Raw genomic sequence first — 456,562 nt, forward strand, 5'->3', positions numbered from 1 at the left:
GTGTTGCCGAGGCGGTCGGCCCCTGATTGGGTATCACATCGCCATCGAGGGCGACGTAGCGTCTTGTTCGCCCCGAAAACCCCGCTACGCTTTTCGGCAATGAAAAACCTGATCCTCGCGCTCGCACTGCTCCTCGGTCCAACCGCCGCCAATGCCCAGGGAGTCGTTTCCTCCGCCGATCCGCGCGCATCTGCCGCGGGCCAACAGGTCCTCCGCGACGGCGGTAGCGCCGCCGATGCGGCGATGGCGATGATGCTCGCGCTGACCGTGGTCGAGCCGCAATCGAGCGGCATCGGCGGCGGCGGTTTCCTGATCCATCATGACGGCAAGACCGGACTGCTCGACACGATCGATGGGCGTGAAAAAGCGCCGATGGCCGCGACGCCGCAGCGTTTCCTCGGCCCCGACGGCAAGCCGGTGCCGTTCTTCCAGGCGGTTCCAGGCGGCCTTTCGGTCGGCGTGCCTGGCAATATCCGGCTGATGGCGATGACTCATGCGAAATGGGGCAAACTGCCATGGAAGGCGCTGTTCGCGCCTGCGATCAAGCTGGCCGAGGACGGCTATCAGGTGACCCAGCCGATGGCCAATGGCATCGGCTTCGTCAGCCAGTTCTGGGGCAAGTTTCCGGATACCGCGAAACAATATCTCGATGCCGACGGCAAACCGCTGGCGGTCGGCGCGACGGTCAAGAACCCGCGCCTCGCCAAAGTCCTGCGCAAGCTTGCCGCGGAAGGCCCCGACGCCTTTTACACTGGCGACAATGCCAGGGAGATCGTCAGGGTCACGACTGGCGCCGCGCAGAATGCCGGTGACATGACGCTTGCCGACCTCACCGCCTATCAGGCGAAGGAGCGCCCGGCAGTGTGCGGTACATATCGCACGTACCGGATTTGCGGCATGGGCCCGCCTTCTTCCGGCGCGACCACGGTGTTGCAGATTCTCGGCATGGTCGAACGTTTCGACCTGAAGAAACTGGGCAAGGATTCGCCGGTCGCCTGGCATGTGATCGGCGAGGCGATGCTGCTCGCTTATGCCGATCGCGAGAAATATCTCGGTGATCGCGATTTCGTCGATGTGCCGGTCGCCGGGTTGATCGACCCGGCCTATATACGGTCGCGCTCGCGCCTGATCTCGGCGAACAAGTCGCTTGGCAAATATGAGGCGGGCATGCCGCCCGGCGCCAGGCCACGCACCGCGGCGGTTCAAAACGAAGTGCCGAGCACCACCCACTTCGTCGCGATCGACCGGAACGGCGACATCGTCACCATGACTTCGACCGTCGAAGGATCGTTCGGCAGCCAGTTGCTCGCCAATGGCTATGTGCTCAACAATGAGCTGACCGATTTCACCATGGCGCCGGAAAAGGATGGCATGCCCGTCGCCAACCGGGTCGAGCCGGGTAAGCGCCCCTTGTCATCGATGGCACCGACGATCGTCTATGATGCGAGCGGCAAGCCCGTCTTCACGGTTGGCGCGGCCGGCGGCAAGACGATCATCATGCAGGTCGCGAAGGCGCTGATCGCGCATCTCGACTGGAACGAATCCGCGCGCGATGCGATCGGTGAGGGATTGATCTACTTCAACGGCGACACGATCGTCCTCGAACGGGGTACCGGGCGTGAAGCCTTGAAACCCGCGCTGGAGAAACTCGGCCACAAGGTCGATATCGCAAAGCTTGGGCTGAAGGCCAATGCTGCAGAGTTGACCTCGTCGGGCTGGGTTGGCGCCGCCGACCCGCGTAGCGTGGGCGTGGCGCTGGCCGAATAAGCTAATCCGCGCAGCCGAACACGGCGCGCGTATAGGGAGAGACAGATGCGGACGCTCGAACATTTCCCCAACCTCGTGACGATGTTCTTCACGCGTGCGGCGGAACAGGGCGACAAGCCATTTCTGTGGCACAAGGAAGAAGGCGGCTGGGTATCACTCAGCTGGCGCGATTCCGCGACAAAGATCGCGAGCCTCGCCCGCGCGTTGAAAGCGATCGGGCTGGAGCGCGGCGACCGCGTGATGCTGGTGTCGGAGAACCGTCCCGAATGGTGCCTGAGCGACCTGGCGATCATGGCGGCGGGCTGCGTCACCGTGCCGACCTATGTCACCAATACCGAACGCGACCACACCCATATCATCGAAAATAGCGAAGCCAAGGCGGTGATCGTGTCGACCGCCAAGCTCGCCAAGGTCCTGCTCCCGGCGGCTGTCCGTGCCTCCGCGGCAAAGATCGTCATCGGCATCGAGGACATTCGTGTCGCCCAGTCGGGTGCGCTCGAATTCCACAATTGGTCGAAGCTGATCCAGGATCACGCCGCCGATCCGAAGGATGTGGCGGCGGAAGCGGATTTCACGCGCGAGGACCTTGCCTGCATCATCTACACCAGTGGCACCGGCGGTGCGCCGCGCGGCGTGATGCAGCACCACGGCGCCATCCTGCACAACGTCAATGGCTGCTGCACCGTGATTTCCGAGGATTTCGGCTGGGAGGACGAGGTATTCCTGTCCTTCCTGCCACTGAGTCACGCCTATGAGCATACCGGCGGCCAGCATTTCCCGATCGGGCTCGGCGCGCAGATCTATTATTCCGAAGGGCTGGACAAGCTCGCTTCCAATATCGAGGAGACGCGCCCGACGATCATGGTCGTCGTGCCGCGCCTGTTCGAAGTGCTGCGCACGCGCATCTCCAAGGCGATCGAGAAGCAGGGGAAATTCTCCAATTATCTGCTGGACCGTGCGCTCGATGTCGGGACCAAGTCCTACGAAGGACGGATGAGCCTGAAGGACCGAGCGATGGATCTCGTCGTCAAGGCGACGATCAAACCCAAGATCAGCAAACGCTTTGGCGGGCGGATGAAGGCGATGGTGTCGGGCGGCGCACCGCTGACGCCGGAGGTCGGCATCTTCTTCCAGTCATTGGGGCTGACCTTCCTGCAGGGTTATGGCCAGACCGAGGCCGCACCGGTCATCTCATGCAATCGTCCCAGTGCCGGATTGAAGATGGACACGGTCGGTCCGCCGCTGCCCAATACCGAAGTACGCATCGCCGAGGATGGCGAAATCCTCGTGCGCGGCGAGCTGGTCATGCACGGTTACTGGCGCAACGAGGCCGAGACAGCGCGCGTGCTCCAGGATGGCTGGCTGCATACCGGCGATATCGGCCTGATCGACGAGAAGGGCCGGATCAAGATCACCGATCGCAAGAAGGATATCATCGTCAACGACAAGGGCGACAATGTCGCGCCTCAAAAGGTCGAAGGCATGCTCACGCTGCAGCCCGAGATCGTCCAGGCGATGATCTTCGGCGACCGCAAGCCCTATATGGTTGCGGTGCTGGTGCCCGACCCCGAATGGACCCAGGAATGGTGCGCGAGGAATGGCGATAGCTGCAATTTCGCCAAGCTGATCGAGAATAGCAGCTATCGCACCGCGCTCAGCGCGGCGGTCGAGCGCGTGAACAAGGATTTGTCGGTGATCGAGCGGGTGCGGCGCTATGTGATTGCGGACGGTGCTTTCACGATAGAGAATGAACAGCTCACGCCGTCGCTCAAGATCCGGCGGCATGTGCTGAAGGAAGTCTACGGGCCGAGGCTCGACGCGCTGTACAAGGGGTAGCTTGGGACGCGCGCGCGTCTGCGCGCCCGAAGACGCGTCTGCGCGCCCGAAGAATCGTTTCGCTAGGTCCCAGCGTCGATTGGGGCATCGAGCCCCATTCAACGCTGCCCCACCCCCTGTCCCTCCCCTGAAGGGGAGGGGTTGAAGAATCACCGCCCTATCGTCACCGGTTTCTTCGCCACTGGCGGCGCCTTCGCCACTGGCGGCGCCTTCGCCGCTGGCGTCGCAGGGGCGGTCGCCGCGACCGGCATCGTCAGCGGCTTGTTGCCAAGCGCCTTGGGCACCACCGCCATCGTCCAGTCCTTGTCGGGCCGCAGATATTTCCGCGCTGTCGCTTGGATGTCCGCCGAGGTGACTCGCGCCAGATCGACGAACAAGGAGCGCAGCGCGGTGATCCGCCGCTCGTCATAAGATGCGCCAGCCAGATAGTTGAGCCAGAACTGATTGCCCGTCGACGAGCGCAGGATCGACTGTTTCATCGGCGTCAGGATGCGTTGCAGCTCATCGTCGCTGACCGGGTTGGCGACCAGGTCTGCAGCGATCTCCCGCGACATCTTGAAGAATAAGGCGACATTGTCTGGCGCAACCTGACCGATTGCGAACAACCGCCCACCGCTGGCCATGCCGACCGGCCATTGGCTCTGCACCGAGGGCGAATAGCTCGCGCCCGCTTCGGAACGAAGCCGGTCGAACAGCCGGTCGCTCATGATCGCGGCAAGCACGTCGAGATAACGACTTTCGGTCACCGCCTCGATCCCGCCGCCGGTCGGCCAGACGATCACCGCCGCCGCCTGGTTTTCGGGGCCGCCATGGGTGCGGATCAATGGCGTTACATTGTGCGCGGGGAAGCGCACGGGCGGCGCAGCCTGAGTCGATGCGGCACGCGGCGGCAGCGCGCCGATGGTCTGCGCGACCGCCTTGATTGCCGCGTCGGCATTGATGTCGCCGAACACCTGTACCTCGATCGGGCCGGTGGCGAGCAATGGCTCCCATAATTTGCGCACATCGGCAGCGGTCGTCCCGACCACCTGAGCGCGGCTCGGCGTGCCCCAGCGCGGATCGCCGTCATGGAGCAACCCTTCGAGATCGCGCGACAGCACGCCATCGGGTGACGCATCGAACCCGTCATAACCCGCAACAACCAGCGACTTGGCGCGTGCGACGGGGTTGGGATCCCAGCCCGGCGCGGCCATTCGTGCCGCCATCAAACGCAATTGGTCGGCAAGATCGGTCGGTGAGGTCATTGCGCCATAGCTGAACGTGTCTTCGCCGATATCGAAATCGAGTCCGATCCGGCGCCCCGCAGTGAGCTGATCGACATCGCCCTGTTTGAGCGTACCGACACCGCCCGCAACGAGCGACAATTCACCGGCCCAGGCCGGGGTTTCGCGATCCGCCGGCAAGGCATTGTAACCGCCACCGAAAAGCACCCGAACATAGACCCGGGTCGCCTCCGCCGGACTGGTCCGCAACATCAGCCGAACGCCGTTCGAAAAAACGACCTTTTCGATATCGAGGTCGGCGATCTTGTTGCGGCTGACCACGGTCCCGGGCTTGCCGAGTCTGGGCAGCTTGGAGAAATCGACTCTGGCCTGTGCGTTGCGCTTGCCGGCTAGGCCGCCGACGTCCGCCTTGAGCGCGGCCGCCAATTTGGTCGCCGCATTCTCATCGGGAGTGCGGATATTGATCAACGCGCGCGTCGCATCGCCGGTGAAGATGCGCTTGGTCGACGCAAGCACCGTTGCCGGCGTGAACATCTTCTTCTTCTCGGCGGCCTTGAGCACGGCATAGATCGTCTTGGGCGCAGTCACCGTTTCACGGATATCGACCGCCTCGACCATGTCGTCGGCTTGCGACGCGCCCGCTTCCGCCGCCTGAGTCTCGACGCGTGTACGCAGCACGGTGTCGAAATCGGCCAGCTCGCGCGATACCTCTTCCGCGCTTGGCGGCGCCGCCTGGGCATCCGCGATCACCGCGCGCACGTCCTTCAGTGCCGCCTCCCAATCGTCGCCGATCGGCAGGATATTGACGAAGGTTCCGCTCGCCGAGCGGGAGACGTCGTCCGTGCTGACTTCGGCCTGGATGAAACTGCCCCCGGCACGTGCGCGCGTCTCGAGACGGCGGCTGATAACGCGTGCGGCGACCGAATCGACCAGCCGATTCTGGTTCATGATGATCGTGTCGTCCTGATATTTCCATGGACGCAGCACTGCCAGGCCGACGATCGGCGGCAGGCTCGGTTCGACCACGACCGCAGTCGACGGCCGGGCGCCATCAGGCTTGCCGAAATCGGGCTCGGCCGGCTTCGGGCCGGTCCCTTGCCAGCCGGAGAAATTCTTCGCGACCAATCGTTCGAATAGTGCGGGATCGAGATCGCCGGAGATCACGACGACCGCGCGTTCGGGACGATACCAGCGATCGTGGAAAGTCTTGACGCCCTCGGCGGTCGCCGCTTCCAGCGTCTTGATCGTACCGATCGGCGAGCGATTGGCGAGCGGCTGCCCGGCAAAGAAGGCCGCTAGCCGGGCGTCGCCGAAGCGCACCTGCGGACCCGGGGCTTCGCGCTGTTCCGCAAGCACCGCGGGCCGTTCGGCGTTGAGCGCGGCGGTGGTGATGTTGGGTTTGTCGACCATGCCGGCCAGCACCTTCAGGCTCTCGTCGAGGCCCGCTTCGGTCGCGCTGGGCAGATCGAGCTTGAACACCGTCTGGGTCGGGGTTGTCTGAGCGTTGGTGTCAGAACCAAAGGTCGCGCCGAAGCGCTGCCAGATTCGTTTCGCCTCACCATCGGGCACATATTCCGAGCCGCGAAACGAGAGATGCTCGATCAGATGCGCATAGCCGCGCTCGCTTTCGGTTTCCATCAACGAGCCGGCATCGATCCGCACCCGGATTGCGACCTGGCCCGGCGGCACGCCATTGCGGCGCACGGCGTAACGCACGCCATTGGGCAGCGTACCGAATCGCCATTCCGGATCGGGCGGGATATCACTGCCCTTGTAGAGCCAGGCCGACCGATCGACACTTTGTGTCGGTGACGGAACAACCGCCGGTTGAGCGGTGTTCTGACCGCTGGCGGGAAGGGTCAATCCAAGCAGAAGAGCAGAGATCAACGGAAGACGCATAACGCGCATAGAAACAACCATGCGGGCGACTCTAGCGGTCTTCCCGAGCAACCGCCAGATGCCGCACCGTGCATTGCCAAGGACACAAAGCGTCACAAAGCGCCATTTTTTCGACCAAGAGCCGCGCTAACTGTCCGCCTCACCAAAGCGTTGGGGGCATACGCCGCTGCGGTGCAACATGAGGAAATCCGGGCCGGTTGAGCAGCCGTCCGAACAAAGGCGAGTATGTCAGTGACCGTAAAAACGACTTCGGCCGCAGCCGGATTATGGCCTAAATCGGGCAACTCCGACGAGCAGCGCACCATCCGCGTTCCCGATCTCAACGTGATTTCCGGGGCACCGGCGCAGGGCGCCAAGCTCGAGGCGGATCCCAATCGGCCATTGATCATCCGTTTCGGCAAGCATCTGCGCGGCATCTTTGACCGGCTGATCGCCTCGTCCTCGCTCGTCTCCAACGATCCGGTTCTCGACGTGCGCGATTTCGCCTGGACGGCGATCCTGCGCGACAATTGGGAAACGATCCGCGACGAGGCGATCGAGGTCGCGCTGCGGGGCCAGGCGTCACCGAGCCTCGCCACCATCTCGCCGGACCATCGATCGATCGCGCAGATCGATATGTGGCGCTCCTTCTTCCTGTGGGGCTATGGCTTTCCGATCGAGGACAATCTCGCGCGCTGCCCGAAGACTCAAGCGATCGTCGAGCAGATTCCGGGCCTGAACAGCGCGTTCTTCTCGATCCTCGCGCCGGGCACGCACATCCCCGACCATCGCGGCGTCACCAAGGGTCTGATCACCTGCCATCTCGGGCTGATCGTGCCGCAGGATGGCGATGTCCGGATGCGCGTCGACGATCGCATCGTACGCTGGGCGGAGGGCGAGACATTGGTGTTCGACGACACCTATCAGCACGAGGTCTGGAACGATACGATCGGCACGCGCGTCGTCCTGCTCATCCAGTTCGAGCGCCCGTTGCGCCAGCCGGGCCGCTGGATCGCCGACACCTTCCTCAAGGTCGTACGCAAGTCCGCCTTTGTCCAGGAAGCCCGCGACAATATCGCGACCTGGAACGACGCAATGAAGAAGATGGACGTTTGATGCTCCGCCACCCCTCCCGCAAGGGAGGGGAATTGATCCGTTTCCAACTCCTGCCTTGATCCAGCCCCTCGCGCACGCCACATGCAGGGGATGCTGATCGAAACCGAAACGACGCCCAACCCCGCGACGCTCAAATTCCTTCCCGGTCAGACCGTGATGGAAGCCGGTACGCGCGACTTCGCCACGCCCGAAGAGGCGGAGGCGTCGCCACTCGCCGAGGCGCTGTTCGGTCTCGGCGACGTGACCGGTGTGTTCTTCGGCAGCGACTTCATTTCGGTCACCGCAGCGCCGGGTGTCGACTGGTCCTATCTCAAGCCCGACGTGCTTGGCCTGCTGCTCGATCATTTCTCCGCCGCCATGCCGCTGTTCCGCCCCGGCAGCGCCGGCGGGATCAGTGTTCCGTCCGAGGAGAGTTTCGCGGAGAACCCCGAAGACGCCGATATCGTCGCGCAGATCAAGGAATTGATCGATACTCGCGTCCGTCCGGCGGTGGCCAATGACGGCGGCGACATCATCTATCGCGGCTTCGACCAGGGTAAGGTCTTCCTGAAGATGCAGGGCGCTTGTGCCGGTTGCCCGTCCTCGACCGCCACGCTGAAGAACGGGATCGAGCAATTGCTCAAATATTATGTTCCCGAGGTTACCGAAGTCCGCGCGGTCTGACACCGCCTTCCGTCTGAAAAGAGGTCCCTCCATGACCGAGAAGCTGTCCGACGCGGCGCTCGATACGATCTTCCGTACCGCGCGCACCTATAATGGCTATACCGATCAGCCCGTCGCCGAAGCGGAACTCCACGCCATCTGGGACTTGATGAAATGGGGTCCGACCTCAGCCAATCAGCTTCCCGCGCGCATGGTCTGGTGCGTCAGCGACGAAGCCAAGGCGAAGCTTGCCGCATGCAGCTCGGCGCAGAATGCGCCCAAGATCCTCAAGGCGCCAGTCAGCGTAGTGATCGGCATGGATCAGAATTTCCACGATCATTTACCCGAACTCTTCCCGCACGTCGATGCCCGGCCCTGGTTCGCCGATCCCCAGGGACGGGCCGTTTCGGCCATGCGCAATTCGAGCTTGCAGGGTGCCTATTTCATCATCGCCGCCCGTGCTCTGGGCCTGGATACCGGGCCGATGTCGGGCTTCGACAATGCCAAGGTCGATGCCGCCTTTTTCGCGGATACGCCCGATGTGAAGTCGAACTTCATTTCGACCCTCGGCCATGGCGACCCGGCGACGATCTTCGACCGGCTGCCGCGTCCCGCGTTCGAGAAATTCAACACGATCGCGTGAGCCGTTCGGTGACTTTCACAAAAGGTGGCATTTGCGCACGTTAGTTATCGAAACCGCGACCGCGGCCTGCTCGGTCGCGCTGATCGAAAGCGGTGCCGTGATCGCGTCATGCCATGAAGTGGTCGGACGCGGCCATGCCGAGCGGCTGATTCCGATGATCGCCGAACTTCCCGATGGCGGCCGCGCCGATCGCATTCTGGTCGATTGCGGGCCAGGCAGCTTCACTGGCGTCCGCGTCGGCATTGCCGCCGCGCGCGCTCTCGCATTTGGCTGGCAGGCCGGGGTCCATGGCTTCTCTTCGCTCCCCCTGATCGCCGCTGCCGGATTCGCCGCAAGGCCAGAACGCGACACGCTTGCGGTCGTCCTCGAAGGCGGGCATGGCGAGGTCTTCATGCAGCTTTTCCACGCTCCGCTCGCGGCCGCCGGTCCTTTCGGCTCGCTCCAGCCCGAAGCGGCGCTTGCCGCACTCGGCGATCATCTCGCAATCGGTAACGGCGTGCACTGGCTAAGCGCGCTTGACCCCGCGCTCGACGTGACGGAACGCCTTCCCGATGCGGCCGACGCAACCCTGTTGCCTGCGGAATTCACGAACCTTCCGGCGCGCCCGATATATGGCCGCGCCCCAGATGCGAAACCGCAGGCAGCATGAGCAGCGTGCTGACCATGATCGATCTGCGCAGCGGCGGTACCGCCGACCTTGCCACCGTCGAGTCGCTGATGGCCGAAGCGTTCGACCCAAGATTCGGCGAAGCATGGACGCACGGCCAGTGCCTCGGCATCATGGCGTTGCCCGGCGTCTGGCTGACCATCGCATCGGTCGACGGCAAGCCAGTGGGTTTTGCGCTATCGCGGCAAATTGTCGACGAAGCGGAACTGTTATTGCTGGCGACCGCGCCAGCCAGTCGCCGCAAAGGTGTCGCGGCGGCGCTGCTTCGCTCGGTGGTTACAGAAGCGCGCGAAAAAAACGCCTTGAAACTGCACCTTGAGGTGCGCGAGGGTAATGAGGCGATCAAACTTTACCGCACTGCCGGCTTTACCAAGGTCGGCGAACGTCGTGCTTACTATCGCGGTAATGCCGGCCAGACCTTCGATGCTTTCACATTTCGTCGCGAATTGACCTGATTTTACTTGATTTCGTCGCGATTACTGCTTGCGCCCAAGCAAGCAAAAGACGATAGGCCCAATTTGGTTGCGTCGTAATGCAGCCATAATATGGGTCGGAAGGACTACAATGGACATCAACAACGATCTGCAGGAAACCCTGATCACGCTGACGGCTGATATTGTCGCGGCGCATGTGAGCAACAACAGCGTTGCGGTTTCGGACCTGCCGGTCCTCATTGCCAATGTGCATGGCGCGCTCGCCGGCCTTGGCACCCCGGTCGCGGTACCCGAAGTGAAGCAGGAGCCGGCCGTTTCGATCCGTTCGTCGATTAAGCCAGACTATATCGTCTGCCTCGAAGACGGTAAGAAGTTGAAAATGCTCAAGCGCCACCTGATGACGCACTATCAGATGACGCCGGAACAGTATCGCGCGAAGTGGAATCTTCCCGCCGACTATCCGATGGTTGCACCAAGCTATGCCGAGCAGCGCCGCACGCTCGCCAAGAAGATTGGCCTCGGCACCAAGCGCCGCAAGCCCAGGTAATCGTATCGGTCGGGCGCTCGCGCCCAGACCTTGCCAATCGCGGCGACGGAGGCTTCAGCCTTCGTCGCCGTTTTGGTTTGGGCGAGCGTCGAGATATCGCCGGCTTGTTGCGAGTCGATCGCCCTTTATCAATAAGCCCGAAGCGCCTACATTGGCTGCATGGCTCGAAAGATCGATCTCGAAGCGCTGTGCAATGAAAAAGGCCTGCGCATTACCGAACAACGCCGCGTCATCGCGCGCGTCCTGTCGGAGGCCGAGGACCATCCCGATGTGGAGAAGGTCTATGAACGCGCATCGCAGATCGACCCGGGCATCTCGATCGCCACGGTCTATCGTACGGTACGCCTGTTCGAAGAAGCGGGCATCCTCGACCGTCATGATTTCGGCGACGGCCGCGCGCGATACGAGCCCGCCCCCGAGGCGCATCATGATCACCTGATCGATGTCGAGACCGGCAAGGTCACCGAATTCGTCGATCCCGAGCTGGAGCAATTGCAAAAGGCGATCGCCGAACGGCTCGGCTTCCGCCTGGTCGATCACCGCATGGAACTCTACGGCGTCTCGCTCGACCGCAAGGTATAGGCTTTGCCGGGCATAACAGCCGCAGCACGGGCCGATGCGGCGGCGGGCAAGCCGCCGCCGATCGACGCGCTGGGTTATACCCGCATCACGTTGCGCGCGACCGGGCTGGTGCTGGCGCTGTTGCTCACCGTTCCGCTGCATTATCTCTGGCGCTTGCTGCGCATCGGCTCACCCTGGCCGAAGATTTTCCTCGGCTGGGCCGCGCGCCTTGCCGGTGCGCGGGTCGAACGCGTCGGCGTACCACTGAAGCGTGACGTCTTCTACGTTTCGAACCATCTCAGCTGGATCGACATCCTCGCCATTGCCGGCCAGAGCGGCACCGCTTTTGTCGCCAAGGACGAGATCCGCGCCGCACCGGTGGTCGGTTGGCTATCGACCCTCAACCGCACCGTGTTCGTCAAGCGTGAGAACCGGCTCGGCGTTGCCGAACAGATCAACCAGCTACGCGACGCCTTGACCGACAATTGGTCTGTCACCGTCTTCCCCGAAGGAACGACGACCGACGGCCAGTCGCTTCTCCCGTTCAAGACACCGATGCTGCGCGTTCTGGAACCGCCCCCACCCGGCGTACTCGTCCAGCCGGTGCTGCTCGACTACGGCGCCTTTGCCGAAGAGATCGGCTGGATCGGCGAGGAAAGCGGCATCGACAACGCCAGGCGAATCCTGTCGCGCCCCGGCAATTTCCGCATGAAGGTGCATTTCCTCGAGCCGTTCCATCCACGCGACTATCCCGGTCGCAAGGCGATCGCGGCGGAGAGCCGTCTCCGGATCGAGGCGGCGCTGGTCGAGACGCTCGGCAAACCACTCCGGCCGTTCGCCTACGCGGTCGAGGCGGTGAAGTTCGTGCCACCGGATACTTCGCCCAGTCCATAAACCGATCATCCCGCCTCCGCTCGTTTCCAGCGAAGTCGAGAAACAGGCGTCAAGCGCTGCACAAGGTTTTTCGCCTTTGCTCGAAACGAACGCGGAAGGTCAGAACCGCAATTGGGACAAAGGGTTCTGCGAAAGCAAAATGCAGTCTATAGGCCCGCCACCATGAAACCCGCTGCCAATTCCGCCCCGAAAACCTTCGCCGTCAAGTCCTTCGGCTGCCAGATGAACGTCTATGACGGCGACCGCATGAGCGAACTCATGGCGGCGCAAGGTCTGACCGCGACTGACGCTGACACTGCCGATCTGGTCGTGCTCAACACCTGTCACATCCGCGAGCGCGCGACCGAGAAGGTCTATTCGGACATCGGCCGGATTCGCAAGCACGCCATGGCTAAACACGGCAAGACCCCGATGATCGCCATTGCCGGCTGTGTCGCGCAGGCAGAGGGCGAAGAGATTGTCCGCCGCGCCAAGGTCGATGTCGTGGTCGGGCCCCAAGCCTATCACAACCTCCCCGAACTGGTCGCGAAGGCCGCGCGCGGCGAAAGCGCGCTCGACACCGGCATGCCGGTCGAAATGAAATTCGGCCACCTCCCCGCGCGCAGGCGCGTGCCGCCATCGGCGTTCCTGACCGTGCAGGAGGGTTGCGACAAATTCTGCACCTATTGCGTCGTCCCCTATACGCGTGGCGCCGAGGTCAGCCGCCCCTGGGCGCATATCATCGATGAGGCGAAAGCCCTGGTCGGTGCCGGCGCGCGCGAAATCACCTTGCTCGGCCAGAACGTCAATGCCTGGGAAGACGATGGCCGCGGTTTGCACGACCTGATCGTCGCGCTCGACCGGATCGAAGGACTGGCCCGCATCCGTTATACCACCAGCCACCCCAACGACATGCGCGAAGGCCTGATCCGCGCGCATGCCGAGGTGGAAAAGCTGATGCCCTTCCTGCATCTGCCGGTGCAGGCCGGCAGCGACCGCATCCTGAAGGCGATGAACCGCAGCCACACGCGTGATTCCTATCTGCGTCTGCTCGACGGGGTCCGCGCGGTACGCCCCGACATCGCATTGTCGGGCGACTTCATCGTCGGCTTTCCCGGCGAAACCGATGCCGACTTCGCCGAGACGCTGAGCCTTGTCGATTCGGTCGCTTACGCCCAGGCGTTCAGTTTCAAATACAGCCCGCGCCCCGGCACCCCGGCGGCGGACATGGCCGACCAAATCCCGGCCGAGGTGATGGACGAGCGGTTGCAACGCCTACAGGCGGCGATCAACCGCGACCAGGAGGCTTTCAACCAGGCGACCGTCGGGCGGACCTGCGACTTGCTGCTGGAACGCAAGGGCAAACTGCCCGGCCAGTTGATCGGCAAGAGCCCGTGGCTGCAATCGGTGCACCTCGTCACCGACGCGGTGATTGGCGATCTGGTCGAAGTGGAGATCGTGTCGGCCGGCGCGAATTCGGTCGCAGGGGTCGAGCGCGTATCGATCGCTGCCTAAGCTCTCTTGGTCGAACACCTCTGCGCTGTTGCAACGATCGCACACCGGCCAGCGGAAAGCAGAAAGCCGATATTCCCCCTGTCCTCCCGGCCTTCGCTCTGCCAAACTCGACGGCGGATGCAGCAGACTCGCCCTTTCGAGCTCACCGGCGGAACCGACCGCCTCGAAATCCCGTTCGCGAAACGATTATGGCAGCCTGTGATCATTATTGCCGCAGCCGCCGCACCGCGTCCTGACCAGCATTTTCCCAGACCCCCTGCCCTCCGACCCGAAGGAACCGCATGAGCCGCAAGCCTGTCCCCGCCCAGTCCGGTGATCGTAGCCGCGCAGAGGTCGTGTTCGACAAGCCGCAACTCATGGCGCAGCTCTTCGGGGAGTTCGACCAGAACCTGTTGCTGCTGGAAAGCCGGCTCGGTGTGTACATCACCGCGCGCGGCAATCGCGTCGGCCTCGAAGGTCGCGCCGAGGCGGTGGCCGAGGCGCGCGACGTGCTGCAGGGTCTCTACAACCGCATCGTGCGCGGCGAGCGGGTCGATCCCGGGCTGATCGACGCGGTGATCGCGATGTCGGCCGAACCGACGCTGGCGGGTATTATTGCGGCCGATGCCGGTGGTGCGCCGCAAGTGATGATCCGCACGCGCAAGAAGACGATCGTGCCCCGCACCATCGCGCAGCAGCATTATATGCGCGAGCTGCTCAACCACGACATCATCTTTGCCCTCGGGCCGGCGGGGACCGGCAAGACCTATATCGCGGTCGCGCAGGCGGTCGCGCAGCTGATCACCGGCAGCGTGCAGCGCCTCATCCTGTCGCGTCCGGCGGTCGAGGCCGGAGAGAAGCTCGGTTTCCTGCCCGGCGACATGAAGGAGAAGGTCGATCCCTATCTCCGTCCGCTCTACGACGCGCTCAACGACTGCCTGCCTGCCGAACAGGTCGAACGGCGCATCGCATCGGGCGAGATCGAGATCGCACCGATCGCCTTCATGCGCGGTCGGACGCTCGCCGACGCCTTCATCATCCTCGACGAGGCGCAGAACACCACACCCGCACAGATGAAGATGTTCCTCACCCGCTTCGGCGAAAATAGCCGCATGGTGGTTTGCGGGGATCCCAAGCAGACCGACCTTCCCGGCGGCATGAACGCGTCGGGTCTCAACGACGCGGTCGGGCGCCTGGAAGGTGTCGATGGTCTGTCGATCTGCCGCTTCGGTGCGGGCGACGTGGTGCGTCACCCGATCGTCGGGCGCATCGTCGAAGCCTATGAGGGCGTCGATGCTTGAAACCGCGCTCTCGCAGGAAGAGCCTTGGTCAAATTCCGTCGATTGGGAAGCGCTCGCCCAGCGCGCGGCGACTGCCGCGATCGAACGCACGCCACATGGCGAATTGTTGACCGCGGCCGCCACGATCGAGATTTCGGTGCGGTTGGCGACCGACGACGAAGTCCAGACGCTCAACGCGCAATATCGCCACAAGGACAAGCCGACCAATGTGCTGAGCTTTCCGATGGTCCAGGCCGACCTTCTCGACACAATCAGCCAGAATTCCGACGATGGCGAAGTGCTGCTCGGCGATATCGTGCTCGCTTATGGCGTGTGCGCAGCTGAGGCGGCCGATAAGGGCATTTCGACCGAGGATCATGCCACGCATCTGATCGTGCATGGCACGCTGCATTTGTTGGGCTATGATCATATCGAGGATCACGAGGCCGACGCGATGGAGAGTATCGAGATCGATGCACTCACCTCGCTCGGCCTGGCCGATCCCTATTTGATAAAAGAGGACTGAAACACCGTTATGCCCGAGGGCCAAAGTACCACCGACGCCGGGGACGCCGGTACCAATGAAGGCAGCATATGGCGCTCGCTGCGCGCCATGATCTTCGGTGAATCGGGTGACGATTCGCTGCGCCACCAGCTCGAAGAAGCGATCGACGCGCACGAAGACGATCCCGCGCCCGACGCCAAGGGTGACCTTTCACCGCTCGAGCGCACGATGGTGCGCAACCTGCTCCATTTCGGCGAGCGCGATGCGGGCGATGTCGGCGTACCGCGCGCCGATATCATCGCCGTCGAAGAGCAGACGACGTTCAACGACCTCGTCAAGATCTTCGCCGAAGCCGGTCATAGCCGCTTGCCGGTCTATCGCGAGAAGCTCGATACGATCATCGGCATGGTCCATATCAAGGACGTGTTCGCGATTCTCGCCACGGGTGCGCCGCATCCCGAGAGCCTGGAAGGATTGATCCGTCAGCCCTTGTTCGTGCCGATGTCGCGCGGCGTGCTGGATCTGCTCGCCGATATGCGCGCCAGCCGCGTGCATCTCGCCGTCGTGCTTGACGAATATTTCGGCACTGAAGGACTGGTGACGATCGAGGACCTGATCGAAGAGATCGTCGGCGATATCGAGGACGAGCATGACGACGCGCGCGAGGCGCTCATCGTACCGCTCGGCGGTGGCGCCTGGGATGTCGATGGCCGCGCCGAGCTTGAGGATATCGGCGCGACGATCGACAAGAGGCTGGCCGAGGTGGACGAAGATATCGACACCGTCGCCGGGCTTGCGGCGCTGATCGCGGGCCATGTGCCACAGGCTGGCGCATGCCTCGATCATGCCAGTGGCTGGAAACTCGAAGTGGTCGAGGCCGACACCCGCCGCGTGACACGGCTCAGATTGCATCCGCCACAGCCCGCGCCGGAGGAGAGCGACACCTGATACCAGCCGCCGCGACATGCGCTGTGATCGTCCAGCCCGATCACTGACTTCGCGATTTAATGTTTCTCCGATCACCGTTGCTCGGCTACCCCTGTGCGGGATCACGATAACCGCAAAAACTTAGGAGATGACTGTGGATAGCAAGACCAGCGGCTGCCCGATGACCGGAAGCCCCCTAAGCGATCAGGCCAAGGAGTCCCGTGCGCTCAGAACGCTGTTGGGCCGTACCAGCCGCGATTGGTGGCCGAACCAGCTCTCACTGGATATCCTCCAGCAGAACGGCTTGTCGGGCGATCCGATGGGGGACGATTTCGACTACGCCACGGAATTCAAGTCGCTCGATTATGCCGCGGTCAAGCGCGACCTGACGGCATTGATGACCGACAGCCAGTCCTGGTGGCCGGCGGATTACGGGCATTACGGCCCTTTCTTCATCCGCATGGCATGGCACAGCGCCGGGACCTACCGCACCGGCGATGGCCGCGGCGGCGCATCGTCCGGCTCGCAGCGCTTCGCGCCGCTCAACTCCTGGCCGGATAACGGCAATCTCGACAAGGCACGTCGCCTGCTTTGGCCGATCAAGCAGAAATATGGCCGCAAGCTCAGCTGGGCCGATCTGATGATCCTGACCGGCAATGTCGCGATCGAATCGATGGGTGGCCCGGTGTTCGGCTTTGGCGGCGGCCGCGCCGACGTGTTCGAGCCCGAGAAGGACATTTACTGGGGCACCGAAGAAGAGTGGGTCGGCCAGACCCGCATCGACGAGCAGGCCGGCATGGCGCTTGAGGAGCCGCTGGCGGCGATCCAGATGGGCCTGATCTACGTCAATCCCGAAGGACCGGGCGGCAATCCCGATCCGGTGCAATCGGGTCGCGACATTCGCGAAACCTTCAAGCGCATGGGCATGAACGATGAGGAAACCGCCGCGCTCACCGCCGGCGGCCATACCTTCGGCAAAGCGCATGGCGCAGGCGATGCATCGCTGGTCGGCATAGAGCCGGAAGGCGCCGACATCGCCACCCAGGGGCTTGGCTGGATCTCGACCCATGAGAGCGGCATGGGCGACCATACGATCACCAGCGGCATCGAAGGCGCATGGACGCCCACGCCAACGACATGGGACATGAGCTATTTCGCGATGCTGCTCGACCATGAATATGAGTTGGTGAAGAGCCCCGCAGGCGCGAACCAGTGGCAGCCGGTCGGCAATCCGGCAGAAACCCTGGCGCCCGGCGCGCACAGCCCGGACCGCCGTGTGCCGACGATGATGACCACCGCCGACATGGCGATGAAAGCGGACCCGGCATACCGCGCGATATGCGAACGGTTCCGCGACAATCCCGATCAGTTCGCCGATGCTTTTGCGCGCGCTTGGTTCAAGCTGTGCCATCGCGACATGGGACCGAAGGCACGTTATCTCGGCCCCGAAGTGCCGGCGGAGGATTTGATCTGGCAGGATCCGATTCCCCAGGCCGATTATGCGACGATCGACGCGAGCGACGTGGCCGGACTCAAGGCGAAGATCCTCGCTTCGGGCCTGTCGGTCGCGGAACTGGTGACGACTGCCTGGGCCTCGGCCTCGACCTATCGCGGCTCGGACCATCGTGGTGGGGCGAATGGCGGCCGTATCAGGCTGGCGCCGCAAAAGGACTGGACGGTCAATGAGCCCGAGAAGCTCGCCAGAGTGCTTAAAGTCTATGAAGGCATCAAGAGCGACTTCGATGCTGGCGCGGGTGGCAAGAAGGTCAGCATTGCCGACCTGATCGTGCTTGGCGGCACCGCTGCGGTCGAGAAGGCCGCGACGGATGCCGGTCACCGGATCGACGTGCCGTTCATGCCCGGCCGCACCGATGCTTCGGCGGAGCAGACCGATGCCGAGGGCTTCGAAGTGCTCGAACCCAAGGCTGACGGCTTCCGCAATTACCTTTCGGTCCGCTTCAGCGTGCCGACCGAGGAGTTGCTGGTCGATCGATCGCAATTGCTCGGGCTGAGCGCACCGGAAATGGCCGTGCTGGTGGGTGGCTTGCGTGTGCTTGGTGCCAATCATAGCGCTTCGAAGCACGGCGTACTCACCGACCGCCCGGGCCAGCTCACCAATGATTTCTTCGTCAACCTGCTCGACATGGGCACGGCGTGGAAGGAAATCGACGAAGCGGGCGACGAGGAATTTGCGGGCACCTGCCGCAAAACCGACCAGCAGAAATGGACGGCAACGCGCACCGATCTGGCGTTCGGCTCCAATTCACAGCTGCGCGCGCTGTCCGAAGTCTATGCCTCGGCCGATGCGGGCGAGAAGTTCGTCAAGGACTTCGCTTCGGCCTGGACCAAGGTGATGAACGCCGACCGGTTCGACCTCGCCTGAGGGTTATACCGACGTCATAAGAGGTTCCCCGAGCATTTCGCTCGGCCGGCCGCCGGCGCGCCCCCCTCGCCGGCGGCCTTTTTGTGTCTACCGGTTTCGGCCGTGCTAGGCGTCGTGGACAAAGGTTGACGTGAGACTCGTCGGTTGATTCAAGGCTGTCTTTTGGAGGCAGCGTTGGGCGAGCGGATCGGGGTATCGGATGAAGAGTGGGCGCTGATCGGGCCGTTGCTGCCCGCCGAGCATGGTCGTGGATGTCGGCCCGCGGGCGACAACCGGCGCTATTTCGAGGGGATGATGTGGATGGCGCGCTCAGGCGCGCAGTGGCGTCTGCTGCCTGACGACTATGGCAAGTGGAACAGCGTATTCCGGCGCTACCGGCGCTGGGTCGAGACCGGCGTATTCGACGCCCTGCTGGAGACGCTGGCCGAGATGGTGGAGCGCGATACCAGCGCCGACATGATCGACAGCACGGTAGTCCGGGCGCATCATTGCGCCGTCGGGCTAAAAAAGGGGATCAAGAGACCCAGGGGCTTGGCCGGTCGCGCGGTGGCTTCACCACCAAGCTCCACGCCCGCTGCGACGGGCACGGCCGACCGCTCGGCTTCGTCCTGACGCCGGGGCAGACGCACGATGTGCAGGGCTTCGGCCCGCTGTTCCGGATGCTCGGCGACCGGATCGAGGCGCTGCTCGCCGACAAGGGCTACGACGCAGACGCCATCCGCGCACAACTCGCCGCAGCCGGCGTCGAGGCGGTCATCCCCGCCAAGAGCAATCGCCGCACACGCATCTCGCACGATCGCGCGAAATACCGCTGGCGTAATCTCGTCGAGCGGTTGTTCAGCAAACTCAAGAACTGGCGGCGCGTCGCCACCCGATACGACAAAACCAAGGAATCATACCTCGGCTTCGTCACTCTCGCTTCAATCAAACTGTGGATACCCTTTGTCCACGACGCCTAGCTGGAGCACCGCGCATCAGCGCCAGATGATTTGTACCAAGGTCCGTTGATCAGGACGTATTTTCGATTGGCTTCCCGGGGGAAGCAGCAGGGTCTATTCAATCTGGTATTTACTGTATCTTCGAGCGATGCAGTCGATGGCATATCGACGCCCCAGCCTCATTACGCCTCAGGCATCGCGCTCCGCGTATCGTCGAACGCAAGGTCGACAAGCGCACGCATCGCGGCGTCTGCCGCATCACCATTGCCGGCGGTTATCGCGTCATACACCTTCGCGTGATCTGGGATAGGATTGCGCGGCAGGGCGCGGGCGCGCTGTTTGTACTGCGTCGTCCAGCTGACCGCCGCGCCGATGCTCGCACTGAGGCTCATCAGCACATCGTTGCGCGTGGCGCGCAGTATCGCATCGTGAAAATCACGGTCGGCAGCGCGACCGGCATCGGTCGCCAGCGTATGACGGCGCATCGCGGCAAGCGCATCCTTCATCGCTTTCAGGTCGCCGCGATCGCGCCGTTCGGCGGCGAAGCGCGCCGCAGCAGGCTCGACCACCGCGCGCAGTTCGAACAGGTCGCGCACGAACTGCGTGTCGGGCTCGCCGGCAAAGGCCCAAGCAAGCACGTCGGGATCGAGCAGGTGCCAGCGATGGCGCGGCAATATGCGCGTGCCCGCCTTGGGACGACTTTCGACCAGGCCTTTGGCAGCGAGCACTTGGATCGCCTCGCGGTAAGCCCCGCGCGAGACGTCCAGTATTTCGGAGAAATCGACCTCGCTCGACAGGATGTCGCCCGGCGCATAAACGCCAGAGACGATCGCAGTGCCGATCTTGTGAGCAATCGCCCCGTGCAAGCGTCGCCCGGTACCGCGTGGCGGGCGCTTTTTCGTCGTCTCAGTCGCTTTGTCGCTGCGAGGCGTATCGGCTTGGTCCATCTCGTCCTCCATGCCAGCCGTTACCGGCATTTCCTAGTGGAACGAGCGATTGCCTTTCCCACGAGCGCTCATTAAGTCGGAGTAATAAGGAGATGTCCATGCCTGTCGATCCCGCAACTCCCCCTGAAACCCGGGCGAAGCTGCCGTCGATCGACGCACATACAGGCGGAATCGCTCCTTCACCGATCGAGATGTGCTCGGCAGCACCGATCACAACGGAACCAGCGAGTACCGGGAATAGCCCTACCATTATGCATGCTCAGCGACTTTGATCTGCGCCGGCAGCGGCAACATGGGCACCGGCTAGTTAAACGAACAAGAAAAAGGGGAGATAAGGTGATGAGGAAAATGTGGCGGACGATCGCGGCAACATTGTTGCTGTCGACGGCTACGATCAGCGTCGCGCAAGCCGCGCCGGTAGCAGAGACGACGCCGGCTGCAACGCCTGACGTGACGGCAACGCTCCACGCCGATGCCTCAGGCCCGGTCTATGATCGCCGCATCTTCACTCAGTTCGCCGAGCATCTTGGCAACGGCATCTATGGCGGACTTTGGGTTGGCAAGAACTCAAAGATCCCCAACACGCGCGGTTTCCGCAACGATGTCGTCGGCGCGTTGAAGCAACTCGGCGTGCCCGTCGTGCGCTGGCCCGGGGGGTGTTTTGCCGACGAATATCACTGGCGGGAAGGGATCGGCGCCAAACGCCCGGTCAAGATCAACACCACCTGGGGCGGCGTCACCGAGCCGAATGAGGTGGGCACGCACGAATTCATGGACCTGACCGAGCAACTCGGCGCCGAACCCTATATCGCCGGCAATGTCGGTAATGGCACCGTTCGCGAGATGGCCGAATGGGTCGAATATATGACCTCACCCGCTGGCAGCCTGGCCGACGAACGCGCGAAGAATGGCCACAAGGCGCCGTGGAAAGTACCGTATTTCGGCGTCGGCAACGAGCTATGGGGTTGCGGCGGCAATATGCGCGCGGAATTCGCCGCCGATGAGACCCGTCGATACGCCACCTTCCTGAAAGTGCCGGCGGGGACCAGGATACTAAAGATCGCTTCGGGTGCCAATGTCGACGATTATAAATGGACCGAGACGATGATCCGGGACGCCGGCGATCAGGTCGATGGCCTGTCGCTGCATTATTACACCGTTCCGGGCGGTTGGCCCCCGCGGCAGTCGGCGGCGCAGTTCGACGAAGGCGGCTGGGCCGAGACCTTGTCCGAAGCGCTGCGCATGGATGATTTGATCACCAAACACACCGCGATCATGGACAAATATGACCCCAAGAAGCGCGTCTTCCTGGCGGTCGACGAATGGGGCACATGGTTCAAGGGCGACCCCGGCACCAACCCCGGCTTTCTGCGCCAGCAGAACACGCTTCGCGACGCACTGGTGGCGGCGATCCACCTCAACATCTTCGCCAAACATGCCGATCGCGTGAAGATGAGCGCGATCGCGCAGATGGTGAACGTGCTGCAGGCGATGGTCCTGACCGACGGCGCGAAGATGGTGAAGACGCCGACCTATCATGTGTTCATGATGTACAAGCCGTACATGGACGCCACCGTTCTGCCGATCGAGCTCAAATCGCCACGGTACAACAAGGACAAGTGGGCGATGCCCGCGGTCAGTGCCTCGGCGGTGCGCGACAAGACGGGCAAGGTACATGTCGGTCTGGCGAATCTCGATCCCAACCGCCCGATGACCGTCAGCGTGCAGATCGACGGGATCGCGGGCAGCGCGGTATCGGGCCAGCTGCTCACCGCGCCAGCGATGAATACGCTCAACAGTTTCGCGGTACCGGACGGTGTCGCCCCGGTCGCATTCGACGGCGCGCGGATCGTCGGCAAGACCCTTAGCCTCACGCTGCCGGCCAAGTCGGTCGTGATGCTCGACCTGCAATGAGCCCCATGAGCCGAGTCTTACGTCTTGCCGCCGTCGTCGCGCTCGCCTGCTCAGGCGGCGCGGCGAGCGCGCAACCATCCGGGCAATTGCTCAACGATCGTCTGACCGGTGACCTTGTACCCACGCACGATCCGGTGATCGCACGCGAAGGCGACACCTATTACGTGTTCGGCACGGGTCTGTCGGCGCGCACCTCGACGGATCTGGTGCACTGGACCGCTGGAAAAGCGCTGCTCGACAACCAGTTGCCTGACTGGGCGACCACGGCCGTGCCTGGCGCCAAGGGCATGTGGGCGCCCGATATCTCGTTCGTGAACGGCCGCTGGCGGCTCTATTATGCCGCCTCGACCTTCGGATCGAACCGCTCGGCGATCGGCCTGTTCACCAGCCCGACACTGAACCCTGCTGCGCCGAACTATGCCTGGCGCGACGAAGGGCTGGTGTTGATGTCGACCAAGGCAGATGATTTCAACGCGATCGACCCCAATTTCATAGTCGATCGCCAAGGCCGCCATTGGCTCGCATTGGGCAGCTTCTGGACCGGACTGAAACTGTTCGCGCTCGATCCGAAAACTGGCAAGCCAGCCGACCCCGCGGCCAGACCCTATTCGATCGCCCGGCGCGCCGCTCCGGTCGGCGCGCCGGCTCCGGTCGAGGCGCCGTTCATCCTCGATCGCGGCGGTTATTACTGGCTGTTCGCTTCATACGACTATTGCTGCAAGGGCGTGAACAGCACCTATTATACCGTTGTTGGCCGCGCCAAAAAAATCACTGGCCCGTATTTTGGCAAGGACGGCAGTTCGATGATGCAGGGTGGCGGCACGCTTTTCCTGCGCGCTGATCTCCCGGAAAAGCAACGCTTCCGCGGCCCCGGCCATCCCGGCTTCCTGCATGACAAGGATGGCGCGGACTATGTCGCTTACCACGCATACGATCGAGACAACAAAGGCGCCCCGACCCTCCGCATCGCCCGCGTTAAATGGGCGGCGGACGGCTGGCCCGTAGCGGAGTATTGACCCGATGACCGACCTTTCCCGCCGCGGCTTTGTCGGCGCGGCAGCCACCCTGGCTGCTATCCCGGCCTTTGCCCGCACCAAGCACGCCGCACCGCCGATCCAGAACCCGCTGGTCCGCCAGCGTGCCGACGCGCAAGTGTTCCGCCACACCGACGGCAATTACTACATGACCGGATCGGTGCCGGAATACGACCGACTGGTGCTGCGCCGATCACGCACGATCGCCGGGCTCGCCACCGCGGAAGAAATTGTGCTGTGGCGCCATCTTGCCAGCGGTCCATTGTCGGGCTTCATCTGGGCGCCCGAACTGCACCTTATCGACCGCCGCTGGATCATGTATTTTGCCGCGGGCCCCAGTGGTGGTGGCGAGGATGTGTTCCGCATTCGCACTTATGCAGCGGTGTGTGACGGTCTCGATCCGATGACCGGCAAATGGACATTGCTGGGTCAGCTCGAAACGGCGTGGGACACGTTCACGCTCGATTCCACAAGCTTCGTCCATCGCGGCACGCGCTATCTCGCCTGGGCGCAGCGCGAACCCGGGATCGACACCAATTCGAACCTCTATCTCGCGCCGCTCAAGACCCCGCTGACCTTGGCGGCAAAACCCACGAGGCTCACGGTGCCGACGCTCCACTGGGAAATTCAGGGTTATAAGGTCGCCGAGGCCCCTGCCCTGCTCGCCCGCCATGGTCGCTTGTTCATGACCTATTCTGCGAGTGCGACGGACGCCCGCTATTGCATGGGAATGCTGACGGCGAAGGACGATGCGGATATCATGGACCCGGCCGTGTGGTCGAAATCCCCGCTGCCCGTGTTCAAGTCGTCGCCGGGGCACAAGGTGTTCGGGCCAGGCCACAACAGTTTCACGGTCGATGAACATGGCCGCGACATGCTGGTCTATCATGCGCGCGACTACGACAAGATCGAGGGCGATCCGCTATTCGATCCCAATCGCCACACACGCGTCCAGCCGATCCAATACCGGTCCGACGGTGCGCCCGATTTCGGCGAGCCGGTGGCGAACGGTGTAGTGAGATGGTGAGCAGGATCGACCGGCGCACTTTCCTCGCCGCCGGCGCCGCGGCCCCCGCGGTCGCGGCGGGCGCGCGGCGCGCGCGCGCCACACCATCTCTCGCGCCCACCCCGCCGATGGGCTGGAACAGCTGGAACAGCTTCGCGGTCACGATCACCGAGGCGCAGGCGCGTGAGACCGCGCGGATCATGACGCGCGCGCTGCTGCCGGCCGGCTATTCGGTCTTCACGATCGACCATCAATGGTACGATCCGCGCGCCAAGGGCTATGAATACAACGCTGACATCAAGCCGGTGATGGACGGTTTCGGCCGCTTCCAGCCTGATCCAGTGCGCTTCCCATCAAGCTCCGGCGGCAAGGGCTTTGCCGCTCTCGCGGCCGATGTGCATGCGATGGGCCTGAAGTTTGGTATTCACCGCATGCGCGGCATCCCGCGCGCCGCGGTCGAAGCGAACCTCCCGGTCGCTGGCACGACCGTCCGCGCTCGCGACATCGCCGACACGACGAGCATCTGTTCGTGGAATGTCGACATGTACGGCGTGGACATGCGCAAACCTGGTGCGCAGGCATATTATGATGGCGTGTTCGCCGAATATGCCAGTTGGGGCGTCGATTTCGTCAAGGTCGACGACATGAGCCGCCCCTATGACGCGCATGCGCCCGAGATCGAAGCGATCGCCTCCGCGATCCGCCGGTGCGGCCGGCCCATGATTCTCAGCCTGTCGCCCGGCGAGACGCCGGTGATTCGCGCCGACCATGTCCGTCGCCATGCCGAGATGTGGCGCATCTCGGACGATTTCTGGGACGAATGGGCATTGCTTGAGGCGCAGTTTACGCGGCTGGAGAATTGGAGCCCGTATATCGGCGATGGGCGTTGGCCCGATGCCGACATGTTGCCGCTTGGCCGCCTCGCGATGGGCGCGCGCGATACGCGCTTCACACTCGATGAGCAGCGCACGTTGATGACCCTGTGGTCGATCGCGCGCTCGCCGCTGATCATGGGCGGCGATCTGCGTCACCTCGACGCGGCGACGCTGGCGCTGCTGACCAATCCGGAAGTCATCGCGGTCAACCAGGCGAGCAGCGCGAACCGGCCGCATCTGATGGAAGACGGCGTACGCATATGGTCCGCGCGGGCACCGGGCGGCGATCGTTACGTCGCCTTGTTTAACACTGGTGCCAAGCCGCGGCGAATCGCGTTCGACCTAAGGCAATTGGGCTTGAATATTACGGTCGCCGTACGCGACCTGTGGGCACGACAACCTATCGGCACGATGACTGGCGCCATCGTACGCGACGTACCGTCGCATGGAGCAAACCTGCTGCGCGTCCGCGTCGCCTAATCTACTCCGACCATTGACCGCCTTGGAGTAACCATTGGCGTGGCATTACTGCCACGCTAACGCCAAAAACGCAGGTGAGGTCACTTGACGACTCTTTGCCACGCTGCCAAACGTCGGCCTTAATTGTCGGACTAATGGCCGCGCGCGAACGGCCAGGTCGATGGGAGATGAAAATGACCTTGAAGCTCGTAATCCTGTGTTCCGCCTCGCTGCTGCCGCTGCTCGCCGCTGGGCAGGCAGCCGCTCAGTCCACCCCCGCAAACAGCCCGAGCGTCCAGGACGCCCCCGAAGCCGCGGATGCCACGGCGGATGACGACATCGTCGTTACCGGTGTGCGCGCCAGCATCGTCGGCGCGCTCAAAGTGCGCCGCGAATCGACGCAGATCGTTGATTCGATCGTGTCGGAAGATGTCGGCAAGCTGCCCGACAACAACGTAATCGAGGCGCTGCAGCGTGTTACCGGCGTGCAGGTGACTAATCGAACCGGCGGAGAAGCGGCCGGTATCTCGATCCGCGGCTTGCCCGACGCGCTCACCACGCTCAACGGCCGCAACATCTTCACCGCCGCCGGCCAGGCCTTCGCACTGCAGGATATCTCGGCCAACCTCGTCAAGCAGATCGACGTCTACAAGACACGCTCGGCCGACCAGATCGAGACCGGTCTCGCTGGCCAGGTCGATGTTGCCACGCGCCGCCCGTTCGATTTCGACGGCTTCGCGATTTCCGGCCTCGTGCGCGGCATCTATAACGAACAGGCCGACACCTATAATCCCAACGCCGCGTTGCTGATCAGCAATCGCTGGGAAACCGGCATCGGCGATATCGGCGTGCTGCTGAACGGCAGCTATTCGCGCACCAAGTTCCGCGACATGACGGTGACGGCCGGCGCGTTCGTGCCGTTTGCAGACTTGGCGCCAGCCAATGGTACGGGTCTGACGGGGCTCCAGCGCATCGCGCCGGCTCCCTGGGATCCCATCACTGGGAGGTTTGTGCAAGCGCCAGGGCTCGGCGAGTGGAGTCCCGGCCTTGATCAGGGGCTGTCGACCGAGGCGGGCTCCACGATGATCGTCAACGGTATCAGCACGCCCTACTATCTCTCACGCGACGCGATCTTCAGCTCCGACCTGTACGGAAAGCGCGAGCGACCGTCGGGCAACTTCGCGCTGCAATGGGCGCCGAACAGCAGCTCCATCTACACCGCAGAAGTATTTTATTCAGGCTTTCGCGGCGAGACGTTCAACAGCCTGCAATTCAGCTTCGTCGATTTCTGGGCCAACCCGCAGCAGCCGACCCTGTATGACGGCACCAACATCGTCAGGTCGCGTGTCGCCAACAGCGTCTATGGCTTCAATAGCGGGGACTATACCCGCACCAAGACCGACAATTTCGTCTATGCGCTCAACGGAAAATGGGACTTGGGCGCGCGTGGCAAGATCATTGGCGATGTCGCTTACCAGACCAGCACAGTGAACAGCTCATTCATGGCGATGCGCACCGATCGCGTGGCAAATCAGATCACCGCCGATTTCAATGCCGGCGGCGGCATTCCGTCATATCATTTCGACAACGATGCGCTGTTGGCCGATCCCAGCGTGTGGAACGTCGCGCAGCTCTACGACAATGCCAATCGCGACAAGGGCAGCGCGCTGACCGGATCGCTAGACGCCTATTACACCTGGGACGAGGGCTTCATCCGCCAAGTGAAGGCAGGCCTGCGCTACGACGACCGCAAGGCATCGACCTTCGTACGCACGCAAGACAGGGGGGGGCCGCTCGTCGGGACCAACCTCGCCGGTTTGGGCGAAGACGCGCAGTTTACCAATTCAGGCTTCTTCGACGGCCGTTCGGACTCGCCGTCCAGCTGGGTGTTGGCGAACGGTTATTGGCTGAACCAGAATGCGGACACCGTCCGTGGCTTGTACGGCTTGAAGACCTCTGACCAATTGTCGTTGGCACGCGTGTTCGACATCGACGAGATCACCATGTCCGCCTACGCGCTGGTCGATGGCGAAGTGTCGATCTTCGGCCGTCCGCTGAAGCTCGAAGGCGGCGTGCGCTACGTCAATGTCGATACCGACTATAACTTCTTCGATCGTTATAATGGCGGCGCGCGAACCAGCGTGTCGCGCGGGTCGGCGCGCTTCCTGCCGAGCTTCACCGCGCGGTATGAACTGACCAACAAGCTGCGGGCGCGGTTCAACTATGGCGAGACGCTGCGACGTCCGAACTTCGCCGACATCAACCCGAACTATTCGCTGACCGGCGATCTCACCGACGTGGGTTACGGCAGCGGGACGGCGGGCACGGCGACGCTCAATCCGACGCATTCGAAGAACTTCGATCTGGCACTGGAATGGTATTTCGATCGCAACAGCGCGATCACCGTTACGGCGTTCCGCCGCAAGGTGAACGGCCTCGTCGTGCCGCTGACGGTGCGGGAATATATCCCGAATAACGGCATCGAAGCGGGTGCCACTGATTACTTCGCGATCACCCGGCCAGTGAATGCGTCGGACGGAGTGCTCAAGGGTATCGAACTGGGCCTGACCTACTTCCCGCATTATCTGCCAGGGCCGCTCGACGGACTGGGCTTTCAGGGCAGTGTGACTGTGCTTGACTCGAAGCAGAACATCCCGGTGGCGGATGCAGCGGGCAACATCACCGGCCAGGCCTCATCCGCCTTCTTCAGCGTGTCCGACCTGTCGTATAACGCGACCCTGGCCTATGAGCGCGGCCCGGTTGGCGCCCGCCTCTCCTATGTCTGGCGCAAGGAATTCCTCGCCAATAACGAAGCGCGGCTCTTCGCCAATCCGATCGGCGTGTGGCGCAATCCGGAAAAGAGCCTCGATCTGCAGCTGACTTTCAAGGTCAGCGACCGGCTCGGCCTGACCTTCGACGCGGTCAACCTGACCAAGTCGGTGCAGCAGACCTATTACAAATTCGACGATGTCGGCGGGCCGGATCAGTTCAATCTTGGCACCACGCTCCTTTCACGCACCTTCGCGATCGGTGCGCGTTACACCTTCCAATGATGGTTCTCGGGCTCGGCTCCCGGCGCGCCTCGCAAGAGGCGCGCCGGGAGCCGAGCCCGAACTCAGGACGCTGCACGGCTCGCCGTAATCCGTCATTGGCCGGGCGGACTATATCCGCTTGTTCCGCCAATATGCCGCACTCCATTTTTAGCGCGACGGATTCGATGCCGGTCATAATGTTTGGTAGTATCTGATATATAACGATATTACGAGAATGCCTCGCTGAAGTAGCGGAGGAAAGATACGACACAACCGGTGTCCCATATCTCCCGCGGTTCCGTCGCTTCAGCCCTGTCGCCGGCGGCGATTCAACCATCACACGCGATCGGCTAGATCATCCCTCGTCGGGCTTGATATCGGCGCGCTTTTTCTTGTTGTCGGAACAAGATTGCTAGGCGCAAGAAGGTGTCGCGCATGATCGAAGCCCAGGCATATGCGTCCGATATAATGCTCCGTGTCCAGGCCCGGGGCTTCCTTTGCCCTCTGGTCCAGTGTAATCTTATCTCATGCGCAAACATGTCCTCATCGTCATCGGCCTGATCGTCCTCGCGGCGCTGGCCTTCTGGTACTTTATCAGCAGGCCGGACCAGGCACGCTTGCCGGTTGCCGCGGTCAGCGGCGAAAAGCCCCAGATCACCCCGCCGCGGACGCAGATGATTCCGACCATCGCGGTCGCCGATGCGGTCGGCTGGGCCAAGGGTGCGAAACCGACCCCCGCCGCCGGCCTGACCGTCGCGGCGTTCGCCAGCGGGCTCGATCATCCGCGCTGGCTCTATCGCCTGCCCAATGGCGATGTGCTTGTTGCCGAGACCAATTCCCCACCGCGTAAAGGTGGCGGCATCACCGGAACGGTGATGGGCTGGCTGATGGGCAAAGCCGGCGCCGGCGTGCCCTCGGCCAATCGCATCACCCTGCTGCGCGACAAAGATGGCGACGGGATTGCGGAAAGCCGGTCGGTTTTCCTGACCGGGCTCAATTCACCGTTCGGCATGGCGGTGATGGGCGACTGGCTTTATGTCGGCAACACCGACGCACTGGTGCGTTTCCCGTTCAAGCTGGGCGAAACGAAGATCACCGCCAAGCCCGAAACCGTGGTCAAGCTGCCCGGTGGCGGCAATCACTGGGCGCGCAACGTCCTTGCGGCGGAGGACGGCAAAACGCTGTATGTAACCGTCGGATCATCGAGCAACATCGCCGAGAACGGCATCGACGCAGAGAAAGATCGCGCCAACATCCTGCAAGTCTATCCCGAGGCGAAAACCTTCCGCATCTACGCCGCGGGCCTGCGCAATCCCAACGGCCTGGCGCTCGAACCGCACAGCAAACAGCTTTGGACCACGGTTAATGAACGCGACATGCTCGGATCGGACCTCGCGCCCGATTATATGAGTCAGATCGAATTCGGCGATCATTTCGGCTGGCCCTGGTATTATTGGGGTGGGTATCCCGACAAGCGGGTCGATCCGCCGAACCCGGCACTGCAACAATATTCCAAGCGTCCTGATTACGCGCTGGGACCGCATACCGCTTCGCTTGGCCTGACCTTTGCGGCCGACGCGAAACTCGGTGCCGGCTTCGCCAATGGTGCGTTCATCGGCCAGCACGGCTCATGGAACCGCACGCCAGTGTCGGGCTACAAGGTCGTCTATGTCCCATTTGGGGACAATGGCTATCCGGCGAAAGGCGCCAAGCCGGTCGATGTGCTCACCGGCTTTCTCAACACCAAGGGCGAAGCGCAGGGCCGCCCGGTTGGCGTGGTCACCGACAAGACCGGCGCGTTGCTCGTCGCGGATGATGTCGGCAATGTGATCTGGCGCGTGGCCGCAGGCCGGTAGAAACAGAAACGGGCTGCGCGCTCCCCCCGAAGCGCGCAGCCCGTTTTTATCACGCCGATACGGCGCGACGCTTCCCCGTAACTCGTTGATCCCGCTTCCCGAAGGTTACCCGGTCCATCGATCCCCGGACAGCGGTATAGCTTCCCGACCTTCTAACGATAGTTTACGGTAAAGCGTCCGTTACCCATAACGGGTATCGTGGCCATATCGGGCCTATTTCGAAAGTCAGTTCCTTGAGCGAGCGGGTCGTCACCAATCCTGCGAAGATGGCTGCAAACTGGCGGATCGCAATGACCGCGATCTCCAATCAGTTGCTGGCAGCGCACCGCATCTATTCCGCGCCCAAGGCGCTCAACCCGACCGAATTGATCATCTATCTGACCATCTCGGTTGCCAATGTGCAGAAACTCACGCGCGAGCGCAGCATCCCCGAGGCATTCGCCGCGACCGCCATCCTGCCGCGCGAATGGGTCGTGCCGATCTCGCGCAACGCGATCGCCTCTGCGAGCGGCCTGCCCCGCGAAACGGTGCGCCGGCATGTCGGGCGGATGATCGAAACCGGCCTCCTGATCGAGGACGAGCGCGGCGGAGTGACGTTGCCGCAGGGCGTGATCAAGGACCTTGGTCTGGAACCGCTGCTGGAGGCGCTGATCACCGAATTCGCACGGACGGCGGAGGCGCTGATCCGGTTGGGCGTGATCGAGGTCAAGAGCGACTAACCGGCACTTTAATCGGTTCCCCCTTCGCGGTTGACAGCAACCAAAATTGAATATAACTCTTTAGTTATTGAACTAGAGAGTTATCGAATGACGCCTGATCAACGCCTCGACGCCACCTTCACGGCTCTTGCCGATCCGACTCGCCGAGCGATTCTCGCACGGCTGGCAGAAGGCGAAGCAACGGTCACCGAGCTTGCCGCACCGTTCGCAATGAGCCAGCCGGCTATCTCCAAGCATCTCAAGATGCTTGAGCGCGCCGGCCTCGTGTCGAGCGTGATCGATGCACAGCGCCGGCCACGGCAGATCGTCGGCGAGCCGCTCGCGGAAATCGTCGGATGGCTCGAAAAATATCGGCAGATCTGGGAGCGAAACTATGAGCGCCTGGATTCACTGCTGGCCGAATTGAAGTCCCTGGAAAACCAAGCCAAGAAAGGAAAACCGCAATGAGCAATCGGCTCGAACTGGTCGCCAATGGCGACCGCGAAATCATCATGACCCGCATCTTCGACGCGTCGCCCGATCTGGTGTTCGATGCGCTGACCATCCCCGCGCTGTTGCAGCGCTGGCTTAAGGGGCCCGATGGCTGGTCGCTCGAAACCTGCGATATCGATCTGCGCGTCGGCGGTGCCTATCGCTATGTGTGGAAAAACGAAGACGGCGGCGAACTGGCCATGGGCGGCACCTATCGCGAGATCACCCGGCCGGAACGGATCAGCCAGACCGAGATGTTTGACGGCAATTGGACCGGCGGCGAAGCGATCAGCACGGCGACTCTCGAACCGTTCGGCGGTCGCACCCGGCTGACAACGACCGTGCTCTATGCCTCACCCGAATCGCGCGATGGCGCGATCCAGTCGAACATGGAAGCGGGCATCACCGCCAGTTACGCGCGGCTCGATTCGGTCCTGGCCGACGAGCAACAGGAGACCGCACGATGAACGCCCATGTCGCGCCCGCCGCGGTATCGCGTACCATCGGCCGTAGCGCACTGGCGGTTCTTGCCGGGCTCGCGATCAGCATATTACTGGCGCTCGCGATCGACCTCGCCCTCCATGCGCTGCAAGTCTTTCCGCCCTGGAACGAACCAATGACCGAACCCGGCGACAATGCGCTGGCCCTTGCCTATCGCATCGGTATCGCCACGTTCAGTTGCTATGTCGCGGCACGCCTCGCACCCGCCGCGCCGATGCGGCACGCATTGATCCTCGGCGCGATCGGCATGGCTCTCGCGACCCTTGGCTTGGTCGCCGCCACTGTGATGAACATCGGCCTGCTCTGGTATCCCGCAGCATTGGTCGTCACCGCATTGCCATGCGCCTGGATCGGTGGCGCGCTCGCACGGCGCAGTGCGAGCTGAACCAGGCGGCCAAATGGCTCACTGCTTATCGCTGCTCCACCGTTTCCGCTATTGCAGCAGCTTCGGCCCTTCCTTCGCCAGCTTTGCCCTGATCTTTTCGGCGAACAGCGACAGGAAGGGCGGCAGATCGATCGTCGCATGGACATGGGTGTCGAACAGTTCGAGCCGGCTCGCGACCTTCTGGCCCAGCGCCTGGACGGTGAAGTGCATCGTTTCACCTTCCCAGCGATGATCGACCACCGCCCCGCCGGGGAACATGCCGGCGAGCTTGCCGATGCCGCTTTCGAGCCGCTCGCGCACAACCTCGCGACCATGCTGGTGCGGAATATCGACGGTGATCGGCTGAGTCATGCGGCTTCCTTCAGGTCGCGAAGATCATGCTGTCGTCGGCAAACGCCTTGAACTCCAGCGCGTTGCCACTCGGGTCGAGAAAAAACATCGTCGCCTGCTCACCCGGCTGCCCTTCGAAGCGGATGTGCGGCGCGATGCCGAAAGCGATTCCCGCTGCCACCAAGCGAGCCGCGAGCCTTTCCCAGTCGGGCATGGTCAGCACGACACCGAAGTGCGGCACCGGCACATCGTGTCCGTCCACCGGATTGCTCACAGCCACGGCCTTCGCCGCCGGATCGAGATGCGCGACGATCTGATGCCCGAACAGGTCGAAATCGATCCAGCTATCGCTGCTACGCCCCTCGGCACAGCCCAACACCGCGCCGTAGAAATGTCGCGCGGCGGCGAGGTCATGGACCGGGAAGGCGAGATGAAAAGGGCGAAGCGTCATTGTCATATAATACACCGCCGAACCCTTTTCGTCACCCCGGATCCCGCAACGTCGCTCGCAAGAGCCTTTCCAGAGTCCGCCGTTCCGCATAGGCGATAATTATGGCCCTGGAGGCTTGGTGGATGCCGGGCCGAGTCCGGCATGGCGGGTGAGAACGGCCATTGTCGGATAAGAAAATTCACATTGCGAGGCGCTACTCCGCCCTGTTTTCGCTTGCGCTGGGCGGCCTTGCCGCGACCGGCTTCGCCCCGCTGCAATTCTGGCCCATCGCTCTGGCCTGTTTCGGGGTATGGATGTGGCTGATCCATGACGCGCCCAGCCTGAAACGGGCGCTGCTCAACGGCTGGTTGTTCGGCGTCGCTCATTTCACGGTGGGCAATAACTGGATCCAGCACGCCTTCGAATTTCAGGACGCGATGCCCCACTGGCTCGGTTATGGCGCGGTGGTCCTGATGTCGCTCTATCTGGCGCTCTATCCGATGCTCGCGGCGGGCCTTGCATGGCGTTTCGCCAGCCCGCGCTCGGTGGGTGATTCGACTACCACGCCAAGCACCGGCTTCGTTCTGGTGTTCGCCGCGAGCTGGATCGTCGCCGAATGGCTGCGCGGGACGATGTTCACCGGCTATCCGTGGAATCCGCTCGGTGTGATCTGGGTGCCGCTGCCCGGCGTCGCCCGAGTGGCCGCGATTGTCGGCACCTATGCGCTGTCGGGCCTGACCATCGCGGTCGCCGGCGCGGCTATGCTGCTTGCCTTTGGGCGGTGGCGCTTTGCGGCGCCACTTGGCGGTGTCACGCTGCTGCTCGCCCTGATCGGGATCGGCGGGCCGAATGCGCCACGCGGCGATGTGACGGCCCCGCGCGTTCGTGTCGTTCAACCCAACCTTCCGGAGGAGGATCGGCCCGGCCCCAATTATGCGGAGAATAATTTCCGCGCACTAGCGGCGCTCAGCGGCGCGCCCGGACCTGCCCCGCGCCTGCTTGTCTGGCCCGAAGGCGCGATCCGCTTCATGCTTGAAGACGGTTATCCGTCCTATACCTATTGGCGCGGCAGCGCCGACGTCACGCGGCGACGCATCGCAGCACTTCTCGGCCCCAATGATATCGTCCTCACCGGTGGCAACTCCCTGAAATTCGACGCCAGGGACGAAGTTATCGGCGGGACCAATTCGGTCTTTGCGATCGGCGCCGACGCGCGCCTGCTGGGGCGTTATGACAAGGCGCATCTCGTGCCCTACGGCGAATATCTTCCCGCGCGCCCGATCCTTTCCAGAATCGGGCTGTCGCGGCTCGTGCCCGGCGACTTCGATTTCCTCGATGGTCCCGGCCCGCATGCGCTCGACCTGCCTCATTTCGGCTCGGTCGGGATACAGATTTGCTACGAGATCATCTTTTCCGGCCAGACCGTCGATCGCGCGCATCGTCCCGCGGTGATCTTCAACCCGTCGAACGATGCATGGTACGGCCCGTGGGGCCCGCCCGAACATCTCGCCCAGGCACGACTGCGCGCGATCGAGGAAGGCCTGCCGATCATCCGCGCGACACCGACCGGCATTTCGGCGATCATCGATGCTGAAGGCCGTGTCCTGGCCAGCGTACCCGCAGAAACCGCGGGCGCAATCGAACTGGCCATCCCCCCGGCCCATGCTCCGACGATTTTCGCGCGGGTCGGCAACCTCATGGCGTTCCTTGTCGCCGCGGCAATGCTGCTGTTGGCCGTTGCCATAAGGCGATGGTCTCGCTAGTGCCCGCCATATAAGGAAAGCTTTATATGCGGTTTCGGCTTGCCGGAACCCGCTTCAGCCGAGGGTAGATTGATGCGCGCTTCGTTTCTCTTCACGTCCGAATCGGTTTCGGAAGGCCATCCCGACAAGGTCGCGGATCAGATTTCGGACTCGGTCGTCGACCTGTTCCTGTCCAAGGACCCCTATGCGCGTATCGCTTGCGAGACGCTGACCACCACCAATCTGGTCGTGCTCGCCGGTGAGATCCGCTGCAAGGGCGTATATGAGAATGGCGAATGGGCGCCCGGCGCGCTCGAGGAGATCGAGGCCACAGTCCGCGCGACGGTCAAGCGCATCGGTTACGAGCAGGATCAGTTCCACTGGAACACGTTCGAATTCATCAACCGCCTGCACGGTCAGTCCGAGCATATCGCGATGGGCGTGGACGAGAGCGGCAACAAGGATGAGGGCGCCGGCGATCAGGGCATCATGTTCGGTTACGCGACCGACGAGACACCCGACCTGCTGCCCGCCACGCTCTATTATTCCCACCGCATCCTCGAGCAGCTCGCTTATGACCGCCACAACAAGGTCGTGCCGTTCCTCGAGCCCGACGCGAAGAGCCAGGTGACGCTCGCTTACGAGAATGAAGTGCCGGTTCGCGCGACCGCGCTGGTCGTTTCGACTCAGCATGCACCCGGCTACTTCTTCCACAACAACGAAGGCGATCCGGCCAAGTACAAGGAACTGCGCGACTATGTCGTCGGCGTGTTCAACGATGTGCTGCCCGAAGGCTTTATCACCGACGAGACCGCGATCTACGTCAACCCCACCGGCCGGTTCGAAATCGGCGGGCCCGACGGTGACGCGGGCGTCACCGGCCGCAAGATCATCGTCGACACCTATGGCGGCGCGGCACCGCATGGCGGCGGCGCCTTCTCCGGCAAGGATCCGACCAAAGTCGATCGCTCCGCCGCTTATGTCGCGCGCTATCTGGCGAAGAATGTTGTCGCCGCGGGCCTCGCGCGGCGCTGCACGATCCAGCTGAGCTATGCGATCGGGATTGCCGAGCCGCTGTCGGTTTATGTCGATACTCACGGCACCGGCAAGGTTTCCGAAGCGAAGCTTGAAGAAGTGCTGCCGCAGTTGGTTCGGTTGACCCCCAAGGGCATCCGCGAGCACCTCAAGCTCAACGCACCGATCTATCAGAAGACCGCCGCATACGGCCATTTCGGCCGCACGCCCGAGGGCGAGTATTTCACTTGGGAAAAGACCGATCTCGTCGATCGTCTGAAAGCGGCGGTCGCCTGAGCAGCAGCATAGCCTCCGGCTCGAAACGAGCCGGAGGCTATGCCTTGATCTCAGGCTCGATCCGGTCGCTCTCGTGGGCGTGCGACACGTCCGGCACTTTCCCGGCGCCGCTATTGTCGAACGTGTGCGAAAAGAATTGCGACCGCCGCTTGCGCGGCGCCCGGCTGCGCATGGTTAAATACCCGACCGCGCCAAGCACGACCAAAATCAGAATAATGGCGAGTGCGATTTTCATGCGTTGCTCGTTTCCACTAACCGAAGGTGGAAGGATGTGATCCGCACCCTCTTGCCCCAAGCCAACAATGAAGTTTGCAGTAAATTTGCCGCAGTGCACAACGAATCGGCGGCAGCAGCCCAATATCACGGCAATATCCGCTTAACCATGACCCAAATAATGACATTTTTGTAATGTTTCCGGAGCGTCGCATGAACGATCCCGTCTCCATCCGCCGCCTTTACGGCCGCCGACAAGGCCATAAACTCCGCCTCGGCCAGGCGGCGCTGGTCGAGGACACGCTCGCCGCGCTCAGTGTTCCGGACGAAGGCCCGGTCAATGCGGCGTCGCTTTTCGGCGCCGACCGCCCCATGGCGTTCGAGATCGGCTTCGGCGCGGGCGAACATCTCGCTGCGCAGGCCGAGGCGAACCCGGAGATGGGCTTTATCGGCTGCGAACCCTTCCTCAATGGTGTGGTCGGGGCGCTCGGCCATATCCGCGATCGCGAACTGGACAATGTCCGGCTGCATATGGGTGACGCGCTGGAGGTGCTCGAACGCTTACCCGATGCCAGCCTCGAACGCTTGTTCCTGCTTCATCCCGATCCGTGGCGCAAGGCGCGCCACGCCAAGCGCCGCATGGTCAATCACGGTCCGCTCGACCTGATCGCCGCGAAGCTGAAACCCGGCGCCGAGTTCCGGCTCGGCACTGACGACCCGACCTATTGCCGCTGGGCAATGAAGGTGATGAACACGCGCCGCGATTTCGAGTGGCAGGCTGAGCACCCGCGCGACTTCCTCGAACGCCCGGCCGATTGGCCGGAAACCCGCTACGAACGCAAGGCGCGCCGACAGGGGCATGAGGTCTGGTACTTCCGATATATTCGTCGGTAAGCGCGCGCAGTCGCACGAATCAGCCAGCCCGATAATGACCGCTCAATCGGCCTCATGCGCGGCAGCAACGGGATTGCGCGCGGGCGCATTGCCGCTCCGCTCCCACACGCTCTTCAACGCGCGGCCGAAAATGGCGGGCAGCCCCGGCCGCACGATCAGCCAGTCGCGGATCGCCGGCCCCTTGTCGGCGCCTATGACGCGCTTGTAACCGCTGTCGCCAGCGCCCCAGTCGACCGTGGTGATGCCATCGTCCAGCGCGCGGACGAGGTTGCGGTAATAAAGCAATTTGCCCGGCGAATGCTTGCCAAAGGCGGGATCATAACTGTTGGCGATGGCGTATTTAAGCGCGCCGGCATTGACGTCGAACGAGAAGGCCGACGGCGCGCCATCGACGGTGAGCAACGCCGCCCACATCATTTCCGCCAGTGCCGGATCCGCGGCGGCGGCGCGCCAGAAGGCGCCGTGCCCGGTCTCGGTGAATTTCGCGTCGCTGCCGTCGGTGCGCGCGGCGATCCAGCTTTTTTCTTCGATCGCGGCGAGCGCGTCGAAACCGCCCTCCCCCCAATCCGCGCCGCTCAGGAAACGCCAGTCGAGCGCGCCGTGATCGCCGAGATGCTTTTCGTGGAAACGGTTCTTGCGCAAGGTCGAGTTGCGCGGCCAGATACCCTCGGCCCGCGCCGCATTCATGTCGAGCAAATAGGAGTCGGCGACGAAGCGGTCGAGCACCACCCAATTCTTGGCGCGTGCGACCCTGAGTAGCGGTTCGAGCGAAGGATCGCCATCATAAACCGGGCCGATGCGCAGCGCATTGACCTCCGCGCCGAGCCGCTCGATCAGCGCCTCGAAATGGGGCCGATCAGCCACGGCAGCGGCGGGAAAACTACGGAACGGCCAATAACAACCGGGCACCGCGGCGAGCCGCGCCGGGCCGGGGCCGAACCGCACCATAGGCAGCGCGATCACGGGATTGCCATCTTCCTCGACCACGATCGTGCGCGCCGCGCCGCCATAAGCGAGCAAGGCGGCGGCGAACCATTGGTAGCGCAGGAAACGATGCGTCTCGGGCGCGGCTTCGGCGACCATGTCGAGCAGTCCGGACAGCCCGTCGAGCGCAACGGCGCGCGTCGCGGCGGGCAAGCGGACGAAGTCGTCGAGGAGCATCGGCTTGTTCATGCCCGCGGCTATAGCGGCGAGGCGTTACCAAGCGGTGTCACGCGCGACATCCACCGCTGCGCTTGACCGCGCGCCCTTATGCACGTCAGAACCCCGTGATGTTCTCGACCCCCGCCGTCACCACCATCGCACAGACGATCCAGCTGTCACTCAGCCCGGTATTCATGCTTGCCGGTATCGGCGCATTGCTCAACGTGCTCGCCGGTAGGCTGTCGCGCGTGGTCGACCGGGCGCGCGCGATCGAGCAACTCCACCCGCGTTCGACCGGGCCGGAGCATGACCGCCATGTGTGGGAATTGCGCCTGCTCGATCGGCGCATGACGGTGATCAACCGGGCACTGGTGCTGGCAGTGTCGAGCGCGGTCATGACCTGCCTCGTCGTCGCCGGCCTGTTCGTCGCCGAGTTGGTCAAGCTTCACATCGGCACGGTGGTCGCGATCTCGTTCATCCTGGCTATGGCGTTGCTGATCGCCGCGCTGATCTCGTTCCTGATCGAAGTGCGCATGTCGCTGACCGCGATCCATATCCGACCGGAATTGCTGGAAAAGGATTAGGACTGATCCTCACTTCGTGTGGGTCCTATCGCACACCATCCAATCCCGGCCCGACATCCGCCACCGGCAGATATTTTGGCGCGATACGCGCCTTGCTCGCCTGCTCATAGGCATAACCCGCGTTCAACACCGCCTGGTCGCCATGGGCCGTTGCGATAAACGATATGCCGACCGGCAATCCTTTCACCAGCCCCATCGGCACGGTGAGGTGCGGATACCCCGAGATCGCGGGCAATTCGCTGGCGCTCGGCCCGCTGAAATTGTCGCCCGACACGCTGTCGCTCAGCCAGGGCAGGCCATAGGTCGGTGCGACGATGATCGTCGCCCTGGCGGTCTTGAGAATCGCATCGATCCCCTCCGCGCCGGCCAGCCGTAGCGATTTGGCGCGCGCACCGAGATATTCCGCGTCGGCAAGACCCCGTGTCTTTGCCGCAATCAGGAACGTCTCCTGCGCAAAGAACGGCATTTCGGCCGATGTGTTCGCCTCGTTAAAGGCGATGACCTGATCGAGCGTGCGTGTCTTCACGCTTCCCGGTGTCGAAGCGAGATAGGCGTCAAGATCGGCCTTGAGTTCGCTATGGAGCACATCGCCTTCGGCCTGACCCATGCCGTCGAGCTTGGGCTGTTCCGCGTCGACCAACACCGCGCCGACCTTTTTCAGCACCAGCAGTTCGGCCTCGTATTTCGCCTTGAGCGCCGCCGGCATATCGGGGCGCAAGACGGCAATCCGTACGCCTTGCAGGCCATCAACCGAGAGCGTTTTGGCATAGTCGCGGACATATTTGCCGGCGTCCGTAGTCGCCGGATCGGCCGGGTCGGCGGCGACCATCGCGGAAAACAGGATCGCCACGTCGCGCACGCTGCGCGCCATCGGGCCGGGCGTATCCTGGCTATGACTGATCGGCACGACATGGGTGCGACTGACCAAGCCGACCGTCGGCTTCAACCCGGCAAGGCCGTTCATCGATGCTGGGCAGGCGACCGATCCATCGGTTTCGGTGCCGAGCGCGGCCGCCGCGAAACTCGCCGCGATCGCCGCACCCGATCCGCTCGACGATCCGCAGGCGGTGCGGTCAAGCGCATAAGGGTTGCGCACCAGTCCGCCGATCGCGCTCCAGCCGCTGATCGAGCTGGACGAGCGGATATTGGCCCATTCGCTGAGGTTGGTCTTGCCCAGGATCACCGCGCCCCCTTTGCGCAACTCGGCGACTACCGGTGCGTCGCGGTGCGTAACATTGTCCTTGAGCGCGAGGCTGCCCGCCGTGGTGGCGATCGGATCGAGCGTCTCGATATTGTCCTTGATCAGGATTGGAATGCCGTCGAGCGGGCCGAGCCGCTTCCCCGCCTTGCGCCGCGCATCGCTCGCGCGAGCCTGGGCCAGCGCATCGGGATTAAGCGCGATCACCGCGCGCAAAGTCGGACCGGTACGATCCATCGCCGCGACCCGCGCGAGATAGGCTCGGGTGATCGCCTCGCTCGAAGCGCGTCCCTTGGCCATGGCAGCCTGGAGTTCGGGGATCGAGCGTTCCTCGACCAATGGCGCGGTCTGGGCGGAAAGCGGTGCAGCCAGCGCAGCGACGGCAAGCAAGGTGAGATGGAAAACGCGCATGATGCCCCCAATCGTCATGCCGAATCCGTTTCGGCATCTACTATGCCGCAAGAATTGCGGACGATGATCATATGGCGAGTGTGCGGGACGGTGGCGGCCGGGACAAGCCTGTCTCGAGCGAAGTCGAAAGGCCGGCTGACGAACTGAATTGGCGGAGCCCAAAAATGAAAAGAGGCTGCCGGGGGCCTGTTCGGCACCCCGGCAACCTCCTGACATGGTCAGCGGCCGGAAGCTCCAGCTTGGGAGACCATGCGAACCGCTAAGCTCCGATAGACGGCGACGTTGATTGGGGGAAAATACCCCCCGCCGTCATCCCAAAAAGCCTAGCGGCGCGTCCCCCGAACGAACTGAACCGACCCCATTGCTGAACCATGAGACATCGGATCACCTCCTTTCGCTTGTTGAAACGGCGCACCCTGCTTGGGTACGCCCTCTATGTGAATCATCCGAATCACATATACAAGTCTTGTAATTCATTCTGTTTTCGACGAATCTCTTTCGTCGCCGAAATCGGCCGGATGCGTTTCGCTGAGCGGATCAGGATGCGCCCGCTCTCCATCCTCAATGCCGCTTGAAATATTGCACGTCGCGTTCGTGCTTTTCCGCCGCCGCGCGCGTGTCGCACGTGCCGAGATTGCGGCGCTTGCCGGTCTTCTCGTCGTCTTCTGCGAATAGAGCCGATCCTCGCCGGACTTCAGCTTGCGGATCATCGTTTCGCCTCCTCTCGCGCCATAACGCGCGAAGCGAACAGCATTTCCCCGCCAAGCACGGACCCTTAGCGGCGGCAATCCTCGGTCACGCGGAGGATTTCAGGCCAGGCCGGCACGACCAAAGTCGGAAAACCGGCTTGCTGCACGACGAAGCGGCCACGACTGAAACCCATTGCGTCGAGCAAGCTGTCACGCGGCGCCAGCGGCGCGGCGAGCCAGGCCGGCGTGCCATTGGTCTGGGTCGTATTGAGCGTGCGCATCACCGTCGAGGTGCGGATCGTGATCGGTACCGCGCCGGTCGCGGTTCCGGCGCGTGCGAGATAGACCGCACCGGCATCACGGTCGCAGCGCAGGCTCAGCACTGCATCGGCGCCGGGCACGCCGTACAGCGCGATGGAGCCGCGTGCATCCTGACGATAGGTCCAGTCGCCGGGCGTCACCGGCCAGTCGCGCCAGTCGCTGCCGAGCGGTACGGGCGTCGGCATTGGCGCAGGGGTCTGGACCGGCACGGGGCGGGGAATCGGGCGTGGTGCGGGCGTGGGTGGGCCTACGCAGCTGCTCAGTACGACGAGCAGGGCGAGGATGGGAAGCGAACGCATGGCCTTCTATGGGCGAAGCCTGCGGTACGCTCAACCATGCTAACGACAATTTCCTTGCGCGGATGCGGCGGGATGGACGACGTAGCGGACCAGGGGAGGCCAGACATGGCATTGGATGCGAAGCGACTGAAATCGATCATCGGCGGATCGGCCGGCAATCTCGTCGAATGGTACGACTGGTACGCCTATACCGCGATGAGCATCTATTTCGCCGCGACCTTCTTTCCCAAGGGCGACCAGACGGCGCAATTTCTCAACACCGCCGCCGTATTCGCGGTCGGCTTCCTGATGCGGCCGATCGGCGCGTGGATCATGGGCCGTTATGCCGACAATCATGGGCGCAAGGCCGGGCTGGCATTGTCGGTCGGGTTGATGTGCGCCGGATCGCTGATGATCGCACTGACCCCCGGCTATGCGACGATCGGCGTTGCCGCGCCCGCGATCCTGGTGATCGCCCGGATGATCCAGGGGCTGTCGGTCGGCGGCGAATATGGCGCCAGCGCGACCTATCTGTCGGAAATGGCGACGCGGGACCGGCGCGGTTTCTGGTCGAGCTTCCAATATGTCACGCTGATCGGCGGACAGCTGACCGCGCTCGGCGTCACGTTGATCCTCCAGGCGTTGCTCAGCGAGGCAGCGATGGAGGCATGGGGCTGGCGCGTCGCCTTCTTCCTCGGCGCGGCGCTGGCGCTCGGCGTCTATATCCTGCGCCGCCGGCTCTCCGAGACGGCTTCGTTCGAGGCGCTCGCGAAGGATCGGCCGAAATCCGGCGCGCTGGCGCTGTGGCGCGCGCATCCGCGCGAGTTCCTGATCGTCGCCGCGATCACCGCCGGCGGCAGCTTGGCCTTCTATGCCTACACAACGTACATGCAGAAATTCCTGGTCAACACGACGGGCTTCGACAAGCAGACATCGACGCTGATCATGACCGCGGCGCTGATCGTGTTCATGTGCATCCAGCCGCTGTTTGGGCACCTTGCCGACCGGCATGGACGCAAGCCCTATCTACTGCTGTTCGGCGTTGGCGGTATGGCGGTGTCGGTGCCGATATTCCATGCCCTCGCAGCGGCCAGCACCCCGCTGGTCGCGTTCGGGCTGATCCTGATTCCGCTGACCCTGCTGTCGGCCTACACCTCGATCAGTGCGCTGATCAAAGCGGAACTGTTCCCGGCACATATTCGCGCACTGGGCGTCGCCCTGCCTTATGCGATCGGCAATGCCGCGTTCGGCGGGACCGCGGAATTCGTCGCGCTCTGGTTCAAATCGGAAGGGGTCGAGGCAGGCTTCTATTGGTATGTCACGATCATCATCGGCCTCGCCACGATCGGTTTCCTGATGCTGCCCGAAACAAAGCGCACCAGCCTGATCGAGGAAGACTAGGAACCTCACCGCCATGAGGTTGTTTCGGCAACGACACCAAAAGGAAATCCGATGTCCAAAGCGTCAGACGAACCGACCCAGTTGCTGATCCAGTCGAACAAGGTCGACGTGATGCCAGTGCGCAGCCGCGACGGCGACAAGATCGGTTCCGTTTACGCCTTCATGATCAACAAGCGCAGCGGCCAGGCGGTTTATGCCGTGCTGACGATCGGTGGCTTCCTGGGAATGGGCAAAGCCTATTACCCCCTGCCCTTCGGTCTGCTCTCGTTCGATGCCGTCGCCGACACGTATATCGTGACGATCGACCGCCGCGTACTCGAAGGCGGCCCAAGCTGGGCGGCGAACGCGCCGGTGTTCGACCAGGCTTATGCCGACCGGGTGGCAAGCTATTATGGCGTCGGCAAGGAAGACCTGTCGCTCGGCGTCTCGGCGTCGATCTGAGCGATATCGCTCCCGGCTGCCTTATCTTGCTCGACAAGCTTTCACGAAGCGTGAAATGAGCGGGCTGGCCGGCACTTGCTTGCGCCAGCCCTTCGCACCCGAAAACACAATCTCGTTTCGCGCGGCTGCGAGCCGGTCGGCAAGCTGCTCGATCGCATCACCACGCTCCGATTGTTCGCCAGGCAAGATGAACAGACTGTTGGCGGTCTCACCACCCTGCACGTCAAATGTAACCCGCCAAGCGTCTATCTGAAGGTCAAAGCTTTGGATATCATCCGGGCGGCCGCTGTTGGTGAGGAAGAACGCGGGCTGGCGCTCATTGCATATGCCGACGAACACGGCATTCGATCCGTCGCCAATTCCGTAAGTAAGGCGCAATAGGCCGGGTTTGGTATCGTCGAAATACCATCCTCGTTCAGGCACCTCATGCGCGCGGGATATCGCGGAGCGATCACACGCTGAAAGCGCTAAAAGACCGAGAATGACGGCAGCCCTCAAGAGCGCCGCCCGCCCCCGCCCATCCGCATCTTTTGGCTCTTGCCGTAGCGCGTCTTGCGCGTGCCCGGCTTGCCCTCGTTCGAGCGGCCCATCATCGGTGCTTTCCGCTGATCGACCGGCAGACCGAGCTCTTCCTGCTCCAACTGGCGGATCTCGTCGCGCAGGCGGCCGGCAGTTTCGAATTCCAGATCGGCTGCGGCGGCGCGCATCTGCTTTTCCAGGTCCTCAATATAGGCGCGGAGGTTATGCCCAACCATGTGCGGCCGGTCTTCGTCGATCTCGATCGTGACCTGGTCGCGCTGCGACACATCCTTGATAATGTCGCCGATATTGCGGCGGATGGTCTGCGGCGTGATGCCATGCTCTTCATTATAGGCGAGCTGCTTCTCACGCCGGCGCCCGGTCTCGTTCATCGCCCGCTCCATCGAGCCGGTGATGCGGTCGGCATAGAGGATCACGCGGCCATCGACGTTACGCGCGGCGCGACCGATCGTCTGGATCAGCGAGGTTTCGGAGCGCAGGAATCCTTCCTTATCGGCATCGAGGATCGCGACCAGCCCGCATTCGGGAATATCGAGCCCTTCACGGAGCAAGTTGATACCTACCAGCACATCATAGACCCCAAGCCTAAGATCGCGGATCAGCTCGATTCTTTCCAACGTCTCGACGTCCGAATGCATGTAGCGGACCTTGAGTCCCGCCTCGTGCATGAACTCGGTCAGATCCTCGGCCATGCGCTTGGTCAAGGTCGTCACCAGCGTGCGATAGCCGGCCTCGGCGGTCTTCTTCGCCTCGACGATCAGGTCCTGGACCTGTTCCTCGACCGGCTTGATCTCGATCGGCGGGTCGATCAGTCCGGTCGGGCGGATCACCTGTTCGGCGAAAACGCCGCCAGTCTGCTCCATTTCCCAGCCGCCCGGCGTCGCCGAGACATAGGTGGTTTGCGGCCGCATCGCTTCCCATTCGTTGAAGCGCAGCGGGCGGTTGTCGATCGCGCTGGGCAAACGAAAGCCATATTCGGCAAGCGTCAGCTTGCGGCGGTGATCGCCGCGCGACATGCCGTTGATCTGGCCGATCGTGACGTGGCTTTCATCGACGAATAACAAGGCATTATCGGGTAGATATTCAAACAAGGTGGGAGGAGGCTCGCCCGGCATCCGTCCGGTCAGGAAGCGCGAATAATTCTCGATCCCTGCGCAAGAGCCAGTCGCGGCGATCATCTCGAGATCGAAATTGGTACGTTGTTCGAGCCGCTGCGCCTCGAGCAGTTTCCCTTCGGGCACCAATTCCTTGAGCCGCTCCGCGAGCTCGAACTTGATCGCCTCCATCGCCTGTTTCAGCGTCGGCCCCGGCGTTACATAGTGCGAGTTGGCGTAGACCCGGACATAGTCGAGGCTAGCGACCTTCTTGCCGGTCAGCGGGTCGAACTCGACGATCTCCTCGATATCGTCACCGAAGAAGGACACGCGCCACGCAGTGTCCTCATAATGCGACGGGAAGATTTCGAGATTGTCTCCCTTCACGCGGAAATTGCCGCGCTGGAACGCCGCGTCGTTGCGCTTGTATTGCAGTGCGACAAGCTTGCGCACGATCTCACGCTGATCGACCGACTGCCCCTTCTTGAGGTCGAAAATCATCGCCGAATAGGTCTCGACCGAGCCGATGCCATAGAGGCACGATACCGAGGCGACGATGATCACATCGTCGCGTTCGAGCAGCGACCGGGTTGCGGCATGGCGCATCCGGTCGATCGATTCGTTGGTCGAGCTTTCCTTCTCGATGTACGTGTCCGAGCGCGCGACATAGGCCTCGGGCTGGTAATAGTCGTAATAGCTGACGAAATATTCGACCGCGTTTTCAGGGAAGAACGATTTGAACTCGCCATAAAGCTGGGCGGCGAGGATCTTGTTCGGCGCGAGGATTAGCGCGGGGCGCTGCACCGCTTCGATCACCTTGGCCATGGTGAAGGTCTTGCCCGAACCGGTAACGCCGAGCAGCACCTGGTCGCGCTCACCCGCCTGGGTCTGTTCGACCAGTTCGGCGATCGCGGTCGGCTGATCGCCGGAGGGCGTATATTCGCTGACCAGCTTGAACGCCTTGCCGCCCTCCACCTTGGGCGGGCGCGCGGGACGATGCGGGATGAAACTCTGCCCGGTTTCGGGCTCGTCGAGACTGGTGCGAATCTGAATTGCCATGGGGCGAATATGGGGTCGCAAGCGGCGCTCGGCAACGCGCTCGTTGCCGATGATATGCGAACCTTTCGCGAACGTCGGATCAACGCTTTTGCCTAAAAAAGCTATTGCGACTTACTCGCATTATCGATAGCTGCGCTTTTGTCGTCGAGCAGGAGATCAGCCATGTACCGTTTCATCGATCGTCCGCTGACTCAGCTCGACGACGACATGGCGTTCCTCGTCGCGGCAATGCGAATATGGGTCGAGGCGTCGTCAGCGGGCCGCTGCTCCTGCGCCGCGCTGCGCATGCCGTTCGCGAAACAGGGCGTGGTGGAGGCGCTGCCGGACTTCGGCATGGCAATGGCGGCGCTCAACATCGACGGACTCGCACAACTGCGCTTCGCACCGCCTGGCCATGCGCTGGTCGCTGACGATGAGGCACGGCTGCTCGCCCTGTTCTCGGCCTGCCGCGCGGCCGATGCGGCGCTGCTGCGGCGTCATGCCGCCGGACTGGTCGCGGAGGATGCCGTCCTCTGCCTGATGCTCGCAGTCGAACGGGTCGGCACCGTCTTCCCCATCCCCGCCCTTCCCCATCGCAGAGACGACACACGATCATGAACATGTACGTCCGCACGCCCCAGCTTATCCCCGATCACCCGGCCTTCGCGACCAGCGACGTGCGCTGGGTGCGGCACTGGAACGAGCATCTGTTCAGCTTCGCGATCGAGCGGCCGGCCAGTTTCCGCTTCCGTTCCGGCGAGTTCGTAATGATCGGCCTGCCGGGCGAAGCACGCCCGCTGATGCGCGCCTATTCGATTGCCAGCCCAGCCTATGCCGATGAGCTGGAATTCCTGTCGATCAAGGTGCCGGATGGCCCATTGACCGGGCGGCTGCAGACGATCCATGCCGGCGACCAGGTCTATCTCGGCCGCAAGCCGACCGGGACCTTGGTGTGCGACGCACTGCTTCCGGGCAGCCGGCTGTTCCTGTTCTCTACCGGCACGGGACTGGCGCCGTTTCTCAGCCTGGCGCGCGACCCGGACCTCTATGATCGCTTTGCGCAGGTCGTTCTGGTGCACTGTGTGCGGCGAGTCAGCGACCTCGCCTATCGTGACGAACTGACCGCGCAACTGGCGGGAGATCCGTTGGTCGGCGATCAGGCACTGCTGCAATTCCACTATATCCCGACCTGCACTCGCGAAGCCTTCCACACCGCCGGGCGGATCGATGGCTTGATCGACAATGGCATTTTGTTCGGCCCGCCGATCGGCGGTCCGCGCGCGCTCGACCCGGCGACCGATCGAGTGATGCTGTGCGGCAGCACCGGGATGATCCGCAACCTTGGTGCGATGCTCGAATCGATCGGCTTCGACGAGGGATCGAACGCCAATCCAGGCCGCTTCGTGATCGAACGCGCCTTCGTCGACTGATCTCGCCGCCATCGCCACGCGAGGGCGACAAGCTTTTCGCAACCGACTCGACACCCAAACCGCATCCGCTACGCTGCTCGCCTGCTCGGGGGAGAAAATAATGCGTCGCCTGTTCGTCACCGCCATTGCCGCCTGCGTGCTGGCTCAGCCGGCATTTGCGCAGACCACGCCCGCACCACCCGATTATGTCGCAGCGGTGAAGGCGGATTCCGACCACGACCTCGCAAAGCTGTTCGACTGGTTCCACCGCAATCCCGAGCTTTCATTTAAGGAAGTAAACACCGCCGCGCGCATGGCCGCCGAGCTCAAGGCGGTTCCCGGCATGGTCGTGACCGAGAAGGTCGGGGGTACCGGCGTGGTCGGCGTGCTCAAAAACGGCGCGGGACCGACCGTGCTGATCCGCGCCGATATGGATGGCTTGCCGGTCGAGGAGAAATCCGGTCTGCCCAACGCGTCGAAGGTGCGCCAGGTCGGCGTGGACGGGGTCGAGGTGCCGGTCACCCATGCCTGTGGTCACGACACGCATATCACCGCGATGGTCGCGACCGCGCGCCGGCTCGCGGCGCTGCGCGACCGCTGGGCCGGGACGATCGTCTTCGTCGTCCAGCCCGCCGAAGAACGGATTGGCGGCGCACGCGCGATGATCGCCGACGGGCTCTATACCCGTTTTCCCAAGCCCGATTATGCGCTTGCCTTCCATGTCGATGCCGAACTGCCGACCGGCATGGTCTCGGCTTCGGAGAGCATCCAATATTCGTCGTCGGACTCGGTCGACATCATTGTTCCCGGCATCGGTGCGCATGGCGCCAGCCCGCATATGGGCAAGGATCCGATCTATATGGCGTCGCAGTTGGTGATCGCGCTGCAGGGCCTGATCAGCCGCGAGCGCCAACCGCTGGAACCCGGCGTCATCACCGTCGGCTCGTTCCATGCCGGCCTGAAACACAACATCATCTCGGACGAGGCACGGCTGCAAGTGACGGTACGCGCCAATGACGAAGCCGAACGCAAACAATTGCTCGACGGCATCAAGCGCATCGCGCACGGCATCGGCGAGCTCAACGGCATGCCGCAGGACAAGATGCCGGTAGTGAAGCTGGTCGAGGGAACCGGCGTGACCAGCAACGACGGCGACCTCGCGCGACGCCTCAATGGCGTCATGAAGGCAGTGCTGGGCGACGCGGCATTCCGGCCCTTCACGCAAAAAGGCATGGGCGCGGAGGATTTCGCTTATCTGGTCGCAGCCGATACCGGCGTGAAGGGTTATTATTTCTCGGTCGGCGGCACGCCACAGGCCGCGCTTGACGCGGCCGCCCATGGTGGCCCGGCCGTGGCGTCGCATCACTCGCCGCTGTTCAAGATCACGCCCGAACCTGCCATCATAACCGGCGCGGTGGCGATGACCGCGGCGACTTTGGACCTGATGAAGCCGGCTGGCGCCACCAAGGGTAAATGACGAGGTAGTGCGCCACCGGCGGCGGCCAGGCACGCCGTCCTCACGGCAATTATAAAAAGGGGCGACGACAAGTTGCCTGTCATAGGAGCGATATTATGATTGGCTATGCGACACTCGGTACCAACGACCTCGATCGGGCGCTGGTTTTTTACGACGGGCTGGCCAGCGCGATGGGCGGCAAGCGGCTGTTGACGATGCCCGACACGCGCGGGTTCACGCTATACGGTGCGGGGCGCGATAAGCCGATGCTCGCCGTGACGCGACCCTATGACGGCGGCACCGCATCAGCCGGCAATGGCACGATGGTCGCGCTGATGGCGGACAGCCGCGCGCAAGTCGATGCGATCTACCACAAAGCGATCGAACTCGGCGGCAGCGACGAGGGCGCACCTGGCCTGCGCGGCGGAGTCGGCGACCAGGCCTTTTATGGCGCCTATTTCCGCGATCCCGACGGCAATAAATTCTGCGCCTACCGCACCGGAGAGGAATAGGCGGATATTGCCAGTAAGTATCTGATATAAAATATACTTATCAGGGCGGCGACGGAAGAAAGATGTGACACAACCGGTGTCCTATATCTCCCGCCGCCTCTCTTTGCAGCCGCTCCCCCAATTCTGTCACTGGCGGCGATTCAACCATCACACCGGATGGCGCACGTCATCCCTTGCCGGGATTATGCCGGCGCGCTCTTTCTTATTGTCGCAAAAACTGGGACTGACGCTGCGCTACCTGCGCCAGAGCGCTCCCGCATGACATGAGCCGCAATTTACCGTCCGGCGGTGCGCCCGATGCTCAGGGCAATTGTCCCACGACATTGCCAGGCGGCGTGTAGCGACACACGAGATAATCGTCGCGATCGTTGCTGGCGGTCGCACAGCCGAACTCGGTCGTCCGGCCCCAGATGATCTGGGTATAATGGCCGACATCCTGCCATTTGCCGGTGGTCGAGAAGTTCGGCGTCGGCCCGCGGCGGTAATAGCGCTGCTCGGCGACCCAATGGCCGACCATCTCGTCATAACGATAGGCACCGCGCGTGCCGGTCCACAGATTCTCGCCCTGCGGCGTGCGCCCACGCGGCTCCTTCGAATGTTCGAACCGGCCGCTGCGCGCCAGCTGCCGCGCGTAACCCAGCGCGTCGGCGGCAAGCGCGGCGTTCCAGGCGAGCGGCGCCACCCCGGCCCTGTGCCGCGCGTCATTATGCCCGGCGATCATCGCCTGACGCAGCAATGCATCGCCGCGTGCCGCGTTACCGGCGAAGCTGCGGTCCTCGACCACGCGCTCCGGGCCGGCGGAACAGCCGGTCAGCAGCATCAAACTCAGCGCCAGAACTCGCATCTTCCCTAGCTCCTCGCGTGCGGCCATAAGCGCGCCACCATGAACCCCGCAGAAACATCACCACTCGCTCTCTACGTGCATTGGCCATTCTGCGTGTCGAAATGCCCCTATTGCGACTTCAATAGCCATGTCCGCGAGGGTGTCGATCAGGCGGCGTGGCGCGCGGCGCTGCTCGCCGATCTGGCGCATGAGGCGGCACTGACGCCGGGGCGCAGGCTGGGGTCGATTTTTTTCGGCGGCGGCACGCCCTCGCTGATGCCACCCGAAACCGTCGCGGCGATCCTGCGCGCGGCGGAGGATACCTGGGGCTTTGCCGAGGGAATCGAGATCACGCTCGAGGCGAACCCGTCATCGGTCGAGGCGGCGCGGTTCGCCGACATCGCCAGTGTCGGGGTGAACCGCGTGTCGCTCGGGCTGCAGGCACTCGACAACGATGCGCTCAAATTCCTCGGCCGGGCGCATGATGTGGATGAAGGGCTGGCCGCACTGGCCACCGCGCAGGCGGCGTTCGAGCGAGTCAGTTTCGACCTGATCTATGCGCGGCCCGATCAGGCGCTCGCCGATTGGGAAGCGGAGCTGGCGCGGGCGCTGGCGTTCGGGACCGAGCATCTGTCGCTTTATCAACTGACGATCGAGCCCGGCACGCGCTTCGCGACCGAGGCGGCAGCGGGGCGGATCGTCATTCCCGATGGTGACGCGGCGGCGGACCTGTTCGAAGCAACCCGCGCGATGACCGCAGCGGCCGGGCTGCCCGCCTATGAGATTTCCAACCATGCCCGCGCCGGAGCGGAGAGTCGCCACAATCTCGTCTATTGGCGCTATCAGGATTATGCCGGGATCGGCCCCGGCGCGCACGGCCGGCGCGGTGGTCTTGCGACGGTGCGGCGAAAAAAGCCGGAGAACTGGATGGCGGCGGTGACGCGCAATCAGCATGGCATTGAGAGTGAGGAGGCGTTGACGCCGCGCACGCGCGCGACCGAGGCGTTGCTGATGGGACTGCGCCTGCGCGAAGGCGTGGATGTGGCACGCATCGCGGCGATCGGAGAGTGCACGATCGAGGCACTGATCGACGGGAAGGCGCTCGGCAAGCTGGCCGATCAAGGCCTGGCGGGACGCGATGGCGATCGGTTGCTGGTTAGTGAAGCGGGGATGCTGCTGCTCGACGCGATTCTGCCCGTCATTGTGAAATCCGCGGCCGACTGACGGTCACTTCCCCGGCAAAGGCCAGGGAAGCGACTATTCCTTATTTGCCGCCAAACCCGGCCGGCGCGGCGGACACCACTATCGTCGTCCCGCCCTTGATCTCCTGCACTTCCAGCGCCCGCTCCGCGATATTGTCGCGGCCAAAGCGGAACGCGCCATCGATACCCGAAAAACCGCCTGCATCGTGCAGCCGTGCCTCGGGGAAACCGTCGCCGACGCGCCAGTCGCGCGCGATCCTGACGGTCAGCAGCACCGCATCATAGCCAAGGCTCGACAAGCGGAATGGCGCGGCGCCGAAGCGTGCGCGATATTTGGCGGCATATTGGCGGTAAAGATTGTCCGGCACACTGGCGAACCAGGCGCCATTGAGCGCGGCCTTGCTCGCGATCGAGGCTTCGGAATTCCACAATTCCGTCCCGAGCACCCGTGCGCCCGCGCCACCGCCGTTCTTGCGTATCAACGGCACGGCGGCAGCGGCACCGGTGCCGCCATCGGCGATCAGCACCGCCTGATAGGGCGAGTTACGCGCCATGCGGGTGACCGCCGCACCGATTGATCCGGCGGCTCGATCATAAGTCTGCAACGTGACGACCTGCCCGCCCGCACCCTCGACCGCGCGCAGGAAGGAAGTGGAGGCGCGTTCGCCATACAGGCCGTTCGGCACCAGGCCGGCAAAACTCTCCACGCCCTGGCCGCGCGCATAATCGACCACGCGCGTGATCGACTGCCCCGGCACATAACCCATCAGATAAGCGCCGTTGCCCGCCGCGCTGGCATCGTTGGAGAAGCTGACCACGGGCACACCGGCACGACGCGCAATCGGCGCGATGGCGCGGACATCTTCGCCGAGCAACGGTCCGAGAATCAGCTTGTTGCCGTCGGCGATCGCCCGCTGCGCCGCGGCGGCGGCGCCGGTCGCGGTATCATAGGTGGTGATGCGAACTTTCTCGTTCTTCGTATCCAGGAGGGCAAGTTGAGTCGCATTGGCCAGGCTCTGCCCGACGCCGGCATTGCCGCCGGTCATCGGCACCAGTAACGCGACACGATGCCGCGCGGTATCGACCGGGATACCCGGCATGACCTGGGAATCGGCAGTCGGCCGGGTCGTTGGCGGCGCCTTCACCGTGCCGGGACCGCGCGGGACGACCGTCTGGCAACCACCGAGAATCAATGCGCCGGCGACGATTGCCGCCCTCAGGAACGAAACGCCCCGTTGCGGTACCGATACACCCTCTGCCATGACTACTCCCAATGAACGCGGAACTCACACCTGGTCTCTATATCGTCGCCACGCCGATCGGCAATCTCGGCGACCTGTCGCCCCGTGCCGCTCATGTACTGGCCAACGCCGCCGTAATCGCGGTCGAGGACAGCCGTGTGACGGCGGTGCTGCTCCGTCATATCGGGGTCAAACGGCCAATGACACCCTATCATGACCATAATGCCGAAGGGGTGCGTCCCGGTCTGATCGCGCGCATGGGCACCGAGGTGGTCGCTCTGGTCTCCGACGCGGGCACGCCGCTGATCTCCGATCCCGGTTACAAACTGGTACGCGACGCGCGTGCGGCGGGGCATAATGTTGTGACGGTGCCCGGACCATGCGCGGCGATCGCCGCTCTGACGCTCGCTGGCCTGCCGACCGACCGCTTCCTCTATCTCGGATTCCTCCCGCCCAAGGCGCAGGCACGCGCCACCGCGATCGCTGAAGTGGCGGCGGTCCGCGCGACGCTGGTGCTGTACGAATCGGGGCCGAGACTGGCAGTAACGCTCGCAGCGCTCGCGGAAGGGCTTGGCGAGCGCGAGGCAGCGGTGACGCGCGAAATTACCAAGCGATTCGAAGAGGCCGTGACCGGAACGCTTAGCGAATTGGCTGCGCGTTATGCCGATGCGCCGCCGCGTGGAGAAATCGTCATCGTCGTCGCCCCGCCGGGTGAGGCTGCGCCTGCATCGCAGGACGACGCGGAGGCGGCGCTGGTCGAGGCGCTGGAACGGTTGCCGATGGCCAGGGCGGTGAGCGAGGTGGCGAAGAAGCTCGGGGTCGACCGCAAGGCGCTTTATGCGCGGGCGCTGGAGATGAAGGGGTGAGCGAGGCCTCATTCTTAAGCTCCTCCCTTTCAAGAGAGGGGTTAGGGGTGGGTCAGCATAGATTGGGGCTCGATGCCCCAATTTATGCTTCAACCCTGCCGCGACGCTTCTTTTTAGGCGCGCAGACGCGCGCACCCACCCCCACCCCTTCCTTGAAAGGGAGGGGCTGAAATTGGTCCGCAACCGCCGCACCGCCGAAGCCGCCGGTCGACGCGGCGAACGCCTCGCCGGCTGGTGGCTCCGTCTCAAAGGCTGGCGCATCCTTGACCGCCGCGTCCGCACTCCGGCCGGCGAGGTCGATATCATCGCGCGGCGCGGCAACTTGGTCGCCTTCGTCGAAGTAAAAATGCGCGCCACCGCCGCCGAGCTCGATTTCGCGATCGACGAGCGGCGCCTCGCCCGCGTCGCCGCCGCAGCGGAAGTGCTGATGCCGCGCTATGCCGGGCCGGGCGATGATATCCGCGTCGATGTGATCTTGCTCGCGCCGGGCACGCGGCCGCGTCATATCGAGAATGCCTGGATCGGGTGACTTTCCTCCAGCTGCGCCCTACATCGCGCGAGCATCTAGATTGGAGAAATTCATGTCGCTTGCCGTCGCTGTCCAGATGGACCCGCTCGACAGCATCAATATTGCGGGCGATTCGACCTTCGCGTTGATGCTCTCAGGGCAATCCCGCGGGCACAGGCTGTTCCATTATACCGCCGAGGACCTGAACTACGCCGATGGCCGGGTCTGGGCGAAGGCGCATCCGGTGACGGTGCAGCGTGTCGCAGGCAATCATTTCGAATTCGGCGAACCCGTTTCGCTCGACCTCGGCGATGAGGCCGATGTCGTGCTGATGCGGCAGGATCCGCCATTCGACCTGGGTTATATCACCGCGACCCACCTGCTCGAGCGGATCGCGTACAAGACATTGATCGTCAACGACCCGGCGAACGTGCGCAACGCGCCGGAAAAGGTCTTCGTACTCGACTATGCGCATTTCATGCCGCCAACATTGGTCACCCGCTCGCTCGACGAAGCGCGCGCGTTCCTGGCGAAGCATGGCGAGGTCGTCGTCAAGCCGCTGCACGGCAATGGCGGCAAAGCTATCTTCAAGGTTGGGTCGGACGGCGCCAATTTGTCGGCGCTGATCGAGGTCTTCAACATGACCTGGCGCGAACCGCACATGATCCAGGCCTTCCTTCCCGACGTGGCACAAGGGGACAAACGCATTGTACTGGTCGATGGCGAGATCGCCGGCGCGATCAACCGCTTGCCGGGTGCGGGCGAAATCCGCTCCAACCTCGCGGTCGGCGGGTCGGCGGTGAAGACCGAACTGACCGAAACCGAACTGGCGATCTGCGCCGAGCTTGGGCCGGAGTTGAAGAAGCGCGGACTGTTGTTCGTCGGCATCGACGTGATCGGCGGGAAGTGGCTGACCGAGATCAACGTCACCTCGCCCACCGGCATCGTCGCGATCGACCGGTTCAACGGGACCGATACTGCCGCGCTGATCTGGGCAGCGATCGAGGCCAAGGTGGCGGCGCGCGCCTGACCTTCGGACCTTTTGTCGCCCACCGTTCGTCCTGAGCTTGTCGAAGGACAGGGTTCCGCCTGCCAATATGCTTCGACAGGCTCAGCACGAACGGTTGATATGCAGGATCCATGACCGACATCATCATCAACATGATCGCATGGGGCGGTTATATCGGCATCTTTCTGCTGATGGCGGCGGAGAATGTCTTTCCCCCGATCCCGTCCGAAGTGATCATGGGTCTTGGCGGCATGGCGGTGGCGCGCGGGCAGATGGCCATGGTGCCGCTGATCCTGTGGGGCACGGTCGGCACGGTAATCGGCAATTATTTCTGGTACGAGATCGGACGCCGCTTGGGTTACAAGCGGCTGCGGCCGTTCGTCGATCGCTGGGGCCGCTGGCTGACGCTCGAATGGCATGACATCGAGAAGCTCCACGCCTTTTTCCAGCGCCACGGGCAATGGGTGATCTTCGTATTCCGTTTCATGCCGGCGGGCCGCACGATCATCTCGTTACCAGCGGGCATGACGCGCATGCCGCACTGGCGCTTCATCGTGTGGACGGCGGCGGGCAGCGCGATCTGGAACACGATCCTGGCCGGCGCGGGTTATTATCTCGGCGCCAATTTCCATGAGCTTGACGACTATGTTGGCCCGGTCGCGGTGGCGACGATGGTCGGAATTGCGGGCTTCTATCTGTGGCGCGTGGTGACATGGAAGCCGCGCGCCTGATCGTCCTGTCAGGCGCGCGGATGCGCGTTGCGATAGACATCAAGCAGATGCGCCGCATCGACCGCAGTGTAGATCTGGGTTGAACTGAGGCTGGCATGGCCGAGCAATTCCTGCAGCGACCGAAGATCCGCACCACGCCCAAGCAGATGCGTAGCGAAGCTGTGACGGAGTGCATGCGGCGTGGTGCGATCCGACAGGCCGAGCCGGCCACGCGCGGCGCGTACCGCACGGCGGATCAGCGTGGGGTCGAGCGGGCCGCCCCGCGCGCCGCGAAACAGCGCCTCGCTGCGCGCGATCGGCCAGGGGCATGAAGCGGCATAAGCCTCGATCGCTTCACGCACCTGTGGCAGCAGCGGCACGATGCGGGTCTTGGCGCGCTTCCCCGTCACGCTGAGCGTCGCGCCGAGCGGCAGGATCGCGCCCGTAAGCCCGGCCGCCTCGCCGATCCGCAGCCCTGCGCCATAGAGAAGCAGCAGCACCGCCCAGTCACGTGCGCCGATCCAGGGTTCGGCCGCATTCTCCGCCACATCCTCGGCCAGCGATACCACCTCGTCGGGCGAGATCGGTCGCGGAATACCTTTCTTGACGCGTGGCCCCTTCAGGCGCGGCGTCGCCCCCTCCCCACCGGCAAAGGCGAGAAACCCGCGCACCGCCGACAATTCGCGCGCGGCCGAGGCATTGCCCAGTCCCTCGCCGCGCCGGAATGCGAGATAGGCGCGCAGATCGGCGGCGCTGGTCTTGCCCAGCCGGCCGGCGGAAACGGTTTCGCCCCAATGCCCGGTCAGGAACGCCACCAGCCGATGCGCGGTCGCGACATAGGCGCGCACGGTATGCGCCGAGCGCCGGCGATTCTGTGCGAGGTGATCGCTCCAGGCAAGGATCGCCGCCTGCATCGCCATTTATGCCGGAACGATCATCACCTTGACGCTGTCCGCGGCGATCCCGGCGAGTTGCAGCGCGTAAAGGCCCTTGGCGAGATTGAAGTCGACGATCTTGCGGATCCCGGTACAGGCCGGCCCGTGCCCGTGCGCGGCGGAGGTCAGCGCCTTGCCCCGCGAGACGACATCGACCCAGGCGCCGCTGCCCAGCCCGACCTTGTAGATGCCGGTCCGCGGAATCGCGAAATAGGCGATCGCCGATTTGCCGGGACGCGTCGATGGCCCGCCGCTGGCCCATTTCATCGTCGCCGGATCGACCGCGACCGCGATAAAGGGGGTGCCGACGGTCAATTCCTTAACATCCTTTGACGGCGGCTGGTTCCATTTGGCGAACGCGGGCGGCAGATCACCCTGGCGAACGCAGACGACCTCCTGTTTCTCCGCCGGCTTTGGCATGGTGTGCGGCGGAGCGGCAGCCTGGGCGAGCAGGAGAAGGGTGAACAGCGGCACGAGTGGAACTCCTGGAACATGAGCGTCGTCCCTTTCCACTAGCGCGCTTGAAAGCCATATGCACCTGTATGTCGTCCCGCGCTCGCGTCCTTGTGCTCAATTCCGCCCTTGGCCCGCTGGATTACCGCGTCCCACACGGGATGAACGTCGTGCCGGGCTCAATCGTCGTCGCCCCACTCGGCCCGCGCCAGTTGCTTGGCGTGGTGTGGGAACCGGAGCGGATGCCGTCCGATGCCGAGGTCGGCGACAATCGCCTGCGCAATCTGGTCGGCGTGGTCGATGTACCGCCGCTCGCCGATCCGTTGCGGCGGCTGGTCGAATGGACCGCCGATTATTATCTCGCGCCGCCTGCCTCGGTGGTGCGCATGGCGATGCCTTCCTCCTCCGCGCTGGAAGGTGCGCGTACCGTTACCGAATATCGCGCGACCGGGCTGGTGCCCGACCGGATGACGCCGCAGCGCGAACAGGCGCTGGAACGGATCGGTGATCGTCAGGGGCTGGTGCGCGAACTGGCGTTAGCGGCCGATGTCTCGGACGCGGTGATCCGCGGTCTGGTCAAGACCGGCGCGATCGAAGCGATCGAAGTCGATATCGACAGTCCCTATCCCTTGCCCGATCCCGATTTCGGCCAACCTGCCTTGTCAGGCGACCAGCGTGCGGCATCCGAAATACTGGTCGCCAATGTCGCCGCGCGCACTTTTCAGCCGACGTTGCTCGACGGCGTCACTGGCTCCGGCAAGACAGAGGTCTATTTCGAAGCGATCGCCGCTGCGATCCGCGACGGGCGGCAGACACTGGTCCTACTGCCCGAGATCGCACTGACCGAGCCATTCCTGCAGCGCTTCACCGCGCGCTTCGGCTGCGAGCCGGTCGCCTGGCATTCCGGCCTGCGCAGCTCGCAACGGCGACGCGCCTGGCGCGCCATCGCCAGCGGCCAGGCGCTGGTCACCGTCGGCGCGCGGTCGGCATTGTTCCTGCCCTATGCCAATCTCGGCCTGATCGTGGTCGATGAGGCACATGAGACGAGCTTCAAGCAGGAAGAGGGCGTCCATTATCACGCGCGCGACGTGGCGGTGATGCGCGGGTTGTTCGAGCAATGCCCGGTGATCCTCGCCTCCGCCACGCCGGCGATCGAGACGCGCCAGCAAGTCGCGCTCGGCCGCTATGCCGAACTCAAGCTGCCCGGCCGCTGGGGTGCGGCAGAGATGCCGGCGATCGAGGCAATCGACCTGATCGCCGAACCGCCCGAGCGTGGCCGCTGGATCGCGCCGCGCCTGGTGCGCGCGATGCAGGAGACGCTTGAGCGGCGTGAACAGGTATTGCTGTTCCTCAACCGGCGCGGCTTTGCGCCGCTGACCCTGTGCCGGACCTGCGGACATCGCTTCCAATGCCCGAATTGCACCGCCTGGATGGTCGAGCACCGCCTCGTCAGGCGCCTCGCCTGTCACCATTGCGGTCATGTCGAGCCGGTGCCCCGCGCATGCCCCGAATGCGCCAACGAGGACACGCTGGTTGCAGTCGGCCCAGGCGTCGAGCGTATCGCCGACGAAGTCGCGGCGCTGTTCCCAGATGCGAAGACCGCAGTCGTCACCTCCGACACGATCTGGTCGCCGGCCAAGGCGGCCGAGTTCGTCCACCGCATGGAGGCGCACGACATCGACATCGTCGTCGGCACGCAGTTGGTGACCAAAGGATATCACTTCCCCAATCTGACGCTGGTCGGGGTGATCGATGCCGATCTCGGCCTCAATGGCGGCGACCTGCGCGCGGCGGAACGGACCTTCCAGCAGATCATGCAGGTGTCGGGTCGCGCCGGTCGCGGCGCAAAACCGGGCCATGTCTATATCCAGACGCACAGCCCCGACGCAGCGGTGATGCGCGCGCTGATCACCGGCGATGCCGAGGCATTCTACGAAGCTGAAACCGAGTCCCGCCGCGAGGCCGGCGCACCGCCATTCGGACGCTTTGCCGGGATCGTCGTGTCGAGCGAAGACAAGGCGGCGGCGCATGAGATCGCTATATTGATCGGCCGTACCGCGCCGAAGATCGAGGGCATGGAAGTCTATGGCCCTGCCCCCGCCCCGCTCGCCATGCTGCGCGGACGGCACCGGCAACGGCTGCTGGTCCATGCCCGCCGCGCGCTCGACGTGCAGGACGTGATCCGCGACTGGCTGGGCAAGCTCGACTGGCCGTCAAAGGTGCGCGTAACGGTCGATATCGATCCCTATAGTTTCGTCTAGCGGCGCTTGCCCGATTGGCCAGCCTTCGTCAGACAGTGCTGAGGGGGAGATCGGTTGCATGTTCAATAGCATGGTCAAAGTAACGATAACGCTGGCGGCCGCAACGCTGCTGGCACACCCGGCGGCGGCCGGCTGGCTTCAGGCGCGTTCGAAGCATTTCATCATCTACAGCCAGGGCAGTGAACCGACCCTGCGTGAATTTGCCACACGGATCGAGGCGCTCGACGCATCGCTCCGCATGATCAGCAACAGCTCAGACCGGGAGGGTATCGAATCTAACCCGGTGACCATTTTCATCATGCCCAGTATCGCTGCCATACGATCGATCTACGGCGAGAAAGGCAGCCAGATTGCGGGCTTTTATGTCCCCCGTGTTGAAGGATCTGTGGCGTTCACACCGGCCAAGACCGACCAAGGCGGCGGCATGAATCGCGGGGGCAATCCCTTCTCGCCAAGTGTGGTGCTGTACCATGAATATGGGCATCATTTCCTGCTCGGCAATTTCTCGGTCGCTTATCCCGCATGGTTTAGTGAAGGCTATGCGGAAGTCGTTTCGACGACGTCCTTCAACAAGGACAATAGTGAGATCATGCTTGGCCTCCCCGCCAACCATCGCGCTTATACGCTGTTCCATGGCAAGGCATTGTCGGTCGAACAGCTGCTCGCCTCTTCCAATCAACGCATGAACGACGAACAGGTCGCGGATCTTTACGCCCGGGGCTGGCTGATCACTCATTATGTCATGTTCAACCGCGAGCGCGCCGACAAATTTTCTTCTTATATCAAAGCTTTGAACAAAGGCACACCAAGCCTTGAGGCTGCGCGCGCCGCATTCGGCGATCTCAAGGCGTTCGACAAAGATCTGCAGCGTTACATGGATGGACGCTTGCCCGGGTTCAGGTTTCCCCTGAAGACGAGCGACCTGCCGGCGATCACCATCCAGCCACTCAGCGAAGGGGCCGATGCAATGATGGCCAGCCGCATGCGCTCGACGCGTGGCGTTGACACGGCGCGTGCGGCCAAGGTCTTCGCACAGGGTATGCAAATCGGCGCGCGCTACCCGGACGATCCAGTGGTGCAAGCATGGCTTGCCGAAATGGCCTATGACGCAGACGATGACGCCGCGGCGGCTGCGGCCGCCGATCGGGCATTGGCCAAGGATCCCAAATCGATCCAGGCCCTGCTGTACAAGGCCCGCGTGCTGCTGCGTCAGGCCAAGAAGGCGAACGCCGATGCCAAGGCCTGGACGGCCGCGCGAAGCTGGATCGTCAAGGCCAATCGGGTCGATCCAGACGTCGCGGCGACACTTGCTTTATTTTACAGCAGTTTCCTGATGCAGGACACGACACCGAGCGCGTCCGCCGTTGCGGGACTGGAGCGCGCCTTCGAGCTCGTTCCCCAAGATCCGGGCTTGCGTTTCATGCTCGCTCGGCAGGAGATCAAGGACAGCAAGATCGATCTGGCGCGCAGTCTGCTCTCACCCCTTGCCTATGACCCCCATGCGTCAAGCGGCAGCCCGGTCGTCAAATTGTTGGCCGACCTCACCGCCGGGAAGCATGGTCAACAAGCTCTGCAGGCCTTCGATGCCGCCGTCGCAAAACAAGGAGAGCCGGCCAAAACCGATTGATGCGCAAGCAATCATCTCCGGTTTTCGTTCTGCCCGCAAATTCACGCAGCGTCCTGCTTGTCGACTTGAACCGTGCGGGCTTTGCTGAGACAAGCGCCGGATGCTCTCACGCGGAACCGATATTATGGCGCGATTGCTCCTCCTTGTGCTGCTGCTCATGTCGCTCCCAGCCCCGGCGCATGCCGACGACATCTCCGCCTCGGCGCGCGGGGTGGTGCGGGTCGTGACGATCGCGGTGGTCGATGAGAAGGTGGTCGATTTCGGCCATGGCAGCGGCTTTGCCGTCGCGCCAAACCGGGTCGTTACCAACGCGCATGTCGTCGAGCTCGCCGCGCGCTATCCCGACAATGTCGTGGTCGGGATCGTGCCGTCGGAGGGCGACAAATCCTATGAGGGCAAGGTCATCGCGCTCGATGCGGCGCGCGACCTCGCGCTGATCGAGTTCAAGGGCGTGAACCTGTCGACGCTCGCGCTTTATACCGGGCCGGTCGATGAAGGCGGGTCGGTGACTGCGCTGGGGTATCCCGGCAATGTCGACATCGCGACCGCGCGATCGGCCGCCGACTATATCCGCCCGCTCTCGCCGGTGCGGTCGGAAGGCGTGTTCTCCGGGCGGCGTATGCTGACCGATATCCAGGTGCTGCTGCACACGGCGAGCATCGCGCGGGGTAATTCGGGCGGACCGCTGCTTGATCCGTGCGGGCGCGTGGTCGGCGTGAATTCCGCGCTGACCAAAAGCGAAGAAGGCGATTCGAGCTTCGGCTTCGCGATCGCCGATACCGAGCTGATGGCCTTCCTGCGTGCCGCCAAACAGCCCTATGCCGCAGTCGGCGTGCCCTGCACGAGCATTGCCGATCGGTTGCGCCAGGATAGCGATGCCGACGCGCGCGCCGTCGCGGATGCGCAGAGCGCGAAGCTCGACGCGGCGGGCAAGGCGGCGGCAGCGCGCGAGCAGGCGCTGATCAAGGCGCGGGCCGAGGCGGCGCGGAGCAGCGAGAATTACATGGCGATCGCCGCGGTGCTGCTGGTGCTCGGCGCGCTCTTGATCGGCGGCGCGGGCATGCTCGAACTGCGCGGCGAGCGACGTGGCGCGATCTGGGCGGCGAGCGGCGGCGGCGTGCTGCTGGTCGCGGCGGTCATCATATTCCTGGTGCGGCCGTCGGGCGAAGTTACCCTGCCCGACGCGGTCGCGACAGCGGAACCGGTGGCGGTCAACAGCGATGCCGCGATCGGCAAGCTGGTGTGCACCGTCGTGCCCGAGCGCAGTCGCGTGACCGTGTCCTCGACTGAAGATGTGAAGCTCGACTGGGGTGACGGCGGGTGCATGAACGGGCGCACCCAATATGCCGAGAATGGCAGCAGATGGGACCGCATCCTGGTCCCCGCCGAGGAGCAGACCGTGTCGATCCTGCAGTTCGATCCGGCGACGCGGGTCTATTCGAACACGCGTTACCTGCTTTCCGCCGGGCAAATGGATGCAGCGCGGAAAGTCCGCTCGCAAGTCACGGTCAAGGCGTGTTCGCCCGATATCGGCGCGCGTGCCAATCTGTCGAGCCAGCAGGCGGCGATCCGTGCTGCACTGCCGCCCTATCCCAATGAGAAGATCGTCTATTCCTGCAAATCGGGCGAGTGAACCAGCTTCGAGCGAAGCCAGAATGGCGCGACGAAGCGACCGCGACGATGCGCGATGACGAGCAGCGCGATACCGAATGCAGTGCACACGATGATCGCGGGTAAGGAAGCTTCGGGGCCAAAGGCACGGCCGGTCAGCCATTCGGGTCCGGAGACGACCGGTTTGAGCACCCCATCGACCGCGCCGCCCGAGACGGGAAAGCCGTAAATGCCGCCTTGGGTAAAATTCCACGCCGCATGAAGGCCGATCGCCGCCCATAGTCGGCGGGTGATCATGTACAACGCTGCGAGCATGATCCCAGCCTCAAGCGCGATCGCGATCGCCGGCAACAGGCCGGAATTCTGATTGCCTAGATGCCCGGCGCCAAACAGGACGGCAGAGATGATCAACGCGATCCAACTGCCCAGCGATGATTCCACGATCCGGAAGATCAAGCCGCGCACGATGATCTCCTCGACCACGCCCGACGTGATCGACAACGCAAGCACGGGAATCAGTACAGTGACAGGATTCAGCCCGACGACGCGATAGCCACCCATCGCGGCAATGATGCCAGCCACGACGGTGAATAGCAGGACGCCGCCGAGCAGACCGCCACCAAGCTCCTTTGCCCAACCCCTGGCGCCGAATTCCGCAACGCCGTCGCGCCGCTCGACGAAGCGCACGAAGATCGCATAGACGACCATCGCCAGCCCAGCCGCGCATACGGCGATCAGCACTCCGGTCCAGGCCTGCTTGGGAATGGCGAGAAAATAGGCGAGCCGATAAATCGCAATTTGCGACCCGAGGACGAGCGTCATGCCGATCCCCAGCAGCACGAGCGGGAAATGCACGATCCGCCAGACGATGCTGTTCGGCGGCGTGTTCGGTAGTGTCGGTTCCATGGCGTCCCCCCTTTTATGTCGCCAGCCTAACCGGCCCCGGCGGCGGCGCAAGGGGTGAGGTCAGCCGCGATCGATCCGCGCGGCGAAGCAGCCGGCGGCCGCGTTGTGCGCCTGGAGATAGGCGATGTCGGGATCGGCGAAGAGTTCGCGGATGCGTTCATCGGCATCGCCGTCCAGCGCCAGGTTGGCGTCGCGCAGCATGCCCGCCGCGTCGAACGCGCGGAAGGCGAGCCGGCGGTTGGCGAACACCGCCGGCAGGCTGTCATGCAACTCGGCCGGGGCCAGCGCGCTTTCCCGCACATAGATCGCATAGCTGTTGCGGAACGGCGTCGCGGCCTTGTGATCCTCATAGTTGAGTAGCAGTAAGGTCTCGCCGGGTTCGGCATCCTCGAGCGTGACACGGCACGGATAGCCGGGTTTGTGGTCAGCGCGAACTCGCACCACGCCCTGTTCGGCCAGTTCGGCGTCGCTGCGCCCGAACAAGGCTGCGAACTCGTCGAGCGGCAAGCCGGAAATACGATAAGTCATCACTCGACTCCTTCACGATTGCGCAGCACGACCTTGCGGTCGATGCCATAGGCGTAGCCGCCCATACTGCCATCGGCGCGCTGGGCGCGGTGGCACGGGATGACCACCGCGACCTGGTTGGCGCCGCACGCAGTGCCCGCCGCTCGCACCGCCCGCGGATTGCCGGCGATCGTCGCGAGCTCGGTATAGGTGCGCGTCTCGCCGACCGGAATCTGGCGGAGCGCTTGCCACACCGCCTCCTGGAACGCGGTGCCCTGCACGTCGAGCGGCAGATCCTGGTCGCGATCGGGCGATTCGACGCTGGCGACGACACGCGCGGCGAGATCGGCGAGCGCGTTGCCGCCGGGCACGATCTCGGCATTGGGGAAGCGTTCCCGCAGCGCCTCTTCACCCTCGTCGAACGACACGCGGCACAGCCCCTTGTCGGTCGCGGCGACGAGCATCGCGCCAAGACTGGTATCGGCGATGGTCCAGCGGATCGTCACCCCTGCCCCGCCGCGTTTCCATGCGCTCGGCGTCATGCCGAGCCGCTTGGCGCCGCCTTCGTAAAAGCGACTTGGGGCGGAATAACCGGCCTCGTAGATCGCTTCAGTGACGGTCGCCTCCTCGGTCAGCGCGCGAGCGGCACGTTGCGCGCGCAGGCCACGGGCATAGGCGGCAGGTGTGACGCCGGTCGCGCGCTTGAACAGGCGGTGGAAATGATGCGGCGCATAACCGACCTGCGCAGCGAGATCGTCGAGCGCGACGACATCCTCCGCCGCCTCGATCAGCGCGACGGCGCGAGCGACAGCGACCCGGTCGCGGCCGACCTCATCAGGCTTGCAGCGCAGGCAGGCGCGGAACCCCGCCGCGCGCGCCTCGGCGGCGGTGCGATAGAATTGCACATTTTCGCGCTTGGGATGCCGCGCGGGGCAGCTCGGCTTACAATAGATGCCGGTGCTGGTCACCGCGCCGACGAAGCGGCCGTCATGATTGCGGTCGCGGGCGCTGAATGCCGCCCAGGCGATATCGGGATCGATGGCGAGTTGCTCTGTCATGCCATCGATATAGGCCATGACACGCCACCCGACATCCCGTGGCTTGCGGCCAAAGTCGATCGCGGCAAATGCTTGACTCGGCAGCAAAACCACAGTTGTTTTACGGCATGGCCAACTGGCCGCCAACGCCGGGGGGCCGCCATGTTTCGAATGACCGCAGATCGATCCATCATCACGTTCGCCATCGGTGGTCTGGCGCTGATGACGAGCGCGACGGCCCATGCGCAGATATGGATCGGCCAGATCGTCGGCGACATGATGGCCCAGGGGCAAGCCGCGCAGCAGGAATATAACTGCATGACCGGTACGGCCATGCCACCATCGGAGATCGAAGAGACGCGCGCCAGCGCGGAAACCGCGATCAAGGGTTATTGGCAGGCGGTACAGGGGGGTAAGGAAACGAACGTCGCGCCATTCTATCAAACCGACCGCAAGGCGGCCTGGGTATCGGGCGCGAAGACTGTCCCGCTGTCGGGCCTCATCCGGATCACCGACCCGTTCGCCAGCGACGGCGCGGTACTCGATGCCCAGCCGATCGCGTATCTGCGCGCCGGCGATGGCGGTACGGTGCGCGGTCAATGGGCCGCCCGGCGCGCCGACGGTACGCTGATCGGCACTTATGACGCGATGTTCAAACGCGCCTCCGGCATATGGAAACTCAGCCGGCTGACCTTGATTCCATCGACCGACTATGCCGAGCCGGTGGTGCAATTCTGCCATAAGCCGAACGATGTGCTGCCCTATCGCCTGGTCTCGACCGAGCAGACGCGCGCCTATACCGCAAAGCGGGCCGAAAAACTGAGGATCAAGGCGGACAAGGCGAAAGCGGAAGCCGATCGCGCCGCCGCCGCCGCACAAGGAAAAGACAGCAGCGCCGCACTCCTGCTGGTCAATGAGAAGAAGCAGCGCGCGAGCGATGCCGAGGCCAAGGCGGGCGCCGCCGCCGATGCCGCCCGCGCCGCCGTGGAAGCGAACGAGCTGGCCAAGACGGATGCCGCTACCGCGGAGACGACCAAAGCGGCAGCCCTGGCCGAACTGGCCAAAGCGAAAGGCTGACCCTTCATTCTTCGCTCGAACACTGTGGCGCGTTCCCATGCTTGCCGCGGTAGCGGAGGTCGAACGGCGCTTGAATCACGCGACGCGATGGTAAGCGGGGGGAGATATGGGACACCGGTTGTGCCGCATCTCCGGCGCGAGGTGAGCGAGGCATTGCGTTGATTTTGTCAGATACCGAGCGATCGACTGCCGTGACCAAATCACAATAATAATTACAATTATATCAATGCTTTATATCAGATTAAGTATTGTATACGAGGGCTGAGCGTTTCCGTCAGGTCCTAGGCTGTTGGAAAAAACGCATCGCAGCAGTGATTGCATTGCAATCATTGCTAGCATTGCTGCCGCCGCTAATCGGCACCGTAGTTCGCCGTTAGCCCGGCTGGGTTACAATGAGAATGCGCCTCAACCGGCCGGCATCGCAGCGCGATCACCGCGACGATGCCTGCGATTGGAATAAGCATAGATTGGGTGTCGAGATCCCGTCGAGCAGTCGCGAGTCTAAAGCCTCGTCCAGGGCAGGTCGCCATATTCCCAGGCCCAGGGCACGCCGGTGTCGCCCAGCAATGCCTTGACCACCCTCGGGAACAACGGTTCGGCACGGACATCATTGGACAGGATGACGACGCAGCGCTGCGCCTTCTCAACACACACCCAGGTGTTTGCGGTGCTGTCGTTATGGCCGCCCTTGAAGAAACCCGGCCCTTGATCGCCCCTGAAAGTGACCACACCCAGGGCAGCTGCGAGTGGGTGAACAAGGCCGGCGACAGGGCGATCGGGTTGCAGCACGGGAAACTGGCTCACCGTCCGGATCGGCAATTGCGGGCGGACGAGTTCGGCGCGCGACGCCGGCTTGAGGCCGTCGCCGCGCATATAGACTGCGGCGATCTTCGCCATGTCGGCGATCGTCGTGTCCATCGATCCGGCGGCGCGCGGCTTGCTGCGTTCGTCATGCGGCTCGACCTTGCCGTCGATCTGCCAACCATCGGCGAGGTTGGTGGCGAAATCGGGCCGCCACATCATGCCGGTGCGGATCGCGCCGACCTTGTCGAAGATGCGCTCCTGCATTTCCTGACCGATATCCAGGCCGAGCCCGGCTTCCAGTACGAACTGCAACAGGATGATCCCGTCGCCGGAATAGGAATAATGCGTGCCCGGATCGAAGTGGAAACGCAGCTTGCCGTCGGGTTCGTTGAAACCGAAATTGGCAAAGCCCGAGCCATGGTTGAGCAGAATGCGCGGCGTCAGCTTGCGCCAGCGTTCGTCGCCGGCGAGATCGCTCCACCGGGCATAACGGTTTTCGATCGCCGCGCCGGTATAATCGGGCAGCGGTTTGGGCAAATAATTGGCGATCGAGCGATCGAGGTCGATGCGCCCCTCATCGACCAGCTGCATGACGAAATAACCGAACACCGCCTTGGTCAGCGACGCGCCGTACATGACCGTGTCGGGGGTGAGCGGATCGCCCTTCCCATTCCGCGCACCCCAGCTGCGCGCGAACACGACCTTGCCGTGGTCGATATAGGCGATCGCGATGCCCCTGGCGCCCGTTTCCGCCATGCCGGCCCTGACCAGCGTGTCGAGCGCCGGCTGGTCGGATTTCGCAACGGCCGAGGATGTGGAGGCAATCAACGCCATGGCCATGCCCAACTTCCTCAGCATCCGTCATCTCCGTATCTTGGCAGGTCGAGACTAGGGCTTGGCGCTGTCGCGCTTGGCAGCAAGAGATCGGGTGATGACGATTTCAGCAAGGCGCACGCCCGGAATGAACAGGCCGGCCGCCTCGACCCCTGCGTTGATCAGGAACTCAGCATCGATCCGCTGGCCGACATGCTGTTCGAAGGTCGCGCCGCCGAGGCGGGTTTCCCCGGTGACGCCATCGAATTCAACCACCGCCTCCTTGCCCTGCCAGCGATAGCGAAAGGCATAGACCGGGCGATAATAGAGATCGATCAGATGGAGCGAGAGCTTTTCCTCCAGCACGCGATCCGCCTCGATCCGCACAATCGATCCGGCCAGCACATCACGCACCAGCATCGACGCCTTGGCTTCGGGCGGCACGACCACCGTGCCGGCCAAGCTCGCCGCCGCCAGTGTCTCGGCGTCCGACACATCGGCCTCATATTTGAGATGGGCAGACAGCGCGGGATCGGGTGCGCCACGGATCGCGTCGAACAGATATTCCTTCTCGGTCTCGTCACGGCAATGCTCGATTCCCGAGACGGTGAAGGCGCCGTCACTGACGGACCGCAGCGTCCCTTCCAGCATCACCTCCTGAACATTGGCCGCGACTGCCACGCGATAGTCGCGATTGCGTTCATAGACGTGCAGTGCGGTGCAGGCGATCCGCCAGAAGGGCTGTAGCCGCCGTTCGCGATAGACAACCTCGAACTCTTCATCGCGCGGCCGCGAGAGAAAGCCAGTCAGCTTCGCCATCGTCCCGAATGCATCGACCCGCCGGGTCCAGGCGCGCCCTTCGGCATGGTCCATCGAGAAGCGGTCGCGTACGACCAGCACTCGCTCTTCGGCCAGTTCGACATCCATCGCCCCCGCTCCGCGCTGTTACGGTGACGAGTTCGACACCGATCCGTCGCGCCGGTCAAGCGCCGTGCCGGAATCGGGCGGCGGCGGAGCAGGCGCCGGGAACTTATCACGCAGCCAGGCGGATATCCGCTGTGCAGCCACTGGCGAATAGACGAGTTCGTGCCCCGCGCCGCGTTCCAGCGCGAGCAACGCCGCCGGTTGCGCGCGCTCCAGCCTGAGCGCGTTGCTCGGCGGGATAAGCTTGTCGGCGGTGCCGTGATAGATCAGTACCGGTGCGGTGACCCGGCCGATCTTGGCGACATTGTCATAACGGTCGCGGACCAGCAGGTTGGTCGGGAGATAGGGATAATGCTGGCCGATGACGCGCGGCAGGCTGGCAAAGGCCGAGACGAGGACGAGGCCGCCGACCTTCTTGCGCTTGGCCAGTTCGGTCGCGACCCCTGAACCGAGCGAATTGCCGATCAACACGATGTCGTTGAGCGGCAGGCCCTTATTCTCCAGCCAATAGATACCCGCCGCGCCGTCGCGGTAAAGATCCTGTTCGTTGGGCGTTCCGGGATTGCCGCCATAGCCGCGATATTCCGGCAGCAGCACGCCATAGCCCCTGGCGGCGAAGGCGCGTGTCGCGACCTCGCCGCCGTTCAGGTCATCGCCATTGCCGTGGAAGAAGATCAGCGTCGGCATGCCCGGCCGCGCCGGATGATAGAAAGCGCGCAGGACCAGACCATCGCTGGTGGTGAGCGACATATCCTCAAAGCCGTGCTCGGGATCGTCGGCGAGCGCCAAGCCACCACCGGGCGCCGGATAATAGAGTGCGCGCTGGATGCTGTAGAGTCCGCCCAGCACGAGCACGTAAAGCGCGAGCAAGCCGCCGAGGATCCAGAGCGTGACGATCGCGATCCGCTTGCTCCTCCGATGTGCCCAGAACGATGGCAGCGTTTTTTCCTTCGATCGAATGCCGTGTTGTACGAATCCTAATGCGGAACATATGCCAATGGCGCAATCTCGCACGGCATTCCGATGGTCGCGACTTACCCGCCGTTCGCCGCGAACAATTCAAGCGTTCGCGCCTTGGCAAGGTCGGCGCTGGGCTCGTGATAATCCTTGCGGCGGTCCGAATTGAAGCCATGCCCCGCCTCATAGACATATATGGTCGCGTTCGGATGATCGGCCGCGATGACCTTCTCCACGCCTTCCATCGGGATCCCCGTATCATGGCGGCCAAAATGGAGGATCACCGGAACCCTGGGTATTTCGGCCGCGGCGCCGGGGATCAGGCTGCCATAATAACCCGAGGCGGCGGCGACATTGTTCATCCGCGTCGCGGCGAACCAGGCGATCGACCCGCCATAGCAATAGCCGACGACGAACACCGGCCCGTTCGCGGCGAGCGCATCGACACAGGTCTGCACATCGGCAAGCGACAAATCGAACGGATGCAGCTGACGCGCCAGTTCGATGCTGCGCGCAAGGCCCTCGCCGCCATATTCCGCTTCGAAGCCGGGGTGCTCGCGATCGAACAAGGCGGGCGCGAGGACTTCATAACCGTCAGCGGCATATTCCTCCGCCAGGTCGCGGATGTGATCGGTGACGCCGAAAATCTCTTGCACAAGAATCAGCCCGCCGCGCCGTTCGCCCTGCGGCTGGACATGATAGACGCCGATCGCGGCGCCATCGGACATCGTCAGTTTTTCCATCACGCCCGTCACTCATCATTCTCCCGCATCGACTCGTTGGTCTATGGTCCTAACATCACCGCTGGATCAGGCCAGTGGGTTGCATCGCGGCAAAGCCGATGCTAACCGCGCGGCGACCCATTAAGGGGGCCGTTTGCGGCCCTCTTTTCGTATGGGATAAAACCCGTTGCAAACGAGGAATTCGACTCCGTGGAGACATCCATCGGTAATCTTGGCAACAGTCTTTCTGGCGGTAGCATCCAGGCGAGCCTGAGCGGACGCTATGCGACTGCGCTGTTCGAGCTGGCCCGCGACGGCAAGACGATCGACGCCGTCGAGGCGAGCCTTGCCCGCGTGCGTGCCGCGCTCGACCAGTCGGCCGACTTCGCCGCGCTGACCAATAATCCGCTGCTGTCGCGCGCCAATGCCGGCAAGGGCGTTGCCGCCGCTGCCGAAGTGATCGACGTCGACGACACGACCAAGAAATTCCTCGGCGTGCTGGCGCAGAATCGCCGCCTGGCCGAGCTGCCCGCGATCATCCGGTCGTTCCGCGCCCTGGCCGCGAATCACCGCGGCGAGACCACCGCCGAGGTTTCCTCCGCCCATCCGCTGACCGATGACCAGGTCGACGCGCTGAAGTCCCAGCTGCGCACCCGGGTCGGTCGTGAGGTTTCGGTCGACCTGTCGGTCGATCCCTCCCTGCTTGGCGGGCTGGTCGTGAAGATCGGTTCGCAGATGATCGATTCGTCGATCAAGACTCGTCTCAATACTCTCGCGCACGCAATGAAAGGCTGACAGCGAAAGCGCTGTCAGTGGGAAAGGCTAACAATGGATATTCGCGCCGCTGAAATCTCGAAGGTCATCAAGGACCAGATCGCTTCGTTCGGCTCCGAGGCACAAGTTTCCGAAACCGGCCGCGTGTTGTCGGTCGGCGATGGCATTGCGCGCATTCACGGCCTCGACAACGTCCAGGCGGGCGAAATGGTCGAGTTCTCCAACGGTGTGCAGGGCATGGCGCTCAACCTCGAGGCCGACAATGTCGGCGTCGTGATCTTCGGCACCGATTCGGAGATCAAGGAAGGTGACGTCGTCAAGCGCACCGGCACGATCGTGGACGTTCCCGTCGGCAAGGGTCTGCTCGGCCGTGTCGTCGATGGTCTCGGCAATCCGATCGATGGCAAGGGCCCGATCGTCAGCGACCAGCGCAGCCGTGTCGAAGTGAAGGCGCCGGGCATCATCCCGCGCCAGGGCGTCAATGAGCCAGTGCAGACCGGCCTGAAGGCGATCGACGCGCTCGTCCCCGTCGGCCGTGGCCAGCGCGAGCTGATCATCGGCGATCGCCAGACCGGCAAGACCGCCGTCGCGATCGACACCTTCATCAACCAGAAGGCAGCGCATCAGGGCACCGACGAGAGCCAGAAGCTTTATTGCATCTATGTCGCAATCGGCCAGAAGCGTTCGACCGTGGCGCAGATCGTCCGCGCGCTCGAAGAAGCCGGCGCGATGGAATATTCGATCGTCGTCGCCGCGACCGCGTCGGAGCCCGCGCCGCTGCAGTTCCTCGCACCCTATACCGGCTGCGCGATGGGCGAATATTTCCGCGACAACGGCATGCACGCGCTGATCGTTTATGACGATCTGTCGAAGCAGGCCGTCGCGTATCGCCAGATGTCGTTGCTGCTGCGCCGCCCGCCGGGCCGCGAAGCCTATCCGGGCGACGTGTTCTATCTCCATTCGCGCCTGCTCGAGCGCGCCGCGAAAATGAATGCCGACAATGGCTCGGGCTCGCTGACCGCGCTGCCGATCATCGAAACCCAGGCAGGCGACGTGTCGGCGTACATCCCGACCAACGTGATCTCGATCACCGACGGCCAGATCTTCCTCGAAACCGACCTGTTCTTCGCCGGCATCCGTCCCGCGATCAACGTCGGCCTTTCGGTCAGCCGCGTCGGTTCCGCCGCGCAGACTAAGGCGATGAAGAAGGTGTCGGGCTCAATCAAGCTCGAGCTCGCCCAGTATCGCGAAATGGCCGCGTTCGCGCAGTTCGGCTCGGATCTGGACGCCTCGACTCAGAAGCTGCTCAACCGCGGCGCACGCCTGACCGAGCTGCTCAAGCAGGCCCAATATCAGCCGATGCCGTTCGAGGAGCAGACCGCTTCCATCTTCGCTGGCACCAACGGTTATCTCGATACCGTACCGGTCGATGCCGTGGTTCGTTACGAGCAGGCGATGCTCGCCGATCTGCGCGCCAACCATGCCGGCCTGCTGACCGACATCCGCGAGAAGCGCGACCTGTCGAAGGAAACGACCGAAGCGCTGAAGAGCGCACTCGCCGCTTTCGGCAAGACGTTCGCGTAAGGCATTTAGCCCTCTCCCCTCCGGGGAGAGGGTTGGGAGAGGGGCAGTACCGAGCGCATCGCTTGTGACTGCCCCTCTCCCCTGCCCTCTCCCCGGAGGGGAGACGGAGTAAGAAGGAACACGATGGCGAGTTTAAAAGCTCTCAAGCTCCGCATCGGCTCGGTGAAGTCGACGCAGAAGATCACCAAGGCGATGAAGATGGTCGCCGCCGCAAAGCTGCGCCGTGCGCAGGAAGCGGCGGTCGCCGCACGTCCCTATGCCGAGCGGCTGGAACGCGTGATGGCGAGCTTGGCGTCGAAGGTCAGTGTGAGCGAGTCTTCGCCCAAGCTGCTCGCCGGCACCGGCAAGGACCAGGTTCATCTGCTGATCGTCGCGACCTCCGAACGGGGTCTGGCGGGCGCGTTCAATTCGAACATCGTCCGCGCCGCGCGCCGCAAGGCCGAGGAGCTGATCGCGCAGGGCAAGACGGTCAAATTCTATCTCGCCGGCAAGAAGGGCCGCGTGCTGCGCCGCTTCTATCCGACGATGATCCTGCACGATCATGAGCAGGGCCAGATCAAGAATGTCGCCTTTTCGGACGCTCGCGCTGTTGCGGACGACGTGATCGCACGCTTCGAGGCGGGCGAGTTCGACATTGCGCACCTGTTCTACGCCAAGTTCCAGTCGGCGCTGGTGCAGGAAGCCGCCGGCCGCCAGATCATTCCGGTCGCGATCGATACGAATGCCGCGCCGATCGCCGATGGCGGCGCCGCGGTGACGTATGAGCCCGATGAGGAATCGATCCTCGCCGACCTGCTGCCGCGCAACGTCGCGATCCAGGTGTTCGGTGCGCTGCTCGAAAACGCCGCGTCGGAACAGGGCAGCCGCATGACCGCGATGGACAATGCCACGCGCAACGCCGGCGACATGATCAATCGCCTCACGATCCAGTATAACCGCACCCGCCAAGCCGCGATCACGACGGAACTGGTGGAAATCATTTCCGGCGCCGAAGCGCTCAAGTAATAATGAATCTTTCTCAGATTAAGAGGTTAATCGCGGAACCGTACGAAGGCATACTGACCGTATCAGATGATGTGGAATGTTTAATTTGCAATTATCTAGGAAACGAGTTTTGGGTTTATCTTATGCCCGGCGACTCGATTGAGCAGATAGTGTTATCGTTCATCTCTAATGGCTCTGCTGACTTGAGCGCAGATGAATTGAATGAGTTCAACGATGCCGCTCATGTCGGACGGATGTTTCTGAATTCAGACGGATTTCTGAACTTGAATGCGAAGTATATCGGCAGGTTTCAGGATTTAACGCCGAAAAGTTTTGTGATGTTTATGGAAGCGTGGATGGATGATTTTGACCGCATGCTACCAAAATTGAACCGATTTAGCGCTTAGACGAGCAAGGAAGACAAGATGGCAACCGCAGCCCCTACCGCCGAAAAGCCCGCCCGCAAGCCGCGCGCGCCCAAGGCCGCCGCACCGACCACTGCCGCCATGGCGTCGGTCGCGACCACGAACAATGTCGGCCGCATCAGCCAGGTGATCGGCGCCGTCGTCGATGTGACGTTCGAGCAGGACAAGCTGCCGGCGATTCTCTCGGCGCTCGAAACCGACAACAACGGCAACCGACTGGTGCTCGAAGTCGCGCAGCATCTCGGTGAGAACACGGTCCGCGCGATCGCAATGGACTCGACCGAAGGCCTGACCCGCGGGCAGGCCGTGACCGATACGGGCTCGCAGATCCGCGTGCCGGTCGGCCCGATGACGCTCGGCCGCATCCTCAACGTGATCGGCGAGCCGATCGACGAGCGTGGCCCGGTCGGCCACACCGACACGATGCCGATCCACGCACCGGCGCCTTTGTTCGTCGATCAGTCAACCGAGAGCGCGATCCTGGTCACCGGCATCAAGGTCATCGACTTGCTCGCACCGTACGCAAAGGGCGGCAAGATCGGCCTGTTCGGCGGCGCCGGCGTGGGCAAGACCGTGCTCATCCAGGAACTGATCAACAACATCGCCAAGGGCCATGGCGGCACATCGGTGTTCGCCGGCGTGGGCGAGCGTACCCGCGAGGGTAACGATCTATATCACGAATTCCTCGACGCAGGCGTCATCGCCAAGGACGCCGACGGCAACCCGACCCCTGAGGGTTCGAAGGTCGCCCTGGTGTTCGGCCAGATGAACGAGCCGCCGGGCGCCCGCGCCCGCGTCGCGCTGTCGGGCCTGACCATCGCTGAATATTTCCGCGACGTCGAAGGCCAGGACGTGCTGTTCTTCGTCGACAACATCTTCCGCTTCACTCAGGCGGGTTCGGAAGTGTCGGCTCTGCTCGGCCGTATTCCATCGGCGGTGGGTTATCAGCCGACCCTGTCGACCGACATGGGCGCGCTGCAGGAGCGCATCACCTCGACCAACAAGGGCTCGATCACTTCGGTGCAGGCGATCTACGTGCCGGCCGACGATTTGACCGATCCGGCGCCGGCAACCTCGTTCGCCCATCTCGACGCGACGACCAACCTCAACCGCGCGATCTCCGAGCTGGGCATCTACCCGGCGGTCGATCCCCTCGACTCCACCTCGCGCGTGTTGACTCCGGCGATCGTCGGTCAGGAGCATTACGACACGGCGCGCCGCGTTCAGGAGACCTTGCAGCGTTACAAGTCACTGCAGGACATCATCGCCATTCTCGGCATGGACGAGCTGAGCGAAGACGATAAGCGCACCGTCAGCCGCGCGCGGAAAATCCAGCGTTTCCTGAGCCAGCCGTTCCACGTCGCCGAGGTGTTCACCAACATCCCGGGCAAGTTCGTGCAGATCGAGGACACGGTGAAGTCGTTCAAGGCCGTGGTCGATGGCGAATATGATCATCTGCCCGAGAGCGCGTTCTACATGGTCGGCGGCATCGAAGAAGCCGTCGCCAAGGCCGAAAAGATGGCGCAGGACGCTTAACGGCGGTGAGTGTGGAGCTGACCAAGACAGGCTTTAAGAGGCTGGTTTGGCTCTCCATTCTCTTGACTCTTCCGATGGTCTCGCTGGCCATTTGGGAGGTTGTCGATCCAGCGTGGTCGGAGTTTGACGATCAGTTTGAGGCGTTGCGAGACAGGAGCTTTCAATCGCTGCTGCCTGCCCATATCTGGATGACCGGCGGCGGGTTGTTGCTGAGCGCCCAGCTTGTCGCTTCATTTGCCCTGCTCGGCTTTCGCGGATGGTCAAAACCGCTCTTCACCATATCCACGATCGGTCTCATCATATTCGACTTGGTCGCCGATGCAGGTCCGAGTTACATGAGCGGCGCGGGGTATGCGCTGTCAGCTTTGGACAATGCCGTCGCGGGTACAATCCTGTTGTTGCTGTACAGCGCGGATCATGGCGCGGAGTGGTTCAAGTCTAAGCCCGACATCGCCGAAACATTTGCTACGGAATAAATTATGCCTTTGCACTTCGAACTCGTCACGCCTGAAAAGCTCGTCCGTTCCGAGGACGTGTACATGGTCGTCGTTCCCGGCACCGAAGGCGACTTCGGCGTGCTCGAAGGGCATGCGCCGGTCATGTCGACGATCCGCGACGGCGCGCTGTCGATCTATCGCACCGAAAAGGGCGAGCCCGAGACGATCGCTATCGAGGGCGGTTTCGCCGAGGTCAACGCCAACGGCCTGACGGTATTGGCCGAACGCGCCGCCTGAGGAACCTGCCGTGCGCGGGCCTTTACCAATTACATCGCGCTGTAGTGCCAACGCATCGACTTGCTGCCATCGGTCAGCGAAATCTCCGCGTTCAACGCCTTGCCCTCGCGCCAATAGCGGATGCGTTGTGGGTAATCATGCGCCGCATTGGCGAAGACGATTTCGTTTGCCCCTTGCGACAAGAGCGGAAAGGCCACGCGCGTACCGCCGCCCGGCGACGCCCAGAAGACCAGCTTGCCGTCCGCATCGGGCAGGATTTGATTCGCTTCCCACGACTTGAGCCTGGGACCGACGCCGCTCCGGCCCGATCCGAGCATCATGCCGGCGCGCGGCGGCGTCCAGCATTCCTCGGTCCATTTCTGGGCCACCTGCTGTACCCAACACCCCGCCAGCCAAATCGGCGCGCCGTTGGTGGCCGGGCCTGCAGCGGAAGCGGCGGCGCCTATCGCCAAGGTGGTACAAGTCGCGATCATCCAGCGCATTCGCCATCTCCCCAGTTTTCCCGCGATCATACTAACAGGTCGGCCGCGGCTGGCTTGAACCGACACGACATGGAATATGGCACGATGCGCTACGCCGAACAGCCTGTGCCGGAAGACTATGGCGCATTGGTCGCGGCGATCTGGACGAAGGCGGGCGACGGCGCGCCGAACGACTGGGTCGAACAGGACGCCACGCCTGATGGCTGTGTCGAGGTGATCCACCGCCTGCACGGCCGCTCGATCTGGGGTGAAGAGCAGCCGACCCTGTTCGCGACCGGACTCAATTTGACTCCGGTGCGCTTCCGGATCAGCGGCGACGCCATGTTTGTCGGCGTCAGGCTCTGGCCGTGGCGCGAGTCGAGGATATCGTCCGGACCAGCGGCTGTTCCTATCGCACCGTCCAGCGCTGGTTCGAAAGCAGCATTGGTATCACGCCAAGGCGCAATCTGCGGCTGATCCGTTTCCACCGTGCGATGGTCGATGTCGGCGCGCCGGCGACGACTCTGGCCAATCAGGCGCCGAAAGGCGGCTTTGCCGACCAGGCCCATATGGCACGCGATTTCCGCCTGCTCGCCGGGGTCGCGCCGCGCACAGCCCGCGTACGTACGGTCGGGCCGTTTCTACCTGACGATGCGTCTTAAGTGCGCGATCTCGCGATTATGTCTTGGAGCGTCGAAGGCATAGGGCTCCGTCCACGGCGCCGCCAATCTTAAACGATCCGCTAACCATATGTTGCCATACGGATACGATGACAGCGCAACAGTTCCATCGGATTACCGACCATCGCCAGCGGCATACGCCGCCCCTGCGTTGGTGGGCCATCGCCGCGCTACTGCTGGGGCTCGCCTTTCTGTTGCGATCCGGACAATTCGGCAATCCAATCAAGGGGCTGGACGAACAATATTACCTGCTCGTCGGCGACCATATGCTGCACGGCGCGATACCCTTTGTCGATTTGTGGGACCGCAAGCCCTTTGGCCTGTTCGCGCTGTTCGCGGGCATAAGGCTGCTTGGTGGCAACGGAATAATCCAGGCAACGATCGTTGCCACTCTGTTTGCCGCCGCGACCGCCTGTGTCGTGACCGCGATCGCGCTTCGATCCGCCCCGCGGACCGCATCGATCCTTGCCGGAATCGGCTATCTCGTGGCGCTGCAAACACTATGGGGCGGCATCGGTCAGACCCCGGTCTTCTACAATTTGTTGACTGCGCTCAGCGTATGGCTGGCGCTCGATACCGCGCCGACGCTGCAGCGCCGCGGCGATATTCTCCGCGTTCTGTCGGCGATGTTGCTGTCCGGCCTCGCCATCCAGATCAAGACCAATGCCGCATTCGAAGGCGCAGCGCTGGGCCTGTGGTTGATCTGGCGGGCTGTCCGTGCGGAAGTACATCCACGGCAGGTTGTCGCGCTAGCATCGGCGATGATCCTCGTCGCATTGCTGCCCACGCTCGCCGTTGCGGCGGGCTATGTGGCGATCGGGCATTTCAACGAGTTCTGGTACGCGAATGTCGTCTCGCAATTTCACAAGCACGGTACGCTTGGGCAACTCGCCCTGGTCCGCCTGGGAACGATGGCGGGCCTGTCAGGGCCAATGGTGGCGCTGCTGCTTGTCGGATGCTGGCGGGCGACGCGCCAATGGCGCCGGTGGCGTCCGGAAATGGTTCTGCTGGCCATGTGGTCGATCGCCGGCGCCGTCGATGCGCTCGCGATCGGCGGATTCTGGGCTCATTACGCCCTGCCGCTCGCCGTGCCGGCGGCAATTCTGTCTGCCCATGCCTTCGCCGCGCCGCGTTGGGGCTATATCGCGTTCGGCATCTATGTCGCTTACCCGATGATCGACGCCATTGTCCTCGACCGGATCAGCGCCAGCGACGACACGGAATTGGCCGCGCGGACTGTCGCTGCCATCCCCGATGACGTGGCGACCCAATGCCTGCTCACCTATGAAGGGCCGGTCATCTATTATCATCTGAAGAACGCCTGCCTTGTCACGCCCTTCGCCTTTACGGGTCATTTGCGCTCGTCGGCGGAGGCTGACGCGCTGGGTGTCGATTCCGCAGCCGCGATGAAAGCGGCTCTATCTCGTCGGCCTGGCACCATCCTGACGGTCGAAGGATCGCTCTGGAAGGAGCGCAACCTGGTCAACGATCGCATCGTCGCAGCCGAAATCCGCCGCAACTATGTCGCCATAGCGCGCCTCCCGCACAGCCATCAAGAAACCGGGCAGGAGTGGATCATCGTGTGGCGCCGCAGGGATCTGGCGACCGGCGCGCACATCCTGTCCGGGAAAACTCCGGACTTTGGTTAGTCAATTGTCAAAGCTTAGCCATTACGCGTGTTCTCCAGGCATGAGGGATTTGTAAGGCATGAGCGCATTCGGGCGTCGTCCAGGGGTAGGGTCCGCATCCGGTAACCGGCCTGCGTTCGGCGTCGCACGTCCGATGCAGGGCGGCGCGGCACGTCCGGCCGAGGTGGAAAGCGGCGGCGAGCAATTCCCGCCCTTGCCGATGCCTGGCGAGACCGAAGGCCAGCCCGCGGGCAACATGCCGGGCGTCAACCAGGACGCGATGCAGCGCCTCGCCGATCGCCAGTCGGCATCGGGCGATGCCGGCAACAGCCGCGTCGAAGGGTTCGAAAGCTCGATCCACAAGATCAAGGAACAAGTGCTGCCGCGCCTGCTTGAGCGCGTCGATCCCGAAGCCGCAGCGACGCTGGACAAGGATGAGCTGGCGGAGGAATTCCGCCCGATCATCGGCGAAGTTCTCGCCGAGTTGAAGCTGACACTCAACCGCCGCGAGCAATTCGCGCTGGAAAAGGTGCTGGTCGACGAATTGCTCGGGCTCGGACCGCTCGAGGAGTTGCTCGCCGATCCGACCATCACCGACATCATGGTCAACGGCCCGGAACAAACCTATGTCGAGCGCAAGGGCCAGTTGGTCCTCGCCAACATTCAGTTCCGCGATGAAGAGCATCTGTTCCAGATCGCCCAGCGCATCTGCAACTCGGTCGGCCGCCGCGTCGACCAGACCACACCGCTGGCCGATGCCCGATTGAAGGACGGATCGCGCGTCAACGTGATCGTGCCGCCGCTCAGCTTGCGCGGCACCGCGATCTCGATTCGTAAATTCTCCGCCAAACCGATCACGCTCGACATGATGGCCGGCTTCGGATCGATGAGCCCGAAAATGGCCACCGCGCTGAAGATCGCCGGCGCCAGCCGCTTCAACGTGGTCATCTCGGGCGGTACCGGTTCCGGTAAAACCACCATGCTCAACGCCCTGTCGAAGATGATCGACCCGGGCGAGCGCGTGCTGACGATCGAGGACGCGGCCGAGCTTCGGTTGCAGCAGCCGCATTGGCTGCCGCTGGAAACGCGACCCGCCAATCTGGAGGGTCAGGGCGAAATCTCGATCCGCGATCTGGTCAAGAACGCGCTGCGTATGCGCCCCGACCGAATCATCCTGGGCGAAATTCGTGGCTCCGAGTGTTTCGACATGCTCGCGGCGATGAATACTGGCCATGACGGATCGATGTGCACGCTCCACGCCAACTCCCCGCGCGAAGCCCTCGCGCGTATGGAGAACATGGTGATGATGTCCGACATCAAGGTGCCGAAGGAAGCGATCAGTCGCCAGATCGCCGATTCGGTCGAGCTGATCATCCAGGTGAAACGTCTGCGCGACGGTTCGCGCCGCGTGACCAACATCACCGAAGTGATCGGCATGGAAGGTCCGGTCATCGTGACGCAGGAATTGTTCAAGTTCGAATATCTCGACGAAAGCGCGGACGGCAAGATCGTCGGCGAATATCGCTCGATGGGCCTCAGGCCCTACACGCTGGAAAAGGCGCGGCAGTTCGGCTTCGATCAGGCGTTTCTCGAGGCGTGTTTGTAAGCTGAAATCCTCCCCGGGAACCGGGGAGGGGGACCGCGAGCCGAAGGCGAGGGTGGAGGGGCGCGAGCGAAGCGAGCGCCCCGCACCCGGCCCAGCCCCTCCACCATTTTGCTGAAGGAGCAAAATGGTCCCCTCCCCGCTGCGCGAGGGAGGATTTAAGAAGGTCACCCAAGGCTTTTTTCTAAGCCATTTCCCCAAGGCTTCCTTCCGGCTACGGCAGCGCAACAATGCGTTTCCTAGCCGCCCTCTTCCTGCTGCTGCTCACCGCCGCGACGCCTCCCGCCGATAGCCTCGCGCGCGATGCCGAGGCGCGCTGGGTGCCGTTCGACCTGACACCGGGCAACCAGATCCGTTTCACACTTGATGTCGACGGCAAACCGGTCAGCGCGATTCTCGACACCGGGGTGAGTTTTTCGGTCCTGTCGCGCGCTTATGTCGATAAGGAGAAGCTCAAGGTTCGCAGCGGCGGTACCGCCAACGCGATCGGCGGCGTGGTGCCGCTCGGCTGGATCGATACACAATCGATCATACTCGGTGGACTGACTCGTACCGGGGGCAGCATCAGCGTCGCGGCGCTGCCGGCCAATGCCACGGGCAGCGCGAAACCGATCGAGATGCTGGTCGGACGTGATCTGACCGCCGATTATGCGCTCGATATCGATTATGATGCGCGACGCTTTCGCTTGCTGCGCTCGGGACGGATGCCGTTCAAGGGCGACAGCGCACCGCTTTCAGTATCGCGCGAGCGGCTCGTCTATATTGGCGAGACGACCCTAAACGGCCGGCGGTTGCGGCCGATGATCGTCGATACCGGTGACGGCAACAGCATCACCCTGTCGGCCGAAGCCTGGGCGACGACCGGCATCATTCCTGCCGCGCGAACCTCGACCATCTCGTTCGGGCTCGGCGGACCGATCGTCACGGAACTGATCATCGTGCCCGAATTACGCACCGGCGCGCTGGTCGCGCCCTATGTCGATGTACAGATCGAACAGAAAGGCGGCTTTTCCCAGGCGATGGGCATGGCCGGGCGGATCGGATCGGGTTTCCTGCAGAAATATCGCGTGCTGCTGGACCCGAAAGCCGGGCACATGGTGTTGGCGCCCGGTACATTGGCGCGTCAACCGACGCTGCGATCGACCAGTGGACTACTCGTCGCCGCCGAGAGTGACCGGCTGCGTGTGCTGCACGTAATGCGCGGCGGCCCGGCCGAGCGCGCCGGATGGCGCGTGGGCGACATGATCTGCGTCATCGATGGTATGCCGGTACCCGACGATTATGCGTCGAATCCGATCGCGACCTGGTCGATCGGTGCGCCCGGCCGCATCGTCTCGCTCGATCTGTGCGACGGGACCAGAAGAATGCTGGCCTTGCGGAATTTCTACTGACCATGGGCCTGTCGCTGTCATCGCGCTGGAAGGCGGCAGGCGTGCTGCTGATCGTCGCGGTGGCGTTGCGCATGTGGGATTTCGGCAATCCCGTCGTCCATGTCGATGAGCAATATTACCTGCTGGTCGGCGACCGGATGTTGCAGGGCGATATACCCTATATCGACATCTGGGACCGTAAGCCGGTCGGCCTGTTTCTGCTGTTCGCCGGCATTCGTTTGCTGCCCGGCGACGGCATCCTGGCCTATCAGATCGTCGCGACATTGTTCGCGGCGGGCACGGCATGGATGGTGGATCGCGCCGCGATGCGGCTCGGCGCGGCGCGGGCCGGTGCGTTGGCGGCGGCAATCGCCTATCTGATCTGGCTGTCGCTGCTCAACGGCCGTGGCGGTCAATCGCCAGTGTTCTACAATCTGTTCGTGACCGGCGCGGCCCTGCTCACCCTGCGCTTGCCGGCGCTGGCCGAGGAAAGGGAAGTCCGCGCGATCGTCATCAACGGGCTGATCGTGTGCCTGCTCAGCGGGATCGCGATCCAGATGAAATATACGCCAACGTTCGAGGGCGCCTATTTCGGCCTGGCCCATCTCTGGTTCCTGCATCGGGCAAAGGCGCCGCTACCGGTGACTGCCGGCACCGGCCTGATCTGGATGCTGGCGGGGCTCGCGCCGACGCTTACCGTGATCGGTTGCTATGCCTGGCAAGGACGCGCCGCGCTCGACGCTTTCTGGTTCGCCAATTTCGCGTCGATCACATTGCGCCCCGGTTATCCGATCGAACAGATCGGGATGCGGCTCCTGGGCATCGCCGCACAATTGTCGCCGCTGATCGTGGCAGCCGGCATCGCCTGGCGTTGGCGCAGGCGGATCGGCCTGGCCGGCGAGGGCGCCATGATAGCGTGGGGCTGGCTGGGCGCCGCACTGATCGGCTTCGCGGTGGTCGGCACCTATTTCGATCATTATGCCCTGCCGTTGATCGCGCCGCTGGCGCTCGTCGCGGCACCGGCGCTGGCGCGATCGTCGCGTATCCTGATCGGCGTGCTTGGCCTGGCGTTGCTGTTGTTCGTGATCAAGCTGGCAATGCAGCCGCGCGATGGCGAGGGCGCGCGCGAGGTCGCGCGGATCGTCAAGGCCAACAGCGGCAACCAATGCCCGTGGATCGCGATTGGCGACACCATCACCTATCGGCTTGCCGAGTCCTGCCTGCCGACCGCCTACACATTCCCCAATCTACTGATCTATTCGACCGAGCATGGTGCGACGGGCATCAACGAAGCGGCCGAAGTGCGGCGCATCCTGGCCAATCGCCCACCAGTGATCGTCGCCTCGTCTCGTCCGCTGCAGATCTGGAACCGCGAGAGCACGACCATGGTCAGGAACGCGCTCGCCAGCGACTATCGCCTGGTGTTCAGCACGCCCCGCAGCAATTATCGGACACTCGTCTATCTGCGCCGCGACCGGCCGTTCAGGCGTGGAACGCCAGAATGACAAGGATGGCGGCGGCGATCAGCGCGAGCATCTGAAGCGTCGGCCAATTGATCAAGCCGACCCGATCGAGATCGACCCGGCGCTTGCGGCGATGATCGCCCAGGCCCGCCAATATGGCGGCGAGCACGGCAATGGCCGCAGCGACCCAAAAGGGCGCGCCCGGCAAATCGAAAAAATCGCCGATCAGGTGTCGAGCTTTTCGATCTTCTCGTTGAGCCGGGTCAGTTCGGCCTTCAGCGCAGCGATCTCGTCATCCTTGCTCGTCGCAGCTGCGGCTGCCGCGGCAGGCTCCTCGTCGGCCGGCTTGGCCGATGCGGGCCCCGAACCGGGCTTGAATGCAGCGGTCGCGGCCTCGAACATCGCCATGTTGCGCTTGGCGATTTCGGCAAAAGGCGAATTTGCAAACGCGCCCTCGACCGCGGTCTTGAACTGTTCGTGATTGCGGCGAAAGCTGTCCATCGACGCTTCGAGATAACCCGGCACCATCGCTTGCATCGAATCGCCGTACATCGCGATCAACTGCCGCAGAAAAGGCACCGGCAGCATCGTCTGGCCGCGCGATTCCTCTTCCATGATGATCTGGGTCAGAACGTTGTGTGTGATATCTTCATCGGTCTTGGCATCGACGACCTTGAAATCACGGCCTTCGCGCGTCATCGCGGCAAGATGCTCGAGCGTGATGTAAGACGACGTCTCGGTGTTATAGAGTCGGCGGTTCGCGTATTTCTTGATGATGACGGGGCCGTCGCCCGGAGTCTGCTTCTTCATGGGAAAGGTCCCCGCCCAAGTGGTTGGCCCGGCTGTAACACCATTTCATGCCGCACCGCAACACGGTCCACGGCCGTTACCCTTGTTTCTGGACATGTTGCGCAGCGAGACCGCAGCATCGCCGGCCCGACGCGCTGCGGCACTGGCCGGATTGCGTGCATACCAGACGGCGAATCGAGGCATAGCGCGAAAGGCGGCGCCGGCACGCTTTCGTAAAGGCCGTTCGCGGTTGCGGGATTACGGCAGAAGCGAAAGAGGTGGACGGCCGATCATCGTCGTGCCGTCGCTGATCAATCCGCCTTTCATCCTCGATCTCGCGCCCGATATGTCTCTGCTCCACTGGCTCGCGGCGCAAGGTTTTCACCCCTATTTACTCGACTGGGGAACGCCGGGGCCGGAGGCCCGCGCAATGGATGTGACCGCGCATGTCGAACAACTATTGTTGCCGCTGATCGCCAAATTCGCCGAACCGCCCATATTGGCCGGGTATTGCCTGGGCGGAACGATCGCGCTCGCCGCTGCCTGCGCCGTGCCCCTGGCCGGCCTCGCGTTGATCGCGGCGCCGTGGCACTTCGATGGCTTCAGCGAGAAGGCCCGTACCGACATCCTCGATTTGTGGAAAGCAGCGCGGCCAGCGTGCGAAGCGATGGGCCTGGTGCCCATGGAGGTGTTGCAATCGGGCTTCTGGCGGCTCGATCCTGCCCGCACAATCGCGAAATACGAGGCATTCGCGGCGATGGAGCCGGGCAGCGCCGAAGCCCGGATGTTCGTCGCGATGGAAGATTGGGCCAATGCGGGCGCGCCCCTGCCCTTTGCGGCGGCCGAGCAGATGTTCGAGCAGTTCATCGGCGGCAATCTCACCGGGCGCGGCGAATGGCATGTCGCGGGCGAGGTCGTCGATCCCAAGGCCTTGGGCTGCCCGGCGATCGATTTCGTATCGCTCAGCGACCGCATCGTACCGGCGGCAAGCGCAGCCGACCTGCCCAACCGGCGCGATCTGGGCGCGGGGCATGTCGGGATGATCGTCGGACGTGGCGCGCGAACCCAGTTATGGGAACCGCTGGCGGACTGGATTAGCGCGCTTCCTGTCCCTAGATAGCGCGCATAGTCCAGAGACCAGCCGAGGAAATTCCATGACCGACATCGTCATCACCGCAGCCAAGCGCACGCCTGTGGGTAGCTTTCTCGGCGCGTTCGGTTCGGTTCCGGCGCACGAACTGGGCCGCATCGCGATCGAGGCGGCGCTGGAGCAGGCGGGTGTGGATGGCGCCGATGTTTCCGAGGTGATTCTGGGGCAGGTATTGACCGCGGCACAGGGCCAAAACCCGGCGCGACAAGCATCGATGGCGGCCGGCGTGCCCAAGGAAATCCCGGCCTGGGGCGTTAACCAGGTGTGCGGATCGGGCCTGCGCGCGGTGGCGCTGGCGGCACAGGCGATCGCCACGGGCGACGCGACGATCGTCGTTGCGGGCGGACAGGAATCAATGTCGCTGAGCGCTCACGCGCAGAATCTGCGCGGCGGGCAGAAAATGGGCAATCTCGCACTGGTCGACACAATGGTCAGCGACGGGCTGACCGATGTGTTCAACAATTATCATATGGGCATCACCGCAGAGAATCTCGCCGAGCAGTATCAGGTGACGCGCGGACAGCAGGACGAATTCTCGGTCCGCTCACAGAATCTTGCCGATGCGGCGCGCTCGTCGGGCCGCTTCAAGGATGAGATCGCGCCGGTCACGGTCAAGGGCCGCAAGGGCGACACTATCGTGTCCGACGACGAATATATCCGCAGCGGCGTGACGCTGGAGAGCGTGTCGGGCGTGAAACCCGCCTTCAAGAAGGACGGCACGGTGACCGCCGCCAATGCCAGCGGATTGAACGACGGCGCCGCCGCGCTGGTATTGATGAGCCGCGAAGAAGCCGAGAAGCGCGGTTCGACCATTCTCGCCACGATCAGGAGTTGGGCATCGGCCGGTGTCGATCCGTCGATCATGGGCATCGGCCCCGTGCCGGCGACACGCCGCGCACTGGAAAAGGCCGGCTGGACGATCGGCGACCTTGACCTGATCGAGGCGAACGAAGCCTTTGCGGCGCAGGCATTGTCGGTGGGCAAGGAACTTGGCTGGGACGCGGACAAGGTAAACGTCAATGGCGGAGCGATCGCCATCGGTCACCCGATCGGCGCAAGCGGCGCGCGTGTGCTGACTACGTTGATCTACGAGATGCAGAAGCGCGATGCCAGGAAGGGCCTGGCGACGCTGTGCATCGGAGGCGGCATGGGCATCGCCATGTGCATCGAGCGGTAATGTAAGTCGTTATCCTTGCCGATGCGATGTTGCATTTTCGCTACACTTTCGCCGAAAATGCGTTTTGCCGGTACCTGAACCGCGGATTAACATTGTGAAAATCTGACACGTCGGCAAAACAAACCCCATGCTGCGCGAGCGAACGTTCGCGCTATCTTGGGGATTTAGATAACATGTTGAAAACTCGCCTTCTGGCGGCCAGCGCGCTTGCCGCCGGCACTTTCATGGTTCCGACGGGTGCTTTCGCACAAACCGCTCCGGCTGGTGCTGAGCAGTCTGCAGCTACTGACGTGGCAGCCACGGACGACGATTCCATCATCGTGACCGGGTCCCGCATCCGCCGCCCGAACGACGATTCGCCGGTGCCGATCACGACCGTCAGCAAGGAAGAGATTTTCCAGAGCGGTCGTATCTCGGTTGGTGACGTGCTCAACGACCTTCCGCAATTGCGTAGCTCGCTCGGCTCGCAGAACTCGACCTCGGGCCTCGGCACGCGCGGCGTCAACTTCCTCGATCTCCGGGGCTTGGGGCGTTCGCGCACGCTCGTGCTGATCAACGGCCGCCGCCAGGTGTCGGCTGACATCATCAACAACGGCAACGCGGTCGACATCAACACGCTGCCGACCGACCTGATTGACCGGGTCGACATCGTGACCGGCGGCAACTCGTCGATCTATGGTTCCGATGCCATCGCAGGCGTGGTCAACTTCGTCCTCAAGGACAATTTCGAAGGCCTGCAGTTCCACGCCCAGAACGGCATCAGCCGCTATGGCGATGCAGGTAACCAATATGCATCGATCGTCGCCGGCACCAATTTCGCCGAAGGCCGCGGCAATATCGCACTCAATGTCGAATTTGCCCATCAGGAAGATTATTACGCATCGGGCCGGCCCAATTTGCGCCAGAACGACGCCTTCGTCGTGGTCGATACCGACAGCACCCCGGGTGACGATGTAAGCGATCGCGCTTTTTATCGTGACCTGCGCAGCTCGACCATCTCGCTCGGTGGCCAGGTTGGCATTCGCTACTCCGCTGCGGCCGCGCCATGCGGCAGGGACGCTACCGGATCGACTAACGCGGCCTACACCTGCGGCTTCCTGTTCCAGCCCGATGGCAGCCTCGTAAATCAGACCGGCCTGCGCGTTGGCTTGGGGCCGAACGGCAACTTTGTCGGCGGCAACGGAACGACCAGCCGCGAAGGCAGGCTCGTGGTGCTTTCGCCGGACATCAAGCGCTACGTCGCGAACGCCGTCGGTCATTTCGAAATATCGCCTGCATTCGTGCCGTTCTTTGAAGCGAAATATGTTCGCACCGATGCTCGTGGTTCGCAGAGCGGCCCGTTCTTCTCGCAGGGCCAGACCCTTCAGGACGGCATCGACGCCGGCTTTGATGATCGTTCTTATTCGAACGGCGGTGTTGCGGGTACGAACCGTGAGGGCATTCGTCTCGACAACCCCTATCTGTCGGCTGCGAATCGCAATATCCTCGCTGCACAGCTGAGCGCCGCGATCAACTCGGGCGTCAACCCCAACACCGGTACGGCATTCGCCGCAACTCCGGCGGGCTTGGCCAACCGTGCCGCAGCATTGGCGCAAGTCGCGGCCGGAACCTATCGCTTCTCGTTGCGTCGTAACTGGCTCGACCTCGGAACTCGCGACGAGCAGATTCGGCGTGAACTGTATCGCGCTGTGGTCGGTGTTCGCGGCGATCTCGGGAGCGACTGGAACTATGAAGTCTCGGCGAACTATGGCCAGCACAGCGAGCGCAACGTCATCACCGGCAACATCAACACGCAGCGTTACCTGCTGGCGGTTGATACCACCCGAAACGCTTCCGGGCAGATCGTCTGCCGTTCGCAGGTAGATGCGGTTTACGGCGGCAGCGACCTCGCCGGCAACGCGGCGGTGCTCGCGCGCGATATCGCCGCTTGCGTCCCGCTCAACCCGTTCGGCCAGGGCAATGTCAGCGATGCCGCCAAGGCTTATCTGACGACGCCGACCGTAGCGACCGGCAAGGCGAAGCAGTTCGTCGCAAGCGGCTTCGTTTCGGGCAAGTTGTTCGAACTGCCCGGCGGCCCGCTCGCGGTCTCGGTCGGTGGCGAATATCGTCGTGAGACACTGACCTATGATCTGGATCCAGTGACTCAGGCTGGCTATGCATTCTACAATGCCATCCCGTCGTTCAAGGCACCTGCCTTCGAAGTGAAGGAAGCGTTCGGCGAATTGTCGGTGCCGATCATCAAGGACGTTCCTTTCTTCAAGGAACTGACGCTTCATGGTTCGGGCCGCGTCGCCGACTATAAGGGTTCGGTTGGTACCGTTTACGCGTATAGCGGCGATGTCACCTGGCGCCCGATCAGCGACTTGCTGCTGCGCGGTTCCTACTCGAAGTCGGTGCGCTCGCCCTATCTCGGCGATCTCTACTCGGTTCCGGGGCAGAACTACACACCGGCGCCGAACGATCCGTGCTCGGCACGTAACATCAACACCGGTTCGTCCACCCGTGCAGCCAATTGCGCTGCTGCCGGCCGCCCCGCAGGTTACGACTATGCGTATACCGCGTCGCTCGAAATCCTTAGCGGGGGCAACACGAACTTGAAGGCTGAGACCTCCAAGTCGAAGACCCTGGGCGCTGTGTTCCAGCCCAGCTTCTTCCGCGGATTGACGCTGTCGGTCGACTATTACGACATCGCTGTCGATGGTGTGATCACCTCACCAACAGTGCAGGCAGCGTTGAACGCGTGCTACGATTCGCCGACGTTGAGCAATCAGTTCTGCGCTCTGTTCGAGCGTGCGGGCGCCAGCGGTGGACCCAACGGTGAAGAGCCGTTCCGGATCATCGAAGGTTCCTACAAGGATAGCCCGCAGAACTATGCAAAGCTGAAGACCCGCGGTTTCGATACGAACATTTCGTTCATTCGTGACTTCGGCTTCATGAAGGCGAGCCTGAAAGGCGTTTGGACTCATATCGTCCAGAATGACGCCTTCACCGATCCGTCGCGTCCCAACTTCAAGAACGTGATCAATGGTGAGCTGGGCGATCCGTCCGACGCGTTCAACATCAGCACTGACCTGAAGTTTGGCAAATTCACCGTCGGTCACACCTTCCGCTGGCTGGACAAGATGTATCTGAACACGTTCGAGGACTATAATTCGGTCAATGGCGGTCCTCCGCAGAACCCGGATTATGCGCCGCTCGTGCAGTATCCGGTCACCACCTACAATGATGTGCGCGTTGCCTATGACGTGAACGAGAAGTTCAAGATCGACCTGGGTGTCAACAATATCGGCGACACCAAGCCCCCATACGGCTTGACCGGCGTCGGCGCGAACAACGGTATCTACGACAATCGTGGCCGCTTCTTCTACACGGGTGTCACCGCGAAGTTCTGATCGTTAGATCGGATCAAAAAAAGAAAGGCCGGGGATCATCCCCGGCCTTTTTTTTATTCTTTTTCACTGGGCAATGACCCCTGATATGGAGGTATGATGTTTGATGCAGCGATCACCCGTGCCAATCAGCTCGTTGCTTCAGGCGCGACCGCAGATGCCGTTGCCTTACTTACCAAGGCGGCGGACGCCGGCGATGTCGATGCGCTGATGCAATTGGCGGTCTGGCGGTTGGTCGGGCAAGTCCTGCCACGCGATCTGATCGAGGCCCGTGCGCTATTGCGACGGGCGGTCGCGATCGGCCATGTCGACGCCGCGCTGATGGAAGTGGCGCTGACCGCCAATGGCAGCGGCGGGCCACCGAGTTGGGCCATGGCCCTGTCTCTTCTCCGAACTGCCGCCGTTCACGATCCGATCGCGATGGCGCAGCTCAAGTTGCTCGATATGATGGCAATCGATGCCAACGGTATACCCATGCGACTGCCGACCCCCGAAGTGCTGAGCACCGCGCCACGGATTGTTCGCTTTGCAAAGCTGCTCACTCAACAGGAGTGCGCTCATATTGCTGAAGTCGCGGCGCCCATGCTTGAAGCGGCGCGGATCATCCACCCACAGACCGGCCAATGGATTGCAAACCCGATCCGCACCTCGGATGACGCGGCGATCGGGCCGACCAACGAGAATTTGGTTGTTCGCGCACTCAATCAGCGGATCGCTGCCGCGAGCGGAACGGAGGTCGACCAGGGCGAACCGCTCACCGTGTTGCGCTATCGGCCGGGGCAGCAGTATCGACCCCATCTCGACACCATCCAGGGCGCCCAGAACCAGCGCATCAAGACGCTACTGGTCTATCTCAATGAAGGGTTCGGCGGCGGCGAGACTGTGTTTCCTGGCGTCGGCCTGACCGTGATACCACGCGGCGGTGATGCCATCCTGTTCGACAATGTCCTGGCGACCGGCGACCCCGACCCTGTGGCGCGCCATGCCGGCCTGCCCGTCCGGCAGGGCGCGAAATGGCTGGCCACGCGATGGATTCGCGCTAAGCCGATCGACCCCTGGACGATCAGCTGACGGTCCAGCGACGGTCGAACCGCCTGCCAAGCCCAGTCGGCAATTCATATTGCGACATGCCCGACAGCGCGGGCGCTGGTGTCGGCCGATGAGGCCGCGGTCTACGGCGCGCCGCCATTCTCGACGCTACATGACATCGCCCACAAGCAGCGCCGATCATCACCGGAAAAATCACCTCCCAAACGCTGCGCGCAACCAATCTCCATCTGACGAATTAACAAGCCGGACCTGTTTCGCAGAGGAAACCCTTTTGCGAGAGAGTGTCGGGTCGGCCATGCCCCCGGCATGGTCTGAACAGCGTGGGACGCTGTTCACCCGACACTGGAGGAACGAAGCGACGGAAGGGCGAGGGGGACAAACGCCGATGATGCGCGCGCCACTCCCCTTCATCCGACCTCGCTGCGCTCGGCCATTTTCTTCCACAGGGGGAGAAGGAATTAGCGCGTCACCACATCCCCCGCCACCGTCACCCGTTCCAGCACGCGCTCCGCCGGCCAGTAATCCCCCACCGCATAATGCTGCGTCGAACGATTATCCCAGACGCCGATCGCATTCGGACTCCAGCGAAAACGCACATGATATTCGGGCACCTTGATGCGGTCGAACAGCAGCTTGAGCAGCGCATCGCTCTCCTCTTCCGGAATGCCCAGGATACGCGTCGTGAAAGTGTGGTTGACGTAGAGGATCTTCTCGCCCGTTTCGGGATGCACGCGCACCACCGGGTGCGTCGCCGCCGGGAAATCGCGGGCGAGTTGCGCGCGCTTCTCTTCCGTGACACGCCCGCCGAAGCTGCGCACGATGTCATGTTCGGCGTCCAGTCCCTCGATGCGCTCCTTCACGCCCTGCGGCAGGCCCTGATAGGCGGCCGCGGTATCGGCCCAGATCGTGTCGCCCCCGACCGGCGGGATAATCCGCGCACGCAGCACCGAGGCGATCGACGGGCGTTGCCGGAAGGTCACGTCGGTGTGCCATTTGTTGAACGCCTTGAACGGCTCGAAGCTCTCCGGCGTCAGCTGAACGCCCTCGACGCCCTTGATCAGCAGCACTTCCGGGTGGCCGTCGATATGCGGAATGACCGGATGCCCCTCGAGCTCGCCGAACAGCCGGCCGAGCCGCAAATGGCTCTCGTAACCAATGTCCTGATCGCGGAAGAAGATCACCTTGTAGAGCAGCCAGGCGTCGCGAACGATCTCGGCATCGGTGTCCGACAAGGGCTGGTCGAGATCCACGCCGGACAGCTCAGCGCCAAGCGTCAGCGTGGAGCGTTCGATCCTGATCCTGCGCGCCGCAGCGCGATCGATCAGGCCCGATTCAAGCTTCACGGCTGTTGCCATTATCACTCTCCTATGGATGGAATGTCGGCCCGACGTGGCTTCGCGTCAATCGTCGCCGGGAAACAGCGGCAAATGCGGCTGGCCGGGGCCGAACAGCAAGGCGGGCGGCTGCATCACCAGGCTGCCCCGCGGTATGTCGTCGGTCACCCAGACATTGCCGCCGATCGTCGATCCGGCGCCGATCGTCACGCGGCCAAGGATCGTCGCGCCGGCATAGACCACGACATCGTCCTCGACGATCGGGTGGCGGGCGAAGCGCTCGCGCACCGTCTCCCCGCCTTCGACCGGCAAGCGCCGCGCGCCGAGCGTGACGTGCTGGTAGAGCCGCACGCGTGCGCCGATGATCGTGGTCTCGCCGATCACCACGCCGGTGCCATGATCGATGAAGAAGCTCGGCCCGATCGTCGCGCCGGGGTGAATGTCGATCCCGGTGCGGGTATTGGCGATCTCGGAAATGACCCGCGCGACGAGCGGCGCGCCAAGTTGATAGAGTTGATGCGCAAGCCGGTGATACATCACCGCCAGCGCACACGGGTAACAGATCAGGATCTCGTCGATGCTGCGCGCGGCGGGATCGCCCTGGAACGCGGCGGCGATATCGCTGTCGATCAGGCGGCGGATTTCGGGCAGCGCGGCGGCGAACAGGCGGACGATCGTCTCGCCATGTCCCGCCTCGAAAACATCTGCGCTTTCCGCTTCCCAATAGCGCAGTTCGCGATCCACCTCGGCGCGCAGGATCGCCAGCGCCTGTTCGAGCCGCAGCGCGACGAACAGATCTTCGGTCGTGCCTTCATAATGGCCGAGCCGCAGCGGGAACAGAGCCGCCTCGAGATGTTCGAGCATAAAGCCGACCGCGGTACGGCCGGGGAAACGCCCCGACCCAGCGGTAGCGTATTGCTGATGCGCCTTGCGCCAGTCGTCGCGCGCGGCACGCAGGCCCGTCACGATCGGCGCGATCGTATCGGCGCTTTCGCTTCGGTCGAGGACAAGGTCGTTTACCGGCATCGCCAATTCCATCGTGTCGTTGATTGCCCAATCTCCACTTAATCAGTAGGATTTCAACTGTGGATAGGTTTTCGCAGGCCAAGCCGAACTTTACGCGCGGTCTTTCGGACCTTTCCCCCGCCCCGCTTCCCGCCTAGCATTACGCAAAAGAGCGAGGAGCGGCGTCACGTGCATCATATCGCGATCATCGGTTCGGGACCTGCAGGATATTATACGGCGGAGGGATGCCAGAAGACTTTCGGCGCGGACGTGCGCGTCGACATCATCGACCGGCTGCCCGTTCCCTATGGCCTGATCCGCACCGGTGTCGCGCCCGATCATCAATCGATCAAGGGCGTATCGCGCCGCTACGAAGCGGTGGCGCTGTCCGACACGGTGCGCTTTGTCGGCAATGTCAGCGTCGGCAAGGATGTCAGTATCGAGGAGTTGCGCGGCCTGTACGACGCGGTCGTGCTGGCCACCGGCGCGCCGTCCGACCGGCCGCTCGGCGTGCCGGGCGACGATTTGCCCGGCGTGATCGGATCGGCGGCGTTCGTCGGCTGGTATAACGGCCATCCCGATTTCGCGGTGCTCGGCCCGCCACTCCACGGCCCCGGCGCGGTCGTGGTCGGCAACGGCAATGTCGCGCTCGACGTGGCGCGGATCCTGGCCAAGACCGGTGACGAATTCATCGGCTCGGACATTGTCGAACATGCGCTTGGCGAGCTTGGCGAAGCGCGGTTGCAGACCGTCACCCTGCTCGGCCGGCGCGGGCCGCATCAGATCGCGATGACACCCAAGGAACTGGGCGAACTCGGCCATCTTTCGCGCGCCGCGCCGCACGTCGACCCCGCCGATTTGCCGCCGATCGAGGCGGATGCCGCGCTCGATCCGGGGCAGCGCAAGTCGGTCACGCATCTGCGCGATTTCGCCGCACACCCGCAGGACAAGCCGATCGGTATTGTGTTCGATTTCTTCGCCATGCCGGTGCGGATCGAAGGCGACGGCAAGGCCGAGCGGATCATCGTCGAACGCACCGCGCTCGATGCCGAGGGGCGCGCGTCGGGCACCGGCGAGACCTATGCGATTCCCGCCAGCCTGGTGGTCAGTTGCATCGGCTATCGCACCCCGCCGATCGAGGGCGTACCCTATGACGAAAGCCTTGGCCGCTTCGCCAATCAGGACGGCCGCATCGCACCGGGCCTTTACGCGGTAGGCTGGGCACGGCGCGGGCCTACCGGCACGATCGGCACCAACCGCCCGGACGGGTTCCTCGCAGCGGAGAATATCGCCGCCGATCTGCCGGGCAGTAGCGGCAAGACCGGCCGCGCCGGCCTCGACGCGTTGCTGGCGGAGCGCGGCGTGGAGGTCGTCACCTTCCGCGACTGGCAGAAGATCGAAGCCGCCGAGGTTGCCGCCGCCCGCGACGGCGCGCCACGCGAGAAGTTCGTCCATGTCGACGCGATGATGGCCGCGCGGAATGGCGGCGGCTGAATCTTTGCGAAGCCGCTCTTTCCGATCTGGAAAGCGATGCGCCTGGTGAGCATCGGACGGCTGATCGTGGGCGCTGGAATGCTGGCGCTGGCGGCGTGCGGCGGCGGCGATGGCGCTCGGCAGTCCGCCACCCCCGAAGGCGTTGCGAAGGTCACCACCATCGACTTCGCAAACATCGCCAATTATTCCGCGCCGACGCTTCCCGCCTATTTCGACCGGACGGTGACAGCGCTTGACCACAGCCCGGCGTCTAACCCGATCAATGATCGAGTGGCGACACTTGGACGGGTGCTGTTCTACGACCTGCGGCTGAGCACCAATGATCGAGCCTCATGCGCTTCCTGCCATCAGCAGGCGCTTGGCTTTACCGACTCGATGCGGTTCAGCAACGGGATCAGCAGCGCCGCCACCGCCGACTTCCACGCGATGCGGCTGGGCAATCTGCGTTACTGGAAGCCCGGCTCCACCTTCTGGGACAGGCGCAGCGCGCTGCGACGCGAAAGAAGAGTGTTGGGAAGCTGACCGGGGGGACGGGATCGTGGCTCATAAGGGCGAGGATACGCTTAAGTCTTACGAAATAAACCGCTTCCTATCTGATGCATCTTCGGGGCTCGATCCGTGATCGCGGGTCGACCGTCGGATGGCCGAGCCATGCCCAATGTCGACGGCCCGCTCACCAATCTCCTTACCGGCACTTTTAACTTGATCGACGCACGTCGCCCCGCTACGCGCTCGCCCCTGCAATGTGTCGGGGCGTGGCGCAGTCTGGTAGCGCACTGGTCTCGGGGTCCAGGGGTCGTAGGTTCGAATCCTATCGCCCCGACCATTGCAGGATTGGCGCAGCGGGCAAAAACGCGCCGAAAAAGAGATCGCAGCATGCCAGTTGCTGCCGGATGAGCTCTCCACCCTGCGGCGCTCCGGGAAAGGTCCGGAATCCTTCCCGACCCCTTACCTTCTCATCCTTGATGATCCGTTTGCGCTAGGTCACGCCGGAAGTGATAATCCGTATTATTTCTTGTCTGCCGGTGCCGCGGCGGGTCGCTTGCCGACAGTCCGCGCGTCGGTGAAAATCGCGGTCAAGACGAGCTTTCGGTCGGCCACGGGCAAAGATTTGATCATCGCGAAAGTCGAAGAGCGAATCGAGGCCGTTGCTGCAGCCTCGGCTTGCTTGCGTTGATCGATCAGCCGCGCGGCCGCGTCGACATCCAGCGTCGGTGCCGCGACGAGGCCGCGCAGAGCCTCACGATATTTCTTCTCGACTTCGCCCTCGGCGCGCGCCTGAGGCAGCAATATCTGATTCAGATAGCGCTGAAAGATCGGGCGTCCTTCGGGCGACATGCGTTGAAGGACGACGGTGAACAGCGAAGGCGCCTGAGCCGGTGCATTCGCCGTCGAACCGGCCTGAGCAACCGCCTTGGTCGATGGGAGATCCACAGCAGCGGCGAACAGAAGCAATGACAGCATTTTTCCAGAACCTTTTTTTCTCGAGCGGCTCTGCGCCGACATCCAACGCTCGCAAAGCCGCAATATCATGACGCGGAAGCTTGTGAAGCGTCTCGGGTCGAGGCCGCTTATTCAACAGAACAATCTCGTAAGTCTATGTTTGACGAACGATTTTTTGCTGATAATAAATGAACAACAGGGTCAAAATCAGGGGTCGTCACTATGAGAACGTTTTCACGCGGTGGGCGGAGCATTGCGCGCAAACTGCTGACGGGCACCGCACTGGCCGGCGTCGCCGCGAGCGCGCTGATCGCGACGCCAGCTTTCGCCGACAATGAATGCGGCGTGACGACACTCGGTACCGTGACCTGCACCGCCGCCGGCAACCCCTTCCCGGGCGGGATTACCTATTCGACCCCGCCGGTCGATCCTGCCGACGACCCTGCCCTCGACCCGACGGCGCCGGTCTACGACCTGACCGTGAATCTCGGCGATGGCGTGGCTATCGACAGCGGCGCCAATACAGGCGTGGCGATCTTCGGCTTCAACGATGGCGCGGCGACGCTCAACTCGTTCGGCAACACCAGCATTTCCGTAACCGGAGTCGGCGCGACAGGGGTGATCGGAAACACCAATTATGGTGACCTGACGATCAATACCGATAGCATCGTGACGGACGGTCGCGCGTCGCAGGGAATCAACGCGGTCAGCAATACGGGCGACATCACGATCGATGCCACCTCAATCGTGACCAACGGCAACAGCTCGCTCGGCATCAGCGTCAATGCTTATGCTGGCGACATCGGCATCACTGCCGGTTCGGTCGCGGCCAATGGCTATTATGTCGGCGGTATCTACGCTTATGCCGGCAACGGCAACGTCACGATTGACGCAGGCACTGTCACGACGGCGGGCGGCAGCGTCGCCGGTATCGGTTCGGACGCGATCAGCGTTCGCGCGATCGGCGGTTCGATCGACATCAACGCGGACACCGTTTCGACAGAGGCTGATTATTCGACCGGCATTCGCGCCGTTTCGTTCGGTACCGATGCACCGGTTACTGTCACGGCCGGTGATATCACGACCAATGGCTATGCTTCGAACGGCGCAGTGGTCCAGGGCGACACCGCCTCGCTGACGGTTGATAACATCACGACATCGGGCGATTACAGCTACGGCGCGGTGATGTTCAGCACCGGCGCGGGCGGCGCGACGTTCGTCTCGACCGGCACAATCTCGACCAGCGGCGTCGACGCGAATGGCGTTTTCGTAAAATCCTATGGCGGCGGCGATGCGAATATTACCGTCAACGACGTCGCGACCACCGGCGATTCGTCGCCGGCGGTTTATGCTTATGGCTATAACGCCTCGGTCACGGTCAATGGCGATGTATCGACCGAAGGCACCGCTTCGCGCGGCGTCGATGTTTTTGCCTATGGTGGCGTTGCGACAGTGACCAACAATGGCAGCGTCAGCACATCGGGCGACGGCAGCATCGGCATCAACGCTACCGGCATTTATGGGGCGGTCGTGAACGGCGCAGGATCGGTAACGACCAGCGGCGCGAACTCCATCGGCGTTCTGGCGCGCGCGGTCTATGGCGATGTGGACGTGACCGTGGGTGATGTGACCACCACCGGCGACAACTCGCGCGGCGTCGTTGCGATCAGCTATTATGGCAACGCGTCGGCGACCTCGACCGGCACTGTTTCGACCGCCGGCGCGAATTCTACCGGCGTCTATGCCGGATCGTTCTTCGGCGTTGGCGACGCGAGCGCGACGGTCAACAATGTGTCGACGACGGGCGACAATTCGGCCGGCGTCGCGGTTTATGGCTATAATGCCGCGGCAACGGTCAATGGCGATGTGGCCACCGCCGGCGCCAATTCGACCGGTGTCTCGGTCTTCGCGATCGGCGGAACCGTCGACGTTGCAAACAACGGTTCGATCACGACCACCGGCGCCGGCAGCGGCGGCATCAGTGCGATCGGGTATGGCGACGTCACGATTACCGGCGCGGGATCGGTCTCATCGACCAGCACGGGCATCGACGCCTATAGCCTGATCGGCAATATCGACATCACGCAGGGCGATATCGCGACCAGCGAAGCGGGTGCCGATGGCGTTCATGCAGAAACCGCCAACGCCCTTTACACGGCCGGTGACATCACCGTGAACGTCGGCGCGGTCGACACCGCCGGCGATTTCGCCGACGGCATCGACGCTTCCGCGATGAACGGCGGCAATATCGCGATAACGCATGGCGCGATCACGACGGCCGGGGAGCAGTCCTTCGGTGTATCGGCGGTCGGCCTTGACGATGTCAGCGTCACCGGCACCTCGGTCGCCACGACCGGCTATAATGCGGCCGGCGTCTATGCCGTCAGCATCTTCGGCGACGTGAATGTCGATGAAGGCACGGTCAGCACGGTGGGCGATTATTCGCCCGGCATCGTCGGCGCGTCCTATTTCGGCAATGTCTCGATCACGGCCGACAACGTTTCCACATCGGGCTATTCTTCGGACGGCGTATTCGGCATCGCATTCTACGCTGGCAATACCGACATCACCGTTGGCAATGTCACGACGACCGGCGACAATTCGATCGGCGTTCGCGCCCAGGCCTATTATGATGCCTCGGTCGCGGTTACCGGCACGGTACGCACCAGCGGCTACGCATCGGATGGCGTCAACGTCTATGCACTGGGCGCGGGTTCGGTGAACAATACCGGCGCGATCATCACCAGCGGTGAGGATTCGAACGGCATCGACATCCAGACCATCTATGGCGACGTCACGGTGACCGGCAGCGGATCGGTGGCGACCTCGGGCGATTTCTCGACCGGCATTCTCGCGCGGACCTATTATGGCGAGATCGACATCGCCGCAGGCACCGTCACAACTTCGGGCCAGGGCAGCGGCGGCATCGATGCCTATGCGTCGGCCGGCGTCACGGTGAATGCCGGAACGGTCCGCACGACCGGTGCCAATTCCACGGCGATCAGCGCCGGCGGCTTCTACAGCGTCGGTGTGACCGTCGGCACCGTGTCGACCACGGGCGCGAACTCGAACGGCATCAACGCCGCCAGCTTTGGCGGTGATGTCATCGTCAATGCGGGATCGGTCCAGGTGTCGGGCACCGGATCGACCGCGATCAGGGCGTTCGGCTTTGGTGGTGGCGCCAATATCAACGTCACGGGAGCCGTTCGTTCGACCAGCGGCACCGCGATCAACATCATCGCCGGTGGCGCCGGGGGCGGCGGCGGTGCCGCTGTGGGTGATCCCGCGCTCGATGGTATCGCGCGCCTGACGGTCGGCTCGGCAGGGTCGGTGCAGGGCGGCAACAATGCGGTGACCGTCTCCTCACTGAACGGTACCTTGATCACCAACAATGGCTCGATCACCGGTGGGACCGGCTATGCCATCCAGGCATCGGGTGGTGCCGCGACGGTCAACAACAATGGCAATCTGACTGGCCGTTTGCTGCTGACCGGCAATGCCGACCGATTGACCAATGCCGGCACCTTCACGCTGATCGGCGACAGCGACTTCGGCGCGGGCAGCGATACGCTGACCAATAGCGGTACGGTGCGCCTCGGCACCGCGGCGGCCACGCAAGCGGTGTCGTTGCTCGGACTGGAAAGCTTCACCAACTCCGGCCTGGTCGACCTGCGTAACGGGCGTGCCGGCGATACGTTGACGATCGCCAATTATGCGGGTTCCGGTGCCGCAACGCTTGGACTGGATATCGCCTTCGGCACGACGACGGCAACGGTGGATCGCCTGAACCTGACGACCGCGACCGGCAGCACCTCCGTCGTGCTCGCGCCGCTCAACTCGCCGGCGATCCTGATCCCGGCAACCACGATCGTCCAGGCGACCACGGCATCCTCGCCGACTGCTTTCACGATCGGCGCGGGGTCGCAGACCATCGGCCTGATCCAGTTCGGTGTGGTCTACAACCCGACCGCCCTCGCCTATCAGTTGATCAGCGCACCCAGCGCCACAGTCTATCGCCAAGCGAAGCTGGGTGAAGGTCTGGCCTCCGTCTGGAACCGTTCCGGTGACGCGGTGACTGCCCATATGGCGGCCGGCCGCGACGCCGGCTGGGGCACGCCGACCTCGGATTCGACCGGGCGGGTGTGGCTGCAGATGTTCGGTGAGGTCAATACGCGTGATGAAACGGGGAGCTTCTCCTTCAACGGCCTGGCGCAGAACAATGTCGATCTCGGCTACAAGCAGGATGCTTTCGGCGGACAGATCGGCGTCGATATGCTGGGATCGGCCAGCGACGATGGCGGCTTCAGCATCGGTGTCGCGGGCGGTTATCTGAGCTCGACGATGAACTTCCGCGGCTATGGCGATCGCTTCGATATCGAAGCCGTCAACGGCACGGTCTACGGCGCCTATCAGGCTGGTGGGTTCTTCATCAACGGCCTCGCCAAATACGACCATGCGTGGATCAACACGCGCGGCAATTTTGCCGGCTTCAAACTCGACACTTCGGCCAATACCTGGGGCGGCAAGCTCGAAACCGGCTTCCGGCTGGGTTCGGACAGCTTCTTCTTCGAGCCGGCAATCAGTGCCGCCTATACCAGCAGCGACATCAAGGATTACGGCACGCTTGGCGGCAGCTTCGACTTCGACAATTTCACCGGGTTCCGCGGCAAGGCCGGTGCGCGGATCGGTGGTTCCACCGGTCTGAGCGAAACCTCCAAGCTGGTATTCTATGCCGGCGCCGCGGCGGTGCACGAGTTCAAGGGTGACGATCAGGTACGCTTCACCAGCGGTGCGCAGACGATCGCCTTCTCCAACAATCGCCTTGGCACCTATGGCCAGGGCACGCTCGGCATCAACATCGTGACAGCCGGCGGCGTCACTGGCTTCCTCGAAGCGCATGGCGAATATGGTGACGATTATAAGGGCGGCGGTGGTCGCGCCGGTATCCGCATCAAGTTCTGATAATTTGGATATGTAGGGCTCACCCCCTAGTGAATGGGCTCGCGGCTTCCACGTCGCGGGCCCATTTTTTACAGGTCCATTTTTGTATAGATAGCGGCCAATGAACTGGAACCCGTCATGAGCAAGAAGCCCATCGCCAGCGCGACCGAGAATATGCCGCCACCCTCTGGGCCGGCAGGCGGCGCGGCCAAAGCCAAGACAGCCGCGGCACCGGCGTCGAAGCAGCCCAATACGAATATCTCGGTATCGCGTGGTTTTGCCGACTGGCTGCGTGCGAACAAGTTGAGCTTCGCTTTCACCTCGTATCAGACCGGCCAGCTGTTCCTGGTCGGTGTGACGCCGGCCGGTACTGTCTCATTCAATCAGCAGAATTTCACGCGCGCGATGGGCGTCTGTTATCAGCCAGGCCGGCTTTATCTCGGCGCGCTGCATCAGGTCTGGCGCCTGGAGAATGTGCTCCGGCCCGGGGAGCTTGGCAACAAGAGCTTCGACATGGTGCTGGTGCCGCGCAATGCGCAAACCACCGGCGATGTCGATGTGCATGAAGTCGGCACCGACTCTGCCGGACGAGTTATCTTCGTCAACACAAAATATAGCTGCCTGGCGACGCTCGACCTCAACCATAGTTTCCGCCCGATCTGGAAACCCAAATTCATCTCCAAGCTCGCGCCCGAAGATCGCTGTCATCTGAACGGCATGGCGATGGACAATGGCAAACCTCGCTATGTCACCGCCGTCAGCCGCAGCGACATCCTGACCGGGTGGCGTGAGCGACGCCACGAGGGCGGTGTTCTGATCGAGGTCGAGACCGATCGCGTGGTGACCGATCAGCTGTCGATGCCGCACAGCCCACGGGTTTACGGCGACAGCGTCCTCGCGCTCGATTCGGGGCGGGGGCAGATCATCCGCATCGATCCAAAGACCGGAGATCGTACCGACATCGCCTTCTGCCCGGGTTTCCTGCGCGGCATGTCGATCCATAATGGCCATGCCCTGGTCACCGTGTCGAAGCCGCGCAACGGCACCTTTGCCGGCCTTGCGCTGGACGATGCGATGAAGGAGCGTGACGCGGAACCATGGTGCGGCGTTCTGGTCGTCAATCTCGCTACCGGCGATATCGTCGAATGGGTGAAGCTTGAGGGTTTCATCACGGAATTGTTCGATGTGGCCGCGATGCCAAGTGTGGTCTGCCCGATGTCGATCGGCCCGGACACGCTGGAAATTCGCTCGACCATCACGTTCGATCCGGTGATTACCAAGGCCTGACAACCGCGGCGACCAGCGCCGCGCACGATCGCCATCAGTTTCGGATTCGATTTGAGTGGCATTAGCGACTCGCCGGGAATCCGTGCTTTTGGAATAGACGGATTCCTCTACCTGCTATAACTTCGCGGTAACCATAATGGTCACCACGAATATGTCGAACGAGCCCTGGTTCATCTTTGCCATCGTCTGCAGTCTTGCGGGCTATGGCGTCTATCTGACCGGGATCAGGCGTCAGCTGGTGCAGCCGAACCGCGCGTCCTGGCTGGTCTGGAGCGCGGCGACGGCGGTCGAGGCGGGCACCTATGCCGCGGTCAATCCCGGTGCGCCACAGGCATGGATCTTCGGCATTTCGGCAGTCGCCTGCATCGCGATCACGCTCGGCATATGGCGGCGGTCGAGTTGGGAAGCGCCGTCGCAAAGCGAAGTTTTCTGCATGGCGGCGTGCCTCGCCTCGCTGATCCTGTGGCTCGCGTTCCAGAACGCCTTCTGGGCGCATATGCTGGTGGTGGTCGCAGTGCCGATCAGCTTCTGGCCGACCTGGCAGAGCGTGTGGCAGGACCGCAATCGCGAACGATCGCCGGCCTGGGGGCTATGGACGCTGGGCGACCTCGCCACCTTGCTCGTCGCGACGCGCGCGGAAGGGCAGATCGTCGGCGAGTACGCCTATATCTTCGTCGAACTGCTATGCCATGCAAGCATCTGGTTCATGGTCGGGCTGGCGACGATCAATCCGCTACGCTCGCTTGGTTATCGCAACGGCCGCTTTTATGTGCTCGACGCTTATCGTCCCGCCGCAAACCTGTTCGCGGTCGGCGAGACGCATCTCGGCAAGGCGGTCTATGCCGCCGAAGGTTTTGCCGAGGGCGACACGATCATCCGTTTCACCGGCCGCCGCATCCGCGCCGACAAGGTGCCGAGCCTGATGCGCGGATCGAGAGACCGTTTCGTGCAGGTCACGCCGCAGCATTATATGGGCCCGTCGGGGCGGATCGACGATTTGATCAATCATAGCTGCAGCCCCAATGCGGGCCTGCGTTTCACCGCCGATGGCGTGTTCCTGGTCGCGGTCCGAACCATCGCCCCGGGCGAGGAAATCGCCTGGGATTATTCGACCACCTTGAGGGAATCGAACTGGCACATGATCTGCCAGTGCCGCAGCGACGATTGCCGCCGCGTGATCGGCAATTTCGAGACGCTGAGCGAGGAACGTCAGGAGTGGTTCCGCGCCCGCAACCTGGTCGCGCCCTATCTGCGGCGCAAGGACGATGTCGTGCCGAAGCGCGAGCGGGCTGCCTAGAGCGGGCTGCGTTTCTACGGAAACGCAGCCCGCTCTAGATTCCTTGTGGTCGCGTGCTTGATTGCGAATAGCCGGATTCCACCTATTCGCAGCATGCTCTCGCCCCTAGCCTATCTGCGGCAGGCGGGCGCGGTGCGCGTCGCCGTCTGGTCGACCACGATGCGCGACGCGCCCTTGGGGGTTTGCCCGGACATCGTCATGCGCGCGGTAAAACCCGCCGCGCTATAGCTGCCCTGCCGCACGACGCGGAACGTGCCGCCTTCCTTTTGCGGACACACCATCACTTGCGCGATTCTGCCATCGGCGATGTGTGAGCTTTCGACCCGGCATTTGGACTTCGGATCGGGGGCGAGCAGAGCGGATATCCCGGCCCTTGCCTGATCCGGCGCGACGCATTTGTGCTCGGTCTTCGACTTGCCCTTCATCATGCGCAGCAGGAAACCGGCAGTGCCCGGAACGACCAGATCGACCGCGGTCGATTTCACGTCCCAATTGCCGGGCTGGATGGCCTGCGCCGTAGCCAGGCCGGGATAGAGAAGGATTAGCGGAGCGAGAAAACGGATCATGTCCGCGCCATGCCCGGCTCGCGGCCTTCGCACAATCCCGCACGGTGGACGATCGCATTCGATCGCCCACCGCGTAGAGAGTCAGCCGGTGCCGGTTCAGAAGTTGAACCGGATCCCGCCATTGACGGTGAAGGCACGCAGGCCCGAACCGTCGTCGATATTGCCGACCACAAAGGCCGACAGGCGTCCGCCCCGGGCATGGGCCATGACGCCCGCCGAGTAACGCATCGCATCATCCCAGGTGCGCGTGTTGAGCGAGAAGCTCGTCGCCGGCGTACCGAAGGTGAAGGTGCCGTTGTCGCCACGCGACCAGTTCTTCATCCCCGCAGCGCTGGCGAACGGCTCGACCACGACCTTGTCCGCGTCGCCCGCGCGATACGACACGCGCAGCCCGGCCTGGCCGACCTTGGTCTTGTCGCCGCCCGGCGAGTAGAAGCTGTCCGCGTCGATCGTCATATTGTCGATCCGGCTGTCGGCATAGTTGAAGCCGACGAACGGCGTTGCCGCGAAGCCACTGCTGCCGCCAACGCGGTAGGAAGCGTGGATCGACCCGGCGGTCGCCCGGCCGTCGACGTCCTTCTTGGTGTTGCCGAACAAGGTCGGCAGAACCACGTCGTATTTGCGCCATTCGCGACGGAGCTGGCCGTCGATGGTGAGCGCGCCGTTGCTGATCGCGACATAACCACCGACAAAGCCCGTATCGACCGCCAGCCTTTCGCTCGCGGACGGATGAGCAACGCCGTCGTACCAGCCGCCGGTGACACCCAGATGCGCGACCCAGTTGCCGCCGAAGTAAAGGCCCAAATCGGCGCCCATCTGGATCGCCTCATGGTTGGTGCGCAACCGGTTGACCGAGTTAAACGTGACCCCGCCGCCGCTGATCGACGATGCGATGGTCTGTTTGGTATGCCCGCCCGAACCGCGCATCCACAGGCTGAACCTCTTGTCGCCCGCCGCCGCGTCGGTCCGTGGCGTGATATAGGGGCTGATCGGCGCGTCGAGCAGCATCGAGGCGGATTCGGCGACATAGGTCAGGCCGCCCAGCGCCGTCGAGGACGGGTTGATCTGCTGGATCAGGCCGAACTGGGTATTGCTCGCCGGGTTGCGCCCGAAGCTTTCGAGGATGAACCCGGTGTTCGGGAAGATCGTGTTCGAGGTGAAGGTACCGACCGCGGCGCCCGGCGTCACCGTCACCACCGGCAGGAAGCCGCCGGCGACAAAGCTGCGTGCGCCGACGCGGTTCATCGTCACATTGGTATTGCCCGAGGCTGCGCCACCAATGTTCAGGCGATCCGCGGTCGCGGTGACGGTGCTGTAATCGGCGAAGAACTGCCCGCCGCCGACATAGGCGCCGCCGACCGTGACGACGTTGCTGGTCAAATTGTTCCGCGCGTTGATGATCCCGGTGTTGGTCATCGCCCCGTTGGTGGTGAAGGTGCCCGCCCCGGCGAAGTTGATCCGGTTCGAGTTGTTGGTGTTGCCGAGGAACAGGATCGTTCCGCCGGCACCGATATTGGCGGTGCCCGCATTGACGAAGCTGCCCGAGACGCTGGATGCGCCCGACCCGAAGTTCGCGATTCCGCCGGCCGCATTGGTTACGGTCGAGGTCGCGACAGCCGAACCGGTCACATTGAGCGCGCCGTTCATCGTGCCGGTGTTAGTCAGCGTGAAGCTGCCGCCGTTCAGCGTCGCCAGCACCGCGCCGCCGGTGCCGGTCAGCGTACCGCCGTTGACGACGCTGGCATTGCCGGTCCCGGTTGCGGTCATCCTGATACCCGCCGTGCCCGAGATCGACCCGGCATTGTTGACCGCAAGCGCAGCGTCGACACCGGCAAGATCGATGCCGATGATGCCGGCGATCGTGCCACTGCTGACCTGGTTGACGGTGAGCGCACCGACTGCGCCGGCACCGGTCGAGGTCAACCGCACGCCGATATTATCGCCTTCCACCAGACCGGCATTGTTGACGGTGATCGCACCAGAGACAGTCGACTGGTCGATGCCGATCAACGGATCGATCACGCCGGTTGCGCTGATATTGGTGACAATGTCGCCAACGGTCGAGATGCTGGCGACACCCGCCGCCGCGGCATTGATCGTGCCGTCCACATTGATGGTCGTGGTGCCCGAGGACTGACCGCTATCGGTGAAGATGCCGTAGGCGCCCACCGCGTTGGCGGTCACGGTATGGCCGGCGGTCAGCGTGACGTCGATCGTACCGGTATTGGCCGCCGCAGCCGTGTTGAGTGCGACGATCGCCGTCGTACCGGTCGAGCTCACATCGCCCGCCATTACGACGATGTTGCCGCCATTCGCTTGCGCCAGGATGCCGTTGCCGGTGGTTGCGGTGACGGGGCCAAGTGCCGCCACCGTGGTCGAGCCGGTGCCGCGATTGGTCGCGATGATGCCGGTCGTGCCGGAGGTGGCACCGGCGGTCACGTTGACCGCGCCAGTTCCGGCGGCCGAGCTTTGCTCGGCAATAATCGCCGCATTGCCGGTCGATGTCACCGCACCGGTATTGACGGTGACAGCGCCGCCGGTCGAGAGCGCGTAGACGCCAATGCCGGTGGTCACATTGACCGCGCCGACCGTGGTCACTCGGGTCGCGCCGGTGCCGAAATTCTCGGCATCGATGCCGAACCGGGCATTGACCGCGCCGTTGGTGGTTACGTCGATGTTACCAGTCGCAGCGGCCGGGAAGACCGCAGCGACAACGGCCGCATTGCCCGCCCCGATATTGCCATTGGCGACCACGGTGACATCGGCGCTGGTCGACTGGGTCCGGATGTCGATGCCGTTCTGGCCTGCCGCCAGCGCGCTGACCGCACCGGTGGTGACGCTGATGTCGCCGCCGAGCGCAGTATCGCCCACCACAATGCCGTTGCCGGCAGTGGAACTGCTCGCACCCGAGATATCGACCGTGACCGTTCCCGCACCATTGTTGAGGATGTTCGCCGCATCGCCGGTCCCGCCGACAAAGCCGCCAGCGCCAGTGACCGAGATGTTGCCCGCGCCGCCGGTTCCGCCGATCAAGGTCAGGCCGCGCGTCGCGCCGGTCACCGTATTGGCCACCGCTACGGTCACCGCGGCGTTGCCGTTTGCCAGGATGCCCTCGGCGGCAGTGCCGGTCACCGTACCGTTGGCGGTCACGTTGATTGCGCCAGTGCCGGCATTGAGCGCGAAGATACCCGTCGTACCCGAGACATTGCCGGCGGTCACATCGATCACGCCCGCGCCAGCGGCCGAAGTCTGCTGAGCGACGATCGCCCCCGCGCCGGTCGATGTGACGTCGCCCGCATTGACCGTGACGTTGCCGCCGGTGGTCAGCGCGAAGATGCCATTGCCAGTGGTCGTGTTGACCGGGCCGACCGTGGTCACGCTGGTCGAACCGGTGCCGAAATTCTCCGCATCGATGCCGAACCGGGCATTGACCGCGCCGTTGGTGGTCACGTCGATGTTGCCAGTCGCAGCGGCCGGGAAGACCGCAGCGACGATAGCGGCATTGCCCGCCCCGACGTCGCCATTGGCGACCACGGTGATATCGGCGCTGGTCGACAGGGTCCGAACGTCGATGCCGTTCTGCCCTCCCGCCAACGCGCTGACCGCACCGGTGGTCACGCTGATGTCGCCGCCGAGCGCGGTATCGAGCACGACGATGCCGTTGCCGGCGGTGGAGCTGCTCGCGCCCGAGATATCGACCGTGACCGTGCCAGCGCCGTTGTTGAGGATGTTCGCCGCATCGCCGGTCCCGCCGACAAAGCCGCCAGCGCCAGTGACCGATATGTTGCCCGTGCCGCCAGTGCCGCCGATCAAGGTCAGGCCGCGCGTCGCGCCGGTCACCGTGTCGGCGACGCTCACGCTCACCGCGGCGTTGCCGCTGACGTTGATGCCCTCCGCGCCGGTGCCGGTGACCGTGCCGTTGGCGGTCACGCTGACCGCCCCGGTGCCGGCATTGTTCGCAAAGATACCGGTCGTGCCAGAGACATTGCCCGCGGTCACATCGACAACGCCCGCACCAGCGGCCGAGTTTTGCTGGGCAACGATTGCTGCGGCGCCGGTGGATGTGACGTCACCGGCATTGACCGTGACATTGCCGCCATTGGTCTGTGCGTAGATGCCGTTGCCGGTCGTCGTGTTGATCGGGCCGACCGTGGTCACGCTGGTCGAACCGGTGCCGAAATTCTCCGCATCGATGCCGAACCGCGCATTGACCGCGCCATTGGTGGTTACGTCGATGTTGCCAGTCGCAGCGGCCGGGAAGACCGCAGCGACGATAGCGGCATTGCCCGCCCCGACGTCGCCATTGGCGACCACGGTGATATCGGCGCTGGTCGACAGGGTTCGAACGTCGATGCCGTTCTGCCCTCCCGCCAACGCGCTGACCGCACCGGTGGTGACGCTGATGTCGCCGCCGAGCGCGGTATCGAGCACGACGATGCCGTTGCCGGCGGTGGAGCTGCTCGCGCCCGAGATATCGACCGTGACCGTGCCCGCGCCATTGTTGAGGATGTTCGCCGCATCGCCGGTTCCGCCGACAAAGCCGCCAGCGCCAGTGACCGATATGTTGCCCGTGCCGCCAGTGCCGCCGATCAAGGTCAGGCCGCGCGTCGCGCCGGTCACCGTGTCGGCGACGTTTACCGTTACCGCGCCGTTGCCATTGGCGTTGATGCCCTCTGCGCCGGTGCCAGTGACCGTGCCGTTGGCGGTCACGGTGATCGCGCCGGTGCCGGAGTTGGTGGCTTCGATGCCGGTCGTGCCCGAGACATTGCCCGCGGTCACGTCGATCGCTCCCGCTCCGGCTGCCGAGGTCTGCCGTGCGATGATCGCGGTATTGGCAGTAGCCGTCACATCACCCGCATTGACGGTGATGTTGCCGCCAAGCGTGCGCGCGAAGATGCCGTTGCCGGTGGTCGCATTGACCGGACCAACCGTGGTGACGCTGGTCGAGCCGGTGCCGAAGTTTTCAGCATCGATACCGAACCGCGCATCGATCGCGCCGTTGGCGGTCACGTTGACATTGCCCGTCGCGCCACCCTGGAGGATCGCGCCGACGATGCCGGCATTGCCTGCCCCGATATCGCCATTGGCGACCACCGTGACGTCGCCGGTCAGCGACTGAGTCTGGATGTCGATCCCGTCCTGGCCACCCGCCAGCGCGGTCACTGCGCCGGTGGTCACGCTGATGTCGCCGCCGATTGCGGTGTCACGCACCACGATGCCCTCGCCGCTGGTCGAACCGCTTGCACCGGAGATGTTGACCGTGACCGTGCCAGCACCATTGTTCTGAATGTTCGCCCCGTTACCGGTGCCACCGACGAACCCGCCGGTGCCGGTGACCGATATGTCGCCCGTGCCGCCAGTGCCGCCGACCAGGTTGAGGCCGCGCGTCGCGCCAGTCACCGTATCGGCGACGTTCACCGTTACCGCGCCATTGCCATTGGCGTTGATACCTTCGGCAAGTGTGCCGGTGACCGTGCCGTTGGCGGTCACGGTGATCGCGCCGGTGCCGCTGTTGGTGGCTTCAATACCGGTCGCGCCCGAGACATTGCCCGCCGTCACATCGATCGTGCCCGCGCCAGCGGCCGAAGTCTGGCGCGCGACGATCGCGGTCTCGTCGATTGAGCTCACATCACCCGCGTTGACCGTGACGTTGCCGCCACCCGTTCGTGCGAAGATGCCATTGCCGCTGGTCGCGGTGACCGGCCCGACCGTGGTGACACTGGTCGAACCACTGCCGAAGTTCTCGGCATCGATCCCGAAGCGTCCCGTGATCGCACCATTGGCGGTCACATCGACATTGCCCGTCGCGCCACCCTGGAGGATCGCGCCGACGATGCCGGCATTGCCCGCATTGATGTCACCATTGGCGACGATCGTCACATTACCGGTCAGCGATTGCGTCTGAACATCGATACCGTCACGGCCCGCCGACAGCGCGGTGACCGCGCCGGTGGTGACATCGACATTGCCGCCCGCGACGGTGTCACGAACGACGATACCTTCGCCGCCCGCCGAACTGCTCGCGCCCGAGATATCGACCAGGACATTGCCCGAGCCGTTATTCTGGATGTTCGCCGCATTACCGGTGCCGCCGACAAAGCCGCCGGTGCCGGTGACCGATATATCGCCCGTGCCGCCAGTGCCGCCGACCAGGTTGAGGCCGCGCGTCGCGCCAGTCACCGTATCGGCGATGTTCACCGTTACCGCGCCGTTGCCGTTCGCATTGATACCTTCGGCAAGTGTGCCGGTGACCGTGCCGTTGGCGGTCACGGTGATCGCGCCGGTGCCGGCGTTGGTGGCTTCAATACCGGTCGCGCCCGAGACATTGCCCGCCGTCACATCGATCGTGCCCGCGCCAGCGGCCGAAGTCTGGCGCGCGACGATCGCGGTCTCGTCGATTGAGCTCACATCACCCGCATTGACCGTGACGTTGCCGCCACCCGTTCGTGCGAAGATGCCATTGCCGCTGGTCGCGGTGACCGGCCCGACCGTGGTGACACTGGTCGAACCACTGCCGAAGTTCTCGGCATCGATCCCGAAGCGTCCCGTGATCGCACCATTGGCGGTCACATCGACATTGCCCGTCGCGCCACCCTGGAGGATCGCGCCGACGATGCCGGCATTGCCCGCATTGATGTCACCATTGGCGACGATCGTCACATTACCGGTCAGCGATTGCGTCTGGACATCGATACCGTCACGGCCCGCCGACAGCGCGGTGACCGCGCCGGTGGTGACATCGACATTGCCGCCCGCGACGGTGTCACGAACGACGATACCTTCGCCGCCCGCCGAACTGCTCGCGCCCGAGATATCGACCAGGACATTGCCCGAGCCGTTATTCTGGATGTTCGCCGCATTACCGGTGCCGCCGACAAAGCCGCCGGTGCCGGTGACCGATATATCGCCCGTGCCGCCAGTGCCGCCGACCAGGTTGAGGCCGCGCGTCGCGCCAGTCACCGTATCGGCGACGTTCACCGTTACCGCGCCATTGCCATTGGCGTTGATACCTTCGGCAAGTGTGCCGGTGACCGTGCCGTTGGCGGTCACGGTGATCGCGCCGGTGCCGCTGTTGGTGGCTTCAATACCGGTCGTGCCCGAGACATTGCCCGCCGTCACATCGATCGCGCCCGCTCCGGCCGCCGAAGTCTGGCGCGCGATGATCGCGGTATTGCCGGTTGAGCCCACATCACCCGCGTTGACCGTGACGTTGCCCCCAGCCGTTCGTGCGAAGATGCCGTTGCCGCTGGTCGCGGTGACCGGACCAACCGTGGTCACACTGGTCGAGCCAGTGCCGAAATTCTCCGCATCGACGCCGAATCGTGCGTCGATCGCACCATTGGCGGTCACGTCGATATTGCCGGTTCCCGCAGCCGGGAAGATCGCGCCCACAATGCCGGCATTACCCGCCTGGATATTGCCATTGGCAACGATCGTGACATCGCCGGTCAGCGACAGGCTCTGCGCGTCGATGCCGTCGCGACCACCGCTCAGCGCAGTGACATCGTTGGTCGTCACCGAAATGCCGGTGCTGGTCGCCACGTCGCGGACGGTGATGCCTTCGCCGGTCGCCGCGGTGACATTGCCGGTGATGTTGATATTGACCGAACCGGCACCGCCGGTCTGCACCGCGTCGAAGCCGTTGCCGGTGCCGTTGTTGGTGATGCTGCCGCCTGTATAGGCGATCGTGCCGCCAGCCGTCGAAAGCGACAGCGCAGCAGTGCCGCCGGCCGTCGGCGTGTTGCCGGCATCGACGCTGATCGAGCCATTATTGGTCACGGTGACGCCGCCGCCAGCGGTGTTGACGAGCGAAAGGCCGTTGCCGCTGACCGCTGCGCCCGCATCGACGTTGAGGATGATCGGCGTGGCGATCGGGCCGGTATATCCGCGATCGGTGGGTGGGCTGGCGGGAAAAGTCGTGTCGGTGGTGACGGTGGTGTCGCACGTCACGGTGACGCCGCCGACGAGGCAATCCGCCCAGGCCTGTCCGGGAGCCAGCAGGCTCACGCCCGCAAGGGCGGCCATGCCGATGGTCGACCGAAGTGCAAGCCGACTTGCCTGCGACCGCAGGTTCCTGCGGAGTGCCGATTTCGTGGAAGTCCGTGCGGGAATCGCGGTCGAACGACCGGCGGAATTGAAAAAGCACACCATGAACCTGCCCCTTTTAGTGCAGCGAATTGGTGCGACCCCCCGGATTATCCCGGGTTTTTTAATTGGCGCCTCTATGTCCCGGGCCTTGGTGGGAGTCAACCGGTGCCGTTTCCAGCAGATGTGCAGGAACAATACGGATCGGAAGCGACGTTCAAGCCGGCCCTAGGCGGCGATGCCCACAGTGCCGGCTTCCATGGAGGCCGCCTTCAGCGTCAGGATCGCATTCGCGCCCCTGCCCTGACCTTCGCTTTCCAGCCGCAGCGCACCCTCCATCGCGTTCATCGAATTGGCGCACCAATGCAGGCCAAGTCCGCCCGATTTGTGCCCGCGCGTCGAATAGCCGCGCTGGAACAGGGTCGCGCCGGCCTGCGGTTCGAAGCCCTCGCCATCGTCGCGAATCGCGACTCGGGTCTGACCGTTCGCTTCGTCGATCGTCACCGTCACGGCACCGCTATTGGTGCCCTTGGCCGCGACCGCCTCCGCCGCGTTGGCGAAGAGGTTACCGATCACCTGGCTCAGGATCAGGCGGTTGGCCATGACGTGATGCGGCTGTGCGGGGAAGTTGAACATGATCGACACCTCGCCCGAATAACGCGCGATCGTCGCGTTCTGGGCGACGATGTCGGTCACGTTGCACGGTTCGAGCACCGGGCGTTCGTGCGCGGCATGCTGCTGCGCGCCGATGATCTCGAGCACCTGGCTCATCGCCTCGCGCCCGTCGTTGAGCTGCGCGCGGCGTTCATCGCGGTCGCGCGCTTCCGCCTCGACCGCGGCGGCGACGAATGCGACGAGCTTTTCGCGGCGCGGCTGCGGCAAATCGCTCCGCGCCAGTTCGGCGACGGCCCGGTCGAGCGTCGCGCGGTCGATCGGTGGCGGCTGAGCGATGCCCTTCGAGATGATCGTGCTGATCGGGTTGAGCGCGTTGCGGACGTTGTGCATCACCGCGACCGCACTTTCGTTGCGGCCTAGCGCAAAGCTCTGCACTTCGAGCCGCTCGCGCAAATCCTTCAGCTGGCGCAACATCGAATTGAAGCTGGTGCCAAGCGAGCCGATTTCGTCGCGCCGCCCCTCATCATCGAGCAGGCCGAGCGAGCCCGACTGACGCACGATCTGCATATGGCTTTCGACGCGGTGCAACGGGCGCAGCACGAGCCGGGTGAATATGCGCCGCAACACGACCAGCAGGATGACCAGCAACATGGTCGACCCGCCGATCGCCAGCATCAGCATGTGCTGGCCAAGGATCGAGATTTCCCGCGGCACGCTGAACACGGTATTGGCGACCGCATGGCCGTTCACGCCACGCACCGGCACGGCGATCTTCATCGAACTGGGCGTGGTCGAGATTGTCTCCGCATCCGACGCATCGGCAAGGTCGAGCCGGGCGGGCAGCTGCAGCAATTCGGAAATCTGGCCCGAGCTGATCTGGCGCGCCATCAGGACATAACCGCGCGGTGCGCCGGTGCCGTCGCTGCGACGGACCTGCGCGACGCCGACCGCCGCGACGCTCGACCCGAGCCGCGTGTAGAAGCTCGCCGAATTATTCCTGCCCACCGCACGAGCGAGGTCGATGTCCCGGATTGCCGCGATCAGCCGGGCACGCATGCCGGACTGATCGGCGCCCGTCTTCGGATCGAGCCAGCGTGCGATGACGATGCGGCCGTCCTCGGCGACATAGGCCATGCCGTTGACGTCGAGATTGGTCATCGCCAGCGGCGAAAAGGATTCCTGTTCGAATTTGGCCGATGGGGCGGCCATGTAATCATAGCTCGAAGTCCAGTCACCATAGTCGCGTACCGCGCTTTCGACCTTGGAAGCATATTCACCCAAAGCCGCGCGCGTGCGTTCGACATGCTGGTCGATCGATTTATTCTCGAGCTGATTGAAGCTTGGCGTGATGACGCTGGCCAGCAACAGGGTGAGCGCGACCGAGCCGGCCAGGCCGACCGCGGTCAGGATCAGGACCAGCTTTGCGCCCAGCGACGCCGGGCTGCGCAACGCACCGATCCGGCCGATCGCGGCGCGAAAGGACGCCATTAGCCGTGCGTCCCGTTGCCCAACAGCGGTTCCGCATCATCCTCGACCGCATCGGTTTCGGGTTCGGCCATGAAGCGGCGATGCGCGATTTCGGTGGCGATCTCGAGATCGACCGGGCGCGAGAAGAAATAGCCCTGGAGATGCGAACAACCCGCGACGCGCAGCGCCTGGACCTGCGCTTCGGTCTCGACCCCTTCGGCGATCACGCCGAGACCGAGCGAGCGGCCGAGATGGACGATCGACTGGACGATCGCCGCGCTTTCACGCTCGCGGCCCATGCCGTCGATGAAGCTGCGGTCGATCTTCAGGCAATCGAGCGCGAATTTGCGGATATTGTAGAGCGACGAATAGCCCGTGCCGAAATCGTCGAGCGCGATGCGGAAGCCCATCTGGCGCAATTTGTAGAGCGTCTCGGCCGCGCGATCGGCATCATCGAAGATCGCGGTTTCGGTGATCTCGATCTGCACGCGATTGGGCTCGATCCCGGCGCGCTGCACGCTTTCCATGATGCGGCCGACGAAATTGTGGCGGCGGAACTGACGCGGCGAGAAATTGACCGAGACATATTGCCCTGGCCATTCACCGAGCACGGCGAGCGATTCCGCGAGCACCCAGTCGCCCAGTTCGTGGATGAGATTACTTTCCTCCGCGATCGGGATGAACACTGCGGGTGAAATCGGGCCGTGATCATCGGTATTCCAGCGCAGCAGCGCTTCGAACCCGACCACTTCCAGGCCTTCGCGCGCGACGATCGGCTGATAGACCAGCTTGAGTTCGCCCTTCTCGATCGACCTGGACAGGCCGCCTTCGATCCGGCGGCGCAGCTTGATATTCTCGTCCATGCTTTCATCGAACACGCGGACGATGCCGCGCCCTTCGCGCTTGGCATCGTTGAGTGCGAGATCGGCGCGACGCATCAGGTCGGTCGGGTCGCGCAATTCGGTCGGCGCGGAGGCGATCACGCCGATCGACGCGCCGCCCTGAACCGAATGGCCGAGCACCTTGAAGGTGCCGCAACAGCCGCGCAGGATGCGTTCGCACTCCATTGCCGCAGCTTCGGCGCCGGGTGAATCGAAGATGATGCCGAATTCGTCGCCACCGAGACGCGCGACCATGCCGCCCGCCGGCACCGAGTCCTGAAGATGCGTGCAGATGATGCGGATCAGCTCATCGCCGGCAAGATGACCGAGCGTGTCGTTGACCAGCTTGAACCGGTCGAGATCGACCATCGCCACCGCAAAGGTCGCGTCGCTGCGCGCGCGATCGGTCAGGGCGCGGCGGAAGGCGAGACGATTGGGCGCCTCGGTCAGCGGATCGTGATTGGCGATATGGATCGCGCGGCTTTCGTTGGCGGCGAGTTCGTGGCTCTGTTCCTTGAGCGTGACAATCTGCGCGGCGAGCGCTTCACGCGCGGCGGCGAGTTCCAGATCGACTTGCCAGCGATGCGCCAGCGCGGTCGCGGTCTGCGTCACTTCGGCGACTTCGAACGGCTTGGCGATGTAGAAGATCTTGTCCGCCGGGCCGGCCGCGCGGCTGATTTCGAGCGGCGAGAAATCGGAATAGCCGGTAACGATGACCAGGTTGATGTCGGGATCGAGTGCGCGGATGCGCTTTGCGGTTTCCTTGCCGTCGATGCCGGGCGGCATGCGCACGTCGATGAACGCGACGGCGTATTTCTCGCCCCTGGCGATCGATGCCTCGACCGCGGTGACGCCTTCGATCCCCTGCATCGCATGCGTGAGGGTGAAAGCCATGGCCGGCGCGGCGTCGGCATCCCCGTCATCATTGTCGCCGAACAGTTCGACCGCCATCGCGTCGAGCGCGCCGGCATGACCAGCGGCCGGCGCAAAACTGCGCCGGTAGCTGTCGTGCATCCCTGGTTCGTCGTCGATGATCAGAATGCGCATGGAGCACCGCCATTCGTTTCCGGCGACAGTGCTGATGCCGGAATGGAAAATAAAAGGTTCAATTTGTTGGTGACCGGGCCCTTGGGGATATTTGAGTCGATCGCTGGCCGGGGACGCCAGCGGGGAACGCAGGGTAAAGGTGCGCCGCCCAACGGGCTGGCGAGCAGTATCGCGTCATAATGTGCCGGGCGTGCCATACGCCGTTCCCCTTCACCGAAATCACGGTTGATCCGGCGTAAGCAGACAGGGTTAAGGCGCCGTAAACGCTATTTCGAAGCGGCGGCGTCCAGTGCGTGATGGCCGAGCACGATTGCGCCCAGCGGCCCGGCATTATTGCCCAGTTGCGGCGCGACGATAAATGCATCCAGATCGGACAATTCGGCCAATGCGGCATAGCCGCCAAGGCTGCCCGCGAGCAGCGTCCGGATCCGCGGGAAGAGATGTGGCACACCGGTCATCACCCCGCCGCCCATGACGATGCGGCGCGGCACACCGGTCAGCACCAGGGTGTGGAGCAATTGCGCGAGCGTGTGTGCGACGCTGTCCCAGGCCGGATGATCGGCAGGCAGATCGGCTGCGGGCCGCCCCGCGCGCGCGGCGATCGCCGGACCCGAGGCAAGGCCCTCGACGCAATCGCCGTGGAACACGCAAATGCCCGGCCAGGCATCGCCCGCCATGCGCACCGGGCGGACATGGCCGAGTTCGCCCGCGATCGGCAGGCCATCGGCGACCAGGCCGATGCCGACGCCAGTGCCGACGGTGATATAGGCATAATCCGACAGCCCGCGCGCGGCGCCCCAGTGCCCCTCCCCCAAGGCTGCGCCGACGACATCGGTCTGGAACGCCATCGGCACGCCGGTGTGGCGGGCGAGGCGCAGGCCGACATCGGTGTCGGACCAGCCGGGCTTGGTCGTCGCGGTGATGAAGCCGTAATTGGCCGCCGACCGGTCAAGCGAGACCGGACCAAAGCTGGCGATGCCCAATGCTTCGAAGCCCGTCCAGCGCGCCAGCACCGCCTCGATCGCGGCGAGCGTCTCTTCCGGCGTGGTGGTCGGCACGCGCACCGTTTCGCGGATATCGTCGGGGCCGGTGGCGAGGATGCAATTGCACTTCGTCCCGCCCAGTTCGACGCCGGCGATGAGGGGCGTGGACGTCATGCGAGATCCTTCAGCGGCGTCGCGGCGTCGGCGATGCGCGCGGCGTCGGGCGCTGCGCCGGCAAGCACGAGCGCACGTCCCTGGACATAGTCGCGCGTCGCGTTGACGCAATCGAGCGCGATGACCTTGCCGCCCTTCAGATAGACCAAGGAGAAGCTGCGCGCAGCCGGGTCGCCGCGCAGTACCACCGCGTCATAACCGACCGACAGGCCGACGGTCTGCAGCTTCAAATCATATTGGTTCGACCAGAACCACGGGATCGCCTGATAAGGCCGATCATCGCCCATGATCCCCTTGGCGACGAGCGTCGCCATGTCATTGGCGTTCTGCACGGATTCGACGCGCATCACGGTGCCCGCGGCAAAGCCGTTGGCGTGCAGCGCGCAATCGCCGACCGCGAAGATATCGGCCAGGCTGGTGCGGCAGCGATCGTCGACCGCGACGCCATTTCCGCCCTCGGCGCCGGCCGCGATCAGCGGGGCGACTTCGGGGATGATGCCGATGCCGACAATGACCATGTCGGCGGGCACGACTTCTCCGTCGGCGAGTTGCACGCCGGTGACGCGGTCCTGCCCGAGGATGCAATCGACCGTCTCGTTCAGGCGCACGACCACGCCGTGGGCGCGGTGTTCCGCTTCGTAGAAGCGCGACAAGGGTTCGCCCGCGACGCGCGCGAGGACGCGGTCGAGCGCTTCGAGCACGGTGACATGCTTGCCGAGCTTGGTCAGCACCGCCGCCGCCTCCAGCCCGATATACCCGCCGCCGATCACCACGACGTGTGCCGTACTGTCGAGTTCGGTCATCAGCCGGTCGACATCGGCGCGGGTGCGCACGGCATGGACTCCGGTATAGTCGTGCCCGCTGCAGCTCAGCCGGCGCGGGGTGCCGCCGGCGGCCCAGATCAGCTTGCCATAGCCGGTCGAGTTGGAGCCGATCGTGCCCGCCCCGGTCGTCACATTGTGCGCGGCCGGGTCGATTGCCGTCACGCGCTGTCCAAGCAGCATCGTGACGTTGCGTTCCTGCCAGAAGGCGGGCGGGCGGATCAGCAGCCGTTCGAAGGCTTTCTCGCCGGCGAGATAATCCTTCGACAGCGGCGGGCGTTCATAGGGTAGTTCGGGCTCTTCGCCGATCACCGCGATGGTCCCGTCGAACTTCGCCTGGCGCAGCGCGATCGCGGCCTGTGCGCCGGCATGTCCCGCGCCGACGATGACGATGTCGTAGCGGTCGATCACCCCACCCGCTTCCATCAAACGAGCCTTTCCGCGTGCCAGCGGACATGATCCGCCATGAAAGTGGAGATGAAATAATAGCTGTGGTCGTAGCCCGGCTGCATGCGCAAGTTCAGGTCGATCCCGGCGGCGTCGCACGCCGCGCGCAGCAAGTCGGGTTTCAATTGTTCGGCCAGGAATTGATCGGCGTCGCCCTGATCGACCAGCAGATCGGGCACGCGCGCGCCGTCCGCGATCAGCGCGCAGGCGTCATAGGTGCGCCATTCACTGCGATCGTTTCCGAGGTAACCGCCCAGCGCCTTTTCACCCCAGGGGCAATCGAGCGGCGACACGATCGGCGCGAAGGCCGAGATGCTCTTGAAGCGGCCGGCGTTGCGCAAGCCGATGGTCAGCGCGCCATGCCCGCCCATCGAATGGCCGGTGATCCCCTGACGCATCATATCGACGGGGAATTCCGCCGCGATCAGCGCGGGCAGTTCATCCTCGATATAGGAGCGCATGCGGAAATGCGGCGCCCAGGGTTCCTCGGTCGCATCGACATAGAAGCCCGCGCCCTGACCGAAATCATAGGCGTCGTCATCGGCCACGCCCTCTCCGCGCGGCGAGGTGTCGGGCGCGATGAAGATGATCCCCGCATCGGCACAGGCGCGGTGATAGTCGCCCTTGTCGGTGACATTGGCATGAGTGCAGGTCAGGCCGGAAAGATACCAGAGCACGGGCAAGGTCGCGCCCGTTTCATGCTCCGGCACGAAGACCGAGAAGGTCATCGGCGTGCCGGTGGCTTCGGACTGATGGCGATAGACGCCCTGGACGCCACCGAATGCCTTGTTGGTCGATACCGTCTGAAGTTCTGACATGCTTCACTCACCCCGGCCGCGTTCGGCTTTTGCGATATCCGAACCGTGACTGCCCTGACACTTTCGGCGGGTTGAGTGCAAGGTCAACGGACGGCGGGTGGCGCGAAAGTTGGGGTGTCCGGCAGTGTCCCGGATTGGTGCGTGAAAGCGTGTGGACCATCAGCGTGAATTACAGCGTCCGGGAGCAATGTGAATCGACGCGATCAATAGGCGATTATTCGGGTTCGGCGGGGCGGTCGGTTGCGCGATAGAGGAGATATGGGACACCCATTGTGTTGTATCTTCGGGCTTGCCCGGGGATGGTGAGGGACGATCCGATCGGGGACATTTCCGGACGGCCGGGCAGGATGGGCGGGGGAGATATGGGACACCCTTAGTTGTATATCTTTGGAGCCGGGCCGGCGCGCCAGAGTGAGATATATCACTTATTTATCAATTAGATATGTAATATATCTCGCGAACCATCGCATGCGACATCGTGTTTTTTTGGAACCGAGTCGCTTGAATCGAACTAAGCTTGAGATTGACGGCCAGAGCGTTGCGTTGAGACCGGTTCTTCAGGCACCCAACTGCACGATCGCCGTCATTCCATCGATTGTTCAAAATCGACAACGACGATCTCATTTCCAGTCACGGCCGCGAAGCGGCGGGCGGTTGGGTGCGCCGCAAACAATGGACAATCATGCTTTATGCCCGTTCGTGACTCCGCGTCTGGCGCGGCGGCGACCGCGATCTCCGGCCACGCCAGCGCCGTATCCAACCCCGGTGCCCACCAATGCGGATGCCCGTGTTCGACATAGGCCACGCCGCCGGCACAGGGAAACAACGTCGCTTGCGGGTTCCAGTCGCTGGTCCGGCTGATCCACCGCCCGTCGCGCGCAGACCAGATGCCGGATTGCGGCGGCCCGTCGGATGGGTCGCCGTCGTCCTCATCTGCCGTGACGACTACCCGATCGGCATCCAGCCAACATGCCGCATGAACCTCGCACCCGGGTGCCGCCCCTTCCAGGGCGCCGTAATGTGCCTCCTCCCGATCCAGCGATGCCGGATCGCGCAACGCGTGCTCGACGTCGAAAGCGCAAAAGACGTTAAATGGATGCCATATCCAACCGGCCGATAACAGAAAGCGCCCGTCGGGGCTGAAACTCAGGCGGGAATGAAAGACATCCTGCGCTTCGCCTTTCCTGCTGGTGAGCCGCTCGCCCTCGGCCAGCGTCTCTATCTCGATAACATTGTAGGCGTCGGGGCAATGCGCGAGCACCTCGCGCCCGTCGGGCAACCGACCGAGCGCGATCGGATAGGCATATTTGCTGGCCTGATAATAACTGCGGCCGATTTCCCGGATGAGCCGACCTTGATCGAGAATGATGCCCTTCGTCTGCCGTTCGCAGAACAGGACGGAAAACCGCCCCGATGGCGAAACGAGCGCGCGGTCGAAACCATAGGCGTAGTGTGTGTCGCCCGCGACCTCGGTGCCATCGGCCAGCCATTGCCAGCCGCCGACCCCATCCACCAATGCCCCGTCCTGCCACGCAAGCGATTGCGGCGGATTAGAGAAGGGGAATCGGGTGATGTGGGATTTGAACATGCTCCATGATCTACGATGCCGATTCGCGAAGCGCACCACTTATCCGCTCACCGAGCGGCGCCGTGATTGCAGTTATCGTCGTTTGTCACCCACGAAACACACGCCGTCACCGCCTTGTGCCTTCTTCTCGGCCATCCACGCAAAGACGGCTTGCTCGGCGATCACTTAGCCAAGTACGTCATGCTGAACTCGTTTCAGCATCCATGCACGGTCATCCGCCCCTCGGGTGTCGTATTTTTTGCCCACTGACCGCGCCTGGATGCTGAAACAAGTTCAGCATGACGGCGGTACTTGGCTCAACGACATAGCGGCCGACTACGCTCAGTCAGCCCTTACGCCGCGCCGATCCGCTGCAACTTGGCCAGCAGCATCTTCTGGTCGAACGGCTTGGTGACATATTCGTCGGCGCCGGCGCCGATGCCCTGGTAAATGTCGATGCTCTCTGCCTTGGAGGTGCAGAACACCACTTTCGGGGTCACGCCGCCGTCGATCCGGCGCAGCGCGGCGACGAATTCGACGCCGGTCATCACCGGCATTTCCCAGTCGAGCAGGATCAGGTCGGGCATCGCCACCTTGCAGCGGGCGAGCGCCTCCTCGCCATTCTCGGCCTCGATCACCTGGTAACCGAGATCGGCAATGATGCGATGGGCGACCCGGCGCATGACGCGCGAATCGTCGACCAGCAGGCAGCGCCGCTGGCGTGGCGGCGCGGCGGCCACCGGCGCGGGGATGGTCACCGGTGCGGGGGCGCGTACGGGCGCCGGGGCGACAGCCATGGGTGCGGGCGCAGCCATTGGTGCGGGGGCGGCCGGCTGCGGGGGTCCGCGGGGAGGCTCCGCAGGCGCTTGATCAGGCCCTTAATGACTGCGGCTCCTTGTGGCTCAGGACCTGGCTGGTCGCGGCGACGACGGCCTGGTCCGCATCGGTCATGCGGACATGGATGAACGGCACCCAGATGTCGCCGAATTCGGCCTTTTGATACCAGACGTCGATGATGTCGTACGAGGCCCAGAAGCCGTCCGGCTCACGCAGCCGCAGCCCCTCCCCGATCCGCGGCACCGCGGCGAAGCGCAGCCCGACCTGTGTCTGATGCGTTTCGTTCTGGACTTCGATTTCGATCAAGGACGGTCCTCCGGCGTACGGGGACACCTTAGCCGGGTAATTCTTGCTGAAATGCGAATGGCGGGGTGAGCGGGATGTGGCGCGAGAGGAAAAGCGTTTTTTCCACACGCGCCGTCCGACATGATCGCCGATGCGGCGACTACGTGGCCGATATTTTACGGGCCGTTAGCATCCATCGTTTAGGCCTGAGAGGCGTCAAGGAAAATACCATGCAGTTGGGATGTCAGGGTTGCCGGTCCGAGGGTCATGCATTTGATATTGCGATGGCTTTCCAGCCCATCGTCGACGTCGAGACAGGACGCACCTTCGCGTTCGAGGCGCTGGTGCGCGGCAGTAACGGCGAGGGCGCAGGGGAAGTCCTTGCCCGCGTCACGCCGGAGAATCGCTATGCGTTCGATCAGCAATGCCGAGTGGCCGCAATCGAGGGGGCCGTTGCGGCGGGCATTCTGGAAACCGACGCCCGGCTCTCGATCAATTTCCTCCCCAATGCAGTCTATTCGCCGGTTGCCTGCATTCAACTGACGTTGAAGACGGCGCGTGCGACCGGCTTTCCTTCTGATCGGCTGATCTTCGAATTCACCGAGAATGAGCAGATCGCCGACACCGATCATGTCGAGAATATCATCAACACCTATCGACAGATGGGCTTCGCAACGGCGATCGATGACTTTGGTGCAGGGCACGCCGGGCTAGGGCTTCTGGCCAAGTTTCAAACCGACTTCATCAAGCTGGATATGGAACTGGTCCGCGGGATCGATGCGAGCCTGCCCCGCCGGATGATCGTCGCGGGGGTCATTCGCATCGCGGAATCGCTGGGTATCACGGTCATTGCCGAAGGCATCGAGACTTGCGCGGAGTTCGATGCGCTGCGTGATATCGGCGTTCGCTACATCCAGGGGTATCTGCTTGCCCGTCCGGGTTTCAAAAGCCTGCCCGGTATTACGTTGCCCAATGAGCGCTACACGGCAGTTGCTTGAGATATAAGTTACTTGGCACGGCGCTAATTGCGAAAGAGCCTTTTGGTCCAGCCTGCCGAGGTTACCCGCTGATAGTTTGGGGGTTATTGCACGTGGCACCGTAATTCCGAGTGAAGCGCTGTGACCAAGGCCTCCTCTATTTCGGCATCCCGCTAAGCCCGCTCGCCTTGCGCAGCGCGCTCCCATCCAGCCGGTACCCATCGAGGAACACCGTTTCGACATGGCGCAGATTGGTGATGTCCTGCGAGACATCGCCATCGACCAGGATGATGTCCGCGGTTTTGCCCTCCGCGATCGATCCAGTGCGGCCGTCCATGCCGGTCATGCGCGCGGGCACGATGGTTGCGGTCTGCAGCGCCTCCGCATTGGTCAGGCCCGCTTCCTGATAGAGTTCAAGTTCGCGGACCAGTTCAAGCCCATAGCCGTCGGTGCCGGCGACGATGCGCACGCCCGCCTTGTGCAGCCGGCCGACCAGGCCGACCATCTTGGCGAAGCTTTTGCGGAAATCGTCGCGGGTCAGGCCGCCGAACAAGGGATAGCCGCCGATCCGCCACCCGCGCACGACCGAGGGCGGTGCGACATCGGCGAAGGGCGCATATTCGGGCGACAGCGCGGTGCCGTCAGACGTCATCAGCGGCTCCCACACGGTCAGAGTCGGGTCGATGATGGTCTTGCGCTTTGCCAGTTCCGCATAGAAGGTCTTCATCGCGGGGGAGTCGAGATCGACATCCTTGCCGTATTTCGCCGGCCCTTCGAGCCGCGCGGCGGTGTTGGCCTTGTCGACCACATCCTGAGGCATTGCCTGCATCATGATGAAATTGATGTGCGTGACTTCATCATAGCCGGCGCGGACGGCGTCGATCGGGCGCATGCCGGCGGGGATATGGCCGTGGACGTGCAGGCCGAGCTTGTGCGCCTCGGCCGCGCCCGGCGCGATCCAGGCGGGAGTCATCGAGGTGTAGAATTTGACGCCCCACAGGCCCGCCGCCTTGATCTTGTGCACCGCGGCAATCGTTTCCGCCGCCGATGAAACGGTGAGCGCGCCCTGTGCGGCGAGCGGGTCCTTGCGGTCGATGATCACGGAAATCTTGCCGTCGGGCGCAAGCAGGTCGCCGGCGGCGCGACGCTTGTAAATGCTCAGCGCTTCGTCGATCATCGTGCCGGGGCTGCGATAATTGGTCATGCCGGTGGCGAGATTCTGCAGCAGGTTCCAGTCGTCGCCGACATGCTGATGCGCATCCCACAGGCCAGGCAGCAGCGTCTTGCCGCGCCCGTCGATGACGGTAGCGTTCAGCGGCGTCTTGATCGATCCGGCGGCGCCGACCGCGGCGACCTTGCCGCCCGCGATCAACACCGCGCGGTTGGGGAGATAACGGCCGGCGACCGAATCGAACATCAGTACATTGTCGACCAAAGTCGCCGTGCGGTTGGCGGGCGTCAGGAAGCGGTGCGCGACATCGCGGACCATGTCCGCAGTCGCCTTGTCCTGAATGTCCTTCAGCCGGGGCCCTTCAGCCTCATAGCCCGCCGGGAGCAGCGAGATTCCGCCGGCATTGCCGAAGAAACGATTGTCGCCATCGAGCCAGACCGGCGACGGGGCGAAGCCATAACCCGTGATGAAGGCAAGCTTGACGGCCTTCTTGCCTTGCGGGCCAGCGATCTCCACCGGCCGGCCAATGGCGATGCTGGCATGGCCGGTCGGCAGCAGATCGATGCCCTTGGCACCCGCGGCGACGAGCGCAGCGACATCCATTTCGCCGGCAAGCCAGGGACCGCCATAGGTGTTGTAGCGCTTGGTCCCGAACGGGGCCGAGCCGGAATCGACCACCGTCTTCCAATGCGCGAGGCCGCCGGTGTCGACGGTGAAGTCCTCAGTCGCCTCGCCTGAATCTGTATAGCCGCGGATGGCGATCGCGGAGGGGCGCTGGTCGGGGCCAACCGTCACCAGCTCATCGGTTTCGGTGACCCAGCCGCGCAGCGACATCGACATGCGATAGGCGACCCGGCCGTCCGGCATCTTCCACGACCAAATGTCGCCATGTTTTCCGGCGGTCGAGCTGATCGTGTAATGCCGCGCGTCCGCGGGCGGCTTCATCAGCTGCTCTTTCGGGGTCGATGCACTGGCGATTGATATGGGGGCGATCGACGCGGTGGCGGCAAGCAGTGACGCTAATATCGTTCGGTACATGGTGATCGCTCCCCGCGGGGTAGGAATTGGTGCGAGATTGGCGGGGCGGGTGCGGTGATGCAACTGGGGATTGTGTGGTGCGGGTGTTGGGGGGGCGATTGCACGTGGCGCCGTAATTCCGAGTCCTTTAAGGAGGGGCTCGGAAGACCGGTGGAGCACAAGCCGATGGAGAAGACGGAGTGAGCTTTCCAAGCGGTCTGTGGGTCGATGTACACATTTTCGTTGGCGGGGTTTTGGGCGCAATAATTTGGCTGCTGCAAAGACCCGCCCCAGATCCAACTTGGTTCATGGTTGGCGGTGTGGTTTCTGGATTAGCGATGGCGCATGCTACTCACCAATTTCGGATTTATCGCGCCAAATCCAGGTCGGGTTTGTAGGCTATACAGTCGCGCCAATTAACTAAGGTATTGTGTCCCAAAAATTAGATCGGGGATTAAGTAACTGTCACCGTAATAGCCTCAATTACGGCGGCTAGTGCAATTGATATAGCGGCAGCGCGTGTTTTGGAATTAAGTAAAGTGTCGCGGTAATGCCAGTTCGTTACAAGTTATTCGCAGACTCAAAGTGGTAGATCGCCACTGCAAAAAAATGCAATAAAAGCGCCTCTTCGGTAATTACGTCCAGACTGGATCAAAAAAATATTACCCCTTGGTGCATTTTAAATGACAAGAATATGATATAATTCTCGGAACACTTAATTGGGGATGGGCATAATGATAGGTAGACTGGCGCTTTGTATCGCATTCTCAACCCCATTGACAGGCTGCATCAATCCTTCGATGCCGAAGCCCTCGGACGGCAAGGCTGTAGCCAATGGAGAGAAACAGGTATTCGAAACCATCGACGCACTCTCTAGGCAGCAAGCACAAGACGTTGTTTTCCGCATGGGGTGGATCGACGATGGCAATAAGCCTTACGATGACTACGATGTGAAAGTATACTACGGAGGGCCGGTGCTCGGCTCACTTATAGAAGGTCAGCTTGGCAACCTGATCAACAGTACGGCATGTAAGCCAGCCGCCGTTGAAGAAACTGCAATCAACGCGTTCAGCTCATATGAAGTTACCGGCCAGTTGGCCCTTCAGCTTGGCTTACCCATTCCGAATTTTCCATTGGGAATGAAGGCCGGCAGGGAGCTCACCTCTTCCTATTCCCTCGAAGGTGCACATCTCAAGCTGCTAACGCGTGACGAACTTGACAATGTTCTCGCTAACCCCGCCTGCCAGAAGCGCGTCGCGCAAGCAAAAGGGCGCGTCTGGATCGTACGAGGTTTAATTACTGCCAAGCGATCGTACAGTTTCTACACGAAAAATAGTGCGAGTTTGACGCTATCTATACCTAACTCGAATAACAGCCTGAGCAACGATTCATCTGTGAAAGGCGCCGGACAGGACAGCGAGGCTCGCGTCTATTTCATGGTCCTCAAGCCGGTACGACTTGAGACACAAACTTCTCTAGTCGATACGAACCCGCTTAACATCTGCATGGGCTACTCTGGTAATAAAATTTATCTCCAGAGAGACGCGGCCGATGCCACGACTGCCGGCGTCAACGTGCGAGACGCGCTCGACTCGAAATTCAACGTCGTACGCCAGATTCAGGCAATCGATCACGACCGCATGCCCTCGATTTCTCAGGTCCGGTATTTTTCTGCAGCGGATAAGGCCGCCGCTGAATGCGCTGTCTCGGTCTTGAAGTCAAATGGCCATAAAAACTCAAGGGCAGTTATGCTCAATTTGGCCTCACCGCCAAAGCAGCTTGAGATCTGGCTTACAAAAATAAACTGACTTCTTAATTTCGGCAGCAATTCATTCAGTTTTCGTGCATTGTTAATCATTCTTTGCTCTGAAATAATACAATTTTACGATAGTTTGAACCGGAAATGGATAATGAAAGACTTAACCTCCTGGCTTGAGGCACATGACAAGCTTGCTGGATGGGCTCAGTTTTTAGGAGCGATGCTGGCTCTAGTGGTAATATATTTCACAGCATTCACACCGATTTGGCACCGTAAGCGCCAACTTCGAAAGGCGGCGGTTCGTCTACTCGCCAACGGATATGAGGTGCTGGAAAACTATCATCGAACCACTCCTAACTTCTTACCCGTGTCGCTGACGCTACGAGGGGCGGCCCTTTCGGTGGGAGGAGTAATCGAAGAGATCGGTCGTTTTCCAATCTATGAACTCGATGATCAGGGTAGCAGGTCTGTTGCGCGCCACCTTATTGCGCTCAATGGGAATTTGGCAGCGACGCGTCTAATTTTGGAGGACACCGCCGCAAATATCGAGGGTCGAGCAGCAACGGAGGGTGAAAGGGATACATTAGTCGAATTTCTTGGAGAGCGCTTGGAGTTTGTGCGAAATATGATAGCTGGTGGGGAAATGATCCGGCCCGAATGGCAGAATCTGTAGTTTATCCATAGAAGATTAAGAAATTTCTCCATTTTTTTACCCAGAAAGGCGTATTTGAAAGTTGGCTAGCACCGAACAAATAGCAGCCATTAAGCGTATTTTTACTTGTCATCTTATGCGGACTCTACTCGAAACAAGCGACAGTGCGCACCAGCTCATGATAATTCTGTAAAAGATAGTAAGATTTCTTACCGTTCCTAAATCCGTAGTCGACGACGATCCTCGCCCCGAAATCCCCATTATTTAGGGCGTCGGACAGTTGCCGATCATCCATATGCGCCGCTGAGTGAATGCTTCGAATTGCTTCAGAAACTGAAAGCGTTTGCCATTCTCGGCCGAAGTGGTCGGTCGCGCGAGCAATTTGCCACATTGGAATGTTCGTTGGTTCGAGCGGGCTATCGCTACCTAGGTGATGAGCGATAAGTAGCGGCATGAGATAGCCCAACTGAAGACGCGCCCCCTTGGTCAATGCCAGTGCAGTTTGCAGCGACTCCATAACAGCGAAAGCATCACGCGCCGACAGCCCGTACATGCGAATATAGTCCGCGATGAGCGACGCGGGATCGAGCGACACTGGATTGTGGCCATCCTCCCGCTGGACGCTATGATGATCCAGCCTCGCAGTATCCACAGCCAACAGAGATATCAGATGCTGAACGATCGGCAGCAGCGACGCCTTCCGCAAGTTGTATCGGCGATTGAAGAATCTACGAAGATAGGCAGCGCTATCAAAATTGACGCCATAAGCTGCATTGATCGAATGCGTCAATTGAGCGCCATGCAGGCCGAGGACAAATGCTACTCCGGCCACGTCGAAAAGGTGCTTGATCTCCTCAAGCAATTTAACAGCATAGGTTGGACGGCATCGATCCAACTCGTCGATCACGATAACGATCGGCGTCTTAATCTGAAGGTCAGCCAAGCTAGCTACCACATCCGCCAAGCCGGCCTTCATCTGCTCGATTGCTTTTTGACCCTCACGAAAGCTCGTTATACGTTTTGCCATGCTGGGAGTGGCGACGTTGGCTATCGTCGCTGACGCATCATCTACAATAGCTTGGCCCACGGTCTTTGCCGCATCCTGATTGACATCCTTGACCGTCTCAGTACCAATTTCCAGAACGTTGCCAATCGCTGCCACAGCCCCTTGTGTGATTAGCAATCCAAGACCGCGTTTAGCCACACCAGCGGCTACGATAGCGCTTACCTTGCCGGCGCGACGCGTGAATTCCGTAACCCGCTCGCGTACTTTGACGTGTTTTTGCGTGTAAGGCTCTAACGCGAGTTCAAGCGTCGCTGCAAGAGCAACGAGTGGTTCGTTTTCTAGGTCGTCCACCCATGCATCGACGAACGCAACCGGGTGATCGGATGCCGCCATGTGTCGCACGAAACGCCGAAGGAAGTAGGTCTTGCCCTCCCCATAGCGGGCATCGACTGCGAGCACATGGGCTCGGCCGTCTTCTCTCACTACCGGTCTGGCTGCGATACTCTCTAGATAGCCAAGCAGGTCTTCCGCCTCTAGCCGACGATCTAAGAGATCATCCTTCCAGATTTCATCCAAGCTCTCCATTTCTGTACCCTATAAACACCGCCTATAACCAAAGCAGCTAGCCGTAATCCAATAGATCACAAACTCTTGTCGACGCTCTCCCCGCCCGTCCTATCACTCCACCGTAACCGACTTCGCCAAGTTCCGCGGCTGATCCACATCGGTGCCCTTGAACACCGCCACATGGTACGCCAGCAACTGCACCGGCACCGCATACACCAAAGGCGCGATCAGCGGGTGGACCTTGGGCATCTCGATCGTCGCGATGGTGTTCTCGCCGGCCTGGGCGATGCCGTCGGCGTCGGAGATCAGCACGACCTGCGCGCCGCGCGCCTGCGCCTCCTGCATGTTGCTGACCGTCTTGTCGAACAGCGGGCCTGAGGGCGCGAGCACGATCAGCGGTACGCTGTCGTCGATCAGCGCGATCGGGCCGTGCTTCATTTCGCCCGAGGCATAACCCTCGGCGTGGATATAGCTGATTTCCTTGAGCTTCAGCGCGCCTTCCAGGGCGAGCGGGTAATCCGGGCCGCGGCCGAGATAGAGTACGTCGCGGGCCGCGGCGATCTTCGGCGCCATCGCCTCGATCTCTCCGTCATGGGCGAGCGCGTTGCTCATCGCCTGCGGTACTTCCTGCAAGTGATGGACGATGTCGCGCTCTTCCTCCGGTGTGAGCTTACCCTTGGCGCGGGCGAGGTTGACCGCGAGCGCGGCCATCACCGCGAGCTGGCAGGTGAAGGCCTTGGTCGAGGCGACGCCGATCTCCGGCCCGGCATGCGTCGGCAGCAGCAGGTCGACTTCGCGCGCCATCGAGCTGGTCGGCACGTTGATGATGCCCGCGGTGGTCAGGCCGGCCGCCTTCATGTGGCGGAGCGCTGCGAGCGTGTCGGCGGTCTCGCCGCTTTGCGAGATGACGATGCCGAGCATGTTCGGGGTGAGGACGGGGTCGCGGTAGCGGAACTCGCTGGCGACATCGACCTCTACCTGGACGCGGGCGAGCTGTTCGATCCAGTATTTGCCGATCATGCCGACATAGGATGCGGTGCCGCACGCGACGATCGCGACGCGTTCGACCGAGCCCAAGTCGAATTCCATATCGGGCAGCGCGACCTGTTCCTCCAGCGGGCGGAGGTACGAGCGCAGCGTCTGCGCGACGACCACCGGCTGTTCGTAGATCTCCTTCTGCATGAAGTGGCGGTGATTGCCCTTGTCCATCAACTGGCCGGAGGCGCCGGAATTGACGATCGGGCGCGTGACGGGTTCGTTGTCGCGGTCATAGACCTGTACGCCGGCGCGGGTGATGACCGCCCAATCGCCTTCCTCGAGATAGGCGATACGCTGCGTCATCGGCGCGAGCGCGAGCGCGTCGGAGCCGAGATAATTCTCGCCGTCGCCATAGCCGACCGTCAGCGGCGCGCCGAGCCGGGCGCCGATCAGCAGGTCGGGTTCGGATTTGAACATCACGCCCAATGCGAAGGCGCCGTGCAGTTTGGGCAGGACGTTGGCGACCGCCTCGCGCGGTTTGAAGCCGCGGGCGAGTTCGCGGTCGATCAAATGCGCGACGACTTCGGTATCGGTCTGGCTCTGGAACTGGCGGCCTTCGGCGATCAATTCGTCGCGCAGCGGTTTGAAATTCTCGATGATGCCGTTGTGGACCAGCACGACGTCGCCGACGATGTGCGGATGGGCATTGTCGACGGTCGGCGCGCCGTGCGTCGCCCAGCGCGTGTGGGCGATGCCGCTGGTGCCGGGCAAAGGGTGCGCGGCGAGCTCGGCGGCGAGGTTGACCAGCTTGCCCGGCGCGCGGCGGCGGTCGAATTCGCCGTCATGCACGGTGCAGATGCCGGCCGAGTCATAGCCGCGATATTCGAGCCGTTTGAGGCCGTCGAGCAGGCGGTCTGCGACTGGGCCCTGGCCGAGAATTCCTACGATACCGCACATCTTGCTGTCTCCCCCCTCCCTGTAAGGGAGGGGCTAGGGGGTGGGTCAGCGGCTACTGGGCTCGATGCCCCGTCGTCGCTTTAGTGGTGAGGGCGGAGGAGCTCGCTGTGCTCGCTACCCACCCCCTGCCCCCTCCCTTGCAGGGAGGGGAGTGGTTATTTTTTCTTCGCCGTCATTGCGTCTCGAAAGCGTTTCGCCCAGCCGGGTCGGGTGTCCTGTTTGACGCGAGTCAGGGCGAGCGCGTCGGGCTCGACATCGGCGGTGATCACTGAACCCGCGCCGATGATCGCGCCGGCGCCGATATTAACCGGTGCGACCAGCGCGCTGTTCGACCCGATGAATGCGCCCGCGCCGATCACCGTCTTTGCCTTGAAGAAGCCGTCATAATTGCACGTGATGGTGCCCGCGCCGATATTCGCGCCCGCGCCGATCTCCGCATCGCCGAGATAGGTCAAATGATTGGCCTTGGCGCCGGGGCCGAGCACCGCCTTTTTCATCTCGACGAAATTGCCGATCTTCGATTTCTCGCCGAGGATCGCGCCGGGGCGCAAGCGGGCGAACGGGCCGACCTCCGCCCGCGCGCCGATCGTCGCGCCCTCGATATGGGAGAAGGCGTGGATCACCGCGCCGTCGCCGATCGTCACGCCGGGGCCGAAGAAGACGTTGGGTTCGATCACCACGTCGCGGCCGAGTCTGGTGTCGTGCGCGAACCACACGGTGTCGGGCGCGATCAGGCTGACGCCGTCGGCCATTGCCTGGTCGCGACGCTTCGCCTGCCAGCGGGCCTCGGCATAAGCGAGTTCGGCGCGGCTGTTGATGCCGATCACTTCATCGGCGTCGGTTTCGATCACGATCGCGCGGTCGCCATCGGCCAGCGCGAGCATGACGATGTCAGGCAAATAATATTCGCCCGCCGCATTGTCGTTGCCGACGCGTTCAAGCAGCGGCCAGAGATCGGCGGCGCGGATCGCGGTGACCCCCGAATTGCACAGGTCGACCGCGCGTTCGGCTTGCGTCGCGTCCTTATATTCGACCATCTTGGCGATCGATCCGTCGGCACGCGCGATGATCCGGCCATAGGCCTTGGGATCGTCGGGGCGGAAGCCGAGCACGACGACGCGCGGGGCGTCGGGCGCATCGAGCCGCGTGGCGAGCCGCGCGATCGTCGCGGTGTCGAGAAAGGGCGTGTCGCCGAAACAGACGATCGCGGTGCCGTCGAACCCGGCCAGCGCGTGCTTTGCCTGCAAAGCGGCGTGTGCGGTGCCGAGTTGTTCGGCCTGCACCGCCAGCGTCACGGGGTGACCGGCCACCGCGGCCTCGAGCTGTTCGCGGCCCGCGCCCGCCACCACGACGCTGCGCGTCGCGCCGGCGCGCTCGAAGCTGTCGATCAGTTGCAGCAGCATCGGCCGCCCCGCGATCGGGTGCAGCACCTTGTGCAGGTCGGATTTCATGCGTGTACCCTTGCCCGCGGCAAGGATGATCGCGGCGATCGGCTGGGTCATGCCCCCTGCCCTGCCACGACAATATTGCCATTTCCATAGCGATGCTGTCTGGCACGCCATTCATGACGAAGATTTCATTCGATATCGTCGGTTTCGACCTCGACGGGACCTTTCTCGACACCAGCGGCGACCTGACCGCGTGCGTCAACCATGCGCTTGGCCTGGCGGGCCGGCCGTTGCTCAGCGTCGAGCAGGTCAAGCCGATGATCGGCGGCGGGGCGAAGCATATGCTGACGCAAGGGCTGGACGCGACCGGCGGGTGCGAACCGGAGGAACTGCACCGGCTCTACAAGCTGATGCTGGGTTATTATGAGGCGCATATCTCGGTCCATACGGCGCCGTTTCCGGGCGCGATCAAGGCGCTCGACCAGCTTGATGCGCTGGGCGTTAAGAGCGCGATTGTAACCAACAAGTTCGAGAGTTTCGCGCGCAAGCTGCTGAGCGAGCTTGGCCTGATCGATCGCTTCGCCACGGTGATCGGCGGGGATACGATGGGTCCGGGCCTGTCCAAACCACATCGCGCACCGATCGACGAAATGATCCGCCGCTGCGGTGGCGGCCGCGCGGCGTTTGTCGGCGATTCGATCTATGACATCATGGCGGCGAAGAATGCCGGTATTGCGAACATCGCGGTCAGTTTCGGGTTCCTGATGCAGCCGATCGGGGAACTGGAGGCCGACGCGGTGATCGACGGGTATGACGAACTGATTCCGACGCTAAGCCGACTTGGCTGAGATCGGGAAGCGCGAACAGGAGATCGATTATGAGTCCCAACAATTTGAAATGGTTCATCCTGACGATCATCGCCGCGATCGTCGGCGTGTTGTTCGGTCCGGTGCTTTTTCGAAGCATGGGAAGCATGGGCGGAATCGTGGGGATCGCGATCTTCGTCGCGATTATCGGGTACATCGTCTATCTGCTGGCCGCCAATAAGGTCGGCAAGGCGGCCGATCCGGCAATGGTGAAGGACGCCCGATCGCTTGTCCCGGCACCAGGCACGGCGCGCATCTATGTCGTACGGCGCGGATTCATGGGCGGCATGGCGGGCATGAAAGTCGACATTGCCGGCGTGGCATCGGGGCAGATCCGCATGAACCAGTTCGTGATGGCCGAGGTATCGCCCGGAACCTATATCGTCGAGACGGCGATGGCCCGTAACGGCATGAAGCCGTCCAATTCCGAGTCCAGCCTGACCCTGGACGAGGGAGAGACCGTGGTGTTGAAGGCGACGCTCGAAGTTCGCGCGACTCACGCGATCACCGTGCAGAAGCGGCTCTCGCCAGGCGAAGCGCGCTCTGAGATCGCGAGTGCGAAGATGGTGCAATGGACCAGCTGATCAACGGCGCCCACATTGATCAGGCGATCGGCCGACCCGTCTAATTATAGATGAGTGCGTTCGAATTAACGTGATAGCCGGCCAACTTCGCCTTGCCGTCATCGGTCCGGTAGTAGAATTGCTCGTCGGCGGTGCCGCGGGTGTAGGTGGCGCTATAGCCGACGGTCATGAAATGACCGGCCGGGGAATAATTATTGTTCCACCCACCCGTTTTGCCGGTCTTGAACGGCCCCAGTTTGCGATGGACGACGTCCAGCAGTTTGATGAAATCGGCCTTGCTGCTCACCCCCTTCAAGTCGGCGGCTGAGCCTTCATAGATTTGCTCGAAATGGCCGGCATCGATCATCTGGTGGAACTGATCGATCGCCTTGTTGGTCGCCGGCAGATCATCGGCCATCGAACACGCCATCAACGTCAGCGGCATCACCATCGCAAGACACTGATAACGCATATGACGTCCCTCCAGAGACAAAATGGTCGCACAGGAGTCCGACGAAGTCGAGCCATCGCAAGGACGCCGGCACGCGCGCACAAAAAAAGGCCCCACTGTCCAGGAGGGGCCTTTCGAGTCGCATCGAGGGATGGCGTTATTTTTCGCCGTTGTCCTTCACGCCGACAGTCGGCACGTCGATGGTTTCGGTCTCGGTCTTGACCTTGGGCACTTCGACCTCGGTCTTCTTGGTGCCGACGACGACTTCCTTGGAGTCCAGATCGACCTGGGGCAGCGCACCGCCCTCGACCGCGACCTTGGGCAGCTCGCCTTCCTTGGTCACGTCGGCGCTCCAGAAGCCGGTCGCGAACAGCAGCCCGACAATCGCGACAATCGCAACCAGAATGATTGCGATGGTCGTTCCGCCACTACGGCGCCTGACGACGGTTTCCGTCTCGTTTCGATAATCGCTCATGTCACATCCTCCCGTTTTGAACGGTTCTGTAACCGGAACGTCGATTTATTGTTCCGTGATAATCGATCGATAAGTTTCCGGCGACTCTCACGCCATCACATCTTCGGTCGCCGCGAGTCGCAAACGCTCTCGCTTGAAGCTTCTCGGCGTGGTCAAACCCAGCATTTGCATGCGCGCGCGCGTCGCTTCCTGCGATCGACCGATCGCGCCGGCGATCACCGGCACGGAGTCACCGCGCGCGACACGTGCGCGTAGATCGACGACATCCTCTTCGGACCAGCGTTTGTTGGGCATTGTTCGACCTTCCTACAAATGAAGAAATGAATTCGCGGATTGCCGTATGGATTAAATCGTCTTTCGACGTGCTGAACCCATCTGTCAGCTTAGATAAATCTTTCTATTCGTTCATCTTGTGCGATTCGATCGCGATATCTTGACTATATGTACAGGAGTGAATTCAGGCCGGCGTATGCCCATGACGCCATTTGATCCACAGGTGTCGCGCGAGCATCATCGGTGGCATGCGCAGCAAGTGCGAACGGATATAGAAACCAAGCCGAGTGAACGGCCGGATCGGCCAGCCCCAGCCATCGCGCGCGGTCAGGCGGCGAAGATAGAGACGGTCGGCGGCTGAGAGTGTCGCACCATCGCCAAAGAGCGCCGCGGCGAGGCGCAGGGCGCGGCCGACTTCACGTTTCAGGCCGTGATGCGCCGCGCGCTGAACCAGCCCATCGGTCCCGAATTCACCGACCAGGCAATGCACATCCCACAGGTTGCGCATGCCACCGGCCAGATCGCCATCGGCAAACAGATGCGCCGCCGCATGGACCAGCATGTCGTTGGGCGACAGCACGCGCATATCGGTTGCGAGTTCGATACTCGCCTCGAGCAATGCCTGCGCGTCCGGCGTAATACGCGCGGTCAGCGGCAGGATGGTGTGGTGCACGTCGATCATGCGATCGCGATCGCGGTGGATCAGCGGTGGCAGTTCGTGCATCCAGCGCCGATAATAGGCGTCGTCATAGGGATCGGGCTTGACCCATTCCCAGCCGCCGGCGAGCAGCGCCGCCTCCACCACATCGATCCGGTCACGGGCGACGAGAATGTCGAGATCGCCGATCGAGCGTCCCTGTCCGGCCGCCAGCCCGGCCGCGACGAACGCGGTGCCCTTGAGCAGCACCACCGCCACGCCGAGCGGCGTCAGCACACGCCGCGCCATCTCGGCTTCCCACAACGCGGCGATACGTCCTTGCTCCGCCGAGGCACGCGCGTCCCCGAGGATGCGCTGCACCGCGTTCGGGACAGCCAGCCCCTCCAGCCGATGCGCCAGCGTGCCGATCAACTGTTCGGCGCGCGCAATCGCCAGCAAATCGGTCCAGCCCGCGCCATTGAGCGCGAGCGTGGTTTCGGGCGTGCGCAGCGCACGCGCGAGCAGCCACCCGTCGTTCATGACGCCGCCTCGAGAGCGAGATCGGACCAGGCGGCTTCGACCTGCGCCAGTGCGCTGTCGGTATCGGGATAGTCGATCGCCAGGGCGGGGATCGCCTTGACCAGCGAGGTCAGCGCGGTGAAGCCGCGTTCGCCCATCGCGGTGTAATTGGTCGAAGCCTGAGTGAGGCGCACGAACACTTCGCTGTGCGGCACCGCGCGTGACGCGGCTGCATAACCGAAACTGGGAAACAGCAGCAGCGCCGGCCTGGCGGGTGTCTCCATCGCCGCAATCGCATCCGCGCCCGGCACGAGATGGCGGATATCGCCCTTGGGCGTGCCCGCGAGAAGCGGGCCGAAGCGTCCCTCCGGCACCGCCTGTTCGATCACCCCGATCGCCTGATTCTTCAGGCTGACCAGCCGGGGAAAGGCGTGGACCAGCCCGGTCGCCGGATCGAGCAGGGCGAACTCGTCACCCATCAAGCGCCAGCCTCTCGCGCCGAGCAAAGCCGCCAGCGTCGATTTGCCCGAACCCGACACGCCGGTCATCAGCAACGCGCGCCCGTCGCGTTCGACCACCGAGGCATGGAGCAGCAGATAGCGCCGCTGCCCCAGCGCCATTTGCAGGTTCATGCCCATTTCGGCGGCGAGCAGCCCTTGCGCGAGCGGCAGGGGTGCTGCTTCAGGCAACACGAAATCGCCGCCGATCATTACCGACGGGCGCACGACACGCCGCCACGGCCGTGCTGCGAACAACCGGACATTATAGTCCGGCACGCCATCCTGTGGTGCTGGATAGTGTGAATAGAGCTCGGCCAATTGTTCGATCGGCGCGCGCCAGTCGGAACCGATGCGAAAACCGATCGGCCCGATGCGTACGGAGAAGACGTGCCTCATGCCGCTTCGACCAGCCCGGCGGCCACAAGTTCGTCGAGCCGCGCCGACAAGGCGCCTGCATCGCCATCGGGCATGTCGAAATCGGCGAAGAGACGCTCGGTCAGCGCGGGCAATGTCATGCCTGCCTCACCCAGCGCCACGAGAATCTCGGGCGCGGGTGCGGTCAGCAAATGGGTGATGCCGGACGAGCGATGGTAGAGCAGCGTGAAATCGTCGAGCCAGTCGATACACAGCGTCTCGACGCGCGCGGCGCGAAACAGCGTATCCAAAATCAGCCGCGCGGCATCTGCAACGATGCGAAACAGGTGAAACCGCTGGTGCCCGACTGCAAGCGACGGATGTAATTGGTATAGGCACGGTTGGTTTCGTAATCGGTGCCAGGCAAGCGCCCGCCCGACAATGCCGTTTTCACGTCCTGTCCCTTGAACGGCCTACCGGCGGGCGCGAAGGCGCCGGGTGTTCCGGCCGGGACCAGCGTACCGTCGGCGGCGATATAGCTGCCCGCGCGGCCGGGATCGGGCACGGGGATCTCACAGGTCAGGATCGAGGCCTGGGTCTGTGCCAGCGCGGGACGGATCGAAATGATCGCCGACGCACCGACCGCGCCAAGCATCAGCGCGCGCCGGCGGGTGGTACCCTCCGGTGGCAGTTCGCCTGGCAGTTCGGCTTCTGGAATATCGTCGCTCATCGCCCACCTTTACCGATCCAGCCCTTTCATATTCGTGAAACACTGGCAAGCAGGCCTATCCCGGTTAAGCATGATTGCGCTACACGACGGCCGATGTTTACTGGTTTTGGTCCCCGCACATTCACCGCGATCGGCATCGTCCTTGTGGCGACGGCGGCCGTTTACTTCATTGGGCACAGCGCACAGGCGGCGCTGGTGACGCTGATCGCCGGCGTCGCCGCGGTGCTCGCCGCGGCCGGCACCGGCGAAGTCGCCCATGAACCCGCACCGCCGCCGCCTGCCGAACGCAAGGCCATTGCCGTGCCTGACCTGGGCGAAGTGATGGAAGCGATCGTCGAACCGGTGCTGATCGTCACCGATGGCCGGGTCAGCCATGCCAACAGCGCCGCACGCGCGTTGCTCGGCGGACATATCATCGGCGAAGATGTGCGACTGGCGATCCGCCACCCCGCCGCCGCCGAACGGCTGTCCAACCCGCTCGCGGGTCATTCGTCGCGGCCGATCGACCTGGTCGGGCTGGGCACGATGGATCAGCGTTGGGAAATGCGCATCGGGCGCGCATCGGGCGGGCAGCGCATCGTTCACCTAATCGACCAGACCGGCAATTACGCGGCGGAAAAGATGCGCGTCGATTTCGTCGCCAATGCGAGCCACGAACTGCGCACGCCGCTCGCGTCGATCCTTGGATATATCGAGACGCTGGGCGACGAGAAGGCGGGCGAAGACGCGCAAGTGCGCAACCGCTTCCTCAAGATCATGTTCGATGAAGCACGCCGCATGCAGCGGCTGGTCGAGGACCTCATCTCGCTGAGCCGGATCGAGGCGGAGAAATACCGCCTGCCCGATCGCGCGGTCGATCTTGCCGCGCTGATCGGCGAGGTTCGCACCGAATTCCATGATGGACAGGACGGCCGCGGCGACATTATCGCCGAGATCGAAGCGGATGTACCGCCGGTCGCGGGCGATCAGGCACAGTTGAGCCAGGTGCTGCACAATCTGATCGGCAATGCGAAAAAATATGGCCGCGCCGGCGCGCCCGTTTCGGTCCGGCTGTGGCGCGATCAGACCAACATGGTGCGAATCAGCGTCGCGGATCAGGGCGACGGCATCGCGCCCGAACATATCCCGCGCCTGACCGAGCGATTCTACCGCGTCGATCCGGGCCGCAGCCGCGCCGCGGGCGGCACCGGGCTTGGCCTTGCGATCGTCAAGCATATCGTCGAGCGGCATCGTGGGCGGCTGGATATCGCCAGCACGCTCGGCAAGGGCACGACAGTGACGATTTTGTTACCCGCACATCAGGCGCAGGCCGGAGCCGCTGTCACAAAAGCGTAACCGTATTGTCACACAGGCGCCTCCATCACGGTGCTAGCGCGATCCGGCGAGTCGATCCGACCTCGCTCTGCCTGAGGGGTTCCATGTTCAAGAACATCGCGCTTATCGCCGTTTCCGCGCTCGCGCTCGCGGCCTGCCAGGATCAGGCCAATGGCGGTGGCGCCGGATCGCGCGACCAGATCAAGGCGGTCGGGTCGTCGACGGTCTATCCGTTCACGACGATCGTTGCCGAACAGTTCGTCAACAAGAACCCGGGCATGAAGGCGCCGGTGATCGAATCGACCGGTACGGGCGCCGGCATGAAGCTTTTCTGCGCCGGTGTCGGCGCCGCGCATCCGGATATCGAAGCCGCGTCGCGCCGCATGAAGGCGTCGGAATATGCCAGCTGCAAAGCGCACGGCGTCAGCGACATCATCGAAATCCAGGTCGGACTGGACGGCATCGCTTTTGCCGAGGCGAAGAACGGGCCGAAGCTGCAGCTGAGCCCTGCCGATCTCTACAAGGCGCTCGCCGCCAAGCCCGAAGGCAAGACCAACGCGTACAAGACGTGGAAGGACGTCAACCCGGCACTGCCGGCGATTCCGATCCAGGTTTACGGCCCGCCCTCGACCAGCGGCACGCGCGATGCGCTGACCGAACTGATCCTCGACAAGGGTTGCGCCGAGGTGACGCCGAGCGTCAAGGCGCTGAAGGATAGCGACAAGGATGCTTATGCCGCCGCTTGCAACCGCATCCGCGAAGACGGCGCCTATATCGACGCCGGCGAGAACGACAATCTGATCGTCCAGAAGCTGCAATCGAACCCCAATGCGGTCGGCATCTTCGGTTATTCCTATCTTGAGGAGAATATCGACAACCTCAACGGCGTGCCGTTGAACGGGGTCGCGCCGACCTATGAGACGATCGCGCAGAACCAGTATCCCGGTTCGCGGCCGCTCTATATCTACGTCAAGAAGGCGCATCTGGCGGCGATCCCTGGCTTGCAGAAATTCCTCGATGAATATGTCGCGGCGTGGAACCCGGGCGGTCCGTTGACCGCCAAGGGCCTGATCGCCTCGCCACAGGATGTGCGGACCAGTTCGGCCGCGATCGTCAAGGCGGCGACGCTGCTCGATCCAACCGTACTGAAATAATGATATCGGGCTCCGATCCAATGACCGGAGCGCATCCTCCGACACGAGACTTTTCGCGTTGTCCACGCTTGCCCTTCTATTCCTGATTGCCGGACTTGGCCTGATCGCCTGGTTGTCCGCGCGCGTCCGCGCGGTCAGTTTCCGCCGCGACAGCAGCGCCCGGTTCAGCTCGCTGCCGTCACATCACGGCACCTATGTCGCGCTGTGGACGCTGCTGCCCGCCGCGCTGTTCATCGCGGTCTGGTCGTCGGTCTCGCCTGCGCTGGTCACCGATACAGTGCTGACTTCGCCTGCTGCCGCGCAACTGCCGCCGCCGGGCTTCGAGCGCGCCGCGGTGCTGTCGGAGGCGCGCAACATCGCCAATGGCCGCACTTTCGGATCATTCAATCCGATCGCGCAGCAACTCGCCCCGGCCTATGGCGCTGCGCAATCGCGCTATGACTGGATCGGCACGGCCGCCGCGCTGCTGCTCGCCTTTGCCGCGGGCGCCTGGGCCTATCTGCGCATCAAGCCCGACTTCCGCGCACGCACGAGGGTCGAGCGGGTGGTGATGCTGTTGCTGCTTGGCGCGTCGCTGATCGCGATCCTGACCACGGTCGGCATCGTCGCCTCTTTGTTGTTCGAATCCTGGCGTTTCTTCCAGATCGTGCCGATCGGCGATTTCCTGTTCGGCACGCATTGGAGCCCGCAGGTCATTCCGGCGAACGACCCGGGCAGTGCGCTTGGCGCGGTGCCGTTGTTCTGGGGTACTTTCTTCATCGGCGCGGTGATCGCGATGATTGTCGCAATCCCGTTCGGCCTGATGAGCGCGATCTATCTGACGCAATATGCGGCGCCGCGCGTGCGCCGCTGGATGAAGCCGATCCTCGAGATGCTCGCCGGCGTGCCGACCGTGGTTTATGGATATTTCGCCGCTTTGACCGTTGCCCCCGCGGTACGCGATCTCGCCGTGTCGCTCGGCGTGACCTGGGCCAGTTCGGAAAGCGCGCTCGCCGCCGGACTGGTGATGGGCGTGATGATCATCCCGTTCGTGTCGTCGATGGCGGATGATTCGATCGCCGCCGTGCCCTCGTCGATGCGCGACGGCAGCCTGGCGATGGGCGCGACGCCATCGGAGACGATCCGAAAAGTGCTGCTGCCCGCCGCGCTGCCGGGTGTGGTCGGCGGCGTGCTGCTGGCGATCTCCAGGGCGATCGGCGAAACGATGATCGTGGTGATGGCCGCGTCGGGCGTCGCCACATTGTCGCTCAATCCATTCGCCAGCGCGACCACCGTAACCAAGCAGATCGTCGATTTGCTGACCGGCGAGGCCGAGTTCGACAGCGCCAAGACGCTTGCCGCCTTTGCGCTGGGGCTGACCTTGTTCGTCGTCACCCTGCTGCTCAACATCATCGCGCTGACCGTCGTCAAACGGTACCGGGAAGCATATGAATAGCGTGTCCTCCACCCTTGCCGGCGGCGCATCGGATCGCGTGCCGGACCGCGCACCGACCGACTGGCGGACCGACGCGATGCAGCGCCGCATCCGCCGTCGTTACGGTGCCGAGCGTCGCTTCAAGCTGCTTGGGCTGTGCGCGGTGCTGGTCTCGGCGGGATTCCTCGCTTTCCTGCTGGTGACGATGTTCCTCAACGGCGCAAGCGGTTTTACGCAAAGCGAAATCAAGCTGCCGATCGATTTTCCGCGATCGAGCGTGATGCTCGATCCGGCGCTGCTCACCGGCAAGGATGCCGATGCCGCGCTGGCCGCAGCGGGCCTGGAAAAAGCCACCGACGACGCGGCGGTCGCCGCGTTCGGCCCCGGCGGCGACAAGCTGTTATCAGACGGCGCGTGGTTGCGTGTGCGTGACTCGGTGAAGGCCGATCCCACATTGCTGGCCACGCGAGCGGTCATCTCCGTTCCTGCCTCCGCCGCGATCGATATCGCAGTAAAAGGCGAAGGCGGGGCCGACGCGGAAAAGCTCGCCGCACGGCTTCAGGCGCGCGGGCTGATGACGACCGGCTTCAATCCGTGGTTCCTGACCAATTCGGATTCGACCGACCCGACCATGGTCGGCATCTGGGGCGCGCTGAAAGGCTCCTTGTTCACGATGCTCGTGACCTTGTTGCTCGCCTTCCCGATCGGCGTGCTGTCGGCACTCTATCTCGAGGAATATGCGCCGAGGAATCGCTGGACCGACCTGATCGAAGTGTCGATCAACAACCTCGCCGCGGTGCCGTCGATCATCTTCGGCTTGCTTGGCCTCGCCGTGTTTCTCGGCACGTTCAACCTGCCGCGTTCGGCGGCGTTGGTCGGCGGGCTGACACTCGCGCTGATGACCATGCCGGTGATCGTCATCGCCGGCAGGAACGCGATCAAGTCGGTGCCGCCATCGATCCGCGACGCAGCACTCGCGGTCGGCGCGAGCCCGATCCAGGTCGTATTCCACCACGTTCTGCCGCTTGCCCTGCCCGGCATCCTGACCGGCACGATCATCGGCATGGCGCGTGCGCTGGGCGAGACCGCGCCGCTGCTGATGATCGGCATGCGCGCCTTCATGGTATCGCCGCCCGAACGACTGACCGACCCGTCGACCGTATTGCCGGTGCAGATCTTCCTGTGGTCCGACCAGGTCAATCGCGGCTTTGTCGAAAAGACCAGCGCGGCGATCATCGTCCTGCTGGTGTTCCTGCTCGCGATGAACGGGCTTGCCATCTACCTCCGCAACAAATTCGAGACCCGCTGGTGATGACCGAACAACATCTTAAGATCACCGCCCGCAACGTGAACGTCTTCTATGGCGCGAAACAGGCGATCACCGACGTTTCGATCGATGTCGATCAGGACAATGTAACCGCCTTTATCGGCCCGTCGGGCTGCGGCAAATCGACCTTTCTGCGCACGCTCAATCGGATGAACGACACCGTCGCCAGCGCACGGGTCGAGGGTGATATCCGGCTCGACGGCGAGGACATCTATGCATCCTCGATGGACGTGGTGCAGTTGCGCGCTCGCGTGGGTATGGTGTTCCAGAAGCCCAATCCATTCCCCAAGTCGATCTACGAGAATGTCGCCTATGGCCCGCGCATCCACGGGCTGGCCGGGAGCAAGACCAATCTCGACGGGATCGTCGAACAGTCGCTGAAGCGTGCCGGCCTGTGGGATGAGGTCAAGGACCGCCTGACCGAAAGCGGCACCGCGCTATCGGGCGGCCAGCAGCAACGGCTGTGCATCGCGCGCGCGATCGCGGTCGACCCGGAAGTGATCCTGATGGACGAGCCCTGTTCGGCGCTCGACCCGATCGCGACGGCGAAGATCGAGGAACTGATCCACGAACTGCGCGGCCGTTATGCGATCGTCATTGTCACGCACAACATGCAGCAGGCCGCGCGCGTCTCGCAAAAGACCGCCTTCTTCCATCTTGGCACGCTGGTCGAATATGGTGCGACCTCGGACATCTTCACCAATCCGCGCCAGGAGCGGACCAAGGACTATATCACCGGCCGATACGGCTGATCATGGGACCAATGTTGTGAGTGACCATACGGTAAAGGCTTTCGACGAAGATATCGGCGAACTGCGCGGGTTGATCGCGCAGATGGGCGGATTGGCCGAACAGGCGATCGGCGCCGCGATCGACGCGCTGCAACGCCATGATCTCGCCGCCGCGGCCAAGGTCGTCGCCGGCGACAAGCAGATCGACGCGATCGAAATGCAGGTCGAACAGCTCGCGGTGCGCATCATCGCGCTGCGCGCGCCGATGGCTGACGATCTGCGCGAGGTCGTCGCCGCGCTGAAGATCGCCAGCGTGGTCGAACGCATCGGTGATTACGCCAAGAACATCGCCAAGCGCGTGCCCGAGATCGACGCCCATAGCGAGATCGAGCCGCTATCGATCCTGCCCGCCATGGCCAATCTGGCCAAGGCGATGGTCCATGACGTGCTCGACGCGTTCGCCGCGCGCGACGCCCAGGCCGCCGTGGAAGTGTGCGAACGCGACCGCGCAGTCGACGATTTCTACAACAGCCTGTTCCGGGTGTTCGTCACGCACATGATGGAGAACCCCAAGACGATCGGTCAGGTCGCGCAATTGTTGTTCATCGCCAAAAATCTCGAACGGGTCGGCGATCACGCCACCAATGTTGCCGAGATGGTTTATTATGCCGCGACGGGCGAACATATGGCCGAACGGGACCGTAGTTCGCTGATCACGAACGAGGAGGTTTAAGTCATGGCACGAGCCAGGATGTTGCTGGTCGAAGACGATGCCGCTCTTGCCGAGCTGCTCGTCTGGCATTTCAAGCGCGAAGATTTCGAGATCACGCACACCCCCGATGGCGAGGAAGCGTTGCTGCTCGCCAAGGAGGCGACTCCCGATATCGTGCTGCTCGACTGGATGGTCGAGGGACTCTCCGGAATCGAAGTGTGCCGCCGCCTGCGTCGCATGCCCGAAACGCAGAACGTGCCGATCATCATGCTCACCGCGCGCGGTGAGGAAGAGGATCGCGTGCGCGGCCTGGAAACCGGTGCGGACGACTACGTCACCAAACCCTTCTCGCCGCGCGAACTGGTTGCGCGGGTCGGTGCGGTGCTGCGTCGCGTGCGGCCGGCGCTGGCCGGTGAGCAGCTGACATATGCCGATATCGAAATGGATACGGTCGGCCACAAGGTACGGCGATCGGGCGACTTCATTCCGCTGGGACCGACCGAATTCCGCCTGCTCAAGCATTTCCTCGAGCATCCCGGCTGGGTGTTTTCGCGCGAACGCTTGCTCGATGCGGTGTGGGGGCATGACTCCGACATCGAATCACGCACCGTCGACGTGCATATCCGGCGACTGCGCAAGGCGATCAACGAAGGCGGCCGCGCCGACATCATCCGCACCGTGCGATCGGCCGGTTACGCGCTGGATTCGGCGGCCTGATGGCAGGCGCTGCGTCGTGACGGGCCGAGGGGGCGTGTGCGATCACGAACGAATGTGTCCCGGGTCCTCTGCCATTACGGCGACAATGAGCGATATGCCGTTCAGGGGGTGGTGCTAAGGTCTGGATCGGTTGAATCCGTAGATCATACAGTTCGTTAACCAGCGGCGCGTACCTTGGTGGCACGAGGTGCGTGCCAGTGTTCCGATCTGCAATCGCTATCCCTGAGGGGACCTATGTCGAACTCGTCCAGAGCCTGTTCAGGACGCTCCTGACCACGTCCATCATCGCGATTTCGTTCATCGCCGTGGCATTTATCGTGTCTTCTCAGACACCCGATCCCGCCCTGACCCTGCTTACAATCCTCGGATCGATATCGGTCGTCGCCCGGCTCGTCATCTTGCTGCTCTTCCGGGGGCAGGCTGCAGACGCCGGACTGGGCGTGGCCAGGGCATGCCAACTTGAGCGCTTGTTTGCCGTGAGTTACCTGAGCTTCGCCGCGATCTTCGGCATATTCAGCGCGCGGGCCTTCGTTGTTGCGACGCCAGACGCGCATGTTCTCGTCATCGGACTGCTGGTGGGATACGCGGCGGGAGTTGCGGCGGGGATAGCGTTACGCCCCTGGATTAGCGTGAGCGCCGTGGTCCTCGGCGTGGTGCCGACGATCCCGGTTGCTCTGGCGAGCGGCAACCCCATTTACTGGGCGCTCGGAGCGCTTCTGACGATCTTTCTTGCCGGGGGCATCCACAGCATCCTTTCCAACTACCGGCTCTCCTCCGGCGGGATCACGTTGAAGCGGCTTTTCGCCGACATGGCGCGGAGCGATGTCCTGACCGGCTTGCCGAACCGCTTCGGCCTTGGGGAGCGGTTCAATGAGGTGACGATGTTGGGACGCGACAGCGGTGATGTTGCTGTCCATTGCCTTGATCTGGACCGTTTCAAGCCGGTCAACGACCGTTACGGGCATCCCGTTGGCGATCTGCTGTTAAAGGCAGTGGCGGATCGCTTGTCTCGCACACTTCGCGGTGGTGATTTTGCCGCGCGCGTCGGCGGCGACGAATTCGTGATCGTCCAGAGCGGTGTCAGGGACGCCACGGAAGCTGAGTTGCTTGCCCGGCGCGTCGTGCGCGTGATCTCCGAACCCTATAATATTGGCGATCTCACAATTACCATCGGCACGAGCATCGGATTCGTTCTCGTGTCGGGACATGGGCACGGGCTCGACAAGCTCATCGAGTCTGCGGACGAGGCACTGTTAAGGGCAAAGGGCGCCGGCGGTGGCTGCGCCAGCCATGCGATCGGCCTGCGACGCACGGCCTGATCTCCGTAGCGGCGCGCCCAGCTTTATCTGGCAAGAGATCGTCGCGACTCGCCCGACCTGGCTGCCGCACCGGCAGCAACCCCATTGGCTTGATTACTCACCAACCGTCACACCGGATACCTCAGCGGCTCCCGCGCCAGATCTTGAGCCTGGCGTGCCCGGCCAGGCCACCGCTGCCGGCCTTGCAACGTTCGTAGCGATAACGCTTGTCGAGGCACAGCCAGACCTCGTCGAGCCACCCTTTGGTTCCGGTGACGCGGATCGCCTTGGCCGGCAATCCTGGATTGGCCGCCGCAAGCGCGGAGGCGAAACGCGCGACGGTCAGCGGCCGGCGCGACAGCCCGTCCATGTCGGGATAGCGTAAGCTGCCGAACATCCGCGTCGAGCGCGCGAAATAATCGACCGGCGTCGTGGCCATGCAAGTGCCGTGCTTGGCCCATTCATGCTGGATCAGCTGAGCCGAGGGCGTCGAGCAGAGCGCGCCGCGGATCACGGCACGCGGGACGATCGCTGTGGATTTGCAATATTGCGGCCATTGCTTGCCGACGCCGTCGGGCCACAGGCCGTGCAGTGTGAAGCCGAAGCGATTGCCCGATCCGCACTGGAACCGCGCCGAAGGTTCGCGGCCCTTGTCGCGGCAATATTGCGGCGCCCAGGTGATCGCCAGCGTATAGCTGCCGATCGGCAGTACGCGCTGCGGCTCGCTGGCCGAGGGCAGATCGGGGCGCGGGTCGGGCACCATGCCCGGCACGGCGCATTTATAGGCCTGTGCCTGCGCGGCCACCGGCGTGCCGATCAATGCACAACCCAGAAGCAATGTCCCGATACGCATTTTCATACGCTCGCCTCGCCGAACCAGACTTTAGTGTCCGGCCGGAACAGGAACCAGATCGACACCAATTGAAGCGCGGTGCTGAGGAGTCCAAGAATGCCGCTAAGGCCGGACCGGTAGGTGCCTCCCGCAAGAGCAAGGAGCATGAAAACAGCCGCGGCCGCCACCAATATGGTCAAGATCCATTTCGCGACAACAGCGCCGCGGCGCGCAATGAAATACCAGAGGAGCATAGTGATGCAGAACCCGATCACGGTAGTTACCGGCACGAGCCAGCTTATGATCTCTGCGGCCTCCGGAACCTGCGCGGTCTGCGTAGCAATGAGCGCTTGGGTCGACGACCAGGACATTATGGTGTTGATTACGCCAATGGCGAACCCTCCCAGATAGAGGCGCTCGAAAGTGACGATCGATGCTGGCCGGTCCATGCCCCATTCCCCTTTTGTTCGACTCGACACGTTAGTTCGCCCGCGGCGCGGCGCAACCGGAATTTGTGTCTTAATCGAGCGAAGCGAAATCGAGACCGATATCGGCGGCGGGCGCCGACTGGGTCAGGCGGCCGACACTGACATAAGTGACGCCGGTTTCGGCGATCGCGCGGATCGTATCGAGCCGCACGCCGCCCGATGCCTCGGTCGGCACGCGCCCGCCGACCAGGGTGACCGCGCCGCGCAGCATTGGCGGCGCCATGTTATCGAGCAGCAAATGCGTCGCACCGGCCGCCAGCGCGGGTTCGATCTGGTCGGTCGAATCGACCTCGACGATGATGCGTTCGATGCCTGCCGCCTTGGCGCGGCGCACTGCCTCGGCCACACCGCCGGCGACTGCGACGTGATTGTCCTTGATCATCGCTGCATCCCACAGGCCCATGCGGTGATTGGTCGCGCCACCCATGCGCGTCGCATATTTCTCCAGCACGCGCAGGCCCGGGATGGTCTTGCGGGTGTCGAGCAGGATCGCGCCGGTGCCGAGTATCTTGTCGACATAGGTCCTTGTCATCGTCGCGATGCCCGACAAATGCTGCACGGTGTTGAGCGCCGATCGTTCGGCGGTGAGCATCGCCCGGCCGTTTCCCTCGAGCCGCATCAGGTCGGTCCCCGCCGCAACTTTCTGTCCGTCCTCGACCAGCCGCTCGATCTTCACTTGCGGGTCAAGCGCGCGGAAGAACGCTTCCGCGATCGGCAAGCCGGCAACGACGATCGCGTCGCGACTGTCCATCACCCCAGTGAAGCGCGCATCGGCGGGGATCACGGCGGACGATGTGATGTCGCCAGCATCACCGAGATCTTCGGCGAGCGTCGCCGATAGGAACGCAGCGAGGTCGAAACCGTCAAGGGTGAAGGTCAAGGCTATCTCCGGAAGACTCGGTCATCACGTCGCCCGTCCCTGTCGCACGGGCGAACGCGCTTTAAAACAACTCGCTGGTCATTGCGCCAAAGCTTCTGCGTAGGGTTTGCGCGAATGCGATGTCCGGCTAGGCTGAGCGCATAACATAATCGCCCAAGAGGATTCCAATGCGCCGCACCTTTGCCCTGTTGCTTGCCGCTGCCACGTTGCCCACGCTGCCGCTTGCCGCCGCCCCGGTCGCGGCCGCGCCGCAAACGGCCGCCGAACGCGCCTTTGCCGCTTTGTCGAACCGCTATGTACAGGGCATCGCTTTATTCTCCCCCGTCTATGGCACGCCGCTCGGCGATCATCGCTTTGACGACCGGATCGGCGATGTGTCGGCCGCGGCCCGTGCACGCCGGGTAACGCATGACAATGCACTGCTCGCCGAGCTCGGCCGGGTCGACCGCGCGAAGCTGAGTCGCGAAAGCCAGGTCGATGCAGCCCTGCTCGACAATGCGCTGCGCTACGATCTGTGGGACTTGCAGGTCCTGAAGAGCTGGCAGTGGGACGCGCAGATTTACAACGACATCGCCGGCACCGCGCTTTACGGCCTGGCCGCGCGCGATTTCGCGCCCTGGCCGCAGCGGCTCAAATCGGCAACCGCGCGGATGGAGGCGATGCCGGCTTTCTATGCCCAGGCGCGAGCGCAGCTGATCCCGGCGCGCGTGCCGGAAATCTATGCAACGACCGTGGCGAAGCAGAATAACGGCGTGGTCGACATCGCGGAGAACATGCTCGCGCCGCATGCGGGCGAGCTGAACGCGGCCGATCGCAAGCGCTTCGATGCCGCTTTGGTTACATTGAAAGCGGCCGTCGCGGAGCACCAGAAATGGCTCGACACGGTGCTGGTGCCGCAGGCCAAGGGTGATTTCCGGCTCGGTGCCGCACTGTATGACCAGAAGATGAAATATGCGCTGGTCTCGACGCTCACGCGACAGGAGATCAAGGCGCGCGCAACCAAGGCGGCGACCGATACCCGTACCGAGATGTATGCACTGGCGCGGCAAGTCCTGACCGGCAAGCCAGGCGCCCCCGCCCTGCCCGACCAGCCCAGCGCGGAGCAGCAACAGGTGGCGATCGAAGCGGCGCTGGCGCGCAGCTATGCGCAACGGCCCGCACGGGACGGCGTGATGGACAAGGCCAGGGCGACCCTTGTCCAGGCGACGGATTTCGTGCGCGCCAAAGGGCTGGTCACGATGCCCGACTCCCCGGTGAAGATCATCACCATGCCCAAATTCCAGCAAGGCGTCGCGGTCGCCTATTGCGACAGTCCGGGCGCGCTCGAGCAGCAACTCGACACATTCTACGCGATCTCACCGATCCCCGACGACTGGACCGATGCGCAGGCGACCAGCTTCCTGTCCGAATATAACGACTATATGATTCAGGAGCTGAGCATCCATGAAGCGATGCCCGGCCACTATCTGCAGATCGCCCACGCCAACCGGAACAAGTCGGTGCTGCGCGCGGTGCTGTCGTCCGGGCCGTTCGTCGAAGGCTGGGCAGTCTATGCCGAGGGCATGATGGCCGATGCCAATTATATGGACGGCGATCCGCTGTTCAAACTGACCGTACTCAAGATGCGGCTGCGCTCGATCACCAACTCGTTGCTCGATATCGGTATCCAGACCGAAGGCATGACCCGCGACCAGGCGATGACCCTGATGACCAAGGGCGCGTTCCAGCAGGAGCGCGAGGCGGCGGGCAAATGGACGCGGGCGAGCCTCGGATCGACCCAACTGCTGAGCTATTTCACCGGCTATAGCGAACATATGGCGATGCGCGAGGAGGCCAAGCAGCGGCTCGGCGCGAAGTTCGACCTGAAGACCTATAACGACGCGGTGCTGGCGCACGGGTCGCCGCCGGCACGCTTCGTACGGCAATTGATGTTCGACCTGCCGATCGGGTGAGCGATCTTTCAAATAGCCGATACTTGGGGATGATCTGCCCCTAGTCCGGAACGCGAGTGAGCTGCGTGTAACTGATCTGCCAGCGATCCCCCTGTTTCACCCAGAAATGGACGATGCGCAGTCGGCGGTCATGGCGGCCGCCCTGCTGGGTCCAATTCAGCCGGAAAACTCCGCCGGTCAGGGCGGTGTCGCCCCGCACCTTGTAGACCGGTTGTTCGACCACATACGGATCGAGTTTGAAGCCCGGCACCGCGAAATCGGCGAGATAGGAAGCCTTGTCTTGTACGCTCGCGTCCGAGTTCACGAGCATATAATCGTCGGTCACGATGGCAGCGAGCCCGGCGATATCGCTGCCGATCGTTGCCCGGTTATAGGCATCGAGCGCACCTGCGAGATCGGCGGGAAGCTGACGCGATTCCGGCGTCGCAGCCGAAGCTACGACCGGCAGGGCGAGTGCCATCGCCGCAGCAATGGCGGCAAGAACGATCGGCGGTCGGCGAATAGGCCGGTCGTGAGTCCGCAGTCGCATCTTTTGCTCCCTGTGCCCTGCCTCGCAATACTCGCGATCAAAAAAAAGAATCGCCCGACAAGGTGGCCGGCACCATAGCCTGGGTCAGTCCCCCGTCACCTTGACCGGCCCGAGATCGCCCAGCCCGACCGTCCCGCTCGCCATGGCGAGCATCGCGTCGAGGCTCTTCTTGGCCTGCAGCCTGAGCCCTTCCTCGATCTCGACCCGCGGCTCCAGGTCGCGCAGCGCGAGGTAGAGCTTTTCCATCGTGTTGAGCGCCATGTACGGGCAGATGTTGCAGTTGCAGTTGCCGTCCGCGCCGGGTGCGCCGATGAAATTCTTGAGCGGCTCGGCCTTTTCCATCTGGTGGATGATATGCGGCTCGGTCGCGACGATCAGCGTGTCGCCCGGCATGTCGCGCGCATAAGCGAGGATGCCGCTCGTCGATCCGACATAATCGGCATGGTCGAGAATATAGGGCGGGCATTCAGGGTGTGCGGCGACCGGGGCACCGGGATGCAGCCCCTGCAGCTTGAGCAGCTCGGTCTCGCTGAACGCCTCATGCACGATGCACACGCCGGGCCAGAGCAGCATCTCGCGCCCGGTCTTGCGCGCGAGATAGCCGCCGAGATTCTTGTCCGGGCCGAAGATGATCTTCTGGTCGAGCGGGATCTGGCTGAGGATCTTTTCCGCCGAGGAACTGGTGACGATCACGTCGCTCAGCGCCTTCACCTCGGTCGAGCAGTTGATATAGGTCAGCGCGATATGATCGGGATGCGCCTCGCGAAAGGCCTTGAACTGATCGGGTGGGCAGCTGTCTTCCAGGCTGCAGCCGGCATTCATGTCGGGCAGTATGACGATCTTGTCGGGGCTCAGGATCTTCGCCGTCTCGGCCATGAAGCGCACGCCGCAAAAGGCGATGACATCGGCATCGGTCGCGGCGGCCTTTTTCGACAAATCGAGGCTGTCACCGACGAAATCGGCGAGATCCTGAATCTCGGGCTTTTGGTAGTAATGCGCGAGGATCACCGCGTTGCGCTCCTTGCGCAGCCGGTCGATCTCGGCCCGGAGGTCAAGGCTGCGGTCGAGCCCGGTCAGGCCGCCGCCCCCCCGACCATTAGATACGCGTGCGTCCATCTACCCATACTCCCGCGGATTACGGGTCTCATGTGGACGGTGCGCGCCCGGTGATCAAGGGACCGGTCGGTGGTAACGGATAATCGAGTGGCGCGACCGATGCGCCGGGCGCGCCGGCGGTCGCCGTGCGATAGAGCGCGGCGCCGGCGGATGAATAGGGCAGAGTCTCTATCACCAGTTGCAGGCCGATGATCGTGCCGATGGCCCATAGCCAGGCCGGATGAATGCGACCGGTGCGTCGCAGATCGGCGACGACACCGATCAGCGGGAACAGCATGACTCCGATGAAGGTCGCTTCGTGCGCGTAAGGGATGAGCAGCGGCAGCGGCAGCAATCGGCCAAAAGCGGGGCCGAGCAGCAGCGCCATGCCGGTATAATGCAGCCGCCGGTGCCATTCGGTCTTGCGCCGCAGCACGATCGCCGCGGTGGTCAGGCCGGCAAAGGTCAATATGCTCAGCGGATTGAAGATCAGGAACTGCGCCGGCAGGAAGAAGAATGGCGCCTGCCCGCGCCGTACCATGAGCACCGTGACAATGGTGCCGAGCACGACCATTGCCACCATCCAGGCCGCGCCGATCCAGCCAAGTCGCCGATGCAGTGCCATCGATCCGTTTGCGGCAAAGACGTTCTGCAGCGCGTAAAGCACGACCCAGCCCATGAACACGACCGCATGGACATGCACCACCAGTGGCGAGGCGAAGCTCGACCGGCCCATCGCGAGTTGCAGCGAGAAACCGGCCACGATGATGCCGGCCATAACGAACGCCATGATCAGGAAGAACCGGCTCTCACGTGCCGTGGCTCGCTCCGGCTCTGTCGCAGATTGCGCTAATGTGGCCATAAATCACCCCCGCGATTCGACTTTCCCACGCAGGTTCTACCACGTGGGGCCCGGCAGTTCCAATCTGGCCAGCCCGGGCTTCCGTCCTCAGCGCTGGTTGCCCAGTACTTCCCGCAGCGAACGCGAACGATCCATTTGTTCGCTCGGCCCGCGACGGTCGAACGGGAAGCTCACCACCACGCGCACATCGTCCATACCGGTCGCTTTCAGCGGTCCTGCGGCGATGGCCGTCAGCGCGCGGCGGGCATTCTCGCGTGCAACCATGAGATGCTCGGGCTTGACACCCTCCTTCTGCGCGACGGTCTTCGCGTTGAGTGTCGCTCGGCGCATCAGCTGGTCGGCGGCGTCGCGCGTGACGAACAGACCGCGCGTGCGATCCGCGGTCTGCGCTGACCAATCGATGTTGGGCGCGGCCGGCACGACATCAGGCGCGCGGATGGTCAGCGTGCGCCGCGCCGCATCCCATTCATAGGCATCCGCCGACAGCCGCGACATGTCGACGAAATAGTCGATCGAGAACGGCGCCTTGATCACCTTGTCGGAGGTCAGCATGCCGAAGCCGCGCGTGTCCGATGCCGATGCCTGCACCGTGCCGGACAGCGCCCCGACCTTGATCGCGCTGGCGCCGGAGAATTTGGCGCTGACGATCTTGGTGATCGCCGTGCCATCCTCTTCCCGGCTGATGGCGTATCGCTCGGTATAGCGGTCCCACGCCATCCACCCGCCGACCAGCGCTGCGATGATCACCGCGATGGCGAGCGCGACCTGCACGATGCGCTTGTTATCCATCACTCAGCGCTCGACTTCGACCAGGCATCGCCGGTCGCGCTCACCAGGCCACGGTCGCGCAAGTCGATCAGATGGGCGAGCACCGACCGCTCGGCGGCGGGAAACAGGCGGCGGTCGATCCCGACATACATGCGCTCGACCATCGCCGGGATGGTGCGCGCTTCTTTGCGCAACAGGCGCAGGATCTGACCCTCGCGTTGCTTGCGATGCCCCATCATGCCGCGCACCAGGCGCTGCGGATTGTCCACCGGGTCGCCATGCGCGGGATAATAGATCCGGTCATCGCGCGGCAGCAGTTTTTCGAGGCTCGCCATATAGGCGGCCATATCGCCATCGGGCGGCGAAACGATGCTGGTCGACCAGCCCATCACATGGTCGCCGCTAAACAAGGCCCTGGTCTCCGGCAAGGCGAAGCACAGGTGGTTCGACGTGTGGCCCGGCGTGGCCAGCGCAGTCAGTGTCCAGCCCTGCCCCGTCACCGACTCGCCCTCGGCAAGCACGCGGTCTGGCGCATAGTCATGGTCAAACGACGCATCGGCACCCACACCGACTCTGGGTCCGCTATCGGCGAGCGCGAGCGGCGCGCAACCGATGATCGGCGCACCCGTCGCCGCCTGGAGCGGCCGCGATCCGGGACTATGGTCGCGGTGGGTATGGGTGATGACGATCGCGGTGACCGGCCGCCCGGCGATCGCCGCGATCAGCGCGTCGATATGCTCTGGCGTATCGGGCCCGGGATCGATCACGGCGAGATCGGTCGTGCCGACCAGATGCACCTGGGTACCGGTATTGGTGAAAGCCGACGGGTTGGGCGCGAGCACACGCGACACGAGCGGTTCCAGCATCTGCGCCACGCCGGTTTGTTGCTCGCTCATGCCGTTGAAATGGCCGCTGGCGCGCCGGAGCGCAAGAGCGCCGGCCCCGCTAGTGCGGTGACCGGCGCGAGCGCTCCTCCCCTGAAGAGCCCGATTTCAACTTCAATCCACCTTGGCCATGTCTTGTTCGACTTCACGGATCGCTTCGTCCATCGCCTTGAGCGCTTCGGCGCGATGGATGCCGCTCAGTTCGACATTGCGCGTCATATTCTCGCGCGCGCTTCGCAGTCCGCTCAGCGCGGATTGATAGGCGTTGCGCTCAATGTCACGGCTGTTCATCGCGACTGCCGCGCCTTCCCTGGCGACGCGCTCGATGCGGTTGCGGCAAATGATGATCTTGTGCTTTTCGCCATCCTTTTTGTTGATGACCATTTCACGCTGATCGCCACCTTCGCCACAATTGATCGACGACACTTCAGGCATGTTCTTCAACGCCTCCATGCCTTCGAACTCCTCGCTGTGAATCTTGCCGTCGCTGCCGCGCTTGACGATCTTGATGCGCTTGATCTTCTTGCCGTCCATGTCGGTGGTCGTCGTGGTCACAGCGCGACTGTCGTCGTCGTTCCATTCAGGAGCAGCGGGCGGTGCCGGCGGAGCCGGTGCTGGCTCGGCCTGCATCGACACGGGCGGCACGGGCGCGGCGGGCGGCGCCGGCGGTGCGATATTCAGGTCCGCCAGATTGACGCCGGTTGCGATCTCGACATTGTCGCGCATCGCGGCGGCCGCCTTGGTACCTGAGGCAGTGAAGCCGAGGCCGGCGACGGTCAGCATGGCAACCGCGGCGACCCCGCTCACCAAGCGAGTACGCGATGTCTTGTTGGTGGTCAGCATCTTAAGTCTCCCTTTCAGATCGTTTATGGTGTGCAGGTGACAGGCGGCGGACACCGCCCCGCCATGCGCGGATTTGACGATGGCGCAGGCATAGGTATGGCGCGCGATCGGGCTCAGCCCGGCAAGCACGCCGGCATCGTTGGCGATTTCCTGATCGGCGCGAAACGCGCGGAAAGCACGCCAGGCGACGGGATTGAACCAGTGCAGCGCAAGGATGAACAGCGCCGCCCAATTGGCGATCAGGTCGCCGCGCGCATGGTGGCCAAGCTCATGCGCCAGCGCGAGATCGCGTTCCTCGCGGTCGTAGCGCTCGGTGAAATCACGCGGAAAGGCGACATATTTACGCAGGACGCCGAACGCGAGCGGCCCGGTCGCCGCATCGGTTTCGATCAGATGGATGCCACCGTCGATCTGCGAACCGCGCACCTGGCGGTCGAGGATGTTGCGGCAGAAGCGGAGGTGAGACAGCGCATGCCAGCCGAGAAATACCGCCGCGCCCGCCACCCAGAGCGTGACCAGTATAAGGCCAAGCGAAGGGTATTGGGTGGCTGGTGCGGCGGATCCCCCACCGAGCGGCTCGATCACATAGATCGTGATCGTCTCGCTCGCGCGGATCACTGGCGCGACTGCGATCTCGCGCCAGGATTCGGGTATCGGTGGCAATAACAGTCGCAGTGCGGGCAGCGCCCACAAGGCATAGGCGACGTCGGGCCCGAAGGCGCGGCGGACCGGTCCACGCAGCGCAAGCACCGCGACCATCAGGATGGTCGATGCGATCAGCGCCTCGAGCGCCCAGCCGGCGATCCCCGCTGGATTCAGGGAGGCGCTCATGCCTTCAACCCCTTCAGCAGCGCCTCGATCTCGGCGATGTCGGTCGCGGTCAGCTCGTCGCGTTCGGCGAGGTGCGCGACCAGCGGGGTCAGCTTGCCCCCGAACAGCCGATCCATCAGCTTGCGTGATTCACCGGCAACATAATCGTCACGCGCGACCAGCGGGCGGTAAAGGTAACGCCGGCCATCCTCTTCATGCCCGATGATGTTTTTGGCGAGCAGCCGGCCGAGCAGGGTCTTGACCGTGTTGGCCGACCAGTCGCGGCCGGCGGGAATGCGTTCGGACACGTCCTGCGCGGTCAGCGGAGCCTCCTCCCAGAGCACTTCCATCACCGCGTGTTCAGCATCGCTTATCCGTTCGGCCATATCGAATCGCTCCCGTACTGACTACGCCTGTAATCGTCTCGATTACATCTGTAGTCAATTGGCTGAACGGCGGGTGAATGGAAGGGAGTCGAAGACCCGATTTCACGCGGGGTTGTGGCGCGGCAAACCCTGGTCGAAACTGTCGAAAAATCAGGAGAGGTTCGAATGACCGAGTTCACCACCATCGCCACTGGCCTGCGCTTCCCCGAGGGGCCGGTCGCGATGCCTGACGGCAGCGTCATTCTGGTTGAGATCGCCGCGGGCCGGATCACGCGGGTAAGGGCCGACGGGACAGCCGAAACGGTCGCCGAACCCGGCGGCGGCCCCAACGGACTGGCACTTGGCCCGGACGGCAAGCTCTATTGCTGCAACAACGGCGGCTTCAATTATATCGAGCACCCAGGGGGTCTGCTGATTCCGCACGGCCAGGCCGATGATTATTCGGGCGGGCGGATCGAGCGCATCGACCTTGCCACCGGCGTGGTGGAGGTTCTCTATCAGAACGGCGATTTCGGCTGCGTATTACGGGGGCCGAACGACATCGTGTTCGACGCGCATGGCGGCTTCTGGTTCACCGATCACGGCAAGAATCGCCCACGCGAACGCGACATCACCGGCATCTTCTATGCAAAGGCCGATGGCAGCCATTTGGAGGAAGTGATCTTCCCGAGCGAAAATCCCAACGGCATCGGCCTCTCGCCCGACGGCAACACGCTCTACGCCGCGGAAACCTATACCTGCCGCCTGATGGCGTTCCGCGTGACCGCGCCGGGCAAGGTCGATCAGACAGGCGGTCTGGGCGGCGCGGGCATCCCGCTTTACCGGCCCGCCGGCTATAAATTCTTCGACTCGCTCGGCGTGGAGGAAAACGGCAATATTTGCGTCGCAACGATCGGCGAAAGCGGCATCTCGGTCATCTCACCGGCAGGCGAACTGGTCGAGTTCGTCGCCACCCAGGACCCTTTCACCACCAATATCTGCTGGGGCGCGCCGGACCTGCGCACGGCGTACATCACATTATCGGGGAGCGGACGGCTGGTATCCATGCCATGGCCAAGACCGGGGCTTGCCCTCAACCATTAAGGCAACGCACATGCGATCACATCGCGAAGGCCATCTCGTCAAGAATATCGGCTGGCTGCGCGCGGCGGTGCTCGGCGCGAATGACGGAATCGTCTCGACCGCCAGCCTGATCGTCGGCGTGGCGGCGGCGCAGACGTCGCAGTCGTCGATCCTGCTGACCGGCGTCGCGGGCCTGGTCGCGGGCGCGATGTCGATGGCAGCGGGTGAATATGTTTCGGTAAGCTCGCAATCCGACACCGAAAATGCCGACCGTGCGCGCGAGCAATCCGAGTTAACCGAAGAGCCCGAGGCCGAACGGCGCGAACTGGCCGCGATCTACCGGCATCGCGGGCTCGACGCCGCGCTGGCGTTGCAGGTCGCGGATCAACTGATGGCGAAGGATGCGCTCGGCGCGCATGTGCGCGACGAATTGGGCATCACGGACGATCTCGCCGCGCGCCCGGTACAAGCGGCGCTCGCCTCGGCGGCGAGTTTCGCTGCGGGCGCGATCCTGCCGGTGCTGATGGTGTTGCTGTTCAGCGGCGACGCTCTGATCGAGGCGGTGGTCGCCGCTTCCTTGGTCCTGCTCGCCGCGCTGGGAGCGGTCGGCGCGCGGGTCGGCGGCGCGAACCAATGGCGCGGCGCGTTTCGCGTGACCTTTTGGGGAGCCCTGGCAATGGCGGCGACCGCGGGGATTGGCGCGCTGTTCGGTGCGAATGTCTGAAACGGTCGCGCCGAAGTTCGCCGCGCTCATTGTCGTCGACGACGTGCGGCAGCGTCGGGGACGGTCAACTCATCGCGCCGACCGGCATTCTCCCCGGCGTTGACCAGCGCCAGCCTGCGCGCCTATGCGCTCCGCATCCACAGCCCCGGAGATTGCCCGTGAAGAAGCTCTACCCCGACGCCGCCGCCGCGCTCGAAGGATTGCTTCATGACGGCATGACGATCTGCGCCGGCGGGTTCGGCCTGTGCGGCATCCCCGAGCGGTTGATCGATGCGATCCAGGCGGCGGGCACCAGGGACCTGACCATCGCCAGCAACAATGCCGGGATCGATGGCGAGGGCCTGGGCAAGTTGCTCCGCACGCGCCAGGTCAAGAAGATGATCTCCTCCTATGTCGGTGAGAACAAGGAGTTCGAGCGGCAATATCTGAGCGGCGAGCTTGAGGTCGAATTCTGCCCGCAGGGTACGCTCGCCGAACGCTGCCGCGCGGGCGGCGCGGGCATTCCCGGCTTCTACACCAAGACCGGCGTCGGCACGTTGGTCGCCGAGGGCAAGGAAGTGAAGAATTTCGACGGTGAGGATTATATCCTCGAACGCGGCATTCGTGCCGACCTGGCGATCATCAAGGGCTGGAAGGCCGATGAGAGCGGCAATTTGATTTTCCGCAAGACCGCACGCAATTTCAACGCGCCGATGGCGACCGCTGGCAAGATTTGCGTGGCGGAAGTCGAGGAAGTGGTACCGGTCGGCAGCCTCGATCCCGACACGATCCATTTGCCCGGCATCTATGTGAACCGGATGATTATCGGCGCGCCGTACGACAAGAAGATCGAGTTCCGCACGGTACGCGAGCGGGCGACCGCGTGATCGACAGATGTTCTTCTCCCCTCCCGCAAGCGGGAGGGCCCGGGGGTGGGCTCGCGCTCACCTCCAGCGGTGGGTTTTCCGAGAGCGCGAGCCCACCCCTAACCCCTCCCGTAAATGGGAGGGGAATGATCCTGGCCGTCGCCTTCCTGCTTTCTGCGTGTGCAAGCACTGAGACACCAGCGCTGCTCACGCCCGTGGCAGCGCCCCCTGCCCTGACCGTCCCGGCGACGATGCAATATCTCTACGGCTCCGGCGAAGGTGCCGCGATCAGCACACAGGCCTGGCGCGCGCTGATCCAATATGTCGGATCGAAGGCCGGCGGCGCGCCCGTCGACTCTGTGGTGCTCGCCCCCGACGCCACGCTGGCCGTGCCGAAATGGCTGCCCTGCGGGATAAGACCTAAGGCGGCTGTGTTCGACGTGGATGAGACCGTCCTGCTCAACCTCGGCTTCGAATATAACGACGCCGCTCACCCCGCCCCTTATGACGAGGCGCGCTGGCAGGCATGGGAGAAGACCGGGACGAGCCAGGTCGCTGCGGTTCCCGGCGCGGTCGAGGCGCTGAACGATCTGCGCAAGATGGGCGTGACGGTGGTGTTCAATTCCAATCGGTCGGCCGGCAATGCCGCGCAGACCGCTGCCGCGATCACCGGCGCCGGGCTTGGCCCGGCGGTGCATGGTGAGACATTGTTCCTCGCCGGCGACGATGCGACGGGCAGCAGGAAGGACGGCCGCCGCGCGACGATCGCCGCGAAATATTGCGTCGTCGCGATGGGCGGCGACCAACTCGGCGATTTCAGCGACCTGTTCAACGCCGGGCTTTCGCCATCGGTGCGCCGCACTGCGGTGCAGGCGGCGGCGCTATCCGCAAAATGGGGTGCGGGCTGGTTCGTCTTGCCCAACCCGGTTTACGGCAGCAGCCTGAAGGGCGGCTTCGACGATGTATTCCCGCAGGACAAGCGCTGGGCGCCCCCTGCCGCACCGGGAGAGACAAAATGACCGGCAAACCCGTTCCGATCGATCTCGTTCCCTATGCCGAATTGCTTGAGGGATCGCGTGAATTCCTGCGCGTCTGGGCCAGCGAAAATGGGCCGGTGACCTGCTTCATCAATCCGGTGCCGATCGGCGCCGATCCGGCCGCGTTCGGCATCGCACTGGTCGATTGCGTGCGGCATGGCGCGATCACCTATGCGCGTGCGATCGGGATCAGCGAGAGCGAAGCGCTTGAGCGTATCTGGCTCGGCTTCGATGCCGAGCGTGCCAATCCAACCGATGTCGCGACCCCCGTGCCGGGCGCCAACAAGGAGCTGAACTGATGGCCGTGGACACCAAGGGCTGGACTCGCGACGATATGGCAGCGCGCGCAGCGCGCGAGTTGCGGGACGGTTATTATGTCAATCTCGGCATTGGCATCCCGACCCTGGTCGCGAACCATATTCCAGACGGCGTGACCGTCACGCTGCAGTCGGAAAACGGCATGCTCGGCATTGGCCCCTTCCCTTTCGCGGGCGAAGAAGACGCCGATCTGATCAACGCCGGCAAGCAGACGATCAGCGAATTGCCGCAAAGCGCCTATTTCAGCTCGTCGGACAGCTTCGCGATGATCCGCGGCGGGCATATCGACCTGACCGTGCTCGGTGCGATGGAAGTCGCGGAGAATGGCGACATCGCCAATTGGATGATCCCGGGCAAGATGATCAAGGGCATGGGCGGCGCGATGGATCTGGTCGCCGGCGTCAAGAAGATCATCGTCGTGATGGAGCACAACTCCAAGGCCGGCGACCCGAAGTTCATCCCGGCCTGCACTCTGCCGCTAACCGGCAAGAACGTCGTCGACATGATCATCACTGACCTGGCGGTGTTTCAGCGGCCCGACCATGACAGCCCGTTCAGGCTGATCGAAATCGCGCCGGGCGTGAGCGCGGACGAGGTCGCGGCCAAGACGACGGCACATTATCTGACTTGAGGGCCCCCATGGCACTGATTCTGGTTACCGCGAATCGCAATTATTCGAGCTGGTCGCTGCGGCCCTGGGTGCTGATGAAGGCACTGGGAATCGCGTTCGAAGACCGGATCGAGCCGTTCACCGCGAACGACAATTACAGTGCGTTTCGCTCCTTCTCGCCGACTGGCCAGGTGCCGGTGCTGATCGACGGCGACCGGACAATATGGGATTCGCTCGGCATCGCGCTGTATCTGGCGGATCGTTTCGACGGCGTCTGGCCGGCTGATGAAGTCGCGCGGGCCTGGGCGATGTGCGCCGCCGCCGAAATGCACGGCGGGTTCGGCGCGGTGCGGAGCGATTGTACGATGAATGTTGGCGTCCGCGTCTCGCCGAAGCCGGCCTCACCAGCACTGGCACGGCAAATCACGCGGCTTGGCGAGCTATGGGCGGAGGGGCTCGACCGCTTCGGCGGCCCGTGGCTCGCCGGTCCCGCGTTCACCGCCGTCGACGCCTTCTATGCGCCGATCGCGTTTCGCGCGCGCACCTATGGGCTGGATGTCGGCGCGGCGGGCCAGGCCTGGGTGACGCGCACCCTCGACCATCCCGCGATGCGGCAATGGGAAGCCGAAGCGCTCGCCGAGAACTGGCGCGAGGTGGATCATGAGGCCGAACTGGCGGCGACCGGTACGATCATCGCGGATTACAGGACAAGCTGATGCGCGTGCTGTTGACCGGATCGTCGGGCTGGCTCGGTCGTTTCCTGGCACCTCGACTGCGCGCGGCGGGGCACGAAGTGACGGGGCTGGACGTCGCCGCCGGCATTGACACCGATGTGATCGGCACGGTTGCCGATCGGCCGTTGATCGATCGCCTGTTCGCCGAGCGCGGGATCGAAGCGGTGATCCATGGCGGTGCGCTGCACAAACCCGACATCGTGCGCTATCCGAACCAGGCATTCATCGACGTCAATGTCAGCGGCACGCTCAACCTGCTGGAGGCCGCCGTTGCCGCCAAAGCGAGCCGGTTCGTCTTCACCTCGACCACGTCGCTGATGATCTCCTCCGCGATCCGCGAAGGACAGGCGAGCGCAGCGGTGTGGATCGACGAGAGCCTCGCGCCGCTCGAGCCGCGCAATATCTATGGCGTGACCAAGCTGGCCGCCGAGCAGATCTGCCGACTGATCCAGGTCGAGCATGGTCTGCCGGTCCTGATCCTGCGCACTGGGCGTTTCTTTCCCGAGGAGGACGATACGCACCTAGCGCTGTCGGGTGAGAACATGAAGGCGAACGAGCTGCTCCACCGCCGGCTGACGGTCGAAGACGCGGCCGAAGCGCATCTCGTCGCGCTCGATCGCGCACCGGAGCTTGGTTTCGGAACCTTCATCCTGTCCGCGCCGACGCCGTTCGTGCCCGGCGATGTCGAGGAGCTTAAGGCCGACGCACCGACCGTCATCGCACGGTATTTTCCCGACGCAGCCGATCTTTACGCCCGGCGTGGCTGGTCGCTGCCTGGCTCGATCGACCGGGTTTACGATGCGGGTCATGCCGAACGCGTGCTGGGCTTCCGATGCCGCACCGGCTTTGCCGAGATGCTGGCCGCTCTCCGCCAGAATGCCCCCTTGCCGGTCGCACACGATCCCGCCTACATTTCCCCCAAGGAATAATCGGGGGATTTTCCATGAAGTGGCTGCGCCGTATCGCGACCGTGCTGGTCGCGCTGATCGTTGTCGTCGTCGCCATCGTCTATGGCGGCTCCGAATATATTCTGCGACGCGGCCATGACGTGCCTAAAGTCGATATCGCGGCGGCGACCGGCGCTGCGGCGATTGCGGAAGGCGGCCGCATAGCACGGGTCACGGGGTGCCGCGCCTGCCACGGCGCCAATGGCCAGGGTACCATATTGGTCGACAGCCCCGTCTTCGGACGCGCCGCGCCGCCGGCGCTGGCGCGAGTCGCGGCGCGCAGCAGCGATGCCGAGCTCGCGCGCGCGATCCGTCACGGCGTCGCGCAGAACGGCAGCGCGCTCTACATCATGCCGACGGACGCGCTTGCGCATCTCGCGGACGAGGATGTCGCGCGCATCATCGCCTGGATCCGCACGCTGAAGCCGGGCGCGTCGGACACCATCGCAACGACCAGCTTCGGGCCGCTCGGCCGCGCGCTCGTGCTGACCGGCGCGCTGCCATCGAGCGTCCATACCCTGCCCTTCGCGGGCAAAAGCCGGCCGGCCGATATCGGCCGGTACATGGTCTCGATATCCTGCGCGGGCTGTCATGACCTGCACAAGGAACGCCCGTCGGACGACGGCAAACAGATCGTGCCCGCGCTCGCCACCGTCGGCGCCAGCTACGATCCCGCCGCTTTCCGGCGGTTATTGCGCACTGGTATCGGCATGACGCCACGCGATCTCGGCATGATGCGCGAGGCGGCTGTGGGCGGGTTGCGCGTGCTGACCGACAGCGAGATCGTCGCGATCCAGGCCTATCTGCGCGCCGAGGCGGAAAAGGCGCCGTCGCAATAAACGACAAGCCGCGCTTTGCCTAGGCGCAGCTTTCGACTAGAGCGCCCGGATGGCTTCCCGTCCGCTCACCTTGTACGAAAAAATCTGGGCCGCGCATGTCGTCGAACGACGCGACGACGGCACCTGCCTGATCTATATCGATCGCCACCTCGTTCATGAGGTCACCAGCCCGCAGGCGTTCGAGGGCCTTCGCGTGGCCGGACGCAAGGTACGCCGCCCCGATTTGACGCTGGCGGTGCCCGACCATAATTTGCCGACCACCGCGCGTGTCGATGCGCTTGGGGTCATGCTGCCGATCGCCGACCGCGAGAGCGCGCAGCAGCTCGACGCGCTGCGCCGGAACACGGCCGAGTTCGGGATCGATTATATCGACGCCATCTCGCCCGATCAGGGCATCGTCCATGTCGTCGGACCGGAACAGGGCTTCACCTTGCCCGGCACCACCCTGGTATGTGGCGACAGCCATACCTCGGCGCATGGTGCGATGGGCGCTCTGGCGTTCGGCATCGGCACCAGTGAGGTCGAGCATGTCCTCGCCACCCAGACATTGCTGCTGACGCCGTCGAAGACGATGGAAGTGCGCGTCGACGGCACGCTCGGCTACGGCGTCTCGGCCAAGGACGTGATCCTGTCGATCATCGGCAAGATCGGCGCGGCCGGCGGCACCGGCCATGTCATCGAATTCACTGGCGAGGTCATCCGCGCCTTGTCGATCGAAGGACGGCTGACGATCGCGAACATGTCGATCGAGGGCGGCGCGCGTGCCGGCCTGATCGCGCCCGACGAGACGACCTTCGCCTATCTCAAGGGTCGCCCGATGGCGCCCAAGGGGGCGGATTGGGACAGCGCGGTGGCATGGTGGCGCACCTTGCCGAGCGATCCGGGTGCGCGCTACGATACGATTGTGCGGCTCGATGCGACCGATATCGCGCCCGCGCTGACCTGGGGCACCAGCCCCGAGGACGTCGTGCCGATCACTGGCCATGTACCCGACCCCGACAGCTTCGCCGATCCGGCCAAGCGCGACGCGGCGCGCAAATCGCTCGCCTATATGGGCCTGACGCCGGGCACCGCGATGCAGGATATCGCGATCGGCCATGTCTTTATCGGTAGTTGCACCAACAGCCGGATCGAGGATCTGCGCGCCGCCGCCGCCGTCGCCAATGGCCGCAGCGTCGCGAACGGCGTGCGTGCGCTGGTCGTGCCGGGATCGGGGCTGGTCAAGCGTCAGGCCGAGGCTGAGGGGCTCGACCGGATCTTCATCGATGCCGGCTTCGAATGGCGCGAACCCGGTTGCTCGATGTGCCTGGCGATGAACCCGGATAAAGTGCCGCCGGGCGAACGATGTGCTTCCACTTCCAACAGAAATTTCGTAGGACGGCAGGGACCCGGTGCGCGGACTCATCTGGTGTCACCCGCAATGGCGGCTGCTGCGGCCGTCACCGGTCGGCTGAGCGATGTCCGCGACCTGATGGGGGACACGAAATGAAACGCGCACTGGTATTGCTGGTCCTCGGCACCGTCCTGAGCGGCATCGCCGCCTATGCCGCCACCGCGCGCACGACGACCGATGAGCCCGCTCGCCAGACCAAGTAAGCAAGACAAGGCTGCCCCCGCGCGTTAGATGGCGCGATCCAAGGGGAGGAATCGCCATGAAGACCATTTTCAAGACCGGGTTGTTTGCCGCTGTCGCCGCCGTCGCGCTGATGGGCCAGGCCGCCCCGCCCCCACCCCCGCAAAAAGCCGCTGTCCCGGCTCCGATCAAATTATGGCGACTTGATTGCGGCACCGTTTCGGTCGGTGACCTCAACGCCTTTTCCGACACCATGGCCTATACCGGCCAGACCAGCGAACTGGTCGGGAGCTGCTATCTTATCAAACATGGCGACACCTATCTGTTATGGGACGCCGGCCTGCCCGCATCGATGAAAGGCAAGGCGCTCGACCGCAAGGCGGCGATGGATGCGACGGTCACGAAGACGATCCCCGAACAGCTCGCCCAACTGGGGCTGAAGCCGGCGGACATCGCGATGGTCGGCGTCAGCCATTACCATTTCGACCATATCGGCCAGCTGGACAGTTTCCCGGGCGCGACGCTGCTGATCGGCAAGGGCGATCTCGACGCCGCCAAGGCCGGCGCGCCCGGCGTGAACCCGGCGCCGTTCGCGCCATGGATCAAAGGAGCGGCGAAGTCCGAGGGCGTGACCGGCGACAAGGACATCTTCGGCGACGGCAGCGTGACGATGATCGACCTGCCCGGCCATACGCCCGGGCATCACGCATTGCTGGTGCGGTTGAAGGGTCGCGCTTTCCTGCTCTCCGGCGACACCGCGCATTTCCAGGCGAATTACGACACGAACGGCGTGCCGACCTTCAATTATAACCGCGCCGACACGCTCGCCTCGCTCGACCGATTCAAGAATCTGGCAAAGAATCTGAAAGCGACCGTGATCATCCAGCACGAGCCCGCCGACGTCACCAAACTGTCCGCATTTCCGAAAGCCGCCGAATAATGAATCCCGTCACGCAAGTCTCCGGCCGTGCTTATCCCTGGGGCGCGAAGAATATCGACACCGATGTGATTATCCCGGCGCATTGGCTGAAGACGGTGACGCGGACCGGCCTTGGCAAGGGCGCGTTCGAGACTGTGCGTGCGCAGGAAGGCAATATATTCGACGACCCGCGCTATGCCGGGGCCCCGGTGCTGATCGCAGGCGATAATTTCGGCTGCGGGTCGAGCCGCGAGCATGCCGCCTGGGCGCTTGCCGATATGGGCATCGCCGCGGTGATCGCGCCGAGCTTCTCCGATATCTTTTCCGGCAACGCGTTCAAGAACGGCATCGTACCCGTCGTCCTGCCGCAGGACGCGGTCGACCGGCTGATCGAAGTCGCGAAAACGGATACCGTCACCGTCGACCTGGAAACGATGACCGTCACCACACCGTTCCAGGACCGCTTCCCCTTTCATCTCGACGCATTCCGTCGCCAATGCCTGATGGAGGGACTGGACGAAGTCGGCCTGACACTGGCAAGGGATACCGAGATTTCGAAATATGAAGCCGGGGTGGACGAACACCGGCCCTGGATGAGCGGAGAACGGAGACATGCGGGCATTGTTGTCGAAAGCGCCGGGCGGACCTGAAACACTAACCATCGACGAACTACCCGATCCGGTCGCCGCAAAGGGCCAGGTCGTCGTCGCGGTCAAGGCGTGCTCGATCAACTATCCCGACGTGCTGATCATCGAGGACAAATATCAGTTCAAGCCACCCCGTCCGTTCGCGCCGGGCAGCGAGATTTCCGGCGTGATCGAAAGCATCGGCGAGGGCGTGTCCGACTGGGCGGTCGGTGACCGCGTGATCGCCACCACCGGCTCGGGCGGGCTGGTCGAGAAGGCCGCGATCAACGCGACAAGCCTGTTCCGCCTGCCCGAAGGACGCAGTTTCGAGGAAGGCGCGTCGTTGCTGCTGACCTATGCCACGACGATCCATGCACTGCTCGATCGCGGGCATCTCGGCGAGGGGCAGACCCTGCTGGTGCTCGGCGCAGCGGGCGGCGTGGGCCTTGCGGCAATCGAACTGGGCAAGGCGTTCGGTGCGCGGGTCGTCGCGGCCGTATCCTCGGAGGAGAAAGCGGCGGCAGCCAAGCAAGCCGGCGCGGACGTCACGCTCGTCTATCCGCGCGCGCCGTTCGACAAGGACCAGTCCAAGGCGCTTGCCGATCAATTCAAGGCGGCGCTCGGCGCGGGTGGCGCGGACGTGATCTATGATCCGGTCGGCGGCGATTATGCCGAACCGGCGCTGCGCTCGATCGCCTGGGAAGGCCGCTATCTGGTCGTCGGCTTCCCCGCCGGTATCCCGCGGCTGCCGCTCAACCTCACACTGCTCAAGAGCTGCGACGTGTGCGGCGTATTCTGGGGCGCCTTCGCGGCGCGCGACCCCAAGGCCAATACCGCGCATATCGAGCGCCTGTTCCGCCTGTGGAAGGACGGCCAGATCGCCCCACGCGTGACCGAGGTCTTCGCGTTCGAGGACGGCGGCAAGGCGATCGCCAAGATGGCTGCCCGCGACGCGATCGGCAAACTGGTGGTGAAGGTCGCCGAATAACGGCGGTAGCGAGTTGACCCGCCCCTTCCTTCACGGGAAAGGGTCGCTCATTCAGACAGCGTGGCGATCCGCGCTCGCGATGCGTGTGCAATTAAGGGGATGACATGCCGGGTGGACTCGTAGCGCTGCTGGACGATGTGGCGGCTCTCGCCAAACTGGCGGCAGCCTCGGTCGACGATGTCGCCGGCGCCGCCGGGCGCGCCGGCTTCAAGGCGGCTGGCGTCGTGATCGACGATACGGCGGTCACCCCGCGTTATGTCGTCGGCCTGCCGCCCAGTCGCGAATTGCCGATCATCTGGAAGATCGCGCTAGGCTCGCTGCGCAACAAACTATTGTTCATCCTGCCCGCCGCGCTGGCACTCAGCGTGTTCGCTCCCTGGGCGGTCACGCCGATATTGATGATCGGCGGCAGTTATCTCTGCTTCGAAGCCAGCGAAAAGATCTTCGAGGCGCTCAGCGGCACGCATCATGCAGCGGAGGTCGCCACGATCGACGACCCCGCCGAGCTTGAGGCGCGTCAGGTAAGCGGCGCGGTGCGCACCGACTTCATCCTGTCGGCCGAAATCATGGCCATCGCACTTGGCGACTTGCCTGATCTATCCTTGGGGGTCCGCGCCGCCGCGCTCGGTGCGGTGGCCATCGCGATTACCGTCGGTGTCTATGGCGTGGTCGCACTGATCGTGAAGATGGACGATATCGGCCTTCATCTCAGCGGCCGTTCCTCGCCTGCGCTGCGCACAATCGGTCGCGGCCTGGTGGCCGCAATGCCTGTGCTGCTCCAGGCTTTATCCCATCTCGGCGTCGCGGCGATGGTCTGGGTCGGCGGCGGCATCCTGCTCCACGGGCTGGAGGAATTCGGTCTGGGCGCGATCCCGCAGGCGGTTCACCATCTCGCCGAGGCCGCGGCCCACGCCTCGCCTGTCGCGCAAGGAGTGATCGAATGGCTGGTCGGCGCGCTGGGCGCGGCAGTGGCGGGGCTGATCGTCGGTGGCGTAATCGTCGGCATCATGCACATCCTGCCAAGAAAACGACCAGTGTCCGCCGAGGAACATGCCTGAGGAGCAGCTTCTGTTGTTCTCGTGCCTTCGCTCAGCCCCTTCCCTTCGCCCGTCCCCTTCCCTATCTCCCAAGGTGAGACATTAAAGGCCCAAGGGGACGAACCGGATGACGACCTTCGACGACCGCGAGCGCGCGTTCGAGACCAAATATGCGCGTGACGAGGAGATGCAGTTCCGTGTCACCGCGCGGCGTAACCGGCTGCTCGGCCATTGGGCCGCGGTCCAGATGAAGCTCACCGCGGAAGAGGCCGATGCCTATGCCAAGGCGGTCGTACAGGCGGATTTCGAGGAAGCCGGCGACGAGGATGTGATCCGCAAGCTGGTCAGCGACCTGACCGCCGCGAATATCGAGATCGACGAAGCCGTCGTGCGCCGCGCGATCGAGGAACACACGATCGAGGCGCGCCGCCAGCTGATGCAGGCGGAATAGCGCAGATGGCGATGGCGGCAACCGATATCGAGGCATTGATCGTCGCGGGAATCCCCGATGCGACGGTCGAGATCACCGATCTGGCCGGCGATGGCGACCATTATGCCGCGCGCGTCGTCGCCGAGAGCTTTCGTGGCGTTTCGCGCGTCGAACGCACCCGTCTGGTCTATGCCTCGCTCGGCGGGCGGATGGGCGGCGAGCTCCACGCGCTGCAGCTGACCACGGCGGTTCCGGAACCCCGTACTGAATTGGGATGATGACGATGAACGACGATTCTCAAGCCCGCATCGCCGACCTGGTCGGCAAGAGCGACGTGCTGCTGTTCATGAAGGGCAGCCCGCTATTCCCGCAATGCGGCTTTTCGAGCCGCGCGATCGCGATCCTGCAGCATCTGAACGTCGAATTCGACAGCGTCGACGTGCTGCAGGACCAGGGTATCCGCCAGGGCATCAAGGCTTTTTCGGATTGGCCGACCATTCCCCAGCTCTATGTGAAGGGCGAATTCGTCGGCGGATCGGACATCATGATGGAGATGTACGAATCCGGCGAGCTCGCACAGCTGTTCGAGGAACAGGGCGTCGCGAACGCCGAGTGATCGCTCGCGGAACGACGGTGATCATATGATATTGTGAGAAGGCCGGGGCGGGCGGACCCAAGCGAGATCGGAGGAGCTCGGGTCCGCCCTGCTGAAGCGTGAAAACGCTCGGCGTACTCCTATCGTAGCAGGCGGTGTGCCAGTTTTCGTGAACCACGCAAAATCGCGGCAGACGATAGTTAACGCGCTATCCGCAGCCTTCGACCGTGTAAGCTTTACCGACAGTTTCAGCACTCTACCCAAGTCTCGCGACGCTCGCTAAACCGCCGCGATGACGAATTCACGCACCGGCGGCCGCGTCCTGGTCGATCAGCTTGTCGCACAGGGTTGCGACCGTATCTTCACCGTACCCGGCGAGAGTTTCCTCGCCGTACTCGACGCGTTGCACGACACGCCCGAGATCGACGTCGTCGTGTGCCGTCAGGAGGGCGGGGTCGGGTTCATGGCGTGCGCCGATGGCGCGATGACCGGACAGCCGGGCATCGCTTTCGTCACGCGCGGTCCGGGTGCGACCAATGCGTCGATCGGCGTGCATGTCGCGATGCAGGATTCGCAGCCGATGGTCCTGTTCATCGGCGACGTCGATCGCGGCACCAAGGATCGCGAGGCGTTTCAGGAGATCGATTTCACGGCGATGTTCTCTCCGATCGCCAAATGGGCGGCGAAGATCGACGATGCCGCACGGATCCCGGAATATATCGCGCGCGCCTATGCCATAGCGATGAACGGGCGGCCCGGGCCGGTCGTGCTGGCGCTGCCCGAGGACATGTTACTGGACGCGGTCGCGGCGGTCGATCGGCCACGCGTCGATCGCGCCGTGCAAGCGTGCGATCCGATCCAGATGCGCAATCTCGGTGGATTGATCGGCAGTGCCGAGCGACCGCTGGCCATCATCGGTGGCGCTGGTTGGGACGAGTCGGCCGCGCGCAACTTTGCGCAATGGGCCGAACGGAGCGGCATCCCCGTCGCCGCCGCATTCCGCCGCCAGGATGCCATTGCCAACGATTGCGCCGTCTGGGCCGGCAATCTTGGCTATGGCCCCAACCCGAAGCTGGTGGAGCGCGTCAAGGCTGCCGATCTGTTGCTTGTCGTCGGGCCGAGACTCGGCGAGGCGACGACAGACGGCTATACGCTGATCACCCCCGACCATCCGGGCCAGACTCTCGTCCATATCCATCCTGATCCGAACGAGCTCGGCCAGACCTATCGCGCCGATTTCGCGATCTGCGCTGGCATGGCCGAATTCGCCGACGCGGTGCTGGCGATCGATAACGAACCGCTGGCGGCGGGCGCGGAGGCGCATGCGGAGTGGCTTGCCTGGTCGACCCCCGCCCCGCGCGATCTGAAAATGGACCTTGGCCCGTGCGTCGCGACGATGCGCGATTTGCTCCCTGCAGATACGATCATCTGCAATGGCGCGGGCAATTATTCCGGCTGGTGGCATCGCTATTGGCGTTATGCGGGCCCAACCAGCCAGCTGGCGCCGACCGCCGGCGCGATGGGTTATGGCGTGCCGGCCGCAACGGCGGCGGCGCTGCGCCATCCCGACCGGATGGTCGTCGCGCTGGCCGGCGATGGCTGCTTCCTGATGAATGGCCAGGAACTGGCCACCGCGGTCGCGCATGGTGCGAACATGCTGGTGCTGGTGATCGACAACAGCACCTATGGCACGATCCGTATGCATCAGGAGCGGGAATATCCCGGCCGGATTTCCGCCACGCGGCTGCAGAACCCCGACTTTGCCGCGCTTGGCCGGGCTTATGGCTGCTGGGCGGAGACGGTTGAGACGACGGCGGCGTTCGCACCGGCGTTGGAGCGTGCCATGGCGCAGACCGGCGTGCGGCTGCTTCATATCAAGACGGATATCGAGGCGATCACCGCAGGGACGACGATCACGGCGCTGCACGGGGGGTGAGACGCGCGGGCGACCCGCGCGCCGCTTATACGTCACCCCAGCGCAGGCTGGGGTCTCCCTCTAGTGACACACGAAGTGCCCAACGTCTGAGCTGCCAGCCTGCGCCGGCATGACGGCTAATAAAGAAAACGCCGCCCCGGTTGTCCGGAGCGGCGTCTTTAAATCGGTAGGTCAGCGATCAGATATCGTCGCCGAGCGCGCCCTTGACCTTGCCGGCGAGTTGCTGCGCCTTGCCTTTGACTTCCTGGCCCGCGCCTTCGTCGCGCGTGTTCGGATTGTCGCTCTGCTGCTTGGCCTTGCCGATCGCTTCGTTCACATTGCCTTTTATCTTGTCGACGAGTTCACCCATGGTAACCTCCTGAAATACAGCCCGTTGACGCCGGGGGTCGGCGGCTTTGGGACTTGGGGGAAGAACGGATGAGCATGGGGGCGGTTCCCGGCGACCGGGCCGGAGGCGACGGGATGTGCCGTGCCTGACGCACATCGCAGGCTCTTCGCCGCGCAATCATGGCTCGACCGTTTCACCGCCGCCTTGCCCAGAGGCGGCGCCATTCTCGATTTGGGCTGTGGCGGTGGCGAGCCGATTGCGCGCTACCTGATCGATCACGGATTCCGCCTTACCGGTGTCGACAGCGATGTGGTGGCGATCGACCTCGCCCGTACCCGGTTTCCGCGCGATACCTGGATCCACGCCGATATGCGCATAGCCGCGATCGACGGACAATTTGACGGAATCATCGCCTGGGACAGCCTGACCGGCCTGTCCCGCGCCGATCAGGCGATGATGGCCGACCGCGTCGGGATATGGCTGAAACCGGGCGGACGCCTGTTGTTCAACGCCAGGGACGATGACGGCGACCTCGGCCCGATCGAATACAGCGCCGCGATCGCACGCCGCGGCCTGATCGAGATGGCCCATGTCGTCCAGGACCCGGCCTGGGGCGGCGCGGACGTCTGGCTCGCCCGCAAACCCTAGCCCGTCACGCTCTTCAGAAAAGCGAGCACAGCGGTCCAGTTCGCCTCGGCGCCCTTCGGATTGCGCTTCTCGATCAGCGTCGAGGAGCCATGCACGCCGCCCTCTTTCGGCTGGTAAAACACTTTACCGGCCCCCGGCACCGCGTCGAAGATCGGCTTGGCGCGGGCGACCTCTTCCGCGTCCCCAGCCGATGTGACAAACACCGGCACCGCCAGTTTCGCCGCCGCTTTACTGATCAGACTCTTGTCATCGAAATATTCGCCCGGCGAGAAGGACAGCACCGCCTTGACCACCCCCGGATTGGCCGCCGCCAGCGGAAAGACCAGCGAGGAGGAATAGCTGCTGCCCCAGATAATCACCGGCAGCTTCTGCGTTTTGGCCCAATCGACCGCCGCCTGCAGGTCCGGCTGCGCGGCGAGGTAACCCGGGTCCTTGCCGACCAACAGCGCCGTTTCATTCTCGCCGAACATCTCGCCACCGGATCGCTGGTCGATCGCCAGCGCGTCGTAACCGGCGGCGTTCAGCCGCGGCGCGATCGTCGCATATTCACCCTTGCCTGACCCCGCCTGATGAAACAGCAGGATCAGTGCCTTTGGCTTGTCGGTCTTGTAGTGGCGCGCGAACACGGTGATGCCGTCGCGCGCCTTGACCGTGACCGGCGCCGCGGTCGAGGCATTGCTCACGCCGGGACCACAGGCGATCAGCGCCAGCGACAGGCCCAAACCCAATAAAGCGCGCATCAATTCTCTCCCTTTTTAGATCAATCCGGCAAGCGGGCTCGACGGATCGGCATAACGACGCTTGCCCATCCGGCCCGCCAGATAAGCCATGCGGCCCGCCTCTACTCCCGCCTTCATCGCCGCAGCCATCAGGATCGGATCCTTGGCCTCGGCAATCGCGGTGTTCATCAACACGCCGTCACAGCCAAGCTCCATCGCCGCCGCCGCATCGGATGCAGTGCCGACCCCGGCATCGACCAGCACCGGCACGCTCGCTCCCTCGACGATCAGGCGGATCGTCACCTGATTCTGGATACCGAGCCCCGATCCGATCGGCGCGCCCAGCGGCATGATCGCCACCGCGCCGACATTTTCCAGGCGCTTCGCCGCGATCGGATCATCGACGCAATAGACCATCGGCTTGAAGCCCTCGTTCGCGAGAATCTCACAAGCGCGCAGCGTCTCGACCATATCGGGATAGAGTGTCTTCGCCTCGCCCAGCACTTCGAGCTTGACCAGTTCCCAACCGCCCGCCTCGCGCGCCAGCCGCAAGGTACGGATCGCGGATTCGGCGTCGAAACAGCCCGCCGTGTTGGGCAGATAGGTGATCTTTTTCGGATCGATGAAATCGGTAAGCATCGGCGCATTGGGGTCCGACACGTTCACGCGGCGCACCGCGACGGTCACGATCTCCGCGCCCGAGGCTTCGACTGCCGCCGCGTTCTGCGCGAAATCGCGATATTTGCCGGTGCCGACGATCAGGCGCGAACGGAAGGTCTTGCCCGCGACGGTCCATGTGTCCGCCGTGCCATCGGTCTTGATCGGCGTCTGGATGGTCATGATGTGCGATGCTCCACGATATTGGCAAGGCCGCCCGCCGTGTCGCGGACGAAGAAGCGGCGAACGCCCCACGGCTCGTCGGTCAGCGGATAGGCGATGTCCAGCCCCTGCGCGACCGCCCGGTCATGGCATTGATCGACATTGTCGACACCGACCGAATAATCCGGCTTCAGGCCCGATGGATCGGCGGTGATGACGCTGATCTGCGCATTGTCATGCCCCGGCGCACGATAGGTCGAGATGAAATCCAGCTCCATCGCGAGATCGAGCCCGAGCACATCGGTGAAGAATGCCCGCCCCGCCACGCCGTCATCGGCATAAAGATTCGGCACGATCCGTGACGCGCCCATCCCCCCGCCGACAAAATGCACGATTTCCAGCTCGTCGCCATCCTCGACCATGACCTCGCCCAGCGTCGATCGCGGCACGATCTCCAGATTGCGCTCCACCGCGACCTTTTCAGGCACCAGGCCGAGGTCGGCGGCGAGTTCGGCGATAGTCAGCCCGGCCGCGACACGGCGATGCTCGCCATTGACGCGGATCGAGACGGTGCCGTCAGTATGTGTCATTGCTACTCCGGAACGACGCGTCATTTGATCGCCCGCCCGCGCGCATATAGGAAGCGCTGGCCTACACTCGCAACCGCCAAAACCCGAAACAGAAAGTCCTGATCTTGGCCGACACGATTTACGTCCTCAACGGTCCGAACCTCAATCTGCTTGGTCTGCGCGAGCCGGAGATCTACGGCACCGACACGCTCGACGATATCGCGGGCGAGCTCGAGGACCGCGCGCGCGACCTCGACCTGAAGATCGACATGCGCCAGTCAAACCATGAAGGTCATCTGGTCGATTGGCTGCACGAGGCGCAGGCGGAGGGCGCCAAGGCGGTGATTCTCAATGCCGGCGCCTTCACCCACACTTCGGTGGCACTGCGCGATGCGATCAAGGCGATCGTTACGCCGGTGATCGAAGTGCATCTGTCCAACCCGCACGCGCGCGAATCTTTCCGTCATCGCAGCCATATCGCGCCGGTCGCGAAGGGAACCATCGCCGGCTTCGGCGCGCTTTCCTACATGCTGGCGCTTGAAGCCGCCGCCCGTCTCTGACAGGACGCGTGCCCAATAAGGGAGCATAAGGGTCGCATGGCCGAAAACGAACAATCCGCCGCCCAGAATGACTCGATGCGAATCGATGTCGACCTGGTCCGCCAACTCGCACAATTGCTGGATGACACCAGCCTGACCGAAATCGAAGTCGAGGATGGGGGTCGCAAGATACGCATCGCGCGCAAGGCCGCGGCTGCCGCGCCCGTGCATTACAGCGCGGCGTCGGCGCCCGCCGCTGCGCCTGCGACGTTCCTGCCTTCCGCGCCTGCCGACACATTCGCCGCCACGCCTGTCGCCGCGGTCAATGCGGTCAAGTCGCCGATGGTCGGCACGGTCTATCTCTCGTCCGATCCCGATTCGAAGCCGTTCGTTTCCGTCGGCGAACAGGTCGCGGCGGGCGACACGCTGCTCATCGTCGAGGCGATGAAGGTGATGAACCCGATCCTCGCGCCGAGCGCCGGCACGGTAAAGGCCGTGCTGGTCGAAAATGGCCAGCCGGTCGAATTCGACCAGCCACTCGTGGTTGTCGAATAACCCCATGAAGCAGATCAAGAAGCTGCTGATCGCCAATCGCGGCGAGATCGCGCTGCGCATCCACCGCGCCTGCCATGAAATGGGCATTCAGACGGTCGCCGTGCATTCGACCGCCGATACCGACGCGATGCATGTACGGCTCGCCGATCAGGCGATCTGCATCGGCCCGCCGCCCGCGATCGACAGCTATCTCAACATCCCGAACATCATTTCGGCCGCCGAAATCTCCGGCGCCGACGCGATCCATCCGGGCTATGGCTTCCTCAGCGAAAACGCCAAGTTCGCCGAGATCGTCGAGGCGCACGACATCGTCTTTGTCGGGCCGAAACCCGAACATATCCGCACCATGGGCGACAAGGTCGAGGCAAAGCGCACCGCCGGCGCGCTTGGCTTGCCGCTTGTCCCCGGCTCGGACGGCGCGATCAGCGATATCGCCGAAGCGAAGAAGATCGCCGCCAGGGTCGGTTATCCGGTGATCATCAAGGCCGCGTCGGGCGGCGGCGGTCGCGGCATGAAGGTGGTCAACGACCCCGAAAGCCTCGAAACCCAGATGCTCCAGGCCGGCACCGAAGCCAAGGCGGCGTTCGGCGACGCGACCGTCTATATGGAGAAATATCTCGGCAACCCGCGCCATATCGAATTCCAGGTGTTCGGCGATGGCGAAGGCAACGCGATCCATCTCGGCGAGCGCGATTGCTCGCTGCAGCGCCGCCACCAGAAAGTGCTCGAAGAAGCGCCCTCGCCCGTACTCGGCCAGGAAGACCGTGAGCGCATGGGCAATATCTGCGCCAAAGCGATGGCCGATATGGGCTATCGCGGCGCGGGCACGATCGAATTCCTGTGGGAAGACGGTGAATTCTACTTCATCGAAATGAACACCCGGCTGCAGGTCGAACATCCGGTGACCGAAGCGATCACCGGGCTCGACCTGGTGCGCGAGCAGATCCGCATCGCAGAAGGCCATCCGCTGACCTTACGCCAGCAGGACGTCATCTTCCGCGGCCATGCGATCGAATGCCGCATCAATGCCGAGGACCCGCGCACCTTCGCCCCCTCGCCCGGGCTGGTGAAGCAGTTCCACGCCCCCGGCGGCATGAATGTGCGCGTCGATAGCGGGCTCTATGCCGGCTATAAGGTGCCGCCGTATTACGACAGCATGATCGCCAAGCTGATCGTCTATGGCACCACCCGCCAGGGCGCGCTGCGCCGGCTGCGCCGCGCGCTCGAGGAGTTCGTGATCGAGGGGATGAAAACCACCATCCCGCTGCATCAGGCTTTGCTCGATGATCCCGATTTCCAAAACGGCGACTACACGATCAAGTGGCTGGAGGAATGGCTGGCGAGGCAAGACGCCTGATCATGGGCGGGTGGCCCAGTATTTGGTGAGGTGACCAGCAAGGGGAGGAAAACGCATGACGCCGGGATCATTTCGGAAGTCGCTCCTGGTTGCAGGAGCAGTGCTTTTTCTGCTCGGACTTCTTCAGGGAGTCGCTGTTCATTCCTTTCTGAATCCCAGAATGGCTCTTTCGGCTCACCTCACGGCGGTTCAAAGCGGCATGGCGATCATGATTGCCGGCCTGGTTTGGCCCACAATCACGCTCGCGCAAGTTCTCAAGGGCACAGCACACTGGACGCTTATCTTCGGAATGTACGGCCTGTGGATCGCTTTGACGCTGTCAGCCGCGACTGGAGCCAGTAATGCCTTGCCAATTGCCGGTGCCGGCTATTCGGCTGCGCCCTCCATTGAGCAGGTGGTTTCGGCGCTGATCATAATCAGCAGTGCCTCGATGGTCTTGGGCTGGGGCCTGCTCGCGATGGGCTTGCTTCGTTCGAAACAAGCATGATCGGTCACCACGACGGCTGCCGACGTCAACGAAGAATGGTAACATCGCGTCGTTGAACCGATCACCGCGCGACACTTTATGCAGAAGCTTGTAATATTACCATTCAAGCTATTGAATATTAATCGATATATTACAGATCCGGCGCACCGGTCGGGCGCTGGATTTATGCGACAACAGGGTGTCCCATATCTCGCCCGGTCGCCCAGCTTGACTGCACAGCTCCAGCTCCTCCACGGCTCTCCGGCAGATCGTTCACATCGCGCCCGGAGGTGGCCGGCGCGCCAGCAAGACCTGAGCGCTACCCTATAGAAGCAACCTGCCGGCGGATCGGACGAACTCTCCCGATCCGCCGGCTGGGTCCTAGAAGCCGTAGCTCAGACGGAGATAACCGAACTGGCCCGGCGCGTCATAGGTGGTCGGATCGTAATTGTTCAGGCTGCAGCTACCGCAACCCGGCGGATCCTGGTTGAACACATTGTTCACCCCGGCCGTCAGCTTGAAGCGGTGATCCATGAAGGACGGTGAGAAGCCGAGCTGGATGTCGCCATAGAAGCGCGAATCCATCCGACTGAGCACTCCTTCGGGGGTGATCTCCGTCACCGCCGCCACATAGCGTCCGGTAAACGCGGCAGAGAAGCCGCCGATCGACCAGTCGAGCGTCGCATTACCCTTGAACTTGGGAAATGCCTGGTCCGGGCTGCCGCGCTCGGTACCGGCACGCTGGATGACCACGAAACCATTCGAAGCGGCGAGCGTGTATTTCAGCAACCGCGTTGCATTCACCGCCAGACCGAATGTGCCGAACGAGGTGGACGGCGCGCGATAGGCGAGTGTGAAATCGAGGCCGTGCGTGTTGATGGCATCGAGATTTTCCAGCGTGGCGTCGATCTCGTTGATGAAGCCGTTCTGGGTGCGGACAATCTGTGCGCAGCTGGCCGCGTCGCCTCGCAGCGCGCAATTCTGCAGCTTGAGGTTGGCATCGACCGCCGAGATCGCGTTGGTCACGCGGATGTCGTAATAATTGACCTCCGCGCTCAAGCTGCCGCCACCGCTGCGTGCCCATTGCGGCGAATAAACCGCGCCGAACAACATGCTGCGCGACTTCTCCGGCTTCAGATTCACATTGCCCTTGGTCAGCACGGGCAACTGGCCGCCCTGATCTTCCGCATAGCTGCCATTGGCGGGAACGCCGTTGGCGATGCAATTCGCCCGTACGGTGGCGTTGCCCTGGAACAGGCCGCCTGCGGCGCTGGTGCACGGATCGTTCGCCGGCAGATCGAAGCGCGAGCGCGCGCCGAACAATTCGCCGAGGCTTGGGGCGCGGAAGCCCGTCGCATAGGATCCGCGGAACAGCACGTCGCTGACCGGTTTCCACAATCCGGTCGCGGTATAGGTCGTGCTGCCGCCGGTGATCGTATAACTGGCGTGACGCACCGCCCCGTCGACCTCAAGCAACTGGAAGAATGGCTTGTCCTTGAGAAGCGGTACGCGCAACTCGCCATAGATTTCGTCCGAATTGTAACGCCCTCGCGCCGGTAATGCGGGAATGTCGGCGCTGAGCCCAGCGGCAACGATCGGATCGGGATCGAAGCTTGCCGCCTGGACGCGATGTTCATAGCCGACCGCGAAGGCGAGTGGGCCGGCCGGCAGGTCGAACAGCTCGCCACTCAAATTGGCAGTATAGTCGTACAGCTGCTGCGAACTGCGATCGCGCTGCGTGAAGGCTATAAAGGCGAGCTGATCAGGCGTGATCGAGCCCGCGCCGCCGAACAGGTTGAGCGGAACGCAAGCTCCCGTGCACTGCGAGATCGGCCCGACCGCCTGGGCTACGCGAGCGGCGTTGACGTTACCGGTGAAGCTCTGTTTCGCGTCGTTGAACCCGATGACCGTGTTGACGTCCCAATACCAGCGATGGTCGCCGACCTGGAACGAGCCGTCGAGCGTGGCGGACGCCACCATCGTATCGACACGCTGGTTGAAGGTGCGCTGCCCCGCCTCGACCAGGCGACGGGCAATGAAGCTGTAATTCTGTGGTGCCTCACCCGGCCCGCCCGCGGACAGGGTGTAGCCGAAGGGATTATAAGGATTGGTGGCGTCGATCGAGAGCCGATCGAACAGGCTGCCGGCACCGTTGCCGGCATCCGGGCCGATGAACAGCGGTTCGAACGCCGCCTGATTCTCCGAGTTACGGCGATTATATTGCATCTTCACGCGCAGGTTCACATTCGACGACACTTCCTGCTTGAAGCTGAGCCACCCGCCATAACGCTCGGATGGTGTCATGATGTAGTTGAACGGCGCGAAGTTGAAGCGGTCGGCGGCGGTAAAAGGCCGCAAATTGGCGAGCGTCGGATTATTGTTGGGCGGATTGGCGATCGTCAGGTTACCAAAATCGCCCAGGAAACGTCCGTTGACTGCGGCACTGGAACAGCCGCCGATCGGCTGAGTGCAGGACGTCTGGCCGGGGTTCGGAAATTGCGAGATCGAGCGATCGCTTGACCGCACCGCCTCCTGCTTCACATAACTCGCGCCGACGACAAGGTTGGTTGCCTCGCCCTTGACGCCATAGCTGACTTGATAATCCTGGGTGTGCCCGTCGCCCTGGCGATAGGTGCCGAACTGCGCCGACGCGCGCAGGCCCTCCTGCTCCGCCACAGTGATGATATTGACGACCCCGGCGATCGCGTCCGAACCGTAGAGCGGCGACGCGCCCGACTGGAGCACCTCGATCCGCGCAATCATGTTGGTCGGAATGGTGTTGAGGTCGATCGTCGACGGCATGCCGCTACCGGCGGTGCCGGGCACGAAGCGCATCCCGTCGACCAGCACCAGCGTGCGCTTGGCACTGAGATAACGCAGGTCGATCTCGGACGAGCCGGCGCCGACGCCGCCGCCATCGGGCGGGTTGCCGAGATTCCCCGAATTGTTGAACTTGGTGTTGAGGCCGCCGGCCGCGCTCGGCAGCCGTTGGAGGACGTCGGCAATCGAGGTCAAGCCGGTCTTCGCCAGCGCATCCTGATCGACGGTGATGACGGGTGAGGCCTGGTCGAGCGGATCGCGGCGGATGCGCGAGCCAGTAACGACGATGTCCTCGCCCGTTGCGGCATCGGTGGCGGCTGTCTCTTCGGGCGCGGCCTGCGCGAAAGCGGGCGGGCTGCACAACGCCGTACTGAGCGCTAACGTCGCAATACCGGCATGCATCAATGTCTTGATCTGTCGCATGATGTTTCCCCTGTCAGGTGACACTTTTTGCTGTCTCGTGACCGAAGTGTGTCAAACTGTCTCACATCAGATCAAGCATCATTGCTCGCGCAACGGCTTGGCGACGCAGATAGCGCAACCATCGTGACCCGTCGGCCACATGACAGCGCTGGACAGATGAGATAAGCGGAGTGCGATCGTTGGGAGGCGGGGGAAAGTCCGGCACATAGCTTGAATGCGCCGCGCCTGGCGACCGCTTGCGACAGAATGGCCGGACTGGGGACCCCAGGCGGAAATAATGCTGGTGTGGCAATACAGACCGCACCGCTATAGGTGCGCTACGCAAGTTCAGGCATTCAGATCGACATATGGCCCGCAAGCATTCAAAACATGATCCCTATGGAGACTTGCATCGCGGGGAGGAGGCTCCGGCGACGGTGCCACTCTGCTGGCTCTGTGGCCGGCCGACTGGCAAGACCATTGTCTGGCACCATCCCGTGCCCAAAAGTCGGGGCGGGCGTGACGTCGTGCCCATGCACCCCATTTGCCAGCAGACGCTAATCGCCAATTTTACCAATTCCGAACTGCAGCGTCATGGGATGGATGTGGAGGGCCTGCTGGCCAATCCCAACATACGCAAATTTGTCGATTGGGTGGCTAAAAAGGACCCCGACTTCACAGCGACCACGACCAAAAAGCAACGCTGATCGGGCTGCGCCCTTGGCTTTGGACCCGAATTCGTTATCGGCGGCGCTTCCCAAGATATGCGGCGGGGACGCCCTCCTCTGCCGCCAGTTGGCGCCAGCGATTGAAACGCTCCGAGGTCAGCGTGCCCTCCGCAATCGCTGCTTGAACGGCGCAGCCGGGCTCGCTGTCATGCGCGCAGTCGGAGAAGCGACAGCGCTGCGCCACCAGGAGAAAGTCATCGAAAATCTCCGCTACGCCGGCAGCGGCGTCCGCCAGTTGCAATTCGCGCATGCCGGGAGTGTCGAGCAACCAGCCACCCCGATCGAGTCGATGCATTTCGCGCACGGTGGTCGTGTGGCGCCCCGTATCGTCACGTGCGCGAATTGCCTGGGTCGCGATGCTGTCCGAACCGCGCAATGTATTGACCAGCGTCGATTTGCCGACGCCTGATGAACCGAGAAGCGCCACGGTTTTGCCTTTGCCGCACCAGGCAGCCAGACGAGCCACGCTGGCGGAATCGCGGCCGTTGACGGTTTCGACCCGCAATCCAGGTTCGATCGCACGTGCCGCCGCCGCGAATACGTCCGGGGTTTCCGTCAGGTCGGTCTTGGTGAGAACCACGACCGGAGTCACGCCCACGTCACGCGCCAGCACCAGATAGCGCTCCAGCCGCGCGACGCTGAAATCCTGGTTGCAGGAGGCGACAATGAACAGCGTGTCGATGTTGGCGGCGATCATCTGCTCTTTGCGCGGATCGCCCGGTGCGCGCCGTTTGAACAGGTTCGTCCGGCGGAGGACGCGTGTCGGTTGCAGCGTGGCACGGTCGACCAGCAGCCAGTCGCCGACCGTTGGATGATCGTCTGAGGGCAAGGCACCGGGAATATAGGGCGTAACCGAATGCTGTCCCCCCGCGCCCGCGACCGCGATCTTGCCGCGATGAACGGCCATGACGCGGACGGGAAAGCATTGCTGCGCCTCCTCGACCGAAACCTGCTCGCTGAAAAAATCATTCCAGCCGAGCTCTTCCAAAGACTCATCGGTCGATTTCATATGGCCACAACAATGTCTTTCTTTCTGACCCGACAAGCGGTTCCCTCGGCTCGGGCATATGCCGGCTCCGCTAACATGGTCCATCGCGAGATCCTATCAAGCCGCGTCGGCTTCTGATGCAGTAGCGGCCGGTCCGCTTTCAGGGGTGCGTACTCACTTGAACCGATAAACCAGCCGCTCATCGCAATTGCCGCGCAGGCCGGATGCGCCTAGCTGCGCCTGAAGCAGCGAGGGTGAGATGATCGATTTTTCCGGGCTCCAGGCCACCAGTGCAATCACGGACGAGTGGAAATATCCTGCGGCCGATCCAAACCGGAGCGGGCTGTTGCAGGTCGATACCGCCCCCGATCACAAGCTCTACTGGGAGGAATATGGCAACCCGGCCGGGGAGCCCGTCATGGTCCTGCACGGCGGACCGGGCGGCGCTTGTGCGCCGGTCATGGCGCGGTTCTTCGATCCCGCTCGCTATCGCATCATCCTGTTCGACCAGCGCGGATGCGGCAAGAGCGAGCCGACCGTCGCCAAGGCAGGCCCGGCCCTCGCGCTCATTCGCAACACGACCGACTATCTGGTGGAGGACATCAACGCACTGCGGGCGGCACTCGGCATTGCCGGCAAGATGCATGTTTTCGGCGGAAGCTGGGGCAGCACGCTCGCGCTTGTCTATGCGATCCGGCACCCGCGGCATGTTGCGTCGCTGATCCTGCGCGGCATCTTTATCGGCGCGCGCGAAGACCTGCACTATATGTATCAGGGCAATGCCGCGACCTTTGCCGAGGCGCCTTTTGCGCTCACCGAGCCGGGTAGCTACGTCACCTATCCCGACGAATGGCAGGCGTTCGTCGAGCTTATCCCCGCCAGCCAGCGCGGCGACATGATGCGCGCGTACAAGGCGATCTTCGACATGGCCCCTGCAGATGACGCCGACCGCGCGCTTCAATTGCGCGCCGCGCTGGCCTGGTCAGTGTGGGAGGGGACGATCTCCAACCTGATCCCCAAGGACGACGATGCGGGCAAGTTCGGCGATGCCGAGTTCGCACTGTCGTTCGCACAGATCGAAGCCCATTTCTTCGCCAACCATCTGTTCCTGGAGCCGGATTACATTCTCGGGAATGTCGACCGGATTGCCGACATTCCGATGCATATCGTGCATGGCCGCTTCGATCAGGTGTGCCCATTGACTCAGGCATCGCGCCTGATCGATGCCCTGGCCGCTATCGGTGCCGCGCCGGTTAGTTATGTTCGGACCAATGCCGGCCATAGTGCGATGGAGTTGCAGACGGCGCTCGCGCTGAGCGCGATCATGGATGGGCTGGCGCCGATCCGCTAGGCGGCCATGGGTGGACGTGATTGACCGCATCCCAGCCCTGATTCCCCCGGCCCTGATTCAATCGTCTCTCGGGCGCCGTCATAGCGGCTCTACGGCGCGAGCGCGTTCTCGCGTTGCGAGTCAACGTCCATCCGCCGAAGTTTTTGACATCAAGCGATCCGGAATCGAGCAAACCATGCCCCCAGCCGCGACATTTCCCGTTATTCCCGCAAGCACCCCGAAAAACTCCCGTGCGGATCCGTCAAACTTCCCGCAGCTTTTCCCGCAGACTCCCGCAGAACCCACAAAAAAGCATTCTCCCGCAGCAACTCGCGCAGTTGCGGGAAAATGGGACCATCGCAGTATCCGTGCCGGATATACGGCAGTGTCGAACGACATGGCCCCGATTCAACCTTGCCTGTCCGGTGCCGGCACGCCCCTTTCCCCTACCCCGCCGCTCTGCCAGATTACGGCATCACAGGGGAGAATCGACGTGCGCCATCTGTTTGCCGCCACTGCCATCAGCGCCTTCGCCATCGCCGCGAGCCCGCTCGCTGCGCAGGTCAAGACACCCGACCGGCCGGTCACCAATCCGAAAAGCGTCGCCTCTCCCGTCAATCCCGATGCCCGCGCCGTACCGGTCGAAGATATCGGCACCTCGCGAACGCTCGGTAGCACGGCGTGGAGCGCGGACGGCAAGCAGATCTTCGTCGCGACCAACCTGACCGGCCGCACCAATATCTGGCGCACCGATACGGCGGGCAGCTGGCCGGTGCAGATCACTCAGTCGGACGATTCGCAGACCGGGCTGGTCACTTCGGCCGATGGAAAATACGTCTATTTCCAGCAGGATGTCGGCGGCAACGAATATACCGATATCTACCGCGTGCCGGTCGATGGCGGCACGGTCGAGAATCTGACCAACACGCCCGATCGCCAGGAAAGCAGCATGCTGGTCGGTCCGAAAGACGGGCTGATCGCGCTATCGGTCAAGCTCAAGTCGCAGGGCCAGTCGAACATCGCGGTGATGGACGGCGACGGCAAGGTCCGCGTGCTGACCAGCGAAGCCGACGCGCAATTCGGCTGGTCTCCAGTGGCGTGGATCGACGGCGGCGCGGCGCTCATCGTCGGGCGCAACCGGGTCGATTCGCGCGTTGCGGAAGTGTGGCGGATCGACGTCGCCAGTGGTGCCGCGGCCAGGCTGCTGGGCAAGGCGGACACCGTCTATCAAGCCGCCGATGCAACCGCCGACGGCAAATGGATCGCGGTCAGCACCGATGAGGGTACCGGCCAGCTTCACGCCGGCCTTTACGACACCGGCGCCAAAAGCTGGCGCTGGCTCAAGCCGACGCCGTGGGAGCAGGAGGCGAGCAACTTCACCCGCGACGGCAAGTCGCTGATCTTCGGCACCAATGCCGATACCCGCAGCACGCTTTACCGGCTCGACCTCGCGACCGGGACCGAAACCGCGATCGCCATCCCGCCGGGGGTCAATTATCTCGCCGGGGCGGACCCACGATCGCCCGACGGCAAGACCTTGCTGGTCAATCATTCGGGCGCGGATTCGCCCGCCAATCTCTACCTCTACGATCTCGCCAGCGGAGAATCGCGCCCAGCGACTCAGCTCGCCATCGCCAGCCTGACCCCGGCCGTCCTGCCCAAGTCGCAGGTGGTCACCTATAAGAGCTTCGACGGCACATTAGTCAGCGCGATCGTGACGATGCCGGCAAACCTCAAGCGCGACGGCGGCAATCCGGCGATCGTGCTGCCGCATGGCGGGCCGACCGGGCAATCGCAGGACGGGTACAGCCGCTATGCAACCGCCTTTGCCAGCCGCGGCTATGTCGTGATCCAGCCTAATTTCCGTGGCTCGACCGGTTATGGCAAGGCGTTCCAGGAAGCGAACTTCAAGGATCTGGGCGGCGGCGACCTGAAGGACACGGTCGCGGCCAAGACTTTCCTGATCCAGACCGGCTATGTCGATGCCAAGCGCGTCGGCATCTTCGGCGGCTCTTACGGCGGGTTCATGACCCTGATGGCGATCGGCCGCGCGCCCGACGAATTCGCCGCCGCGGTGCAATGGTACGGCATCATCAACTGGCGCACCATGTACCGCGATCAGGACGAGCGGCTAAAGGCCTATCAGCGCGGTCTGCTCGGCACGCCCGAGTCCGACCCCAAAGTCTATGACGCCGCCTCGCCACTGACTTATATCCGCGCCGCCAAGGCACCCTTGCTGACGATTCAGGGCGAGAACGACATCCGCGTGCCGCGCGGCCAGGCGCAGGAGGTCAACGATATCCTGAAAGCCAAGGGCAATGTGGTCGAGACGATCTTCTACCCGGCCGAAGGTCATGGCTTCCAGAAGCGCGAGAACCAGCTCGATTCGCTGAAGCGCACCGTGGCGTGGTTCGACAAATATCTGAAACCGGCAGGAGCGGCGGCGAAGTGAAGGCGACGATCTGGCATAACCCGCGCTGTTCCAAATCGCGCGAGGCACTTGCAATCCTGAAAGAAACGCCCGGCGTCGAGGTCGAGGTGATCGAGTATCTCAAGACGCCGCCGACCCGCGCCAGGCTCGCCGCGCTGTATGCGCGCGCGGGCATGACGCCGCGCGAGGGTTTGCGCAAAGCCGAGGACGGCGCGAAGGCGCTGCTCGGCGCAAACGACGACACAATCCTCGACGCTATGGTCGCCGATCCGATCCTGATCGAACGCGCATTGGTCGAAACCGACAAGGGCGTTCGGCTGGGCCGTCCGCCCGAGCGCATCCGCGAAATCCTGTGAGCGGGCTCGAACCCGGCCGCAATTGCTGGCGGATCGAACGCGTCGACAAGGCGACGGTGTTGATCGACGCGGATCGTTATTTCCGCGCGGCACGCTCCGCGATGCTCAAGGCAAAGCAGCAGATCCTGCTGATCGGCTGGGATTTCGACGCGCGCATCGACCTCGTGCCTGGCGAACATGTCGAGGATGGCGCGCCGCACAATGTCGGCGACTTCATCTCCTGGCTGGTCGATCGCAATGCCGATCTCAATGTCTATCTGCTGCGCTGGGATGTCGGCGCGGTGAAGTCCTTGCTGCACGGCAAGACCATCTTCACCGTGATCAAATGGATGCGCCACCCGCGCATCCACACCAAGCTCGACAGCTTCCACCCGGTCGCCGCGTCGCATCACCAGAAGATCGTGGTGATCGACGATTGCCTCGCCTTTTGCGGCGGGATCGATATGACCTCGGAACGCTGGGACACGCGCGAGCATCTCGATGATCAGCCGAGCCGGATGCTGAACGGCAAACCCTATAAACCCTGGCACGACGCGACCACCGCGTTGCAGGGCCCCGTCGCCGGAGCGCTGGGCGAACTATGCCGCGACCGCTGGGCACTGGCGGGCGGCGACCCGATCGACGCGCCGGACGTATCGACCGATTGCTGGCCCGACGGGCTCGATGTCGATTTCAATGATATCGAGGTGGCGATATCGCGGTCGCAGCCCGAAATGCCGGGCGTCGAGGCGGCGTATGAGATCGAAGCGCTCTATCTCGACCTGATCGCACGCGCGACGCGGCACATCTATGCCGAGAGTCAGTATTTCGCCTCGCGCGTTATCGCCGAGGCGATCGCCAGTCGGCTGGACGAAGCGGACGGGCCGGAAGTGGTGATCGTCAACCCGGTCACCGCCGAGGGCTGGCTGGAACCGGTCGCGATGGACACCGCACGGGCGCGGTTGTTCGAGGCGCTGAAGCACCGCGACACGCATGACCGGCTGCGCATGTATCACCCGCATACCGCCGGCGGTGCGCCGATCTATGTCCATGCCAAGATCCTGATCATCGACGACCGCGTGCTGCGCGTCGGATCGTCCAATTTCAACAACCGCTCGATGCGGCTCGACACCGAATGCGATGTGACGATCGACGCCGATCGCGGTGCCGACCCGGCGTGCGTCCGGGCGATCCGTGACGGCCTGATCGCCGAACATCTCGGGCTGGAGATCGATGAAGTCATGGCGGCGATCGACCAGACCGGTTCGTTGATCGAGGCGATCGAGCGACTTCGCGGACCGGGCAAGACGCTGCTGCCGTACGAGGTGCCCGACCTTGGCGAGGTCGAGAAATGGTTGGCCGACAATGAAGTGTTCGATCCCGAAGGCCCGAGTGAAATGTTCGAGGTCAGCGCCAAGCGCGGCTTGTTTCGGCGATTGAGGTTCTGGAAGCGCCGTAAGGGGTGACGAATCTCCCCGCTGTCGTTAGAGCCGCCGCATGAGCGAGATCACACCGCAAATCGTTGCCGAGCACGGCCTGTCGCCCGAAGAATATGAGCGTGTCCTGCACGCCATGGGGCGCGAGCCGAACATCACCGAGCTGGGCATTTTTTCGGTCATGTGGTCGGAGCATTGCTCCTATAAATCCAGCCGTATCCATCTGAAAAAGCTGCCGACCACAGGCCCGCAGGTAATTTGCGGACCCGGCGAGAATGCCGGCGTGATCGATATCGGCGACGGCCAGGCGGCGATCTTCAAGATGGAGAGCCACAACCACCCGTCCTATATCGAGCCCTATCAGGGTGCGGCGACCGGAGTCGGCGGCATCCTGCGCGATGTGTTCACCATGGGCGCGCGGCCAATGGCGAATCTCAACGCGTTGCGTTTCGGCCGGCCCGATCATCCCAAGATGCGCCACCTGATCGCCGGCGTCGTCCATGGCATTGGCGGTTACGGCAATTGCGTCGGCGTGCCGACGGTCGGCGGTGAGGTGAATTTCCACCGCGCCTATGACGGCAACATCCTGGTCAATGCGATGACCGTCGGCGTCGCTGAGACCGACAAGATCTTCTATTCCGCCGCCAGCGGCATCGGCAATTCGATCGTCTATGTCGGATCCAAGACCGGTCGCGACGGTATCCATGGCGCGACCATGGCCTCGGCCGATTTCTCCGAGGATTCGGAGGAGAAGCGCCCCACCGTGCAGGTCGGCGATCCGTTCACCGAAAAGCTGCTGATCGAGGCCTGCCTCGAACTGATGGCCTCGGATGCGATCGTCGCCATCCAGGATATGGGTGCGGCCGGTCTGACCTCCTCGAGCGTCGAGATGGCCTCCAAGGGCGGGGTCGGCATCGAACTGAACATGGATGCCGTACCCTGCCGAGAGACTGGCATGACGCCCTATGAGATGATGCTGAGCGAAAGCCAGGAGCGCATGCTCATGGTGCTCAAGCCGGGCCGCGAGGATTTTGCGGAAGGTATCTTCAAGAAGTGGGAGCTCGATTTCGCGGTAATCGGTCACGTCACCGACACCGGCCGCATGGTGCTGACCTTCAAGGGTGAGACGGTGTGCGACATTCCGCTCGGCCCCCTTGCCGACGAGGCGCCTGCCTATGACCGCCCCTGGGTCAAGACCCCGCCGCCCGCACCACTGACCAATGTGCCCGCGACGACCGACATCGCAGCTGACCTGTTGACCCTGATGGCATCACCCGACATCGCCAGCCGGCGCTGGATCTGGGAACAATATGATCACATGGTTGGCGGCGACACGGTGCAGCGCCCCGGGGGCGATGCCGCTGTCGTTCGCGTCCATGGCACAAACAAGGGCCTGGCGATCACCACCGATTGCACGCCGCGCTATTGCTATGCCGACCCCTATGAAGGCGGCAAACAGGCGATTGCCGAGGCTTATCGCAATCTCAGCGCGGTCGGCGCCAAGCCGCTTGCCACGACCGATTGCATGAATTTCGGCAACCCGCAGCGGCCCGAGATCATGGGCCAGTTCGTCGGCTGCATCGAGGGAATGGCGGAGGCGTGCAAGGCGCTCGACTTCCCGATCGTGAGCGGCAACGTCTCGCTCTACAATGAAACCAAGAATGACGACGGCACCGGATCGGCGATCCTGCCGACGCCCGCGATCGGCGGCGTCGGCTTGCTCGCCGACTGGTCGAAATCGGCGACCATCGCCTTCAAGGCGACCGGCGACGTGATCGTGCTGATCGGTACCCGTCAGGGCCATCTCGGCCAGTCGCTATGGCTGCGCGAAGTGCATGGCCGCGAGGAAGGCCCGCCGCCGCCGGTCGATCTCGATGCCGAGCGCCGCAATGGCGAATTCGTACGCCGCGCCATCGCGGCGGGAGCGCTGACCGCGGTCCATGACGTGTCGGACGGCGGCGTCGCGGTCGCCATCGCGGAGATGGCGCTGGCCGGAAATATCGGCGCGATGCTTCACACGCCCCTGCCCTGCGGCGTCGCCTGTTCGCTGTTCGGCGAGGATCAGGGGCTCTATATCGCGACGGTCGCCGATCATGCGCTGCTCGACACGCTCTCCGCCGCGCATGCCGCAGGCGTCGAGATGGAGCGGATCGGCCGGACGATCGCCGACCGGCTGATCTTCGAACTGACCGACGACGATCATGTCGTGACGCTGGCGCAGCTGCGTACCGCACATGAAGGCTTCTTCCCGGCCTTGATGGGTGAAAACATCATCGTCTGAGGGTGACGGTCGCGATTGACCGATGCCCAAGGCCCGTCCCTTTATCGGTGATCCGTTTTGGAACCGCCGACCCGCGTGGCTGTTGCGCTGCGCGATAGACCCGCCGCGCCGTAACCTGTACTTTCCTCCGTGATAATCGGGGGAATATCATGCCGACCTATTCAACCGCGTCGATCTGGCGCGCGATCGCCATTGCCACGACGATCGCCGGCACGCTCGACCTTCTCGCCGCTTTCATCCTGGCAATCATCACCGGCGGCAGCCCGGCCGGCGTGCTGCGGGGGATCGGCAGCGCGGTGATCGATGCCGGCGCCTTTGATAGTGTCGCGGTTCCCGCTCTTGTCGGCCTGGTGCTGCATTTTGCGATCATGCTGGTCATGGCATCGGTCTATATCGTTGCGGCATCGCGCGCCGTGATGATCGATCGTCGTCCGCTACTCAGCGGGATCGGTTATGGCATTCTGACATGGCTGGTGATGTACTGGCTCGTCCTGCCGGCGCGCTGGCCGACCAGGTTTCCGATTCTCGCCCCGACAGAGATCGCGACTCAGCTGTTTTGCCATATCTTGCTGGTCGGAATTCCAATCGCATTGGTATCCCGACAAGCACGTCGCTGGATTTGAATCTCCCTCCTTCGCCAGCTTTTGCGAATCAACCGCAAATTCGCTTGCGAGTAGTTCGCATTAGCCCTACTTAAGGGACGAAGCGGTGGAGCATCCAATGGTCGTCTGCGTTTGTAATGCGATTCGGGAACGTGATGTGCGTGAAGCGGCGCGTCAGGGCGCGACCAGCGCCTGCCAGGCTTATCGCGCGCTTGGCCGCCGGCCGAAATGCGGCCAGTGCGTCCCGTTCGCGCGATCCATTATCGATTCTGAACGTGCTGCTGCGTAGCGTTCTCAGCCCCAAAAAACCGCAGAATTCCGCCATTTTTTGACTGTTCGTGTCCGGCTCGTTGCGCTATTATCAGCGTAACGAATGGAGATACGTGCCATGAAGGGCGACGCGAAAGTCATCGATTATCTGAACGAGGCGCTCAAGAACGAGCTGACCGCGATCAACCAATATTGGCTGCATTATCGGCTGCTCGATCATTGGGGCGTGAAGAAGCTCGCCGATTTCGAGCGGCACGAATCGATCGACGAGATGAAGCATGCCGACTGGTTGTCGGAACGCATCCTGTTCCTCGACGGCCTGCCCAATTTCCAGCTGCTCGGACGCCTGCGTATCGGCGAATCGGTCGAGGAAGTACTCAAGGCGGATCTTGCGCTCGAGATGGAGGCGCTGCCGCTGCTCCGCGACGCGATCGAGCATAGCGAAAGCGTGCGCGACTATGTCAGCCGCGACCTGTTCCGCCGCATTCTCGACAGCGAGGAAGAACATGTCGACACGCTTGAGCGCCAGTTCGAGATGATCGAGCGGATGGGACTGGAGAATTACATCCAGCTCAATTCAAAAGCCGAAGAGGGCGAATAAAACCGGCCGATATCGACTGGCGGAAACATGCCTGCTCAGTCGGCCAGCGGTCGCCGTCCAAAGGCGGCCGGGCGGCGTTCGACCAGCGGGTTGGCCTCGCGCTCGAGCAAGGTGAGCGTGTCTTCGAACAACGAACGCAGCTTGACGACGTGCTGCAGCGCCTGTTCGGGCGTGTCATGACTTTCCACACAGTCGCGCGCGATGGTTTCGATTTGCTCGGCGAGTTCGCCCAGCGGTTCCGCGCCGAACTGCCGCGCTTCGCCCTTCAGCGTATGTGACGGGATGATCAGCGCGGCGGCATTCTGGGCACGCATCGCCGCCTCGATCGCCGCGACCGACTTCACGCCATCTTCGCGGAAATAGCCCAGGATACGCACGAATCCCGCCCCGAGTTCGCTGCGCGAACGCGAGAAGGCGGTCCAATCGACCAATGTGCTACCCTCAAATGACACTGTCGTCTCCTCCCCTTTGGCCATGAATGCCCCAGAGGTTTCACGCTATCTCTACGCGACGTCCGTAAAGGATGGATTGACAGAAGGGCCGTAGCGGGCCCTATTCTCACCCTGCAGGCCTGCTATTCAGCTCGTTATTGTGGCTCGATCGGTAAATATTATCGGCCGATGCATCCAATCTGGATGGACCAAGGCTTATCGGTCGAACGGATTCTTCGGCGCGCGCAGGGTCAGCCGCACTGGCACAGCACCGAAGCCCAGGTCACGGCGGATGCCGTTGATCAGATAGCGTTGGTAACTCATCGGCAACTGATCGACACGCGTGCCAAACAGGACGAAGCCCGGCGGGCGCGTCTTGGCCTGGGTGAGATAACGCAGCTTGATGCGCTTGCCGCCAGGCGCAGGCGGTGGATTGGCTTCGATCGCCTTTTCGAACCAGCGATTGAGCTCACCGGTTCCGACACGCTTCGACCAGGCCTCGCGCGTTTCGAACGCGACCTTCATCAGCATATCGATGCCCTTGCCGGTCGCTGCCGATACGGTCATCAGCGGCACGCCCCTGACTTGGCTCAACCCCTCCTCCAGCGCCGCTTTGACGCCATTGAACAGGCTGGAGGCATTTTCCGCCACATCCCATTTGTTGAGCGCGACGACCAGTGCGCGCCCTTCCTGCAGCGCGCTGTCGGCGATGCGCAGATCCTGTGCCTCGAGACCACGCGTGGCATCCAGCAGCAGCACGATGACTTCGGCGAAATCGATCGCATGAAGCGCGTCGGCAACGGAAAGCTTTTCGAGCTTGTCCTGCACATTGGCGCGCTTGCGCATGCCCGCCGTGTCGATCAGTCGGACCGCGCGTTCGCCCCGGTCGGGGTCGTTCCACAGCCATTCGATCGCGATCGAATCACGCGTGATGCCAGCTTCCGGGCCGGTGATCAGACGTTCCTGCCCGAGCATCTTGTTGATCAGCGTCGATTTGCCTGCATTGGGCCGTCCGACGATCGCCAACTTGAGCGGCGCATCCGGGTTCTCGGGATCCTCTTCTTCCTCCTCCTCCTCCTCGATATCGTCATGCTCGATATGCGGGAGAAGCGCGTCGAACAGATCGCCCATGCCCTCGCCATGCTCGGCGGAGAGCTGGACCGGGTCGCCAAAGCCGAGCGAGAGCGATTCTAGAATGCCGGCTTCGCCCGCCTTGCCTTCCGCCTTGTTCGCGACAAGCACGACCGGCGTGTTCGATCCACGCAGCCAGCGCGCGATTTCCTCGTCGAGCGGCACCAGACCAACCCGCGAATCGATCATGAACAGCGCGACATCGGCCTGCGCAACGGCCTCTTCGGTCTGTGCGCGCATCCGGCCGGGAAGCGAGGCGGCGTCCTGATCCTCGTAACCGGCGGTGTCGATAATGCGGAATTCCATGCCGACAAGCGTGGCATCGCCTTCGCGACGATCGCGCGTCACGCCGGGCCGGTCATCGACCAGCGCGAGCTTCTTGCCGACGAGGCGGTTGAACAGGGTCGATTTGCCGACATTGGGCCGGCCGACAATCGCGACCTTGGGAAGTTTGGACATGAGCGTGCCTTTACGCTGCTCCGCAGCAAACGTCACCCCAGCGCTCAACCCGATGCGAACAAGGGCTCCTTCCGCAGGAAAGAGCCCCTTACAGGATCAACGATAGGCGGTGATGCGGCCCTTCATGTCGAGCACATAGAGCGTGTTGTTCGCGACGATCGGCGGAAGGCTGATCGATGCGCCGCCCTTGATCGTCGACTGGACTTCGCCATTGCTGACCGATGCGGAGACGATCTCGCCTTCCGAATTGGTCAGAACCAGACGATTGCCGGCGAGCAACGGACCGAACCATGTGATCGGATGCTTGCGCTTCTTGACGTTCTTATAGGCCGGCAACTGGCTGATCCAGCGCACCAGTCCGGTCGAGCGCGTCAGGCAGACGAGCCGCGCATCGTCAGTGATGAGGAACAGCCATTCGCCCGCGATCCACGGCGTGGAGATACCGGCGAAATTCTGCGCCCAGACACGCTGGCCGGTCGCGAGATCGATCGCCACTGTACGACCGCCCTGCCCAACCGCATAGACGCGGCCCTGATCGATCACCGGCGCGGCATCGATATCCGCCAGCGACGACACCGAGGTCGAGATGGCCGAACGCGACAATGCGTCCTGCCACAACGCCCGGCCATTTTCGTAACGATAGGCGTTGAGTTCGCCCGACGAGAAACCGGCCACGACCGACCCTTGCGCCGCGGCGGGTGCGGCAACGCCGAACACCCCCTGCGATTCGAGCGAGCCCGACTGAGTCCAGCCGACCGTGCCATCGGCGAGTGCGATAGCGAAAAGCTGATTATCCTGGCTCAGGACATAGAGATTGCCATTGGCGATGGTCGGCGCACCGCGCAGCGGGCCGCCCGGCTTCGCGCGCCATAGCTCCGTCCCGTCGGCGGCGTTCAAGGCGACGACATCGCCGACGCCGTCGGTCGCATAAAGTTTGCCGTCTTCGAAACTGACACCACCACCGAAACGCGCGGCCTTGTTGGTGTTTTCCTTGGCGATCGTCTTCGACCAGATTTTCGCGCCGGTATCAGCGGCAAAGGCCGAGACCGTCGCATCGACATCCATCGCGTATAGGCGGCCGCCGGCCACGACCGGGGGCGCCGCCAGGCGCTGACGATTCGACCCGCCATTGACGCTCGCGCTCCATGCGCGCGACAGCGATTCACCGAGCGCGAGCTGGCCCATCGACTTGGCCGAATTGCCGCCCGGTTGCGCCCAGGAATCATTGACCGCCGGCGGCGGCAACAGCACCTGGACCGCCGCGATCGTCTTGTCCGGCTCGCTTGCGCTTTCCGACAACAGGATCGGCACACGATCCCCCAGCACCGGCGTCTTTTTCTGACCGCCCTTGAATATGCCGCAAGCGCTGAGCGCCAGGAGAGCCGCGATCGCGAGCGGCACCCTCTTCCCTGTCATCATGGTGCTTTCTTTTCCTCAGGTGTGTCGACGGCGTCGATACCCAGTACGCCAGCCATCTGAACCGCACGTTGACGGAGCGTGGCTGGAACGGTCTCTTCGCGGGCGATCTGGCCGAACAAGGGGCCTGCCAGATCGGGCCGGTTCATTCGCAGATAGGCGGCCGCGACCAGCTCGCCCGCGCTTCCGAACCAGGGATTGCCCTTGACCGCAAGCGGTCGCAGGCGGTTGACGATAACATCGGGCTTCAACGTGTCGTATTCGGCCGAGGTCTGACGGATCAGCGCGAGATCGCGGAACGGCTGCGCCAGCGAAGCGTCTGCGGCGATCTCACCAAATTTGGCGGCTGAGCCCTTCAAATCCCGCTTGTCGAGCAACGCGTCCGCCTGAGCAAACCGGGCGATGGCCTGGTAACCATCGACATTCGATGTGGCGAGTTCCTGAAGCACCTTGGGGTCGGCGGGCTTGGTGCCGGCGTTATCGACCAACGCCTGAAGCTGTTCGCCCTGTTTGCCGGCGACTTCGGCACTGTGATGCTTCCAATAGAGAAAGCCGCCGAATGCCGCGAGGCCGACGATGATCACCACGATCAGCCAGCGGCCATACCGTGTCCAATAGCTGGCCAGCTGGTCGCGACGGAGTTCTTCATCGACCTCACGCAGGAATGCTTCGTCGGTGTTCGGCGGGACGGCCAAGGCAGGCTCCAGATACGGTGTCAGGACGGGAAGGGCCGGACCTTAGCGGCGGCGGCGGGCAAACGGAAGTGACTCAATCTTCAGGTCAATCGGTGCCGGGCGATCCGCCGCGGTTCAATCGGTCTTGGGTTGATAGGTCTGATCCGGCCCGGGAAATGCCCGTGACCGTACATCGGTTGCATAGGTTTCGACCGCGGCGGAAATACGGCCGGCAAGATCGTCAAATTTCTTCACGAAGCGCGGCGTGCGTTCGAACATGCCGAGCATGTCCTCTGTCACCAGCACCTGCCCGTCACAATCGGCCGAGGCGCCGATGCCGATCACCGGGCAGGACACTTCGGCGGTGATGGTCCGCGCGAGCGGCTCGACAATGCCTTCCGCGACGATCGCGAAGGCGCCGGCATCGGCGATCGCGCGCGCATCGGCGACGATCTTGGCGTGTTCGGCGTTGGTCCGTCCACGTGCGCCATAGCCGCCAAGCGCATTCACCGCCTGTGGCGTCAGGCCGATATGCCCCATGACCGGAATGCCGCGTGCAGACAGGAATGCAACGGTCGGCGCCATCGCCTCACCACCCTCCATCTTGATCGCCGCGGCGCCGGTTTCCGACATAACCCGCGACGCCGAGGCGAAAGCCTGTTCGGGACTTCCCTCATAGCTGCCGAACGGCATGTCGATCACGACCAGCGAATGATAGCTGCCACGTACCACCGCAGCGCCATGCGCGCACATCATATCGAGCGTTACCTGAAGCGTCGACGGGAAGCCGTAGATAACTTGCCCCAGGCTGTCGCCGACCAGCAATATGTCGCAATGCGGGTCGAGTAGTTGCGCCATCCGCACGGTGTATGCGGTGAGCATCACCAGCGGCTCCTTGCCCTTGCGGTTGAGGATCGCCGGAACCGTCAGGCGTTTCATCGGCGCCGGCATCGGATTGGCGCGGCTGGTCGACGTATCGATCGTATAGGTCGTGGACATGACCTGCGAACTAGCGGATCGGACGCGCCGATGCCAGCGCGACAATAATCCCATCGGGCATCCGATCAGGCGATCCAGCCTCGCTTCCGCGCGACATCGGCGAACCACACTTGCAGCACGGCGACGATCACGATGAAGATCGGGAAAGCGCAAGCCGCGACGAAGCCCTTGATCGCGATCAGGTCGGTGACCGCGAAAATCCACCCGAATTGCAGGATCACGCCGATCAGCGACACAATGAAGAACAGCCGCGCATAGGCCGAGCGTGCAAGCAGCGCGATGCCCCCGAGCAGGCCGCTGATCGTCGCCACCGCATATAGCCAGACGAACCAGGAGGGCCGGCTGGCCAGCAAGGTCCGGTCATAATCGCTCAACTGCGCCTTGGCGGCGTCGCTCATCGCGACATCCATGTAGAATGCCGCCACACCCAGCGCGCCCCATAGCGTGATGACGATCGCAGCGATCCAGAACCAGACCGGCGGTTTTCCCCCAAAACTTGCCATTATACCCTCCCCGTTTGAGGATCAGCATGACTCTTCGGCGGCAGAAATGCAATCGGGCCCGATTCGGCCCGATTGCCGAAGATCAGGAGTCCAATTCCGCCGCGGCATAGGCATCCGGCTTGAACCCAACCAGGATCGTAGCGCCGGTATCGAGGACCGGACGTTTGATTATCGACGGGCCGGCGATCATCAACGCGATCGCCTTGTCTTCGTCGATATCGGCCTTGTCAGCATCGGGCAACGCGCGGAAGGTCGTGCCGGCGCGATTGAGCAGCACTTCCCAGCCAACAACCGCCGCCCAGCGCCGCAGCGTTGCCGCATCGATCCCGGCAGATTTATAGTCATGAAAATCATAGGCGATTTGATGATCGGCAAGCCAGGTTCGCGCCTTTTTGATCGTGTCGCAATTCTTGATGCCGTACATCACCGTCATTGATCGTCCTTCAGAAATCGCCCGAGCGTCACGACCTTTTGCGGCTCAAGCCCGAGCGTCGCGTAGAAGCCAAGCGCCGCCTCATTATCGTCGCGCACCATGAGCTGCAATTTCTGCGCGCCCAAATCGCGCAACCAGCGCTCGGCGGCCGCCATCATCGCCCGCCCATGTCCGCTGCGCCGCGCATCGGGCGCGACCGCGAGATAATAGATCCAGCCACGATGCCCATCGAACCCGACCATCACACTCGCGACGATCCGGCCCCCTTCACGTGCGATGAGGATGGTGCTCGCGGCCGTGTTCAGCGCGAGAGTGTAATCGGCAAGCGGATCATTCCATGGCCGCGTCAGCCCGCACACCTCCCACAAGGCGACAATTGCCGGTGCGTCGGCCGGCTCTGCAATCGCGATTTCAAACATTCAGCTGTTCCGGTCTTTGTCTCTGCTGTCAGCCCGGTCGCGGCAACGACACCCATACGGTAAAACCGGCATCGGGCCAGTCAAAGCCGATCTCGCCGCCATGGCCACGTATAATATCACGGCTGATCGCGAGACCCAGGCCGGACCCGCCGGTCTCGCGACTACGCGATGTTTCGAGCCGCTCGAACGGCTCGAACGCGCGCGCCGCCTGATCCGGCGGAATGCCCGCGCCTTCGTCATGCACCTCGACCGCGAACGTGGCCGGGCCGACGCGCAATACAACGTCCACCGCGCCGCCATATTTGCAGCCATTGGCGATCAGGTTCGAGAAAGCGCGTTTGAGCGCGACCGGGCGGCACGGCAGGTCCGCATGGTCCGGGCCGCTATACGATACCCGCTCCCCGGCATCGCAATAATCGTCGGTCAGGCTGATCAGCAGTGCCGCCACATCGACCGTCTCGATCGGCTCGCGCCGTGCCTCCGCCCCCATAAAGGCAAGCGCGTCGCTGACCATCGTCTCCATCTCGCTGACATTGAGCAGGAGCTGGTCGCGCTGTGCCGGATCGCTGACATATTCGGCCATCAGGCGTAGCCTGGTCAGTGGCGTGCGCAGATCATGCGAGATCGCCGCCAGCATGGCCATGCGTTCGTCGATGAAGCGCTTCAAGCGCAGCTGCATCGTGTTGAACGTGTCCGAAATCGCGACATATTCGGGCAGCCGCATACCGGTGATCAATGTCGGTTCGCGATTGCGCCCGAGCTGTTCCGCCGCCGCTGCGAGCCTGGAGAGCGGCACGACGATGCTGCGCGCCATCCACACCGAGAAGACGATGATGATCAGCAGATACCCCGTAACGCCGATGAAATAGCGCGCATAATGCCGCCATGGGCCGGAGACATTGCGCGGCGTGACCGTCATCCAGGCGCCGCCGTCGAGCCGCACCGAGATCGCGAAATCGCCGAGCACGCTGCTCTTGGTGTTGGCCAGCGACTCCGCGGTCAGCAGCGCCGGCAGTTCCGGAATGATCACCACCGCCGTGCGGACCGTGCGCTCCAGATTATTCTGGTCATAGGGCTCCATCGCGACCCGCACCCGCTCGACGGGGCAATGAAGATTCTGCGCGACGGATCGCCGCAGAACCTCGCCGATCAGCGCGCCGCCGCCGGTATCAGGATCGGGCACTTTCGTGCTGACGTTGAAATCCAGGTAGCGGGACGCAGCCACTTGCAGTGGCACGTCGTCGTGCGCCGGGTTCGACAGGACCGGAGCCCGGCGCGCACCGTCGGCAATGGCGTCGATCAGCCAGTTCCTTTGCACCACCAGGAACGGCGGCGGCGGAATCATCGCGCGAAGCGCCTGATTGAGCAGAAAGGTGGCGCAAATGGTCAGGAAGATCGCGAATGCAATCCGCGGCGCAAGCTTCAGGCGATTGAATGCCCAGATCCGGTCAGCCACCATGGAAATGCCCATGGCTGACATCGGCGGTGAACAGATAGCCGCCATTGCGCACCGTCCTGATCAACACCGGGTCCTGTGGATCCTCCTCGATCTTGCGCCGCAGCCGGCTGACCTGAACGTCGATGCTGCGATCGATGTTGAGGCTGCTACGGCCATGAACGAGATCGAGTAGCTGATCGCGGCTCAACACAATCTGGGGATGCTGCACCAGCGCCGCGAGCAGGTCGAATTCGCCGGTAGTCAGGTCGAGCCGCGTCCCGCGTGGCGAGATCAGCGTCCGTTTGGCAACATCCAGCGCCCAGTCGGCGAACCGGAACAGGCTCGGCGGCGGGCTCGCGGCCTGTTCGCTGACCATGCCTGCCCGCCTCACGGTCGCCCGTACCCGGGCGAGCAGCTCGCGCGGATTGAACGGCTTCGCGATATAGTCGTCCGCGCCGAGCTCCAGCCCGACCACCCGATCGGTTTCCGTATCTCGGGCAGTGAGCAGGATGATCGGCACCGTGCTGCGCGCGCGCAGCCGCTGGCACAGCGTGAAGCCGTCATCACCGGGCATCATCACGTCGAGGATGATCACGTCAAAGCGATGGCCTTCCTGCAACGCCATCATCTGCCGGCCGTCCTCGGCCATGGTGACGCGCAAGCCATGGTCGCCAAGATAGCGCGCCAGCATCGTGCGGATCTGCCGGTCGTCGTCCACGACGAGAATATGGGGAATCCGTGAACTCGACATGATGCGGATTTAACCACCGCTGGCGGCCAAGTCTGCCCCCGACACAGATTGAAACAAATCGACACCGCCCGGTTATCGAAAAGCCCTTCGCCAACCGTAGACCCGGCGCCGCAACGGGAAAGCGCTGGAGCCATCATGAACGACCATTTCAAATCGCCGCTGAAGCCGAAACCCTTGAGCCGACCCAGCCTGAAGCGATTTTTTCTGATTGTCGCGTCGAGCGCGATCGTCACCGGCGCGCTAATCTTGTCGACGTCGAGCGCCCATGCCCAGGATGGTGTGGACGAAGATCACGACTGGCAAGTGACGATCGGTGCGGGCGCGATCTACATGCCAGATTATGAGGGTTCAAAAGACCATCAGGTCCTGCCCTTTCCGTTCGTGTCGGTCGGCTACAAGGACCTCGCCTATATCCGCGGGCCCGAGATCGGCATCAATTTGCTTCGCTTCACGCCGGCCGAAAATGTAAAGATCAAGCTTGGGCCGATCGCGCGCTATCGCCGCGACCGTTCGGAGGACCGCAATACCGCGCTGACCGGGCTCGGCGATGTCGATGCCGCGATCGAACTGGGCGGTGCCGCGCGGGTCGAAATGGGCCGTGGCTGGGTCCAGCTCGCGGTGACGAAAGACGTCGCGGGCGCGCATGACGGGGTCGTCGCGCAGGGCGAAGCGGGCATGGATTTCGACCTTGCCGACCGGCTGACCCTGTCGGTGAGCGGCACGGCGAGCTGGGTCGATCGCAACTATATGCAGACCTATTTCAGCATCACGCCTGGTCAATCGGCGCGGAGCGGACTTCCGGTATTCGACGCCGGTAAGGGCTTCAAGGACGCGGGCGCGGCGCTCAACCTGTCCTATCGGCTCGGCGATCACTGGATCATCGCGACCACCGCCAGCTATTCGCGATTGCTCAACGATGCCGAGCATGCGCCGCTGGTCAGCCGCCGCGGATCGGCCAACCAATGGCAGGGCGGCGCTTACCTTGCCTATCACTTCTAGGAGACGATGATATGCGGCGTATCGCCATCGCTGGTGTGGCGATCGCCACGTCGCATATCGCGTTCGCCGTCGCCCGGTGGATCATTCGCAGCGACGGCAGCAACGATGACGGGCGCCGCTTGCCGACGGTTGATGCCGGCGAGCAATCCCCGCTTTACGCGACGCGGATCGAACTCGCCGACCTTCGCGAACGGATCCGCAGGCTTGAAAGGATCGCCGCCGGTATCGATTGCTGATCCGGTTTGCAGGATTCGGGTATCGATGACCTGGTAGGTCATGGTTTTGCGGATCGTGGAACGTTAGGGTTGAATATGACATCATCGGGCGCATTATCGGGCGCATTGCGGAATCGTGAGGCACATCCGCCGATCGGCATATTGCTGCGCGAATGGCGCGCCGCGCGCCGCATGAGCCAGCTCGACCTTGCGCTCGAAGCCGACATGTCTGCCCGGCATCTGAGCTGCGTCGAAACGGGCAAGGCGCAAGCCAGCCGCGAGACCATCGCCCGGCTCGCCGATGCGCTCGGCATGCCGCTGCGCGGGCGAAACGCGCTGTTGCTCGCCGGCGGCTATGCGCCGCGATATGCGGAGAATGATCTTGCCACACCCGCGCTCGATCGGATGCGGCAGGCGATCGAACTGATCATCGCTCAGCAGGAACCCTATCCGGCCTTTGTGCTCGATCGGCACTGGAACGTGCTGATGGTCAATGAGGCGGCGATCCGGGTCAATCACTTCCTGATGAAGGGCCGCGAAAGCCCGCATGGCAATATCCTGCACCAGGTGTTCGACCCGGACGATTTCCGCTCGGTCATCGCCAACTGGTCGGAAGTGGCGGCCAAGTTCATCCGCTTGCTGCACGAGGAGATCGCCGCCGTCCCGTCCGACCACAAGGCGCAGCAATTGCTGCACGACGTGCTGCAATATCCCGACGTGCCGGCGCGCTGGCGCTTCCGCGACATGGAGAACGAACCGTCGCCGGTGCTCACGCTGGTGTTCAACAGCGATGCGGGCGAGCTGCGTTTTTTCGAAACGATCACCACTTTCGCGACTCCGCGCGACGTCACGCTCGACGAATTGCGGATCGAATGCGCCTTTCCGGCCGACGAACACACTGCGGCAATATGCGCAGAACTCGCGCGGTCGGCTCAGACCGGCGCCTCGGTATCCGCTACTGCCTGACAATCCCGGCAGCGCGAAGTCATCTTAGGCTTTTGGCGAAAGAATTCGAACCGCCCGCTGACGTCGATCGGCGCCTGTTATCACATTGAAACTTGCGCGTCCTGTTGCGCATTCTGATTGGCAGCGCGCTTCTCGCAAGCCTGATCGGCTGCGGTCGTCGCCGGCAGAAGCGGCATCTTGCCCGATTGATGATGACGCGCGACGGTTACGCAATCAGTCTGCGCGAGCGGGCGGAACATCTTCACGGTCTTGCCAGACGGCATCGGCACCAGCGTGTGCGTGTCGAAGATCGTTTCGGCGAATGCGGGGGCGGGCAGCAAAAGGGCAATCGGCAGCAGAGCGCGAATGATCACGTAATATTCCTTCGGATTATGGTCGATGGGCTGCAGATAGGCGCGTGGCGTTGCCGGTCTTTCGCCTGCGGGTAACGAATCATTGCCCCCATCTGGCCGGGGCGTTGCCCGATTGTGAGCAATCATTGCTGACGCTGCGGCGCACAATATTCGTGACCCGCAGGCGGTTGACCCTCTAACCATCCGTTCCTAAGTCCCACGCCATGACCGCATTGACCGTGACGACCCGCGTAACCGCATGAGCGCCCCATCGATAATCCTGGTCGAAGACGACCCTGCGCTGCGCACGCTCACATCGCGCGCGCTGCAGGAAAATGGCTATCTGGTCAGGCCGGCATCGTCGGCGCCGGAGATGTGGATCGCGTTCGAAGCGGGCCCGGTCGATATGGTCCTGCTCGACATCATGTTGCCCGGCACCAACGGGATCGACCTGTGTCGCCAGATCAGGAAGCAGAGCGACGTTCCGATCATCTTCATCAGCGCGAAGGGGTCCGAAGCGGATCGTGTCGTCGGGCTGGAGATCGGCGCCGACGATTATCTTGCCAAGCCGTTTGGCACGCGCGAACTGATCGCGCGCGTCCGTGCCGTGCTGCGCCGCGGCGGAATGGAACGGCAGGAGGGCGAAAGCCGCGACAAGGAAGCGCATTTCGATGGCTGGGTGGTCAATTTCCCGCGTCGTGAAATACGCTCGCCAACCGGCGCGCTGGTTGAGCTGACCGGTGCCGAGTTCGACTTGCTGGCAAGCTTTCTCGGCCAGCCGCAGCGCGTCATCGCGCGCGAGCGACTGATCGAATTGTCGCGCACGCGGCTCGGCGATTCGTCCGACCGCAGCGTCGATGTGCTGGTCAGCCGGCTGCGCCGCAAGCTCTCCGTTCCGGGCAAGACGGCGCCGATCATCACGGTCCGCGGCATCGGGTACATGCTGAACGTCGAGGTCAGCCGCAGCTGATGCGCCGCGTGCGCGGTTCGCTCGGGCTGCTCGGCCGGATCTTCGCCATCCTGTTGTTGACGGTGGTCGTGGAATTCGGCGCCAGCACCATGCTCTACGAACGCGCCGGCAGCTTTTCGGTGCGCGAGGACGAAGCCCGGCGCCTGGCCGAACATCTGGTGATCACGCGCAAACTGCTTGCCGAGCGTGAGACATCCGCGCGGCCGGCGATGGCCAACGAACTGACCACCGATCGCTATTCGATTCATTGGGCGAAGGGCCTGCCCGCACCGCCGCCGCTGACCGCCGATCTGGTCGAGATGCGCGGCCAGATCGTCACCTGGGAACCGCAGCTGGCGCAGTCCGACCTGCGGCTCGGTCTCGCGGGCGCGCGGCGCGGGTCGATCGTGACCGGCGGCTTGAAACTGCCCGACGGCAGCTGGGTCTATTTCTCCGCGCGTGGCATTGTTCGGGAATGGACGCTCGCGCTTGGCCATATCGCGCTGGCGCTGATTCCCGCCCTTGCCTTGCTGATCGTCGGCGGCTTGCTGATCCGGCGCACGCTGCAGCCGATCCAGCGGCTGGCCGAGGCCACCGCGCATCTCGGTTCGGGCACGCATGTCGCGATCGCCGAAAGCGGTACGGTCGAGGTTCGCAACCTGATTCACGCTTTCAATGAGATGCAGTTGCGCATCCACCGGCTGATCAAGGATCGTACTCAAGCGCTCGCCGCGGTCGGCCATGATATCCGCACGCCCTTGTCGCGCATTCAGCTGCGCCTCGATGGCGTGGCCGAGCCGCAAGTGCGTGATGCGATTGGCGCCGACGTCGCCGAGATGAACGCGATGGTCGCGTCATTGCTCGCCTTTCTCAATGGCGAGGACGATCCGGAACAACCGGCAATGGTCGACATCGCCGTGCTCGCCGCGACGATCGTCGACGAAGTATCGGATCGTGGCGAGACGGCGGATTATGCCGGGCCGGAGCATCTCGAGGTCAAGGTCAGGCAGATCGCGATCCGCCGCGCACTCGGCAACCTGGTCGAGAACGCGATCCATTATGGCGGCGCGGCACAGGTCAGAATCGAAAAGAAAGCCGATCGCATTATCCTCGCCGTCGAGGACAATGGTCCGGGCATTCCCGAAGATCGGCTGGACGATGTGCTGACGCCTTTCATGCGGCTCGACGATGCGCGGGCGCGTAACACCCAGGGCCTGGGCCTCGGCCTGGCGATCGTCGCACGCGCCGTGGAGCGCGAAGGCGGCACGCTCAATCTGTCCAATCGGACGACGGGCGGATTGCGCGCGGAAATTTCCTTGCCGAAAGCCTGACAGCAACGATTTCTTACGCAACCGCTGCGGTGCAGCAAAGCATGCTCCCTAATTCACGCTCCTACCCCGCCCGGCTTTGGGCCAGAGGAGTGAATGGTGTGAACGAGCTAATCGGTCGAGTATTCAGTTTCGAGAAGCAGGTCTTCCCCAACCAGAGCGCGCTTTACGGCAAGCTCGCCTCGGACGGACAATTCCCCAAGGCACTGATGATTTCCTGTGCGGATTCGCGCGTCGTGCCCGAACAGATCATGCAGGCCGAACCCGGCGACCTGTTCGTATGCCGCAACGCGGGCAATATCGTCCCGCCCTATAGCAATGCGAATGGCGGCGTATCCTCGACCGTCGAATATGCGATCGTCGCACTCGGCGTGCGCGACATTATCGTCTGCGGTCATTCGGACTGCGGCGCGATGAAAGCGCTGGCCGAGCCGGGGCTGCTCGCAGCGATGCCCAATGTCGCCGCCTGGCTACGCCATGGCCATGCCGCGCAGCAAGTCGTCGCCGACGGTTATCCGGAGCTTACCAATGGCGAGCGCGTCCGCGCTGTGTCGCTAGAAAATGTCGTGACCCAACTCGCCCATTTGCGCACCCATCCTTCGGTTGCGTCGGGTATCGCGCGCGGCGAGATCGCGCTGCACGGCTGGTTCGTGGATATTCATGCCGGTCAGGTACTCGGCCTCGATGGAGAGACGGGCCGCTTCGTGACCCTGCGTGAGGATCTTCCGCTGCCGGTCGCGCTGCCGCATCAGCAGCGCTTCGCTTCGGACATCGGCTTTCTGCAGGCAGCCGAATAATGGGAGCGCTTACCTCGAAGATCCTGGCGCGCGATTTCACCGCCTCGATCGTCGTCTTCCTGGTCGCGATGCCGCTGTGCATGGGCATCGCGATCGCATCGGGCGTGCCGCCCGAAAAGGGCCTGATCACCGGTATCATCGGCGGGCTCGTCGTCGGCGCGTTTGCCGGTTCGCCGCTTCAGGTCAGCGGCCCCGCCGCCGGCCTGGCGGTGATCGTATTCGAACTGGTGCGTGAACATGGCATATCCGCGCTCGGCCCGATCCTCGTGCTGGCGGGTGCTTTGCAGGTTGTCTCCGGCATCTTCAAACTTGGCGGCTGGTTCCGCGCGATTTCGCCGGCGGTGGTGCATGGCATGCTCGCCGGCATCGGCGCGCTGATCGTGATCGGCCAGTTCCAGGTGCTGTTCGATGAAAAGCCCATGTCGAGCGGACTGGAGAATCTCGCGCTCATGCCGGTTCGTCTGTTCGGCCTTTCGGCGACTGACATGCAGGCGACCGAAATCGCGTTTATCGTCGGTCTGGTCACGATCGGCGCAATGCTCGCCTGGGAAAAGTTCCGCCCCGCCGCGCTCCGGCTTGTCCCCGGCGCACTGGTCGGCGTTCTTGTGGCCACGCTCACCGCGATCCTGTTTGGCCTCGGCGTCAACCGGGTCGATGTGCCCGCCTCGATCTTCGCTGCGGTCGATGTGCCCGGCGCTGGTTTCTTCTCGATCCTCGGTAGCCCGGCGATCATCGCCACCGCCCTCGCCATCGCCTTCATCGCCAGCGCCGAGACATTGCTGTCGGCGGCGGCGGTCGATCGCATGCATGACGGCGTACGCACCGATTACGACAAGGAATTGCGTGCACAGGGCATCGGCAATCTGCTGTGCGGCTTTGCCGGCGCTCTGCCGATGACCGGGGTGATCGTGCGCAGTTCCGCCAACGTCCAGGCCGGCGCGACGACGCGGCTGTCGACGATCCTGCATGGCGCATGGATCCTGGGTTTTGTCGCGTTGCTCCCCTGGCTGTTGCGCGAGATCCCGATGGCGGCGCTTGGCGGCATCCTGGTCGTCACCGGCTGGCGTCTGGTCAGCCTCAGCCATGTCCGCCATTTGTTCAAATCCTATGGCATACTGCCGGCGTTGATCTGGGCAGCGACCTTCGTGATGGTCGTGGCGACCGATCTGCTTACCGGCGTGCTCGTCGGTTTGGCATTGTCGCTGGTCGAATTGGTACCCCATGGGCGTCGCCTGCGCCTGCGTGTGGACGAAGCGCATGATGACACGACCAGCCGGATCAGCCTCGACGGTGCCGCGACCTTCGTCGCATTGCCAAAGCTGAGCCGCGTGCTCGACGCGCTGCCGCATGATCGTCCGCTGCTCCTGAACCTCGGCAAGCTCGACGCGATCGACCACACCATGGCGGAGATGCTGAGCGACTGGCTGCAGCGGCGGCGCGATCGCGGCATGGCGATCGAACTGGAAGGTGGCTCGGGCGCGCTGCGCGCAAAGCTCGCCTGAGCGGTCGACGGACATGTTTTGTCACGATCGGGATGCATCCGGGAAATAGCCGGTCAGTAGAAAAAAGGTCCCGAAAGCCAAGCCGCACCACCCCATCCTCCCCCAAAGGAGGGGGCGAGATGCAGCAGCTGGCGGGCGCAGGAGGGATATTCACGCCTTTAAGAAGGGGAATATTCCATGATCAATCGTATCCTTGCCGCGGCGGCGCTGACCGTCGCGGCCCCTGCCTTCGCGCAGGAAGAGGCACCACCCAAAGCGGTTACCGTCACCGGTAGCGTCGGCCTTGTCTCCGACTATCGCTTTCGCGGCGTGTCGCAGACCGACAAGGAAATGGCGCTGCAGGGCGGCGCCACCGTCACGCACAAAAGCGGCCTTTATGCCGGCGTATGGGGTTCCAACCTTGCTGGCTGGGGCACTTTCGGCGGCGCCAATATGGAGCTCGACATTTACGGCGGTTACAAACTGCCGGTCGGTGGCGGCACGCTTGATGTCGGGTTGACCTGGTACATGTATCCGGGCGGTTTCTCGAACACCGACTTCGCCGAGCCTTATGTGAAACTGTCCGGCACGGTCGGGCCGGTCACCTTGCTCGCCGGCGTCGCCTATGCGCCCTCACAGGAAGCGCTGGGTCGCTGGTTCTATAGCGGTGCGGACAGCGCGCTCGGCGTACCCAATGCGCCGGGCGACAAGGAAGATAATCTCTATGTCTGGGCCGACGCCAGCGCCGGAATCCCCAAAACGCCAGTGACGCTGAAAGCGCATCTCGGTTATTCGGACGGCAATGCCGGCCTGGGCCCGAACGGCACCAGCCTCGCCCCGACCGGCAAATATTGGGACTGGATGGTCGGCACCGACGTAGTGGTCGGCCCGGTGACGCTGGGCGTTGCTTATGTCGATACCGATATCGGCCGCGCGGAATCCGCCTATCTGCTGCCGAACTTCTCTTCGACCAAGGATGGGTCGCAGATTGCCGGTGCGCAGGTCGTGTTCTCGGCGACTGCCGCATTCTGACTGCAGACGGCGCCGGCCTGCATGGGTCGGCGCCGCTAATCGACCCATGACGACAAGAAATACTTGGCGACCGCGATTTCGACCATAGATGGGATATCGCCACACGGGAGATATCGATGTCGAAACAGCATCCGTTCGAATCCAGGATCATCTGGACCGGCAACCGCGGCGACGGCACGAAGAGCTATCGCGGTTATGACCGCAACTGGGAAATCCGCACACCGGGCAAACCGGTGATCGCTTGTTCTAACGACCCGTTGCTCGGCGGGGACCCGGCCCTGCCCAACCCCGAGGATCTGCTCCTCTCCGCCTTATCGGCATGCCATATGCTCTGGTACCTGCACCTCGCCAGTCAGGCGGGGATCGTCGTCACCAGCTATGAGGACGATCCGATCGGCATCGGGGAATCGAGCCCGAACGGTGCAGGCCGATATGTCAGCGCCACGCTGCGCCCGACCATCCGCGTCAAAGCCGGGGCGGACCTGCAGCGTGCCGATTCCATCCACGAGGAAATCCACGCCTATTGCTTCATCGCGCGATCGGTGAATTTCCCGGTCGCATATGATGCGACCTATCACGAGGATTGATTGCCCTGCGATCAGCCCGCGAAAGGCTAATTTCGGGCGACCATAGTCAGGATCGTTTCGAAGAGTTCCTCTTGCGCATCGCCGGCGCTGATCTCGCCGGTCGCGGCAGCATGTGACAGGGCTTCCGCGGCACCCAGCATCGCCCATAGGCCGGGCGATGCAATGGTGCCGGTCGTCGCAAAAGGTGCGAGGACAGTCCGGCATTTTTCGATGAACACGATCTCATAGTCGCGCTTGATCTTTTCGAGCTCGGGCGAGCCGGCCAGCGCCGCGATCACCCCCGGTATCTCGCGGCCCTGCAAGAGCACGCAATCGACATAGGATGAGGCGATCACCGTCGCACGCCCTGCAAGCGTCGGCTCGCTCTCGCGAAGTGCCGCATCCATCAACGCGGCCTGACGCTCGTCGAAATCCCGATAGAGCGCCACCAGCAGCGCGGACCGTATGCCAAAATGATCATAGACGACCGGTTTCGTGACGCCCGCCCGTTCCGCAAGACGCCCGAGCGTCAGTGCTTCGGTACCTTCGTCGCTGACCAGCTGCCATGCGACATCCAGCAGCTGGCGATACCGGTCGCCCCTGGCCAGGCGGCGACGGGGCTGCGGATCAATACTCTCTTCAACCGGCACAACGCTTGACATGCTTATATACCAAAGGTAACTTACCATAAGTATATAGCCGGTTCGATCAGACCGCAATCGGTCAGCAGGAGTTTACGCCATGCATGCGCTTATCGCCGTCGCGCATCCCGAACCCGGATCGCTGAGCCACAGCATCGCCGAGCAGATCGCGCTGGGCGTGTCCGAGTCCGCCAGCGTCGAAATCGCAGACCTCGCGGCCGAAGGCTTCGACCCACGTTTTACCGCCGCCGACCTGGCCGTCCATCGGCGGCGAGCGCCGCCTCCGGCCGACGTCGCTGCGGAACAGGCACGGATCGATCGCGCCGACGCGCTTGTGCTGGTCTATCCGGTCTATTGGTGGTCGATGCCCGCCCTGCTCAAAGGCTGGATCGATCGCGTGTTCGCCAATGGCTGGGCGTTCGATTTCAGTCCCGATGCCGGGCTGGAGAAGCAGCTTCGCCACTTGCGGGTACATCTTGTCGCGGTCGCCGGCGCCGATGCGTCGACCTATGCGCGGCACGGCTATTTGGGCGCCATGAAGACGCAGATCGACCATGGCATCTTCGATTACTGCGGCGCCCGCGTCCTCACGTCCCAATTGTTGCTCGATTCGGAAACACAGGACCCGGCCTCCCATCTGAGTGCCGCTCGCGCGATCGGCCGCACCCTCGTCGCCGCCCCCTGCCGATGCGACGACAAAGCGGCAGGCTGAGAGGCTGATCCGAAATTAAGTTGGGCAGCATCAACGTGTAGCTTGAGGCTGCGCCTGTCATTAATTCATGGGTTTCGCGAAAAAAAGTGGCCTGATACCACCGGCGCCCCATACCCGAGCCGGGGCTGGCGTTGCATGCGATTTGACCGACGACGAATGGGCGGTTCTGGAGGCGTTCTTCCGCCGCCTTCGCCTGTCGGCCGCCCGCGCAAATGGACGATGCGCCGGATTCGTGATCCAAAACCATCCGCACCGCGCGCTCGCAGACATCGGGCGCATACTTGTTGCCTTGCCTATCATCGCTCCATCGTTTCAGGAGTTGGAGCCTAGACAAGCTCGGCGCGGTTCAGATCATCACTCAACCCGTTCGTACTTGTTGCTAATGCTCCCAGTCACGCCAGCTGATCTGACGGTCAAGGGAGTGACCCGGTCGCCAAGCGAGCACGAGAGCGGTGGACACTGACGCGCGCGTGGAGACGGGGACCGATGTCTTCCGCTGCGTGCTCTATAATGACCTTCGCGCCGGTCTCTCGGACGATTGTTTCGATCCGGTCCATCGATGCGAGGGTATCCGCTCTGCTGACGTTGAACACCGGCAGACGCCGGTGACGCCGGTTCGCGTGGGTGTGAAATAGATCGCCCGAAATGAGCAGCGGACCGCCATGAGCGGGCCGGACGAGAAGTACCTGATGGCCGGGTGTATGTCCGGGAGCGAAGAGGATGCGCACGGATCCATCGCCAAATACGTCGTAATCCCCATCGATCAGGCGGGTTTGCCCCGTCGGCCGCGCCGCGATGAGGCGAGGATCGACGCGCCCTGGTGTCGGCGTGCCGTTGATCCACTGGAGCTCACGGGTATTGACCAGCCAGATGGCTGACTTGAGCCGATTAGCGTTACCCAGATGGTCGGCGTGGCCATGCGAGAAAGCGAAGAAGTCGATGTCGTCATACCTCAGGCCGAGATCGGCTAGCTGAACCTTGAGGGTGTGGCGCACGACCGCACGGTAGTTCGCGCGCTGCACTCCGGCAGGCGCCTCGGCGACTTCGTCGCCAAGCCCGGCCTCCCACAGCAGGTTTCCATTCGGATGACGTATAAGGAAGCAGGACGCCTGCAACACGCCGGGTCGACCGTCATATTCGCCGGTGTCGGAGAAGGGCCCAAGGTCAGTGAAGTGCAACTGTCCGCAATCGAACGTCACAACCTCCACCTGCGGCTTTGTAGGAGTTGAGGTCGGATCCGCTGATACAAGCGCAAGCGCAGCAGACAGCAGTGAGGCAACGATTGACATGGAAGGGAGTCCCGTTCGTGAGGAAAGGAGGTGCGGCGGCCAGCGGCGTGGGGGACTCAAGCCAGCCCTTGCGCTGCGATCAACTCGTGACGTGCCAGGATGTAGCGCTCTTCCTGAGTACGTCCGCCGAACCCATAGCTGTCCGCGTACACCTCTTCGACGTAGACATAGCTCTCGTCGTGCAGGTCGCCGAGGCAATCCGCCATCCGCTTGAACACGGCCGCGACGAAAAGTGCTTTTTCGTCCTTCGTGTTCGTTCCCTGGACCACCTTGATGCTGAGCCAAAAGCTGCTTTTGCCAAGCGTCTCGAGCGACTGCCCTGCGACATACCACGCGTTTGCCGGCACCCGCTCGACCACAACGGCGGTCAGACTAGGGTTTTTCTTCAGCAAGCTTGAGGAAAGCTCGGCGACTTCCGACGCGATAGCTGCCTCAAAATCGCCCGTGTGACGTGGCGTCGCGAATTTCACGGTGATAATCGGCATGATGAGGGCTCCAGATGCTGTGCAGGTCCTACCTAGGTATCTCCGCAGGATCACAGTAGAGGATCGGAGACGTCAGTATGATCACGGATGGTGATAGATGAAGAACCTCGACCTCGCCCAGCTTCGGGCTTTTGCAACGATCGTTGATCTCCGTGGATTCACCGCGGCCGCTGAGGCCCTGGGTACGACCCAGTCGGCGATCAGCATGCGCGTGAATCGTCTTGAGGCTGTTGTGGGGGCACGTCTCCTCGTTCGTACGTCGCGATCGGTGGGCCTGACGGCGGCTGGGCAAGCTCTGTTGCCGCATGCAAGGGGCCTCGTTACGATGAATGATGCCGCCGTTGCTGAACTTGCCGGGCCGCCGCCGCGGATGCGGGTTCGGCTCGCGGTAAGTGAGCACGCGGTGGGGCCGGCGCTTGGCCGGACGATGATGCGCCTTCGTTCGAGGTGGCCTGAACACCAGTTCGATGTGGAGATCGGGCTGTCTGCGGAAGTCCGTACGTCATTCGATAGCGGTGAGGCCGACGCAGCGATTCTACGGCGCGATGCGCAAAGGCGGGATGGGGCCCCACTCTTCATGCAGACGCTGACCTGGCTTGCTGCCGACCCCGCGATCGCCGAGCAACGTCCTGTTCCCCTTGCCGTCGTGCGCGGCCCATGCGCCGTGCGGGCAGCGATGATTGATGCCCTGCAAGCCCGGTCGATTCAGTACCGGATCTGTTTTCAGGCAAATTCATTGGCTGCGGTCATCACAGCGGTTCGCGAAAAGATTGGCGTCAGCGCGGTTGGCCATGCCGAGCAATATCCGGACCTTCAGCCCGTCGCGCTACCCGCGTTGCCCACAGGCGAAGTGGTACTGTACGCGCGCTTGCCAGGCGAATTAAGACGCTCGCTCGAGCAAGTCTTTGGAGAGGCGCTGGAATTATGAAGGCCCGCGCCAGTGACCGTGAGCGCATGTTCGGAATGTGATGCTGTATCTGCGCACACACGATCAATCACCCTCAGCGCTTCGCAACGGCCCGTGCATGCGCGGATACCACAAAGGGCTTCGAGCAGGCCTTCGCCTCGGCCTCGACATGACTCGATCTCGCTTCGATCCGCCTCTTCCACCCGACCTATCGCGTGGCACTCACATCAAACAGGATAATTTCGAACCAGACTCAGAACTCGCGGCGAAGAATTTCACACCGTCACGACGATCTTGCCAAACTGCTCGTTCGATTCCAGGAACCGATGCGCCGCCACGATCTGCTCGAACGGGAAGGTCCGGGCAATCACCGGCTTGAGTGCACCCGATGTCAGGCCGTCAAGCACAAATGCCTTGGCCGCCTCCAACCGCACCGGATCGCCGACAACCTCGTGGATGAGATAACCGCGCAGGGTCAAGCTCTTGGTCAGCACGGCGAACAATGGGAAGGGCGTCGGCTCGGGGCTCAGGGCGCCATATTCGATCAGGATGCCGCCGCGCGACATCGCGGCGGTCAGCGGTTCGAACGCGGGGCCGCCGACCGGATCGAATACGACGCGCACCCCATCCACGCCGGCAATTTCGGTCAGCCGCTCGCCCAGATCTTCTTCCGCCAAAGCCACGACATACGCAGCGCCGGCCTCAAGCAGCGCCTGCTTCTTGGCGGACGTCCGGGTGACCGCGATCGGCGTCGCGCCGACCATGTTGGCGATCTGGATCGCGGCAAGCCCGACGCTGCTGGATGCTGCGGTGATAACGACGAAATCTCCGCGACGCAGCCCGGCGATATCGATCAACGCGCCATAGGCCGTGACATACTGCATCCAGACGGCGGCCGCCGCCTCCCAGCTCAGCGATGATGGATGCTTGACGACAAGGTGCGCTGGGAAAGTCGCCACTTCGCCATATGCAGGCCAGCGGACCATCGACGGCGGCGGCACGACGCTGACGGCATCGCCCAGTGCGAACCCGTCCACGCCTTCGCCGATCGCCGCGACAACGCCCGCGGCCTCGAGCCCAAGACCCGACGGCAATGGCGCCGTCTCGATGTAATTGCCCGTTCGCAGCATCGCCTCGGCGCGGTTGAGGCCAAGGGCCTTGACGCGAATCTGGACCTCGCCCGGTGCGGGCGCTGGGACGTCTACCTGTTCGATACGCAACACGTCGGGACCGCCAAGTTCATGAAAACGTACAACGCGTGCCATTAGCAAACTCCAAATCAAATGAGCTGAATGACCTATGACAATCGCGATAATGCCGATAAATGGCAGATCGAGAACAACAGTAGAAACCACAGGTATTTAATATGGATCGCCTTGCGAGCATGGCCGTGTTCGTCAAAGCCGTCGATCTGGGGTCGTTTGCCGCTGCGGCGACCGCGCTCGATCTGTCCGGACCGATGGTCGGCAAGCATGTCCGATCGCTCGAGGAACGGCTCGGCGTGCGCCTCCTCAACCGGACGACCCGCCGTCAGAGTCTGACGGATTTCGGGCGCGCTTATTATGAGCGCTGCCGTGTGGTGCTCGCCGAAGCCGATGCGGCCGATGCGCTGGCCGCCGACCAATTGTCCGAACCGCGCGGCAGGCTCCGCGTAACCATGCCGGTGTTGTTCGGCCGGCACTGCGTAACACCGATTCTGCTGGATCTGGCGCGGCGCCATCCCACGCTGGAACTCGATCTGACGTTTGGCGACCGTCTCGCCGGCCTGGCGGAGGATGGCTTTGACCTCGCCATCCGCACCGGGACGCTGGAGGACAAGGGCGGACTGATCGCGCGCCGCGTCGCGCGGCAGCGCATGATCGTCTGTGCATCGCCGGCCTATCTCGATCTGCACGGGCGGCCGGCAACGCTTGAAGAAATCGCCGGGCATCACGGCATCATCTACCGGCGATCGGGCCGCATTCCGCCCTGGCTTTTCCCGCGCGATGGCCAGTCCCCGCTCGAAATCATACCGGTCAACCGGCTGCGGCTCGACGATCTCGACGCGATCGCGGATGCAGCGGTCGCGGGGATGGGCCTGGCCTGGCTCCCATCATGGCTGGTTCGTGAGCGGCTTGGAACGGGTGCGCTGATCCGGCTATTTCCGGATCAGCCGGAATTCCTCTATGACAGCCACGCGCTGTGGCTGCCGACGCCGCATCTGCCGCTCAGAGTACGCCTCGCCATCGATGCGCTGGCGGCTTCATTGCCCCGGTTCATGGCTTAGGTTGAAGGGGGCGGCAGGCGCCCCCAACCCCAATTTCGCCTGACGCTCAAGCGGCGACGGGAATGTTCTGCGCATAGGCCGCCAGTTGACTATTCAGTGCCCTCTGGAATGCCGGCCGTGCTTCACATCGCCTGAGATAGGCATCGACCACCGGAAATTCGGCGACGATATCGGTATGCCGAATGAGCCTGAGCACGGTCGCCATCAGCACGTCGGCCGCGCTAAACCGGTCGAGCAGATAGTCGCGCCCGTCGAGCCAGCCGGCCAGCACGGTCAACCGCGTTTTCACCGCATCCACGGCACCGGGGCGGCGCAGCTTGACCCATGGTTCGTGATTCTGCTGCAAGTCCATCACCGACAGGTTCTGGATCGGCGGTTCGACCGTGTTGAGCGCGGCGAACATCCAGGCGAGTGTGTCGGCACGGCCGGCCGGATCAGGCGGCATCAGCGCCTCCGACTCCATTGCGATCTGGTGCACGATGGCGCCGGATTCGAACAGCTGCCGACCATCCGCCTCGAACGCAGGCACCAGTCCGAAGGGCTGTTGCCGACGATATTCGGGTGAATCCTTTTGCCCCAACTCGATCGACTGAGCCTCATAGCGGAGCCCGGCCTCTTCCAGCGCCCAGCGCACGCGAAGATCGCGAACAAGGCCCTGGGCAAAGAGCGGGACCCAGCGGAATCCTGTGACGGTGATCTTATCCATTGGTATTTTCCACTTCGGCAACGTCGTTCTCGCCCGTGATGGCGTCGATTTGTTGGAGAACCTTCGGCCAGCCTTCGCTCATGTGCTTGAATGCGAAATCATTGTTCGGCGTGACGAAACCCGAATGCACCAGGCGAAGGCGGGTGCCGCCATCGACCCGGGTCAGCGTCCAGCTGACCATGGTCTCAAGACGAGAACCATAGCCTTGATTGTCGTCATGTCCGCCACACCACGAATGGGTCAGCCGCTGGTTCGGTATCGCGTCCAGCACCTCGCACCGGATGACTCCATCCCATGCCCCGGCCGGGGTTGTCTGGAAGGTGAAATGATTGCCATTCACCGGCTCGAAGCCGGTCGGCCGCATCAACCAGCGGCTCATCAGTTCGGCCGTGGTCAAGGTTTTCCACATTGTTTCGGGGGTGTGGGGAAACACCTCGTCGACGATGATTTCCTGGCTGTCGGCCATGATCGCTGTGTCACTCATGGGTCAATCTCCTTCAAAAGGTTTCTGAGATCGGCGAACCGGTCGCGCCAGAACACCGCGTAATGATCCATCCATTCCACCAGCGGCGCGAGCCCTTCGGGATTGGCACGATAATAGACGTTCCGGCCCTGGGGCCGCTCGGCAACCAGCCCCGCCCGCCGCAGCGACTTGAGGTGCTGGGAAATGGCGCCCTGCGTCACCCCGCTCCCGCGCGTCAGTTCGACCACGGTGATCTCGTCCGATCTGGCGATCCGTTCGAACACAGCGCGCCGGGTGGGGTCGGCGAGCGTGCGCATCACGGCGTCGATGGTTGCAATTTCAGTCATGCGAATCGATTAGCCATCTCTAATTGATTAGTCAATGCTAATGTATAGAATTTGGATAACCTGACGATTCAGGGTCGCCAATTGGAGATGAGTCTGAACCAGGGTGCCGAATGAAAGGCGCTCATCAATAGATACATTGCGGCCATGCCACTGAGCGGCGAGTCGCCACGGACCGCCGCGCAGAGCATGTCCGCTGGACCGCTGCCCAGAACGGCGATGGACAGCGCCATGGCGGCAAAAGTCGGGGCCGCCGCCAGGGATAACCAGTCTGCCGCGCCGAGTGCGGTTGTATCGCTGCGTTCACGGCGATTGGCTTCGCTCACGATTTTTCTCCGGCAATGATGCGCGCTGGTTGATGTCGATAAGCTGAGTTAGACCCCCGGCAGCGAGAAGCGGGAGTGACAAGTGTGTCGGGATTGCAATGGACTCGCTGATCACCGCGGCCGCCCAAGCACTCGCGGCAGGCGATCCGCTCGGCGCGTTGAAGCGAGTCGCGTTGCGCGACGATGCGCCCGCGCTCGCGCTTCGCGGTACGGCGATGGCGCAGCTCGGCGAGCTCGTCCGGGCAAAGGCGCTCTTGCGGCAAGCCGCGCGCGCCTTCGGCCCGAAAGAACCGGTGGCCCGCGCGCGATGCATCGTCGCCGAGACGGAGATCGCGCTCGCCTCTCGCGATTTGGGCTGGTCCGCCAGGACGCTCGATGCGGCGCGGGCGACGCTCGAAGGGCATGGCGACCGGACAAACGCCGCACATGCGCGGTATATCGAGATCCGGCGCCTGCTCCTGATCGGTCGCCTCGACGCGGCCGAACGGATGCTCTCCGAACTCAACCCAGCGCCCTTCCCACCTGCGCTGAATGCGGCCCATCAGCTGATCCTTGCCGGAATCGCGCTGCGCCGCCTTCGCACACAGGATGCCCGCACCGCGCTTGTCCGGGCGGATCGCGCTGCGCGTGCCGCCGGCATCCCCGCACTGATGGCGGAGGTCGAAAGCGCGTTTCTTTTGCTCGACACACCTGCAGCGCGCCTGATCGCGCATGGTCAACAACGGCCCCTCCTGCTTGAGGAGGTCGAAGCCTTGAAGATGTCCTCGGCGCTCGTGATCGACGCCTGCAGGAACACGGTACGCGACCCCGACGCCATGGTCTCGCTCGCCCGGCGTCCGGTCCTGTTCGCGCTCGCACGCGCGTTGGGCGAGGCCTGGCCGGGGGACATGTCGCGGGACATGCTTGTCGCCCGCGCATTCGGAGCGAAGACTGCCGATGAATCGCATCGCGCGCGGTTGCGGGTCGAGATCGGGCGGCTCCGTGCGACGTTGCGGACAATGGCCCGGGTGACTGCCACAAAGCGTGGATTCGTGCTGGTGCCGCGCGGCGCACACGACGTCGTCGTGCTGGCGCGCCCCGTCGAGGAAAAGCATGCCGCGGTGCTCGCCTTCCTTGCCGATGGGGAAGCATGGTCGAGCTCAGCACTCGCCCTTGCGCTCGACGCCAGCCAGCGCACGGTGCAACGGGCGCTCGACTCACTGGCGCTGGACGGCAAGGTCCAGTCGTTCGGTCAAGGGCGCGCGCGCCGCTGGACGACGCCGCCCATGCCCGGATTCACGACGACCTTGTTACTCCCCGCGCCGCTCTCGGGCGCTTAGGAGGGAAGCATGAAAAGATCAGCAGCAGAAATCATCCGCGAATATGGCCCCTTTCCGGGGGTCGATGCCGTGCACGGCGTTACCTTTGACGGCCACTATATCTGGCTGGCATCCGGGGAAAAGCTCACCGCCGTCGATCCGGCCAATGGAGAGCCGGCCCGCTCGATCGATATCGCCGCGCATGCCGGCACGGCATTCGATGGCGAGCATCTGTTCCAGATCGCCGAGGACCGTATCCACAAGATCGACCCGAAAACCGGCGATGTGCTCGCCTCGATTCCAGCACCCGGCGACGGCGGCGATTCCGGCCTTGCCTGGGCCGAAGGCACGCTCTGGGTGGGGCAGTTTCGGGACCGAAAGATTCATCAGGTCGATCCAGAAACGGGCGAAATTCTGCGCACCATCGAATCCAACCGCTTCGTGACCGGCGTCACCTGGGTCGATGGCAAGCTCTGGCACGCCACATGGGAAAACGACGAGAGCGAGTTGCGGCAGATCGACCCGACCACGGGAGAAGTTCTGGAGCGGCTCGATATGCCCTCCGGTATTGGCGTGTCAGGTCTGGAGTCGGACGGCGGTCGCCGGTTCTTCTGTGGGGGCGGCGAGACCGGTAAGCTCAGGGCGGTCCGCCATCCTGGCTGAATTGCCACGACGCCCAATATGGTCAGCTCCAGGACAAAACGGATGCCACGAAGAGGAGAAGAGCGCCGACCATAAATATGCCTTGGCCTTTTTCGACGATCTTTGAATGTTATCTTTCGCATGACCCCCGCCACGATGAGGGCAGTCAGTCCTTGTCGGCGATCCGGTGCCGGTTCCACATAGAAGGATCACACACGGTGGATCAAAGTACCGACATCGCATGCGCTTGTGGATTGACCCGCCTTGAGGTGTCAGGACCGCCAATCCTGGTCACCGAATGCGTGTGCGACAGTTGCAGAACGGCCGCGGTTCGTCTTGCGACGTTGCCCGGCGCGAAGACCATGCTTACGTCTTACGGGGCAACCGCTTGCGCCGAGTATCGCAAGGACCGCGTACGGATTGCCTCTGGAGGAGAGCGGCTGGCAGAATTTCGCCTCTCGGCCGATGCGCGGATCGCGCCGCATGGTGGCCGTCTGCTGTAACACGCCGATCTTCCTGGAACTAAAAGGCGCGCATTGGTTGAGCGTCTATCTACACCTATGGCCCGACGCAGTGCGGCCAAAGCCCGATGTACGGACAATGGTCCACGACCATCCCGATCCGTCGGCGTTGCCCACCGACATCCCGAATTTACAGCGCCAGTCGATGTCGTTCTACGCGAAACTGCTATGGGCGTGGATCGCCATGGGCTTTCGCAATCCGACGATTGCTATCGCAAAGAGCGTCGAGGCCTAACGAGCATCTAAATCGGCCCCTGACATCGAGAGATCCACCTCACGCGGCAATCATGCGGCAATATCCGCGGGCGGTCTGCGGAAGTTGACATCCGCCTCAGGCACCGGCAATACTTCACTACATGGTGAAGTATCAGGCAGCCCAGATCGACCGTACCTTCTCCGCGCTCGCCGATCCGACGCGGCGAGAAGTGCTGATGCGATTGAAGGACGAACCGGGGCTTTCGGTCAGCGAGCTCGCCCGGCCGCTGTCGCTGAAATTGCCAGGGATGATGAAGCATCTCGACGTCCTGTCCGACGCCGGGCTGATCACCCGGACCAAGACCGGCCGGACTGTGGCGGTAACCCTGTCGGTGGGACCGATGCAGGAAGCAATGGCGTGGCTCCAACGCTATGAGCGCTTTTGGACGGCGAGCATCGACCGGCTTGTCGCTTTTGTCGAAGAGGATGATGCGTGATGAGTCGCAGCCTTCCCAGCGTGACCATCGTTCGCAAGATCAAGGCTTCGCCCGGCAAGGTGTGGGCGGCGATCACCCGGCCCGAACAGATGCTGCAATGGTGGGGCCCTGATGCCGGGCCGACGCTCAAGGCCGAGGCCGATGTGCGCCCCGGCGGCCGGTTCAGCATCATATTCGGGCTGCTGAACGGCGACGAGCACAACCCCACCGGCGTGTATCGGGAAGTGCTTCCAGAGCAGAAGCTGGTCTTTACTTGGGAATGGGCCGGCATGCCCGAACGGGAATCGCTGGTGACGTTCCTGCTGAGGCCGCTCGACAGTGGCACCGAGCTGACCCTGATCCATGAGCATCTGCCCGACGAAGAAGCGCGAGAGAGCCATGAGCAAGGCTGGAACGGCCTGCTCGACAAACTGCCGATTTTTCTTGGAGAGAAAGAATGAGCGACCTGACCCTCACCACCTATGACTGGGTTCCCGAAGCGCCGCGTGGCTTTGTACGCGACATCAGGCTGCGCTGGGCGCTGGAGGAAGCCGGGCTGCCTTATCGCGTCGAGAGCGTACCATTCGCCGACCGCAACGCCGAGCATTTCGCCCACCAACCCTTCGGCCAGGTGCCATGGCTGACCGATGGCGACATCTCGATCTTCGAGAGCGGCGCGGGGCTGCTGCATATCGCCCGAAAAAGCGAAAAACTCATGCCGCGCGATCCTGCCGGAGAAGCCCATACGCTGCAATGGACGATCGCCGCGCTCAACTCGGTCGAGATGGTTTCAGTCCCCTGGTGGTACCTGGAAGTGACCGGCGCCAAGGACAACCAGCTGACCGGCTGGTTGGAAGGCCGCCTCGACCACATGGAGGGCATCCTGAAGGATCGGGAATGGCTGGTTGCCGACCGCTTCACTGTCGCGGACCTGCTGATGGCCGATGTTCTTCGCGTGGCAAAGGTTCGTTCGTTCGGAAATCGAACGGCGACGGAATCCTATGTGACGCGGATCACGGAGCGTCCGTCATTCAAGAAGGCCCATGCCGACCAGATGGCGCATTTTGCCAAGGGGGAGCCGCCCGCCGTCGCTACTTAGAGACTGTCGAGATGCAATAACCCCCTGCCCTTTCGGGACAAGGGGGCAACTACGACTATGGCGACGTCGTCACTCCCACTCGATCGTGCCGGGCGGCTTCGACGTATAGTCGTAGGTGACGCGGTTGATGCCCTTCACCTCATTGACGATCCGCGTCGCCACGCGGGGCAGGAAATCGCCGGGGAATTGATAGGCTGCGGCGGTCATGCCGTCGGTCGACGTCACGGCGCGCAACGCCAGGACGAAGTCATATGTCCGCCCGTCGCCCATCACACCGACCGTGCGCACCGGCAGCAGCACCGCAAAGGCCTGCCAGATCGCATCATACAGCCCGGCATTGCGAATCTCCTCAAGGTAGATCGCGTCGGCCTTGCGCAATATGTCGCAACGCTCGCGCGTCACCTCGCCGGGAATGCGGATCGCGAGGCCCGGCCCGGGGAAAGGATGCCGCCCGACAAACGCGTCGGTCAGGCCAAGCTCGCGGCCAAGCACACGGACCTCGTCCTTGAACAGCTCGCGCAGCGGCTCGACCAGTTGCATGTTCATGCGTTCGGGCAGGCCGCCGACATTGTGGTGGCTCTTGATCGTTACCGACGGGCCGCCGGTGAAGCTGACGCTCTCGATCACGTCCGGGTACAGCGTACCCTGGGCGAGGAACGCCGCGCCGCCGATCTTCTTCGCCTCCGCCTCGAACACGTCGATAAAGGTCGCGCCGATGAACTTGCGCTTGGCTTCGGGATCGGTGACGCCGGCCAGGCCATTCATGAACAGCGCCTCGGCGTTCACATGGACCAGCGGAATATTATAGTGATTGCGGAACAGGCCGACGACCTGATCGGCCTCTCCCGCGCGGAGCAGGCCATGGTCGACGAATACGCACGTCAGCTGATCACCGATCGCTTCATGGATCAACACTGCGGCGACCGATGAATCGACTCCGCCGGACAGTCCGCAGATCACCCGGCCGGTACCGACCTGCTTGCGGATTTCCTCGATCTTGGCGGCGCGGAAGCCCGCCATCGTCCAGTCGCCATTCAAGCCGCAGACATGACGCACGAAATTGCAGATCAGCTTGGCGCCATCGGGGGTGTGCACCACCTCTGGGTGGAACTGCATCGCATAAAAGCGCCGATCGTCATCGGCGATCACCGCAAAGGGCGCACCGGGGCTTGCCGCGACCGGACGGAAACCGGGGGCGAGCGCGGTCACCTTGTCGCCGTGGCTCATCCAGACCTGATGGCTTTCACCCTCCGCCCACAGACCATCGAACAACGAACAGCGATCGCTCACCTCGATCACCGCATGGCCGAACTCGCCGCTGTCGCCCAGGGTGACGATGCCGCCCAGCTGTGCCATCAATACTTGCTGGCCGTAACAGATGCCAAGGATCGGCAGGCCGCTGTCGAGTATCACTTGCGGCACGCGTGGGCTGTCCGCGTCGAGCACTGAAGCCGGGCTGCCCGACAGGATGATGCCCTTGGGCTGCATCCGCTCGAAAGCCGCTTCGGCGGACTGGAACGGCGCGATCTCGCTATAGACCCCCGCTTCGCGCACACGGCGGGCGATGAGCTGGGTCACCTGGCTGCCGAAATCGACGATGAGGATCGAGTCGGGCGAAATGGAGTCGAGGGCCTGTGTCATGGCGAGCCGATAGCAGATGGGCCGGCGGAGTGAACCCCCTCTCCCCACCGGCCGGCCGGCTATCGGGTCAGTTTATGATGATGAGCGCATCGTCAAGGACGACATCCGCCACGCCCTGCGCATCGGCCCGGCAGCGAAAACCATATTCTTCGCGACTGAGATGGCGATAACTGCTGCGCAAGATCAGCGTACCGCGGATATCCCATCCTCTGCCGGATCGCCTGACCGTATCGACCTTATGAATCTCCGCGACACGCGCAAACCGACGACCTTCGGCTTTCGCTTCCGCCACGCATGCGGTGATCGCATTGTCCTTGCCCCGGCCGACACCAGTTTTGGACGGCGCGTCTCCCGACAGGCCCTCCTCTTCCTCATTGATCGGCTCACGGTGTGACGGCCGTTCGTGCCCACGCCGCGTCTGCGCTGACGCCGCACCGATCGCCATCGCCGCCAGCCCCAGCGTCATGCCGATTTTGCTGAAATTGCGCATTGCCCGCTCCTTATGCCGCAAGCCATCACTGCACCGGCTTGACCGTCAACCCGGTCCATTTCGCGGCGAAGGCCCAATTGTCGGCCGCCTCTTCGATCACCTTGTCGGTCGGTTTGCCGCTGCCATGCCCGGCGCGCGTTTCGATACGCGCAAGGTGCGGCCGGTCGCCGATATCGGCCGCTTGCAGCGCGGCGGTGTATTTGAAGCTGTGCCCCGGCACCACGCGGTCGTCGGTGTCCGCGGTCGCGACCAGGACCGCCGGGTAAGGCTTGCCGCTCCTGATGTTGTGGTAGGGCGAATAGGCATAGAGCGTCTTGAAATCGGCCTCTTTCGACGGATAGCCATAATCATCGACCCAATACCGCCCCGCCGTCCAGCGATCGAATCGCAGCATGTCCATCACGCCGACCGCCGGCAGCGCCGCCGCGAACAGATCGGGCCGCTGATTGGTCACCGCACCAACAAGCAGGCCGCCGTTCGAGCCGCCCTGGATCGCCAGTCCGTCCTTCGACGTGATGCCTTGCGCCTTCAGATATTCGCCCGCCGCGATGAAATCGTCGAACACATTCTGTTTGTTAGCGAGGCGCCCGCCATCGTGCCATTCCTTGCCATACTCGCCGCCGCCACGGATGTTCGCCACCGCGAGCACGCCGCCCTGCTCCATCCAGGCAAGCCGCGTCGCTGAGAAGGATGGGTCGATCGACACGTTGAACCCGCCATAAGCGTACAGCAATGTCGGCGCGGGCCCCGTCACGTCCTTGCGCCTGACGACGAACATCGGGATCCTGGTGCCGTCCTTCGACGCATAGAAGCGTTGCGACACATCGTAGAGCGATGGGTCGAACGCCACCTTGGGTGCCGCCCAAGGCGTCGATTTCCCCGTCTTCACATCATAGCGATAGACCGTCGCTGGGGTCGCGAAGCTGGTGAACGAATAAAATGTTTCGGGGTCGTCGGCGTCACCGCCGAAACCGCCGGCCGCGCCGATTCCGGGCAACGGCACCACGCCGTCGGATTTGCCGTCGAGCGTGTAACGTCGGATTTCGGTCTTCACGTCGACGAGATAGGACGCGATCAGCTTGCCGCCGAGGATCGCGGCACCTTCGAGCACGGCCTTATCTTGGGGCACGACTTCATGGACCGGCGGCACGGCCGAGCGCGCGGCCAGATTGGTCGAGACGATGCGCATGCGCGGCGCATCCTTGTTGGTCACCCAGAAGAAGTTGAAACCCTGATTGCCGGCGAACGACCATTCATTCTCCAACCCCTTGAAGATCGTACGCGGCGCAGGCTTCGGCGCGGTCAGGTCGACGACGGTAATCTCGTAGCGATTGTCGGTACCTTCGGTCGTCGTGACAATCAACCATTTGCCGTCGTCCGTCACCTGCGCCTGGTGGTTGCGCTTGGGCGTCTCGGGCGTCGCATAGATCAGCGTGTCTGCGGTCTGCGCCGTGCCGAGCTTATGGAAATAGACCGCCTGATCCTCGTTCAGCGCCTGGAATTTCTGGTCGCCGGTCGCTGCGGGAAAGCGCGAATAATAGAAACCCGATCCATCTTTGGCCCAGGCGAGGTTGGAGAATTTGACCCATTCGACCGCATCGGCCGCAATAGTGCCGGTGGCGACGTCAAGTATCTTTACCGTGCGCCAGTCCGTGCCGCCGTCCTGGATCGAATAGAGGATTTTGCTGCCATCTTCGGAAGGCACCCATTCGCCGAGTGCGGTCGCGCCATCCTTCGACCATGTATTGGGGTCGATCAGCACGCGGCCTTCGCCGTTCAAACTGTCGCGGACGTAAAGTACCGCCTGGTTCTGCAGGCCGCTGTTGCGGCTGTAGAAATAATGGCCGCCCTTTTTCTGCGGCACGCCGAAGCGCTCATAATCGAGCAGCTGCTTGATCCGCGCCTTGAAGACGTCGCGGCCAGGCAATGTCGCGAGATAGGCGTTGGTGACCTTGTTCTCCGCCGCGACCCACGCCGCCACATCCTTGTCGGTGCGGACGTCGTTTTCCAGCCAGCGATAGGGATCGGCAACCTTGACCCCGAACTGTTCGTCGACCTGATCGACCCGGCGCGTCTCGGGGTAGCTGGGGGCGGCAGTCATGGTCGGGCTCTCCGCAGCGGCGGTCGCAAGGGGCACCAGCGTCGTCACGAGGCCAGTGGAAAGGGTCAGGACGATCAGCGGCAAAGCGCGCATGCAAGACTCCGAAAAACGAAAAAGGAGCCGCACCCTATCAGGCGCAACTCCTTTCTCAAATATCGGAGCAGGGCGCGCTCAGGCGGCCTGATCGTAATCCTCGTCGGTCATCACCGGACCCGAATCCTGGCCCTTGGCGCTGACGTCGCGATCGACGAATTCGATGATCGCGATGGGCGCTGCGTCCGACGCGCGAATGCCGGCCTTGATGATGCGGGTATAACCGCCGTTACGATCGGCGTAGCGCGACGCCAGAACGTCGAACAGCTTCTGCAGCTGCGCATCGTCGAGCAGGCGCGCATGTGCGAGGCGACGGTTGGACAGGCCACCCTTCTTCGCCAGCGTGATCAGTTTCTCGACATAGGGGCGAAGCTCCTTGGCTTTCGCGACCGTGGTCGTGATCTGCTCGTGCTTGATCAGCGCTGCCGACATGTTGCGGAACAGCGCGATGCGGTGGGCCGAAGTCCGCGAAAGTTTACGACCGCCAACACCATGACGCATGATTTCATCCTTCGTTCGTTAAGGGGCCGTTTCGTGCACCCATCAAAGTACTACTTTGATGGGACCCTGCCGGAACCCCAGACCAGGTGGAGACGGTAAGCCCACCCCAATTGCCGTCATCCCTGCACAAGCGGGGACCTCTATGAGAAGCGTCCGGCCCGAACCCGAGGGATCCGGGCCGAAGCCGCTTAACCCATAATTTCCTGTTCGAGCTTCTTGGCCATCTCTTCGATATTTTCAGGCGGCCAGCCGGGAATTTCCATACCCAGGCGGAGACCCATCGAGGAGAGAACTTCCTTGATCTCGTTGAGCGACTTGCGGCCGAAATTCGGCGTGCGCAGCATCTCCGCTTCGGTCTTCTGAACCAGATCGCCGATATAGATGATGTTGTCGTTCTTCAGGCAGTTGGCCGAACGCACCGACAGTTCGAGCTCGTCGACCTTCTTCAGCAGGTAACGGTTGATCTGCTGCGTGTCGCCTGCGGCATCGCCGGCTGCGGCGGGAGCCGCATGACCGATCGGCGCCGAATGAGTCATCGCCGAATCATCGAAGTGGACGAACAGCGCGAGCTGGTCCTGCAGAATGCGGCCGGCATAGGCCACCGCGTCCTCAGGGGTCACCGTACCGTCGGTCTCGATCGTCAGCGTCAGCTTGTCGTAATCGAGCTCCTGCCCAACGCGGGTGTTCTCGACCTTGTAGCTGACCTGCTTCACCGGCGAGTAGAGCGCGTCGACCGGGATCAGGCCGATCGGCGCATCCGCCGGACGGTTGGCGACCGCCGCGACATAGCCCTTACCGACATCTGCGGTCAGTTCCATGTTGAGCGTCGCGCCTTCGTCGAGATGGCAGATCAGCAAATCGGGGTTGAGCACTTCGATGTCGCCCGACACCGCAATGTCGCCGGCCTTCACGTCGGCCGGGCCGGTCGCGGAGAGCTGGAGACGCTTCGGGCCTTCACCCTGCATGCGAAGCGCGATCTGCTTCACGTTCAGGACGATGTCGGTCACGTCCTCACGGACACCCGCCAGCGACGAGAATTCGTGAAGGACATTCTCGATCTTGATCGAGGTCACCGCCGCGCCCTGCAGCGAGGACAGCAAAACGCGCCGCAGCGCGTTACCGAGCGTCAGGCCGAAACCACGCTCGAGCGGCTCAGCGACGAACGTCGCCTTGCGCTTCGAATCACCACCGGCCTTTTTCTCGAGACCGTTGGGCTTCTTGAGTTCCTGCCAATTTTTCGCATTGACGGACATGGGCTTCCCCTTGGTTTTGGACCGAAGCGGGGGAGCTTCGGCCATGAGAGAATCGGCCGCGCGGCGCGATCAACCGCGCGCGGTCGAGACGAAAATCAGACGCGGCGGCGCTTGGAAGGCCGGACGCCATTGTGCGGGATCGAGGTCACGTCGCGGATCGAAGTGATCTGGAAACCAACCGCCTGCAGCGCGCGAAGCGCTGACTCACGGCCCGAACCCGGACCCTTGACTTCCACTTCGAGCGTACGGACGCCGTGCTCGGCGGCCTTTTTGCCGGCATCTTCCGCTGCAACCTGCGCCGCATACGGAGTCGACTTGCGTGAGCCCTTGAAGCCCATCATGCCGGCCGACGACCACGAAATCGCGTTGCCCTGGGCATCCGTGATCGTGATCATGGTATTGTTGAAGCTCGCATTCACATGGGCGACGCCCGAAGTGATGTTCTTGCGCTCACGCCGCTTAATGCGCTGAGGTTCGCGTGCCATAGTCTCTTCCTAACCCTAAAGCTGACGCCGGTGGGGTTCCTTGCGGAACCCGGCTTCCGGCGGAGTAAATCACCCCCCGGATGATTTACTTCTTCTTGCCGGCGATCGGCTTGGCCTTGCCCTTACGGGTGCGCGCATTGGTATGCGTGCGCTGACCACGGACCGGGAGGCCCTTGCGATGGCGAAGACCGCGATAGCAGGCCAGATCCATCAGGCGCTTGATGTTCATCGCGACTTCACGACGGAGATCACCCTCGACGGTGTGATCGGCGTCGATCGTTTCGCGAATCTGCAGCACTTCCTGATCGGTCAGATCCTGGACGCGACGCTCGGAAGCGATGCCCAGCTTTGCGACGATTGCCTTGGCCTTGGTGTTGCCAATGCCGTGGATATAGGTGAGCGCGATAACAACGCGCTTGTTGGTCGGGATGTTGACCCCGGCGATACGAGCCATGAACTAAATTCTCCTGCTCCACAGGGCGACATGGCAGTCACCCCATCTCATAGCGTTAACATTCCGAAACGCACGATAGCGGCGAGCGCAGACAAGCGCCGCCGGGACCCGGTGGTTCGGAATAATCGCCAGATAAGCGCGCGCAAACGCAGAGTCAACCAGCCGGTTCCCGCTTGGCGCGGATCGACCCCATTTTTTGAGCGCGACCGCGGCCCAGGCGATCTCGACCAGACTGAATAGCCAGGCCCCTTGCGGAATCGGCGCTGGTTGATGCTCAACGCGTATCATTGATTGCATCGACGTTTCAGCAAAAATGCTCATGGCGCACTGCGCCATACAAAGTCGGCATTTTCAGCTTAAGTATCTGATATATAATCTATTATATACTCGACTCGCCGGTAGTGAGCGGAAAAAGATATGCACCATAGGGTGTTGCATATCTCCTGCAGGCCTGTCCCATAGGTCTGCCGGTCGTCAGCCCGCCCACTGGCACGATTCAACCATCATACAAGTTCCGGCATATCGCTCATTCCGGACATTTGCCGGTGCGCTCTTTCTTATCGCTGGAAACTGGATGACCGAGGCTGGTCCAGCAACGGTCTCAGGCCGGCAGCACGATTGTCGCGATCAGGCCCGGCGCATTGTCGCCAAGCTCCAGCCGCCCGCCATGCAGCCGCGCGACCGCCTCGACCAGGGTCATGCCAAGGCCGGCGCCGGGCGTGGTGCGGGCGGTGTCGAGCCGCCCGAACCGGCGCAGCGCCTGGGCGCGATCGGCGGCGGCGATCCCGGGGCCGCGATCCTCGACCTGCAGTCGTACCTCATGCGCGTCGCCCGCCAGGCGAAGCGTAAGCGATCCGCCGTTCGCGCCATGGCGCAGCGCATTGTCGACCAGATTGGTGATCGCTTGTGACATCAACTCGCGGTGCAGCGGCAGGCCGGGCGGCCTGGCGTCGATCGCGACGACGAAGCGCAGCCCCGCATCCTCCACCACCGGCGCGTAGAGATCGGCGATCTCCTCGACCAGCGCGGCCGGATCGACCAGCGTGAAACGATCGCGCGAGATCGATTCGGACCGGCTGATCTCGATCAGCGTGGTCAGCATGCGCATCACCAGATCGGTCTCGACGATCAGCCCGCCAAGCGCGGCCTCGCGCTGCGCCGGATCGTCCATCAACAACGCGCCCTCGGTCTTGCTGCGCAATCGGGCGAGCGGCGAGCGCAGATCATGCGCTAGGCTGTCGGTGACGATGCGCAATTCGCCCATCAGCCGCCCGACCTTGTCGAGCATCGCGTTCAATCGGATGGCGAGCCGGTCGAACGCGTCGCCGCTGCCCGACAGCGTCACGACGCGGCGCGACAGGTCGCCATCCGCGACCCCCTCGATCACGCTGGCGATGCCGTTCAGACGCCGCCCGACATAACGTGCGATCACCAGCCCGCCGCCAATGCCCAACGCGAGCGACAGCAGCACGGCAAGCGCCAGCGCGGATTCGAGGTCGCGCTGCTCACGTTCCCAATCGTCGAGCAATCGTCCGCTGACCAGCCGGTTGGGACCGATCGCGCGCACCGCATATCCCGCATCCCGATCCGACCAGGGCGGCGCGGTTCCCGCCCGGCCGATCCTGAAAATCGTTGCATCGCCCTTGATCGTCACGCGATCCGGCCCCGTCCCGCCGATCCGTCGGCCCGACGCATCGATCACGGCGAGGATCAGTGAATCGTCACCCGGCGCGCGCGCATCCTCGATCGCCTCGTCGAGCGCCTTCATCCCGCCGTTTCGCCACACCGCGACCAATGCGTCGGATTGTTCGATCGTGTCGCGGCGCAGCGTGCCGACCGCATCGTCGTGAATTTGCTGCCAGACGAAACCGACCAGAGCGAGATTGGACACCAGCGCCAGCGCGATCGCCAGCAGCGCGATACGCGCGGTGACCGAGGGCCCCCTCACCCGTCGGCCGAGAGCCGGTATCCGGCGCCGCGCACCGTATGCAGGATCGGTGCGGCAAAACCCTCTTCGAGCTTACGCCGAAGCCGGCCGATATGGACATCGACAACATTCGATCCCGGATCGAAATGATAGTTCCAGATCTTTTCCAGCATCATCGTGCGGGTTACGACTTGCCCGGCATGGCGCGCAAGATATTCGAGCAGGTTGAACTCCCGCGCGCCGAGCAGGATCGGCCGGCCCTGCCGCGACACGCTACGCGCGAGCAGGTCGATCTCGAGATCGCCGACATTGAGCTTCACGACCTGCTGGTCGGACACGACCCGGTCGGTACGCCGCAATAGCGCCTCGATCCGCGCATGGAGCTCGGCGAAGGAATATGGTTTGACCAGATAATCGTCAGCACCGGCATGCAGCCCGTCGATCCGGTCATCGACAGTGGCAAGCGCGGACAGGATCAACGCCGGCGTGGCGATCCCCGCGGCGCGGATCGCGGAGAGCATAGCCAGGCCATCCAGGCCGGGCATCATGCGGTCGGCGACGATGACGTCGAAAATGCCCTCGCTGGCAAGGAACAGCCCATCGCGGCCATCATGACAGATCTCGACCGAATAACCGGCCTCGGCCAATCCCTTGGCGAGATAGCTCGCGGTCGCGTGATCGTCTTCGACGACAAGAATCTTGCGGGTCATTGGATCTGAATCATGGGCAAGCGTCCGATGGCTGGCTGACTTGGCTTGTACGAACGAACTGGGCCGACGGAAAGCCTCGCCTTCCGTCGGCCCCCGGCACCACCGGGAACATGGTGCCGGATCGAGGTATCGCCTTGCTCATGGCCGTTCAGGGGAGGACGGCAGCACCACAGCGACATTCGCCATAGTAAGCGGGATGGAGGCTTCATCCGATGACGCCGGCATGAAAAAAGCGTCATGCGGGATGATCGCTGCGCGTTATTTTTCCGGCTTTGCTTCGGGCTCGGGCGCGGCTTCGGCGGCGGATTTCAGGCCAAGCATCTGCACCGCCAGCACTTCATCGACCTTGGGCGCGAGCGTGTCCGCGCCGGCGCGGACATAACCGCCGACGACATAGGTCAGGGTGATGCGCGTCGCGTTCGATCCCTCAGGGTCGAGCCGGAAGGTCAGCGTCCCGGTCACTGCTTCGGCCTGGAGCGGACCGAGCGCACCGACCAGCCGGATCATCCGGCCCGGCGCGATATAGACGATCCGGGCGTGCTCGACGGATCCCTTGTCTTTCATCCGCTCGCAGAAACATCCCGTCGCCTGCGCATCGAGATAGAGATTGGCCGAATCGTCAGAATAGGTGTGCTCCTTGCTCCACCATTTCTGCGGCGCGCGCAGCGTTTCCCAGGCATGGGCGATCGGCACATCGACGGTAACGACCTGCTTGATCTCGAATCCGGCGGGCGTCGCCTGAACAACATCCGCGCCGGCCGGCGCAGCGAGCGGCAGCAGAGCCAGCGCAGTGAATAAGGCAAAGCGGTTCATGGTGCGGCCCCCGGTGGATCGCCGCATCATATGCGCCAGGGGGCGATGCGCAACCTTCGTCGTGGGCCTATTTCCCGCCGAGGATTGCCTCGATCGCTTCGCTCACATCGTCGATATCGGCCATGCCATCGACGCGCCGCACTAGGCCGCGCGCGTCATAGATCGGCAGGATCGGTGCGGTCTTGGCGCGGTATTCGGTCATGCGCGTGCGCACCGATTCCTCATTGTCGTCGGCACGGCGCTTGAACTCGGTCGACCCGCACACGTCGCACACACCGGGAACCTTGGTCTGCTTGAATGTGTCGTGATAACCGGTGCCACATTTGGCGCAGGTGAAACGGCCGGTGATGCGCTCGACCAGCGCGTCCTCATCGACCTCGAGTTCGATCACATGATCGAGCGTGCGGCCATGATTGGCGAGAATATCGTCAAGCGAATGCGCCTGCGCTGCGGTCCGCGGATAACCGTCGAAGATCGCGCCCTGCCCGGCCGGCATGGTCGAGAGCTTCTCGTCGATCAGCGCGGAGACGATATCGTCGGAAACGAGTTCGCCCGCTGCCATGATCGCGGCGACCTTCAGGCCGACCGGAGTGCCGGCATCACGCGCGGCACGCAACATGTCGCCGGTGGAAAGCTGCACCATGCCGCGATCCGTCATCAAACGGCTCGCTTGCGTGCCCTTCCCCGCCCCCGGGGGCCCGAGCAGGATAATATTCACGGCCGCACTCCCCTAGACTTCACTTTGCCCGTCTTAACGGAGGCGTCCACCCTTCAGCTTAGCCTTTTTGATCAGGTCGCCATATTGATGCGCAAGCAGATGGCTCTGAATCTGCGTCACCGTATCCATCGTCACATTGACCACGATCAGCAAGCTGGTCCCACCAAGATAGAATGGGATCGACAATGCCGACACGAGATATTCCGGCAACAGGCAGATGATCGTCAGATAGGCTGCACCGATCACGGTAATGCGCGTCAGCACATAATCGAAATAGGTCTCGGTGTTCTTGCCCGGACGGATGCCGGGAATGAAGCCGCCATACCGCTTCAGATTGTCCGCCGTCTCCTCGGGGTTGAACACCACCGCGGTGTAGAAGAACGAGAAGAAGATTATCCCTGCGCCGTACAACAGCATATAGACCGGGCTACCGTGCTGGAGATACTGGTTGAGCGAAATGACGATATCGCCCCAGGTACTCTCGCCCGCGACGCGCTGACCCGCGAACTGCGAGATCGTCAGCGGCATGAGCAGCAGCGACGAAGCGAAGATCGGCGGGATCACGCCAGCGGTATTGAGCTTGAGCGGCAAATGGCTGCGATCGGCTTGCATGCCGCGCTGCGTCTGCCGCTTGGGATATTGGATCAGGATGCGCCGCTGCGCCCGCTCCATGAAGCAGATGAACAGCACGAGCAGCACGACCGCGACGACGATGCCGATGAACTTGACCGGGTCGAGCGAACCCGAACGGCCGCCTTCAAACAGATTGACCAGCGTGCGCGGCAAGCTGGCGACGATGCCGGCCATGATGATCAGCGACATGCCGTTACCGATGCCGCGGCTGGTGATCTGCTCACCCAGCCACATCAGGAACATCGTGCCGCCAACCAGGCTGAGCACCGCGGCGACGCGGAACAGCATGCCCGGATCGACCACAACGCTCTGGCTCTCGAAGCCGACCGCGAGGAAATACCCCTGCACCGCGGTCAGGCCGACCGTGCCGTACCTGGTATATTGGTTGAGCCGCTTGCGACCGCTCTCGCCGTCCTTCTTGATCGCCGCCAACGTCGGCGACAGCGAGGTCGCGAGCTGCACCACGATCGAGGCGGTGATATAGGGCATCACGCCAAGCGCGATGATGCTGGCGCGTGACAGCGAGCCGCCGGAAAAGGCATTGAAGAAATCGAGCACGCCGCCGCTGGTCTTCTGCACCAGCAGGTTGAGCGCGGTCGGGTCGATCCCGGGCAGCGGCACATAGCTGAGCATCCGGAAAACGATCAGCACGCCGATCGTGAACCACAACCTTTTCTTGAGGTCGGTCGCCTGCGCGAACTTCGACAGGCTGAGGCCTTGGGCCATCTGATCGGCTGCGGATGCCATTATGATTATCGTCCCTGGAACTTAGGGGGGAAACAAAAGCGGCGGGAAACGTTTCACCGCCCCGCCGCTCATATAGTCACGCAAGCGGGCTTGCCTAGCGTCTTCCCCGACTCAACGCCGGGGAAGCCGGTAGATTACGCCTTGAACGAAGCCTTGTGAGCCTGACGCTCCTTGTACTTCACGCCCTTCTTGGCAGCGGCCTTTTCAGCGGCCGGTACGACGTGGATCACGTCAACCTTGCCGCCGGCCTTCTCAACCGCTTCGATCGCGCCCTTCGACGCGCCGTGGACCGAGAAGTTCAGCTTGGCCGAGAAATCGCCCTTGCCGAGCAACCGAACGCCGTCCTTGCCACCGCGCGCCAGGCCAGCGGCTTTTAGCGCAGCATGGTCGAGCGTCGCACCGGCTTCGATCTTGCCGGCGTCGAGCGCCTTCTGGATCGAACCGAGGTTCACTTCGGCATAATCCTTGGCGAAGATGTTGTTGAAGCCGCGCTTTGGCAGACGCATGTGCAGCGGCATCTGGCCGCCTTCGAAGCCGGCGATCGAGACGCCTTCACGGCTCGTCTGGCCCTTGATGCCGCGGCCCGAGGTCTTGCCCTTGCCGGAACCGATACCACGGCCGACCCGCATGCGGGATTTACGGGCGCCCTGATTGTCGCGGAGATCGTTCAATTTCATGTCGTGCACTCGCTTTCGCTTTTGTCGCGCTGGATATCTAAAGCCCTCTCCCTCTGGGGAGAGGGTTGGGAGAGGGGCAGTAGCGAACGCGAACGCCCGCGTCACTGCCCCTTCATCCCAGGTCGCTCAGCCCTCGACCGAGAGCATGTGAGCGACCTTGCGGATCATGCCACGAACTTCGGGCGTGTCCTGCAGCTCGCGGGTCTTGTGCATCTTGTTGAGGCCAAGACCGATCAGGGTCGCGCGCTGATCCTTCTCACGACGGATCGGCGAACCGGTCTGCGTGATCTTGATCGTGCCGCCTGCGGCAGCTTCTTTCTTCTTCGCCATCTGTCTTACTCCGCGATCGCTGCGGCTTCAGCCTCGGCGGCTTGCGAGCCACCACGGCCGAGCAGGTCGGCGATCTTCTTGCCGCGACGCTGCGCGACCGACTTGGGCGAAACCTGCGAGGTCAGTGCCTCGAAGGTCGCGCGGATCATGTTGTACGGGTTCGACGTGCCGATCGACTTGGTCACCACGTCCGCAACGCCGAGCGATTCGAACACGGCGCGCATCGGGCCGCCGGCGATGATGCCGGTACCCTGCGGCGCCGAACGCACCGTGACGAGGCCGGCACCGAAGTGACCCTTGCCGTCATGATGCAGCGTACGACCGTCACGCAGCGGGACGCGAACCATGGCCTTCTTCGCGGCCGCAGTGGCCTTGGAGATGGCTTCCGGCACTTCGCGTGCCTTGCCGTGACCGAAGCCGACGCGGCCCTTGCCGTCACCGACGACGACCAGCGCCGCGAAGCCGAAGCGCTTGCCGCCCTTGACCGTCTTCGAGACGCGGTTGATGTGAACCAGCTTCTCGATCAGCTCTTCGCCGCCATCGTCGCTGCCGGGACCGCCACGGCCGCGATTGTCGCGTCCGCCACGATTGTCACGACCGCCGCGGTTCTGACCGCCGCCGCCGGGACCGCCACGACCACGGCCGCCACGCGGACCACGACCAGGGGCTTCCTGCGGAACGGCTGCGCCATCGGGCGATGCAGCTGCTTCCGTCGGGATGATTTCGTCAGCCATTCTTAGAACTCCAATCCGGCTTCACGCGCGGCCTGCGCCAGCGCCTTGACACGACCGTGGAACAGGAAGCCTCCGCGATCGAACACGACCTTGGTCACGCCCGCTGCCTTGGCTGCTTCTGCTACCCGCGTGCCGACCGAGGTCGCCGCATCGATGTTCGCGCCGGTCGTGCCGCGCACGTCCTTTTCCAGCGTCGAAGCCGAAGCGAGCGTGGTGCCCGCCGCGTCGTCGATGATCTGGGCATAGATATGCTTGCCCGAACGATGCACCGACAAACGGGGACGGCCAGCGGCACGACCACGAAGGGCGGTACGGTTGCGAAGACGACGCTTCGCAAAAAGGGAGAGACCTTTGGTGCTCATTACTTCTTTTTCCCTTCCTTGCGGAAGATGAACTCGCCGTCGTACTTGATGCCCTTGCCCTTGTACGGCTCAGGCTTGCGCCACTGGCGAATTTCGGCGGCCAGCTGGCCGACCTTCTGCTTGTCCGACCCCGAGATCTCGATCGTCGTGTTGTCCGGCGTCTTGACCTCAATGCCTTCCGGCACGTTGATGTTGACGTCGTGGCTGTAGCCGAGCTTCAGGTTCAGCGTGCGACCCGAAGCCGCGGCGCGATAACCGACGCCGTTGATCAGCAGCTTCTTGGTGAAGCCGTCGGACACGCCGGTCACCAAATTCTGGACCAGCGTACGCTGCATGCCCCAGAAAGCGCGAGCGCGCTTGGTGTCGTTGGCCGGATTGACCGAAATGCCACCGTCTTCGAGGACGTAGCTGATCTCTTCGCGCAGCGGCATCGCGAGGGTGCCCTTGGGACCCTTCACGCTGAGCTGCTGACCCTCGATCGTCGCGGTGGTGCCGCTCGGGATCGTGATCGGCTTTTTACCGATGCGGCTCATCAGAATACCTCCGCAAGCACTTCGCCACCGACATTCTGTTCACGCGCTTCGGCGTCGGACAGAACGCCACGCGGCGTCGAGACGATGGTGATGCCCAGGCCGTTCATCACCCGGGGCAGATCCTGCGAACCCGAATAGACGCGACGGCCAGGCTTGGAGACGCGCGCAACGTGCTTGATCGCGGGCTGGCCCTCGAAATACTTAAGCTCGATGCGGATGCCCTTTGCGGGGCCCATCTCTTCTTCGGAATATCCGCGGATATAACCTTCGCGCTGAAGCACGTCGAGCACGCGAGCGCGCAGCTTCGACGCCGGCGAAAGGACAGAATCCTTGCGCGCGCGCTGGCCGTTACGGATGCGGGTGAGCATATCACCCAGGGGATCGGTCAATGCCATCTCGTGATCCTTACCAGCTCGACTTCGTAACGCCGGGGATGAGGCCCTTGTTGGCCAGATCGCGCAGCTGAATACGGCAGAGACGGAACTTGCGATAATAAGCGCGCGGGCGGCCGGTCGTTTCGCAACGATTGCGAACGCGGGTCGGATTACCGTTACGCGGAATCTGCGCCATCTTCAGGCGGGCGATGAGACGCTCACCATCGTCGAGCGACTTGTCGGCGGCGATCGCCTTCAGCTTCGCATAAGCGGGGGCGTATTTCTTCACCATCCGCTTGCGGCGCTCGTTCTTGTTTACAGAACTGACTTTAGCCATCTTATGCTGCCTTCTTTTCGTCGTCAGCGACTTCGCCAGTAGCTTCCGGCGGGAACGGGAAACCGAACAGGCGGAGCAGCTCGCGCGCTTCGTCGTCGGTCCGGGCGGTGGTGGTGACGATCACGTCCATGCCGCGCACCTTGTCGATCCGGTCATAATTGATTTCCGGGAACACCAGCTGCTCCTTCAGGCCGCAGGCATAATTGCCGCGTCCATCGAAGCTCTTGGGGTTCAGGCCACGGAAATCGCGAACGCGGGGAAGCGCGATCGTGATGAAGCGGTCGAGAAACTCATACATGCGCTCACGACGAAGAGTGACCTTCACGCCGATCGGCATGCCTTCACGCAACTTGAACTGCGCGATCGACTTCTTCGCCTTGGTGACGACTGGCTTCTGACCTGCGATCAGCTCCATTTCGCCAGCGGCCTGCTCGACCTTCTTCTTGTCCTGCGTCGCTTCGCCAACGCCCATGTTCAGGACGATCTTGTCGAGGCGCGGAACCTCCATTGCGTTCTTGTAACCGAACTTCTCGGTCATCGCCTTGATGATCTTGTCATCATACATCTGCCGCATGCGCGGCTTTGTGTTGGCGGCTTCAGCCACTGATCTTCTCCCCGGTCTTGACGGCCACGCGGACCTTCTTCCCGTCCTGGGTTTCGAACCGGACGCGCGTCGGCTTGCCGTCGGCGGTCACATGAGCGACCTTCGAGACGTGCATCGGCGCTTCCGAACGGACCAGACCACCCTGCGGGTCGCCCTGGCTCGGCTTGGTGTGACGGATCGCGACATTCACGCCCGACACGATAACCTTGCCGTCACGCGGCAGGGCCTGGGTCACTTCGCCGGTCTTGCCCTTGTCCTTGCCGGACAGGACGATGACGCGGTCACCCTTTTTGATCTTCGCTGTGGCCATTACAGAACCTCCGGCGCCAGGCTGATGATCTTCATGTGCTTCTTGCCGCGGAGCTCGCGCACCACTGGGCCAAAGATACGGGTGCCGATCGGCTCCTCGTTCTTGTTGACCAGCACGGCTGCGTTACCGTCGAAGCGGATCACCGAGCCATCGGCGCGGCGAATGTCCTTCGCCGTACGCACGATGACGGCACGGTGCACGTCGCCCTTCTTCACGCGGCCACGGGGGGCTGCTTCCTTGACGCTGACGACGATGATGTCGCCAACGCCTGCGGTGCGGCGCTTGGACCCGCCAAGCACCTTGATGCACTGCACCCGCTTCGCGCCGCTGTTGTCAGCGACCTCGAGATTGGACTGCATCTGGATCATCGATCCGGTTCCTTCTCACTCTGGGGCCGATTCCGACCGGACCCCGCCTCAATTCAGTTGACGCTTACGCGTCCCCCACACTTATGCGTCGACGTCGACCCGCTCCGGTGTCGCATGGGTGTTAACCCGATCGATCACCTTCCAGGTCTTCAGCTTGGAGATCGGTGCGGTCTCTTCGATCCGCACGGTTTCACCCTGCTTGAACTCGTTCGCCTCGTCATGGGCGTGGTACTTCTTCGAACGGCGGATGATCTTGCCGTAGAGCGCATGCTTGACCTTGCGCTCCACGTTCACGACCACCGTCTTGTCGCCCTTGTCCGAGACGATCAGTCCCGTCAGCACGCGCTTCGGCATGGTATCGTTCCTTACTTAGCCGCAGCGTCGCGCGAACGCGCGGTCTGCAGGGTCTTGATGCGAGCGATGTCGCGACGGACTTCACGAACCCGGCTCGGCTTTTCGAGCTGGTTGGTCGCGGCCTGGAAGCGGAGGTTGAATGCCTCGCGCTTCAGATTGCCGAGCTCTTCGCCCAGCTGGTCCTCGGTCTTCGCCTTCAAATCGTCGATGCGAGCCATCTTATGCAACTCCCAGGTGCGAGGTGTCGCCCAGACGGGCAACGACCTTTACCTTGATCGGCAGCTTCATCGCCGCGCGGCTGAACGCCACCGCTGCAATGTCGCCGGGAACTCCGTCCAGCTCGAACAGGATGCGGCCCGGCTTGACCCGTGCTGCCCAATATTCAGGCGAACCCTTGCCCTTGCCCATGCGGACTTCGGCCGGCTTCGACGTGACCGGCACGTCGGGGAAAATGCGAATCCACAAACGCCCCTGGCGCTTGATGTGACGCGTGATCGCGCGGCGAGCCGCCTCGATCTGGCGTGCGGTGATCCGGTCCGGCTCCATCGCCTTCAGGCCATAGGAGCCGAAGTTCAGCGTGGTGCCGCCCTTCGCATCGCCATGGATCCGGCCTTTGAACTGCTTGCGGAACTTGGTTTTCTTCGGTTGCAACATGTCAAATGTTCCTTAGCGCGCCGGGCGCACGCCGGAGGTTTGAGCCTCCATCATGATCCGGTCGGTCGCCATCGGGTCATGGCCGAGGATTTCGCCCTTGAAGATCCACACCTTCACGCCGCACACGCCATAAGCGGTGTGTGCGGTCGCTTCGGCATAATCGACATTCGCGCGCAGCGTGTGCAGCGGAACGCGACCTTCACGATACCATTCCGAGCGAGCGATTTCGGCGCCGCCGAGACGACCGCCGCAATTGATCCGGATGCCTTCGGCACCAAGACGCATCGCCGACTGAACCGCACGCTTCATGGCGCGGCGGAAAGCGATACGACGCTCGAGCTGATCTGCGATACCCTGTGCGACGAGCTTGGAATCGACTTCCGGCTTGCGGATTTCGACGATGTTCAGCGACACGTCCGAGCTGGTCATCTTGCCGAGCGTACGGCGCAGCTTTTCGATGTCCGCACCCTTCTTGCCGATGATCACGCCGGGGCGCGCAGCGAAGATGGACACGCGGCACAGCTTGGCCGGACGCTCGATCACCACCTTGGAAATCGCGGCCTGCGGCAGCGTCTTCATGATGTAAGCGCGCATCTTGAGGTCTTCGAGGAGGAGACGGCCGTAATCGGCGCCCTCCGCGTACCAGCGGCTGTCCCAGGTGCGGTTGATCTGAAGCCGAAGCCCGATCGGATTGCTTTTCTGACCCATTAGGCTTCTTCTTCTTGCTGTTCGCGAACGACGATGCGCAGGCGGCTGAAGGGCTTCAGGATGCGCGTCGATTTGCCGCGGCCGCGCGTGGCGAACCGCTTCATGACGATCGACTTGCCAACGCTCGCTTCCGATACGACCAGCGCATCGACGTCGAGGTTGTGGTTGTTCTCCGCGTTGGCGATCGCGGACGCGAGTACCTTGCGAGCATCAACCGCCATCGCGCGGGTCGAGAAAGCGAGGATGTTCATCGCATCGCCGACCGGCTTGTTGCGGATCAGCGCAGCGACGAGGCCGAGCTTCTGAGCCGAACCGCGAATCTGCGTTCCGACCGAGAGAGCTTCCTTCTCACCGACCTTGCGGGGGGATTTCGGCTTCGACATCAGCGCTTGCCCTTCTTGTCGGCGGCGTGGCCGGGGAAGTAACGCGTCGGCGCGAACTCGCCGAGCTTCATCCCAACCATGTCCTCGTTGACCGAGACCGGCACGAACTTGCGACCGTTATAAACGGTGAAGGTCAGGCCGACGAACTGCGGCAGGATCGTCGAGCGGCGCGACCAGGTCTTGATCGGCGCGCGCGCATTGGTTTCCTGTGCGGTCTCTGCCTTTTTGAGCAGGTGAAGGTCCACAAACGGACCCTTCCAGACTGAGCGAGCCATGTTAGCCCTTCCTCTTCGTCGAGTGACGCGAACGGATGATCATCTTATCCGTCGACTTGTTGTGACGGGTGCGCGCACCCTTGGTCGGCTTGCCCCATGGCGTAACCGGATGACGGCCACCCGAGGTCCGGCCTTCACCACCACCATGCGGATGGTCGACCGGGTTCTTGGCGACGCCGCGGGTCAGCGGGCGGATGCCCTTCCAACGGTTGCGGCCGGCCTTGGCGAGGTTGGTGTTGCCGTTGTCCGGGTTGGACACCGCACCGACGGTCGCCATGCAGTTCGAGTGGATATAGCGCTGCTCGCCCGAGTTGAGGCGAACCATCACCATGCCCTTGTCGCGACCAACGACCTGCACATAGGTGCCTGCCGAACGGGCGATCTGGCCACCCTTGCCTGGCTTCATCTCGACATTGTGGACGATCGTGCCGACCGGCATCTGGCCCAGTTCCATCGCGTTGCCGGGCTTCACGTCGGTCTTTTTCGCAGCGATGATCTTATCACCGACAGCGAGGCGCTGCGGCGCGATGATGTACGCGACGTTGGGCTTGCCCTCTTCCGTGTCACCATAATTGATCAGCGCGATGAACGCGGTGCGATTGGGATCATATTCGATCCGCTCGACCGTGCCTTCGACTTCCCACAAGCGGCGCTTGAAATCGATGATACGATAACGCTGCTTGTGACCGCCGGCGATACCGCGCGAGGTGACGTGACCCTTGTTGTTACGACCACCGGTCTTGCGCTTGCCTTCGGTCAGCGCCTTGACGGGGCCGCCCTTATGCAAGGCCGAACGATCGACCAGGATCAGACCACGCCGCGCTGGGCTGGTCGGATTATAATGCTTGAGTGCCATTACGCGCTGACCCCCTGGGTGACGTCAATCGACTGACCATCGGCCAGCGTGACGATCGCCTTCTTCACATCGGATTTGGTGTAGGGCACGCCCTTCCACTTCTTGGTCTTGCCCTTCTGGACGATCGTGTTGACCCCCAGAACCTTGACCGAGAAGAGCGCCTCGACGGCGGCCTTGATCTCGGGCTTGGTCGCGTCGTTGGCGACGCGGAACACGACGGCGTTATGCTCGCTGAGCAAGGTCGCCTTCTCGGTGATGTGCGGCGCAACGATCACGTCGTAATGACGCAGATCGATGTCGGCCTTTTGCTTCTTAGCCATTGAAGCGCGCCTCCAGCTTTTCGACGGCAGCGCGGGTCAGGACCAGCGTGTCGTGCTTCAGGATGTCGTAAACATTGGCGCCGGCGGCCGGCATCACGTTGATCGTGTGCAGGTTGCCCGCGGCGAGCGCGAAACTGTTGTCGACCATGTCGCCATCGATGACGAGGGCGGTCTTGCCGAGGCCGAGCTTGGCCCAATCCGCGATCAGCGTCTTGGTCTTGCTCTCCGCAACCGCCAGGCTTTCCATGACCACCAGCGACCCCGCCTGAGCGTGGGTCGACAGTGCCATCTTCAGGCCAAGTGCGCGGATCTTCTTGTTGAGCGATGGATTGAAGTCACGGACGCGAGCGCCGTGAGCCTTACCACCACCAACGAAGATCGGCGCGCGGCGATCGCCGTGACGAGCCGTACCGCCGCCCTTCTGGCGACCGAACTTCTTGCCCGTACGGGCGACATCGGCGCGCTCACGAGTACCGCGCGCGGTGGCGCGGCGCTTTTCGAGCTGCCAGGTGACGACGCGGTGCAGGATGTCGGCGCGCGGATCGAGGCCGAAGACCTCATCGTTGAGCTCGATGTCCGAAGCTTTCGCCTTGGCGTCGAAGGACTGAATCTTGACCTTCATGTTCAGCCCTCCTGGCCTTCGGTCGCTTCCACGGCCTGGACGTCCTCAGCGGGCGTCTCGGCGGGGGCGGTGTTGCTGTTCGCGGCGGCCTTCAGACCGGCGGGGTACGGCGCGTCAGCGTGACGCGCGACCTTGACCGAGTCCTTGACGAGCAACCAGCCACCCTTCGAGCCGGGCACCGAGCCCTTGACGAAGATCAGGCCGCGCTCGACGTCGGTCGACACGATTTCGAGATTTTGCTGGGTGCGATTCTTGTCACCCATGTGACCGGCCATCTTCTTGTTCTTGAAGACCTTGCCGGGATCCTGACGCTGACCGGTCGAACCGAGCGAACGGTGCGAAACGGAGACGCCGTGGGTGGCGCGCAGACCGCCGAAGCCCCAGCGCTTCATGCCGCCCTGGAAACCCTTACCCTGGGTCACGCCCTGGATGTCGACGATCTGGCCGGCGACATAATGGTCGGCCGAAATCTCGGCGCCCACTTCGAGCACGGCGTCATCGGACACACGGAATTCTGCAAGCTTCGCCTTGGGCTCGACCTCGGCCTTGCCGAAGTGGCCGCGCTGCGGCTTGGAAACATTTTTCGCTTTGGCAACGCCGGCGCCCAGCTGGACGGCAACATACCCATCACGATCGGCCTCGCGAACGGCCACAACCTGGTTGCCCTCGAGTGCAAGGACGGTGACGGGCACATGGCGCCCATCATCCTTGAACAAGCGGGTCATCCCCATTTTCTTCGCGATCACGCCTGTGCGCATGATCATGCTCCTTATTACAGAGGCACGCCGGAACGATTTCCGACGTGCGTGTCAGCCCAGCGATTTTTGTACGTGCCCCGTCCCGGGCTGGTGTTTCCGTTAGGAAACGTGACGGGGGACGCAGACCCGAGCAAGCTCGGCGGTATCCCTTATCAGGTGCCGCCGAAGCGGAACCGAATCTCGTGTGGAGCAGCGGCCTTTAGGCCAGCTTGATCTCCACGTCTACACCCGCGGCGAGATCGAGCTTCATCAGCGCGTCTACCGTTTGCGGGGTCGGCTGAACGATGTCCAGCATCCGCTTGTAGGTGCGGACCTCGAACTGCTCACGCGACTTCTTGTCGATGTGCGGTCCGCGGTTGACGGTGAACTTCTCGATACGCGTCGGCAAAGGGATTGGACCGCGAATAAGGGCGCCGGTGCGGCGCGCCGTGTCGGCGATGTCGCCGGTCGCCTGATCGAGCACACGATGATCGAATGCCTTCAGACGAATACGGATATTCTGCGTTTCCATTTAATCCCTACCGATGCGAAAGAGCGGGTCGCCTGATGGCAACTCTTTGGTTGTTCACGAAAATAGCAACAGCCCGACTCCCTGTCGCGAAGACAGGGAATCGGGCGGAGGCGCGTCTATATTACTTCGAGATGCCGCTGACAATACCCGAACCGACGGTCCGGCCACCTTCACGGATCGTGAAGCGCTGACCAACGTCCATCGCGATCGGCGCAATGAGCTTGACGCCCAGTGCGATGTTGTCGCCCGGCATGACCATCTCGGTGCCCTCAGGCAGTTCGACGGTGCCGGTCACGTCCGTCGTACGGAAGTAGAACTGCGGACGATAGTTGGCGAAGAATGGCGTGTGACGGCCACCCTCGTCCTTCGACAGCACGTACACTTCCGACTGGAAGTCGGTGTGAGGCTTGATCGAGCCCGGCTTGCAGAGAACCTGGCCACGCTCGACTTCGTCGCGTGCGACGCCACGGATCAGCGCGCCAACGTTGTCGCCAGCCTGGCCCTGATCGAGCAGCTTGCGGAACATTTCGACGCCGGTGACGACGGTCTTGCGGACTTCCGGGTGGATGCCGACGATCTCGACTTCCTCGCCGACCTTCACAATGCCGGTCTCGACGCGGCCGGTGACGACCGTACCGCGACCCGAGATCGAGAACACGTCTTCGATCGGCATCATGAACGGCTTGTCGAGCGGACGCTCTGGCTGCGGCAGATAGGTATCGACCGCTTCCATCAGCTTGAGCACGGCGTCATGGCCGATCTCGGGGGTCTTGTCTTCGAGCGCCGCAACAGCCGAGCCACGGATGACCGGGATGTTGTCGCCGTCGAAATCATACTTCGAGAGCAGCTCGCGGATTTCCATCTCGACCAGCTCGAGGATTTCCTCGTCGTCGACCAGATCGACCTTGTTCATGAACACGACCATCGTCGGCACGCCGACCTGACGGGCGAGCAGGATGTGCTCGCGAGTCTGCGGCATCGGGCCGTCGGTCGCCGACACGACCAGGATCGCGCCGTCCATCTGTGCGGCACCGGTGATCATGTTCTTCACATAATCGGCGTGGCCCGGGCAATCGACGTGCGCATAGTGACGTGCGGTCGTCTCATACTCGACGTGTGCGGTCGAGATGGTGATGCCGCGCTCGCGCTCTTCGGGAGCCTTGTCGATGTTTGCGTAGCTGGTGAACGTGGCACCGCCGGTTTCAGCGAGCACCTTGGTGATCGCAGCCGTCAGCGACGTCTTGCCGTGATCGACATGGCCGATCGTGCCGATGTTGAGATGCGGCTTGGTCCGCTCGAACTTTGCTTTCGCCATTTTTCCTACCTTCTAGAATCAGATTCGCGGCCTTCTGGGCGCCACGCGAACGCGGCCCCTTAACGACCTATTTCAAGTTACGCCAGCCCTAGCACGAAGTGCGTTAGGCCAATTTAGCCTTCACTTCTTCGGCAACATTCGCGGGCACTTCGTCATAATGCGAGAACTGCATCGTGTACTGCGCCCGGCCCTGACTGAACGAGCGGAGCTGGTTCACATAGCCGAACATGTTCGCCAATGGCACGATCGCCTCCACCGCAGTCGCGTTACCGCGGCTGTCGGTGCCCTGGATCTGGCCACGACGGCTGTTCAGATCGCCGATCACGTCGCCGAGATAATCCTCGGGCGTCACAACCTCGACCTTCATGATCGGCTCGAGCAGCTTGATGCCGGCCTTCTGGGCCGCTTCACGCATCGCGCCACGCGCGCAGATTTCGAATGCCAGCGCCGACGAATCGACGTCATGGTATTTACCGTCGATCAGCTGCACTTCGAAATCGATGATCGGGAAGCCGATCAGCGATCCGGTTTCAGCCGTTTCGCGCATACCCTTCTCGACCGAAGGAATATATTCCTTCGGGACGTTGCCGCCCTTGATCTGGTCGGAGAAGACGAAGCCCGAACCGCGCTCGCCGGGAATGACCTTGATCTTGATCTCGGCGAACTGACCCGAACCACCCGACTGCTTCTTGTGGGTGTAGGACATTTCGATCGGCTTCGCGAGATACTCGCGATACGCCACCTGCGGCGCGCCGACATTCGCCTCGACCTTGAACTCGCGCTTCATGCGATCGACCAGGATCTCGAGATGGAGCTCGCCCATGCCCTTGATGATGGTCTGGCCGCTCTCGATGTCCGAGGTCACGCGGAACGACGGATCTTCGCGAGCAAGACGATTAAGCGCGATGCCCATCTTTTCCTGGTCGGCCTTGGTCTTAGGCTCCACGGCGACCTCGATGACGGGGTCCGGGAATTCCATCCGCTCAAGGATGATCGGCGCGTTGATGGCGCACAGCGTGTCACCCGTCGTGGTGTCCTTCAGGCCCGCCAGAGCGACGATGTCGCCAGCATAGGCCACCTGGATGTCCTCGCGGTCATTGGCATGCATGAGCAGCATGCGGCCGACCTTTTCCTTCTTGTCCTTGACCGAATTCATCACCTGCGACGCGGTCTCGAGCTTGCCCGAATAAATGCGGGCGAAGGTCAGCGTGCCGACGAACGGATCGTTCATGATCTTGAACGCGAGCGCCGAGAACGGCGCATCGTCTTCCGGCGGGCGCGTTTCGGGGGTTACGCCGTCGAGTTTCAAACCTTCGACGTCCTTGATGTCCAGCGGCGACGGCAGATAGTCGACCACGCCGTCGAGCAAAGGCTGCACGCCCTTGTTCTTGAACGCGGAGCCGCACAGCACGGGCACGAACGAGAAGTTCAGCGTACCCTTGCGGATCAGCGCCTTGAGCTCAGCGGTGGTTGGCTCGGTGCCTTCCAGATACGCTTCCATCAGGTCGTCGTCCTGCTCGACGGCCATCTCGATCAGCTCCGAACGAGCGGTCGCGGCTTCGTCGGCCAGATCGGCGGGGATGTCGCGATATTCGAACTTCGCGCCAAGCGACTCTTCAAGCCAGATGATCGCGCGGTTCTCGACCAGGTCGACCAGGCCCTTGAAGTCGCCCTCGAGGCCGATCGGCAGGTACAGCACCGCCGGACGCGCGCCCAGACGATCCTTGATCATCTGTACGCACATGTTGAAGTTCGCACCGGTGCGGTCGAGCTTGTTGATGAAGCACATGCGCGGCACGTGATACTTCTCGGCCTGACGCCACACCGTCTCGGACTGCGGCTCAACGCCGGCAACGCCGTCGAAGCATGCGACAGCACCGTCGAGCACGCGCAGCGAACGCTCGACTTCGATCGTGAAGTCGACGTGCCCGGGGGTGTCGATGATGTTGATGCGGTGATCGTTCCAGAAACAGGTGGTCGCAGCCGACGTGATCGTAATCCCGCGCTCCTGCTCCTGCTCCATCCAATCCATCGTCGCGGTGCCTTCATGCACTTCGCCGATCTTGTAGGACTTGCCGGTGTAATAAAGGATGCGCTCGGTGGTCGTCGTCTTGCCGGCATCGATGTGAGCCATGATGCCGATATTGCGATACATCGAGAGCGGATGGCTGCGGGCCATGATCGGTTCCTTGGAATGTGGAGGAGCCGGGACTTACGCCCCGGCCCGCCCGATATAGGTAGTCGATGTTACCGGCAAAAGACCGGCAACAGAGGCTTTACCAGCGGTAGTGGCTGAATGCGCGGTTGGCTTCGGCCATGCGATGCGTGTCTTCACGCTTCTTGACCGCGTTGCCGCGATTGTTCGCCGCATCCATCAGCTCGCCCGACAGCCGTGCGGCCATCGTGTGCTCGCTGCGCGCGCGTGCCGCATTGATCAGCCAGCGGATCGCCAGTGCCTGGGCACGCTCGGGGCGCACTTCGACCGGGACCTGATAGGTCGCACCACCGACACGGCGGCTGCGGACTTCAATGCCCGGCTTCACATTGGCGAGCGCGTCGTGGAACACGCTGAGCGGGTCCTTCTTCGCGCGCTGCTCGACGGTTTCGAACGCACCGTAGACGATCAGCTCGGCGACGGACTTCTTGCCGTCCAGCATGACCGAATTCATGAACTTGGACAGAACCTCATCACCATATTTGGGATCAGGCAGGATGATACGCTTTTCTGGGCGACGACGACGTGCCATTTCAATTTCCTTCTAAACTTCAGCCTTGGTGATCGAATAAATCGACCGGCTTACTTCGGACGCTTTGCGCCGTACTTGGAACGCGACTGGCGGCGGTCCTTCACGCCCTGTGTGTCGAGCACACCGCGCAGCACATGGTAGCGAACGCCGGGAAGATCGCGAACACGACCGCCGCGGATCAGCACGACCGAGTGCTCCTGCAGGTTGTGGCCCTCACCCGGGATATAGCTGATGACTTCGCGCTGGTTGGTCAGGCGGACCTTGGCAACCTTGCGCAGAGCCGAGTTCGGCTTTTTCGGGGTGGTGGTGTAGACACGGGTGCAAACGCCGCGCTTCTGCGGGTTCTGCTCCATTGCAGGGACCTTGGACTTGGCCTTCTGCGGATCGCGGCCCTTGCGGACCAGCTGGTTAATCGTCGGCATTGAAGCCTTCACCTTTCAAATGGTTACTTTGCTGGAGCCGAAGCGCCTAAGAATACAAAAAGGACCATCGGAAAGCATATCGCCTCCCTTGGCCCTGGAATGCATCCAGCAATGTTCAAGCAGCCCAAGTGGAACGGGTCCTCCGGGGCAGCGGCGCCTATACAGGCCGACTCGGGGGTGGTCAATGGCGCGGCGGTACAGATTGTTCGCCCCACCGGATCCTAGCGAAGCGGATATCCCGCTTCTGCCGCTTCGCCATCGCCTCCCTTTCGACGGATAGCGGATCGCCCATTGTTATGACAGGATCGAACGGGCAGGTTTGCAGAATGCAAATCGTTCAACTGACAGCCATCACGAGCTTGCTCACCTTAACCGCATGCGGCCCACAGCCTCCTGCGGCTCCAGCAGTTGAAACAAACTCGACACTTGGCGCCAATGAGCTAGGCTGTGCCCTACCGACCAAGGGGTGGGTGAAAATATCCGGCGTCTCCCCACGCTCTACCGGCGTCGGCGAAAAGAACATTATAGAATTGGACATCGACAATCACCTGTCGTGGAACGAAGCGCCGATCAACCAATCGGCCTTTGAAACATATGTGCATGCGGTCGCAACGATAGAACCCCAGCCACTTACGGTGCTGCGGACGGATCGTCGCATAGGCTGCGACAAGCTGCGAAATGCGATCTCGGTCATCAATGCAGCGATAAGTGCAGCCCGGCCACCTGCCTACTCGAATTGACCTCGCTTGCACATGATCCGGAGCGGCCACCAGAAATGTATATTCAATAGATGTCCGCGCACTTATGAGCTCGACCTACGACCATTCTGGATACCGCCATGTGCGGTACGGCGCCGAATTTCCACGCAAGGAAGATGCGGTATCCCCGCTTTCACGGGGATGACGGGCACTTGGAGGCTCGCTACATGACAACGATGACATACGACCTCCTCATCATCGGCGGCGGCATTAATGGCTGCGCGATCGCGCGCGAAGCGTCGCTGCTCAATCTCAAGGTGCTGATGGTCGAACGCGACGATCTCGCCGCGCACACCTCGTCCGCTTCGACCAAGCTGATCCATGGCGGCTTGCGTTATCTCGAATATTACGACTTCAAGCTGGTCGCCGAAGCGCTTCGCGAGCGCGAGCGACTGGTCAAGGCCGCGCCGCACATCATCCGCCCGATGCGCTTCGTCCTGCCGCAGGAAAATTCTCTGCGGCCTTGGTGGCTGGTCCGGATCGGCCTGTATCTCTACGATTTCCTTGGCGGCAAGAAGTCCCTGCCCCGCTCGCGCGGCCTGCGCCGGGGCGACACCGCTTATGTCGCGCCACTGAAAGGTGGCGATCGGGGCTTCGTCTATTCTGACGCGTTCGTCGACGATTCGCGACTGACCATGCTCAACGCGATGGATGCAGCGAACAACGGCGCCGACATCGCTGTGGGGACGGCGCTGGAATCGGCGCGGCGCGAGGGCGATCTGTGGCATGCGACGCTATCCGACGGCCGCACCATCATGGCCCGCGCACTGATCAACGCGGCCGGTCCCTGGGTTCATCAGATGCTCGGCAAGCTCGGCGTCAATGCGAAGTCCGACGTGCGGCTGGTCAAGGGCAGCCATATCGTCGTGCCCCGTCTATATGACGGCGACCATGCCTATATGCTGCAGCAGCCGGACCGCCGCATCGTCTTCGCCATCCCCTATCAGGACGGTTTCACCGAGATCGGCACCACCGACATTCCCGTCGAACAGCCCGAAGACGCGGTGATCTCGACCGATGAGATCGCTTATCTGTGCGACGCGGTGAACCGCCATTTCATCGCCCAGATCGCCCCCGCCGACGTGACCTCGACCTGGTCGGGCGTTCGCCCGCTCTATGACGACGGCGCAAGCGAGGCCAAGGCGGTGACCCGCGACTATGTGCTTGAACTCGACACCAAAGGCCCGGCGCTGCTCTCGGTATTCGGCGGCAAGATCACCACTGCCCGGCACCTCGCCGAGGAAGCCCTGGAAAAGCTGGCCGACCCACTCGGCTTCGAACCACGCCATGTCACCCGCGACCGCCTGTTTCCCGGCGCCGGAGTGCAAGGCTGGGAGCCGCTTCTGGCAAGCGTCCGTAAGCGCTGGCCATTCCTCGGCGAGACGCGATCGGCGCGGATGAGCCATGCCTATGGCGAATTGCTCGGCGAGATGCTCGCCAGCATTGCCGACGAAACGGGCATGGGCGCCGATCTCGGCGCCGGCCTGACCGAAGTCGAGGCGCGCTGGATGTACGATCGCGAATGGGCACGCACGCCGCAGGACGCGCTGATGCGGCGGAGCAAGATCGGCCTGCGCCTGTCGCCTGATCAACGCGCCCGATTCGAACAATGGTGGACGGGCGCCTTCCCGGGCTAATGACGCGCAGATGATTCGTGTCGCCGCCCTTTACCGCTTTGCCCGCTTCGCCGATCCGGCGGCCTTGCGCGACCCCCTGCTCGCCGCCTGCATCGCCGGCGGTGTCCGCGGCACGTTGCTGCTCGCGCATGAGGGCATCAACGGCACCATCGCCGGTGCGGCGGAGGCGGTTGAAACAGTCCTCGCCCATATCCGCACCCTGCCCGGCTGCGCCGATCTCAAGGTCAAGGACAGCTGGGCCGAGGCCATGCCGTTCCATCGCACCAAGGTCCGCCTCAAGCGCGAGATCGTGACGATGGGGCAGCCCGACATCGACCCGCTCGAAAATGTCGGCCAATATGTGAAGCCGGCGGAGTGGAACGCACTGATCGACCGGCCCGACACGATCGTGATCGACACGCGCAACGATTATGAAGTCAGGGTCGGCAGCTTCGCCGGCGCAATCGATCCCAAGACGCACAGCTTCAGCGAATTCCCCGACTGGTTCCGCGCCAATCGCCAGGCACTGCTCGCAGGCTCGGAGAAACCAAAGGTCGCGATGTTCTGCACTGGCGGCATCCGCTGTGAAAAAGCCACCGCCTTTCTCAAGTCCGAGGGGCTCGATGAGGTCTATCACCTCGACGGCGGCATCCTGAAATATCTCGAGGAAGTGCCCGCCGCCGACAGTCGCTGGGAAGGCGAATGCTTCGTCTTCGACCAGCGCGTCGCGGTGATCCATGGGCTTGAAGTCGGCACGCACAGCCTGTGCCATGGCTGCCGCATGCCGGTCAGCCCCGAGGACCGGCTGTCACCGCTTTATATCGAAGGTGTCAGCTGTCCCGCCTGCCATAACACGCGCGACGCGGAGCAGCGCGCGGGTTATGCCGAGCGGCACAAGCAGGAGCTGCTCGCGGCGCGACGTGGTGAAGCGCATGTCGGCGCGCTGTTGCCGGACAGAGCGCATGGCGGGCAGGAAGGATTCTCCTAACGCGACGCAAGCCGTCTCAGATCGACCTCCGGCACGTCGCCACAGCGCTCCATCATCGCATCGATCATATGCACCAGCCGCGCCTTTGCCGCGGCAATGCCCGCCGGGCTCGATCCGAGATCGCGCGTCTCGAAGTTGATATAGCGCAGACCATGTTGCGCCGCGTAATTCGACAATGATCCGTCGCTCTTCACGACACGCTCGAACACCACATTGAAGTCGGCCTTGACCAGCCGGTCGCCGCACCACGCCGACTGCCCGCCGGCATCGGGCAGATAGGGGATCAGCGCGAGGTTATCGTCGTCATCGAACGGCCAGCGCCGCGACAGCGACGGACTGGGCTGGAAACGCGCATTGCACAAGCGGATCGAAATCTCCCCCGACCCACCGCCTGTCGCCTTGGCGCAGCCCGCCAGCGCAGCGTCGAACCCCGGCGCGTTGGTATGAAGCGCGACGATCAGGCGCGGCCTGGGTCCGAGATCCGCCAGCACATGGCTGGCATAGAGCGGCAGCGAGTCGCGGAAATTGCGGTTGGGGTCGATCGGTGGTGAGCCTGTGGTATCGCGATTGAACCGCGCGCGATAGCTGCCGTCGACCGGTCCGGTATCGACCACCATCGCCACCCCACCCCATGACCGAACCGCATCGAGCGCGGCGGAAAAGGTCGCATTCTCATTATCATGGGTGACGACCCAGAGTGGCCCGTCGGGCCGCGAGACATTGGCGATGCGCCATAACCGCCAGGTCGTCGCGCCTTCACTGAACATCACGCGGCTGACCGATAGGCCGGTCCACAGAGCGGGGTCGCGGTGGCGGGCGAAGTCATCGTCGATGACGGTCAATGGATCGACCGGCTCGAATGCCGACGAAGCGAACGAGAGCGCGACGCCGGCCAGCAGCGCAGCCATGCCGACCATGATCGCGACGACGCGACGCCATCCATTTGGCCTGAGGGCCCGATCGTCACGAAATCGCATTAACCATTTCTACGGCGAATCGGCCGACCGGCAATACGGAAATTCATCCGTTCAGTCGGCGTTTGCGCGACCGCTTAGTCCACCATCGGCCGGACTGAACAAAGCCTGGTTGGTGGGATCGCCCCGTGCCGCGCCGGCGAACGCGGTCGCGATCCAGCCGCGCTCGAAATCCTTCGCCATCGGCGTCGCGCAATGTTTGCACTGCGATACGAACACGTCGCCGTCGAAAACCGCAAGCCGTCCGTCACGCTCGTGCCTGCCGAGCAGGCATTTCGCCTTGTTCCAAAGCATGATCCGCGTCCCTTCAGTCAGGGGCTAGCAGCAAAGGCGATCAAATTATTGGAAGAAAGTGGACAACTTGCCAATTCATCTCTTATCCGAATCGGTTCAATAAGCGCGGCCAACCAATACCCGTTCAACCGCCGCGTCCCCGGTAAACACGCAGGCCCCGTCAGCCGCCGCCGCGTCGTTGGGCACGTTGCGCACGGTCAGCTTGAGCGCTTTCAACCGCTCGACCACCTTGTCCAGCGCCGCGCCGCTCGGCTTCGACCATTGCACCTCGACCCAGCCGGGATTCTTCACGCCCTCGGCAAAGGCGCGTTCGATACCGGCAAAATCGGTCACGTCCCGCGTGATGCCCGCCTCAAGCCGCGCACGGGCTTGCGCGTGAAGCGATGCCTGCACATCCTCCAGCGTGGCGACAGCGGAGGTGACGAAATCGCCGCGCGCGACAATCGCGCTGTCGAGCTTGCCGTCTTCGCGATAGAGTCGGTCGCGGCGGATCACCGAGACATTGCCGCCAGCGACATCACGTCCGCCGACTTCGAGAATGACCGGCGCACCCTTCTTGACCCAACCCCAGCGCTTGGTCGCCGCCTTGGCGGGCTTAAGGTCGAGCAGCGCACGCACCGGCTCGCCAAAGGCGGACAGTTTGGCGAGTTCACCCTGCAATTCCTTGCAATAGGTCACGATCGCCTCATCCTCGGGCTGGTCGCGCAGCATGGGCACGATCACCACCTGCCACGGCGCCACGCGCGGCGGCACGCGCAGCCCGTCATCATCGCCATGCACCATGATCAGGCCGCCGATCATGCGCGTCGACATGCCCCAGCTCGTGGTGTTGGCCAGTTCCAGCTCTCCGGCCGCGTTCTGGAACCTGATATTCTGCGCGTTCGAAAAATTGGTGCCAAGGAAATGGCTGGTGCCGGCCTGCAATGCTTTCCCGTCCTGCATCATCGCCTCGATCGAATAGGTCGCGACGGCGCCCGGAAAGCGCTCATGCTCCGGCTTTTCACCCGCAATGACTGGTAGAGCGACGCACTCCTCGGCGAAGCTGCGATAGACTTCGAGCATCTTCAGCGTCTCTTCGCGCGCTTCCTCGACGGTGGCGTGCGCGGTATGCCCTTCCTGCCAGAGGAATTCGCTGGTGCGCAGGAACATCCGCGTGCGCATTTCCCAGCGCACGACATTGGCCCATTGGTTGATCAGCACGGGCAGGTCGCGCCACGACTGCACCCAGCGCGCGAACGCCATGCCGATCACCGTCTCCGATGTCGGCCGCACGACGAGGGGCTCTTCCAGTTTGGCGGTGGGATCCGGCACCAGCCCGCCCTTGCCGTCCGAGATCAGTCGGTGATGCGTGACCACCGCCATTTCCTTGGCGAAGCCTTCGACATGCTCGGCCTCCTTCTCGAAATAGGACAGCGGGATGAACACCGGGAAATAGCAATTCTCATGACCGGTGGCCTTGATCCGGTCGTCGAGCAAACGCTGGATCCGTTCCCAGATGCCATAACCCCATGGCCGGATGACCATGCAGCCGCGCACGCCCGATTCCTCGGCGAGATCGGCTTCCGAAATGACGGACTGGTACCAGGCGGAAAAATCCGCCTCGCGGGTGACGGGGAGTGCGTGCTTGATCATGGGAAGGCCGGATAGCGGGATCGGGTCGCGCCGTCACCCCGGGCCTTGCGGGTTTTCGAGCCGGCACAATTCCCGTCGCTACGGGAATTGCTACGGGAACATGCATTTTTGGGCATTCTACGGGAATTTACGGGAAAAACTGCGGGAAAATCGGTGTGGCGGCACGGGAGTTTTTGCCGGTGCGCCACGGGAAAATCGGGAAGTGATCGGGTTGAGGTCATAGTTTGCTCGAGTCCGTATCTGCTCAATTCAAGTGGTTCCGTCGGGCAGGCTTTCACCATGACCCGCAAAACATGCCGGCGAGCAGGCATGGTGCCGTTCATGAGTGAGTTGAATCGCGCCGAGCAGGCAGAATGCGGGGTTGTTCGGCGGCGGCCGCTTCCTCATAGCCGCAGCGATCCGCGATGATGGAAAGGAGGAAGGATGGCCGAGACGAACGATCGCATCCTGCCCGCAATCGCGATGCGTCTCATGTCGGTCGCTTTGTTCGCCAGCATGAACGCGGTGATCAAGCTCGCCGAGGAGCGCGGCGCGACACTCGGCGAGATACTGTTCTTCCGGCAATTCGGCGCGGCGATCCTGCTGACCGCGATTCTTATCGCCGGCCCCGGCCTGAGGTCGGTCACGACCCAGCGGCTGCCGGCACATCTCGCGCGCGCCGCGCTCGGGCTCAGCGCGATGGCCTGCACCTTCACCACCGTCCTGGTACTGCCGCTCGCCGAATCGACCACGCTCGGTTTCACCATGCCGATCTTCGCCACTATCCTCGGCGCACTGATCCTGCGCGAACCGACCGGCTGGCACCGCTGGGCGGCGGTGGCGGCAGGCTTTGCCGGCGTGCTGATCGTCGCGCAGCCGGGCAGCGGGCATTTCCCCATCTGGGGCGCGGTCAGCGGGCTGGCCGCCGCGTTCCTCACCGCCAGCGTCTCGATCCTGTTGCGACAGATCTCGCGGACCGAGGGTACGATGACCACCGTGTTCTGGTTCTCCACCTTGTCGCTGGTGCCGCTTGGCATCGTCTATGCCTTTGTCGTGCAGCCGCATGCGCCGATCACCTGGATCCTGCTGATCGGCATCGGCCTGATCGGCGGCGTCGCGCAGCTCGCCATGACCTCGGCGCTGCGACTGGGTCCGGTCTCGGTTGTGGTGCCGATGGATTATTCGTCGCTGCTCTGGGCGACCGCTTATGGCTGGCTGATCTTCGGCGTGTTGCCAAGCACCTGGACCTGGATCGGTGCGCCGGTAATCATCGCCAGCGGCCTGTATATCGTCTGGCGTGAACATGTCCGCCGCACGCAATTGACCTTGGAAACCGTACCGCAAATCTAGGGCGAGGTTTCAGACCGCGGGACGCCTCGCCACACAGGCACCGCCCGGCCTCAAGCTTCTACTGTATACTGTTAGACCAAATACCTGCCATTTGGCCGGTGATTCGCCCGTTGCCGATATTGATCGGTGGCGGGCCCTTCCCATCCTTCCTGCATTTTTCCCGCCTTGAAGCCAGTAACAAACTGGCTTTGCGTCACATTTTTGACGCCAAGGGATAAGCATGAGTGTATATCGAATATCGTATAAGATAGTTGACGCTATGAGAGACTGGGGATAGTTGTCGACGGAGATAAAAAAGGGAGAATAGGCGTGGCAAAGGGCAAGTTTGCGGTAGCTTCTGCCGCCTTGGTGGCATCATTGTTGTCGACAAGTGCGATGGCTCAGGTCGCGCCAACGCCATCGGAGGATCCTGCGCCCGAAGCCAGTGAGCCCGGGGGTGATATCGTGGTCACCGGTACGCGCATCCGCCGCCCCGATCTTCAGAGCAACAGCCCGATGACCGTCATCGGAAGCCAGGAAATCCAGTATCAGGGCGCCACGACGGTCGAGGGCGTGCTGAATCGCATGCCGCAGTTCACCGCGGATTCGAACGAGAATGTGTCGAACGGCTCGGACGGCACAGCGAACATCAATTTGCGCAATCTCGGTTCAAATCGCGTGCTGGTCCTGCTCAACGGCCAGCGCCTCCTGCCGCAACAGGCAATCGACCTGAATTTCGTACCCAGCGCGCTGGTCGAGCGGATCGACGTCGTCTCGGGCGGTGCATCGGCGGTCTATGGTTCGGACGCACTGTCCGGGGTCGTCAACTTCATCCTGAAGGACAATCTCGACGGGTTCAGGGCCGATGCGCAAGTCGGCTTCGCGCAACATGACAACAACAATGAAGCGGTCCGTTCGATCATGCGCGCCCGCGGCTTCGACCTGGCGCCAGGAAAAGTTGTGGACGGCGGCAAGCAGGACCTGAATATCGCGTTCGGCAAGAATTTCGCCGAAGGCCGCGGCAACATCACCATGTATGCAGGCTATCGTCATTTCGACCCCGTGCTGCAGTCGAATCGCGACGTGTCCGCTTGCGCATTGCAGTCGATTGACGACCCTCGGACAGCGCTGACTTGCGGGGGGTCCAGCAACACGCCTTATGGCACATTCGCCCCGTTAGCCGGACCAAATCAGGGCATTACGCTCACCAATGCAAAGGATGGCAGCCCGAACTGGGTGCCGTATGACAATAGCTTCGCCTATAATTATGCGCCGACGAATTATTTCCAGCGTTCGGACAATCGCTACTCGGCCGGCGCGTTCGCGAAGTTCAAATTCAGCCCGGCCGCCGAGGTCTATGGCAGCTTCATGTTCATGCGGGATCACACTTTCTCGCAGGCCGCGCCATCGGCACTGTTCCTTGGCACTACATTCAACGTGCCGTGCAACAGCCCAATGCTGAGCAGCAGTCAGGCCAGTGCGCTATGCGGCGCCGATGCGGGGAGCGCTATCTTGCAGCCCACGCTGATCGGCTATCGCCTCGCGATCGCGCCGCGCCGCGACGATCTCCGGCATCAGGATTACCGCTGGACCGCCGGTGTTCGCGGCGAGATTGCAAACGGTTTGAGCTACGACCTCAACTATTTGCATTCACGAGTGAATTTCGACGAAACTTATCTCAACAATGTCGACAATGTGAAGGCGCAGCGGGCGCTGGACGTGGTCAATGTCGGCGGCGTTCCGACCTGCCGTTCGGTGGTGAACGGCACCGACAGTGCGTGCGTGCCGGTAAATGTATTCCAGGCCAATGGCGTGACCGCCGATCAGGCCGCCTATCTGTTCAGCCCAAGCAATACCGCCGGTCGTAACCGCCTGACGGTATTTTCGGGTACGATTACGGGCGATCTCGGCAATTATGGCCTGACCAGTCCTTGGGCCTCGCGCGGAATCTCGCTGGTACTTGGCGCTGAGCACAGGCTCGAGACGCTTAAATTCACCGCCGACGATGTCGCCAAGCAAGGCGGCACGACTGATGCCGATGGCAGCATCCGGGTGATCGAAGGTTATGGCGAACTCGAAGTGCCGCTTATCCAGGACAAACCGTTTTTCCGCGAACTCACACTCAACGGCGCAGCGCGCTATTCGGCATATAAGAATTCGCAAGGGTCAACCGGTTTCGGATCCAGCTACAACGTATGGACGTACAAGGGCGAACTGACCTGGCGCCCGATCGAGATGCTGCGTCTGCGCGCCAGCTACAACCATGCCATTCGCGCGCCTAATATCGGCGAATTGTTCGCATCGCAGCAGATCGGCAATGTATCGGCGGTGGATCCGTGTTCAGGCGCGACGCCATCTGTCAGCGCGGCGACGTGCGCGCTGACCGGCGTCACCCCTGCGCAATATGGTCATATTATCGACTGTCCGTCCGATGTCTGTTCGGCGCTCGGCGGCGGCAATTTGGCCCTAAAGCCGGAAATCGGCGATACCTATACGATCGGTCTGGTGCTGACGCCCCAACAGATCCGCAATTTCTCTCTCTCAGTCGATTATTACAACATCAAGGTGAAAAACTACATCAGTCCGATCGACCCCGCGCTGATCGTCGACCAGTGCACGGAAACGCAGGATCCATTTTATTGCGGCCTGTTTCACCGCGACCCCCGGAGCGGCGCAATCTTCGGAACGGACGGCTATATCGTCTCAACGACGCTCAACACCGGTTATCTCAAGACATCGGGGATCGACGTTGTCACCGATTACACATTGGGTCTGGGCGGTCTTGGCAAGCTCAACCTTAACCTGGTCGGCACTTATCTGATCAACCGGATTGCCGAGCCCCTGCCCGGCCTCGGCACTTATGACTGCAAAGGCCTCTATGGCCCGACTTGCGGCCAGCCTTTGCCGAAATGGCGCCACGTCTTGCGAACCACCTGGGCCCTGCCGCAGGATGCGACACTGTCACTGTCCTGGCGCTATATCGGCGCGACCAAGGTCAACGGCTCGTCGGTGGTGAACGACCGGATCGACGCCTATAGCTATTTCGATCTCGCCGGGACGATCGCGGTGGCCAAATCCTTCAAGCTCCGCATGGGCGTGAACAATCTGTTCGACAAGGATCCACCGGCGATCGACGCCGGGCTGCTGTCCTTGTTCGGAAACGGCAACACCTATCCGGGCACATATGACGCACTCGGCCGCACCATATTCTTTGGCGCGACGGTCGAATTCTAAGCGCTGCGCGGCTAGGGAATCCAGCCGGGTAACGTGGCGGCCTGGGTCATCCAGGCCGCCATCTGCGCCTCGTCGAATTCATCGCCTTCGTGAATGTCGATCCAGCGTGCTTCCTTGCTGCGTTTGGTGCCGCCGGGCGGGATCGGCCGTAGCGACATGCCCCGGAAGAACGTTACTTTGACGTAGCGGGTCAGGACGTGAAACGTCACGAACCACCCCTGGCCCTCGACGCCGTAAAACGGCGAATTCCATCGCACCGCCTTGCGCACATCGGGCACGATCCGCACGATGAGCGCGTCGAGGCGCATCCCCAGATCGCGTTTCCAGCCCGGCATCGCAGCGATATACGCCTGCACCGGCGCGTCGCCATCTCCCTTCGCAATCTGTGGATTGCCGCTCGAAAGGAGGATCGGCTCGGCAGCAATGGCCTTTGTGCCCTTCGCCGATTTGCTGGGTGCCTTGCCCGTCATCAGCGGCGGGCGCGGGCCGCGTTCAGCGTCACGGCGGCGCGGACAAGCGCCTTCAATGCTTCCTCGTCGATCTCGTCGCCTTCGTGGAAGTCGATCGCACGCCGGGTGTTGCCGTCGAGGCTCGAGTTGAAAAGGCCCGACGGGTCGTCAAGCGCCGCCCCCTTGGCAAAGGTCATCTTGACGGCGCTTTTGTAGGTCTCGCCAGTGCAGACCATCCCATCGTGATACCAGACGGGAACCCCTCTCCACTTCCATTCCTCGACCATCTCGGGATCGGCTTGCCTGATCACCTCGCGGAGCCGGGCAAGCATCTCGCCACGCCAGTCGCCCAGCTCCTTGATCCTCTGGTCGATCATCTCCGACGGGGACAAGTCGGTTTCGGATTCGCTCTTGCTCATCGCGTTCACTCCACTGCGCCGGCGCGTCGCCCGCCGCGCGCCCTGACGGCATAGGGCAGCACGAACATGTACAGGCCGCTGAACAAGAGCAAGAAGAGCGGGAGCAGCGGCGAGTAGGTCACCCAGAGCGGCGGCTCCCCCCATGCCCGGACGACAAAATTGGCGATGACGGTGAGCGTGAAAACGATCGACACCCAGCGATGAAACTGTCGAATCCAGTTGTTCCAGGTCAATGGGACCTCCTTTTGCGAGAACATGGCGTTGCCAAAACCTGGCTTTAGGTTGCGCGAGCGGACGTCAATCAGGCCGTGCCAGAACCTGTTCCAGCTTTGCCAGGAAGCGCGGCCATCCGGCCTTGGCGCCATGATAGGCCTGTTGCTGATCCGGCCGGAAGCCCGTTTGCTCCATGCGCAAATGCGTTCCCGTTGCGGTGGGCGTGAGGTGCCATGTCACGATGCTTTCGAGGCCATGGGCATCCCAGCTATACGACAGCGTCTTGTTCGCCTCGACCTCCCGGACCTGGCAATCGACGGTGCCCCAGTCCGCGCGAAAATCGAAACGATGGCCGATGGTTGGATTGAAATCGCTCTTCATCAGCCATTCCTCCATCAGATGCGGCTGGGTGAGCGCGCGCCAGATCTTTTCCGGCGGATAAGCCATTTCTCGCTCGACAATGACGGAGCGCGTTTCGGTCGCAATATTGGTCATTGGTCCATCCTTTTCAGCAAGTCTTCAAGGCGATCGAACCGGTTTTGCCAGAAACCGGCCATCTGGCTGGTCCAGTCGATCAGCGGGGAAAGCGCGTCGAGTTGCGCGCTGTAATGGGTCTGCCGGCCAGCCTGTCGATCACGCACCAGCCCGGCTTGTTTCAACACGCCGAGATGTTTGGAGACCGCCGGTTGCGAAACCCCGGCGCGTGCCGTCAGCGCCCCGACCGTCTGCTCTCCATCGCGGCACAGCCGTTCGAAAATAGCCAATCGGGTCGGGTCGGCGAGCGTCTTGAAGATCATGGCGTGGGTGTTGGGTGTCGGCATTTTATAACTCTCTGGCTATGGATTAACCCATAACCGGCGAGATATATGTGAGTCAAGCCGAGATGGAGTACATCCCGCCGGCAGGCGCTTTGGAGAAGCTCAGCTGCTGCTTGAGCCTTAAACTGCCCTGCTCCAAGAATGCCTCACTGGTTATGCATTGATGGCGCACCGGAGTTCGGGACGGGCAACCGCCGATGCCATGAGATCAGCTGCGGCGAAACACCAGGATCAGATTATTGGCGGGCATCTCGACAACCCGTTCCAGCGTCATGCCCTGTTTCAGGGCCGCAGCAACGACATCTTCGACCCGCCGCAATCCCCAGCGCGGATCGCGGCTTTTGAGCGATTCGTCGAACGCCTCGTTGCTCGGCGCGGTGGGATAGCCGTCCCGGCGATACGGCCCGTAGAGGATCAGCGGCCCGTCTTTGGGAATAAGCCGTCCTGCCCCTGCCAGCAGACCGAGCGTCGCCTCCCATGGGCTGATATGCACCATGTTGACGCACAGGATCGCATCGCTGCGATCGATCGGCCAGTCGCCGGTCGCGGCGTCGAGATCGAGCGGCGGGCGGACATTGGCCAGCCCGTGACACCATGCCGCGATCGAGGTCCGCCCGCCGACATCAGGATCGCTCGGCTGCCAGTCCAACGCGGGGAAAGCGGTCGCGAGATAGGCACAATGCTCGCCGGAGCCGCTCGCGATTTCCAGCACCAGCCCGGCCGCCGGCAGGATATCGCGCAGCACGGCGGCGATTGCCTCACGGTTGCGCAGCGTCGCCGGCGCATGCTTGCGCGGTTCCACGCCCGCTTCGGCCACGACCCAGGGCGCTGGCCCGGTCATCCTTCCCGGCTCAAGCCGCTCGCGCCGCTTGAAGCAGCCGTTTGGCGCGCAGATACATCTCCACTCGCTGTGCCGTGAGCAGGCCGAGCGCCATGGCGATCAGCACGTCGGTCACCACCAGCGCGTTCAGGTGCGATACCGCGCCGTTCATTTGCGCCAATTCCCGGGCGCCGAAGCGCACCAGAATCAGCACGACAATGAACAGGAGCGCGGCCGGCGACGGCTGATGGTTGAGCGCGTGCGTCTCGGGATCGACGCTGATCCGCATCATCCGGCCACGCTGCCATCCCAACGCCGCACCGAACACCAACGCGAGCGCGCAATAGAGCCATGTCATGCCCGCCGGCGGGACCTGACTCAGCACGAAAATAGCGAGCAGCAGATAGGCCACCGGCAACACCCACAGCCGCTCCAGCTTGAGCGGCCGGGCGCGGCTCATTCGGCGGATGCGGAAGAACAGTATGATCGCGACGACTACACCGGTAATCGCGTAGGTAATGAGCTGATTTGGATGGACCGCCTGAACCTGCATCTCGCCCCTCGACTAACCGCGAATCGCACTACGCTCCTTGCGCAGTGCGATCCACAGCGCAATCGTGACGGGCTTACTCCGCCGCCTGGGCCAGTTCGGGATCCTTCCACACCAGCACCGGCTTGCGTGCCGCCAGCGTCTCGTCGAGCCGGCTGCGCGGCGCGAAGTGCGGCGCGGATTTCAGCGCGACATCGCCTGCCTTGGCCCGTTCCGCGACCGAGCGCAGCGCGCCGATGAACTGATCGAGCGCCGCCTTGCTCTCGGTCTCGGTCGGTTCGACCAGCATCGCGCCATGCACTACGAGCGGGAAATACATCGTCATCGGGTGATAGCCCTCGTCGATCAGGCCCTTGGCGATATCGATCGTCGAGAAACCTTCGGCCAGGTTCGAATCCGAGAACAGCGCTTCGTGCATGCAGGGTCCCGACGTCCCGAACGGCGCATCAAGCGTCGAGTCGAGCGAGCGCAGGATATAATTGGCGTTGAGCACCGCATCCTCGGCGACCTGACGCAGTCCGTCTGCGCCGTGGCTGAGGATATAGGTCAGCGCCCGCGTAAACATGCCCATCTGACCCTGGAACGCGACCATCCTGCCAAAGCTTTGGTCATGATGCTCATCGGCTGTTTCTTCCTCGACCAGACGGAAGCCGTCGCTCGTCTGCTCGACGAACGGCAGCGGCGCATAGGGGCTCAGCGCCTCCGAGAACACCACCGGCCCCGACCCCGGTCCGCCGCCGCCATGCGGCGTGGAGAAGGTCTTGTGCAAATTGATGTGCATCGCATCGATGCCGAGATCGCCCGGACGGACGCGTCCAACGATCGCGTTGAAATTGGCGCCGTCGCAATAGACCAGCCCGCCCGCCGCATGCACCGCATCGGAGATCGCGCGCATATCGCGCTCGAACAGTCCGCAGGTATTGGGGTTGGTGATCATCACGCCGGCCACGTCCGGCCCGAGCCGCGCGGTCAGCGCCGCCAGGTCGACCCGACCTTCGGCAGTCGCCGGGATATCCTCGACCGCATAGCCGGCAAAGGCGGCGGTCGCCGGGTTGGTGCCATGCGCGCTTTCCGGCACCAGGATTGTCTTGCGATGCCCCTCGCCGCGCGCTTCGAGCGCCGCGCGGATCGCCAGGATGCCGCACAGCTCGCCATGCGCGCCCGCCTTGGGGCTCATCGCGACCGAATGCATGCCGGTCAGCGTGACCAGCCAGTGCGCGAGCTGATGGATCACCTCAAGCGCGCCCTGCACCGTATCGACCGGCGCGAGCGGGTGGACATCGGCGAAACCGGGCAGGCGCGCCATCTTCTCGTTGAGGCGTGGGTTGTGCTTCATCGTGCATGACCCAAGCGGGAACAGGCCGAGGTCGATCGCGTAATTCTGCCGCGACAGGCGCGTATAATGGCGTACCGCCTCGGGCTCGGACAGGCCGGGAAGGCCGATCGGCTTTGCCCGGCCCAGCGTGCCGAGACGCGAGGGTGCCTTGACCGGGGGCGCCACTTCAATGCCGGTGGTTTCGGTCGAGCCGATCTCAAAGATCAGCGCCTCTTCGAGCATCAGCCCCTTGTTGCCGGTGAAGGTCGGCGCCGTGCTGTTGCCGGCTACAGGCGTTTCGGGACGCCAGCCGCTTGCGTTGATCGTCATGCCAGCACCTCGTGATTGCGCGCTGCCTCAACCCCGTTCGGGCTGAGCCTGTCGAAGCCCGGCCCTTCTTGTCGACGGCAGCAAAGGAAGAACGGCCCTTCGACAAGCTCAGGGCGAACGGAAGAAAGGTGGGTCATGCCAACACCTCCTGCAGCGCGGTCGCCAGCGCCTCGACATCCTCCGCCGTCGTCGTCTCGGTCACCGCGACGACCAGCCCGTTGGCCAGTTCTGCCTCGTCCGGATAGAGCCGCCCGAGCGATACGCCCGCCAGAATACCGCGCTCGGCCAGCGTCCGCACGACGGGACGCGCTTCCTGCGGCAGCCTGATGGTGAATTCGTTGAAAAATGCCGGCGTCACCAGCTCGACTCCGGGCACTTGCACCAAGCGATCCGCCGCCGCCGATGCGCCGGCATGATTGGTCTCGGCCAGCGCGCGCAAGCCTGCTTCGCCGAGAAGCGTCATGTGGATCGAGAAGGCCAGCGCACACAGGCCGCTATTGGTGCAGATGTTCGAGGTCGCCTTTTCGCGCCGGATATGCTGCTCGCGGGTCGACAGCGTCAGCACGAAGCCACGCCGGCCATCCGCATCGAGCGTCTCGCCGCACAGCCGCCCCGGCATCTGGCGGACATATTTCTCCTTGCAGCCGAACAGGCCGACATAGGGTCCGCCGAACTGCAGCCCGACGCCGATCGACTGGCCTTCGCCGACGACGATATCGGCATCCATCTCGCCCGGCGACTTGATCGCGCCGAGCGCGACCGGCTCAGTTACCACCGCAATCAACAGCGCCTTCTTCGCATGGCACGCATCGGCCAGCGCGGTCAGGTCGGCGATGCGACCGAGGATGTCGGGATATTGCACCACAACGCATGAGGTATCGCCGTCGATCGATGCGATCAGCCGGTCGATATCGGTCTCCGCGGTCAGCGTCGGCGCCGATGTGTCGAGCACATCGCCGGTGAACTTGGCCATGGTCTTGGCGACCGAGACATAGTGCGGATGCAGGCCGGAGGAGAGCAACGCCTTGCCGCGCTTGGTAATGCGCCGCGCCATCACGATCGCCTCCCAGCAGGCGGTCGATCCGTCGTACATCGACGCGTTGGCGACATCGGTGCCGAGCAGCCGCGCGACCTGGGTCTGAAACTCGAACAGCATCTGCAGCGTGCCCTGCGCGATCTCGGGCTGATACGGCGTATAGGCGGTCAGGAACTCGCCGCGCTGGATCAGATGATCGACCGAGGCCGGCACATGATGCTTGTACGCGCCGCAACCGAGGAAGAACGGCCCGTCCCCCGCCGCGACATTCTTGCGCGCGAGCGCGGTCATGTGCCGCTCGACCGCGAGTTCGCTGGCGTGAAGCGGCAGGCCGCGGATCGGGCCGTCGAGCTGGGCGACGCCGGGCACATCGACGAACAATTCGTCGATCGAGGCGGCACCGATGACGGCGAGCATTGCCTTGCGGTCGGACTGGGTCAGGGGAAGATAGCGCATCGAACATGCTCCCCCCTCCCTTTCAAGGGAGGGGCTGGGGGTGGGTCAGCTAAGGGCGGGCTCGATGCCCGGCCTTAGCTTCGGGCTAGGTGAGACGCATCTTCGGGCTCGCAGACGCTCGCACCCACCCCAACCCCTCCCTTGAAAGGGAGGGGCTTAAGAGGGTTTAGAGTTTCGCGACGAATGCCGCGTAAGCTGTCTCGTCCATCAGGCTTTCGAGCTCGCTCGGGTCCGACAGCGTGATCTTGTAGAACCAGCCGTCGCCTTCCGGATCCTCGTTGACCAGGCCCGGCGTGTCGGCGAGATCGTCATTGCTCTCGAGCACCGTGCCGGTGGCCGGCGCATAGACGTCGGATGCCGCCTTGACCGATTCGACCACTGCGGCCTCATCGCCCTTGGTCAGTTCCTTGCCTTCCTCTGGCACGTCAACGAACACGATGTCGCCGAGCTGGCCCTGCGCATAATCGCTGATTCCGACGGTGCCGATGTCACCATCGACATCGATCCATTCATGGTCTTCGGTAAAGTAACGGCTCATTTCATTTGCCTCCCAGATTATAAAGGCTGCCGGACGTAGCGGTGGGGAATAAATGGCATTGCGGTCACGGTCGCTTGATGGACCTTGCCGCGCTGCACGAGTTGAATGACGGTGCCTGGTGTCGCCATGGCGGTTGGAACATACGCCATTGCAATCGGTGCCCCGACGCTTGGTGCGAAACCGCCGCTGGTGACGCGACCGACATCGGAGCCATCGGCATCGACCACCACCGCGCCTTCGCGCACCGGCTGGCGGCCTTCGATCATCAAACCGACGCGCTTCTGGATCGCGCCTTGTTCGCGTTCCATCAGGATGCGCTCGGCACCCGGGAAGCCACCTTCCTCGCGGCGGCGCTTGGAGATCGCAAAGCCGAGATCGGCGGCGATCGGCGTCGTCTCGGGATCGAGGTCATGGCCGTAAAGCGGCAAGCCGGCCTCAAGCCGCAGCGAATCGCGTGCGCCGAGGCCGATCGGCTTGACCTCGGCGTGCGCGCACAGCGCATCGGCGAATGCGACCGCGGACTCGCCTGGCAGTGAAATCTCGAACCCGTCCTCGCCGGTATAACCCGAGCGGCTGATCCCGAGCGGCACGCCGTTCCATTCGAACGGTGCGGCCTGCATGAAGACCAGCGCCTCGACCCCTGGCACCAGCCGCGCCAGCACATCGACCGCCTTGGGGCCCTGCAGCGCGAGCAGCGCGGCGTCCTCGTTATAATTGATCGTGATATCGTCGGGCAGATGATCGAGCAGATGCGCGATATCGTCCTGCTTCACCGCGCCATTGACGACGAGATAGAGGTGATCCCCGGCATTGGTGATCATCAGGTCGTCGAGAATGCCGCCATTGTCGGAGAGCAGCAGCGAATAGCGCATCCGCCCCGGCGCAAGCGCGGAGATGTCGCCCGGCACGAGCGCCTCGAGCGCCTTGGCGACATTGTCGCCGATCAGCTGCAGCTGCCCCATATGGGATACGTCGAACAGGCCCGCGCTTTCACGCACCCAGAGATGTTCGGCCATGATGCCTTCATACTGGACCGGCATATGGTAACCGGCGAACTCGACCATCCGGCCATCGTGCGCGCGGTGCCACGCGTCGAGCGGCAGCGTCTGGATTTCGATTTCAGGGCCGTCCTGGCCCGGGCTGTCGTTATGATCGCTCAATGCCGGTCTCCGTCGAAGGTGCGACGCACGGCCGCGCAACAGCGCTGCCATTCGCCACCCCCTCTGTCACGGGACCTGAGAGCTTTGACCATATCGCCTGACGGCGGCACGGCTTACCCCTTCGGTGGGCCGGGCGAACGCCGCCAGGCCGCTTTCCAGAGTGTCGATTCGGCGCGCGCGGTCCCGTTTGCCTGAGAGATTCCGGGGCGGTTGCTCCTTCGGCGGCCTATTGAAAGGCTCTCTCCCGCGCGTGCCCATGTCGGTTGCCCGACATCGACAAGGCCGGTGTGACGCGGCGCAGCAACCGAGTCAACGTGTCTTGAACATGGCACGCATCAATTGCCAGGTGACTGACCTGGCCGGACCGCGAACATCGCCTTCAGCAGGGCGGCGAGACGATAGCCGGCTAAGGTCACTCGCTGTTCCGAGACGTGCACGACCGCCTCGGCATAGCCCGGCGCGGCTGACTGGGCGGTGGCCGCTGACGTCGCCTGCGGCACATCGGCGCGATAGGCCACCGAGGCGGCGAGCGCGCGACTCTCCGCAAGCCAGTGCTCGCTCGCATCGGGTGCCGCGACCGGATGCGACAAGGCATCGGCAAAGCGCGTGCGGGGAAAGCGCGTTTCCAAATCGCGTGCGCGGGCAAATGCCGCCGCGGCGGCACCGTCGCGGCTGACCGAATCGTCCCAGAACCAATGCAGCGACACCGGCTGGCCAGTGACCGAATCGCGCACGAACACCTTCGATCCGCCGTCATCGCCCTGCGGCCAATCGGGCGCGACGCGCTCGGCGCTGTGCAGCGGCTGATGGAGATCGGCCACGACGTGGAGGATCCAGCACAGCGCGACCGCACGGTCGGCAGCCGGCGCCCGGGGATCACGCGCGACCGAAAGGTTGAGCGCCAGCGCTGCCACGCCCGATCCTTTCGCGGCGGTTGCATTGCCTTTCCCCACCGCCCGCAGCTGATAATGCCAGGTTGGATGATCATCCGGGCCGCCGCGTACATCATCGGGCCAGCGCGCCATTTCCAGAAACAAGCGCCGGTCGCGCTCCGCACCTTCGGCCCGGTCGATCGCCACCTGAAACGGGCCGGGATCGGGGTGAGCGGCGAGCAGCCGCAACATTTCCGCGACCGCCGCCGGGTCGTCGCGCATCAGCTCGTCATAGGCGATGGCGGCAGCGACCATATGCCCCGGCCGCGACCAGGCGCTGGCGGGCGCCGGCGCAACGATGGCAGCGACGATCAGCAACGCGAGTGGCGGTTTCATCTCGAATCCTCTCAGAAGTTCAGCGTCGCGCGGGCGAAAAATTCACGGCCATTGGTGCCGATCGCGCCGGCCTCAGGGTAGAGCAGGCCCCCGCCCTGGGTCAGCGCTCGCTCGATAGTTTTGTCGGGATAGGCATTGGTCAGGTTGAGGATGCCGATGCCGAAGCGAAGGCGATCGGCGACTTTGAGTTCGGCGGTGATGTCGATCGATGTCACCGCGCCATAGGTCTGCGGCGTCAGCACCGAGGTGGTGGTGAACGCGCCGAACCGCACCACATCGGCACCGAGGCTGAAATCGCCCGCGTCGATCCGCGCGGCGAAGGTCAGCTTCTCCTCGGGCTGCGCTACGGTGAGCAATTGCAATGCGGGACCACCGAGCAGCGGCAGCGAAGGGATCACGCGATTGACCGCCAATCGGTTCACCCTGGTTTCAACATGGGTGTAGCTGGCGGTGAGATTAGCGCGAATGTCGCCAAAGCGCCGCGTCCAGTCGGCGGTGATCTCATACCCTTTCGTGGTGGTGTCGAGCGCATTGGTGAAGAAGCGCGCCTGCGACGCATTGGTGATGCCCGCCGCTTGCAGGATCGCCGTGACCGCCGTGCCACTGAGCGTCTCGCTCAGCGCGATGCGATCGTCGATCTCGATATGGAAGACGTCGGCCGACAGGACGAAGCCCTTGAAGGGCTTGAGCACCAGTCCGCCGCTCAGGTTGCGCGACCGTTCTTCGCGCAGTGGCGCCGCACCCAATGCGACCGCCACAGGGTCGGACACCGCGAACGTGCCGATATTGACCAGCACGCCGCCGCTCGACTGGCTGGTGACGGTGCTGAAAAATTGCTGCTGCAGCGATGGCGCGCGAAACCCGGTCGACGCGGTGGCGCGGAACGCGATCACCTCAGCCGGCTTGTAGAAGAAGCTCAGCTTGCCGGTCGTCGCGTTGCCAAAGTCACTATAGCGTTCGTGGCGCACCGCGGCACCCAGGTTCAGGCCCTGGATCGGGCTCAGCTCGGCATCGGCGTAAAAGCTCCAGGCGTGGCGGCTCTCATCGACCGGGATCGGCGGATTGTAACCGGGAAAGCCCTGAGCTCCCGCACCGACATAGGATCCCGGCTCGCCCCGGCGCAGCTTGAACGTCTCGTAGCGGTGCTCCGCACCCGCCGCTAGGTTGAGTCCGGCGGCAAAATCGATCTTCCGGCTGATGTCCAGATTGGCCACGTTCTGGAAATAGCGCGCGCCGCCGCCGGCAAAGCCGCGCGGACTGGCAGCGCCGAGAGAAGTATTGACCGTGCCGAACACCCCGAACGTGGCGTCGCTCAGGCCGGCCGTGTCGCTGAGATCGAAGCGCCACGCGCCCAGGTCGCCCGAGACGCCGACCGAACCACCCGCATCGTCAAGGTTCACGCGGATGTGCGGCACGAACCCCTGCGGGTAAAAGGCCGGAGCGATCGCCGGCGCGCGATATTGTGCCGGGCTGGTCGAGCGGCGATGATCGTAAATGCCCTGCGCGTAGAGTTCGACCGCACCTATCGGCAGGCGGAAACTGCCGGCCAGGTTCAGGTCGAGCGATTTCGGATCACCCTGCTCGCTGGTGATGCGGCCGAAACGGCTGTCGACGCCCGCGCGGTTGGTTGCGCCACGGTCACGCAGTTCCGCGGTGAGGTTGAGTGACCCGCCTTCGCCGATCGTGAAGCCATGGTTAAGCGCGGCGACCAGGGTTCGGCCATCGCCCTGCTCGGTGATGCCGGATTGAACACTGGCGAAACCGCCCTTGGCGGACGAGCGCAGCGTGATGTTGATCACACCGGCAATCGCGTCCGACCCATATTGCGCGGCGGCGCCATCGCGCAGGATCTCGATCCGCTCGATCGCCGATACCGGAATCGCGCCAAGGTCGACCGGTACCGATCCGCGCCCGACGACATTGTTGAAATTGAGCACCGACGACAAATGCCATCGTTTGCCGTTGACCAGCACCAGCACCTGATCGGGTGCCAGCCCGCGGAGCGTCGCAGCGCGGGTATTGGCGCCGGACGGGCCAGTCGCGGTCCGCGGATAGTTGAACGACGGCGCCAGATATTGGAGCGTGCGATTGAGATCGGTCAGACCGCGCGCCTGAAGGGCCTCGCTGTCGAACACGTCGATCGGCGACGGCGATTCGTCCGCCAGCCGGCCCGGCGCGCGGCTGCCGACGATGAGAATGTCCGCCCCTTCCGTTTCCTGGGCAAAAGCCGGTGTCGCCACCGATGCGGTGAGCATAATAATGGCGAGTGTTGAACGCATGATCGATCCCCCGAATTTACGGGCGGTCCATAAGCGCGGGGGGATCGGCACCGGTATCGCGCAAAACCGCACACCGCGTTGCGTGGGACGCAACGGAACCGTCACGTGACAATGCTAAGCCCTCTTCATGCTGCGCCAGATGCCCCCATTGGAAGCCGTTGAGGCCTTCCTCGCCGCAGCCCGGTCGCGCAGCTTCCGCACCGCCGCCGCGTCGCTCGCGCTCAGCCCCTCGGCATTTTCGCGGCGCATCCAGCTGCTCGAGCGCTTCGCCGGCCGACAGCTGTTCCAGCGCTCCGGTGCGGCGACGTTCCTCAGTACGGACGGAGAACGGTATTTGGCGGACGTCGGTCCTGCGATCGAGGCGATCCTGCAGGCGACGAACTCGCTCCGCCAGCTCGATGGCGATCGCGCGATTCGCATGGCCACCTCGCACTCAATGGCGGCGGAATGGCTGATGCCGCGGCTTCCGAAGCTCTTGTCGGAAACCGGCATCGAACTCGAACTGACTGTATCGCGAGACCCGGAACGCCTGCGTTCGCAGGTGGTGGACGTGGCGCTTTGGGGCGGCCCGACCCCCGATAAAACGCCCCTTATCGATGTCATCGCGGATCTGGATGCGGTGCCCGTCGTGGCGCCACGGCTGTTCGACGAAGGTTCGCCGCCCCGTACCCTCGCCGATCTTGCCGGGCAGCCATTGATCGAAGTTCGGTCGAACGCCGGGCTCTGGCGACATTGGCTGCGCAAGGCCGGCTATCACGGCCCGGCGCCAGCGGTTGCGGCGCGGTACGATACCAACCAACTCAAGAATGAAGCGGCAGCGTCAGGCCTCGGCGTTGCGCTAGCCACCCCAATGGTGGCGGAGCGCTTTTTGACTGATCGACGACTGGTCGCCTTCACCCATATGCGGCGGCCCACCGACCACTCTTATTGCCTGCACTATGCCAGCAGCGACGTACGCGCGCGCATCGGCGTCCGGACCCTGCTGGACTGGCTCAAAACCGAAGCGCGAGCTTCACTCAGGCGATACGACCGCTGGTACGAAGCAGAGAAATGCTCCTGAGCGGTCGTCGCTGAAACGTGATTTAGCGCGTGGCGTTATATTTCAGCTGATCATCGGTCAGCTGGAAACCGACCAGTGCCTCGAACGTCGCACGTTGCACCGCCTGACGAATCTCCGGGGCGGTCAGCGGGTCGACCGCGGCATCGCTGTCGCCGGCCTTGCGCTTCTGGGTCAGCTTCTGCTTCACGTCATCGGGCAGCGTCGCGGCACTGCGAGCGATGATCGTGCTCGCCTGGCCGCTGGCCGAGGCGCGGGTCTGGCCGGCATCGAAATGCACGTTGACGCGCCCGATCCGCTTGGCGACCACTGCGCTGCCGCCGCGCACGACGGTGATGAAATAGGGCAAGACGACGTCGCGCGCGGCATCGGCGCGGACGCGGCTGGCGCGAATCTCGAAGGTCACGTTGGTGACGATGTCATTGGTCGCATCGGCGCAGGTCGACCGCACATTGGTCATCGACGCGGTCACGTCGATCGCCGACGCGTCGCGGCTCGCCGGTGGGTCGAATATGGTGATGTCGCCGGTGGAGGCGGGAACGCCGACCGTCGGGCAGGCCGAACGGATCGCAGTAATGCCGACGCCGCTGGAAAGGTCGATCTCGCCCTTGCCGCCGCAGCCGCCGATAAACAGCATCGCAATAAGGGGAACGACGATTTTCGGAGCTGTCACGGGCATACGCACCTTATCACAAGGAAGGGGCCGTGGTGCTTGCGCACCGGCCCCGGAACTTCAATCACCATAGGAACCGGCTTTCGCGCACGCAAGCAATCGCGTAAAGCCGCGCGACATGAGCATCTCGGAAAAACCCGCCCTCCAATTGCTGATCGCGGCCCCGCGCGGATTTTGCGCTGGCGTCGACCGCGCGATCCGAATCGTCGAGCTGGCAATCGAGAAGCACGGCGCGCCGGTCTATGTCCGGCACGAGATCGTCCATAACAAATATGTCGTCGATGCATTGAAGGCCAAAGGCGCGGTGTTCGTCGAGGAACTCGACGCCGTGCCCCAAGGCGTGCCGGTGGTGTTCTCCGCGCACGGCGTGCCCAAATCGGTCCCGGCCGCGGCGCAGGATCGCGGCCTGACCTATCTCGACGCGACCTGCCCATTGGTATCGAAGGTTCATCGTCAGGCCGAGCGCCTCGTCGCGGCCGGGCGGCATATCGTGTTTATCGGCCATCTCGGCCATCCCGAGGTGATCGGCACCTTCGGCCAGGTGCCGGAAGGCGCGATGACCCTGATCGAGGATGTCGCCGATGCGGAGGCGTTCACACCCGCCGACCCGACCAACATCGCCTTCCTGACCCAAACCACCTTGTCGGTCGACGACACCGCCGATGTCGTAGCGACCTTGCAGCGCCGCTTTCCAGCAATCCAGGCGCCCCGCCCCGACGATATCTGCTACGCCACGTCGAACCGGCAGACAGCGGTCAAATCGATCGCCTCGATGTGCGACGCGATGCTGGTGATCGGCGCGCCCAATTCGTCGAACTCGGTCCGGCTGGTCGAGGTCGCGGTGCGTGAGGGCACACCGGCCCGGCTGATCCAGCGCGCGACCGATCTCGATTTCGATTTCCTGACGGGCGTCAGGACGCTCGGCATCACTGCTGGCGCCTCCGCGCCGGAAATACTGGTCCGCGAGCTGGTCGACCGGTTGAGCGAGCGGTTCGAGGTCAGCGAGCGCGAAGTCGAGACCAATCGCGAAACGGTGTCGTTCAAGCTGCCCCGCGGCCTCGAAGCCGCGGCCTGAACCCTTGGCCGTTTATACTCATGTGTCGGCCGAGGCGCTGGCCACGTTCCTTGCGCGCTACGACCATGGCGAACTGGTTTCGGCCAAGGGCATCGCGGAGGGCGTCGAGAACAGCAATTACATGGTCGACACGACCAGCGGTCGCTTCATCCTGACGCTTTATGAGAAACGAGTGGATCTGGGCGACTTGCCCTTTTTCTTCGCGCTGCTCGATCATCTCGCCGAACGCGGCAATCCGGTCCCGCGCGCGCTCACCGATCGCGCGGGCGTAGCCATCCAGCAACTCGAAGGCCGCCCCGCCTGCCTGATCGAATTCCTGCCCGGCGTATCGGTCTCGCATCCGAACATCGCGCAAGCCTTCGCGACCGGCGCCGCGATGGGCCATATGCACGAGTCGCTGACCGATTTCACCGGCGAACGCCCCAACAGCCTCGGCCCGGACGGCTGGACGGCGTTGCTGGCACGCTGCGGGCACGACCTCGACGCGATTGAGCCGGGCCTGTTCGACCGTGTCAGCGGCGCGCTGGAATCGGTGCTGGCGGCATGGCCAAATGACCTGCCGCGCGGCGTGATCCATGCCGATCTGTTCCCCGACAATGTCCTGATGCTCGGCGACCGGGTCGGCGGCCTGATCGACTTCTACTTCGCCTGCACCGATATCCGCGCCTGGGACCTGGCGGTGATGCACAGCGCCTGGTCGTTCGACGCGAGCGGCGCCAGTGTCGATCGCGCGGTCGGCGCGGCGCTGGTCAAAGGTTATGCCTCGCGCTTCCCCTTAAGCAATGCCGAGCGTGCGGCGCTACCTGTTCTGGCGCGCGGCGCGTGCATCCGCTTCCTGCTTACCCGTGCATGGGACTGGCTCAACACGCCCGCCGATGCGCTCGTCACGCGCAAGGATCCGCTGGCCTATCTGCGCCGCCTCAACACTTATGATCAAATGGGCGAGACCCTCTTTCGATGACCGAAATCACTGCAGAGCTCACGCGAGTCGAGATCGCCACCGATGGCGCATGCAAGGGCAATCCCGGCCCCGGCGGCTGGGGCGCGCTGATTCGCGCCGGCGGCAAGGAAAAGGAATTGTCCGGCGGCGAGAAGCTGACAACCAACAACCGGATGGAACTGACCGCCGCGATCGAAGGACTGAACGCACTGAAGCGGCCCTGCCTCGTCGCGCTGTCGACCGACAGTCGTTACGTGATGGACGGACTGACCAAATGGATCAAAGGCTGGCAACGCAATGGCTGGAAGACGGCCGACAAGAAGCCGGTCAAGAATGCCGACCTGTGGCAGGCGCTGCTCGACGCGGCCAAGCCGCATCGCATCGAATGGAAATGGGTGAAGGGCCATGCCGGCCACCCCGACAATGAACGGGCTGACCGGCTGGCAAGCGACGCGGCCGACGCCGCGCGCAAAGGCTAAAACTCAGCTATTGTCTTCGATCTCGGCGCCGGGACCGTTCTTCTGGATCGACTCGATCGCCTCTTTGGCAGACGACTTGCTTGAATAACCTTCGGTCGAAAACATCGTTTCGCTGTTATATTTGAAGCGAACGCGGAACTCGCCGGCCTTGTCCTTATAGATCTCGAACTTGTGCGCCATGGTCATCCTCCGTCGTTGGACCTGGCCAGACTAAGCCGGAAAATCCCGTTACGCCAGCGGTCTGAAACGGCCGGGCGCGTACGTCGCAGGATCGATCGCGGCGACCACCGAATCGGGTGCGCGCCCAAGCAATAGCGCGGCAGCGAGCGCGGCGGCGGCCGGTGCGGTCTGGATGCCGAAACCACCCTGCCCGGCGCACCAGAAAAAGCCGGGAAGGACGGAGTCGAAGCCGTAAACCGGCAGCCGATCGGGTGCGAAGCTGCGCAGCCCCGCCCATTTATGCTCCACCGCGACGACCGGCCAGTCGACGACATGTTCGAACCGGTCGACCGCAATCGCCACGTCGATTTCCTCCGGCGCGATATCGCCCGGCTCGACCGGCGTCTCGTCATGCGGGCTGAGCCAAAGCCGGCCCTCGCCTTCGGGTTTGAAATAGAACCGCCCGGCGATGTCGATGACCATCGGCATGCCGGCGGGAAGCGCGGCGTCGGTGCGCAATTGCACCATGGTGCGGCGATTGGGCTGCAGCCCGATTGGTGCCGCCCCGGCCAGCGCGGCGACCCGGTCCGCCCAGGCGCCGGCGGCATTGACCAGCACGGTCGCGGCAACGTCCTGTCCGCCAGCGTCGATGCGCCAGCCAGCCCCTTCGCGCACCGCGCCGCGCAACGGCGCCGACAGCTTCAGCACGGCGCCCGTACGCCGTGCTTCGACGAGATAATGGGCATGCAGCGCGGCGACGTCGATATAGGCGCTGCTCGCCTCCAGCACGCCAAGCGTCCAGTCCGGCCGGATACCGGCAATCACCGTCGACGGATCCAGCGCCGACAGTGCCACGCCCGTGCCGTCGAACTTGGTGAGGAAAGCATGAATCGCCGCGCTGTCGGCGGCGCGGCCGATATGCAGCGACCCGAGCGGCGCAAGGAACCCGCCCGCTTGCAGCGCCGGCCCCGAAGCGGTGGTCAGCGGCTGCACGCCGGGCCCACCATAGGTTTCGGACCAGAAGGCCGCCGAACGCCCGGTGGAATGATAACCCGGCTGATCCTCGGCCTCGACCAGCACCACCGACGCATGCGGTGCAACCGCGGCCGCGAGGCTCGCGCCGGCAATGCCCGCACCGACGATCGCGATATCATATCGTTCCACCGTCACCCGCCCACTGTTCCCAACCGAGTCAGGCCCGCGCGCGCGACGCGAGGAAGATGTCGATCTCACCGATCGCGCGATTGCGCACCGCGTCGGCCTCGCGCAGCACTTCATGCGCCGATTCCCTGCCGAATCGCACGACCCGGGCATCGGGCAGCCTGGCCGCGACCTGCAACGCCGCCTTGGGGTTCACCAGCTTGTCGGCTTCGGCGACGATCAGCAGCGTCGGCACGGCCATCTTTCTGAGCCGGGGATCGTCGCGCTGGCGCCGAGTCGATTCGAACGCCTGCATCACCCAGCGCCAGCTCGGCGGGCCGAGCAGCAATTCCGGTTTGGTCGTCTGCCAGAATATCTCATCGTCATAACGATCGCGATCATGCGTCAATAATGCCTGACGCGTCACCGTCGTCGCGGGGCGTTCATTGACCTTCCACGCCGCTCGCGCCGAGTTACCCACCCCGCCGAGCATCTTGGCCATTCGCTCGCCGAGCCTGGCGCCAAGCGGGCTGTGCAGGCCGAGCATCGGCGCGATCAGCACCGCCGCGTCCGGTTTCGCGACACCTTCGGTCATCGCGCGCAGCACCAGATGGCCGCCCATCGAATGCCCCATCAGCACTTTAGGACCGGCGGCATCCCGCTGCCATTCCCTCCAGAAAGCGGCAAAGTCGGCGACATAAGTGTCGAAATTTTCGATATGGCCGACATGAAGGTCGGGTGAAGTGCGGCCCGATCCGGCTTGGCCGCGCCAATCGAGCGAGGTGATCGACCAGCCCCGAGCGTGCCAGTGCGCGAAAACTTCGAGATATTTCTCGAAAATATCGCCGCGCCCGCCCTCGAACAAAATGCTGCCGCGCATGGCCGAACCCTCGGCCGGCCAGTCGAAACGGCGGAAATCCCAGCCATCCGGCCCGCGCCATCGACCGATCCGGGCGTCGGCGGGAATCGCGCGGCGATACATTTCTGGTGAATCCATCGGTGATCGTTACTTTTTGGAAAGCCATGCCGTCTAGGGAATTCCCTGATGGGTTGGGGAAATCCGATTGCTTTGATGCTCGGCGCGTTTGCGCTGATCCTCGTTCTGGCGGGGATCGAGGACGCGCGCCATCGTGAGATCGCCAATTGGAAGAACGGCGCCATCGCCCTGCTCGCGCCGTTCTGGTGGTGGGCGAACGGGCTGGCTCTATGGCCCGACATGGCGATCCAGCTTGGCCTGGCGCTCGGCGTCTTCGGGTTTTTCTGTGTCGCGTTCAACTTCGGCTGGATGGGTGGCGGCGACGTCAAGATGATCGGCGCGCTCGCCTTATGGTTCCCGTTGGTGCCGCTGGTTGGGATGCTGATGATCATGTCGTTGCTTGGCGGCGTGCTGACATTGATCATGATGATTGAGAAATATTTCCGCAAAAACAAGAACGTGCTCGAGATTCCCTATGGCGTGGCGATTGCGATCGCTGCGCTCATTTCGATCCGCGAACCGATTTTTAACCAGTTTCTGTGAGTGCTTAACGCCGGATCAACCTGATCCGCGCTCGAAAAGGTCCGAAGCGTTATGGATACCCGTAAGATCGTCCTGCTGGTAGGTGCGCTGATTGTCGCGGCCATCACCGCGTTCATGGCGCGCAGCCTGATTATGGGCAGCCCCGCGCCTCAAGCCGGTGCAGCCGCGATCGCCGCGCCAATCGACGGTCCCGAAGTGCTCGTCGCGACTCGCGCCTTGCCGGTCGGGACGATCCTTGATGCCACCGCGCTGAAATTTCAGCCCTGGCCCAAGGAGCTGGTCGAGAACGCCTATTACATCAAGGCCCAGACCGACCTGAAGTCGCTTCAGGGTACCGTCGTGCGCAACGCGATCACCGCGGGGCAGCCGATCACTCAGGGCGCGCTGGTCAAGCCCGGAGATCGCGGCTTCCTGGCAGCGGCGCTCGGCGCCGGCATGCGCGCCGTGACCATTCCGATCTCGGTCCAGACCGGTGTCGCCGGCTTCGTGTTCCCGGGCGACCGTATCGATTTGATCCTGACTCAGACCGTTCCCGGCGGCGGCGACGGCCCGCCACTCAAGGCGTCCGAGACGATCATGCGCAACCTGCGCGTGCTTGCCACCGACCAGCGCACCGACAACACCACCGGCGAAGACGGCAAGACACTGGTCAAGACCTTTTCCAACGTGACGATCGAGGCAACGCCGAAGATCGCCGAGCAGATTGCGGTCGCGCAGACGCTTGGCAATTTGTCGCTGTCGCTGCGTTCGATCGCCGACAATAATTCCGAACTCGAGCAGGCGATCGCCAGCGGGGACATCAAGGTGCCCGAAACCGACGATCCCAAGGCCGAGAAGGCAATGATGCTGAAGCTCGCGAGCCAGCCGGTCACCGGCAACACGACCTTCGCCGTCGGTGCCGACGTATCGCGCTTCCAGCGTCGCACGGTGCCAGGCAAGGCCGCGGAGATGACTATGACGCCTGGTGGGGCTCCGGCACCCACAGGGGGAAGCTATCCGGGAGCCGCCGCAGCGTCGGCAGGTCCGGTGATCCGCGTCGCACGCGGCAACGCGGTGACCGAAGTTCCGGTCGGGGGGAAGAAGTAACATGCGTATCGCGTTCACACCGATCGGCTGGCCGCTGGCCGCCGCTCTTGTCGCGGCGACCGTTGGCGGTGCCGCGGCACCCGCCCCGGCCCAGTCCTCCGCATCCTCACCCGTGCTGCAGGTCAACACTGGCCGCGGTCGTCTGATTACGCTGGCCCGGCCGATGAGCGATGTCTTCGTCGCCAGCGACTCGATCGCCGATGTGCAGATCCGCTCGGCCACGCAAATCTATGTGTTCGGCAAGGCTCAGGGCGAAACGACCATCTCCGCCACCAACAAGGCGGGCGCGGTGATCTATTCCGCCACGGTCCGGGTCGGCAATAATTTCGACTCGATTCAGCAGATGCTGAACCTGGCGATGCCCGAGGCGCATATCGTCGCGACGCCGATGAACGGCCTGATCCTGCTGACCGGCATCGTCGCCGCTCCGGCTGATAGCGCCGAAGCGGAACGGCTCGTCCAGGCCTTTGTCGGTGATTCCACAAAAGTGCTGAGCCGCCTCAGGACCGCGACGCCGCTGCAGGTCAACCTTCAGGTCAAGTTCGCTGAGGTCAGCCGCAGCTTCGTCAAGAATATCGGCGTGCGCCTGCGTACCAACAATTGTGTGCCATCCTGCACGGGAACAGGTTTTCTGGGCAGCGCCGGCAACCCGGGGACGATAACGATCGATCCCGCCACCGGCTTGAAGAAGTTCACATTGCAGGAGGGCGCGGAGCGCTCAACAATGGGGTTGTTCGGTCGTGCGCTCGGCACCGACTTTCTGGCCGCGCTCGACCTCGGCGAAACGATCGGCCAGGTTTCAACGCTGGCGAACCCGAATCTGACCGCGCTGTCAGGCGAAACCGGTACCTTCCTGGCGGGTGGCGAAATCCCCATCCCGATCAGTCAGGGTCTTGGCGCTGTGTCGGTCGAATACAAGCAATATGGCATCAGCCTTTCCTATACACCGACGGTGCTGTCCGATGGCCGCATCTCACTGCGCGTCAGGCCGGAAGTGTCGCAGCTGTCGGCGCAGGGATCCGTGCAGATGGCCGGCACGACGATTCCCGCCTTGACCACCAGGCGCGCCGAGACGACGGTCGAACTTGGTTCGGGTCAGAGCTTCATGATCGCCGGCCTGTTGCAGAACGACCATCAGAATACGATCGAGAAGACACCCGGGATTGGCGACGTGCCGATACTCGGCGCGCTGTTTCGCTCGAATGGCTTCAAACGTAACGAAACCGAATTGGTGATCGTCATCACCCCGTATCTGGTCAAGCCGGTCAATGCGAACGACATCGTGCTACCGACCGACGGTTATAAGGCACCGACCGATCTCGGTCGGGTTTTCCTTGGAGAACTTGGCGGTGGCGTCACCGGCGGCGACCGCCCCAAGCCGAGCATGGCGCCGCCAGCGACCGCCGTCCCCGCATTTGGTGCATCCGCGCCAGTCTTTCCGGCCCCCAAGGCCGAAGAACGCCGCGAGGAAAAGGCGCCTCCACCGGCGAAACCCAAAAAGGGCGCGGTCGCCGCTCCCGGTTTCAGCATCAATTGACCCTGCGACACAGTGACGGGCCCAAAAGGGATAGAACCATGTTGAAGCGTAGCATCCTGATCGCCACGACCCTAGCCCCCGCTCTGGCGCTGGGGGCGTGCAGTACCGGCACGAAGAATCGCGGCCTGGAATCGGTGCATCAGCCGGTCGTCAGCCGCACCGATTTCGTGTTCGACGTGAACACCAGCGGCAACAATCTTGCCCCGGGCGAAGCGCAGCGGCTCGCTGGATGGATGCAGTCGTTGCGGCTTGGTTATGGCGACCGCGTCGCAATCGATGATCCCAACCCTTATGGCAACGGAATCCGCGACGACGTGCAGTCGCAAATTGGCCGCTATGGCCTGCTCCTGTCCGACGAGGCCCCGATCACCGGCGCCCCCGTGCAACCCGGCATGGTCCGCGTGGTGGTCAGCCGGATGAAGGCGGTCGTCCCCGGATGTCCGGACTTCAGCCGCGTCAGCCAGCCCGAATTCGAAAGCAACACTTCGTCCAACCAGGGCTGCGGCATCAATTCGAACCTTGCCGCGATGACCGCCAACCCGGGTGATCTGGTACGAGGGCAGCCCGGTTCTGGTGTCACCGATCCGGCACAATCAACCAAGGCGATCGAAGTATATCGCAAGGCACCGGCAAGTGCCGGCGCCAGTGCGGGCACCAGCGGCGGGAAGAATTAAGCCATGAACGCTCCCTTCAATCCCGGTCGCGTCGGAAACCGCGAACCCTTTGTCGCTTATGTCTGCGATGAAACGACGGCGGAATCGATCCGCCCGGTCGTCACCGAAATGGGCTGGGCACCGGAAAAGGTGAACAAGGGCGGCCTGCGCAACGCGGTCCAGTCGCTGTCGGTCTCCGCCAGCCCGCAGATCCTGTTCGTCGACCTGTCCGAATCGGGCGATCCGCTCAATGACATCAATGCGCTCGCCGAAGTATGCGAGCCCGGCACGGTCGTGATCGCCGCCGGCCAGGTCAATGACGTGCGCCTGTACCGCGATCTGGTGGTCAGCGGTATCCAGGATTACCTGCTCAAGCCGCTGAGCCCGGATATGCTGCGCGAAGCCTTTACGCATGCCCAGGCACTGCTTAACGCGCCCAAGACCGCCGATGCCTCGACCGAACGACCGCATTGTTCGACTGTGGTAATCGGCGCGCGCGGCGGTGTCGGCGCCTCGACCATCGCGACCTCGGTCGCCTGGGTGCTGAGCGACAAGGGCAAGCGCAACACCGCCTTGCTTGATCTCGACGTGCATTTCGGTACCGGCGCGCTGACCCTCGACCTCGAACCAGGCCGCGGCCTGACCGACGCGATCGAAAATCCGAGCCGGATCGACGGCCTTTTCATCGAACGCGCGATGGTGAAATCGAGCGACACACTGTCCGTGTTATCGGCCGAAGCGCCGATCAACTCGCCAGTGCTGACCGATGGCGCCGCCTTCTACCAGTTGCAGGAAGAGATGCGTTCGGCGTTCGAATGCACCATCGTCGACCTGCCACGTGGCATGCTGGTGCTGCATCCGCATCTGATCACCGACGTCCAGATCGCGGTCGTTGTGACCGAGCTGACGCTTGCCGCGGCACGCGATTCAATTCGCATCCTGTCCTGGCTCAAGTCGAACGCGCCGCACACTCAAGTGTTCGTCGTCGCCAACCGCGTCCATGCCAATGCGCAGCTCGAGATCAACCGCAAGGATTTCGAAGGCTCGATCGAGCGCAAGATCGATTTCATGATCCCGTTCGACCAGAAGGTCGCAGCGCAGTCGGCCAAGCTCGGCAAGCCGATGGCGGAAGCCGGCAAGGGTTCCAAGACCGTCGCACCGATCGTCGATCTCGCGATGAAGCTGATGGGTGCGGGTGACGCCGCCGCCGAGGCATCACCGACGAAGAAGCCGGTTGCCAAAGGCACGTCACTGATGGGCAAATTCGGCGATTTCAAATCGATGATGCCGAAACGCAAAAAATAAACCGGTTCGGGCCGGTCAATTGACCGGATCGTAACCAAGCGGAGCGCTTGATACCACAATGGAACTGACGCCATTGATCATGCTGGGCGGGGGCGCATTGGTCGTCCTGCTGCTTATCGCCTTCGCCTTTGCCGGCCCGTCGGCGGAGCGTGCCCAGGCACGCCGGTTGTCGACCGTCCGCGCCCGCCACAACACCTCGGCCAACGCCGCGGTCGAGGCACAGATGCGCCGCATCACCGCCAGTCGCGGTACCAAGATGGATGGCTATGCGATGCGGTTCCTGCCGCGTCCCGCCGTTCTGAAAAAGCGCCTGGCGATGACCGGCAAACCGTGGACCGTTGGCCAATATGGCATGGCCACCGTCGGCATCTTCGTCGTCGTCACCGCGTTGCTGGCGCTCCAGGGACTGCCCTTTGCGCTCGCGCTGCTGCTCGGCGTGGTGCTTGGCGCAGGTATTCCGCACATGGTCGTCGGTTTCTTCATCAAACGCCGCATCGCCAAATTCACCGCCAAATTCCCCGATGCGATCGAGCTGCTGGTGCGGGGCCTGCGCTCCGGCCTGCCGATCACCGAGACGATCGGCGTCGTCGGCCACGAGATCGACGGGCCGGTGGGTGAGGAATTCCGCACCGTATCGGACAAGATGAAGATCGGCCGCACGATGGATGCAGCGCTTCAGGAAACGGCGGATCGACTTGGCACGCCCGAATTCCAGTTCTTCGTCATCACCATCGCGATCCAGCGCGAGACCGGCGGCAACTTGGCCGAAACGCTCGCCAACCTCGCCAATGTGCTGCGCATGCGCGGGCAGATGAAGCTCAAGATCAAGGCGATGTCGTCCGAATCCAAGGCGTCCGCCTATATCATCGGGTCGCTGCCGTTCATCGTGTTCGGCATGATCTGGATGATCAACGGCAGCTATATGCAGACCTTCTTCACCGACGAGCGGCTGATGGTTGCCGGCGGCGGCGGCATGCTGTGGATGGCGACGGGCGCCTTCATCATGGCCAAGATGATCAACTTCGAGATCTAGGGAAGTACGAGAGCATCATGGGCGAAACGGCTGGACCGACGATCCTTGGGGTCGATGTGATGATGGCGGCGACCTTGCTCGCCGGCGTCGCCGCATTCGCCGTGCTTCTTGCCATCTATGCCGCGACCACGGTGCGCGACCCGATGATCAAGCGCGTCAAGGCGCTGAACGAACGCCGCGAACAGTTGAAGGCGGGCATCACCGCATCGACCAAGCGCCGTGCCAAGCTGGTCACCAAGAACCATACAACGGACCGCATCAAATCGATCCTGTCATCGCTGCAAGTGCTGCAGGAAAGCCAGGTCAAGGCCGCGCAGATCAAGCTGATGCAGGCCGGTATCCGGTCGAAGGAATATGCCGTCGCGGTCATTTTCGGCCGTCTCGTCCTGCCGATCGTGTTCGGCGGGCTGATGCTCTACATCGTCTACGGCACGGAAATGTTCTCGGATTACAGCGCGATCAAGCGCTATGGTATCGTCGCCGGCGCGTTTATCCTGAGCTACAAGGCGCCGGATATCTTCCTCAAGAACAAGATCACCAAGCGCTCCGATGCGATCCGCAAGGGCCTGCCCGATGCGCTCGATCTGCTGGTGATCTGTGCCGAAGCGGGACTCACGGTCGATGCCGCGTTCCACCGCGTCGCGCGCGAACTGGGCCGCGCCTATCCCGAACTCGGCGACGAATTCACCCTGACCGCGATCGAACTCGGGTTCCTCAACGAACGTCGCCAGGCGTTCGAGAACCTCGCCATGCGGGTCAAGCTCGACGCCGTCAAAGGCGTGGTGACAACCATGGTGCAGACCGAGAAATACGGTACGCCGCTCGCGTCGGCGCTGCGCGTGCTGTCGGCCGAGTTCCGCAACGAACGCATGATGCGCGCCGAGGAAAAGGCCGCGCGCCTGCCCGCGATCATGACCGTACCGTTGATCCTGTTCATCCTCCCGACCTTGTTCGTCGTCATCCTCGGCCCCGCCGCCTGCTCCATCTCGGATGCGTTCTCGGGTGGCATCTAAGGCGCGTGCTCGGGTCGGCTCGGCGCGCTTGATCCCGCGCGGCTGAGTCGTCAGGATCATCACCGGCGCCGAAACCATCGCGCCGGGACTCGGGAAACGCAGATGCTGTTCAATAGCTTGGGTCAATTCATCGTGCTTGCGCTGCTGTTGTTCGGCGGTGTGATCCTCGGCCTCGGCCTGCATCCGGGCGGCAAGAAATGGCGCCGGCGCCTTTATGAGGAGAGCGAGGCGTACAGCAATTACCGGCGCAAGGCCGAGGCGCAGATTGGCGAAGGCAAAGCCCGCATCGCCGAGCTGGAGCAAGAGAATGTCGCGCTGAAAGAATCGGTGGACCGGGCCGAAACGCCGATCACCGCACCCGCGATCGCCCCGCAGCCGGAATCGGTTACCGCCGAACCCGATGCAAAGCCGATCGCTGTGCAGGCCGCGCCCGTCGCCGCCAGCGCTGCCATTGCCGCATTCCCGCCCCGTGACATTGACGGCAGCCACGGCGACGATCTCACACGCATCCGCGGCATCGACGACGCCTTGAAGGCAAAGCTGGCCGCGCTCGACATGACCAGTTTCGCGGATATCGCCAAGCTATCGGACGAGGATGAGATGGCGCTGGAACAACGGCTCGACCTCCCCGCCGGCTTCATCCTGCGCGAACGCTGGCGCGATCAGGCGACGCTGCTCAGCGCGGGCAAGACCGAAGAACATCGCGAACTGTTCTGGAGCTGACGGCTCAGCCGCCGACGGCCTATCCCGCCTTGCCCAGCGCCGCCTGTGCCGCCGCGAGCCGCGCGATCGGTACGCGATAAGGCGAGGCGCTGACATAATCGAGGCCGATGCGCTCGCAGAACGCGATCGATGCCGGGTCGCCGCCATGTTCGCCGCAAATACCGAGCTTGATCTCCGGCCGTGTTGCCCGGCCGCGCTCCGCCGCCAGTTCGATCAGCTGGCCGACGCCCTCGATATCGAGGCTGACGAACGGGTCCTTGGCGTAAATGCCGCGCTCGACATAAGTGGTCAGGAAACGCGCCGCATCGTCGCGGCTGACGCCCAGCGTGGTCTGCGTCAGATCGTTGGTACCGAAGCTGAAGAAAGCACCGACTTCGGCGATCTCGCCCGCCATCAGGCACGCGCGCGGCAGTTCGATCATCGTGCCGATCAGATACTCGATCGTCCGGCCCTTATCGGCGAACACCGCCTGCGCGGCCTTTTCGACCACCGCCTTCATCAGCTCCAGCTCGCGCCGCGTGGCGACCAGCGGGATCATCACTTCGGGGATCGGCGCCGCGCCCGATTTGATCGCAACCTCGATCGCCGCTTCGAAGATCGCACGCGCCTGCATCTCGTAGATTTCGGGATAGGTCACGCCGAGCCGGCAGCCGCGATGGCCAAGCATCGGGTTGAATTCGTGCAGTTCGGCGGCGCGGCGCTTGAGGATATCGACATCGACCCCGGCGGCGGTCGCCACTTCGGCAAACTCGCTTTCCTCATGCGGCAGGAATTCATGCAGCGGCGGATCGAGCAGGCGGATCGTCACTGGCAGGCCGGCCATCACCTCGAACAGCTGGACGAAGTCGGCGCGTTGTTCCGGCAGCAGCTTGTCGAGCGCGGCGCGGCGGCCCTTCTCGTCCTCGGCCAGGATCATCTGGCGCACCGCGGTGATCCGCGCCGCATCGAAGAACATATGCTCGGTCCGGCACAGCCCGATGCCCTCGGCGCCGAATTCGCGCGCCACTCTGGCGTCGAGCGGCGTCTCGGCATTGGCGCGTACCTTCAATCGGCGCACGCCATCGGCCCATTCCATCAGTGTCCCGAAATCCCCCGACAATTCGGGCTGCACCGTCGGCACTGCGCCAGCCATCACTTCGCCGGTGGTGCCGTCGATAGTGATCGTGTCGCCCTCGCGGATTTCGCGGCCCGCAACGCGCATCACGCCCGCCTTGGCATCGATCGCGATCGTGCCGGCACCCGAGACGCAGGGACGCCCCATGCCGCGCGCCACCACCGCCGCATGGCTGGTCATGCCACCACGCGCGGTCAGGATGCCCTTGGCCGCGTGCATGCCGTGAATGTCTTCCGGCGAGGTCTCGACGCGGATCAGGATCACGCTGTCGCCGGCCGCCGCGCGCTTCTCCGCGGTGTCGCTGTCGAATACCGCCGCGCCGCTGGCTGCCCCCGGCGATGCCGGCAGGCCCTTGGTCAGCACATCGCGCACCGCATTCGGATCGAGCGTCGGATGGAGCAATTGATCGAGCGCCTGCGGATCGACCCGCGCGACCGCTTCCTCGCGCGTGATCAGCCCTTCTTCGGCCATGTCGACCGCGATCTTCAGCGCGGCCTTGGCGGTGCGCTTGCCCGAGCGGGTCTGCAGCATCCACAATTTGCCCTGCTGCACGGTGAACTCGATGTCCTGCATATCGCGGTAATGCGTCTCGAGCAGGTCGAACACCTTGGCCAGTTCGCCGAACACGACCGGCATCGCTTCTTCCATCGAAGCCGGCTTGGCATTGGCGGTCTCTCGCGCCGCTTTGGTCAGATATTGCGGCGTGCGAATGCCGGCGACGACATCTTCGCCCTGCGCGTTGATCAGGAACTCGCCATAATAAGCGCGGTCGCCCTTGGCCGGGTCGCGCGTGAATGCGACGCCGGTCGCCGAGGTATCGCCCATATTGCCGAATACCATCGCCTGCACATTGACCGCGGTGCCCCAGGCGGCGGGAATGTCGTTCAGGCGGCGATAGACCTTGGCGCGCTCCGACTGCCACGATCCGAACACCGCGCCGACCGCGCCCCACAGCTGGTCATGCACGTCCTGCGGGAAGGGCTTGTTCCACTGCGCCTCGACCAGCGCCTTGTACTCGGCGACCAGCGCCTGCAGATCTTCGGCGCTCAGCTCGGTGTCGAGATAATAGCCCTTGTCCTCCTTGGCGATCTCAAGCGCTTCCTCGAAGCTGCCATGATCGAGTTCGAGCACGACATCGGCGTACATCTGGATGAAGCGGCGATAGCTGTCCCAGGCGAAGCGATCGTCGCCCGAGGTCGCGGCTAGGCCCTTCACCGTCTCGTCGTTGAGGCCGAGGTTGAGCACCGTGTCCATCATGCCCGGCATCGACGCGCGCGCGCCGGAGCGGACCGAGACGAGCAGCGGGTCGCCCGCATCGCCGAACTTCTTGGCCGTAACGCCCTCGATATGAGCGATACCGGTGGCGACTTCGTCGCGCAGCGCCTGCGGGAAGGCGCGGCCCTCGTCATAATAGACTTCGCAGAATTCGGTCGAGATGGTGAAGCCCGGCGGCACCGGCAGGCCGATCGAGGCCATCTCGGCAAGGTTCGCGCCCTTGCCGCCGAGCAGATTCTTGTCGCCCTTGCCCCCATCGGAAACCCCGCCGCCGAAGCGGTAGACGTACTGCGTCATTCACTCGTCCCCATTCAGATTAGTGCCGGCTGCCGTGAAATGTCAGCCCTCGATCTTCGAGAAATCCGCGACCGAATGGACCGCGTCGCGCACACGGGCGAGCAATGCCAGCCGCGACAGGCGCTTGTCGGCCTCCGGATCGTTGACCGTCACGTGCTCGAAGAATTGGTCGATCGGGCCGCGCAGGCTCGCGAGCGCGGCCATGGCGCCTTCGAAATCCTCCGCCGCGACCGCATCGCGCGCACGCGGTTCGGCCACATCGAGCGCGGCGATCAACGCAGCTTCATGTCCCTCTCCCCCTGCGGGAGAGGGAGGGAGCGACGAAGTCGCGGAAGGGTGACGGGGAGTGATGGGCGACACACTAGCGTCCCCCTCACCCTTCCCATCGCTACGCGATGGGCCCCTTCCCTCTCCCACAGGGGGAGAGGGAGTAAGGAAGCCCTCTTTCTTGAGGATATTGGCGGCGCGCTTGTAGCCGGCGAGCAGGTTTCTGCCGTCCTCGGTGGTGACGAAAGATTGCAGCGCATGGACGCGGGCCAAGAGGCGGACGAGATCATCCTCGCCGCCGAGCGCGAACACCGCGTCGATCAGGTCGTGACGGACCCCGGCTTCACGCTGCTGGACCTTGAGGCGGTCGGCGAAGAAATCGAGGCTCGCACTGAAGCCATCCACCCAGGGCGGAGGACCAAAATGTAGATTGGTGCCCCAGAAGCTCCATACTTTGGAAAGTTCCAGGCGCATCCCGTTCACCGTAATCAGTGAAAGAATGCCGAGAGCCGCTCTTCGCAATGCAAACGGATCTTTGGATCCGGTCGGCTTTTCATCAATCGCAAAGAATGCCGCAATCGTATCCAGCTTGTCCGCCAGCGACACCGCCACCGTCACCGGTGCGGTCGGCACGTCGTCGCCCTGCCCAACTGGCTTGTAATGATCGCGGATCGCCTCGGCGACCGCCTCATCCTCGCCCTGCGCGCGGGCGTAATAGCCGCCCATCAGGCCCTGTAGCTCGGGGAATTCGCCGACCATGCCGGTGACGAGATCCGCCTTGCACAGCCGTGCGGCGCGCTCGGCCATGTCGGCCAGATTTCCCTCTCCCCCTGTGGGAGAGGGAGGGAGGAGCGAAGCGACGGAAGGGTGAGGGGGAGTTGGGTGCGTAACGCTAGCGTCCCCCTCACCCTTCCCATCGCTTTGCGATGGGCCCCTTCCCTCTCCCACAGGGGGAGAGGGAGAAGACGTGACGATGCCCTCTTCAACCAGCCACCTCGCCAGTTTGGCGACGCGGTCGACCTTGTCGGCGACCGTGCCGAGCTTCTCGTGGAACACGATGCGGTCGAGTTTCTTCGCCTGCTCCTCGAGCGGCACCTTCAAATCGGTCTCGTAGAAGAATTTCGCGTCCGACAGCCGCGCCGCCAGCACCTTGCGGTTGCCGTCGATGATCTTCGCGCCGCCATCGACCGCGTCGATATTGGCGGTGCACACGAAGGCATTGGCGAGCTTGCCCTCACTATCGCGGCACACGAAATATTTCTGGTTCACGCGCGCGGTGAGCTGGATCACTTCAGGCGGCACGGCCAGGAACGCTTCGTCGAAACGACCGAGCAGCGGCACTGGCCATTCGGTCAGCCCGGCATTCTCGGTCAGCAGCCCTTCGTCCTGGATCAGCTCCAGCCCGGCCTTGCGCGCCGCCATGGTCGCGCCGAGCGCGATGATCTGGCGGCGTTCGGCCTGGTCGACGATCACATGCGCATCACGCAACTGATCCGCATAAGTCGCGGCGCTGGTGATGGTGATCGCGCCCGGTGCGTGGAAACGATGGCCGACCGTGGTCGCGCCCGACCCGATCCCGGCAATCTCGCACGGCACGACGGTCTCGCCGAGCAAAGCGACGATGCCCTGGAGCGGGCGAACCCATTTGAGACTTTCGGTCGAGGCCGAGGCATCACCCCAGCGCATCGATTTGGGCCAGGGGAAGGCGCGGATGATCACCGGGATCGCCTCGGCCAGCACATCGGCGGTGGCGCGGCCGGGCTTTTCGACGATCGCGAAGAAGATGCCGTCGCGCTCGACCAGCTGGTCCTGGGTCAGGCCGGTCTTGCGCAGAAAGCCTTCGAGCGCCTGGGGCGGCGCGGAGGTCTTTGGGCCCTTGGTCTCCTCCGACACCGCTTCGGTCTGAAGCGGCAGGTCGCGGGCGATCAGAGTCAGGCGGCGCGGCGTGGCGAGCGTTTCGAGCGCACCGGCCTTCAGGCCCGCCTTGTCGAGCTCGGCCGCGAACAGGCGAGCGAGATCGTCGCGCGCCTTGTCCTGCATGCGCGCGGGAATTTCCTCGGAGCGGAGTTCCAGAAGGAAATCGGTCACGCCGCCCATCCGTTCTTGTCCATCCACGCCTGGCAACTGCCCTTCGCGAGATCGCGCACCCGGCCCATATAGGCTTGGCGTTCCGCGACCGAGATCACGCCGCGCGCCTGGAGCAGGTTGAAGACATGGCTCGCCTTGATCGCCTGCTCGTACGCCGGGATCGGCAGTTTCGCTTCGAGGCAATTCTCGCATTCGGCGGTCGCCTTGCGGAACAGGTCGAACAGCGTGTCGGTGTTGGCGACCTCGAAATTCCAGGTCGATTGCTCGATTTCGTTTTCGAGGAACACGTCGCCATAGGTCACGCCCGCGTCATTATACGCAAGGTCGTAAATCGAATCCTTGTTCTGCAGATACATGGCAAGGCGTTCCAACCCATAGGTCAGCTCGCCCGCGACCGGCTTGCAGTCGAAGCCGCCCATTTGCTGGAAATAAGTGAACTGAGTCACTTCCATCCCATCACACCACACTTCCCAGCCAAGGCCCCAGGCGCCGAGTGTCGGGCTTTCCCAATCATCCTCGACGAAGCGGATGTCGTGATGCGTGAAATCGATCCCGATCGCGGCGAGGCTGCCGAGATACAGCTCCTGCAAATTGGGCGGGCTCGGCTTCAGGATCACCTGATATTGGTAATAATGCTGTAGCCGGTTGGGGTTCTCGCCATAACGACCATCGGTCGGGCGGCGGCACGGCTGGACGAAGGCCGCGTTCCAATGATCCGGTCCGAGCGCACGCAAGGTGGTCGCGGTATGGAACGTGCCCGCGCCCATCTCCATGTCATACGGCTGCAGGATCAGGCAGCCATGATCGCTCCAATAATCATGGAGCTTCAGGATCATGCGCTGAAAGCTCAGCGGCTTGGTGTCGGGACCAGCGGTCACGCGGCGGAAACCCTTCGCAAGTGCGGGATAAAAAGCGCCGTCGCTTTGGCGCATGGCCTCTTTAGGGTCAACTGGCACGGATCGACCGGCGCGATTGAATCGGCGCGCTGATCCCGTTTGAAACCCGTTTGTCCATTGCGGCCGGCGTTCGAAATTCCCGCAGCCACGGGAGTTTTGCGGGAAAATGCTTTTTTGGGGGTTCTGCGGGAATCCACGGGAAAACCTGCGGGAATTTTGATCGATCGGCACGGGAATCCTTGGGATGTGCTGCGGGAATATCGGGAAAATGCCAAGCGGGTCATGGTCTGATCGATTCCGGTTTTACTGATTCAATCCGCGACGCGGAAATTGCGCATCGGACAGCCGGCATGACGAGGCCAGAAAGCGGTGTGAATCGGACGGAGTAAAATCCAAAGCGCGCCTCGCGAAGGTCAGCTTCACATATCTTTTTGTCAGGGGTTGTTGACATAGCATCGATTCGCTGACATTTAGTCATGGTCACCTGACATTCGGTCAGGCGATGATGACAAGGCCAGCAGTGAAAAATCGGCTCAAGGTGCTGCGCGCCGAGCGCGACTGGAGTCAGGCTGAACTGGCCGGGCGTCTCGACGTCTCGCGCCAGGCGGTCAACGCGATCGAGACGGGGAAATATGATCCCTCGCTCCCGCTCGCCTTTCGCATCGGGCGACTGTTTCAAATGCCAATCGAGGACATTTTCCATGACGAGTCGGGAAGCAGTCGAACGGGGACCGTCGACGATGCATGATGATCGTGATGTCGGGCTGACCCGGTACAAGGACAATCAACGCAGATATGGCCGCATTCTCGGCGGCCTGATCATCGGCGGCGGCCTGACCGGGGGCGTTGTTGGCCTCATGCTGGCAGTCAATGATTTCAACCTGACCAGCACGTATATGCAAGTGCTGGCAGTCGTCGCGATAGTCGCGTTCGTCGTCACCGTCTCGGTCGGCTCGTGGAAATATTTCACCACCGTCGATGAACTTGAGGTCGACGCCAATAAATGGGCCGGGCTGGTCGGGATCAACTTCTATGCCATGCTGTGGATATGCTGGTGGGCGCTCGGCATGGTCGAACTGGCGCCTGCGCCGAACGGCAATGCGGTTTTCCTGCTCACCATGGCCGTCGCGCTCATAACCTTTTTGTGGCGGCGCTTTCGTTAGGCCTGCGCCATCCCCATTTGCTTCCCCGAATATAAGGATCAATGCATGAAGCGTTTCGTCGCCGCGATGCTCGCGGCAACCCTGTCCGCGACCCCTGCCCTGGCGCAGACGGCGCCTGCGCCAGCGCCGGCTCCAGCACCCGCTGCGGCCCCTAGCCAGACCGCAGTCGCTCCAATTGTCGATGCCGACCCCGCCTTGTGGGTGGTGAAGGACAAGGACACGACAATCTATCTGTTCGGCACATTCCATGCGCTGAAACCCAATCTCGGCTGGTTCGACGAAGCCGTGAAGACCGCGTTCGACGCCAGCGACCAGGTCGTACTCGAACTCAACATGCCCGAGCCTGCCGAGATCCAGAAGATCATGATGCCGCTCGCCACCGACAGCAGCGGTAAGAAACTATCCGACAAGATCCCAGCGGCGAAGCGCGCGGCCTATGCCGCCGGCATGGCCAAGCTCGGCCTGCCGACCGCCGCGGTCGAGCAGTATGAGCCATGGTTCGTCAGCATCATGCTGTCGCAGATCGCGATGCAAAAGGCCGGCTATAGCGCCGAGGACGGCACCGAGGCGCAGCTATCCAAGGCGGCCAAGGCAAGCGGCAAGCGCCTGTCAGGCTTCGAAACCTTCGCGCAGCAGATCGGCTATTTCGACACGCTGCCGGAGGACGCGCAGGTCACCTTCCTGATGAGCAGCATCGAGGAAGCCGAGGAGTTCGCGCCGAAGATCAACGAGATGCTCGGTTACTGGACCAAGGGCGAGGATGTGAAGCTCGGCAACATGATGAACGAGGAGCTCAAGGAATCGCGCTCGCTCTATGATGTGCTGCTCAAGAACCGCAATATTCGCTGGGCGAAGACCATCGCCGATCGCATGAAGCAGCCTGGCACCGTGTTTGTCGCGGTCGGCGCCGGGCATCTCGCCGGGCCGGACAGCGTGCAGCATCAGCTCCTGAAATACGGGCTGAAGGCGACACGGGTCGACTATTGAAATCCTTCGCGCTTCTGGTGGCGGGGGCGTGCGCGCTCCTCGCCACCGCGTGCAGCCGGCCCGCGCCGATCGAGGCGCGGCCGGCATTGTGGCGCGTGCAGGATGCCGACACGACGATCTGGCTGCTCGGCACGATCCACGTCCTGCCGCGCGAAGTGCATTGGGAAACGCCGGCGATAAAGGCGGCGATCGACGGCGCCGATATGTTGGTGACCGAGATTCCGGCACAGCCGCCCGAACAGGCATCGGCGGTCTTCGCCGCGGCTGCACGGGCGCAAGGGCTGTCGCCGATCGTCGATCGTTTGCCCTCCGACCGACGCGCCGCACTGAACGATGCCGCGCGCCGGGCGGGCCTGCCGATTGACGCGCTCGACGGCATGAAGAGCTGGGCGGCGGCGGCGGCACTCGGCGCGGGGTCGAGCCGCGCGCTGCACGCGACGATCGACCATGGCGTGGAGGCTGTGCTCGCGCAGCGCTTCGCCGACACGGGCAAGCCGCGCCGCGCGCTTGAGACCCAGGCTGGGCAATTGGCGCTGTTCGACACGCTGTCCGAAACCGCTCAACGTGTATTGCTTGTTCGCGCCATCGAACAGAGCGATGGCTACGCCCAAACGCTGGCGGCGTGGAGTGCCGGCGATACAGCGCGGATCGTCGCCAGCTTCCAGCCCGGTTTTCGCGGCGCGCCGGATCTGGAAAAGACGCTGGTGACGGATCGCAATACCCGCTGGTCGGGCTGGATCACACGACGGATGAGCGCGCCCGGCAAGGTGCTGGTAGCGGTCGGTGCGGGCCATCTTGCGGGTGATCGATCAGTGGTCGCGATGCTGCGCGCGCGCGGCTTGAAGGTAGAACGAATTCAATAACCCTTCTCCCATCGGGAGAAGGTGGCGCGAAGCGCCGGATGAGGGTGACTGGAAATAACTTCTCACCCTCACCCTTCCGCGCCTCCGGCGCTCCCTCCCTCTCCCGATGGGAGAGGGAATGTAGCGAGTTGCTTCTTGCCCCCTGCTCCCCTATAGCGCCGCGCTTCCGGTCAGGGTCATCCCTGGAGGCCTGACGGGAAGTACCATAACGTATTTCGGAGCAAGAACATGAGCGAACAGCTAACGCTCGCAGCCGAGACGCGTGAACAGGTTGGCAAGGGAGCCTCCCGTTCGCTGCGTCGCGAAGGCCGCGTACCCGCCGTTATCTACGGCAACAAGCAAGAACCACTGTCGATCCACGTCGAGGAAAAGGCGCTGATGCGCCTCCTGATGACGGGTCACTTCATGAATTCGGTCGTGATGGTCGATGCCGGCGGCAAGACGATCCGCACGCTGCCCAAGGACGTCGCATTCGACGCCGTTTCCGATCGGCCCGTGCATGTCGACTTCCTGCGCATCGGTGCGCACACCACGGTGCACGTCAACGTCCCCGTCGTGTTCACCGACGAGGAAGACGCTCCTGGCATCAAGAAGGGCAATGGCGTGCTCAACGTGGTCAAGCACGAGCTTGAACTGGTGTGCGACGCGGCCGACATCCCCGACCAGATCACCGTCTCGCTTGCCGGCAAGGAAATCGGCGATGCGATCCACATCTCCAACATCGACCTGCCCAAGGGCGTGACCTCGGCGATCACCGACCGCGACTTCACCATCGCGACGATCGTGCCGCCGACCGTCCCAACCGTCGAGGACGAAGAAGCCGACGCCGCTGTCGCGGAAGCACAGGCCGCCGAATCTGCTGAAGCCGTCGAGGCCGAAGCCGAGGCGACTGAAGGTGGCGACGACGCCGCCGAAGGCGACAAGGCCGAGTAAGCCAAATAAAGCCCTCTCCCCTCCGGGGAGAGGGTTGGGAGAGGGGCAGCGGGATGCTGGTCGATATGACCGCTTCCCCTGCCCTTTTTCTTACCTCATGGAGATCGAATGCAACTCTGGGTCGGCCTTGGTAATCCCGGCGAGCAATATGCGCTCAACCGGCACAATGTCGGCTTCATGGTCGCCGACACGATCGCCGACCTGTATGATTTCGGTCCGGTGAAAAAGGCGTTCCAGGGCTGGACTCAGGAAGGGCGCGTCGGCGGCGAAAAGATCCTGCTGCTCAAACCCGCGACCTTCATGAACGAAAGCGGGCGTAGCGTCGGCGAAGCGTTGCGCTTCTACAAGCTCGATATGGACGCGCTCACCGTGTTCCACGACGAACTCGATCTCGACCCGTTTCGCGTCAAGGTGAAGACCGGCGGCGGCACGGCCGGGCATAACGGCCTGAAGTCGATCGACCAGCATCTTGGGCCCGATTTCCGCCGCGTGCGCATCGGTATCGGTCACCCAGGCCACAAGGACCGCGTGCATGGCCATGTACTGGGCAATTACGCCAAGGCGGAGATGGACTCGCTGTCCGATCTGCTCGGCGCGATCGCGGCCGAGGCGCCGTGGCTCGCCAAGCCGGACGATGCACGTTTCATGAGCGATGTCGCGCTCAGATTGGCAGATTCATGACCAGCCGCAGCCTTTTCGCCACGCGCCTTTACGAAGGCAGCTTGAACGACCCCGAATTCGTCGAGGAGCTCGACCATGCCTGCCGCATGCTCGCCGAGGACGACCGCGCCGGCCGCGCCTGGTCCAAGGAGCATGGCTATCGCGGCTATACCTCCTACGCTTCGTTGAACGACTTGCCGTTGCGCGATCCAACGATCGGCGAACTGGTCAAGCGGCTCAACAAGCATGTCGCGAAATTCGCCGCCGATTGCGCGTTCGATCTGGGCGGCCGCAAGCTCAAGCTCGACAGCCTGTGGGTCAATGTCCTGAAGCCCGGCGGTACGCATTCCGGGCATATCCACCCGCATTCTATCGTCTCGGGCACGGTCTATATCGCCGTCCCGCCCGGCGCCGGGCCGCTCAAGCTGGAGGATCCGCGCTTGCCGCTGATGATGGCCGCGCCGACCCGCGACGAGGATGCGCCCGAGGATTTGCGCAGTTTCGTTTATGTCGCCCCATCCGATGGCACCGTCCTGCTGTGGGAAAGCTGGCTGCGCCACGAAGTCCCGCCGGGCACCGCGAAGAGCAAGCGGATCAGCATCAGCTTCAACTATCGCTGAGGCACGGATAATCGAGACCGGCGCGCCGTTTCGACTAGACGGAGATTAAGGCGGGTCGCCGCACTTTCTGTTATGATGCTCGAGCGGGACCAAACGACTCGAACAGGAGTTCGAATGATGCGGTTTGACGATCGAGAATATCACCAGCAACGCGCCCAAGCCGAAACCCGGCGCGCGCAGGGCGCCACCGATCCGTCGGTCGCACGAGTCCATCTGACTCTGGCGCGGATGCACGAAGAACGCGCCACCAGCGTTGGCGCCGTTGGAACTGGCAGCCCGCTCCACCTGGTCGGCGGAAACGCCTGATCAACTCCGCGTAACGCAGCACTGGCGCTCGGCGCTCGAACCCCCTATCGCGCGTCACCAACCGCCGGGTGGTCCGGCTTCATGACGATCAAGGCGATAAGATGGGTTTTCGGTGCGGTATCGTGGGCTTGCCCAATGTCGGCAAGTCGACGCTGTTCAACGCGCTGACGGAGACGGCCGCGGCGCAGGCGGCGAATTATCCGTTCTGCACGATCGAGCCGAACGTCGGCAATGTCGCGGTACCCGATCCGCGGCTCGACAAGCTCGCGGCGATCGCCGGTTCGGCCAAGATCATCGAAACCCAGCTCGGCTTTGTCGACATTGCCGGCCTGGTGCGTGGCGCGTCGAAAGGCGAAGGCCTGGGCAACCAGTTCCTCGGCAATATCCGTGAAGTCGATGCCGTGGTGCATGTGCTGCGCTGCTTCGAGGACGGCGACGTTACCCATGTCGAGGGCAAGGTCGATCCGATCGCCGATGCCGAGACGGTCGAAACCGAATTGATGCTGTCCGATCTGGAAAGCCTTGAAAAGCGTGTGCCCAATTTCGCCAAAAAGGCGGCACAGGGCGACAAGGAAGCCAAGATCGCCGTCTCAGTGCTCGGCCAGGCGCTCGAATTGCTGCGCGAAGGCAAACCCGCAAGGCTGACCGTGCCCAAGGATGAGGAAGAGGCGCGGGTCTTCGGTCAGGCGCAATTGCTCACCTCCAAACCGGTCCTCTATGTCTGCAATGTCGATGAGGGCGATGCCGCCAACGGCAACGCCCTGTCGGCGCGCGTGTTCGAAAAGGCCAAGGCCGAAGGCGCCGAGGCGGTGATCGTCTCGGCCGCGATCGAGGCCGAGATCGCCACCATGGCACCGGACGAACGCGGCGAATTCCTCGCCGAGCTGGGGCTGGAGGAAACCGGTCTCGCCCGCGTGATCCGCGCCGGCTATTCGCTGCTTCATTTGATCACCTTCTTCACCGTCGGCCCGAAGGAAGCACGCGCCTGGACCGTCCATGTCGGGGCCAAGGCACCGCAGGCAGCAGGCGAGATCCACACCGATTTCGAACGCGGCTTCATCCGCGCCGAGACGATCGCCTATGACGATTATATCGCGTTGGGCGGTGAAAGCGGCGCGCGCGACGCGGGCAAGCTGCGTTCCGAAGGCAAGGAATATGTCGTGCACGACGGCGATGTGCTGCTGTTCCGCTTCAACGTCTGAGACTCTGAGGCCCTGTCTGATGTCATACGGATGACGCAGGACTGAAGCAGGAGGCGCGGATGCACTGGATGAGCCGTATCGTTGCCGCCGCTTTATGCGTGGCGCTTCAAGCCTGCGTCACCGCGCCCGCCAATTCACCGGCACTCGCCAGCACCGCCGACGTCCGCACACCAGTGACGATCCTGGTGTCGATCGACGGTTTCCGTCCCGATTATCTGACGCGCGGCGTGACGCCGGTCCTGTCCGGTCTGGCGGCCGGCGGCGTGACCGCGCCGATGCGCCCGTCCTTTCCGTCCAAGACCTTCCCCAACCATTATACCTTGGTTACCGGGCTGCGCCCCGACCATAACGGCATCGTCGCCAACACGATGGAGGATGCCGCCCGCCCCGGCGAGACCTTCACCATGGCGACCGACGATCCCTTCTGGTGGAGCGAGGCCGAGCCACTCTGGGTGACTGCCGACAAGGCGGGGATTCGCACAGCGACGATGTTCTGGCCGGGATCGAATGTGCCGGTCGGCGGCACGCGCGCGGCAAAATGGCCCAATGCGATCACCGGCGGCGCACGGCCCGACGACTGGCAGCAATTCAACCAGGCGGTGACCGGCACGCAGCGCGTCAGTGCGGTGATCGACTGGATGCGTCGCCCGTCGGCGACCCGGCCGCGCTTCGTGACGCTGTATTTCGATACGGTCGACACGGCGGGCCATATGTTCGGCCCCGACGATGCGCGCACCACCGCGGCGGTCGGCGCTATCGACAAGATCATCGGCGAACTGGTCGAAGGCCTGAAATCGCTCGCCCAGCCCGCCAACCTCGTCATCGTCGCCGATCACGGCATGGCGGCGACGAGCAGCGATCGTGTCGTCGCGCTCGACAAGGTCGCCGATCCGGCGGATTATCGCGTCGTCGAGAGCGGACCCTATGCCGCGCTCGCCGCAATTCCCGGACACGAAGCGGCGCTGGAGAAATCCCTGCTCAGGCCGCACGACCATATGCAATGCTGGCGCAAGGCGGAGATTCCGGCGCGCTTTGTTTATGGCACGAACCCGCGCGTGCCGCCCTATCTGTGCCTCGCCGAAACCGGGTGGTTGATCAACAAGAGTGCCCCGACCGAGTCATTTGGCGGCGGCAATCACGGTTACGACAATGCCGATCCGGCAATGGCGGCGTTGTTCATCGCCAATGGTCCGGCCTTTGCCAGCGGGCGCGTTTTGCCGCCGTTCGACAATGTCGACATCCAGCCGCTGCTTGCCGCGACGCTGGGCATCGCCCCCGGCACGACCGATGGCAAGCTGGCGACCTGGAACGCGGCGAAACGCTGAATTCTGGATGCTGATTTCTGGGTGCTGATTTCTGGGCTTGCGTGAAGCGAGTTTCATTGCGAAACTCATATTATGCAATATTTCGAAGACATCGCCGTTGGTGCCAAGTCCAGCTTTGGCAGCTATCTGGTCACGCGCGAAGAGGTGATCGCCTATGCCGAGAAGTTCGACCCGCAGCCTTTCCATCTCTCCGACGAAGCGGCGGCAAAGACGCATTTCGGGCGGCTTTCGGCCAGCGGCTGGCACACATGCGGCATGGTCATGTCGATGGTCGTCGCCAATTTGAAGGCCCATAAACAGGCGGGACTCGGTTCGCCCGGCGTTGACGAACTGCGCTGGCTCAAGCCGGTCTATCCCGGCGACACATTGCGCTGCGAAACCGAGGTCATCGAAAAGCGCCCGTCACAGAGCCGCCCGGAAATGGGCAGCTTCCGTTCGAAGATGACCGTGCTCAACCAGGACGACGTGCCGGTAATGACCTTTACGTCGATCGGCCTGGTCCAGACGCGCCCCAAGGCGTGATGCCCTCCGGCCGGGGCCGGAGAACAGTCGCGCATCAGTTGCGCCGGCCGGGCCGGTTTCCCGGCCGTGACGCGCCACGGTCGCCGCGATTCTCCGGCCGATAGGTGCGGCCGCCATCGCCTCGTCCTGACTGAGGTCGCTCGCGCACACCCTGCCCGTCGCGATAGCCCTGGCGTCCGCCCCAGCGATCCTGTCGATTGTCGCGGTTGTCGACGCGGCGGTCGCGGTTGAAACCTTGCCAATTGTCGCGGCCATTGCGGCCGTCCCAATGACGATCGCGACGCCCTTCCCAATAACGGCGCTGGCCATCGTTCCAGCGATGCGCACGACGATTGCGGTCATAGACGTAATAGCCGGTGCCGGGGTAATAATAGTCGCCATACCAGCCATAGCCTCCGCCGTAACCGTAACCGCCGCCATAATAAGCGGCGTCATAATAATCGCCGCCATAGCCGCCATAGCCGCCCGAACTATAACCCATCGAAACGCCGTTATAACCATAGCCGTCGGTGCAGCCGCCAAGACCGGCGGTCGCGGCCAGCGCGAGGGCCGCAAGCGCTATTTTGCGTGAAAACATCGCCACTCTCCCGAGCATCAGGTGCGGCACATGCGCCGCTTACCAGGATAGAACGATGCGGCGGCAAGCCTTGTTCCCGGGGCGGGGGCCGGCCTGGCTTCGCCGCCTCCTCAATGTCCCGCGAAAGCGACCAGCGAGGTTACCGTGAGGCCCTCGGCACGCAGCGCATCCGCACCGCCCAGATCGGGCAGGTCGACCAGGAACTGCGCCTGCGTCACCACCGCACCCGCCTTGCGCAACAGGCGTACCGCCGCACGCGCGGTACCGCCGGTGGCGATCAAATCGTCGATCAGCAGGACATTGGCGCCGGGTGTGCAGGCGTCGGCATGCATCGCGATCCGGTCGGTGCCATATTCGAGCGCATAATCCTCGGCGATCGTCGCGCCGGGCAGTTTGCCGTCCTTGCGGATCAGCAGCACGCCGGCGTTGAGCGGCAGCGCGAGCGCGGCGGCAAACAGGAAGCCGCGCGCCTCGATTCCCGCGACCAGATCGACCTTGCCGATCGTCGCCGCCGCCATCCGCTCGACGCTTTGCGCAAAGCCGCGCGCGTCGAGCAGCAACGTGGTGATATCGCGGAACATGATCCCCGGCTTGGGAAAGTCGGGGATTGTGCGGATCAGCGCCTTGAGGTCGTCATTCGAGCCCTGCAAGGCGCCGTCGCTCATCTCAATGCTTCACGTCGCGCCAGACATTCTGATACGCGCCCCAGGCGAGTCCGCAGAAGATCAGCAGGAAGATGATCACCGCAAAGCCGGTCTGACGCCGTGCCTGAAGCTTGGGCTCGGCGGTCCAGGTCAGGAACGCCGAAACGTCCTTCGCCATCTGATCGACCGTTGGCCGCGTGCCGTCGAGATAGGCCACCTGGCCTTCCGAGGTCAGCGGCGGCGCCATCGCGAGGTTGAGGTTCGCGAAATACGGGTTGTAATGCAGTCCCGGCGGCGTCTTCGAATCCGGGAATTCCTTGAGCAGCTTTGCCGGCTGGTTCTGGAAACCGGTGAGCAGCGAATAGACATAGGCCGAGCCGTCATGGCGCGCCTTGGTCATCAGCGACAGATCGGGCGGGATCGCGTTGTTGTTCGCGGCGCGCGCGGCAACATCGTTGGCGAACGGCGACGGGAAGCGATCCGAGGGGATGCCCTTGCGCGTCGAGGCTTCACCCGTGTCCGGGTTGACCGTCGGGATCGTGTCGAAGCCGGCGGCGAAATTCTTCACCTGTGCTTCGTTATAGCCGATGCCCTCAAGGTCGCGGAAGGAAACCAGGCGGAGCGAATGGCACGCCGAGCAGACTTCCTTGTAGACCTGAAGCCCGCGCTGCAGCTGCCGCTCGTCGAACTTCCCGAACACGCCATCCGAGGCGAGCGCCAGCTCCTTGGGATGCTTGTGGAATTCATGCTCGGCCGTGGCCGCCGGCGGATCGTTGGCCAGCCCATAAAGCGTGCTGCCCAATCCGGCCAAGAGCATGCCAGCGAAAGCAGCTCCGACGAAAAATGCGAAAAAGCGAACCATCTTCGATATCCCTCTTGTTCGCTTACGCCAGCGCGGACGCGGCAGGACTCTGGGCCGGGCTGGTGCCGCCATGCTTCGACAACACCGCTTCGGTGATCGAATTGGGCAGCGGCCGTGGCCGTTCGGACCGCGCGATCATCGGCATGATGATCAGGAAGTGGGCGAAATAATAAGCGGCGCAGATCTGGCTGAGAATCACATAAACCGGATCGGCCGGTGACCCGCCGCAATAACCAAGCACCAGGATGTCGAGCATCAGGATCCAGAAGAAGATGCGATAGGTCGGCCGGTAATTGGCCGAGCGCACCGGCGAGGTATCCAGCCAGGGCAGGAAGAACAGCAGCAGGATCGAACCGAACATTGCCAGCACGCCCCACAGCTTCGCCGGCAGGATGAAGTCCACGGTGAAGGCGCGCAGAATCGCGTAGAACGGCCAGAAATACCATTCGGGCACGATGTGCGCGGGCGTCGAAAGCGGGTTGGCCGGGACGTAATTGTCCGGATGGCCGAGATAATTCGGCGCATAGAAGAGCAGCACCGCGAAGATCAGCAGGAAGATGCCGAGCCCGAAGCCGTCCTTCGCCGTATAGTAAGGATGGAACGGCACCGTGTCCTGTTCACCCTTCACTTCGACGCCGGTCGGGTTGTTCGACCCCGGAATATGCAGCGCCCAGATATGCAGGATGATGACGCCCGCGATTACGAACGGCAGCAGATAATGGAGCGAGAAGAAGCGGTTGAGCGCGGCATCGTCCGGTGCAAAGCCGCCAAGCAGCCAGATACGGATCGAATCGCCGACCACGGGTATCGCCGAGAAGAAGCCGGTGATCACCTGCGCGCCCCAGAAGCTCATCTGGCCCCATGGCAGCACATAACCCATGAACGCCGTCGCCATCATCAACAGGAAGATGACCACGCCGAGCAGCCACACCATCTCACGCGGCGCCTTGTACGAGCCGTAATAAAGCCCGCGGAACATGTGGATATAAACCACGATGAAGAACATCGACGCGCCATTGGCGTGCGCATAGCGCAACATCCAGCCGCCATTGACGTCACGCATGATGTGTTCGACCGAATCGAACGCCACGCCGCCATTCGCCGCATAATGCATGGCGAGGACGATGCCGGTGATGATCTGGATGCCGAGTGCGGCACCGGCGAGGACGCCGAAGTTCCAGAAATAATTGAGGTTGCGCGGCACGGGATAACCCGCGCCGACGGCATTATAGACGAGACGGGGGAGCGGCAGCCGTTCATCGACCCACTTCATCAGCGGGTTGGTCGGCGCATAATGCTTGGCCCAGGGAAAGCTCATATCTGGATCCTCAACCGACGACGACCGTCGTATCCGACGAGAAAGTGTAATCCGGCACGTGCAGATTGCTCGGTGCCGGACCTTTACGGATGCGCGCGGCGGTATCGTACGCCGAACCGTGGCACGGGCAGAAATAGCCGCCGAACGGGCCCTTGATCTCGCCCTCGCCCGCGCCCAACGGCACGCAGCCGAGATGGGTGCATACACCAAGCGTGATCAGCCAGTTCTTGTGGCCTTCCTTGGTACGCTCGGCCAGCGTCTGCGGGTCGCGCAGCGTCTTGACGTCAACCGCGTCGGCCTCGGCGATTTCTTTCGCCGTCAGGTTGCGTACGAACAGGGGCTGCTTGCGGAAACTGGTCTTGATCGCCTGACCGGGGACAATCTTCGACAGATCGATCTCGGTGGTCGATTGCGCAAGCACATCCGCCGACGGGTTCATCTGGTTGATCAGCGGCAGCACGGTGACTGCGCCACCGACGCCGATCCAGGCGACCGCCGCGATATTGATGAAGTCACGACGGCGCGGGTCGTCCACATGTTCGTGGAAAGGAGCCGGGTCTTCCCCGGGCGGCACCGCGGTATCAACAATTGCCATTCACTTGCCCTTGCACTTCTTAACCCGTTTCGACGGTGGCGAGGCTTCGCGCAGAGATTTGCCCGCTCGGCCAGCCGGTTCCGTCCCCACGGAGGCTGGCGGCCTGATAGACGCGAGCGGACGGCTTTGCCAACAGCATTTTAGGCCTGTTGCGGTATGAGGGTGCGTCATCGTTACTGACACCGATCGGGACGGAGCGGATTTTGGCGCCCGGCCAGGAGCAAGGAGGGAGCGATGGCTTTCCATCGTGACCGACGCGCGACGCCGCTGTGCGCCAAAATCCGCCCGCCGCGAAGCGGTCGCCCGTGTGAGGCCGCTGGCTGCGTCGCTTGCTAGCACGTAGCGAATGCTACGCGCCTGCGCCGCGCTCCTTGCCAGCGGCCTCACACGGGCGATCACGATTGGTGTCAGTAACGATGGCACACCCTGGCGGCACAGGATATGCGCGAAACATGCGGATCGCCCTCTATCAGCCCGACATCGCCGGCAATGTCGGCACCATTTTGCGTACGGCGGCGTGCTTCGGCGTCGGCGTCGACCTGATCGAGCCGATGGGATTCGCTTTTTCCGATCGCGCGCTCGGCCGGGCGGGCATGGACTATGTTCCAGCCGTTCTGGTGAAGCGCCATATCGACTGGGCCGCGTTCGAGGCGCAGGTCGCCGGGCGGATCGTATTGCTGACCACGCGCGGCGGGATTCGGCTCGATACGGCACGCTTCGAGCCGGACGACGTGCTGCTGATGGGGTCGGAGGGCAGCGGCGTGCCGCCCGAAGTGCATGACCGCGCCGAGCTGGCGGTACGCATCCCGCTTGCTCCGGCCATGCGGTCCTTGAATGTCGCGGTCGCGACGGGCATCGCGCTCGGCGAGGCGTTGCGGCAGACCGGAGGATATCCCGCGTGATCGAGATGGGCGTTGAGATGGATGGCGAGCAGACGCAGGCACGCACCTGGTTCGAACAGCTGCGCGACCTGATCTGCGCTGAGTTCGAGAGTATCGAGCGCGAGGCCGGCTCGGACGCTGCGTTCGACTATATCGCCTGGGACCGCACCGATCCGTCGGGCGCGCATGGTGGGGGCGGCGTGCGTGGCGTGATGAAGGGCAAGGTGTTCGAGAAGGTCGGGGTCAATGTCTCGACCGTCGGCGGCACGTTCGAAGGCGATTTCGCCAAGTCGATCCACGGCGCGGGCGATGACCCGCGCTTCTTCGCCACCGGCATCAGCCTGGTCGCGCATATGGCCAATCCGCATGTTCCCGCAGTGCATATGAACACGCGTTTCCTGGTCACCACCAAGCGCTGGTTCGGCGGCGGCGCGGACCTCAATCCACCCTTGCCGCAGGGCGAGGATACCGAAGATTTCCACGCGACGCTGAAAGCGGCGTGCGACGCGCATGACGCTGCCCATTATCCACGCTTCAAGCAATGGGCCGATGATTATTTCTACATCCCGCACCGCGGCGTGCATCGCGGCGTCGGCGGCATCTTCTATGATCATCTCGAGGGCGATTTCGCCGCCAATTTCGCCTTCACTCAGGATGTCGGTCGGGCGTTTCTCGACATCTATCCGCGAATCGTGCGGCGGCGCATGAACGATGCGTTCGGCGATGCGGACATTGCCGCGATGCGCAACTGGCGCGGCCGTTATGCCGAATTCAACCTGGTCTATGACCGCGGCACTTTGTTCGGATTGAAGACCGGCGGCAATATCGACGCGATCCTGATGAGCCTGCCGCCAGTCGCTACATGGGAATAATGGGGTGGGAATAAGGACGGGAATGATCGCATGGGCCTGACGCCGGTCGCCGATGCCGAGGTGGCGACGATCGTCACCACGCTGGAAATGCGCCAGCGTCCGCCGGCGCGCCCCCTGCCCGATTCGCGCCTGCGGCTGACCATCTGGGATCGGCCGACGCCCGCCAAATATCGCGCGCTGTTCCGCCGGGTCGGGGCACCCTGGCTATGGTTCTCGCGCCTGGTCATGGATGATCGCGCATTGATTCGGATCATTCACGATCCGGATGTGGCGATCTTTGCCGTGGTCGATTCGGCGGGAATCGAAGTCGGCATGCTCGAACTGGATTTTCGCGAACCGCGCACTTGCGAGCTAAGCTATTTCGGACTGATCCCGGAACTGGCCGGACAGGGTCATGGGCGCTGGCTGATGGCGCAGGCGCTCAACCGCGCCTGGATCAAGGGGATCGACCGCGTCTGGGTCCATACCTGCACGCTCGATCATCCAGCGGCTCTCGGCTTTTATCGCAAATCCGGCTTCGCGGCGATCAGCCGCACGATCGAAACCTTTCCCGATCCGCGCCTGACCGGCGACCTGCCGCGCGACGCCGCGCCTCAGATACCCTTGTTCGGCACCGGGCTCGACAGCAGCCGCCGGTAAAAGGCGATCTGGATCAACGCGACCGCCATCATCGATGCCGCGGTCACCCCGGCGGCGGCCGCATCGACCATCGCGATCACGACCGGGTTGGCCATTTTGGCGGCGGTCAGGCGATGGTCGATCAGCACGAACGGCAGCGCCGCAAGCGCGCCGCCAAGGACGGTCACCCCGGCCAGTGCCGCTGCCGTCAGCCCGTTACCCCGCGTCAAGACCCAGCTCCGGCCGACCGAGCGCCGGATACTCGGTTGCGGTTCCGCGATCAGGATCGGTCCGACGACCATCAGCCGCCCGAAAAGATACAGGCCAGGTAGCAGGAACAGCACGAAGAACTGTCCGAAGCCGAGCGGCAGGCCAGTGATGATCATCGCCGGCAGGTAACGCGGGAACAACCGAAAGGCGCGGGCCAGCGCGGCACCGAGATCAGGCTGGTCGGCCTGAAGATACAATATCAATATGACCAGCGCGCCATATTGCACGATCGCCGATGCCAGCAGGTACCAGCCGCCATAGGTCAGCATCCAGTTGGAGACCGTTTCGGCCACCACGCGGCGCGCGGCATCGGTCATCTCGGGGTCGACCGACAAGGGCGGCATAGCCGGCGCCAGCAGCATGATCGCGAACAGCGGCAGGAAAAGGATCAATCCCGCGACCGGCAGCAACAGCCCACGATCGGCCTTCCACATCGCCCACGCATCGGCGAGCGTACCCGCCATACCATTCCTCATCGTGTGCCGCGATTCATGTCCGATTCGACGATCGATTCCCGCCGGTCGCGCACCGCTAGATAAAGTTTGGCGGAAAACGCCGCCAGCAGCGCGGTGAAAGCGGTCTCGACTGCGCCGACCAGGATCGAGGTGAGCACGGTCGCCACCGAAATATCTCCCTCACCGCCGGCAACCAGGTTCAACAGCGATCCGAAGACGAATTTCGCGGCGAGGACCGCCACGATCGCGACGATGCCGAACAGGACCATCACACCAATGATTTTCCAGGTAATGCCGCGCGTCAGCACGAAGGACCGACGAAACACACCCAGGCCGCGGCGCTCCCATACGATGATCGGATAGACCAGGGCGAGCCGCGCCGCGACCCAGATCAACACCAATACGGTGACCAGGCCATAGATCGCCACGAAGCCGGCTATGGCCGGGGGCATCTCCTGCTGGCTTCCGGCCATCGCCGCTGTGAAATCATAGCCGGACAGCCCCATCGCCACGCCGATCGGCGCGACCAGCAGCATCGCTGCGACGAACATCAGGGCGATCACACCGATCAACGGCAACAGCCGCTTGCTCGCGATCCCGATCGCTGCGGAGCGTCCGGCGGCGGGATCGATCGCCAATGCGGTAATCGCAACCTGCCCCCAGCGAACGACGATCCCCACGATTAGCGCGAGACCCAGTGTTGCGACCGGCGAGGCTGTCATCAGCGGCGCCAGATTGGCCTGCAATGACATCGGCAGGAAGATCGCGAACAGCGCGATCGGTACGACGGCCGACAGATTATCGCTGAGAAACTCGGTCGCGCGATCCCAGACATTCCCCATAATGACCATATTCGGTGCGACTCCCGCCCGCCTTGTGCGCGCTCGCCTCGCTGTTAGCGCAGGCATGCCGCGCTTGCCAATGCTTGCGCCGGAGGGTCGGGAGGGCCAAGTGGCCGATTGTGGGTAGCTTTCTCGACGATATCGAATGGCGCGTGGCGTCGCAGCCGGTCGACTATGCGGTGGCACTCGCCGAAATGGAGGCGCGTGCGCAAGCAGTGGCGCTGGGCACTGCGCGCGAACTGGTCTGGCTGCTCGAACATCCGCCAGTCTATACCTCGGGCACCAGCGCCGACCCGGCCGAGCTGATCGATCCGCGCTTTCCGGTGGTCGATGCCGGTCGCGGCGGGCGTTACACCTATCACGGGCCGGGACAGCGCATCGGTTATGTCGTGCTCGACCTCAACAAGCGCGGCCGCGATGTGCGGCGCTTTGTCCATGCGCTCGAAGGCTGGGTAATCGCCGCACTCGGCCAGTTCGACATCACCGCGTTTCGCGCACCAGGCCGCATCGGCATCTGGACGCTCGATCATGGCCAGGAGGCGAAGATCGGCGCGATCGGGGTGCGCGTGAAGAAATGGGTCACGATGCATGGCTTCTCCGTGAACCTGTCGCCCGACCTGTCTCATTTCGGCGGCATCGTGCCGTGCGGCCTGGCCGAATTCCCCGTGACCAGCGCGCAAAAGCTCGGGAAAGCGACGGATCTTGCAACTTTTGACGCCGCTCTGGCGTTGGGCGCGGACTCGTTCCTTGAAACGGTTTCTGCATTCGGCGGAGACCCCGTCTGAAAACTGGGCTTGAGGCACGTCTCTAATAAGACTAATGTCCACCTCGGTTTGGGTATTAAAGGTCTCGAGGCCATCCAGATCCATTATCTAGGGAGCTTTCCAAAATGCGTGCATTCATCACCAAGGCCATGATCGTTGGCGCCGCGCTGGCGGTTTCGGCCTGTGGTCCGACCACCACCACGACCACCGACAACACGCTGGTTACCGATCTGAACGCAACCGAGGGCATGGACACCATGACCACGGACAACATGACCACGGTCGACGGCGCAACCGACAATGGTGCGGCACTGGCGAACGACACGGCCGTGTCGAACACCGTCGTCACCAACGAAACGGTCACCACGAACGCAATGTAATCGACCTTCGGGTTGTTATGTTCAGGGCCGCCCGGGAAACCGGGCGGCCCTTTCGATTCCGGCCGTCCTGATCGGGCAGATGCGATACCGCGTAGTGCTGGACAGTCGTAGCATTTGGAATCATGGTAAAAATGCTTGGGGCACCGGACAAAAAGCCGTAACCGGTGCGGCATCGAGTGTGAGAGGTTAGTGATGACTGCGTTGCGTATCCTGGTTTCCACCCTAGTTGCCGCCGGCGCGCTTGCCGCGACGCCGGCATCGGCGCAATTCTTCATGGCATCGCGCGATTTCAGCGGCCCGCCGGTACGCGGCGACGAACCCGGAATCGGCGTCGAAATGCCCGGTGCAACCGATGCGGAAATCCGCGCCGCCCTGCTGTGGAACATGCGCGCCGCACTCAATATTGCCGCGCTCAGCTGCGATTTCGAACCGACGCTGTTGACCGTGTCGAACTATAACGGCCTGATGGTCGACCATAAGGAAGAGCTGGCAAAATCGTACGACGTGCTCACCAAATATTTCAAGCGCATCAACAAGACCCCCAAGGCCGGCCAGACCGCGCTCGATCAGTTCGGCACGCGCGTCTATGGCAGCTTCACCACCGCGACCGCCCAATATGGCTTTTGCCAGACCGCCTCGTCGGTTGGGCGCGACGCAATCTTCCAGCCGCGGGGAACCTTGTACCAGGTCGCGATGAACCGCATGCGATCGCTCCGCAACAGCCTTGTCCCTTATGGCGAACAACGCTTCCCGCGCGGCATTCGCCTCGACCGCACGATCAGCGTGCCCCGCGTCGATGCGATATGCTGGACCAAGAAGGGCGAATGGAACGACAAGAAATGCGGCCCCACCGTCCAGTGGGTGACGCGTTACTGATCCCAATTTAGACGCAAAGACTCTAGCGCAGCCCCAGCAGCTTGTGGGTCTGGATCGTCAATCGCCAGCGCGGCCGATCCATCACCAGCGCGATCGCCGCGGCGTGATTGGCCTCCGCCGCCGCGCTGTCGAGCGGCTGGAGCAGGAAGTGGGTGAAGTCCCAGCCTTCGATCGCATCGATGTCCGTGCCGGGCTGCGGCCAGACCAGCTTGAGCTCGTCGCCTGAGCGTTGCACGACTTCGCTACCCGCTTTGGGGCTGATGCAGACCCAGTCGATACCGGGATGCACGGCCAGGGTGCCGTTGCTCTCGATCGCGATCTCGAAGCCGCGCGCGTGGAGCGCCTCGATCAGCGCATCATCGACCTGAAGCATCGGCTCGCCGCCGGTCAGCACGACGAAGCGGCCTTCCGATCCCTCGCCCCAGAAGCCCAAAGCCGCGTCGGCGAGCGCATCGGCGCCGGCGAATTTCGCCCCGCCGAGGCCATCGGTACCGACGAAATCGGTGTCGCAGAAGCGGCACACCGCGGTCGCCCGGTCCTGCTCGCGGCCCGACCAGAGATTGCATCCGGCAAAACGCACGAACACCGCGCGCCGGCCGGCGTTCACGCCCTCACCCTGCAGGGTGAGGAACATCTCCTTGACGGCATAGCTCATCGTCACAGCCTCAGGCGGGCAGAACGGCATAAGCGGTGGGATCGGGCAGCCCGGCCTCCGCGAACCCCTTGGCGCGCAGCCGGCAACTGTCGCAACGTCCGCAATGCACCCCGCCCGGCGCCGGATCGTAACAGGACCAGCTGAGCCCCGCGTCGAGCCCGAGCCGCGCCGCTTCGCGCACGATATCCGCCTTGGTCATATGTTGCAGCGGCGCATGAATCCTGAACGGCGCACCTTCGACCCCGGCCTTGGTCGCGAGTTCGGCCAGTCCTTCGAACGCAGCGATGAATTCGGGGCGGCAATCGGGATAACCCGAATAATCCAGCGCGTTGACGCCGATATACAGATCGCGCGCGCCCGCCGCCTCGGCCCAGCCAAGCGCGAGGCTGAGAAAGATGGTGTTGCGCGCCGGCACATAGGTGACCGGAATTCCATCGCCCACGCCGGTCTTCGGCACATCGATATCGGCGGTCAGCGCGGAACCGCCGAAGGCCGACAGGTCGAGCGGCATGACGATATGGCGCTCGGCGCCAAGCATATGCGCGATGCGCCGCGCCGCGGCCAGTTCGACATGATGGCGCTGATTATAGTCCATCGAGAGTGCGAGCAGCCGGTGCCCATCCTCTTTGGCCCGCGCGCCCGCGACCATCGAATCAAGCCCGCCCGAGATCAGGACGACCGCGTAGGTGTTTGCAGATGTCATTATGTGTCCCGCGCTACGGACAACGGCGCGTCACCGCAACCCCGGATAAAAACCGTCCAGGCAAAAAAACGGGCCGCCCGTAAGCGACCCAGGGGTGGCTCCTCCAGGAGCCGCTAGGGAAGAAAGCGTCACCGTAAAATGACACATCCATCGCTTTGCCACCCCAAGGTAAACAACCGCTTAATGCGTGCCCGCGCCGACGCCGCAGGCCCCGACGCGGCGCGCTTCGTAACTGAAGTCGAACGGCGCGCCGTCAGCGATCCCCTGCGTCTGCAACTTGAACAGCCGCCCGGTTTCAACGGTGATCGTGGTGCGCCCATGCCCCGAACCCGGGCAGGTATAATGGACGATCGCCGAACTGGCGGTGTCGGCGACGACGAAGCGCGAACATTGCGCCTTGCCATGCTGGAGCTGAAGCAGAATGCGCGGATCGGCGACGCACAGGCTGCGCGCGCCCGGTCCGCCGACCTCGCGCAGCTGCCACTGCCCCTGTTCAATCGCATCGAGCGCAATCAGGTGCGGCGCCCGCGCCGGACCTTCGGCGGCAGCGACACCCCCCAGAAAGAGCAGCCCGAACAAGGCCGGGCGGATCGTCGTCGGAACCCGCATCATCACATCCAGTCATCACTGGTCGCGCCGGATGCGCAAACCAGAACCCCCAGCACGATCTGGGGAGTGATCGAAAGAGTTACAATAACGGTTACGAAACGACATTGATTGTCATAAAACGACATCCGTCACGGCCACGGGAAATTTTTGTGCGCAAAAGGCGCAATCGACCGTGATCATGCCATCCTCGCCGGCCATGGCGCGCTGCTCTTCGACCGGGAATTTACTCAGCACCTGCGCGATATAATCGGGCGAGCAGCGGCAGCCGCGCGTCACCGCAACCTCCGACAGCAGGCGCACCTCGTCCTCCTCGTTGAACAAGCGCCAGATCAGCGTTTCGAGCGGCAAGGCCGGATCGGCGAGTTCGTCGGCGCCCATCGTCCCGCCAAGGATCGCGACATGCTCCCATTCGGGATGGTCGAGCCGCGTGTGGATGCGCTCGCGCCCCTCCTCGCCCTCTGGCAGATGCTGCAGGAACAAGCCGCCGGCAACGTGCCCGCCATCGGCGCGCCGGGCGATACCGAGCTTGACCAGAGTTGGAATCTGCTCGGATTGAACGAAGTAATTCTGTGCCGCCTCGGCCAGCGTGTCGCCATCGAGCGGCACGATGCCCTGATAACGCTCCTTCGTCGCCGCCTGGTCGAAAGTGATCGCAAGATAGCCCGCGCCGAACAGCGCGAACAGGCTCGGCTGTTCCGGCCCCGCCGCCAGGCGCTCCGCGTCGAAATCGACATAACCGCGCAACTCGCCACCCTTGTAATCGCACACCAGCAGCTTGACGACGCCGCCATCGGTCTGCGCCTGCAGGGTTAGCTGGCCGCCCGCGTCCTTGAGCGTCGATCCGATCAACGCGGCAAGCGTCAGCGCCTCCGCCAGCAATGCTTCGATCGCGGGCGGATAGGCATGCGCGGCGAGAATGGTATCGAGCAACGGTCCGAGCCGCACGATCCGCCCGCGCGCATGCCGCGCCGGAATGGTGAAACCGAGCGCGCGGTCGGTGTCGTTGAGTTCAGGATCTTCCATCGTCATTCCCACGGCCACCTCGGTTCGTTTCGAGCGCTTCGACTGCTGGCCAACAGGCACTCGAAGGGCTCGAAACGAACGGAGGGGCAATCTGTCTGGTTGAGACGGTGATGTAGGAACGAACCCGCGCCTGACAACTGAGCCGGAATCTCAGCCGATCTGCCCGAAGCACCAGCGCAGGATCGATTTCTGCGCATGCATGCGGTTTTCCGCCTCTTTCCAGATCAGCGATTGCGGCCCGTCCATCACCGCATCGGTCACTTCCTCGCCGCGATGCGCAGGCAGGCAATGCATGAACACGGCATCGGCCCTGGCCTTGCCCATCAGCGCCTCATCGACCTGATAGGGCCACATCGCCTTGAGCTTGGTCTCGGCATGCTCCTGGCCCATCGAGATCCAGGTGTCGGTGACCACGACATCCGCTCCCTCGACCGCCTCCGCCGCGGTACCGACGACGCGTGCGCGGCCCTGGCTCCGGGCAACATCGCTTTCCGACGGCATGAACCCTTGCGGACACGCCGCGACGACATCGAAATGCATCAGCGCGGCGGCTTCCATGATCGACGCCAGCACATTGTTGCCGTCGCCGAGCCAGGCCCATTTCAGGCCGGGCAGCGGCTTGCCCGCTTCGATCACGGTGAGCAGATCGGCCATGATCTGGCTCGGATGCGACGCGTCGGTCAGGCCGTTGATCACCGGCACGCTAGCATATTCGGCCATCTGCTCGATCTTGGCATGATCGTCGGTGCGGATCATGATCGCGTCGCAGTAACCCGACAGGACGCGCGCGGTGTCGGCGATCGTTTCGCCGCGCCCAAGCTGCGTCGTGCCCGCATCAAGCACGATCGAGCTGCCGCCCAATTGCCGCATCGCCATGTCATAGGACACGCGCGTGCGGGTCGAGTTCTTCTCGAACACCATGCCCAGCACATGGCCGGCGAGCGGCACGTCGCTATCCGCGCGGCCCTTGGGCCAGCCCTTGCGCAGCGCCTTACGGTCGAGCGCATCGGCGATCATCGCCGCGACCCCGTCGCCTCCGGCATCCGACAGGTCAAGGAAGTGACGGTAGCTCACTCGTCCGCGGCGGGTACATAGACCCGCGCCGCCTCGCTCAACCGTTCGATGCACTCCGCGATATGGCTTTCGTCGATCACCAGCGGCGGCAGGATGCGCACGACATTGTCGCCCGCCGCCACGGTCAGCAGCCCGTGATTGTCGCGGCAATGCGCGACGAAACGGCGGCTGTCGGACTTGAGCTTGATGCCGAGCATCAGGCCGTGGCCGCGCACATGATCGAACAGATGGTCGTGATTGGGCATCATCTGCTCGAGCGCCTGACGCAACCGCGCGCCCATCTTCTCGACATTCTCAAGGAAACCGGGTTCGAGGATCACGTCGAGCACCGCTTCACCCGCCGCCATCGCCAGCGGGTTACCGCCATAGGTCGATCCATGCGTGCCGATCACCATGCCCTTGGCCGCTTCCTCGGTCGCAAGGCACGCGCCGAGCGGGAAGCCGCCGCCAATGCCTTTGGCTGCTGCAATGATGTCCGGCACGACGCCGTAAAGTTCATGCGCGAACAGTTTGCCGGTACGCCCATAGCCGGCCTGGACTTCATCGAGCACGAGCAGCAGGCCGTGCTTGTCGCACGCCTTGCGCAGTCCTTTAAGGAACTCCTGGGTCGCCGGGCGGATGCCGCCCTCGCCCTGGATCGGCTCGACCAGGAAACCTGCCGTATTCTCGTCGATCAGCGCCAGAGCGCCTTCGAGATCGTTGAAGTTGGCATATTTGAAGCCCGGCAGCAGTGGTTCGAATCCGTCGCGCATCTTCGCTTGGTTAGTCGCGCTGATCGTGCCGAGTGTCCGGCCGTGGAACGCGGTGTCGAAGGTGATCAGGTCATGGCGTTCGGGATTGCCGTTGACGAAGTGGTAGCGACGCGCGGTCTTGATCGCGCATTCAACCGCTTCGGCGCCCGAATTGGTGAAGAACACCGTATCGGCAAAGCTGGCATCGACCAGGCGCTGGGCGAATTTCTCGCCCTGCGGCGACCCGTAAAGGTTCGACACATGCATCAGCGTCGCGGCCTGATCGGCGATCGCCTTGACCAGTTTCGGATGACCGTGACCGAGCGCATTGACCGCGATGCCGCTGGCGAAGTCGAGATATTTCTCGCCCTGTTCGCCATAGAGATACACGCCCTCGCCTCGCACCGGCCGCACCCCGCAGCGGGGATAGACGGGCATGAGTGGGGTGATCGGCATGACAGCGCTCCTGAAAAGCAAAGGGCGACCAGAACGGTCGCCCGAAGCGGACTTTTAGGGTTTGCCCGGAGGAGCGTCAATCATTGCAGTTCGGGGTCAATCGGGATCGATCGGGCGCTCGCCGGGTTGAATGACACGAAGGAGACGCCCGGTGACCAAGGTCCTGGAAAAATGGACGGTACAGCCGCACGGACCATTGACCGAAATCGACGACGGCATCCTGACCGTGGCCGGCACGATCGCCATGCCATTGGGCAAATTTCCGCGCCGCATGACGGTGGTCGGCCTGAGCGGCGCGCGCACCGCGATCTGGAGCGCGATCGCGCTCGACGAACCGGAAATGGCGCGGATCGAAGCGCTCGGGCGACCCAGCTTCCTGATCGTGCCCAATGGCGGTCATCGCCTCGACGCACGGATCTGGAAACAACGCTATCCCGATATCCGGGTCGTCGCCGTGCCCGGCGCACGCGAGGCCGTGTCCGAAGCGGTGCCGGTCGACCTCACGGAAGGCGCGTTCGGCGACGATGCGGTGGAGCTGATCGTCGTGGCGGGCACCGAAGCGCGCGAGGCCGCGCTGAGCGTCCGGCGCGCCGGCGGCACGACATTGCTCACCAACGACATCATCGGCCATGTCCGCCACCCCCACGGGATCGGCGCGAAAATCCTCGCGCGGCTGATGGGCTTCGGTGTCTCGGCACCGCAAGTCCCGCGCGTCGTCCGGCGCATGTGGATCAAGGATCCGAAAGCGCTGGCGGCGCAGATGCGCGACTGGGCGGCGCTTCCAGATCTGCGGCGGATCATCGTGTCGCACGGTGACCCGATCGAGGACCCCGGCCCCGCGCTGCGCAAGCTGGCGGCGGGGCTGGAATCCTGAACCGACAGGCGCGACGACCTACAGCTTGACGCGCGCGGTGACGCCGAAGGTGCGCGGGTTGCCGGGATAACCCTGGATGATCCCGGTGGATTTCGTGTAGCCGAGCAGATTGATATAATAGGCCTTGTCGAACAGATTCTCGACCCAGAGCTGCAGGTCGAGCTTGTCGTCCATCAACAACACACCGGCGCGCGCGCTGGCCAGGGCATAGCCCTTGATCTCGGCCGACGGATCCAGCGTGATCGTCGTATTCTGCTTCGAGCGCCAGTTCACATCGACCAGGCCATAGAGTTTGACGTCATTGGAAACGGCCTGGGTATAGTCGACGGTCAGATCGGCGGTCCATTCGGGCGCCCAGGCGACCTGGCGTCCGGTCAGGTCGCAAGTCGGCGTGGTGAACTGGGTTTGGCCCGGGCAGACCGAATTGTGGAAGGACGAATAGAACGCCTTGTCATAGGCGATGAAGCCCTTGGTATGCAGGCCGGGAAGCAGCCAGGTCTGCATTTCCAGCTCCACGCCCTTCGAGGTCAACGACCCGACATTGGCGAGGAATTTCAGCGCGGTATTGCCCACGCCGACCGCTTGATTGGCCTGATAGTTACGTACCTTGGTATGGAAGGCGGTGAGGTTCAACAACACCTTGCGGTCGAAGAATTCGCTTTTCAGGCCGATCTCGAAATTGTCCGCGATCTCGCCCTTGACCGTCTGCTGCGCACCCAGCGCGATCGCCGAGGCGACGCCCGAATCCGGGTTGCTGCTATTATAGGGCAGCAGGTTGAAGCCGGCCGATTTGTTGCCGCGCGCATATTTGGCATAGACGAACACATCGTCGGTCGCGCGATAATTGACGCCGATCTCGCCCGACAGCGAGCTGTCCTTCAGGCTGGTATCGACATGGCCAAGCTGGGCATTGGCGCCGCTCGGCGAGAGCGCCCTGAGCTGGTTGGCGGTCAGCCCGCCGGGGTTCGACGCAACCACGCCGTCATAGAGCTGTGAGCGCCGCTCCCAAGTCTGACGCAGGCCGACATCGATCGCCAGACGCCGCGCTGCGTCGGGATGCCAGGTGACATTGCCGAACAGCGCGTCAGTGTCGGTATGGAACACCGCCTGGCTGCGGAATCCCGCGCCGTTCAGTTGCGCGGCATAAGCGCCCTGCGCCCAGGTCCGGCCAGCGACGGGTGCGAATTGCGTCGCCGACGGATTGGCCGCCCAGATATGATATTGCGTGCCGAACCGGACGCGCGAGTCGACCTGCAGCCGCTGCCGGCTGAGGAAGCCGCCCAGGGTCGCCTCGATCGGCTTGTCCTTGGGGCTGGACCAGCGCAGTTCCTGCGAGAATTGATGTTCCTTGTTGCACGACCCGTAATCGGCCAGCGCGTCAAGCTGGGTGTAGTCATTGTCGTTGTTGGTGAAGCAGGACCAGCTCTCATAGGCGGAGATCGAGGTCAGGTCGCCGGCGCTTCCCAAACCCCAGTTGATCTCGCCGCTGACCGAATCCAGGCTGGTCTTCGCATTGAGCGGGCTGTCGATGTTGATCAGCCGGTCGCGCGCGTTGCTGGTGAGCAGCGTGTACCCCGCCGCCGCCATCCGTGCCTGCAGCGCCGCCGGGTTGTAGATCGACAGGATTACTGGCGAGATCGTCGGGAAGCTCTGCCGGCCATGCGTGCCGATCAGGCGGATCGAAAGATTGTCGGTCGGCGTGGCGAGCAATTGCGCGCGGATGCCCCATCCCTGCCGCGCATTCTGGTCCTCACCATTATAGACGTTGCGATAGGTGCCGCCACGGTCGCTGTAGAAACCGGAAATGCGCACCGCCAGCTTGTCCGCGATCAGCGGGCCGGTGACGCTGGCCTTGACCTCGCGGAAATCGAAATTGCCGATGCTCGCTTCGCCAGTCGCGCCAAAGGTGAATTCGGGCTTCAAGGTGTTGATGATCACCGCACCGGCAGTGGTGTTCTTGCCGAACAATGTGCCCTGCGGGCCGCGCAGCAGCTCGACATCGGCGACATCGTTGAAGTCGCTCGAAACCATGCCCTGACGCCCGGTATAGACACCATCGACGAAGATGCCGACCGATCCGTCGATCCCGTCGGTGTTGAAGCCGTTATTGCCGATCCCGCGAATGCCCAAATTGAGCTGTTTGGGATTGGTCAGGTAAACCGAAAAAGCGGGGAATTTCACCTGGAAATTGGTGAAGTTGACGAGGTTCTGGCGAGTCAGCTCAACCGGCGTGATGACGGTGATGGGAATCGGCACGCGCTGCGCATTCTCGGCCTTTTTTCGCGCCACGACGATGATGTCCGCCCCCTGTTCGGCGGGGTTCGCCGCTTCATCGGTGACGACGTTATCAGCGCTAACCGCATCGTTACTCACGGCGGGCCTTGGCGTTTCGGCATGCGCAATGCCCGCCATTGCCAATATGCTGGCGGTTGCCATGAAATACTTTGCGTATCTATTGAATGAAATTCCGATATTAGCCGAACGCATTGCAATAATTCCCCAGAATACCGATGACGAACGAGATCAACCTCACCCGCCTCATTGCCTGAGGCGGGCGATTTTCTGATTAATCTCTCTCTTATGCTTATGATTCGTGCGCTGATGTGCCGCTAAGGCAGTTTCATGTATCTATTGTGACAAATTGTTTCTTGAGCGATTTTAAATGGTGTCGAGATGAATGCCGGGTTGCCCCGCAGGCAGGATGAACCGCGCGATGTCGGTGATCGCAGAATCCTCGCGCCGGGCATCGATCAGGCCACGGAAAACCATCTCTCCGCCCTTCGCCGTCAGATCAAGCCGTCCATAACCGCGCTTCTCATTCTCGGCGAAGGCCAGTCCATTGGCCCCGGCAAGCTGTCTGAAACTCGGGTCGTGCAGCAGCGAGCTGATCGACCCGCCAACGAATTCGGCCGCGATCGGCGCGCCATCGCGCTTCGCCGGGTCATGGATGTCCGCCGCTGCAAAAGCATGGATATCACCGCCCAGCGCGAGCGGGTTGCCGGTCCCGGCCTCCGCCCAGCGGCGAAAGATCCGCTCCCGTGCCGCCGGATAGCCCGACCATGTATCGGCGGAAAACTGCTTGCCGCGCTCGGGATGGTCGGCATCGATCCGCGCCTGCTGGCGCATCAGTGTCTGCTGCGCGAGGACGTTCCACTGCGCACGGCTCGACCCGAGATGAGCCATCAGCCATTGCTCCTGCCGGTCGCCGAGCATCGTGCGGCGTGGATCGCCGAGATCGGCACAGGCGTCGATCATGCCGCGATATCGCTGATGCGCCGCGACCAGACCATCGGGCTGACAAGCACGGGGCCCGCGATATTGCCGGTCATCGAGTATCTGGAACTGGGCGAGCTGCCCCCAGTTCAGGATACGGTACAGCCGCATATCGACACCGTTCGGGCGGGTCGCGGCGCGCAACGGCTGATGCTCGAAATAGGCCTGATAGGCCGCCGCACGCCGACGCAAGAATGCCACCGGGTCGCTATTGTTCTGATCGAGCGCACCGGCATAATCATTGGCGACTTCATGGTCGTCCCAGGTCAGCGCCCAGGGCGCGGCATGGTGCGCCGCCTGCAGCAGCGGGTCGCTCTTGTAGGTGGCGTAACGCACCCGATAACCGGCTAGGTCGACCGGCTCGGGATTCTGATGAAGCCGCACCGCGTTCTTCGGATTGGGCGCGCCTTCATAGATATAGTCGCCGAGGAACAAGATCAGGTCCGGATCGTCCGCCACCATGTGACGATAAGCCGCATAATAGCCGGCCTCGTATTTCTGGCAGGAGGAGAAGCACAGCCGCAACCGGTCGACCGTCGCCCCGGCAGCCGGGGCCGTGCAGGTCCGGCCGGTCGGGCTGACCTCGCCACCAGCGATGAAGCGGTAGAAATACCGCCGTGCCGGGCGCAACCCGCCGACATCGACATGGACCGAATGGCCCCAGCCCGGCTGCGCGATGGCTTCACCGGCACGGACGATACGGGCGAACCGTTCGTCTTCCGCCACCTGCCAGCGCACCGGCATGGCGACCGGCGGCATGCCGCCGTCACCCTCCATCGGATGCGGTGCAAGCCGGGTCCACAGCACCACGCCGTCCGCCGCCGGATCGCCCGACGCGACCCCCAGCGTGAACAGCCCCTGCGGCAGGTGCATCGCACCCCGCGCGCCGACTGTCAGCAAAGCCGCCGACACCGCGGCTCCGGCCAGCACGGCGCGCCGCGATATGGCGGAGACCGCATCGCCGTCCAAATCGAACCCGCTCATCGCCATCCTTTGCACCGCATCACGGGCGCTATCGGCGCGGATTATTGCCGATCGATGACATTGCGATGGGTCGCGATCCAAGGTCAGCGGCGGCGAGGTCGGTATGGCCAGTGGCGATTCTAATTCGACTCCTGATCCGTCCTGAAGCGGCAGCGTATTTCTTGCCCTGCCGACATTCAAATTCCCGTCGCCACGGGAAGCTTTACGGGAAGAATCTCTTTTGGGAGTTCTACGGGAAACTACGGGAAAATCTGCGGGAAAACCTATGCGACACGAAGGGAAAAATGCCGGGCGCTTACGGGAAAATCGGGAAGTCGCGGGCGGTGTCATGGCTTAATCGATTCCCAATCTGTTCGATTCAAATGGCCCGTCGGATGCGCTTAGGAGCGGCGCACGCATATCCGAGAGCCAACATGACGATGCCCGACAGCAATGTGAATCGAGCAGGCAAAGCTGCTCATTGCGATCGCAAAGGCGTCATCGGCGGAGCAACGATATTGAAGGGGATCATCTGGATCACCGCGGGTGCGATCGGATCACTACTGATCCTGCTGATCGGGTTCGAAGCCTATGCGGTGATCCGCGCCCGTGCCCGGACGCCCATGATCATCGCGCAAAACAAGGTCAGGCCGATCACTTTGGCGCAGGTCGGCAAGCGCCACCTCGCCATGTTGCTGCGCGTCGAGGGCACCGGTTTCTTCCATCATCGCGGCGTCGGTAATGTCACACCGGGTCAGGGCCGCACGACGATGACCCAAGCGCTGGTCAAAAGGCTCTATTTCGATGGCGGGATTCAAACCGGCTTCGCCAAGGTCGAGCAGAGCCTGATCGCGCGATATGTGTTCGATCCGGCGGTTCCGAAGCGCGACCAGTTGGAGATGTTCCTCAACCTTGCCAGCTTCGGCACGATCCGAGGCCGTCCAGTGATCGGCTTCGAGAATGCCGCGCTGACGTTCCATGGCAAGCCGATCGGGAGCCTCGACGACCGTCAGTTTCTGTCGCTGATCGCCATGCTCGAGGCGCTAGTCGCCGGCCGATGCAAACCCCGCGACCTTACCGATGTTTCCTATGAGGATTGTCCATTGGGCTGGCTGACCCAGCGCATGATCGACCGGCGCCTGGCCAGACGCTGCGCCTAACCGGCGACGATTTCCTTCGGCGGATAATCATCTTTTTCGGAGGGGCACCGCCCCTGCATCATGGTGCTTTTCTGACCCGGAGAAAACCATTGCGATGAGGGGAATTCGTCCGTCGCGGCGGCATCCGCCGAATGATAGACGCAAACATCAGCCGTGGTGCCGTCCGGCGTGATCGCCACTGCCCAGTTATGCGCATCTTCGGCGCGATTTGATGCGCCCCAGGCGACGATGCGCCCGTCCTTTTGAAAGATCGGCACGTTGAGGCCGTCCGTACCGTAGATGAATTTCTGAACGCCGGCATCGGACACGGCCTTGCGGATCGCGGATTTTACCGCCGGATTGTCCAGGAAACGCTGGCCGGCCACCTTATCACGGGGATATTTGCCCACATATGCTGAAAGGTCGCTCGAAACCTTGGCCGCTTCTGGGACTGTGTCGGGGCTTTTCTCCGCCACCCTGGGCGGTGCCACCGGCGCAGTGCCGTCAGCATTATTTGTGACGCTTGTGGCGTTCTGATCGCCTGCTTGCTCCTGCCCACAGGCCGAAAGCAGGAGCATCGCCGCGATTGCCGCAGCCGGAAACATTGCGGTGCCATTTCCTTTATATTTTCCCGCCAGCGACAATGTCATTTCAATAACCCTTCCCTGAAACTCTACTCATCGTCCCGTCCGGTCGCCCCTCTCTGGCCACCGACCGAACCGAACCAAGCATGCGCGAGACGGCTCCGCTGGCCAAATGATTTGATGTGGGATGGTGTTGAGAAACGTCGTGCGGTGGCGGCGCCGTCACGCCGGCATCTGAAGCCTGGCCAAACGCCGCGCCTCATCGCCTCTGACCGCGAGCAAATACATGACCGGCGTGATGATCCGGCTCAGCACGGTCGAGCTGATCAACCCGCCGATGATCACCCAGGCCAGCGGCGAATAAAGCGACGACCCGCTCAGCGCGAGCGGCAACAGGCCGCCGATCGCGGTCACCGAGGTGAGCAGTACCGGCAGAAACCGGATCTCGCCGGCGCGTTCGATGGCTTCGCGCAACGGCAGGCCGCGGGCGCGCAACTGAGTGGTGAAATCGACCAGCAGGATCGAATTCTTGATCTCGATCCCGATCAGCGCGACGAAGCCGATGATCGCCAGGAACGACAGCGAATTGCCGGTCAGGAACAGCCCGACCAATCCGCCGACCAGCCCGAGCGGTACCACGCCCGCGACCACCAGAGTCTCGCGGAAACGGCCGAATTCCAGCACCAGCACGCCGATGATGCCGAACACGGCGAGCAGAATGATCGACCCGAGCCCGGCGAAATTACGCTGCGCCGCTTCCGCCTCGCCGCCGACGGCAAAGGCATAACCGTCGGGCAGTTTGATGCTTTTCAGCTTTTCGACCACCCGCGGGTTGAGCCGTGAGGCGAGATAGCCCGGCTGGTTGAACGCGGTGATCGTCACCGTACGCTGCAGTTTCAGCCGGGTGATCAGCGGCGGCACGCTCTTCAAGGTCGGGCTGGCGATCTCGGTCAGCGGTATCGATCCGCCAGCGATGGTCGGTACATAGATGTCCTTCAGGACCGAGATCGGCTGGCTGCTGCCCATCGGCAGGCGCACCGTCACCGGCCAGCTATCCCCTTCAGCATCGCGAAGCAGGCTCGCCTGTTCGCCGCTGACCGCGAGCCGCACGGCGCGGCGCGGCTCGCCCGGCGCGACGCCGAGCAACCCGGCCTTGGCATCGTCGAGGCCGAGATCGAGATCAATCCGGTCAAAGGCCATCGGATTGTCGATGTCGCGCAAGCCGGGCACCGACTGCATGATACGAACGACGTCGTTGGACAGTTTTTTGAGCATGTCGAGATCGGGCCCGCTGACACGGATCGCGACCGGCGCCTCGAGCGGCGGGCCGTTCTCGAAATTGACCACGCTGACATGGGCATCGGGAAAATCGGCGAGCGATTTGCGCAGCCGCGCCAGCATCCTGGGCGATTCATGCGCATTCCAGTCCTTCAGCGTGACGAAGATGTCGCCGTAACGCGCGCGCTCCTCGCGCGGCAGGATGTTGTAATAGATTTGCGGGTTGCCGCGCCCGGCATTGTCCATCCGGTTCACGATCTCCGGCTCGCGTGCGAGGATCGCCGACACCGCCTTCACGGCACGGTCGGTGGTGGCGATGCCGCTGCCTTCGGGCGTTTCGACGCGGACGAGGAAATAAGGCGCTTCGGCCGCCGGAAACAAGGTGAAGCCGAGCACCGGAACCAGCGCAAAGGCGCCGACGCACACCAGCATCGCGCCCCAGAACCAGCGCCGCGGCGCATCGAGCGCGCGGTGCAGCACCGGCGAATAGATCCGTTCGATCCCGTTGGTGATCGCCTGGAGCAAACGATTGCCGCCATGTTTTTCCGCCTTGAGCATGCGGCTGGCGGCGAACGGGATGACGGTCAGCGACACGACCAGCGAGCTCGCCACGGTCAGGATCACCGCCATCGGCAGGCCGCGCACGAAATCGCCCGATCCTTCAGGCAGGAAACACAGCGGCAGGAACGCGAAGAGCAAGACGCCGGTCGCGCCGAGCACCGCCTTGGTAATCTCCTGCGTCGCGGTGATCGCCGCCGTCTCGGGCGGATCGCCGTCACGGATATGGCGTTCGATATTCTCGGTCACCACGATCGAATCGTCGACCAGCAGGCCGAGCGAGAGGATGAAGCCCGAAATGCTGATCTGGTTGAGCGTATAGCCGAACAGCGAGAGCAGCAGCACGCCCATCGCCAAGCTCAAGGGAATCGAGATCATCACGATCAGCGAAGGGCGCAAGCCCAGCGGCAAAATGGTGATCAGCACCAGCGCCAGCGCGATGGCGAAATCGCGCGCCAGCAGCGAGAGTTTCTTGGCGATGTCGCGGCTCTGGTCGAACGCAACCTCAAGCCTGATGTCGGGCGGCAATTGCGTGCGATAGCCATCGACCGCCTTGACCAACGCGTCCCGCAGGGTGCCGGCGTCGACATTATCCTTCTGCCGCACCGATACGAACAGCGCGCGCTTGCCGTTGAAACGGGCGATATGGAGCTGCTCCGCTTCGGACCAGCCGACACTTGCCACATCGCCGACGCGCAGCAGCTGCCCATCACCCGCGCGCACCGGTACGTCGCGCACCGCTTCCAAAGTGCGATAGGCGCCACCCGCATCAATGTTGAGGCGGCGCTCGCCCGAATTGACCGTGCCGGCCGGCAAATCCACCCCGCCCGCGCGGATCGCGTTGGCGATGGCGGAAGCGGCGATCCTGGTCTCGGCCAGCCGCGCCGCATCGACCGCGACGCGCACCTCGGGCCGCGCGGCGCCGTCGATCACCGTCTGGCGCACGCCGGGCACGACGTTCAGCCGGTCGCGCATATCCTCGGCATATTTGGTCATGCGCAGCCAGGACGCATCGTCGCTGACCAAGGCAAGCTGCAGCACCGCAGCCTCGGTGGTGCGCGGGCGGCGATAGGCGATACGCTGAATGCCTTGCGGCAAGCGGTCGCGGATCGACTGCACTTCGCGGACAGTACGGTCGAGCGCCTGCTCGGCATCCGTGCCGTGGACGAAATCGACCGAGACGACCGCCGTGCCGTCGCTTGAAGTCGAGCGGATTTCGCGCACATCGTCGAGACCCTGCAGTACGTCCTCGATCGGCTTGGCGACGGTCTCCTCCATCTCCGCCGCGTCGGCGCCGGGCAACACCACCGTGACGACGGTGAGCGAACCAGGAAAATGCGGGTCGACCGAACGCGGGATCGAGAGGAAAGCGGAAATGCCGAGCATCGCCAGCAGGAGAAAGGCGACCAGCGTCACCTGCCACTGGCGAACCGCGAAGGCGGTGAGGTTCACGCGCGACCGCTCATTTGGCGGCCCCGGTCGGGCCAGTGATCGGGTTGACCGTCATGCCGTCGCGCAGGCGGTCGATGCGCGATGCGGCGAGCCATTCGCCGCCGCCAAGCCCGCTGGTGACCTGGATACCGCGATCGTCGGTATCGCCGACTGCAATCCGGCGCAGGGTGAGCTTGCCGGTCGCCCGATCGACGACATAGACGAACGCCGCCCCGGCGCGCGCCGCGAACACCGCGCCGGCCGGCACGCGAATCCCGGTTGTGCCCCGGCCGCCTGTGCCACCGCCGCCGGTCACCGCGACCTTCCCGATCTGGCCGGAGCGCAGGCGCGGATCATTGGGCACGCCGATCTCGACCATGAAAGTGCCGGTCGCACGATCGGCGCGGCCGGCGATCTCGATCACCTGTCCGGTCACCGGAACATCACCGAACGCACCGAGCGTGACCTGCGCCGGCGCGCCGATCGACAGCCGCGACGCATCGCGGTCGGCGAGCGGCACGCGCACGACATACCCGCTCGACCGGTCGCCGACGATCAGCACCGGTGTGCCCGCCGTGATCACCTGACCCGGCTCGACCAGCCGCGCGAGGACCGTGCCCGGCCCCGGCGCGACGATCCGCGCGGCGGATGCCTGGAAACGTGCGGCGCTCAATTGCGCGTTGGCCGCCTGCAGCGCCGCCTGCGCACTCTCGACGCGCGGCCTGGTCACCCAGCCCTTTTCGAGCAGCACGGCGCTGCGCCGATATTCGGACGCGGCACGGATGCGTTCGGCATCGATCCGCGCGACTTCGGCAGCGACCGCAGTGGTGTCGAGCGCGGCAAGCACTTGCCCGCGTGCGACGCTATCGCCCTCCTGCACGCCGATCCGCTCGATCCGGCCGGGACTGGTGAAGCCGAGCGACGCCTCACGCCTGAGCGCGACGGTGCCGACCCCGGCGATTGACAGCGGCTGATTGTCGGCGCCGACTTGGATAATGCGAACGTCGGTGCGATGCGCGGTTTCCTGCACCGGCTTGGGCGAGCCGCAGCCGCCCAGTACCACCGCCACGCCGATCACCATCCACCGCATCGCTGGCCTCCCTTGCGAGATGGTCTAGCGAATTAGGTATCGAATTGAAACTGGCTTGTTGGAAGTTGGTGGATTGCCCCTCCCTTATGGGAGGGGTTGGGGAGGGTCAGCGGCGGGCGGGGCTCGATGCCCCGTTCGACGCTTCGCGTCGAGCGATGCGCTGCGCGATCGCACCCTCCCCTGCCCCTCCCATAAACGGAGGGGAGAAGTAGAGTATCGGCCTGATCGCCTAGTTCTTCAGCCGCCAGCCGCCCTTGAGCAGCGCGTAGCAAAGCAGCCCGAGCGCCACGTCGATCGCCAGGATGACGATGCTGCCGATCCAGACCGGCGAATCGGCGGTGCCGAGAAAGCCGTAGCGAAACCCAGAGATGATATAGAAAAACGGGTTGGCATGGCTGATCGCCTGGAAAGTCGGGGCCAGCTTGTCGACCGAATAGAAGGTGCCCGACAAAAGGGTCAGCGGGCCGACGACGAAATTGGTCACCGCGGCGGCATGATCGAACTTCTCCGCCCAGATCGAGGTCAGCACGCCGAGCAGCGCGAGGAAGGTCGCGCCGAGCAGGCCGAACCACAGGATCGCGATCGGGTTGCGCGGGATAACATGCACGCCGGGCCAGACCAGCACTGCCAGCCATACCGCGAAGCCGACGCAGAAGGCGCGAGTCACCGCGCCACCGACCAGCGCCGCGAGCAGTTCGGCAGTGGATAGCGGCGGCATCAGATAATCGACGATCGTACCCTGGATCTTGCCGACCAGCAGCGAGAAGCTAGCATTGGCGAAAGCGTTGGTCAGCATGCCCATCACGATCAGGCCGGGAGCGAGGAAATCGGCGAACGCGACTTGCGTGCCGCCGACATGCACCGCGCTGCGGCCGCCCATCGCGACGGTGAAAACGATCAGATAAAGCAGCGTCTGCATTGCCGGCGCCCAGATCGTCTGGAGCTGGACCTTGAAGAATCGACGCACCTCCTTGATATAGAGAGTTCGAAGACCGCCCCAATTGACATTCCGGATGACGGGAACGCCTGGGGCGTTTAACACCGCCGACTGAACTCCATAGGTTTCTGGGCCGATTGGGGGCTGGCTGCTCATAGCGAACGCGCTAATGACTGCCGCCGCCGCCTGCAAGCCGCCATGGTAAAACGACGGCCATGATTTGAGGATTTGAGATGAGCTGGACCGACGAGCGTATCGATACGCTGAGAAGGATGTGGGAAGGCGGCAGCACCGCGAGCCAGATCGCCGAGGAACTGGGCGGGGTCAGCCGTAATGCCGTGATCGGCAAGGCGCATCGCCTTGGCCTGCAGTCGCGCCCGTCGCCGGTCAAGGCCAACGAGCCGGACGCCGCCAAGCCCGCCGCTGCGGCCGCACCACCCGCGCCCAAACCAGTTTCCCCTCCTCCGCCGCCCAAGCCGGTGGTGGTCGCCGCACCGCCGCCACCCGCCCCGGTCCAGGAGATCGAGGAAGAGGATGAAGACGAGGATGACGACGGCGAGGAACTGGTCGTCGCCAAGCCCGCCGCACCGCCTCCGCCGATCATGCGCTCGGTCGGCCCGGGCGGCTTCCTGCGTCAGGCGCCCGGCGAGCAGCAGGCACCGATCACACCGGCACCGCCGCGCCGCCTGGTCCCGGCCAAGCCGTCAGCCGACATGGCGGACAAGACGACCTTGCTCGATCTTAACGACAAGATCTGCAAATGGCCGCTTGGCCATCCGGGCGAGCCCGATTTCCACTTCTGCGGCGACAAGGTGAACCCCGGTTTCCCGTATTGCGTCGCGCATTGCGGCCATGCCTATCAGGCGCAGCTGCCACGCCGCGATCGCCGCCCGCCGCCGCCTTTGCCCTTCGGTGGCGTCCGCGCCCGCTGATCGCTCTTGCGACACGTGGAATAAAAAACGGCGGCCCGCTCACGCGGACCGCCGTTTTTCTTTGAGCATCAGGTCCAGAGCAATATTGACCGGACGGAACCACCCCCGTTCGGGCTGAGCCTCTCAAAGCCATATTCTCGAAAGAAGAACGGCCCCCTTCGACTGCCTGCCAAGGCAGGCGCTCAGGACAGGCTTCGACAAGCTCAGGGTGAACGGAGAAGGACTCAATCGGCCCAATCGCGCCTAGAAGCGGAACTGCGCGGTAGCGCGGACGCTGTGCCAGCGGAACTGATCGTCGCTGCGTGCGAAATCGGTGCCGGTAGTATTGGGCGGCAGGATGAACGGATTGGTTGCCGGCGCCGTGCCGGCACCGGCACGAACGATGTAATCGTCATCCTTGTACTGATTGTAGAGATATTCGAGACCAATCGAAAAGTTGCGGCCAAGCTTCTGTTCGATACCGCCACCCGCGACAAAGCCCCAGGCGTCGTCGTCGCCGCTGCCAGTGAAGCTGTTCAACCCATTGCTGGTCGTGAAGCTATGGTCGAGCTTGGCATAGGCGGGACCGCCGGTCGCGTAGAACAAGGTCGTGTTGGCGGCATAGCCGAGACGCAGGCGAAGATTGGCGTCGTAATCGATCTCACGCGTCATTGTGTAGCTGGCCGGCGTGGTGCTGAAGGCGGAGACGCTGTCGCGGATCTGGCTCTTGCCAAATTCGCCGACCACACCGGCAACGATGTTGCCGAATTGCTTGTCGAAGCCGATCCGCGCCGAATAGCTGATATTGTCCTTGTCGTTACGGCAGGCGATATTCGCGGTCGAGGTCGCCGCGCCGCCGCAGAAACCGCGGGAAAAGGCATTGGCGCCAGTCCCGGTGGTGACCGTGTCTCCGAAATTGCCGTCGAGATTGCGGTCGAACAGGATCGTTTCATTGCCGTCGTTAGGCTGAGCGTCGAAGCCGATCGTCCCGCCGACATAGACGCCATCGAACGGTGCCTTCTCGGTATCCTGAGCAAAGGCGGGGCCGGCGAGCGCGAGAGCGGCGGTGCCGGCGGCAAGGGTAAGCATATACAGGCTGCGCATCGTGTTACTCCCAATGGTGCGTTAGCGAGAGCAGGAACGTTCGCAGTTGCAACATGGACGCAGGACCGCGGTCATTTACACGATATGTTACAAATCTATCACAGCGGCGGCACGCTTGCCCGAGGGAGTCATGCTCTCCTATAGCAGGGCATGGCCGATGATCTGTTCGCTTCCTCCTCTCCCGCCGGGTCCGATTACAATGCTTCGTCGATCGAGGTCCTTGAAGGTCTTGAACCCGTCCGCCGCCGCCCCGGCATGTATATCGGCGGCACCGACGAACGCGCGTTGCACCACCTTGCCGCCGAAGTGCTCGACAATGCGATGGACGAGGCGGTCGCGGGGCACGCGACGCGGATCGAAATCACGCTCGAACCCGGCAACCGGCTGACCATCGTCGACAATGGTCGCGGCATGCCGGTCGACCCGCATCCGAAATTTCCGGACAAGTCGGCGCTCGAGGTGATCATGTCCATGCTGCACTCGGGCGGCAAGTTCGACGGCAAGGCCTATGCGACCTCGGGCGGTCTGCACGGCGTCGGCGTCAGCGTGGTCAACGCGCTGTCGTCCGACACGACGATCGAAGTGGCGCGCAACAAGACCATCTACCGCCAGCGTTTCTCGCGCGGCGTGACACTCGGTCCGCTCGAAGCGCTCGGGCCAACACCCAACCGGCGCGGCACCTCGGTCAGTTTCGTACCCGACGAGGAGATTTTCGGGCCGGAGATGCACTTCAAGCCGGCGCGGTTGCACAAGCTCGCGCGCTCCAAGGCCTATCTGTTCGCCGGAGTCGAGATTCGCTGGAAATGCGCGCCTGAGCTGATCACCGACGACACGCCGGCAGAGGCCGTATTCCAGTTCCCCGGCGGTCTTGCCGACCATCTGCGCGAGCAAGTCGGCACGCGCGAATGCGCCACCGCCGACTTCTTCACCGGCACGCAGGACTTTCCGAACGAGCAGGGCCGCGTCGAATGGGCGGTCGCCTGGCCGCTGTGGAGCGATGGGTCGTACAGCTGGTATTGCAACACCATCCCGACGCCGGATGGCGGCACGCACGAAGCGGGCCTGCGCGCGGCTTTGGTGCGCGGCATTCGCGGTTTCGGCGATCTGGTCGGCCAGAAAAAAGCCAAGGACATCACCGCCGACGATGTGATGGTCGGGTGCGAGCTGATGCTCTCTGTGTTCATCCGCGAACCGCAATTCCAGAGCCAGACCAAGGACCGGCTGACCTCGCCCGAAGCGACGGTGCTGGTCGAGAAGGCGGTGCGCGACCATTTCGACCATTATCTCAGCCGCAACATGGAACGCGGCAAGGCGCTGCTCGGCTATGTGCTGGAGCGAATGGACGACCGGCTGCGCCGCAAGGCGGAGCGCGAGGTCAAGCGCAAGACCGCGACCTCGGCGCGCAAGCTGCGCCTGCCGGGCAAGCTGACCGACTGCTCGTCGGACGATCCCAAGGGCACCGAGCTGTTCATCGTCGAGGGCGATTCGGCCGGCGGATCGGCCAAGCAGGCGCGCGACCGCAAGACCCAGGCGATCCTGCCGATCCGCGGCAAGATCCTCAATGTCGCCTCGGCGACCTCGGCCAAGATCGGCGCCAATCAGGAAATCGCCGATTTGATCCAGGCGCTCGGCTGCGGCACGCGCAAGGACTGCCTGCCCGATAACCTGCGCTACGAACGCATCGTCATCATGACCGACGCGGACGTGGACGGCGCGCATATCGCGACCTTGTTGATGACCTTCTTCTTCCAGGAAATGCCCGAACTCGTGCGGCGCGGGCACCTCTATCTCGCCCAGCCGCCGCTTTACCGCCTGACCGCCGGGACCAAGTCGCTCTACGCAATGGACGATGCGCACCGCGCCCAGATTGAAGCGAAGGAATTCAAGAACAAGAAGGTCGATGTCGCGCGCTTCAAGGGGCTTGGCGAGATGAACCCGATGCAGTTGCGCGAAACGACGATGGACCCGAAGACGCGATCGATGCTGCGCATCACCCTGCCGCAGGAGTATGAGGAGCGCGCGGTGGTCAAGGATCTGGTCGACCGGCTGATGGGCAACAACCCCGCGCATCGCTTCGCCTTCATCCAGGAGAATGCGGCGCGGATCGAGGAAGACGCGATCGACGCCTGATCGTGCCGGATTTTCGGGGAACTGCATATGCGCTTGCTGATCGTATTCGCCGCCTTGCTCATGCCAGTTGCGGCGATCGCTCAGACGCCGCCGACCGCGAGTCCGGCACCGGTCAAGGCAGCACCCGAACTGGAAGCGCGAATCGCCGAACTGCCCGCGCTGCTCAGGGGCGGTGGCGATTATGACGCCAGCTTCTCGCCAACGTTCCGCGCCGCCGTGCCCAAAGCGACGTTCACGACGATCAGCACGCAATTATCCACATCGAGCGGCGCAGTGACCGGGATCGAGCGCGTCACCCCCGCCAGTCCGTGGAGCGCGACGGTCCTGGTCGGCTATGAGCGCGGCATCGCGACGATGCAGATTGTGGTTGATCCGGCCGCGCCGCATCAGGTCACCGGCCTGCGCGTCACCGGCATGTCGGGGCGCGAGGCGACGCTGGGCGCGGTGATCGATTCGCTGGCCAAGCTGCCCGGCACGAGCGGCTTCGCCTTTGCCCGACTCGACGCCAACGGCCCTGCGCTGCTGCAGTCGCGTCTGCCGGACCGTGCCTTTGCGATCGGATCGGAATTCAAGCTCGTCATCCTCGCCGAACTGGTGCGCTCGATCTCGGCCGGCGAGCGGCGCTGGGAGGATGAGGTCACGCTCGACGGCGCACCACTGCCCGGCGGGGCCTATACGGCGAGCCCGGCCGGCACCAAGGTGTCGATCTACGCGCTGGCCGAGCGGATGATCTCGGTCAGCGACAACAGCGCGACCGACATACTGCTCAAGCTGGCCGGCCGCGCCAAGGTCGAGGCGATGCTCGGCACGGTCGGCATCGGCGATCCTGCCGGCATGCGGCCATTCCTGTCGACCCTCGAACTGTTCAAGCTGAAAGGCGCGTTGGGCGGCGCGCTCGGCGAACGCTGGGCGGCGCTCGACGAAGCGGGCCGCCGCGCCCTGCTCGATGGCGAAGTCGCGAAGCTGCCGGTCTCGGCGATCGATCTCGCCATGTTCGCGGCGGGCAAGCCGCTGCGCATCGGCAGTCTCGAATGGTTCGCCACGCCGGCCGACATGGTGCGGGTGATGGACTGGCTGCGCCGCCATAGCGAAAGCGGCCCTGCCGCGCGTGTACGCGACATATTATCGAAGAATTCAGGGGTCGGGCCGGGGCCGGCCGGGCAATGGCGTTATCTCGGTTTCAAGGGCGGATCGGAGCCCGGCGTGATTGCCATGACTTTCCTGCTGCAGGGCAAGGACGGCATTTGGTACGCGATGTCGGCAAGCTGGAACGATGCCGCCGCACCGGTCGACGATGCCCGTTTCGCCGGGCTGATGGCGCGCGCAGTGGAACTGGCGGCGGGGCGTTAGCGCGCCATTGGGTTGGCTGAAATCGACCCAACCCCCGTTCGGGCTGAGCCTGTCGAAGCCCAAGCGCTGCGCATGCCCTTCGACAGGCTCAGGGCGAACGGAGGGGGTGATCGAACCAGCCCGAAATCGCTCCAGGCTATTCGCCGAGCATCCGGCGCTGGTGATAGCGCGTGCGAACGACGATGCCGGCCAGCATGTGCAATGCGCCCAGGACCACGAAGACCAGAGGCAGGATCGTCGGTAAAGTAGGCATCCATAGATGGCGGTAAACTGCCAGCCCAGCGCCGATGATCGCCAGAATGACGCCCATCAGGCGGATCGGCCGCGCGATCCCGCGCAGTTCCTTGCGATAGGCCGCCCGCGCGGCCGGCGTGCTCAGGTCGGGCGGGGTCACGTGCGCCGCCATTCATCGCGCAGCAGTCCCCAGATAAAGCTGTCGCGCACGCCGATATGCGTTTCCCATTCGGCCCGCAGCAGCCCTTCCTGCTTGAAGCCGAGCCTGGTCAGCAGCGTGTTGGAGGGAATATTGTCGGGGTCGGTATCGGCAAAGACGCGGCGATGGCCTTCTTCGTCGAACAGCATGTCGAGCAGCCGCGCCACCGCTTCGCCGGCATAGCCATGTCCCCAGGCGTCACGCGTCAGCACATAACCGATTTCCGCCACGCCCTCACGGCGGTTGCCGGTCGATACCGTGCCGACGATGCGCCCGTCCTGCTTCAACGTGATCGTCCAGCCGCGCCACGGCCCCCGCGCGATGCGTTCGGCAAGATAGGCGCGGGTTTCCTCAATGCTGTCGTGCGGTGTGGACGATCCGTAACGCATCAGGTCGAGGTCGCTATAGGCGACATGGAGCGCGGGCGCGTCGTCGATGGTTTGCGGCCGCATGACCAGCCGCTCACTCTCGAAACGCACGCTCACGCGGTCAGCGCCTCCACCAGCGCCTTGACCTTTTTCTGCCGCCATTGCGGCAGTGGCGCGACCAGCCAGTAGCCGAGCCGGTAAGGTTTCGGCTCGCCAAGCGCGACCACGCGGCCCGACGCGATATCGGCGGCGGCGAGCAGTTCCGGCACCGTCGCGCGGCCCAGACCCTGCGCCGCGGCATCGAGCGCAAGACCGGCATCGCCGACCCGCACCAGCGACGTGTCGGGATCGTTGACGCAACCTGGCCAGGAAATGCGCGTATCGATCCCGCCGCCCGGGCGCTCGACCGTGATCATGCCTTCCGACTCGATCGCTTCGCCTTCATGCTCTCCGGGCCCATCGCCCCAGCGGATCGCGAGATCGAGATTGGCTTCGGTGAAATCGACATCCTCGTCCGCCGAGACGAGCACGAAACGCAGTTCGCCATCGCCCCGTGCGATCTCGGCGAGGCGCGGCATCAGCCATTTCTCGGTCAGGTCGCGCGGTGCGGCTATGGTCAGCGACTTGGATGTCTGGCCCGCCTGCATCGCGCGGACGGCCTCTTCGAACTGCAGGAAACCGTGGCGCAGCGCGGCCAGGCCCGCCTCTCCTTCCGGCGTCAGCTCGAGACCCTTGGTGGTACGGCGGAACAGCACCACACCAAGCGTGTCCTCCAGCGCGCGAATCTGTTGCCCGACCGCGGCGGGCGTGACCGCGAGTTCGTCGGCGGCGCGCGTGAAGGACAGGTGGCGCGCGGCGGCATCGAGCACGCGCAGGCCGTTGAGGGGAAGATGGGTGCGTTTCATGCCCCCACCGCCGGCGCCAGCAGCGTGAATTTCGGGATGTCGACGTCGAACCCGGACCCGTCCTCGGCGATCATGTGATAGCTGCCCTGCATCGAGCCCGTCGGCGTGGCGAGCGGGCAGCCCGAGACATAATCGAAGCTTCCGCCCGGTGCGATCAGCGGCTGTTCGCCGACCACGCCTTCGCCCTCGACCGAATGGCGCGCACCGCGGCCGTCTGTGATGATCCAGTGACGCGTCAGCAATTGTACTGCCTGCTCGCCGGCATTTTCCAGCCGGATATGATAGGCCCAGAACCAGCGACCGCGCTGCGGCTCGGACTGTTCGGGGAGATAACTCACCGAGACGCGCACGATGACCCCGCGCGTCTCCGCGACATTGGGGAAAAGTGCCTGCATCCCGGTGTTCATGGTGTGATTCCGATCATAAGCCGACCGCCGTCAGCGCCTGATCGAGATCGTCGATCACGTCCTGCGGATCTTCCAGGCCGACATTCAAGCGCAGCAGGTTTTCGGTCACGCCCATCTCGATCCTTTTTTCCTCGCTTACGCCATAATGCGTCGTCGAGGAGGGATGAGTCATCAGCGACCGCGAATCGCCGATATTGTTCGAGATATCGATCAGCGCGAGCGCGTCGAGCAAGCCATGCGCTTGCTTGCGTCCTCCTTCGACTTCGAACGCGAAGATCGGACCGCAGGCATCCATCTGGCTCATCGCCAGATTATGCTGCGGATGACTCGGCAGACCGGGATGGAGGATACGCGGCACGCGTCCTTCGAGGAATCTGCCGACCTTCAGCGCATTCTCGCTCTGCCGATGGATGCGCAGGTCGAGCGTCTCGATCCCCTTGAGCACCACCCACGCATTGAACGCGCTGAGCGTCGGTCCGGTGTTGCGAGTGAAGGGCAACAGCGTGTTGTTGATGAAATCCTCGGTCCCGCACACCGCACCGGCGAGCACGCGGCCCTGCCCGTCCATCATCTTGGTCGCGCTGTAAGCGGTCACGTCCGCGCCGAATTCCATCGGGCGCTGCAGCGCGGGAGTCGCGAAGGCATTATCGACGACGCTGACAATGCCATGCCGGCGCGCAATGTCGCACACCGCCTTCAGATCGACCACGTCCATTGTCGGGTTGGCCGGCGTTTCGAAGAAGAAGACCTTGGTATTGGGTTTCACCGCATCGGCGAATTGCTGCGGATCGCGCGCATCGACGATCGTCACCTCAATGCCGAATTTGGGCAGCAGGGTATCGGTCAGCCAGCGGCAAGACCCGAAGGCGGCACGGCCCGCAACGATATGATCGCCGGTCTGCAACTGACACAGCAGCACTGCGGTCATCGCCGCCATGCCCGTGGCCATTGAGCGGCATGCCTCGGCGCCTTCGAGCAGGGCGATACGCTCCTCAAGCATCTCGACCGTCGGGTTCTGCAATCGCGAATAGGTCATGCCGACCTGTTCGCCGGAGAAGCGCGCCGCGGCGTCGGCGGCACAGTCATAGGCATAGCCCGAAGTCAGGAAGAGCGCCTCCGACGTCTCGCCGAATTCGGATCGCGCGGTGCCGCCGCGGATCGCTTGAGTCGCGGGGCGCCAAATGCGGGTGATGTCGCGGTTCTGTCCGGTACGGCGTTTCATGGCGCCGCTTTGCCGGGAGGGATCACCCCACGTCAATGCCCACCGCGCCAATCGCTCGCTTGAAAGCGGATCGAGAAGAAGGGATAGCGATATGGATGCAGGACCGCGCCACCCCGCCCCGCCCGACCCTGATCGCGAGCGGCATCGGTGCAGCGGCGCAATTCCTCTTCACGCTCAACCTGACGCGCCCGACCAGCCTGGTGTTCGACGAGGTCCATTATGTCCCCGCCGCGCGCCTGCTGATGACCCTGAGCCATTCGGCCAACACCGAGCATCCGCTGCTCGGCAAGCTGCTGATCGCTTTGGGCATGACCCTGTTCGGCGACAATGCGCTGGGCTGGCGGATCATGTCGACGGTTGCCGCGACGACGGTGGTGCTCGGCGTGTTCGCGATCCTGTGGATGCTGTTCCAGCGCACCCGCACTGCGGTGTTCGGCGCGCTGTTCGTGATCCTCAACTTCACAGTCTTCATCCAGGCGCGAATCGCGATGCTCGACGGGTTCATGGCGGCGTTCGTCGTGCTGGCGATCGTCGCGCTGCTCCGCGCGATGCGCAGCCCGCCGCGCAAGGTGATGCGCCGCTGGGTGCTGGGCAGCGCGTTGCTGGGGCTCGCTGTCGCGACCAAATGGACCGCGGCGCCGTTCGTCGCCTATGCCGCGATCGGTTTCCTGCTGGTGCGCCGGCGCGATGCGACCGCCTGGCCCGGGTTGCGGCCGATCCCGGCGCTGCTGATCCTCGGCACGGTCAGTATCGCGACCTATTTCCTGACCTTCGCGCCGGCCTTTTATTATGCCGAGCAACCCCTCACGCTCGACCGGCTGATCCCGTTCCAGCTTTATATGTACGGGCAACAGACCCAAGTCCTGCCGCCGCATCCCTATCAGTCGAGCTGGTGGAGCTGGCCGCTGATGATCCGGCCAATCTGGTATCTTTACGAAATGACCAACGGCGCGGTGCGCGGCATCCTGCTGCTCGGCAATCCGGCGATCCTGTGGGGCGGGCTGATCGCGGTCGCGGCGTGCCTGCGCATCGCCCTGCGTGAGCGGTCGATCAAGTTCCTGGCCATCGCCGCGCTCTGGATCGGTTCGTACGCAATCTGGGCGATCATTCCCAAGTCGCTTGGATTCTTCTATTATTATTACCTGCCGAGCATCTTTCTGTGCATCGCGCTGGCCGCCTGGATCGACCATCGGCGCGGCAAGTGGCGGTATTGGGGACTACAGTGGGATTGGGCATATCTCGCGCTCGTCGCGGGGCTGTTCGTGATGTTCTACCCGATCATTTCCGCTGCCGCGTTGCCCAATGACCAAGCGTTCCGACACTGGATGTGGTTTTCCAGCTGGCCATGAGACTCAGTAGCGCCCCCAGGTGAAGCGCGACGACAGTGCATAATTCCATACCGCGCTGACCATGATCCCGGCCAGTGCCGAAAAGGCCCAGGTATCCGCCCGCGCGTCATAGAGGAACGCGGCGACGCCGACATTGGCGACCGCGCCGACCGAGCAGACGACACAGAAGGTCACCCAGCCATCGAATAACTCCTTGGCACCCTTCAGCCGGCTGTCGCGATAGGTCAGCGCGTTGTTGAGGAAGAAATTGAACGTCATCGCGGCGACCGTGGCAACGATCGTCGCGCCGATGAAGCTCATGCCCAATTCCTTGAACAACAGTCCCAGAAACAGGAAATGCACACCCGCGCCGAGCGCGCCGATCCCCGAGAACATGGCGAAGCGCACCGGAATGACCCGCCCGAACATGCGGTCATAGATGGCGATGAGATATTCCATCGCCACGACGTGATCGAGCTTGCTTTCGCCTTCGGTGCGGACACGGAAGGTATAGGGCAGCTCGAGGAATTTGAGCGGCTTGGGGCTGCCAGTCATCAGGTCGAGCAGGATCTTGAAGCCGATCGCGTTGAGATGCGGTGCGAGTTCGCGAACGATCTGCGTGCGAATCATGAAGAAGCCGCTCATCGGGTCGCTCAGATCGGCCTTCAACACTCGACGCGAAAGCCTTGTCGCAAAAGCCGATTTCGCCACCCGATCGCGATCCCAGTCGCCGGTGCCGCCGCCATCGACGAACCGCGACCCGATCACCAGGTCGAGTGATTCATCCGCCTGAAGCGCGTCGAGCATCGCGGGCAGGATCGTCTCGTCATGCTGCAAATCGCCATCGATCACTGCGACGACCGGCGCGGCGGTCGCGCAGATGCCCTCGATACAGGCGGACGACAGGCCACGCCGGTCGATCCGCTGGATCACGCGCACGCGCCGGTCGAGCCGGGCAATTTCGCGCGCGGCCGAGGCGGTGCCGTCGGGACTATTGTCGTCGACGAAGATCGCTTCCCAATTCCGGCCGTGCAGCGCGGCATCGAGCTTTGTGATGAGCGCCGGCACATTGCCGACCTCATTGAAGGTCGGAATGACCACCGCGAGTTCGAGCAGGTCCTTCACAGTTCCGCCAGCACCGCATCGCCCATGGCGCGGGTCGACAATGCGCCGCCCAGGTCGCCGGTCCGTGCACCCTTGCCAAGCGCAGCACCGACCGCTGCCTCGATGCGGTCGGCGGCATCGGGCAGGCCGAGCGAATGGCGCAGCATCATCGCCGCCGACAGGATCGTCGCGCAAGGGTTAGCCTTGCCCTGGCCGGCGATATCGGGCGCGCTGCCATGGATCGGTTCGTACAGGCCCTTGCCCGCGCTATCGAGCGACGCTGAGGGCAGCATGCCGATCGAACCGGCGCACATGCTCGCCTGATCGGACAATATGTCGCCGAACAGATTGCCAGTGACGATCACGTCGAACTGGCCCGGATTGCGCACCAGCTGCATCGCCGCGTTGTCGACATACATGTGGGTGAGTGCAACCTCGGGATAACCAGCCGACACCTCGATCACCACGTCGCGCCACAATTGCGACGTTTCCAGCACATTAGCCTTGTCGACCGAACAGAGCTTGCCGTCGCGCTTGGCCGCGGTCTGAAACCCGACATGCGCGATGCGTGCGACCTCGGCCTCGTCATAGCTCATGACGTCATAGCCTTCGCGCTTGCCGTCGGCGGTGGTGCGCATGCCCTTCTCGCCGAAATAGACGTCGCCGTTGAGCTCGCGCACGATCACCATGTCGATCGCAGCGGCGACCTCGGGACGGAGCGCGGAGGCATCTTCCAGTCCCGGAAACAGCTTGGCGGGGCGCAGATTGGCGAACAGCGCCAGCTCCTTGCGCAGGCCGAGAATTGCCTGTTCGGGCCGGAGCGAGCGCTCCAGCGCGTCGCATGAGGGATCGCCGACCGCGCCGAACAGGATCGCATCGGCGCGCCTGGCCAGTGCCAGCGTTGCCGGCGGCAGCGGGTGACCAGTCGCATGATAAGCGGCGCCACCGACCAGCGCTTCTTCGAAATTCAGGTCGAGCGCCAACGCGTCGAGCACGCGACGCGCTTCGGTGATGACTTCGGGACCGATCCCGTCGCCGGGCAGCAGGGCAATGAGCATTGGTTCTTCCTGATTAGCCTCGCGGCAATGCCCGCCCCACAACGCTCACGCAACCGCCCTTTTTAGACGCTCGACCAAGCGCGCCCTGGCAGCGAGCGTTTCGGCGCGGCGATCGGTGAGGATATCGGCCTCCAATGCCCTGCCGGTGATGTGCAGCGCGGCCAGGATATCGACCCAGTTCGCTTCGCCCCCGGCACGCAGCACATCGGGCAGATCGTCCAATTCCGGTCCATAACCGAGCTCCGCCAGCAACAGCAGTTCGTAGCGCGCCAGCGCCAAAGCCCAGCCGCGCGCGGCGGGCGCCGCCTCGATCGCGCCGATCACGCCATCGAGCGCTGCATGCAGGCGCGGATAGGGCTGCGCCTCGGGCAACGCGGTCGCGGTCAGCGCGGTGACCCATTCGAGCGCGGCGGCGGGAAGCGGTTCGGCATAAAGCGGCGCGCGGCTGTGGATCAGTTCGACGGTCAGTCCGGCGAGCTGATCGTCGGTCCGCGCGCGCCATTCGCCCAGCACGAGATTGGCAGGCTGCAGGATCGGGCGGATCCGTCGCGACTTGCCGCCGCGCACATAACCGGGCTGCAGGCCGTGATCGGCGGTCAGCGCCCGCACGATCGCGCCATGTTCGCCGTGATAACGGACAGCGAGGATCAGGGCTTCGGCGCGGAGATGCATGAGTGAGCTGTAGCGATGCTCGCGCCTCAATTCACCCCCGCTGTCGGCGAGGGCAACGATCAACGACTGGGAGATATGGGACACCGTATTGTGGCGCAACTTCGATGCGGGATATTTTAGAATTTATATTTTTATTCAATCAGATAGACAATTTTTTGGAGATGATCACGCGCGCCGGATCTTCTTCGCCAGTTCGCCCAGGCCCAGTTTCCGCGTCGCCGTCTTGGCCCATGCCATCGTCCGGTCGAACGTGCCGAGCGCCATTGTCGTCAGCCGGTTCGCCAGGCTCGCGCGCAGCAATAGCAAATCGAGACACGCCACGCCGCCGGTGGCGAATTGACGCTTGTGCTGGCCTTCGCCCTCGGTGAAGTCGAAGCGCTTCAGACCGCCCTCGGCATAGAGGTCACGCATCGCCTCCATGTGCAGCACGCTGCCGGGCGACAGGTCGTTGAACGCGGGGTCGTGCCCGACATATTCGTAGCGCACCGTGCCATCGACGATCGGGCAATAAAGATAGGCCGCCGGCTCGCCCGCGATATGGAGCAGCCAGCCGCGCACCGAATCCGCCGCCGCCATCGAATACATCCGTGCCACAAAGGCGGCATCATCGGGCAGACCCGAGCCGAGCAATTTCTCCTGATAGGTGCGGATCGAGACCTGACGCGCAACGTCATGGAAGGCGGTCATTTCATCGGGGGTACGGAAGCGCCGCACGTCGAGCGTTCCGCCCGACAGCGTCGCGATCTTCTTCGCCTTGCGCTTCATGCCACTGCGCGCGTTCGACGACATCATCCCAAGCCAGCCGTCATAGCCGAGCGTCAGATCGGCATAATAACGCGTGTAGCGTTGCCGCACGAACGCGATCATGCCGCTGCCGGCCTGGATCATCGCACTCTGGCGCTCTTCGGGTAGCGATGTGATCTGATAGCCGTCCGCGTCCCCATCGAGCGGCGGCAAGGCAGGCAAATGTCCATCGAGTACATCGTCGAGATTCATCGGCACGCGGACAAGCTTGCGCTGGATCGAAACCAATGTGCGGGCGCCGATCTGGAAGCGCAGCGGCAACGGTACGGCGGTCATGCCGCGCGTTCCTCGACCATGTTCGACCAGAGTTGTTCGGCACGCCGCCAGCTGGTGCGCAGCGAATTGGGGCCGAGCGGCGCATCGGCGCGGTCGAGCGCGAAGTCCGGCCGGTCGCCGAAATGCATCGTCGGCAAGTCCGCACGACGTTCGGCAAGCATCCCGCACAATGCATCGAAGCGGCGAACATGCACGCCGTTCGGGCGTGTGCCGGACCGATTGGCGAGTTCGAAACTATGGCTGACGATGGTCACCGCAGCGTGTTTTTCGGCAACCGCATGATCGAGCGCGGCGGCCATCTCGCCCGCCGAGAGCGCGCAGATCTGGAAGTTGCGCAACGCACCCGGACGATCCTCGATCAAGGTCACCGGCACCTCGATCAGCCCTTCGCGTTTCACCGGCGCAATCTGCCGCGCGGGCAGCCCGATCGCGCTCGGCCAGGGATGTTCGGCACCGTTGTGGCTGCTGTCATAAGCGAAGCCGAGGCTGGCCAGCGCACGCAACGTGTCGTCATTGGCGCTGTAGCTACCGGCGCGAAAGGCGATCGGCCTGGGCGCGCCCGCCGCGATCAGCAATTCGGCGGCACCGGAGATCAGGTCACGCTGCTGATCCTGCGGAAAGTCGATCAGTTCGAAGCGGCCATAGGTCTTGCCGCCATCGCCCGCGGCCGCGCCGGTCCAGTTGGGATGAAGATGAAGCTGCACCTCCTGCCCCGCCTCGACCACCGCGCCGACGATGCGCTTCATCGGGTCGAGGCCGAACAGCAACGCCGGCAGCGGATCGACGAAGAAACACGCCTTGAGCTGATGCCGGGCAAGCACATCGAGCTGATAGGCAAGGCCGACACCAGCCGGCTCGAGCGAGCGTTCGAAGATCGTCTCGACATCCAGCGACGCGGCGTGGTGGCGCCAGGCAAGCTCGGTATCGACGGTCAGGAAGACAGGCGTTGTCATGCGACCGATTGCTAGCGCTACGTGGTGAAGATTCTCCCAACGGCCGCCCGATCGATCAGGGTTTCACGCCATAGCGGGCATAATCCTCATCGATCCGTGGGTTCATGGTTCGCGCCGCCGCGAGATCCGCATCGCCAAGCGCACCCTGCCCCATCCGCTTGCGAATCACGCCGCGAACATACAGCGACGCGGGAAGGTCGGGCGAAATATCGAGCGCCTCGGCGATATCGCCGAGCGCGTCCTCCATCCGCCCCATCTGGAAATAAACCAGCGCGCGGCTATCGAATGCGGCCATCGGCGATTCGCCCAGTTCGATCGCTTTGGTACAATCCTTCAATGCCGTATCCAGCGCGATCTTGCCGATCGCCTTGGCCCAGCATCGTGAATTGAGCAGATCGGGATTGCCGGGTTTTTCGGCGACGGCGATATCGAGCGCGGCAACCGCCTCCGCCCCCCGCCCTGCGCGTGACAGCACATTGCTCTTCAAATCGAGCCAGCCGGCCTTCTCCTTGCCGCCCGCCGCGATACGTTCGTCAAGCAGCGCCAGCGCTTCGGCCATTTTGCCCGTCCGCCCCTTGAGCGAGGTCAGCGCCGCGACCGCCTGGTAGGAACTCGGGTCCAGGCCATAAGCGGTTTCTGCATCGGCCAACGCCTTTACGTCATCACCCAACGTCGACAGAAAGGCCGCTCGCCTCAGATAGCTATCGAGATCGGGTTCGATCGCGATGACCCGATCAAGGTCCATGATCGCTCCGCGCCAGTCATAGGTGCCCGCGAGATAGGCGGCACGATTGGCGTAGCCGAGCTTATCCTTGGGATCGACCGCGATCGCCTTTGCGTAGGCCGCTTCGATCGGCTTGAGCAGGCCGGCCTTGCGGGCAGCGACAATCACTTCGCGTCGCGACGGATAGTTTTCGGCCGCCATGACCCGCAACAACCGTGTTTTTGCAAGCGCCAGGCGGGAGCGCACTGCGGGAATATCCGCCGGCGCGATTTCCGTGCCGATCGTGTCCATTCGTTCTTCGACCGTCACCACGCCGTCGCTCAACGTGGCAGTGCGGCGCAGCTTTACGCCAGCCAGACTTTCCGGCAGGCTCGTATCGCCATCAAGCGTGAACCCGGTCGCGCCGACCGGCAACTTGATCGCGGTGGTGAACGCCAGGCTGCCGCTGTTGCCGGTCGTCACCGGTATATCGCGCCATGCCGGGCGTGTCCGGTCAGGTTCGAAATTGAGTTCCGACACCGTGCGGTCGAGCGTGCGGCTGTGGCGCTTCTGCTCATAGTCCCAGCCGCTCTGCGCAATGCCAGTCGCCGTGACCACGGTCGTGCCGGCAACCTTGTCCTGAACCAGGGTTTCGGCGATCGGCATGCCTTCCAGCACGCCGGTGCGAACGAAGCCGGCGAGCATGTCGTGCCGTTCCTTCGTCCCCAATTGGCCCGAAGCGGTGGCGAGTTGCGAGGCCATCGCGCCGCGCAAGGTGATCGTGGCACGATACAAAGCCGGCAAACCCAAGCCGGCCCGTTGGTCGAGTTCCAACGTTACAGCCATATCCGGGCGATTCACGGGTCGCCGCGGCACCGCCATAAGATTGGCGCCGGCGTCGCGAAGCGGCAAAACCCAGGAAAAGGGCACGCTATCGTCAAGGTCGGCGAGCCGCGCGCCCTGCCCGGTGCCATCCATCCACAGGCTTTTGCCGTCGATCGTCGCGCGGACCAATACATGATTGAATGCGCCCGGCATCGGCAGCCGTTGCGGGACCGTGTCGCCAAGTTCGATATGGGCCGTCACCGCCTCCGCTTCGATCCCCAGGCCATGAAGGACGGCGAGCAACAACAAGGTCTTCGCCTTGCAATCACCATAACGCAGCGCCCAGGTCTGGGTCGGCGTTTGCGGCGTGTAATTGCCGCCATCCATGCCGCGGAAGAGATAACGAACCTCGCCCTGCACGAGTTCGAGCGCTGCGGCCGCGCGTTTGCGCGGGTCGGCATCGGCCTTCGCGATCCGGTCGATTTCGGCGGCAAGTGGGCTGCCCGCCGCGACGAGACCGTCGGTATGGTACAGCGGCGCCATGGTTTTCGATACCGCCGCCCAATCGGCAAAGGTCGACGCATCGAGGATCGGCAAGCCACGCGTCCGGATCGGCGCGTCGTCGGGCCAGTCGGCGGGCTTGGCCAAGGGCAGCGCCAGTTCGATCTCGCGATAGCCAGCGATATCCTTCGGCTTAATAACGACGCCGGGCATATAAGTGCGGAATTTCAGGTCATCCCCCGCCTTCCACAACAGTCGCGCGCGCGCGAAACCAACGCGAGCGGGTGCCGCGACCAGCGGCAGCACTGTCTGCATGCCGCCCTTCAGCACCTTGTCGCTTTGCGTCACCGAATAGGCAACGCGCAACACATCGCCGACACGCAGTCCCTCGGCCGCCATCGTCGCAGTGAGCACACCGTTCATCTGCAACGCCTCGAGCTGCGCCTCGCGCCGCAAGATGGTGAACCGGCCCTCCTGTTTCAGGAGATCGATTTCCTCCGTGCCGCGGATAATCGACACACGATGGATGATCAGGTCACCATCGTCGGGCTGCCATTGGAGCTGAATCGTGCCCGCCTGAGTCAGCACATCGGCGGAGGCGATGCGCATCGCGCGTTCGACATAGGCCCAGACTTGTCCGTCCTGAAGCCGTTGTTGCTGGTCGAATACCATCATGACCGGCGCTTCCTCGCCAGCCGCAGGCGCGGTTGGTGGTGGGGCCGGTTTCACCCAATCGGGTGCGGGTGCGTAGATCGGCTTGTCGCTCGCGTGCACGACACCGGAAACCGCAACAAGCGCGATGAACAAGATAGGCCGAAACATGAATTACCCCCGCAACAACGCTTAGACTCTAGCGTCGCCCGGACTACCGGCAAGAGATGATTGAACCGCTATCGCCCGTGGTAAAAATCATAGACCTGCTGTGCGACCGCTGATGACACACCGGGTGCCTGTTGCAGGTCCTGCAGGCTTGCGTTGCGCACCGCGCGGCCGGTGCCGAAATGCATCAGCAACGCCTTTTTGCGCGCCGGGCCGATACCCGGCACCTCGTCGAGCGGCGAGGCTCCGATCGCCTTGGCGCGCTTGGCGCGGTGTGCGCCAATGGCAAAGCGATGCGCCTCGTCGCGGAGGCGTTGGAGATAGAACAGCACTGGCGCGTTGACCGGCAGCTGGAACTCGCGGCCGTCAAGCATGTGGAACACCTCGCGCCCGGCATGGCGGTCCGGCCCCTTGGACACGCCGACCAGGCAGACATCCTCAATGCCCAGCTCCTCCATCACGCCCTTGACCGCGTTGAGCTGTCCGCGCCCGCCGTCGATCAGCACCAGATCGGGCCAGTCGCCAGCGTCGCGATCGGGATCCTCCGCTTGCGCGCGCGCGAAACGGCGACCGAACACTTCGCGCATCATCGCGAAGTCGTCGCCCGGCTCGGTATCGGGATTCTTGATGTTGAACTTGCGGTACTGGCCCTTGCGGAAACCTTCAGGGCCCGCGACGACCATCGCACCGAGCGCATTGGTGCCCTGGATATGGCTGTTGTCGTATATCTCGATGCGGTCGGGCGGCTCGCCGAGATCGAACAGGTCAGCAACCTCGCGCAGCAATTTGGCCTGGGTCGTGCTCTCAGCCAGTCGCCGGTCGAGCGCTTCCTCGGCATTGCGCTTGGCCTGATCGAGCAACCGGCGGCGTGTGCCCCGCTGCGGCATCGACAACGTGACCTTGAATCCCGCGCCTCCGCCGAGCGCTTCGCCGAGCAGTGCGGCTTCCTCAAGCTCGCGATCGACGAAGATGGTCCGCGGTGGCGGCACCTCTTCATAGAATTGCACCAGGAAGCTGGTCAGTACCTCATCCTCGGGCACATCGTTGGTGTGCGCGGGGAAAAAGCTGCGATGGCCCCAATTCTGCCCGCCGCGGATGAAGAAGGCCTGGATACCCATCACGCCGTTCTTGCAAGCCAGCGCGAAAATGTCGGCATCGCCCAGCCCCTCGGCATTGATCGCCTGCGTCCCCTGAATGAAGGTCAGCGCGCGCAGCCGATCGCGCAGAATCGCCGCCAGTTCGAAGTCCATTGCCTCGGCCGCGGCCTGCATCTGGCCGCCGAGTTTGGTCTGCACCTGAGTCGATTTGCCCGCGAGGAAGGCCTTGGCGTCGCCGACCAGTTCGGCATAGCCGGCCGCATCGATCCGCCCGACGCATGGCGCCGAGCAGCGCCTGATCTGGTAGAGGAGGCACGGCCGGTCGCGGTTGCGGAAGAAACTGTCGGTACAGGAGCGCAGCAGGAACAGCTTCTGCAGCGCATTGAGGGTGTTGTTGACCGATCCGGCGCTGGCGAAGGGACCGTAATAATTACCCTTGGCGCGCCGCGCGCCGCGATGTTTCTGGATGCGCGGAAATTCATGGTCGGCGCGCAACAGGATGAACGGGAAGCTTTTGTCGTCGCGCAGCAGCACGTTATAGGCCGGGCGGTAGCGCTTGATCAGCTGCGCTTCGAGCAGCAGCGCTTCGGCCTCGTTATTGGTCGTGACGATGGTCATCGAACGTGTCTGCGCGACCATGCGTTGCAAGCGCTTGGGCAAGCGATCGACCTGAGTGTAGTTATTCACCCGGTTCTTCAACGCGCGCGCCTTGCCGACATAAAGCACATCGCCGCGTGCATCCTGCATTCGGTAGACGCCGGGCCGCGCCGGCAGTGTCTTCAGCACGTTGCGGATCGCGGCGACACCCGCCTCCAGATCAGGCGCGTCGCTGCCCCTGACGGTGTAGGTCGATTTCTCTTCATTGAACCGGTCGGGGGCGTTGGGCGATGACATCAGCGTCTCATTTAGGACTCCGGCACGAAAGCAACAACGGCTATAAAGATGCTGAGGGGAAGATGCGATGCGGCTTTCGGCGAAGACGATCCTGGTCACCGGCGGGACTGACGGTATCGGGTTGGCGCTGGCCCGGCGGCTGAAACTGGCGGGATCGACCGTCATCGTCGTCGGACGCAATGCAGAGCGGCTCGCTGCCGCCGGCGCTGAAAGTTTCGAAGCGATCGAGGCCGATTTGTCGTCGGAGGCTGGCTGCACCGCCTTGCTGGCAAAGGTCGCGGATCGGCAAATCGATATCCTGATCAATAATGCCGGCATGGGCGCGGCATTCGACGTCACCGCGCCAATCGACATGGCGGATGTGGATCGATCGATCTTCCTCAACCTCAACGCGCCGATCCGCCTGATCGCCGGGATGCTCGATCCGCTGCGCAACCGGCCCGAAGCGATGATCGTCAACGTAACCTCCGGCCTGGCGATCGCGCCAAGCGCCAAGGCGCCGGTCTATTGTGCGACCAAGGCAGGGTTGAGGAGCTTCACCACGGCGCTGCGCGAGCAGCTGTCCGGCACGAAAATACATGTGCTGGAGGTGCTGCCGCCCGTGGTCGAAACGCGAATGACGGAAGCGAATCCGCACAAGAAGATGCCCGCGAGCGAATGCGCGCGACAAATCGTCTCGGCGATGGAGAAGGGCCGCGACCAGGCCAATGTCGGCATGACCGCGCTGCTTTATGCGGCCTATAATATCTCACCGGCGATCGCGCGGCGAGTGATGCTCCGCTACTGACGCCGCAGACGCCGCCAGTAGCGGAGAGAATTCGTTACTTGATCGCCGCCAGGTCGGTTGCGACCTTGGTCAGGACTTCGGGCGTGATCAGGCCATTCGACATTGGCGCGACCTGGTTGAGCGACATGCCCTTGAAGCTGTCGTACATCGGGTGCGTCGTGGTGCCCGGCAGATCGGCGTCGATCACGGCCTTGCCGGCGGGATCGGCGACGATCGTCTCGATCGGCGTGTCGAGCGTGAACTTGCCCGCAGCGGCGGGTGCAGCGGCCGCAGGGGCCGCAGGCGCGGCTTCGACCGGTGCGGTCTGGGCAGTGGCGGGTACGGCAACGGCAAGCGCGAGAGCGGCGCCAATAACGACAGACTTCATGGGAGAGCCTCTTTCACAAGAAAACGGCGCGAATCGCCGCTGACCCGGCTTTAGCGGGATTAGTGGCGAATCGAAATGCAATGTGAAAGCAGGCCCGCCGTTGCGGGCGGAACCGCTCTAGTTGAGCCGCCCCAGTCCGGCGATCGTGCGATCCACCAAAGTCTTGTCCGCTTCGGCGCCGTGACGCTGCGCGATGATCGTCGCCGCGGCCTTGGCGGCGGCATCGGCGGCCTTGGCGCGGACTTCGCCGATCGCGGCACGCTCGGCAGCGGCGATCTTGTCCTCGGCCATCTTGCCGCGACGCGCGACCAGTTCCTGAGCATCGCTCTCGGCCTTGGCGAGCAACAGCTTCGCCTCGGCTTCGGCATGCGCGACGATCGCGGCGGCATCGCCGGCGCTCGCCGCGTTACGCGCCTTGGCTTCGGCGAGCTGCGCCTCCGCTTCGGCGCGAAGCTTGGCGGCCTCGTCGAGATCGGTACGGATCGCCGCGATCTTCGCGTCGAGCATACCGCCGATCAGCGCCGGGACTTTCTTCCACAGCATGATCGCGATGACGACGAGCATCGACAGCGCGACGAAACCCGGCGCGGTTATGCCGAATGCCGCCGGTTCGTGATGCAGCTCGACCACGCCAGTGTGCGCGACGGTCTCTACTGGATGCGCCTCAGCCATGCGCCAGTTCCGCCTTTACCTGCTTTTCGATCGATGCCCGGTCGACAGCGACGCCCGAAAGCTTCGCGACGATGTCCTGCACCGCGTCGATGGTCGATGTCTCGATCTCCGCCATCGCCTGTTGCCGGGCGCCGTCGATCCGCGTCGTCGCGGCCGAAATGCGATCACCGATATCGGCATCGCCGGCCTTGATCTTCGTCTCGGACGCTGCGGTCGCCTTCGCTTTCGCGTCGGTTACCGCCTTGAACGCCTGGCTGCGGGCCGAGTCCAGACCAGTCTGATACTCGGTTTCCGAAGCCTGGGCGGTCGCGCGCGCCGCCTCCGCCGCGGCGATGTCGCCCGAGATACGGGCGGTACGATCATCGATCGTCCGCTCGATCTTGGGTACCATCGCCTTACCGATCCCGAAATAGATCAGGGCGAATACGATCGCGAGCCAGAACAGCTGCGACGCGTAGATCTCTCCGATCTGGGATAACTGAGGCATTGGAGGCGCTCGCTCTTACTTGACGACGAAGAGGATGAGGATCGCGACGACGAATGCGATCAGGCCGAGCAGCTCCGAAGCCGCGAAGCCGATGAACAGGCGGCCCTGCTGACCGTCTGCCGCACCAGGATTGCGCAGCGCGCCTTCGAGGAACGAACCGAACACGTTGCCCACGCCGAGCGCGGCCAGGCCAACGCCGATCGCCGCGAGGCCGGCACCGATGTACATTGCACCAAGATCAGTCATTTCAAAGCTCCTTAGGAATATCAACTAGTGGAAATCGTTTGATTTAGTGCAGATGCACCGCATCGTGAAGGTAAAGCGAGGTAAGCAGTGCGAACACATAGGCCTGAATCGCGCAGACCAGCAGCTCAAGTGCGCTGACGCCGACGATCATCACGAAGCTGAGCACGCTGACGACCGGACCCATCGCGCCACCGGCGTTGAGGCCCTGGACGACGAAGCTGCCGAACACTTCAAGCAGGATATGGCCGGCGGTCATCGCGACGAACAGTCGCAGGCCGAGGCTGAACGGGCGCACCAGGAACGAAAGCAGCTCGACCGGCGGGATCAGCCACATCAGCCAGAGCGGCGTGCCGTGCGGCACGAACAGCGAGAAGAATTTCAGGCCGTGCTTCCAGAAACCGACCACCAGCACGATGCCGAACGACAGGAAGGCAAGCACCGCGGTCACTGTGATATGGCTGGTCACCGCGAAGGTGTGCAGGCCAGGCAGGATCGCCAGCGGCAGCACGCCGACCAGGTTGGCGAAGAGAATGAAGAAGAACAACGAGAAGATGTATGGCGCGAACTTCTTGCCGCCTGAACCGATGCTGGTGTTCACCATATTGTCGATGAAGCTCACCGCGCCTTCGGCGGCGACCTGCCAGCGACCGGGAATAAGCTGACGCTTCAAACCACCCGACATGAACAAGGCGAGCAACACGAACACGACGACCATGAACAGCGCCGAATTGGTGAAGGAGACGTCGTACCCGAACAGCTCGATGTGCCGGCCGAGCACGGGCTCGACCATGAACTGTTCCATCGGATCGATTTTGCCGGCGCTCACAGCTTTATCCTGTTCGTTGGCCCACTCACTCCGGGCGCTCCTTCGAAATACGGAAAATGTTACGGAACGCGACGACCACTGCCAGCGCGATCAGGATCAGCATCAGCCATGGCTTGGTACCGAGCCAATAGTCGAGCGCATAGCCGATCACGCCACCACCGAGCGGCGCGCCGATCAGTTCGGCCAGCACGCGCGATCCTTGCGAATAGCCCTTGGCCGGCTTGCCACCGGTGCTGCCGGCACGCGCCTCTTCCGCCGCACGCGCCTTGGCGATGCGGAGATCGAGATCATCGTTCTGGCGGTCGTCGGCCAACGCGGAAAGCACCCTGATAAGAAAACGCCGCCGGGCTTGCGCACGGCGACGAGGATCTGGGAGCGAGGCCCCCGTTGCGGCGTCCGTTTAGAAAAGGGGCACCCTTGAGTCAACTATCCTCCCGGCCGATCGACCGGGAGGATCAGTCTGTCTTGCGACAGACGCTCAGGGACAGCGCGCGTCGCGCTCCGGTGGGGCGGCAGTGCGCGTCTTCCAGCTGCCGTCGGGGCCCATATATTTCTCGCCCGGCTTGGTCTGCGCGATCAGGTTACAGCCAAAGGTCAGCCCCTGGTCGATCACCGTCACATTCGCCGCAGCGGCCTTTTGCGTATAGGTCGCCTTACGCTGAATGTTGATGTTGCTGACCATCGCACGCAGCGTGGCGTTACCCGCCCCGACCACGCCGAGATACCCATCGGGCTGTTCGCCAACCTGCCCGGCGTCGCGCGCGGCCTGATAGGCCGGGTCGCGCTGCGCCAGTGCCGCGGTCGACATTCCAACGAGCACCAGGCCCGCCACGATCATCACTTTACCCATCGTCTTCATCAGAAAATTCCCGGTTGAGCCTGGATCGTCGTTTTCGCCTCGGCATCGAGACGATATACGACTTCCTGCTTCACGTTGATATTGAGATTGATCACGATCGGCTTGTCGGGCGCGCTGACATTGACGCATCCGCTTACCAGTCCTGCCATTCCCACCGTCAACATGAGGCTTATTCTCCAGATCACTGCATCTGTCATGGCACGGTCCTGCTTTCCTGAGGCTGAATGGATGGCGCCGCCGCGGGTGGTTCTGCGGGCGGCGCACTACGCTTTCTCTGGTCCTCCAACAGCGCCGGCAGGTTGCGCTCGATCAACCGTTTCGGATCGTAGAAGGATTGGGCCGAATCGATCAACTGTCGAAATGGCGCGGTAATGCGAACGTTGAAGACAAAGGGTAGCTTTTGCAGCCGGTCGAACAGGAAGTTGCGTTTCGCCCCCTCACCCTGGCCGACCCCGGCGAAACGCACCTCGGTGACCATTTCACCAGCCAGCGGCCCGTTCATCACCACGTCGAGATTGCGGTAGCGCAACGATTTCAGCATCTGGAAAGCGAGATTGCCCCAGAAACCGACATCCTCCTTGGTCACTTCACCGACATAGGCGATCGTCCCGCCGCCCTCGCGCATCGACAATTTCCCATTCTCGATCCGCCCGCCGGTCTGATCGAAGATCATCGGCAGCACGCCGTCGAAGGTGCCGGTCGCGTTGAGATTGTCGAAATCGAACTGCTGCAGGAATTGCCCGGCATCCATCGCGGTCACGCGGAACGTCATGTAGCGCAATTGCGCTTCGGCGAAATCGAGCACGGTCGGTTCGAGCACCAGTTGCCCGCCGGCCAGTGGCCAGTTGCCGCTATCGACCTGAATCCGCGTTCCCGCGAGCGTGCGGAAAACGATGCGGCCGTCGTTGACCGGGATGCCCGGATTGATCGTCTTGATCGTGACGACCTGGCCCGGCGCGCTTTCGAGATTGAGCAGGTCGGTGAAGTGGATTTCCCCGGCGATGCCGGTCACCGGACCGAATGCGGCGGCAAGATCGACATTGGCGGTGCGGAACACGCCGTCGCTGGTCACCGCATCGGCATTCCAGCGGATTTGCCCGTTGCCGGTCACCGTCCCCACGACATTGGCGATCACGCCGAAGGTCAGCCGGGTCAGCTCGTCGGGCTGGAATTTGTCGCTGAAGGTCAGGCCGGCGACAGCGAGATCGGCCTTGCCGCCGCCGCTCGACAGGTCATGCGCGATCGCGACGGTGGCGACCTGCACGCCCTTTTCCGGATGGACCAACGTGCCAGTCGCGGCGATCTTGCCGTCGATCAGAGTCAACGCGACATCGCGCGCGGCGAGCGGTTTGAAGCGCGGATCGGGGTCGGCATCGGCGACCATCATCGCGCCTTTCAGGCCGAGACGCCCGCGCTCCAGTGTCCAGTCGCCGGCGGCGTCGGACATCAGCAACGGCACCTTGCCGATCTGGCCCGCGCCACCGGTAAAACGCCCCTTGACGACAGCCCCGTCGAGCCGTCCGTCCAACGTCGCGAAATCAAGTCGCGTTTGCCGTTCCCCGGTGCCGAGGCGGACTGCCAGGCCGGTCAGGCCAAAGCCATTGTCGCCCAGCGTCACGCGCGACCCCGCCGCCGCCAGCGTCACCGGCGTGCTGCCGAGATTGCCCGACAGGCGCGGTGCGGCGATCGTCGCGCCGCCACTGAGCCGCCCGCCATCGAGGCGCACCAGCGCGCCGCTGGTCGGGCACAGGCGCAGGGTCGCCGGACGCAGGACCAGCCCGGCCACCGCCAGCCGATCGAACGACAGCGGCGCGCAAGTCGTGTTGATCGCAAAGCGTGAGCGGCCGTCCCACAGTCCGTCGAACGCGAAGCGCAGCGCATCGACCCGACCATCCCCCAATGGCCCGGACAAGGTCGCGCTGGTCGAAAAATGTGTGTTGCCGCCCGGCGTCGCGCTGAACCGGACCGGGGTCAGCATGAGACTGGCGCCGCTCGCGACATAAGGCTGTCGCAGCGTGGCGAGGCCAGTGACGGGCTTGCCCGGCGCCGATTGCGCGAGCGTGACAGTGGCGGCGGGGAAGCCGCCGCCGCTTATGCCCAATCGCCCGGCGATACGCATATCGCCCGCGGGCCAACGATACGACACCGCCGCATCATCGAGCCTGGCGTCGAGCCCCGATGCCGATGACAGGACGATCGTCGATGCCTGAAACTGACCGACTCCGCTTTGCATCGCGCCCGATACCGCGGTGCTGAACCCAAACGACGTCCCGGCGGAGACCGCCGCCCGGGCAAGCTGATCGATAAGCGGCCCAACTGGCGTCCCCTGTCCCAGGCTGGCGAGACGCGCGAACGAGTCGAGATAGGTCGGGGCCAGGGCAATTTTTTCACCGCCGATCGTGCCGGTGAAGGCGGATCGATCGGCAATGCGATAGGCGCCCTTGACGCTCAGTGTCTGCCCGTTGGCGATGGCACTGCCGAACCGGCGCGAGATGAGGTCGATGCGCCCGCTCGTATTGGCGGCGGTACCGGCAAAGCCGACCGTGCCGTCGATAGCGGCGAGCTGCGCCTGTGGGTGGCGCACCGCAGCGACCGCCAGCCGGGCAGTGCCGGTCCAGCGATCGAGCGCCTCGCTCAGCGCGACCGTGACATTGCTGCCCAGCCCAGCAACCCGCGTGTCGCCGCAGGTCATCGATGCCGCGCGAACTGGACCGGTTATCGACGGTCTTGCCCTGGTCACGCCAATCTTCACGGCGGCGGAGAGCTTGTCGATGATGCAGCCGCCCGCATCGATCCGGTTCGATACCGCCGCCAGCGTGCCGGCAAAGCCATTGTCGAGCCGTCCCCGCCCGGTGAGCTTCAATCCGACCAGCCCGTGCGGCGTCTCCAGCCGCATGCGCCCGTCGACGACATCGAGGTCGATCCCGGGGAGAGCAAAGGGCTTACCGCTTGGCGCCGGCATCAGCCGGTCGAGCGCGCCGAGCGACAGCGTACCGTCGATCAGCCGCCCGCGCAGCCGAACCTGCCCGGCGCGGATTCCGGTCACCGACGCCCCCGAAAATCCGATATTGGTCCTGAGTTCGACCCAGTCCGCGACCAGATCGGGACTAGCCGGATCGCCGATCACGACATTGGTCAGCCGCTGCCGGTCGAGGCCGAGATCGGCGATCTCGTAGCGCGCCGGCACATGATGTTCGGCGAGATAGTCATCGACATAGCCCGATGCGATCGTCTTGCGCTGTGTCCATAGCGCGATCAGCGCAACGAGCAGGATCAGCGCGATGACCGCGATGATCTGCGCGCCGCGCCCCAGTTTTGGAATGCGGCGACGGCGGCGACGCACCGGTCCGGCGTCTGGCAAAGCAGCTGGCTGTAGTTCAACTGGGTCAGCCGTCACGCCGTTCGATACTCCTGGATGGCGTCACAACTGGAGCCAGAATAGAGGCTAAAGCGCGTCGTGCAATTGCGCAGCGATGATCAATAGGTAATCCTCGAAACACAATGAGCGTTCCCGACCCCGATCAGAGCGGCAATAAAGCCGGTGACAGTGCCGGGCATCGCGCCCGCTTACGCAAGCGGCTCAACGACCATGGCGGCGATGGCCTGCTCGATCATGAACTGATCGAATATCTGCTCGCGCTCGCCATTCCGCGCCGCGACACCAAGCCATTGGCCAAGACATTGCTGAGTGAATTCGGCGGTATCGGCGGGGTACTCGCGGCCGACGCGACGTCGCTCGCACGCATATCTGGGATGGGCGAAACCGCGATCGCCGCAATCAAGATCGCCAATGCCGCAGCGTTGCGCATGCTCCAGGCCGAGGTCAAGGCGCGGCCGGTGCTGAGCAACTGGCAGGCGCTGATCGACTATCTCCATGCCGATATGGCGCATCATTCGATCGAACGCGTCCGCGTACTTCATCTCAACACCCGCAATATGCTGATCCGCGACGAACTGATGAGCCAGGGTTCGATCGACGAGGCCGCGGTCTATGTACGCGAAGTGATCCGCCGCGCGATCGAGCTCGGCTCCGCCGCGATCATCCTGGTTCATAACCATCCGAGCGGCGACCCGACCCCGAGCCGCGCCGACATCGACCTGACGCGTAATATCATCGAAGCCGGCAAGCGGATGGGTATCGCGGTGCATGATCATATCATCATGGGCACCAGCGGCCATTCAAGCCTGAGGGCATTGGGGCTGATGTAGCCGCCGGACACCGGGCACGCGGAATCAGAACGGCCGCCAAACCCTGAGGTTTGGCGGCCGCCCCGGAGGGACATTTCCCCGTCGCTAGTGGTTACCCGCCCTGCGACAGGAAGCCCGTCAACTCGGTCTTGGACACCGACTTGCTCTTGTCAGCATCGGCGCTGGCGAAAGCCTGGTCGATCCATTTCTTGACCTCGGCACTTTCGGCCTTGGTCGCCGGATCGCTGGCGGTCTTCAGCGCAACCATCCACGATGCGAACTCAGGCTCGCTCAGGTCGCCATTGGCATCCTTGTCGTAGGATGGGAATTCAGTGTTCACGACTTGCGCGACCTGTTCGGCCTTGCTCGTCGCTGGCGCCGGCTGCTGTGCCACTGCCTGCCCCGGCGCAGCGGTTGCCGGATCAGCCGGTGCGCTGGCTGGCGCCTGCTGAGCGACGGTCGAATCCTGTGCCGCGGGCGCGCCCGTTGCGGCCTGATCGGTCGCGGTCATGGCGTCCGGCGCAGTCTGGCTCTCGGCTGGAGCCGGGCTGGTCGCAGTCTGCGTTGTCGGTTGCGAAGTCGTTTCGGCTGGCGCCGCAGGATCACCGGCAACCGGCTTATCCTGTGCCAGAGCAGGAACAGAAATAGTCATCGCACCGGCAAGAAGAAGGTATTTCAACATGATTTCTCTCCGAATAGATAGTATCGGAATGCTCGAAGGCTTGTTCATCGCCCTCCAGAACACTCACAGGGATCAACCTCCCATTGTCCAGATAGTTCATAATTTCACGATTTGAAGCGTCGGCTCGTCCCTGCTAACGCGCGCCTCATCGTGAGTCCGTTTGCGAATCGCGATGAACAGAACTCCGATTTTCAGGAACCGTTGTAATGGTGCCACGCTATTCCCGCCCCGACATGGTCGCGATCTGGACTCCGGAAGCGCGATTCCGCATCTGGTTCGAGATCGAGGCGCACGCCACCGATGCGCTCGCCGAACTGGGCGTAGTGCCGAAAGAGGCAGCGGCCGCGATCTGGGCCAAGGGCGCGTTCGAGGTCGACCGCATCGACGAGATCGAGCGCGAGACCAAGCATGACGTGATCGCCTTTCTGACCAATGTCGCGGAGCATGTCGGGCCGGAAGCGCGCTTCATGCATCAGGGCATGACCAGTTCTGACGTGCTCGACACTTGCCTGGCGGTGCAGCTCGCGCGCGCATCCGACCTGTTGATCGGCGATATCGACGCATTGCTCATCGTGCTCAAGCGCCGTGCGATCGAACATAAGCTGACCCCAACGATCGGCCGTAGCCATGGCATCCATGCCGAGCCGGTGACTTTCGGCCTGAAGCTCGCCCAGGCCTATGCCGAATTCGACCGCAACCGCGCGCGGCTGGTTACGGCGCGCGCCGACATTGCCACCTGTGCGATCTCCGGCGCGGTCGGCACTTTCGCCAATATCGATCCGTTCGTCGAAGCGCATGTCGCGGAGAAAATGGGCCTGAGTATCGAGCCGGTCTCGACTCAAGTCATCCCGCGCGACCGCCATGCGATGTTCTTCGCGACATTGGGCGTGATCGCCTCGTCGATCGAACGCCTCGCGACCGAGATCCGTCATTTGCAGCGCACCGAAGTGCTCGAGGCCGAGGAATATTTCTCGCCTGGGCAAAAGGGTTCGTCGGCGATGCCGCACAAGCGCAACCCGGTGCTGACCGAGAATCTCACCGGTCTGGCGCGCATGGTACGTGGGTATGTTACGCCGGCTCTGGAGAATGTCGCGCTGTGGCATGAGCGCGACATCAGCCATTCCTCGGTCGAGCGTTATATCGGCCCCGACGCGACGATCACGCTCGACTTCGCGCTCGCGCGTCTCACGGGCGTGATGGACAAGCTGGTCGTCTATCCAGCGCGGATGGAGAAGAACCTCAACAAGATGGGCGGCCTGGTCCATTCGCAGCGCGTGCTGCTCGCCCTCACCCAAGCCGGCGTGAGCCGCGAGGATGCCTATCGCCTGGTTCAGCGCAACGCGATGCGGGTCTGGGAATCGGACGGTGAATTGTCGTTGCAAGAGCTGCTCAAGGCCGATCCCGAGGTCACCGCCGCATTATCGATTGCCGAGATCGACGACAAATTCGACCTTGGTTATCATTTGAAGCATGTCGACACGATCTTCGCGCGCGTGTTCCAGAGCTAACCATTACCCCGCGCCGAGTTGCCCAGCACGCCCTGATTGCAAATTCTGCAACTACGACTGCGCGTAACAATGTTGCGATGCAGCATAATAATCTTATTTGAGCCGTGCCGGGCTTAACCGGCATTCTCGGAGACGACCCATGCGTACGTTCGAAGCCCTTGCCAGCAGCGTGCTGGCTTTTGCGGCTCAGGCGCTGGTGGTCGGGTTGGTCATTACGACCTTCTGATCCATCGGCCAGCCCGCCCCTTCGCAAGGAGGGGCGGTCACGGCCCCGGACGATCCCGAAACCTCACTTACCGATCACAATCATCCCCAGGCGCTCTTCACCTTCTTGAAGAACCCTGTGGTCTGCGGATTCTCCTTGCCCGTTTCGGTCGCGCGGAATTCCTCGAGCAATTCGCGCTGACGCGAGGTCAGGCTGGTCGGCGTTTCGACCTCGAGCCGGATCACCAGATCGCCGCGTCCGCGTCCCTGCAGCACCGGCATGCCCGCGCCGCGCTGGCGCAGTTCGCGTCCCGACTGCGTACCCGCCGGAATCTTGATGCTGTGCAATTCGCCATCGGGACCGGGGATGTGGATCTCGCCGCCGAGCGAAGCGGTGGTGAAGCTGATCGGCGCGCGCGCAAAGAGCGTCGTACCTTCGCGCTCGAAGATCGAATGCCGTGCGATGTGCAGGAAGATGTAGAGGTCGCCGGGCGGCGCGCCACGCGCACCCGCCTCGCCTTCGCCGGTCAGGCGCACGCGCGTGCCTTCATCGACGCCGGGCGGAATGTTGACGGTCAGCGTCTTGGTCTTCTCGACCCGGCCTTCGCCATGGCAGGCGTTGCAGGGATCGGCGATCACCTGACCCGCGCCGTGGCAGCTCGGGCAAGCGCGTTCGACCACGAAGAAACCCTGTTGCGCACGGACCTTGCCCGCGCCACCACAGGTCGAGCAGCTTTTCGCGGTGGTGCCGGGCTTCGCGCCCGATCCCGAACAGGCATCGCACGCGGCCGAAACATCGACCGTTACATCGGTGGATTTGCCCTGAAACGCCTCTTCGAGCGTAATTTCCATGTCGTAGCGCAAGTCTGCACCGCGCCGCGGCCCGCGCTGGGCGCCGCGCTGGCCACCCATGAACTCGCCGAAGATATTCTCGAAAATGTCGCTGAACGCATTGAAGTCCTGCCCGCCGCCACCGCCACCGGCGCCATTGCGAAACGCGGCATGGCCGAACCGGTCATAGGCCGCACGCTTTTGCGGATCCTTCAGGCATTCATAGGCTTCGCTGATCGCCTTGAAACGACCTTCCGAATCCTTGCACCCGGAATTCTTGTCGGGGTGATATTTCATGGCGAGCTTGCGGTACGACGATTTGATCGTCGCATCGTCGGCGCCACGCTCGATCTCGAGCAATTCGTAGAAATCGACTTCGGTGGTCATAGGGGGCCCCCGCCCTCCCCGTCATTCCGGATCGCGCCGAAATGACGGGGGGTACGCATCTACTGAGTTACGCTTTTTGGTTGTCGTCGACTTCCGAGAATTCGGCGTCGACCACGTCTTCGGCAGGTGCTGCTTCGGCATCTGCTTCGCTTGCGGGCGACGATTCCGACGCTGCCTGCTTCTCGTAGATCGCCTGGCCAAGCTTCATCGCGACTTGGGCCAGCGTATTGGTCTTTTCCTTCATCACCTCAGGATCGCCGCCTTCGACCGCGGTCCTGGCTTCGGCAATCGCCGCTTCAATCTCACCCTTGAGCGCAGCGTCGACCTTGTCGCCATGCTCGGCGATCTGGCGCTCGGTGGTGTGGATCAGGCTGTCGGCATTGTTCTTCGCCTCGGCCGCCTCACGGCGCTTTTTGTCGTCCTCGGCAAACTGCTCAGCGTCACGGACCATCTGATCGATGTCCTTGTCGCTGAGGCCACCCGAGGCCTGGATGCGGATCTGCTGCTCCTTGCCGGTGCCCTTGTCACGCGCCGATACGTTGACGATGCCGTTGGCGTCGATGTCGAACGTGACCTCGATCTGCGGCACGCCGCGCGGCGCGGGCGGGATACCGACCAGATCGAACTGGCCGAGCACCTTGTTGTCCGCGGCCATTTCACGCTCGCCCTGGAACACGCGGATGGTCACCGCCTGCTGATTGTCGTCAGCGGTCGAATAGGTCTGCGACTTCTTGGTCGGGATCGTCGTGTTGCGGTCGATCATGCGGGTGAACACGCCACCCAGCGTCTCGATGCCGAGCGACAGCGGCGTCACGTCGAGCAGCAGCACATCCTTGACATCGCCCTGCAGCACGCCGGCCTGGATTGCGGCACCCATTGCCACGACCTCATCCGGGTTGACGCCCGAATGCGGTTCCTTGCCGAAGAAATCCTTCACGACCTGACGCACCTTGGGCATGCGCGTCATGCCGCCGACCAGCACGACCTCGTCGATCTGCGCCGATTTCACGCCGGCATCGGCAAGCGCCTTGCGGCATGGCTCGAGCGTACGCTGGATCAGGTCCTCGACCAGCTTTTCCAGGTCGGCGCGGGTGATCGTCTTGACGAGATGCTTCGGACCGTTCTGGTCAGCGGTGATGAAGGGCAAATTGACTTCGGTCGTCGCCGCCGAGGACAGTTCGATCTTGGCCTTTTCGGCGCCTTCCTTAAGCCGCTGCAGGGCCAGCTTGTCCTTGGTCAGGTCGATGCCTTCGGCCTTTTTGAAGTCTTCGGCCAGGAACCGCAGCAACTTGTCGTCGAAATCCTCGCCACCAAGGAACGTGTCGCCATTGGTCGCCTTCACTTCGAACACGCCGTCACCGATCTCCAGGATCGAGATGTCGAACGTGCCGCCGCCAAGGTCATAGACCGCGATCGTCTTGTTGCTGTCCTTGTCGAGTCCGTAAGCGAGCGCCGCCGCAGTCGGCTCGTTGATGATGCGCAGCACTTCGAGCCCGGCAATCTGGCCGGCATCCTTGGTCGCCTGACGCTGGGCGTCGTTGAAGTAAGCAGGAACGGTGATGACCGCCTGGGTCACCGTCTCACCGAGATAGGCCTCAGCGGTTTCCTTCATCTTCTGCAGCGTGAAGGCGCTGATCTGTGACGGCGAATAATCCTTGCCGCCGGCCTGCACCCAAGCGTCGCCATTGGCGCCCTTGACGATGGTATAGGGCACCAACTCGGTGTCCTTCTTGGTCACCGGGTCGTCGAAGCGGCGACCGATCAGGCGCTTCACCGCAAAGATGGTGTTTTCCGGATTCGTCACTGCCTGGCGCTTGGCCGGCTGGCCGACCAGTCGCTCGCCATCCTTGGCGAACGCGACGATCGACGGCGTGGTGCGCGCGCCTTCCGCATTTTCGATCACTTTGGGTTTGCCGCCTTCCATCACGGAAACGCAGCTATTGGTCGTGCCCAGATCGATACCGATTACTTTAGCCATTTGGTCCTCTGACCCCCGTCGTTCTAAAATTGACTCTCGACCGCGCCCCGATGTTCAGGACACGATACGTTACAGAAGGCGATATAGGGGGGCTTTCGCTTGCCGCAAGATTTTCGGTTGCGTAGTTGAGAGACAGTTTTCCCGAACTGAGAGAATATGATGCGCCTTGCGATCCTGCTTCCCGCTGCCGCGCTGGCGCTCAGCGCTTGCTCTCCCCCCGCGGAAATCGAGGCACACGACGCCTATGTCCGCCTCGCTGCGGTCAAGGGCAACCCGGCAGCGGCCTATTTCACGCTCCATGGCGGCGCTGAAGACGCGACCCTGATGGAGGTCGGCACCACCGTCGCGATCAAGACCGAGATGCACGAATCGATGAAATCGGGCGCCAGCATGACGATGAAGCCGATCGCCAGCCTGCCCTTGCCCGCGCAGGGGACGCTGACGTTCGCACCCGGTGGCAAGCATGTCATGCTGTTCGACGTCAATCCCGGCATCAAACGCGGATCGACCGTGCCGCTGACCTTCACCTTCACCAACGGCCAGCGCGTCCAATATAAAGCGGTGGCGATCGGCGCGGGCGATCCGGCGCCCGAATAATGACTGACCGCCTGCTCACGTCAGGCGAGATCGCACTCGCCCGAACCGTCTTCGGCACCGCGATCGATTATGGCCCGGTGCGCATTGCGCGGCGCAAATGGATGTTCTTCCAACCGCGCGAAACGGTGATGGCGCCAACCGGCAATATCCACTTCCATCCCAAAAGCAGCCTTTACCGCGACGATTTCGCCGCCGCTCCGCTCGGCGAACAAGGGCTGTTCATTCATGAGATGACGCATGTGTGGCAGCATCAGCGCGGCGTCATCCTGCCGATCGCACGCCATCCCTTCTGCCGTTACGATTATGCGATTCGGCCCGGCCTGCCGCTCAACCTTTACGGCATCGAACAACAGGCGGAAATCGTGCGTCATGCGTTTCTGCTGCGGTGCGGCTGTAGCGTGACAGGGGCACCCGATCTGGCGCGCTATGAAACAATTTTGCCGTTCGGGACCGCAGGGGCATTTGGCGGGCCGACTTAGAGGCCCGCCAGGTCGATCTCGCCATGTCGGTCCAGCGTCTTGGACGCATCCGCCATCGGATATTTCAATCCGGTCGCGCAGTTGAACAGCACCGTGCTCTCATCTTCATCCACTAGGCCAAGCCGCAGCGCCTCGCGATACGCCGCGAGCGTTGCGCCGCCTTCGGGGCACATCAACAGACCATCCTTCAACGCGGCGTCCTCGACCGCCTGCAGGATCGCCGGATCACCCACCGCCATCGCCCGGCCGCCACTTTCGCGCACCGCGCGCAGGATCAGGAAATCACCGACCGCTTTCGGCACCCGGATGCCGGCGGCGACGGTATGCGCATCTTCCCAGCGCTCGGCATGTTCCTCACCCGCTTCGAACGCGCGGACGATTGGTGCACAGCCCGATGACTGGATCGCGAACATCTTGGGCCGCTCGGATCCGATCCAGCCCAGCGCCTCCATTTCGGCGAATGCTTTCCACATGCCGATCAAGCCGGTGCCGCCACCGGTCGGATAGAAGATCGCCTGCGGCAGCTTCCAGCCGAACTGTGCGGCCAGTTCCAGCCCCATCGTCTTCTTGCCCTCGATCCGATACGGTTCTTTAAGGGTCGAAAAGTCGAACCACAGGCCTTCCGCCGCCCCCTTGCCGACAATCGTGCCACAATCGTCGATCAGCCCGTTGACGCGATAGACGCGCGCACCTTGCGCGGCGATCTCCCGCACGTTGATCTCAGGCGTGTCGTCGGGACAGAAGACGATCGTCTCGATCCCGCAACGCGTCGCATAGGCGGCAAGCGCCGCACCGGCATTGCCATTGGTCGGCATCGCGATCTTTTTGATGCCGAGCGCCTTGGCCATCGCCACCGCCATGACCAGCCCGCGCGCCTTGAAAGATCCGGTCGGCAGCCGGCCTTCATCCTTGACCAGCACTTTCGGGCCGCCGGATTTGGGGATCGGCACCAGCGGCGTCTCGATCTCGCCCAGGCTGACGATGTCGCTAGTGCGCCGCACCGGCAGCAGCTCACGCCAGCGCCACAAATCGGTCGGCCGCGCCGCGATCATCGCACGCGGCGCGGTGGCGCGGATCGACGGGAGGTCGTAGCGCACCAGCAAGGGACGCCCGGCTCGTGACAGGCCGTGAAGCTGGTCCGCCTCATAACGCTCACCGGTCAGCGAGCATTCGAGATGCGTGACGAAGGTCGGGCGATCGGTGGTGAGATTGGGGTTGATCGGCATGCGGACCTCCAAACTTCATTCCCCTCCCCTTCAGGGGAGGGGCAAGGGGTGGGGCAGCGCCGGAGCGGGCTCGATGCCCGCTTCGGCGCTCCGAAGCTTGGTGAAGCGATTCCTTTTGAGCGCGCAGACGCGCGCACCCACCCAACCCCTCCCTTGAAAGGGAGGGGCTTAAGAAAACTCACCCCGCCTTCGCGACGCCAACCAGCGCCGGACGCAGCAGCCGGTCCTTGATCATATACCCCGCCTGCATTTCCTGCACGACGGTGCCCGGCTTCTCGTCGCTCGGCACTTCGAACATCGCCTGGTGACGGTTGGGGTCGAGTGTTTCGCCCAGCACCGTCATCCTCGTGATGCCATGACGCTGGAATACCGATTCGAGCTCACGGCCGGTCGCTTCAAGACCTGCAACCAGACCCTTCATCTTTTCGTCGTCGCGCAACTCGGCCGGGATCGCATCGAGCCCGCGCGAGAGATTGTCAGCCACCGACAGGAGATCGCGCGCGAACGCCGTCGCGGCATAGGCGCGAGCGTCGGCAGCTTCCTTCTCGGCGCGGCGGCGCACGTTCTGCGCTTCTGCATGAGCATAGAGCAGCCCGGACTTGGCCTCGACCAATTCGGCCTCAAGCCTGGCCAGGCGGTCCTCGGCGATCGGGTCCGATGCAGCCGGGGTGGTTTCCGCCATGTCGATCGTCTCGGTCGCTTCGGTCTTTTCGTCTTCGATCATGTCTTCGCTTCAATCCTGTCAGGAATTCTGGCCGTTCGCCAGATTCCGGCTTTCAACTCATCAACCGCGCCAGTGTGGCGGCGGTAAAATCAACCATTGGCACAACCCGCGCATAGTTCAACCTTGTCGGGCCAATGACCCCGACCACGCCGACGACGCGCCCGTCGAGCCCACGAAACGGTTTGGCGATGACCGAGGATCCAGACAATGAGAAGAGTTTGTTCTCCGCCCCGATGAAGATCCGCGTCGCATCCCCCGCGCTTGCGCTGTCGAGCAGATGGGCGATCTCCTGCTTGCCTTCAAGGTCGTCGAGCAAGATGCCGATGCGTTCGAGGTCGGCGGCAGCGGCGGCATCGATCAACCGCCCTTGCCCGCGCACGATCAGCACCGGACGCCGGTCGCCATCCTCGCTCCACACGGCGAGCCCCTGGTCGATCAGCGTGCGGGCGACGCTGTCGAGCAAAGCACGCTCCTCGCCAATCTCGCGCTCGATCCGTGCCCGTGCCTGAGTCAGCGTCATCCCCGACAACATCGCCGTCATGTAATTGCCCGCCTCGACCAAGGCGGAAGACGTTACCCCCATCGGCAGGCCGACCACGCGATTCTCGACCGCGCCATCCTCACTGACCAGCACCGCCAGCGCCTTGTCCGCCGACAGGGGCACGAAACTCATCTGCCGCAACACCAGCTCGCGCTTGGGCACCATCACCAGCCCGGCACAGGCCGACAGGCCTGACAGCGCTGCAGTGGTCGCGGCGAGCGCTTCCTCGACCGGTCCGACCTGCGAGACGCGCGATTCGATCGCGGCGCGCTCCTCGGCCGAGGGTTCGAGCGCGTGCATCATGCCATCGACGAACAGTCGCAAGCCGATCTCGGTCGGCATCCGCCCCGCACTGGTATGCGGTGCCGCAAGCAGACCGAGCTCTTCCAAATCCTGCATCACGTTGCGAATCGACGCGGGCGACAGGTTAAGCCCGGACAATTGCGCAATGGTGCGCGACCCGATCGGGCTGCCGGTATCGAGATAGCTCTCGACCACCACGCGAAAAACATCGCGGGCGCGGTCGTTGAGGTCGCTGATCGGGGGTGCGGACATGCTTGTCATATGGTTCTGGTTTACCGCGACACCAAGATGTCGGGCGCAAGGACACCGAGCAGCATATTCTGCGCGGCCAAAATCGGACCGTCGATATCTTCCACCATCCTCGACATGTCATGCCGATAACTGAATCGCTGTACGGCGGAATGATCCGATTGCCAGGAAATCACTGTGGACTCGGTGTTTGGGCTGCAGTTGGGGCACCGCTCGATAGACGCTACCGGCACAGTGCCGCCCGGTCGCAATGGTTCCAGAACGATCTGCAGTCGGCGGAAATCATAAGGAGTCAGAATAAGATAACGAACCTGCGGAACGCCTCCTCGATCAAATCTCATCTCCCCTCTGCCATTGTGGTCGAGCGATAACCGGAACTGCCGGCATCCAATATTGTGACGACAGTTAAGCGACTCGATGTCGATCCGCGCGTCATGGAGGCGGTCAGCGGCGATGCCATAGGACGCGAAAGGAGCACCGCGAACGATCGACACGGCAGCGGGATTGGGCTGGTCAGATGGATGGGACGTCGCGCACCCGACAATGAGTGCCATTAACGCTGATGAGACGGGCAACGACCCGATCCAACCATTCGTTACGTACCGTGTGTGGCCATTGCGCGGCATGGCTCAACGCTTGCCGATGAAGTTGGCGATCGGCAGCGCCTCGGGCGCCATGCGCAACGCTTCCGCCATCGGCTTTCCGGTTTCCAGGTTGCAACCGTAATAAAGCGTCAGCTTGTCGGTCGCTGCGCCCGATTTCCATTGCACGTCCACGCTGGGCATGTCGGTCGCCCCATCGACGCAATCGGGCTGGCCCGGGGTGATGTTGCGCGTGCCCTTAGGCCGGTAGGGCGCGAGTGCCTTGGCGAAGGCGACGAACTGGTCTCGCGTGACCACGAATTTGCGGTCGCCGGTGACCGCCGTGTGCTGCATGCCCGTGAAGATTCCGGCCCCGTCCGACGCGACCGTCACGCGATAGACCGGGCACAGGCCGTAACAAGGCGCGGTTTCGTACTCGATGGTCTGCGGCTCAACGGCTTGCGGTTCGGTCGGCTTGGGCGCCGCCTTGCATCCGGCCAGCAGGAACGCGGAGAGCAACAGGGCTCGCAGGACGGTCGATCGCATCGGGGTTTCCTCAGACGGTTCGAAACAGCGCACGACACTGGCGCGTTCGAGGCGACGCGTCTAGGTGCGGGCCGACCCGTTTTCTGGAGAACAATTATGCGCCCATCCGGCCGCACCCCCGATCAGATGCGCACGATCACGATCGAACCGCGCTTTACCCGCCATGCCGAGGGATCGGTGCTGATCGGTTTCGGCGATACCAAGGTGCTGGTGACGGCCTCGGTCGAGGAGCGCCTGCCGCCATGGATGCGCGGCAAGGGCGAGGGCTGGGTCACCGCCGAATATGGCATGCTGCCTCGCGCGACGCACACTCGCGGCAGTCGTGAAGCAGCCAAGGGCAAGCAATCGGGCCGCACGCAGGAAATCCAGCGCCTGATCGGGCGCAGCTTGCGCGCAGTGACCGACCTGAAGCTGCTCGGCGAGCGTCAGATCACGCTCGATTGCGACGTGATCCAGGCCGATGGCGGCACGCGGACCGCGTCGATCTCCGGCGCATGGGTCGCGTTGCGTCTCGCGATCGACGGGCTGATGGCCGAAGGCAAGCTGACCGCCGATCCACTGACTCAGAAGGTCGCGGCGGTGTCGTGTGGCATCTATCAGGGTACGCCAGTGCTCGATCTCGACTATGACGAGGATTCGAACGCCGACGCCGACGCCAATTTCGTGCTGCTCGAAAACGGCAATATCGCCGAGGCACAAGCGACCGCCGAAGGCGCGACCTATGATGAGGAAGCCTTGTTGCGTCTGCTGCGTTTGGCACGCATCGGCTGCGCGGACATCTTCGCAGCACAAGCGAAGGCTGTGGCAAAATGAGCGGTGAAGGTGACGAACCCCAGGCGATCCGCAAGCTTGCTCCCGGCAAGCTGGTGATCGCCAGCCACAATGCCGGCAAGGTACGCGAAATCCGCGATCTGCTCGGGCCGTACGGCATCGAACCGATCTCGGCGGCCGATCTCGACTTGCCCGAGCCGGAGGAAACCGGCACCACCTTCGTCGCCAATGCCGAACTGAAGGCATTGCAAGCGGCCGATCTTTCCGGCCTGCCCGCGCTCGCCGACGATAGCGGCCTCTGTGTCGACGCGCTGAACGGTGATCCCGGCATTTTTTCCGCGCGCTGGGCCGGTGAAACCCGCGACTTCGGCCTCGCAATGAGTCTGGTCAACGACCGGCTCGACGCGCTGGAGCCGGAGACAGGGCGTGACGCGCATTTCGTCTGTGCGCTCGCCCTCGCCTGGCCCGACGGCCATGTCGAATGGTTCGAAGGCCGGGTTGACGGGACGCTCGTCTGGCCGCCGCGCGGCGAGAACGGTTTCGGCTATGACGCGATGTTCCTGCCGGATGGCGGCGGCGAAACCTTTGGTGAGATGGATCCGCAAGCCAAACATGCAATCAGCCACCGCGCCGACGCTTTCCGGCAAATGGTTGCGGCAGTCCTTTAGAGCATGGGACGTTTACCCGATTCGTTTCCGCTGGGCGGCGATCGCTGTGGCGAAGCGATATCGAGGCTTAGTGATAGCATGGTAGCCGGTTAAGTATTTGATATATAATAATACTATGCGCATGGCGCTCGCGAAGAAAGCGCGGAAGGGGATATACAACAATGGGTGTCCCATATCTCCCGCCGCCCTTCCCTTAAGCGCTGTCCTCACGGTCTTGTCGCCGGCGGCGATTCAACTGTCACACGGGATCGGGCACGTTATTCCTTGCCGGACCTGATATCGATGCGCTCTTTCTTATTGTCGGAAAACAGGATTGCCACCGGGCCACCAGCGTAATGGTCTCGCCCATGTCAGAGGCGCTGTCCATGCGCCCGATATAACGCTTGATGCTCTAAAAAACCTCGCCGATCGGGAGAGGGATTCAGGCGATACGCCGATATGCCACACGCCACATCGCCAGCCCGATCGCCGCCGACATGCCGGCAAGGATCAGGCTCGTCGCGATGCCGCTCAACCAGCGGAACATCAAGGTGCTGGCATCGGTGACGGGCATGTCGAACAGCCCGAAGCCATAGGTCTGTCCGCCAAGGAACAGCGCCAGGCCGGCGACCGCGCCGACCGATGCCGCCGCGACAGGGCCGCGCTTGCCCAGCGCATGGCAGACGATCCACAATGGCCCGCCGATCGCGACCACGGTCATCGCTGAGATGACTGATCCGACGACCAGGCCGACAACCAGTGCAATCGGCGACCATGAGCCGCCGAGAATGACAAGCACGACGGTGAACAGGCCACCGAGCAGCCCGCCGGTCGCCAGAGCGATTCCCGCCCGGTCCAGAGTTGTATCATAGCTGCGCAGTGCGACCCGCTCACCCAAGTCTTTTCTCCCCCGAAACGACTTCTATCACCGGGCCGGGCCATGCCCAAGTCCGTCTATACGCAGAATCGGTGAACCGAATTACGTATAAGCAGGAACCGGGCGCAGGCGACCGGCGCAATCGAATTAACGAAGATTCGCCTATAGCCCGACATGGACGCTGTTGTCCGCTGGAAGACGGTCATGACCTGGGAAGACGACGCCCCGATCGGCACGGTGGGGATTCTTGTAGCGCTGGTCGTCGTGGCTGAAATCGCGTTCGGATTCTTCCTACTCGTTGCGCCGGGGCTGACGCCCTCGATCGCCATGATGATGGGCGCGTTGGCCGTCAGTTTCGCTTCGGTAGTGGTCGTGTGCCTGTGCAAAATGCCACGGCAGGTCCGCGCCATCCTGATCGCCGGTCTGGTCATCGTCCTGCTCGCCTTGTCCGGGCGGAGCGATCTGTACGGCGTCCGGCATATCGAGACGGAGTCGGGTGAGTCCGAGCTTGAGGTCGACCGGCCGGCGGCGGCTCTGTCGGATCGGACCCGCGGCGGCGGCAGTAGCGCACCCGACACCCAGCCCGCACAGTCCGACGCCCCGATCGCGCAACGCGGTGCCCAGGTAGCGATCACGCCGGGAGAAAATGGCGATGGCGGATGGTCGCGCACGATCAACATCGCGACCAACGGCGTGATCGGCGGGGCGGATGCGTCGAACTGGCGCATCTCAGGCACTGCGACCCTGAACCCCGGCTCACCTTGGGATCGACTGACATTGATCTGGTCGATCGAAACCAATCAGGGGACGACTCCATGCGGTATGACGACCCTGCTCATCACTGATCATGCTGTCGCGACCACGCAAATCGCGTCATCATTCCGTAAGGCGATCGATCATTCGATCGAAATCGGACGATCCGTCTGCTTTTGACAGCGCGCGTAAGATGTGGACCCGCTAGCATAATATTACGCAGTTTCATCATTTTGCGTAATTTACATAGTAAGACGTTGTTGTCCGAGCAGCCAGATAATGGCCGACATGACGAGGGGAACCAGCCGCTTCAACTACCGAGGACGCGCCGCACTAGCGCGGCAGGCGGCATGCACTCGTGGCACCGCGGTCATCGAGATGGCCCTGGCGCTACCGTTGTTAATGACCTTCCTGCTGGGCATCGTCGCGTACGGCAATTGGTTCCTGACCGCGCATAATGTGCAGCAAGCCGCCAATGACGCGGCACGCGCCACCATTGCCGGACTCAACCCAACGGAACGCGCGACGATCGCCGCCAGCAGCGTGGAGGCGAACATGCGGCGATCCGGCGGCCTCGATCCGCTGCGGGCAAGCGTACAGGTGGAGGATGACGGCGCCACGCTGGTTGTCCATGTGACCTATGACGCGCGCAACAACCCGCTGCTTGCAATAAAACTCCTGCCCATGCCGAGCCCGACGATCGAGCGGAGCGCCGCGATTCGTCTGGACAGCCTGTGATGGCGCGCTGGACCTGGCCCAATCGGCTGGCCACGCTGGCCCGGGAAAGTCGCGGCGGCGTGACCGTTCTCGTCGCGGGCGCGATGCTGATGACGATCGGCGCCGCGGCGGTGGCGGTCGATGTCGGATCGATCTATCTCGGCGAGCGTCAGTTGCAGGGTGTCGCGGATGCCGCGGCGCTCGCCGCAGCCAATGCGAGCAACAGCCCCCAAGCCGCAGCGAACGCTGTTATCACCGCCAATCGCAACGGCAATGCCCATCTGGTGACGCTGGTCGGGGGGAGTTACACCCCCGATGAGACACTTGCCGTGAATCAGCGCTTCGTTCCCGGTGGCACGCCAGCCAATGCGGTGAAGATTTCGGTCGGTCAGGACGTGCCGCTATTCTTCGGTCGCGTGCTGCTTGGCCGGGCGACCACGCCGGTCGTCGCCCATGCCTCCGCTGCGCGAACCGATATGGCCTCTTTTTCGATCGGGTCGCGCCTCGCCGCGGTGAGCGGTGGCCTGCCCGGCGCGCTGCTGTCGGGGCTCGCCGGCACCAGTCTGAACCTGTCGGTGATGGATTATAACGCGCTGGTCGGCGCCAATATCGATCTGCTGGCCTTTTCCGATGCGTTGCGTACCCAATTGCACCTTGGCGCGGCGACCTTCGCGGAGACGCTGGACGCAACCGCAACCCTGCCCCAGATCCTCAATGCGCTGGCCGCCACGACCAGCGATCCAACCGCGGCGGCGGCCTATCGGTCGATGGCGCTCAAGGTGCCGCCCACCTCGGTCAAGCTTTCCAATCTGATCGATCTCGGCCCGCTCGGGTCGGATGTCACCGCCAATCCGGCATCGTCGGTCCAGACCGATGGGTATGCCATCGTCCGGGAAGTGCTCGAACTGGCCAATGGCGGGCGCCAGGTCGCGCTCGATCTCGGCGTGTCGTTGCCGGGGCTCCTGTCGACCAAGCTCTATCTCGCGATCGGCAACCGTCCGGCACACTCGCCTTGGCTCACTGTCACCAAGGACAACAGGACGATCGTCCGTACCGCCCAGACCCGATTGTTTCTCGATACCAAGATCGCCGGTGGCGCGACGCTCGGCTTGGTGTCAGTGCGCGTACCGATCTTCATCGAACTGGCCGAGGCACAGGCCACGCTGGCGGCGATCTCGTGCCCGGCAGGTCAGGCCGAGGCAAGCGTCACCTTGGACGTGACGCCAGCGGTCGGGCAAATCAGGATTGCCGATTTCGACACGACGGCACTGGGCAATTTCAACACACCGCTCGATTTCCGCCGCGCGACCATCGCTCATGCCTTGCTGGTCGACGTGACGGGCCAGGCGGCGGTGAGCTTGGGCGGGGTGTCGCCCCAGCCGGTCACCTTCTCGGCGAGCGATATCGCCACGCATCAGGTCAAGACGGTGTCGACCAACGACGTGCTGCAAGGCGTGGCCACCTCGCTGATCAGTCAGGTCGACTTGCGCGCGGTCGGCCTCAGCCTTTCGCCGATAACCGCTGTGGTGGGCGCGTTGCTCACGCCGGTTGCCCCGGTGCTGGACGGCCTGATCGACCAGGTAACCAGCCTGCTCGGCGTGCGGCTGGGTCAAGCGGACGTACAGATTAATGGCCTGCGCTGTGGCCGGCCAATGCTGGTGGGATAAGATGATGTGGACCGTAAGGCCGGGGGGCGGGAGATGAGTGATCGGGTGAAATTATCCTGGGTCAATGACAGTCGCGCATCGCAACGATCGCTTCGGCTGCCGATCAGCCTTCCGGTCAAGGTGCGTGAACCGAGTTCATGCGCGATGGATGTCGAACTGATCGATATCTCCACGCTCGGATGCCGGATCTGGGCTGGCTTCGCGATGCAGCCGGGCCGCACCACGATGATCATCATTCCCGGGTTCAGGCCGCTGTCATCGACCACGGTGTGGAGCCGAGAGGGCCATGCCGGGTTCCGCTTCAGCACCGCGCTTCACCCGGCGATCGTGACACATGTGATCGGCATGGGAACCCATGCTGACCATAACAGCCATGAGCGCCGGGTCCGCCTGCGGACAGGCTGAACACAGCCCTGCCTCGAATAACCCTAGACCGGCCGTGCCGACACCGTATCGGCCAGAAACGCGAGGATTGCCGCCTCGTCCTTCTTCGCGGTCCAGGTGCCGAGCCGGTAGAGCAAGCCGCCGAACGCCATCATGCCGAGCGGTATCGCGATCATCGGCCATGCGTCGCCGAACGGCGTGCCCGCTGCGATCATCCCGCCGCCGGCGAGCGCCAGAAACACCGTGAGAAATCCGAACCAGCAGCCCAGGAAAACGGTCGCGCTGCGCGGCGTGCCGATCCGGCCTTCGATCCGCGTGCCGCCGCCGTCAGGCTCCATGGTCGCGGTCAGGTTGCTGGCGAAGCTGTTCTGAACATTGGGCCGAAAATAGAACAGCATCATGCTTTGATCCGTCCCTTGCCCGGTCACGCAAGCCGCCTTCACTTGCCTGTCGCGACCGCCGAGTACGGTCTTGAGCCTGGTCGCGAGCGCGACCGGATCGAGCGGCGATTTGAGCGTGATCGCGCGTGCCATAATTCTTCCCTCCCCGTATTTCCCCTCAAAGCGCCCCACCGAGCGCCAGTGCGACGCCCACCGCCACCAGCAGCAACCCGATCGCCTCACTGCGCGCAATCCGTTCGCCGAGATAGAAATGCGCGAATCCCATGGTGAACGCCACCTCGACCTGCCCGACGATCCGCACCAGCGCGACCGGCGCGGTGGCGAAGCCGGTGAACCAGCATGCCGATCCAAGCGACGACATCAGCCCGACTTGGCCCGCCACGCGCCAGTTGGCGAACACCTTCGCCACCTGATCGCGCTCACGCCGCATGATATAGCCGCCCTGCAACAGCGTCTGCAGCGCCACGGTCGTGACAAGCACGATCAGCGCCGCGCGCAGCTTGTCGTCGGTGGCGACTTCGAACGTCGCGCGGCGGATCCCGATCGTCGTCAGTGCAAAGAAGAAACCCGAGGCGATGCCATAACGCGCCGCCGGCTGTCCCAGCGAACGGATGAGTTCGCCGAACCCCATCCGCTTGCCGCCGGTCGACAGCATCATGATTCCGGCCACCCCAAAGCCGATGCCGAACCAAGTCAGTGGCCGAAGCCCCTCGCCCAGCAACAGGATCGACAACAGCGCACTCTGCACCGCCTCGGTCTTCGAATAGGCGGTACCGACAACGAAGTTACGTTCGTCGAACGCCATCAGCAGTAAGTTGGTCGCGACGATCTGCGCGATCCCGCCCGCAGCGCAGAATAGCAGGAACTTCGCACCAAGCGCCGGAAACGGTGCCGGCGCGATCAGCCATTGATAAGCGATGACGAACAGGATCGCGAACGGCAGGCCATAGAGATAGCGCATCAGCCCCGCCGCATTGACCGAAAGATCCCGGCCGACCTTGCGCTGCACCGCCGTGCGCCACGCCTGCAACGCGCCGGCGAACACCGTCGCCGGCAGCCAGATTGGCAGGACGATCATCGCCGGCGGTACTTCAACGGATCAGATCGACGTGAGACGGCATTGCATCGATCATCTTCGCCAGCTCGTCGTCAGGAACGGCGCGGTCATAGGCTCCGCGATATATATCTTCGATCCAGGCCGTTACTTCGCCCCGCATGACCTGGGTTCGCCCCTCACCAGGCCAGATCATCAAGTCGAGTTCGGGCGGCGAGTCAGCGCCGATCCTGGGCATCCGATACTCAACGCCCGTGACCTGCCGCGCGCCCAATCGAACGTAGAACTGCTTGCGGCGACGGCGCATCTCCAGGTCGCTGCTGTCCTGACGATCGCTATCGACTTCAATCACCAGACTATGACTGCCGATCCGATCGAGCACGGCGCGAAACATCTCCGCGCCAAGCCCTCGCCCGCGCGCCGCGACCGAGGTTCCGAGATATTCCAGCAATGCCATCGGTTGGCGGTCCGACAGGAAAAGAACCGCGAACGACATCACCTGATCGTCGATTTCGCCGATCAGGATGCGATAGTCGGGCCGGGTCGCAAGCGCCGCGATCTGCTCGCGCGTCTTGCGCTCGCTCGCCGGAAGCGCGTCGCAGAAAATCTCGTAGAAACCGTCAAAGGCCGGCCCTTCGGCGACACTCAGTTGCGCGATCCGCAACTCCCCACGGGACGGCCTTTGCGTCACGCGTTCTCCAGCGCCTGTCTGGCGATCTTTTCCTTCCACACCAACGGCGCAAGCGTGTGCACATTGGCCCCGCTCGAATCGACCGCCACGGTGACCGGGAAATCGCTCACCTCGAATTCGTAGATCGCCTCCATGCCAAGATCCTCGAAGCCGACGATTTTCGATCCCTTGATCGCACGCGCAACGAGATAGGCGGCGCCACCGACCGCCATCAGATAGGCGCTCTTCGCCTCGGCGATCGCCTTGGTTGCGTCGGGCCCGCGCTCGGCCTTGCCGACCATCGCGAGCAAGCCCTGATCGAGCATCATGCGCGTGAACTTGTCCATCCGGGTCGCGGTGGTCGGGCCGGCCGGGCCGACCACTTCCTCGCCGACCGGATCGACCGGACCGACGTAATAGATCACGCGGCCGGCGAACTCGACCGGCAGCGGCTCGCCCGCATCGAGCATGTCCTTGATCCGCTTGTGCGCGGCGTCGCGCCCGGTGAGCATCTTGCCGTTGAGGAGCAAGCGGTCGCCCTGCTTCCAGCCTTGCACCATCTCCGGCGTCAGTGTGTCGAGATCGACGCGGATCGCCGCCTTGTCCGGCGTCCAGTTGACGTCGGGCCACTCCTCCAGCTTGGGCGCTTCGAGATAGGCAGGGCCGGAGCCGTCGAGCGTGAAATGCGCGTGGCGCGTTGCCGCGCAATTGGGGATCATCGCCACCGGCTTCGACGCGGCGTGCGTCGGCCAGTCGAAGATCTTCACATCGAGGATGGTCGACAGCCCGCCAAGTCCCTGCGCGCCGATACCCAGCGCATTGACCTTGTCGTAGATCTCGATGCGCAGCTTCTCGATATCGTTCTGGGGCCCACGCTCCTTCAGCTGCGCCATGTCGATCGCACCCATCAGGCTCTGCTTGGCGAGCAGCATCGATTTCTCGGCGGTGCCGCCGATGCCGATGCCGAGCATGCCCGGCGGGCACCAGCCGGCGCCCATTTGCGGCAGCATCTCGAGCACCCAGTCGACGATCGAATCGCTTGGGTTCATCATCTTGAACTTGGACTTGTTCTCGCTGCCGCCGCCCTTCGCCGCGACGTCGATCGACACCGTCTTGCCCGGCACCATCTCAACATTGAGCACGCTCGGCGTGTTGTCCTTGGTGTTGCGGCGCGTAAAGGCCGGATCGGCGAGGATCGAAGCGCGCAGCTTGTTCTCGGGGTTGAGATAGGCGCGACGCACGCCCTCATCGACCACTTCCTGCAAACTGCGGTCGCCCTTTTCGAGCCGGCAATCCTGGCCCCATTTGATGAATATGGTAACGATGCCGGTATCCTGGCAGATCGGGCGATGCCCCTCGGCGCACATACGGCTGTTGGTCAGGATCTGCGCGATCGCATCCTTTGCCGCCGGGCTTTGTTCCGCTTCATAAGCGACGCCAAGCGCGCGGATATAGTCCATCGGATGGTAATAGCTGATGAACTGCAACGCGTCGGCGACGCTCTCAATCAGGTCGGCTTCGCGGATAATCACTGTCATGGTCGGTTCCCGGCACTGGCTTGGCGCCGTCCATATGCGCAGCATGGCGGTCGGCCAAGCCCCTCAGGCCGCCGATGCCGTTAACCAATCCATGTTGGCAATTCGGAAACGCCTTGCCGCTAACGCCGCGATCGATGATCGGGTCTCTCAATCCTTTTCCCTGGGCACGGCGATCAATTGCGTCGCTGTGGCACGACCTGTCGCTCGGCGCCAATGAGGAACGGCCGCTCGATGCGCATCACGCACAGTTCGAGCAGGCGGCAACCGCCTGGCCCGCCGCTCTGCTCGCGCAGATTCTTGCCACCGCGATGCTCGCGGCGACCGCTGGTTCGACCGGACCCACGGCGTTGCTCGATGCGATCCTGCTGTGCGGCGCGGCGACCGGATTGTTCGCGATGGCCGCGCTGGCATTGCTCAAAATACGCGCGGTGCGATGCTGGCTGCCGCATATCCAGGTACGGCTGTCGCTGATCTATGCCGCTGGACTTGGCGCCGGGCTGTTCGCAATGCTGTGGCTGACCACAAGATTGCCGGCCGGTACGCTGCAACTGGCCAGCTTCGTTGCGGTATTCAGCGCGATCATCGTCACCGCACTGGCGTTGCAAGCGTTGCGCGCGGGCATGCTCGCCTTTGCCGCCGCGCTGGTCACGACCATCGCCGTGCTGACCGGCTTCGGTCTCGTCACCGGCATCGCCTGTGTCTTTCTCGGCTGCCTGACGGTCGCCACGGGCAGTCTTGCCCGGCTCGATCAGGCCATGGCCGAGGAGCGCGAGACCCATGACAATGATGGCAAGCTTGCGCTGCGTCTGATCCGTGAATTCGAAGATCATGGCAGTGGCTGGTTCTGGCAGACCGACCGCCACGGCCGCATCGTTTATCTGTCGCCACAGGTTGCGAACGAAGTCGGCGGCACGACCACGCCGGCAGTCGGATCGCTGCTGACCCACGTCTTCAAGGTCGACAGCATGTCACCCGAATCCGAACGGACGCTGGGCTTCCACCTTTCCTCCCGCACATCCTTTTCGGGTTATTCGGTGCGCGCCGCGGCGGGTGTAGCGGAACGTTGGTGGTCGATCTCGGGCCGGCCGATCCTCGACGAGCTTAACCGCTTCCAGGGTTTTATCGGCAATGGCAGCGACCTGACTGAAAAACGCAAGTCGGAAGCGGAGATTACCCGGCTCGCTTTGTTCGACAGCCTGACCGGCCTTGCCAATCGTCAGCGCATGCGCCTCGCGCTCGATCAGACACTTGCTTCGCATGGTGGCGGATATCATTCCCCAGCGTTGCTCCTGCTCGATCTCGATCGGTTCAAGGCGGTCAACGACACGCTCGGTCATCAGACCGGCGACGCGTTGCTCAAACAGGTCAGCCAGCGATTGCAACGCAGCGTCGGCGAGGCCGGGCTGGTCGGCCGGATCGGCGGCGACGAGTTCGAGGTCGTGCTGCCGCGCGAAGCCAATCGCGACCGGCTGGCCGAACTCGCCCGGGCAATCATCGCCGCTGTGTCCCAGCCCTATTTCATCGAGGGCTCGTCGATCACGATCGGCTGTTCGATCGGTATCGCCATCGCGCCGGATGATGGGGAGGATTCGGAGACGCTGGTGCGCAACGCCGATCTCGCACTCTACGCGGCAAAGGCCGATGGCCGTGGCATCCACCGCTTCTATCGCGAGGAATTGCTCCACGGCGCACAGAATCGCCGGCAGCTCGAGGACGATTTGCGCAATGCACTCGTCCAGAATGAATTCCATGTCGCCTATCAACCGGTGGTCAGCACCAGGACAGAGCGGATCGTCGGTTATGAAGCGCTGCTGCGCTGGGACCATCCGACGCGCGGCGCAGTCAGCCCGGCAGAGTTCATCCCGGTCGCCGAGGATTGCGGGCTGATCGAGGCGATCGGCGAATGGGTGCTGCGCACCGCCTGCGCCGATGCGGCGACCTGGCCGCGCAATATCCGCGTCGCGGTCAATGTCTCGCCGATCCAGTTCGCCAACCCCGCCCTTACCGCGGTGGTCACCAATGCGCTGGCGCGGTCGGGTATCAGCCCGGCGCGGCTCGAGCTCGAAATAACCGAGGGCGTATTCCTCAACGAGGATGCTTCGTCGGAGCAGATGTTCAAGAACCTCAAGGCGATCGGCGTGCGCCTTGCGCTCGACGATTTCGGCACCGGCTATTCCTCGCTCGGCTATCTCAAGAAGGCGCCGTTCGACAAGATCAAGATCGATCAGAGCTTCGTGCGCGGCGCGGCGGTTGCCGGCAACCGCAATGCCGCGATCATCAAGGCGATCGTCACCCTGGCCGACACGCTTGGCATGGAAACCACCGCCGAGGGTGTCGAAGTGCAGGATGAGATCGAACTGATCCGCGAACTCGGCTGCAGCCACATCCAGGGTTATGTCTATGGCAAGGCCGCACGGGTCGCGGCGGTGCTTGAGCAGCTCGCCGCGAACAACGGCATGGCCACCGCGAGCGGCTACCGGGTCAGCCGCTCGCCACGCACCAGGATGCTGCGCAATGCGCGCGTCGCCACCGAGGGCGTCGAAGGCGAGGTCCGCATCCGCAACATGTCCTCCACCGGCGCAATGATCGACGGGATCGAGATCGACGGTAAAGTCGACGGCATCGACCTGCTGATCGAGTTGATCGAAGGCCAGATGTTCCCGGCCAAGCTGCGCTGGGCCGCCGACGGCAAGGCCGGCATCGAATTCGCGCAGCATTTCAACATGGAACGGCTGAACCCGGTCACCTCGCAATCAGCGATCCGCCGCTCGGCCTGAGGGCGCTGGATGGCCTTGGCGGTCAATCCCGCCCCACCGGCGCGCCCAATGGGAAATATTCCCGGAATGGCCGCGCCTCGTCGAGCGCCCGCGCATAGGATGGCCGCGCCAGCAGCCGCCTGCGATAAGCCCACACATTGGCGAATTTCTCCGGGATCGGGTGCGTCCAGTCGGCATAAAGCAACGCCGGCGCCGCCGCGCAGTCGGCCAGGCTGAACGCGCCACCCGCTGCCCATTCCCGCGTCTCCATCCAGCGGTCGAGCACGCCATAGGCATTGTCGAGCATCGCCAGCGCTTCCTCCACGCCTTGCGGGTCGCGTCGCGCTTCCTCGCGCAGCGCGTTGAATACGACCCGACTCTGCGCGTTCATCACATAATTGTCGAAGAACCGGTCAAGCATCCTGACCTCGATCGCGACATCCGCATCATCGGGAATCAGCTTCACTGACCCGGGATGATGGACCGCAAGATATTCGATGATCATGGTCGCCTCGGGCACGACGCGCTCGCCCTCGACAAGTAGCGGAAAGCGCTTGATCGGCCATAGTTTGGCAAACTCGCTCGCGACCGGCTCGCTACCGTCGAGCATCACGAATTCGAACGGCACGTCGTTCTCGTAAAAGGCGATCAGCGCCTTCTGGCAATAGGACGAAAACGGGTGGGCATAGAGTTTGATCGTCATGTCCATCTTTCCTGTTGCATCAAAGCCTGGACCCGATGCTTATTGCCGGGTCAGCACGATGTGCGCCGCATTCTCACCCCGGGCATGTTCGGTCACAGCATAGCCGAGCGCGGGCAGATCGATCCCGGCGAACAACGCCTCGCCACGACCCAGCACCACCGGCGCAATCGCGAGATGCATCTCGTCGATCGCACCGGTGGTCAGGTATTGGCGAATGGTCGCCGATCCGCCGCCGACCCGGATATCGCGCGCGCCGGCCGCTTCCCGCGCCAGCGCCAGTGCTTCGTCGGCCCCGCCGGTCACGAAATGGAAAACGGTGCCGCCGTTCATTTCGATCGGCGGCCGGGCGTGATGAGTCAGGACGAACACCGGGCAATGATAGGGTGGCGTATCGCCCCACCAGCCCTTCCACTCATCGTCGGGCCAGTCGCCACGAATGGGGCCGAACATGTTGCGGCCGAGAATCCACGCGCCTAGGCCGTCCATCGCCCGGGCGGCGTAGCTTTCGTCGATGCCCGTGGATCCGCCTTCCTCGCCGAACATCGTGCGAAAGGTTTTCGTGCCGAACGCCCATCCGTGCAACTCCTTGCCGCGCGCGCCAAGCGGGTTGTCCAGACTCTGGTCGGGACCAGCGCCAAAACCGTCCGCCGATATCGAAAAGCTGTTCACTCGAACTCTTGTCATTATCCAGCCCCTTCAAAACCGATTGCGAATCAAAAGCGGTTGTTGTTTTGCATAACTGATCCTATATTGCAACCAGTCATGACAATCCATATCGAAGATCCGCGTTCGGGCTGCCCGATCAACCTCACGATCCAGGCGCTGGGCGATCGCTGGAGCCTGATCATCATCCGCGACGTGATGTTCGGCAACCGCCGCCATTTTCGCGAATTGCTCGGCGCGTCGGAAGAGCGCATCGCCTCCAACATCCTTGCCGACCGCCTCAAGAAACTGGTCGCGGCGGGTTTTCTCGTCATCACCGACGACCCCAGCCACAAGCAGAAACATATCTACAGCCTGACCGAGCCCGCGATCCAGCTCGTGCCGCTGATTGTCCAGCTCGGCGCCTGGGGGCGGCGGCATTTGCCCGTCACACCCGACCTCGCGATCCGCGCGCAACTGCTCGAGGAAGGCGGCCCGAAGATGTGGACGGACTTCATGGATGAACTGCGCACCGCGCATCTCGGCATGCCGCCGACCGGACGCCCCAGCGTCGCCGCCCGTCTTCAGACGGCTTATGAAGCGATAGTTGCCCGATTAGACCGAGACTCGGCCGCCCCGACAGCCTAGCATACCCGTAATTCAAAACGGGAGAGTCGCATGCGTCTGAACAAAGCACGGATCGAGCCGCTGTCGGATGCCGAGGCGACCGACGCGCAGAGGCAAGTCCTCGCACCATTCGTCGAGCGCAACTTCGTCCTCAACATCTTCCGGACCATGGCGCGGCACCCCGGCGCGCTCGACCGATTCCTCAAATGGGGCAATTACATCCTCGGCAAATATAATACGCTGCCGGCGCGCGAACGCGAACTCGCCATTCTGCGCACCGGTTTCAATTGCGGATCGGGTTATGAATGGGCGCAGCATGTCGTGATCGGCAAGCGCGCCGGGCTGACCGATGATGAGGTCGCGCGCATCAAGACCGGCAGTGCTGCGCCCGGCTGGAGCGAAGCGGACGCCGCGATCCTTGATGCCTGCGACGACCTGACCCGCGACCATTTCATCACCGATGCGCATTGGGCGGCACTGGGTCGGCACTTCTCGACCGAGCAGTGCATGGATCTGGTCTACACCGTCGGCCAGTACACCCAGGTGTCGATGCTGCTCAACAGCTTCGGCGTACAGCTCGATCCCGGTCTGGCGCTCGATCCCGACCTGGACCGTCGCGCATGACCGGGCGGCTTTCCGGCAAGACCGCGATCGTGATCGGCGCGGGCCAGACGCCGGGCGACACGATCGGCAATGGCCGCGCCGCCGCCCTGCTTTTCGCGCGCGAAGGGGCGGCGGTGTTCTGCGTCGACCGCGACCTGATCCGGGCAAAAGAGACCGCGGCGCTGATCACGGGCGAGGGCGGCACCGCTCATGCCCATGCCGCTGATATCCGCGATGAAACCGAATGCGCCGCACTGATCGCGGCCGGGGTCGCGGCGCTTGGCCGGCTCGACATCCTGCACAACAATGTCGGCAGCGGTGCTGGCGATGGGCCGGTCGAGAAAACCGACCCCGCCCGCTTCGATGCGATCCTCCATCTGAACCTGACCGCGATGATGCAGACGATCAAACATGCACTGCCGGTGATGCGCGGCCAGGGCGGCGGCGCGATCGTCAACATCTCTTCGCTCGCCTCGATCGCGCCCGCGGGAATCATCGCCTATGAAATATCCAAGGCGGGTGTGAACAAACTCACCACCAGCGTCGCCGCGCTCAACGCGCGCCATCAAATCCGCTGCAACGCGATCCTGCCCGGCCTGATCGACACGCCGATGGCGATCCAGGGCTGGGCCGGCATGACCGGCGAAGCGCAGGCCCAATTGCGTGCCAAGCGTAACGCGCGTGTGCCGATGGGTCGGATGGGTACCGCCTGGGACGTTGCCCACGCCGCACTCTGGCTCGCCTCCGACGATGCCCACTTCGTGACCGGCGCGCTGCTCCCGGTCGATGGCGGCCAATCGGTCAGGCTGGGATAGCGCAAGACCTCTCGCGTCAACCCTGAACCCCGCATAACCAACGGGTTCAGGAACCCGACGTCAGGCGAGGCGTATTCCTCACTCATGCCCGAGTCCCCGGGCGAAAGAGGATAAGCCGATGAAAATGCCAAAACTCTTTGTCGCGGCCGGTCTGATGATCGCCGCGCTCGGCGTGAGCACCAGTGCGAACGCGCAAAGCTATCGTGGTGATGGTCGTCACTATGATCAACGATATGACCGCGGCGATCGTTACGATCGCGGCGACCGGTATGACCGGGGCGATCGTTACCGTGGCGATCGTCGTTGGCACCATCGCGACCGCCGTTGGCATAGCCGCGATCGCCGCTGGAACAACAATCGTCGCTGCTGGACCGAATGGCGCCATCATCGCCGGGTCCGCATCTGCCGCTAAAGCGGTGAAGGGGCGGCGGCCATCACGGTCGCCGCCCCTTTCTTATCAACCCGCGCTGTTGCCTGAAACGGCGGCTACGGGAGCAGGTGCCGGTGCCAGCGGTGCCGCACCATCGGACGGTGGGGGTGGCGGAGGACCATCACCCCCTTCCGGTCCGCGATCCGGTCCACCATGCCGCATGCCTCTCGGACCATGCGGAGGGCTGCCCAGCTCCGTCACCTTGCCGTCCGCACCGATCAGGAAAGAGGCATGGACGACGCCGTCATGGAACCGGCCCTGGATCGTCGCCATCGCGCCGGTCGCGATAGGGCTAGCCGAGCCCATGCCCAGCATCCCATGCTGGCGCCCTCCATCGATCAGCGCCTTTCCGCTAGCATCCTGAATCACGAACATCGGGCCATAGACGTCGGTCACTTTCCCGCGCAGCGTAATGAGGTTCGTGCTGTCGGTCAGGCTTGAGATCGCCACCGGCTTGATCGGCGCCATCTCGATCGACGGTCCGCTCACCTTGATCGCCGCCGCTCCGGCGGCGACGCCGACGCCGAGCAGCGCCACGGCAGCCAGCGATGCCTTGAACGGCAATGTGCGCTTCGTCTTGGTTTCTTCGGTCATTACGGTCACTCCATCTGTGTCGATGGCAGTTTCTAGCGAGTCGCGACCACAGCCCGCTGAACCTTCCCGTTCAGTTTCGGTTTAACGCTGCATCCTAGCCCGCGGGTCGAAAGGACGAGAATGCGCATCCTGCTGGTCGAGGACGACACCGCGCTTGCCGACGGCATCGCCAAGGCGCTGCGCGCCGAGAATTTCGCCGTCGATGTCGCGGAAAATGGCGAGGATGGCGCGCATCTCGGCGACACCGGACTGTACGATGCCGCGGTGCTCGACCTCGGCCTGCCGGCGAAGCCCGGCATCACCGTATTGAAGGAATGGCGCGCGGCGGGGCGTGCCCACCCGGTGCTGGTTCTCACCGCGCGCGATGGGTGGTCGGACAAGGTCGAGGGCTTCCGCGCCGGGGCCGACGATTATCTGACCAAGCCGTTCCGGGTCGAGGAACTGGTCATGCGACTGCGCGCACTGGTCCGCCGCGCCTCGGGACATGCCGCAAGCATCGTCAACTGCGGCCCCGTGTCGTTCGACGCACAGACCGGCCAGTTCGAACTCGACGGCTTGCCACTGCGGCTGACCGCACTCGAATGGCGCGTGCTCTCCGCATTGATGCTGCGCCGCGACGTCGTGATCGATCGGCTCGACCTGATGGAACGTGTCTATGAAGGCGATACCGACCCCGACTCCAACTCGCTCGAAGTGATTATCGGCCGCCTGCGCAAGAAGATCGGCCGCGACCTGATCGAGACGGTGCGCGGACGCGGCTATCGCCTGACCGAGGCATCGCAATGAGGCTGGTGCCCAAATCGCTTTACGGCCGGCTACTCGCCACCGCCCTGCTCGCCACGCTCGCCGCGCTTGCCTTCGCTGCGGTCGCGATCGGTGCCGTGCTCGAACGCTTCGTGATGCACGGACTCGACCAACAGCTCGACGCCCAGATCGCGATCCTCGCTACCGCGATCGGGCCGGACGGCGCGATCGATCGCGGGCGCATCGCACTCGCGGCGCCCTATGACCGGGCCGATTCCGGCTGGGGATGGCGGATCGATTCTCCCGTCGGCACGATCGGCTCCCCCGCGGCCCCCGATCCGGGTCCGTTTCGGTTGGAAGAGCCTCCACCTCATTTGCGTCCCGACCGGGCCGATCGCGCGGACGAGCCGCGCCCGCTCCGCTGGCGGGCTGCTGACGGTCGCTCAGGCCATGCCCGCGCGCTGACCATTCCAACCTCGGCCGGTATCGTGCGGATCACCGCATCCGCGCCGCGCGCCATCGTCGAACGGCCGATCCTGGCGGCGATGATCCCGCTACTTGGTTCGCTCGCCTTGCTCGGGGTCGCGCTCGCGCTGTCCACTTTGCTCCAGCTGCGCATCGGCCTGCGCCCGCTCGGTCGGCTACGCGAAGCACTAGCGGCGGTACGAGGTGGCAGCGATGCGCGCGTTCCCCCCGACCAGCCCACCGAACTCGCGCCGCTGGCCGATGAGATCAACGCGCTGCTCGACGCGAACGAGACCGCGCTGACCAATGCACGCGGTCATGTCGCCAATCTTGCGCACGGGTTGAAGACGCCGCTCGCCACCCTCGCCCTCGCGCTGCGCGATCACGACCCCGATGGCAGCCTCGGCGCACAGCTCGACCGTATCGACCAGGCGGTGCGCCATCATCTCGGCCGTGCCCGCGCCGGCACCGCGGGTGGCGCATCGCGTGATGCGACGCCGCTGCGTCCGGCGATCGACGGGCTTGCCCAGGCGCTGGCCCATATCCACGCCGCGCGACCGGTGACCGCCACGATCGATATCGATCCGGCATTGTCGGTCGCCGTCGACCCGCAGGATCTCGACGAGCTCACCGGCAACCTGCTCGACAATGCCTGGCGCTGGGCGGCGAGCCGGATCGTCGTCGGCGCCGGGCGGGACGGCCAGTTCATCCGATTGATGATCGAGGATGACGGCCCGGGCATTCCAGAAACCACCCGCAGCGCCGCACTGCAGCCCGGCCGCCGCCTCGACGAATCGGGCGACGGCCATGGTTTCGGCCTGTCGATCGCGCGCGAGCTAACTGAACTCTACGGTGGATCGCTGATGTTGAATGCAGCGGAGGGCGGCGGGTTGCGCGTGACCGTCACGCTGCCGGCAGCTTAGCCCTGCTCGCTGTCGAGATGCGCCATCAGCGGTGTCGGATACCGGTCGCCCGCCGCCGCGCCCTTGGGCACCGCACGCTCGATCGCCGCGAGATCCTCCGCCGTCAGCACCACATCGAGCGCGCCGAGCGCCTCGCTCAGCCGGTCGCGGCGGCGCGCACCGATCAGCGGCACGATGTCACGCCCCTGTGCCGCGACCCAGGCGATCGCGATCTGCGCCACGGTTGCGCCCTTTGCGGATGCGACCGCCTGTAATGCCGCGACCAGCGCGAGATTCGCATCGACATTGCCCGCCTGGAATCGCGGGCTCATCGCGCGGAAATCGCCCGCCCGGTCCGCATCCTTCCGCCAATGCCCGCTGATCAGGCCACGCGACAGCACGCCATAGGCTGTCACGCCGATGCCCAGCTCCCGCACGGTCGGGAAGATCGCTTCCTCCGGCCCGCGCGAGATCAGCGAATATTCGATCTGCAGGTCGCAGATCGGATGCACCGCCGCCGCGCGCCGGATCGTCTCCGCGCCCATTTCGCTCAGGCCGATGTGCCGGACATAGCCCGCCTTAACCATCTCGGCGATCGCTCCGATCGTCTCCTCGATCGGCACATCGGGGTCGAGCCGCGACGGGCGATACACGTCGATATAATCGGCACCGAGGCGCTGCAGCGAATAAGCGAGGAAGTTCTTCACCGCCTCGGGCCGCGCATCATATTTCGACCAGCCACCCGCCGGATCGCGCATCGCGCCGAACTTGACGCTCAACTGGTAACTGTCGCGCGCCAGGCCCTTGACCGCTTCGCCGATCAGCATCTCGTTATGCCCCATGCCGTAGAAATCGCCGGTATCGAGCAGGGTCACCCCGGCATCGAGCGCGGCATGGATCGTCGCGATGCTCTCCGTCCGATCGGCCGGGCCGTACATGCCCGACATGCCCATGCAACCTAGGCCAATCGCCGATGTCGTCGGGCCGGTGGTGCCGAGTGTGCGCTGTTCCATGTCCTATCCTCCTCAAATTCGATTTGCCGCTTATACCGGACGCAGGATCGTGCGATAAGCCGATGTTATTGGAACGACCCGTGCGGGGATTCGGACAATGACGACGCCCAATCTCGACGATATCCGGCTCTTCGCAACGGTGGCCGAAGCGGGCGGTTTCCGCACCGCCGCGGTGCGCCGCAGCGTCTCCGCTTCATCGCTCAGCGACGCGGTTCGCCGGCTCGAAGGCGATCTCGGCGTGCGCTTGCTCAACCGCACGACGCGCAGCGTGACACCGACCGAGGCCGGGCAGCGCCTGCTCGACCGCCTGCGCCCCGCGCTCGCCGAGATCGTCGATGCGCTTGACGGCCTGGCGGTCACGGATGGCCAGCCAAGCGGCACGCTGCGCCTCAACGTGCCCTCGATCGTCGCGCGCTATATCCTGCCGCCGATCGTCGCGCGTTTCCTCACCGCGCATCCCGGCATCCGGCTGGAGATCGTCGCCGAGGACACATTCCTCGACGTTCTCGCGCATGGTTTCGACGCCGGCATCCGCTATGAGGAAAGCATCGCCAGGGACATGATCGCGGTCCCGATCGGCCCGAAGCGGCAGCGCTTCGCCGTCGCCGGATCTCCCGCCTATCTCGCCGCGCGCGGCGCACCGAAACATCCGCGCGATCTCGCCGATCATGCCCGGATCGGCCACCGCTTCGCCAACGGCCATATCGCGGTGTGGGATTTCGAGCGCGCCGGCAAACGCTTCCGCATCGCGCCCGAAGGCCCGCTGATCAGCACCGGACATGAAATCGAACTCGCCGCCGCCATCGCCGGCCTGGGCCTAGTCGCCAGCTTCGCCGAAGTCATCCAGCCCGAGATCGACAATGGCACGCTGGTGCCCGTACTGACCGACTGGCTGGAGGATTTCCCGGGTCCGTCGATCTATTACCACAGCCGCCGCCACATGCCGGCGCCGCTTCGCGCCTTTATCGATTTCGTGAAAGCGGGGGGATGAGCACCAAACCCCTCGTCCTCGCCTTCGACGTGTTCGGCACCGTGGTCGACTGGCGCAGCAGCATCGCGCGCGAAGCCGCACCCTTCCTCGCCGCCCTTGGCCGAGCCGATATCGACCCGCACCTCTTCGCCGACCAGTGGCGCGGCCTTTATCAGCCGGCGATGGAGGAGTGCCGCAGCGGTCGGCGGCCCTATACAAGGCTCGACATCCTCAACCGCGAGACGCTGGAGGCGCTGCTCGTCCGTCACGACATCGACCGGGCGACGATCGACGATCAAACGCTAACCGACTTCGCCCATGCCTGGCGCAGGCTCGACCCCTGGCCCGATGCGGTCGCGGGCCTGACCCGGCTCAAGGTCCGTTTCCCGATCGTCACTTTGTCCAACGGCAACACCGCGCTGACCCTGGAGATGGCGCGCCGCGCCGGCCTGCCCTGGGACACGATCCTCGGCGCCGAATCGACCGGCTATTACAAGCCGCTCCCCCAGGCCTATCTCGGCACCGCCGAGATCCTCGGCATCGCACCATCCGAGCTGTGCCTGGTCGCAGCACATCATAGCGATCTCGCCGCAGCGCGGGCGTGCGGGCTGATCACCGCGTTCGTCCACCGGCCGCTCGAATATGGCGGCCGCCGCGCGCCCGACGCCGATGCGGCGCAGGATTGGGATTACCAGGCCAGCTCCTTCATCGACCTGACGATGAAGCTGGAGGGATAATGGCACCCCAAGCGATTTGATGCGGGCTAACCGCTTGAAACTGCTAGAGTGGGACTCGCGTCCTCCCCGTCACCTTTGCGTCATGCCCGCATCGATGGGCCGGGACGTACCGGGCAAGGCTTTCGCACCGCGAGTCTCCGGCCCTTTGAGGCCATTTGAATGCCACTCTCGCCACCTGCCATCATCGACGCGGCGAACAGCATGATGCTCGCGCTGATCTCTTCATCCGACGCGCCGCTTGTACTGCTCGACGGGGATCTGGTGATCATCGCGCTCAGCACCTCCTTCTGCGCCGCGTTCGATGTCGAACGCTCGGCGGCGGTTGGCCGCAAGCTGGCCGCGCTCGGCAACGGCGAATGGAACCGGCCGCAGCTCGCCTCGCTGCTCGAAGCGACGGTGTCCGGCAATGTCCAGATCGACGCCTATGAAATGGACCTGGCGCGTGACGGCACCACGCCGCGTCGCCTCGTGCTCAACGCGCACACGCTCGATTATTCGGACGACGCCGCCAATATTCGCCTCGTGCTGACCATCTCCGACGTGACCGACGCACGGCTGACGGCCAAGCTCAAGGACGAGCTGCTCCACGAAAAGGCCGTGCTGCTTCGGGAATTGCAGCATCGCGTCGCCAACAGCCTGCAGATCATCGCCAGCGTCCTGACGCAGAGCGCACGCCGCACCAGTTCGGCCGAGGCTCGCGGCCATATCAACGATGCGCATAACCGCGTCATGTCGATCGCCTCACTGCAACAGCAACTCGCCCAGTCGCAACTCGGCGAAGTCGGGCTGCGCAGCTATTTCAACGATCTGTGCCGCAGCATCGGCGCGTCGATGATCCACGACCATGCCCAGATCAGCCTGAAGGTCGAGGTCGACGACAGCATCACCAGCGCCGATGCGTCGGTCAGCCTGGGGCTGATCGTCACCGAACTCGTCATCAACGCGCTGAAGCATGCCTTTCCGGGTACGCGCCACGGCGTGATCACCGTCGGCTATCAGTCCGACGGCCATTCCTGGACCCTCTCGGTCCGCGATGACGGCGTCGGCATGCCGGTCGGCGAATCGCCCGCAAAGCCCGGCCTTGGTACCAGCATCGTCGAGGCGCTGGCGAAGCAGCTTCGCGCCGATGTCATGGTCGCCGATGCCGACCCGGGCACTTATGTGTCGATCGTTCACCCGCAATCCGTGGCCAGCGGGATCGAAGCGAGGGTCCGCGCCGCCTGATCCGATGAGTCCGCGCCGGACTGATTTTTTCGCGCAATTTTTTTGTTCGTTCCGTATTCGTCCTCTTGCCTTTCGGCAAAGCCAGCTTTGACCACGCGTCGCTGCACTGCGGCATCCGATGGCTGCTGTGAACCGACTCAAAATAGCGACGAACCGAGTCTCTAATGTGTCATTTACTGTCTTGCCTCCTGACCAGAATAGGCACAATCTGTAGGGGTTGAGTTCGGGGGCGAACCCAAGAACTGGTAGAACAGCGGTCGCAGCACCATATTGCGAGCCTACACCCACGCGCTATCGAGGTGGCGCGGGAGGTAGATTTTGTTCTCCACGGGTCGCCCGAAAATGATAGCTTGGGGGTTCGCCTCCGATTCGAACGGACCGGGAACGCCGGTCGGGTATTTTTTGTTGATTGAGGGCGGCACCGATGGATTTCAGAGACGGCCAGGAAGCGAGCGTAAACATGGCAACCGACGCGATCGAAGCGATGATGGACACCAGCACGGCATCCGCCCCTGACGACAAGGGTAAGGGCACGGCAGCGCGCAAGCTCGACGCGCGCGGCGATTCGAAGGAAGTGAAGGCGCAGCTTTACCCGGTCGAGGTCGATCATTCGCGCGACGCGCTGCTCACCGATTTCGGCAAGGACACGCTGACCGACCGTTATCTGCTGCCGGGCGAGCGCTATCAGGATCTCTTCGTGCGCGTTGCGTCGGCCTATGCCGATGATGCCGCGCATGCGCAGCGCCTCTATGATGCGATCTCGCAGCTCTGGTTCATGCCCGCGACGCCCGTGCTGTCGAACGGCGGCACCGGCCGTGGCTTGCCGATCAGCTGTTATCTCAATTCCGTGCCCGACAGCCTCAACGGCATCGTCGACACCTGGAACGAGAATGTCTGGCTCGCCTCGCGTGGCGGCGGCATTGGCACCTATTGGGGCAATGTGCGCGGCATCGGTGAGCCGGTCGGCCTGAACGGCAAGACCAGCGGCATCATCCCGTTCGTGCGCGTGATGGATTCGCTGACGCTCGCGATCAGCCAGGGCTCGCTGCGCCGTGGTTCGGCCGCCTGCTATCTCGACGTCAGCCATCCCGAGATCGAGGAATTCCTCGAAATCCGCAAACCATCGGGCGATTTCAACCGCAAGGCGCTCAACCTGCACCACGGCGTGCTGATCACCGACGAATTCATGGAATGCGTCCGTGACGGCAAGGAATGGACGCTGCGCAGCCCGAAGGATCAGTCGGAGCGCGGCAAGGTCGATGCGCGCTCGCTTTTCCAGAAGCTGGTCGAGACTCGCCTCGCCACCGGTGAGCCGTACATCGTCTTCGCCGACCATGTGAACAAGGCGATGCCCAAGCATCACCGCGACCTCGGGCTCAAGGTCTCGACCTCCAACCTTTGTTCCGAAATCACCCTGCCGACCGGCAAGGACCATCTCGGCAACGAACGCACCGCGGTGTGCTGCCTGTCCTCGCTTAATCTCGAAACCTGGGATCAGTGGAAGGACGAAAAGGGCTTTATCGAGGACGTCATGCGTTTCCTCGACAATGTGCTGCAGGATTATATCGACCGCGCCGAACCCGGCATGGAGCGCGCCGCTTACTCCGCGATGCGCGAACGCTCGGTCGGCCTCGGCGTGATGGGCTTTCACAGCTTCCTCCAGGCGCGCGGCCTCGCGTTCGAAGGCGCGATGGCCAAGTCGTGGAACCTGAAGATGTTCAAGCACATCAAGGCGCAGGTCGATGAAGCGTCGATGCAGCTCGCGGTCGAACGCGGCCCCTGCCCCGATGCTGCCGACATGGGCGCGATGGAGCGGTTCAGCTGCAAGATGGCGATCGCGCCGACCGCGTCGATCAGCATCATCTGCGGCGGCACCAGCGCGTGCATCGAACCGATCCCGGCCAATATCTACACGCATAAGACGCTGTCGGGCAGCTTCTCGATCAAGAACCCCTATCTCGAAAAACTGCTCGCCGAGAAATCCAAGGCCAGCGACGCGGTGTGGAACTCGATCCTCGAACAGGGCGGCAGCGTTCAGCATCTCGACTTCCTGACTCAGGAGGAAAAGGACTGCTTCAAGACCAGCTTCGAGATCGACCAGCGCTGGCTGATCGAACTCGCCGCCGATCGCACGCCCTATATCGACCAGTCGCAGTCTCTGAACCTGTTCATCCCGGCCGATGTCGAGAAATGGGACTTGCTCATGCTCCACTTCCGCGCTTGGGAACTGGGCATCAAGTCGCTCTATTACCTCCGCTCGAAGAGCATCCAGCGCGCCGGTTTCGCCGGCGGGGTGGAAGCCGACAACACGATCGACCTGCGCCAGATCGAGGTCGAATCGAAGGATTATGACGAGTGTTTGGCGTGCCAGTGAGGTGGTACTTCTAAGTCACCCTCACCCTTCCGTCGCTTCGCTCCTCCCTCCCTCTCCCACAAGGGGAGAGGGAACAGAAAGCGCGACTCCCCTAAACTCTTCTCCCCTTGTGGGAGAAGAAGGGGCCCGCGCGAAGCGTGGGAAGATGAGGGGGAATGACGCCGGCCTGACCAAACGCCAGCTGCTCCCGGCCAACACCACCGCCCGAGCCCCCGACCTCCGCCGCAACGCCACCGAAACCGAGAAGCGTTTGCTGAGAGGCCTGCGCGAAACATTCCCGGCAGCGAAATTCCGCTTCCAGGTTCCAATGGGACGTTTCTTCGTGGATTTCTGCTCGCACAGCGCAAAACTGATCATCGAAGCCGATGGCGGCCAGCACGCGATCGATGCGGAGAATGACGCGCGCCGCACCCGCTTTCTGGAAGGCGAAGGCTACCGGGTCATGCGCTTCTGGAACAACGACGTTCTGGAAAATCTAGACGGTGTAATAACAACGATCGCCGCAAATCTCCCTTCTCCCCTTGTGGGAGAAGGTGGCGCGAAGCGCCGGATGAGGGGGAGTGATAGCGAATGACGCCAACCAAGTCCCCCTCACCCTTCCGCCGCTTCGCGGCTCCCTCCCTCTCCCACAAGGGGAGAGGGAAAGTGAGTTCAAGCCTCTTCTTCGAAACCCACCGCGACATCGGCGTTAGCCGAAAGCCGAACCGTGTCACCCTCGACATCGGCGACCAGGCCGCCCGAGATATAGTGATGGTGCCCCTCATGGCTCCCCTCACCCGAATCCTTCTTGGTCAGCTTGATCCGGTCGCCATCGACATGGTCGACGGTGCCGACATGGACGCCGTCGGCGCCGATGACTTCCATATGTTCCTTGATCGCACTCAGATCGGCCATGCTTCCAGTTCCTTCGTTACGGTTGCGGCGATTGAACGCGCGCCAACGCGAATGGATGCACGGGAGAACCGGCCATGCTGATCACTACGACACGGCTGCGCCTGGCACTCGCACTCGCGCTTATCGCGACGCTCACCGCCTGCGCACATCAAATCCCCGCCACGGTCGCGCCAACCGCGCCCGGCTTCCTGCTCGGCCTGTGGCACGGCTTTATCTTCCCGGTCGCGTGGGTCCTGTCGCTCTTCATGCCCGAGGTCGCGGTCTATGCCGTGCCCAATAATGGCGGCTGGTATGATTTCGGCTATTTCCTCGGCATCGTCGTGTTCGGCGTCGGCTCGCATCGCGGCTCGCGGCGGATCTATGTCGATCGGCGCCGGTCGCGATGACGCTGCAGATCGCCATCATGTTCGCGGTCGCTCTGGTCTTCGCGCTGGTCGGAGCCGGTCTGCTGCTCGCGCTCAGCCGTCCGGCGGGGCCAGCGAAAGTCTATGTCTTCCGCATGGTCGGGATCATGGCGGTGGCGCTGGGCGTGGTGCTGGCCATCTCAGCGAGCGCGATGTGGCAATGGAGCACGGAATCGTGATCCAAGGCACGCCCGCCTTTCTCATTGCATCCCTTGCGAACGGGCTGGCGCTCGCCGCTTTGGTCATGGCGATCGATCGGGTTATCGCGCCGAAAGTGAGCGCTCTGCGCCGCCGCTGGCTCGAACGCCGCCTGCGGCGTCGGCTCGCCCGTGGCGACGATCGATATTTTGAGGAGTTGCGCTCGATCGAGACAGCGCTTCAGGCGCACTCCGAAAAACCGCTGGCAAGCTCCAGGTTTGAGACAGTGGAAGCCCGCCTGGTACAGGCCATCAGCATACCGTTGTTCGGCGCGATCATACTCACCTGGTTACTACCGAAGGACGGCAGGCCCGCCTGGACCGAAGTCCTTCCTCAAACCATATTCATCCTGATTGGGTTGCAATTGCTCTCGGGCATATCCGGCTTTGGTGAACGTCCCACGATCGCCAGCCGACTTGCCGGATTGCTTGTGATCGCGACCTTTACCGGATTCCTTCTCAACGACATTTCCAAGCTGACATGATGCCCGACCGCCCATCTCTTCTCGTGCCCCGCATCGCGGCATGCGCGCAGTCCAGATCGCTCGAGCGCTCCCCGGCAGCAGTCTGCTGTGCTATGGTGACCGAAATCTCGGCGAGCGCGACGCGGCAGTGGAGCACGGAATCGTGACGCCACTCTGGTTCATTGCCGCCGTGTGCGTCGTTGTGGCTTTGGTGCCCCAATTACTGACTCGCAGCGCGGGCGGAGATCGCATGTTTGGCGACGCTCCGTGGATCGACCGCGCGGTGCGCGTCGGCGCGATCGGCACATTTGGTATTTTCGTTTCCATCTATCTCATACACTCAAAAGCGTAAGGACCGGCCCCATGTCCCTCACCGAAGCCCGCAAGCAGTACAAGCCCTTCGAATACCCCTGGGCGTTCGATTTCTGGAAGCGCCAGCAGCAGATCCACTGGATGCCGGAGGAAGTGCCGCTCGGTGAGGATTGCCGCGATTGGGCACAGAAGCTCAGCGATCACGAGCGCAATCTGCTGACGCAGATTTTCCGCTTCTTCACTCAGGCCGATGTCGAGGTGCAGGATTGCTACCACGAGAAATACGGCCGCATCTTCAAGCCGACCGAGATCAAGATGATGCTCGCCGCCTTCTCCAACATGGAGACGGTGCACATCGCCGCGTACAGCCATTTGCTCGACACGATCGGCATGCCCGAAAGCGAATATGGCGCCTTCCTCGAATATTCCGAGATGAAGGACAAGCACGACTATCTGCAGGGCTTCGGCGTCGATACCGATGAGGATATCGCCAAGACGCTCGCCATGTTCGGCGGCTTCACCGAGGGGCTTCAGCTCTTCGCCAGCTTCGCCATGCTGATGAACTTCCCGCGCTTCAACAAGATGAAGGGCATGGGCCAGATCGTCACCTGGTCGATCCGCGACGAAAGCCTGCACTGCGAAGGCATCATCAAGCTGTTCCACACCTTCGTGAAGGAACGCGATTGCTACACCAAGGCGGTGAAGCAGGACATTCGCGACATGTGCCAGACCACGGTGCACCTGGAGGACAATTTCATCGATCTCGCCTTCGAAATGGGCCCGGTCAACGGCATGACCCCGAAGGAAATCAAGAAGTATATCCGCTACATCGCCGACTGGCGGCTGGGGCAGCTCGGCCTCAAGCCGATCTACATGGTCGACGAACATCCCCTGCCCTGGCTCGCCCCGATGCTGAATGGTGTCGAGCACGCCAATTTCTTCGAACAGCGCGCCACCGAATATTCCAAGGCCGCGACGCGCGGCAACTGGAACGAAGTGTGGGACGGCTTCGACAAGCGCCAAAAGGCGAAGGCCGGGCCGGCGGCGAACGAGGATGCTAGCGGTGGTGATGCCGGCGGGGATATGTTCTCGCAGGCTGGCGTGGCGGCGGAATAACAGGACAAGAGGCCCCTCTCATGAGGGGCCTCTAGTGTGTGACCCAATCAATCGACAATCTCGTATGGCCAACTAGGTCCAAGTGTATAGGAATGGCGAGCTTCCCTGCCTGCTCATCTCTCTGGCATAAATGCGAAATTTCGTACCTACTGGATACTGGCTCCGCAGGCCACGTCCATCGTGACTGCATAACGGTGACACTGCACTAATTAGAGCAGGTGCCGCCCCACCCGGCGCGCGATGCCGGATACGCATCATCACTCGTCAAAAGCCCAACGCGGAACGCTGGACGCAAAGCCATGACCCCGTTATGTTCCGCCTGCAGGGCACCAGAACGGGGCGGCGACAATACGGGGGTGGCGTCATGAACAACGGTCGATCATCGGCAACACGCGCCAGGCGAATCCTCGGACGCATCGCCCTGATCGTCTTCGCGTCTCTCTCACTCACCCCAGCCATCGCATCGCCCGCGCACGATGACGCGATGACCTTCAGCATCATCACCGATCCCTATTTCCGCCGCGCCGAAGCCGACACGCTTGGCGATACCGTGCCGGTCCTTGCCGCTGGTGATATCGACGCGAAAAGCGTGACTCGCCTGCGGGCATTCGTCGCCAGGGAGAAGCTCAAATCCGCGACGATCTATTTCGACTCCCCCGGCGGGTTGCTGACTGAGGGCATGGAACTTGGTCGCGCCATCCGTGAGCTCGGCTTCAACACCAATGTCGGCCGGCCGGGCGGCGAGGCGATCTGCGCCAGCGCCTGTACCGACGCCTATGCCGGCGGCGTTGCGCGCTTCCTCAATGACCGCAGCGGTCGGCTGGGCATCCATCAGTTCCACAGCGGCGTCAGGCCGACCCGCGACACCGAAGCGGCGGTGCAGATGATCAGTGCGGTCAATATCGACTATCTCGCCGAAATGGGCGTCGATCCGCAGCTCTTCTCGCTCGCCAGCGCGATCGACGCCGAAGACATTGGCTGGCTTCAGCCCGAAATCGCACTTCAACTCGGTCTCGCCAATAATGGCGCCAGGCCCGCTATCGCCGAAATCCACACCTCTAAAATGCGCCCCTATCTCCTGCTTCAGCAGGAACATCACGACATGATCGGTCGCGCGATCTTCTTTTGTCTCGGCGGCAAGCTGAGTATCGGCCTGAGCCTGATCACCACGCCGGAGACCGCGCGTGCCTGGACTGCTGGCACGACATTGTCCTATGTCGAACTCGACGGCAAACTGGCCTTGCCCGGGGCGGACGCCGAGGCAAGCAGCGATCTGGTGAGCTTTAGCCGCGCGCTGACACCGGACATGGCGAACCAGCTGCTCACAACCGAAACCCTGGCGATCCGGGTGCAGGACAGGGCCTCGTCGCCGCATGGGCAGACGATCGACCTGCGCTCCGGCCATGAGACGATGCGCGACTTTTTCGGCCAATGCCTGCCCGGCGGGTTGCCCGCGTCGTCGGTCCGCACGCGCGATCTGGTCATCGCCAGCCTGTCGAACCAGGACGGGCGTCGCTCGGCGACGATCATCGACCGCGCATCCTTGAAAAAAGTCGACGGTCGGCTCGTTCGGGGGACGGCCTATCTCGTCACGACTGAGGGCAAAGAGACCGTCATATTCATGTCGCACATGGAATTCGATTGTAACGCGCACCGGTCACGGAATCTTTTCATGATGTTCTACGACAAGACCGGCAAAGCGACGGACACATCAACGACCGATTGGGCCAGTGTACCCCCAAAGAGCAATGCTGAAGCCCTGCTGTTGACCGCCTGTGGCAAAACGCGCCCCGCGGACAAACATGTCTTTGGCAACATGAAGCCGTTCGATTTGATCCAACTCATCATCGGCGCGTCCAATGCCGATGCGCATTGATCTTGCTTCATTCCTGCCGCGCCCCTGCGCGGTCGGAGGGGTCAAGCTAAACAGGGACGGGGCAGTTTCCCGCTGTCTCACGCCTCGGCCACACGACAACCATCCGCATCCATGAGGGTATGGCTGAATTCTATACTGGGTGCAGCGCTATTTCTCTCGCCCGTCGCGGCGAGTGCGCAGGATGATCTGTGGTTTCGCATCGTCGATCAGCGCGGTCAGTTGATCGGCTGGCAGCATGAGACACGGGAGAGCGATGCAAAAACCACTCGGATCACCCGGGAAAGGGAAATGGCCTTTCGCGTCGAAGGGCATAACCAGTCGCGTTCGCATATACGGAGCGTGCGTGAGCTTGATGCCCAGGGCAGGACGATCCGGGTTTCGATCGAGACATCGGACGGCAGGAAGCGACGCCTCCATCTGGTCACGGTCCGGAATGACGCTGCCGCCGTCGGCAATGGCGCGCCCGATCCCGAAAACGCCGCCGAGGCCGCGGACGAAGACGGCCAGTCCATCCTGTATCTGCAGGAGCTGCTGGCGGCGGGCGATCCGGCACGCCCGGCCTCCGGCATAAGATGGCAACGCACCGATGGGGCGGGCACGGGCGACCTGATCCTGTCGGCCTGGCAAAATGGGCTACCCGGCCTGGTCTGGTCGATCCGGCTCGATGACAGGGGCCGCATCCTCCGCGCCGAACAGCCGCTTCCCGGCAACAGCGTGATCCTGCAACGGTCCGATCGACCGATATCTCCACAGGAATTGCAGGCGCCGACCACGCGCCATCAGATGATCGCATCGCCTTACGCGATCTCGTCTGCCGCACTGGCGGGCCATATCCGCTACCGGTTCGCCTTGCCCGCCATGTTCCGCCCGGTCTTGCCCGCGACCGGCGAACAGCGGACGACGATCGAAGGTACCGCGCTGCTGCTCGATATCTGCGCGTCCTGTGGCCCGGGCCTGTCGACCGATCCATCCGACCTGGCGCGCTGGCGGGCGGCATCGGCGTGGATCGAGAGCGATGCGCCTGAACTCCGCAGCGCCGTTCGCGGCATCGCCGCCGCCGCACAGGACGATGTCGGCAAGATGAAGAGGCTTGAGCGCCTCGCGCGCCGCCGACTCAAGGATGTGGATTTCGACGGCCATTATTCGGCGCTGCAATCATGGCGCCGCCGCGCGGGCGACTGCACTGAGGACGCGACCCTGCTCGCTGGTCTCGCCCGCGCCGCAGGCATCCCGGCGCGCGTCGCCAGCGGCCTGATCTATTCGCGCGAACGCTATCATGGCGCACGGAACGCGTTCATGCCGCACAGCTGGGTGGTCGCTTATGTCGATGGGTCGTGGAAAAGCTTCGACATCTCGTTCGGGTCCTTCGACGCGTCGCATATCGCGCTCGCGATCGGCGATGGCGAACCCTGGGCGATCGGTGCAGCGACGCAGGTCGCCGGCCTGCTGGACTGGCAGGGAATGACCGAAGTCAGGAAGCGGCCGGCGTCACCGGTGCCGGCGTCGTGACCGCTTGCCCCGCCGCCTGAGCAGGTGCCGGGTCGTCATAAATGACCGGAAGAGCCGGCGCGTCACTCACAGGCTCGTCCTTCACCCATTGCGCATGTTTCGGCGCACGCAGGCCTCCGACAATGATATAGTCCACCTCTTCGTCGACTGAAGCGGCCGGCTCCGCCTGTTGCGCATGGGCAGGGGTGGCGATAGCCGCGGCCGCCAGCGCAGCCGCGGCGAAAACCGAACGCGCGCTCACCGCATAGCTGACGCAGATTTCCGTCTCGCAGCCGTTCAGCAGCGCCTGCCGCTCGCCGACGCTCAGCGCGGTCAGGTCATGGACCTCGCGCTTGCACAGCCGGCACTGGCTGCCGTCCATGATGTCGGACAGGTTGCCCTTGTAAGGGCAAGGGCTCTGAATGCGTGGAAACAGGCTCATGGTCGACCTCCCGATGCGAGCATATCGTATCATGACCTCATTGCAATTGGGAGGTGCGCCTCTGAGGCTTCGGGCACATCGCGAACGCTACTCCTCAAACCGCCCAGTGCCCTCCCGATCGCGCTCATATCCTCGCGCAAGTGGAAAAGGCGGCAGCCAGGATTCGCGACGGACGGTCCAGCATTCATAGGTCGGCACCAACTGGTCCGGCGCGTCCAGCGACCCCAGATACACTTCGATCTCATCGCCACTGCGCGCGAAAACGGACGAGCCGCAGCGGGGGCAGAAAAACCGCGTGCCGTAATTGCTGGTTTCGCCCTCGATCGTCACCGCATCCTCAGGAAAGATCGCGGCGGCGTAAAATAGCGCGCCATGATGCTTGCGGCAGTCGAGACAGTGACACAGGCCAACCCGATATGGCGGCCGCGACGCCACAAACCGGACATCGCCGCACAGGCAGCCACCAGTGAATTGGTCCATGTTACGTCTCCAGTAAATCAGTCGGCTGAATGGATTAAAGGGAACGGCCGGCCCGTTACAGTGGATATATTGGCAGAGAAACCGGTGCGCCTCGGTTTGGATCGACCGGTATCTCCGCCCACTCGAACCTGCACATCGGCCGCGAACAATCCAAGGCCTTATCCGTATCGGCGATTACGATCCGCAGCGCAGCACAGTTTGCGCGACGATCCGCCTGCACGATCGTCATCGGCTGCGGTGCAACCATTCTCGACCTATCCAGAAACTGTAGCGAGCCCAGCCGGTCCACCGGCGCCTTGTTCCAGTAGAGATTGTTCCCGGCATCCAGCCTGATCCGGTTTGTCTCGCGCGCTCTCTCCCCGACCTTTGCCGGCACCACGACGACGTCCGTCGGCGCAATCGCCCACGACACGAGCAACCGGCATCTCCGGTCGGAAGCGCTGAATGCGGTATCGGGCGAAGATGGCGGCGGCGACGACTCGCTATTACACGACGATGCCATAGCCATCATGCCCAGCAATATTGTTGCCCGAGAGATCATATCCGAACGATCGCACCTCAGAGGCCAGGTAGCAATCACGCGGCCCGCCCCATGCCAGCTTTTACCCGGGCGGCACAAATTATAGGGACATGATATTTATCTCACCATCAAGGTTTGGGCAACACGCAAAAAGACCTAATCTATTGATAATAGGACAATTATCTGAAGACCTGCTCATGAAAACCCATCGCTCCATGGCTGACAACATCATCAGAATGCGGCGCTCATCTGGCACCAGAGATACTGTACATGGGGTGCAGCATATCTCTCCAAGGCCCCGCCGCGCGGCCCGATACAAACGTCGATCAATTCGCGCTATCGCAGCAAGCATGGAAGCTCGGCGACCAGATTTGAAACCCGTTCAGGTTGCGATGATGCCCCACGTCATGCTCGCCGCAACACCGCCGAAATTCCCGTGCGGTCACGCCGGTTTTCCCGTAGTTTTTCCCGTAGTTTCCCGTGGAATCGCCAAAAAAGCATTTGCCGAAAAACTTCCCGTAGCTGCGGGAAATTCAGTCGATCCCGGCAGGCCGATATTTCCGTGACGATGCCGCCGGACATGCCCGGCATCGACCAGCGCCACTCACGCGATTCAACCGCGCCGCGATCGCGCTTATTGCCCGTTCGACCGGCAGCTCACCGATCGCCGACCCGCTCTTTCACATGACGAGAACCAACATCTCCCTCGCCCTGGCGATACCGGGAGACGCGCACCGCGCGACGGGATAGCCGGGCAGGCTATTTCTTGTCCGGCATCCGGTACGCATCGTGGCACGCGCCACAGCTTTTGCCCACTTCGCCGAACTGCGCGGCGAAGCCCGGCTTGTCGCCCGCCTTGGCCAGCGTGGCGAGCTTGTCCGCCGCCTCGGCATAGGCGGCCGCCTTCGCCTCGAACCCGGCGCGATCGGTCCAGATCGTCGGCAGCGCTTCGCTCGGCGCGATGCCGGTGCCGGCCGGGAACATCGCCGGGATCGTCTTTGCCCAGCGCGCCAGCGACCGTGCCGCGAACGCCTGAGTCGTCACATCGTCGCCGCGCGCGATCGCCGCCTTGATCCCGCCGAAATCGGCCGCCGAAAGCAGGAACGCGGCCTGCCGCCCGGCAACGATCGCCGCCGGATCGACCGGCACGCTTGCCGCAGCCGGCGCGGCCGCCGTCTGGCCACCGGCATTGGCGCCCGTCGCCGCCGCCGCCAGGATCAGTGTCGCCCCAATGATCGTCATCGTTCCGCTGCGCATCGCTTGATCTCCTTGAGTTGCGGCAAGGCTATGCTCTCTCCCGCCGCCACGCAATGGCGGATCAAAGCCCCAGCGCCGCCTTGACCTCGCCCCAGCGCACCAGCTTGAAATTCTGCGCGCGCGGCGCGTTCATGCCGTCCTGCGCGACCATGATGCCGTCGGGATAAGCCGGCCCGAAATCGCCCGCGACGATCTCGATCCCGTCGGTCTCCTCGGTCGATCCGAACGCGCCCGGCGCGATGCGGAAACGGCCGACATAGGCTTCGTCCGACAGGCGATAGACCGCATAGGCATTGTCGCCCTGGCTCGACACCACGACATAACCATCGGCCACCGCGACCCCTTCGGCATCGGCGACGATCGCCTTGCCGTCGGCGGCGGCGATCTTGACCGGATCGACCGGCCCATCGGCACGCGCGTCGAAGCGCCACAGCCCGACATCTTCCTCCGCGACATAGAGCCGCGCGCTGGCCGGGTCGACCGCACAGCCCTCGGATTGCGTGCCGAGCTTCATCGTCCGCACGATCTTGCCCGCCGGTGTCGCGCCGCTGACGTCGAGCGCGACCTGACGGATCGTGCCGTCCTTCACCACCATGAACGCGTACAGCGCATCGGCCGCCTGGTAGAGGCAAATGCCATAAGCCTCGCCCGCGCCGGCCGCGACCTTGCCCAACGGGGTCAGCTTGGCGGTCGCCCCGTCGAGCGCGAACAGCGCGATCTGCGCATTGGCCAGGTCGCCGCGATCGCTCGCCGCGACGATGATCCGCTCGCCCATCACCGCAAGGTCGACATTGTTGACCCTGCCCGCATCGACGAAATCGCGCGTCTTACCGTCCAGGCCATAGACGTACAGCCCGGCCTTCTTGTCGGTGCCGACGATCAGGCTCGCCGCCGGGTTGGCCGGGTTGCGCCAGATCGCCGGATCGTCCGCGGCATCGGCATTGGCGGTCGCCACCGCCTCGGTTTCACCAGCCGCCTGGACGGTCTTTGCCGGCAAGGCATTGGTTATGCGCGTTTCAACCGGGACTTCGGCACCCGGATTTGCCGTCGCGCAACCGCCAAGTAACAAAACCGTCACCAAAACTGTCACCGAAGTGAAACCGAGAGTCCGCGACCGTGTCATAATCATTACCTACCTGCGCTGCCAATGAGGTCCGTTGGCATGCAGCGCCGCCTCAAGTCAATTTATAATATTCAACGGGGGCCATCATGGTTATTACACGAGCACTGCTTGCAGGCTGCGCATATTCTGCGCTGATGCTGCCAATATCGGCGATCGCTCAAGAACAAACTGGCGGACCATCGGCCACCAACGCACAGCCCGTGGCGGAAAATCAGGAGCAGCAGGCGAGCGACATCATCGTCAACGGCACGATCATCTTCCGCAACCGCACCGAGGACCCCAATCCGGTGCTGTCTTACGACCTGGAATATTTCCAGCGCTTCGAACCCGTCTCGGTCGGTGAAATGCTGAAACGCGTGCCCGGCGTGACCTTCACCTCCGACGTGCTCGAATATGACGCGGTGCAGTTTCGCGGCCTGCCGCCCGGTTATACTCAGGTGCTGATCAACGGCCGCCGCGCCCCCGGCGGTGAGGCTGATCGCAGCTTCTTCGTCGACCGCATCCCGGCCGAACTGGTCGAGAAGATCGAGATCATCCGCTCGCCCCGCGCCGATCAGCCGAGCGAAGGGGTCGCCGGCACGCTCAACATCGTCACCAAGGAAGCCGCGACGTTCGAGGGCGGTTTCGCCAAAGCCGGCGCGCTGATCAACAAGGACGGCACCGTCCGCCCCTCGCTCGGCGCCGCCTATGCCGGCCGCATCGGCGAGAACACATCCTATTGGGGCGCGCTCAACTATCAGGAACGCCGCAACGCCAAGAAGAAGGTGTCGCTGCGTTTCAAGAAATTCACCACCGGCTCGCTCGACGAGACCGACCCCGCATTCAAGAATACCGAGCTGCAGGACGACACGCGCGACGGCAGCGACCTGTCGGGTAGCGCCGAGATCCGCCATGATTTCGGCGGCAAGAGCTACCTGCGCCTGCAGGGTTTCTTCGTCGATACGAACCGCGACGAGAATGAGGTTTCGTCGACCTTCAAAGGCTCCGGGCTCTCGCCGGACGGCGTCGAATTGCAGCATGAGGATATCAAGCAGCAGACCTATGCGGTCAACGCCGACGGCGCGTTCGACCTTGGCGGCGGTCAGTTCGGCATCGCCGCCGGCTGGTCGGGTTACCGCGAGGACACCAATGTCCGTACCGATGAAGGCGACAGCGTCGCCGAGGCCGAACTCGCCGGCACCGAGACGCTGAACATCAAGGACGACGAATATACCGGCACGCTCTCTTATTCGATCGGCCAGGACACACTGCGTTTCAAGGCCGGCATCGACCTGCTCGACAAGACTCGGAACGGCGCCAATCTCGCCTTTGACGAGGATGGCGAACCCGATGATCTGCTGGCCGGCTCGGTATTCCGCATTCGCGAGAAGCGCTACGATCCCTATGCGCGCCTGACTTTCGAGCCGACCTCGACGCTGACGATCGATGCGGGCCTGCGCTACGAAATCACACGTCGCAACGTGCTCAGCAACGAGGAGGACAGCACAGCTCTGACGCAGGGCGCCAGCTATAATGCCCAATCGCTCAACCCGTCGCTCCATTTGCGCTACGCGCCGACCGACGCCGATCAGTTCCGCGCTTCGGTCGCACGCACTGTCCGCCGGCCCGATTACGACCTAATCACGCCTTACGATCAGGAAGAGACGCCGGGTGACGAGGACGTGACGCGCGGTAACCCGGCGTTGCGCAATGAACGGGCATGGGGCGTCGATCTCGGCTATGAGCGCCGCCTCGGCGGTCGCGGCATTTTCGGGGTCAATTTCTTCTATCGCGATATCACCGATGTGATCGAGCTCGTCTCGCTCGGCTCAATTGGAGACGGGCAGCTCTTCACGCCGCGCAATATCGGCGACGGCAAGACCTGGGGGTTCGAGGTCGATCTATCCACGCCGCTGACCGTGATCGGCATGCCCGACACCGGCCTCTTCGCCAATTACACCTATCTCGACAGCGAAGTGGTCGATCCTTTCACCACCGAGAAGCGGCGATTCAACAATCAGCCGCATCACGTCTACAACATCGGCTTCATCCAGACGCTGAAGAAGCTCGACGCGAGCTTCGGCGCGACGGTGTCGGGACGAAGCAAGGCGACCGAATCCAATTTCGACCAAACAGTCGAGTTGAAATACGATCCGGATCTCGAAGCGTTCGTCGAGAAGCGGCTGGGCAAGCATTTCGTGCTGCGCTTCTCGGTGCAGGACATTTTGCGCCGCTCGAAGAAGGAGGCGTTCCTCAAATATGACGGGGATACTTACGAAGACGTTCTCGCCAACCGCCGCGCCGGTACGGTCAAGGAATATGAGCTGGAGCGCGAAAACTCCGGCCCGCTGTACCAGGTCACCCTGCGCGCAGCGTTTTGATGGCGGGAGGGGCGGTCCGCCGCCCCTTCCCTCACCGGCGCAACCGCAACCAGCCGCCGAGCAGGACGCATGGCAATCCGGTCACCGCGACGGCGATCGGATACCAGCGCGGCCCGAGGTTGAGCCCGGCGGTGGCGATCACACCCAGAGTCCCCGCAGCGAGCCCGATCAGGCCGAGGATCAGCACGTGCCGCATCGCATTGCGCGGCGCGAGCCACGCGGTCACATAACCGCCGGCAATAGTGAAGACGCAGCGATACGCCAGCGCGAGCGCATTGTGCCACGGGTTCCACATCGCGCCCGGCGGGATGATGCCGGTCGAATGCATGATCTGGTCGGTGACGGTCGATCCGATGATGACGACCGCGAGCCCCGCAATGGTCGCCAGGATACTACGGAAAAACGTCCCTGCGGTGCTTGCCATATAACCCCCTTAACCCGGCCTTTCTTCACCGGCCCCTCATTACCGCGGACAGTGCCACGGCCGTGGCAAGGGGCAATCACAAATCGGCCGAGCGTCGATCTTCGCGATTGACCGTTTTAATTGATGTAAATACATCATGCATATGCATCATCGAGATTCGATCGCCGACGCGGCCTGTGCTTGCACCACCCTGCGCAAGGCCGCGCGCGCCTTGTCGGGCGTCTATGACGCCGCGCTGGCCGAGACCGGCATGACCATCGCGCAATTCTCCGTGCTGCGGCACATCGCACGCGGCGGCGATGTCCCGCTCAGCCGGCTCGCCGAACAGCTCGTGATGGACCGCACCTCGCTCTACCGCGCGCTGACACCGCTCGAACGGCAAGGCTGGGTGTCGATCGCCGCTGCGCCCGAAGGCCGGACCAGGATCGCCTCGCTGACCGATACCGGCCGTGCGGCGATGGCCGACGCGGCGGTGCCCTGGGAAGCCGCGCAGCAACGCATCGTGGGCGCGTTCGGGGTGGAGGATTGGCGCGCGCTGGAGACGATGCTGCGCACCGTGACCGCAATCGCCGGAGACGTCCGGTGACGACGCCCCGACTGCCCCTGCTTCGCCTTCCCGCCCGCAGCTATGCCTATGTCGTCGTCGCGGTAACCTTCTTCGCGCTGCTCATTTCGGCTGGCCTGCGTTCCGCCCCCGGCGTGATGATGGTCCCGCTCGAGGTCAATTTCGGCTGGGACCGCGCGACCATTTCCTTCTCGGCGGCGGTCGGCCTGTTGCTCTACGGGCTGGTCGGGCCGTTCGCGGCGGCGTTGATGGTGTCGTTCGGCATCCGGCGCACCATGCTCGCCGGGCTTGCCCTGATGTCCGCGTCAACCTTTGCCAGCCTGTGGATGACCCTGCCCTGGCATTATGTGCTCAGCTGGGGCGTCGTCTCCGGCGTCGGCAGCGGCGCGGTCGCCTCGGTGCTCGGCGCGGCGGTGGTCAATCGCTGGTTCGCGACGCGCCAGGGCCTGGTGATGGGCCTGCTCAGCGCGAGCACCGCGACCGGCGCGCTGGTGTTCCTGCCGCTGCTCGCCTGGCTCGCACGCGAAGGCGCATGGCGGCCAGTGGTGATGGCGGTCAGCATCGCGTGCCTCGTGCTGATCCCGCTGGTCGCCTGGATCGTGCCCGAACGGCCCGGCGATGTCGGCACGCGCCGCTTCGGCGAGACCGACGAGAGCGAACCGCCCCCGCCGCTCAAACAGGCCGCCTCCCCCATGCTCGCTTTCGCGGCGTTGTTCCGCGCGGCGAAGCAGCCGGTATTCTGGCTGTTGTTCGGCACCTTCTTCGTCTGCGGCCTGACCACCAACGGGCTGGTCGGCACGCATATGATCGCGTTTTGCGGCGATCACGGCATCGCTCCGGTCGCCGCGGCGGGCCTGTTGTCGATGATGGGCCTGTTCGATCTGGTCGGCACGACCGCCTCGGGTTGGCTCACCGATCGTTATGATCCGCGCAAATTGCTGTTCGTCTATTACGGTCTGCGTGGCCTCTCGCTGCTTGCGCTGCCGTTCCTCGATTTCAGCCCGGCGAGCCTGACGATCTTCGCGATCTTCTTCGGCCTCGACTGGATCGCGACCGTGCCGCCGACCGTAAAGCTCGCCAACCTCTCCTTCGGAGAGCGTGAGGCGCCGATCGTGTTCGGCTGGATCCTGGTCGGGCACCAGCTCGGCGCGGCGACCGCCGCGTTCGGCGCGGGGCTGATCCGCGAACAGACCGGCAGCTACACGATCGCCTTCGTGATCGCCGGCGCCTTCGCGCTGGTCGCTTCGGTGGCGATCATCGGATGGAGCGGAACGCGAGCAAGGGTGGCCACCGCTTAAATCCTCCCTCGCGCAGCGGGGGAGGAATTTGAAGGTCAATCGAATCCGCCGTTCAGGAACCGCTCGGCCAGCGCGCAATGCATTGCCACGCCCAGCGCCATTGCATCCTCGCGAATGACCATCTTCGTATTGTGCAGCGGCGGATTGGTGCGCGCGTCGCTGCCCTCGGGCGCGACGCCGATGAACGCCATCGCGCCAGGCACGTCGCGCAGCACATAGGCGAAATCCTCCGCGCCCATCATCGGCGCCGGCATCACCTGCCACGCCTGATCGCCGCCCAGCGATACGGCGCAGGAGCGCATCAGCTCGGTCGCGCGCGCATCGTTCATCGTCACCGGATAGCCCGGATCGATATACGCGACGCCGGTCGCGCCATGCGCGGCGGCGATGTTCTCGACGATGCGCACAAAGCCCTCGCGCATCGTCGCGCGGGTTCGCTCCGACAGAGTGCGCAGCGTGCCGCGCATCGTCGCTTCGCCGGGGATGATATTGTGCGCACTGCCGGCATTGATCTTGGCGATGGTCAGTACCGCCGGGTCGCTGACCGGAACCTGCCGCGCGAGGAAGGTCTGCAGCGCGATGACGATCTCGCATGCGACCGGGATCGGATCGATGCACTCGTGCGGCATCGCCGCATGGCCGCCGCGCCCGGTGATCGTCGCGGTCAGCGTATCGGTCGAAGCAAGCAGCGCGCCGGTGCGGCTGACGATCGTGCCGGCCGGGATGTTAGGCGAGATATGCAGCGCGAACGCCGCCTCGGGCCGGGGATCGTCGAGCAACCCATCCTCGATCATGAAGCGCGCGCCGTGATGCCCTTCCTCGCCGGGCTGGAACATGAAGACGATCGTACCCGGCAAGCTTTCGCGCCGCGCGCACAGCGCCCGGGCGGCACCGACCAGCATCGCGGTATGCGCGTCATGGCCACAGGCATGCATTGCGCCGGTCACCTTGCTGGCGAAAGGCAGCCCGGTCTCTTCCTGCATCGGCAGTGCGTCATGGTCGCCACGCAGCAGCACGGTGCGGCCATTGTTCCCCGCACCGCGATCCGCGCCGCCACGCAGGATCGCGACGAAGCCGGTGGTCGACCCGCCTTCGCGAATTTCCAGCGGCAGGCCGGCCAGCGCCGCCCTGATCTTGTCGGCGGTGCGCGGGCAGTGCAGCCCGATCTCGGGATCCGCATGGATCGCGCGGCGAAGCTCGACCACATCGGCCAGTTCGGCCTCGCCGACCGCGCCCCAGTCGGTGGCGCTATCGCTGGTGAAGTCCATCATCTCTTCCTTCGTCATCCATCCGGGCGGGTCACCGCCCCTTGAACAGGCCGCCGAGCACGCCGCGCACCAGCCCGCCGATCACGCTGGCGCCGGCACCGCGCGAGCTGCCGAACACCGCTTTCGACACCTCGTTGGCGACCGATCTCCCGACCGCCGAGGATGCGCTGCGCGTCGCCGAAGTCATCGCCCGGTTCCATGGCGAATTGGCCGCTTCGCGCTCGGCCTGTTTCTGCGCCTGTGCCGCGAGTCGCGCCTGGCGGTCGGCCTCGCGCTGATCGGCGACGCGCTGACGCTCCGCTTCACGGGCGAGGCGTGCATCTTCCTTGGCCTGCAGCGCATCGGCCTTGGCCGCATCGGTATCGGCCTTGGCCTCGGCGGCGGCGGCGCTCGCTTCGGTCGCCTTGACCGCGAGCAGTTCTTCGGCGGATTCGCGATCGACCAGCGTATCGTATTTGTCGCCGATCGGATCGGTCTGGATCAGCACACCGCGCTCGACCGGCGTGACCGGCCCGGCGCGCGAACAGGGCGGCTTGATCAATGTGCGCTCGACCGGCGAGGGCGAGCCATCGGGCAGCAACAGCGAGACCAAAGCCTCACCAACCTTCAATTCGGTAATGACCGTCTCGACATCGACGCCGGGATTGGCGCGAAAGGTCGTCGCTGCGGACTTCACCGCCGCCTGATCGCGCGGGGTGAAGGCGCGCAAGGCATGCTGAACGCGATTGCCGAGCTGGCCCGCGACGGTGTCGGGAATATCGATCGGGTTCTGCGTGATGAAATAGACGCCGACGCCCTTGGAGCGGATCAAGCGCACGACTTGCTCGATCTTCTCCAGCAGCGCCTTGGGCGCCGCGTCGAACAGCAGATGCGCTTCGTCGAAGAAGAACACCAGCTTGGGCTTGTCCGGGTCGCCGACCTCGGGAAGATGTTCGAACAGTTCGCTCATCAGCCATAACAGGAAGGTCGAATAGAGTTTCGGGCTCGCCATCAATTTGTCGGCAGCGAGGATGTTCACGATCCCCCTGCCCTTGTCGTCCAGACCAATGAAATCGTCCATGTCGAGCGCGGGTTCGCCGAAGAAATGCTCGCCGCCCTGACTGCGAAGCTGGAGCAGGGAGCGCTGAATCGTGCCGACGCTCTGCTTCGACACATTGCCATAGGTGGTGGTCAGCTCGTCGGCGCGCTCGGCGCAGTGCGACAGCATCGATTGCAGATCATCGAGGTCGAGCAGCAACAGCCCGTCCTTGTCGGCGACATGGAAGGCGATGGTCAGCACGCCTTCCTGCACTTCGTTCAGGTCCATCAACCGCGACAGCAGCAACGGGCCCATCTCACTGATCGTGGTGCGGATCGGATGGCCCTGTTCGCCATACAGGTCCCAGAATTGCACCGGATTGTCGGCATAGGTCCAGTCGGTGTAACCGATCTCCTTGGCGCGCGCGGCGAATATCTCGTGCGTCTTGGTCATCGGCGATCCGGCCATCGCCAGGCCCGACAGATCGCCCTTCACATCGGCAACGAAGCACGGCACGCCGCGCTGCGAGAAACCCTCGATAATGCCTTGCAGAGTGACGGTCTTGCCGGTGCCGGTTGCGCCCGCGATCAGCCCGTGGCGGTTGGCGCGCTTCAATTCGAGCTGCTGGGGGTGCTCGCCGCCAGGGCCGCTACCGATAAAGATGGGTCCGTCCGTCATGATCGCTCCTCAACTTACGGCAGCGACTATTGCGCGTTTGCCGGCGAGGGGAAAGACGGGATGTCCTCCCCGGGGTTCCCGGGGAGGAATTTAGCCCAAGTCAGTTCTTGATCTTCACCGGAATGAAGTTGGTCTGACGAGCACGGGTCACCAGCAGCAGCACTTGCGGACGACCCGCCGCCGTTGCCTGTGCGACCTGTGCCGCCAATTCGGCCGACGTGCGCACCGGCACATTGTTGACCGACTGGATCACGTCGCCGCGCTTGAGCTTCTGGCCCGCATCGCTGGCCGGGCTGGCCGATGCGATGACGACGCCCTGGACTGTCGCATCGACGCCGATCGATCGTGCGATCTGCGGCGTCAGCGGCACGACGTTCAGGCCGAGCGGCGCTGCGGTCGGCGCCTGCACGCCCGGGCTGCCGTCCTCATCGGGCAAGCCGTCATCGCCGCCGCCGGCGATCGCCGCAAGCTGGTCTTCGGTCGGCCGGTTGGCGGCGGTGATCGACAGGCTCATCGGCTTGCCCTGACGGATCACGTCAAGTTTGGCGACCGCGCCGGGCGCGACATTGGCGATCAGGTAGGACAAGGTCTGATCGGGCGTCACGGCCTTTTCATTGACGCGAACGACCACGTCGCCGGCCTTGAGTCCGCCCTTGGCGGCGGGACCATCGGCCTCGACCCGGGCGATCAGCTCGCCCTGATTCTTCGGCAAGCCAAGTGCCGCGCCGACATTCTCGTCGACCGGACCGCCGATACCCACGCCGATATAACCGCGCTTGATCGCGCCGCCCTTCATCAGCGTGCTGATCACCGGCTGTGCCTCTTCGGCCGGAATGGCGAAGCCGATACCGACATTGCCGCCGGTTTCGGACAGGATCTGCGAATTGATGCCGATCACATTGCCCTGAAGGTCGAACATCGGGCCACCCGAATTGCCGCGATTGATCGCCGCGTCGGTCTGGATGAAGCGGTCATAGGCGCCACCCGAGCCGGTCACGCGGTGCAAGGCCGAAACGATGCCGGCGGTCACGGTCGAACCGAGGCCGAACGGATTACCGATCGCCACGACCCAATCGCCGACCCGTGCCTTGGTCGAATCGCCGAACTTCACGAACGGCAGGTTCTTGCCCTCGATCTTGAGCACCGCGAGATCCGATGCAGGGTCGCGGCCGATCAGCTTTGCGACATATTCCTTGCGATCGGGCATGATCACGCGGATCGATTCGACCGTGGCGCCCTTGGCACCCGGTGCGATCACATGGTTGTTGGTCACGACGTAGCCGTCGGGCGAGATGACGAAGCCCGAACCGAGCGACTGCGCCTCTCGCGTGATCGGCGCACCGCCCTGACCCTGGCCGAACTGCTGGCCGAACAGGTCGCCCAGCGGCGCGCCTTCGAACGGGTTGCCGGCGGCCTGTTGCGTGATCTTCTGCGTCGTCGAGATGTTGACGACGGCGGGCTGGAGCCGCGCGACCATATCGGCAAAGCTCATCGGCGCGCCGGGTTTGGGAGCCGTCGCCTCGATCGCGCCGGGTTCGTTTTGCGCGGTCTGCGCGGACGCGGACGGCTGGAACATCATGGTTGCGGCGGTGCCGCTCAGAAGCAGGGCACCAGTAATGGCGTAAGCATAACGCACTTGGGTCATTTCCTCTCGATTGCCGAACGGCAAGGACCGGTTTTTGCGGCGCGCTTGCTGAACGGCGATTGAATATGAACGCAATGAAAGTTTTTCGGAAAGCCTCGCATTAACGACCGCGGCCCTGGAATTCCTTCAAATACGCGTTGTTCGGTGACAGGATCAACGATGTCGCGCCGCGCGGCCTGCCGTCGTTAAGCACCCCGAAAGTGAAGCGATAGGACTGCATTGCGCGGTAGAATTCGTAGAAGTCCGGATCCTTGTTGAACGCAGCAGCATAGATTTTGGCTGCATTGGCATCCGCTTCGGCACGAATGATCTGCGCGGTCTGATTACCTTTCGCGGAGATCGTCGCGACTTCCTGCTGACGCGCGGTCTTCATCCGGTCGAGCGCGCTCTGTAGCGGGGTGCCATCTGGCAAGTCGGCGCGCTTGATCCGGACATCGACGATCTGCACGCCATATTGCGTCGCCTGACGCTGCAGACCGGCCTGGATATTGTCCATCACCTGGCCACGCTCCGGGCTGAGCAAGGCAGCGAACGGCCGCTTGCCGAGTTCGTTACGCAGCGCCGAGCCGAGCAAAGGCCCAAGCTGATCGGCGACGCGATCCTCGCTACCGGCGGTGACCACCATGCGCAGCGGATCGACCACGCGGAAACGCGCATAGGCGTCGACCGACAGGCGCAACTGATCGGTCGACAGCACCTGGGTATTGTCGAGATCGACATCGAGCACGCGCTTATCGACCCAGACCAGCCGATCCATGAACGGCACGCGGAAGACAAGGCCGGCGCCGGTGCGGCCAAAGGGCTGATTCGGCTGCCAGCGATTGACCGTGCGGATCGGGTTTTCGAAGCGCAGGATCACCGCTTGTTTGGTTTCAGGGACGATCGCGATGGTGCTCGCGGCGAGGATCACGAGGACCAGCGTGAGGAAGCCGAGCACGAACGGGTTGCGGAACAGGGTGGCGCTCATTGGCTGCCTCCAGCTGCGGGTGCGGGCGTCGGCGCGGCCTGCGCGGCGGGCGCCGTCGGCTGCACTTCGGTCACGCGCCGCGCACCGCCTGGAAGAGGCAGATAAGGCACGACACCGGGCGCCTCGATGATCGTCTTGTCGCTCTTGGCCAGCACATTCTCCATCGTCTCGTAATACATACGCCGGCGCGTCACTTCGGGCGCAAGCCGATACTGCTCATACACCTTGTCGAACGACGTCGCTTCGCCCTGCGCCTGGGCCAGGATCTGCTGGGCATAGCCGCGCGCCTGGTTGATATTGCCCTGTGCCGCCTGTTGTGCAGCCGAAACCGCTTTGAAATCCTCGGATACGGCCGCCGGCGCTTGCGCCTGCTTGATCGCAACACCCTGGATACGGATACCGGAATTATAATCGTTGAGCACGGACTGGATAAGTTCCTGCACGCGTCCCTCGATCGCGCCACGACCGGCGCCGATCGCTTCTTCCAGCGTCGTCGTTGCCATCACCGCGCGCATCGCGCTTTCGGCGGTGGCGCGCACGGTCGCCTGCGGATCCTTGATCTGGAAACTGAAATCCTGCGGGTTCGACACATCCCAGCGCACCGAATAGGCAAGATCGATGATGTTCTGGTCCCCGGTGATGACGAGATTCTCGCCGCCCGAGCCTTCGGGGAAATCCTCGAGCCGGATTTTCTGGACATCGACTTTCCGCACCGACGCGATCGGCGCGGGCAAGGTGAAGCGAATGCCCGGCTCCAATGTGCCGGCATAACGCCCGAACCAGGTGATGACGCCGCGTTGCTGCGGGCCGATCTGATGAAAGCTGGTGAACACGATCCAGACGATAGCGATCAGGCCGACACCGAGGCCCCAGAGCCGCCCGGCATTGGCTCCGCCCGGCATGCGCGGACGACCGCCACCGAATCCGCCGCCACCGCCTCCCTTGGCGCGCTTGAGGAATTCATCGAGCGCGGTCGGCTTCGTACCGCGTGCGCCACCGGGTGGTACCGCCCAGGGGTTGCGCGGACCGCTTTCGCCGTCGCCATTGTTCCCCCCATTGCCATTGTCGCCACCCGAGCCGCCCCAGGGGCTTTTCGGTCGATCGGAATTGAGAATGGTGAAACGCTGCAGCCAGCCGGTAAGGATCGTCATAACGTCTTTATAGGTGTGTGAGCGCGGAAAAACAGTGGCAAGCGCTCTTTGGGTCCCTATCTGGCCGACAATGACACAAGATGTAACAATGCAAACCGCCCTGCACGCGATTGCGGGCGATCGCGCCACCGCCCGGATCGACGGCGATCGCGCCAGCATCATCCTCGATGTCACCGGTCTGGACCGGCCATCGAGCGACGAACTCGAGCGGCGCGTGAGGGCCGCCGCCGAGCAAGTCGCGGGCATCGCCACGGTGCGAATCGCCCAGACCGCCCAGCGCACCACGCGCACATTGATCGCGGTCGCGAGCGGCAAGGGTGGGGTGGGTAAATCGACCGTCTCGGCGAGCCTCGCGATCGGACTGCACCGGCTCGGGCGTAGGGTTGGGCTGGTCGACGCGGACATCTATGGCCCCTCGCAGCCCAAGCTGATGGGTGTCGAAGACGCCAAACCGACCGCGCGCGAGAAAGTGCTGCAACCGGTGCCGACGCCGCACGGCGTGCCGATGCTGTCGATGGGCCAGCTGGTCGCGCCGGATCAGGCGATCGCGTGGCGCGGGCCGATGATCGCCGGCGCGCTTGGCCAGATGCTCGATGGCAATTGGGCGGCGCAGGATACGCTGGTGATCGACTTGCCGCCCGGCACCGGCGACGTACAGCTGACCATGGTGCAGAAATACCGCCCGAGCGGCGCGGTGATCGTCTCCACGCCGCAGGACCTGGCGCTGATCGATGCGCGCCGCGCGATTGACCTGTTCGTCAAGGCGGGCGTGCCGATCATCGGGCTGGTCGAGAATATGGCGGGGTATGCCTGCCCATCGTGCGGCGAAATCTCCGATCCGTTCGGCCGTGGCGGCGCCGAAGCGGCGGCCAGCGAGCTCGGCATCCCGTTTCTCGGCCGCATTCCGCTCGACATCGCGATCCGCCTGGCTTCCGATGCGGGGAACGCCGGTGAAACGAACGCGTTTGCCGAGGTGAGCCAGCGCGTGTTCGACTGGATTCCCAAAGGAGGCTGATGTGCCGTTGACCAGTGACGAGGATATCAAGGCGCTGCTCGAAGAGACGCGCACCATCGCGCTGGTCGGCGCGTCGGATCGGCCGAACCGACCGTCCTATGGCGTGATGGCGATGCTGCAGGATCATGGCTATCGCGTGATTCCGGTCAATCCGCAGATCACCGGCGAGCATGTCCATGGCGAATTCGTGTTCCGCGAACTGAACCAGCTCGGCGATCCGATCGACATGGTCGATATCTTCCGTAACTCGGCCGCCGCCGGCGAAGCGGTCGACCAGGCGATCGCGGTCGGCGCGAAAGCGGTGTGGATGCAGCTCGGCGTGATCAACGAGGAGGCGGCCGCCCGCGCCGAAGCAGCGGGGCTGAAGGTCGTGATGGACCGCTGTCCCGCGATCGAGATTCCCCGGCTCGGCGTTGCCAAACGCAATTGATCGTTACGGCTGCATTCGGATCACTTGCGTTCGCCCCCTTGTGTTAAGATGAAGAGGGTGCATTTTGCAGGGACTGACCGGAGGCGGAATCGATGCTGGGCGCTGTGCTGTTGCTGTTGCTTCAATCGACGCCGGATAGTGCGGCGATCGCGCGATACCGTGACCTGACCACTGTCGCTCCGCGCTGCGCCGCGTCGACCGACCCTGCCGAGATCCTGGTCTGCGACCGTCGGCGCGCCGACAATTATCGTGTGCCGCTGATCGAACCGGAGGCGGGCGACCCGAAGAATGAAGGCGTACCGGCCGAGCGCGAGCGGTTGCTCGCCCGCACCAATAATTGCGCCGAGAAATCATCCTTCCTGGTCGGCTGCGGCATGGCGGGCGTTTCGGTCGGGACCGGCGGGGCCAGGCTTGGCGGCGAACGGCCGATCGCGCCATGATCCTGCTTGCGCTCCTGCTGCAATCGGCCGCGGCGACCCCGGTGGCCCAACCCGCTGTGCCGCCGGCCCCGCAACGCTGGTCGATCCTCGTGCCCGTCGCCAATGAGGCATGCCGCCCCGCAGCCAAGGGTGACGACATTCTGGTCTGTGCCGACCCCTTGCCGACGCAGCGCCTGCCATTGCCGGACGAGATCGTGCCGGACGGCCCGCGCCCCTCCAATCCTTACCGGACCGGCAGCGGCGCGCTGGCGGCGGAAGGGGCACCGTGCGCCACGGCGATGGGCGGATGCGTGGTCGGTTTCGGGCCGCCGATCATACCGATCGTCGAAGGACTGGTCGGGCTCGCCAAGGACGCTTTTGCCAGGCACCCGGACAAGTCGAAACGCATTGCCATCCCACTCGACGATCCGGTGCCGCCAACGGTTTCGAAAAAAGATGGTGCGACGCAACCAAGCGGCGATTAAACGGTTAAACGTTTGATCGGGCCGAACAATTGTTCGAACAGGACCCGAACGGGGAATCGTTATGGTCATTGTGTCGCTTCTATTGCTTGCCGCCGCGCCCGTTGTTGGCGAGCCGGTAAGACCATGGGCCGGCACGCCGGTGATCAGGACCGTCAAGAAATCGAAGGCCAAGCCCCGGCGGCGCGGCAGACATGCCATCATCCCGGTCGGCATTCCCAAACGGCTGAGCGTCAATGAATGCGCCGACCGGACCAGACCCGATTGCCGGGTGCAGAAACGGTCGCCTTACCGCCTGCAAGCTGAAGCGGCGATCGGACCCGCATCCAAGGATCGCGCGGTCGCGATGGACGGCAGCGATTGCGAAGTGATCGGTCAAAAGGTCTGCCCGAGCAATCCGCGACCGGTGCTGCGTGCCGAATATGCCCCGGTCGGTGCAAAATAGACCGGGGTAACGGCCGCCTCAACTGAGGATGTGCATCCACATCGGCTGACCGACCAGGCTCTGCGAGCCGCGCAGCTTTTCCAGTGCTTGCGCCACGCTGCGCTCCGGACCTTCGTGAGTGACGATCGCGACGAGCACGCTGCCATCGGGCATCGCGCCGCGCTGGATCAGGCTTTCGATCGACACGCCGGCGTCGCGCATCGCTGCGGCGATCTCCGCCAGCACGCCGACCTTGTCGGTCACTGTGAATCGCACATAGGCGCGGGCGCGGCGGTCCCCGCTGTCCGCGGCGGCATGCGACGCCAGCGAATCGGCCGGCATGGCGAAGGCCGGACCGAATTCGCCGCGCGCGATGTCGATCAGGTCGGCGACCACCGCCGAGGCGGTCGGACCGTCACCGGCGCCGGCACCCTGGAACAACAAACGGCCGACGAAATTCCCCTCCGCGACCACCGCATTGGTCGCGCCGGTGACATGCGCGAGCGGATGGCTGACCGGTACGAGATGCGGATGGACGCGCTGGAACAGCCCGTGCGGACCATCCTCGGCGATGCCAAGCAAGCGGATGCGATAGCCGAGCGCCGCGGCTTCGGCGATGTCGGCGGCGACAATGTGACGGATGCCGCTTGCCGCCACATCGGCAAAGGCCGGCCGCGTGCCGAAGCAGATGCTCGACAGGATCGAAAGCTTGTGCGCCGCGTCCACACCATCGATGTCGAAGGTCGGATCGGCTTCAGCGAAACCCAATGCCTGCGCCTCGGCCAGAACCTCGACAAAGTCGCGCCCTTCCGCCTCCATCTTGCTCAGGATGAAATTGCAGGTGCCGTTGAGGATGCCATAGACGCGGGCGATCTCATTCGCCGCTGCGCCTTCTCGCAAACCCTTGATCACCGGGATACCGCCGGCGACCGCCGCTTCGAACTTCAATGCGGCGCCGGCCTTTTCGGCAGCGCGGGCGAGTTCGAGGCCATGATGCGCGATCATCGCCTTGTTGGCGGTGACGAAGCCCTTGCCCGCCGCCAGCGTCGAACGCGCCAGTGCGAGCGCCGGACCGTCCGATCCGCCGATCAGTTCGACCACCACATCGGCATCGTCATGATGAGCGAGCGCGGTGGTGTCGTCGACCCAGGCGAAACGCGACAGATCCACACCGCGGTCCTTGGCGCGATCACGTGCGGAAATCGCGACGATCTCGATCGGCCGTCCGGCGCGGCGCGCGATCAGCGCCTTGTTCGCATCGATCAAGCGAATCACGCCCCCGCCGACAGTGCCGAGTCCGGCGAGCGCGATACGTAGCGGTTTGGTCATTTGGGCCACCCTTTCCGGCCGCGGCCTAGCCGATCTTTCCGGCAAGGCAAGTCATCGTCGCATGACCATTGCGCTGGTGGCAGCGAGACAATGCCGTTTCTTTCGACAATAAAAAGAGCGCGCCAGAATTAAGTCCGGCAAAGAATGCCATGATCGCTTTTGCATCATGGTTGAATCGCCACCCGCGACAGGACTGTGGGACAGGCCTGCGGAAGACAGGACCGAGGCGAACGGCGGGAGATATAGGACACCGGTTGTGTCACATCTTTTTCCGTCGCCGCCCCGGCGATGGGCTTATATTCTCATTATATATCAGATGCTTAATCTGTATCTGATTAAATGTTCGATGCCCTAGGCGGCCGCCCACGGATCATAGCTGCCGAAGCTCCAGACATTGCCTTCGAAGTCGCGCGCGGAATAACCGCGGCCGCCATAGTCCTGATCGACCGGTTCGAGGAAGATGTCCGCTCCCGCCGCGCGGGCGCGATCGGCATGCGCATCAACATCGGCGACAATGAGATAGAGCGACATGGTTGCGCCGCCGGCTTGGGCGACCGTGGTGATTCGCCCGTCGCGCGCGAACGGGCTGGCGACAACCGGCGACAGCATGATCATCCGGTCCTCCCACAGCAATTGGGCATGGTGGACGATGGCCGGGTTCTCGTCATCGGCAAAGACCGCGTGGCGCGTGAAGCCAAACGCGTCGCACAGAAAGGCGATCGCGCGCGGCGTATCGGTATAGCGCAGGTTGGGGATCAGTTCGTGTCGCATGACAGGCTCCTCGGGTTGCACCGACGACCTAGTCGCCCCCGCCGCGGCCGTATTGGATCAAACGCACCTTAATGCTCGATCAGCCCGCCCCCCGCCCCGGCGAGGCGTGCGACGAAAATGCTCGGCGTGATCCCGGCAAATTCGCGGAATTCACGGACCAGATGCGACTGGTCACAATAGCCGATATCGTGCGCCAGCCCCGCCCAATCCGGATCCGGCGCCGCGCTGACCGCACTGGTCACGCGGTGGAACCGCAGCACGCGGCGGAAGCTGCGCGGGCCGATCCCGACATTATCCCGAATACGGTCGGCCAGATGCTTGCGGCTCCAGCCGACGCGGTCGGCAACCGTACGCAGATCGAGATCGGCGCGCTGGCTCACCAGCGTGAGGGCATGATGGTCGATTGCGGCAAGCGGTCGGGTTTGCGCTATCCGCGCGATCAGTGCCGCATCGAGCAACGCGACCCGTTCTTCGCGCGACCGCGCTTCGACCAGATCGGCGCCAAGCTGGCGCGCCGCGACGCCGAGTATCGCATCCAGCGGCACGACCCGATCGAGCAGCTGATGCATCGGCACCCCCAGCAGGCGCCGCAATGTGGTGAGCGGCAGGAAGACATGCACACCGCGCTGCGCGCCGTTCGACCGCGACAAGGCCGGGTGGAGATGGATTCCGGCCACAAAGGCTTCGCCCCTGCCGAGTTCGAGAATCTGACCATCGCCGCCGACAATGGTGATCGGATCGCCGAGATTGACAATCAGCACGCCATCGCCGTGCGGCAATTCCCGCCGCGCGGTGAAGCCGCCGGTGCGTTCGGTATAGTCGCAATAACCATGGATCAGCCCGGCAAGCGCCGCCGGCGGCGCGATATGCGCCATGCTCCACGCATTGACGCCGTCGTCATGCGCATCGAGCCGGATCAGGCGCGCGTCGGGCACCCGACACCGCTCATTTCTTGACCAGGCCGATCTCGACCAGCCGCTCGTGCAGATAATCGTGCGCCGTGATCGGCGTCGGATAACGGTTGGGGTGATCGGCATCGATACAGCCAGGCAGCGTCTCGATCAGGAAATCGGGCGCAGGATGCAGAAAGAAAGGCATCGAATAACGCGACACGCCGCGCCGTTCGGGCGGCGGATTGACGACGCGGTGCGTGGTCGAGGGCAGGACATGATTGGTCAGCCGCTGCAGCATGTCGCCGACATTGACCACCATCGCGCCTTCGGGCGGCTTGATCGCCAGCCATTTGCCGTCGCTGCCGAGCAGTTCGAGACCCGCCTCCTCCGCGCCGAGCAGCAACGTGATCAGGTTGATATCCTCATGCGCGCCGGCACGTACCCCTTCGGCATCGACCGGAATCGGTGGATAATGGAGCAGGCGCAGCACGCTGTTGCCATCGCCCACGGCATGGTCGAACCAGTTGGGAGCCAGGCCGAGATGCCGCGCGATCGCCGACAGCAGCCGGTCGCCCGCGCGATCGAACGCCTCGAACAGTTCGAGGAAGACCGGTTTGAAACCGGCCGGCTCGGTCGGCCAGATATTGGGCGACATCTGCGCGGCGAAGCGATGCCCCGCGGGCAATTCGCGGCCGACATGCCAGAATTCCTTGAGATCGACCTGGCTTGCGCCCTTGGCAATCTCGGTTTTGAACGGCGTATAGCCGCGCGCACCGCCGCCGCCCGGCGTGTGATAGGCACGCTTTTCCGCATCGGGCAGTTCGAACAGCTTTTTCGTCTCAGCCCAGGCGCGGTCGATCAGGTCGCGCGGGATGCCGTGATCCGACACGACCGCGAAACCGAACCCCTCGAACGATCCGCCGAGCGCGGCGGCAAAGGCGTTGGGGTCGGCCGCCTCGTCGTTGAGCGAGAGCGCGGGCACCTGGGCGGCGGGAGTATCGAGCATGGCTGTTCGTCCGTAAGGGGCTTTAATCGACCTAGATAACAAGCCCAACGCCGAACGAACAGCCTCGCTGCCTGTCCTGCTACTTAGACGGTGCCAGCCCGCTCCCCCTCCCGGCCACCCACAGCGTATCCTGAATGGGTGGCCGGGAGGGGGAGCGGGCTGGCACCGTCTCAACATCACTCCGGCCCGAAGCGCTCGATCACTTCGCCCAGCGGCACCTGCCCGAGCATGCCCCCCGAGCCGACGGGGCTTTCCCCATTCTCGATCGCCATGGCGAACCGTACCGCCGGGAGTGCTTCGACCCGACCGCGCAGTGCAGCCAGTCGCGGATAATGCGCCGGATCGACCGCTTGATGGAATTCGGCCCAACGCGCCACGCCGATCAGCACCAGATCGGCGAGGGTCGGCCGATCACCAGCCAGAAACGAGGTGTCGCCGATCGCCGCCTCCAGCTTGGCATGGCGGTCGGCCACCGCCTGTCGCCCGTAACGGCGCAGCGCTGCCTGAAAGTCCGGCTCCGGCGGACTCATTTCGAGGGCAGCCCATAACGGGCTGAACGCGCCGGTGAAGCCGCTGTTGATGAAGCCGATCCATTGATGCATGCAATCCGCCTCGGGCGTGCCGGCGGCAAAGCTGATCCGCCGCTCCGCGTCGCGCGCCTCGATCCAGGCGGCGATCGCCATGGTCTCGGTCAGGAGATCTCCCTTGTCGGTGACCAAAACCGGTGTCTCCTGACGCGGATTGAGTCGGGCATAAGTGTCGTTCTTCATGTCGGCGAGCATGTCGACGCGGCTGAGGCGATAGGGCTGACCGAGCGTTTCGAACGCGGCGACAAGCCCCATCGAGCTTCCCAGCGGGAAGCCGTAGACGAGTATCGGTTCCATTGGATATTCCTGATGTGGAAGGGTGTCGCTGCGCAGCGAGGCTTGATCTAGGCGCTCGGGAGCCCAAGTAAATTACGCACAATTTTGTAACCAGACGGAGCGCGCCCATGAAACATGTCGTCTCGCGCTGCCCGATCGCGGGGGCGATGCAGGTCCTGAGCGGTCGCTGGCCGACCCTGCTGCTCTATTATCTGAAGGAAGGCACCAAGCGGTTCAGCGATTTGCAGCGCGACAATCCGACCGTATCACACCGCATCCTCTCGCTCGAACTGCGCAAGCTGGAGGCGGCCGGAATCGTGCGCCGCACCGAGCGCGAGGGATATCCCCTGCACGTCGATTATGCACTGACCGAGGCCGGGTGGCAGCTGGTGCCGTTGATCGATGCGATCGGCGCATGGTGGGCCGATCTGGAAACAGACCGCGCTCTGGTGGCCCGGGCAGTGCGGCCGGAGCCTGACCTGCTTCCCGCCGACTGAAATCCTGCGCCGGTCGGGGATCAGTTCTGGTCGCTGAGGACGATCGTACCCTTGGCGTGATCGGCGCCCACCGGCGCCAGTTCGAGCTTGAAGGGCTTGTCATCCTCGGTGGTGCCGATCAGCCCGGCGCCGTCCACCTTGACCTTGAAGCCGGCATCCTTGTTGAGCCGCTGCAGGAACCAGTCCTGTACCGCCCTGGGCGTGGCGGGGCTGTCGAAGCCGATGCGGACAATACCTGAATCCTTCGTGCCGTTACCGCCATCCTTCGCATCGATATTCATCGTGGAAATGGTCGATCCGGGGTAGAGTTTGACGCCGTTGAGATCGAAATCCCCGGCATTGAGCTTCATCTTCGGCAGGTTGATCTTGCCGGAAAAGCCCGGGACGTTGACCGACATCTGGCCATTCTTGTCGACCCCAGCAACCATGTTGCCATCATCGCCGGCGTTGATCGTGATCGACGTGCCTTCACCGCCGGAGTCGCAAGCAACCAGCGGGATTGCGAGAATCAATGCGGCGACAATACGAAGCATGGCGGGCCTCCAGAGTGTTATATTTGAGCAACACACTACAGGCCCGCCATGACGTTAGTCAAGTTTGGCGTCAGCGATTAGCCGAGCAGTCGCGCCATGGTCTTTTCGTGCAGCCAGATGTTCATCGACGCGCTGTCGTTCTGGTCGCCGGTATAACCGAGTTCGGTGGCGAGTTTCTTGCGATTCTCGAGGCTCGAATCGAGCCCGAGCGCCTTCATCAGGTCGACGATCGACGTCTTGTAATTCAGCGTCTCGCCGCGCGCGGCGGCGCGGTCCGCGAGTACGCTTTCGATCGCTTCGCGCGACGGCGCGGGCTTTGCCGCGGGCGGCGGGGGTGGCGGAGCAGCGGCAGCAGCGGGCGCTGCAGGGGCCGCCGGTGCGGCAGGAGCCGGATCGTCATGTCCGAAAATCGCGTCCTTGATTGCGCCGAATACGCTCATGTCCGTCTCCTCGATGTGGGCCATCAGGATATCCCCAATGGTAGCTTCCGACAATGGCCGGCGGAGGGCCCCGGTTCCATCGACCGGCACGAAGGGGGTGACGTTTTGTGCTGCATCTGCGAAGGGGCCACGCATGGAAACGACCCGAATCCGCCAGAAAGACACCCCGCCGCTCGGTTTCCGCGAATTTGTCGGGCTGATCGCGGGGCTGATGGCGCTGACCGCGCTGGGCATCGATTCGATGCTGCCGGCCTTGCCTGCGATCGGCGCATCGCTCGGCATCGCGAGCGACAATGAACGCCAATATGTCATCACCGTCTTCCTGATCGGTTTCGGTGTCGCGCAGCTGGTCCATGGTCCGCTGGCCGATCGTTATGGGCGCAAGCCGATTCTCGGCGCGGCGCTTGCCGCTTATGTGGTCGCCAATATGGTCGCGGCCTTTTCCGGCAGCTTCGTGCTGCTGCTGGTCGCACGCTTCATCGGCGGCACGGCGATCTCCGCCTCGCGCGTCGTGACGATCGCGCTGGTCCGGGATTGTTATTCGGGCCGCGCAATGGCGCGGGTGATGAGCCTTGCCTTCATCGTCTTCATGGCCGCTCCAGTGATCGCACCGACCTTCGGCCAGGCAGTGCTGCTGGTCGGCAGCTGGCGGCTGATCTTTTGGGGCATCGCCGGCGTCAGTGCGGTGATCCTTGCCTGGTTCTGGTGGCGCATGCCCGAGACGATGGACGAAGCCGATCGCATGCCATTGTCGGTGGCGCGGCTGGCCGACGGCTTTCGGCTCGCGGTCACCGATCGCTGGTCGATCGGCTATACGCTCGCCTCGACCGCGCTGCTCGGCGGGCTGTACGGCTATATCAATTCGATCCAGCAGATCCTGTTCGATACCTTCCATCGCCCCGACCTGCTGGTACCGGTGTTCGCGGCGACGGCGGGCACCATGGCGGTTGCCAATCTGCTCAATTCGAGCATCGTCATGCGCGTCGGCACGCGGCGCATATCGCACACCGCGCTCGCGATCCTCATCCTGCTCGCCGGCACTCATTTGATGATCGCCTGGGCAGGATGGGAATCGCTGTGGAGCTTCGCCATCCTGCAAGCGCTGATGATGGGCTGTTTCGGCCTCGCCACCGCCAATTTCGGTGCCATGGCGATGGAGAATATGGGCCATATCGCCGGCACCGCGTCGAGCGTGCAGGGTTTCATCACGGTGACTGCCGGGGCGCTGATCGGCGCGCTGATCGGGCAGAGTTTCGACGGAACGACGGTACCGCTTTATGTCGGTTTCTTCGTTGCCGGGGTGATCGCGCTGATCATCGTCGCGATCGTCGAACGCGGACGCCTGTTTCGCCCCACCTGATCGCCGTTCGTTTCGCCGCGTTCTTCGCAGCGCGACGGAACTCTCGCCCCTGCCCGCCGTTCGCGACTGTAACCGGCATCGTGCCGGACGGGAGAGACGATCATGGGCGGCTATCAAGTGCCGGGCGAAGGTACTGGCGATGACGGTTTCGAGGAAGAAGGCTATGACGAGAGCCAGCGCGCGGAGATCCTCGAGGTCACGCGTGACGGGCCGACCGACGGAACGATCCTGACCGATCTCGCGCCCGATATCGGCGATAAGGACGAGGATGAAGACGATCTCGACATGCTCAGCGACGAGGTCGGCGACGACGATGACGATGATGTCAGCGACGACGACGATGATGACGAGGACGATCTGCAGGCCGACTTTGAAAGCGGCACGCTCGCCGATGACGACGAGCTGGACGATGCCGACGACGCTGCGCTGAAGCCCTGACAGGGAACGCCGCCGCATGAGGTGCGGGGACGCGGATTGACCGCACCCGCCGCCCGGGTCCAGCATGGCCGCACGACAGGAGCGTGCCATGCAGACCGACCCTCGTATCGACGCCTATATCGACGCCAGCGCGCCCTTCGCGCGGCCGATCCTTGCCTGGTTTCGCGCCCACATGCACGCGGCGCTGCCGGAGGTCGAGGAAACGATCAAATGGAGCATGCCGTTCTTCACCTATCGCGGCAAACCGCTCGCCAATATGGCCGCCTTCAAGGCGCATGCGGCGTTCGGCTTCTGGAAGCGCGAAAGTTCGGCGACGGGGCATGAGGGTGAAGCGATGGGCCAGTTCGGCAAACTTGCCGGCATGGCCGACCTGCCCGAACCGGACGCGCTGGATGCGATGATCCGCGACGCTGCCGCACTGATCGATGCAGGCGAAGGTGGCCGGCCCCGTGCGGAACGGCCGGCCAAGCCAGAGGCCGATGTGCCGCAAGAACTGGCCGAGGCGCTGGCGGGCGACGATGCCGCGGCCGCTACCTTCAATGCCTTCCCGCCAAGTTGCCGCCGCGAATATTGCGAATGGATCGGCGACGCGAAGCGCACCGAGACCAGGTCGAAACGGGTCGCCGAAGCGATCGGCTGGCTGCGCGAGGGCAAGCGCCGCAATTGGAAATACGAGAACTGCTAACCCCGCTAAACCCCTTGCGTGCAGATCGAACTATGTTACGTTGTAACATCTTTTGTCTGACAGGAGGATGCCATGGCTGCTCGTGCGATAAAATATGGTCCGGCTCGCAGTGAAAATACCGAGCCCTTTTCCGACCTCAACATCACACCGCTGATAGATGTCCTGCTCGTCCTATTGGTGATGATGATCCTGACCATTCCGATCATGACGCATAAAGTGCCGATCGATCTGCCGCAGCCGCAGCCGGGCCCAGTCGAAACCATGACCATTCACCGAATCGACCTCACTGCAAACGGCGCGCTTACCTGGGACGGGGCACCGATCAGCGACGCGGCACTGCCCGCGCGGCTCGCCGGTTTCATGAAGGAGGACAATGCCCAGTTGCAGATCCGTGCCGCCGCCAAGGCGCGGTACGAGCGGTTCGACCAGACACTGGCGACGATCAAACGCGCCGGCGTGACGCGGCTCGGCTTTGTCGGCAACGAGCAATTCGCCAAATTCGGCGACCTGTAAATTCGGACACCCCCGGTTCATACGGAACCGGGGGCGATTGATCCGCGTTAAGATAGCCCTCACTCAAAGATTAAGAGGTCTGTCATGCGCTATCTGATTGCGCTGCCCCTTCTGCTCACCGCATGCGCGCCGGATAGTGAAACGACCAACGCCGATATCGATATCAACGCCGCGGCGACGCTGGCGCAAAACAGCATCGACAGCTATGCCGCCAACTCTGCCGGTCAGGACGCAGCTCCCCTGCCGGGCTCCACTCCCGAGCCCTTACCGACGCCGGCGCCTTCATCCTCGCCCGAGCCGCTCAATCCCCCGGCGCCCGGCACGCCCGGCGGCCTGCCGGATGATCGCACGCCGGTATCCGAGGCGCCATTCACACCCGACAGCGCGCAGGGCGCGGCCAATGTCGTGCAGACCTATTACGCGCTGCTCGGCGAGAAGAAGTATCGCCGCGCCTGGGCATTATGGGACAATGGCGGCAAGGATTCAGGCATGAGCGCCGAGGCGTTCGCGGCAAGCTTCGACAAATATAGCGAATATCACGCGAATATCGGCGCGCCCGGCGCGATCGATGCGGGTGCCGGCCAGCGTTACGTGACGGTGCCCGTGCAGGTTTATGGTCGCCTCAAACAAGGTGCGCGCCCGGTCTATATGATCGGCAGCGTCACGCTACACCGCACCGGCGACATCGACGGCGCGACGCCGGCACAAAAAAGCTGGCATATCCGCAGCAGCGATATCAAGCCGAGACCCAAGGCCGGGTGATCTTGCCCGGCGTGCCGGAGGCTTGCCGATGCCGACGATCCTGTTGCTGGTCGCGTCCAACATTTTCATGACGATCGCCTGGTACTGGCATCTCAAGGGCGGCATGGCGAAACCGCTGCTGCTCGTCATCCTGATCAGCTGGGGCATCGCGCTGTTCGAATATTGCCTTGCCGTGCCGGCCAACCGCATCGGCTATGCCGCAGGCTGGAGCGGCGGGCAGCTCAAGGTCACGCAGGAAGCGATCGCCTTGCTCGTGTTCGGCATCTTCATGGTCACCGTGCTGGGCGAACCGGTCGGATGGCGGCATGTCGGCGCGCTGGCCTGCCTGATCGGGGCGGTCGCGTTCCTGTTCGCGGGCAAATAACTAGCCGCCGGAGCCGAGCGCATTGGCCAGGATAGTCAGGTCGCCGCTCGGCTGCGGAAAAGACGGCTGAACATCGCGCGACCTTAAACGAGCAACGTTAAGGGTCCGCTTGCAGCAGCGGTAACGGGGCCGGACGTTTCCGCCCGGCCCCTGGACGCATCAGCGATTATCTAGCTGCGACCGTACCGCCGCAAGGCCGAGGCGCGTTATGCGATAGGGCTGGCCGCCCATGCTCGCGATCAGCGCGCGGCGTCGCAAGCGGCGGAACAACGCCATCGAGCAATCGGCGAGGCGATGTCCTCCACGCGTGAAGCAATCGGCCGCGATGAGCCGCTTGCCCTCTTCGTCCCAGCGATGGACGATACGTCCACCCTGCGCCAGCGCGTGCAACACGCGCTGTTCGTATTTCGAGATATTCATTGAAAATTGTGACCCCGGAACTGGGGTTGGCCCGACGCGGCGATTCGATCCGCCCGGCTGGAGCCGGTCGGTAGGAGCTACGCACGATGCCGATCCGCCGGGAGTGGATTCCCGGGCCGGCAATCAGCGGGCGACAATTTCCTTCATGAACCACTCCGGGCGTTACCCGGCAAATATAGCCGTCAGGCCTTTTTCGGGTCAACCGGTTTGCGCGCCTGATTCCCCGCCTCCCTCGCCGCATGGGCGATATGGTCGGCCGACCGTTTTGCGGCATCGGGGGTCATCGATAATGCCAGGCCATCGGGGCCGTCGAGCATGACTTCGCCTTGTTCGGCGGTAGCCGTTGTCGGGACATTATGAGGAGATCTGGCAGCCACCTATTTTCTCCGTTCTCTACAGGCTATTAACGTCATATGGCACGGCATGGTTCCGATGCCCGGAGGCAATGATGATCACGCGGCTGTTCCTGCAAACCCACCGCACACCGGTTCTTTCGGCGGAGGACTGCGCCGCGCTGGAGGCAGCCGCCGCCCGCACTCAGGAGTTCGCCGCCAAGCGCATCATTGTGCGCGAACAAACGCCGCTGACCCAATGCACGCTGTTGCTCAATGGTTTCATCGAGCGGTTCAGGGACACGCCGGAAGGCCGCCGACAGATCCTCGCCATTCATATCCCCGGGGATTTCGTCGACCTGCACAGCTATCCGCTCAAGCGGCTCGAACATTCGGTCGCGGCGCTGACCCCGGTCACGGTCGCGACCTTCCCGCACGACAAGGTCCACGAATTGACCAAGCGATCTGCGACACTGACCGAATTGCTGTGGCGCTCGACGCTGGTCGATGCGGCGATCAATCGCGAATGGATCGTCTCGGTCGGCGCGCGTTCGGCCGCGGTGCGGCTCGCCCATCTGTTCTGCGAGATGTTCACGCGGCTCGACCGGATCGGCATGACGCGCGGCCTGGAATTCGATTTTCCGGTGACACAGATCGACCTGGCCGACGCGACCGGACTGACCGCGGTGCATGCCAATCGCATGCTGCGCCAGTTGCGCGAGCGGCGGCTGGTGGAATTCCGCCAGGGGCTGGTGACGATCATCGATTGGGCGGCGCTCAAGGAATTCGCTGGATTCGATACCGGATATCTCTTCTTCGATTGATCACGGTTGCCGCGAACGCGGGACCGCACCTTGGCGGGCGCGCTTCGCGATCAAAAAATCCTGTCGCTATGCGTCGAGATTGTGCCACGATGCTGGCATGACACCGTGCCCCTTCGCTTCCCCGCTTACGGCCCTCGCCGTCGCGGGTGATTTCGCGGGCACCATTCCCATTTTCGCAAGGTAAGTTTTCATGGCCTCCGTCCCCGTGACGCCCTCCGCTCGCCCGCTGGCCGAGCTCACGATCCGCGGCATCATCCTCGGTGCGCTGATCACCGTCGTGTTCACCGCGGCCAATGTCTATCTCGGGCTGAAAGTCGGCCTGACCTTCGCCACCTCGATCCCGGCAGCGGTGATCTCCATGGCGGTGCTGCGTTTCTTCAAGAATTCGAACATTCTCGAAAACAACATCGTCCAGACCATCGCCAGCGCGGCGGGTACGCTGGCCGCGATCATCTTCGTGCTGCCCGGCCTGATCCTGGTCGGCTGGTGGACCGGCTTCCCCTATTGGACGACGGTCGCGGTCTGCGCGATGGGCGGCATATTGGGCGTGATGTTCTCCGTGCCGTTGCGCCGCGCGCTCGTCACCGGATCGGACCTGCCCTATCCCGAGGGGGTCGCCGCCGCCGAAGTGCTCAAGGTAGGCTCGGGATCGGTCGAGGGCGATCTGGAGAATGCCAAGGGCCTGCGCGTCATCATTTTCGGATCGGCGATTTCGGCATTCTTCGCGCTGCTCGCGGCGATGAAGCTGGTCGCCGCCGAAGCGGCGAAGACGTTCAAGATCGGCGGCACCGCGACTGGGGTCTCGACCAGCTATTCGATGGCGCTGATCGGCGTCGGGCATCTTGTCGGCCTGTCGGTCGGCGCAGCGATGTTCTTCGGGCTGATCATCTCCTGGGCCGGGCTGGTGCCGTATCTCGCTTCGTTCAACGCCTTTGCCGATCCGGTCGACGCGGTGGTCAACACCGTGTTCCGCAGCCAGGTGCGCTTTATCGGCGCGGGCACGATCGGTGTCGCCGCGGTCTGGTCGCTGCTGCGCATCATCGGGCCGATCATCGGCGGGCTGCGATCGGCGATGGCCGCGTCGCGCGCACGCGCCGGGGGCTCGATCCTCGAACTGACCGAACGCGACCTGCCGATCGGCATCGTCGGCGCATCGATCCTGCTCACCCTGCCACCGATCGCCTGGCTGTTGTGGAGCTTTTCCGCCGGCGGCCCGGTGCATGAATATCCGCTCGCGGTGATCGGCGGCACGGTGCTCTACATCCTGATCGTCGGTGTCCTGATCGCGGCGATCTGCGGTTATATGGCCGGCCTGATCGGCGCGTCGAATTCGCCCGTGTCGGGCGTCGGCATTCTCGCCGTACTCGGCGCGTCGCTGCTGCTGGTGGCGATCTTCGGTTATTCGACCGATGTCGCGCGCACCAACGCGCTGATCGCCTATGCGCTGTTCACCACCGCGATCGTGTTTTCGGTCGCGACCATCTCCAATGACAACCTCCAGGATCTGAAGACCGGGCAACTGGTCGGCGCCACGCCGTGGAAGCAGCAGGTCGCGCTGGTCATGGGCGTGATCTTCGGCTCGCTGGTCATTCCGCTGGTGCTCGACCTGCTCAAGGACACGCTCGGTTTCGTCGGCATGCCGAATGCCGGCCCCAATGCGCTTTCGGCTCCGCAAGCGGCGCTGATCTCATCGCTCGCCAAGGGCGTACTCGGCGGCGATCTCGACTGGAGCCTGATCGCGATCGGCGCCGGGATCGGCGTGGTCGTCATCATCATCGACGAACTGCTCGGCCGGACCGGCAAGATGCGGCTGCCTCCGCTCGCGGTCGGTATGGGCATCTACCTGCCGATGGCGCTCACCTTGCTGATCCCGATCGGCGCGGTGATCGGCCATTTCTACGATCGCTGGGCAAAGCGCGCATCCAATCCCGACTTCGCGGAACGGCTGGGTACGCTCGCGGCGACCGGCCTGATCGTCGGCGAAAGTCTGTTCGGCGTCGCGTTCGCCGGCATCGTCGCCTGGTCCAATCGCGGCTCGCCGATCCCGCCGATCGATGCGCCGCTAGCGGTGGTCGGTGAGAATTTCGAACATATCGCGATGTATGCTGCGCCACTGCTGTTCGCCGCGTTCATTGCGCTACTGTACAATCGGACGCGTTCATTGGCGCGATGACAAAAGGGTGCGGGCGAGGTGTCACCCCGCCCGCGCCGATAAGGGAGCTTAGCGCTCCATCCCCGCGATCAGCGCCTTGATCGGGATAAATGCAAACGCGACCGAACTGTCGGCCACGCCATAGGGCACGAACAGCTTGTCACCGTGGCGGATCGCCCCGCAGCTATAGACGACATTGGGCACATAGCCCTCGCGGTCCTGATCGGCGGCGGCGAGGATCGGCTGCGCCGTCCGGCCGATCACCTTCGACGGATCATGCTTGTCGAGCAGGACTGCGCCGATCGAATATTTGCGCATCGCGCCGACGCCGTGAGTCAGCAGCAGCCACCCCTCGTCGAGTTCGATCGGTGGCCCGCAATTGCCGATCTGTACCAGTTCCCACGGATATTTCGGCGCGAGCAATCGTTCGCCCTCGTCCCAATGGGTCAGCGTGTCGGATTTGATCAGGAACAGATTCTCGCCGTCTTGCCGGCCGATCATCATATATTGGCCGTTCACCTTGCGCGGGAACAGCCCCATGCCCTTGTTGCGTGAAGCGGAACCAGTCATCGGCACCAGATCGAAGGCGCGGAAATCCTTGGTCCGCATCAGCTCCGACTGGATCGTCGATCCATTATAGGCGGTGTAAGTGCCAAGCCATTCGACACTGCCATCGTCATGCGTGAAGTGGACGAGGCGCAGATCCTCCAGCCCCTTGGACTGCGCCGCGGTGATCGGAAAGATCACCGTGCCCGACAGCGTCGAATCGCGGTGGCGATAGACCGTGATCGGTCCTTCCGGCAGCAGCTTCTCGTCCATGCCGACCGCATCGGTTGCGGTGGCGAAAGGCGGCTCGGGCGCAAGCTTCATCTCATTCTTCGAGGTAATGATGCCCTCGCGGAACGCGACCGACGAGATATGCCCCTCACCCACGGCGCGCAGGGACATCAGGATGCGCATCGACCCCTTGGGCATGCCCGACTGGTCGAAATGCGGCACCGCACTGGGGTTCATCAGCGCGGCTGCCGCATAGCTGTATTCGTGACAGAAATAGGCGCCGATCAACTGGCGCTTCTCGTCGCCGATCTCGCTGCCGTCGAGCCCGAGCATCTCCTCGATTTCGTCATAGCGAGTCATGAACACGCGTCGCGTCTGCCAATGGCGCGCCTCGAAATCCTTCAATACGGTTTCAAGCTCGGCGCGCGTCTGGGCCGAATCCATGGCGAGCACCTCGCGCACCAGCCGTTCGGTCCGGCTGCCGCCATTACCGCTCCACGCAAGATGGAACGGGCGCACCACGACGCGTGATGGATCGGCATAAAGCCGCAATGCGTGATTGAAGATTTCGACCACCAAATGCCTCGCATACAACGCCAAGCGGCGTCGTTAGCGAGGCTATGCGACGGCGCGATCCGGTCCTGCCACGCTTTCGCTAGCCTTTGAAAGCCCCGAAATGGCACAAGAGGCCAATTGCAGCGCCAAAATCGACTCAGCGCCCTGATTCCGGTTCAGACCGGTTGGCATCAGGCCGTCGAAGCAACCGCCATCCTGCGACGTCGCGAGCGGCAGATCGAGATCGTTCTGGCCGAGATACCAGCGATAGGCGCGGATCGCCTCCTGCACCCAGCGCTGGTCGCCGGTCGCCTTGAACGCCGCGGCACAGGCATCGATCGTGGCCTGAGCCTCGAGCGGCTGCTGATCGAACGGCAATGGCGGCGCATAAGGACGTCCGAAACTTTCGGTGCCGATCGCGCGGAATCGACCTTCCGGCGTGGTCTGTTGCTGCGTGATCCAGTCGAGTGTCGACAGGCCGCAGCGCAGCAGGTCCTCACGGCCCAGCATCATGCCGGCGCGGATCAGCGCCTCGGGCAGGCGCGCATTGTCATAGGCGAGGACGATTTCGAACCATTCCCATTCCGGCCGTCGCGCCTCCTCGACCAGCGCAAGCAGGTCGCTCGAGAAGCGCTGCAGAATCTTGAGCGCCATCGAATGGCCGGGATGCGCGCCAAGCATGGCGGCTGCGCCGAGCATCGCAAAGGCCTGCGACCGCGGGCTGGTCAGTTCAAAAGCGAGGCTTGCGGTCTCATCGAACAGGCGCGCGGCCCAATCGCGATGCTTTGCCGCGGTCGCGCGCTTTGCGGTCACGCCAAGCGCCCATAAGGTCCGGCCGTTCGAATCCTCCGACCCCTCATCCTCGCACCAGGTGCGATCGAAGTTCATGAAATTGCGGAACCGGCGATGGTCGGGATTCCACGCATATTGGACGAACGCGGCATAGACCGTCATCCATTTGTCGCGCACGACTTCATCCATGTCCTCGATCGCGGTCATCAGCATCAGCGCGCGGACATTGTCGTCGATGCAATAGCCGTGACGACGATCGGGTACCGACAGGATCGCATGCTGAAACATACCGGTCGCATCGCTCATTCGCTCGACCGCGGCGAAATCTGGTGCGAGCGGCGCGAATGCCGGCTTGGCACTGGCCAGGCGGCGCGGCTTGGCGGCGACCATGGTTTCGATTTCACGCATCGCCGTCTCCGCCAGCACCGGCCAAATCATCGTGCGGCCACGCGCATAGGCGCGCTCCGACAGACGGATGCGGTTACGCTCGCTGCCGAGCAGCAGGTTGATCTCACGTGCGAATGCCGCGCTGTCGCCGAAATCGACCAGCACACCGTGGCCGTCGGCCAGAATCTCGGTAGCGTGGACATAGGGCGTCGAAATGACCGCCTTGCCCACGCCGACCGCATAAGACAGCGTGCCCGATGTGATCTGCGCCGGATTGACATAGGGCGTGGCATAAATGTCCGACGCCTGGAGATAGTCGATCAGTTCACCATGTTCGAGAAACGCGTCGATGAATTCGACATTGGCGGCAACGCCAAGCTCTTCGGCCAGCGCCTTCAGGCCATCGCGATATTTCTCGCCTTCATGCGCGACGAGATTGGGATGGGTCGCGCCGAGCACGGCATACAGCACATCCGGATTGGCCTCGACGATCGCCGGCAGCGCCTCGATCATTGTCTCGATGCCCTTGTTGGGCGCGAGCAGGCCAAAGGTCAGTACGGTCTTGCGGCCTTGCCAGCCGAACTGCGCCTTGAGCGTATTGGGATCGACGAACGGGCGATCCGGCACGCCGTGCGGAATCATCACGATCGAACGCGAATTCGCGCCATAGACCCGCTCCAGAATCTCGCGGCCCTTTTCGGCCATGACGATCACGCGCGCGGCGCGGCGCAACAGCCCTTCCATCACCCGACGTTCATCGGCGCTGGGTTTTTCCAGGATCGTATGGAGCGTGACGATAACCGGGATCGATACCCGATCGAGCAGGGCAAGGATCAATTCGCCAGCCGGTCCGCCGTAAATGCCATATTCGTGCTGCAGCCAGATCGCCTTGGCGCCGCTTGCCTCGATCGCACGCGCGGTGTCGAGATAGGCGATGCGCTCATGCTGCGGGATGCTGCCGGTTACTTCGGGTGGATAGTCGTAACGTCCGGGATGGTCGTCCATCGCATAGACATCGACCTTCACGTCAGGATAACGGCCCTTGAGCGCGGTAAACGTGTCGGTAGTATATGTTGCAAGACCGCATTTGCGCGGCAGGAAGTTGCCGATCAGGGCGATATGATCGATAGGCGCTACGACGTCCTTGTGGAGCGACATTTCAATCCTTCCAGGTGTATAAGGGGTTTTGCACCCCAATCATGCCTTCTCCGAACGGCCAGATTTGAATATGGTTGCACTTATGCTGCAGCGCAACAAGTGAATCGTCCTGATCGAGATCAACCTTGACGCAGAATGAACGGATTCCGCGGTGAATTGAGCGACTTCAGCCGCGTCCGCGATACCCCGGCACATCCTGACCGGGCAGCCACAGGCCGGCGGGCGGCTCGCCCGATTGCCAGAACACGTCGATCGGGATGCCGCCGCGCGGATACCAGTAACCACCGATGCGCAGCCAGACCGGCGCCATCTCGGCGAACAAACGCTCGCCGATGCCGACCGTGCAATCCTCATGAAACGCCTGATGATTGCGGAACGCGCCGAGGAACAGCTTCAATGATTTGGATTCGACGATCGTCGCACCTGGCGCATAGTCGATCACCAGATGCGCGAAATCGGGCTGCGCAGTCACCGGACAGAGCGACGTGAATTCAGGCGCGGTGAAGCGCACCAGATAAGGCCGGCCGGGACGCGGATTGGGCACATAATCGAGCACCGCTTCCTCCGGGGAAGCAGGCAGCGCGCTGGTCTTGCCGAGATGTGTTGGGGTCATGCGTGCTATTTAGGGAAGGCGGTGCGAAATTGAAATGCGCCCCAGTGCGGCGATTGTTCCAGGTGTCGGGCGCCTGATTTTCGTTGAAGCCGTTGCGGTGACTGTCGCTCTTCCGACGGGCGCGAAAAAGGGGACTCGCTCCATGTGAGAGCTTGGCTCTCCGATTCAACATTTCCGTCCGCTCGCTACAGCCCGTTTCCTTTTGGAGGCGGGTACGATCGTCATCGCCCCTGGCTCGTAATGCGACGGAGATGCCGGTGCAGATCCCATTCGAACCCGACAGCCCGGTCGATGCAAACCGGGCGCGGCAGCGCCTTGAGCTGCAGCTTTACTCGCGGATGATGACCGATCTGACGGTGTTGACCGGTGGTCAGCGTGTGCCGAACGATGACGAGATCGCCGATGCGCTACGCCGCGCTGCGCGCGCGCATGGGGTTTGGTCGGCACAGGATGAAGTCGGCTGGCGTAGGTCGGTGGGCCATGGCGAGCGCCCGGGTGGCACACCACTGAATACAAACAGCCAAGAACTCGCCGATGAGATACTCGGCGATTCCTTCTGGTCAGGTGGCAATCCCAGCGAACAGTCTGCTGCAGACCAGGATGGCAAGACGACCGATCAGGTCATCGCTACCGCGGTCGAGAACGGCGAGAAAGCGGCCACCGCGCCGCGAGCCGGAACGCCGCCCGTAAATGGGCCCTCGGATCCCAGGATGGAGCAACCACGATCCGGCAACCAGTGGCGCGCGCATGTCACCAACGGCGTCGCGTACAAGGCGGATGCCGACAAGACCTACTTCGCTTTCCTGCTTGGTGCGGAAGGCATCTCGGCCGCTGATCGCCTGACGGAACTGCACCGCAACGTATTGAACGGCACGTCGCTGACCGATCACTTGCTGGAAGAATTGCATCCCAGCGACGAACGGCTGGCCAAGACCCTCGACGTCATGAAAGCCGGAGTTGCGGGTAACGAGAAACTCCGGGCCGCGTTCGGCGCGGACATTAATCGACTACAGGCAATCATCGATACCGAACAGGTCCGCGCCAGTGCAGCTTATGCCCGCGAAGCCAAGGCATTTGGCAAGGCCTATGCCATTGAGGTCGCTTCTAACGCGTTAGGCTTCGGCGCGGGCAAGGTCATCGGCAAGATCGCGCCGATAGCCATTGAGGCCGCCGCGCCCTCCGTGCGCGCGTTTGGCAACCGAGTCGGTGGAGCTTTGTCGCGACTCTCCGGGCGCGCTGCGAACACAGTGGGGAATGAGGGAGGTACGGCCGGTCGCCAAGTTCTGTATCACTATACAAACGAAGCCGGTGCGGCCGGCATCGCGGAAAGCCGATCCCTTAATCCGTCACTTTGGCGAGCTGGAACCAAGGACGTTCGATATGGTAACGGACAATATGTCTCAGATTTTGCACCAGGAACTAAAACGCCCGCACAATTATCCCGTGAGTTCCTGGGTCGGCCGTTCCATGGTGATCGTTTTACACACTATGTCGAAATTGATGCTACCGGTTTGGGAGCAATCCCAGGTCGCGTGGGTGTCTATGTTATCCGAAACGAAACGCCGCTTGACCTGACAGGCAGACTTCTCGGTAGCGGAAGGATTCCAGGCAAATGAAGTATATCAAAGTTAAATGGATGCACACCTCGCCCGACGATCCAGTGATGCTTTACAGCGAACTGAATCCGGAGCTTTGGGAAGAGAGAAAAGTTGAGGTTTATGCCGATGGGCGCGCTGATTTTGCCGACAGCGAAGAACATTCAGGCAGCACGAAGCTTGGCATAGAGCCGTTCCCGACAATGGAGGAGATTGCCACCGATCCGCAATTTGAACCCGTGGCGATATCGGCTGCGGAGTTTGAATCTGTGTGGGAGCAGGCAAAGGCAAGAAATTAGCGATTGGCCTCAATACTCATTCGCTATCGGGCGGGATTAGTCGTGCGCTTTTGGCGTGGGAGAAGCCGCCTCCGGCACCGTCGCTCCGACGCCGGGCGTCGGTGCGACGGGCGCCGCTGTGGTTGAGACAGGCTCGGCAGGCGCAACCGCCGCGCCGAACGTTCCGTCAGCCCCAAGTACGGGCACGGCAGGCGGCACGATGGTCCGCGTCACGATGCGATGCCCGGGCCAGTTCGGCCCGTGCAAATGGTCGATCTCTGCCTTGCGCTTGCGCAGATAATCGTCGCGTGTCGCGGCATAAGGATCATAGGCCGTGTGCAGCACGGTCAGTGTGTCGTCGAACGCCACCCGATAATCCAGCGCGCTGAGCGTGTTGACCGGCAGAGTGTAATACGCCTTATTGAACGGCGTGCCGATGGTCACCGGCAGGATGAGCCGATCGATCGTGATCCCGAAAAGATCGCGCAGCGTGGTCGGGCCGACCAGCGGCAGAAAGAAATAAGGTCCCGGTTTCACGCCATAATAACCGAGCGTGTTGGCCAGGCTGTTGGGGCGATGCGGCAGCTTGAAGGGTTTGCGTTTGGCGATGTCGACCACCCCGGCCAGTCCGACCGTCGAATTGATCGCAAAGCGGCCCAGCGTTTCCGCCGCTTTGCCTGGCTTTAGCTGCAGCAGATAGTTCAGGAAGATGATCGGCTCCTGAATATGATCAAGGAAATTATGGATGCCGTCGCGCACCGGCTTGGGCAGGCCTTTCTTGTAGCCCCTGGCGATCGGCGCGACCACAGCGCCATCGAGCGCCTGAACCGCCTTGTAGGACTGCACATTGACCTGTTCCATCGGATCGATCGGCGAACGCCGTCGCGCCGAGACGAGAATATCTTCATCGACAAGAGGGTCGCCCGGCGGGTTCTGCGCCGTCGCGTCCGCCGGCGCCGCCGGGTCGGGTGCGACCGGGGACTGAGCCGCGGGGGCCACGGGCGCGGCCTCTGGCGGCGTGACGGGCGCCGCCGGCACGGGAGATTCTGGCGGGGCGGCCGGAGCTTGCTGATCGCTTGCCGTCTGGACCATGACTGGCGGCAACGGTATTTCGACAGCGGACAATGGCGAATTCGCGAACAGCACCACGGCGCCGAGTATAGGACTCATTATTTCTTTATCCCCCGCCGCCGACCGGCTCATCGCTCGTGACGCACGATTCGTTTTCACGAATGCGTCCGCGCGCGACTCAGATATTGGCCCCGCGCCAAGGTTCAATACTCCAACCTGTAATAAATAGTTCAAATCGTTTGACGGAGGCGACAATCGGCCGTGCCGTGGGGAGCGACATTGTCGCCCCCACCTCACTCGACGTCGCCGCTCCCGAGCGCTAGTGAACCGCTATCTGCAAGGGAGATAATGATGGATTCGCTGGTGACGACCGAATGGCTCGCGAACGAAATGGGCGCGAACGACCTGCGTATCGTCGATGCAACCTATGTGCTGGCCGGCGACAAGCGTAATCCGGCGGCCGAATATGAAGCGGCGCATATCCCCGGCGCGGTGTTCATGGATCTGGCTGAACTGGCCGACACCAATACCGACCTGCCCTCGATGCTGCCGCCGCCGGAGAAATTCGCCAGCCGCATGCAGTCGCTCGGGCTCGGCGATGGCAGCCGCATCGTGCTGTACGATGATTCGCCCTATCATACCGCGGCGCGCGCCTGGTTCATGCTGCGCACGTTCGGCGCGCATGACGTTGCCATCCTCGACGGCGGGTTCGCCAAGTGGAAGGCCGAAGGCCGCGACACGGCGAGCGGCAAGGAACAGCTGCGCCACCGTCACTTCACCGTGTGGGCCGACGACAAGGGCGTGCGCAACATCGCCCAGATGAAGGCCAATCTCGACAGCGGCGCGGAACAGGTGCTCGACGCACGCTCCGCCGCGCGCTTCACCGGCGCCGAGCCGGATCCGCGCCCTGCAACACATGCCGGCCATATCCCGGGTTCGAAGAATTTGCCGCAGGGCGAGCTGTTCAACCCAGACGGCACCTATAAGCAGGGCGAGGCGCTCAAGGCCGCCTTCGATGGCGCCGGGATCGATCTCGCCAAGCCATTGGTCACGACTTGCGGGTCGGGCATCACCGCGTCGGTCCTGGCGTTCGGCGCGCATCTGCTCGGCAATGAGGCGGCGGTCTATGACGGCAGCTGGTCCGAATGGGGCGCCGACAGCTCAACCCCCAAGGCGACCGGCAGCCAGTGAGCGACGAGACCGGCCGCCCCAAGGATGGCGCGACCCGCGTCGTGTCCGCCGGGCGGCGCAAGGAATGGACCGGCGGGGTGGTCAACCCGCCGGTGTGGCGTGCCTCGACCATCTTGTACGATTCGGTCGCCGAGCTGCGCGAACGCGTGTCGGACACGCATCACCGGCTGTTCTACGGCCGGCGCGGTACGCCGACGCAATGGGCGCTGGCCGATGCGCTGACCGAACTCGAACCCGGCGCGGAGGGGACTTTCCTCTATTGCTCGGGCGTCGCGGCACTCGCGGCGGCATTGCTCTCGGTCCTGTCGCCGGGCGACGAATTGCTGCTGGTCGACAGCGCCTATGACCCGACCCGGTCGCTGGCCACCGGCCTGCTCAAGCGCATGGGCATCACCACACGCTTCTACGACCCGATGATCGGCGCCGGCATCGCCGACCTGATCGGCGATCGGACCCGCGCGATCCTGATGGAAAGCCCGGGCAGTCTGACCTTCGAGGTGCAGGACGTGCCCGCGATCGTCGCCGCCGCCAAGGCGCGTGGCGTGACCACATTGCTCGACAATACCTGGGCGACGCCGCTGCTGTTCCCGGCGATCGCGCACGGCATCGACCTGAGCGTGCTTGCCTGCACCAAATACGTCGTCGGTCATTCCGACGTGATGCTTGGATCGGTCACCGCCGCACCAGGCCATTTCGCCAAGCTGCGCGACACCAGTTTCCAGCTCGGCCAGGTTGCCAGCCCCGACGATTGCTGGCTCGGCTCGCGCGGCCTGCGCACCATGGCGGTGCGGCTCAAACAGCATGAAGCGAGCGCCTTGAAGATCGCGCACTGGTTACAGGACCAGCCCGAAGTCGCCCGCGTGCTGCACCCCGCTTTGCCCGGCAATCCCGGGCATGAAGTCTTCCTGCGCGACTTCAAGGGCGCGTCGGGCCTGTTCTCCTTCGTGCTCGACGGCGGCGGCGAAGCGGCCCGCGCCGCGCTGATCGACGGGCTCGAACATTTCGGTATCGGCTATAGCTGGGGCGGGTTCGAGAGTTTGGCGCTGCCGGTCGATCCCGCTCGCTACCGCAGCGTAACGAAACGCGACGATGCCGGGCCGATGGTCCGGCTGCAGATCGGGCTCGAGGACGCCGACGACCTGATCGCCGACCTTTCCGACGGCCTGGCCCGGTTCCGCGAGGTCGTTGCGCAGCGGTAACCAGTGTTGCACTGCGGCCACACAAACATTGCTGAATGTTGCTGAACGTCGAATTTTGTTGTGCGCTGCAGCAGCTTTCGGCAATTCGATTGCGTCAACGGTCGATTGCGCGGGGTGCCCAAGGGTGCCTGACAGATGCGACATCCGTCGGACGCAGGGTGTTGGAACCAATCTTTGTTCGAAAGGGTATCCATGCGCCATTTTTCCATGATCAGCCTCAGCGCGCTGATGATCGCCAGCGCCACGCCGGCATTCGCCAGCGAAACCGCTCCAGCTTCGGCCACTGCCGCGGACACGACCACAACCGTCGTCGATGACACCGCGGCCGCCACTCAGGACGCCGCGCCGGCCGCCGAACCGGCACCGGCGGCATCGCCCTTCTCCGTCACCGCCAGCGCGACGCTGGTCAGCGATTATCGCTTCCGCGGCTTTTCACAGACCGGTGAAAATGGCGCGATCCAGGGCACGATCAACCTGAACCACGAAAGCGGTTTTTATGTCGGCACCTGGGGGTCGAGTGTCGGGTTCGCTGGCCATACCGAGGTCGATCTGTACGGCGGCTACACCAAGACCTTCGGCAAGGTCACGCTCGACGCCGGGCTGCTCTATTATCTTTATCCAAAGAAGGGCAATGCCGACACCGACTTCTTCGAACCCTATGTCAACGTCAGCACGACGGTCGGTCCGGTTACTGCCAAGGTCGGCGTGAATTACGCATGGGGCGGTCAGGCCGCATTGGGCGACAATTCGGCGGTCTATCTCCATGGTGACATCAGCACCGCGATCCCATCGACGCCGTTCGGCCTGAACGCGCATATCGGCTGGGCGAAGAGCGATGCCTTCCCCGGCGGTATCGACGGTAAGGTGCTCGATTATTCGTTCGGTGCGACCGCGGCGTACAAATCGCTCACGCTGGGCGTATCCTATGTCAACACCGACGAGACCAATTCGACCTTTGGCGGCCTGATTCCCGGCGGCTACAAGAACTTCATCGGCGCCGATGGCGCGGTGGTGTTCAGCCTGACCGCGGCGATGCCGGCGGCCGGTTCGGACACCGACGCCCCTTCGTCGATCAAGATCACCGGCGGCGCCACTCTGGTCAGCGACTATCGTTTCCGCGGCTACACGCAGAATAACGAGAATGCCGCGATCCAGGGCACCATCGTGCTGACCCATGACAGCGGCTTTTATGTCGGCACCTGGGCCTCGAGCATCGGCTTTGCCGGCAATACCGAAGTCGATCTCTATGGCGGTTATTCGAAGACCTTCAACGGCATCACGCTCGATGGCGGCCTGCTATATTATCTCTATCCAAAGCACGGCAATGCCGACACCGACTTCTTCGAACCCTATGTCAATGTCAGCACGACGCTCGGCCCGGTGACCGCCAAGGTCGGCGCAAACTATGCCTGGGGCGGCCAGGCCGCGCTTGGCGACGCATCGTCGATCTATCTGCACGGCGAACTCAACGCCGGCATCCCGAAAACGCCGTTCGGGCTCAACGCCCATATCGGCTATGCCAAGAGCGACAGCTTCATGGGCGGTGTGACCGGCGACGTGATCGACTATTCGGTCGGCGCGACGGTGGCCTGGAAGGCGCTGACCTTCGGCGTCTCCTACGTCAACACCAACGAGACCAACTTCCTGAACGCCAAGGAAGCACTTGGCGCGGACGGTGCGGCGATCTTCTCGATCAGCGCCGCCTTCTGATAAATGCCCCTTTCGCGGATTGCCGGCTTCCCGGCAGTCTGCGGAAGGGGAGTGCGCCCTTCACGCAGTCGTCTTACCCGCGAACGCGGGTATCCCGCTTCTTCTTAGTGCGGGGCAAGGCAGCGGGATCCCCGCTTCCGCGGGGATGACGGAGTAGAGGCCAAGTCACCTTATCCTAACTGCGCACGGCGCACGGCGCCCGGCCCGACTCCGGCCCACTACCTTTCCCTAGACATCCCCGCACACAGCAAACCCTCCGCCGGTAAGAGCGAAGGGTCACTGGATCATGGGGTCGCGACCGCTCATTCGCGGTCACGCGGGATTACGGGTTCGGCGTGGTCGCCCGTGCGTCCTGGCCGTCGCCTTCGGGCGCGGCGACGATGTCGCGAGTCGTGCCGCCCTTGTCGACCACCGTGGTGCCGGGGTCGCCGACATCGGAACGGATGCCGGTATCGGCCAGATCGCCGCCCGCCGCATCGACCGTCGCGGTTTCCGAAGCGCTACGCGCCGCCGAACCACCGAACAGCGCATCCAGCGCCTGGGCATTGGCGCTGCCGGCGGAGACCGGCGCGGCGCCTGGCGCCGGCGGCACCAGCGAGAAGTCGGGCGGGATGACCAACGGCGCCTGGCGCGCCACCGCGAATTCGTCGGGGCGGTCGCGGTTGATTCCGGTCGAGCCACATCCGGCCAACAATACCACCAGGCCCAGCCCGGTTGCGATCGACGCCATCTTACGCATTCAAATTCTCCACTGGAGCTCGTTCGTCGTTCTGCCCCTTGCCGGGCTTATCCCGTACCAGAAGCGCGCGCGCGAGCAAGACGAGCACCCCTATCGTAATCGCCGCGTCGGCGACATTGAAGACTAAAAAGGGCCGCCACTCGCCGAAATGCAAATCCGCGAAATCGACAACATACCCAAAACGTACGCGATCGAGGATATTGCCGATCGCACCGCCAAGCACGAGGCCCAGCGCGACCTGATCCTGGCGGCTCTTTTCGCGCGTCATCCAGATCAGCACGCCAAGCGCGATCGCCCCGGTCAGCACGACCAGGCCCCAGCGCATCATTTCGCTATCGGCCGGGAACAGCCCGAGCGACACGCCGATATTGGGCACGAAGCGCAGTTGGAAGAAGGACGTGATCTCCCGCACCGCGCCGAGATGATTGATGCCGAGCGGCCCGGTGATCATATGCTTGGCCAGCTGATCGACCAGGAAGACGATGATCGCCGTCACGAAACCGGCGGGGCGGAGCGATTTCATGCGGGCACCACCTCAGTGCAACGGTCGCACAATGTACCGTCTTCCGTCACTTCGGGAAGATGGCGCCAGCAGCGGCCGCATTTATGGAAATCGGTCGGGGTCACCGACACCGTGTCGCCCTGCGTGACTTTCGCCACGATGAACATCTCCGCCAGCGCAGCGAGCGGCAGCGGCGATTTGGGCACCGTTACTTCGGCCTCGAGGCTGGATCGGACCAGCTTCTCACGGCGCAACGGCTCGATCGCCTCGGTCACCTGGACCCGCAGCGCGCGCATGTCGCCCCAGCTGGTCGACACCGCATCGTCGCCCGGAAGCGGCGGCAGTTCGGGCCAGTCGAGGAAATGCACCGATCCATCCTCGCTTGGGAAACGCGCCTGCCACACTTCCTCCGCCGTGAAGCACAGGATCGGCGCGGCGTACCGCACAAGGGCGTGGAACAGGATATCGAGCACGGTGCGATAGGACCGGCGCTTGATGTCGCTCGGCGCGTCGCAATAAAGCGAATCCTTGCGGATATCGAAGAAGAAGGCCGACAGATCCTCCGCCGCGAAATCGGTCAGCAACCGCAGATAGCGATTGAATTCGAAATTCGCCGTCGCCGCCTTCAACTCGACATCGAGCTTGCCGAGCAGATGCAGGACATAGAGCTCGAGCTCGGGCATTTGCTTAGGCGAGACCTTCTCCGACTCGTCGAACCCGTCGAGTGCGCCGAGCAGGTAGCGGAAGGTGTTGCGCAGCTTGCGATAAGCGTCGCTGGTCGTGCCGAGCACTTCCTTGCCGATCCGCACATCCTCGAAATAATCGGTCTGCGCGACCCACATGCGCAGGATATCGGCGCCTGATTCCTGGATGATCTTGAGCGGATCGACGACATTGCCGAGGCTCTTCGACATTTTGCGCCCCTGCCCGTCGAGCGCGAAGCCATGCGTCAGCACCGCGTCATAGGGCGCGCGGCCGCGCGTCCCGGCGCTTTCGAGCAGCGACGACTGGAACCAGCCGCGATGCTGGTCCGATCCTTCGAGATACAGGTTCGCGCGCGTGCCTTCGCCATAGCGCGCTTCGATCACGAACGCGTGAGTCGATCCGGAATCGAACCACACGTCGAGAATGTCGTTGATCACCTCATAATTTGCCGCGTCGTACTTCTCACCAAGCAACTGCTGATGATCGGCGGCGAACCACGCATCCGCACCGCCCACCTTGAACGCATCGACGATGCGCGCATTGACCGCCGGGTCATTGAGATATTGGCCGGTCTTGCGATCGACATAAAGCGCGATCGGCACACCCCATGCGCGCTGCCGGCTGATCACCCAGTCGGGGCGCTGCTCGACCATCGACCGGATGCGGTTCTGCGACCGCGCCGGCACCCAGCGCGTGCGCTCGATCGCGTCGAGCGCGATGTTGCGCAGCGTCGGGCCATTGCCCTTGGCGTGACCCAGCACCGGCGCGAAGCCGGCCTCCGCACCGATTTCGATCGGCGGCGGCGCACCGTCATTCTGCTGCGGCTGGTCCATCGGGATGAACCATTGCGGCGTCGCGCGGAAGATCACCTTGGCCTTGGACCGCCAGCTATGCGGATAGCTGTGTGCGAAATCGTCCGACGCCGCGAGCAACGCACCGGCCGCGCGCAGATCCGAACAGATCGGTCCGTCCGACGCGACGAACTTCTTGTTGATGACGCTGCCCTGCCCGCCCAGCCACAGCCAGTCGGCCCGGTACATGCCCGCACCATCGACCGCGAACACCGGGTCGATACCGTATTGCTTGCACAGCAGGAAATCGTCCTCGCCATGATCCGGCGCCATATGGACGAGGCCCGTACCAGCGTCGGTGGTGACGAAGTCGCCGGGCAGAAACGGGCGGGGCTTGGCGAAGAACCCGCCGAGAGCGTGCATCGGATGGCGGGCGGTGGCGCCGGTAAGGTCGGCACCCTTGAAAGTCCGCAGTGACAGCGGCGTCCCATCTTCATTGACGGCTGGGGCGAACGCGAAATACATCCGCTCGATACCCAGATCACTGACATCAATGCCGCGCAATCCGCTATTCAAACGCTCGGCAAACAAGGGCAATAGTTCAGTAGCGATGACAAAACGTTGCCTGTCTGGGAACCACGGCAATTGCCGACAGACACGCGCCATCGCTTCGCCAGATTGACCATCCGCCTCGACATTGACAGCAAACGAACAATCCACGACCGAATATTCGACTTCAGGCCCATAGCTCAGCGCCTGATTGACCGGGATCGTCCAAGGCGTGGTCGTCCAGATCACCGCATGCGCGCCGACCAGTTCCGGCGCGTTCGGCGCGTCCATGATCTCGAACGCCACGTCGATCTGGGTCGATACGACATCCTCATATTCGACCTCGGCCTCGGCCAGCGCGGTCTTTTCCACCGGCGACCACATCACCGGCTTGGCCCCGCGATAGAGCTGGCCGCTCTCGGCGAATTTCAGCAGCTCACCGACGATCGCCGCCTCGGCGTCGAATTTCATGGTAAGATACGGGTCTTCCCAATCGCCCATCACGCCAAGCCGCTCGAACTGCGCACGCTGCACGGCGACCCATTTCTCGGCATAGGCGCGGCATTCGGCGCGGAACTGCGCGACCGGCACCTGGTCCTTGTCGAGCTTCTTGGCGCGATACGCTTCCTCGACCTTCCATTCGATCGGCAGGCCGTGGCAATCCCAGCCCGGCACGTACGGCGCGTCCTTGCCCAGCAAGGTCTGGCTGCGGACGATGATGTCCTTCAGCACCTTGTTCATCGCATGGCCCATATGGATGTCGCCATTGGCGTAGGGCGGGCCGTCATGCAGGATGAAGCGCTCGCGCCCCGCGCGCTGTTCGCGCAGCCGGTCGTACAGGCCGAGCTTTTCCCACCGCTCCAGAATCGCCGGTTCCTTGGCGGCAAGGCCGGCCTTCATCGGAAAGTCGGTCTTCGGCAGGAAGACGGTGTCGCGATAGTCGCGTGCGGTGTCGGAAGGCGTGTCGGTCATAAGTGGGTGGGCTTTAGCGAGACCAAGGGCCTTACACAAACGCCGTTCTTGCGAACTGTCCTTCTCCCCCTATGGGAGAAGGGAGGAGCCGCACAGCGGCGGAGGGATGAGGGGGAGTGAGGCGGGGAACGGGTGGCCAATCTCTGCCAGTCCCCCTCACCCTTCCCATCGCTATGCGATGGGGCCCTTCCCTCTCCCACAAGGGGAGAGGGAGGTTAGGCGAGCAGCTCAGCTGCCCGCTCGCAATCGCGCTCCATCTGCGCCGTCAGTGCCTCCAGCGTGTCGAACCGCGCCTCGGGCCGCAGATAGTCGACCAGCTCGACCTCGATGCACTGCCCGTACAAATCCTCCGAAAAATCGAAGAAGAACGGTTCGAGCAATTCCTTGGGCGGGTCGAAGGTCGGGCGGATGCCGAGATTCGCCGCGCCGTTCAGCACGCGACCATCAGCCAAATGCCCGCGCACCGCATAGATGCCGTAAGCGGGCCGCAGATAATTGCCCATATCGATATTGGCGGTCGGATACCCGATCGTGCGGCCAAGCTTGTCGCCATGCTGCACCACGCCCTGGATCGCGAACGGCCGGGTGAGCAAGGCCGCCGCGCCGCGCGGATCGCCGGCGACGAGCAAGTCGCGGATCCGGCTCGACGACACGGTCTCGCCATCCTGCGCCACCGCAGCCACCGTCTCGACCGCGAAACCGTCGCGCCGGCCGAATTCGGCGAGCACAGCGACATTGCCGCCCTTGTTCTTGCCGAACGTGAAATCCTCACCGGTCACCACCCCGCCGACGCCGATATTGCCGCGCAGCCGTTCGGCGACGAACTGCTCGGCGGTCAGCGCGGCGAGCGTCGCATCGAACCGGAACACGATCATCGCATCCGCGCCCGCCTCGGCGAACAGCCGCTCGCGCTGGTCGAGACTGGTCAAGCGGAAGAGTGGCGCGTCGGGACGGAAATAGCGCACCGGATGCGGATCGAAGGTCGCGACCAGCGCCGGCACGCCGCGCGCTCTGGCCATCGCGACCGCAGCCCCGACCACCGCCTGGTGCCCGCGGTGAAACCCGTCGAAATTGCCGAGCGCGACGATCCCGCCACGCAGTTCGGGCGGGATGGGCGCGCTGCCGTCCAGCCGCTGCATGACGCGGGCTATAGGGGGGTGTGGCGAGGGGCGAAAGCCCCTCTCTAAAACCCTCTCCCCCTGTGGGAGAGGGAGGGAGGAGCGAAGCGACGGAAGGGTGAGGGGGAGTGACGTGTGAAAACGCCTGTCCCCCCTCACCCTTCCCATCGCTGCGCGATGGGGCCCCTTCCTCTCCCACAGGGGGAGAGGGAGATTGGAATTAACCTGCCGGCGTAATCCCCGCCCTCAACACCCGGAGCACATTTCCGCCCATCACCTTCCCGATCTCCTCGGGTGTGAAACCACGGTCCATCAACGCTTGGGTCACCGCCACCAACTGGCCGACATCGAACCCGGTGGTCACCGCACCGTCGAAATCCGACCCCAGCCCGACATGGTCGATCCCCACCACATCGCGCACATGGGCGATGGCCAGCGCGACCTGTTTCGGGTCGGTACCGCACACCGCGCCGTCCCAATATCCGATGCCGACCACGCCGCCGGTCGCGGCGATGCCCTTGATCTCGGTGTCGGTCAGGTTGCGGTTGACGTTGCACGTCGCCTGCACGCCGCCATGGCTCGACACCACCGGGCGCTTGGCGATCTTGAGGATCTCGGCGACCGTTTCATGGCTCGCATGCGCGACATCGACGATCATGCCGAGTGTCTCCATCCGCGCGATCACCTGACGGCCGAGCGGGGTCAGGCCGCCCTTCTTCTCACCATGCATCGATCCCGCGACATCATTGTCGAAGAAATGCGCCATCCCGGCCATGCGGAAACCCGCACCATATAAGACGTCGAGATTGCCGATCTTGCCTTCGAGATCCTGCAGCCCCTCGATCGACAACATCCCACCGACGATCTTCTGGCCCGCCGCGCGCTGTCCGAGCAGCGTATCGAGATCGGCCGGCGTGCGGATCACGCGAAGCTGTCCGTTCGACGCTGCGGCATAGCGGTTGAGCTTGGTCGCGTGCCACAGCGAGCGTTGCAGCAGCGAACGCCAGGTGCGCAACGGCTGCAGGTCGGCGATGACCAGCGACGTGATATTGTCGGTCGCCGCGGAATTGGCGTCGTAATTTTGCCCCTTGGGCGTCTTGGTCACCGAAGAGAACACCTGCAGCGCCACATTGCCCTCGACCAGTCGTGGCAGGTCGACCTGCCCGCGCGAGGATCGTGTGAGCAGGCTGCGTTTCCACAACAAGGTGTCGGCATGCATGTCGGCGATCTGCAGCCGCGCGTGCAGCGCCCGTGCTTCGGGGCTGATCTTCAGCGCGACCGGCACGACCTTGTTCATCGATTTCTCGACGATGCCCGGCGCGAAGACGAAAAAGGCGATCGCGCCGAGGATGATCAGGACGAGAATGCCCCACAGCCATTTCTTCATCGCGCCACTCCCCACCCTAACCGTCATGCCGGACTTGTTCCGGCATCCATCATGCCGACGGACTTATGCTTTCGGGTATGCGGGACGGTGCCCCTCGGAACAAGTGCGGGTGACGGTTCACGAGCAATTTGGATTGCGTGAGAAAACCCCTCCCCGTTCGTGCTGAGCTTGTCGAAGCACCGCTTTTTTTCGGGCCGAAGAACGGCCGCCTTCGACTGCCTGCCAAGGCAGGCGCTCAGGACAGGCTTCGACAAGCTCAGGGCGAACGGAAGGGAAGGTCAGCTCAAGCCGCGTTCCAGCGTTACGAAACTATATGCGGGCCGCTCGCCCTCGGCAGCATGATCTTCGCGCGCAATCTCGTGCCAGCCGTCAAAACGCGGCACCGACGCGTCGCCCTCGGGCGCACAATGCACCTCGGTCAATTCGATCCGGTCGGCGCGGTCGAGGAACAGCGCAAAAACCTCCGCGCCGCCGATCACCGCGATGTCGCCGTCGCCGGCGAGCGCGATGGCCTGGCCCGGCGTGTGCGCGACCTCCGCCCCCGGTGCGGACCATGCGGAATCGCGCGTCAACACGATGTGCCGCCGGCCGGGCAGCGGACTGGGAAAACTCTCGAAAGTCTTGCGGCCCATCACCATCGGCTTGCCCATGGTCTGCGCCTTGAAGCGTTTGAGGTCGGCGGGAAGACGCCAGGGCAGCATGCCGTCGCGACCGATCACGCCATTATCGCCGCGCGCGAGATGGAAGCTGATCACTTAAATCAAACCGCCACCGCCGCTTTTATATGCGGCTGCGCCTCATATCCAATCAGCGCGAAATCCTCATATTCATACCCGTCGATCGCATCCGGCTTGCGCAAAATCTCCAGCGTCGGCAACGGCCCGGGCGCACGCGACAATTGCTCGCGCGCCTGATCGAGATGGTTCGAATAGAGATGGCAATCGCCACCGGTCCACACGAACTCGCCAACCTCCAGCCCGCATTGCTGCGCCAGCATATGCGTCAGCAGCGCATAGCTCGCGATGTTGAACGGTACGCCCAAAAAGATGTCGGCGCTGCGCTGGTAAAGCTGCAGCGACAGCTTGCCGTTCGCGACATAGGTCTGGACCAGGCAATGGCACGGGCTCAGCGCCATCGCGTGCAGGTCGCCGGGGTTCCATGCGGTGACGATCTGGCGGCGCGAGTTCGGGTCGCGCTTGATCAGCGCGATCAGCTCGGCGATCTGGTCGATATGGCGGCCGTCCGCCGCCTCCCAGTCGCGCCATTGCTTGCCATAGACCGGGCCGAGATCGCCATTCTCGTCCGCCCATTCGTCCCAGATGCTGACCTTGCGGTCGCGCAGCCATTGCACATTGGTATCGCCGCGCAGGAACCAGAGCAATTCAACGATGATCGAGCGCAAATGCAGCTTCTTGGTGGTCAGCACCGGGAAGCCTTTGGCCAGGTCGAAGCGCATCTGGTGGCCGAACACGCTCCGCGTGCCCGTTCCGGTGCGGTCCATCTGCTCGGCGCCGGTGTCGAGCACGCGCTGCATCAAGTCGAGATAAGGGCGCATCAGCCCCCGGCTTTCGATGGCGCCTTCGCTGTCGGCACGGGCGTGGGTGTCGGCTCGGGCGTCGGCTTGACCGAAACGCACGGCCTGATCGCCTCGGGCGCGGGGCGCGGGCCGGCAGCGCGGAACACCGCGAGATAACCGCCGGCCGATGGCATGTCATGCATCTGCACCAGCGTATAACCGACTGCGGCGAACTCGCATTTCAGCAGTGAGGGCGGCGTGCCATGATCCTGGGTGCGGCGCTTGGCATCGACCACTACGACTTGCCCACCGGGACGCAGCGACGGCCGCATGCGCCACAGGAACTCATAGGGCTCCTCGATCTCGTGATACATGTGCACCATGAAGATGCGGTCGAAGCTGTTGTCGGGCAGCTTGGGATTAGCCGGCTCGCCCAGGCGCACGCTGACATTGTCGAGCCGTTCGCGCGCCACGCGTTCGGCCAGCGCGTCACGCACCTCGGCGACGATATCCTCGGCCAGCACACGGCCATCCTTGCCGACGCGCTGCGCCAGGCGGATCGTGTAGTATCCCTCGCCCGCGCCGATATCGGCCACGGTCATGCCGGGCTTGATGCCCGATTTGTCCATCACCTCACCCGCCTCGTTGAGCCGGTCGCGGGCTTCCTCGGTCGACCAGCGCGACGAAACGATATGCGCGACCGGACGGTCGGCGGCGGGGAAATCACCGATCTTCTCCACCGGCTTCTTGATGCGCGGCGGGCCCGGCTCACAAGCGGTCAGCGCAAGGAGCAGGCACACTCCCACTCCCATTCGTTTCGAGCGGAAGGTTGGGAGAGTCGCGAACCGCATCAATCCACGTCCTCCACCTCGACCGCCTCGCCCGTCACACGCTGCGACAGGGCCGCCGCCATGAACGAGTCGAGATCGCCGTCGAGCACATCCGAGGGGCTGGTCGAGGTCACGCCGGTGCGCAGATCCTTGACCAGCTGATAGGGCTGCAGGACGTAGGAGCGGATCTGATGGCCCCAGCCGATATCGGTCTTGGCCGCATTCTCCGCATTTGCCACCGCTTCGCGCGCCTGCAATTCGCGCTCGTAGAGCCGCGCCTTGAGCTGGTTCATCGCCTCGGCCTTGTTCTTGTGCTGCGAACGCTGGTTCTGGCACTGCACGACGATGTTGGTCGGGATATGCGTGATGCGCACCGCCGAATCGGTGGTGTTGATGTGCTGCCCGCCCGCGCCCGATGCGCGATAGGTATCGATGCGCAGCTCGCTCTCGTTCACTTCGATATCGATATTGTCGTCGACCACCGGATAGACCCACACGCTGGCGAAGCTGGTATGGCGCCGCGCCGCGCTGTCATACGGGCTGATCCGAACCAGGCGGTGCACGCCGCTCTCGGTCTTGGCATAACCGTAAGCGTTCTCGCCCTTGAGCAGCAGCGTCGCCGACTTGATCCCGGCCTGTTCGCCCGAATGCTGGTCGATCAGCTCGACCTTCAAGCCGTGACGCTCGCCCCAGCGCGAATACATGCGGCTGAGCATGCCGGCCCAATCCTGGCTCTCGGTCCCGCCGGCACCGGCATTGACTTCGATATAGGTGTCGTTGGCATCGGCCTCGCCGGCAAGCAGCGCCTTGACCTTGTCGCGATCGGCGCGCTTGGCGAGTTCGGCAAGCGCCGCGACGCCTTCCGTCTCCATCTCGGTATCGCCTTCGGCCTCGGCCATCTCGATCAGCTCGGACGTGTCGGCGAGTTCGCTCTCGATCGCGCGCGTCGCGGCGATCGCCTCGTCGAGGCGACGGCGTTCACGCATCACTTCCTGCGCGGCCTTGGGGTCGCTCCACAATGCCTGGTCCTCGACCCGTGCATTGAGTTCGTCGAGACGGCGGAGCGCACGGTCCCAGTCGAGGAAGCGACGCAGCAGCGCCAGCGCCTCGTTGATAGTGTCGACATGGGCCTGCGCTTCAGCGCGCATGGGGGGTACTCCGGGTCAATTCATTGGTCCCGGCATGGCCGGGCTCAGGATATGGTGCAGAACGATATAGCGCGAGACATATGGTTCGAGGCATATAGTGCGAGACATATAGTTCGAGACGGGGCGGACTAGTAGATTCCGCCTTCCTTTTGCAAGAAGTCGGTATCGCGCTGCTGCTCGGCGCGCTGCTCGGCCTGCGCCGCGCGTGCCTTGATCGCCGCTGCCTGAGCCTGTGCGGCGAGTTCTTCCGGCGTCGCGCGCTTGATCGAACGACGTGGCTCGCTTTCCGGCTTGAACGCTTCCCAGATCATGCCGGCCTTGGGATCGGTACCCGGCCAGCCGCCGAACACTGGCTTGCCCGAGGCGCGATCGATGCGCACCATGCGGACGCCGGCGGGCGCGCGGAACGGCAGTTTCTGCATCCCCTCATAGGCCTTGACCGCGAACTGTTTGAAGATCGGCGCGGCGAGCGTGCCGCCCTGCGCATAACCGCCCATACTCGTTGGTTTGTCGAACCCGATATACAGGCCGCCGATCATCTGCGGCGTGCCGCCGATGAACCACACATCGGTCGGCCCCGACGAGGTGCCGGTCTTGCCGAACATCGGCCGGTCGAGATCGCGCAGGATCGTCGCGGTGCCGCGCTGGATCACGCCTTCGGTGATGTGGACCATCTGATAGGCGGTCATCGCGTCGAGCACCTGCTTGCCGCGGATCACCGGGCGCGGCATCGGCTTGCCGTTCCAATCGGGCGCGTTGCAACGGTCGCACGGCCGCCAATTCTCCGGCCAGATCACCTTGCCGTGACGGTTCTGGACAAAGTCGATCAGGCTCGGCGAATGCCCGCGCCCCTGATTCTCCAATATCCCATAGGCGTTGACCATGCGCATCACCGTCGTCTCGCCGGCGCCCAGCGCAAAGGCGAGATAGGGCGGATATTTGCCGACGCCCATCCGGTCCATCAGCCCGACCACCTTGTCCATGCCGGTGGTCGCGGCAGCGCGCACCGTCATCAGGTTGCGCGATTGCTCGATGCCCCAGCGCATGGTGTGCGGTCCCGAACCGGCGCCGCCACCGAAGTTGCGGAAGCATTTCTGCCCAAGCCGTCCGCCCTGATAGACGCAGAACGGCCCGTCGACGATGATCGATGCCGGGGTCATGCCGTTTTCGAGTGCTGCCGAATAAACGATCGGTTTGATCGTCGAACCCGGCTGACGCATCGCCTGAGTCGCGCGGTTGAACGATTGCAGCCGCGAATCGAACCCGCCCTGCATCGCCAGCACGCGGCCGGTCGAGGGCTCCATGATTACCATGCCGCCCGAGATCTTGGGGATCGCGCGTAGCGAGAAGGTGCCGCCTTCGGGCGCGACCGCGATGATATCGCCGACCTTGAGCGCGGCAAATGCGGTACCGCCGGCGCCGCGCACCGGCATCTGCGCGCCCCAGCGCGGCAGCGTGCCGGTCTGGCCGGTGGCGAAGCCGAGCGTCGCGTCGTTCGCGCCGACCGCGGTCACGATCGCTGCGCGCCAGTCCGAATAATCGAGCCCGATATTGGTGTTGAGCAAGGCCGGCAGCCAATTGTCGCCGGCATAATCGATATGGCGGATCGGCCCGTTCCAGCCGCGCCCGCGATCATAGCGCAACAGCCCGTCACGCAGCGCATCCTGCGCATAGCCTTGCAGCTTGTTGTCGAGCGAGGTGCGCACCCATAACCCGCCGGCATAAACGCTGTACGGGTTGCGCCCATTGTCGGCCGCCTCGCCGAACTTGTCGATCAGCTCGCGGCGGACTTCCTCGACGAAATAGCCGTTAACCCGTTCGAACTTCGGCTTCTGACGCGCGACCGCGCCGATCGGCTTAACCACCGCATCCTGATATTGCGCGGGCGTGATGAAGCCATTGCGCTGCATCTCGCTAAGCACGAAATTGCGCCGCTTGAGCGCCTTTTCGGTGCTGCGGTCGGGATCGTAATTGGCCGGCCCCTTGGGCAGGATGGCGAGATAGGCGAGCTGTGCCAGGCTGAGCTCGTTCAGCTCCTTGTCGAAATAGGCATGGCCCGCCGCGGCGACGCCGTACGCGTTACGGCCGAGGAAAATCTGGTTGAGATAGAGTTCGAGGATCTGCTGCTTGGTCAGCGCATCCTCGATGCGATAGGCGAGGATCGCTTCCTTGGCCTTGCGCAGATAACTCACCTCATTGCCGATGAGGAGATTCTTCGCGACCTGCTGCGTGATGGTCGAGGCGCCGACCGGGCGGCCGGAATTGCGCAGGTTGATCAGGATCGCCGAGGCGATGCCGGGATAATCGACGCCGTGATGCTCGAAAAAGGTCTTGTCCTCGGCAGCGAGGAACGCGCGCACCAGCAGCGGCGGATATTCGGCATAGCTCAGCTCGACGCGGCGTTCGCGCGCATAGCTGTGGATCGGCGTGCCATCGATGCCGCGCACATTGGTCGGCAGCGGCGGTTCATAGGCGCGCAGATTCTCCACCGAAGGCAGGTTGCGCGCGACCAGCAGCCACAGCACCAGGATCGCCAGCATGCCGAGCAGCGC

Annotated in this window: 457 protein-coding genes, 1 tRNA gene, 4 pseudogenes and 1 riboswitch (2 of these 463 only partly in view); of the genes and pseudogenes, 226 read left to right on the forward strand and 236 right to left on the reverse strand. The window is 63.4% G+C overall.

Annotation, left to right across the window (positions count from 1 at the left end):
• The 3 genes from G4G27_RS11380 to G4G27_RS11390 form a co-directional block, all read left to right on the forward strand.
• Positions 1-26: the 3' portion of a quinone-dependent dihydroorotate dehydrogenase gene (locus tag G4G27_RS11380; RefSeq protein ID WP_183113750.1), read on the forward strand. 1,006 nt of this gene lie to the left of the window's left edge; the window shows 26 of its 1,032 coding nt (coding positions 1,007-1,032); the start codon falls outside the window, past its left edge; the stop codon is at positions 24-26.
• Between the two features lie 73 nt (positions 27-99).
• On the forward strand, positions 100-1,767 hold the full coding sequence (gene ggt, locus G4G27_RS11385; RefSeq protein ID WP_183113424.1) for a gamma-glutamyltransferase: 1,668 nt from the start codon (positions 100-102) through the stop codon (positions 1,765-1,767).
• Positions 1,768-1,812: 45 nt separating this feature from the next.
• Positions 1,813-3,603 (forward strand): long-chain fatty acid--CoA ligase, encoded by a 1,791-nt coding sequence (locus G4G27_RS11390; RefSeq protein ID WP_183113425.1) that lies wholly within the window; start codon positions 1,813-1,815, stop codon positions 3,601-3,603.
• A gap of 149 nt (positions 3,604-3,752) precedes the next feature.
• Here the strand turns inward: G4G27_RS11390 and G4G27_RS11395 are convergent, their stop codons facing one another.
• Complete coding sequence (locus tag G4G27_RS11395) at positions 3,753-6,746, reverse strand: insulinase family protein (RefSeq protein ID WP_202049684.1); 2,994 nt, start codon at positions 6,744-6,746, stop codon at positions 3,753-3,755.
• A gap of 210 nt (positions 6,747-6,956) precedes the next feature.
• On the opposite strand from G4G27_RS11395, the gene G4G27_RS11400 reads away from it, so the two are divergent.
• The 14 genes and pseudogenes from G4G27_RS11400 to G4G27_RS11465 all read left to right on the forward strand — a co-directional run bounded on the left by G4G27_RS11400 (position 6,957) and on the right by G4G27_RS11465 (position 19,735).
• Positions 6,957-7,820 (forward strand): aspartyl/asparaginyl beta-hydroxylase domain-containing protein, encoded by an 864-nt coding sequence (locus tag G4G27_RS11400; RefSeq protein WP_244624655.1) that lies wholly within the window; start codon positions 6,957-6,959, stop codon positions 7,818-7,820.
• Positions 7,821-7,910: 90 nt separating this feature from the next.
• Positions 7,911-8,483 (forward strand): NifU family protein, encoded by a 573-nt coding sequence (locus G4G27_RS11405; protein WP_183113427.1) that lies wholly within the window; start codon positions 7,911-7,913, stop codon positions 8,481-8,483.
• Between the two features lie 31 nt (positions 8,484-8,514).
• Complete coding sequence (locus G4G27_RS11410; protein WP_183113428.1) at positions 8,515-9,105, forward strand: malonic semialdehyde reductase; 591 nt, start codon at positions 8,515-8,517, stop codon at positions 9,103-9,105.
• A 31-nt stretch (positions 9,106-9,136) separates the two neighbouring features.
• Entirely contained in the window at positions 9,137-9,754 is a 618-nt protein-coding gene (gene tsaB, locus G4G27_RS11415; protein ID WP_244624656.1) for a tRNA (adenosine(37)-N6)-threonylcarbamoyltransferase complex dimerization subunit type 1 TsaB, read from the forward strand.
• A 14-nt stretch (positions 9,755-9,768) separates the two neighbouring features.
• Positions 9,769-10,227, forward strand: a complete 459-nt coding sequence (locus tag G4G27_RS11420; RefSeq protein WP_244624657.1) for a GNAT family N-acetyltransferase — start codon at positions 9,769-9,771, stop codon at positions 10,225-10,227.
• Between the two features lie 109 nt (positions 10,228-10,336).
• Positions 10,337-10,753 carry a MucR family transcriptional regulator gene (locus tag G4G27_RS11425; protein WP_183113431.1) on the forward strand — a complete coding sequence of 139 codons (417 nt, stop codon included), beginning with the start codon at positions 10,337-10,339 and terminating at the stop codon, positions 10,751-10,753.
• A 159-nt stretch (positions 10,754-10,912) separates the two neighbouring features.
• Positions 10,913-11,335, forward strand: coding sequence for a Fur family transcriptional regulator (locus tag G4G27_RS11430; RefSeq protein WP_183113432.1), 423 nt, complete (start codon positions 10,913-10,915; stop codon positions 11,333-11,335).
• A gap of 60 nt (positions 11,336-11,395) precedes the next feature.
• Entirely contained in the window at positions 11,396-12,208 is an 813-nt protein-coding gene (locus G4G27_RS11435; protein WP_244624706.1) for a lysophospholipid acyltransferase family protein, read from the forward strand.
• Positions 12,209-12,370: 162 nt separating this feature from the next.
• Positions 12,371-13,702, forward strand: coding sequence for a tRNA (N6-isopentenyl adenosine(37)-C2)-methylthiotransferase MiaB (gene miaB, locus G4G27_RS11440; protein ID WP_183113433.1), 1,332 nt, complete (start codon positions 12,371-12,373; stop codon positions 13,700-13,702).
• Positions 13,703-13,983: 281 nt separating this feature from the next.
• The gene (locus G4G27_RS11445) at positions 13,984-14,982 is read left to right on the forward strand and encodes a PhoH family protein (protein WP_183113434.1); all 999 of its coding nucleotides are present in this window, start codon (positions 13,984-13,986) and stop codon (positions 14,980-14,982) included.
• Complete coding sequence (ybeY, locus tag G4G27_RS11450) at positions 14,975-15,487, forward strand: rRNA maturation RNase YbeY (RefSeq protein WP_183113435.1); 513 nt, start codon at positions 14,975-14,977, stop codon at positions 15,485-15,487. The genes G4G27_RS11445 and ybeY overlap by 8 nt, the downstream gene beginning before the upstream one ends.
• 9 nt (positions 15,488-15,496) lie before the next feature.
• Entirely contained in the window at positions 15,497-16,414 is a 918-nt protein-coding gene (locus tag G4G27_RS11455) for a hemolysin family protein (RefSeq protein WP_183113436.1), read from the forward strand.
• A 160-nt stretch (positions 16,415-16,574) separates the two neighbouring features.
• The gene (gene katG / locus G4G27_RS11460; protein ID WP_183113752.1) at positions 16,575-18,776 is read left to right on the forward strand and encodes a catalase/peroxidase HPI; all 2,202 of its coding nucleotides are present in this window, start codon (positions 16,575-16,577) and stop codon (positions 18,774-18,776) included.
• Between the two features lie 225 nt (positions 18,777-19,001).
• Positions 19,002-19,735, forward strand: a pseudogene (locus G4G27_RS11465) (IS5 family transposase).
• Between the two features lie 161 nt (positions 19,736-19,896).
• On the opposite strand, the gene G4G27_RS11470 reads toward G4G27_RS11465, so the two are convergent.
• Positions 19,897-20,661 (reverse strand): FadR/GntR family transcriptional regulator, encoded by a 765-nt coding sequence (locus G4G27_RS11470; protein ID WP_183113437.1) that lies wholly within the window; start codon positions 20,659-20,661, stop codon positions 19,897-19,899.
• Positions 20,662-20,997: 336 nt separating this feature from the next.
• Between G4G27_RS11470 and G4G27_RS11475 the strand changes: the two genes are divergently transcribed.
• The 10 genes and pseudogenes from G4G27_RS11475 (at position 20,998) to G4G27_RS11520 (ending at position 32,913) form a co-directional block, all read left to right on the forward strand.
• Positions 20,998-22,575 carry an alpha-L-arabinofuranosidase C-terminal domain-containing protein gene (locus G4G27_RS11475; RefSeq protein WP_183113438.1) on the forward strand — a complete coding sequence of 526 codons (1,578 nt, stop codon included), beginning with the start codon at positions 20,998-21,000 and terminating at the stop codon, positions 22,573-22,575.
• Between the two features lie 5 nt (positions 22,576-22,580).
• Positions 22,581-23,591, forward strand: a complete 1,011-nt coding sequence (locus G4G27_RS11480) for an arabinan endo-1,5-alpha-L-arabinosidase (protein WP_183113439.1) — start codon at positions 22,581-22,583, stop codon at positions 23,589-23,591.
• 4 nt (positions 23,592-23,595) lie between these two features.
• Positions 23,596-24,621 (forward strand): annotated as a pseudogene (locus G4G27_RS11485) (family 43 glycosylhydrolase); the annotation flags it as partial.
• A gap of 8 nt (positions 24,622-24,629) precedes the next feature.
• Complete coding sequence (locus G4G27_RS11490; protein ID WP_183113441.1) at positions 24,630-25,970, forward strand: glycoside hydrolase family 27 protein; 1,341 nt, start codon at positions 24,630-24,632, stop codon at positions 25,968-25,970.
• Positions 25,971-26,143: 173 nt separating this feature from the next.
• Positions 26,144-29,002 (forward strand): TonB-dependent receptor, encoded by a 2,859-nt coding sequence (locus tag G4G27_RS11495; RefSeq protein WP_183113442.1) that lies wholly within the window; start codon positions 26,144-26,146, stop codon positions 29,000-29,002.
• Positions 29,003-29,508: 506 nt separating this feature from the next.
• Complete coding sequence (locus G4G27_RS11500) at positions 29,509-30,837, forward strand: sorbosone dehydrogenase family protein (RefSeq protein ID WP_183113443.1); 1,329 nt, start codon at positions 29,509-29,511, stop codon at positions 30,835-30,837.
• 290 nt (positions 30,838-31,127) lie between these two features.
• Entirely contained in the window at positions 31,128-31,556 is a 429-nt protein-coding gene (locus tag G4G27_RS11505; RefSeq protein WP_183113444.1) for a hypothetical protein, read from the forward strand.
• Positions 31,557-31,643: 87 nt separating this feature from the next.
• Positions 31,644-32,003, forward strand: a complete 360-nt coding sequence (locus tag G4G27_RS11510; RefSeq protein ID WP_183113445.1) for a metalloregulator ArsR/SmtB family transcription factor — start codon at positions 31,644-31,646, stop codon at positions 32,001-32,003.
• A complete protein-coding gene (locus tag G4G27_RS11515; RefSeq protein ID WP_183113446.1) occupies positions 32,000-32,494 on the forward strand; it encodes an SRPBCC family protein in 495 nt (164 codons plus the stop codon). Before G4G27_RS11510 ends, G4G27_RS11515 begins: the two co-directional genes overlap by 4 nt.
• On the forward strand, positions 32,491-32,913 hold the full coding sequence (locus G4G27_RS11520) for a hypothetical protein (protein WP_183113447.1): 423 nt from the start codon (positions 32,491-32,493) through the stop codon (positions 32,911-32,913). Before G4G27_RS11515 ends, G4G27_RS11520 begins: the two co-directional genes overlap by 4 nt.
• 48 nt (positions 32,914-32,961) lie before the next feature.
• Here G4G27_RS11520 and G4G27_RS11525 read toward each other — a convergent pair whose 3' ends face one another.
• Complete coding sequence (locus G4G27_RS11525) at positions 32,962-33,264, reverse strand: polyhydroxyalkanoic acid system family protein (protein ID WP_183113448.1); 303 nt, start codon at positions 33,262-33,264, stop codon at positions 32,962-32,964.
• A gap of 10 nt (positions 33,265-33,274) precedes the next feature.
• Entirely contained in the window at positions 33,275-33,694 is a 420-nt protein-coding gene (locus G4G27_RS11530; RefSeq protein WP_183113449.1) for a VOC family protein, read from the reverse strand.
• Positions 33,695-33,855: 161 nt separating this feature from the next.
• Here G4G27_RS11530 and lnt point away from each other — a divergent pair, with 161 nt between their 5' ends.
• Positions 33,856-35,436, forward strand: a complete 1,581-nt coding sequence (gene lnt, locus G4G27_RS11535; RefSeq protein WP_244624658.1) for an apolipoprotein N-acyltransferase — start codon at positions 33,856-33,858, stop codon at positions 35,434-35,436.
• Positions 35,437-35,508: 72 nt separating this feature from the next.
• Positions 35,509-36,726: a methionine adenosyltransferase gene (gene metK, locus G4G27_RS11540; RefSeq protein WP_183113450.1), complete on the forward strand. Its 1,218-nt coding sequence runs from the start codon at positions 35,509-35,511 to the stop codon at positions 36,724-36,726.
• A gap of 37 nt (positions 36,727-36,763) precedes the next feature.
• Here metK and G4G27_RS11545 read toward each other — a convergent pair whose 3' ends face one another.
• Positions 36,764-36,961, reverse strand: a complete 198-nt coding sequence (locus tag G4G27_RS11545; protein WP_183113451.1) for a hypothetical protein — start codon at positions 36,959-36,961, stop codon at positions 36,764-36,766.
• Between the two features lie 191 nt (positions 36,962-37,152).
• On the opposite strand from G4G27_RS11545, the gene trmB reads away from it, so the two are divergent.
• Positions 37,153-37,833 carry a tRNA (guanosine(46)-N7)-methyltransferase TrmB gene (gene trmB / locus G4G27_RS11550; protein ID WP_183113452.1) on the forward strand — a complete coding sequence of 227 codons (681 nt, stop codon included), beginning with the start codon at positions 37,153-37,155 and terminating at the stop codon, positions 37,831-37,833.
• 42 nt (positions 37,834-37,875) lie between these two features.
• Here the strand turns inward: trmB and G4G27_RS11555 are convergent, their stop codons facing one another.
• On the reverse strand, positions 37,876-38,994 hold the full coding sequence (locus G4G27_RS11555; protein WP_244624659.1) for a GNAT family N-acetyltransferase: 1,119 nt from the start codon (positions 38,992-38,994) through the stop codon (positions 37,876-37,878).
• 110 nt (positions 38,995-39,104) lie between these two features.
• Between G4G27_RS11555 and G4G27_RS11560 the strand changes: the two genes are divergently transcribed.
• A complete protein-coding gene (locus G4G27_RS11560; RefSeq protein ID WP_183113454.1) occupies positions 39,105-39,560 on the forward strand; it encodes a DUF2721 domain-containing protein in 456 nt (151 codons plus the stop codon).
• A gap of 25 nt (positions 39,561-39,585) precedes the next feature.
• On the opposite strand, the gene G4G27_RS11565 is transcribed toward G4G27_RS11560, so the two are convergent.
• Complete coding sequence (locus G4G27_RS11565; RefSeq protein ID WP_183113455.1) at positions 39,586-41,169, reverse strand: amidase; 1,584 nt, start codon at positions 41,167-41,169, stop codon at positions 39,586-39,588.
• Positions 41,170-41,944: 775 nt separating this feature from the next.
• Positions 41,945-42,478 (reverse strand): hypothetical protein, encoded by a 534-nt coding sequence (locus G4G27_RS11570; RefSeq protein ID WP_183113456.1) that lies wholly within the window; start codon positions 42,476-42,478, stop codon positions 41,945-41,947.
• 105 nt (positions 42,479-42,583) lie between these two features.
• Between G4G27_RS11570 and G4G27_RS11575 the strand changes: the two genes are divergently transcribed.
• Both G4G27_RS11575 and G4G27_RS11580 read left to right on the forward strand, forming a co-directional pair.
• Positions 42,584-43,858: an MFS transporter gene (locus G4G27_RS11575; protein WP_183113457.1), complete on the forward strand. Its 1,275-nt coding sequence runs from the start codon at positions 42,584-42,586 to the stop codon at positions 43,856-43,858.
• Between the two features lie 51 nt (positions 43,859-43,909).
• Positions 43,910-44,299, forward strand: a complete 390-nt coding sequence (locus G4G27_RS11580; protein ID WP_183113458.1) for a PRC-barrel domain-containing protein — start codon at positions 43,910-43,912, stop codon at positions 44,297-44,299.
• A gap of 21 nt (positions 44,300-44,320) precedes the next feature.
• Here G4G27_RS11580 and G4G27_RS11585 read toward each other — a convergent pair whose 3' ends face one another.
• Positions 44,321-44,797: a hypothetical protein gene (locus G4G27_RS11585; RefSeq protein ID WP_183113459.1), complete on the reverse strand. Its 477-nt coding sequence runs from the start codon at positions 44,795-44,797 to the stop codon at positions 44,321-44,323.
• A complete protein-coding gene (uvrB, locus tag G4G27_RS11590; RefSeq protein WP_183113460.1) occupies positions 44,794-46,992 on the reverse strand; it encodes an excinuclease ABC subunit UvrB in 2,199 nt (732 codons plus the stop codon). Before uvrB ends, G4G27_RS11585 begins: the two co-directional genes overlap by 4 nt.
• A gap of 162 nt (positions 46,993-47,154) precedes the next feature.
• Here uvrB and G4G27_RS11595 point away from each other — a divergent pair, with 162 nt between their 5' ends.
• The 4 genes from G4G27_RS11595 to G4G27_RS11610 all read left to right on the forward strand — a co-directional run bounded on the left by G4G27_RS11595 (position 47,155) and on the right by G4G27_RS11610 (position 50,348).
• The gene (locus G4G27_RS11595) at positions 47,155-47,589 is read left to right on the forward strand and encodes a hypothetical protein (protein ID WP_183113461.1); all 435 of its coding nucleotides are present in this window, start codon (positions 47,155-47,157) and stop codon (positions 47,587-47,589) included.
• Positions 47,586-48,401, forward strand: coding sequence for a ferredoxin--NADP reductase (locus tag G4G27_RS11600; protein ID WP_244624660.1), 816 nt, complete (start codon positions 47,586-47,588; stop codon positions 48,399-48,401). The genes G4G27_RS11595 and G4G27_RS11600 overlap by 4 nt, the downstream gene beginning before the upstream one ends.
• Positions 48,402-48,501: 100 nt before the next feature.
• Complete coding sequence (locus tag G4G27_RS11605) at positions 48,502-49,857, forward strand: amidohydrolase (protein WP_183113462.1); 1,356 nt, start codon at positions 48,502-48,504, stop codon at positions 49,855-49,857.
• A 95-nt stretch (positions 49,858-49,952) separates the two neighbouring features.
• The gene (locus tag G4G27_RS11610; RefSeq protein WP_183113463.1) at positions 49,953-50,348 is read left to right on the forward strand and encodes a VOC family protein; all 396 of its coding nucleotides are present in this window, start codon (positions 49,953-49,955) and stop codon (positions 50,346-50,348) included.
• Positions 50,349-50,649: 301 nt separating this feature from the next.
• On the opposite strand, the gene G4G27_RS11615 is transcribed toward G4G27_RS11610, so the two are convergent.
• On the reverse strand, positions 50,650-51,192 hold the full coding sequence (locus G4G27_RS11615) for a CAP domain-containing protein (RefSeq protein ID WP_183113464.1): 543 nt from the start codon (positions 51,190-51,192) through the stop codon (positions 50,650-50,652).
• A gap of 39 nt (positions 51,193-51,231) precedes the next feature.
• On the opposite strand from G4G27_RS11615, the gene hemW reads away from it, so the two are divergent.
• Positions 51,232-52,395 carry a radical SAM family heme chaperone HemW gene (hemW, locus tag G4G27_RS11620; protein ID WP_183113465.1) on the forward strand — a complete coding sequence of 388 codons (1,164 nt, stop codon included), beginning with the start codon at positions 51,232-51,234 and terminating at the stop codon, positions 52,393-52,395.
• Positions 52,396-52,435: 40 nt separating this feature from the next.
• Here the strand turns inward: hemW and G4G27_RS11625 are convergent, their stop codons facing one another.
• A complete protein-coding gene (locus G4G27_RS11625; protein ID WP_183113466.1) occupies positions 52,436-53,635 on the reverse strand; it encodes a penicillin-binding protein activator in 1,200 nt (399 codons plus the stop codon).
• Between the two features lie 11 nt (positions 53,636-53,646).
• Between G4G27_RS11625 and rsmI the strand changes: the two genes are divergently transcribed.
• The 4 genes from rsmI to G4G27_RS11645 all read left to right on the forward strand — a co-directional run bounded on the left by rsmI (position 53,647) and on the right by G4G27_RS11645 (position 56,728).
• Positions 53,647-54,480, forward strand: coding sequence for a 16S rRNA (cytidine(1402)-2'-O)-methyltransferase (gene rsmI, locus G4G27_RS11630; RefSeq protein WP_183113467.1), 834 nt, complete (start codon positions 53,647-53,649; stop codon positions 54,478-54,480).
• Positions 54,481-54,646: 166 nt separating this feature from the next.
• The gene (locus G4G27_RS11635) at positions 54,647-55,009 is read left to right on the forward strand and encodes a YraN family protein (protein WP_183113755.1); all 363 of its coding nucleotides are present in this window, start codon (positions 54,647-54,649) and stop codon (positions 55,007-55,009) included.
• Between the two features lie 52 nt (positions 55,010-55,061).
• Positions 55,062-56,018: a glutathione synthase gene (gene gshB, locus G4G27_RS11640; RefSeq protein WP_183113468.1), complete on the forward strand. Its 957-nt coding sequence runs from the start codon at positions 55,062-55,064 to the stop codon at positions 56,016-56,018.
• Between the two features lie 110 nt (positions 56,019-56,128).
• A complete protein-coding gene (locus G4G27_RS11645) occupies positions 56,129-56,728 on the forward strand; it encodes a DedA family protein (protein WP_183113469.1) in 600 nt (199 codons plus the stop codon).
• A gap of 8 nt (positions 56,729-56,736) precedes the next feature.
• Here G4G27_RS11645 and G4G27_RS11650 read toward each other — a convergent pair whose 3' ends face one another.
• Both G4G27_RS11650 and G4G27_RS11655 read right to left on the reverse strand, forming a co-directional pair.
• Positions 56,737-57,627, reverse strand: a complete 891-nt coding sequence (locus G4G27_RS11650; protein ID WP_244624661.1) for a tyrosine recombinase XerC — start codon at positions 57,625-57,627, stop codon at positions 56,737-56,739.
• Positions 57,628-58,116: a hypothetical protein gene (locus tag G4G27_RS11655; RefSeq protein WP_183113471.1), complete on the reverse strand. Its 489-nt coding sequence runs from the start codon at positions 58,114-58,116 to the stop codon at positions 57,628-57,630.
• 68 nt (positions 58,117-58,184) lie between these two features.
• On the opposite strand from G4G27_RS11655, the gene G4G27_RS11660 reads away from it, so the two are divergent.
• From G4G27_RS11660 to G4G27_RS11670, 3 genes are all read left to right on the forward strand, one after another.
• Positions 58,185-60,356 carry a primosomal protein N' gene (locus G4G27_RS11660; RefSeq protein WP_183113472.1) on the forward strand — a complete coding sequence of 724 codons (2,172 nt, stop codon included), beginning with the start codon at positions 58,185-58,187 and terminating at the stop codon, positions 60,354-60,356.
• A 58-nt stretch (positions 60,357-60,414) separates the two neighbouring features.
• Entirely contained in the window at positions 60,415-61,983 is a 1,569-nt protein-coding gene (locus G4G27_RS11665; protein WP_183113473.1) for a hypothetical protein, read from the forward strand.
• A 124-nt stretch (positions 61,984-62,107) separates the two neighbouring features.
• Positions 62,108-63,616 carry a serine protease gene (locus tag G4G27_RS11670; protein ID WP_183113474.1) on the forward strand — a complete coding sequence of 503 codons (1,509 nt, stop codon included), beginning with the start codon at positions 62,108-62,110 and terminating at the stop codon, positions 63,614-63,616.
• Here G4G27_RS11670 and G4G27_RS11675 read toward each other — a convergent pair.
• Genes G4G27_RS11675 through ada form a run of 3 tightly spaced genes read right to left on the reverse strand, consistent with a single transcriptional unit; the run spans position 63,592 to position 66,065 of the window.
• Positions 63,592-64,500, reverse strand: coding sequence for a CPBP family intramembrane glutamic endopeptidase (locus G4G27_RS11675; RefSeq protein ID WP_183113475.1), 909 nt, complete (start codon positions 64,498-64,500; stop codon positions 63,592-63,594). The genes G4G27_RS11670 and G4G27_RS11675 overlap by 25 nt on opposite strands.
• 60 nt (positions 64,501-64,560) lie before the next feature.
• On the reverse strand, positions 64,561-65,028 hold the full coding sequence (locus G4G27_RS11680; protein WP_183113476.1) for a DUF1203 domain-containing protein: 468 nt from the start codon (positions 65,026-65,028) through the stop codon (positions 64,561-64,563).
• Positions 65,028-66,065: a bifunctional DNA-binding transcriptional regulator/O6-methylguanine-DNA methyltransferase Ada gene (gene ada / locus G4G27_RS11685; protein ID WP_183113756.1), complete on the reverse strand. Its 1,038-nt coding sequence runs from the start codon at positions 66,063-66,065 to the stop codon at positions 65,028-65,030. Before ada ends, G4G27_RS11680 begins: the two co-directional genes overlap by 1 nt.
• A 141-nt stretch (positions 66,066-66,206) precedes the next feature.
• Between ada and G4G27_RS11690 the strand changes: the two genes are divergently transcribed.
• Positions 66,207-67,121, forward strand: a complete 915-nt coding sequence (locus G4G27_RS11690; RefSeq protein WP_183113477.1) for a hypothetical protein — start codon at positions 66,207-66,209, stop codon at positions 67,119-67,121.
• 501 nt (positions 67,122-67,622) lie between these two features.
• On the opposite strand, the gene G4G27_RS11695 is transcribed toward G4G27_RS11690, so the two are convergent.
• From G4G27_RS11695 to G4G27_RS11710, 4 genes are all read right to left on the reverse strand, one after another.
• Positions 67,623-68,783 carry a serine hydrolase domain-containing protein gene (locus G4G27_RS11695; RefSeq protein WP_183113478.1) on the reverse strand — a complete coding sequence of 387 codons (1,161 nt, stop codon included), beginning with the start codon at positions 68,781-68,783 and terminating at the stop codon, positions 67,623-67,625.
• A 30-nt stretch (positions 68,784-68,813) separates the two neighbouring features.
• Positions 68,814-69,665, reverse strand: a complete 852-nt coding sequence (locus tag G4G27_RS11700; protein ID WP_183113479.1) for a hypothetical protein — start codon at positions 69,663-69,665, stop codon at positions 68,814-68,816.
• Positions 69,666-69,683: 18 nt separating this feature from the next.
• Positions 69,684-70,532 carry an alpha/beta hydrolase gene (locus G4G27_RS11705; RefSeq protein ID WP_183113480.1) on the reverse strand — a complete coding sequence of 283 codons (849 nt, stop codon included), beginning with the start codon at positions 70,530-70,532 and terminating at the stop codon, positions 69,684-69,686.
• Positions 70,533-70,696: 164 nt separating this feature from the next.
• Entirely contained in the window at positions 70,697-71,374 is a 678-nt protein-coding gene (locus G4G27_RS11710; protein ID WP_244624662.1) for a dienelactone hydrolase family protein, read from the reverse strand.
• 177 nt (positions 71,375-71,551) lie between these two features.
• Here G4G27_RS11710 and G4G27_RS11715 point away from each other — a divergent pair, with 177 nt between their 5' ends.
• The 7 genes from G4G27_RS11715 to G4G27_RS11745 all read left to right on the forward strand — a co-directional run bounded on the left by G4G27_RS11715 (position 71,552) and on the right by G4G27_RS11745 (position 77,378).
• Positions 71,552-72,136, forward strand: coding sequence for a F0F1 ATP synthase subunit delta (locus tag G4G27_RS11715; protein ID WP_244624663.1), 585 nt, complete (start codon positions 71,552-71,554; stop codon positions 72,134-72,136).
• Positions 72,137-72,169: 33 nt separating this feature from the next.
• The gene (atpA, locus tag G4G27_RS11720; protein ID WP_183113481.1) at positions 72,170-73,699 is read left to right on the forward strand and encodes a F0F1 ATP synthase subunit alpha; all 1,530 of its coding nucleotides are present in this window, start codon (positions 72,170-72,172) and stop codon (positions 73,697-73,699) included.
• Positions 73,700-73,822: 123 nt separating this feature from the next.
• Positions 73,823-74,704 (forward strand): F0F1 ATP synthase subunit gamma, encoded by an 882-nt coding sequence (locus G4G27_RS11725; protein WP_183113482.1) that lies wholly within the window; start codon positions 73,823-73,825, stop codon positions 74,702-74,704.
• 2 nt (positions 74,705-74,706) lie between these two features.
• Positions 74,707-75,090, forward strand: coding sequence for a hypothetical protein (locus G4G27_RS11730; RefSeq protein ID WP_183113483.1), 384 nt, complete (start codon positions 74,707-74,709; stop codon positions 75,088-75,090).
• Positions 75,091-75,189: 99 nt separating this feature from the next.
• Entirely contained in the window at positions 75,190-76,644 is a 1,455-nt protein-coding gene (gene atpD / locus G4G27_RS11735) for a F0F1 ATP synthase subunit beta (RefSeq protein WP_183113759.1), read from the forward strand.
• 11 nt (positions 76,645-76,655) lie between these two features.
• Positions 76,656-77,120, forward strand: coding sequence for a hypothetical protein (locus G4G27_RS11740; protein ID WP_183113484.1), 465 nt, complete (start codon positions 76,656-76,658; stop codon positions 77,118-77,120).
• A gap of 3 nt (positions 77,121-77,123) precedes the next feature.
• Positions 77,124-77,378, forward strand: a complete 255-nt coding sequence (locus G4G27_RS11745) for an ATP synthase F1 subunit epsilon (RefSeq protein WP_183113485.1) — start codon at positions 77,124-77,126, stop codon at positions 77,376-77,378.
• Between the two features lie 29 nt (positions 77,379-77,407).
• Here G4G27_RS11745 and G4G27_RS11750 read toward each other — a convergent pair whose 3' ends face one another.
• Positions 77,408-77,860 carry a DUF6265 family protein gene (locus G4G27_RS11750; RefSeq protein ID WP_244624664.1) on the reverse strand — a complete coding sequence of 151 codons (453 nt, stop codon included), beginning with the start codon at positions 77,858-77,860 and terminating at the stop codon, positions 77,408-77,410.
• Positions 77,861-77,914: 54 nt separating this feature from the next.
• Between G4G27_RS11750 and G4G27_RS11755 the strand changes: the two genes are divergently transcribed.
• The 6 genes from G4G27_RS11755 (at position 77,915) to G4G27_RS11780 (ending at position 84,625) form a co-directional block, all read left to right on the forward strand.
• A complete protein-coding gene (locus G4G27_RS11755) occupies positions 77,915-78,316 on the forward strand; it encodes a DUF6597 domain-containing transcriptional factor (RefSeq protein ID WP_183114013.1) in 402 nt (133 codons plus the stop codon).
• The gene (locus G4G27_RS11760; protein WP_183113486.1) at positions 78,208-78,501 is read left to right on the forward strand and encodes a helix-turn-helix domain-containing protein; all 294 of its coding nucleotides are present in this window, start codon (positions 78,208-78,210) and stop codon (positions 78,499-78,501) included. Before G4G27_RS11755 ends, G4G27_RS11760 begins: the two co-directional genes overlap by 109 nt.
• 107 nt (positions 78,502-78,608) lie before the next feature.
• Positions 78,609-80,168 (forward strand): glycosyltransferase family 39 protein, encoded by a 1,560-nt coding sequence (locus G4G27_RS11765; RefSeq protein ID WP_183113487.1) that lies wholly within the window; start codon positions 78,609-78,611, stop codon positions 80,166-80,168.
• 58 nt (positions 80,169-80,226) lie between these two features.
• Entirely contained in the window at positions 80,227-81,753 is a 1,527-nt protein-coding gene (locus G4G27_RS11770) for a CpaF family protein (RefSeq protein WP_183113488.1), read from the forward strand.
• A 227-nt stretch (positions 81,754-81,980) separates the two neighbouring features.
• Entirely contained in the window at positions 81,981-83,141 is a 1,161-nt protein-coding gene (locus G4G27_RS11775; RefSeq protein WP_183113489.1) for an aspartyl protease family protein, read from the forward strand.
• Positions 83,142-83,143: 2 nt separating this feature from the next.
• Entirely contained in the window at positions 83,144-84,625 is a 1,482-nt protein-coding gene (locus G4G27_RS11780; RefSeq protein ID WP_183113490.1) for a hypothetical protein, read from the forward strand.
• Here G4G27_RS11780 and G4G27_RS11785 read toward each other — a convergent pair.
• Together G4G27_RS11785 and phaR are read right to left on the reverse strand one after the other, a co-directional pair.
• Entirely contained in the window at positions 84,603-84,791 is a 189-nt protein-coding gene (locus G4G27_RS11785) for a hypothetical protein (protein ID WP_183113491.1), read from the reverse strand. The two genes, G4G27_RS11780 and G4G27_RS11785, sit on opposite strands and share 23 nt — an antisense overlap.
• A 17-nt stretch (positions 84,792-84,808) precedes the next feature.
• Positions 84,809-85,393, reverse strand: coding sequence for a polyhydroxyalkanoate synthesis repressor PhaR (phaR, locus tag G4G27_RS11790; RefSeq protein WP_183113492.1), 585 nt, complete (start codon positions 85,391-85,393; stop codon positions 84,809-84,811).
• A gap of 277 nt (positions 85,394-85,670) precedes the next feature.
• Between phaR and G4G27_RS11795 the strand changes: the two genes are divergently transcribed.
• The 4 genes from G4G27_RS11795 to G4G27_RS11810 all read left to right on the forward strand — a co-directional run bounded on the left by G4G27_RS11795 (position 85,671) and on the right by G4G27_RS11810 (position 92,159).
• Positions 85,671-86,492 (forward strand): alpha/beta fold hydrolase, encoded by an 822-nt coding sequence (locus G4G27_RS11795; protein ID WP_345940684.1) that lies wholly within the window; start codon positions 85,671-85,673, stop codon positions 86,490-86,492.
• Positions 86,493-86,526: 34 nt separating this feature from the next.
• On the forward strand, positions 86,527-87,699 hold the full coding sequence (locus G4G27_RS11800; protein WP_183113493.1) for an acetyl-CoA C-acetyltransferase: 1,173 nt from the start codon (positions 86,527-86,529) through the stop codon (positions 87,697-87,699).
• A gap of 320 nt (positions 87,700-88,019) precedes the next feature.
• Positions 88,020-91,091 carry a TonB-dependent receptor gene (locus tag G4G27_RS11805; RefSeq protein WP_345940685.1) on the forward strand — a complete coding sequence of 1,024 codons (3,072 nt, stop codon included), beginning with the start codon at positions 88,020-88,022 and terminating at the stop codon, positions 91,089-91,091.
• A gap of 96 nt (positions 91,092-91,187) precedes the next feature.
• Positions 91,188-92,159 (forward strand): 2OG-Fe(II) oxygenase, encoded by a 972-nt coding sequence (locus tag G4G27_RS11810; RefSeq protein ID WP_183113495.1) that lies wholly within the window; start codon positions 91,188-91,190, stop codon positions 92,157-92,159.
• A gap of 437 nt (positions 92,160-92,596) precedes the next feature.
• On the opposite strand, the gene G4G27_RS11815 is transcribed toward G4G27_RS11810, so the two are convergent.
• Positions 92,597-93,493, reverse strand: a complete 897-nt coding sequence (locus tag G4G27_RS11815) for a TauD/TfdA family dioxygenase (protein WP_183113496.1) — start codon at positions 93,491-93,493, stop codon at positions 92,597-92,599.
• A 45-nt stretch (positions 93,494-93,538) separates the two neighbouring features.
• A complete protein-coding gene (epsC, locus tag G4G27_RS11820) occupies positions 93,539-94,498 on the reverse strand; it encodes a serine O-acetyltransferase EpsC (protein ID WP_183113497.1) in 960 nt (319 codons plus the stop codon).
• 168 nt (positions 94,499-94,666) lie between these two features.
• Here epsC and G4G27_RS11825 point away from each other — a divergent pair, with 168 nt between their 5' ends.
• The 3 genes from G4G27_RS11825 (at position 94,667) to G4G27_RS11835 (ending at position 96,797) form a co-directional block, all read left to right on the forward strand.
• A complete protein-coding gene (locus G4G27_RS11825; protein ID WP_183113498.1) occupies positions 94,667-95,971 on the forward strand; it encodes an FAD-dependent oxidoreductase in 1,305 nt (434 codons plus the stop codon).
• Between the two features lie 78 nt (positions 95,972-96,049).
• A complete protein-coding gene (locus G4G27_RS11830) occupies positions 96,050-96,493 on the forward strand; it encodes a cytochrome c peroxidase (protein ID WP_183113499.1) in 444 nt (147 codons plus the stop codon).
• A 227-nt stretch (positions 96,494-96,720) separates the two neighbouring features.
• Positions 96,721-96,797: transfer RNA gene (locus G4G27_RS11835), tRNA-Pro, on the forward strand.
• Between the two features lie 182 nt (positions 96,798-96,979).
• On the opposite strand, the gene G4G27_RS11840 is transcribed toward G4G27_RS11835, so the two are convergent.
• The gene (locus G4G27_RS11840; RefSeq protein WP_183113500.1) at positions 96,980-97,477 is read right to left on the reverse strand and encodes a hypothetical protein; all 498 of its coding nucleotides are present in this window, start codon (positions 97,475-97,477) and stop codon (positions 96,980-96,982) included.
• 159 nt (positions 97,478-97,636) lie between these two features.
• Here G4G27_RS11840 and G4G27_RS11845 point away from each other — a divergent pair, with 159 nt between their 5' ends.
• From G4G27_RS11845 to G4G27_RS11855, 3 genes are all read left to right on the forward strand, one after another.
• Positions 97,637-102,376: a hypothetical protein gene (locus G4G27_RS11845; protein WP_183113501.1), complete on the forward strand. Its 4,740-nt coding sequence runs from the start codon at positions 97,637-97,639 to the stop codon at positions 102,374-102,376.
• 117 nt (positions 102,377-102,493) lie between these two features.
• The gene (locus tag G4G27_RS11850) at positions 102,494-103,642 is read left to right on the forward strand and encodes a TIGR03032 family protein (RefSeq protein WP_244624665.1); all 1,149 of its coding nucleotides are present in this window, start codon (positions 102,494-102,496) and stop codon (positions 103,640-103,642) included.
• A gap of 136 nt (positions 103,643-103,778) precedes the next feature.
• Positions 103,779-104,939 carry an SET domain-containing protein-lysine N-methyltransferase gene (locus tag G4G27_RS11855; RefSeq protein WP_244624666.1) on the forward strand — a complete coding sequence of 387 codons (1,161 nt, stop codon included), beginning with the start codon at positions 103,779-103,781 and terminating at the stop codon, positions 104,937-104,939.
• Between the two features lie 110 nt (positions 104,940-105,049).
• On the opposite strand, the gene G4G27_RS11860 is transcribed toward G4G27_RS11855, so the two are convergent.
• From G4G27_RS11860 to G4G27_RS11905, 10 genes are all read right to left on the reverse strand, one after another.
• A complete protein-coding gene (locus G4G27_RS11860; RefSeq protein WP_183113502.1) occupies positions 105,050-105,505 on the reverse strand; it encodes a DUF3617 family protein in 456 nt (151 codons plus the stop codon).
• A gap of 96 nt (positions 105,506-105,601) precedes the next feature.
• Positions 105,602-113,530: a hypothetical protein gene (locus G4G27_RS11865; protein WP_183113503.1), complete on the reverse strand. Its 7,929-nt coding sequence runs from the start codon at positions 113,528-113,530 to the stop codon at positions 105,602-105,604.
• A gap of 288 nt (positions 113,531-113,818) precedes the next feature.
• Complete coding sequence (locus G4G27_RS11870; RefSeq protein ID WP_183113504.1) at positions 113,819-115,693, reverse strand: CHASE4 domain-containing protein; 1,875 nt, start codon at positions 115,691-115,693, stop codon at positions 113,819-113,821.
• Positions 115,693-117,600 (reverse strand): EAL domain-containing protein, encoded by a 1,908-nt coding sequence (locus G4G27_RS11875; RefSeq protein ID WP_183113505.1) that lies wholly within the window; start codon positions 117,598-117,600, stop codon positions 115,693-115,695. Before G4G27_RS11875 ends, G4G27_RS11870 begins: the two co-directional genes overlap by 1 nt.
• Positions 117,601-117,866: 266 nt before the next feature.
• Complete coding sequence (locus G4G27_RS11880; RefSeq protein ID WP_183113506.1) at positions 117,867-118,757, reverse strand: ROK family protein; 891 nt, start codon at positions 118,755-118,757, stop codon at positions 117,867-117,869.
• The gene (locus tag G4G27_RS11885; protein WP_183113507.1) at positions 118,754-120,004 is read right to left on the reverse strand and encodes an FAD-dependent oxidoreductase; all 1,251 of its coding nucleotides are present in this window, start codon (positions 120,002-120,004) and stop codon (positions 118,754-118,756) included. Before G4G27_RS11885 ends, G4G27_RS11880 begins: the two co-directional genes overlap by 4 nt.
• Positions 120,004-120,843 (reverse strand): S-formylglutathione hydrolase, encoded by an 840-nt coding sequence (gene fghA, locus G4G27_RS11890; protein WP_183113508.1) that lies wholly within the window; start codon positions 120,841-120,843, stop codon positions 120,004-120,006. Before fghA ends, G4G27_RS11885 begins: the two co-directional genes overlap by 1 nt.
• A gap of 583 nt (positions 120,844-121,426) precedes the next feature.
• Entirely contained in the window at positions 121,427-122,470 is a 1,044-nt protein-coding gene (locus G4G27_RS11895) for a hypothetical protein (protein WP_183113509.1), read from the reverse strand.
• Between the two features lie 293 nt (positions 122,471-122,763).
• Complete coding sequence (locus G4G27_RS11900; RefSeq protein ID WP_183113510.1) at positions 122,764-123,207, reverse strand: response regulator; 444 nt, start codon at positions 123,205-123,207, stop codon at positions 122,764-122,766.
• A gap of 73 nt (positions 123,208-123,280) precedes the next feature.
• On the reverse strand, positions 123,281-123,553 hold the full coding sequence (locus tag G4G27_RS11905) for a hypothetical protein (RefSeq protein WP_244624667.1): 273 nt from the start codon (positions 123,551-123,553) through the stop codon (positions 123,281-123,283).
• A gap of 209 nt (positions 123,554-123,762) precedes the next feature.
• Between G4G27_RS11905 and G4G27_RS11910 the strand changes: the two genes are divergently transcribed.
• Positions 123,763-124,530 (forward strand): EAL domain-containing protein, encoded by a 768-nt coding sequence (locus tag G4G27_RS11910; protein WP_183113764.1) that lies wholly within the window; start codon positions 123,763-123,765, stop codon positions 124,528-124,530.
• Between the two features lie 136 nt (positions 124,531-124,666).
• Here G4G27_RS11910 and G4G27_RS11915 read toward each other — a convergent pair whose 3' ends face one another.
• Complete coding sequence (locus G4G27_RS11915) at positions 124,667-126,625, reverse strand: amidohydrolase family protein (RefSeq protein WP_244624668.1); 1,959 nt, start codon at positions 126,623-126,625, stop codon at positions 124,667-124,669.
• Positions 126,626-127,431: 806 nt separating this feature from the next.
• On the opposite strand from G4G27_RS11915, the gene G4G27_RS11920 reads away from it, so the two are divergent.
• Together G4G27_RS11920 and G4G27_RS11925 are read left to right on the forward strand one after the other, a co-directional pair.
• On the forward strand, positions 127,432-128,505 hold the full coding sequence (locus tag G4G27_RS11920) for a hypothetical protein (RefSeq protein WP_183113512.1): 1,074 nt from the start codon (positions 127,432-127,434) through the stop codon (positions 128,503-128,505).
• A gap of 102 nt (positions 128,506-128,607) precedes the next feature.
• Positions 128,608-129,129: a hypothetical protein gene (locus G4G27_RS11925; protein ID WP_183113513.1), complete on the forward strand. Its 522-nt coding sequence runs from the start codon at positions 128,608-128,610 to the stop codon at positions 129,127-129,129.
• Between the two features lie 124 nt (positions 129,130-129,253).
• Here the strand turns inward: G4G27_RS11925 and G4G27_RS11930 are convergent, their stop codons facing one another.
• From G4G27_RS11930 to glmU, 3 genes are all read right to left on the reverse strand, one after another.
• The gene (locus tag G4G27_RS11930; RefSeq protein WP_183113514.1) at positions 129,254-130,699 is read right to left on the reverse strand and encodes a P-loop NTPase fold protein; all 1,446 of its coding nucleotides are present in this window, start codon (positions 130,697-130,699) and stop codon (positions 129,254-129,256) included.
• A gap of 93 nt (positions 130,700-130,792) precedes the next feature.
• Positions 130,793-132,616 carry a glutamine--fructose-6-phosphate transaminase (isomerizing) gene (gene glmS / locus G4G27_RS11935; protein ID WP_183113515.1) on the reverse strand — a complete coding sequence of 608 codons (1,824 nt, stop codon included), beginning with the start codon at positions 132,614-132,616 and terminating at the stop codon, positions 130,793-130,795.
• A 155-nt stretch (positions 132,617-132,771) separates the two neighbouring features.
• The gene (gene glmU / locus G4G27_RS11940; protein ID WP_183113516.1) at positions 132,772-134,118 is read right to left on the reverse strand and encodes a bifunctional UDP-N-acetylglucosamine diphosphorylase/glucosamine-1-phosphate N-acetyltransferase GlmU; all 1,347 of its coding nucleotides are present in this window, start codon (positions 134,116-134,118) and stop codon (positions 132,772-132,774) included.
• Between the two features lie 62 nt (positions 134,119-134,180).
• On the opposite strand from glmU, the gene G4G27_RS11945 reads away from it, so the two are divergent.
• Both G4G27_RS11945 and G4G27_RS11950 read left to right on the forward strand, forming a co-directional pair.
• Entirely contained in the window at positions 134,181-134,852 is a 672-nt protein-coding gene (locus G4G27_RS11945; RefSeq protein WP_183108866.1) for an HAD-IA family hydrolase, read from the forward strand.
• Between the two features lie 29 nt (positions 134,853-134,881).
• Positions 134,882-135,454 carry a hypothetical protein gene (locus G4G27_RS11950; protein ID WP_183108867.1) on the forward strand — a complete coding sequence of 191 codons (573 nt, stop codon included), beginning with the start codon at positions 134,882-134,884 and terminating at the stop codon, positions 135,452-135,454.
• A gap of 40 nt (positions 135,455-135,494) precedes the next feature.
• Here the strand turns inward: G4G27_RS11950 and G4G27_RS11955 are convergent, their stop codons facing one another.
• From G4G27_RS11955 to G4G27_RS11985, 7 genes are all read right to left on the reverse strand, one after another.
• On the reverse strand, positions 135,495-135,905 hold the full coding sequence (locus tag G4G27_RS11955; protein WP_183108868.1) for a DUF4019 domain-containing protein: 411 nt from the start codon (positions 135,903-135,905) through the stop codon (positions 135,495-135,497).
• A gap of 136 nt (positions 135,906-136,041) precedes the next feature.
• Positions 136,042-136,359 (reverse strand): hypothetical protein, encoded by a 318-nt coding sequence (locus tag G4G27_RS11960; RefSeq protein ID WP_183108869.1) that lies wholly within the window; start codon positions 136,357-136,359, stop codon positions 136,042-136,044.
• 87 nt (positions 136,360-136,446) lie between these two features.
• A complete protein-coding gene (locus G4G27_RS11965; protein ID WP_183108870.1) occupies positions 136,447-136,653 on the reverse strand; it encodes a hypothetical protein in 207 nt (68 codons plus the stop codon).
• A gap of 163 nt (positions 136,654-136,816) precedes the next feature.
• Positions 136,817-137,809 carry a nucleotidyltransferase family protein gene (locus G4G27_RS11970; protein ID WP_183108871.1) on the reverse strand — a complete coding sequence of 331 codons (993 nt, stop codon included), beginning with the start codon at positions 137,807-137,809 and terminating at the stop codon, positions 136,817-136,819.
• Positions 137,806-138,684 (reverse strand): HprK-related kinase A, encoded by an 879-nt coding sequence (locus G4G27_RS11975; protein WP_183108872.1) that lies wholly within the window; start codon positions 138,682-138,684, stop codon positions 137,806-137,808. The genes G4G27_RS11970 and G4G27_RS11975 overlap by 4 nt, the downstream gene beginning before the upstream one ends.
• The gene (locus tag G4G27_RS11980; protein WP_244624314.1) at positions 138,681-138,953 is read right to left on the reverse strand and encodes an HPr-rel-A system PqqD family peptide chaperone; all 273 of its coding nucleotides are present in this window, start codon (positions 138,951-138,953) and stop codon (positions 138,681-138,683) included. The genes G4G27_RS11975 and G4G27_RS11980 overlap by 4 nt, the downstream gene beginning before the upstream one ends.
• 2 nt (positions 138,954-138,955) lie before the next feature.
• Entirely contained in the window at positions 138,956-139,372 is a 417-nt protein-coding gene (locus tag G4G27_RS11985) for a hypothetical protein (RefSeq protein WP_183108873.1), read from the reverse strand.
• A 93-nt stretch (positions 139,373-139,465) separates the two neighbouring features.
• Between G4G27_RS11985 and G4G27_RS11990 the strand changes: the two genes are divergently transcribed.
• From G4G27_RS11990 to G4G27_RS12025, 8 genes are all read left to right on the forward strand, one after another.
• Positions 139,466-140,707: an ATP-binding protein gene (locus tag G4G27_RS11990; RefSeq protein WP_183108874.1), complete on the forward strand. Its 1,242-nt coding sequence runs from the start codon at positions 139,466-139,468 to the stop codon at positions 140,705-140,707.
• Positions 140,708-140,790: 83 nt separating this feature from the next.
• Positions 140,791-141,840, forward strand: coding sequence for a substrate-binding domain-containing protein (locus tag G4G27_RS11995; protein ID WP_183108875.1), 1,050 nt, complete (start codon positions 140,791-140,793; stop codon positions 141,838-141,840).
• A 58-nt stretch (positions 141,841-141,898) separates the two neighbouring features.
• A complete protein-coding gene (pstC, locus tag G4G27_RS12000) occupies positions 141,899-143,275 on the forward strand; it encodes a phosphate ABC transporter permease subunit PstC (RefSeq protein WP_183108876.1) in 1,377 nt (458 codons plus the stop codon).
• A gap of 76 nt (positions 143,276-143,351) precedes the next feature.
• Positions 143,352-144,566 carry a phosphate ABC transporter permease PstA gene (pstA, locus tag G4G27_RS12005; RefSeq protein ID WP_183113766.1) on the forward strand — a complete coding sequence of 405 codons (1,215 nt, stop codon included), beginning with the start codon at positions 143,352-143,354 and terminating at the stop codon, positions 144,564-144,566.
• Positions 144,566-145,333, forward strand: coding sequence for a phosphate ABC transporter ATP-binding protein PstB (pstB, locus tag G4G27_RS12010; RefSeq protein WP_183108877.1), 768 nt, complete (start codon positions 144,566-144,568; stop codon positions 145,331-145,333). The genes pstA and pstB overlap by 1 nt, the downstream gene beginning before the upstream one ends.
• Positions 145,334-145,349: 16 nt before the next feature.
• The gene (gene phoU / locus G4G27_RS12015) at positions 145,350-146,045 is read left to right on the forward strand and encodes a phosphate signaling complex protein PhoU (RefSeq protein WP_183108878.1); all 696 of its coding nucleotides are present in this window, start codon (positions 145,350-145,352) and stop codon (positions 146,043-146,045) included.
• Between the two features lie 3 nt (positions 146,046-146,048).
• Complete coding sequence (phoB, locus tag G4G27_RS12020; protein WP_183108879.1) at positions 146,049-146,741, forward strand: phosphate regulon transcriptional regulator PhoB; 693 nt, start codon at positions 146,049-146,051, stop codon at positions 146,739-146,741.
• A 197-nt stretch (positions 146,742-146,938) separates the two neighbouring features.
• A complete protein-coding gene (locus tag G4G27_RS12025; protein WP_183108880.1) occupies positions 146,939-148,060 on the forward strand; it encodes a GGDEF domain-containing protein in 1,122 nt (373 codons plus the stop codon).
• Positions 148,061-148,181: 121 nt separating this feature from the next.
• On the opposite strand, the gene G4G27_RS12030 is transcribed toward G4G27_RS12025, so the two are convergent.
• From G4G27_RS12030 to nadC, 3 genes are all read right to left on the reverse strand, one after another.
• On the reverse strand, positions 148,182-148,898 hold the full coding sequence (locus G4G27_RS12030; RefSeq protein ID WP_183108881.1) for a ribonuclease T: 717 nt from the start codon (positions 148,896-148,898) through the stop codon (positions 148,182-148,184).
• The gene (locus tag G4G27_RS12035) at positions 148,895-149,320 is read right to left on the reverse strand and encodes a hypothetical protein (protein WP_183108882.1); all 426 of its coding nucleotides are present in this window, start codon (positions 149,318-149,320) and stop codon (positions 148,895-148,897) included. Before G4G27_RS12035 ends, G4G27_RS12030 begins: the two co-directional genes overlap by 4 nt.
• A 70-nt stretch (positions 149,321-149,390) precedes the next feature.
• Positions 149,391-150,239, reverse strand: a complete 849-nt coding sequence (nadC, locus tag G4G27_RS12040; RefSeq protein ID WP_183108883.1) for a carboxylating nicotinate-nucleotide diphosphorylase — start codon at positions 150,237-150,239, stop codon at positions 149,391-149,393.
• 167 nt (positions 150,240-150,406) lie between these two features.
• On the opposite strand from nadC, the gene G4G27_RS12045 reads away from it, so the two are divergent.
• The gene (locus G4G27_RS12045; RefSeq protein ID WP_183108884.1) at positions 150,407-152,191 is read left to right on the forward strand and encodes a DUF885 domain-containing protein; all 1,785 of its coding nucleotides are present in this window, start codon (positions 150,407-150,409) and stop codon (positions 152,189-152,191) included.
• Between the two features lie 40 nt (positions 152,192-152,231).
• On the opposite strand, the gene G4G27_RS12050 is transcribed toward G4G27_RS12045, so the two are convergent.
• From G4G27_RS12050 to G4G27_RS12080, 7 genes are all read right to left on the reverse strand, one after another.
• On the reverse strand, positions 152,232-152,720 hold the full coding sequence (locus G4G27_RS12050; RefSeq protein ID WP_183108885.1) for a nuclear transport factor 2 family protein: 489 nt from the start codon (positions 152,718-152,720) through the stop codon (positions 152,232-152,234).
• An 84-nt stretch (positions 152,721-152,804) separates the two neighbouring features.
• Positions 152,805-153,836: a quinolinate synthase NadA gene (nadA, locus tag G4G27_RS12055; RefSeq protein ID WP_183108886.1), complete on the reverse strand. Its 1,032-nt coding sequence runs from the start codon at positions 153,834-153,836 to the stop codon at positions 152,805-152,807.
• Positions 153,837-153,864: 28 nt separating this feature from the next.
• Positions 153,865-154,677, reverse strand: a complete 813-nt coding sequence (locus tag G4G27_RS12060) for a hypothetical protein (RefSeq protein ID WP_244624315.1) — start codon at positions 154,675-154,677, stop codon at positions 153,865-153,867.
• 87 nt (positions 154,678-154,764) lie between these two features.
• On the reverse strand, positions 154,765-155,466 hold the full coding sequence (locus tag G4G27_RS12065) for a DUF4230 domain-containing protein (RefSeq protein WP_183108887.1): 702 nt from the start codon (positions 155,464-155,466) through the stop codon (positions 154,765-154,767).
• Positions 155,466-156,341, reverse strand: coding sequence for an MBL fold metallo-hydrolase (locus tag G4G27_RS12070; protein ID WP_183108888.1), 876 nt, complete (start codon positions 156,339-156,341; stop codon positions 155,466-155,468). The genes G4G27_RS12065 and G4G27_RS12070 overlap by 1 nt, the downstream gene beginning before the upstream one ends.
• A gap of 102 nt (positions 156,342-156,443) precedes the next feature.
• Positions 156,444-158,003: a M56 family metallopeptidase gene (locus tag G4G27_RS12075; protein WP_183108889.1), complete on the reverse strand. Its 1,560-nt coding sequence runs from the start codon at positions 158,001-158,003 to the stop codon at positions 156,444-156,446.
• Positions 158,000-158,368: a BlaI/MecI/CopY family transcriptional regulator gene (locus G4G27_RS12080; RefSeq protein WP_183108890.1), complete on the reverse strand. Its 369-nt coding sequence runs from the start codon at positions 158,366-158,368 to the stop codon at positions 158,000-158,002. The genes G4G27_RS12075 and G4G27_RS12080 overlap by 4 nt, the downstream gene beginning before the upstream one ends.
• Before the next feature lie 165 nt (positions 158,369-158,533).
• Here G4G27_RS12080 and G4G27_RS12085 point away from each other — a divergent pair, with 165 nt between their 5' ends.
• From G4G27_RS12085 to G4G27_RS12170, 18 genes are all read left to right on the forward strand, one after another.
• Complete coding sequence (locus G4G27_RS12085; protein WP_183108891.1) at positions 158,534-159,451, forward strand: SMP-30/gluconolactonase/LRE family protein; 918 nt, start codon at positions 158,534-158,536, stop codon at positions 159,449-159,451.
• Positions 159,452-159,461: 10 nt separating this feature from the next.
• Positions 159,462-160,154, forward strand: a complete 693-nt coding sequence (locus G4G27_RS12090; protein WP_183108892.1) for a VIT family protein — start codon at positions 159,462-159,464, stop codon at positions 160,152-160,154.
• A 158-nt stretch (positions 160,155-160,312) separates the two neighbouring features.
• Positions 160,313-161,020 (forward strand): CoA transferase subunit A, encoded by a 708-nt coding sequence (locus G4G27_RS12095; RefSeq protein WP_183108893.1) that lies wholly within the window; start codon positions 160,313-160,315, stop codon positions 161,018-161,020.
• Positions 161,021-161,145: 125 nt separating this feature from the next.
• Positions 161,146-162,018, forward strand: a complete 873-nt coding sequence (locus tag G4G27_RS12100; protein ID WP_183108894.1) for an HAD family acid phosphatase — start codon at positions 161,146-161,148, stop codon at positions 162,016-162,018.
• The gene (locus G4G27_RS12105; protein WP_183108895.1) at positions 162,015-162,335 is read left to right on the forward strand and encodes a DUF5076 domain-containing protein; all 321 of its coding nucleotides are present in this window, start codon (positions 162,015-162,017) and stop codon (positions 162,333-162,335) included. Before G4G27_RS12100 ends, G4G27_RS12105 begins: the two co-directional genes overlap by 4 nt.
• On the forward strand, positions 162,335-162,985 hold the full coding sequence (locus tag G4G27_RS12110) for a CoA transferase subunit B (protein WP_183108896.1): 651 nt from the start codon (positions 162,335-162,337) through the stop codon (positions 162,983-162,985). The genes G4G27_RS12105 and G4G27_RS12110 overlap by 1 nt, the downstream gene beginning before the upstream one ends.
• 8 nt (positions 162,986-162,993) lie before the next feature.
• A complete protein-coding gene (locus tag G4G27_RS12115) occupies positions 162,994-163,680 on the forward strand; it encodes a glutathione S-transferase family protein (protein WP_183108897.1) in 687 nt (228 codons plus the stop codon).
• On the forward strand, positions 163,680-164,627 hold the full coding sequence (locus G4G27_RS12120; protein ID WP_183108898.1) for an NAD(P)-dependent oxidoreductase: 948 nt from the start codon (positions 163,680-163,682) through the stop codon (positions 164,625-164,627). The genes G4G27_RS12115 and G4G27_RS12120 overlap by 1 nt, the downstream gene beginning before the upstream one ends.
• Positions 164,628-164,641: 14 nt before the next feature.
• Entirely contained in the window at positions 164,642-165,484 is an 843-nt protein-coding gene (locus G4G27_RS12125; protein ID WP_183108899.1) for a c-type cytochrome, read from the forward strand.
• Between the two features lie 49 nt (positions 165,485-165,533).
• On the forward strand, positions 165,534-166,973 hold the full coding sequence (gene leuC, locus G4G27_RS12130; RefSeq protein ID WP_183108900.1) for a 3-isopropylmalate dehydratase large subunit: 1,440 nt from the start codon (positions 165,534-165,536) through the stop codon (positions 166,971-166,973).
• A gap of 163 nt (positions 166,974-167,136) precedes the next feature.
• Positions 167,137-167,997, forward strand: a complete 861-nt coding sequence (locus tag G4G27_RS12135; protein WP_183108901.1) for an N-acyl homoserine lactonase family protein — start codon at positions 167,137-167,139, stop codon at positions 167,995-167,997.
• Positions 167,997-168,626, forward strand: coding sequence for a 3-isopropylmalate dehydratase small subunit (gene leuD / locus G4G27_RS12140; protein ID WP_183108902.1), 630 nt, complete (start codon positions 167,997-167,999; stop codon positions 168,624-168,626). Before G4G27_RS12135 ends, leuD begins: the two co-directional genes overlap by 1 nt.
• Positions 168,589-169,590, forward strand: a complete 1,002-nt coding sequence (locus G4G27_RS12145) for an NADPH:quinone oxidoreductase family protein (RefSeq protein WP_183108903.1) — start codon at positions 168,589-168,591, stop codon at positions 169,588-169,590. Before leuD ends, G4G27_RS12145 begins: the two co-directional genes overlap by 38 nt.
• 104 nt (positions 169,591-169,694) lie before the next feature.
• Complete coding sequence (locus tag G4G27_RS12150; protein ID WP_183108904.1) at positions 169,695-170,648, forward strand: DUF808 domain-containing protein; 954 nt, start codon at positions 169,695-169,697, stop codon at positions 170,646-170,648.
• A 106-nt stretch (positions 170,649-170,754) separates the two neighbouring features.
• On the forward strand, positions 170,755-171,078 hold the full coding sequence (locus tag G4G27_RS12155) for a DUF1476 domain-containing protein (RefSeq protein ID WP_183108905.1): 324 nt from the start codon (positions 170,755-170,757) through the stop codon (positions 171,076-171,078).
• 5 nt (positions 171,079-171,083) lie between these two features.
• A complete protein-coding gene (locus G4G27_RS12160; protein ID WP_183108906.1) occupies positions 171,084-171,335 on the forward strand; it encodes a BolA family transcriptional regulator in 252 nt (83 codons plus the stop codon).
• A gap of 5 nt (positions 171,336-171,340) precedes the next feature.
• A complete protein-coding gene (gene grxD / locus G4G27_RS12165) occupies positions 171,341-171,673 on the forward strand; it encodes a Grx4 family monothiol glutaredoxin (protein WP_183108907.1) in 333 nt (110 codons plus the stop codon).
• 271 nt (positions 171,674-171,944) lie between these two features.
• Positions 171,945-173,588, forward strand: a complete 1,644-nt coding sequence (locus tag G4G27_RS12170) for a thiamine pyrophosphate-binding protein (RefSeq protein WP_183108908.1) — start codon at positions 171,945-171,947, stop codon at positions 173,586-173,588.
• Between the two features lie 178 nt (positions 173,589-173,766).
• Here G4G27_RS12170 and G4G27_RS12175 read toward each other — a convergent pair whose 3' ends face one another.
• Positions 173,767-173,937, reverse strand: coding sequence for a CsbD family protein (locus G4G27_RS12175; RefSeq protein ID WP_183108909.1), 171 nt, complete (start codon positions 173,935-173,937; stop codon positions 173,767-173,769).
• 120 nt (positions 173,938-174,057) lie between these two features.
• Between G4G27_RS12175 and G4G27_RS12180 the strand changes: the two genes are divergently transcribed.
• Complete coding sequence (locus G4G27_RS12180; protein ID WP_183108910.1) at positions 174,058-174,564, forward strand: class I SAM-dependent methyltransferase; 507 nt, start codon at positions 174,058-174,060, stop codon at positions 174,562-174,564.
• Here G4G27_RS12180 and G4G27_RS12185 read toward each other — a convergent pair.
• The 4 genes and pseudogenes from G4G27_RS12185 to thiS all read right to left on the reverse strand — a co-directional run.
• Positions 174,561-175,304, reverse strand: coding sequence for an alpha/beta hydrolase (locus tag G4G27_RS12185; RefSeq protein ID WP_183108911.1), 744 nt, complete (start codon positions 175,302-175,304; stop codon positions 174,561-174,563). The genes G4G27_RS12180 and G4G27_RS12185 overlap by 4 nt on opposite strands.
• 15 nt (positions 175,305-175,319) lie before the next feature.
• Positions 175,320-176,084 (reverse strand): annotated as a pseudogene (locus G4G27_RS12190) (thiazole synthase); the annotation flags it as partial.
• A gap of 35 nt (positions 176,085-176,119) precedes the next feature.
• Positions 176,120-176,428 (reverse strand): VOC family protein, encoded by a 309-nt coding sequence (locus G4G27_RS24155; RefSeq protein ID WP_244624709.1) that lies wholly within the window; start codon positions 176,426-176,428, stop codon positions 176,120-176,122.
• Positions 176,411-176,692 (reverse strand): annotated as a pseudogene (gene thiS, locus G4G27_RS24160) (sulfur carrier protein ThiS); the annotation flags it as partial. The gene G4G27_RS24155 and the pseudogene thiS, both read right to left, overlap by 18 nt.
• Before the next feature lie 104 nt (positions 176,693-176,796).
• Here thiS and aroQ point away from each other — a divergent pair.
• Genes aroQ through G4G27_RS12215 form a run of 4 tightly spaced genes read left to right on the forward strand, consistent with a single transcriptional unit; the run spans position 176,797 to position 179,609 of the window.
• Complete coding sequence (aroQ, locus tag G4G27_RS12200; RefSeq protein WP_183108913.1) at positions 176,797-177,231, forward strand: type II 3-dehydroquinate dehydratase; 435 nt, start codon at positions 176,797-176,799, stop codon at positions 177,229-177,231.
• A gap of 36 nt (positions 177,232-177,267) precedes the next feature.
• Complete coding sequence (accB, locus tag G4G27_RS12205; RefSeq protein WP_183108914.1) at positions 177,268-177,765, forward strand: acetyl-CoA carboxylase biotin carboxyl carrier protein; 498 nt, start codon at positions 177,268-177,270, stop codon at positions 177,763-177,765.
• A gap of 4 nt (positions 177,766-177,769) precedes the next feature.
• Complete coding sequence (gene accC / locus G4G27_RS12210) at positions 177,770-179,122, forward strand: acetyl-CoA carboxylase biotin carboxylase subunit (protein ID WP_183108915.1); 1,353 nt, start codon at positions 177,770-177,772, stop codon at positions 179,120-179,122.
• A 55-nt stretch (positions 179,123-179,177) separates the two neighbouring features.
• On the forward strand, positions 179,178-179,609 hold the full coding sequence (locus G4G27_RS12215; protein ID WP_183108916.1) for a hypothetical protein: 432 nt from the start codon (positions 179,178-179,180) through the stop codon (positions 179,607-179,609).
• A 360-nt stretch (positions 179,610-179,969) separates the two neighbouring features.
• Here G4G27_RS12215 and G4G27_RS12220 read toward each other — a convergent pair whose 3' ends face one another.
• Complete coding sequence (locus G4G27_RS12220; protein ID WP_183108917.1) at positions 179,970-182,831, reverse strand: TonB-dependent receptor; 2,862 nt, start codon at positions 182,829-182,831, stop codon at positions 179,970-179,972.
• Positions 182,832-183,178: 347 nt separating this feature from the next.
• Here G4G27_RS12220 and G4G27_RS12225 point away from each other — a divergent pair, with 347 nt between their 5' ends.
• Positions 183,179-183,517, forward strand: coding sequence for a hypothetical protein (locus G4G27_RS12225; RefSeq protein ID WP_183108918.1), 339 nt, complete (start codon positions 183,179-183,181; stop codon positions 183,515-183,517).
• Between the two features lie 34 nt (positions 183,518-183,551).
• Here G4G27_RS12225 and rsgA read toward each other — a convergent pair whose 3' ends face one another.
• Entirely contained in the window at positions 183,552-184,235 is a 684-nt protein-coding gene (gene rsgA, locus G4G27_RS12230; protein WP_345940623.1) for a ribosome small subunit-dependent GTPase A, read from the reverse strand.
• A gap of 159 nt (positions 184,236-184,394) precedes the next feature.
• On the opposite strand from rsgA, the gene G4G27_RS24165 reads away from it, so the two are divergent.
• From G4G27_RS24165 to bfr, 9 genes are all read left to right on the forward strand, one after another.
• Entirely contained in the window at positions 184,395-184,664 is a 270-nt protein-coding gene (locus G4G27_RS24165) for a hypothetical protein (RefSeq protein WP_244624752.1), read from the forward strand.
• A gap of 121 nt (positions 184,665-184,785) precedes the next feature.
• A complete protein-coding gene (gene pip, locus G4G27_RS12235) occupies positions 184,786-185,877 on the forward strand; it encodes a prolyl aminopeptidase (protein ID WP_202049565.1) in 1,092 nt (363 codons plus the stop codon).
• Positions 185,878-186,349: 472 nt separating this feature from the next.
• A complete protein-coding gene (locus G4G27_RS12240) occupies positions 186,350-188,308 on the forward strand; it encodes a S9 family peptidase (RefSeq protein WP_183108920.1) in 1,959 nt (652 codons plus the stop codon).
• Complete coding sequence (gene arsC, locus G4G27_RS12245) at positions 188,305-188,643, forward strand: arsenate reductase (glutaredoxin) (protein WP_183108921.1); 339 nt, start codon at positions 188,305-188,307, stop codon at positions 188,641-188,643. The genes G4G27_RS12240 and arsC overlap by 4 nt, the downstream gene beginning before the upstream one ends.
• Positions 188,640-190,088, forward strand: coding sequence for a phospholipase D-like domain-containing protein (locus tag G4G27_RS12250; protein WP_183108922.1), 1,449 nt, complete (start codon positions 188,640-188,642; stop codon positions 190,086-190,088). The genes arsC and G4G27_RS12250 overlap by 4 nt, the downstream gene beginning before the upstream one ends.
• 31 nt (positions 190,089-190,119) lie before the next feature.
• Entirely contained in the window at positions 190,120-192,339 is a 2,220-nt protein-coding gene (gene purL / locus G4G27_RS12255) for a phosphoribosylformylglycinamidine synthase subunit PurL (RefSeq protein WP_183108923.1), read from the forward strand.
• 149 nt (positions 192,340-192,488) lie between these two features.
• Positions 192,489-192,962 (forward strand): hypothetical protein, encoded by a 474-nt coding sequence (locus G4G27_RS12260; RefSeq protein ID WP_183108924.1) that lies wholly within the window; start codon positions 192,489-192,491, stop codon positions 192,960-192,962.
• 97 nt (positions 192,963-193,059) lie between these two features.
• Complete coding sequence (locus G4G27_RS12265) at positions 193,060-193,230, forward strand: (2Fe-2S)-binding protein (RefSeq protein ID WP_183108925.1); 171 nt, start codon at positions 193,060-193,062, stop codon at positions 193,228-193,230.
• Positions 193,231-193,329: 99 nt separating this feature from the next.
• Entirely contained in the window at positions 193,330-193,812 is a 483-nt protein-coding gene (bfr, locus tag G4G27_RS12270; protein WP_183108926.1) for a bacterioferritin, read from the forward strand.
• Positions 193,813-193,847: 35 nt separating this feature from the next.
• Here the strand turns inward: bfr and G4G27_RS12275 are convergent, their stop codons facing one another.
• From G4G27_RS12275 to G4G27_RS12320, 10 genes are all read right to left on the reverse strand, one after another.
• Positions 193,848-194,288 carry an Hpt domain-containing protein gene (locus G4G27_RS12275; protein ID WP_183108927.1) on the reverse strand — a complete coding sequence of 147 codons (441 nt, stop codon included), beginning with the start codon at positions 194,286-194,288 and terminating at the stop codon, positions 193,848-193,850.
• A gap of 171 nt (positions 194,289-194,459) precedes the next feature.
• Entirely contained in the window at positions 194,460-195,833 is a 1,374-nt protein-coding gene (gene der, locus G4G27_RS12280) for a ribosome biogenesis GTPase Der (protein WP_183108928.1), read from the reverse strand.
• Positions 195,834-195,929: 96 nt separating this feature from the next.
• The gene (locus G4G27_RS12285; RefSeq protein WP_183108929.1) at positions 195,930-197,252 is read right to left on the reverse strand and encodes a PQQ-like beta-propeller repeat protein; all 1,323 of its coding nucleotides are present in this window, start codon (positions 197,250-197,252) and stop codon (positions 195,930-195,932) included.
• On the reverse strand, positions 197,249-197,944 hold the full coding sequence (locus G4G27_RS12290) for a tetratricopeptide repeat protein (RefSeq protein WP_183108930.1): 696 nt from the start codon (positions 197,942-197,944) through the stop codon (positions 197,249-197,251). The genes G4G27_RS12285 and G4G27_RS12290 overlap by 4 nt, the downstream gene beginning before the upstream one ends.
• 114 nt (positions 197,945-198,058) lie before the next feature.
• Positions 198,059-198,922 carry a 3-methyl-2-oxobutanoate hydroxymethyltransferase gene (panB, locus tag G4G27_RS12295; protein WP_183108931.1) on the reverse strand — a complete coding sequence of 288 codons (864 nt, stop codon included), beginning with the start codon at positions 198,920-198,922 and terminating at the stop codon, positions 198,059-198,061.
• 65 nt (positions 198,923-198,987) lie between these two features.
• On the reverse strand, positions 198,988-199,425 hold the full coding sequence (locus G4G27_RS12300; RefSeq protein ID WP_183108932.1) for a hypothetical protein: 438 nt from the start codon (positions 199,423-199,425) through the stop codon (positions 198,988-198,990).
• An 82-nt stretch (positions 199,426-199,507) separates the two neighbouring features.
• A complete protein-coding gene (locus tag G4G27_RS12305) occupies positions 199,508-199,858 on the reverse strand; it encodes an ArsC family reductase (protein ID WP_183108933.1) in 351 nt (116 codons plus the stop codon).
• Complete coding sequence (locus tag G4G27_RS12310) at positions 199,855-200,277, reverse strand: GNAT family acetyltransferase (protein ID WP_183108934.1); 423 nt, start codon at positions 200,275-200,277, stop codon at positions 199,855-199,857. Before G4G27_RS12310 ends, G4G27_RS12305 begins: the two co-directional genes overlap by 4 nt.
• A 28-nt stretch (positions 200,278-200,305) precedes the next feature.
• Positions 200,306-201,748: a HAMP domain-containing sensor histidine kinase gene (locus tag G4G27_RS12315; protein ID WP_183108935.1), complete on the reverse strand. Its 1,443-nt coding sequence runs from the start codon at positions 201,746-201,748 to the stop codon at positions 200,306-200,308.
• Positions 201,726-202,466, reverse strand: coding sequence for a response regulator (locus G4G27_RS12320; protein WP_183108936.1), 741 nt, complete (start codon positions 202,464-202,466; stop codon positions 201,726-201,728). The genes G4G27_RS12315 and G4G27_RS12320 overlap by 23 nt, the downstream gene beginning before the upstream one ends.
• Positions 202,467-202,601: 135 nt before the next feature.
• Between G4G27_RS12320 and G4G27_RS12325 the strand changes: the two genes are divergently transcribed.
• From G4G27_RS12325 to G4G27_RS12335, 3 genes are all read left to right on the forward strand, one after another.
• Entirely contained in the window at positions 202,602-203,465 is an 864-nt protein-coding gene (locus tag G4G27_RS12325) for a MipA/OmpV family protein (RefSeq protein ID WP_183108937.1), read from the forward strand.
• A gap of 11 nt (positions 203,466-203,476) precedes the next feature.
• The gene (locus G4G27_RS12330; protein ID WP_183108938.1) at positions 203,477-203,701 is read left to right on the forward strand and encodes a hypothetical protein; all 225 of its coding nucleotides are present in this window, start codon (positions 203,477-203,479) and stop codon (positions 203,699-203,701) included.
• Positions 203,702-203,776: 75 nt separating this feature from the next.
• Positions 203,777-204,646: a helix-turn-helix transcriptional regulator gene (locus tag G4G27_RS12335; protein ID WP_183108939.1), complete on the forward strand. Its 870-nt coding sequence runs from the start codon at positions 203,777-203,779 to the stop codon at positions 204,644-204,646.
• An 80-nt stretch (positions 204,647-204,726) separates the two neighbouring features.
• Here G4G27_RS12335 and G4G27_RS12340 read toward each other — a convergent pair whose 3' ends face one another.
• Positions 204,727-205,146: a hypothetical protein gene (locus G4G27_RS12340; RefSeq protein WP_183108940.1), complete on the reverse strand. Its 420-nt coding sequence runs from the start codon at positions 205,144-205,146 to the stop codon at positions 204,727-204,729.
• Between the two features lie 91 nt (positions 205,147-205,237).
• Here G4G27_RS12340 and G4G27_RS12345 point away from each other — a divergent pair, with 91 nt between their 5' ends.
• From G4G27_RS12345 to G4G27_RS12370, 6 genes are all read left to right on the forward strand, one after another.
• On the forward strand, positions 205,238-205,948 hold the full coding sequence (locus G4G27_RS12345) for a response regulator transcription factor (RefSeq protein WP_183108941.1): 711 nt from the start codon (positions 205,238-205,240) through the stop codon (positions 205,946-205,948).
• Positions 205,948-207,258 carry an ATP-binding protein gene (locus G4G27_RS12350; protein ID WP_183108942.1) on the forward strand — a complete coding sequence of 437 codons (1,311 nt, stop codon included), beginning with the start codon at positions 205,948-205,950 and terminating at the stop codon, positions 207,256-207,258. The genes G4G27_RS12345 and G4G27_RS12350 overlap by 1 nt, the downstream gene beginning before the upstream one ends.
• Before the next feature lie 98 nt (positions 207,259-207,356).
• On the forward strand, positions 207,357-208,052 hold the full coding sequence (locus G4G27_RS12355) for a carbonic anhydrase (RefSeq protein WP_183108943.1): 696 nt from the start codon (positions 207,357-207,359) through the stop codon (positions 208,050-208,052).
• Positions 208,052-209,554, forward strand: a complete 1,503-nt coding sequence (locus tag G4G27_RS12360) for a SulP family inorganic anion transporter (protein WP_183108944.1) — start codon at positions 208,052-208,054, stop codon at positions 209,552-209,554. The genes G4G27_RS12355 and G4G27_RS12360 overlap by 1 nt, the downstream gene beginning before the upstream one ends.
• 177 nt (positions 209,555-209,731) lie before the next feature.
• Positions 209,732-210,565 carry a TorF family putative porin gene (locus G4G27_RS12365; RefSeq protein ID WP_183108945.1) on the forward strand — a complete coding sequence of 278 codons (834 nt, stop codon included), beginning with the start codon at positions 209,732-209,734 and terminating at the stop codon, positions 210,563-210,565.
• A gap of 116 nt (positions 210,566-210,681) precedes the next feature.
• Positions 210,682-211,152, forward strand: a complete 471-nt coding sequence (locus G4G27_RS12370) for an OsmC family protein (protein ID WP_183108946.1) — start codon at positions 210,682-210,684, stop codon at positions 211,150-211,152.
• Between the two features lie 26 nt (positions 211,153-211,178).
• Here G4G27_RS12370 and G4G27_RS12375 read toward each other — a convergent pair whose 3' ends face one another.
• Complete coding sequence (locus G4G27_RS12375) at positions 211,179-211,793, reverse strand: TetR/AcrR family transcriptional regulator (protein ID WP_183108947.1); 615 nt, start codon at positions 211,791-211,793, stop codon at positions 211,179-211,181.
• 79 nt (positions 211,794-211,872) lie between these two features.
• Here G4G27_RS12375 and G4G27_RS12380 point away from each other — a divergent pair, with 79 nt between their 5' ends.
• Entirely contained in the window at positions 211,873-212,484 is a 612-nt protein-coding gene (locus tag G4G27_RS12380; RefSeq protein WP_183108948.1) for an NAD(P)H-dependent oxidoreductase, read from the forward strand.
• A gap of 413 nt (positions 212,485-212,897) precedes the next feature.
• On the opposite strand, the gene G4G27_RS12390 is transcribed toward G4G27_RS12380, so the two are convergent.
• Both G4G27_RS12390 and G4G27_RS12395 read right to left on the reverse strand, forming a co-directional pair.
• The gene (locus G4G27_RS12390; RefSeq protein WP_183108949.1) at positions 212,898-213,773 is read right to left on the reverse strand and encodes an N-acyl homoserine lactonase family protein; all 876 of its coding nucleotides are present in this window, start codon (positions 213,771-213,773) and stop codon (positions 212,898-212,900) included.
• Between the two features lie 56 nt (positions 213,774-213,829).
• The gene (locus G4G27_RS12395; RefSeq protein ID WP_183108950.1) at positions 213,830-214,258 is read right to left on the reverse strand and encodes a 4-oxalocrotonate tautomerase family protein; all 429 of its coding nucleotides are present in this window, start codon (positions 214,256-214,258) and stop codon (positions 213,830-213,832) included.
• Between the two features lie 97 nt (positions 214,259-214,355).
• Here G4G27_RS12395 and G4G27_RS12400 point away from each other — a divergent pair, with 97 nt between their 5' ends.
• Complete coding sequence (locus tag G4G27_RS12400) at positions 214,356-215,186, forward strand: LysR family transcriptional regulator (protein WP_183108951.1); 831 nt, start codon at positions 214,356-214,358, stop codon at positions 215,184-215,186.
• 254 nt (positions 215,187-215,440) lie between these two features.
• On the opposite strand, the gene G4G27_RS12405 is transcribed toward G4G27_RS12400, so the two are convergent.
• Positions 215,441-216,430, reverse strand: a complete 990-nt coding sequence (locus G4G27_RS12405) for a zinc-dependent alcohol dehydrogenase family protein (RefSeq protein ID WP_183108952.1) — start codon at positions 216,428-216,430, stop codon at positions 215,441-215,443.
• Positions 216,431-216,531: 101 nt separating this feature from the next.
• Here G4G27_RS12405 and G4G27_RS12410 point away from each other — a divergent pair, with 101 nt between their 5' ends.
• Complete coding sequence (locus G4G27_RS12410; RefSeq protein ID WP_183108953.1) at positions 216,532-217,431, forward strand: LysR family transcriptional regulator; 900 nt, start codon at positions 216,532-216,534, stop codon at positions 217,429-217,431.
• Between the two features lie 46 nt (positions 217,432-217,477).
• Here G4G27_RS12410 and G4G27_RS12415 read toward each other — a convergent pair whose 3' ends face one another.
• The 4 genes from G4G27_RS12415 to G4G27_RS12430 all read right to left on the reverse strand — a co-directional run bounded on the left by G4G27_RS12415 (position 217,478) and on the right by G4G27_RS12430 (position 219,270).
• Complete coding sequence (locus G4G27_RS12415) at positions 217,478-218,137, reverse strand: glutathione S-transferase family protein (protein WP_183108954.1); 660 nt, start codon at positions 218,135-218,137, stop codon at positions 217,478-217,480.
• Entirely contained in the window at positions 218,130-218,621 is a 492-nt protein-coding gene (locus G4G27_RS12420) for an SRPBCC domain-containing protein (RefSeq protein WP_183108955.1), read from the reverse strand. Before G4G27_RS12420 ends, G4G27_RS12415 begins: the two co-directional genes overlap by 8 nt.
• Positions 218,618-218,947, reverse strand: coding sequence for a metalloregulator ArsR/SmtB family transcription factor (locus G4G27_RS12425; RefSeq protein ID WP_183108956.1), 330 nt, complete (start codon positions 218,945-218,947; stop codon positions 218,618-218,620). Before G4G27_RS12425 ends, G4G27_RS12420 begins: the two co-directional genes overlap by 4 nt.
• 68 nt (positions 218,948-219,015) lie before the next feature.
• Positions 219,016-219,270, reverse strand: coding sequence for a hypothetical protein (locus G4G27_RS12430; protein WP_202049567.1), 255 nt, complete (start codon positions 219,268-219,270; stop codon positions 219,016-219,018).
• Positions 219,271-219,368: 98 nt separating this feature from the next.
• Between G4G27_RS12430 and G4G27_RS12435 the strand changes: the two genes are divergently transcribed.
• From G4G27_RS12435 to G4G27_RS12460, 6 genes are all read left to right on the forward strand, one after another.
• A complete protein-coding gene (locus tag G4G27_RS12435; RefSeq protein WP_183108957.1) occupies positions 219,369-220,589 on the forward strand; it encodes a helix-turn-helix domain-containing protein in 1,221 nt (406 codons plus the stop codon).
• Between the two features lie 9 nt (positions 220,590-220,598).
• Positions 220,599-221,231: a PQQ-binding-like beta-propeller repeat protein gene (locus tag G4G27_RS12440; RefSeq protein WP_183108958.1), complete on the forward strand. Its 633-nt coding sequence runs from the start codon at positions 220,599-220,601 to the stop codon at positions 221,229-221,231.
• Positions 221,232-221,630: 399 nt separating this feature from the next.
• Positions 221,631-221,966: a hypothetical protein gene (locus G4G27_RS24000; protein ID WP_202049568.1), complete on the forward strand. Its 336-nt coding sequence runs from the start codon at positions 221,631-221,633 to the stop codon at positions 221,964-221,966.
• Between the two features lie 121 nt (positions 221,967-222,087).
• Positions 222,088-222,423: a metalloregulator ArsR/SmtB family transcription factor gene (locus tag G4G27_RS12450; RefSeq protein WP_183108959.1), complete on the forward strand. Its 336-nt coding sequence runs from the start codon at positions 222,088-222,090 to the stop codon at positions 222,421-222,423.
• A gap of 20 nt (positions 222,424-222,443) precedes the next feature.
• Entirely contained in the window at positions 222,444-222,863 is a 420-nt protein-coding gene (locus G4G27_RS12455) for an SRPBCC domain-containing protein (RefSeq protein WP_202049569.1), read from the forward strand.
• Positions 222,860-223,501: a glutathione S-transferase family protein gene (locus G4G27_RS12460; RefSeq protein WP_183108961.1), complete on the forward strand. Its 642-nt coding sequence runs from the start codon at positions 222,860-222,862 to the stop codon at positions 223,499-223,501. Before G4G27_RS12455 ends, G4G27_RS12460 begins: the two co-directional genes overlap by 4 nt.
• A gap of 69 nt (positions 223,502-223,570) precedes the next feature.
• Here G4G27_RS12460 and guaA read toward each other — a convergent pair whose 3' ends face one another.
• The 37 genes from guaA to rpsL form a co-directional block, all read right to left on the reverse strand.
• Positions 223,571-225,142 (reverse strand): glutamine-hydrolyzing GMP synthase, encoded by a 1,572-nt coding sequence (gene guaA, locus G4G27_RS12465; protein WP_183108962.1) that lies wholly within the window; start codon positions 225,140-225,142, stop codon positions 223,571-223,573.
• A 67-nt stretch (positions 225,143-225,209) separates the two neighbouring features.
• On the reverse strand, positions 225,210-225,632 hold the full coding sequence (locus G4G27_RS12470) for a hypothetical protein (protein WP_183108963.1): 423 nt from the start codon (positions 225,630-225,632) through the stop codon (positions 225,210-225,212).
• Between the two features lie 25 nt (positions 225,633-225,657).
• Entirely contained in the window at positions 225,658-227,733 is a 2,076-nt protein-coding gene (locus G4G27_RS12475; protein ID WP_244624711.1) for a prolyl oligopeptidase family serine peptidase, read from the reverse strand.
• A 171-nt stretch (positions 227,734-227,904) separates the two neighbouring features.
• A complete protein-coding gene (gene rplQ, locus G4G27_RS12480; RefSeq protein WP_183108965.1) occupies positions 227,905-228,327 on the reverse strand; it encodes a 50S ribosomal protein L17 in 423 nt (140 codons plus the stop codon).
• Between the two features lie 188 nt (positions 228,328-228,515).
• Positions 228,516-229,580, reverse strand: a complete 1,065-nt coding sequence (locus tag G4G27_RS12485; RefSeq protein WP_183108966.1) for a DNA-directed RNA polymerase subunit alpha — start codon at positions 229,578-229,580, stop codon at positions 228,516-228,518.
• Between the two features lie 95 nt (positions 229,581-229,675).
• Positions 229,676-230,065, reverse strand: a complete 390-nt coding sequence (rpsK, locus tag G4G27_RS12490) for a 30S ribosomal protein S11 (RefSeq protein ID WP_034161671.1) — start codon at positions 230,063-230,065, stop codon at positions 229,676-229,678.
• 85 nt (positions 230,066-230,150) lie between these two features.
• The gene (rpsM, locus tag G4G27_RS12495; RefSeq protein ID WP_183108967.1) at positions 230,151-230,519 is read right to left on the reverse strand and encodes a 30S ribosomal protein S13; all 369 of its coding nucleotides are present in this window, start codon (positions 230,517-230,519) and stop codon (positions 230,151-230,153) included.
• A 601-nt stretch (positions 230,520-231,120) separates the two neighbouring features.
• Positions 231,121-232,467 (reverse strand): HAMP domain-containing sensor histidine kinase, encoded by a 1,347-nt coding sequence (locus G4G27_RS12500; RefSeq protein ID WP_183108968.1) that lies wholly within the window; start codon positions 232,465-232,467, stop codon positions 231,121-231,123.
• A complete protein-coding gene (locus G4G27_RS12505; protein ID WP_183108969.1) occupies positions 232,464-233,156 on the reverse strand; it encodes a response regulator transcription factor in 693 nt (230 codons plus the stop codon). Before G4G27_RS12505 ends, G4G27_RS12500 begins: the two co-directional genes overlap by 4 nt.
• Positions 233,157-233,414: 258 nt before the next feature.
• The gene (locus tag G4G27_RS12510; protein ID WP_183108970.1) at positions 233,415-233,969 is read right to left on the reverse strand and encodes an ATPase; all 555 of its coding nucleotides are present in this window, start codon (positions 233,967-233,969) and stop codon (positions 233,415-233,417) included.
• Positions 233,970-234,036: 67 nt separating this feature from the next.
• A complete protein-coding gene (locus G4G27_RS12515) occupies positions 234,037-234,687 on the reverse strand; it encodes an adenylate kinase (RefSeq protein WP_183108971.1) in 651 nt (216 codons plus the stop codon).
• A gap of 33 nt (positions 234,688-234,720) precedes the next feature.
• The gene (secY, locus tag G4G27_RS12520) at positions 234,721-236,067 is read right to left on the reverse strand and encodes a preprotein translocase subunit SecY (protein WP_183108972.1); all 1,347 of its coding nucleotides are present in this window, start codon (positions 236,065-236,067) and stop codon (positions 234,721-234,723) included.
• 134 nt (positions 236,068-236,201) lie between these two features.
• Complete coding sequence (rplO, locus tag G4G27_RS12525; RefSeq protein ID WP_183108973.1) at positions 236,202-236,744, reverse strand: 50S ribosomal protein L15; 543 nt, start codon at positions 236,742-236,744, stop codon at positions 236,202-236,204.
• 126 nt (positions 236,745-236,870) lie between these two features.
• On the reverse strand, positions 236,871-237,074 hold the full coding sequence (gene rpmD / locus G4G27_RS12530; RefSeq protein WP_034161660.1) for a 50S ribosomal protein L30: 204 nt from the start codon (positions 237,072-237,074) through the stop codon (positions 236,871-236,873).
• A 5-nt stretch (positions 237,075-237,079) separates the two neighbouring features.
• Positions 237,080-237,808: a 30S ribosomal protein S5 gene (gene rpsE, locus G4G27_RS12535; protein ID WP_244624317.1), complete on the reverse strand. Its 729-nt coding sequence runs from the start codon at positions 237,806-237,808 to the stop codon at positions 237,080-237,082.
• Between the two features lie 2 nt (positions 237,809-237,810).
• Complete coding sequence (gene rplR, locus G4G27_RS12540; RefSeq protein WP_183108974.1) at positions 237,811-238,170, reverse strand: 50S ribosomal protein L18; 360 nt, start codon at positions 238,168-238,170, stop codon at positions 237,811-237,813.
• The gene (rplF, locus tag G4G27_RS12545) at positions 238,170-238,703 is read right to left on the reverse strand and encodes a 50S ribosomal protein L6 (protein ID WP_183108975.1); all 534 of its coding nucleotides are present in this window, start codon (positions 238,701-238,703) and stop codon (positions 238,170-238,172) included. The genes rplR and rplF overlap by 1 nt, the downstream gene beginning before the upstream one ends.
• The gene (gene rpsH / locus G4G27_RS12550) at positions 238,703-239,098 is read right to left on the reverse strand and encodes a 30S ribosomal protein S8 (RefSeq protein WP_034161656.1); all 396 of its coding nucleotides are present in this window, start codon (positions 239,096-239,098) and stop codon (positions 238,703-238,705) included. Before rpsH ends, rplF begins: the two co-directional genes overlap by 1 nt.
• A gap of 10 nt (positions 239,099-239,108) precedes the next feature.
• Positions 239,109-239,414, reverse strand: coding sequence for a 30S ribosomal protein S14 (gene rpsN, locus G4G27_RS12555; protein ID WP_183108976.1), 306 nt, complete (start codon positions 239,412-239,414; stop codon positions 239,109-239,111).
• 1 nt (position 239,415) lies between these two features.
• Positions 239,416-239,988 carry a 50S ribosomal protein L5 gene (rplE, locus tag G4G27_RS12560; RefSeq protein ID WP_183113772.1) on the reverse strand — a complete coding sequence of 191 codons (573 nt, stop codon included), beginning with the start codon at positions 239,986-239,988 and terminating at the stop codon, positions 239,416-239,418.
• A gap of 22 nt (positions 239,989-240,010) precedes the next feature.
• The gene (gene rplX / locus G4G27_RS12565) at positions 240,011-240,328 is read right to left on the reverse strand and encodes a 50S ribosomal protein L24 (RefSeq protein ID WP_183108977.1); all 318 of its coding nucleotides are present in this window, start codon (positions 240,326-240,328) and stop codon (positions 240,011-240,013) included.
• Positions 240,328-240,696 carry a 50S ribosomal protein L14 gene (gene rplN, locus G4G27_RS12570; RefSeq protein WP_183108978.1) on the reverse strand — a complete coding sequence of 123 codons (369 nt, stop codon included), beginning with the start codon at positions 240,694-240,696 and terminating at the stop codon, positions 240,328-240,330. Before rplN ends, rplX begins: the two co-directional genes overlap by 1 nt.
• 81 nt (positions 240,697-240,777) lie before the next feature.
• Positions 240,778-241,050 (reverse strand): 30S ribosomal protein S17, encoded by a 273-nt coding sequence (gene rpsQ / locus G4G27_RS12575; RefSeq protein WP_034161651.1) that lies wholly within the window; start codon positions 241,048-241,050, stop codon positions 240,778-240,780.
• An 11-nt stretch (positions 241,051-241,061) separates the two neighbouring features.
• Positions 241,062-241,268: a 50S ribosomal protein L29 gene (gene rpmC, locus G4G27_RS12580; protein WP_183108979.1), complete on the reverse strand. Its 207-nt coding sequence runs from the start codon at positions 241,266-241,268 to the stop codon at positions 241,062-241,064.
• Between the two features lies 1 nt (position 241,269).
• The gene (gene rplP / locus G4G27_RS12585) at positions 241,270-241,704 is read right to left on the reverse strand and encodes a 50S ribosomal protein L16 (protein ID WP_183108980.1); all 435 of its coding nucleotides are present in this window, start codon (positions 241,702-241,704) and stop codon (positions 241,270-241,272) included.
• Positions 241,705-241,716: 12 nt separating this feature from the next.
• Entirely contained in the window at positions 241,717-242,412 is a 696-nt protein-coding gene (rpsC, locus tag G4G27_RS12590) for a 30S ribosomal protein S3 (protein ID WP_183108981.1), read from the reverse strand.
• Positions 242,412-242,795 (reverse strand): 50S ribosomal protein L22, encoded by a 384-nt coding sequence (rplV, locus tag G4G27_RS12595; RefSeq protein WP_034161647.1) that lies wholly within the window; start codon positions 242,793-242,795, stop codon positions 242,412-242,414. Before rplV ends, rpsC begins: the two co-directional genes overlap by 1 nt.
• Positions 242,795-243,070: a 30S ribosomal protein S19 gene (rpsS, locus tag G4G27_RS12600; RefSeq protein ID WP_034161646.1), complete on the reverse strand. Its 276-nt coding sequence runs from the start codon at positions 243,068-243,070 to the stop codon at positions 242,795-242,797. The genes rplV and rpsS overlap by 1 nt, the downstream gene beginning before the upstream one ends.
• Before the next feature lies 1 nt (position 243,071).
• Positions 243,072-243,926, reverse strand: coding sequence for a 50S ribosomal protein L2 (gene rplB / locus G4G27_RS12605; RefSeq protein WP_183108982.1), 855 nt, complete (start codon positions 243,924-243,926; stop codon positions 243,072-243,074).
• A complete protein-coding gene (locus G4G27_RS12610) occupies positions 243,926-244,246 on the reverse strand; it encodes a 50S ribosomal protein L23 (RefSeq protein ID WP_183108983.1) in 321 nt (106 codons plus the stop codon). Before G4G27_RS12610 ends, rplB begins: the two co-directional genes overlap by 1 nt.
• On the reverse strand, positions 244,239-244,868 hold the full coding sequence (gene rplD, locus G4G27_RS12615) for a 50S ribosomal protein L4 (RefSeq protein WP_183108984.1): 630 nt from the start codon (positions 244,866-244,868) through the stop codon (positions 244,239-244,241). The genes G4G27_RS12610 and rplD overlap by 8 nt, the downstream gene beginning before the upstream one ends.
• 2 nt (positions 244,869-244,870) lie before the next feature.
• On the reverse strand, positions 244,871-245,626 hold the full coding sequence (gene rplC / locus G4G27_RS12620; protein WP_183113773.1) for a 50S ribosomal protein L3: 756 nt from the start codon (positions 245,624-245,626) through the stop codon (positions 244,871-244,873).
• Positions 245,627-245,825: 199 nt separating this feature from the next.
• Positions 245,826-246,137, reverse strand: coding sequence for a 30S ribosomal protein S10 (gene rpsJ / locus G4G27_RS12625; protein ID WP_034161642.1), 312 nt, complete (start codon positions 246,135-246,137; stop codon positions 245,826-245,828).
• Positions 246,138-246,258: 121 nt separating this feature from the next.
• Entirely contained in the window at positions 246,259-247,452 is a 1,194-nt protein-coding gene (gene tuf, locus G4G27_RS12630; RefSeq protein ID WP_183108985.1) for an elongation factor Tu, read from the reverse strand.
• A gap of 103 nt (positions 247,453-247,555) precedes the next feature.
• Positions 247,556-249,631 (reverse strand): elongation factor G, encoded by a 2,076-nt coding sequence (gene fusA / locus G4G27_RS12635; RefSeq protein ID WP_183108986.1) that lies wholly within the window; start codon positions 249,629-249,631, stop codon positions 247,556-247,558.
• A 97-nt stretch (positions 249,632-249,728) separates the two neighbouring features.
• On the reverse strand, positions 249,729-250,199 hold the full coding sequence (rpsG, locus tag G4G27_RS12640) for a 30S ribosomal protein S7 (protein WP_183108987.1): 471 nt from the start codon (positions 250,197-250,199) through the stop codon (positions 249,729-249,731).
• Between the two features lie 50 nt (positions 250,200-250,249).
• Positions 250,250-250,621: a 30S ribosomal protein S12 gene (gene rpsL / locus G4G27_RS12645; protein ID WP_019516007.1), complete on the reverse strand. Its 372-nt coding sequence runs from the start codon at positions 250,619-250,621 to the stop codon at positions 250,250-250,252.
• Positions 250,622-250,947: 326 nt separating this feature from the next.
• Here rpsL and G4G27_RS12650 point away from each other — a divergent pair, with 326 nt between their 5' ends.
• The 3 genes from G4G27_RS12650 (at position 250,948) to G4G27_RS12660 (ending at position 253,983) form a co-directional block, all read left to right on the forward strand.
• Entirely contained in the window at positions 250,948-251,361 is a 414-nt protein-coding gene (locus G4G27_RS12650; protein WP_183108988.1) for a hypothetical protein, read from the forward strand.
• A gap of 194 nt (positions 251,362-251,555) precedes the next feature.
• Positions 251,556-253,016: a glycerol-3-phosphate dehydrogenase gene (glpD, locus tag G4G27_RS12655; protein WP_183113774.1), complete on the forward strand. Its 1,461-nt coding sequence runs from the start codon at positions 251,556-251,558 to the stop codon at positions 253,014-253,016.
• Between the two features lie 10 nt (positions 253,017-253,026).
• Positions 253,027-253,983, forward strand: a complete 957-nt coding sequence (locus G4G27_RS12660; RefSeq protein WP_183108989.1) for a rhodanese-related sulfurtransferase — start codon at positions 253,027-253,029, stop codon at positions 253,981-253,983.
• On the opposite strand, the gene G4G27_RS12665 is transcribed toward G4G27_RS12660, so the two are convergent.
• The 3 genes from G4G27_RS12665 to proS all read right to left on the reverse strand — a co-directional run bounded on the left by G4G27_RS12665 (position 253,980) and on the right by proS (position 256,883).
• Entirely contained in the window at positions 253,980-254,960 is a 981-nt protein-coding gene (locus G4G27_RS12665) for a hypothetical protein (RefSeq protein WP_183108990.1), read from the reverse strand. The genes G4G27_RS12660 and G4G27_RS12665 overlap by 4 nt on opposite strands.
• Positions 254,961-255,011: 51 nt before the next feature.
• Positions 255,012-255,251, reverse strand: coding sequence for a hypothetical protein (locus G4G27_RS12670; RefSeq protein WP_183108991.1), 240 nt, complete (start codon positions 255,249-255,251; stop codon positions 255,012-255,014).
• A gap of 96 nt (positions 255,252-255,347) precedes the next feature.
• Positions 255,348-256,883 (reverse strand): proline--tRNA ligase, encoded by a 1,536-nt coding sequence (gene proS / locus G4G27_RS12675; protein ID WP_183108992.1) that lies wholly within the window; start codon positions 256,881-256,883, stop codon positions 255,348-255,350.
• Positions 256,884-257,306: 423 nt separating this feature from the next.
• Between proS and G4G27_RS12680 the strand changes: the two genes are divergently transcribed.
• Positions 257,307-258,212: a DMT family transporter gene (locus G4G27_RS12680; RefSeq protein ID WP_183108993.1), complete on the forward strand. Its 906-nt coding sequence runs from the start codon at positions 257,307-257,309 to the stop codon at positions 258,210-258,212.
• Positions 258,213-258,587: 375 nt separating this feature from the next.
• The gene (locus G4G27_RS12685) at positions 258,588-261,425 is read left to right on the forward strand and encodes a TonB-dependent receptor (RefSeq protein WP_183108994.1); all 2,838 of its coding nucleotides are present in this window, start codon (positions 258,588-258,590) and stop codon (positions 261,423-261,425) included.
• Between the two features lie 11 nt (positions 261,426-261,436).
• Here the strand turns inward: G4G27_RS12685 and G4G27_RS12690 are convergent, their stop codons facing one another.
• From G4G27_RS12690 to G4G27_RS12750, 13 genes are all read right to left on the reverse strand, one after another.
• Positions 261,437-261,895 carry a DUF1801 domain-containing protein gene (locus G4G27_RS12690; protein WP_183108995.1) on the reverse strand — a complete coding sequence of 153 codons (459 nt, stop codon included), beginning with the start codon at positions 261,893-261,895 and terminating at the stop codon, positions 261,437-261,439.
• Entirely contained in the window at positions 261,895-262,293 is a 399-nt protein-coding gene (locus tag G4G27_RS12695; protein ID WP_183108996.1) for a DUF1801 domain-containing protein, read from the reverse strand. Before G4G27_RS12695 ends, G4G27_RS12690 begins: the two co-directional genes overlap by 1 nt.
• Positions 262,294-262,298: 5 nt before the next feature.
• Positions 262,299-262,526 (reverse strand): hypothetical protein, encoded by a 228-nt coding sequence (locus G4G27_RS12700; protein WP_183108997.1) that lies wholly within the window; start codon positions 262,524-262,526, stop codon positions 262,299-262,301.
• A 64-nt stretch (positions 262,527-262,590) separates the two neighbouring features.
• Entirely contained in the window at positions 262,591-263,001 is a 411-nt protein-coding gene (locus G4G27_RS12705; RefSeq protein WP_183108998.1) for an SRPBCC domain-containing protein, read from the reverse strand.
• Entirely contained in the window at positions 262,998-263,327 is a 330-nt protein-coding gene (locus G4G27_RS12710; RefSeq protein WP_202049570.1) for a metalloregulator ArsR/SmtB family transcription factor, read from the reverse strand. The genes G4G27_RS12705 and G4G27_RS12710 overlap by 4 nt, the downstream gene beginning before the upstream one ends.
• 205 nt (positions 263,328-263,532) lie before the next feature.
• Positions 263,533-264,165 (reverse strand): DUF938 domain-containing protein, encoded by a 633-nt coding sequence (locus tag G4G27_RS12715; protein ID WP_183108999.1) that lies wholly within the window; start codon positions 264,163-264,165, stop codon positions 263,533-263,535.
• 10 nt (positions 264,166-264,175) lie between these two features.
• A complete protein-coding gene (locus G4G27_RS12720) occupies positions 264,176-264,697 on the reverse strand; it encodes a CcdC protein domain-containing protein (protein ID WP_183109000.1) in 522 nt (173 codons plus the stop codon).
• A 73-nt stretch (positions 264,698-264,770) separates the two neighbouring features.
• Positions 264,771-266,339 carry an aminomethyl-transferring glycine dehydrogenase subunit GcvPB gene (gcvPB, locus tag G4G27_RS12725; RefSeq protein WP_183109001.1) on the reverse strand — a complete coding sequence of 523 codons (1,569 nt, stop codon included), beginning with the start codon at positions 266,337-266,339 and terminating at the stop codon, positions 264,771-264,773.
• Between the two features lie 133 nt (positions 266,340-266,472).
• Entirely contained in the window at positions 266,473-267,831 is a 1,359-nt protein-coding gene (gcvPA, locus tag G4G27_RS12730; RefSeq protein ID WP_183109002.1) for an aminomethyl-transferring glycine dehydrogenase subunit GcvPA, read from the reverse strand.
• A 166-nt stretch (positions 267,832-267,997) separates the two neighbouring features.
• Positions 267,998-268,369, reverse strand: coding sequence for a glycine cleavage system protein GcvH (gene gcvH, locus G4G27_RS12735; protein ID WP_183109003.1), 372 nt, complete (start codon positions 268,367-268,369; stop codon positions 267,998-268,000).
• A gap of 17 nt (positions 268,370-268,386) precedes the next feature.
• Positions 268,387-269,529: a glycine cleavage system aminomethyltransferase GcvT gene (gene gcvT / locus G4G27_RS12740; protein WP_244624318.1), complete on the reverse strand. Its 1,143-nt coding sequence runs from the start codon at positions 269,527-269,529 to the stop codon at positions 268,387-268,389.
• 168 nt (positions 269,530-269,697) lie between these two features.
• A riboswitch (glycine riboswitch) is annotated at positions 269,698-269,786 on the reverse strand.
• 78 nt (positions 269,787-269,864) lie between these two features.
• Positions 269,865-270,797, reverse strand: coding sequence for a S1/P1 nuclease (locus tag G4G27_RS12745; RefSeq protein WP_183109005.1), 933 nt, complete (start codon positions 270,795-270,797; stop codon positions 269,865-269,867).
• A gap of 11 nt (positions 270,798-270,808) precedes the next feature.
• A complete protein-coding gene (locus tag G4G27_RS12750) occupies positions 270,809-273,076 on the reverse strand; it encodes a TonB-dependent receptor (protein ID WP_183109006.1) in 2,268 nt (755 codons plus the stop codon).
• A 127-nt stretch (positions 273,077-273,203) separates the two neighbouring features.
• Between G4G27_RS12750 and G4G27_RS12755 the strand changes: the two genes are divergently transcribed.
• Positions 273,204-274,136 carry a LysR substrate-binding domain-containing protein gene (locus G4G27_RS12755; RefSeq protein ID WP_183109007.1) on the forward strand — a complete coding sequence of 311 codons (933 nt, stop codon included), beginning with the start codon at positions 273,204-273,206 and terminating at the stop codon, positions 274,134-274,136.
• A 22-nt stretch (positions 274,137-274,158) separates the two neighbouring features.
• On the opposite strand, the gene G4G27_RS12760 is transcribed toward G4G27_RS12755, so the two are convergent.
• Positions 274,159-274,812, reverse strand: coding sequence for a hypothetical protein (locus tag G4G27_RS12760; protein ID WP_183109008.1), 654 nt, complete (start codon positions 274,810-274,812; stop codon positions 274,159-274,161).
• Between the two features lie 112 nt (positions 274,813-274,924).
• Between G4G27_RS12760 and ispH the strand changes: the two genes are divergently transcribed.
• The 3 genes from ispH to rnhA are packed head-to-tail and all read left to right on the forward strand — an operon-like array spanning position 274,925 to position 277,300.
• Positions 274,925-275,881, forward strand: a complete 957-nt coding sequence (gene ispH / locus G4G27_RS12765; protein ID WP_183109009.1) for a 4-hydroxy-3-methylbut-2-enyl diphosphate reductase — start codon at positions 274,925-274,927, stop codon at positions 275,879-275,881.
• Positions 275,882-275,885: 4 nt separating this feature from the next.
• Entirely contained in the window at positions 275,886-276,842 is a 957-nt protein-coding gene (thrB, locus tag G4G27_RS12770) for a homoserine kinase (protein ID WP_183109010.1), read from the forward strand.
• Positions 276,839-277,300 carry a ribonuclease HI gene (gene rnhA, locus G4G27_RS12775; RefSeq protein ID WP_183109011.1) on the forward strand — a complete coding sequence of 154 codons (462 nt, stop codon included), beginning with the start codon at positions 276,839-276,841 and terminating at the stop codon, positions 277,298-277,300. Before thrB ends, rnhA begins: the two co-directional genes overlap by 4 nt.
• A gap of 3 nt (positions 277,301-277,303) precedes the next feature.
• Here the strand turns inward: rnhA and G4G27_RS12780 are convergent, their stop codons facing one another.
• Genes G4G27_RS12780 through G4G27_RS12790 form a run of 3 tightly spaced genes read right to left on the reverse strand, consistent with a single transcriptional unit; the run spans position 277,304 to position 279,596 of the window.
• Positions 277,304-277,480: a DUF1508 domain-containing protein gene (locus G4G27_RS12780; RefSeq protein WP_183109012.1), complete on the reverse strand. Its 177-nt coding sequence runs from the start codon at positions 277,478-277,480 to the stop codon at positions 277,304-277,306.
• Between the two features lie 48 nt (positions 277,481-277,528).
• Positions 277,529-278,623, reverse strand: coding sequence for an FAD-dependent oxidoreductase (locus tag G4G27_RS12785; protein WP_244624319.1), 1,095 nt, complete (start codon positions 278,621-278,623; stop codon positions 277,529-277,531).
• A gap of 28 nt (positions 278,624-278,651) precedes the next feature.
• Positions 278,652-279,596 carry an alpha/beta hydrolase gene (locus tag G4G27_RS12790; protein WP_183109014.1) on the reverse strand — a complete coding sequence of 315 codons (945 nt, stop codon included), beginning with the start codon at positions 279,594-279,596 and terminating at the stop codon, positions 278,652-278,654.
• Positions 279,597-279,644: 48 nt separating this feature from the next.
• Here G4G27_RS12790 and G4G27_RS12795 point away from each other — a divergent pair, with 48 nt between their 5' ends.
• The 8 genes from G4G27_RS12795 (at position 279,645) to G4G27_RS12830 (ending at position 287,468) form a co-directional block, all read left to right on the forward strand.
• The gene (locus G4G27_RS12795; RefSeq protein WP_183109015.1) at positions 279,645-280,118 is read left to right on the forward strand and encodes a prepilin peptidase; all 474 of its coding nucleotides are present in this window, start codon (positions 279,645-279,647) and stop codon (positions 280,116-280,118) included.
• A gap of 51 nt (positions 280,119-280,169) precedes the next feature.
• Entirely contained in the window at positions 280,170-281,204 is a 1,035-nt protein-coding gene (cpaB, locus tag G4G27_RS12800) for a Flp pilus assembly protein CpaB (RefSeq protein ID WP_183109016.1), read from the forward strand.
• A gap of 1 nt (position 281,205) precedes the next feature.
• Positions 281,206-282,741: a type II and III secretion system protein family protein gene (locus G4G27_RS12805; protein ID WP_183109017.1), complete on the forward strand. Its 1,536-nt coding sequence runs from the start codon at positions 281,206-281,208 to the stop codon at positions 282,739-282,741.
• 38 nt (positions 282,742-282,779) lie between these two features.
• Positions 282,780-283,415, forward strand: a complete 636-nt coding sequence (locus G4G27_RS12810; protein WP_183109018.1) for a CpaD family pilus assembly protein — start codon at positions 282,780-282,782, stop codon at positions 283,413-283,415.
• Between the two features lie 3 nt (positions 283,416-283,418).
• On the forward strand, positions 283,419-284,699 hold the full coding sequence (locus G4G27_RS12815; RefSeq protein ID WP_183109019.1) for a pilus assembly protein CpaE: 1,281 nt from the start codon (positions 283,419-283,421) through the stop codon (positions 284,697-284,699).
• A 58-nt stretch (positions 284,700-284,757) separates the two neighbouring features.
• On the forward strand, positions 284,758-285,732 hold the full coding sequence (locus tag G4G27_RS12820; protein WP_183109020.1) for a type II secretion system F family protein: 975 nt from the start codon (positions 284,758-284,760) through the stop codon (positions 285,730-285,732).
• A 17-nt stretch (positions 285,733-285,749) separates the two neighbouring features.
• Positions 285,750-286,745: a type II secretion system F family protein gene (locus G4G27_RS12825; RefSeq protein ID WP_183109021.1), complete on the forward strand. Its 996-nt coding sequence runs from the start codon at positions 285,750-285,752 to the stop codon at positions 286,743-286,745.
• Between the two features lie 102 nt (positions 286,746-286,847).
• Entirely contained in the window at positions 286,848-287,468 is a 621-nt protein-coding gene (locus G4G27_RS12830) for a hypothetical protein (RefSeq protein WP_183109022.1), read from the forward strand.
• A 19-nt stretch (positions 287,469-287,487) separates the two neighbouring features.
• On the opposite strand, the gene ppdK is transcribed toward G4G27_RS12830, so the two are convergent.
• The 3 genes from ppdK to G4G27_RS12845 are packed head-to-tail and all read right to left on the reverse strand — an operon-like array spanning position 287,488 to position 293,345.
• Complete coding sequence (gene ppdK / locus G4G27_RS12835) at positions 287,488-290,154, reverse strand: pyruvate, phosphate dikinase (RefSeq protein ID WP_183109023.1); 2,667 nt, start codon at positions 290,152-290,154, stop codon at positions 287,488-287,490.
• 42 nt (positions 290,155-290,196) lie between these two features.
• Positions 290,197-292,518 (reverse strand): glycine--tRNA ligase subunit beta, encoded by a 2,322-nt coding sequence (gene glyS / locus G4G27_RS12840; protein WP_244624320.1) that lies wholly within the window; start codon positions 292,516-292,518, stop codon positions 290,197-290,199.
• A complete protein-coding gene (locus G4G27_RS12845; RefSeq protein ID WP_183113776.1) occupies positions 292,506-293,345 on the reverse strand; it encodes a glycine--tRNA ligase subunit alpha in 840 nt (279 codons plus the stop codon). Before G4G27_RS12845 ends, glyS begins: the two co-directional genes overlap by 13 nt.
• A gap of 580 nt (positions 293,346-293,925) precedes the next feature.
• Here G4G27_RS12845 and G4G27_RS12850 point away from each other — a divergent pair.
• The 11 genes from G4G27_RS12850 (at position 293,926) to G4G27_RS12900 (ending at position 301,986) form a co-directional block, all read left to right on the forward strand.
• The gene (locus tag G4G27_RS12850; RefSeq protein WP_183109025.1) at positions 293,926-294,153 is read left to right on the forward strand and encodes a helix-turn-helix transcriptional regulator; all 228 of its coding nucleotides are present in this window, start codon (positions 293,926-293,928) and stop codon (positions 294,151-294,153) included.
• Complete coding sequence (locus tag G4G27_RS12855) at positions 294,146-294,568, forward strand: hypothetical protein (RefSeq protein ID WP_183109026.1); 423 nt, start codon at positions 294,146-294,148, stop codon at positions 294,566-294,568. Before G4G27_RS12850 ends, G4G27_RS12855 begins: the two co-directional genes overlap by 8 nt.
• 45 nt (positions 294,569-294,613) lie before the next feature.
• Positions 294,614-295,555, forward strand: coding sequence for a TraB/GumN family protein (locus tag G4G27_RS12860; protein ID WP_183109027.1), 942 nt, complete (start codon positions 294,614-294,616; stop codon positions 295,553-295,555).
• The gene (locus tag G4G27_RS12865) at positions 295,552-296,418 is read left to right on the forward strand and encodes a TraB/GumN family protein (protein WP_244624321.1); all 867 of its coding nucleotides are present in this window, start codon (positions 295,552-295,554) and stop codon (positions 296,416-296,418) included. The genes G4G27_RS12860 and G4G27_RS12865 overlap by 4 nt, the downstream gene beginning before the upstream one ends.
• A gap of 228 nt (positions 296,419-296,646) precedes the next feature.
• A complete protein-coding gene (locus G4G27_RS12870) occupies positions 296,647-297,351 on the forward strand; it encodes a 50S ribosomal protein L25/general stress protein Ctc (RefSeq protein ID WP_183109028.1) in 705 nt (234 codons plus the stop codon).
• Between the two features lie 108 nt (positions 297,352-297,459).
• Positions 297,460-298,032: an aminoacyl-tRNA hydrolase gene (pth, locus tag G4G27_RS12875; RefSeq protein ID WP_183109029.1), complete on the forward strand. Its 573-nt coding sequence runs from the start codon at positions 297,460-297,462 to the stop codon at positions 298,030-298,032.
• Positions 298,029-298,631, forward strand: coding sequence for a TIGR02466 family protein (locus G4G27_RS12880; protein WP_183109030.1), 603 nt, complete (start codon positions 298,029-298,031; stop codon positions 298,629-298,631). The genes pth and G4G27_RS12880 overlap by 4 nt, the downstream gene beginning before the upstream one ends.
• A gap of 114 nt (positions 298,632-298,745) precedes the next feature.
• Positions 298,746-298,937: a hypothetical protein gene (locus G4G27_RS12885; protein ID WP_183109031.1), complete on the forward strand. Its 192-nt coding sequence runs from the start codon at positions 298,746-298,748 to the stop codon at positions 298,935-298,937.
• Between the two features lie 101 nt (positions 298,938-299,038).
• Positions 299,039-300,139 (forward strand): redox-regulated ATPase YchF, encoded by a 1,101-nt coding sequence (gene ychF / locus G4G27_RS12890; RefSeq protein ID WP_183109032.1) that lies wholly within the window; start codon positions 299,039-299,041, stop codon positions 300,137-300,139.
• 59 nt (positions 300,140-300,198) lie between these two features.
• On the forward strand, positions 300,199-301,464 hold the full coding sequence (locus G4G27_RS12895) for an ectonucleotide pyrophosphatase/phosphodiesterase (protein ID WP_183109033.1): 1,266 nt from the start codon (positions 300,199-300,201) through the stop codon (positions 301,462-301,464).
• Positions 301,465-301,536: 72 nt separating this feature from the next.
• Positions 301,537-301,986, forward strand: coding sequence for a MaoC family dehydratase (locus G4G27_RS12900; protein WP_183109034.1), 450 nt, complete (start codon positions 301,537-301,539; stop codon positions 301,984-301,986).
• A gap of 34 nt (positions 301,987-302,020) precedes the next feature.
• Here the strand turns inward: G4G27_RS12900 and G4G27_RS12905 are convergent, their stop codons facing one another.
• The 5 genes from G4G27_RS12905 to petA all read right to left on the reverse strand — a co-directional run bounded on the left by G4G27_RS12905 (position 302,021) and on the right by petA (position 305,982).
• On the reverse strand, positions 302,021-302,563 hold the full coding sequence (locus G4G27_RS12905) for a peptidase (protein WP_183109035.1): 543 nt from the start codon (positions 302,561-302,563) through the stop codon (positions 302,021-302,023).
• A gap of 110 nt (positions 302,564-302,673) precedes the next feature.
• On the reverse strand, positions 302,674-303,228 hold the full coding sequence (locus G4G27_RS12910; RefSeq protein ID WP_183109036.1) for an adenine phosphoribosyltransferase: 555 nt from the start codon (positions 303,226-303,228) through the stop codon (positions 302,674-302,676).
• Position 303,229: 1 nt separating this feature from the next.
• Positions 303,230-304,069: a cytochrome c1 gene (locus G4G27_RS12915; RefSeq protein ID WP_183109037.1), complete on the reverse strand. Its 840-nt coding sequence runs from the start codon at positions 304,067-304,069 to the stop codon at positions 303,230-303,232.
• Positions 304,070-304,091: 22 nt separating this feature from the next.
• Positions 304,092-305,387 carry a cytochrome b N-terminal domain-containing protein gene (locus G4G27_RS12920; RefSeq protein ID WP_183109038.1) on the reverse strand — a complete coding sequence of 432 codons (1,296 nt, stop codon included), beginning with the start codon at positions 305,385-305,387 and terminating at the stop codon, positions 304,092-304,094.
• 10 nt (positions 305,388-305,397) lie between these two features.
• The gene (petA, locus tag G4G27_RS12925; protein ID WP_183109039.1) at positions 305,398-305,982 is read right to left on the reverse strand and encodes a ubiquinol-cytochrome c reductase iron-sulfur subunit; all 585 of its coding nucleotides are present in this window, start codon (positions 305,980-305,982) and stop codon (positions 305,398-305,400) included.
• Between the two features lie 452 nt (positions 305,983-306,434).
• On the opposite strand from petA, the gene G4G27_RS12930 reads away from it, so the two are divergent.
• Genes G4G27_RS12930 through G4G27_RS12940 form a run of 3 tightly spaced genes read left to right on the forward strand, consistent with a single transcriptional unit; the run spans position 306,435 to position 308,374 of the window.
• A complete protein-coding gene (locus G4G27_RS12930) occupies positions 306,435-306,884 on the forward strand; it encodes a tRNA (cytidine(34)-2'-O)-methyltransferase (RefSeq protein WP_183109040.1) in 450 nt (149 codons plus the stop codon).
• A 5-nt stretch (positions 306,885-306,889) separates the two neighbouring features.
• A complete protein-coding gene (hemF, locus tag G4G27_RS12935; RefSeq protein ID WP_183113778.1) occupies positions 306,890-307,735 on the forward strand; it encodes an oxygen-dependent coproporphyrinogen oxidase in 846 nt (281 codons plus the stop codon).
• A 30-nt stretch (positions 307,736-307,765) separates the two neighbouring features.
• Positions 307,766-308,374 (forward strand): GNAT family N-acetyltransferase, encoded by a 609-nt coding sequence (locus G4G27_RS12940; protein ID WP_183109041.1) that lies wholly within the window; start codon positions 307,766-307,768, stop codon positions 308,372-308,374.
• Here G4G27_RS12940 and G4G27_RS12945 read toward each other — a convergent pair.
• Positions 308,329-309,087: a hypothetical protein gene (locus tag G4G27_RS12945; RefSeq protein ID WP_183109042.1), complete on the reverse strand. Its 759-nt coding sequence runs from the start codon at positions 309,085-309,087 to the stop codon at positions 308,329-308,331. The two genes, G4G27_RS12940 and G4G27_RS12945, sit on opposite strands and share 46 nt — an antisense overlap.
• Positions 309,088-309,095: 8 nt before the next feature.
• Entirely contained in the window at positions 309,096-309,929 is an 834-nt protein-coding gene (locus tag G4G27_RS12950; RefSeq protein WP_183109043.1) for a hypothetical protein, read from the reverse strand.
• A 110-nt stretch (positions 309,930-310,039) separates the two neighbouring features.
• Here G4G27_RS12950 and lipB point away from each other — a divergent pair, with 110 nt between their 5' ends.
• The 3 genes from lipB (at position 310,040) to G4G27_RS12965 (ending at position 311,940) form a co-directional block, all read left to right on the forward strand.
• Positions 310,040-310,705: a lipoyl(octanoyl) transferase LipB gene (gene lipB, locus G4G27_RS12955; protein WP_183109044.1), complete on the forward strand. Its 666-nt coding sequence runs from the start codon at positions 310,040-310,042 to the stop codon at positions 310,703-310,705.
• Between the two features lie 104 nt (positions 310,706-310,809).
• A complete protein-coding gene (locus G4G27_RS12960; protein ID WP_183109045.1) occupies positions 310,810-311,064 on the forward strand; it encodes a hypothetical protein in 255 nt (84 codons plus the stop codon).
• Between the two features lie 192 nt (positions 311,065-311,256).
• The gene (locus G4G27_RS12965) at positions 311,257-311,940 is read left to right on the forward strand and encodes a hypothetical protein (protein ID WP_183109046.1); all 684 of its coding nucleotides are present in this window, start codon (positions 311,257-311,259) and stop codon (positions 311,938-311,940) included.
• Between the two features lie 22 nt (positions 311,941-311,962).
• On the opposite strand, the gene queE is transcribed toward G4G27_RS12965, so the two are convergent.
• The 6 genes from queE to G4G27_RS12995 form a co-directional block, all read right to left on the reverse strand.
• Complete coding sequence (gene queE, locus G4G27_RS12970; protein ID WP_183109047.1) at positions 311,963-312,595, reverse strand: 7-carboxy-7-deazaguanine synthase; 633 nt, start codon at positions 312,593-312,595, stop codon at positions 311,963-311,965.
• A gap of 10 nt (positions 312,596-312,605) precedes the next feature.
• A complete protein-coding gene (gene queC, locus G4G27_RS12975; RefSeq protein WP_183109048.1) occupies positions 312,606-313,298 on the reverse strand; it encodes a 7-cyano-7-deazaguanine synthase QueC in 693 nt (230 codons plus the stop codon).
• Between the two features lie 180 nt (positions 313,299-313,478).
• Entirely contained in the window at positions 313,479-313,907 is a 429-nt protein-coding gene (locus tag G4G27_RS12980) for a hypothetical protein (RefSeq protein WP_183109049.1), read from the reverse strand.
• 111 nt (positions 313,908-314,018) lie between these two features.
• Positions 314,019-314,930, reverse strand: a complete 912-nt coding sequence (locus G4G27_RS12985; RefSeq protein WP_183109050.1) for an Hsp33 family molecular chaperone HslO — start codon at positions 314,928-314,930, stop codon at positions 314,019-314,021.
• A 150-nt stretch (positions 314,931-315,080) separates the two neighbouring features.
• The gene (gene argF, locus G4G27_RS12990; protein WP_244624712.1) at positions 315,081-315,947 is read right to left on the reverse strand and encodes an ornithine carbamoyltransferase; all 867 of its coding nucleotides are present in this window, start codon (positions 315,945-315,947) and stop codon (positions 315,081-315,083) included.
• 53 nt (positions 315,948-316,000) lie between these two features.
• Positions 316,001-317,191 (reverse strand): aspartate aminotransferase family protein, encoded by a 1,191-nt coding sequence (locus tag G4G27_RS12995; RefSeq protein ID WP_183109052.1) that lies wholly within the window; start codon positions 317,189-317,191, stop codon positions 316,001-316,003.
• Positions 317,192-317,342: 151 nt separating this feature from the next.
• Here G4G27_RS12995 and G4G27_RS13000 point away from each other — a divergent pair, with 151 nt between their 5' ends.
• Positions 317,343-318,065: a hypothetical protein gene (locus G4G27_RS13000; protein WP_183109053.1), complete on the forward strand. Its 723-nt coding sequence runs from the start codon at positions 317,343-317,345 to the stop codon at positions 318,063-318,065.
• A gap of 18 nt (positions 318,066-318,083) precedes the next feature.
• Here the strand turns inward: G4G27_RS13000 and G4G27_RS13005 are convergent, their stop codons facing one another.
• The gene (locus tag G4G27_RS13005) at positions 318,084-320,501 is read right to left on the reverse strand and encodes a TonB-dependent receptor (protein WP_183109054.1); all 2,418 of its coding nucleotides are present in this window, start codon (positions 320,499-320,501) and stop codon (positions 318,084-318,086) included.
• Between the two features lie 222 nt (positions 320,502-320,723).
• On the reverse strand, positions 320,724-322,322 hold the full coding sequence (locus tag G4G27_RS13010) for an alkaline phosphatase D family protein (RefSeq protein ID WP_183109055.1): 1,599 nt from the start codon (positions 322,320-322,322) through the stop codon (positions 320,724-320,726).
• 497 nt (positions 322,323-322,819) lie between these two features.
• On the opposite strand from G4G27_RS13010, the gene G4G27_RS13015 reads away from it, so the two are divergent.
• Positions 322,820-323,461, forward strand: coding sequence for a transglycosylase domain-containing protein (locus tag G4G27_RS13015; RefSeq protein ID WP_183109056.1), 642 nt, complete (start codon positions 322,820-322,822; stop codon positions 323,459-323,461).
• Here the strand turns inward: G4G27_RS13015 and G4G27_RS13020 are convergent.
• The 4 genes from G4G27_RS13020 to G4G27_RS13035 all read right to left on the reverse strand — a co-directional run bounded on the left by G4G27_RS13020 (position 323,458) and on the right by G4G27_RS13035 (position 329,474).
• Complete coding sequence (locus G4G27_RS13020; protein WP_183109057.1) at positions 323,458-324,090, reverse strand: hypothetical protein; 633 nt, start codon at positions 324,088-324,090, stop codon at positions 323,458-323,460. The genes G4G27_RS13015 and G4G27_RS13020 overlap by 4 nt on opposite strands.
• Before the next feature lie 156 nt (positions 324,091-324,246).
• Entirely contained in the window at positions 324,247-327,312 is a 3,066-nt protein-coding gene (locus tag G4G27_RS13025; RefSeq protein ID WP_183109058.1) for an efflux RND transporter permease subunit, read from the reverse strand.
• 10 nt (positions 327,313-327,322) lie between these two features.
• Complete coding sequence (locus G4G27_RS13030) at positions 327,323-328,381, reverse strand: efflux RND transporter periplasmic adaptor subunit (protein WP_183109059.1); 1,059 nt, start codon at positions 328,379-328,381, stop codon at positions 327,323-327,325.
• Between the two features lie 229 nt (positions 328,382-328,610).
• The gene (locus G4G27_RS13035; protein ID WP_183109060.1) at positions 328,611-329,474 is read right to left on the reverse strand and encodes an ABC transporter permease; all 864 of its coding nucleotides are present in this window, start codon (positions 329,472-329,474) and stop codon (positions 328,611-328,613) included.
• Positions 329,475-329,551: 77 nt separating this feature from the next.
• Between G4G27_RS13035 and G4G27_RS13040 the strand changes: the two genes are divergently transcribed.
• A complete protein-coding gene (locus G4G27_RS13040) occupies positions 329,552-330,250 on the forward strand; it encodes a GcrA family cell cycle regulator (protein WP_183109061.1) in 699 nt (232 codons plus the stop codon).
• A 243-nt stretch (positions 330,251-330,493) separates the two neighbouring features.
• Here G4G27_RS13040 and G4G27_RS13045 read toward each other — a convergent pair whose 3' ends face one another.
• Positions 330,494-331,333: an outer membrane beta-barrel protein gene (locus G4G27_RS13045; RefSeq protein ID WP_183109062.1), complete on the reverse strand. Its 840-nt coding sequence runs from the start codon at positions 331,331-331,333 to the stop codon at positions 330,494-330,496.
• Positions 331,334-331,483: 150 nt separating this feature from the next.
• Here G4G27_RS13045 and parE point away from each other — a divergent pair, with 150 nt between their 5' ends.
• Together parE and G4G27_RS13055 are read left to right on the forward strand one after the other, a co-directional pair.
• The gene (gene parE / locus G4G27_RS13050; protein ID WP_183109063.1) at positions 331,484-333,463 is read left to right on the forward strand and encodes a DNA topoisomerase IV subunit B; all 1,980 of its coding nucleotides are present in this window, start codon (positions 331,484-331,486) and stop codon (positions 333,461-333,463) included.
• Positions 333,464-333,490: 27 nt separating this feature from the next.
• Positions 333,491-334,813 carry a serine hydrolase gene (locus G4G27_RS13055; protein ID WP_183109064.1) on the forward strand — a complete coding sequence of 441 codons (1,323 nt, stop codon included), beginning with the start codon at positions 333,491-333,493 and terminating at the stop codon, positions 334,811-334,813.
• A gap of 136 nt (positions 334,814-334,949) precedes the next feature.
• Here G4G27_RS13055 and G4G27_RS13060 read toward each other — a convergent pair whose 3' ends face one another.
• The 5 genes from G4G27_RS13060 to G4G27_RS13080 are packed head-to-tail and all read right to left on the reverse strand — an operon-like array spanning position 334,950 to position 338,148.
• Positions 334,950-335,207: a hypothetical protein gene (locus G4G27_RS13060; RefSeq protein ID WP_244624322.1), complete on the reverse strand. Its 258-nt coding sequence runs from the start codon at positions 335,205-335,207 to the stop codon at positions 334,950-334,952.
• Entirely contained in the window at positions 335,204-335,731 is a 528-nt protein-coding gene (locus tag G4G27_RS13065; protein ID WP_244624323.1) for a GNAT family N-acetyltransferase, read from the reverse strand. The genes G4G27_RS13060 and G4G27_RS13065 overlap by 4 nt, the downstream gene beginning before the upstream one ends.
• Positions 335,728-336,519, reverse strand: coding sequence for a LysR family transcriptional regulator (locus G4G27_RS13070; protein ID WP_183109067.1), 792 nt, complete (start codon positions 336,517-336,519; stop codon positions 335,728-335,730). Before G4G27_RS13070 ends, G4G27_RS13065 begins: the two co-directional genes overlap by 4 nt.
• A complete protein-coding gene (gene apaG, locus G4G27_RS13075; RefSeq protein WP_183113779.1) occupies positions 336,516-336,914 on the reverse strand; it encodes a Co2+/Mg2+ efflux protein ApaG in 399 nt (132 codons plus the stop codon). The genes G4G27_RS13070 and apaG overlap by 4 nt, the downstream gene beginning before the upstream one ends.
• Positions 336,915-336,939: 25 nt before the next feature.
• Entirely contained in the window at positions 336,940-338,148 is a 1,209-nt protein-coding gene (locus G4G27_RS13080) for an aminotransferase class I/II-fold pyridoxal phosphate-dependent enzyme (RefSeq protein ID WP_183109068.1), read from the reverse strand.
• Between the two features lie 95 nt (positions 338,149-338,243).
• Between G4G27_RS13080 and G4G27_RS13085 the strand changes: the two genes are divergently transcribed.
• Positions 338,244-339,497, forward strand: a complete 1,254-nt coding sequence (locus G4G27_RS13085) for a glycosyltransferase family 39 protein (protein ID WP_183109069.1) — start codon at positions 338,244-338,246, stop codon at positions 339,495-339,497.
• Between the two features lie 3 nt (positions 339,498-339,500).
• Here the strand turns inward: G4G27_RS13085 and G4G27_RS13090 are convergent, their stop codons facing one another.
• The 7 genes from G4G27_RS13090 to uvrC all read right to left on the reverse strand — a co-directional run bounded on the left by G4G27_RS13090 (position 339,501) and on the right by uvrC (position 349,182).
• On the reverse strand, positions 339,501-340,601 hold the full coding sequence (locus tag G4G27_RS13090; protein ID WP_183109070.1) for a glycosyltransferase family 2 protein: 1,101 nt from the start codon (positions 340,599-340,601) through the stop codon (positions 339,501-339,503).
• A complete protein-coding gene (leuB, locus tag G4G27_RS13095; protein ID WP_183109071.1) occupies positions 340,598-341,638 on the reverse strand; it encodes a 3-isopropylmalate dehydrogenase in 1,041 nt (346 codons plus the stop codon). The genes G4G27_RS13090 and leuB overlap by 4 nt, the downstream gene beginning before the upstream one ends.
• 45 nt (positions 341,639-341,683) lie before the next feature.
• A complete protein-coding gene (gene recO, locus G4G27_RS13100) occupies positions 341,684-342,310 on the reverse strand; it encodes a DNA repair protein RecO (RefSeq protein ID WP_183109072.1) in 627 nt (208 codons plus the stop codon).
• Between the two features lie 165 nt (positions 342,311-342,475).
• A complete protein-coding gene (locus tag G4G27_RS13105) occupies positions 342,476-343,390 on the reverse strand; it encodes a GNAT family N-acetyltransferase (RefSeq protein WP_183109073.1) in 915 nt (304 codons plus the stop codon).
• Entirely contained in the window at positions 343,387-344,343 is a 957-nt protein-coding gene (locus G4G27_RS13110) for a polysaccharide deacetylase family protein (RefSeq protein ID WP_183109074.1), read from the reverse strand. The genes G4G27_RS13105 and G4G27_RS13110 overlap by 4 nt, the downstream gene beginning before the upstream one ends.
• 55 nt (positions 344,344-344,398) lie before the next feature.
• A complete protein-coding gene (locus G4G27_RS13115) occupies positions 344,399-347,194 on the reverse strand; it encodes a DUF3857 domain-containing protein (RefSeq protein ID WP_183109075.1) in 2,796 nt (931 codons plus the stop codon).
• Positions 347,195-347,262: 68 nt separating this feature from the next.
• Positions 347,263-349,182, reverse strand: a complete 1,920-nt coding sequence (gene uvrC, locus G4G27_RS13120) for an excinuclease ABC subunit UvrC (protein WP_183109076.1) — start codon at positions 349,180-349,182, stop codon at positions 347,263-347,265.
• 67 nt (positions 349,183-349,249) lie between these two features.
• Here uvrC and G4G27_RS13125 point away from each other — a divergent pair, with 67 nt between their 5' ends.
• Positions 349,250-349,969 carry an SDR family NAD(P)-dependent oxidoreductase gene (locus tag G4G27_RS13125; RefSeq protein WP_183109077.1) on the forward strand — a complete coding sequence of 240 codons (720 nt, stop codon included), beginning with the start codon at positions 349,250-349,252 and terminating at the stop codon, positions 349,967-349,969.
• A 34-nt stretch (positions 349,970-350,003) separates the two neighbouring features.
• On the opposite strand, the gene G4G27_RS13130 is transcribed toward G4G27_RS13125, so the two are convergent.
• The 9 genes from G4G27_RS13130 to G4G27_RS13170 all read right to left on the reverse strand — a co-directional run bounded on the left by G4G27_RS13130 (position 350,004) and on the right by G4G27_RS13170 (position 356,769).
• Entirely contained in the window at positions 350,004-350,336 is a 333-nt protein-coding gene (locus G4G27_RS13130; protein WP_183109078.1) for a hypothetical protein, read from the reverse strand.
• A 117-nt stretch (positions 350,337-350,453) separates the two neighbouring features.
• The gene (locus G4G27_RS13135; protein WP_183109079.1) at positions 350,454-351,008 is read right to left on the reverse strand and encodes a hypothetical protein; all 555 of its coding nucleotides are present in this window, start codon (positions 351,006-351,008) and stop codon (positions 350,454-350,456) included.
• Positions 351,001-351,495 (reverse strand): ATPase, encoded by a 495-nt coding sequence (locus tag G4G27_RS13140; protein WP_183109080.1) that lies wholly within the window; start codon positions 351,493-351,495, stop codon positions 351,001-351,003. The genes G4G27_RS13135 and G4G27_RS13140 overlap by 8 nt, the downstream gene beginning before the upstream one ends.
• A gap of 15 nt (positions 351,496-351,510) precedes the next feature.
• Positions 351,511-351,723 carry a F0F1 ATP synthase subunit C gene (locus G4G27_RS13145; RefSeq protein WP_010164404.1) on the reverse strand — a complete coding sequence of 71 codons (213 nt, stop codon included), beginning with the start codon at positions 351,721-351,723 and terminating at the stop codon, positions 351,511-351,513.
• Between the two features lie 61 nt (positions 351,724-351,784).
• The gene (locus tag G4G27_RS13150) at positions 351,785-352,567 is read right to left on the reverse strand and encodes a F0F1 ATP synthase subunit A (RefSeq protein ID WP_183109081.1); all 783 of its coding nucleotides are present in this window, start codon (positions 352,565-352,567) and stop codon (positions 351,785-351,787) included.
• Between the two features lie 25 nt (positions 352,568-352,592).
• Positions 352,593-352,880, reverse strand: a complete 288-nt coding sequence (locus tag G4G27_RS13155; RefSeq protein WP_183109082.1) for an AtpZ/AtpI family protein — start codon at positions 352,878-352,880, stop codon at positions 352,593-352,595.
• Between the two features lie 165 nt (positions 352,881-353,045).
• On the reverse strand, positions 353,046-353,417 hold the full coding sequence (locus G4G27_RS13160) for a YdbL family protein (protein WP_183113780.1): 372 nt from the start codon (positions 353,415-353,417) through the stop codon (positions 353,046-353,048).
• Between the two features lie 8 nt (positions 353,418-353,425).
• Positions 353,426-353,590: a YnbE family lipoprotein gene (locus G4G27_RS13165; RefSeq protein ID WP_244624324.1), complete on the reverse strand. Its 165-nt coding sequence runs from the start codon at positions 353,588-353,590 to the stop codon at positions 353,426-353,428.
• A gap of 29 nt (positions 353,591-353,619) precedes the next feature.
• Positions 353,620-356,769 carry a YdbH domain-containing protein gene (locus tag G4G27_RS13170; protein ID WP_244624325.1) on the reverse strand — a complete coding sequence of 1,050 codons (3,150 nt, stop codon included), beginning with the start codon at positions 356,767-356,769 and terminating at the stop codon, positions 353,620-353,622.
• Positions 356,770-356,927: 158 nt separating this feature from the next.
• Here G4G27_RS13170 and radC point away from each other — a divergent pair, with 158 nt between their 5' ends.
• Complete coding sequence (gene radC / locus G4G27_RS13175) at positions 356,928-357,635, forward strand: DNA repair protein RadC (protein ID WP_183109083.1); 708 nt, start codon at positions 356,928-356,930, stop codon at positions 357,633-357,635.
• 91 nt (positions 357,636-357,726) lie between these two features.
• On the opposite strand, the gene G4G27_RS13180 is transcribed toward radC, so the two are convergent.
• Positions 357,727-358,296 (reverse strand): hypothetical protein, encoded by a 570-nt coding sequence (locus G4G27_RS13180; protein WP_183109084.1) that lies wholly within the window; start codon positions 358,294-358,296, stop codon positions 357,727-357,729.
• A gap of 206 nt (positions 358,297-358,502) precedes the next feature.
• Here G4G27_RS13180 and purB point away from each other — a divergent pair, with 206 nt between their 5' ends.
• Positions 358,503-359,804, forward strand: coding sequence for an adenylosuccinate lyase (gene purB, locus G4G27_RS13185; RefSeq protein ID WP_183109085.1), 1,302 nt, complete (start codon positions 358,503-358,505; stop codon positions 359,802-359,804).
• Positions 359,805-360,110: 306 nt separating this feature from the next.
• Here purB and dnaJ read toward each other — a convergent pair whose 3' ends face one another.
• Entirely contained in the window at positions 360,111-361,226 is a 1,116-nt protein-coding gene (gene dnaJ, locus G4G27_RS13190; protein WP_183109086.1) for a molecular chaperone DnaJ, read from the reverse strand.
• A gap of 67 nt (positions 361,227-361,293) precedes the next feature.
• The gene (gene dnaK / locus G4G27_RS13195) at positions 361,294-363,204 is read right to left on the reverse strand and encodes a molecular chaperone DnaK (RefSeq protein ID WP_183109087.1); all 1,911 of its coding nucleotides are present in this window, start codon (positions 363,202-363,204) and stop codon (positions 361,294-361,296) included.
• Between the two features lie 159 nt (positions 363,205-363,363).
• Here dnaK and G4G27_RS13200 point away from each other — a divergent pair, with 159 nt between their 5' ends.
• Together G4G27_RS13200 and G4G27_RS13205 are read left to right on the forward strand one after the other, a co-directional pair.
• Complete coding sequence (locus tag G4G27_RS13200) at positions 363,364-363,801, forward strand: copper chaperone PCu(A)C (RefSeq protein WP_183109088.1); 438 nt, start codon at positions 363,364-363,366, stop codon at positions 363,799-363,801.
• Entirely contained in the window at positions 363,801-364,280 is a 480-nt protein-coding gene (locus tag G4G27_RS13205; protein WP_183109089.1) for a vgr related protein, read from the forward strand. The genes G4G27_RS13200 and G4G27_RS13205 overlap by 1 nt, the downstream gene beginning before the upstream one ends.
• On the opposite strand, the gene G4G27_RS13210 is transcribed toward G4G27_RS13205, so the two are convergent.
• The 5 genes from G4G27_RS13210 to G4G27_RS13230 form a co-directional block, all read right to left on the reverse strand.
• Positions 364,277-365,506, reverse strand: coding sequence for a threonine synthase (locus G4G27_RS13210; RefSeq protein ID WP_183109090.1), 1,230 nt, complete (start codon positions 365,504-365,506; stop codon positions 364,277-364,279). The genes G4G27_RS13205 and G4G27_RS13210 overlap by 4 nt on opposite strands.
• 178 nt (positions 365,507-365,684) lie before the next feature.
• The gene (gene grpE / locus G4G27_RS13215; protein WP_183109091.1) at positions 365,685-366,230 is read right to left on the reverse strand and encodes a nucleotide exchange factor GrpE; all 546 of its coding nucleotides are present in this window, start codon (positions 366,228-366,230) and stop codon (positions 365,685-365,687) included.
• A 52-nt stretch (positions 366,231-366,282) separates the two neighbouring features.
• A complete protein-coding gene (hrcA, locus tag G4G27_RS13220) occupies positions 366,283-367,326 on the reverse strand; it encodes a heat-inducible transcriptional repressor HrcA (protein ID WP_183113783.1) in 1,044 nt (347 codons plus the stop codon).
• 20 nt (positions 367,327-367,346) lie between these two features.
• Complete coding sequence (locus G4G27_RS13225) at positions 367,347-367,877, reverse strand: hypothetical protein (protein WP_183109092.1); 531 nt, start codon at positions 367,875-367,877, stop codon at positions 367,347-367,349.
• Between the two features lie 75 nt (positions 367,878-367,952).
• Positions 367,953-368,450, reverse strand: a complete 498-nt coding sequence (locus G4G27_RS13230) for a DUF6438 domain-containing protein (RefSeq protein WP_183109093.1) — start codon at positions 368,448-368,450, stop codon at positions 367,953-367,955.
• Positions 368,451-368,546: 96 nt separating this feature from the next.
• On the opposite strand from G4G27_RS13230, the gene rph reads away from it, so the two are divergent.
• Positions 368,547-369,263 (forward strand): ribonuclease PH, encoded by a 717-nt coding sequence (gene rph, locus G4G27_RS13235; protein ID WP_034160525.1) that lies wholly within the window; start codon positions 368,547-368,549, stop codon positions 369,261-369,263.
• Complete coding sequence (gene rdgB, locus G4G27_RS13240) at positions 369,260-369,889, forward strand: RdgB/HAM1 family non-canonical purine NTP pyrophosphatase (protein ID WP_183109094.1); 630 nt, start codon at positions 369,260-369,262, stop codon at positions 369,887-369,889. The genes rph and rdgB overlap by 4 nt, the downstream gene beginning before the upstream one ends.
• Positions 369,890-370,310: 421 nt before the next feature.
• Here the strand turns inward: rdgB and G4G27_RS13245 are convergent, their stop codons facing one another.
• Complete coding sequence (locus tag G4G27_RS13245) at positions 370,311-370,766, reverse strand: hypothetical protein (RefSeq protein WP_183109095.1); 456 nt, start codon at positions 370,764-370,766, stop codon at positions 370,311-370,313.
• A 183-nt stretch (positions 370,767-370,949) separates the two neighbouring features.
• Here G4G27_RS13245 and G4G27_RS13250 point away from each other — a divergent pair, with 183 nt between their 5' ends.
• The 4 genes from G4G27_RS13250 to G4G27_RS13265 all read left to right on the forward strand — a co-directional run bounded on the left by G4G27_RS13250 (position 370,950) and on the right by G4G27_RS13265 (position 374,287).
• Positions 370,950-371,678, forward strand: a complete 729-nt coding sequence (locus G4G27_RS13250; RefSeq protein ID WP_183109096.1) for a hypothetical protein — start codon at positions 370,950-370,952, stop codon at positions 371,676-371,678.
• 99 nt (positions 371,679-371,777) lie between these two features.
• Positions 371,778-372,236, forward strand: coding sequence for a TadE/TadG family type IV pilus assembly protein (locus G4G27_RS13255; RefSeq protein WP_183109097.1), 459 nt, complete (start codon positions 371,778-371,780; stop codon positions 372,234-372,236).
• Positions 372,236-373,882, forward strand: a complete 1,647-nt coding sequence (locus G4G27_RS13260; protein WP_183109098.1) for a pilus assembly protein TadG-related protein — start codon at positions 372,236-372,238, stop codon at positions 373,880-373,882. Before G4G27_RS13255 ends, G4G27_RS13260 begins: the two co-directional genes overlap by 1 nt.
• Before the next feature lie 33 nt (positions 373,883-373,915).
• Positions 373,916-374,287 (forward strand): PilZ domain-containing protein, encoded by a 372-nt coding sequence (locus tag G4G27_RS13265; protein WP_183109099.1) that lies wholly within the window; start codon positions 373,916-373,918, stop codon positions 374,285-374,287.
• A 23-nt stretch (positions 374,288-374,310) separates the two neighbouring features.
• Here the strand turns inward: G4G27_RS13265 and G4G27_RS13270 are convergent, their stop codons facing one another.
• Genes G4G27_RS13270 through G4G27_RS13285 form a run of 4 tightly spaced genes read right to left on the reverse strand, consistent with a single transcriptional unit; the run spans position 374,311 to position 377,929 of the window.
• Positions 374,311-374,799 (reverse strand): hypothetical protein, encoded by a 489-nt coding sequence (locus tag G4G27_RS13270; RefSeq protein ID WP_183109100.1) that lies wholly within the window; start codon positions 374,797-374,799, stop codon positions 374,311-374,313.
• Between the two features lie 25 nt (positions 374,800-374,824).
• Positions 374,825-375,745: a DMT family transporter gene (locus G4G27_RS13275; protein ID WP_183109101.1), complete on the reverse strand. Its 921-nt coding sequence runs from the start codon at positions 375,743-375,745 to the stop codon at positions 374,825-374,827.
• Positions 375,746-375,758: 13 nt separating this feature from the next.
• On the reverse strand, positions 375,759-376,412 hold the full coding sequence (locus G4G27_RS13280; protein ID WP_183109102.1) for a GNAT family N-acetyltransferase: 654 nt from the start codon (positions 376,410-376,412) through the stop codon (positions 375,759-375,761).
• Positions 376,409-377,929 (reverse strand): fumarate hydratase, encoded by a 1,521-nt coding sequence (locus tag G4G27_RS13285; RefSeq protein ID WP_183109103.1) that lies wholly within the window; start codon positions 377,927-377,929, stop codon positions 376,409-376,411. The genes G4G27_RS13280 and G4G27_RS13285 overlap by 4 nt, the downstream gene beginning before the upstream one ends.
• Positions 377,930-378,063: 134 nt before the next feature.
• Here G4G27_RS13285 and G4G27_RS13290 point away from each other — a divergent pair, with 134 nt between their 5' ends.
• Positions 378,064-380,706 (forward strand): EAL domain-containing protein, encoded by a 2,643-nt coding sequence (locus tag G4G27_RS13290; RefSeq protein ID WP_244624326.1) that lies wholly within the window; start codon positions 378,064-378,066, stop codon positions 380,704-380,706.
• A gap of 22 nt (positions 380,707-380,728) precedes the next feature.
• Here G4G27_RS13290 and G4G27_RS13295 read toward each other — a convergent pair whose 3' ends face one another.
• Together G4G27_RS13295 and G4G27_RS13300 are read right to left on the reverse strand one after the other, a co-directional pair.
• Complete coding sequence (locus G4G27_RS13295) at positions 380,729-381,388, reverse strand: glutathione S-transferase family protein (RefSeq protein ID WP_183109104.1); 660 nt, start codon at positions 381,386-381,388, stop codon at positions 380,729-380,731.
• A gap of 39 nt (positions 381,389-381,427) precedes the next feature.
• Positions 381,428-382,072 carry a dihydrofolate reductase family protein gene (locus G4G27_RS13300; RefSeq protein ID WP_183109105.1) on the reverse strand — a complete coding sequence of 215 codons (645 nt, stop codon included), beginning with the start codon at positions 382,070-382,072 and terminating at the stop codon, positions 381,428-381,430.
• Between the two features lie 78 nt (positions 382,073-382,150).
• On the opposite strand from G4G27_RS13300, the gene G4G27_RS13305 reads away from it, so the two are divergent.
• From G4G27_RS13305 to G4G27_RS13320, 4 genes are all read left to right on the forward strand, one after another.
• Positions 382,151-382,678, forward strand: a complete 528-nt coding sequence (locus G4G27_RS13305) for a helix-turn-helix domain-containing protein (protein WP_183109106.1) — start codon at positions 382,151-382,153, stop codon at positions 382,676-382,678.
• Positions 382,679-382,708: 30 nt separating this feature from the next.
• Positions 382,709-383,281, forward strand: a complete 573-nt coding sequence (locus G4G27_RS13310; RefSeq protein ID WP_183109107.1) for a carboxymuconolactone decarboxylase family protein — start codon at positions 382,709-382,711, stop codon at positions 383,279-383,281.
• Entirely contained in the window at positions 383,278-384,075 is a 798-nt protein-coding gene (locus tag G4G27_RS13315; protein ID WP_183109108.1) for an SDR family oxidoreductase, read from the forward strand. Before G4G27_RS13310 ends, G4G27_RS13315 begins: the two co-directional genes overlap by 4 nt.
• A 118-nt stretch (positions 384,076-384,193) precedes the next feature.
• On the forward strand, positions 384,194-384,487 hold the full coding sequence (locus tag G4G27_RS13320; protein WP_183109109.1) for a hypothetical protein: 294 nt from the start codon (positions 384,194-384,196) through the stop codon (positions 384,485-384,487).
• Between the two features lie 45 nt (positions 384,488-384,532).
• Here the strand turns inward: G4G27_RS13320 and G4G27_RS13325 are convergent, their stop codons facing one another.
• Complete coding sequence (locus G4G27_RS13325) at positions 384,533-385,099, reverse strand: hypothetical protein (protein ID WP_183109110.1); 567 nt, start codon at positions 385,097-385,099, stop codon at positions 384,533-384,535.
• 120 nt (positions 385,100-385,219) lie between these two features.
• Between G4G27_RS13325 and G4G27_RS13330 the strand changes: the two genes are divergently transcribed.
• Positions 385,220-385,885 (forward strand): response regulator, encoded by a 666-nt coding sequence (locus tag G4G27_RS13330; RefSeq protein ID WP_183109111.1) that lies wholly within the window; start codon positions 385,220-385,222, stop codon positions 385,883-385,885.
• Positions 385,882-387,231 carry a HAMP domain-containing sensor histidine kinase gene (locus G4G27_RS13335; protein WP_183109112.1) on the forward strand — a complete coding sequence of 450 codons (1,350 nt, stop codon included), beginning with the start codon at positions 385,882-385,884 and terminating at the stop codon, positions 387,229-387,231. Before G4G27_RS13330 ends, G4G27_RS13335 begins: the two co-directional genes overlap by 4 nt.
• Here the strand turns inward: G4G27_RS13335 and G4G27_RS13340 are convergent.
• Positions 387,228-388,223, reverse strand: coding sequence for an aldo/keto reductase (locus G4G27_RS13340; RefSeq protein WP_183109113.1), 996 nt, complete (start codon positions 388,221-388,223; stop codon positions 387,228-387,230). The genes G4G27_RS13335 and G4G27_RS13340 overlap by 4 nt on opposite strands.
• Positions 388,224-388,320: 97 nt before the next feature.
• Here G4G27_RS13340 and G4G27_RS13345 point away from each other — a divergent pair, with 97 nt between their 5' ends.
• The 5 genes from G4G27_RS13345 (at position 388,321) to G4G27_RS13365 (ending at position 394,102) form a co-directional block, all read left to right on the forward strand.
• On the forward strand, positions 388,321-389,214 hold the full coding sequence (locus tag G4G27_RS13345) for a LysR family transcriptional regulator (protein ID WP_183109114.1): 894 nt from the start codon (positions 388,321-388,323) through the stop codon (positions 389,212-389,214).
• Positions 389,211-389,930 (forward strand): haloacid dehalogenase type II, encoded by a 720-nt coding sequence (locus G4G27_RS13350; protein ID WP_183109115.1) that lies wholly within the window; start codon positions 389,211-389,213, stop codon positions 389,928-389,930. Before G4G27_RS13345 ends, G4G27_RS13350 begins: the two co-directional genes overlap by 4 nt.
• Before the next feature lie 159 nt (positions 389,931-390,089).
• Complete coding sequence (locus tag G4G27_RS13355; protein ID WP_183109116.1) at positions 390,090-391,154, forward strand: PAS domain-containing sensor histidine kinase; 1,065 nt, start codon at positions 390,090-390,092, stop codon at positions 391,152-391,154.
• Between the two features lie 424 nt (positions 391,155-391,578).
• Complete coding sequence (locus G4G27_RS13360; RefSeq protein WP_183109117.1) at positions 391,579-393,528, forward strand: ribonucleoside-diphosphate reductase subunit alpha; 1,950 nt, start codon at positions 391,579-391,581, stop codon at positions 393,526-393,528.
• Positions 393,529-393,673: 145 nt separating this feature from the next.
• A complete protein-coding gene (locus G4G27_RS13365; RefSeq protein ID WP_183109118.1) occupies positions 393,674-394,102 on the forward strand; it encodes a DUF559 domain-containing protein in 429 nt (142 codons plus the stop codon).
• 77 nt (positions 394,103-394,179) lie between these two features.
• On the opposite strand, the gene G4G27_RS13370 is transcribed toward G4G27_RS13365, so the two are convergent.
• On the reverse strand, positions 394,180-394,422 hold the full coding sequence (locus G4G27_RS13370; protein ID WP_183109119.1) for a DUF2171 domain-containing protein: 243 nt from the start codon (positions 394,420-394,422) through the stop codon (positions 394,180-394,182).
• A 74-nt stretch (positions 394,423-394,496) separates the two neighbouring features.
• Between G4G27_RS13370 and G4G27_RS13375 the strand changes: the two genes are divergently transcribed.
• The 7 genes from G4G27_RS13375 to G4G27_RS13405 all read left to right on the forward strand — a co-directional run bounded on the left by G4G27_RS13375 (position 394,497) and on the right by G4G27_RS13405 (position 400,300).
• Complete coding sequence (locus G4G27_RS13375; RefSeq protein ID WP_244624327.1) at positions 394,497-394,808, forward strand: hypothetical protein; 312 nt, start codon at positions 394,497-394,499, stop codon at positions 394,806-394,808.
• Complete coding sequence (locus G4G27_RS13380) at positions 394,805-395,005, forward strand: hypothetical protein (protein WP_183109120.1); 201 nt, start codon at positions 394,805-394,807, stop codon at positions 395,003-395,005. The genes G4G27_RS13375 and G4G27_RS13380 overlap by 4 nt, the downstream gene beginning before the upstream one ends.
• Positions 394,987-395,508, forward strand: coding sequence for a hypothetical protein (locus G4G27_RS13385; RefSeq protein WP_183109121.1), 522 nt, complete (start codon positions 394,987-394,989; stop codon positions 395,506-395,508). Before G4G27_RS13380 ends, G4G27_RS13385 begins: the two co-directional genes overlap by 19 nt.
• Positions 395,509-395,548: 40 nt before the next feature.
• Complete coding sequence (locus tag G4G27_RS13390; protein WP_183109122.1) at positions 395,549-395,839, forward strand: hypothetical protein; 291 nt, start codon at positions 395,549-395,551, stop codon at positions 395,837-395,839.
• An 11-nt stretch (positions 395,840-395,850) separates the two neighbouring features.
• The gene (locus G4G27_RS13395) at positions 395,851-396,915 is read left to right on the forward strand and encodes a ribonucleotide-diphosphate reductase subunit beta (protein WP_183109123.1); all 1,065 of its coding nucleotides are present in this window, start codon (positions 395,851-395,853) and stop codon (positions 396,913-396,915) included.
• 484 nt (positions 396,916-397,399) lie between these two features.
• The gene (locus G4G27_RS13400; protein WP_183109124.1) at positions 397,400-398,791 is read left to right on the forward strand and encodes a surface-adhesin E family protein; all 1,392 of its coding nucleotides are present in this window, start codon (positions 397,400-397,402) and stop codon (positions 398,789-398,791) included.
• A gap of 111 nt (positions 398,792-398,902) precedes the next feature.
• The gene (locus G4G27_RS13405; protein WP_183109125.1) at positions 398,903-400,300 is read left to right on the forward strand and encodes a transglutaminase-like domain-containing protein; all 1,398 of its coding nucleotides are present in this window, start codon (positions 398,903-398,905) and stop codon (positions 400,298-400,300) included.
• On the opposite strand, the gene G4G27_RS13410 is transcribed toward G4G27_RS13405, so the two are convergent.
• The 4 genes from G4G27_RS13410 to G4G27_RS13425 form a co-directional block, all read right to left on the reverse strand.
• A complete protein-coding gene (locus G4G27_RS13410) occupies positions 400,263-400,721 on the reverse strand; it encodes a hypothetical protein (protein WP_183109126.1) in 459 nt (152 codons plus the stop codon). The two genes, G4G27_RS13405 and G4G27_RS13410, sit on opposite strands and share 38 nt — an antisense overlap.
• An 87-nt stretch (positions 400,722-400,808) precedes the next feature.
• The gene (locus G4G27_RS13415) at positions 400,809-401,201 is read right to left on the reverse strand and encodes a GFA family protein (RefSeq protein ID WP_183109127.1); all 393 of its coding nucleotides are present in this window, start codon (positions 401,199-401,201) and stop codon (positions 400,809-400,811) included.
• Positions 401,202-402,480: 1,279 nt separating this feature from the next.
• The gene (locus G4G27_RS13420) at positions 402,481-402,978 is read right to left on the reverse strand and encodes a cytochrome c (protein WP_183109128.1); all 498 of its coding nucleotides are present in this window, start codon (positions 402,976-402,978) and stop codon (positions 402,481-402,483) included.
• A 61-nt stretch (positions 402,979-403,039) separates the two neighbouring features.
• Complete coding sequence (locus G4G27_RS13425) at positions 403,040-404,056, reverse strand: phytase (RefSeq protein ID WP_244624328.1); 1,017 nt, start codon at positions 404,054-404,056, stop codon at positions 403,040-403,042.
• Positions 404,057-404,301: 245 nt separating this feature from the next.
• On the opposite strand from G4G27_RS13425, the gene G4G27_RS13430 reads away from it, so the two are divergent.
• Positions 404,302-406,461 (forward strand): TonB-dependent receptor, encoded by a 2,160-nt coding sequence (locus tag G4G27_RS13430; RefSeq protein WP_183109130.1) that lies wholly within the window; start codon positions 404,302-404,304, stop codon positions 406,459-406,461.
• A gap of 31 nt (positions 406,462-406,492) precedes the next feature.
• Here the strand turns inward: G4G27_RS13430 and G4G27_RS13435 are convergent, their stop codons facing one another.
• Positions 406,493-406,885 (reverse strand): hypothetical protein, encoded by a 393-nt coding sequence (locus G4G27_RS13435; protein WP_183109131.1) that lies wholly within the window; start codon positions 406,883-406,885, stop codon positions 406,493-406,495.
• A gap of 136 nt (positions 406,886-407,021) precedes the next feature.
• Between G4G27_RS13435 and G4G27_RS13440 the strand changes: the two genes are divergently transcribed.
• Both G4G27_RS13440 and G4G27_RS13445 read left to right on the forward strand, forming a co-directional pair.
• Entirely contained in the window at positions 407,022-407,471 is a 450-nt protein-coding gene (locus G4G27_RS13440; RefSeq protein ID WP_244624329.1) for a MarR family winged helix-turn-helix transcriptional regulator, read from the forward strand.
• Entirely contained in the window at positions 407,468-408,748 is a 1,281-nt protein-coding gene (locus G4G27_RS13445) for an MFS transporter (protein ID WP_244624330.1), read from the forward strand. The genes G4G27_RS13440 and G4G27_RS13445 overlap by 4 nt, the downstream gene beginning before the upstream one ends.
• Before the next feature lie 35 nt (positions 408,749-408,783).
• On the opposite strand, the gene G4G27_RS13450 is transcribed toward G4G27_RS13445, so the two are convergent.
• The 5 genes from G4G27_RS13450 to G4G27_RS13470 form a co-directional block, all read right to left on the reverse strand.
• On the reverse strand, positions 408,784-410,016 hold the full coding sequence (locus G4G27_RS13450; protein WP_183109132.1) for a M20 family metallopeptidase: 1,233 nt from the start codon (positions 410,014-410,016) through the stop codon (positions 408,784-408,786).
• Between the two features lie 31 nt (positions 410,017-410,047).
• Positions 410,048-411,712 carry a helicase HerA-like domain-containing protein gene (locus tag G4G27_RS13455; protein WP_183109133.1) on the reverse strand — a complete coding sequence of 555 codons (1,665 nt, stop codon included), beginning with the start codon at positions 411,710-411,712 and terminating at the stop codon, positions 410,048-410,050.
• Between the two features lie 100 nt (positions 411,713-411,812).
• The gene (locus tag G4G27_RS13460; protein WP_183109134.1) at positions 411,813-413,348 is read right to left on the reverse strand and encodes a Do family serine endopeptidase; all 1,536 of its coding nucleotides are present in this window, start codon (positions 413,346-413,348) and stop codon (positions 411,813-411,815) included.
• A gap of 109 nt (positions 413,349-413,457) precedes the next feature.
• Positions 413,458-414,324 carry a protease modulator HflC gene (locus tag G4G27_RS13465; protein WP_183109135.1) on the reverse strand — a complete coding sequence of 289 codons (867 nt, stop codon included), beginning with the start codon at positions 414,322-414,324 and terminating at the stop codon, positions 413,458-413,460.
• Positions 414,321-415,475: a protease modulator HflK gene (locus G4G27_RS13470; protein ID WP_183109136.1), complete on the reverse strand. Its 1,155-nt coding sequence runs from the start codon at positions 415,473-415,475 to the stop codon at positions 414,321-414,323. Before G4G27_RS13470 ends, G4G27_RS13465 begins: the two co-directional genes overlap by 4 nt.
• A 70-nt stretch (positions 415,476-415,545) precedes the next feature.
• Between G4G27_RS13470 and G4G27_RS13475 the strand changes: the two genes are divergently transcribed.
• From G4G27_RS13475 to G4G27_RS13495, 5 genes are all read left to right on the forward strand, one after another.
• Positions 415,546-416,490 (forward strand): Mrp/NBP35 family ATP-binding protein, encoded by a 945-nt coding sequence (locus tag G4G27_RS13475; RefSeq protein WP_183109137.1) that lies wholly within the window; start codon positions 415,546-415,548, stop codon positions 416,488-416,490.
• A 1-nt stretch (position 416,491) separates the two neighbouring features.
• The gene (locus G4G27_RS13480) at positions 416,492-416,920 is read left to right on the forward strand and encodes a CoA-binding protein (protein WP_183109138.1); all 429 of its coding nucleotides are present in this window, start codon (positions 416,492-416,494) and stop codon (positions 416,918-416,920) included.
• 92 nt (positions 416,921-417,012) lie between these two features.
• Positions 417,013-417,360: a hypothetical protein gene (locus G4G27_RS13485; RefSeq protein ID WP_183109139.1), complete on the forward strand. Its 348-nt coding sequence runs from the start codon at positions 417,013-417,015 to the stop codon at positions 417,358-417,360.
• Positions 417,357-417,824 (forward strand): hypothetical protein, encoded by a 468-nt coding sequence (locus G4G27_RS13490; protein WP_183109140.1) that lies wholly within the window; start codon positions 417,357-417,359, stop codon positions 417,822-417,824. Before G4G27_RS13485 ends, G4G27_RS13490 begins: the two co-directional genes overlap by 4 nt.
• A gap of 61 nt (positions 417,825-417,885) precedes the next feature.
• Positions 417,886-418,266 (forward strand): hypothetical protein, encoded by a 381-nt coding sequence (locus G4G27_RS13495; protein ID WP_183109141.1) that lies wholly within the window; start codon positions 417,886-417,888, stop codon positions 418,264-418,266.
• A gap of 18 nt (positions 418,267-418,284) precedes the next feature.
• On the opposite strand, the gene G4G27_RS13500 is transcribed toward G4G27_RS13495, so the two are convergent.
• From G4G27_RS13500 to G4G27_RS13520, 5 genes are all read right to left on the reverse strand, one after another.
• Entirely contained in the window at positions 418,285-419,574 is a 1,290-nt protein-coding gene (locus tag G4G27_RS13500; protein WP_183109142.1) for a homoserine dehydrogenase, read from the reverse strand.
• Between the two features lie 351 nt (positions 419,575-419,925).
• Positions 419,926-420,345 (reverse strand): VOC family protein, encoded by a 420-nt coding sequence (locus G4G27_RS13505; RefSeq protein ID WP_183109143.1) that lies wholly within the window; start codon positions 420,343-420,345, stop codon positions 419,926-419,928.
• A gap of 68 nt (positions 420,346-420,413) precedes the next feature.
• Positions 420,414-421,280, reverse strand: coding sequence for a helix-turn-helix domain-containing protein (locus G4G27_RS13510; protein WP_183109144.1), 867 nt, complete (start codon positions 421,278-421,280; stop codon positions 420,414-420,416).
• A gap of 10 nt (positions 421,281-421,290) precedes the next feature.
• Positions 421,291-422,244, reverse strand: a complete 954-nt coding sequence (locus tag G4G27_RS13515) for an isopenicillin N synthase family oxygenase (RefSeq protein WP_183109145.1) — start codon at positions 422,242-422,244, stop codon at positions 421,291-421,293.
• Between the two features lie 176 nt (positions 422,245-422,420).
• On the reverse strand, positions 422,421-423,128 hold the full coding sequence (locus G4G27_RS13520; RefSeq protein WP_183109146.1) for a glutathione S-transferase family protein: 708 nt from the start codon (positions 423,126-423,128) through the stop codon (positions 422,421-422,423).
• A 107-nt stretch (positions 423,129-423,235) separates the two neighbouring features.
• Between G4G27_RS13520 and G4G27_RS13525 the strand changes: the two genes are divergently transcribed.
• The gene (locus G4G27_RS13525) at positions 423,236-423,604 is read left to right on the forward strand and encodes a helix-turn-helix domain-containing protein (RefSeq protein ID WP_183109147.1); all 369 of its coding nucleotides are present in this window, start codon (positions 423,236-423,238) and stop codon (positions 423,602-423,604) included.
• A 20-nt stretch (positions 423,605-423,624) separates the two neighbouring features.
• On the opposite strand, the gene G4G27_RS13530 is transcribed toward G4G27_RS13525, so the two are convergent.
• Together G4G27_RS13530 and G4G27_RS13535 are read right to left on the reverse strand one after the other, a co-directional pair.
• A complete protein-coding gene (locus G4G27_RS13530) occupies positions 423,625-424,137 on the reverse strand; it encodes a hypothetical protein (RefSeq protein ID WP_183109148.1) in 513 nt (170 codons plus the stop codon).
• 77 nt (positions 424,138-424,214) lie between these two features.
• Positions 424,215-424,577, reverse strand: coding sequence for a DUF3597 domain-containing protein (locus G4G27_RS13535; RefSeq protein WP_183109149.1), 363 nt, complete (start codon positions 424,575-424,577; stop codon positions 424,215-424,217).
• Between the two features lie 133 nt (positions 424,578-424,710).
• Between G4G27_RS13535 and G4G27_RS13540 the strand changes: the two genes are divergently transcribed.
• The 6 genes from G4G27_RS13540 to G4G27_RS13565 all read left to right on the forward strand — a co-directional run bounded on the left by G4G27_RS13540 (position 424,711) and on the right by G4G27_RS13565 (position 428,699).
• On the forward strand, positions 424,711-425,937 hold the full coding sequence (locus tag G4G27_RS13540) for a multidrug effflux MFS transporter (RefSeq protein WP_183109150.1): 1,227 nt from the start codon (positions 424,711-424,713) through the stop codon (positions 425,935-425,937).
• A gap of 102 nt (positions 425,938-426,039) precedes the next feature.
• Positions 426,040-426,375 (forward strand): DNA primase, encoded by a 336-nt coding sequence (locus tag G4G27_RS13545; RefSeq protein WP_183109151.1) that lies wholly within the window; start codon positions 426,040-426,042, stop codon positions 426,373-426,375.
• 88 nt (positions 426,376-426,463) lie between these two features.
• Positions 426,464-427,060, forward strand: coding sequence for a YdeI/OmpD-associated family protein (locus G4G27_RS13550; RefSeq protein ID WP_183109152.1), 597 nt, complete (start codon positions 426,464-426,466; stop codon positions 427,058-427,060).
• Between the two features lie 72 nt (positions 427,061-427,132).
• On the forward strand, positions 427,133-427,573 hold the full coding sequence (locus G4G27_RS13555; protein ID WP_183109153.1) for a biopolymer transporter ExbD: 441 nt from the start codon (positions 427,133-427,135) through the stop codon (positions 427,571-427,573).
• Between the two features lie 84 nt (positions 427,574-427,657).
• The gene (locus G4G27_RS13560; protein WP_183109154.1) at positions 427,658-428,335 is read left to right on the forward strand and encodes a hypothetical protein; all 678 of its coding nucleotides are present in this window, start codon (positions 427,658-427,660) and stop codon (positions 428,333-428,335) included.
• 28 nt (positions 428,336-428,363) lie between these two features.
• Positions 428,364-428,699: a DMT family protein gene (locus G4G27_RS13565; protein ID WP_183109155.1), complete on the forward strand. Its 336-nt coding sequence runs from the start codon at positions 428,364-428,366 to the stop codon at positions 428,697-428,699.
• A 159-nt stretch (positions 428,700-428,858) separates the two neighbouring features.
• Here the strand turns inward: G4G27_RS13565 and G4G27_RS13570 are convergent, their stop codons facing one another.
• A complete protein-coding gene (locus G4G27_RS13570) occupies positions 428,859-429,119 on the reverse strand; it encodes a YjhX family toxin (RefSeq protein WP_183109156.1) in 261 nt (86 codons plus the stop codon).
• Between the two features lie 182 nt (positions 429,120-429,301).
• Positions 429,302-429,436 carry a hypothetical protein gene (locus G4G27_RS24320; protein WP_267134664.1) on the reverse strand — a complete coding sequence of 45 codons (135 nt, stop codon included), beginning with the start codon at positions 429,434-429,436 and terminating at the stop codon, positions 429,302-429,304.
• A 131-nt stretch (positions 429,437-429,567) separates the two neighbouring features.
• Here G4G27_RS24320 and G4G27_RS13575 point away from each other — a divergent pair, with 131 nt between their 5' ends.
• Complete coding sequence (locus G4G27_RS13575) at positions 429,568-430,275, forward strand: Crp/Fnr family transcriptional regulator (RefSeq protein ID WP_183109157.1); 708 nt, start codon at positions 429,568-429,570, stop codon at positions 430,273-430,275.
• 190 nt (positions 430,276-430,465) lie between these two features.
• Positions 430,466-432,448, forward strand: coding sequence for an oligopeptide transporter, OPT family (locus G4G27_RS13580; RefSeq protein WP_183109158.1), 1,983 nt, complete (start codon positions 430,466-430,468; stop codon positions 432,446-432,448).
• A gap of 48 nt (positions 432,449-432,496) precedes the next feature.
• Here the strand turns inward: G4G27_RS13580 and G4G27_RS13585 are convergent, their stop codons facing one another.
• From G4G27_RS13585 to queF, 3 genes are all read right to left on the reverse strand, one after another.
• Positions 432,497-433,780 carry a glycoside hydrolase family 130 protein gene (locus G4G27_RS13585; protein ID WP_183109159.1) on the reverse strand — a complete coding sequence of 428 codons (1,284 nt, stop codon included), beginning with the start codon at positions 433,778-433,780 and terminating at the stop codon, positions 432,497-432,499.
• Between the two features lie 42 nt (positions 433,781-433,822).
• Positions 433,823-436,096 carry a glycosyltransferase family 4 protein gene (locus G4G27_RS13590; protein WP_183109160.1) on the reverse strand — a complete coding sequence of 758 codons (2,274 nt, stop codon included), beginning with the start codon at positions 436,094-436,096 and terminating at the stop codon, positions 433,823-433,825.
• Positions 436,097-436,262: 166 nt separating this feature from the next.
• Positions 436,263-436,709 carry a preQ(1) synthase gene (queF, locus tag G4G27_RS13595; protein WP_183109161.1) on the reverse strand — a complete coding sequence of 149 codons (447 nt, stop codon included), beginning with the start codon at positions 436,707-436,709 and terminating at the stop codon, positions 436,263-436,265.
• A 251-nt stretch (positions 436,710-436,960) separates the two neighbouring features.
• On the opposite strand from queF, the gene G4G27_RS24005 reads away from it, so the two are divergent.
• On the forward strand, positions 436,961-438,325 hold the full coding sequence (locus G4G27_RS24005) for an HYD1 signature containing ADP-ribosyltransferase family protein (RefSeq protein WP_202049572.1): 1,365 nt from the start codon (positions 436,961-436,963) through the stop codon (positions 438,323-438,325).
• Positions 438,322-438,603 (forward strand): hypothetical protein, encoded by a 282-nt coding sequence (locus G4G27_RS13605; RefSeq protein ID WP_183109162.1) that lies wholly within the window; start codon positions 438,322-438,324, stop codon positions 438,601-438,603. The genes G4G27_RS24005 and G4G27_RS13605 overlap by 4 nt, the downstream gene beginning before the upstream one ends.
• Before the next feature lie 36 nt (positions 438,604-438,639).
• Here G4G27_RS13605 and G4G27_RS13610 read toward each other — a convergent pair whose 3' ends face one another.
• On the reverse strand, positions 438,640-439,752 hold the full coding sequence (locus G4G27_RS13610) for a VacJ family lipoprotein (RefSeq protein WP_244624331.1): 1,113 nt from the start codon (positions 439,750-439,752) through the stop codon (positions 438,640-438,642).
• Positions 439,753-440,004: 252 nt separating this feature from the next.
• On the opposite strand from G4G27_RS13610, the gene G4G27_RS13615 reads away from it, so the two are divergent.
• The 3 genes from G4G27_RS13615 (at position 440,005) to G4G27_RS13625 (ending at position 443,753) form a co-directional block, all read left to right on the forward strand.
• Complete coding sequence (locus G4G27_RS13615; RefSeq protein WP_183113790.1) at positions 440,005-440,844, forward strand: sulfurtransferase; 840 nt, start codon at positions 440,005-440,007, stop codon at positions 440,842-440,844.
• Positions 440,799-442,043 carry a cystathionine beta-lyase gene (gene metC / locus G4G27_RS13620; protein WP_183109163.1) on the forward strand — a complete coding sequence of 415 codons (1,245 nt, stop codon included), beginning with the start codon at positions 440,799-440,801 and terminating at the stop codon, positions 442,041-442,043. Before G4G27_RS13615 ends, metC begins: the two co-directional genes overlap by 46 nt.
• A 192-nt stretch (positions 442,044-442,235) precedes the next feature.
• The gene (locus tag G4G27_RS13625; protein WP_244624332.1) at positions 442,236-443,753 is read left to right on the forward strand and encodes a TorF family putative porin; all 1,518 of its coding nucleotides are present in this window, start codon (positions 442,236-442,238) and stop codon (positions 443,751-443,753) included.
• A gap of 322 nt (positions 443,754-444,075) precedes the next feature.
• Here the strand turns inward: G4G27_RS13625 and G4G27_RS13630 are convergent, their stop codons facing one another.
• The 10 genes from G4G27_RS13630 to G4G27_RS13675 form a co-directional block, all read right to left on the reverse strand.
• Positions 444,076-444,492, reverse strand: coding sequence for a DUF3035 domain-containing protein (locus G4G27_RS13630; RefSeq protein WP_183109164.1), 417 nt, complete (start codon positions 444,490-444,492; stop codon positions 444,076-444,078).
• A complete protein-coding gene (gene lspA / locus G4G27_RS13635) occupies positions 444,485-445,015 on the reverse strand; it encodes a signal peptidase II (RefSeq protein ID WP_183109165.1) in 531 nt (176 codons plus the stop codon). The genes G4G27_RS13630 and lspA overlap by 8 nt, the downstream gene beginning before the upstream one ends.
• A complete protein-coding gene (locus G4G27_RS13640; protein ID WP_183109166.1) occupies positions 445,012-448,011 on the reverse strand; it encodes an isoleucine--tRNA ligase in 3,000 nt (999 codons plus the stop codon). The genes lspA and G4G27_RS13640 overlap by 4 nt, the downstream gene beginning before the upstream one ends.
• A 215-nt stretch (positions 448,012-448,226) precedes the next feature.
• Positions 448,227-449,150 (reverse strand): bifunctional riboflavin kinase/FAD synthetase, encoded by a 924-nt coding sequence (locus G4G27_RS13645; RefSeq protein ID WP_183109167.1) that lies wholly within the window; start codon positions 449,148-449,150, stop codon positions 448,227-448,229.
• Between the two features lie 199 nt (positions 449,151-449,349).
• On the reverse strand, positions 449,350-450,516 hold the full coding sequence (locus G4G27_RS13650) for a dipeptidase (RefSeq protein WP_183109168.1): 1,167 nt from the start codon (positions 450,514-450,516) through the stop codon (positions 449,350-449,352).
• 278 nt (positions 450,517-450,794) lie between these two features.
• Positions 450,795-451,271: a dihydrofolate reductase gene (locus G4G27_RS13655; protein WP_183109169.1), complete on the reverse strand. Its 477-nt coding sequence runs from the start codon at positions 451,269-451,271 to the stop codon at positions 450,795-450,797.
• 5 nt (positions 451,272-451,276) lie between these two features.
• Positions 451,277-452,071, reverse strand: a complete 795-nt coding sequence (locus G4G27_RS13660; RefSeq protein ID WP_183109170.1) for a thymidylate synthase — start codon at positions 452,069-452,071, stop codon at positions 451,277-451,279.
• The gene (locus tag G4G27_RS13665) at positions 452,071-452,844 is read right to left on the reverse strand and encodes a methyltransferase domain-containing protein (RefSeq protein WP_183113792.1); all 774 of its coding nucleotides are present in this window, start codon (positions 452,842-452,844) and stop codon (positions 452,071-452,073) included. The genes G4G27_RS13660 and G4G27_RS13665 overlap by 1 nt, the downstream gene beginning before the upstream one ends.
• 38 nt (positions 452,845-452,882) lie before the next feature.
• Positions 452,883-454,010, reverse strand: coding sequence for a peptide chain release factor 2 (gene prfB, locus G4G27_RS13670; protein ID WP_183109171.1), 1,128 nt, complete (start codon positions 454,008-454,010; stop codon positions 452,883-452,885).
• A gap of 128 nt (positions 454,011-454,138) precedes the next feature.
• Positions 454,139-456,562 carry the 3' portion of a transglycosylase domain-containing protein gene (locus G4G27_RS13675; protein WP_183109172.1) on the reverse strand. 117 nt of this gene lie beyond the right edge of the window, so only the last 2,424 of its 2,541 coding nucleotides appear in the window; its start codon lies beyond the right edge, outside the window; it ends in the stop codon at positions 454,139-454,141.

The sequence above is a fragment of the Sphingomonas sp. So64.6b genome, assembly GCF_014171475.1.
Classification (GTDB): Bacteria; Pseudomonadota; Alphaproteobacteria; order Sphingomonadales; family Sphingomonadaceae; genus Sphingomonas; species Sphingomonas alpina_A.

Coding starts and splice junctions, on each gene's coding strand:
- ggt (WP_183113424.1), top strand. CDS start 100: ATGAAAAACCTGATCCTCGCGCTCGCACTGCTCCTCGGTCCAACCGCC.
- G4G27_RS11390 (WP_183113425.1), top strand. CDS start 1,813: ATGCGGACGCTCGAACATTTCCCCAACCTCGTGACGATGTTCTTCACG.
- G4G27_RS11395 (WP_202049684.1), bottom strand. CDS start 6,746: ATGGTTGTTTCTATGCGCGTTATGCGTCTTCCGTTGATCTCTGCTCTT.
- G4G27_RS11405 (WP_183113427.1), top strand. CDS start 7,911: ATGCTGATCGAAACCGAAACGACGCCCAACCCCGCGACGCTCAAATTC.
- G4G27_RS11410 (WP_183113428.1), top strand. CDS start 8,515: ATGACCGAGAAGCTGTCCGACGCGGCGCTCGATACGATCTTCCGTACC.
- G4G27_RS11420 (WP_244624657.1), top strand. CDS start 9,769: ATGATCGATCTGCGCAGCGGCGGTACCGCCGACCTTGCCACCGTCGAG.
- G4G27_RS11425 (WP_183113431.1), top strand. CDS start 10,337: ATGGACATCAACAACGATCTGCAGGAAACCCTGATCACGCTGACGGCT.
- G4G27_RS11430 (WP_183113432.1), top strand. CDS start 10,913: ATGGCTCGAAAGATCGATCTCGAAGCGCTGTGCAATGAAAAAGGCCTG.
- miaB (WP_183113433.1), top strand. CDS start 12,371: ATGAAACCCGCTGCCAATTCCGCCCCGAAAACCTTCGCCGTCAAGTCC.
- G4G27_RS11445 (WP_183113434.1), top strand. CDS start 13,984: ATGAGCCGCAAGCCTGTCCCCGCCCAGTCCGGTGATCGTAGCCGCGCA.
- ybeY (WP_183113435.1), top strand. CDS start 14,975: ATGCTTGAAACCGCGCTCTCGCAGGAAGAGCCTTGGTCAAATTCCGTC.
- G4G27_RS11455 (WP_183113436.1), top strand. CDS start 15,497: ATGCCCGAGGGCCAAAGTACCACCGACGCCGGGGACGCCGGTACCAAT.
- katG (WP_183113752.1), top strand. CDS start 16,575: ATGACCGGAAGCCCCCTAAGCGATCAGGCCAAGGAGTCCCGTGCGCTC.
- G4G27_RS11470 (WP_183113437.1), bottom strand. CDS start 20,661: ATGGACCAAGCCGATACGCCTCGCAGCGACAAAGCGACTGAGACGACG.
- G4G27_RS11480 (WP_183113439.1), top strand. CDS start 22,581: ATGAGCCGAGTCTTACGTCTTGCCGCCGTCGTCGCGCTCGCCTGCTCA.
- G4G27_RS11490 (WP_183113441.1), top strand. CDS start 24,630: ATGGTGAGCAGGATCGACCGGCGCACTTTCCTCGCCGCCGGCGCCGCG.
- G4G27_RS11495 (WP_183113442.1), top strand. CDS start 26,144: ATGACCTTGAAGCTCGTAATCCTGTGTTCCGCCTCGCTGCTGCCGCTG.
- G4G27_RS11500 (WP_183113443.1), top strand. CDS start 29,509: ATGCGCAAACATGTCCTCATCGTCATCGGCCTGATCGTCCTCGCGGCG.
- G4G27_RS11505 (WP_183113444.1), top strand. CDS start 31,128: ATGACCGCGATCTCCAATCAGTTGCTGGCAGCGCACCGCATCTATTCC.
- G4G27_RS11510 (WP_183113445.1), top strand. CDS start 31,644: ATGACGCCTGATCAACGCCTCGACGCCACCTTCACGGCTCTTGCCGAT.
- G4G27_RS11515 (WP_183113446.1), top strand. CDS start 32,000: ATGAGCAATCGGCTCGAACTGGTCGCCAATGGCGACCGCGAAATCATC.
- G4G27_RS11520 (WP_183113447.1), top strand. CDS start 32,491: ATGAACGCCCATGTCGCGCCCGCCGCGGTATCGCGTACCATCGGCCGT.
- G4G27_RS11525 (WP_183113448.1), bottom strand. CDS start 33,264: ATGACTCAGCCGATCACCGTCGATATTCCGCACCAGCATGGTCGCGAG.
- G4G27_RS11530 (WP_183113449.1), bottom strand. CDS start 33,694: ATGACGCTTCGCCCTTTTCATCTCGCCTTCCCGGTCCATGACCTCGCC.
- metK (WP_183113450.1), top strand. CDS start 35,509: ATGCGCGCTTCGTTTCTCTTCACGTCCGAATCGGTTTCGGAAGGCCAT.
- G4G27_RS11545 (WP_183113451.1), bottom strand. CDS start 36,961: ATGAAAATCGCACTCGCCATTATTCTGATTTTGGTCGTGCTTGGCGCG.
- trmB (WP_183113452.1), top strand. CDS start 37,153: ATGAACGATCCCGTCTCCATCCGCCGCCTTTACGGCCGCCGACAAGGC.
- G4G27_RS11555 (WP_244624659.1), bottom strand. CDS start 38,994: ATGCTCCTCGACGACTTCGTCCGCTTGCCCGCCGCGACGCGCGCCGTT.
- G4G27_RS11560 (WP_183113454.1), top strand. CDS start 39,105: ATGTTCTCGACCCCCGCCGTCACCACCATCGCACAGACGATCCAGCTG.
- G4G27_RS11565 (WP_183113455.1), bottom strand. CDS start 41,169: ATGCGCGTTTTCCATCTCACCTTGCTTGCCGTCGCTGCGCTGGCTGCA.
- G4G27_RS11570 (WP_183113456.1), bottom strand. CDS start 42,478: ATGCGTTCGCTTCCCATCCTCGCCCTGCTCGTCGTACTGAGCAGCTGC.
- G4G27_RS11575 (WP_183113457.1), top strand. CDS start 42,584: ATGGCATTGGATGCGAAGCGACTGAAATCGATCATCGGCGGATCGGCC.
- G4G27_RS11580 (WP_183113458.1), top strand. CDS start 43,910: ATGTCCAAAGCGTCAGACGAACCGACCCAGTTGCTGATCCAGTCGAAC.
- uvrB (WP_183113460.1), bottom strand. CDS start 46,992: ATGGCAATTCAGATTCGCACCAGTCTCGACGAGCCCGAAACCGGGCAG.
- G4G27_RS11595 (WP_183113461.1), top strand. CDS start 47,155: ATGTACCGTTTCATCGATCGTCCGCTGACTCAGCTCGACGACGACATG.
- G4G27_RS11600 (WP_244624660.1), top strand. CDS start 47,586: ATGAACATGTACGTCCGCACGCCCCAGCTTATCCCCGATCACCCGGCC.
- G4G27_RS11605 (WP_183113462.1), top strand. CDS start 48,502: ATGCGTCGCCTGTTCGTCACCGCCATTGCCGCCTGCGTGCTGGCTCAG.
- G4G27_RS11610 (WP_183113463.1), top strand. CDS start 49,953: ATGATTGGCTATGCGACACTCGGTACCAACGACCTCGATCGGGCGCTG.
- G4G27_RS11615 (WP_183113464.1), bottom strand. CDS start 51,192: ATGCGAGTTCTGGCGCTGAGTTTGATGCTGCTGACCGGCTGTTCCGCC.
- hemW (WP_183113465.1), top strand. CDS start 51,232: ATGAACCCCGCAGAAACATCACCACTCGCTCTCTACGTGCATTGGCCA.
- G4G27_RS11625 (WP_183113466.1), bottom strand. CDS start 53,635: ATGGCAGAGGGTGTATCGGTACCGCAACGGGGCGTTTCGTTCCTGAGG.
- rsmI (WP_183113467.1), top strand. CDS start 53,647: ATGAACGCGGAACTCACACCTGGTCTCTATATCGTCGCCACGCCGATC.
- gshB (WP_183113468.1), top strand. CDS start 55,062: ATGTCGCTTGCCGTCGCTGTCCAGATGGACCCGCTCGACAGCATCAAT.
- G4G27_RS11645 (WP_183113469.1), top strand. CDS start 56,129: ATGACCGACATCATCATCAACATGATCGCATGGGGCGGTTATATCGGC.
- G4G27_RS11650 (WP_244624661.1), bottom strand. CDS start 57,627: ATGGCGATGCAGGCGGCGATCCTTGCCTGGAGCGATCACCTCGCACAG.
- G4G27_RS11660 (WP_183113472.1), top strand. CDS start 58,185: ATGTCGTCCCGCGCTCGCGTCCTTGTGCTCAATTCCGCCCTTGGCCCG.
- G4G27_RS11665 (WP_183113473.1), top strand. CDS start 60,415: ATGTTCAATAGCATGGTCAAAGTAACGATAACGCTGGCGGCCGCAACG.
- G4G27_RS11670 (WP_183113474.1), top strand. CDS start 62,108: ATGGCGCGATTGCTCCTCCTTGTGCTGCTGCTCATGTCGCTCCCAGCC.
- G4G27_RS11675 (WP_183113475.1), bottom strand. CDS start 64,500: ATGGAACCGACACTACCGAACACGCCGCCGAACAGCATCGTCTGGCGG.
- G4G27_RS11680 (WP_183113476.1), bottom strand. CDS start 65,028: ATGACTTATCGTATTTCCGGCTTGCCGCTCGACGAGTTCGCAGCCTTG.
- ada (WP_183113756.1), bottom strand. CDS start 66,065: ATGACAGAGCAACTCGCCATCGATCCCGATATCGCCTGGGCGGCATTC.
- G4G27_RS11690 (WP_183113477.1), top strand. CDS start 66,207: ATGTTTCGAATGACCGCAGATCGATCCATCATCACGTTCGCCATCGGT.
- G4G27_RS11695 (WP_183113478.1), bottom strand. CDS start 68,783: ATGCTGAGGAAGTTGGGCATGGCCATGGCGTTGATTGCCTCCACATCC.
- G4G27_RS11700 (WP_183113479.1), bottom strand. CDS start 69,665: ATGGATGTCGAACTGGCCGAAGAGCGAGTGCTGGTCGTACGCGACCGC.
- atpA (WP_183113481.1), top strand. CDS start 72,170: ATGGATATTCGCGCCGCTGAAATCTCGAAGGTCATCAAGGACCAGATC.
- G4G27_RS11725 (WP_183113482.1), top strand. CDS start 73,823: ATGGCGAGTTTAAAAGCTCTCAAGCTCCGCATCGGCTCGGTGAAGTCG.
- G4G27_RS11730 (WP_183113483.1), top strand. CDS start 74,707: ATGAATCTTTCTCAGATTAAGAGGTTAATCGCGGAACCGTACGAAGGC.
- atpD (WP_183113759.1), top strand. CDS start 75,190: ATGGCGTCGGTCGCGACCACGAACAATGTCGGCCGCATCAGCCAGGTG.
- G4G27_RS11745 (WP_183113485.1), top strand. CDS start 77,124: ATGCCTTTGCACTTCGAACTCGTCACGCCTGAAAAGCTCGTCCGTTCC.
- G4G27_RS11750 (WP_244624664.1), bottom strand. CDS start 77,860: ATGCGCTGGATGATCGCGACTTGTACCACCTTGGCGATAGGCGCCGCC.
- G4G27_RS11765 (WP_183113487.1), top strand. CDS start 78,609: ATGACAGCGCAACAGTTCCATCGGATTACCGACCATCGCCAGCGGCAT.
- G4G27_RS11770 (WP_183113488.1), top strand. CDS start 80,227: ATGAGCGCATTCGGGCGTCGTCCAGGGGTAGGGTCCGCATCCGGTAAC.
- G4G27_RS11775 (WP_183113489.1), top strand. CDS start 81,981: ATGCGTTTCCTAGCCGCCCTCTTCCTGCTGCTGCTCACCGCCGCGACG.
- G4G27_RS11780 (WP_183113490.1), top strand. CDS start 83,144: ATGGGCCTGTCGCTGTCATCGCGCTGGAAGGCGGCAGGCGTGCTGCTG.
- phaR (WP_183113492.1), bottom strand. CDS start 85,393: ATGAAGAAGCAGACTCCGGGCGACGGCCCCGTCATCATCAAGAAATAC.
- G4G27_RS11800 (WP_183113493.1), top strand. CDS start 86,527: ATGACCGACATCGTCATCACCGCAGCCAAGCGCACGCCTGTGGGTAGC.
- G4G27_RS11810 (WP_183113495.1), top strand. CDS start 91,188: ATGTTTGATGCAGCGATCACCCGTGCCAATCAGCTCGTTGCTTCAGGC.
- G4G27_RS11815 (WP_183113496.1), bottom strand. CDS start 93,493: ATGGCAACAGCCGTGAAGCTTGAATCGGGCCTGATCGATCGCGCTGCG.
- epsC (WP_183113497.1), bottom strand. CDS start 94,498: ATGCCGGTAAACGACCTTGTCCTCGACCGAAGCGAAAGCGCCGATACG.
- G4G27_RS11830 (WP_183113499.1), top strand. CDS start 96,050: ATGCTGGCGCTGGCGGCGTGCGGCGGCGGCGATGGCGCTCGGCAGTCC.
- G4G27_RS11840 (WP_183113500.1), bottom strand. CDS start 97,477: ATGTCGGCGCAGAGCCGCTCGAGAAAAAAAGGTTCTGGAAAAATGCTG.
- G4G27_RS11845 (WP_183113501.1), top strand. CDS start 97,637: ATGAGAACGTTTTCACGCGGTGGGCGGAGCATTGCGCGCAAACTGCTG.
- G4G27_RS11850 (WP_244624665.1), top strand. CDS start 102,494: ATGAGCAAGAAGCCCATCGCCAGCGCGACCGAGAATATGCCGCCACCC.
- G4G27_RS11855 (WP_244624666.1), top strand. CDS start 103,779: ATGGTCACCACGAATATGTCGAACGAGCCCTGGTTCATCTTTGCCATC.
- G4G27_RS11860 (WP_183113502.1), bottom strand. CDS start 105,505: ATGATCCGTTTTCTCGCTCCGCTAATCCTTCTCTATCCCGGCCTGGCT.
- G4G27_RS11865 (WP_183113503.1), bottom strand. CDS start 113,530: ATGGCCGCCCTTGCGGGCGTGAGCCTGCTGGCTCCCGGACAGGCCTGG.
- G4G27_RS11870 (WP_183113504.1), bottom strand. CDS start 115,693: ATGGCGTCCTTTCGCGCCGCGATCGGCCGGATCGGTGCGTTGCGCAGC.
- G4G27_RS11875 (WP_183113505.1), bottom strand. CDS start 117,600: ATGCGCATTCTGATCATCGACGACGAACCAGGGATGCACGACAGCTAC.
- G4G27_RS11880 (WP_183113506.1), bottom strand. CDS start 118,757: ATGACGTCCACGCCCCTCATCGCCGGCGTCGAACTGGGCGGGACGAAG.
- G4G27_RS11885 (WP_183113507.1), bottom strand. CDS start 120,004: ATGGAAGCGGGTGGGGTGATCGACCGCTACGACATCGTCATCGTCGGC.
- fghA (WP_183113508.1), bottom strand. CDS start 120,843: ATGTCAGAACTTCAGACGGTATCGACCAACAAGGCATTCGGTGGCGTC.
- G4G27_RS11900 (WP_183113510.1), bottom strand. CDS start 123,207: ATGGCTGTCGCCCCGGCGCCCGTACGCGCCCCCGCACCGGTGACCATC.
- G4G27_RS11910 (WP_183113764.1), top strand. CDS start 123,763: ATGCAGTTGGGATGTCAGGGTTGCCGGTCCGAGGGTCATGCATTTGAT.
- G4G27_RS11915 (WP_244624668.1), bottom strand. CDS start 126,625: ATGAAGCCGCCCGCGGACGCGCGGCATTACACGATCAGCTCGACCGCC.
- G4G27_RS11920 (WP_183113512.1), top strand. CDS start 127,432: ATGATAGGTAGACTGGCGCTTTGTATCGCATTCTCAACCCCATTGACA.
- G4G27_RS11925 (WP_183113513.1), top strand. CDS start 128,608: ATGAAAGACTTAACCTCCTGGCTTGAGGCACATGACAAGCTTGCTGGA.
- G4G27_RS11930 (WP_183113514.1), bottom strand. CDS start 130,699: ATGGAGAGCTTGGATGAAATCTGGAAGGATGATCTCTTAGATCGTCGG.
- glmS (WP_183113515.1), bottom strand. CDS start 132,616: ATGTGCGGTATCGTAGGAATTCTCGGCCAGGGCCCAGTCGCAGACCGC.
- glmU (WP_183113516.1), bottom strand. CDS start 134,118: ATGACCCAGCCGATCGCCGCGATCATCCTTGCCGCGGGCAAGGGTACA.
- G4G27_RS11945 (WP_183108866.1), top strand. CDS start 134,181: ATGACGAAGATTTCATTCGATATCGTCGGTTTCGACCTCGACGGGACC.
- G4G27_RS11950 (WP_183108867.1), top strand. CDS start 134,882: ATGAGTCCCAACAATTTGAAATGGTTCATCCTGACGATCATCGCCGCG.
- G4G27_RS11955 (WP_183108868.1), bottom strand. CDS start 135,905: ATGCGTTATCAGTGTCTTGCGATGGTGATGCCGCTGACGTTGATGGCG.
- G4G27_RS11960 (WP_183108869.1), bottom strand. CDS start 136,359: ATGAGCGATTATCGAAACGAGACGGAAACCGTCGTCAGGCGCCGTAGT.
- G4G27_RS11965 (WP_183108870.1), bottom strand. CDS start 136,653: ATGCCCAACAAACGCTGGTCCGAAGAGGATGTCGTCGATCTACGCGCA.
- G4G27_RS11970 (WP_183108871.1), bottom strand. CDS start 137,809: ATGAACGACGGGTGGCTGCTCGCGCGTGCGCTGCGCACGCCCGAAACC.
- G4G27_RS11975 (WP_183108872.1), bottom strand. CDS start 138,684: ATGAGGCACGTCTTCTCCGTACGCATCGGGCCGATCGGTTTTCGCATC.
- G4G27_RS11985 (WP_183108873.1), bottom strand. CDS start 139,372: ATGAGCGACGATATTCCAGAAGCCGAACTGCCAGGCGAACTGCCACCG.
- G4G27_RS11990 (WP_183108874.1), top strand. CDS start 139,466: ATGTTTACTGGTTTTGGTCCCCGCACATTCACCGCGATCGGCATCGTC.
- G4G27_RS11995 (WP_183108875.1), top strand. CDS start 140,791: ATGTTCAAGAACATCGCGCTTATCGCCGTTTCCGCGCTCGCGCTCGCG.
- pstA (WP_183113766.1), top strand. CDS start 143,352: ATGCAGCGCCGCATCCGCCGTCGTTACGGTGCCGAGCGTCGCTTCAAG.
- pstB (WP_183108877.1), top strand. CDS start 144,566: ATGACCGAACAACATCTTAAGATCACCGCCCGCAACGTGAACGTCTTC.
- phoB (WP_183108879.1), top strand. CDS start 146,049: ATGGCACGAGCCAGGATGTTGCTGGTCGAAGACGATGCCGCTCTTGCC.
- G4G27_RS12030 (WP_183108881.1), bottom strand. CDS start 148,898: ATGAAAATGCGTATCGGGACATTGCTTCTGGGTTGTGCATTGATCGGC.
- G4G27_RS12035 (WP_183108882.1), bottom strand. CDS start 149,320: ATGGACCGGCCAGCATCGATCGTCACTTTCGAGCGCCTCTATCTGGGA.
- G4G27_RS12045 (WP_183108884.1), top strand. CDS start 150,407: ATGCGCCGCACCTTTGCCCTGTTGCTTGCCGCTGCCACGTTGCCCACG.
- G4G27_RS12050 (WP_183108885.1), bottom strand. CDS start 152,720: ATGCGACTGCGGACTCACGACCGGCCTATTCGCCGACCGCCGATCGTT.
- nadA (WP_183108886.1), bottom strand. CDS start 153,836: ATGGACGCACGCGTATCTAATGGTCGGGGGGGCGGCGGCCTGACCGGG.
- G4G27_RS12060 (WP_244624315.1), bottom strand. CDS start 154,677: ATGGCCACATTAGCGCAATCTGCGACAGAGCCGGAGCGAGCCACGGCA.
- G4G27_RS12065 (WP_183108887.1), bottom strand. CDS start 155,466: ATGGATAACAAGCGCATCGTGCAGGTCGCGCTCGCCATCGCGGTGATC.
- G4G27_RS12070 (WP_183108888.1), bottom strand. CDS start 156,341: ATGAGCGAGCAACAAACCGGCGTGGCGCAGATGCTGGAACCGCTCGTG.
- G4G27_RS12075 (WP_183108889.1), bottom strand. CDS start 158,003: ATGAGCGCCTCCCTGAATCCAGCGGGGATCGCCGGCTGGGCGCTCGAG.
- G4G27_RS12080 (WP_183108890.1), bottom strand. CDS start 158,368: ATGGCCGAACGGATAAGCGATGCTGAACACGCGGTGATGGAAGTGCTC.
- G4G27_RS12085 (WP_183108891.1), top strand. CDS start 158,534: ATGACCGAGTTCACCACCATCGCCACTGGCCTGCGCTTCCCCGAGGGG.
- G4G27_RS12090 (WP_183108892.1), top strand. CDS start 159,462: ATGCGATCACATCGCGAAGGCCATCTCGTCAAGAATATCGGCTGGCTG.
- G4G27_RS12100 (WP_183108894.1), top strand. CDS start 161,146: ATGATCCTGGCCGTCGCCTTCCTGCTTTCTGCGTGTGCAAGCACTGAG.
- G4G27_RS12105 (WP_183108895.1), top strand. CDS start 162,015: ATGACCGGCAAACCCGTTCCGATCGATCTCGTTCCCTATGCCGAATTG.
- G4G27_RS12110 (WP_183108896.1), top strand. CDS start 162,335: ATGGCCGTGGACACCAAGGGCTGGACTCGCGACGATATGGCAGCGCGC.
- G4G27_RS12115 (WP_183108897.1), top strand. CDS start 162,994: ATGGCACTGATTCTGGTTACCGCGAATCGCAATTATTCGAGCTGGTCG.
- G4G27_RS12120 (WP_183108898.1), top strand. CDS start 163,680: ATGCGCGTGCTGTTGACCGGATCGTCGGGCTGGCTCGGTCGTTTCCTG.
- G4G27_RS12125 (WP_183108899.1), top strand. CDS start 164,642: ATGAAGTGGCTGCGCCGTATCGCGACCGTGCTGGTCGCGCTGATCGTT.
- leuC (WP_183108900.1), top strand. CDS start 165,534: ATGGCTTCCCGTCCGCTCACCTTGTACGAAAAAATCTGGGCCGCGCAT.
- G4G27_RS12135 (WP_183108901.1), top strand. CDS start 167,137: ATGAAGACCATTTTCAAGACCGGGTTGTTTGCCGCTGTCGCCGCCGTC.
- leuD (WP_183108902.1), top strand. CDS start 167,997: ATGAATCCCGTCACGCAAGTCTCCGGCCGTGCTTATCCCTGGGGCGCG.
- G4G27_RS12145 (WP_183108903.1), top strand. CDS start 168,589: ATGCGGGCATTGTTGTCGAAAGCGCCGGGCGGACCTGAAACACTAACC.
- G4G27_RS12150 (WP_183108904.1), top strand. CDS start 169,695: ATGCCGGGTGGACTCGTAGCGCTGCTGGACGATGTGGCGGCTCTCGCC.
- G4G27_RS12155 (WP_183108905.1), top strand. CDS start 170,755: ATGACGACCTTCGACGACCGCGAGCGCGCGTTCGAGACCAAATATGCG.
- G4G27_RS12160 (WP_183108906.1), top strand. CDS start 171,084: ATGGCGATGGCGGCAACCGATATCGAGGCATTGATCGTCGCGGGAATC.
- grxD (WP_183108907.1), top strand. CDS start 171,341: ATGAACGACGATTCTCAAGCCCGCATCGCCGACCTGGTCGGCAAGAGC.
- G4G27_RS12170 (WP_183108908.1), top strand. CDS start 171,945: ATGACGAATTCACGCACCGGCGGCCGCGTCCTGGTCGATCAGCTTGTC.
- G4G27_RS12175 (WP_183108909.1), bottom strand. CDS start 173,937: ATGGGTGAACTCGTCGACAAGATAAAAGGCAATGTGAACGAAGCGATC.
- G4G27_RS12185 (WP_183108911.1), bottom strand. CDS start 175,304: ATGCGCGCTTTATTGGGTTTGGGCCTGTCGCTGGCGCTGATCGCCTGT.
- accB (WP_183108914.1), top strand. CDS start 177,268: ATGGCCGAAAACGAACAATCCGCCGCCCAGAATGACTCGATGCGAATC.
- accC (WP_183108915.1), top strand. CDS start 177,770: ATGAAGCAGATCAAGAAGCTGCTGATCGCCAATCGCGGCGAGATCGCG.
- G4G27_RS12215 (WP_183108916.1), top strand. CDS start 179,178: ATGACGCCGGGATCATTTCGGAAGTCGCTCCTGGTTGCAGGAGCAGTG.
- G4G27_RS12220 (WP_183108917.1), bottom strand. CDS start 182,831: ATGCGACAGATCAAGACATTGATGCATGCCGGTATTGCGACGTTAGCG.
- G4G27_RS12225 (WP_183108918.1), top strand. CDS start 183,179: ATGGCCCGCAAGCATTCAAAACATGATCCCTATGGAGACTTGCATCGC.
- rsgA (WP_345940623.1), bottom strand. CDS start 184,235: ATGATCGCCGCCAACATCGACACGCTGTTCATTGTCGCCTCCTGCAAC.
- G4G27_RS24165 (WP_244624752.1), top strand. CDS start 184,395: ATGCTGTCCCCCCGCGCCCGCGACCGCGATCTTGCCGCGATGAACGGC.
- pip (WP_202049565.1), top strand. CDS start 184,786: ATGATCGATTTTTCCGGGCTCCAGGCCACCAGTGCAATCACGGACGAG.
- purL (WP_183108923.1), top strand. CDS start 190,120: ATGAGCGAGATCACACCGCAAATCGTTGCCGAGCACGGCCTGTCGCCC.
- G4G27_RS12260 (WP_183108924.1), top strand. CDS start 192,489: ATGCCGACCTATTCAACCGCGTCGATCTGGCGCGCGATCGCCATTGCC.
- G4G27_RS12265 (WP_183108925.1), top strand. CDS start 193,060: ATGGTCGTCTGCGTTTGTAATGCGATTCGGGAACGTGATGTGCGTGAA.
- bfr (WP_183108926.1), top strand. CDS start 193,330: ATGAAGGGCGACGCGAAAGTCATCGATTATCTGAACGAGGCGCTCAAG.
- G4G27_RS12275 (WP_183108927.1), bottom strand. CDS start 194,288: ATGGCCAAAGGGGAGGAGACGACAGTGTCATTTGAGGGTAGCACATTG.
- der (WP_183108928.1), bottom strand. CDS start 195,833: ATGTCCAAACTTCCCAAGGTCGCGATTGTCGGCCGGCCCAATGTCGGC.
- G4G27_RS12285 (WP_183108929.1), bottom strand. CDS start 197,252: ATGATGACAGGGAAGAGGGTGCCGCTCGCGATCGCGGCTCTCCTGGCG.
- panB (WP_183108931.1), bottom strand. CDS start 198,922: ATGTCCACGACCTATACGATCGATACGTCGACCAGCCGCGCCAATCCG.
- G4G27_RS12300 (WP_183108932.1), bottom strand. CDS start 199,425: ATGGCAAGTTTTGGGGGAAAACCGCCGGTCTGGTTCTGGATCGCTGCG.
- G4G27_RS12305 (WP_183108933.1), bottom strand. CDS start 199,858: ATGACGGTGATGTACGGCATCAAGAATTGCGACACGATCAAAAAGGCG.
- G4G27_RS12310 (WP_183108934.1), bottom strand. CDS start 200,277: ATGTTTGAAATCGCGATTGCAGAGCCGGCCGACGCACCGGCAATTGTC.
- G4G27_RS12315 (WP_183108935.1), bottom strand. CDS start 201,748: ATGGGCATTTCCATGGTGGCTGACCGGATCTGGGCATTCAATCGCCTG.
- G4G27_RS12320 (WP_183108936.1), bottom strand. CDS start 202,466: ATGTCGAGTTCACGGATTCCCCATATTCTCGTCGTGGACGACGACCGG.
- G4G27_RS12325 (WP_183108937.1), top strand. CDS start 202,602: ATGAACGACCATTTCAAATCGCCGCTGAAGCCGAAACCCTTGAGCCGA.
- G4G27_RS12330 (WP_183108938.1), top strand. CDS start 203,477: ATGCGGCGTATCGCCATCGCTGGTGTGGCGATCGCCACGTCGCATATC.
- G4G27_RS12335 (WP_183108939.1), top strand. CDS start 203,777: ATGACATCATCGGGCGCATTATCGGGCGCATTGCGGAATCGTGAGGCA.
- G4G27_RS12345 (WP_183108941.1), top strand. CDS start 205,238: ATGAGCGCCCCATCGATAATCCTGGTCGAAGACGACCCTGCGCTGCGC.
- G4G27_RS12350 (WP_183108942.1), top strand. CDS start 205,948: ATGCGCCGCGTGCGCGGTTCGCTCGGGCTGCTCGGCCGGATCTTCGCC.
- G4G27_RS12360 (WP_183108944.1), top strand. CDS start 208,052: ATGGGAGCGCTTACCTCGAAGATCCTGGCGCGCGATTTCACCGCCTCG.
- G4G27_RS12365 (WP_183108945.1), top strand. CDS start 209,732: ATGATCAATCGTATCCTTGCCGCGGCGGCGCTGACCGTCGCGGCCCCT.
- G4G27_RS12370 (WP_183108946.1), top strand. CDS start 210,682: ATGTCGAAACAGCATCCGTTCGAATCCAGGATCATCTGGACCGGCAAC.
- G4G27_RS12375 (WP_183108947.1), bottom strand. CDS start 211,793: ATGTCAAGCGTTGTGCCGGTTGAAGAGAGTATTGATCCGCAGCCCCGT.
- G4G27_RS12380 (WP_183108948.1), top strand. CDS start 211,873: ATGCATGCGCTTATCGCCGTCGCGCATCCCGAACCCGGATCGCTGAGC.
- G4G27_RS12390 (WP_183108949.1), bottom strand. CDS start 213,773: ATGTCAATCGTTGCCTCACTGCTGTCTGCTGCGCTTGCGCTTGTATCA.
- G4G27_RS12395 (WP_183108950.1), bottom strand. CDS start 214,258: ATGCCGATTATCACCGTGAAATTCGCGACGCCACGTCACACGGGCGAT.
- G4G27_RS12400 (WP_183108951.1), top strand. CDS start 214,356: ATGAAGAACCTCGACCTCGCCCAGCTTCGGGCTTTTGCAACGATCGTT.
- G4G27_RS12405 (WP_183108952.1), bottom strand. CDS start 216,430: ATGGCACGCGTTGTACGTTTTCATGAACTTGGCGGTCCCGACGTGTTG.
- G4G27_RS12410 (WP_183108953.1), top strand. CDS start 216,532: ATGGATCGCCTTGCGAGCATGGCCGTGTTCGTCAAAGCCGTCGATCTG.
- G4G27_RS12415 (WP_183108954.1), bottom strand. CDS start 218,137: ATGGATAAGATCACCGTCACAGGATTCCGCTGGGTCCCGCTCTTTGCC.
- G4G27_RS12420 (WP_183108955.1), bottom strand. CDS start 218,621: ATGAGTGACACAGCGATCATGGCCGACAGCCAGGAAATCATCGTCGAC.
- G4G27_RS12425 (WP_183108956.1), bottom strand. CDS start 218,947: ATGACTGAAATTGCAACCATCGACGCCGTGATGCGCACGCTCGCCGAC.
- G4G27_RS12435 (WP_183108957.1), top strand. CDS start 219,369: ATGGACTCGCTGATCACCGCGGCCGCCCAAGCACTCGCGGCAGGCGAT.
- G4G27_RS12440 (WP_183108958.1), top strand. CDS start 220,599: ATGAAAAGATCAGCAGCAGAAATCATCCGCGAATATGGCCCCTTTCCG.
- G4G27_RS12450 (WP_183108959.1), top strand. CDS start 222,088: ATGGTGAAGTATCAGGCAGCCCAGATCGACCGTACCTTCTCCGCGCTC.
- G4G27_RS12460 (WP_183108961.1), top strand. CDS start 222,860: ATGAGCGACCTGACCCTCACCACCTATGACTGGGTTCCCGAAGCGCCG.
- guaA (WP_183108962.1), bottom strand. CDS start 225,142: ATGACACAGGCCCTCGACTCCATTTCGCCCGACTCGATCCTCATCGTC.
- G4G27_RS12470 (WP_183108963.1), bottom strand. CDS start 225,632: ATGCGCAATTTCAGCAAAATCGGCATGACGCTGGGGCTGGCGGCGATG.
- G4G27_RS12475 (WP_244624711.1), bottom strand. CDS start 227,733: ATGACTGCCGCCCCCAGCTACCCCGAGACGCGCCGGGTCGATCAGGTC.
- rplQ (WP_183108965.1), bottom strand. CDS start 228,327: ATGCGTCATGGTGTTGGCGGTCGTAAACTTTCGCGGACTTCGGCCCAC.
- G4G27_RS12485 (WP_183108966.1), bottom strand. CDS start 229,580: ATGTCCGTCAATGCGAAAAATTGGCAGGAACTCAAGAAGCCCAACGGT.
- rpsK (WP_034161671.1), bottom strand. CDS start 230,065: ATGGCACGCGAACCTCAGCGCATTAAGCGGCGTGAGCGCAAGAACATC.
- rpsM (WP_183108967.1), bottom strand. CDS start 230,519: ATGGCTCGTATCGCCGGGGTCAACATCCCGACCAACAAGCGCGTTGTT.
- G4G27_RS12505 (WP_183108969.1), bottom strand. CDS start 233,156: ATGACCCGCAAGATTCTTGTCGTCGAAGACGATCACGCGACCGCGAGC.
- G4G27_RS12510 (WP_183108970.1), bottom strand. CDS start 233,969: ATGAACCGCTTTGCCTTATTCACTGCGCTGGCTCTGCTGCCGCTCGCT.
- secY (WP_183108972.1), bottom strand. CDS start 236,067: ATGGCATCCGCAGCCGATCAGATGGCCCAAGGCCTCAGCCTGTCGAAG.
- rplO (WP_183108973.1), bottom strand. CDS start 236,744: ATGAAATTGAACGATCTCCGCGACAATCAGGGCGCCCGTAAATCCCGC.
- rpmD (WP_034161660.1), bottom strand. CDS start 237,074: ATGGCGAAGAAGAAAGAAGCTGCCGCAGGCGGCACGATCAAGATCACG.
- rpsE (WP_244624317.1), bottom strand. CDS start 237,808: ATGGCTGACGAAATCATCCCGACGGAAGCAGCTGCATCGCCCGATGGC.
- rplR (WP_183108974.1), bottom strand. CDS start 238,170: ATGAGCACCAAAGGTCTCTCCCTTTTTGCGAAGCGTCGTCTTCGCAAC.
- rplF (WP_183108975.1), bottom strand. CDS start 238,703: ATGAGCCGCATCGGTAAAAAGCCGATCACGATCCCGAGCGGCACCACC.
- rpsH (WP_034161656.1), bottom strand. CDS start 239,098: ATGGCATTGACCGATCCCCTGGGTGATATGCTCACCCGCATCCGTAAC.
- rpsN (WP_183108976.1), bottom strand. CDS start 239,414: ATGGCTAAAGTCAGTTCTGTAAACAAGAACGAGCGCCGCAAGCGGATG.
- rplE (WP_183113772.1), bottom strand. CDS start 239,988: ATGCGGCAGATGTATGATGACAAGATCATCAAGGCGATGACCGAGAAG.
- rplX (WP_183108977.1), bottom strand. CDS start 240,328: ATGGCCACAGCGAAGATCAAAAAGGGTGACCGCGTCATCGTCCTGTCC.
- rplN (WP_183108978.1), bottom strand. CDS start 240,696: ATGATCCAGATGCAGTCCAATCTCGAGGTCGCTGACAACAGCGGCGCG.
- rpsQ (WP_034161651.1), bottom strand. CDS start 241,050: ATGCCGAAGCGCGTGCTGACGGGACTGATCGTCTCGGACAAGGGCGAC.
- rpmC (WP_183108979.1), bottom strand. CDS start 241,268: ATGGCTCGCATCGACGATTTGAAGGCGAAGACCGAGGACCAGCTGGGC.
- rplP (WP_183108980.1), bottom strand. CDS start 241,704: ATGTTGCAACCGAAGAAAACCAAGTTCCGCAAGCAGTTCAAAGGCCGG.
- rpsC (WP_183108981.1), bottom strand. CDS start 242,412: ATGGGTCAGAAAAGCAATCCGATCGGGCTTCGGCTTCAGATCAACCGC.
- rplV (WP_034161647.1), bottom strand. CDS start 242,795: ATGTCGAAGCCGAAATCCCCCCGCAAGGTCGGTGAGAAGGAAGCTCTC.
- rpsS (WP_034161646.1), bottom strand. CDS start 243,070: ATGGCTCGCTCAGTCTGGAAGGGTCCGTTTGTGGACCTTCACCTGCTC.
- rplB (WP_183108982.1), bottom strand. CDS start 243,926: ATGGCACTCAAGCATTATAATCCGACCAGCCCAGCGCGGCGTGGTCTG.
- G4G27_RS12610 (WP_183108983.1), bottom strand. CDS start 244,246: ATGGCTAAGAAGCAAAAGGCCGACATCGATCTGCGTCATTACGACGTG.
- rplD (WP_183108984.1), bottom strand. CDS start 244,868: ATGAAGGTCAAGATTCAGTCCTTCGACGCCAAGGCGAAAGCTTCGGAC.
- rplC (WP_183113773.1), bottom strand. CDS start 245,626: ATGCGCACAGGCGTGATCGCGAAGAAAATGGGGATGACCCGCTTGTTC.
- rpsJ (WP_034161642.1), bottom strand. CDS start 246,137: ATGGAAACGCAGAATATCCGTATTCGTCTGAAGGCATTCGATCATCGT.
- tuf (WP_183108985.1), bottom strand. CDS start 247,452: ATGGCGAAAGCAAAGTTCGAGCGGACCAAGCCGCATCTCAACATCGGC.
- fusA (WP_183108986.1), bottom strand. CDS start 249,631: ATGGCCCGCAGCCATCCGCTCTCGATGTATCGCAATATCGGCATCATG.
- rpsG (WP_183108987.1), bottom strand. CDS start 250,199: ATGGCACGTCGTCGTCGCCCAGAAAAGCGTATCATCCTGCCTGATCCC.
- rpsL (WP_019516007.1), bottom strand. CDS start 250,621: ATGCCGACGATTAACCAGCTGGTCCGCAAGGGCCGCGATCCGCAGAAG.
- G4G27_RS12650 (WP_183108988.1), top strand. CDS start 250,948: ATGCAAATCGTTCAACTGACAGCCATCACGAGCTTGCTCACCTTAACC.
- glpD (WP_183113774.1), top strand. CDS start 251,556: ATGACATACGACCTCCTCATCATCGGCGGCGGCATTAATGGCTGCGCG.
- G4G27_RS12660 (WP_183108989.1), top strand. CDS start 253,027: ATGATTCGTGTCGCCGCCCTTTACCGCTTTGCCCGCTTCGCCGATCCG.
- G4G27_RS12665 (WP_183108990.1), bottom strand. CDS start 254,960: ATGCGATTTCGTGACGATCGGGCCCTCAGGCCAAATGGATGGCGTCGC.
- G4G27_RS12670 (WP_183108991.1), bottom strand. CDS start 255,251: ATGCTTTGGAACAAGGCGAAATGCCTGCTCGGCAGGCACGAGCGTGAC.
- proS (WP_183108992.1), bottom strand. CDS start 256,883: ATGATCAAGCACGCACTCCCCGTCACCCGCGAGGCGGATTTTTCCGCC.
- G4G27_RS12680 (WP_183108993.1), top strand. CDS start 257,307: ATGGCCGAGACGAACGATCGCATCCTGCCCGCAATCGCGATGCGTCTC.
- G4G27_RS12685 (WP_183108994.1), top strand. CDS start 258,588: ATGGCTCAGGTCGCGCCAACGCCATCGGAGGATCCTGCGCCCGAAGCC.
- G4G27_RS12690 (WP_183108995.1), bottom strand. CDS start 261,895: ATGACGGGCAAGGCACCCAGCAAATCGGCGAAGGGCACAAAGGCCATT.
- G4G27_RS12695 (WP_183108996.1), bottom strand. CDS start 262,293: ATGAGCAAGAGCGAATCCGAAACCGACTTGTCCCCGTCGGAGATGATC.
- G4G27_RS12705 (WP_183108998.1), bottom strand. CDS start 263,001: ATGACCAATATTGCGACCGAAACGCGCTCCGTCATTGTCGAGCGAGAA.
- G4G27_RS12710 (WP_202049570.1), bottom strand. CDS start 263,327: ATGCCGACACCCAACACCCACGCCATGATCTTCAAGACGCTCGCCGAC.
- G4G27_RS12715 (WP_183108999.1), bottom strand. CDS start 264,165: ATGACCGGGCCAGCGCCCTGGGTCGTGGCCGAAGCGGGCGTGGAACCG.
- G4G27_RS12720 (WP_183109000.1), bottom strand. CDS start 264,697: ATGCAGGTTCAGGCGGTCCATCCAAATCAGCTCATTACCTACGCGATT.
- gcvPB (WP_183109001.1), bottom strand. CDS start 266,339: ATGACGATCAACGCAAGCGGCTGGCGTCCCGAAACGCCTGTAGCCGGC.
- gcvPA (WP_183109002.1), bottom strand. CDS start 267,831: ATGCGCTATCTTCCCCTGACCCAGTCCGACCGCAAGGCAATGCTCGCC.
- gcvH (WP_183109003.1), bottom strand. CDS start 268,369: ATGAGCCGTTACTTTACCGAAGACCATGAATGGATCGATGTCGATGGT.
- G4G27_RS12745 (WP_183109005.1), bottom strand. CDS start 270,797: ATGAAACCGCCACTCGCGTTGCTGATCGTCGCTGCCATCGTTGCGCCG.
- G4G27_RS12750 (WP_183109006.1), bottom strand. CDS start 273,076: ATGCGTTCAACACTCGCCATTATTATGCTCACCGCATCGGTGGCGACA.
- G4G27_RS12755 (WP_183109007.1), top strand. CDS start 273,204: ATGCTGCGCCAGATGCCCCCATTGGAAGCCGTTGAGGCCTTCCTCGCC.
- G4G27_RS12760 (WP_183109008.1), bottom strand. CDS start 274,812: ATGCCCGTGACAGCTCCGAAAATCGTCGTTCCCCTTATTGCGATGCTG.
- ispH (WP_183109009.1), top strand. CDS start 274,925: ATGAGCATCTCGGAAAAACCCGCCCTCCAATTGCTGATCGCGGCCCCG.
- rnhA (WP_183109011.1), top strand. CDS start 276,839: ATGACCGAAATCACTGCAGAGCTCACGCGAGTCGAGATCGCCACCGAT.
- G4G27_RS12780 (WP_183109012.1), bottom strand. CDS start 277,480: ATGGCGCACAAGTTCGAGATCTATAAGGACAAGGCCGGCGAGTTCCGC.
- G4G27_RS12790 (WP_183109014.1), bottom strand. CDS start 279,596: ATGGATTCACCAGAAATGTATCGCCGCGCGATTCCCGCCGACGCCCGG.
- G4G27_RS12795 (WP_183109015.1), top strand. CDS start 279,645: ATGGGTTGGGGAAATCCGATTGCTTTGATGCTCGGCGCGTTTGCGCTG.
- cpaB (WP_183109016.1), top strand. CDS start 280,170: ATGGATACCCGTAAGATCGTCCTGCTGGTAGGTGCGCTGATTGTCGCG.
- G4G27_RS12805 (WP_183109017.1), top strand. CDS start 281,206: ATGCGTATCGCGTTCACACCGATCGGCTGGCCGCTGGCCGCCGCTCTT.
- G4G27_RS12810 (WP_183109018.1), top strand. CDS start 282,780: ATGTTGAAGCGTAGCATCCTGATCGCCACGACCCTAGCCCCCGCTCTG.
- G4G27_RS12815 (WP_183109019.1), top strand. CDS start 283,419: ATGAACGCTCCCTTCAATCCCGGTCGCGTCGGAAACCGCGAACCCTTT.
- G4G27_RS12820 (WP_183109020.1), top strand. CDS start 284,758: ATGGAACTGACGCCATTGATCATGCTGGGCGGGGGCGCATTGGTCGTC.
- G4G27_RS12825 (WP_183109021.1), top strand. CDS start 285,750: ATGGGCGAAACGGCTGGACCGACGATCCTTGGGGTCGATGTGATGATG.
- G4G27_RS12830 (WP_183109022.1), top strand. CDS start 286,848: ATGCTGTTCAATAGCTTGGGTCAATTCATCGTGCTTGCGCTGCTGTTG.
- ppdK (WP_183109023.1), bottom strand. CDS start 290,154: ATGACGCAGTACGTCTACCGCTTCGGCGGCGGGGTTTCCGATGGGGGC.
- glyS (WP_244624320.1), bottom strand. CDS start 292,518: ATGGGCGGCGTGACCGATTTCCTTCTGGAACTCCGCTCCGAGGAAATT.
- G4G27_RS12845 (WP_183113776.1), bottom strand. CDS start 293,345: ATGATCCTGAAGCTCCATGATTATTGGAGCGATCATGGCTGCCTGATC.
- G4G27_RS12855 (WP_183109026.1), top strand. CDS start 294,146: ATGCATGATGATCGTGATGTCGGGCTGACCCGGTACAAGGACAATCAA.
- G4G27_RS12860 (WP_183109027.1), top strand. CDS start 294,614: ATGAAGCGTTTCGTCGCCGCGATGCTCGCGGCAACCCTGTCCGCGACC.
- G4G27_RS12870 (WP_183109028.1), top strand. CDS start 296,647: ATGAGCGAACAGCTAACGCTCGCAGCCGAGACGCGTGAACAGGTTGGC.
- pth (WP_183109029.1), top strand. CDS start 297,460: ATGCAACTCTGGGTCGGCCTTGGTAATCCCGGCGAGCAATATGCGCTC.
- G4G27_RS12880 (WP_183109030.1), top strand. CDS start 298,029: ATGACCAGCCGCAGCCTTTTCGCCACGCGCCTTTACGAAGGCAGCTTG.
- G4G27_RS12885 (WP_183109031.1), top strand. CDS start 298,746: ATGATGCGGTTTGACGATCGAGAATATCACCAGCAACGCGCCCAAGCC.
- ychF (WP_183109032.1), top strand. CDS start 299,039: ATGGGTTTTCGGTGCGGTATCGTGGGCTTGCCCAATGTCGGCAAGTCG.
- G4G27_RS12895 (WP_183109033.1), top strand. CDS start 300,199: ATGCACTGGATGAGCCGTATCGTTGCCGCCGCTTTATGCGTGGCGCTT.
- G4G27_RS12900 (WP_183109034.1), top strand. CDS start 301,537: ATGCAATATTTCGAAGACATCGCCGTTGGTGCCAAGTCCAGCTTTGGC.
- G4G27_RS12905 (WP_183109035.1), bottom strand. CDS start 302,563: ATGTTTTCACGCAAAATAGCGCTTGCGGCCCTCGCGCTGGCCGCGACC.
- G4G27_RS12910 (WP_183109036.1), bottom strand. CDS start 303,228: ATGAGCGACGGCGCCTTGCAGGGCTCGAATGACGACCTCAAGGCGCTG.
- G4G27_RS12915 (WP_183109037.1), bottom strand. CDS start 304,069: ATGGTTCGCTTTTTCGCATTTTTCGTCGGAGCTGCTTTCGCTGGCATG.
- G4G27_RS12920 (WP_183109038.1), bottom strand. CDS start 305,387: ATGAGCTTTCCCTGGGCCAAGCATTATGCGCCGACCAACCCGCTGATG.
- petA (WP_183109039.1), bottom strand. CDS start 305,982: ATGGCAATTGTTGATACCGCGGTGCCGCCCGGGGAAGACCCGGCTCCT.
- G4G27_RS12930 (WP_183109040.1), top strand. CDS start 306,435: ATGCGGATCGCCCTCTATCAGCCCGACATCGCCGGCAATGTCGGCACC.
- hemF (WP_183113778.1), top strand. CDS start 306,890: ATGGGCGTTGAGATGGATGGCGAGCAGACGCAGGCACGCACCTGGTTC.
- G4G27_RS12940 (WP_183109041.1), top strand. CDS start 307,766: ATGGGCCTGACGCCGGTCGCCGATGCCGAGGTGGCGACGATCGTCACC.
- G4G27_RS12945 (WP_183109042.1), bottom strand. CDS start 309,087: ATGGCGGGTACGCTCGCCGATGCGTGGGCGATGTGGAAGGCCGATCGT.
- G4G27_RS12950 (WP_183109043.1), bottom strand. CDS start 309,929: ATGGTCATTATGGGGAATGTCTGGGATCGCGCGACCGAGTTTCTCAGC.
- G4G27_RS12960 (WP_183109045.1), top strand. CDS start 310,810: ATGCGTGCATTCATCACCAAGGCCATGATCGTTGGCGCCGCGCTGGCG.
- G4G27_RS12965 (WP_183109046.1), top strand. CDS start 311,257: ATGACTGCGTTGCGTATCCTGGTTTCCACCCTAGTTGCCGCCGGCGCG.
- queE (WP_183109047.1), bottom strand. CDS start 312,595: ATGAGCTATGCCGTCAAGGAGATGTTCCTCACCCTGCAGGGTGAGGGC.
- queC (WP_183109048.1), bottom strand. CDS start 313,298: ATGACATCTGCAAACACCTACGCGGTCGTCCTGATCTCGGGCGGGCTT.
- G4G27_RS12980 (WP_183109049.1), bottom strand. CDS start 313,907: ATGCGGGTTCCGACGACGATCCGCCCGGCCTTGTTCGGGCTGCTCTTT.
- G4G27_RS12985 (WP_183109050.1), bottom strand. CDS start 314,930: ATGGAAGATCCTGAACTCAACGACACCGACCGCGCGCTCGGTTTCACC.
- argF (WP_244624712.1), bottom strand. CDS start 315,947: ATGATCGCCGATGCGCTCGACCGTAAGGCGCTGCGCAAGGGCTGGCCC.
- G4G27_RS12995 (WP_183109052.1), bottom strand. CDS start 317,191: ATGCCGATCACCCCACTCATGCCCGTCTATCCCCGCTGCGGGGTGCGG.
- G4G27_RS13005 (WP_183109054.1), bottom strand. CDS start 320,501: ATGGCAACCGCCAGCATATTGGCAATGGCGGGCATTGCGCATGCCGAA.
- G4G27_RS13010 (WP_183109055.1), bottom strand. CDS start 322,322: ATGAGCGGGTTCGATTTGGACGGCGATGCGGTCTCCGCCATATCGCGG.
- G4G27_RS13020 (WP_183109057.1), bottom strand. CDS start 324,090: ATGACATTGTCGCTGGCGGGAAAATATAAAGGAAATGGCACCGCAATG.
- G4G27_RS13030 (WP_183109059.1), bottom strand. CDS start 328,381: ATGCGGTGGATGGTGATCGGCGTGGCGGTGGTACTGGGCGGCTGCGGC.
- G4G27_RS13035 (WP_183109060.1), bottom strand. CDS start 329,474: ATGAGCAGCCAGCCCCCAATCGGCCCAGAAACCTATGGAGTTCAGTCG.
- G4G27_RS13040 (WP_183109061.1), top strand. CDS start 329,552: ATGAGCTGGACCGACGAGCGTATCGATACGCTGAGAAGGATGTGGGAA.
- G4G27_RS13045 (WP_183109062.1), bottom strand. CDS start 331,333: ATGCGCAGCCTGTATATGCTTACCCTTGCCGCCGGCACCGCCGCTCTC.
- parE (WP_183109063.1), top strand. CDS start 331,484: ATGGCCGATGATCTGTTCGCTTCCTCCTCTCCCGCCGGGTCCGATTAC.
- G4G27_RS13055 (WP_183109064.1), top strand. CDS start 333,491: ATGCGCTTGCTGATCGTATTCGCCGCCTTGCTCATGCCAGTTGCGGCG.
- G4G27_RS13070 (WP_183109067.1), bottom strand. CDS start 336,519: ATGAAACGCACCCATCTTCCCCTCAACGGCCTGCGCGTGCTCGATGCC.
- apaG (WP_183113779.1), bottom strand. CDS start 336,914: ATGCAGGCACTTTTCCCCAATGTCGCGGAGACGCGCGGGGTCATCGTG.
- G4G27_RS13080 (WP_183109068.1), bottom strand. CDS start 338,148: ATGAAACGCCGTACCGGACAGAACCGCGACATCACCCGCATTTGGCGC.
- G4G27_RS13085 (WP_183109069.1), top strand. CDS start 338,244: ATGCAGGACCGCGCCACCCCGCCCCGCCCGACCCTGATCGCGAGCGGC.
- leuB (WP_183109071.1), bottom strand. CDS start 341,638: ATGCTCATTGCCCTGCTGCCCGGCGACGGGATCGGTCCCGAAGTCATC.
- recO (WP_183109072.1), bottom strand. CDS start 342,310: ATGCATCTCCGCGCCGAAGCCCTGATCCTCGCTGTCCGTTATCACGGC.
- G4G27_RS13105 (WP_183109073.1), bottom strand. CDS start 343,390: ATGACCGCCGTACCGTTGCCGCTGCGCTTCCAGATCGGCGCCCGCACA.
- G4G27_RS13110 (WP_183109074.1), bottom strand. CDS start 344,343: ATGACAACGCCTGTCTTCCTGACCGTCGATACCGAGCTTGCCTGGCGC.
- G4G27_RS13115 (WP_183109075.1), bottom strand. CDS start 347,194: ATGTTTCGGCCTATCTTGTTCATCGCGCTTGTTGCGGTTTCCGGTGTC.
- uvrC (WP_183109076.1), bottom strand. CDS start 349,182: ATGTCATCGCCCAACGCCCCCGACCGGTTCAATGAAGAGAAATCGACC.
- G4G27_RS13125 (WP_183109077.1), top strand. CDS start 349,250: ATGCGGCTTTCGGCGAAGACGATCCTGGTCACCGGCGGGACTGACGGT.
- G4G27_RS13130 (WP_183109078.1), bottom strand. CDS start 350,336: ATGAAGTCTGTCGTTATTGGCGCCGCTCTCGCGCTTGCCGTTGCCGTA.
- G4G27_RS13135 (WP_183109079.1), bottom strand. CDS start 351,008: ATGGCTGAGGCGCATCCAGTAGAGACCGTCGCGCACACTGGCGTGGTC.
- G4G27_RS13140 (WP_183109080.1), bottom strand. CDS start 351,495: ATGCCTCAGTTATCCCAGATCGGAGAGATCTACGCGTCGCAGCTGTTC.
- G4G27_RS13145 (WP_010164404.1), bottom strand. CDS start 351,723: ATGTACATCGGTGCCGGCCTCGCGGCGATCGGCGTTGGCCTGGCCGCG.
- G4G27_RS13160 (WP_183113780.1), bottom strand. CDS start 353,417: ATGGGTAAAGTGATGATCGTGGCGGGCCTGGTGCTCGTTGGAATGTCG.
- G4G27_RS13165 (WP_244624324.1), bottom strand. CDS start 353,590: ATGTTGACGGTGGGAATGGCAGGACTGGTAAGCGGATGCGTCAATGTC.
- radC (WP_183109083.1), top strand. CDS start 356,928: ATGAGCGTTCCCGACCCCGATCAGAGCGGCAATAAAGCCGGTGACAGT.
- G4G27_RS13180 (WP_183109084.1), bottom strand. CDS start 358,296: ATGTTGAAATACCTTCTTCTTGCCGGTGCGATGACTATTTCTGTTCCT.
- purB (WP_183109085.1), top strand. CDS start 358,503: ATGGTGCCACGCTATTCCCGCCCCGACATGGTCGCGATCTGGACTCCG.
- dnaJ (WP_183109086.1), bottom strand. CDS start 361,226: ATGACCACCGAAGTCGATTTCTACGAATTGCTCGAGATCGAGCGTGGC.
- dnaK (WP_183109087.1), bottom strand. CDS start 363,204: ATGGCTAAAGTAATCGGTATCGATCTGGGCACGACCAATAGCTGCGTT.
- G4G27_RS13200 (WP_183109088.1), top strand. CDS start 363,364: ATGCGCCTTGCGATCCTGCTTCCCGCTGCCGCGCTGGCGCTCAGCGCT.
- G4G27_RS13205 (WP_183109089.1), top strand. CDS start 363,801: ATGACTGACCGCCTGCTCACGTCAGGCGAGATCGCACTCGCCCGAACC.
- G4G27_RS13210 (WP_183109090.1), bottom strand. CDS start 365,506: ATGCCGATCAACCCCAATCTCACCACCGATCGCCCGACCTTCGTCACG.
- grpE (WP_183109091.1), bottom strand. CDS start 366,230: ATGATCGAAGACGAAAAGACCGAAGCGACCGAGACGATCGACATGGCG.
- hrcA (WP_183113783.1), bottom strand. CDS start 367,326: ATGTCCGCACCCCCGATCAGCGACCTCAACGACCGCGCCCGCGATGTT.
- G4G27_RS13225 (WP_183109092.1), bottom strand. CDS start 367,877: ATGGCACTCATTGTCGGGTGCGCGACGTCCCATCCATCTGACCAGCCC.
- G4G27_RS13230 (WP_183109093.1), bottom strand. CDS start 368,450: ATGCGATCGACCGTCCTGCGAGCCCTGTTGCTCTCCGCGTTCCTGCTG.
- rph (WP_034160525.1), top strand. CDS start 368,547: ATGCGCCCATCCGGCCGCACCCCCGATCAGATGCGCACGATCACGATC.
- rdgB (WP_183109094.1), top strand. CDS start 369,260: ATGAGCGGTGAAGGTGACGAACCCCAGGCGATCCGCAAGCTTGCTCCC.
- G4G27_RS13250 (WP_183109096.1), top strand. CDS start 370,950: ATGACCTGGGAAGACGACGCCCCGATCGGCACGGTGGGGATTCTTGTA.
- G4G27_RS13255 (WP_183109097.1), top strand. CDS start 371,778: ATGGCCGACATGACGAGGGGAACCAGCCGCTTCAACTACCGAGGACGC.
- G4G27_RS13260 (WP_183109098.1), top strand. CDS start 372,236: ATGGCGCGCTGGACCTGGCCCAATCGGCTGGCCACGCTGGCCCGGGAA.
- G4G27_RS13265 (WP_183109099.1), top strand. CDS start 373,916: ATGAGTGATCGGGTGAAATTATCCTGGGTCAATGACAGTCGCGCATCG.
- G4G27_RS13270 (WP_183109100.1), bottom strand. CDS start 374,799: ATGGCACGCGCGATCACGCTCAAATCGCCGCTCGATCCGGTCGCGCTC.
- G4G27_RS13275 (WP_183109101.1), bottom strand. CDS start 375,745: ATGATCGTCCTGCCAATCTGGCTGCCGGCGACGGTGTTCGCCGGCGCG.
- G4G27_RS13285 (WP_183109103.1), bottom strand. CDS start 377,929: ATGACAGTGATTATCCGCGAAGCCGACCTGATTGAGAGCGTCGCCGAC.
- G4G27_RS13290 (WP_244624326.1), top strand. CDS start 378,064: ATGATCGGGTCTCTCAATCCTTTTCCCTGGGCACGGCGATCAATTGCG.
- G4G27_RS13295 (WP_183109104.1), bottom strand. CDS start 381,388: ATGACGATCAAACTCTATGCCCACCCGTTTTCGTCCTATTGCCAGAAG.
- G4G27_RS13300 (WP_183109105.1), bottom strand. CDS start 382,072: ATGACAAGAGTTCGAGTGAACAGCTTTTCGATATCGGCGGACGGTTTT.
- G4G27_RS13305 (WP_183109106.1), top strand. CDS start 382,151: ATGACAATCCATATCGAAGATCCGCGTTCGGGCTGCCCGATCAACCTC.
- G4G27_RS13310 (WP_183109107.1), top strand. CDS start 382,709: ATGCGTCTGAACAAAGCACGGATCGAGCCGCTGTCGGATGCCGAGGCG.
- G4G27_RS13315 (WP_183109108.1), top strand. CDS start 383,278: ATGACCGGGCGGCTTTCCGGCAAGACCGCGATCGTGATCGGCGCGGGC.
- G4G27_RS13320 (WP_183109109.1), top strand. CDS start 384,194: ATGAAAATGCCAAAACTCTTTGTCGCGGCCGGTCTGATGATCGCCGCG.
- G4G27_RS13325 (WP_183109110.1), bottom strand. CDS start 385,099: ATGACCGAAGAAACCAAGACGAAGCGCACATTGCCGTTCAAGGCATCG.
- G4G27_RS13330 (WP_183109111.1), top strand. CDS start 385,220: ATGCGCATCCTGCTGGTCGAGGACGACACCGCGCTTGCCGACGGCATC.
- G4G27_RS13335 (WP_183109112.1), top strand. CDS start 385,882: ATGAGGCTGGTGCCCAAATCGCTTTACGGCCGGCTACTCGCCACCGCC.
- G4G27_RS13340 (WP_183109113.1), bottom strand. CDS start 388,223: ATGGAACAGCGCACACTCGGCACCACCGGCCCGACGACATCGGCGATT.
- G4G27_RS13345 (WP_183109114.1), top strand. CDS start 388,321: ATGACGACGCCCAATCTCGACGATATCCGGCTCTTCGCAACGGTGGCC.
- G4G27_RS13350 (WP_183109115.1), top strand. CDS start 389,211: ATGAGCACCAAACCCCTCGTCCTCGCCTTCGACGTGTTCGGCACCGTG.
- G4G27_RS13355 (WP_183109116.1), top strand. CDS start 390,090: ATGCCACTCTCGCCACCTGCCATCATCGACGCGGCGAACAGCATGATG.
- G4G27_RS13360 (WP_183109117.1), top strand. CDS start 391,579: ATGGATTTCAGAGACGGCCAGGAAGCGAGCGTAAACATGGCAACCGAC.
- G4G27_RS13365 (WP_183109118.1), top strand. CDS start 393,674: ATGAGGGGGAATGACGCCGGCCTGACCAAACGCCAGCTGCTCCCGGCC.
- G4G27_RS13370 (WP_183109119.1), bottom strand. CDS start 394,422: ATGGCCGATCTGAGTGCGATCAAGGAACATATGGAAGTCATCGGCGCC.
- G4G27_RS13375 (WP_244624327.1), top strand. CDS start 394,497: ATGCTGATCACTACGACACGGCTGCGCCTGGCACTCGCACTCGCGCTT.
- G4G27_RS13380 (WP_183109120.1), top strand. CDS start 394,805: ATGACGCTGCAGATCGCCATCATGTTCGCGGTCGCTCTGGTCTTCGCG.
- G4G27_RS13385 (WP_183109121.1), top strand. CDS start 394,987: ATGGAGCACGGAATCGTGATCCAAGGCACGCCCGCCTTTCTCATTGCA.
- G4G27_RS13390 (WP_183109122.1), top strand. CDS start 395,549: ATGCGCGCAGTCCAGATCGCTCGAGCGCTCCCCGGCAGCAGTCTGCTG.
- G4G27_RS13395 (WP_183109123.1), top strand. CDS start 395,851: ATGTCCCTCACCGAAGCCCGCAAGCAGTACAAGCCCTTCGAATACCCC.
- G4G27_RS13400 (WP_183109124.1), top strand. CDS start 397,400: ATGACCTTCAGCATCATCACCGATCCCTATTTCCGCCGCGCCGAAGCC.
- G4G27_RS13405 (WP_183109125.1), top strand. CDS start 398,903: ATGAGGGTATGGCTGAATTCTATACTGGGTGCAGCGCTATTTCTCTCG.
- G4G27_RS13410 (WP_183109126.1), bottom strand. CDS start 400,721: ATGAGCCTGTTTCCACGCATTCAGAGCCCTTGCCCTTACAAGGGCAAC.
- G4G27_RS13415 (WP_183109127.1), bottom strand. CDS start 401,201: ATGGACCAATTCACTGGTGGCTGCCTGTGCGGCGATGTCCGGTTTGTG.
- G4G27_RS13420 (WP_183109128.1), bottom strand. CDS start 402,978: ATGCGCAGCGGAACGATGACGATCATTGGGGCGACACTGATCCTGGCG.
- G4G27_RS13435 (WP_183109131.1), bottom strand. CDS start 406,885: ATGGCAAGCACCGCAGGGACGTTTTTCCGTAGTATCCTGGCGACCATT.
- G4G27_RS13440 (WP_244624329.1), top strand. CDS start 407,022: ATGCATATGCATCATCGAGATTCGATCGCCGACGCGGCCTGTGCTTGC.
- G4G27_RS13450 (WP_183109132.1), bottom strand. CDS start 410,016: ATGGACTTCACCAGCGATAGCGCCACCGACTGGGGCGCGGTCGGCGAG.
- G4G27_RS13455 (WP_183109133.1), bottom strand. CDS start 411,712: ATGACGGACGGACCCATCTTTATCGGTAGCGGCCCTGGCGGCGAGCAC.
- G4G27_RS13465 (WP_183109135.1), bottom strand. CDS start 414,324: ATGAGCGCCACCCTGTTCCGCAACCCGTTCGTGCTCGGCTTCCTCACG.
- G4G27_RS13470 (WP_183109136.1), bottom strand. CDS start 415,475: ATGACGATCCTTACCGGCTGGCTGCAGCGTTTCACCATTCTCAATTCC.
- G4G27_RS13475 (WP_183109137.1), top strand. CDS start 415,546: ATGACACAAGATGTAACAATGCAAACCGCCCTGCACGCGATTGCGGGC.
- G4G27_RS13485 (WP_183109139.1), top strand. CDS start 417,013: ATGCTGGGCGCTGTGCTGTTGCTGTTGCTTCAATCGACGCCGGATAGT.
- G4G27_RS13490 (WP_183109140.1), top strand. CDS start 417,357: ATGATCCTGCTTGCGCTCCTGCTGCAATCGGCCGCGGCGACCCCGGTG.
- G4G27_RS13495 (WP_183109141.1), top strand. CDS start 417,886: ATGGTCATTGTGTCGCTTCTATTGCTTGCCGCCGCGCCCGTTGTTGGC.
- G4G27_RS13500 (WP_183109142.1), bottom strand. CDS start 419,574: ATGACCAAACCGCTACGTATCGCGCTCGCCGGACTCGGCACTGTCGGC.
- G4G27_RS13505 (WP_183109143.1), bottom strand. CDS start 420,345: ATGCGACACGAACTGATCCCCAACCTGCGCTATACCGATACGCCGCGC.
- G4G27_RS13515 (WP_183109145.1), bottom strand. CDS start 422,244: ATGCTCGATACTCCCGCCGCCCAGGTGCCCGCGCTCTCGCTCAACGAC.
- G4G27_RS13520 (WP_183109146.1), bottom strand. CDS start 423,128: ATGGAACCGATACTCGTCTACGGCTTCCCGCTGGGAAGCTCGATGGGG.
- G4G27_RS13525 (WP_183109147.1), top strand. CDS start 423,236: ATGAAACATGTCGTCTCGCGCTGCCCGATCGCGGGGGCGATGCAGGTC.
- G4G27_RS13530 (WP_183109148.1), bottom strand. CDS start 424,137: ATGCTTCGTATTGTCGCCGCATTGATTCTCGCAATCCCGCTGGTTGCT.
- G4G27_RS13535 (WP_183109149.1), bottom strand. CDS start 424,577: ATGAGCGTATTCGGCGCAATCAAGGACGCGATTTTCGGACATGACGAT.
- G4G27_RS13540 (WP_183109150.1), top strand. CDS start 424,711: ATGGAAACGACCCGAATCCGCCAGAAAGACACCCCGCCGCTCGGTTTC.
- G4G27_RS13545 (WP_183109151.1), top strand. CDS start 426,040: ATGGGCGGCTATCAAGTGCCGGGCGAAGGTACTGGCGATGACGGTTTC.
- G4G27_RS13550 (WP_183109152.1), top strand. CDS start 426,464: ATGCAGACCGACCCTCGTATCGACGCCTATATCGACGCCAGCGCGCCC.
- G4G27_RS13555 (WP_183109153.1), top strand. CDS start 427,133: ATGGCTGCTCGTGCGATAAAATATGGTCCGGCTCGCAGTGAAAATACC.
- G4G27_RS13560 (WP_183109154.1), top strand. CDS start 427,658: ATGCGCTATCTGATTGCGCTGCCCCTTCTGCTCACCGCATGCGCGCCG.
- G4G27_RS13565 (WP_183109155.1), top strand. CDS start 428,364: ATGCCGACGATCCTGTTGCTGGTCGCGTCCAACATTTTCATGACGATC.
- G4G27_RS13570 (WP_183109156.1), bottom strand. CDS start 429,119: ATGAATATCTCGAAATACGAACAGCGCGTGTTGCACGCGCTGGCGCAG.
- G4G27_RS24320 (WP_267134664.1), bottom strand. CDS start 429,436: ATGCTCGACGGCCCCGATGGCCTGGCATTATCGATGACCCCCGATGCC.
- G4G27_RS13575 (WP_183109157.1), top strand. CDS start 429,568: ATGATCACGCGGCTGTTCCTGCAAACCCACCGCACACCGGTTCTTTCG.
- G4G27_RS13580 (WP_183109158.1), top strand. CDS start 430,466: ATGGCCTCCGTCCCCGTGACGCCCTCCGCTCGCCCGCTGGCCGAGCTC.
- G4G27_RS13590 (WP_183109160.1), bottom strand. CDS start 436,096: ATGTCGCTCCACAAGGACGTCGTAGCGCCTATCGATCATATCGCCCTG.
- queF (WP_183109161.1), bottom strand. CDS start 436,709: ATGACCCCAACACATCTCGGCAAGACCAGCGCGCTGCCTGCTTCCCCG.
- G4G27_RS24005 (WP_202049572.1), top strand. CDS start 436,961: ATGCCGGTGCAGATCCCATTCGAACCCGACAGCCCGGTCGATGCAAAC.
- G4G27_RS13605 (WP_183109162.1), top strand. CDS start 438,322: ATGAAGTATATCAAAGTTAAATGGATGCACACCTCGCCCGACGATCCA.
- G4G27_RS13610 (WP_244624331.1), bottom strand. CDS start 439,752: ATGAGTCCTATACTCGGCGCCGTGGTGCTGTTCGCGAATTCGCCATTG.
- G4G27_RS13615 (WP_183113790.1), top strand. CDS start 440,005: ATGGATTCGCTGGTGACGACCGAATGGCTCGCGAACGAAATGGGCGCG.
- metC (WP_183109163.1), top strand. CDS start 440,799: ATGGGGCGCCGACAGCTCAACCCCCAAGGCGACCGGCAGCCAGTGAGC.
- G4G27_RS13625 (WP_244624332.1), top strand. CDS start 442,236: ATGCGCCATTTTTCCATGATCAGCCTCAGCGCGCTGATGATCGCCAGC.
- G4G27_RS13630 (WP_183109164.1), bottom strand. CDS start 444,492: ATGCGTAAGATGGCGTCGATCGCAACCGGGCTGGGCCTGGTGGTATTG.
- lspA (WP_183109165.1), bottom strand. CDS start 445,015: ATGAAATCGCTCCGCCCCGCCGGTTTCGTGACGGCGATCATCGTCTTC.
- G4G27_RS13640 (WP_183109166.1), bottom strand. CDS start 448,011: ATGACCGACACGCCTTCCGACACCGCACGCGACTATCGCGACACCGTC.
- G4G27_RS13645 (WP_183109167.1), bottom strand. CDS start 449,150: ATGCAGCGGCTGGACGGCAGCGCGCCCATCCCGCCCGAACTGCGTGGC.
- G4G27_RS13650 (WP_183109168.1), bottom strand. CDS start 450,516: ATGAAGAAATGGCTGTGGGGCATTCTCGTCCTGATCATCCTCGGCGCG.
- G4G27_RS13660 (WP_183109170.1), bottom strand. CDS start 452,071: ATGCGCCCTTATCTCGACTTGATGCAGCGCGTGCTCGACACCGGCGCC.
- G4G27_RS13665 (WP_183113792.1), bottom strand. CDS start 452,844: ATGGGAGTGGGAGTGTGCCTGCTCCTTGCGCTGACCGCTTGTGAGCCG.
- prfB (WP_183109171.1), bottom strand. CDS start 454,010: ATGCGCGCTGAAGCGCAGGCCCATGTCGACACTATCAACGAGGCGCTG.